The 445176-nt window shown below is 68.5% G+C and carries 459 protein-coding genes, 6 tRNA genes and 5 pseudogenes (2 of these 470 only partly in view); 222 read left to right on the forward strand and 248 right to left on the reverse strand.

What is annotated here, in order from left to right:
- The 6 genes from HUG12_RS15715 to HUG12_RS15740 all read right to left on the reverse strand — a co-directional run.
- On the reverse strand, window positions 1–1812 hold the 5' portion of the coding sequence (locus HUG12_RS15715) for a hypothetical protein (protein WP_179269684.1). It extends 1068 nt beyond the left edge of the window; 1812 of the gene's 2880 nt are visible here — the first part of the coding sequence; its start codon is at window positions 1810–1812; the stop codon falls past the left edge of the window.
- Window positions 1809–2222 carry a hypothetical protein gene (locus HUG12_RS15720; RefSeq protein WP_179269685.1) on the reverse strand — a complete coding sequence of 138 codons (414 nt, stop codon included), beginning with the start codon at window positions 2220–2222 and terminating at the stop codon, window positions 1809–1811. Before HUG12_RS15720 ends, HUG12_RS15715 begins: the two co-directional genes overlap by 4 nt.
- A 202-nt stretch (window positions 2223–2424) precedes the next feature.
- Window positions 2425–2499, reverse strand: a tRNA-Val gene (locus tag HUG12_RS15725).
- Window positions 2500–2584: 85 nt separating this feature from the next.
- The gene (locus tag HUG12_RS15730; RefSeq protein WP_179269686.1) at window positions 2585–2857 is read right to left on the reverse strand and encodes a ubiquitin-like small modifier protein 1; all 273 of its coding nucleotides are present in this window, start codon (window positions 2855–2857) and stop codon (window positions 2585–2587) included.
- Between the two features lie 23 nt (window positions 2858–2880).
- On the reverse strand, window positions 2881–4068 hold the full coding sequence (locus HUG12_RS15735; protein WP_179269687.1) for a TrkA C-terminal domain-containing protein: 1188 nt from the start codon (window positions 4066–4068) through the stop codon (window positions 2881–2883).
- Window positions 4065–5333 (reverse strand): potassium channel family protein, encoded by a 1269-nt coding sequence (locus tag HUG12_RS15740; RefSeq protein ID WP_179269688.1) that lies wholly within the window; start codon window positions 5331–5333, stop codon window positions 4065–4067. Before HUG12_RS15740 ends, HUG12_RS15735 begins: the two co-directional genes overlap by 4 nt.
- 134 nt (window positions 5334–5467) lie before the next feature.
- On the opposite strand from HUG12_RS15740, the gene HUG12_RS15745 reads away from it, so the two are divergent.
- Window positions 5468–6679 (forward strand): NAD-binding protein, encoded by a 1212-nt coding sequence (locus HUG12_RS15745; RefSeq protein ID WP_179269689.1) that lies wholly within the window; start codon window positions 5468–5470, stop codon window positions 6677–6679.
- Between the two features lie 6 nt (window positions 6680–6685).
- On the opposite strand, the gene HUG12_RS15750 is transcribed toward HUG12_RS15745, so the two are convergent.
- The 3 genes from HUG12_RS15750 to HUG12_RS15760 all read right to left on the reverse strand — a co-directional run bounded on the left by HUG12_RS15750 (window position 6686) and on the right by HUG12_RS15760 (window position 10138).
- On the reverse strand, window positions 6686–8122 hold the full coding sequence (locus HUG12_RS15750) for an HPP family protein (protein ID WP_246308064.1): 1437 nt from the start codon (window positions 8120–8122) through the stop codon (window positions 6686–6688).
- Between the two features lie 14 nt (window positions 8123–8136).
- Window positions 8137–8862, reverse strand: a complete 726-nt coding sequence (locus tag HUG12_RS15755; protein ID WP_179269691.1) for a nucleoside phosphorylase — start codon at window positions 8860–8862, stop codon at window positions 8137–8139.
- Between the two features lie 70 nt (window positions 8863–8932).
- The gene (locus tag HUG12_RS15760; protein WP_179269692.1) at window positions 8933–10138 is read right to left on the reverse strand and encodes a DUF7344 domain-containing protein; all 1206 of its coding nucleotides are present in this window, start codon (window positions 10136–10138) and stop codon (window positions 8933–8935) included.
- 242 nt (window positions 10139–10380) lie between these two features.
- Between HUG12_RS15760 and map the strand changes: the two genes are divergently transcribed.
- From map to HUG12_RS15775, 3 genes are all read left to right on the forward strand, one after another.
- A complete protein-coding gene (gene map / locus HUG12_RS15765) occupies window positions 10381–11274 on the forward strand; it encodes a type II methionyl aminopeptidase (RefSeq protein ID WP_179269693.1) in 894 nt (297 codons plus the stop codon).
- 102 nt (window positions 11275–11376) lie between these two features.
- A complete protein-coding gene (locus HUG12_RS15770) occupies window positions 11377–11925 on the forward strand; it encodes an HIT family protein (protein ID WP_179269694.1) in 549 nt (182 codons plus the stop codon).
- Between the two features lie 79 nt (window positions 11926–12004).
- Complete coding sequence (locus HUG12_RS15775) at window positions 12005–12919, forward strand: winged helix-turn-helix domain-containing protein (protein WP_179269695.1); 915 nt, start codon at window positions 12005–12007, stop codon at window positions 12917–12919.
- A 29-nt stretch (window positions 12920–12948) separates the two neighbouring features.
- Here the strand turns inward: HUG12_RS15775 and HUG12_RS15780 are convergent, their stop codons facing one another.
- Window positions 12949–14511: an amidohydrolase gene (locus HUG12_RS15780; protein ID WP_179269696.1), complete on the reverse strand. Its 1563-nt coding sequence runs from the start codon at window positions 14509–14511 to the stop codon at window positions 12949–12951.
- A 140-nt stretch (window positions 14512–14651) separates the two neighbouring features.
- Here HUG12_RS15780 and HUG12_RS15785 point away from each other — a divergent pair, with 140 nt between their 5' ends.
- Both HUG12_RS15785 and hmgA read left to right on the forward strand, forming a co-directional pair.
- The gene (locus tag HUG12_RS15785; protein WP_179269697.1) at window positions 14652–15971 is read left to right on the forward strand and encodes an outer membrane protein assembly factor BamB family protein; all 1320 of its coding nucleotides are present in this window, start codon (window positions 14652–14654) and stop codon (window positions 15969–15971) included.
- A gap of 213 nt (window positions 15972–16184) precedes the next feature.
- Window positions 16185–17402, forward strand: a complete 1218-nt coding sequence (hmgA, locus tag HUG12_RS15790; RefSeq protein ID WP_179269698.1) for a hydroxymethylglutaryl-CoA reductase (NADPH) — start codon at window positions 16185–16187, stop codon at window positions 17400–17402.
- A 57-nt stretch (window positions 17403–17459) separates the two neighbouring features.
- Here hmgA and HUG12_RS15795 read toward each other — a convergent pair whose 3' ends face one another.
- Complete coding sequence (locus HUG12_RS15795) at window positions 17460–17825, reverse strand: hypothetical protein (protein WP_179269699.1); 366 nt, start codon at window positions 17823–17825, stop codon at window positions 17460–17462.
- A 107-nt stretch (window positions 17826–17932) separates the two neighbouring features.
- Window positions 17933–18457, reverse strand: coding sequence for a DUF5817 domain-containing protein (locus HUG12_RS15800; RefSeq protein ID WP_179269700.1), 525 nt, complete (start codon window positions 18455–18457; stop codon window positions 17933–17935).
- Window positions 18458–18598: 141 nt separating this feature from the next.
- Between HUG12_RS15800 and HUG12_RS15805 the strand changes: the two genes are divergently transcribed.
- Complete coding sequence (locus HUG12_RS15805) at window positions 18599–18943, forward strand: cupin domain-containing protein (RefSeq protein ID WP_179269701.1); 345 nt, start codon at window positions 18599–18601, stop codon at window positions 18941–18943.
- A 105-nt stretch (window positions 18944–19048) separates the two neighbouring features.
- On the opposite strand, the gene HUG12_RS15810 is transcribed toward HUG12_RS15805, so the two are convergent.
- The 3 genes from HUG12_RS15810 to icd form a co-directional block, all read right to left on the reverse strand.
- Window positions 19049–19585 (reverse strand): hypothetical protein, encoded by a 537-nt coding sequence (locus tag HUG12_RS15810; RefSeq protein WP_179269702.1) that lies wholly within the window; start codon window positions 19583–19585, stop codon window positions 19049–19051.
- Between the two features lie 66 nt (window positions 19586–19651).
- The gene (gene yciH, locus HUG12_RS15815) at window positions 19652–19945 is read right to left on the reverse strand and encodes a stress response translation initiation inhibitor YciH (protein WP_179269703.1); all 294 of its coding nucleotides are present in this window, start codon (window positions 19943–19945) and stop codon (window positions 19652–19654) included.
- Between the two features lie 127 nt (window positions 19946–20072).
- Window positions 20073–21335 carry an isocitrate dehydrogenase (NADP(+)) gene (gene icd / locus HUG12_RS15820; RefSeq protein WP_179269704.1) on the reverse strand — a complete coding sequence of 421 codons (1263 nt, stop codon included), beginning with the start codon at window positions 21333–21335 and terminating at the stop codon, window positions 20073–20075.
- Between the two features lie 235 nt (window positions 21336–21570).
- Here icd and HUG12_RS15825 point away from each other — a divergent pair, with 235 nt between their 5' ends.
- Window positions 21571–22473 (forward strand): isoaspartyl peptidase/L-asparaginase, encoded by a 903-nt coding sequence (locus tag HUG12_RS15825; RefSeq protein WP_179269705.1) that lies wholly within the window; start codon window positions 21571–21573, stop codon window positions 22471–22473.
- A 67-nt stretch (window positions 22474–22540) separates the two neighbouring features.
- Here the strand turns inward: HUG12_RS15825 and HUG12_RS15830 are convergent, their stop codons facing one another.
- Window positions 22541–23023, reverse strand: a complete 483-nt coding sequence (locus HUG12_RS15830) for a hypothetical protein (RefSeq protein ID WP_179269706.1) — start codon at window positions 23021–23023, stop codon at window positions 22541–22543.
- 78 nt (window positions 23024–23101) lie between these two features.
- Window positions 23102–23938, reverse strand: coding sequence for a DUF63 family protein (locus HUG12_RS15835; protein ID WP_179269707.1), 837 nt, complete (start codon window positions 23936–23938; stop codon window positions 23102–23104).
- A gap of 196 nt (window positions 23939–24134) precedes the next feature.
- Here HUG12_RS15835 and deoC point away from each other — a divergent pair, with 196 nt between their 5' ends.
- The gene (deoC, locus tag HUG12_RS15840; protein ID WP_179269708.1) at window positions 24135–24770 is read left to right on the forward strand and encodes a deoxyribose-phosphate aldolase; all 636 of its coding nucleotides are present in this window, start codon (window positions 24135–24137) and stop codon (window positions 24768–24770) included.
- Between the two features lie 40 nt (window positions 24771–24810).
- Here the strand turns inward: deoC and HUG12_RS15845 are convergent, their stop codons facing one another.
- Window positions 24811–25968: an outer membrane protein assembly factor BamB family protein gene (locus tag HUG12_RS15845; RefSeq protein WP_179269709.1), complete on the reverse strand. Its 1158-nt coding sequence runs from the start codon at window positions 25966–25968 to the stop codon at window positions 24811–24813.
- Window positions 25969–26128: 160 nt separating this feature from the next.
- On the opposite strand from HUG12_RS15845, the gene HUG12_RS15850 reads away from it, so the two are divergent.
- Both HUG12_RS15850 and HUG12_RS15855 read left to right on the forward strand, forming a co-directional pair.
- On the forward strand, window positions 26129–27379 hold the full coding sequence (locus HUG12_RS15850) for a tRNA (N(6)-L-threonylcarbamoyladenosine(37)-C(2))-methylthiotransferase (protein WP_179269710.1): 1251 nt from the start codon (window positions 26129–26131) through the stop codon (window positions 27377–27379).
- 135 nt (window positions 27380–27514) lie between these two features.
- On the forward strand, window positions 27515–27910 hold the full coding sequence (locus tag HUG12_RS15855; protein WP_179269711.1) for a hypothetical protein: 396 nt from the start codon (window positions 27515–27517) through the stop codon (window positions 27908–27910).
- Window positions 27911–27951: 41 nt separating this feature from the next.
- Here HUG12_RS15855 and HUG12_RS15860 read toward each other — a convergent pair whose 3' ends face one another.
- The 8 genes from HUG12_RS15860 to HUG12_RS15895 form a co-directional block, all read right to left on the reverse strand.
- A complete protein-coding gene (locus tag HUG12_RS15860; protein WP_179269712.1) occupies window positions 27952–28878 on the reverse strand; it encodes a cation diffusion facilitator family transporter in 927 nt (308 codons plus the stop codon).
- 45 nt (window positions 28879–28923) lie between these two features.
- The gene (locus HUG12_RS15865) at window positions 28924–29196 is read right to left on the reverse strand and encodes a DUF7314 family protein (RefSeq protein ID WP_179269713.1); all 273 of its coding nucleotides are present in this window, start codon (window positions 29194–29196) and stop codon (window positions 28924–28926) included.
- 4 nt (window positions 29197–29200) lie between these two features.
- Complete coding sequence (locus tag HUG12_RS15870; RefSeq protein ID WP_246308065.1) at window positions 29201–29620, reverse strand: DUF7315 family membrane protein; 420 nt, start codon at window positions 29618–29620, stop codon at window positions 29201–29203.
- Between the two features lie 281 nt (window positions 29621–29901).
- The gene (locus HUG12_RS15875) at window positions 29902–30660 is read right to left on the reverse strand and encodes a cytochrome bc complex cytochrome b subunit (protein WP_179269714.1); all 759 of its coding nucleotides are present in this window, start codon (window positions 30658–30660) and stop codon (window positions 29902–29904) included.
- Between the two features lie 4 nt (window positions 30661–30664).
- On the reverse strand, window positions 30665–31471 hold the full coding sequence (locus HUG12_RS15880; protein ID WP_179269715.1) for a cytochrome b: 807 nt from the start codon (window positions 31469–31471) through the stop codon (window positions 30665–30667).
- Window position 31472: 1 nt separating this feature from the next.
- Entirely contained in the window at window positions 31473–31859 is a 387-nt protein-coding gene (locus HUG12_RS15885; RefSeq protein ID WP_179269716.1) for a DUF7318 family protein, read from the reverse strand.
- 3 nt (window positions 31860–31862) lie between these two features.
- Entirely contained in the window at window positions 31863–32495 is a 633-nt protein-coding gene (locus HUG12_RS15890) for a plastocyanin/azurin family copper-binding protein (RefSeq protein WP_179269717.1), read from the reverse strand.
- Window positions 32496–32573: 78 nt separating this feature from the next.
- Window positions 32574–33470, reverse strand: a complete 897-nt coding sequence (locus HUG12_RS15895; RefSeq protein WP_179269718.1) for a DUF7319 domain-containing protein — start codon at window positions 33468–33470, stop codon at window positions 32574–32576.
- A gap of 85 nt (window positions 33471–33555) precedes the next feature.
- Here HUG12_RS15895 and HUG12_RS15900 point away from each other — a divergent pair, with 85 nt between their 5' ends.
- Window positions 33556–34041, forward strand: a complete 486-nt coding sequence (locus HUG12_RS15900) for a DUF7321 family protein (RefSeq protein ID WP_179269719.1) — start codon at window positions 33556–33558, stop codon at window positions 34039–34041.
- Between the two features lie 51 nt (window positions 34042–34092).
- Here the strand turns inward: HUG12_RS15900 and HUG12_RS15905 are convergent, their stop codons facing one another.
- The 3 genes from HUG12_RS15905 to pan1 form a co-directional block, all read right to left on the reverse strand.
- Window positions 34093–34308, reverse strand: a complete 216-nt coding sequence (locus tag HUG12_RS15905) for a hypothetical protein (protein WP_179269720.1) — start codon at window positions 34306–34308, stop codon at window positions 34093–34095.
- A 163-nt stretch (window positions 34309–34471) separates the two neighbouring features.
- Window positions 34472–35155 carry an endonuclease III gene (nth, locus tag HUG12_RS15910; RefSeq protein ID WP_179269721.1) on the reverse strand — a complete coding sequence of 228 codons (684 nt, stop codon included), beginning with the start codon at window positions 35153–35155 and terminating at the stop codon, window positions 34472–34474.
- Window positions 35156–35428: 273 nt separating this feature from the next.
- Entirely contained in the window at window positions 35429–36646 is a 1218-nt protein-coding gene (pan1, locus tag HUG12_RS15915; protein ID WP_179269722.1) for a proteasome-activating nucleotidase Pan1, read from the reverse strand.
- A 122-nt stretch (window positions 36647–36768) separates the two neighbouring features.
- Here pan1 and HUG12_RS15920 point away from each other — a divergent pair, with 122 nt between their 5' ends.
- The 4 genes from HUG12_RS15920 (at window position 36769) to rad50 (ending at window position 41689) form a co-directional block, all read left to right on the forward strand.
- Window positions 36769–37038 (forward strand): MarR family transcriptional regulator, encoded by a 270-nt coding sequence (locus HUG12_RS15920; RefSeq protein ID WP_179269723.1) that lies wholly within the window; start codon window positions 36769–36771, stop codon window positions 37036–37038.
- Between the two features lie 184 nt (window positions 37039–37222).
- Window positions 37223–37564 carry a hypothetical protein gene (locus tag HUG12_RS15925; RefSeq protein WP_179269724.1) on the forward strand — a complete coding sequence of 114 codons (342 nt, stop codon included), beginning with the start codon at window positions 37223–37225 and terminating at the stop codon, window positions 37562–37564.
- Window positions 37561–38985, forward strand: a complete 1425-nt coding sequence (mre11, locus tag HUG12_RS15930) for a DNA double-strand break repair protein Mre11 (RefSeq protein ID WP_179269725.1) — start codon at window positions 37561–37563, stop codon at window positions 38983–38985. The genes HUG12_RS15925 and mre11 overlap by 4 nt, the downstream gene beginning before the upstream one ends.
- Window positions 38986–38998: 13 nt before the next feature.
- Complete coding sequence (gene rad50, locus HUG12_RS15935) at window positions 38999–41689, forward strand: DNA double-strand break repair ATPase Rad50 (RefSeq protein ID WP_179269726.1); 2691 nt, start codon at window positions 38999–39001, stop codon at window positions 41687–41689.
- Between the two features lie 31 nt (window positions 41690–41720).
- Here the strand turns inward: rad50 and HUG12_RS15940 are convergent, their stop codons facing one another.
- The 3 genes from HUG12_RS15940 to HUG12_RS15950 are packed head-to-tail and all read right to left on the reverse strand — an operon-like array spanning window position 41721 to window position 42803.
- Entirely contained in the window at window positions 41721–42140 is a 420-nt protein-coding gene (locus HUG12_RS15940; protein WP_179269727.1) for a DUF7346 family protein, read from the reverse strand.
- 45 nt (window positions 42141–42185) lie between these two features.
- On the reverse strand, window positions 42186–42584 hold the full coding sequence (locus HUG12_RS15945) for a DUF7322 domain-containing protein (protein WP_179269728.1): 399 nt from the start codon (window positions 42582–42584) through the stop codon (window positions 42186–42188).
- A 42-nt stretch (window positions 42585–42626) separates the two neighbouring features.
- Complete coding sequence (locus HUG12_RS15950) at window positions 42627–42803, reverse strand: DUF7331 family protein (protein ID WP_179269729.1); 177 nt, start codon at window positions 42801–42803, stop codon at window positions 42627–42629.
- Between the two features lie 220 nt (window positions 42804–43023).
- On the opposite strand from HUG12_RS15950, the gene HUG12_RS15955 reads away from it, so the two are divergent.
- The 4 genes from HUG12_RS15955 to sufD all read left to right on the forward strand — a co-directional run bounded on the left by HUG12_RS15955 (window position 43024) and on the right by sufD (window position 49516).
- Window positions 43024–45762: a DNA-directed DNA polymerase gene (locus tag HUG12_RS15955; protein WP_179269730.1), complete on the forward strand. Its 2739-nt coding sequence runs from the start codon at window positions 43024–43026 to the stop codon at window positions 45760–45762.
- A gap of 137 nt (window positions 45763–45899) precedes the next feature.
- Window positions 45900–46817: an ABC transporter ATP-binding protein gene (locus HUG12_RS15960; protein ID WP_179269731.1), complete on the forward strand. Its 918-nt coding sequence runs from the start codon at window positions 45900–45902 to the stop codon at window positions 46815–46817.
- A 57-nt stretch (window positions 46818–46874) separates the two neighbouring features.
- Window positions 46875–48305, forward strand: coding sequence for a Fe-S cluster assembly protein SufB (sufB, locus tag HUG12_RS15965; protein ID WP_179269732.1), 1431 nt, complete (start codon window positions 46875–46877; stop codon window positions 48303–48305).
- Window positions 48302–49516 (forward strand): Fe-S cluster assembly protein SufD, encoded by a 1215-nt coding sequence (sufD, locus tag HUG12_RS15970; RefSeq protein ID WP_179269733.1) that lies wholly within the window; start codon window positions 48302–48304, stop codon window positions 49514–49516. Before sufB ends, sufD begins: the two co-directional genes overlap by 4 nt.
- 490 nt (window positions 49517–50006) lie before the next feature.
- On the opposite strand, the gene HUG12_RS15975 is transcribed toward sufD, so the two are convergent.
- Entirely contained in the window at window positions 50007–51221 is a 1215-nt protein-coding gene (locus HUG12_RS15975; protein WP_179269734.1) for an MFS transporter, read from the reverse strand.
- Window positions 51222–51368: 147 nt separating this feature from the next.
- Here HUG12_RS15975 and HUG12_RS15980 point away from each other — a divergent pair, with 147 nt between their 5' ends.
- The 3 genes from HUG12_RS15980 (at window position 51369) to HUG12_RS15990 (ending at window position 52647) form a co-directional block, all read left to right on the forward strand.
- Window positions 51369–51857 (forward strand): ferritin family protein, encoded by a 489-nt coding sequence (locus HUG12_RS15980; RefSeq protein WP_179269735.1) that lies wholly within the window; start codon window positions 51369–51371, stop codon window positions 51855–51857.
- Window positions 51854–52288 (forward strand): metal-dependent transcriptional regulator, encoded by a 435-nt coding sequence (locus HUG12_RS15985; protein WP_179269736.1) that lies wholly within the window; start codon window positions 51854–51856, stop codon window positions 52286–52288. Before HUG12_RS15980 ends, HUG12_RS15985 begins: the two co-directional genes overlap by 4 nt.
- A gap of 286 nt (window positions 52289–52574) precedes the next feature.
- A tRNA-Gln gene (locus tag HUG12_RS15990) sits at window positions 52575–52647 on the forward strand.
- 785 nt (window positions 52648–53432) lie between these two features.
- On the opposite strand, the gene HUG12_RS15995 is transcribed toward HUG12_RS15990, so the two are convergent.
- Window positions 53433–53831, reverse strand: coding sequence for a DUF5518 domain-containing protein (locus HUG12_RS15995; protein WP_179269737.1), 399 nt, complete (start codon window positions 53829–53831; stop codon window positions 53433–53435).
- Between the two features lie 166 nt (window positions 53832–53997).
- Between HUG12_RS15995 and HUG12_RS16000 the strand changes: the two genes are divergently transcribed.
- From HUG12_RS16000 to HUG12_RS16010, 3 genes are all read left to right on the forward strand, one after another.
- Window positions 53998–54453 carry a DUF2240 family protein gene (locus HUG12_RS16000; protein ID WP_179269738.1) on the forward strand — a complete coding sequence of 152 codons (456 nt, stop codon included), beginning with the start codon at window positions 53998–54000 and terminating at the stop codon, window positions 54451–54453.
- A gap of 56 nt (window positions 54454–54509) precedes the next feature.
- On the forward strand, window positions 54510–54890 hold the full coding sequence (locus tag HUG12_RS16005; protein WP_179269739.1) for a hypothetical protein: 381 nt from the start codon (window positions 54510–54512) through the stop codon (window positions 54888–54890).
- A 91-nt stretch (window positions 54891–54981) separates the two neighbouring features.
- Window positions 54982–56220 carry a DNA double-strand break repair nuclease NurA gene (locus tag HUG12_RS16010; RefSeq protein WP_179269740.1) on the forward strand — a complete coding sequence of 413 codons (1239 nt, stop codon included), beginning with the start codon at window positions 54982–54984 and terminating at the stop codon, window positions 56218–56220.
- A 79-nt stretch (window positions 56221–56299) separates the two neighbouring features.
- Here HUG12_RS16010 and HUG12_RS16015 read toward each other — a convergent pair whose 3' ends face one another.
- Window positions 56300–56635 (reverse strand): DUF7113 family protein, encoded by a 336-nt coding sequence (locus HUG12_RS16015; protein WP_179269741.1) that lies wholly within the window; start codon window positions 56633–56635, stop codon window positions 56300–56302.
- A 155-nt stretch (window positions 56636–56790) separates the two neighbouring features.
- On the opposite strand from HUG12_RS16015, the gene HUG12_RS16020 reads away from it, so the two are divergent.
- The 4 genes from HUG12_RS16020 (at window position 56791) to HUG12_RS16035 (ending at window position 60724) form a co-directional block, all read left to right on the forward strand.
- Window positions 56791–58728 carry an ATP-binding protein gene (locus tag HUG12_RS16020; RefSeq protein WP_179269742.1) on the forward strand — a complete coding sequence of 646 codons (1938 nt, stop codon included), beginning with the start codon at window positions 56791–56793 and terminating at the stop codon, window positions 58726–58728.
- Between the two features lie 111 nt (window positions 58729–58839).
- Window positions 58840–59259 carry a universal stress protein gene (locus HUG12_RS16025; RefSeq protein ID WP_179269743.1) on the forward strand — a complete coding sequence of 140 codons (420 nt, stop codon included), beginning with the start codon at window positions 58840–58842 and terminating at the stop codon, window positions 59257–59259.
- A 161-nt stretch (window positions 59260–59420) separates the two neighbouring features.
- Complete coding sequence (locus HUG12_RS16030; RefSeq protein WP_179269744.1) at window positions 59421–60122, forward strand: nitroreductase family protein; 702 nt, start codon at window positions 59421–59423, stop codon at window positions 60120–60122.
- A gap of 68 nt (window positions 60123–60190) precedes the next feature.
- Window positions 60191–60724 carry a CARDB domain-containing protein gene (locus HUG12_RS16035; protein WP_179269745.1) on the forward strand — a complete coding sequence of 178 codons (534 nt, stop codon included), beginning with the start codon at window positions 60191–60193 and terminating at the stop codon, window positions 60722–60724.
- 217 nt (window positions 60725–60941) lie between these two features.
- On the opposite strand, the gene HUG12_RS16040 is transcribed toward HUG12_RS16035, so the two are convergent.
- The gene (locus HUG12_RS16040) at window positions 60942–62132 is read right to left on the reverse strand and encodes a KaiC domain-containing protein (RefSeq protein WP_179269746.1); all 1191 of its coding nucleotides are present in this window, start codon (window positions 62130–62132) and stop codon (window positions 60942–60944) included.
- 160 nt (window positions 62133–62292) lie between these two features.
- On the opposite strand from HUG12_RS16040, the gene HUG12_RS16045 reads away from it, so the two are divergent.
- On the forward strand, window positions 62293–63114 hold the full coding sequence (locus tag HUG12_RS16045) for an NAD(+)/NADH kinase (RefSeq protein WP_179269747.1): 822 nt from the start codon (window positions 62293–62295) through the stop codon (window positions 63112–63114).
- 12 nt (window positions 63115–63126) lie between these two features.
- Here HUG12_RS16045 and HUG12_RS16050 read toward each other — a convergent pair whose 3' ends face one another.
- From HUG12_RS16050 to carB, 4 genes are all read right to left on the reverse strand, one after another.
- Complete coding sequence (locus tag HUG12_RS16050) at window positions 63127–63465, reverse strand: DUF7344 domain-containing protein (RefSeq protein WP_179269748.1); 339 nt, start codon at window positions 63463–63465, stop codon at window positions 63127–63129.
- A gap of 91 nt (window positions 63466–63556) precedes the next feature.
- Complete coding sequence (locus HUG12_RS16055; RefSeq protein ID WP_179269749.1) at window positions 63557–64219, reverse strand: helix-turn-helix domain-containing protein; 663 nt, start codon at window positions 64217–64219, stop codon at window positions 63557–63559.
- A 76-nt stretch (window positions 64220–64295) separates the two neighbouring features.
- Window positions 64296–64865, reverse strand: coding sequence for an HD domain-containing protein (locus tag HUG12_RS16060; RefSeq protein ID WP_179269750.1), 570 nt, complete (start codon window positions 64863–64865; stop codon window positions 64296–64298).
- Window positions 64866–64925: 60 nt separating this feature from the next.
- The gene (carB, locus tag HUG12_RS16065; protein WP_179269751.1) at window positions 64926–68267 is read right to left on the reverse strand and encodes a carbamoyl-phosphate synthase large subunit; all 3342 of its coding nucleotides are present in this window, start codon (window positions 68265–68267) and stop codon (window positions 64926–64928) included.
- On the opposite strand from carB, the gene HUG12_RS16070 reads away from it, so the two are divergent.
- From HUG12_RS16070 to HUG12_RS16110, 9 genes are all read left to right on the forward strand, one after another.
- Complete coding sequence (locus HUG12_RS16070; RefSeq protein ID WP_246308066.1) at window positions 68245–69204, forward strand: LD-carboxypeptidase; 960 nt, start codon at window positions 68245–68247, stop codon at window positions 69202–69204. The two genes, carB and HUG12_RS16070, sit on opposite strands and share 23 nt — an antisense overlap.
- Before the next feature lie 468 nt (window positions 69205–69672).
- Window positions 69673–69993, forward strand: coding sequence for a hypothetical protein (locus HUG12_RS16075; protein WP_218836335.1), 321 nt, complete (start codon window positions 69673–69675; stop codon window positions 69991–69993).
- 84 nt (window positions 69994–70077) lie between these two features.
- The gene (locus HUG12_RS16080; RefSeq protein ID WP_179269752.1) at window positions 70078–70611 is read left to right on the forward strand and encodes a DUF5815 family protein; all 534 of its coding nucleotides are present in this window, start codon (window positions 70078–70080) and stop codon (window positions 70609–70611) included.
- Window positions 70612–71048: 437 nt separating this feature from the next.
- Entirely contained in the window at window positions 71049–72461 is a 1413-nt protein-coding gene (locus HUG12_RS16085; protein WP_179269753.1) for an NAD(P)/FAD-dependent oxidoreductase, read from the forward strand.
- 186 nt (window positions 72462–72647) lie between these two features.
- Window positions 72648–73319, forward strand: coding sequence for a P-loop NTPase family protein (locus HUG12_RS16090; protein ID WP_179269754.1), 672 nt, complete (start codon window positions 72648–72650; stop codon window positions 73317–73319).
- A 97-nt stretch (window positions 73320–73416) separates the two neighbouring features.
- Complete coding sequence (locus tag HUG12_RS16095) at window positions 73417–73740, forward strand: hypothetical protein (protein WP_246308067.1); 324 nt, start codon at window positions 73417–73419, stop codon at window positions 73738–73740.
- A complete protein-coding gene (locus HUG12_RS16100; protein WP_179269755.1) occupies window positions 73737–75899 on the forward strand; it encodes a type B DNA-directed DNA polymerase in 2163 nt (720 codons plus the stop codon). Before HUG12_RS16095 ends, HUG12_RS16100 begins: the two co-directional genes overlap by 4 nt.
- Before the next feature lie 268 nt (window positions 75900–76167).
- Window positions 76168–76572 carry a carboxymuconolactone decarboxylase family protein gene (locus tag HUG12_RS16105; protein ID WP_179269756.1) on the forward strand — a complete coding sequence of 135 codons (405 nt, stop codon included), beginning with the start codon at window positions 76168–76170 and terminating at the stop codon, window positions 76570–76572.
- A gap of 124 nt (window positions 76573–76696) precedes the next feature.
- Window positions 76697–77161 (forward strand): hypothetical protein, encoded by a 465-nt coding sequence (locus HUG12_RS16110; RefSeq protein WP_179269757.1) that lies wholly within the window; start codon window positions 76697–76699, stop codon window positions 77159–77161.
- A gap of 67 nt (window positions 77162–77228) precedes the next feature.
- On the opposite strand, the gene HUG12_RS16115 is transcribed toward HUG12_RS16110, so the two are convergent.
- Both HUG12_RS16115 and HUG12_RS16120 read right to left on the reverse strand, forming a co-directional pair.
- Window positions 77229–77624: a hypothetical protein gene (locus HUG12_RS16115; protein WP_179269758.1), complete on the reverse strand. Its 396-nt coding sequence runs from the start codon at window positions 77622–77624 to the stop codon at window positions 77229–77231.
- Window positions 77625–77962: 338 nt separating this feature from the next.
- A complete protein-coding gene (locus HUG12_RS16120; protein ID WP_179269759.1) occupies window positions 77963–78559 on the reverse strand; it encodes a DUF6149 family protein in 597 nt (198 codons plus the stop codon).
- A 182-nt stretch (window positions 78560–78741) separates the two neighbouring features.
- Here HUG12_RS16120 and HUG12_RS16125 point away from each other — a divergent pair, with 182 nt between their 5' ends.
- From HUG12_RS16125 to mptA, 3 genes are all read left to right on the forward strand, one after another.
- Window positions 78742–79986 (forward strand): NAD(P)/FAD-dependent oxidoreductase, encoded by a 1245-nt coding sequence (locus HUG12_RS16125; RefSeq protein ID WP_179269760.1) that lies wholly within the window; start codon window positions 78742–78744, stop codon window positions 79984–79986.
- A 159-nt stretch (window positions 79987–80145) separates the two neighbouring features.
- Window positions 80146–80562 (forward strand): DUF7124 domain-containing protein, encoded by a 417-nt coding sequence (locus HUG12_RS16130; protein WP_179269761.1) that lies wholly within the window; start codon window positions 80146–80148, stop codon window positions 80560–80562.
- 158 nt (window positions 80563–80720) lie between these two features.
- A complete protein-coding gene (mptA, locus tag HUG12_RS16135) occupies window positions 80721–81644 on the forward strand; it encodes a GTP cyclohydrolase MptA (protein WP_179269762.1) in 924 nt (307 codons plus the stop codon).
- 57 nt (window positions 81645–81701) lie between these two features.
- Here the strand turns inward: mptA and HUG12_RS16140 are convergent, their stop codons facing one another.
- Together HUG12_RS16140 and HUG12_RS16145 are read right to left on the reverse strand one after the other, a co-directional pair.
- A complete protein-coding gene (locus HUG12_RS16140; RefSeq protein WP_179269763.1) occupies window positions 81702–82532 on the reverse strand; it encodes a TrmB family transcriptional regulator in 831 nt (276 codons plus the stop codon).
- Between the two features lie 42 nt (window positions 82533–82574).
- On the reverse strand, window positions 82575–84149 hold the full coding sequence (locus HUG12_RS16145) for a DUF255 domain-containing protein (protein ID WP_179269764.1): 1575 nt from the start codon (window positions 84147–84149) through the stop codon (window positions 82575–82577).
- A 285-nt stretch (window positions 84150–84434) separates the two neighbouring features.
- Between HUG12_RS16145 and HUG12_RS16150 the strand changes: the two genes are divergently transcribed.
- From HUG12_RS16150 to HUG12_RS16185, 8 genes are all read left to right on the forward strand, one after another.
- Window positions 84435–85004: an FxsA family protein gene (locus HUG12_RS16150; protein ID WP_218836487.1), complete on the forward strand. Its 570-nt coding sequence runs from the start codon at window positions 84435–84437 to the stop codon at window positions 85002–85004.
- A gap of 76 nt (window positions 85005–85080) precedes the next feature.
- Window positions 85081–85154, forward strand: a tRNA-Ile gene (locus tag HUG12_RS16155).
- Window positions 85155–85365: 211 nt separating this feature from the next.
- Window positions 85366–85890 (forward strand): hypothetical protein, encoded by a 525-nt coding sequence (locus HUG12_RS16160; protein ID WP_179269766.1) that lies wholly within the window; start codon window positions 85366–85368, stop codon window positions 85888–85890.
- The gene (locus HUG12_RS16165; RefSeq protein WP_179269767.1) at window positions 85887–86348 is read left to right on the forward strand and encodes a hypothetical protein; all 462 of its coding nucleotides are present in this window, start codon (window positions 85887–85889) and stop codon (window positions 86346–86348) included. Before HUG12_RS16160 ends, HUG12_RS16165 begins: the two co-directional genes overlap by 4 nt.
- On the forward strand, window positions 86345–87940 hold the full coding sequence (locus tag HUG12_RS16170; protein ID WP_179269768.1) for a hypothetical protein: 1596 nt from the start codon (window positions 86345–86347) through the stop codon (window positions 87938–87940). The genes HUG12_RS16165 and HUG12_RS16170 overlap by 4 nt, the downstream gene beginning before the upstream one ends.
- A gap of 524 nt (window positions 87941–88464) precedes the next feature.
- On the forward strand, window positions 88465–88965 hold the full coding sequence (locus HUG12_RS16175) for a hypothetical protein (protein ID WP_179269769.1): 501 nt from the start codon (window positions 88465–88467) through the stop codon (window positions 88963–88965).
- A 141-nt stretch (window positions 88966–89106) separates the two neighbouring features.
- Window positions 89107–89364: a hypothetical protein gene (locus tag HUG12_RS16180; protein WP_218836336.1), complete on the forward strand. Its 258-nt coding sequence runs from the start codon at window positions 89107–89109 to the stop codon at window positions 89362–89364.
- A gap of 338 nt (window positions 89365–89702) precedes the next feature.
- Window positions 89703–90119 carry a universal stress protein gene (locus tag HUG12_RS16185; protein ID WP_179269771.1) on the forward strand — a complete coding sequence of 139 codons (417 nt, stop codon included), beginning with the start codon at window positions 89703–89705 and terminating at the stop codon, window positions 90117–90119.
- 94 nt (window positions 90120–90213) lie between these two features.
- Here HUG12_RS16185 and HUG12_RS16190 read toward each other — a convergent pair whose 3' ends face one another.
- Together HUG12_RS16190 and HUG12_RS16195 are read right to left on the reverse strand one after the other, a co-directional pair.
- On the reverse strand, window positions 90214–91242 hold the full coding sequence (locus HUG12_RS16190) for a formate/nitrite transporter family protein (RefSeq protein WP_179269772.1): 1029 nt from the start codon (window positions 91240–91242) through the stop codon (window positions 90214–90216).
- A 385-nt stretch (window positions 91243–91627) separates the two neighbouring features.
- Window positions 91628–92386, reverse strand: coding sequence for a creatininase family protein (locus tag HUG12_RS16195; protein WP_179269773.1), 759 nt, complete (start codon window positions 92384–92386; stop codon window positions 91628–91630).
- A gap of 207 nt (window positions 92387–92593) precedes the next feature.
- Here HUG12_RS16195 and HUG12_RS16200 point away from each other — a divergent pair, with 207 nt between their 5' ends.
- From HUG12_RS16200 to HUG12_RS16225, 6 genes are all read left to right on the forward strand, one after another.
- Window positions 92594–93085, forward strand: coding sequence for a hypothetical protein (locus tag HUG12_RS16200; protein ID WP_179269774.1), 492 nt, complete (start codon window positions 92594–92596; stop codon window positions 93083–93085).
- Between the two features lie 555 nt (window positions 93086–93640).
- A complete protein-coding gene (locus HUG12_RS16205; protein ID WP_179269775.1) occupies window positions 93641–93961 on the forward strand; it encodes a hypothetical protein in 321 nt (106 codons plus the stop codon).
- Between the two features lie 360 nt (window positions 93962–94321).
- Window positions 94322–94945: a site-specific integrase gene (locus HUG12_RS16210; RefSeq protein WP_179269776.1), complete on the forward strand. Its 624-nt coding sequence runs from the start codon at window positions 94322–94324 to the stop codon at window positions 94943–94945.
- A 316-nt stretch (window positions 94946–95261) separates the two neighbouring features.
- Window positions 95262–96065 carry an alpha/beta fold hydrolase gene (locus HUG12_RS16215; RefSeq protein ID WP_179269777.1) on the forward strand — a complete coding sequence of 268 codons (804 nt, stop codon included), beginning with the start codon at window positions 95262–95264 and terminating at the stop codon, window positions 96063–96065.
- Between the two features lie 399 nt (window positions 96066–96464).
- Complete coding sequence (locus tag HUG12_RS16220) at window positions 96465–97472, forward strand: alpha/beta hydrolase (RefSeq protein WP_246308068.1); 1008 nt, start codon at window positions 96465–96467, stop codon at window positions 97470–97472.
- A gap of 515 nt (window positions 97473–97987) precedes the next feature.
- Window positions 97988–98191: a hypothetical protein gene (locus HUG12_RS16225; RefSeq protein ID WP_179269779.1), complete on the forward strand. Its 204-nt coding sequence runs from the start codon at window positions 97988–97990 to the stop codon at window positions 98189–98191.
- A 187-nt stretch (window positions 98192–98378) separates the two neighbouring features.
- Here HUG12_RS16225 and HUG12_RS16230 read toward each other — a convergent pair whose 3' ends face one another.
- Window positions 98379–99344 carry a magnesium transporter gene (locus HUG12_RS16230; RefSeq protein WP_179269780.1) on the reverse strand — a complete coding sequence of 322 codons (966 nt, stop codon included), beginning with the start codon at window positions 99342–99344 and terminating at the stop codon, window positions 98379–98381.
- A gap of 260 nt (window positions 99345–99604) precedes the next feature.
- A complete protein-coding gene (locus HUG12_RS16235) occupies window positions 99605–100000 on the reverse strand; it encodes a hypothetical protein (RefSeq protein ID WP_179269781.1) in 396 nt (131 codons plus the stop codon).
- A gap of 149 nt (window positions 100001–100149) precedes the next feature.
- On the opposite strand from HUG12_RS16235, the gene HUG12_RS16240 reads away from it, so the two are divergent.
- Window positions 100150–100386 carry a hypothetical protein gene (locus HUG12_RS16240; protein WP_179269782.1) on the forward strand — a complete coding sequence of 79 codons (237 nt, stop codon included), beginning with the start codon at window positions 100150–100152 and terminating at the stop codon, window positions 100384–100386.
- A 62-nt stretch (window positions 100387–100448) separates the two neighbouring features.
- On the opposite strand, the gene HUG12_RS16245 is transcribed toward HUG12_RS16240, so the two are convergent.
- Window positions 100449–100679: a hypothetical protein gene (locus tag HUG12_RS16245; protein ID WP_179269783.1), complete on the reverse strand. Its 231-nt coding sequence runs from the start codon at window positions 100677–100679 to the stop codon at window positions 100449–100451.
- A 48-nt stretch (window positions 100680–100727) separates the two neighbouring features.
- Complete coding sequence (locus HUG12_RS16250; RefSeq protein WP_179269784.1) at window positions 100728–100955, reverse strand: hypothetical protein; 228 nt, start codon at window positions 100953–100955, stop codon at window positions 100728–100730.
- 567 nt (window positions 100956–101522) lie between these two features.
- Between HUG12_RS16250 and HUG12_RS21760 the strand changes: the two are divergent.
- Together HUG12_RS21760 and HUG12_RS16260 are read left to right on the forward strand one after the other, a co-directional pair.
- Window positions 101523–101804: pseudogene (locus tag HUG12_RS21760) on the forward strand (PadR family transcriptional regulator); the annotation flags it as partial.
- A gap of 191 nt (window positions 101805–101995) precedes the next feature.
- On the forward strand, window positions 101996–102223 hold the full coding sequence (locus tag HUG12_RS16260) for a hypothetical protein (RefSeq protein WP_179269786.1): 228 nt from the start codon (window positions 101996–101998) through the stop codon (window positions 102221–102223).
- Window positions 102224–102449: 226 nt separating this feature from the next.
- Here the strand turns inward: HUG12_RS16260 and HUG12_RS16265 are convergent, their stop codons facing one another.
- Entirely contained in the window at window positions 102450–102677 is a 228-nt protein-coding gene (locus HUG12_RS16265; RefSeq protein ID WP_179269787.1) for a YgaP family membrane protein, read from the reverse strand.
- A gap of 51 nt (window positions 102678–102728) precedes the next feature.
- Between HUG12_RS16265 and HUG12_RS16270 the strand changes: the two genes are divergently transcribed.
- The 10 genes from HUG12_RS16270 to HUG12_RS16310 all read left to right on the forward strand — a co-directional run bounded on the left by HUG12_RS16270 (window position 102729) and on the right by HUG12_RS16310 (window position 107472).
- Window positions 102729–103184: a hypothetical protein gene (locus tag HUG12_RS16270; protein ID WP_179269788.1), complete on the forward strand. Its 456-nt coding sequence runs from the start codon at window positions 102729–102731 to the stop codon at window positions 103182–103184.
- Window positions 103185–103371: 187 nt separating this feature from the next.
- On the forward strand, window positions 103372–103638 hold the full coding sequence (locus HUG12_RS16275) for a hypothetical protein (protein WP_179269789.1): 267 nt from the start codon (window positions 103372–103374) through the stop codon (window positions 103636–103638).
- A complete protein-coding gene (locus HUG12_RS16280) occupies window positions 103635–104237 on the forward strand; it encodes a DnaJ domain-containing protein (protein WP_179269790.1) in 603 nt (200 codons plus the stop codon). The genes HUG12_RS16275 and HUG12_RS16280 overlap by 4 nt, the downstream gene beginning before the upstream one ends.
- The gene (locus HUG12_RS16285; protein ID WP_179269791.1) at window positions 104230–104541 is read left to right on the forward strand and encodes an SWIM zinc finger family protein; all 312 of its coding nucleotides are present in this window, start codon (window positions 104230–104232) and stop codon (window positions 104539–104541) included. The genes HUG12_RS16280 and HUG12_RS16285 overlap by 8 nt, the downstream gene beginning before the upstream one ends.
- Window positions 104541–104678, forward strand: coding sequence for a hypothetical protein (locus HUG12_RS16290; RefSeq protein ID WP_179269792.1), 138 nt, complete (start codon window positions 104541–104543; stop codon window positions 104676–104678). The genes HUG12_RS16285 and HUG12_RS16290 overlap by 1 nt, the downstream gene beginning before the upstream one ends.
- A 102-nt stretch (window positions 104679–104780) precedes the next feature.
- Window positions 104781–104951, forward strand: coding sequence for a hypothetical protein (locus HUG12_RS16295; protein WP_179269793.1), 171 nt, complete (start codon window positions 104781–104783; stop codon window positions 104949–104951).
- A gap of 64 nt (window positions 104952–105015) precedes the next feature.
- Window positions 105016–106002, forward strand: a complete 987-nt coding sequence (locus HUG12_RS16300; protein WP_246308069.1) for a tyrosine-type recombinase/integrase — start codon at window positions 105016–105018, stop codon at window positions 106000–106002.
- A 162-nt stretch (window positions 106003–106164) separates the two neighbouring features.
- Entirely contained in the window at window positions 106165–106455 is a 291-nt protein-coding gene (locus tag HUG12_RS22210) for a DUF7563 family protein (protein WP_449405258.1), read from the forward strand.
- Window positions 106456–106563: 108 nt separating this feature from the next.
- Window positions 106564–106842, forward strand: a complete 279-nt coding sequence (locus tag HUG12_RS16305) for a hypothetical protein (RefSeq protein ID WP_179269794.1) — start codon at window positions 106564–106566, stop codon at window positions 106840–106842.
- Between the two features lie 48 nt (window positions 106843–106890).
- Entirely contained in the window at window positions 106891–107472 is a 582-nt protein-coding gene (locus HUG12_RS16310; RefSeq protein WP_179269795.1) for a rhomboid family intramembrane serine protease, read from the forward strand.
- A gap of 116 nt (window positions 107473–107588) precedes the next feature.
- On the opposite strand, the gene HUG12_RS16315 is transcribed toward HUG12_RS16310, so the two are convergent.
- The 4 genes from HUG12_RS16315 to HUG12_RS16330 all read right to left on the reverse strand — a co-directional run bounded on the left by HUG12_RS16315 (window position 107589) and on the right by HUG12_RS16330 (window position 110764).
- The gene (locus HUG12_RS16315) at window positions 107589–108692 is read right to left on the reverse strand and encodes a DUF5305 family protein (protein ID WP_179269796.1); all 1104 of its coding nucleotides are present in this window, start codon (window positions 108690–108692) and stop codon (window positions 107589–107591) included.
- The gene (locus HUG12_RS16320; RefSeq protein WP_179269797.1) at window positions 108689–109114 is read right to left on the reverse strand and encodes a hypothetical protein; all 426 of its coding nucleotides are present in this window, start codon (window positions 109112–109114) and stop codon (window positions 108689–108691) included. The genes HUG12_RS16315 and HUG12_RS16320 overlap by 4 nt, the downstream gene beginning before the upstream one ends.
- Before the next feature lie 77 nt (window positions 109115–109191).
- Complete coding sequence (locus HUG12_RS16325; protein WP_179269798.1) at window positions 109192–110193, reverse strand: signal peptidase I; 1002 nt, start codon at window positions 110191–110193, stop codon at window positions 109192–109194.
- 16 nt (window positions 110194–110209) lie between these two features.
- Window positions 110210–110764 (reverse strand): hypothetical protein, encoded by a 555-nt coding sequence (locus HUG12_RS16330; RefSeq protein WP_179269799.1) that lies wholly within the window; start codon window positions 110762–110764, stop codon window positions 110210–110212.
- A 441-nt stretch (window positions 110765–111205) separates the two neighbouring features.
- Between HUG12_RS16330 and HUG12_RS16335 the strand changes: the two genes are divergently transcribed.
- From HUG12_RS16335 to HUG12_RS16350, 4 genes and pseudogenes are all read left to right on the forward strand, one after another.
- Entirely contained in the window at window positions 111206–111934 is a 729-nt protein-coding gene (locus HUG12_RS16335) for a response regulator (protein ID WP_179269800.1), read from the forward strand.
- Window positions 111935–111949: 15 nt separating this feature from the next.
- Window positions 111950–112738 carry a hypothetical protein gene (locus HUG12_RS16340; protein ID WP_179269801.1) on the forward strand — a complete coding sequence of 263 codons (789 nt, stop codon included), beginning with the start codon at window positions 111950–111952 and terminating at the stop codon, window positions 112736–112738.
- Between the two features lie 542 nt (window positions 112739–113280).
- Window positions 113281–113760, forward strand: a complete 480-nt coding sequence (locus HUG12_RS16345) for a histidine kinase (protein ID WP_179269802.1) — start codon at window positions 113281–113283, stop codon at window positions 113758–113760.
- Between the two features lie 2 nt (window positions 113761–113762).
- Window positions 113763–114370, forward strand: a pseudogene (locus tag HUG12_RS16350) (thioredoxin family protein).
- A gap of 409 nt (window positions 114371–114779) precedes the next feature.
- Here HUG12_RS16350 and HUG12_RS16355 read toward each other — a convergent pair.
- Window positions 114780–117221, reverse strand: coding sequence for a PAS domain-containing sensor histidine kinase (locus HUG12_RS16355; protein ID WP_179269803.1), 2442 nt, complete (start codon window positions 117219–117221; stop codon window positions 114780–114782).
- Window positions 117222–117808: 587 nt separating this feature from the next.
- A complete protein-coding gene (locus HUG12_RS16360) occupies window positions 117809–118240 on the reverse strand; it encodes a type IV pilin (RefSeq protein ID WP_179269804.1) in 432 nt (143 codons plus the stop codon).
- Window positions 118241–118414: 174 nt separating this feature from the next.
- Here HUG12_RS16360 and HUG12_RS16365 point away from each other — a divergent pair, with 174 nt between their 5' ends.
- A complete protein-coding gene (locus HUG12_RS16365; protein WP_179269805.1) occupies window positions 118415–119236 on the forward strand; it encodes a hypothetical protein in 822 nt (273 codons plus the stop codon).
- A 23-nt stretch (window positions 119237–119259) separates the two neighbouring features.
- Here HUG12_RS16365 and HUG12_RS16370 read toward each other — a convergent pair whose 3' ends face one another.
- Window positions 119260–120489: a GNAT family N-acetyltransferase gene (locus tag HUG12_RS16370; protein ID WP_179269806.1), complete on the reverse strand. Its 1230-nt coding sequence runs from the start codon at window positions 120487–120489 to the stop codon at window positions 119260–119262.
- 108 nt (window positions 120490–120597) lie between these two features.
- Between HUG12_RS16370 and HUG12_RS16375 the strand changes: the two genes are divergently transcribed.
- The 3 genes from HUG12_RS16375 to HUG12_RS16385 all read left to right on the forward strand — a co-directional run bounded on the left by HUG12_RS16375 (window position 120598) and on the right by HUG12_RS16385 (window position 122127).
- On the forward strand, window positions 120598–120852 hold the full coding sequence (locus tag HUG12_RS16375) for a hypothetical protein (protein WP_179269807.1): 255 nt from the start codon (window positions 120598–120600) through the stop codon (window positions 120850–120852).
- A 94-nt stretch (window positions 120853–120946) separates the two neighbouring features.
- Window positions 120947–121195 carry a hypothetical protein gene (locus HUG12_RS16380; RefSeq protein WP_179269808.1) on the forward strand — a complete coding sequence of 83 codons (249 nt, stop codon included), beginning with the start codon at window positions 120947–120949 and terminating at the stop codon, window positions 121193–121195.
- 56 nt (window positions 121196–121251) lie between these two features.
- A complete protein-coding gene (locus tag HUG12_RS16385) occupies window positions 121252–122127 on the forward strand; it encodes a homoserine kinase (RefSeq protein WP_179269809.1) in 876 nt (291 codons plus the stop codon).
- Here the strand turns inward: HUG12_RS16385 and HUG12_RS16390 are convergent, their stop codons facing one another.
- The 3 genes from HUG12_RS16390 to HUG12_RS16400 form a co-directional block, all read right to left on the reverse strand.
- Window positions 122128–122643 (reverse strand): thiol-disulfide oxidoreductase DCC family protein, encoded by a 516-nt coding sequence (locus HUG12_RS16390; protein ID WP_179269810.1) that lies wholly within the window; start codon window positions 122641–122643, stop codon window positions 122128–122130.
- A gap of 182 nt (window positions 122644–122825) precedes the next feature.
- On the reverse strand, window positions 122826–123731 hold the full coding sequence (pdxS, locus tag HUG12_RS16395) for a pyridoxal 5'-phosphate synthase lyase subunit PdxS (protein ID WP_179269811.1): 906 nt from the start codon (window positions 123729–123731) through the stop codon (window positions 122826–122828).
- Window positions 123732–123841: 110 nt separating this feature from the next.
- The gene (locus HUG12_RS16400; protein ID WP_246308071.1) at window positions 123842–126250 is read right to left on the reverse strand and encodes a hypothetical protein; all 2409 of its coding nucleotides are present in this window, start codon (window positions 126248–126250) and stop codon (window positions 123842–123844) included.
- Window positions 126251–126275: 25 nt separating this feature from the next.
- On the opposite strand from HUG12_RS16400, the gene gpmI reads away from it, so the two are divergent.
- A complete protein-coding gene (gene gpmI, locus HUG12_RS16405) occupies window positions 126276–127802 on the forward strand; it encodes a 2,3-bisphosphoglycerate-independent phosphoglycerate mutase (protein WP_179269812.1) in 1527 nt (508 codons plus the stop codon).
- A 36-nt stretch (window positions 127803–127838) separates the two neighbouring features.
- Here the strand turns inward: gpmI and dnaG are convergent, their stop codons facing one another.
- Complete coding sequence (dnaG, locus tag HUG12_RS16410) at window positions 127839–129326, reverse strand: DNA primase DnaG (RefSeq protein ID WP_179269813.1); 1488 nt, start codon at window positions 129324–129326, stop codon at window positions 127839–127841.
- A gap of 300 nt (window positions 129327–129626) precedes the next feature.
- Between dnaG and HUG12_RS16415 the strand changes: the two genes are divergently transcribed.
- Together HUG12_RS16415 and HUG12_RS16420 are read left to right on the forward strand one after the other, a co-directional pair.
- Window positions 129627–130439 (forward strand): YqcI/YcgG family protein, encoded by an 813-nt coding sequence (locus HUG12_RS16415; RefSeq protein WP_179269814.1) that lies wholly within the window; start codon window positions 129627–129629, stop codon window positions 130437–130439.
- The gene (locus HUG12_RS16420; RefSeq protein ID WP_179269815.1) at window positions 130436–131041 is read left to right on the forward strand and encodes a cysteine hydrolase family protein; all 606 of its coding nucleotides are present in this window, start codon (window positions 130436–130438) and stop codon (window positions 131039–131041) included. The genes HUG12_RS16415 and HUG12_RS16420 overlap by 4 nt, the downstream gene beginning before the upstream one ends.
- A gap of 233 nt (window positions 131042–131274) precedes the next feature.
- Here HUG12_RS16420 and HUG12_RS16425 read toward each other — a convergent pair whose 3' ends face one another.
- The gene (locus tag HUG12_RS16425) at window positions 131275–131646 is read right to left on the reverse strand and encodes a hypothetical protein (protein ID WP_179269816.1); all 372 of its coding nucleotides are present in this window, start codon (window positions 131644–131646) and stop codon (window positions 131275–131277) included.
- Between the two features lie 203 nt (window positions 131647–131849).
- Between HUG12_RS16425 and pyk the strand changes: the two genes are divergently transcribed.
- The 5 genes from pyk (at window position 131850) to HUG12_RS16450 (ending at window position 136433) form a co-directional block, all read left to right on the forward strand.
- Entirely contained in the window at window positions 131850–133610 is a 1761-nt protein-coding gene (gene pyk / locus HUG12_RS16430; protein ID WP_179270671.1) for a pyruvate kinase, read from the forward strand.
- A 52-nt stretch (window positions 133611–133662) separates the two neighbouring features.
- Entirely contained in the window at window positions 133663–133839 is a 177-nt protein-coding gene (locus tag HUG12_RS16435) for a DUF7312 domain-containing protein (protein ID WP_179269817.1), read from the forward strand.
- A 23-nt stretch (window positions 133840–133862) separates the two neighbouring features.
- On the forward strand, window positions 133863–134477 hold the full coding sequence (locus HUG12_RS16440; protein ID WP_179269818.1) for an NfeD family protein: 615 nt from the start codon (window positions 133863–133865) through the stop codon (window positions 134475–134477).
- A gap of 122 nt (window positions 134478–134599) precedes the next feature.
- Window positions 134600–135736 carry an SPFH domain-containing protein gene (locus HUG12_RS16445; RefSeq protein WP_179269819.1) on the forward strand — a complete coding sequence of 379 codons (1137 nt, stop codon included), beginning with the start codon at window positions 134600–134602 and terminating at the stop codon, window positions 135734–135736.
- An 88-nt stretch (window positions 135737–135824) separates the two neighbouring features.
- A complete protein-coding gene (locus tag HUG12_RS16450; RefSeq protein WP_179269820.1) occupies window positions 135825–136433 on the forward strand; it encodes a winged helix-turn-helix transcriptional regulator in 609 nt (202 codons plus the stop codon).
- Between the two features lie 104 nt (window positions 136434–136537).
- Here HUG12_RS16450 and HUG12_RS16455 read toward each other — a convergent pair whose 3' ends face one another.
- Window positions 136538–136798 carry a DUF7123 family protein gene (locus HUG12_RS16455; protein WP_179269821.1) on the reverse strand — a complete coding sequence of 87 codons (261 nt, stop codon included), beginning with the start codon at window positions 136796–136798 and terminating at the stop codon, window positions 136538–136540.
- A gap of 224 nt (window positions 136799–137022) precedes the next feature.
- On the opposite strand from HUG12_RS16455, the gene HUG12_RS16460 reads away from it, so the two are divergent.
- Window positions 137023–138930: a flippase-like domain-containing protein gene (locus HUG12_RS16460; RefSeq protein ID WP_179269822.1), complete on the forward strand. Its 1908-nt coding sequence runs from the start codon at window positions 137023–137025 to the stop codon at window positions 138928–138930.
- A 63-nt stretch (window positions 138931–138993) separates the two neighbouring features.
- On the opposite strand, the gene HUG12_RS16465 is transcribed toward HUG12_RS16460, so the two are convergent.
- The 3 genes from HUG12_RS16465 to HUG12_RS16475 all read right to left on the reverse strand — a co-directional run bounded on the left by HUG12_RS16465 (window position 138994) and on the right by HUG12_RS16475 (window position 140885).
- A complete protein-coding gene (locus HUG12_RS16465; RefSeq protein ID WP_246308072.1) occupies window positions 138994–139413 on the reverse strand; it encodes a hypothetical protein in 420 nt (139 codons plus the stop codon).
- Window positions 139414–139493: 80 nt separating this feature from the next.
- Entirely contained in the window at window positions 139494–140018 is a 525-nt protein-coding gene (gene yjjX / locus HUG12_RS16470) for an inosine/xanthosine triphosphatase (RefSeq protein ID WP_179269823.1), read from the reverse strand.
- 120 nt (window positions 140019–140138) lie between these two features.
- Window positions 140139–140885 carry a cobalamin-binding protein gene (locus HUG12_RS16475; RefSeq protein WP_179269824.1) on the reverse strand — a complete coding sequence of 249 codons (747 nt, stop codon included), beginning with the start codon at window positions 140883–140885 and terminating at the stop codon, window positions 140139–140141.
- Between the two features lie 177 nt (window positions 140886–141062).
- Here HUG12_RS16475 and HUG12_RS16480 point away from each other — a divergent pair, with 177 nt between their 5' ends.
- Window positions 141063–142031: a transcription initiation factor IIB gene (locus tag HUG12_RS16480; RefSeq protein ID WP_179269825.1), complete on the forward strand. Its 969-nt coding sequence runs from the start codon at window positions 141063–141065 to the stop codon at window positions 142029–142031.
- 90 nt (window positions 142032–142121) lie between these two features.
- Complete coding sequence (locus tag HUG12_RS16485; RefSeq protein WP_179269826.1) at window positions 142122–142811, forward strand: type I 3-dehydroquinate dehydratase; 690 nt, start codon at window positions 142122–142124, stop codon at window positions 142809–142811.
- Window positions 142812–142889: 78 nt separating this feature from the next.
- On the opposite strand, the gene HUG12_RS16490 is transcribed toward HUG12_RS16485, so the two are convergent.
- Entirely contained in the window at window positions 142890–144077 is a 1188-nt protein-coding gene (locus HUG12_RS16490; RefSeq protein WP_179269827.1) for a 3-dehydroquinate synthase II, read from the reverse strand.
- Between the two features lie 968 nt (window positions 144078–145045).
- On the opposite strand from HUG12_RS16490, the gene HUG12_RS16495 reads away from it, so the two are divergent.
- A complete protein-coding gene (locus tag HUG12_RS16495; protein ID WP_179269828.1) occupies window positions 145046–145705 on the forward strand; it encodes an HAD family hydrolase in 660 nt (219 codons plus the stop codon).
- Window positions 145706–145781: 76 nt separating this feature from the next.
- Here the strand turns inward: HUG12_RS16495 and HUG12_RS16500 are convergent, their stop codons facing one another.
- From HUG12_RS16500 to trpC, 4 genes are read right to left on the reverse strand one after another with little or no spacing between them, the layout of a single operon-like run.
- A complete protein-coding gene (locus HUG12_RS16500; protein WP_179269829.1) occupies window positions 145782–146567 on the reverse strand; it encodes a 2-amino-3,7-dideoxy-D-threo-hept-6-ulosonate synthase in 786 nt (261 codons plus the stop codon).
- A gap of 49 nt (window positions 146568–146616) precedes the next feature.
- Entirely contained in the window at window positions 146617–147459 is an 843-nt protein-coding gene (gene trpA / locus HUG12_RS16505) for a tryptophan synthase subunit alpha (RefSeq protein WP_179269830.1), read from the reverse strand.
- Window positions 147456–148736, reverse strand: a complete 1281-nt coding sequence (trpB, locus tag HUG12_RS16510; protein ID WP_179269831.1) for a tryptophan synthase subunit beta — start codon at window positions 148734–148736, stop codon at window positions 147456–147458. The genes trpA and trpB overlap by 4 nt, the downstream gene beginning before the upstream one ends.
- A complete protein-coding gene (gene trpC, locus HUG12_RS16515; RefSeq protein WP_179269832.1) occupies window positions 148733–149527 on the reverse strand; it encodes an indole-3-glycerol phosphate synthase in 795 nt (264 codons plus the stop codon). The genes trpB and trpC overlap by 4 nt, the downstream gene beginning before the upstream one ends.
- Before the next feature lie 134 nt (window positions 149528–149661).
- Here trpC and HUG12_RS16520 point away from each other — a divergent pair, with 134 nt between their 5' ends.
- A complete protein-coding gene (locus HUG12_RS16520; protein ID WP_179269833.1) occupies window positions 149662–150144 on the forward strand; it encodes an MGMT family protein in 483 nt (160 codons plus the stop codon).
- A gap of 48 nt (window positions 150145–150192) precedes the next feature.
- Here the strand turns inward: HUG12_RS16520 and HUG12_RS16525 are convergent, their stop codons facing one another.
- The 3 genes from HUG12_RS16525 to lonB form a co-directional block, all read right to left on the reverse strand.
- On the reverse strand, window positions 150193–150606 hold the full coding sequence (locus tag HUG12_RS16525) for a rhodanese-like domain-containing protein (protein WP_179269834.1): 414 nt from the start codon (window positions 150604–150606) through the stop codon (window positions 150193–150195).
- Window positions 150607–150803: 197 nt separating this feature from the next.
- On the reverse strand, window positions 150804–151724 hold the full coding sequence (locus HUG12_RS16530; RefSeq protein ID WP_179269835.1) for a CPBP family intramembrane glutamic endopeptidase: 921 nt from the start codon (window positions 151722–151724) through the stop codon (window positions 150804–150806).
- Window positions 151725–151733: 9 nt separating this feature from the next.
- The gene (gene lonB, locus HUG12_RS16535; protein WP_179269836.1) at window positions 151734–153827 is read right to left on the reverse strand and encodes an ATP-dependent protease LonB; all 2094 of its coding nucleotides are present in this window, start codon (window positions 153825–153827) and stop codon (window positions 151734–151736) included.
- Window positions 153828–153994: 167 nt separating this feature from the next.
- On the opposite strand from lonB, the gene HUG12_RS16540 reads away from it, so the two are divergent.
- Together HUG12_RS16540 and HUG12_RS16545 are read left to right on the forward strand one after the other, a co-directional pair.
- Window positions 153995–154528 carry a nicotinamide-nucleotide adenylyltransferase gene (locus HUG12_RS16540; protein WP_179269837.1) on the forward strand — a complete coding sequence of 178 codons (534 nt, stop codon included), beginning with the start codon at window positions 153995–153997 and terminating at the stop codon, window positions 154526–154528.
- 7 nt (window positions 154529–154535) lie between these two features.
- Window positions 154536–155324, forward strand: coding sequence for an SAM hydrolase/SAM-dependent halogenase family protein (locus HUG12_RS16545; RefSeq protein ID WP_179269838.1), 789 nt, complete (start codon window positions 154536–154538; stop codon window positions 155322–155324).
- 73 nt (window positions 155325–155397) lie between these two features.
- On the opposite strand, the gene HUG12_RS16550 is transcribed toward HUG12_RS16545, so the two are convergent.
- Complete coding sequence (locus HUG12_RS16550; RefSeq protein WP_179269839.1) at window positions 155398–156750, reverse strand: APC family permease; 1353 nt, start codon at window positions 156748–156750, stop codon at window positions 155398–155400.
- A 67-nt stretch (window positions 156751–156817) separates the two neighbouring features.
- Window positions 156818–158374, reverse strand: a complete 1557-nt coding sequence (gene thsA / locus HUG12_RS16555; RefSeq protein ID WP_179270673.1) for a thermosome subunit alpha — start codon at window positions 158372–158374, stop codon at window positions 156818–156820.
- 173 nt (window positions 158375–158547) lie between these two features.
- Between thsA and HUG12_RS16560 the strand changes: the two genes are divergently transcribed.
- Complete coding sequence (locus HUG12_RS16560; RefSeq protein ID WP_179269840.1) at window positions 158548–159378, forward strand: amidohydrolase family protein; 831 nt, start codon at window positions 158548–158550, stop codon at window positions 159376–159378.
- A gap of 43 nt (window positions 159379–159421) precedes the next feature.
- Here HUG12_RS16560 and HUG12_RS16565 read toward each other — a convergent pair whose 3' ends face one another.
- Together HUG12_RS16565 and HUG12_RS16570 are read right to left on the reverse strand one after the other, a co-directional pair.
- Window positions 159422–160339, reverse strand: coding sequence for a glycosyltransferase family 2 protein (locus HUG12_RS16565; RefSeq protein WP_179269841.1), 918 nt, complete (start codon window positions 160337–160339; stop codon window positions 159422–159424).
- Between the two features lie 108 nt (window positions 160340–160447).
- Window positions 160448–160720: a MarR family transcriptional regulator gene (locus HUG12_RS16570; protein ID WP_179269842.1), complete on the reverse strand. Its 273-nt coding sequence runs from the start codon at window positions 160718–160720 to the stop codon at window positions 160448–160450.
- Window positions 160721–160846: 126 nt separating this feature from the next.
- Between HUG12_RS16570 and HUG12_RS16575 the strand changes: the two genes are divergently transcribed.
- Together HUG12_RS16575 and HUG12_RS16580 are read left to right on the forward strand one after the other, a co-directional pair.
- Complete coding sequence (locus HUG12_RS16575) at window positions 160847–161239, forward strand: PPOX class F420-dependent oxidoreductase (RefSeq protein WP_179269843.1); 393 nt, start codon at window positions 160847–160849, stop codon at window positions 161237–161239.
- Between the two features lie 137 nt (window positions 161240–161376).
- Window positions 161377–162099 carry a class I SAM-dependent methyltransferase gene (locus HUG12_RS16580; RefSeq protein WP_179269844.1) on the forward strand — a complete coding sequence of 241 codons (723 nt, stop codon included), beginning with the start codon at window positions 161377–161379 and terminating at the stop codon, window positions 162097–162099.
- A gap of 49 nt (window positions 162100–162148) precedes the next feature.
- On the opposite strand, the gene HUG12_RS16585 is transcribed toward HUG12_RS16580, so the two are convergent.
- Window positions 162149–162559, reverse strand: coding sequence for a TRAM domain-containing protein (locus HUG12_RS16585; protein WP_179269845.1), 411 nt, complete (start codon window positions 162557–162559; stop codon window positions 162149–162151).
- Window positions 162560–162602: 43 nt separating this feature from the next.
- On the reverse strand, window positions 162603–163463 hold the full coding sequence (locus HUG12_RS16590; RefSeq protein WP_179269846.1) for a YkgJ family cysteine cluster protein: 861 nt from the start codon (window positions 163461–163463) through the stop codon (window positions 162603–162605).
- A 118-nt stretch (window positions 163464–163581) separates the two neighbouring features.
- Between HUG12_RS16590 and HUG12_RS16595 the strand changes: the two genes are divergently transcribed.
- The gene (locus tag HUG12_RS16595) at window positions 163582–163785 is read left to right on the forward strand and encodes a DUF7511 domain-containing protein (protein WP_179266821.1); all 204 of its coding nucleotides are present in this window, start codon (window positions 163582–163584) and stop codon (window positions 163783–163785) included.
- 20 nt (window positions 163786–163805) lie between these two features.
- Here the strand turns inward: HUG12_RS16595 and HUG12_RS16600 are convergent, their stop codons facing one another.
- Window positions 163806–164597, reverse strand: a complete 792-nt coding sequence (locus HUG12_RS16600; protein WP_179269847.1) for an MBL fold metallo-hydrolase — start codon at window positions 164595–164597, stop codon at window positions 163806–163808.
- 3 nt (window positions 164598–164600) lie between these two features.
- The gene (locus HUG12_RS16605) at window positions 164601–166304 is read right to left on the reverse strand and encodes a radical SAM protein (protein WP_179269848.1); all 1704 of its coding nucleotides are present in this window, start codon (window positions 166302–166304) and stop codon (window positions 164601–164603) included.
- Between the two features lie 412 nt (window positions 166305–166716).
- On the opposite strand from HUG12_RS16605, the gene HUG12_RS16610 reads away from it, so the two are divergent.
- Together HUG12_RS16610 and HUG12_RS16615 are read left to right on the forward strand one after the other, a co-directional pair.
- Window positions 166717–166875, forward strand: a complete 159-nt coding sequence (locus HUG12_RS16610; RefSeq protein ID WP_179269849.1) for a DUF7559 family protein — start codon at window positions 166717–166719, stop codon at window positions 166873–166875.
- Window positions 166872–167540, forward strand: a complete 669-nt coding sequence (locus HUG12_RS16615; protein ID WP_179269850.1) for an Hsp20/alpha crystallin family protein — start codon at window positions 166872–166874, stop codon at window positions 167538–167540. Before HUG12_RS16610 ends, HUG12_RS16615 begins: the two co-directional genes overlap by 4 nt.
- On the opposite strand, the gene HUG12_RS16620 is transcribed toward HUG12_RS16615, so the two are convergent.
- The 3 genes from HUG12_RS16620 to HUG12_RS16630 form a co-directional block, all read right to left on the reverse strand.
- Window positions 167541–168725 (reverse strand): NAD(P)/FAD-dependent oxidoreductase, encoded by a 1185-nt coding sequence (locus HUG12_RS16620; RefSeq protein ID WP_246308073.1) that lies wholly within the window; start codon window positions 168723–168725, stop codon window positions 167541–167543.
- Window positions 168726–168762: 37 nt separating this feature from the next.
- Entirely contained in the window at window positions 168763–169530 is a 768-nt protein-coding gene (locus HUG12_RS16625) for a creatininase family protein (protein ID WP_179269851.1), read from the reverse strand.
- Between the two features lie 83 nt (window positions 169531–169613).
- Window positions 169614–170405 carry a DUF7388 family protein gene (locus HUG12_RS16630; RefSeq protein ID WP_179269852.1) on the reverse strand — a complete coding sequence of 264 codons (792 nt, stop codon included), beginning with the start codon at window positions 170403–170405 and terminating at the stop codon, window positions 169614–169616.
- Between the two features lie 370 nt (window positions 170406–170775).
- Between HUG12_RS16630 and HUG12_RS16635 the strand changes: the two genes are divergently transcribed.
- The 5 genes from HUG12_RS16635 to HUG12_RS16655 all read left to right on the forward strand — a co-directional run bounded on the left by HUG12_RS16635 (window position 170776) and on the right by HUG12_RS16655 (window position 174266).
- Entirely contained in the window at window positions 170776–171870 is a 1095-nt protein-coding gene (locus HUG12_RS16635) for a PhnD/SsuA/transferrin family substrate-binding protein (protein ID WP_179269853.1), read from the forward strand.
- A gap of 29 nt (window positions 171871–171899) precedes the next feature.
- Window positions 171900–172673, forward strand: coding sequence for a phosphonate ABC transporter ATP-binding protein (phnC, locus tag HUG12_RS16640; protein WP_179269854.1), 774 nt, complete (start codon window positions 171900–171902; stop codon window positions 172671–172673).
- Window positions 172670–173797, forward strand: a complete 1128-nt coding sequence (gene phnE, locus HUG12_RS16645) for a phosphonate ABC transporter, permease protein PhnE (RefSeq protein ID WP_179269855.1) — start codon at window positions 172670–172672, stop codon at window positions 173795–173797. The genes phnC and phnE overlap by 4 nt, the downstream gene beginning before the upstream one ends.
- 90 nt (window positions 173798–173887) lie before the next feature.
- On the forward strand, window positions 173888–174040 hold the full coding sequence (locus HUG12_RS16650) for a hypothetical protein (protein WP_179269856.1): 153 nt from the start codon (window positions 173888–173890) through the stop codon (window positions 174038–174040).
- A gap of 73 nt (window positions 174041–174113) precedes the next feature.
- Window positions 174114–174266, forward strand: a complete 153-nt coding sequence (locus tag HUG12_RS16655; RefSeq protein ID WP_179269857.1) for a hypothetical protein — start codon at window positions 174114–174116, stop codon at window positions 174264–174266.
- Between the two features lie 38 nt (window positions 174267–174304).
- On the opposite strand, the gene HUG12_RS16660 is transcribed toward HUG12_RS16655, so the two are convergent.
- Both HUG12_RS16660 and HUG12_RS16665 read right to left on the reverse strand, forming a co-directional pair.
- Window positions 174305–174904: an NUDIX hydrolase gene (locus HUG12_RS16660; protein WP_179269858.1), complete on the reverse strand. Its 600-nt coding sequence runs from the start codon at window positions 174902–174904 to the stop codon at window positions 174305–174307.
- Window positions 174905–175035: 131 nt separating this feature from the next.
- Entirely contained in the window at window positions 175036–176175 is a 1140-nt protein-coding gene (locus HUG12_RS16665; RefSeq protein WP_179269859.1) for a glycosyltransferase family protein, read from the reverse strand.
- A 172-nt stretch (window positions 176176–176347) separates the two neighbouring features.
- Between HUG12_RS16665 and HUG12_RS16670 the strand changes: the two genes are divergently transcribed.
- Both HUG12_RS16670 and HUG12_RS16675 read left to right on the forward strand, forming a co-directional pair.
- Window positions 176348–176572 (forward strand): DUF3311 domain-containing protein, encoded by a 225-nt coding sequence (locus HUG12_RS16670; protein ID WP_179269860.1) that lies wholly within the window; start codon window positions 176348–176350, stop codon window positions 176570–176572.
- Window positions 176565–178043, forward strand: coding sequence for a sodium:solute symporter family protein (locus HUG12_RS16675; protein ID WP_179269861.1), 1479 nt, complete (start codon window positions 176565–176567; stop codon window positions 178041–178043). The genes HUG12_RS16670 and HUG12_RS16675 overlap by 8 nt, the downstream gene beginning before the upstream one ends.
- Here HUG12_RS16675 and HUG12_RS16680 read toward each other — a convergent pair.
- Window positions 178040–179026, reverse strand: a complete 987-nt coding sequence (locus HUG12_RS16680) for a cupredoxin domain-containing protein (RefSeq protein ID WP_179269862.1) — start codon at window positions 179024–179026, stop codon at window positions 178040–178042. The genes HUG12_RS16675 and HUG12_RS16680 overlap by 4 nt on opposite strands.
- A 320-nt stretch (window positions 179027–179346) precedes the next feature.
- On the opposite strand from HUG12_RS16680, the gene HUG12_RS16685 reads away from it, so the two are divergent.
- Window positions 179347–180264, forward strand: coding sequence for an HFX_2341 family transcriptional regulator (locus HUG12_RS16685; RefSeq protein WP_179269863.1), 918 nt, complete (start codon window positions 179347–179349; stop codon window positions 180262–180264).
- A gap of 45 nt (window positions 180265–180309) precedes the next feature.
- Here HUG12_RS16685 and HUG12_RS16690 read toward each other — a convergent pair whose 3' ends face one another.
- The 4 genes from HUG12_RS16690 to HUG12_RS16705 form a co-directional block, all read right to left on the reverse strand.
- A complete protein-coding gene (locus HUG12_RS16690) occupies window positions 180310–182355 on the reverse strand; it encodes a S9 family peptidase (RefSeq protein WP_179269864.1) in 2046 nt (681 codons plus the stop codon).
- Between the two features lie 62 nt (window positions 182356–182417).
- Window positions 182418–183512 (reverse strand): enolase-like domain-containing protein, encoded by a 1095-nt coding sequence (locus HUG12_RS16695; RefSeq protein ID WP_179269865.1) that lies wholly within the window; start codon window positions 183510–183512, stop codon window positions 182418–182420.
- A gap of 68 nt (window positions 183513–183580) precedes the next feature.
- The gene (locus tag HUG12_RS16700; RefSeq protein WP_179269866.1) at window positions 183581–184348 is read right to left on the reverse strand and encodes a DUF1405 domain-containing protein; all 768 of its coding nucleotides are present in this window, start codon (window positions 184346–184348) and stop codon (window positions 183581–183583) included.
- A gap of 300 nt (window positions 184349–184648) precedes the next feature.
- Window positions 184649–185167, reverse strand: coding sequence for a hypothetical protein (locus HUG12_RS16705; RefSeq protein ID WP_179269867.1), 519 nt, complete (start codon window positions 185165–185167; stop codon window positions 184649–184651).
- Window positions 185168–185423: 256 nt separating this feature from the next.
- Here HUG12_RS16705 and HUG12_RS16710 point away from each other — a divergent pair, with 256 nt between their 5' ends.
- On the forward strand, window positions 185424–186134 hold the full coding sequence (locus HUG12_RS16710) for a DUF1405 domain-containing protein (RefSeq protein WP_246308074.1): 711 nt from the start codon (window positions 185424–185426) through the stop codon (window positions 186132–186134).
- Between the two features lie 94 nt (window positions 186135–186228).
- A complete protein-coding gene (locus HUG12_RS16715) occupies window positions 186229–186897 on the forward strand; it encodes an ArsR/SmtB family transcription factor (protein WP_179269869.1) in 669 nt (222 codons plus the stop codon).
- A gap of 27 nt (window positions 186898–186924) precedes the next feature.
- Here the strand turns inward: HUG12_RS16715 and HUG12_RS16720 are convergent, their stop codons facing one another.
- Window positions 186925–187434: a hypothetical protein gene (locus HUG12_RS16720; RefSeq protein WP_179269870.1), complete on the reverse strand. Its 510-nt coding sequence runs from the start codon at window positions 187432–187434 to the stop codon at window positions 186925–186927.
- 115 nt (window positions 187435–187549) lie between these two features.
- Here HUG12_RS16720 and gatD point away from each other — a divergent pair, with 115 nt between their 5' ends.
- The 4 genes from gatD to HUG12_RS16740 all read left to right on the forward strand — a co-directional run bounded on the left by gatD (window position 187550) and on the right by HUG12_RS16740 (window position 190328).
- A complete protein-coding gene (gene gatD, locus HUG12_RS16725) occupies window positions 187550–188806 on the forward strand; it encodes a Glu-tRNA(Gln) amidotransferase subunit GatD (RefSeq protein ID WP_179269871.1) in 1257 nt (418 codons plus the stop codon).
- Window positions 188797–189741, forward strand: a complete 945-nt coding sequence (locus HUG12_RS16730) for a GNAT family N-acetyltransferase (protein ID WP_218836339.1) — start codon at window positions 188797–188799, stop codon at window positions 189739–189741. The genes gatD and HUG12_RS16730 overlap by 10 nt, the downstream gene beginning before the upstream one ends.
- A 75-nt stretch (window positions 189742–189816) precedes the next feature.
- Window positions 189817–190041: a hypothetical protein gene (locus tag HUG12_RS16735; protein WP_179269872.1), complete on the forward strand. Its 225-nt coding sequence runs from the start codon at window positions 189817–189819 to the stop codon at window positions 190039–190041.
- Between the two features lie 44 nt (window positions 190042–190085).
- Window positions 190086–190328: a hypothetical protein gene (locus HUG12_RS16740; RefSeq protein ID WP_179269873.1), complete on the forward strand. Its 243-nt coding sequence runs from the start codon at window positions 190086–190088 to the stop codon at window positions 190326–190328.
- A gap of 49 nt (window positions 190329–190377) precedes the next feature.
- On the opposite strand, the gene HUG12_RS16745 is transcribed toward HUG12_RS16740, so the two are convergent.
- Entirely contained in the window at window positions 190378–190830 is a 453-nt protein-coding gene (locus tag HUG12_RS16745) for a hypothetical protein (RefSeq protein ID WP_179269874.1), read from the reverse strand.
- Between the two features lie 139 nt (window positions 190831–190969).
- On the opposite strand from HUG12_RS16745, the gene HUG12_RS16750 reads away from it, so the two are divergent.
- From HUG12_RS16750 to HUG12_RS16765, 4 genes are all read left to right on the forward strand, one after another.
- A complete protein-coding gene (locus HUG12_RS16750; protein ID WP_179269875.1) occupies window positions 190970–191596 on the forward strand; it encodes an adenylate kinase in 627 nt (208 codons plus the stop codon).
- A gap of 88 nt (window positions 191597–191684) precedes the next feature.
- On the forward strand, window positions 191685–192575 hold the full coding sequence (locus tag HUG12_RS16755) for a DUF106 domain-containing protein (RefSeq protein ID WP_179269876.1): 891 nt from the start codon (window positions 191685–191687) through the stop codon (window positions 192573–192575).
- A 569-nt stretch (window positions 192576–193144) separates the two neighbouring features.
- Window positions 193145–193597, forward strand: a complete 453-nt coding sequence (locus HUG12_RS16760; protein WP_179269877.1) for a helix-turn-helix transcriptional regulator — start codon at window positions 193145–193147, stop codon at window positions 193595–193597.
- Between the two features lie 21 nt (window positions 193598–193618).
- The gene (locus HUG12_RS16765) at window positions 193619–193963 is read left to right on the forward strand and encodes a HalOD1 output domain-containing protein (RefSeq protein ID WP_179269878.1); all 345 of its coding nucleotides are present in this window, start codon (window positions 193619–193621) and stop codon (window positions 193961–193963) included.
- Window positions 193964–194065: 102 nt separating this feature from the next.
- On the opposite strand, the gene HUG12_RS16770 is transcribed toward HUG12_RS16765, so the two are convergent.
- From HUG12_RS16770 to HUG12_RS16780, 3 genes are all read right to left on the reverse strand, one after another.
- A complete protein-coding gene (locus HUG12_RS16770) occupies window positions 194066–194407 on the reverse strand; it encodes a HalOD1 output domain-containing protein (RefSeq protein WP_179269879.1) in 342 nt (113 codons plus the stop codon).
- A 920-nt stretch (window positions 194408–195327) separates the two neighbouring features.
- Window positions 195328–196173: a formyltransferase family protein gene (locus HUG12_RS16775; protein WP_179269880.1), complete on the reverse strand. Its 846-nt coding sequence runs from the start codon at window positions 196171–196173 to the stop codon at window positions 195328–195330.
- 545 nt (window positions 196174–196718) lie between these two features.
- Window positions 196719–197093, reverse strand: a complete 375-nt coding sequence (locus HUG12_RS16780; RefSeq protein WP_218836340.1) for a CBS domain-containing protein — start codon at window positions 197091–197093, stop codon at window positions 196719–196721.
- Window positions 197094–197319: 226 nt separating this feature from the next.
- Between HUG12_RS16780 and HUG12_RS16785 the strand changes: the two genes are divergently transcribed.
- The 3 genes from HUG12_RS16785 to cruF all read left to right on the forward strand — a co-directional run bounded on the left by HUG12_RS16785 (window position 197320) and on the right by cruF (window position 200632).
- Entirely contained in the window at window positions 197320–198816 is a 1497-nt protein-coding gene (locus HUG12_RS16785) for a phytoene desaturase family protein (protein WP_179269881.1), read from the forward strand.
- A 3-nt stretch (window positions 198817–198819) separates the two neighbouring features.
- Window positions 198820–199710 (forward strand): prenyltransferase, encoded by an 891-nt coding sequence (locus tag HUG12_RS16790; RefSeq protein ID WP_179269882.1) that lies wholly within the window; start codon window positions 198820–198822, stop codon window positions 199708–199710.
- A gap of 61 nt (window positions 199711–199771) precedes the next feature.
- Window positions 199772–200632: a bisanhydrobacterioruberin hydratase gene (gene cruF, locus HUG12_RS16795; protein WP_179269883.1), complete on the forward strand. Its 861-nt coding sequence runs from the start codon at window positions 199772–199774 to the stop codon at window positions 200630–200632.
- A 45-nt stretch (window positions 200633–200677) separates the two neighbouring features.
- Here the strand turns inward: cruF and HUG12_RS16800 are convergent, their stop codons facing one another.
- On the reverse strand, window positions 200678–201631 hold the full coding sequence (locus HUG12_RS16800; protein WP_179269884.1) for a phytoene/squalene synthase family protein: 954 nt from the start codon (window positions 201629–201631) through the stop codon (window positions 200678–200680).
- A gap of 133 nt (window positions 201632–201764) precedes the next feature.
- Complete coding sequence (locus tag HUG12_RS16805; RefSeq protein WP_179269885.1) at window positions 201765–201905, reverse strand: HVO_2523 family zinc finger protein; 141 nt, start codon at window positions 201903–201905, stop codon at window positions 201765–201767.
- An 87-nt stretch (window positions 201906–201992) separates the two neighbouring features.
- On the opposite strand from HUG12_RS16805, the gene HUG12_RS16810 reads away from it, so the two are divergent.
- Together HUG12_RS16810 and HUG12_RS16815 are read left to right on the forward strand one after the other, a co-directional pair.
- Window positions 201993–203516: a molybdopterin-dependent oxidoreductase gene (locus HUG12_RS16810; protein WP_179269886.1), complete on the forward strand. Its 1524-nt coding sequence runs from the start codon at window positions 201993–201995 to the stop codon at window positions 203514–203516.
- A gap of 39 nt (window positions 203517–203555) precedes the next feature.
- Window positions 203556–204416: a ZIP family metal transporter gene (locus tag HUG12_RS16815; RefSeq protein WP_246308075.1), complete on the forward strand. Its 861-nt coding sequence runs from the start codon at window positions 203556–203558 to the stop codon at window positions 204414–204416.
- 44 nt (window positions 204417–204460) lie between these two features.
- Here HUG12_RS16815 and HUG12_RS16820 read toward each other — a convergent pair whose 3' ends face one another.
- A complete protein-coding gene (locus HUG12_RS16820; protein WP_179269887.1) occupies window positions 204461–204883 on the reverse strand; it encodes a universal stress protein in 423 nt (140 codons plus the stop codon).
- Window positions 204884–205169: 286 nt separating this feature from the next.
- Here HUG12_RS16820 and HUG12_RS16825 point away from each other — a divergent pair, with 286 nt between their 5' ends.
- Window positions 205170–206009, forward strand: a complete 840-nt coding sequence (locus HUG12_RS16825; protein ID WP_179269888.1) for a VOC family protein — start codon at window positions 205170–205172, stop codon at window positions 206007–206009.
- A gap of 42 nt (window positions 206010–206051) precedes the next feature.
- Here the strand turns inward: HUG12_RS16825 and HUG12_RS16830 are convergent, their stop codons facing one another.
- Together HUG12_RS16830 and HUG12_RS16835 are read right to left on the reverse strand one after the other, a co-directional pair.
- Window positions 206052–206366: a hypothetical protein gene (locus tag HUG12_RS16830; protein WP_179269889.1), complete on the reverse strand. Its 315-nt coding sequence runs from the start codon at window positions 206364–206366 to the stop codon at window positions 206052–206054.
- Window positions 206363–207370, reverse strand: coding sequence for a DUF7490 domain-containing protein (locus HUG12_RS16835; RefSeq protein ID WP_179269890.1), 1008 nt, complete (start codon window positions 207368–207370; stop codon window positions 206363–206365). The genes HUG12_RS16830 and HUG12_RS16835 overlap by 4 nt, the downstream gene beginning before the upstream one ends.
- A gap of 129 nt (window positions 207371–207499) precedes the next feature.
- Here HUG12_RS16835 and HUG12_RS16840 point away from each other — a divergent pair, with 129 nt between their 5' ends.
- From HUG12_RS16840 to HUG12_RS16860, 5 genes are all read left to right on the forward strand, one after another.
- Window positions 207500–207898, forward strand: coding sequence for a universal stress protein (locus HUG12_RS16840; protein ID WP_179269891.1), 399 nt, complete (start codon window positions 207500–207502; stop codon window positions 207896–207898).
- Window positions 207899–208113: 215 nt separating this feature from the next.
- Window positions 208114–208593 (forward strand): Lrp/AsnC family transcriptional regulator, encoded by a 480-nt coding sequence (locus tag HUG12_RS16845; protein ID WP_179269892.1) that lies wholly within the window; start codon window positions 208114–208116, stop codon window positions 208591–208593.
- Between the two features lie 126 nt (window positions 208594–208719).
- Window positions 208720–208983, forward strand: a complete 264-nt coding sequence (locus tag HUG12_RS16850) for a HalOD1 output domain-containing protein (RefSeq protein ID WP_218836341.1) — start codon at window positions 208720–208722, stop codon at window positions 208981–208983.
- 1 nt (window position 208984) lies between these two features.
- Window positions 208985–209185: a hypothetical protein gene (locus HUG12_RS16855; RefSeq protein WP_179269894.1), complete on the forward strand. Its 201-nt coding sequence runs from the start codon at window positions 208985–208987 to the stop codon at window positions 209183–209185.
- A gap of 1340 nt (window positions 209186–210525) precedes the next feature.
- Window positions 210526–211974 carry a hypothetical protein gene (locus tag HUG12_RS16860; RefSeq protein ID WP_179269895.1) on the forward strand — a complete coding sequence of 483 codons (1449 nt, stop codon included), beginning with the start codon at window positions 210526–210528 and terminating at the stop codon, window positions 211972–211974.
- 414 nt (window positions 211975–212388) lie between these two features.
- On the opposite strand, the gene HUG12_RS16865 is transcribed toward HUG12_RS16860, so the two are convergent.
- The 7 genes from HUG12_RS16865 to HUG12_RS16895 form a co-directional block, all read right to left on the reverse strand.
- Window positions 212389–212616: a HalOD1 output domain-containing protein gene (locus HUG12_RS16865; protein WP_179269896.1), complete on the reverse strand. Its 228-nt coding sequence runs from the start codon at window positions 212614–212616 to the stop codon at window positions 212389–212391.
- A gap of 360 nt (window positions 212617–212976) precedes the next feature.
- Window positions 212977–214206 (reverse strand): ornithine cyclodeaminase, encoded by a 1230-nt coding sequence (locus HUG12_RS16870; protein WP_179269897.1) that lies wholly within the window; start codon window positions 214204–214206, stop codon window positions 212977–212979.
- A gap of 145 nt (window positions 214207–214351) precedes the next feature.
- Window positions 214352–215317, reverse strand: coding sequence for an alpha/beta hydrolase (locus tag HUG12_RS16875; RefSeq protein WP_179269898.1), 966 nt, complete (start codon window positions 215315–215317; stop codon window positions 214352–214354).
- Window positions 215314–215655 (reverse strand): hypothetical protein, encoded by a 342-nt coding sequence (locus HUG12_RS16880; protein ID WP_179269899.1) that lies wholly within the window; start codon window positions 215653–215655, stop codon window positions 215314–215316. The genes HUG12_RS16875 and HUG12_RS16880 overlap by 4 nt, the downstream gene beginning before the upstream one ends.
- A gap of 219 nt (window positions 215656–215874) precedes the next feature.
- A complete protein-coding gene (locus HUG12_RS16885; RefSeq protein ID WP_179269900.1) occupies window positions 215875–218118 on the reverse strand; it encodes an amino acid permease in 2244 nt (747 codons plus the stop codon).
- Window positions 218119–218170: 52 nt separating this feature from the next.
- Entirely contained in the window at window positions 218171–218608 is a 438-nt protein-coding gene (locus HUG12_RS16890) for a universal stress protein (protein WP_179269901.1), read from the reverse strand.
- Between the two features lie 134 nt (window positions 218609–218742).
- Window positions 218743–218937 carry a hypothetical protein gene (locus tag HUG12_RS16895; protein ID WP_179266822.1) on the reverse strand — a complete coding sequence of 65 codons (195 nt, stop codon included), beginning with the start codon at window positions 218935–218937 and terminating at the stop codon, window positions 218743–218745.
- Between the two features lie 151 nt (window positions 218938–219088).
- Between HUG12_RS16895 and HUG12_RS16900 the strand changes: the two genes are divergently transcribed.
- On the forward strand, window positions 219089–219226 hold the full coding sequence (locus HUG12_RS16900; RefSeq protein WP_179269902.1) for a hypothetical protein: 138 nt from the start codon (window positions 219089–219091) through the stop codon (window positions 219224–219226).
- Between the two features lie 302 nt (window positions 219227–219528).
- Here the strand turns inward: HUG12_RS16900 and HUG12_RS16905 are convergent, their stop codons facing one another.
- On the reverse strand, window positions 219529–221223 hold the full coding sequence (locus tag HUG12_RS16905; protein ID WP_179269903.1) for a hypothetical protein: 1695 nt from the start codon (window positions 221221–221223) through the stop codon (window positions 219529–219531).
- Window positions 221224–221933: 710 nt separating this feature from the next.
- On the opposite strand from HUG12_RS16905, the gene HUG12_RS16910 reads away from it, so the two are divergent.
- Window positions 221934–222125 carry a hypothetical protein gene (locus HUG12_RS16910; RefSeq protein WP_179269904.1) on the forward strand — a complete coding sequence of 64 codons (192 nt, stop codon included), beginning with the start codon at window positions 221934–221936 and terminating at the stop codon, window positions 222123–222125.
- Between the two features lie 253 nt (window positions 222126–222378).
- Here the strand turns inward: HUG12_RS16910 and HUG12_RS16915 are convergent, their stop codons facing one another.
- The 3 genes from HUG12_RS16915 to HUG12_RS16925 form a co-directional block, all read right to left on the reverse strand.
- The gene (locus tag HUG12_RS16915) at window positions 222379–222942 is read right to left on the reverse strand and encodes a hypothetical protein (protein ID WP_179269905.1); all 564 of its coding nucleotides are present in this window, start codon (window positions 222940–222942) and stop codon (window positions 222379–222381) included.
- A 450-nt stretch (window positions 222943–223392) separates the two neighbouring features.
- Window positions 223393–225447 (reverse strand): ATP-binding protein, encoded by a 2055-nt coding sequence (locus HUG12_RS16920; RefSeq protein WP_179269906.1) that lies wholly within the window; start codon window positions 225445–225447, stop codon window positions 223393–223395.
- Between the two features lie 879 nt (window positions 225448–226326).
- A complete protein-coding gene (locus HUG12_RS16925; protein WP_179269907.1) occupies window positions 226327–226527 on the reverse strand; it encodes a hypothetical protein in 201 nt (66 codons plus the stop codon).
- A 197-nt stretch (window positions 226528–226724) separates the two neighbouring features.
- On the opposite strand from HUG12_RS16925, the gene HUG12_RS16930 reads away from it, so the two are divergent.
- Together HUG12_RS16930 and HUG12_RS16935 are read left to right on the forward strand one after the other, a co-directional pair.
- Window positions 226725–226952: a hypothetical protein gene (locus HUG12_RS16930; protein WP_179269908.1), complete on the forward strand. Its 228-nt coding sequence runs from the start codon at window positions 226725–226727 to the stop codon at window positions 226950–226952.
- Between the two features lie 26 nt (window positions 226953–226978).
- Window positions 226979–227683: a hypothetical protein gene (locus tag HUG12_RS16935; RefSeq protein WP_179269909.1), complete on the forward strand. Its 705-nt coding sequence runs from the start codon at window positions 226979–226981 to the stop codon at window positions 227681–227683.
- Between the two features lie 218 nt (window positions 227684–227901).
- Here HUG12_RS16935 and HUG12_RS16940 read toward each other — a convergent pair whose 3' ends face one another.
- Window positions 227902–228198, reverse strand: coding sequence for a hypothetical protein (locus HUG12_RS16940; RefSeq protein ID WP_179269910.1), 297 nt, complete (start codon window positions 228196–228198; stop codon window positions 227902–227904).
- A gap of 53 nt (window positions 228199–228251) precedes the next feature.
- Window positions 228252–228584, reverse strand: a complete 333-nt coding sequence (locus tag HUG12_RS16945) for a hypothetical protein (protein WP_179269911.1) — start codon at window positions 228582–228584, stop codon at window positions 228252–228254.
- A 60-nt stretch (window positions 228585–228644) separates the two neighbouring features.
- On the opposite strand from HUG12_RS16945, the gene HUG12_RS16950 reads away from it, so the two are divergent.
- Together HUG12_RS16950 and HUG12_RS16955 are read left to right on the forward strand one after the other, a co-directional pair.
- Window positions 228645–229106: a hypothetical protein gene (locus HUG12_RS16950; RefSeq protein WP_179269912.1), complete on the forward strand. Its 462-nt coding sequence runs from the start codon at window positions 228645–228647 to the stop codon at window positions 229104–229106.
- 49 nt (window positions 229107–229155) lie between these two features.
- On the forward strand, window positions 229156–229668 hold the full coding sequence (locus HUG12_RS16955; RefSeq protein WP_179269913.1) for a hypothetical protein: 513 nt from the start codon (window positions 229156–229158) through the stop codon (window positions 229666–229668).
- 43 nt (window positions 229669–229711) lie between these two features.
- Here the strand turns inward: HUG12_RS16955 and HUG12_RS16960 are convergent, their stop codons facing one another.
- Together HUG12_RS16960 and HUG12_RS16965 are read right to left on the reverse strand one after the other, a co-directional pair.
- Entirely contained in the window at window positions 229712–230008 is a 297-nt protein-coding gene (locus HUG12_RS16960; protein ID WP_218836342.1) for a hypothetical protein, read from the reverse strand.
- Between the two features lie 85 nt (window positions 230009–230093).
- On the reverse strand, window positions 230094–230336 hold the full coding sequence (locus tag HUG12_RS16965) for a hypothetical protein (RefSeq protein ID WP_179269915.1): 243 nt from the start codon (window positions 230334–230336) through the stop codon (window positions 230094–230096).
- Between the two features lie 249 nt (window positions 230337–230585).
- On the opposite strand from HUG12_RS16965, the gene HUG12_RS16970 reads away from it, so the two are divergent.
- The gene (locus HUG12_RS16970) at window positions 230586–230816 is read left to right on the forward strand and encodes a hypothetical protein (protein WP_179269916.1); all 231 of its coding nucleotides are present in this window, start codon (window positions 230586–230588) and stop codon (window positions 230814–230816) included.
- Window positions 230817–230858: 42 nt separating this feature from the next.
- Window positions 230859–232532 (forward strand): HsdM family class I SAM-dependent methyltransferase, encoded by a 1674-nt coding sequence (locus HUG12_RS16975; protein WP_179269917.1) that lies wholly within the window; start codon window positions 230859–230861, stop codon window positions 232530–232532.
- Here the strand turns inward: HUG12_RS16975 and HUG12_RS16980 are convergent.
- The 28 genes from HUG12_RS16980 to HUG12_RS17115 all read right to left on the reverse strand — a co-directional run bounded on the left by HUG12_RS16980 (window position 232529) and on the right by HUG12_RS17115 (window position 250013).
- On the reverse strand, window positions 232529–233521 hold the full coding sequence (locus tag HUG12_RS16980; RefSeq protein ID WP_179269918.1) for a BsuBI/PstI family type II restriction endonuclease: 993 nt from the start codon (window positions 233519–233521) through the stop codon (window positions 232529–232531). The two genes, HUG12_RS16975 and HUG12_RS16980, sit on opposite strands and share 4 nt — an antisense overlap.
- Window positions 233522–233600: 79 nt before the next feature.
- Window positions 233601–234710: a tyrosine-type recombinase/integrase gene (locus HUG12_RS16985; protein ID WP_218836343.1), complete on the reverse strand. Its 1110-nt coding sequence runs from the start codon at window positions 234708–234710 to the stop codon at window positions 233601–233603.
- Window positions 234710–235330: a hypothetical protein gene (locus HUG12_RS16990; protein ID WP_179269920.1), complete on the reverse strand. Its 621-nt coding sequence runs from the start codon at window positions 235328–235330 to the stop codon at window positions 234710–234712. The genes HUG12_RS16985 and HUG12_RS16990 overlap by 1 nt, the downstream gene beginning before the upstream one ends.
- A 133-nt stretch (window positions 235331–235463) precedes the next feature.
- Window positions 235464–236927, reverse strand: coding sequence for a preprotein translocase subunit SecY (secY, locus tag HUG12_RS16995; protein ID WP_179269921.1), 1464 nt, complete (start codon window positions 236925–236927; stop codon window positions 235464–235466).
- A 3-nt stretch (window positions 236928–236930) separates the two neighbouring features.
- Entirely contained in the window at window positions 236931–237425 is a 495-nt protein-coding gene (locus HUG12_RS17000; RefSeq protein ID WP_179269922.1) for an uL15m family ribosomal protein, read from the reverse strand.
- Window positions 237425–237883: a 50S ribosomal protein L30 gene (rpmD, locus tag HUG12_RS17005; RefSeq protein ID WP_179269923.1), complete on the reverse strand. Its 459-nt coding sequence runs from the start codon at window positions 237881–237883 to the stop codon at window positions 237425–237427. The genes HUG12_RS17000 and rpmD overlap by 1 nt, the downstream gene beginning before the upstream one ends.
- Window positions 237883–238539, reverse strand: coding sequence for a 30S ribosomal protein S5 (locus tag HUG12_RS17010; RefSeq protein ID WP_179269924.1), 657 nt, complete (start codon window positions 238537–238539; stop codon window positions 237883–237885). Before HUG12_RS17010 ends, rpmD begins: the two co-directional genes overlap by 1 nt.
- Complete coding sequence (locus HUG12_RS17015; protein ID WP_179269925.1) at window positions 238540–239097, reverse strand: 50S ribosomal protein L18; 558 nt, start codon at window positions 239095–239097, stop codon at window positions 238540–238542.
- Window positions 239097–239558: a 50S ribosomal protein L19e gene (locus HUG12_RS17020; protein WP_179269926.1), complete on the reverse strand. Its 462-nt coding sequence runs from the start codon at window positions 239556–239558 to the stop codon at window positions 239097–239099. The genes HUG12_RS17015 and HUG12_RS17020 overlap by 1 nt, the downstream gene beginning before the upstream one ends.
- Entirely contained in the window at window positions 239551–240282 is a 732-nt protein-coding gene (locus HUG12_RS17025; protein ID WP_179269927.1) for a 50S ribosomal protein L32e, read from the reverse strand. Before HUG12_RS17025 ends, HUG12_RS17020 begins: the two co-directional genes overlap by 8 nt.
- 3 nt (window positions 240283–240285) lie before the next feature.
- Entirely contained in the window at window positions 240286–240858 is a 573-nt protein-coding gene (locus tag HUG12_RS17030; protein ID WP_179269928.1) for a 50S ribosomal protein L6, read from the reverse strand.
- Window positions 240859–240860: 2 nt separating this feature from the next.
- Entirely contained in the window at window positions 240861–241253 is a 393-nt protein-coding gene (locus HUG12_RS17035) for a 30S ribosomal protein S8 (protein ID WP_179269929.1), read from the reverse strand.
- Between the two features lie 2 nt (window positions 241254–241255).
- Window positions 241256–241447 carry a 30S ribosomal protein S14 gene (locus tag HUG12_RS17040; protein ID WP_179269930.1) on the reverse strand — a complete coding sequence of 64 codons (192 nt, stop codon included), beginning with the start codon at window positions 241445–241447 and terminating at the stop codon, window positions 241256–241258.
- A complete protein-coding gene (locus HUG12_RS17045) occupies window positions 241444–241974 on the reverse strand; it encodes a 50S ribosomal protein L5 (protein ID WP_179269931.1) in 531 nt (176 codons plus the stop codon). The genes HUG12_RS17040 and HUG12_RS17045 overlap by 4 nt, the downstream gene beginning before the upstream one ends.
- Entirely contained in the window at window positions 241974–242678 is a 705-nt protein-coding gene (locus HUG12_RS17050) for a 30S ribosomal protein S4e (protein ID WP_179269932.1), read from the reverse strand. The genes HUG12_RS17045 and HUG12_RS17050 overlap by 1 nt, the downstream gene beginning before the upstream one ends.
- Window positions 242678–243040: a 50S ribosomal protein L24 gene (rplX, locus tag HUG12_RS17055; RefSeq protein ID WP_179269933.1), complete on the reverse strand. Its 363-nt coding sequence runs from the start codon at window positions 243038–243040 to the stop codon at window positions 242678–242680. Before rplX ends, HUG12_RS17050 begins: the two co-directional genes overlap by 1 nt.
- Window positions 243037–243435: a 50S ribosomal protein L14 gene (locus tag HUG12_RS17060; RefSeq protein ID WP_179167710.1), complete on the reverse strand. Its 399-nt coding sequence runs from the start codon at window positions 243433–243435 to the stop codon at window positions 243037–243039. Before HUG12_RS17060 ends, rplX begins: the two co-directional genes overlap by 4 nt.
- The gene (locus HUG12_RS17065) at window positions 243435–243761 is read right to left on the reverse strand and encodes a 30S ribosomal protein S17 (RefSeq protein ID WP_179269934.1); all 327 of its coding nucleotides are present in this window, start codon (window positions 243759–243761) and stop codon (window positions 243435–243437) included. Before HUG12_RS17065 ends, HUG12_RS17060 begins: the two co-directional genes overlap by 1 nt.
- The gene (locus HUG12_RS17070; protein WP_179269935.1) at window positions 243752–244270 is read right to left on the reverse strand and encodes a ribonuclease P protein component 1; all 519 of its coding nucleotides are present in this window, start codon (window positions 244268–244270) and stop codon (window positions 243752–243754) included. Before HUG12_RS17070 ends, HUG12_RS17065 begins: the two co-directional genes overlap by 10 nt.
- A 1-nt stretch (window position 244271) precedes the next feature.
- Window positions 244272–244490, reverse strand: coding sequence for a 50S ribosomal protein L29 (gene rpmC / locus HUG12_RS17075; RefSeq protein WP_179269936.1), 219 nt, complete (start codon window positions 244488–244490; stop codon window positions 244272–244274).
- A gap of 3 nt (window positions 244491–244493) precedes the next feature.
- A complete protein-coding gene (locus tag HUG12_RS17080) occupies window positions 244494–245513 on the reverse strand; it encodes a 30S ribosomal protein S3 (protein ID WP_179269937.1) in 1020 nt (339 codons plus the stop codon).
- A complete protein-coding gene (locus HUG12_RS17085; RefSeq protein ID WP_179269938.1) occupies window positions 245513–245998 on the reverse strand; it encodes a 50S ribosomal protein L22 in 486 nt (161 codons plus the stop codon). Before HUG12_RS17085 ends, HUG12_RS17080 begins: the two co-directional genes overlap by 1 nt.
- A gap of 2 nt (window positions 245999–246000) precedes the next feature.
- Window positions 246001–246423 (reverse strand): 30S ribosomal protein S19, encoded by a 423-nt coding sequence (locus HUG12_RS17090; protein ID WP_179269939.1) that lies wholly within the window; start codon window positions 246421–246423, stop codon window positions 246001–246003.
- Window positions 246424–246427: 4 nt separating this feature from the next.
- Window positions 246428–247153 carry a 50S ribosomal protein L2 gene (locus tag HUG12_RS17095; RefSeq protein WP_179269940.1) on the reverse strand — a complete coding sequence of 242 codons (726 nt, stop codon included), beginning with the start codon at window positions 247151–247153 and terminating at the stop codon, window positions 246428–246430.
- A 2-nt stretch (window positions 247154–247155) separates the two neighbouring features.
- Window positions 247156–247407: a 50S ribosomal protein L23 gene (locus HUG12_RS17100; protein WP_179269941.1), complete on the reverse strand. Its 252-nt coding sequence runs from the start codon at window positions 247405–247407 to the stop codon at window positions 247156–247158.
- On the reverse strand, window positions 247404–248150 hold the full coding sequence (gene rpl4p / locus HUG12_RS17105; protein ID WP_179269942.1) for a 50S ribosomal protein L4: 747 nt from the start codon (window positions 248148–248150) through the stop codon (window positions 247404–247406). The genes HUG12_RS17100 and rpl4p overlap by 4 nt, the downstream gene beginning before the upstream one ends.
- 3 nt (window positions 248151–248153) lie before the next feature.
- The gene (locus HUG12_RS17110; protein ID WP_179269943.1) at window positions 248154–249170 is read right to left on the reverse strand and encodes a 50S ribosomal protein L3; all 1017 of its coding nucleotides are present in this window, start codon (window positions 249168–249170) and stop codon (window positions 248154–248156) included.
- A 9-nt stretch (window positions 249171–249179) separates the two neighbouring features.
- A complete protein-coding gene (locus HUG12_RS17115) occupies window positions 249180–250013 on the reverse strand; it encodes a putative RNA uridine N3 methyltransferase (RefSeq protein ID WP_179269944.1) in 834 nt (277 codons plus the stop codon).
- Between the two features lie 251 nt (window positions 250014–250264).
- On the opposite strand from HUG12_RS17115, the gene HUG12_RS17120 reads away from it, so the two are divergent.
- Window positions 250265–250335: transfer RNA gene (locus HUG12_RS17120), tRNA-Gly, on the forward strand.
- 92 nt (window positions 250336–250427) lie between these two features.
- Here HUG12_RS17120 and HUG12_RS17125 read toward each other — a convergent pair.
- From HUG12_RS17125 to HUG12_RS17135, 3 genes are all read right to left on the reverse strand, one after another.
- Complete coding sequence (locus tag HUG12_RS17125) at window positions 250428–251420, reverse strand: SMP-30/gluconolactonase/LRE family protein (RefSeq protein WP_179269945.1); 993 nt, start codon at window positions 251418–251420, stop codon at window positions 250428–250430.
- Between the two features lie 210 nt (window positions 251421–251630).
- Window positions 251631–251912 carry a hypothetical protein gene (locus HUG12_RS17130; RefSeq protein ID WP_179269946.1) on the reverse strand — a complete coding sequence of 94 codons (282 nt, stop codon included), beginning with the start codon at window positions 251910–251912 and terminating at the stop codon, window positions 251631–251633.
- Window positions 251913–252014: 102 nt separating this feature from the next.
- Window positions 252015–252716 carry a DUF4013 domain-containing protein gene (locus HUG12_RS17135; protein WP_179269947.1) on the reverse strand — a complete coding sequence of 234 codons (702 nt, stop codon included), beginning with the start codon at window positions 252714–252716 and terminating at the stop codon, window positions 252015–252017.
- Window positions 252717–252935: 219 nt separating this feature from the next.
- On the opposite strand from HUG12_RS17135, the gene HUG12_RS17140 reads away from it, so the two are divergent.
- Genes HUG12_RS17140 through HUG12_RS17155 form a run of 4 tightly spaced genes read left to right on the forward strand, consistent with a single transcriptional unit; the run spans window position 252936 to window position 255449 of the window.
- A complete protein-coding gene (locus tag HUG12_RS17140) occupies window positions 252936–253271 on the forward strand; it encodes a thiamine-binding protein (RefSeq protein WP_179269948.1) in 336 nt (111 codons plus the stop codon).
- A gap of 54 nt (window positions 253272–253325) precedes the next feature.
- On the forward strand, window positions 253326–254261 hold the full coding sequence (gene mch, locus HUG12_RS17145; RefSeq protein ID WP_179269949.1) for a methenyltetrahydromethanopterin cyclohydrolase: 936 nt from the start codon (window positions 253326–253328) through the stop codon (window positions 254259–254261).
- A gap of 4 nt (window positions 254262–254265) precedes the next feature.
- Complete coding sequence (locus HUG12_RS17150; RefSeq protein ID WP_179269950.1) at window positions 254266–254781, forward strand: hypothetical protein; 516 nt, start codon at window positions 254266–254268, stop codon at window positions 254779–254781.
- On the forward strand, window positions 254778–255449 hold the full coding sequence (locus HUG12_RS17155) for an HAD family hydrolase (RefSeq protein WP_179269951.1): 672 nt from the start codon (window positions 254778–254780) through the stop codon (window positions 255447–255449). The genes HUG12_RS17150 and HUG12_RS17155 overlap by 4 nt, the downstream gene beginning before the upstream one ends.
- 21 nt (window positions 255450–255470) lie before the next feature.
- Here HUG12_RS17155 and HUG12_RS17160 read toward each other — a convergent pair whose 3' ends face one another.
- The 3 genes from HUG12_RS17160 to HUG12_RS17170 form a co-directional block, all read right to left on the reverse strand.
- On the reverse strand, window positions 255471–257096 hold the full coding sequence (locus HUG12_RS17160; protein WP_179269952.1) for a GTPBP1 family GTP-binding protein: 1626 nt from the start codon (window positions 257094–257096) through the stop codon (window positions 255471–255473).
- 781 nt (window positions 257097–257877) lie between these two features.
- Window positions 257878–261222: a choice-of-anchor D domain-containing protein gene (locus HUG12_RS17165; protein ID WP_179269953.1), complete on the reverse strand. Its 3345-nt coding sequence runs from the start codon at window positions 261220–261222 to the stop codon at window positions 257878–257880.
- 419 nt (window positions 261223–261641) lie between these two features.
- Window positions 261642–262184 (reverse strand): J domain-containing protein, encoded by a 543-nt coding sequence (locus HUG12_RS17170; protein WP_179269954.1) that lies wholly within the window; start codon window positions 262182–262184, stop codon window positions 261642–261644.
- A gap of 112 nt (window positions 262185–262296) precedes the next feature.
- Here HUG12_RS17170 and HUG12_RS17175 point away from each other — a divergent pair, with 112 nt between their 5' ends.
- A complete protein-coding gene (locus HUG12_RS17175; protein WP_179269955.1) occupies window positions 262297–262464 on the forward strand; it encodes a hypothetical protein in 168 nt (55 codons plus the stop codon).
- A 59-nt stretch (window positions 262465–262523) separates the two neighbouring features.
- Here the strand turns inward: HUG12_RS17175 and pyrF are convergent, their stop codons facing one another.
- A complete protein-coding gene (gene pyrF, locus HUG12_RS17180) occupies window positions 262524–263333 on the reverse strand; it encodes an orotidine-5'-phosphate decarboxylase (protein WP_179269956.1) in 810 nt (269 codons plus the stop codon).
- A gap of 143 nt (window positions 263334–263476) precedes the next feature.
- Here pyrF and HUG12_RS17185 point away from each other — a divergent pair, with 143 nt between their 5' ends.
- From HUG12_RS17185 to HUG12_RS17200, 4 genes are all read left to right on the forward strand, one after another.
- Entirely contained in the window at window positions 263477–264658 is a 1182-nt protein-coding gene (locus HUG12_RS17185; protein WP_218836345.1) for an MFS transporter, read from the forward strand.
- 132 nt (window positions 264659–264790) lie between these two features.
- Window positions 264791–265165: a DUF7344 domain-containing protein gene (locus HUG12_RS17190; RefSeq protein ID WP_179269958.1), complete on the forward strand. Its 375-nt coding sequence runs from the start codon at window positions 264791–264793 to the stop codon at window positions 265163–265165.
- Between the two features lie 46 nt (window positions 265166–265211).
- Window positions 265212–266000 carry a TrmB family transcriptional regulator gene (locus HUG12_RS17195; protein ID WP_179269959.1) on the forward strand — a complete coding sequence of 263 codons (789 nt, stop codon included), beginning with the start codon at window positions 265212–265214 and terminating at the stop codon, window positions 265998–266000.
- Window positions 266001–266074: 74 nt separating this feature from the next.
- Entirely contained in the window at window positions 266075–266419 is a 345-nt protein-coding gene (locus HUG12_RS17200; RefSeq protein WP_179269960.1) for a HalOD1 output domain-containing protein, read from the forward strand.
- 173 nt (window positions 266420–266592) lie between these two features.
- Here HUG12_RS17200 and gltB read toward each other — a convergent pair whose 3' ends face one another.
- The 4 genes from gltB to HUG12_RS17220 all read right to left on the reverse strand — a co-directional run bounded on the left by gltB (window position 266593) and on the right by HUG12_RS17220 (window position 274542).
- Window positions 266593–271125 (reverse strand): glutamate synthase large subunit, encoded by a 4533-nt coding sequence (gene gltB / locus HUG12_RS17205; protein ID WP_179269961.1) that lies wholly within the window; start codon window positions 271123–271125, stop codon window positions 266593–266595.
- 236 nt (window positions 271126–271361) lie between these two features.
- Complete coding sequence (gene proS, locus HUG12_RS17210; RefSeq protein WP_179269962.1) at window positions 271362–272846, reverse strand: proline--tRNA ligase; 1485 nt, start codon at window positions 272844–272846, stop codon at window positions 271362–271364.
- A gap of 259 nt (window positions 272847–273105) precedes the next feature.
- Complete coding sequence (locus HUG12_RS17215; protein ID WP_179269963.1) at window positions 273106–273561, reverse strand: 8-oxo-dGTP diphosphatase; 456 nt, start codon at window positions 273559–273561, stop codon at window positions 273106–273108.
- Window positions 273562–274047: 486 nt separating this feature from the next.
- Window positions 274048–274542 (reverse strand): hypothetical protein, encoded by a 495-nt coding sequence (locus HUG12_RS17220; RefSeq protein WP_179269964.1) that lies wholly within the window; start codon window positions 274540–274542, stop codon window positions 274048–274050.
- A 208-nt stretch (window positions 274543–274750) separates the two neighbouring features.
- Between HUG12_RS17220 and HUG12_RS17225 the strand changes: the two genes are divergently transcribed.
- Window positions 274751–276676 (forward strand): beta-CASP ribonuclease aCPSF1, encoded by a 1926-nt coding sequence (locus tag HUG12_RS17225; protein ID WP_179269965.1) that lies wholly within the window; start codon window positions 274751–274753, stop codon window positions 276674–276676.
- Window positions 276677–276751: 75 nt separating this feature from the next.
- Here HUG12_RS17225 and HUG12_RS17230 read toward each other — a convergent pair whose 3' ends face one another.
- The 5 genes from HUG12_RS17230 to HUG12_RS17250 all read right to left on the reverse strand — a co-directional run bounded on the left by HUG12_RS17230 (window position 276752) and on the right by HUG12_RS17250 (window position 282338).
- Window positions 276752–277579, reverse strand: a complete 828-nt coding sequence (locus HUG12_RS17230; RefSeq protein WP_246308076.1) for an ABC transporter permease — start codon at window positions 277577–277579, stop codon at window positions 276752–276754.
- Window positions 277580–277581: 2 nt separating this feature from the next.
- Window positions 277582–278529 (reverse strand): ABC transporter permease, encoded by a 948-nt coding sequence (locus tag HUG12_RS17235; RefSeq protein ID WP_179269966.1) that lies wholly within the window; start codon window positions 278527–278529, stop codon window positions 277582–277584.
- Window positions 278529–279635, reverse strand: coding sequence for an ABC transporter ATP-binding protein (locus HUG12_RS17240; protein WP_179269967.1), 1107 nt, complete (start codon window positions 279633–279635; stop codon window positions 278529–278531). Before HUG12_RS17240 ends, HUG12_RS17235 begins: the two co-directional genes overlap by 1 nt.
- 1 nt (window position 279636) lies before the next feature.
- The gene (locus HUG12_RS17245) at window positions 279637–280758 is read right to left on the reverse strand and encodes an ABC transporter substrate-binding protein (RefSeq protein WP_179269968.1); all 1122 of its coding nucleotides are present in this window, start codon (window positions 280756–280758) and stop codon (window positions 279637–279639) included.
- A gap of 308 nt (window positions 280759–281066) precedes the next feature.
- Entirely contained in the window at window positions 281067–282338 is a 1272-nt protein-coding gene (locus HUG12_RS17250) for a M20/M25/M40 family metallo-hydrolase (RefSeq protein ID WP_179269969.1), read from the reverse strand.
- Between the two features lie 103 nt (window positions 282339–282441).
- On the opposite strand from HUG12_RS17250, the gene HUG12_RS17255 reads away from it, so the two are divergent.
- Entirely contained in the window at window positions 282442–282885 is a 444-nt protein-coding gene (locus tag HUG12_RS17255) for a DUF7332 family protein (RefSeq protein ID WP_179269970.1), read from the forward strand.
- Here HUG12_RS17255 and HUG12_RS17260 read toward each other — a convergent pair.
- On the reverse strand, window positions 282825–283262 hold the full coding sequence (locus HUG12_RS17260; RefSeq protein WP_179269971.1) for a DUF7344 domain-containing protein: 438 nt from the start codon (window positions 283260–283262) through the stop codon (window positions 282825–282827). The two genes, HUG12_RS17255 and HUG12_RS17260, sit on opposite strands and share 61 nt — an antisense overlap.
- A 55-nt stretch (window positions 283263–283317) precedes the next feature.
- The gene (locus HUG12_RS17265) at window positions 283318–284043 is read right to left on the reverse strand and encodes a helix-turn-helix domain-containing protein (protein ID WP_179269972.1); all 726 of its coding nucleotides are present in this window, start codon (window positions 284041–284043) and stop codon (window positions 283318–283320) included.
- Between the two features lie 224 nt (window positions 284044–284267).
- Between HUG12_RS17265 and HUG12_RS17270 the strand changes: the two genes are divergently transcribed.
- Together HUG12_RS17270 and HUG12_RS17275 are read left to right on the forward strand one after the other, a co-directional pair.
- Window positions 284268–284654 (forward strand): DUF7344 domain-containing protein, encoded by a 387-nt coding sequence (locus tag HUG12_RS17270; RefSeq protein ID WP_179269973.1) that lies wholly within the window; start codon window positions 284268–284270, stop codon window positions 284652–284654.
- A gap of 166 nt (window positions 284655–284820) precedes the next feature.
- Window positions 284821–285525, forward strand: a complete 705-nt coding sequence (locus tag HUG12_RS17275; RefSeq protein WP_179269974.1) for a DICT sensory domain-containing protein — start codon at window positions 284821–284823, stop codon at window positions 285523–285525.
- Window positions 285526–285627: 102 nt separating this feature from the next.
- Here the strand turns inward: HUG12_RS17275 and HUG12_RS17280 are convergent, their stop codons facing one another.
- From HUG12_RS17280 to HUG12_RS17300, 5 genes and pseudogenes are all read right to left on the reverse strand, one after another.
- A complete protein-coding gene (locus HUG12_RS17280; RefSeq protein ID WP_179269975.1) occupies window positions 285628–286461 on the reverse strand; it encodes an endonuclease III domain-containing protein in 834 nt (277 codons plus the stop codon).
- A 170-nt stretch (window positions 286462–286631) separates the two neighbouring features.
- Window positions 286632–287963 (reverse strand): MFS transporter, encoded by a 1332-nt coding sequence (locus HUG12_RS17285; protein ID WP_179269976.1) that lies wholly within the window; start codon window positions 287961–287963, stop codon window positions 286632–286634.
- A gap of 92 nt (window positions 287964–288055) precedes the next feature.
- Window positions 288056–288481 (reverse strand): DUF371 domain-containing protein, encoded by a 426-nt coding sequence (locus tag HUG12_RS17290; RefSeq protein ID WP_179269977.1) that lies wholly within the window; start codon window positions 288479–288481, stop codon window positions 288056–288058.
- A 79-nt stretch (window positions 288482–288560) separates the two neighbouring features.
- Window positions 288561–288815, reverse strand: a complete 255-nt coding sequence (locus HUG12_RS17295) for a hypothetical protein (RefSeq protein WP_179270679.1) — start codon at window positions 288813–288815, stop codon at window positions 288561–288563.
- Window positions 288775–288879: pseudogene (locus HUG12_RS17300) on the reverse strand (IS5/IS1182 family transposase); the annotation flags it as partial. The pseudogene HUG12_RS17300 and the gene HUG12_RS17295, both read right to left, overlap by 41 nt.
- A gap of 251 nt (window positions 288880–289130) precedes the next feature.
- Here HUG12_RS17300 and HUG12_RS21770 point away from each other — a divergent pair.
- A pseudogene (locus HUG12_RS21770) lies at window positions 289131–289382 on the forward strand (MarR family transcriptional regulator); the annotation flags it as partial.
- A 2-nt stretch (window positions 289383–289384) separates the two neighbouring features.
- Window positions 289385–289750, forward strand: a pseudogene (locus HUG12_RS17310) (methyltransferase domain-containing protein); the annotation flags it as partial.
- 533 nt (window positions 289751–290283) lie between these two features.
- Here HUG12_RS17310 and HUG12_RS17315 read toward each other — a convergent pair.
- Window positions 290284–291180 carry a DUF368 domain-containing protein gene (locus HUG12_RS17315; protein WP_179270681.1) on the reverse strand — a complete coding sequence of 299 codons (897 nt, stop codon included), beginning with the start codon at window positions 291178–291180 and terminating at the stop codon, window positions 290284–290286.
- Between the two features lie 177 nt (window positions 291181–291357).
- Window positions 291358–294735: an oligosaccharyl transferase, archaeosortase A system-associated gene (locus HUG12_RS17320; protein ID WP_179269978.1), complete on the reverse strand. Its 3378-nt coding sequence runs from the start codon at window positions 294733–294735 to the stop codon at window positions 291358–291360.
- Window positions 294736–294833: 98 nt separating this feature from the next.
- Between HUG12_RS17320 and aglG the strand changes: the two genes are divergently transcribed.
- A complete protein-coding gene (gene aglG, locus HUG12_RS17325) occupies window positions 294834–295772 on the forward strand; it encodes a glucosyl-dolichyl phosphate glucuronosyltransferase (protein ID WP_179269979.1) in 939 nt (312 codons plus the stop codon).
- Window positions 295773–295808: 36 nt separating this feature from the next.
- Here aglG and HUG12_RS17330 read toward each other — a convergent pair whose 3' ends face one another.
- Together HUG12_RS17330 and HUG12_RS17335 are read right to left on the reverse strand one after the other, a co-directional pair.
- A complete protein-coding gene (locus HUG12_RS17330) occupies window positions 295809–296789 on the reverse strand; it encodes a sulfatase-like hydrolase/transferase (protein ID WP_179269980.1) in 981 nt (326 codons plus the stop codon).
- Between the two features lie 60 nt (window positions 296790–296849).
- Window positions 296850–298229, reverse strand: a complete 1380-nt coding sequence (locus tag HUG12_RS17335; RefSeq protein WP_179269981.1) for a sulfatase-like hydrolase/transferase — start codon at window positions 298227–298229, stop codon at window positions 296850–296852.
- Window positions 298230–298372: 143 nt separating this feature from the next.
- Between HUG12_RS17335 and HUG12_RS17340 the strand changes: the two genes are divergently transcribed.
- Entirely contained in the window at window positions 298373–299578 is a 1206-nt protein-coding gene (locus HUG12_RS17340) for a glycosyltransferase (RefSeq protein WP_179269982.1), read from the forward strand.
- A 36-nt stretch (window positions 299579–299614) separates the two neighbouring features.
- Here HUG12_RS17340 and HUG12_RS17345 read toward each other — a convergent pair whose 3' ends face one another.
- The 5 genes from HUG12_RS17345 to HUG12_RS17365 form a co-directional block, all read right to left on the reverse strand.
- Window positions 299615–300559 carry a glycosyltransferase family 2 protein gene (locus tag HUG12_RS17345; protein ID WP_179269983.1) on the reverse strand — a complete coding sequence of 315 codons (945 nt, stop codon included), beginning with the start codon at window positions 300557–300559 and terminating at the stop codon, window positions 299615–299617.
- An 89-nt stretch (window positions 300560–300648) separates the two neighbouring features.
- Entirely contained in the window at window positions 300649–301902 is a 1254-nt protein-coding gene (locus HUG12_RS17350; RefSeq protein WP_179269984.1) for a sulfatase-like hydrolase/transferase, read from the reverse strand.
- A 238-nt stretch (window positions 301903–302140) separates the two neighbouring features.
- The gene (locus tag HUG12_RS17355; RefSeq protein ID WP_179269985.1) at window positions 302141–303331 is read right to left on the reverse strand and encodes a glycosyltransferase; all 1191 of its coding nucleotides are present in this window, start codon (window positions 303329–303331) and stop codon (window positions 302141–302143) included.
- A 98-nt stretch (window positions 303332–303429) separates the two neighbouring features.
- Window positions 303430–304725: a polysaccharide pyruvyl transferase family protein gene (locus HUG12_RS17360; RefSeq protein WP_179269986.1), complete on the reverse strand. Its 1296-nt coding sequence runs from the start codon at window positions 304723–304725 to the stop codon at window positions 303430–303432.
- A gap of 121 nt (window positions 304726–304846) precedes the next feature.
- Complete coding sequence (locus HUG12_RS17365) at window positions 304847–306253, reverse strand: oligosaccharide flippase family protein (RefSeq protein WP_179269987.1); 1407 nt, start codon at window positions 306251–306253, stop codon at window positions 304847–304849.
- Window positions 306254–306396: 143 nt separating this feature from the next.
- Here HUG12_RS17365 and aglF point away from each other — a divergent pair, with 143 nt between their 5' ends.
- On the forward strand, window positions 306397–307134 hold the full coding sequence (gene aglF, locus HUG12_RS17370; RefSeq protein WP_179269988.1) for a UTP--glucose-1-phosphate uridylyltransferase AglF: 738 nt from the start codon (window positions 306397–306399) through the stop codon (window positions 307132–307134).
- A gap of 754 nt (window positions 307135–307888) precedes the next feature.
- Here the strand turns inward: aglF and HUG12_RS17375 are convergent.
- Window positions 307889–308617 carry a helix-turn-helix domain-containing protein gene (locus tag HUG12_RS17375; protein ID WP_179269989.1) on the reverse strand — a complete coding sequence of 243 codons (729 nt, stop codon included), beginning with the start codon at window positions 308615–308617 and terminating at the stop codon, window positions 307889–307891.
- A 484-nt stretch (window positions 308618–309101) separates the two neighbouring features.
- On the opposite strand from HUG12_RS17375, the gene HUG12_RS17380 reads away from it, so the two are divergent.
- Together HUG12_RS17380 and HUG12_RS17385 are read left to right on the forward strand one after the other, a co-directional pair.
- Window positions 309102–309620 (forward strand): winged helix-turn-helix domain-containing protein, encoded by a 519-nt coding sequence (locus tag HUG12_RS17380; RefSeq protein ID WP_179269990.1) that lies wholly within the window; start codon window positions 309102–309104, stop codon window positions 309618–309620.
- Entirely contained in the window at window positions 309617–310066 is a 450-nt protein-coding gene (locus HUG12_RS17385) for a hypothetical protein (RefSeq protein WP_179269991.1), read from the forward strand. Before HUG12_RS17380 ends, HUG12_RS17385 begins: the two co-directional genes overlap by 4 nt.
- A 55-nt stretch (window positions 310067–310121) precedes the next feature.
- On the opposite strand, the gene HUG12_RS17390 is transcribed toward HUG12_RS17385, so the two are convergent.
- Window positions 310122–311339 carry a YkvI family membrane protein gene (locus HUG12_RS17390; RefSeq protein ID WP_179269992.1) on the reverse strand — a complete coding sequence of 406 codons (1218 nt, stop codon included), beginning with the start codon at window positions 311337–311339 and terminating at the stop codon, window positions 310122–310124.
- Between the two features lie 89 nt (window positions 311340–311428).
- Here HUG12_RS17390 and HUG12_RS17395 point away from each other — a divergent pair, with 89 nt between their 5' ends.
- Window positions 311429–312472, forward strand: coding sequence for a DUF1611 domain-containing protein (locus tag HUG12_RS17395; protein WP_179269993.1), 1044 nt, complete (start codon window positions 311429–311431; stop codon window positions 312470–312472).
- 113 nt (window positions 312473–312585) lie between these two features.
- On the forward strand, window positions 312586–313596 hold the full coding sequence (locus HUG12_RS17400; protein ID WP_179270682.1) for a dipeptide epimerase: 1011 nt from the start codon (window positions 312586–312588) through the stop codon (window positions 313594–313596).
- Between the two features lie 27 nt (window positions 313597–313623).
- Here HUG12_RS17400 and HUG12_RS17405 read toward each other — a convergent pair whose 3' ends face one another.
- From HUG12_RS17405 to HUG12_RS17415, 3 genes are all read right to left on the reverse strand, one after another.
- Entirely contained in the window at window positions 313624–314997 is a 1374-nt protein-coding gene (locus HUG12_RS17405) for an aspartate aminotransferase family protein (RefSeq protein ID WP_179269994.1), read from the reverse strand.
- Window positions 314998–315349: 352 nt separating this feature from the next.
- Window positions 315350–315850, reverse strand: a complete 501-nt coding sequence (locus tag HUG12_RS17410) for an Lrp/AsnC family transcriptional regulator (RefSeq protein WP_179269995.1) — start codon at window positions 315848–315850, stop codon at window positions 315350–315352.
- Window positions 315847–317097 (reverse strand): Zn-dependent hydrolase, encoded by a 1251-nt coding sequence (locus HUG12_RS17415; protein WP_179269996.1) that lies wholly within the window; start codon window positions 317095–317097, stop codon window positions 315847–315849. Before HUG12_RS17415 ends, HUG12_RS17410 begins: the two co-directional genes overlap by 4 nt.
- Window positions 317098–317239: 142 nt before the next feature.
- On the opposite strand from HUG12_RS17415, the gene HUG12_RS17420 reads away from it, so the two are divergent.
- The 10 genes from HUG12_RS17420 to aglJ all read left to right on the forward strand — a co-directional run bounded on the left by HUG12_RS17420 (window position 317240) and on the right by aglJ (window position 327741).
- Entirely contained in the window at window positions 317240–318598 is a 1359-nt protein-coding gene (locus HUG12_RS17420; protein WP_179269997.1) for an ABC transporter substrate-binding protein, read from the forward strand.
- A gap of 87 nt (window positions 318599–318685) precedes the next feature.
- Complete coding sequence (locus HUG12_RS17425) at window positions 318686–319108, forward strand: GNAT family N-acetyltransferase (protein ID WP_179269998.1); 423 nt, start codon at window positions 318686–318688, stop codon at window positions 319106–319108.
- A gap of 117 nt (window positions 319109–319225) precedes the next feature.
- Window positions 319226–320689, forward strand: coding sequence for an amidase (locus tag HUG12_RS17430; protein ID WP_179269999.1), 1464 nt, complete (start codon window positions 319226–319228; stop codon window positions 320687–320689).
- The gene (locus HUG12_RS17435; RefSeq protein ID WP_179270000.1) at window positions 320686–321417 is read left to right on the forward strand and encodes an ABC transporter ATP-binding protein; all 732 of its coding nucleotides are present in this window, start codon (window positions 320686–320688) and stop codon (window positions 321415–321417) included. The genes HUG12_RS17430 and HUG12_RS17435 overlap by 4 nt, the downstream gene beginning before the upstream one ends.
- Window position 321418: 1 nt before the next feature.
- Window positions 321419–322138: an ABC transporter ATP-binding protein gene (locus HUG12_RS17440; protein ID WP_179270001.1), complete on the forward strand. Its 720-nt coding sequence runs from the start codon at window positions 321419–321421 to the stop codon at window positions 322136–322138.
- A 99-nt stretch (window positions 322139–322237) separates the two neighbouring features.
- A complete protein-coding gene (locus HUG12_RS17445) occupies window positions 322238–323113 on the forward strand; it encodes a branched-chain amino acid ABC transporter permease (RefSeq protein WP_179270002.1) in 876 nt (291 codons plus the stop codon).
- Window positions 323110–324135: a branched-chain amino acid ABC transporter permease gene (locus tag HUG12_RS17450; protein ID WP_179270003.1), complete on the forward strand. Its 1026-nt coding sequence runs from the start codon at window positions 323110–323112 to the stop codon at window positions 324133–324135. The genes HUG12_RS17445 and HUG12_RS17450 overlap by 4 nt, the downstream gene beginning before the upstream one ends.
- Window positions 324136–324219: 84 nt before the next feature.
- Window positions 324220–325509, forward strand: a complete 1290-nt coding sequence (locus tag HUG12_RS17455; RefSeq protein ID WP_179270004.1) for an ArgE/DapE family deacylase — start codon at window positions 324220–324222, stop codon at window positions 325507–325509.
- Between the two features lie 102 nt (window positions 325510–325611).
- Complete coding sequence (locus HUG12_RS17460; RefSeq protein WP_179270005.1) at window positions 325612–326742, forward strand: arginase family protein; 1131 nt, start codon at window positions 325612–325614, stop codon at window positions 326740–326742.
- Between the two features lie 87 nt (window positions 326743–326829).
- The gene (gene aglJ, locus HUG12_RS17465) at window positions 326830–327741 is read left to right on the forward strand and encodes an S-layer glycoprotein N-glycosyltransferase AglJ (RefSeq protein WP_179270006.1); all 912 of its coding nucleotides are present in this window, start codon (window positions 326830–326832) and stop codon (window positions 327739–327741) included.
- Here aglJ and HUG12_RS17470 read toward each other — a convergent pair.
- Window positions 327738–328064, reverse strand: a complete 327-nt coding sequence (locus tag HUG12_RS17470) for a hypothetical protein (RefSeq protein ID WP_179270007.1) — start codon at window positions 328062–328064, stop codon at window positions 327738–327740. The two genes, aglJ and HUG12_RS17470, sit on opposite strands and share 4 nt — an antisense overlap.
- A gap of 198 nt (window positions 328065–328262) precedes the next feature.
- Between HUG12_RS17470 and HUG12_RS17475 the strand changes: the two genes are divergently transcribed.
- A complete protein-coding gene (locus HUG12_RS17475; RefSeq protein WP_179270008.1) occupies window positions 328263–328472 on the forward strand; it encodes a ribbon-helix-helix domain-containing protein in 210 nt (69 codons plus the stop codon).
- A 10-nt stretch (window positions 328473–328482) separates the two neighbouring features.
- Here HUG12_RS17475 and HUG12_RS17480 read toward each other — a convergent pair whose 3' ends face one another.
- Both HUG12_RS17480 and HUG12_RS17485 read right to left on the reverse strand, forming a co-directional pair.
- A complete protein-coding gene (locus HUG12_RS17480; protein WP_179270009.1) occupies window positions 328483–328899 on the reverse strand; it encodes an MPN domain-containing protein in 417 nt (138 codons plus the stop codon).
- Between the two features lie 103 nt (window positions 328900–329002).
- The gene (locus tag HUG12_RS17485) at window positions 329003–329683 is read right to left on the reverse strand and encodes a hypothetical protein (RefSeq protein ID WP_394354286.1); all 681 of its coding nucleotides are present in this window, start codon (window positions 329681–329683) and stop codon (window positions 329003–329005) included.
- A gap of 54 nt (window positions 329684–329737) precedes the next feature.
- Between HUG12_RS17485 and HUG12_RS17490 the strand changes: the two genes are divergently transcribed.
- Window positions 329738–330478 (forward strand): VOC family protein, encoded by a 741-nt coding sequence (locus tag HUG12_RS17490; protein ID WP_179270010.1) that lies wholly within the window; start codon window positions 329738–329740, stop codon window positions 330476–330478.
- A 644-nt stretch (window positions 330479–331122) separates the two neighbouring features.
- Here HUG12_RS17490 and HUG12_RS17495 read toward each other — a convergent pair.
- Window positions 331123–331557, reverse strand: a complete 435-nt coding sequence (locus tag HUG12_RS17495) for an ester cyclase (RefSeq protein ID WP_179270011.1) — start codon at window positions 331555–331557, stop codon at window positions 331123–331125.
- Between the two features lie 220 nt (window positions 331558–331777).
- Between HUG12_RS17495 and aglM the strand changes: the two genes are divergently transcribed.
- Window positions 331778–333076: a UDP-glucose 6-dehydrogenase AglM gene (gene aglM / locus HUG12_RS17500; protein WP_179270012.1), complete on the forward strand. Its 1299-nt coding sequence runs from the start codon at window positions 331778–331780 to the stop codon at window positions 333074–333076.
- A gap of 60 nt (window positions 333077–333136) precedes the next feature.
- On the opposite strand, the gene HUG12_RS17505 is transcribed toward aglM, so the two are convergent.
- A complete protein-coding gene (locus tag HUG12_RS17505; protein WP_179270013.1) occupies window positions 333137–333427 on the reverse strand; it encodes a DUF5779 family protein in 291 nt (96 codons plus the stop codon).
- A 158-nt stretch (window positions 333428–333585) separates the two neighbouring features.
- Here HUG12_RS17505 and HUG12_RS17510 point away from each other — a divergent pair, with 158 nt between their 5' ends.
- The 5 genes from HUG12_RS17510 to mutL all read left to right on the forward strand — a co-directional run bounded on the left by HUG12_RS17510 (window position 333586) and on the right by mutL (window position 342437).
- On the forward strand, window positions 333586–334287 hold the full coding sequence (locus HUG12_RS17510; RefSeq protein ID WP_246308081.1) for a hypothetical protein: 702 nt from the start codon (window positions 333586–333588) through the stop codon (window positions 334285–334287).
- Window positions 334288–334361: 74 nt separating this feature from the next.
- Window positions 334362–335735, forward strand: coding sequence for a PQQ-dependent sugar dehydrogenase (locus HUG12_RS17515; protein ID WP_179270014.1), 1374 nt, complete (start codon window positions 334362–334364; stop codon window positions 335733–335735).
- 121 nt (window positions 335736–335856) lie between these two features.
- Window positions 335857–338556 (forward strand): DNA mismatch repair protein MutS, encoded by a 2700-nt coding sequence (mutS, locus tag HUG12_RS17520; protein ID WP_179270015.1) that lies wholly within the window; start codon window positions 335857–335859, stop codon window positions 338554–338556.
- Window positions 338557–338724: 168 nt separating this feature from the next.
- Complete coding sequence (locus HUG12_RS17525; RefSeq protein ID WP_179270016.1) at window positions 338725–339864, forward strand: Fic family protein; 1140 nt, start codon at window positions 338725–338727, stop codon at window positions 339862–339864.
- 380 nt (window positions 339865–340244) lie between these two features.
- Window positions 340245–342437 (forward strand): DNA mismatch repair endonuclease MutL, encoded by a 2193-nt coding sequence (gene mutL, locus HUG12_RS17530; protein WP_179270017.1) that lies wholly within the window; start codon window positions 340245–340247, stop codon window positions 342435–342437.
- Between the two features lie 53 nt (window positions 342438–342490).
- On the opposite strand, the gene HUG12_RS17535 is transcribed toward mutL, so the two are convergent.
- Genes HUG12_RS17535 through HUG12_RS17550 form a run of 4 tightly spaced genes read right to left on the reverse strand, consistent with a single transcriptional unit; the run spans window position 342491 to window position 346945 of the window.
- Window positions 342491–343036, reverse strand: coding sequence for an adenylyltransferase/cytidyltransferase family protein (locus tag HUG12_RS17535; RefSeq protein WP_179270018.1), 546 nt, complete (start codon window positions 343034–343036; stop codon window positions 342491–342493).
- Window positions 343033–344352, reverse strand: a complete 1320-nt coding sequence (locus HUG12_RS17540; RefSeq protein WP_179270019.1) for a hypothetical protein — start codon at window positions 344350–344352, stop codon at window positions 343033–343035. Before HUG12_RS17540 ends, HUG12_RS17535 begins: the two co-directional genes overlap by 4 nt.
- Window positions 344337–345635 carry an alkaline phosphatase family protein gene (locus HUG12_RS17545; RefSeq protein WP_179270020.1) on the reverse strand — a complete coding sequence of 433 codons (1299 nt, stop codon included), beginning with the start codon at window positions 345633–345635 and terminating at the stop codon, window positions 344337–344339. The genes HUG12_RS17540 and HUG12_RS17545 overlap by 16 nt, the downstream gene beginning before the upstream one ends.
- A 47-nt stretch (window positions 345636–345682) precedes the next feature.
- Window positions 345683–346945: an acyl-CoA dehydrogenase family protein gene (locus tag HUG12_RS17550; RefSeq protein ID WP_179270021.1), complete on the reverse strand. Its 1263-nt coding sequence runs from the start codon at window positions 346943–346945 to the stop codon at window positions 345683–345685.
- Window positions 346946–347082: 137 nt separating this feature from the next.
- Between HUG12_RS17550 and kdgK1 the strand changes: the two genes are divergently transcribed.
- Entirely contained in the window at window positions 347083–348042 is a 960-nt protein-coding gene (kdgK1, locus tag HUG12_RS17555; RefSeq protein ID WP_179270022.1) for a bifunctional 2-dehydro-3-deoxygluconokinase/2-dehydro-3-deoxygalactonokinase, read from the forward strand.
- A gap of 16 nt (window positions 348043–348058) precedes the next feature.
- Here the strand turns inward: kdgK1 and HUG12_RS17560 are convergent, their stop codons facing one another.
- Both HUG12_RS17560 and HUG12_RS17565 read right to left on the reverse strand, forming a co-directional pair.
- Entirely contained in the window at window positions 348059–348667 is a 609-nt protein-coding gene (locus HUG12_RS17560; protein ID WP_246308082.1) for a J domain-containing protein, read from the reverse strand.
- A 228-nt stretch (window positions 348668–348895) separates the two neighbouring features.
- Window positions 348896–349156 (reverse strand): MTH865 family protein, encoded by a 261-nt coding sequence (locus tag HUG12_RS17565; RefSeq protein WP_179270024.1) that lies wholly within the window; start codon window positions 349154–349156, stop codon window positions 348896–348898.
- Window positions 349157–349363: 207 nt separating this feature from the next.
- Here HUG12_RS17565 and HUG12_RS17570 point away from each other — a divergent pair, with 207 nt between their 5' ends.
- Both HUG12_RS17570 and HUG12_RS17575 read left to right on the forward strand, forming a co-directional pair.
- On the forward strand, window positions 349364–350422 hold the full coding sequence (locus HUG12_RS17570; RefSeq protein WP_179270025.1) for a M42 family metallopeptidase: 1059 nt from the start codon (window positions 349364–349366) through the stop codon (window positions 350420–350422).
- Between the two features lie 282 nt (window positions 350423–350704).
- Entirely contained in the window at window positions 350705–351385 is a 681-nt protein-coding gene (locus HUG12_RS17575; protein WP_246308083.1) for a plastocyanin/azurin family copper-binding protein, read from the forward strand.
- A gap of 147 nt (window positions 351386–351532) precedes the next feature.
- Here the strand turns inward: HUG12_RS17575 and HUG12_RS17580 are convergent, their stop codons facing one another.
- Window positions 351533–352402 (reverse strand): alkaline phosphatase family protein, encoded by an 870-nt coding sequence (locus HUG12_RS17580; RefSeq protein ID WP_179270686.1) that lies wholly within the window; start codon window positions 352400–352402, stop codon window positions 351533–351535.
- A gap of 108 nt (window positions 352403–352510) precedes the next feature.
- Entirely contained in the window at window positions 352511–353572 is a 1062-nt protein-coding gene (locus tag HUG12_RS17585; protein WP_179270026.1) for a glycosyltransferase family 4 protein, read from the reverse strand.
- Window positions 353573–353905: 333 nt separating this feature from the next.
- Here HUG12_RS17585 and HUG12_RS17590 point away from each other — a divergent pair, with 333 nt between their 5' ends.
- On the forward strand, window positions 353906–355792 hold the full coding sequence (locus tag HUG12_RS17590; protein ID WP_179270027.1) for a S9 family peptidase: 1887 nt from the start codon (window positions 353906–353908) through the stop codon (window positions 355790–355792).
- An 81-nt stretch (window positions 355793–355873) separates the two neighbouring features.
- A complete protein-coding gene (locus HUG12_RS17595; protein ID WP_179270028.1) occupies window positions 355874–357055 on the forward strand; it encodes a GAF domain-containing protein in 1182 nt (393 codons plus the stop codon).
- An 81-nt stretch (window positions 357056–357136) separates the two neighbouring features.
- Here HUG12_RS17595 and HUG12_RS17600 read toward each other — a convergent pair whose 3' ends face one another.
- Complete coding sequence (locus HUG12_RS17600; protein WP_179270029.1) at window positions 357137–357301, reverse strand: RDD family protein; 165 nt, start codon at window positions 357299–357301, stop codon at window positions 357137–357139.
- A complete protein-coding gene (locus HUG12_RS17605) occupies window positions 357301–357540 on the reverse strand; it encodes an RDD family protein (protein WP_179270030.1) in 240 nt (79 codons plus the stop codon). The genes HUG12_RS17600 and HUG12_RS17605 overlap by 1 nt, the downstream gene beginning before the upstream one ends.
- A 144-nt stretch (window positions 357541–357684) precedes the next feature.
- On the opposite strand from HUG12_RS17605, the gene HUG12_RS17610 reads away from it, so the two are divergent.
- The 3 genes from HUG12_RS17610 (at window position 357685) to HUG12_RS17620 (ending at window position 360765) form a co-directional block, all read left to right on the forward strand.
- On the forward strand, window positions 357685–358107 hold the full coding sequence (locus HUG12_RS17610) for a cobalamin B12-binding domain-containing protein (RefSeq protein ID WP_179270031.1): 423 nt from the start codon (window positions 357685–357687) through the stop codon (window positions 358105–358107).
- Entirely contained in the window at window positions 358104–359192 is a 1089-nt protein-coding gene (meaB, locus tag HUG12_RS17615; RefSeq protein ID WP_179270032.1) for a methylmalonyl Co-A mutase-associated GTPase MeaB, read from the forward strand. The genes HUG12_RS17610 and meaB overlap by 4 nt, the downstream gene beginning before the upstream one ends.
- 607 nt (window positions 359193–359799) lie before the next feature.
- Window positions 359800–360765, forward strand: coding sequence for an alpha/beta fold hydrolase (locus HUG12_RS17620; RefSeq protein WP_179270033.1), 966 nt, complete (start codon window positions 359800–359802; stop codon window positions 360763–360765).
- An 81-nt stretch (window positions 360766–360846) separates the two neighbouring features.
- On the opposite strand, the gene HUG12_RS17625 is transcribed toward HUG12_RS17620, so the two are convergent.
- Both HUG12_RS17625 and HUG12_RS17630 read right to left on the reverse strand, forming a co-directional pair.
- Window positions 360847–361245 (reverse strand): Zn-ribbon domain-containing OB-fold protein, encoded by a 399-nt coding sequence (locus HUG12_RS17625; protein ID WP_179270034.1) that lies wholly within the window; start codon window positions 361243–361245, stop codon window positions 360847–360849.
- Window positions 361242–362408 (reverse strand): thiolase domain-containing protein, encoded by a 1167-nt coding sequence (locus tag HUG12_RS17630; RefSeq protein ID WP_179270035.1) that lies wholly within the window; start codon window positions 362406–362408, stop codon window positions 361242–361244. The genes HUG12_RS17625 and HUG12_RS17630 overlap by 4 nt, the downstream gene beginning before the upstream one ends.
- Window positions 362409–362673: 265 nt before the next feature.
- On the opposite strand from HUG12_RS17630, the gene HUG12_RS17635 reads away from it, so the two are divergent.
- Complete coding sequence (locus tag HUG12_RS17635; RefSeq protein ID WP_179270036.1) at window positions 362674–363027, forward strand: hypothetical protein; 354 nt, start codon at window positions 362674–362676, stop codon at window positions 363025–363027.
- 28 nt (window positions 363028–363055) lie between these two features.
- Here HUG12_RS17635 and HUG12_RS17640 read toward each other — a convergent pair whose 3' ends face one another.
- From HUG12_RS17640 to HUG12_RS17660, 5 genes are all read right to left on the reverse strand, one after another.
- On the reverse strand, window positions 363056–363586 hold the full coding sequence (locus HUG12_RS17640; protein ID WP_179270037.1) for a 50S ribosomal protein L16: 531 nt from the start codon (window positions 363584–363586) through the stop codon (window positions 363056–363058).
- 92 nt (window positions 363587–363678) lie between these two features.
- Window positions 363679–364503 (reverse strand): endonuclease NucS, encoded by an 825-nt coding sequence (nucS, locus tag HUG12_RS17645; protein WP_179270038.1) that lies wholly within the window; start codon window positions 364501–364503, stop codon window positions 363679–363681.
- A gap of 306 nt (window positions 364504–364809) precedes the next feature.
- Entirely contained in the window at window positions 364810–365004 is a 195-nt protein-coding gene (locus tag HUG12_RS17650; RefSeq protein ID WP_179270039.1) for a cold-shock protein, read from the reverse strand.
- Between the two features lie 116 nt (window positions 365005–365120).
- The gene (locus HUG12_RS17655) at window positions 365121–365315 is read right to left on the reverse strand and encodes a cold-shock protein (protein ID WP_179270040.1); all 195 of its coding nucleotides are present in this window, start codon (window positions 365313–365315) and stop codon (window positions 365121–365123) included.
- Between the two features lie 538 nt (window positions 365316–365853).
- A complete protein-coding gene (locus HUG12_RS17660) occupies window positions 365854–366102 on the reverse strand; it encodes a hypothetical protein (protein ID WP_179270041.1) in 249 nt (82 codons plus the stop codon).
- 421 nt (window positions 366103–366523) lie between these two features.
- Between HUG12_RS17660 and HUG12_RS17665 the strand changes: the two genes are divergently transcribed.
- Complete coding sequence (locus tag HUG12_RS17665) at window positions 366524–367690, forward strand: DUF4397 domain-containing protein (RefSeq protein WP_179270042.1); 1167 nt, start codon at window positions 366524–366526, stop codon at window positions 367688–367690.
- A 329-nt stretch (window positions 367691–368019) separates the two neighbouring features.
- Here HUG12_RS17665 and HUG12_RS17670 read toward each other — a convergent pair whose 3' ends face one another.
- The 4 genes from HUG12_RS17670 to HUG12_RS17685 all read right to left on the reverse strand — a co-directional run bounded on the left by HUG12_RS17670 (window position 368020) and on the right by HUG12_RS17685 (window position 371188).
- Window positions 368020–369147, reverse strand: coding sequence for a cation:proton antiporter domain-containing protein (locus HUG12_RS17670; protein WP_218836347.1), 1128 nt, complete (start codon window positions 369145–369147; stop codon window positions 368020–368022).
- A gap of 128 nt (window positions 369148–369275) precedes the next feature.
- The gene (locus HUG12_RS17675) at window positions 369276–370418 is read right to left on the reverse strand and encodes a mandelate racemase/muconate lactonizing enzyme family protein (protein ID WP_179270043.1); all 1143 of its coding nucleotides are present in this window, start codon (window positions 370416–370418) and stop codon (window positions 369276–369278) included.
- Window positions 370419–370507: 89 nt separating this feature from the next.
- Window positions 370508–370581 (reverse strand) — tRNA-Phe (locus HUG12_RS17680).
- Window positions 370582–370633: 52 nt separating this feature from the next.
- Complete coding sequence (locus tag HUG12_RS17685; protein ID WP_246308085.1) at window positions 370634–371188, reverse strand: hypothetical protein; 555 nt, start codon at window positions 371186–371188, stop codon at window positions 370634–370636.
- 64 nt (window positions 371189–371252) lie between these two features.
- Between HUG12_RS17685 and HUG12_RS21915 the strand changes: the two genes are divergently transcribed.
- The 3 genes from HUG12_RS21915 (at window position 371253) to HUG12_RS17695 (ending at window position 373233) form a co-directional block, all read left to right on the forward strand.
- On the forward strand, window positions 371253–371387 hold the full coding sequence (locus HUG12_RS21915) for a hypothetical protein (RefSeq protein ID WP_281362310.1): 135 nt from the start codon (window positions 371253–371255) through the stop codon (window positions 371385–371387).
- A 41-nt stretch (window positions 371388–371428) separates the two neighbouring features.
- Window positions 371429–372601, forward strand: a complete 1173-nt coding sequence (locus HUG12_RS17690) for an MFS transporter (RefSeq protein ID WP_179270044.1) — start codon at window positions 371429–371431, stop codon at window positions 372599–372601.
- 104 nt (window positions 372602–372705) lie between these two features.
- Complete coding sequence (locus HUG12_RS17695) at window positions 372706–373233, forward strand: phosphopantetheine adenylyltransferase (protein ID WP_179270045.1); 528 nt, start codon at window positions 372706–372708, stop codon at window positions 373231–373233.
- A 212-nt stretch (window positions 373234–373445) separates the two neighbouring features.
- Here HUG12_RS17695 and HUG12_RS17700 read toward each other — a convergent pair.
- Window positions 373446–373518 (reverse strand) — tRNA-Val (locus HUG12_RS17700).
- Between the two features lie 90 nt (window positions 373519–373608).
- On the opposite strand from HUG12_RS17700, the gene HUG12_RS17705 reads away from it, so the two are divergent.
- The 4 genes from HUG12_RS17705 (at window position 373609) to HUG12_RS17720 (ending at window position 378134) form a co-directional block, all read left to right on the forward strand.
- Window positions 373609–374106 carry a DUF192 domain-containing protein gene (locus HUG12_RS17705; protein ID WP_246308086.1) on the forward strand — a complete coding sequence of 166 codons (498 nt, stop codon included), beginning with the start codon at window positions 373609–373611 and terminating at the stop codon, window positions 374104–374106.
- Between the two features lie 62 nt (window positions 374107–374168).
- Window positions 374169–376130 carry an ABC transporter ATP-binding protein gene (locus HUG12_RS17710; protein WP_179270046.1) on the forward strand — a complete coding sequence of 654 codons (1962 nt, stop codon included), beginning with the start codon at window positions 374169–374171 and terminating at the stop codon, window positions 376128–376130.
- A gap of 237 nt (window positions 376131–376367) precedes the next feature.
- Window positions 376368–377597 (forward strand): phosphoglycerate kinase, encoded by a 1230-nt coding sequence (locus tag HUG12_RS17715; RefSeq protein ID WP_179270047.1) that lies wholly within the window; start codon window positions 376368–376370, stop codon window positions 377595–377597.
- Window positions 377598–377645: 48 nt separating this feature from the next.
- Window positions 377646–378134 carry a metallophosphoesterase gene (locus HUG12_RS17720; protein ID WP_179270048.1) on the forward strand — a complete coding sequence of 163 codons (489 nt, stop codon included), beginning with the start codon at window positions 377646–377648 and terminating at the stop codon, window positions 378132–378134.
- Window positions 378135–378167: 33 nt separating this feature from the next.
- Here HUG12_RS17720 and HUG12_RS17725 read toward each other — a convergent pair whose 3' ends face one another.
- Window positions 378168–379241 carry a type II glyceraldehyde-3-phosphate dehydrogenase gene (locus tag HUG12_RS17725; protein ID WP_179270049.1) on the reverse strand — a complete coding sequence of 358 codons (1074 nt, stop codon included), beginning with the start codon at window positions 379239–379241 and terminating at the stop codon, window positions 378168–378170.
- Between the two features lie 182 nt (window positions 379242–379423).
- Here HUG12_RS17725 and HUG12_RS17730 point away from each other — a divergent pair, with 182 nt between their 5' ends.
- Window positions 379424–380374 (forward strand): aminopeptidase, encoded by a 951-nt coding sequence (locus tag HUG12_RS17730; RefSeq protein WP_179270050.1) that lies wholly within the window; start codon window positions 379424–379426, stop codon window positions 380372–380374.
- Between the two features lie 2 nt (window positions 380375–380376).
- On the opposite strand, the gene HUG12_RS17735 is transcribed toward HUG12_RS17730, so the two are convergent.
- Complete coding sequence (locus HUG12_RS17735) at window positions 380377–380844, reverse strand: DUF6653 family protein (protein ID WP_179270051.1); 468 nt, start codon at window positions 380842–380844, stop codon at window positions 380377–380379.
- 123 nt (window positions 380845–380967) lie between these two features.
- On the opposite strand from HUG12_RS17735, the gene HUG12_RS17740 reads away from it, so the two are divergent.
- From HUG12_RS17740 to HUG12_RS17755, 4 genes are all read left to right on the forward strand, one after another.
- Entirely contained in the window at window positions 380968–381759 is a 792-nt protein-coding gene (locus HUG12_RS17740; protein ID WP_179270052.1) for a sugar phosphate isomerase/epimerase family protein, read from the forward strand.
- A gap of 354 nt (window positions 381760–382113) precedes the next feature.
- A complete protein-coding gene (locus HUG12_RS17745) occupies window positions 382114–382875 on the forward strand; it encodes a proteasome assembly chaperone family protein (RefSeq protein WP_179270053.1) in 762 nt (253 codons plus the stop codon).
- 188 nt (window positions 382876–383063) lie between these two features.
- Window positions 383064–383855 carry an aldo/keto reductase gene (locus tag HUG12_RS17750; protein WP_179270689.1) on the forward strand — a complete coding sequence of 264 codons (792 nt, stop codon included), beginning with the start codon at window positions 383064–383066 and terminating at the stop codon, window positions 383853–383855.
- Window positions 383856–383931: 76 nt separating this feature from the next.
- Window positions 383932–384672: a hypothetical protein gene (locus HUG12_RS17755; protein WP_179270054.1), complete on the forward strand. Its 741-nt coding sequence runs from the start codon at window positions 383932–383934 to the stop codon at window positions 384670–384672.
- Between the two features lie 29 nt (window positions 384673–384701).
- Here the strand turns inward: HUG12_RS17755 and HUG12_RS17760 are convergent, their stop codons facing one another.
- Window positions 384702–385829: a DUF373 family protein gene (locus HUG12_RS17760; RefSeq protein WP_179270055.1), complete on the reverse strand. Its 1128-nt coding sequence runs from the start codon at window positions 385827–385829 to the stop codon at window positions 384702–384704.
- An 84-nt stretch (window positions 385830–385913) separates the two neighbouring features.
- Between HUG12_RS17760 and HUG12_RS17765 the strand changes: the two genes are divergently transcribed.
- Window positions 385914–386303 (forward strand): RidA family protein, encoded by a 390-nt coding sequence (locus HUG12_RS17765; protein ID WP_179270056.1) that lies wholly within the window; start codon window positions 385914–385916, stop codon window positions 386301–386303.
- A gap of 51 nt (window positions 386304–386354) precedes the next feature.
- Here HUG12_RS17765 and HUG12_RS17770 read toward each other — a convergent pair whose 3' ends face one another.
- From HUG12_RS17770 to HUG12_RS17805, 8 genes are all read right to left on the reverse strand, one after another.
- A complete protein-coding gene (locus tag HUG12_RS17770; protein ID WP_179270057.1) occupies window positions 386355–387350 on the reverse strand; it encodes a S49 family peptidase in 996 nt (331 codons plus the stop codon).
- A 686-nt stretch (window positions 387351–388036) separates the two neighbouring features.
- A complete protein-coding gene (locus tag HUG12_RS17775) occupies window positions 388037–388960 on the reverse strand; it encodes a coiled-coil protein (protein ID WP_179270058.1) in 924 nt (307 codons plus the stop codon).
- Window positions 388961–389208: 248 nt separating this feature from the next.
- Entirely contained in the window at window positions 389209–390030 is an 822-nt protein-coding gene (locus tag HUG12_RS17780; protein WP_179270059.1) for a metallophosphoesterase, read from the reverse strand.
- Entirely contained in the window at window positions 390031–391725 is a 1695-nt protein-coding gene (locus HUG12_RS17785) for a hypothetical protein (RefSeq protein ID WP_179270060.1), read from the reverse strand.
- Complete coding sequence (locus HUG12_RS17790; protein WP_179270061.1) at window positions 391722–392987, reverse strand: Single-stranded DNA binding protein; 1266 nt, start codon at window positions 392985–392987, stop codon at window positions 391722–391724. The genes HUG12_RS17785 and HUG12_RS17790 overlap by 4 nt, the downstream gene beginning before the upstream one ends.
- 223 nt (window positions 392988–393210) lie before the next feature.
- On the reverse strand, window positions 393211–393396 hold the full coding sequence (locus HUG12_RS17795; RefSeq protein ID WP_179270062.1) for an RNA-protein complex protein Nop10: 186 nt from the start codon (window positions 393394–393396) through the stop codon (window positions 393211–393213).
- 31 nt (window positions 393397–393427) lie between these two features.
- Window positions 393428–394228 (reverse strand): translation initiation factor IF-2 subunit alpha, encoded by an 801-nt coding sequence (locus HUG12_RS17800; protein ID WP_179270063.1) that lies wholly within the window; start codon window positions 394226–394228, stop codon window positions 393428–393430.
- A gap of 116 nt (window positions 394229–394344) precedes the next feature.
- Window positions 394345–394617 (reverse strand): hypothetical protein, encoded by a 273-nt coding sequence (locus tag HUG12_RS17805; RefSeq protein WP_179270064.1) that lies wholly within the window; start codon window positions 394615–394617, stop codon window positions 394345–394347.
- 93 nt (window positions 394618–394710) lie between these two features.
- Here HUG12_RS17805 and HUG12_RS21920 point away from each other — a divergent pair, with 93 nt between their 5' ends.
- The 4 genes from HUG12_RS21920 (at window position 394711) to HUG12_RS17820 (ending at window position 400240) form a co-directional block, all read left to right on the forward strand.
- Window positions 394711–394845, forward strand: coding sequence for a hypothetical protein (locus HUG12_RS21920; protein WP_281362311.1), 135 nt, complete (start codon window positions 394711–394713; stop codon window positions 394843–394845).
- Between the two features lie 61 nt (window positions 394846–394906).
- Window positions 394907–395107 (forward strand): hypothetical protein, encoded by a 201-nt coding sequence (locus HUG12_RS17810; protein ID WP_179270065.1) that lies wholly within the window; start codon window positions 394907–394909, stop codon window positions 395105–395107.
- 73 nt (window positions 395108–395180) lie between these two features.
- A complete protein-coding gene (locus tag HUG12_RS17815) occupies window positions 395181–396818 on the forward strand; it encodes an NADH-ubiquinone oxidoreductase-F iron-sulfur binding region domain-containing protein (protein ID WP_246308087.1) in 1638 nt (545 codons plus the stop codon).
- A complete protein-coding gene (locus HUG12_RS17820) occupies window positions 396815–400240 on the forward strand; it encodes a molybdopterin-dependent oxidoreductase (RefSeq protein ID WP_179270066.1) in 3426 nt (1141 codons plus the stop codon). Before HUG12_RS17815 ends, HUG12_RS17820 begins: the two co-directional genes overlap by 4 nt.
- Window positions 400241–400338: 98 nt before the next feature.
- Here HUG12_RS17820 and HUG12_RS17825 read toward each other — a convergent pair whose 3' ends face one another.
- From HUG12_RS17825 to HUG12_RS17845, 5 genes are all read right to left on the reverse strand, one after another.
- Window positions 400339–400515 carry a 30S ribosomal protein S27e gene (locus HUG12_RS17825; protein WP_179270067.1) on the reverse strand — a complete coding sequence of 59 codons (177 nt, stop codon included), beginning with the start codon at window positions 400513–400515 and terminating at the stop codon, window positions 400339–400341.
- 2 nt (window positions 400516–400517) lie between these two features.
- Entirely contained in the window at window positions 400518–400799 is a 282-nt protein-coding gene (locus tag HUG12_RS17830) for a 50S ribosomal protein L44e (RefSeq protein WP_179270068.1), read from the reverse strand.
- Between the two features lie 117 nt (window positions 400800–400916).
- A complete protein-coding gene (locus HUG12_RS17835) occupies window positions 400917–401750 on the reverse strand; it encodes a hypothetical protein (protein ID WP_179270069.1) in 834 nt (277 codons plus the stop codon).
- A gap of 101 nt (window positions 401751–401851) precedes the next feature.
- Entirely contained in the window at window positions 401852–402670 is an 819-nt protein-coding gene (locus HUG12_RS17840; RefSeq protein ID WP_179270070.1) for a YihY/virulence factor BrkB family protein, read from the reverse strand.
- Window positions 402671–402783: 113 nt separating this feature from the next.
- Window positions 402784–403779, reverse strand: coding sequence for a radical SAM protein (locus HUG12_RS17845; RefSeq protein ID WP_179270071.1), 996 nt, complete (start codon window positions 403777–403779; stop codon window positions 402784–402786).
- Window positions 403780–403966: 187 nt separating this feature from the next.
- Here HUG12_RS17845 and HUG12_RS17850 point away from each other — a divergent pair, with 187 nt between their 5' ends.
- From HUG12_RS17850 to HUG12_RS17860, 3 genes are all read left to right on the forward strand, one after another.
- Complete coding sequence (locus tag HUG12_RS17850) at window positions 403967–404626, forward strand: DUF6517 family protein (RefSeq protein WP_179270072.1); 660 nt, start codon at window positions 403967–403969, stop codon at window positions 404624–404626.
- Between the two features lie 200 nt (window positions 404627–404826).
- On the forward strand, window positions 404827–405951 hold the full coding sequence (locus tag HUG12_RS17855; protein WP_179270073.1) for a DUF373 family protein: 1125 nt from the start codon (window positions 404827–404829) through the stop codon (window positions 405949–405951).
- A 130-nt stretch (window positions 405952–406081) separates the two neighbouring features.
- Window positions 406082–407458, forward strand: a complete 1377-nt coding sequence (locus HUG12_RS17860) for a geranylgeranyl reductase family protein (RefSeq protein WP_179270074.1) — start codon at window positions 406082–406084, stop codon at window positions 407456–407458.
- Between the two features lie 291 nt (window positions 407459–407749).
- On the opposite strand, the gene HUG12_RS17865 is transcribed toward HUG12_RS17860, so the two are convergent.
- Window positions 407750–408214, reverse strand: a complete 465-nt coding sequence (locus HUG12_RS17865; RefSeq protein WP_179270075.1) for an NYN domain-containing protein — start codon at window positions 408212–408214, stop codon at window positions 407750–407752.
- 235 nt (window positions 408215–408449) lie between these two features.
- Here HUG12_RS17865 and HUG12_RS17870 point away from each other — a divergent pair, with 235 nt between their 5' ends.
- The 3 genes from HUG12_RS17870 (at window position 408450) to HUG12_RS17880 (ending at window position 412375) form a co-directional block, all read left to right on the forward strand.
- Window positions 408450–410027 carry a S8 family serine peptidase gene (locus tag HUG12_RS17870; protein WP_179270076.1) on the forward strand — a complete coding sequence of 526 codons (1578 nt, stop codon included), beginning with the start codon at window positions 408450–408452 and terminating at the stop codon, window positions 410025–410027.
- 77 nt (window positions 410028–410104) lie between these two features.
- The gene (locus tag HUG12_RS17875) at window positions 410105–411895 is read left to right on the forward strand and encodes a Na+/H+ antiporter (RefSeq protein ID WP_179270077.1); all 1791 of its coding nucleotides are present in this window, start codon (window positions 410105–410107) and stop codon (window positions 411893–411895) included.
- A gap of 45 nt (window positions 411896–411940) precedes the next feature.
- Window positions 411941–412375, forward strand: a complete 435-nt coding sequence (locus HUG12_RS17880; RefSeq protein ID WP_179270078.1) for a DUF5799 family protein — start codon at window positions 411941–411943, stop codon at window positions 412373–412375.
- 61 nt (window positions 412376–412436) lie between these two features.
- Here the strand turns inward: HUG12_RS17880 and HUG12_RS17885 are convergent, their stop codons facing one another.
- The 9 genes from HUG12_RS17885 to HUG12_RS17925 form a co-directional block, all read right to left on the reverse strand.
- The gene (locus HUG12_RS17885; RefSeq protein ID WP_179270079.1) at window positions 412437–412586 is read right to left on the reverse strand and encodes a DUF7557 family protein; all 150 of its coding nucleotides are present in this window, start codon (window positions 412584–412586) and stop codon (window positions 412437–412439) included.
- A gap of 136 nt (window positions 412587–412722) precedes the next feature.
- A complete protein-coding gene (gene leuB, locus HUG12_RS17890) occupies window positions 412723–413703 on the reverse strand; it encodes a 3-isopropylmalate dehydrogenase (protein WP_179270080.1) in 981 nt (326 codons plus the stop codon).
- A 1-nt stretch (window position 413704) separates the two neighbouring features.
- A complete protein-coding gene (gene leuD, locus HUG12_RS17895; RefSeq protein WP_179270081.1) occupies window positions 413705–414364 on the reverse strand; it encodes a 3-isopropylmalate dehydratase small subunit in 660 nt (219 codons plus the stop codon).
- Window positions 414361–415788, reverse strand: a complete 1428-nt coding sequence (gene leuC / locus HUG12_RS17900) for a 3-isopropylmalate dehydratase large subunit (protein ID WP_179270082.1) — start codon at window positions 415786–415788, stop codon at window positions 414361–414363. The genes leuD and leuC overlap by 4 nt, the downstream gene beginning before the upstream one ends.
- A complete protein-coding gene (locus HUG12_RS17905; RefSeq protein WP_179270083.1) occupies window positions 415785–416150 on the reverse strand; it encodes a hypothetical protein in 366 nt (121 codons plus the stop codon). The genes leuC and HUG12_RS17905 overlap by 4 nt, the downstream gene beginning before the upstream one ends.
- The gene (gene ilvC, locus HUG12_RS17910; protein WP_179270084.1) at window positions 416147–417211 is read right to left on the reverse strand and encodes a ketol-acid reductoisomerase; all 1065 of its coding nucleotides are present in this window, start codon (window positions 417209–417211) and stop codon (window positions 416147–416149) included. The genes HUG12_RS17905 and ilvC overlap by 4 nt, the downstream gene beginning before the upstream one ends.
- The gene (gene ilvN, locus HUG12_RS17915) at window positions 417204–417887 is read right to left on the reverse strand and encodes an acetolactate synthase small subunit (protein WP_179270691.1); all 684 of its coding nucleotides are present in this window, start codon (window positions 417885–417887) and stop codon (window positions 417204–417206) included. Before ilvN ends, ilvC begins: the two co-directional genes overlap by 8 nt.
- 143 nt (window positions 417888–418030) lie before the next feature.
- The gene (gene ilvB, locus HUG12_RS17920) at window positions 418031–419848 is read right to left on the reverse strand and encodes a biosynthetic-type acetolactate synthase large subunit (protein WP_179270085.1); all 1818 of its coding nucleotides are present in this window, start codon (window positions 419846–419848) and stop codon (window positions 418031–418033) included.
- Between the two features lie 373 nt (window positions 419849–420221).
- Window positions 420222–421520 carry a LeuA family protein gene (locus tag HUG12_RS17925; protein ID WP_179270086.1) on the reverse strand — a complete coding sequence of 433 codons (1299 nt, stop codon included), beginning with the start codon at window positions 421518–421520 and terminating at the stop codon, window positions 420222–420224.
- 461 nt (window positions 421521–421981) lie between these two features.
- Here HUG12_RS17925 and HUG12_RS17930 point away from each other — a divergent pair, with 461 nt between their 5' ends.
- Window positions 421982–422473: a DUF6789 family protein gene (locus HUG12_RS17930; protein ID WP_218836348.1), complete on the forward strand. Its 492-nt coding sequence runs from the start codon at window positions 421982–421984 to the stop codon at window positions 422471–422473.
- An 85-nt stretch (window positions 422474–422558) separates the two neighbouring features.
- Window positions 422559–424382 (forward strand): cbb3-type cytochrome c oxidase subunit I, encoded by a 1824-nt coding sequence (locus tag HUG12_RS17935; protein WP_179270087.1) that lies wholly within the window; start codon window positions 422559–422561, stop codon window positions 424380–424382.
- Window positions 424383–424401: 19 nt separating this feature from the next.
- Here the strand turns inward: HUG12_RS17935 and HUG12_RS17940 are convergent, their stop codons facing one another.
- Both HUG12_RS17940 and HUG12_RS17945 read right to left on the reverse strand, forming a co-directional pair.
- Window positions 424402–425064: a TetR/AcrR family transcriptional regulator gene (locus HUG12_RS17940; RefSeq protein ID WP_179270088.1), complete on the reverse strand. Its 663-nt coding sequence runs from the start codon at window positions 425062–425064 to the stop codon at window positions 424402–424404.
- Window positions 425061–425519 carry a DUF7575 domain-containing protein gene (locus HUG12_RS17945; RefSeq protein WP_179270089.1) on the reverse strand — a complete coding sequence of 153 codons (459 nt, stop codon included), beginning with the start codon at window positions 425517–425519 and terminating at the stop codon, window positions 425061–425063. The genes HUG12_RS17940 and HUG12_RS17945 overlap by 4 nt, the downstream gene beginning before the upstream one ends.
- Window positions 425520–425671: 152 nt before the next feature.
- On the opposite strand from HUG12_RS17945, the gene HUG12_RS17950 reads away from it, so the two are divergent.
- Window positions 425672–427063: a GntP family permease gene (locus HUG12_RS17950; protein WP_179270090.1), complete on the forward strand. Its 1392-nt coding sequence runs from the start codon at window positions 425672–425674 to the stop codon at window positions 427061–427063.
- A gap of 58 nt (window positions 427064–427121) precedes the next feature.
- Here HUG12_RS17950 and HUG12_RS17955 read toward each other — a convergent pair whose 3' ends face one another.
- Together HUG12_RS17955 and HUG12_RS17960 are read right to left on the reverse strand one after the other, a co-directional pair.
- Entirely contained in the window at window positions 427122–427757 is a 636-nt protein-coding gene (locus tag HUG12_RS17955; protein WP_179270091.1) for a DsbA family oxidoreductase, read from the reverse strand.
- Between the two features lie 136 nt (window positions 427758–427893).
- On the reverse strand, window positions 427894–428397 hold the full coding sequence (locus HUG12_RS17960) for a hypothetical protein (RefSeq protein WP_179270092.1): 504 nt from the start codon (window positions 428395–428397) through the stop codon (window positions 427894–427896).
- 217 nt (window positions 428398–428614) lie between these two features.
- On the opposite strand from HUG12_RS17960, the gene HUG12_RS17965 reads away from it, so the two are divergent.
- Window positions 428615–430180 carry an ATP-binding protein gene (locus HUG12_RS17965; protein WP_179270093.1) on the forward strand — a complete coding sequence of 522 codons (1566 nt, stop codon included), beginning with the start codon at window positions 428615–428617 and terminating at the stop codon, window positions 430178–430180.
- A gap of 265 nt (window positions 430181–430445) precedes the next feature.
- Here HUG12_RS17965 and HUG12_RS17970 read toward each other — a convergent pair whose 3' ends face one another.
- A complete protein-coding gene (locus tag HUG12_RS17970) occupies window positions 430446–431288 on the reverse strand; it encodes an alpha/beta fold hydrolase (RefSeq protein ID WP_179270094.1) in 843 nt (280 codons plus the stop codon).
- Window positions 431289–431362: 74 nt separating this feature from the next.
- Window positions 431363–432583: an acyl-CoA dehydrogenase family protein gene (locus tag HUG12_RS17975; RefSeq protein ID WP_179270095.1), complete on the reverse strand. Its 1221-nt coding sequence runs from the start codon at window positions 432581–432583 to the stop codon at window positions 431363–431365.
- 105 nt (window positions 432584–432688) lie between these two features.
- Between HUG12_RS17975 and HUG12_RS17980 the strand changes: the two genes are divergently transcribed.
- The 3 genes from HUG12_RS17980 to HUG12_RS17990 all read left to right on the forward strand — a co-directional run bounded on the left by HUG12_RS17980 (window position 432689) and on the right by HUG12_RS17990 (window position 434841).
- Window positions 432689–433849 (forward strand): phosphotransferase family protein, encoded by a 1161-nt coding sequence (locus tag HUG12_RS17980; RefSeq protein ID WP_179270096.1) that lies wholly within the window; start codon window positions 432689–432691, stop codon window positions 433847–433849.
- 258 nt (window positions 433850–434107) lie between these two features.
- A complete protein-coding gene (locus tag HUG12_RS22130) occupies window positions 434108–434257 on the forward strand; it encodes a cupin domain-containing protein (RefSeq protein WP_179270097.1) in 150 nt (49 codons plus the stop codon).
- Window positions 434258–434391: 134 nt separating this feature from the next.
- Window positions 434392–434841 (forward strand): nucleotidyltransferase family protein, encoded by a 450-nt coding sequence (locus HUG12_RS17990; protein ID WP_179270098.1) that lies wholly within the window; start codon window positions 434392–434394, stop codon window positions 434839–434841.
- Window positions 434842–435410: 569 nt separating this feature from the next.
- Here HUG12_RS17990 and HUG12_RS17995 read toward each other — a convergent pair.
- From HUG12_RS17995 to HUG12_RS18005, 3 genes are all read right to left on the reverse strand, one after another.
- Complete coding sequence (locus HUG12_RS17995) at window positions 435411–436346, reverse strand: branched-chain amino acid transaminase (RefSeq protein WP_179270099.1); 936 nt, start codon at window positions 436344–436346, stop codon at window positions 435411–435413.
- A gap of 92 nt (window positions 436347–436438) precedes the next feature.
- Window positions 436439–437116, reverse strand: coding sequence for a 3,4-dihydroxy-2-butanone-4-phosphate synthase (ribB, locus tag HUG12_RS18000; protein ID WP_179270100.1), 678 nt, complete (start codon window positions 437114–437116; stop codon window positions 436439–436441).
- Window positions 437113–437841, reverse strand: coding sequence for a DUF120 domain-containing protein (locus HUG12_RS18005; RefSeq protein WP_179270101.1), 729 nt, complete (start codon window positions 437839–437841; stop codon window positions 437113–437115). Before HUG12_RS18005 ends, ribB begins: the two co-directional genes overlap by 4 nt.
- Before the next feature lie 361 nt (window positions 437842–438202).
- On the opposite strand from HUG12_RS18005, the gene HUG12_RS21520 reads away from it, so the two are divergent.
- The 3 genes from HUG12_RS21520 (at window position 438203) to argS (ending at window position 440897) form a co-directional block, all read left to right on the forward strand.
- The gene (locus HUG12_RS21520) at window positions 438203–438736 is read left to right on the forward strand and encodes a ZIP family metal transporter (RefSeq protein WP_218836350.1); all 534 of its coding nucleotides are present in this window, start codon (window positions 438203–438205) and stop codon (window positions 438734–438736) included.
- Complete coding sequence (locus HUG12_RS21525; RefSeq protein WP_218836351.1) at window positions 438733–438999, forward strand: hypothetical protein; 267 nt, start codon at window positions 438733–438735, stop codon at window positions 438997–438999. The genes HUG12_RS21520 and HUG12_RS21525 overlap by 4 nt, the downstream gene beginning before the upstream one ends.
- Window positions 439000–439133: 134 nt before the next feature.
- Complete coding sequence (gene argS, locus HUG12_RS18015; protein WP_179270102.1) at window positions 439134–440897, forward strand: arginine--tRNA ligase; 1764 nt, start codon at window positions 439134–439136, stop codon at window positions 440895–440897.
- A 91-nt stretch (window positions 440898–440988) separates the two neighbouring features.
- Here argS and HUG12_RS18020 read toward each other — a convergent pair whose 3' ends face one another.
- Together HUG12_RS18020 and HUG12_RS18025 are read right to left on the reverse strand one after the other, a co-directional pair.
- Window positions 440989–441126 (reverse strand): hypothetical protein, encoded by a 138-nt coding sequence (locus HUG12_RS18020; protein ID WP_179270103.1) that lies wholly within the window; start codon window positions 441124–441126, stop codon window positions 440989–440991.
- A 96-nt stretch (window positions 441127–441222) separates the two neighbouring features.
- Window positions 441223–442737, reverse strand: a complete 1515-nt coding sequence (locus tag HUG12_RS18025) for a MinD/ParA family ATP-binding protein (protein ID WP_179270104.1) — start codon at window positions 442735–442737, stop codon at window positions 441223–441225.
- A 140-nt stretch (window positions 442738–442877) separates the two neighbouring features.
- Between HUG12_RS18025 and prf1 the strand changes: the two genes are divergently transcribed.
- Both prf1 and HUG12_RS18035 read left to right on the forward strand, forming a co-directional pair.
- A complete protein-coding gene (gene prf1 / locus HUG12_RS18030) occupies window positions 442878–444137 on the forward strand; it encodes a peptide chain release factor aRF-1 (RefSeq protein ID WP_179270105.1) in 1260 nt (419 codons plus the stop codon).
- A 71-nt stretch (window positions 444138–444208) separates the two neighbouring features.
- Window positions 444209–444895: a hypothetical protein gene (locus HUG12_RS18035; protein ID WP_179270106.1), complete on the forward strand. Its 687-nt coding sequence runs from the start codon at window positions 444209–444211 to the stop codon at window positions 444893–444895.
- 86 nt (window positions 444896–444981) lie between these two features.
- Here the strand turns inward: HUG12_RS18035 and HUG12_RS18040 are convergent, their stop codons facing one another.
- Window positions 444982–445176: the end of a DMT family transporter gene (locus HUG12_RS18040; RefSeq protein WP_179270107.1), read on the reverse strand. It continues 702 nt past the right edge of the window; the window shows 195 of its 897 coding nt (coding positions 703–897); its start codon lies beyond the right edge, outside the window; it ends in the stop codon at window positions 444982–444984.

The raw sequence follows: 445176 nt of genomic DNA on the forward strand, positions 1-445176 counted from the left end.
GGGCCGGGCCGGGTGGGCGTCGAGGCCGACGACGCTGCGGGCGAGGCCGAAGTCAGGGGCGTTCCGCACCGTGTGAACCTCGTTGTCCTCGTCGAGGACGACCGTCACCCAGCTCTTGTTCCAGCCCTCCTCGTCGACGGCGCCGGCGTCGAGGCGTGGCGGTTCGTAACGCGTCTTCCCGACGCGCCGGCCGTTTGCTCGCTCCTCGGCGTGGAAGATCGCCCGGGCGAGCGCCGGGGCGAGGGTGTGGGCCCGTTCGTCGTCGAAGTACCACTCGGGGTCGGGATCCTCGTTGATGGCGTCCTGGAGCGCGTCGCGCTCGGCGGCCGCGTCGTCGCCCCAACCGTCGTGGCCGGCGAGTCCGATAAACGCCTCCCAGCTGGAGACGGGCGCGTCAATCGCCTGGAGATAGGCAGTGATCGACCGACGGACGCGGTCGGTTGTCAGGTCCTGTGCGAAGTCAGGCTCCTCGTCAAGGACGATGTTCGTGTGCATCCGGAGGCTGGGGACATGCGCGAAGTTGTGCGTCGCGAAGACGAGGTCAAGCTCGCCGCGCTCCTTCTTCGAGCGTAGGATCTCCCACTGGCTTATCGCCGGGCACTCCGAGGGCGTGTCGTCGAAGTCGCCCTCCTCCTTGTCGTAGGACGTCTCGCCCGAGCAGCACGGGAGGTCGACGCCCTGGTCGTTGTGCTGGTCGAGATGAAGGTGGACGTAGGAGAACGGGAGCCCCCGCCCTTCGCACATGGACGAGATCCACTCCGAGGCGGCCTCGCCCCCCAGGGTGATCGGCTGGTAGTCGATCTCTTCGCCTTCGTCGACGTCGTCAGCTGCCGGCGGGTCGTAGTCGCCGGCGGCGACCGGGCACGCCTCGTGGCGAGCCTGGAGGACGAAGTGATCGACGTCGGCCTCGTGGGCCGCCTCGATCGCCTCGTCGCGAGCGTCCCGGGTGGCCTGGAGGTGGACGACAGGCTTCCCGCCGGTCGCGTCCCGAAGCTGGTCCTCGGAGCCCCAGCTGGTCGTCGCGACGGTGTGGGACTTCCCGAGCGCTGTCGGCGCGTCGACGACGGCGGTGTCCTGGTTCCGCATCACCTCGGTGATCGTCGCAAACAGCCGGTCGCGAGCGTCACGCGTCGTCGGCCACTCGAGGCCACGCTTCTTCGCTGCGCGCCGGCGCTCGTGGTGATCGAGTGCGTCCAGCTGCCCGAGCGGAAGCGCGGACTGCGGGCCACCGACGCTCGCCGGTGTGGTCCCGGACGCCATGCTGCTCGGCGAGCGATCGTCCTCGACGTCCTTCGTCCCGACCGCGTCGGTCGCGTCGGGGTCGCCCATCGCCGCCATGAGCAGCGTGTCCGCGTCGACGGTCTCGTCCTGGCCGTCGTCGCGATGGTCGTTCGGGCCGCCGACCACGACCGCGGCGCCGTTCTCGACGAGCGGCTGGGCGTTCATCACCGGCAGGTCGACGACGTCGTCCTCGGCGAGCGCGTAGTCGTCGCCGTCGACGCCCATGATCGTCCCGAGGCCCTGGAGGATTCGGACCTCCCGCGTCTGGTCGGGGTCGCGGAAGAGCTGCGGGCCCATCCGTGTCCCAGACCGCGACGTCGACGTCGTCGAGGCCGTCGTCGCGACCGACGTAGACGGTTCCCCCGATGTGGTATTTGAGTCTTCCTCCGAATCAGAGGAGCCTTCGGTAACGTAGTCGCGGACTGCCTGGGGATCCGCGTCGATGGCGCCGGCGATCGCCGGGACGCTCGCGTCGGGGTGCCGCTCGAGGAAGCGGTCGACCCGCTCCTCGAGGGGGAGCTCCCCTGTCACGCGTCCTCCCCCTCCTTGAGCCGGAGGTGGTAGTAGCCGTCCCGATGTTTGAAGACGTCAACGACCTCGCTGGCGAACTCGACGTCTTCGAGCGCGTCGGTGATGGCGCTCGCAACCGTCGTCTTACAGTGGCCGCAGAGCCCACCGATGAGAGCGACGTTCTCGCGCTCGCAGGCGGGGCACGTCACGCCTCTCCACCCCCCCCAGTCGGAGATCGTGGTTTGCCCGGCCCGATCGGACGCGGGGCCATCAGGCTCAGGCTCAGGCATAGGGACGTTCTCGGTCCGCTCCTGGCCTTCCGGCTCGGGTATGGCGTAGACGGTCTCTCCGTCGCGACCAACGGCGGCGGGGCGCTCGGAGATGTGCTGGTAGGTGGCGTCGAGCGCGGGCCCCGAGTAGGACCGCTTCACGCCGCTGCACCCCCGTTTGTCACGGGTGGCACCTCCCTTCAGCCCGAGCGGGACAGGCCTGGTCCCGGTCGCGGATGAAGCCGCCGCAGTAGTCGCAGATGGGCGGGTTGAGCCTGACCGCTCGGCTCACCGTGACCACCTCGAAAAGACTCCGAGAGAAGTACCAGACTGCCGACTGTTCGGCGAATCTGAGTTAAGTGAATGGGTTGGGGCAGATTTGAACTGCCGGCCTCCTCCATGTCAAGGAGGTGTCATAACCAGACTAGACCACCAACCCGCCTGGCTTTCCTCCGCATCCATCGGTATCGCCGGTACGTAATTGAAGGTTTCGACTCGGCTGCGGACCGCCACGCCGTCCCACGCTATCCGCCGCTGACCGGCGGGAACAGCGCCAGTTCGTCGTCCGGTTCGATCGGCGTGTCGAGCCCCTCGGCGCCGACGTTCTTCCCGTTCCGCAGGAGGTTGACGTGGTCGCGGAGGCGACCCTGGCCGTCGAGCACGCGTTCGGCGAGCGCGGGGTGGGCGTCCAGAAGCGCGTCGAGGGCCTCCCCGGCCGTGTCGGCGTCGCCGACCGCGACGTCCGGTTCGCGGGTGCCCGCCGCTTCGGCCAGGTCTGCGAACAGCTTCCATCCCATACTCGACTCTCCCGACCCGGCGGTCAAGAGCGTTGCGCCCCGGGTCGTTCGACCGGGGAGGCCGCCGCGACGGCCCGGGCCTCCAGGTCGCGGAGCGCCTCCGGGCGGGCGACGACGTAGAGCGTCTCGCCCGCCCGTAGTTCGCGTGCGTGACTCGGGACCGGCTCGATCGACCCTCCCGCCTCCCGGACCGCGACGACGGTCCCCGACGCCTCGCCGACGGTCGTCCCCTCGAGGGAACTCCCCTCGCCCACGGAGACGACGCCCATCGTCTCGTCGGCCGCACGCAGTAGCGACGCGAACTCCCTGTCCGCCCGCGGGTCCGCCGGAAGCGTGAGGAGCCGGTACGGCCCGTCGGCGTTCAGCGCCTGCGCGTCCGACTCGTCGACCGCGAGCGTCACGACGTCGCCGGCGGTCGCCCTGACCTCGGCGGCCGCGGCGCGCTCCGGGTTCGGAGCGTCCGTCCAGACCTGCACCGTATCGCCGGGGCTCGCACCGTTCGGGGGGTCCGCCCGGACGGCGACGGCGCAGGTTCCCGGGCCGAGCGTCGGTCCGAGCCCGGCGACGCGGCGACCCACGGCCAGCCCGGTGATCTCCTCGCCGTCCAGTTCCACGTCCACGTGGGAGACGCCGTACTCCCCCTTCAGTCGGCCGACGAGCAGGTCCCGGAGCGATCCGTCCGTCCGACGGGGGAACAGGAGGGTCGTCCCGGCGATGCGCTCCTTCGTCGCCGTCGGGACCGGGTCGTACCCGTCGATGTCGTCGACCTCCGCGGGGAGTTCGACCGCGCGGACCCGCCCCAGCGTCCGTACGAGTCGGCTCACGTCCCCCTCCACGCGCTCTGCCCCCAGCACGGCCACCGCGTCGGAGACGGCCCGATCGCCGAGTCGACGACCGATCGGCGCGGCGAGGATCGCCGCGACGAGGCTCACGACGTTGACCAGCACCGTCCGCGTCGCGAACGGATCCGTCGGACTGGTCCCGCCGACGACCTCCCCGAACAGACCGAGCGTGTTCAGGTAGAACGCCACGGCGGCAACCCCGACCAGCGTCGCCAACCCCCGCGGTATCGACTCGCGGACGTACCACCGATACGCGAGCGAGGCGACGGCGGCGAGGAGGAACGAGAGGGCCGCGAAACCCGCCACGCGGGCGAGTTCGAACGCCGTCGGGAGCGGGACCGCCCCTCCCGCCTGGAGGGGTGGATTCACGCGCCCACCTCCTCGAGGAACCGCTCCAGGTCCGAGCGCGTTCCCACGGCGATGAGGTCGTCGCCGCCGACGGGCCGAACCCCGTCGTCCGGCGCGACCTCCCAGCCGCCGTCGGTCCGGACCGCCAGCACCGCGACGCCGTACTCGTCACGGACGGCGACTTCCCCCAGCGAGCGGCCGTCGAGGACGCTCCCGTGACGGACGCTCACGCGGCCGAACCGCCGCCCCGCCCGGCGGAGCAACGACACGAGTTCGAACTCCCGACGGGTCCCCCGCGAACGGACCTCCAGCCGGCGGAGTTCCGCGCCGAGAGCCTCCGTCGCCGCCGACCACTCGAGCGCGACCGTCACGCGGCCGACGCCCCCGGTCGTCGTCGGCGACGCCGGCGCCGGGATCGGTTCCTCGGTCCCGCCGTCGGTGGCCGTGCCCGGGTCAGATCCCGATCCCGGCGCCGGACGTGGGTCCGGGCCGTCACCCCGGCCGCCGTCGTCCACGATCGACCGCGCGGCGACGACGGTCCCCTCGAACTCGCCGCCGTCGGTGACGACCCGCACCTCGTCGCCGCGGGCCAGTCCGGTCGGGACGAGCCCCGCGAACGACACGGCGCGTTTGCCCGCCGGAACCCGCCTCGAGACGTTCCCGACCGGCGGCGCGGCGGCGACGGTCGCGCGACCGCGCTCGTCCAGACGGACGCTCGCGTCCGCGAGGTCGAACTTCGTCCGGAGTCGGGCGGTGACCATCGACTCCAGTTCCGCGAGCGGCAGCTCCGCGGGGAAGGCGTCGGAGAACCCGCCGAGCGACTCCCGGAGGTCCGCCGGGAGCGCCGGGTATCCCTCGAGGTCCGCGACGTCGCCCGTGACGGTCACCCGTACCTGGCCGCGACCGCCCACGAGTTCCACCACGTCCGTCGAGATCGTCCGCTCGGTGAGCGTTCGGAACGAGAGCCGCTTGGGCATCGAGGCGCCCATCGCGTCGCCCTTGGCGTGGGCGTACATGGACAGCATCAGGATGACGACGATGCCGACCAGCAGCGCGGTTCCGTTGGCCGATCCCGCGATCGTCGGGTCGGTCAGCGCGAGCAGCCCCCCGTTCACCCCCGCGATGGCGAGCGAGAGGACGACCACGCCGAACCCGGGGATGGTGACCCCCGTGAAGTACTTGAAGAGGAACCCCAGCCCCCACGCGACGAGCGCCGGAATGATGCCCGTGAGCAGACCCAGATACATCCCGAGAAGGACCTGTACCGGGAACGAGGACGCCGGCATACACCCCCCGTGTTCCCGGGCCACTAAATCGGTACCGACGTGAGTTCCACGGAACGGCCCACGGGGTTCCGTGCCGGATTCCGACGCCCGCCGGGACGACTGGCTTTAAGCGGGCGGCGCGGATGGGGCCACGTATGGCGACCTGGCGGGAGCGACTCGGCGGCCGGATCGCGGTGCTTCTCACCGGGGTGGCCGCGCTCCTGTCGGTCGGCGTCGGCATCCTGAACATCACGAGGACCCCGCAGGGCCCGCTCGTGGACGTGCTCCCGCCGGGCGTCGTCCAGACGGCCGGGTTCACGGGGGCGCTCACGGGCTTTCTCCTGCTGGGGTCGGCGTACGGGCTTCGGAGGGGGTACCGGGGCGCGTGGTACTCCACGATGCTCCTCCTGCCGCTCTCGGCGGCCCAGGGGCTGTTGCAGGCGAGCGAGTACTCCTACCCGCTCGTCGGCCTCTCGCTTCTCGCGCTTCCGGTCGTCGGCCTGAACCGTCGCCGGTTCGACCGCCGGGTGGAGTTCAGCCTGACGCAGTGGGCCGCGGCCGCTGCGCTGGTCGGCGCGGTCGGGTACGGGACCGCCGGCTCGTACGCGCTCCGCGACGAGTTCCGGAACGGCTCCGTCGAGACCATCCTCGACGCGCTGTACTTCACCATCGTGACCGCCTCGACGGTCGGCTACGGGGACGTGACGCCGGAGACACAGCTGGCGAAGTGGTTCGTCATCTCCTCGCTCGTACTCAACGTGGCCGCCTTCGCCGTCGCGCTCGGGGCGCTGTTCACGCCGGCCATCGAAGCGCGACTCAAGACCGCACTCGGACGCATGACAGACACCGACATCGAACTCCTCGAACGGCACGTCCTCGTGCTCGGGCACGGGGAGCTGACGGAACCGATCATCGAAGAGCTGACCGACGCCGACGTCGACTTCCTCCTCGTCACGCCCGACGAGTCGGTGACGCGGTCGCTCCGCGAACGCGGGGTGAACGTCCTCACGGCCGAGCCGACCGACGAGGACGCGCTCGAACGGGCGAGGCTCGCGGACGCGCGGGCGGTCGTCGCCGCGACGAACAGCGACGCGGAGGACGCGCTGGCGATCATCACCGCATGGCAGCTCGATCCGGACGTGCCGATCGTCGCCGCCGCGACCGAGCGCGAGAACGTGGTCAAACTGAAGCGTGCGGGCGCGGACTCGGTCATCTCCCCGGCGACCATCGGGGGCCACCTCCTCGTCGAGTCGGCCCTCGAAACCGGGGACTCCGAGGCGGTCGCCCGCGAGTTGCTCGACGAGGACCCCCGGAGCGAGGCCGCGGGACGCGACGCGACGGGCGGGCGGGCGGACGACGGGGCCTGATCGGCTTCACCGCGGCCGGCCGCGGTCGACGACGGCGACGTCACAGTTCAGTTCGCGGAGTTTCCGGAACGTCGGCGGCGAGACGGCCCGCGAGGCCGCCGAGCGGTCGCCCGAGGAGCCGAGCATGACGAGGTCGTAGGCGTCCTCGTTCGCCTCGACGAACTCGAGGACGTCCGCGCGGGCGACGCGGGTCTCGATGGGGCCATCGACCGCGTCGACGACGTTCGCCAGGGTGTTCTCCGCGGGACGGCGCTCCACCTCTCGGTCGATGCAGGTGCACACCGAGACGCTCCCGTCCTCCCCCGCCAGCCGACAGGCGAAGTCGACCATCGCGTGCGCGGAGTCGCCCGGCCGCGAGACGGGGACGAGCACGCGGGGCCACCGGTCGCGCCCGTCGCTCGTCCGGAACGCGATGGCGTCGACCGCCCCGCCGAACACGCCGCGGACGAACGCCGAGAGCAGTCCGTCCTCCTCCTCGTACGGGGTGACCACGAGGTCGCAGTTCGCCGCCCGGACGGCCTCTCGCGTCGCGTCGAGGGGGTCGCCGCTGGCGACGACCACCTCGCAGGTGACGTCCGCCAGCCGTCGGATCTCGTCGGCGTGCGACTCGAGACGTCGGGCGGCCGTCGCCGCGGCCTCGCGGGTCTCCGGGTCCGTGACCTCGCTCACGTCGTCGGGCACCGCCTCGACGTCGCCGTTCAGCGACCGGCGGACTGCGGCGATCCGGTCCTCGGCGACGACGTCCAGCAACACCACTTTCCCGGCCTCGTGTGCGGCCGCCAGCCGCGCGGCGAACACGGCGGCGCCGCGGCCCCGCTCGCCGCGCATCGGCACGAGCACGTGATCGTCCGCCCGCATCGTCCCGTAGAGGAAGCTCGCCCGCCGCTCGTAGAACCGTCGGCGCCACACCGTGAACGCGCCGGCGACGACGACGCTGCCGAGGAAGATGAACGCCACGTAGAGCCAGGGCGCCGCGCGGTCGGCCGCGAGCACGAGCAGGGCCGAGGAGAACGCCGAGGGCTCCTCCACGTCGAGGATCCAGGTTGCCGCCCCCGTGAGGAGGATGGAGAGGGCGGCGACCCCGGGCGTGATGGTCGTCCCCGCCCCGGCGGCCGAGGCCGTCCCGACGAGCCGGAGCGCGACGAGCCCGGCGAGCGCCCCGACGGTCAGTCCGACGACGAACCGGAGCGGGTCGGCGTAGCGCCCCTCGGGGTCGGCAAAGAGTGTGTAGGTCCCGGACGCGAGCGGCGGGAACAGCAGGAAGGAGAGTTCGCCGACGGCGTTCGACGCCCCGGTGACGAGGGCGACGACGGCCGGAACGAACAGCAGCGCCGAGAGCCTGACCAGGTTGTCGGTCCGTTCGAGCCACCGGCGGACCGCCACGACCTCGCGGTGCTCCAGCCGGCGGAGCCGACGGACGAGCGACGCGAACCGCGCGGCCACCCGCTCGAACACGGTTACAGGCGGATGACTGCCTCGAGCGTGATCGCGATGGCGCGACCGACGTTGTTCCTCGCCTTCTCGGGCAGTTCGTCATCCGAGTCGGCGCCCTTCTGGGTGCCGGCGACGAGGTTTCCGTCCACGGTGCAGATGGCGCCCGCGTTCATCCCCCGGCGGCGCGCGAGCGAGAAGACGGCCGCCGCCTCCATCTCGATGGCGAGCAGGCCCGCGTCCTCCCAGTCCTCGACGTACTCGTCGGACTCGTTGTAGAAGGCGTCGTCCGAGACGATGGGGCCGACGTGGACCTCCTCGTCTCGGGCCTCGGCGGCGTCGACGAGCGCCGTCAGCGTCCCGAAGTCGGGAACCGCCGGGTACGTTTCCGACTCGTAGCGCTTGCTCGTCCCCTCCTCCTTCGCGGCGCCGGTGGCGACGATCATGTCGCCGATCTCGACGTCGGTCTGGAGGCCGCCGCAGGTCCCGACGCGGACGACCGTCTCGACGCCGACGTTACGGAGCTCCTCGAGCGCGATGGCGGCCGAGGGGCAGCCGATGCCGGTCGAGCAGATGGTGAGCTCACGGCCCTCGTACTCGGCGTTGACGATTCGGTACTCGCGGTTCTCGGAGACGAGCTCGGCGTCGTCGCAGTGGTCGGCGATGCGGTCGACGCGGTCGGGGTTCCCCGGGATGAGCGCGACGTCGTGGACGTCGCCCTCCTCGACGAGGAGGTGCGGCTGTTTCGCCATACCGGGTGCTGCGCCGGTCGGGGCAAAAAGACCGCGGAAGCGGGGTCGACCGCGGCGGCGACGGGAGCGGTTAGAGCCGAAGCTTCCCCTCGACGTCCTCGAACCTCTCGAACCGGGAGTGGAGCATCTGACCGAGCAGGACGACGAGCGTGTTGTCGGCTCCCTCGCCGAGGACCGCCCGTTCCTCGCGGACGCCGTCGTCGGACTCCCCCCCGAGCGTCCCGACCATGACGGCCTCGCGGTCCGCGAACACGAGGCGGCCGACGTTCTCCCCCTCGACCGGGAGGTCGAGCCAGTTCATCCGCGGTTCCCAGAGGGATATCTCGGGCGCGTGTTCCGCGACGAACTCCCGGACGGTCGGGTCTGCGGTCCCGAGGTAGACGTCCACCCCCCGGTCAACGGCCTGCCGGATGCGGGAGAAACACCCCGCCTCGAGCAGCCCCGTGGTCGTGAACATCAGGAACAGTTCCTCGTCCGCCTCCTCGCAGAGCGACTGCCCGCACGAGACGACCCGTTCCCGCCCCTCGAGGTTCCACACGTCCGCGTCCGCTGGGGTGTCCGTCAGCCCCGCCCGGAAGTCGGTGCCGAGCGCCGAGTGCATCCACGGGACGCGGAGGGCGGGGTGTCCCTCGTAGGAGACCGTCCCCTCGTCGGCGTCGTACTCGACCATCCCCGCGTCCCGGAGGTGGGGCAGGTGGACGTGGCGGAGCGACCGGAGGACCCCCTCGAGGTCCGCCGTCGAGACCTCCCGGGCGGCCGAACCCGCCTCCCTCGACGCGACGTCCCGCGCCAGGGTCTCCGTCCGGATCGGCTGGTACTGGTGGCTGAGCGCGTCGAGGACGGTCCGACGACGGCCGTCGGCGATCGCTCGAAAGAGCGCGTCGAGGGACTCCCCGTCCGCGGCCGCGTCCCCGTCGACGGCGTCGAGGACGGACTCGTCCTCGAACGCCGGGTGGTCGGCGAGGGCGACGGCGTCGCCGTCGGCGTTCCGGGTTATCAGCCCAGCGTCCTCCAGTTTCGGCAGGTGTTGGTGGTGGAGGGTGGCCAGGGCCCGCCGACGTTCCCCGTCGGTCACGTCGCCGGAAGCGTCGGTCACGTCGCCGGCCGCCGGCGTGGTAGCGAGTTCCTTCCGCGGGAGCGCTGCGGGCGCGCTCTCGCGGAGTCGAGCCAGGAGATCGCGTCGATCGGCGCTCGCGAGGCAGTCGAACACGTCGTCGACGGATGCGTCGTCGAGACCGTCGTCCGTTTCGCCGTTCCCTTCGAGGTGCTGTGCCATCGTCAGTCGGAAGTCGACTCGCGGGGATAAGGAGAACGCCAAACCAGTTAGGTGGCGATTCAGTAGCCGTAACGACATGATTTCGCGACCGTGCGACGGAGAAGGGTGTGGGCTAGAGGACCGGTTCGGTCGGACGCCCAGTACGTCGGTACCGTGACTGCTTCCGGGCCGACCCCGCTCGCACCGGCAGGCAGGGCGGACGGAGCGCAACCCCTTTGCCGAGGTCGGCCGAAGCCGCCGACATGAGCGCGCTGGACGCCGACGTGCTGGAGAAGTACCGGGAGGCGGGCGAGATACTGACGACGGTGATGGCCGAGACCCGCGAACTGGTCGAACCCGGCGCGACCCACCTCGAGGTCGCCGAGTACGCCGAGGAGCGCATCCGCGAGGAGGGCGCCGGCATCGCCTTCCCCGTCAACGTCTCGGTCGACGAGGAGGCGAGCCACGCGACGCCGGGCCGCGAGGACGCGACCGAGTTCGGCGAGGACGTGGTCTGTCTCGACGTCGGCGTCCACGTCGACGGCTACATCGCCGACGCCGCGACGACCGTCGACCTGGCCGGCGAGGCCGAGCTGGTCGAGGCCGCCGAGGAGGCGCTCGCGGCCGCCGTCGACGCCGCGGGACCGGGCGTCCCGGTCGGCGAGATCGGCGCCGAGGTCGAGGAGGTAATCGACGCCTACGGCTACACGCCGGTGTACAACCTCTCGGGCCACGGCGTCGATCGCTTCGACGCCCACACCGGGCCGAACGTCCCCAACCGCGGGGTCGACCGATCGGTCGAACTCGAACCGGGGCAGGTGGTCGCCATCGAGCCGTTCGCGACCGACGGTCGCGGGAAGGTCGGCGAGGGCAACGAGGAGGAGATCTTCGAACTGACGAACGACCGCTCCGTGCGCAACCGCGCCGCGAGGAGGACGCTGGAGGAGATCCGCGAGTTCCACGGCCTGCCGTTCGCCGCCCGCTGGCTCGAGTCGTCCCGCTCGGAGATGGCGCTCCGGCGGCTGAAGGCCAACGGCGTCGTGAAGGGCTACCCCGTGCTGAAGGAGGAGGACGGGCGGCTCGTGAGCCAGGCCGAACACACCCTCGTCGTCACGGAGGACGGCGTCGAGGTCACGACCGAAGGGCTGTTCGCGTAGTTCGGTTCCAACGACCGGGCGACGACCGAACCCGACCTGCGGCGGGAACCTGGGGCGGCCGGAGCGCGGGGGTTCAAGACCCGCGGCCCCCTCGCCCGTCGTATGGAACAGGTCTTCGCCCCCTGGCGCATCGAGTGGGTCGAGCGCGAGGACCGTGACGGCGGGATCGACGGCTGCCCGTTCTGCGTCCTGCCCGGGCGCGACGCCGACCGCGAGTCGCGCATCGTCGCCCGATCGCCGGAGTCGTTCGTCGTCCTGAACAACTACCCGTACAACCCCGGCCACGCGATGGTCATCCCGCGCGAGCACGAGGGCGACTACGCCGCGCTCGGGGAGGCGCAGCTGCTCGACCACGCCCGCCTGAAACAGCGTACCTTCGAGGCGCTCCGGGGTGCGCTCGGTCCCGACGGCTTCAACGCCGGCATGAACCACGGCGGCGCGGCGGCGGGCGGCTCCATCGACGATCACGTCCACACGCACGTCGTGCCGCGGTGGGGCGGCGACACGAACTTCATGCCGGTCGTCTCGGACACGAAGGTCATCGTCGAGGCGCTGGACGACACCTGGGAGCGTGTGCGCGACGCCTTCGCGGAGCTTCAGGGCGCGACCGTCGACGGAGACGACGACGCCGCGCGGTTCGACGGCGTCTGAGCCGTTTCGCCGTCCGCTCGTCCGCTGGACCGGCGATCGAGCCCAACGATTTTACCCTCCCCCGAGAAACCCCACCTCCATGAGCACCCCCGCGGAAGACGCGCCCGAGGCCGTCGAGGAGGCCGGCCTCACGCCGGCCGAGGCGTTCGCCCTGCTCGGCAACGAGACGCGCATCGACATCCTCCGCGCGCTCCACGAGACCACCGTCGAGCGCGGCCACGAGGCGGTCCCGTTCTCGGAGCTGTACGACCGCATCGACCTCGAGGACAGCGCGCACTTCAACTACCACCTGAAGCAACTGCTCGACCACTTCGTCCGCAAGACCGACGACGGCTACGCGTTCCGGACGGCCGGCTGGAAGGTCGTCCGGTCCGTGTTCGCCGGCACGTTCACCGGGCGCGCGGAGGTCGGCCCGTTCGACGCCCCCGGCGACTGCTACGCGTGCGGGGGCGGCCTCTCGGCGCGCTACCGGAACGAGCGGCTCACCATCGCCTGCGACGACTGCGGGCGGACTGCCGTCGACTACACGTTCCCGCCCGGCGGCCTCGACGACCGCACGCCCGCCGAGTTCCTCGACGCCTTCCACCACCACGTCCGCCACCACTACTGCCTGGCCGCCGACGGCGTCTGCCCGGAGTGCATGGGCCGGATGGAGACGACGCTCGACGAGGAGACGAACGTCCCCGGTCGGGACCTCGAGGTCCGCCACGTCTGCGAGCGGTGTGACAACAGGCTGAACTCCGCGGTCGGGCTGAACCTGCTCGACACCGCGCCGGTGCTGAACTTCTTCTCCGAGCGCGGCCACGACCTGACGACCGAACCGTTCTGGACGTTCGACTGGTGCGTCAGCGACGAGCGGACGACCGTACTCGCCGAGGACCCGCTCCGGATCGGACTCGACCTGCCCGCCGGCGACGACACGCTGTCGGTGACGCTCGACGGGACGCTCACCGTGCTCGACGTGTGCGAGGCGGAAGCCGACGCCGAGGCGTAGCAGGGTTCGCCCCCGCGGTCCGGCCGGTTCTATCGGGCGTCGTACACCAGTTCCCCGCCGACCGCCGTGAACGCCACCTCGACGTCCTCGATCCGCCCCTCGTCCTCCCACGGCGACGGGTCCAGCGCGACGAAGTCCGCCCGCTTTCCGGGTTCGAGCGTCCCCAGCCTGTCCTCGTCGAAGCCCGCGTAGGCCGCTCCGCTCGTGTAGGCCCGGAGCGCGTCGGTCACGTCGATCGACTGTCCCTCGGTGGGGGCGTTGACGGCGTGGTGGACCCCGAGCAGGGGGTCGAGCGGCATGCAGTCGGAGCCGAACGCCAGCGGCGCGCCCGCGTCGAGGTAGGCCGGCAGGCGGTTCGCCCCGGTCCGCCGGTCCCCCAGGCGGTCCTCGTACAGGCCGCCCTCGAACCCCCACTTGTGGAAGTTCGGCTGGACGGAGGCGACGACGCCGAGGTCGGCGAAGCGCTCGATCGCCTCGTCGCTCGCGAGTTCGCAGTGCTCGACGCGGTGACGCATCGCTCCCGGGTCCGACGTGTCGGCGTAGGCGTCGAGCGCCAGGTCGATCGCCTCGTCGCCGATCGCGTGGAGCGTCGTCTGGAAGCCGGCGGCGTCCGCACGCGAGACGACCTCGCGGATCTCCTCGGGCGGGACGACCCACTGGCCCGTCTCCCCGGGTGCGTCGGCGTACGGTTCGGAGAGCTTCGCCGTTCGTCCGCCGAGGCTCCCGTCGGTGTACGACTTGATCGCCCCCACCTGCACCATGTCGCTGCCGTGGTTCGTCCGGAGGCCGGCGTCGACGAGCGAGTCGAGGTGGTCGGCCCAGTAGTTCAGGCGGATCCGGAGCGTGAGTTCGTCCGCGAGGTCCATCCCGCGGTACACCTCGGGCGCCTTCGACTTCCGGACCATGTCGTGGACCGCCGTCACCCCGCGCGAGTTCGCGTGCCGCTGGGCGGCCTCGGCGAGTTCCCGCGCCTCGCCGGCGTCGGGTTCGACGGCGTCGTACACGGGGTCGACGGCCCCCTCGACGACGACGCCGGTCGGTTCGCCGCCGTCGGTCGCGTCGCCCCGGTCGGTCAGGACGTCGCCGTCGGGCATCGCGTCCCGGTACCGGTCGAGCACGACCCGGTTGACCGAGGCGACGTGCATGTCCTCGCGGAAGGCGACGACGGGCGCCGTCTCGGAGACCCGCGCGAGGTCCTCGGCGGCGAGGTAGCGCAAGTCGTCCCAGGTGGACTCGTCGTAGCCGAAGCCCAGAACCCACTCGTCGCCGTTCCCGTCCCCGATTTCGGCCGCGCGCTCCCGCAGCAACTCGACCGCCTCGTCGGGACCCTCGGCCGCCGAGAGGTCGGCGTGGACGAGGTAGCGGCCGGCGGTGAGCAGGTGCGTGTGGGCGTCGACGAACCCGGGCAGGACGACCCGCCCGCCGGCGTCGACGACCTCGGTGTCGACGCCGACGAGGAACTCCAGGTCGTACGAGGGGCCAAGTCGGACGACGTCGCCGTCCCGGACCGCGATCGCCTCGGACGTCTCGTCGGGGTCGCCGAGCGTGTGGACCTCGGCGTTCGTCACGACGAGGTCGGCGGCTTCCGTCATGCGTTCGTGCGGGCGGGCGAGGGGGAAAACGGTTCGGGAACGCGAACGGATCGACCTCCCGGGAGAGGCGACTGCCGATCGGTGAAATCCGCGTCGTCGTCACGAAAAGGTACTTCCCGTCCCCACCGGAACGGCGGCGTATGGTCCCCGATCCCACGACGCGGCGAGCCGCGCTCGCGCTCGCCGGCAGCGCGTTCACGACCGGCTGTCTCGGCCAGTTCTCCTCCGGCGGCGACCCGGGCAGCGTCGACCCGCCGGACGGCCCCGACGCGGGCGGGGGCGACTGGCCGATGCTCGGCGGCGACCCGGGCCACGCCGGGTCGACGACCGCCGTCTCCGGGGCCGAACCGACGGAACGGTGGCACGTCACCGTCGACGGGCCGCTGACGACGCCGACGGTCGCCGACGGGACGGCGTACGTGGCCCGCGGAGCCCCGGGGGACGGGGGGCCGCGGGCGACCCTGGAGGCGTACGCGCTCGACTCCGGGGACCGACTGTGGTCGCTCCCGCTGTCCGGACCCGAAGGTCCCGCCGGGTTCGCGTTCTCCGCGCCGAACTCGAACCGCCGGCCCGTGTACCATCGCGGGCGACTGTACGTGAGCGTCGGACGGTCCATCGCCGCGGTCGACCCCGGAGGGCCGGAGCAACTGTGGACGAGCGACCCGCTCGAGAACGTCCACTTCAACGAACCGCCGACCGTCACGGGGAGCGGGGTCTACGCCGGCGGCCCGTTCGGGCTGGCGGCGTTCGACCACGACGCGAGCCGTCGCTGGGTGTTCCCGGAGACGGCGACCGACGACGGCCGCCGGAACGACCTCCACGGAAGCCCCAGGATCGCCGCGGTGACCGGGGACGCAGTGTACGTCCCGATGGGGAGTAGCCTGCTCGCGCTGGACCCGGACGACGCGACCGAGCGGTGGCGACACGACCCGGAGGGGCCGCGAGCCTCGACCGTCGTGCTGGCCGAGGACGGCCTGGTTCGCGTCGGGATGAACGGCGTCGAGGCGGTCGGGACCGACGGCTCCCGTCGCTGGCTGGCCGAGTGGCCCGGTAACGCGGTCGTCCGCCCGGCGGTCGCCGACGGCGTCGTCTTCGTCGCGGGCCTCACCGGTCACGTCGCCGCCTACGACCTCGGGAACGGCGGCGAACGACTGTGGCACACGCGCCTCGACCCGGAGCGGTTCGCCCAGGGCACGGTCGCGACGGTGAGCGACGGCGCGGTCCACGTCCTCCGCGTCGACGGCGAGGAACGAGAGGTTCGTGCCGTCGCGCTCGATCGCGAGGACGGGTCGACGGCGTGGGAGGTTCGGAAGACCGGGACACGCGCACGCGGCGTCGTCCCCGCGGACGGCACCTCCCTGTTCACGTCCGAGTCGACCACCGAGGAGGAGCGCCAGCGGTCCACGCTGGGCGCGGGACAGGACACGTCCGCGACGCTGTGGGCGTACGAACCCCAGTAGGGGCGTCCGAATCGGCGTGTGCCGGGGTCGACGCCGCGTCGCGTCCTCCGCCGTCCGACACGCGTCCTCCACCGTTCGACACGCGTCCGGCGCGGTCGACTCGCCGCGACGGTCCTCGCGATCGAGCGACTCCATCTTCCGACGCACGGAACCCAGGAGCGTCACGTCGGCCGAACCGATACGCCTTAGCGGCCGCCGCCACCACCCGAACGCATGACCGACACGGACGCCGGGGCGCTCGCCGACCGGGTGCGCGAGGGCGACCTCCGGCTGTACGAACTCGAGGAGCACGCGGACGCCGACGTCGCCGCCGCGGCGCGGCGCCTGCTCGTCGAGGAGCAGTCCGGCGCGGACCTCGGGACGACCGGCGAGTACGCCTTCCCGGCGGCCGACGCCGAACCGAACGTCGAGAACATGACGGGCGCGGTTCAGATCCCGGTCGGCGTGGTCGGCCCCGTCGAGATCGACGGCGGCGCGATCTCGGGCGAGCGCTACCTCCCCATGGCGACGACCGAAGGGGCGCTGCTCGCCTCCGTGAACCGGGGCTGTGCGGCCCTGAACGACGCTGGCGGGGCCGGTGCGCGCGTGCTGAAGAACCGGATGACCCGCGCGCCCGCCTTCCGCGTCGCCGACGTGGCCGAGGCCGAGGCGCTCGCCTCGTGGGCCCGGGACAACGTCGACGCGCTGCGGGAGGCCGCCGAGTCGACGACGGGCCACGGCGAACTCCGCGAGGTGACGCCGTACGTCGTCGGTAACAACGTCTACCTCCGGTTCGCCTACGACACCAAGGACGCGATGGGGATGAACATGGCCACCATCGCGACCGAGGCTGCCTGCGCGGTCGTCGAGGAGGAGACCCCCGCCCACCTCGTCGCGCTGTCGGGGAACCTCTGCTCGGACAAGAAGCCCGCCGCGGTCAACGCCGTCGAGGGGCGCGGGCGCACCGTCGCCGCCGACGTGACCGTTCCGCGGGACGTGGTGGAGCGCACGCTGAAGACGACCCCCGAGGCCGTCGCGGAGGTGAACACGCGGAAGAACCTCGTCGGCAGCGCGAAGGCCGGCGCGCTCGGGTTCAACGCCCACGTCGCGAACTCGGTCGCGGCGATGTTCCTCGCGACCGGCCAGGACGCCGCGCAGGTCGTGGAGGGCGCCAACGCGATCACCACGGCGGAACGACGGGAGGGGGACCTCTACGTCTCGGTCACGCTGGCGTCGCTCGAGGTCGGCACGGTCGGCGGCGGGACGAGGCTCCCCACCCAGGCCGAGGCGCTCGACGTGCTCGGCGTCCGGGGCGGCGGCGACCCGCCCGGGAGCAACGGCGACGCGCTCGCCGAGGCCGTCGCGGTCGCGGCGCTGGCCGGCGAACTGTCGCTCCTCTCGGCGCTCGCCTCCCGGAATCTCTCCTCGGCCCACGCCGACCTCGGCAGGTAGGGGCGGACGGGCCGCGCCCGAATCGGCCGCCCGCGTCGGTCCGCGACCGGCGTCGCCTCAGCGGGCCCGCTCGGCCAGATGGTGCGCGAGTCCGCGCGTCCGGGGCCACAGCCCCAGCGGGTCGCCCCAGAGGTGCGCGGCCAGCGGGAACTGGAACGCGACCGCGACGAAGAAGAACGCCCCGAGCACCGGTTCGACGTAGAGCCACGTCAGCACGCCCGCACCGCCCTCCCACAGCAGGAGCGCGTACGCCGCCGCGCCGTGGTTGGCGAGGACGAACCCGCCCAGCGCGAGGAACGTCGCCACGAACAGCAGTCCCCGGTAGTCGCCCGCCGTGGGTTCGATGACCAGCGGGAGCACGGCTGCGGGTTCGGCGACCGCCGCCGGTCCGGGGATCGGCGGGAGCGCGATCACTGGCGTCACGCCCGGACCTGTCACGCGAAATCGAATAAACCCATCGGGCCAGGGGGGCGAGCGAGTACCCGTCCGGACGCGTCAGGGGAGTCAGGCGAGACGGGGCGTCGGGGAAGTCAGAGGAGTCGGTACTCGCCGCGCGACTCGCTCACCTCGCCGCGCCGGCGGAGTCGGTCGAGCAGGTCGCGTGCGGCCTCGGCCGGGACGCCGTACTGCGTCGCGTACTCGACGACCGCGTCCTCGGTCGAGTTGCCCTCGCGGAGCGCGTCGCGGACCACCTCGTCCCGGGAGCGCGACCCACCCCCGGAGACGTCGCCCGCGGCCTCGACCTCCTCCGCGTCCAGCCCGGAGCCCTCCAGGTACTCGCGGTCGCCCACCATCCGGCCGGCCTCCTCCACCGCGCGCTCGTGGTCCGCCGCGGTGCCCGCCGCCTCGAACGCGTCGCCGTCGCCACGCTTCTCGGCGAGCAACTTCGCGCGGGCCTGGACGGCCGCCGCCCTGTCCTCGGACTCGTAGAACCGCCGGAGCTTCCGGGTCCCGTGGGACGTCCCGCAGCGCTGGCACGTCGCGGAGTCCTGCCCGTCCGGATCCGAGAGCAGCCAGTAGGCCCCACAGTCGGAGCAGCCGACGATCGCGTACATGGGCGCGCTTCCGCGCTGTCGGCCTTGAACCTGTCCCTCCGTGCGTAACCGCCCCCTCGCTCGTCGCCCGCGTCCGCCGTCCGCGCCGGCCGTCGTGGCCGCCGCCCGTAGAGGTAAGTACCAGGCAGTCCCCTTCCCGACATGGACCGAGTCCCGCACGAGTCGGACGACGACGTCGAGGCGCTCCCCGGCGTCCACCTCGCGCAGCTGGCGGCCGGCGAGGAGATGAGCGTCCAGCACTTCACCATCGAACCGGGCGCGGAGGTGCCGATCCACAGCCACCCGCACGAACAGTCGGGCTACATCGCCGAGGGGACGCTCACGTTCCTGCTCGAGGACGGGGAGGAACTCGCCTGCGAGGCCGGCGACTCCTACGACCTCGCCGGCGGGGAGACGCACGGCGCGGTCAACCGCGGCGACGAGACCGTCAGGGGGGTCGACGTGTTCTCGCCGCCGCGACGGAACCCGGACTGGGCGCGGGACTGATCGAACGGGGGTCGTTCGGATGCTGGAGCGGTCGAACGCGGGTGCGTTCGGCGGGCGGCCGAGTGACGGAGCGAGCGGCCGGGAAACCCGCCGGTCGGCGGCCGATCACCCGAGCACCGCCGGAATCGCGATGCCGGGCGATCCGGGGAGGAGCGCCGACGCGACGGCGTAGTAGAGCAACGAGGCGTACAGCGCGTCGGCCCTGACGAGCACGAGCGCGTCGGAGACCCGGAACGCCGACGCGAGCACGGCGCCGAGTCGACCCGCCGCTCCCTCGACGTCCCCGGACGCGCGCCCGAGCGCGAGAGCGGCGTCCGAGTCGGGGAGGGCGTGGACGGCCACCGCGAGGCCGAACCAGGAGCACATCCACCAGCCGAGCGTCCAGAAGGGAACGGCGACGACTGCGACCGCGAGGAGCGTCGCCGCGAACGCCGAACAGGCGACGAACGGGAGCACGGTCACGGCGAGCGCCGAGCGGAGGGAGTCCACGCCACCGTACTCCGTCCGATAGGACCCGGACGAACCCGAAATCGTCCGGGGGACGCCGACCCGCTGGACGAGCGTGTCCTCGATCGTCGCGGCGGCGACCAGCCCCGGGAACGTCGCGAACGTGAACGCCGCGTTGGCATACCGGAAGAACATACCACCAGTATCCGGCAGCGGCTATTGAAACCTCGGCCGCGATTCTCACGGACGAAACCGACGGGCTCAGGCGTCCCCGACGGAGAACCCCCGGTCGCGGAGCAGGTCCCGGACGCGGTCGCTGTGGTCGCCCTGGAGTTCGATGGCGCCGTCGTCGACCGTGCCGCCGGTCCCGAGCGATCGCTTCAGTTCGGACGCGAGCCCCTTCAGGTCCGTCGAGTCGTCGTCGAACCCCTCCACGATGGTCACGGGCTTGTTGTACGTCCGACGCTCGATCCGGACCGTGAGCCGCTGCTCCGCGCGGGCGAGGTCCTCGGTGAGGTCGTCGGGCAGGTCCGCGAACGGGTCGTCGTCGCTCACGGTCGCCGTACGCGCCGCACGTCCAAAAAGGGGGGAGGCGAAACCGGACCGCCGACCGGTCGTGCCCGCGGCGGAACCGAGGCCGCCGGACGGCGCCCGGCGTGTCGGGAATCCGTCGGTGGTCCGCCTACGCGAGGTCGTGGATGCGCTCGACGACCTCCTCCGCGAACTCGGAGGTGGCGAGCTTCTCCCCGCCCTCGATCTGCCGTTCGAGGTCGTAGGTGACCCGCCCGGAGGAGATCTGGGCCTCGACCGCGTCGCGAACGAGGTCCGCCGCGTCGCTCCAGCCGAGGTAGTCGAGCATCTCGCGGCCCGAGAGGATCATCGCCGTGGGGTTCACCTTGTCCTGGCCGGCGTACTTCGGGGCCGAGCCGTGGACCGGTTCGGCGAGCGCCTTGCCGTGGCCGAAGTTGACGCCCGGCGCGATGCCGAGCCCCCCGATCTGGGCGCCGGCGGCGTCGGACATGTAGTCGCCGTTGAGGTTCATCGTCGCGATGACCGAGTAGTCGCTCGTCCGCGTGAGCAACTGCTGGAGCATGTTGTCGGCGATTCGGTCCTTCACGACGACCGTGCCGTCGGGCTGCTCGCCGTCGTACTCCTCCCACAGTTCGTCCTCGGTGACGACGTCGTCGCCGTACTCCTCCTCGGCGACCTCGTAGCCCCAGTCGCGGAACTGACCCTCGGTGAACTTCATGATGTTCCCCTTGTGGACGAGCGTCACCGAGTCGCGGCCGTTCGCGACCGCGTAGTCGATCGCCTCGCGGATGAGCCGCTTCGAGCCGAACTCCGTGATGGGCTTGATGCCGATGCCGACCGGGCCGTCGTGGATGACGCCGTCGGCGCCCATCTCGTCCTCGACGAACTCGCGGACCTTCTCCACCTCGTCGGTGCCGGCCTCCCACTCGATGCCGGCGTACACGTCCTCGGTGTTCTCGCGGAACGTGATCATGTCCATCTCCTCCGGGTTCTTCACCGGGGAGGGGACGCCGTCGAGGTGGTAGGTCGGCCGGACGTTCGCGTACAGGTCGAGCACCTTCCGGAGCGCGACGTTCAGCGAGCGGAAGCCGGAACCGACCGGCGTCGTGAGCGGCCCCTTGATGGCGACGCGGTGCTCGCGGATGGCCCGCACCGTCTCCTCGGGCATGTTCTCGTCGTACTTCTCGCGGGCCGACTCGCCCGCGTAGACGCGCATCCACGCGATGGACCGACCGGTCGCCTCCGCGGCCGCGTCGAGCACCTGCTGGGCGGCGGGGCCGACGTCGGTCCCGATCCCGTCCCCGTGGATGATGGGGATGATGGGATTGGCCGGTACGTCGAGTTCGCCGGTGTCCTCGTCGGCGACGGTGATCGGCTCCCCGTCCTCGGGGAGCTCCGCGATGTCGTAGCTCATAGACGTACGTGCGGGTTCCGACGGCGCGCTAAAATGCCTGCCGTTTCGGGCGAGTGAACGGAATCGCCCCAGACGACCGGAATCGGGTTCTTTCACGCGTTCGACCGGGAACGTGACCCGTCCCGCCCGGTTCGACGCGACGGTCCGGTGGGTCGGCAACGCCGAGGTGGCAGTCGCCACCGGAACCCCGGGCCGATTTCCGGACGCTTTTCCCCCCGCCCGCGGACCGGCGACCATGCACCTCATCTGTCACGGCGGCGCCGGCGGCGTACCCGACGAACCCGAACCCAGGCAGGCGGTCCTCGACGAGGCCGCCGCGGCGGGTGCCGACGAGGTCGACGTGGTCGACGCGGTCGTCTCGGCGGTCGAGGTCCTGGAGGAGTCCCCCCGGTTCAACGCGGGCGTCGGCGGCGCGGTCCAGTCGGACGGCGTCGTCCGCACGGACGCGGGGATCATGACCGACGACCGCGAGGCCGGCGCGGTCGCCTCGATGGAGGGCGTCGCCAGCGCCGCCGCCGCCGCGCGGGTCGTCATGGAGGCGACCCCGCACGTGTTCGTGACCGGCGAGCACGCGGTCGACCTCGCCGCGGACTTCGGCGTCGGGACGGGCCGCGAGCTCCTCACCGCCGACAACCGCGAACGGTTCATGGACGAGTCACCCCCGGACGGCACCCCCCGCGAGCACCTCGACTGGCTGGAGGAGCGCTTCGGGGGGAGCGCGGCGCGGAGCGCCGCGGGCGAGTCGAGCGGGCGTGACCCGCGAGACCACGACACCGTCGGCGCGGTCGCGGGCGACGGCGAGCGCTTCGCGACCTGCACCTCGACGGGCGGCCGGTTCTTCGCGCTGGCGGGTCGGGTCGGCGACGTCCCGCAGATCGGCTCCGGGTTCTTCGCGTCCCCGGCGGGGGCCGCCTCGGCGACCGGCGCGGGCGAGGACATCGCGAAGGCAACTCTCACCCGACGCGCGGTCCGACACCTGGAGGCGGGCGAGGGGGCCCAGGCCGCCGCCGACCGCGCCATCGCGGAGTTCGGCGAGCTGACCGGTTCGTCCGCGGGGATCATCGTGCTCGGCGGGGACGGCCCCGGGTCGGCGTTCAACTCGGAGGGGATGCAGACGAGCGTCGCGACGTCGGAGTAGTCGGCCGGTCGGGTCCCGCGTGGGCCGTCAGGGGCCCCACCGTACCGTCCTCCCCCGTCGACTCGGGTCACACGGCCGCGAACAGCAACGGCGCGACGACGAGCACCACCCCGCCGAACACGAGCGACGAGCGGAGCCACTGGCCGCGCACGGCGGTGGCGCGCTCCTCGTGGACGGGGCCGCCCGCGCGGGGAAACACCAGCCGCGAGAAGCCGAGAAAGCTGACGCCGACGACCACGACGACGGCGAGCAGGTGCGCCGGGAGGTCGACCCCGCCGACGGGCACGATCGTCGGAAGTATCCCCTCGAACCCAGTGAGCACGATCGCGTACAGCACACCCGAGAGCGTGCCCACGAGATGGTGGGTGATGCTCGCGTCCCGATACACGACGGCGTCCGGCGAACTCCGCCGGATGATCGCCGCGACGACGAACGCCGGCGTGAACCCCTCGGGCTGCCGGCTCATCGGCCAGTCCATCGCGACCGCGGCCGCCAGCCCGACCACGCCGCCGACCGCCAGGCGCGCGGCGAGGTCCGCGAGCGGAAGCATACCGCCCGGACCGCCGGCTAACCCTTAAAACGCCCGCCGTGGCGGACGACGGATCCGGGGCCTCCGAACGGGGTCCCGTCAGGGGGCGACGGCGAACAGCAGCGCGTTGTGGACCCCGGGACCGAGCCCCACCGCGGCGACGACCGCCAGCAGCGCGTTCCCCTCCGCGGGCTCCTCGCGGATGGTCGGCGCGACCGCGGCGACGACGAGCGCGCCGACCGCGAGCTTCACGAGCACGAACAGCCAGCCCCCGCCGAGCGCCTCCGCGGTCGGGAGCCCCGCCGCGAACTCGATGATGAGCCGCGAGAGCGGCGTCCGCTCGCCGAAGCCGAGCAGGTCCACGCCGACGGCCGTGGTCACGCCGTCGATCCCGTGGGCGGCGACCGCGACCAACCCCGCCGACCCGGCGACGGTCGCCGTCGGGTACAGCCGGTAGACGAGAAGCCCGACGACGACGCCGAGAACCGCGCCGCCGACGAGCCCCACGGCGGGGAGCCACGGGTTCAGCGTCCCGTTCGTGACGCCGTAGGCGAGCGTTCGGCCCGCCGCGACGAGCAGCGCGACCGACCCCGCCGCGGCGAGCACGGCCGCGTCGTCGGCGCCGTCCCCGTCGCCGCCGTCGGCCGGCCGCCGGGCCAGCGCGGCGAGCCAGACCGCCCCGGCGAACGCGGCGGTCGTCAGATACGCCGCCGGCGTGCCGAACAGCGGGTCGATCGCGTCCGGCAGCGCGTCGAGGACGTGGAGGACGTGTCCAGCGGCGCCCGTACACATCCACGGGAGGAGCGCGAGCACGTGGCGACCCCGGAACGCCGGCGCCCGTCGGGAGAGGCCGTACGCCACGCCGCCGAGCGCGATCGCCAGCGGGAGGAGGTACGCGAGGGGCGGGAGGGCGAACCCCTCGGGCAGGAGTGTCATGTCCGGCACTCCGTCGTCCGGGCCAAAGTTGTACCGATAGCGGCCGGGGCGGGCCTCCGGCGTCGATCGAACGGGGCGGGACGGGGCCCACCGACGGTCGATCCTGTCGGGGCCGACCGGCCGACGGTCGAACCGACCGGGGCAGACCGGCCGACGGTCGAAAGGGTGTTGTCGGTGGGGGACGCCACGGACCCGTATGGATCGCGCCGACCTCGCCGCACGGATCGACCACACCGTCCTCGGGCCGGAGACGACGCTCGCCGACGTCGAGCGCGTCCTCGACGAGGCGGCCGAGTACGGGATGAACGCCTGCATCCCCCCCTGTTACGTCGCCGAGGCGGCCGAGTACGCACCCGACGTCACGCTCGCGACGGTGATCGGCTTCCCGCACGGCCAGCACGCGACCGGCGCCAAGCGGGACGAGGCCGAGCGCGCGTGGGACGAGGGGGCCGACGAACTGGACATGGTCGTCAACGTCGGTCGACTGAAGTCCGGCGACGACGAGGCCGTCGGCCGGGACGTCACGGAGGTCGTCGCGGCCGTCCCCGTCCCCGTGAAGGTCATCATCGAGACGGCGCTGCTTACGGATGAGGAGAAACGCCGCGCCTGCGAGGCCGCGCGGGACGCCGACGCCGCGATGGTGAAGACCTCGACCGGGTTCGCGGACGGCGGCGCGACGGTTCCGGACGTGGAACTCATGTCGGAGTATCTCCCCGTGAAGGCGAGCGGCGGGGTCGGCAGCTACGAGGAGGCGCTGGCGATGTTCGAGGCCGGCGCCGAGCGCATCGGCGCCTCCTCGGGCGTGGCCATCGTCGAGGGCGCACCCGAGTAGTCCGGAGCCGATCCCCGGCGGCGGTCGTCGGGGTCCCGGCTCACTCCAGCGCCACGACCGCGGGTTCGCCGTCGAGGTCGTCGCAGGCCGCGAGGACCGCGCCGTCCGCGACGGCGACGGCGGCGACGGTCGCCTCGAACCGCCACCGCTCGCCGTCGAGCCTGAACCCCTCCACGCCCGCTCCCCCGCCGAGCGCGAGCGCCCGGAGCGCGCCGCCGACGCCGACGAACAACGTGTCCCCCGCCGCCGCGGGCGCCGACGTGGCACCCGACCGCTCGAACGCGCGCGTCCACCGCTCGTCCCCGGTCCCGCTCGCGAGCGCGACGGCCCGGTCGGCATCGACCGCGAGCACCGATCGGTCGGCGGCGACGAGCGATCCGGTCGTCGTCGCGGCGTCGGCCGCGTGCCAGCGCGTCCGGCCGGCCGCGTGGTCGGTCTCCAGCCGGAACAGGCCGCCGCCCGCGGTCGACGCGTACACCGTCCGGTCGTCGGCCGACAGCGACCGAACGGTCCCCGGGAGCTTCCGGCGCCAGACGGGGGACACCCCGGAGCGCGGCGCGTGAAGCTGGTACGTCTCGCCGCCGGTGGTGCCGACGAAGAGGGCGTCGCGGCGGGCGGCCAGCGAGTAGACGCCGGTGAACGCGTCGAAGGTCCACAGCGCCGCGCCGTCTCGCGGGTCGTACGCCCGGACCGCCCCCGCCGTGTCGCCGGCGTACACTCGGTCGCCGCCGGGTGCCACGAGCGGGGCGGCGCCGAAGGACGCCTCGCCCGGCACGTGCCACTCCTCCTCGCCGGCGTCGAGCGTGAGCGCGACCACCGCCGGCTCCCCCCTGAGCGTCGCGTACGCCGAACCGTCGTGGGCGCAGACGCCGTAGGCGCGGCCGGACCTGTGCCACAGCTCCTCGCCGGTTCCGAGGTCGACGCCGGTGACGCCGCGCTCGGACGGGACGACCACCACGCCGTCTGCGACGACCGGGCGGCCGGTCGGCGTCCCCACCGACGCGCGCCACCGTTCCGAGGGCGGCGTTCGGGGGGCCGAGGCGTCCGCGACGTAGCTCGTCGCCGCGGCGTCGGCGCCGGGCGCGGGCCACTCGGTGTCGGCGTCGCTCCCCGGGGAGAAGCCGCCCCCGGTGCACCCGGCGAGCGCGAGGCTCCCGGCGGTCGCGAGTCCGGAGAGCACGCCGCGTCGGGAGCGCATCGCCGGAGGGTGTCCTCGGTCCCGTTTATCGGTTTCCCTCCGATTCTCGGCGAGCGAGACTGGGGTCGAACGGACGGACGGCCGACCCGCCACTCCCGGTCGCCACCGGCCCGGGACCGTACCCCTTAACCGCTCACGCACGAACCCACGGAACGGGCGAATGGCGACGTACCACATCGAGACCTACGGCTGCACGTCGAACCGGGGTGAGAGCCGCGAGATCGAGCGACGCCTGCGCGACGGCGGCCACCGCCCCGCCGACGGGCCGGCCGAGGCGGACGTGGCCATCCTCAACACCTGCACGGTCGTCGAGAAGACCGAGCGGAACATGCTCCGGCGCGCCGAGGAACTGCAGGACGAGACGGCCGACCTCATCGTCACGGGCTGCATGGCGCTCGCCCAGGGCGAGCAGTTTCGGGAGGCCGGCCTCGACGCGCAGGTGCTCCACTGGGAGGACGTGCCGACCGCGGTGCTGAACGGCGAGTGTCCGACCCCGACCGCCGACGTCGAACCGGTGCTCGACGGGGAGGTCGGCATCCTCCCCATCGCGCGCGGCTGCATGAGCAACTGCTCGTACTGCATCACGAAGTTCGCGACGGGCCGAATCGACTCCCCCTCCGTGGAGGAGAACGTCGAGAAGGCCCGCGCCCTCGTCCACGCCGGCGCGAGCGAGATCCGCGTCACCGGACAGGACACCGGCGTCTACGGCTGGGACGCCGGCGACCGGAAGCTCCCCGAACTGCTCGAGCGCATCTGCGGCATCGACGGGGAGTTCCGCGTCCGCGTCGGCATGGCGAACCCCGGCGGCGTCCACGGCATCCGCGAGGAACTGGCGGAAGTGTTCGCGGACAACGGGAAGCTGTACAACTTCATCCACCTCCCCGTCCAGTCCGGCAGCGACGACGTGCTGGCGGACATGCGGCGCCAGCACCGCGTCGGGGAGTTCCTCGAGATCGTCGGGACGTTCGACGAGCGACTGGACCACTGGACGCTCTCGACCGACTTCATCGTGGGGTTCCCGACCGAGACGGACCACGACCACGCCCAGTCGATGGCGCTGCTGCGTGAGGTCCGCCCGGAGAAGGTGAACGTCACGCGCTTCTCCAAGCGGCCGGGCACCGACGCCGCCGAGATGAAGGGGCTCGGCGGGACGCTGAAGAAGGAGCGCTCGAAGGAGATGAGCGGGGCGAAGCGCGAGATCGTCGGCGCGGCCTACGAGTCGATGGTCGGGGAGACCTACGAGGTGCTCGCGGTCGAGCGGGGGACCGGCGACTCCGTGAAGTGCCGCGACGAGGCCTACCGACAGATAATCGTGCGGAACGCGGTCGAGCGCGGCGTCGAACCGGGCGACTTCCTGGAGGTCGAGGTCACCGGGCAGAACACGATGTACGCGTTCGGCGAGCCGATCTGAGGGGTCGAACCGGACCTCGTCCGACCGATCCCTCGTACCACGTCCGACCGATTCCTTCGTTATGGGACATCTAACGGCTAGAAGCGGCCGAAACGGTCGCGACGATTGATGTCGCCGCCGCGTGAAGGGTGGCCGATGGAGAGGCACCGCCGCGACCGGCCCGTCGACCTGGAGGGGACCGCGACGTGCGTCACGCTGCGGGACCGGCTCCGCGAACTACCGGTCGAGGCCATCGTCCCGGACGGCTGGCGCGTCGGGACCGAGGTGGTCTCGTTCCCCGACGAACCGCCGGCGGACGGCGCGACCCTCTCGCACCCCGCGTACCCGCGCGAACTGCTCGTGACACCCGCCGGGGCGAGCGAAGCCGTCGCCGTCTACGAACGCGACCGAACGTGCGGCCGGCGTCGACGGGTGGCCTCCGTGCCGGGCCGGGACGACGACCGGGAGGCGGTCCGTGCCGCGTTGGAGGCGGCCGGTCGTCACGCTGCGCGGATCGAATCGACGGGGGAGGCGGGTGCGGAACGGCGGTGACCGGTCGGGGCCGATCGACGGGGTGCTCTCCGGGGTACGGCTCACTCCGGCGAGTCGGGCGGGTCGGTGACGCGCTCCTCGTCCGGCTTCCACTCGCCCAGTTCCTTCGGGTCGACGTGGACGAACACGTCGTCGATGGCGGGGAGCCCGCGGATGGACTCGACGACCTCCGTCTCGATGTCGTGGGCCCGGTTCAGCGACATCTCCCCCTCCACCTCGATGTGGATGCTCACGTCGACCTCGGGCCCGACGTAGTGGGCGACGACGTCGTGGGCGGCCTTGACGTCGGGGTGCTCCAGCGCGCGGCGGAGGATCTCGGCGCGCAGGTCCTCGGGCGGGGCCGCGCCGACGAGGTAGCCGACGTTGTCGCGGACGATCTCGACGCCCGTGTAGAGGATGCCGACCGAGACGACCGCCGCCGCGAGCGGGTCGAGCACGGGGAACCCGGCCATCGCACCGAGCACCCCGACGAGCGCCGCGCCCGCGGTGAGCACGTCGTTCCGGTTGTCGAGCGCCGTCGCGACCAGCGCGGGCGAGTCGCGCCGGCGGCCGGCGCGGAGACAGTACCGGTAGAGCAGGAACTTCACGGCCGCCGCGACCGCGAGGACGCCGACCGCGAGGACGCCACCCTCCGTCGTTCTGGGCGGGCCGGGCGCCAGCACCGCCGTCGCCGCGCTGTACAGGACCGCGCCGCCCGCGAAGAAGACGCCGGCCGCGACGAACAGCGACACGAACGGCTCGATGCGCTCGTGGCCGTGGGGGTGTTCGAAGTCCGGGGGCTGGGTCGTGAGATACAGCCCCGCGAGCACGACCGTGGAGTACACCGTGTCCGCGAGCGAGTTCACCGCCTCGGAGCCGACCGCCAGGCTGCCGGTCGCCCACCACACCGCCGCCTTGCCGAGCACGAGGACGAGGTTGACGACGAGCAGCAGCGCGCCGACGCGGCGCACGGCGGTCCGGCGGCTCATGGCGGTCCTGCGGCGAGCGGGGGGAAAGGGGTATCGGCTTCCCGTTCAGGAACTGCGCCGTTCGTCGTAGGCCGCGCCGAGTTCCTTGACGGCCGGAACGAGCACCCAGAAGGTGAGCGCGCCGAGGACGGCCGTCCAGAGGAACACGTCGTTCAGGAAGATTCCGATCGCGTCGAAGACGTTCGCCGGCTCCGGCGGCGCGGCGATGAGCTGGTGGGTGCTCTCGAACGACTCCGTGCGGTACCAGCTCGCAAGCACCATCCACGCGAGCCCCCCGCCGGTGAGGAGCCCGAGACCCTTGATGAACTCGTCGGCCATTGGTTCACTCTTCGCCGTCGTCGTCTTGAGCGTTTCCCATTCCCTCGGCCCTGAACCGGGTCCCGAGCACGTACACCGCCGCCCCGAACGCGATGGTCGCGAGCCCCAGCACGGCGAGGACGGCGCCGAGCGCTCCCCCGGCGGGTTCGACGCCGAACAGCCCGAGCACGTCGACGAGGAGTTCGCGGACGAGCGACACCTGCAGCGTCGCCGCGTCCAGCAGCGCGAACCCGACCACGACGCACACGACCGCGACGAGCGTCGAGAAGACCGTCACCGTCTTGTACAGCCGCATCGGCACGACGACGTCCCGCCCGCCGCGCTCGTCGACGCGGACCCGGACCCCGGTCTCGCCGCCGTCCTCCCCGCGTCCGGCATCGGGTGGGTCGGTCCGTCCTTCGTCGTCCCCGGCGTCCTCGGTCATCGTTTCGTCCTCGGGACGCCCCTACAACTGTCCTGCGGACCTCGTCCGCGAACCGGGGCCCCGAAGGCGCTCGGCCGACGGGGGAGACGGACGACGTGACCGGCGTGTCGCGGCTAGTAACGGTCACGGGTACTACCGATCACGGCTACTGCCGGTCACGACTGGGACGAACGCGCCCGGGGGCGGACCGTGGGAGGAGTTCGGGGGCTGGGTCTGAAACCACGGGAGACAACTGCGAGTCGGAATGCCGAGACGGAGAACCGGGAGTCGGAACCGGACGGCTACTTCGGCGGGCGGAGCCGGTAGTACCGGCGGTTGAGGTCGTACATGTACCCCTCGCGCATCGTCTTCAGGACGGCGTAGGCGATACAGCCGGTGACGAACGGCGCGAGGAACGTCAGGTCCTGGAGCACGCGGAGGTCCATCGGGACGAGGTTCTGGACCGACAGCACCGAGATGGTGAGCGCGAACGTGACGCCGGCGATGCCGACGGCGCCCCAGAACGGCTGCTCGACGGGCCGCCGGGCGCTCCCCTTGTTGACGAACGGGACGATGGCGATGAAGCCGACCACGACCACGTTCGCGAGCACGCCGTAGGTCCGGTCGGCCATCAGCTTCTGTCCCCCGAGGATCGACAGTTCGGGGTTGAGATAGCCCAGCTTCAGCAGGCCGAACGACCAGTAGAGGTACCAGTCGGGCAGGATGATCGACGGCGTGACGTTCGGGTTCGCCGGGTCGCCGATGTGGGGCGGCAGCGTCGCCGAGAGGAACAGGATCATCCCGACGAAGAACGAGCTGATCGCGAGGTTGCGCACGATCTCGTGGGGCCACGTCGGGAACGCGAGCACGTCGCGTTCGACGTAGTCCGACTCGCGCCGGAGGTCCTCGTCCTCCCGCCTGGCGCGCTCGAAGTACTCGTAGGTGAGCCGGGAGAGCCCCGTCGTGCGCTCCTTGCGCTCGCGCCACGTCGGGGTCTCGTCGTCCGGCGCGACGATTCCGGTGCCGCCTCCGTCGGTCTGTGGGGTGTCGTCGTCGGTCATTGTCTTAGTGGGGTTCCGCGATGCCCTGCACCCAGACGATGCCGATGTGGAGCGCGATGAGCGCCGTCACGACGAACGGGAGCAGGAACACGTGCAGGATGTACATCCGCTGTAGCGTGGCCTGGCTCAGCGAGAAGCCGCCGAAGATGAGCTGGGCGACCCACTCGCCGACGAGCGGGATCGACAGCGCCATCTCGACGCCGATCTGTCCCGCCCAGAAGGCGAGCTGGTCCCACGGGAGCAGGTAGCCCGTGTACCCGAACACCATCGTCAGCGAGATGAGCACGATGCCGAGCAGCCAGTTCAGCTCGCGCGGCTCCTTGTAGCCGCCCGTGAAGTAGACGCGGAGCATGTGCAGGAACACCGCCGCGGTCATCACCTGCGCGGACCAGCGGTGGATCGAGCGCAGCATGAAGCCGAACTGGAGGTCCTGCATGATGTACGCGATCTGGTCGTACGCGACCGACGCCTCGCCGGCGGCCGCGCCCGCCGAGGCGGGGCTGTAGTAGAAGCCCAGGAGTGCCCCGGAGACGGCCGCGACGATGTACGCGAGCGTACTGAAGAACCCCAGCGTGTACAGCGGGTACCAGTACCAGAACTTGTTGTCCAGGTTGTACTGCTCGGTGTGGGACTTAGGCATCTGGAGGTTGACCCGGTAGTAGAGGGTCTCGAGCAGCTCCATGTAGTCGACGATGCGGAACCGCCTGTCGAGCCAGACGAGCGAGAAGAGGAACCCCTTCTCGACGGGGCTCAGGTCCTTGCTCTCGAGCCAGGCGGAGTGGTCGTGGTCGTCCTTCTTTTGCAGACTCATGCTATCGCTTGTAGTAGGGGTAGACGGCGCGTTTCACCTGGTCCCACGGGTCGGCGCCCGCCTCGACGCCGTCGACGTCCTCCTCGCGGACGTACAGGTCCTCCCACTTGCGCCGCCGCTTCTTCACGATCACGACGTCGGGGAGGAACTCCTTGCGGTACAGGACGAGGATGAAGGCCAGGTCGATGAACACCACCGCGAGGACGCCGCCGAGGTACATGTTCCCGATGTCCGTGAGCCCCCAGCCGTTGACGAGGCCGTAGGTGAACAGGAAGACGAACAGCACCTCGATGACGGTGAGGAGCACGATGGCCAGCGTCGCCGCGGTGCTCTCGCGGGCGGGTTCGTACCGGTGGATGTCGCCGTACGTGGAGCCGGAACTCGCCATGGGTTATCGCCTCCCCGTGCCGGTGTTGGCCGATTCGCCGTACTTCAGCACGTAGAAGGTGAAGATGATGCTGACGATGATGGCGAGGACCGTCGCCGACCCGACCCAGTGGGCCTGGATCGGCGCGCCGAGCTCGTGGAGCTCCTTCGGCTCGTTCGAGGTGTCCACCGTCGGCACGTCCTCGCCCACGGCGATGGCCCCGAGCATCCCTTGCTGTTGGTGCGGCTCGCAGTAGTACTTGTAGATGCCGCCGGCGTCGAAGGTGATCTGGAAGGAGAACCCCTCGCCCTCGATCGCCTCGTGGCCGCTCACGCTCGCCTCGGAGGGGGTCTCCTCGAACAGGACGTTGTGTCCGCCCGAAGACCACTCGAACGTCACCGTCGTCCCGGCGTCGATCCACATGCCCGTCGGGAGGAACGCGAGACCGCTCCCGCCGCCCCCGACGTCGACGGTCACCTCGGACTCCCCACGGAGGTCCTGGTAGTCCCCTCCCTGGGCGCCGTCGATGTACCCGCCGAAGTCGGGCTGGACGCCGCCACCCTCCTGGGCGGCGGCTGTGCCGGCGGTCGCCGAGGCGCCGGCCCCGAGGGCGGCGGTCGCTCCGCCGGCGTTCCTGATAAAGTCCCGCCTCTTCATCTGTGTTCGCCTCTCGGGTTTGGCTGCGCTTAAACCCACCGACCTTTCCCGCCCGGTTCGACCGTCTCGAACCGGGCGCTATCCGTCGGTTTCGGTCGTCTCCCTCGGGGCGGAACCGTCGTCGACCCCGGCCGGGACGCCCCGTTCCGTCCCGCGTTCGCGGGCCTCCGCGAGCGCCTCGTCCACGACCTCCTCGAAGGGGGCGAACGTCCGGCGGCCGTCGTCGCCGATGCCGGCCGCGCGGAGGCGGTCGCGGTACTCCTCGGCCCTGAAGCGGTCCGAGAGCCGGGCGTTCGCGACGATCGCGAACAGGCAGAGGCCGACGAAGACGAAGAACGCCGCCATCACCGGGGCGACGACGGTCGTGACGGAGCCGAGCATCCATACGACCCCGAGCCCGATCCCGCAGAGGAGTTGGCCGGCGGCGACGGCCTGTAGCATCCGGTTTCCGAACTCCCCGGTCCCGGACTCGACGTCCTCCGGCGACGGGAGTTCGTACTCGGTCGGGGGCTCCCGCACCTCGTAGGAGTCCATCGAACAGAGCGCGACGCTCGGTTTGACGTCCCGGAGGACCGTTCCCTCCCCCTCGATGCTCCCGTCCGGGTAGACGACGGCGAACCCCTCGTCGGAGTAGGCGACCACCGACTCGGGGTCCCGTCGTCGATCCAGCACGGCGAACACCTCCCGCGTCGCGATGCGGTTCCGGAGGTCCTTCTCGACCCGGTCGAGCAGGTCGCGGCCGGTGATCCACGAGTCCGGGTCGAACGCCGCTTCCCACTCCTCGCCGGTCATCTCGGCCATGTCGCCCGGCCCGAAGTCGTCGAAGTCATACTTCTCCTCGACGGCCGCCCGCAACTCGTCCAGGTCCGGATCCCCGACCCCCTCCCCCGCCGCGTCCGGTTCGGGGGAGTCCCCGCTCGCGGGGGCCTCCCGCTCCGGACGGTCATCGACGGACGAGTCGGCGGGATCGCTCATCGTTCGCCGATTGCCCTCCCGACGGGATATGCGTTCCGACCGCCGGACCGTGGGGCTTTACCCGTGACCCTCCCAACCGTCGCCGATGGTCTCAGACGGGGTCGTCGCCGCGGTCGCGCTGGTGCTGGTGACGGCGAGTCTCCCCTTCTACCTCTACGGGGCCTGGCTGATCCTCGACCGCGAGGACGAGAACGTCTCGTGGGACCTGCTCGTCCGACACCTCTCCGTCATCCTGCCGGGGCTGGTGCTGACGACCGGCCCCGTCGTCCTCTGGATGGCGCCGCGCCTGCTCGACCAGCTAACGGGCCTGTCCGCGGTCCACGCGTTCCTCGGCCTGCAGGCGTACGCGCTGCTCCTGTTCGGGCTGACCGGCATCGTCCGCATCTTCCAGGTGAAGCGGGCGGCGGACATGTACCGCGACCCGGAGGAGCACGTCGACCTGAACGACCTCCACGAGCACATGGGCGCCTGGCGGGGTCGGCTCCGCATCGGCGTGTTCGGCTACGTCGTCTTCTGGCTGCTCGCCTATCTCGTGGGCGTCTACCGGTTCTACCTTCGGTACGTCGCCTGATCGGGCCGACCCCGCCCGAGCGAACGGGGACGCCCCGAACGGGGAGAGCGGCTACGACTGGAACGGCTCCTCGTCCCTGTGGGCGTCCGGGTTCTCCTGCTCGGCGGCGTCGTTCTCGCGCACCTCGTCGTCGGCGTCCTCCCGGCCGACCTCCTTCTCGGGGGTCGGGTCGTCCTCCTCCGGTTCGGGCCCGTCGTCGTCCTGCGTCTCCAGGTCGGTGTCCTCGTCGATGTCGATGCCGTGTTCGTCGTCGTCATCCCGTGCCATACCGAACGGTTGGTCCGCCAGCCGAGTAAGTCCGGTGGCCAGCTATCGGTCGGTTAACGGGTCGAAGCGTCCGCGCTCCCACGGGGGACGAGGACGATGCAATCACGTGTGAGCGAGGGCGGGCCGACCGGCCCGTCCTCCCACGGCCGTCGACCAACCCGTCCTACCACGGCTCGCCGCTGTCGAGGTCGATCTCCGAGTCTCCCTTCTCCGAGGGGCAGACGTCCGCGAGCACGCAGTCCGCACAGTCCGGGTTGCGCGCCGTACACGTCGCTCGGCCGTGGCTGATGAGCAGGTGGGTGAACATCCGCCAGTCCTCCTCCGGGACGATCCCCATCAGGTCCGTCTCGATCGCCTCCGGCCGCTCCTCCTCGGTGAGTCCGAGTCGCCGGGAGAGCCGCCGGACGTGCGTGTCGACGACGATGCCCTCGACGACGTCGTGAGCGTGCTGGAGGACGACGTTCGCCGTCTTGCGGCCGACGCCGGGGAGGTCGGTGAGCGCGGACATGGTGTCGGGGACCTCGCCGTCGTGTTCCGCGACCAGGATCTCGCCGATCCCCTTCAGGTAGCCCGCCTTGCTGTTGTGGAAGGTGATCCCGTAGATGTCCTCGGCCAGTTCCTCCTCGCTCGCGTCCGCGTACTCCTCCGCGGACCGGTACTTCTCGAACAGGTCCTCCGTGACGTCGTTCACGCGCTCGTCGGTACACTGGGCCGAGAGGACGACCGCGACGAGCAGTTCCAGCCGGGTGGAGAAGTCGAGCGAGATGTCCGTGTCGGGGTACTCCTCGTAGAGGCGGTCGAGCACCTCGACGACCTGCTCCTCGCGCGAGTCGAGCGGGGTTCCCATGCCGGAGGCGTGGGCCGACCGGGCTTTGAGTGGTCCGGTTCCGAACGGAGGGGAACGGTTTTGTGCGGCCGGTCGAACCGGGAGGTATGGACCACGGTCACGAGTCGTTCCGGGCCGCGCTGGGCACGGCGGCCGCGTACGGACTCATCCTCGCGGTCATGACGCTGCTGCTGTTCGGCGTGCCGTACCTCCTCTTCTGATCACGCCGTAACTCCGTCGTGCGGGGGACGGAACGGGCGTCGAAAAGCGAGCGTCGAAAGTTCAACCGGTCGATTACGCGAACGCCAGCGAGTCGCCCGCGGAGGTCCCCTCGTCGCGCGAGATCTTCTCCCACGCCTCCCGGAAGTCGGCCATCCGGACCTCGGTCCGGTCCTCGCGGATGGCGAACATCCCCGCCTCGGTGCAGACGGCCTTCACGTCGGCGCCGGACGCCTCCGACGCCAGGTCGGCCAGCGCCCCGAAGTCGACGTCGTCGGCGACGTTCATCCCGCGGGTGTGGATGCGGAAGATGATCTCCCGACCCTCCGCCTCGGGCTTTGGCACCTCGATGAGCCGGTCGAACCGGCCCGGCCGGAGGATGGCGGAGTCGAGCATGTCGAAGCGGTTCGTGGCGGCGATGATGCGTACCTCGCCGCGCTCGTCGAAGCCGTCCATCTCCGAGAGCAACTGCATCATCGTCCGCTGGACCTCGGCGTCCCCGGACGTCTTCGAGTCCGTCCGCTTCGAGGCGATCGCGTCTATCTCGTCGATGAACAGCACCGCCGGCTCGTTGTCGCGGGCGACCTCGAACAGGTCCCGGACCAGCTTCGCCCCCTCGCCGATGAACTTGTGGACGAGTTCGGAGCCGGCCATCTTGATGAACGTGGCGTCCGTCTCGTTGGCGACCGCCTTCGCAAGCATCGTCTTCCCCGTGCCGGGCGGGCCGTGCAGCAGCACCCCGCTCGGCGGCTGGATGCCCACGTCGGTGAACATCTCCGGGTTCTCCAGGGGCATCTCGACGGTCTCGCGGACCTCGTTCATCTGCTCCTCGAGACCGCCGATGTCCTCGTAGGTCACGTCCGGCGAGTGTTCGACTTCCATCGCACGCGCGCGAACGTCCGTCTCCTTCTCTAGCTTCTTCACGACCGAGAGGGAGTTGTTGACCGCGACGCGGTCGTCCGGGTCCAGGTCCTCGCGCATCTCGTTGGTGACCTCGGTGAGCGCCTCCTGGTTGTTGCCGTGCTGTTTGATGACGACGCCGTCGTCGTTCAGTTCCTGCACCGTCGCGACGAACAGCGGCGACTGCTTGAGCTTCTTGTTCTCGTGGGTCAGTCGCTCCAGCTTCTGCTGGTACTTGTTGTTCTCCGCGTTCGCGTCCAGAAGCTTGTCACGCATCTCCTCGTTCTGGTTCTCGAGCACCTCGAGCTGTTCCTCGAGCGCCTCGATCCGCTCCTGACGCGACGTCGACTCCTCGTCGTACGGCAGGTCGACGTCGTCAACCGTATCGGTCATCGGAGGGATTAGGGCAGACGCCGATAAGAGGCTTCGGGTGACGGCGGTCGAACGTCGGATTCGCAGTAGTAATTATACTATATGGAAAGTATTATCTTACAGCATTCCATTGTCGACGTACGATGGGAGTTTCCGACACGGAGGCGGTGACTGCGGGCGAGGAGGGTGCGAACGGGTGGGACGCGGTCGAGGACCTCCCGCCGAGCGCGAAGCTCGTCGCGAAAGTGCTCGACTACGAGGACACGCTCACGCAGAGCGAACTCGCCGAGGAGACGCTGTTGCCGCCCCGGACGGTCCGGTACGCGCTCTCCCGGCTCGAGGACGCGGGCGCCGTGGAGTCGCGGTTCTCGTTCTCGGACGCGCGCAAGCGCCTCTACACGCTGACGCTCTGAGGCGACGCCACGCAGCGACACCGTGGCAACGCTACACAGCAGCTTCGAGGCAACGCCACGCGGCGAACGTGACCACGTGGAGTGACCGGCTCCGGCGGGATTCTCGACGGACGACGTCGGACGTGCCGACGGCGTCGGCCACCGGCGGCGAACTTCTTTACGGGAGGACGGAACCACACCCCGCATGAGCGACCCAGACCCCGAGGCCGTCAAGGCGGCCCTCCGACGCCTCGTGTCCGGCGAACGGCGGAATCGCGACGTCCCGCCGGAGTCGACCGTCGCCGGGGCGGACTCCTCGCTGACGAACGTGCGGGCGGCAGCCGACGTCGCGGACCGGGGTGGCTTCGCGGCGGTCGAAGCCGCCGTGACGGCCGCCGAGCGTCGCGGCGACGGGGCGACGGCCCGTCGCGGCCGGGCGGTCCTCCGGACGGTCTCGGCGTATCGCGCGGCCGCGGCTGACCACTTTCACGCCGGTCACGTGGGGCTTATGGGGGGTGAGCAAGTACCCTCCGACGAGACTTCATGACGCGGGTCATTCACACCGGCGACACCCACATCGGGTACCGGCAGTACCACTCGCCGGAGCGTCGCCGGGACTTCCTCGCGGCGTTCGAGCGGGTCGTCGAGGACGCCGTCGCAGACGACGTCGACGCGGTGGTCCACGCCGGGGACCTCTTCCACGACCGGCGACCGGAGCTCCTGGACCTGCTCGGCACGCTCTCGGCCCTCCGTGACCTCGACGAGGCCGGAATCCCGTTCCTCGCGGTCGTCGGGAACCACGAGTCCACGCGCGGCGGCCAGTGGCTCGACCTGTACGAGTCGCTCGGGCTCGCGACGCGGCTCGGATCGGAGCCGGTGACCGTCGGCGATACGGCGTTCTACGGGCTCGACCACGTTCCCGAGTCCCGGCGGGACGCGCTCGAGTACGAGTTCGATCCACACGACGAACCCCACGCGGCGCTCGTCGGCCACGGCCTGTTCGAGCCGTTCGCGCACGGGAACTGGGACACCGAGACGGTGCTCTCGGAGGCGACCGTGGCGTTCGACGCGATGCTGCTCGGCGACAACCACACGCCGGACACGGCCGAGGTACTCGACACGTGGGTCACCTACTGCGGGTCGACCGAGCGCGCCAGCACCACCGAGCGCGACGGACGCGGGTACAACCTCGTCGAGTTCCGCGACGGCGACGTGGACGTCCGCCGCCGCGCGCTCGAGACCCGGCCGTTCGTCTTCGTGGAGGTCGAACTCGGCCCGTCGGAGGGCGTCGGCCGAGTTCGTGACCGCGTCCGCGAGCACGACGTGACCGACGCGGTGGTCATCGTCGACGTCACGGGCGAGGGCGAGCCGGTGGCGCCGGCGGCGATCGAGGAGTTCGCCGCCGAGCGGGGGGCGCTCGTCGCCCGCGTGACCGACCGCCGGGAGGTCGACACCGAGGTCGAGGTGTCGGTGACGTTCGCGGACCCGGACGCCGCGGTCCGCGAGCGGGTCGCGGAGCTCGGGCTCTCGTCGGTCGCCCGCGACGTCGACGACGTGGTTCGCGGGGAGGCAGCGGACTCGAACGTCCGCGAGCGCGTGAAGCGCCGCGTCGAGGAGCGCTTCGAGGGGGCGGAGTTCGCCGCCGACGCGGAGCCGGCGGCGAGGGACGACCGTACGGGAACCGCGGAAGGGGACGAACGACCGGAACCGGACGAGGACGACGAGTCGAACCGGAACCCCGCGTCCGGGTCGGAGGAACTGGCGGAATCGGTGGAATCGGCGGGCCCGAAGGAACGGGACGACGCGACCGCGTCGACGGCGGACCCGCCGGTCGAGGCGACCGGATCCGACGACGGGGACCGGTCCGACGACCCCGACCGATCCGACGGAGGGAACGAGGCCAGCGACCGGGACGAAGCCCGTGACCGGCCGGCCGGCGGACAGGTGACGATGGAGGACTACCGATGACGGGGGTGGGCCGGTGAGGTTCGACAGCGTGCGCCTGCGGAACTTCAAGCCGTACGCCGACACCGACCTCCGGCTGAACGAGGGCGTCACGGTCATCCACGGCCTGAACGGGAGCGGGAAGTCCTCGCTGCTTGAGGCGTGCTTCTTCGCGCTCTACGGCTCGAAGGGGCTCGACGGCACGCTGGAGGACGTGATGACGAACGGGGCCGAGGAGACCGAAGTGGAACTCGGGTTCGCCCACGAGGGCGAGTCGTACCGCATCCGCCGCGAACTGAAGCGGTACGGCGACCAGATACAGACGACGACGTGCACGCTCGAGTCGGCGGACGGCGAGCTGACCCGGGACGGCGCGACGGAGGTCCGTGCGTTCGTCGCCGACCTCCTCAGGATGGACGCGGAGGCGTTCGTCAACTGCGCGTACGTGAGACAGGGGGAGGTGAACAAGCTCATCAACGCGACCCCGGGCGGCCGGCAGGACATGATCGACGACCTCCTCCAGCTCGGGAAACTGGAGGAGTACCGCGAGCGTGCCGCGGACGCGCGCTTGGGCGTCGAGGACGTGCTCTCCGAGAAGCGGGGCGCGCTCTCGACGGTCGCGGAACAGCTCGAGGAGAAGGAAGGGAAGGACCTCCACGACCGCCTGAACGGGCTCCGGTCGGACCTAAAGGAGCTGGACGCGAACGTCGAGCACTACGAGGAACAGCGCGAGCAGGCCGAGACGACCCGGGAGGACGCGCGCGACGTGCTCGACCGGTACGAGGAGCGGCGGTCGGAGCTGGAGGAGCTCGAGGACCGCATCGACGAGCTCGAGTCCGCCATCAGGGAGGGCGAATCGGAGCGGGAGGAGCTCGCCGGTTCGATCGCCGAGACCCGCGACCGGCTCTCGGAGCTCAGGACGGAACTGGACGAACGGCTCGCCGACACGGAGCTCGACGGACCGAGCGGCGAGGCGGTCGAGGCCCGCCGGGCGGAGCTCGACGACCGGGAAGCGGAACTGCGCGAGGACCGCGACGAGGCCCGGAACGAGGCCACCGCGTTCGAGAACCAGTCCGAGAACCTCGCCTCGAGCGCCGAGGAGTGCGCCGAGCGCGCCGACGAGAGCCGGGAGCGTGCCGCGGAACTCGATGACGACGTGGAGGCGGCGCGCGAGACGCTCGCCGACCGCGAGGGGTCGCTCGCGGACCTCGACGACGAGCGCGGGGAACTGGAGGCGACGTTCGTGGAGGCCCCCGTCGACGTCGGGGAGGCCGACTCCCATCGGGACGAGCTCCGCGGCGACCTCGAGACGCTCCAGGAGGAGATCACCGGGACGACGGCGGCGCTCTCGACGGCGCGGGCGAGCGTCGAGGAGGCGGAATCCCTCCTCGAGGAGGGGAAGTGTCCCGAGTGCGGCCAGCCCGTCGACGGGTCGCCGCACGTCGACACGCTGGAGGAAGACCGGGAGCGAGTGGCCGACCTCGAATCCGAACTGGCGGACCTCCGGGAGCGCGAGGACGAACTCGAGGACGGGCTCGCGCGTGCCGAGGAACTCGTCGACGCGGAGAGCCGGCTCGGCGAACTGGAGAGCACCCGACGCCTCCTGGACGACGGCATCGAGGAGAAGCGGGCCGAGATCGAGGAGAAGCGCGAGCGCGTCGAGTCGCTCCGCGAGGAGGCCGCCGAACTCGAGGCGGAGGCCGCCGACGAGCGCGACGTCGCCGAACGGAAGGCCAAGGAGGCCCGGGCGGCCCGGGAACGGGCCGCGGAGATCGACGCGGACCTCGCGGACGTCGACGAGGCCCGCGATCGGCTCGACGCGGTCGAATCGACCCGCGGGGCGATCGCCGACGCCGAGGACGGGATCGAACGGCTGGAGGAGAAGCGCGCGGACCTCGCCGACCGCAACGACGAGCGACGGGAGTTCCTCTCGGAGAAGCGCGAGCGGCGGGACGAACTTCGCGACGCGTTCGACGACGAACGGGTCGAGAACGCACGCCAGCGGGTCGAGAACGCCGAGGAGTACATCGAGCAGGTGTCGGAGACCCTCGCGAAGCTCGCCGACCGGCGCGACGAACTCGTCGGCGCCATCGACAGCACGAACACGGAGCTCGAACAGCTCGAGGAACTCCGCGACCGGCACGACGAACTCGCCGACCGCGTCGATTCCCTGGAGTCGGTCCACGAGGAGTCCGAGGAGCTCGAGGCGATGTACGGCGACCTCCGGGCCGAACTCCGCCGCCGCAACGTCGAGAGCCTGGAGCGGATGCTCAACGAGACGTTCGACCTGGTGTACGCCAACGACGCGTACTCCCACATCGAACTCGACGGCGAGTACGCACTCACCGTGTTCCAGAAGGACGGGGAGCCGCTCGATCCCGAACAGCTCTCGGGCGGCGAACGGGCGCTGTTCAACCTCTCGCTCCGGTGTGCCATCTACCGCCTGCTCGCGGAGGGGATCGAGGGCGCGGCGCCGACCCCGCCGCTCATCCTGGACGAGCCCACGGTGTTTCTCGACTCCGGACACGTCTCCCGGCTGGTCGACCTCGTCGACGAGATGCGCGGCTTCGGCGTCCGACAGATCCTCATCGTGAGCCACGACGACGAACTCGTCGGCGCCGCCGACGACCTCGTGCGCGTGGAGAAGAACCCGACGACGAACCGCTCGACGGTCGAGCGGACGAACGCGGCCACGCTCGCGGACGTCGACGCCACCGCCGACGACTGAGTCGGCGCCGGGGGCGTTCAGTCGGGACGGGTCAGTCGCGGAGGCGGCCGACGGCCTCGCGGGCGTCCGCCGTCGGCTCGTACCCCCGCTCGCCGGCGACCGTCGTCTCGACGATCAGGCCGGCCGCGCGGAACTCCGCCAGCAGGCCGTGGAGGTCCGACTCGCAGAGGTCGTACGCGTCCAGGAGGGTCCTGACCGACGTCGGTCCACGGTCCACCAGTTCCACGAGCAGGCCGAGCGCGCGGTCGTCCGGGCAGGCGAGCACGGCGCGGCGGACGGCCGCCGGGAGTCCGCCCGCGACGACCGCGAGCGGCGACGCCTCGTCGGGGGTCAGTTCGTCGTTCGGGAGGTAGCGCTCCTCGCCGGTCCCCGGATCGCGCACGCGGCTGGACTCCGCGGACCGCTTGAGCAGGACGTACCGGTTCCCGTCCCCGTCGCGGACTGACTGCACGGGTGCGACCAGGGGGGCGGGACCGAAATCGGTGTCGGTCGGGGGTCAGGGTCGGTCGTCGGGGTCGACCCCGGACGGCTCCCCCGGGTCCTCCCCCCGGTCGCGGTTCTTGAACGCCCGGTACGTCTGGTACGTCCGGAACGCGGCGAGGACGCCGACGAGGACGGCCGCGCCGCCCCACTGCCACTGTCCGCGGAAGCCGACGAGCATGAGGCCGAGCGACACGCCGAAAAGGGCGACGTTGGCGTACACCACCGCGCCCCAGAACGCAGACTGGATCTCGGAGTCGACCTCCGTCGCGTCCGGGAGGTCGTCCGCGGGGTTCCTGACCGTCGGCGGTTCGACCTCGGGGACGTCGACGAGGTCCTCCTCGGGGTTCCCCCAGCGCTCCTCCGGGTCCACCTCGCCGAACGGGAGGTCGCCCTCGTCATCCTCGTCGAGCACGGCCCCCACTTCGGCGATGGCGGTGAAAAGGGTTCGTTCCGGTCAGGCGAGTTCCTTCAGCGACACGGCGAGGCTCGCCTCGACCCAGGCGAGCGGGTTCGCGGCGTCGTACAGCACCACCTGTCCGTCGTCCTCGTACGCCTCGACCGTGTCGACGGCCTCGTCCGGGCGGTCGTCCCCGCCCGTGCTGTCCCACGAAGAGTCGGCTTGGTGGCTCATGGGCTACTCCGTGGTATAGCGTGACACGGTAAATGCCTTTCCGTCGCGGCCGGTGCTGCAGTCGGGGATAGAGCCGCCGCAGTCCGGCGATCAGTCGGTCCGGCGCGGTCGGACACACTCCCCGCGGAGCGCCGGCCCGGGAGGTCGCGTGGTCCGTCCGCCGTCGCCGCGCCGAACCGCGAAGGGCGGGCTTTTTACCCGGGACGCCGAAGCCGCTGGCATGACCAACGCGAGCCTCACGGACTTCGGTCCGGCCGACGCCGACGAGGGGGACGGCGGGCGACCGGACGAGGAGGCGGCCTTCGTGGCGGGCGACGGCGCGGGCCACGTCAGCGACGTCGTCGACGCGCAGGACGTCCGGGTGCCGGACGCCGACGGGACGCTCGAGCTGATGGTGACGGCGGTCGACTACACGGTCGAGGGGAGCGGCGCGACGGAGTACCCCGTCGTGCACGTGTTCGGGCGGACGAGCGACAACGAGGTCGAGCACGTGCGGGTGCTCGGCACCGAGCCGTACTTCTACGTCCCGACGGCGGACCTGGAGGGCCGGGACCTCCTCGAGGAGTACGACGTCGTCGTCAACACCAGGGAGCGCCCGCGGGGCGAGGAGGACGCGGAACCGTTCGAGAGCATCCGGGGCGAGGCGGTGACGAAGGTCGTCGCCCGGACCCCGCGGGACGTCGGACAGATCCGGGACGACTTCGCCCGGACGTACGAGGCGGACATCCTGTTCCCGAACCGCTTCCTCATCGACAACGGCGTCAGCTCCGGCATCCGGGTCGAGGAGCGGCGCCTCCCGGACGGACGCCTACAGGTGTTCCCCGGCCACCTCGAACCCGCGGAGGTCGACGCGGACCTCCGGGTGAACTACTTCGACATCGAGGTCGACGACCGCCGGGGGTTCCCCGAGGACGGCGAGGAACCGATCGTCTGTCTCACCAGCCACGACTCCTACCGCGACGAGTACGTCGCCTGGCTGTACGACGCCCCGGACGGCGACGCGGTTCCCCCGACCGCGCTCCCGACCTACGAGCCGTACCGGGAGGGACAGGAGATCGAGGTCCGGAGCTTCGAGGACGAGGACGCGATGCTCGACGCGTTCCTGACGTACGTCGCCGATACCGACCCGGACGTGCTCACGGGGTGGAACTTCGAGGACTTCGACGCGCCGTACTTCCTCGACCGGTGTGAGGTGCTGGACGGTGCGAGCGAGTTCGACCTCTCGCCCGACCGCCTCTCGCGCGTGGACGAGACGTGGCGCTCCGGCTGGGGGGGCCCGGACGTGAAGGGCCGGATCGTCTTCGACCTGCTGTACGGCTACCAGCGGACGCAGTTCTCCGAACTCGACTCCTACCGGCTGGACGCGGTCGGGGAACTCGAACTCGACGTGGGGAAGGAGCGGTACACCGGCGACATCGGAACCCTCTGGGAGGAGGACCCCGAGCGGCTGCTGGAGTACAACGTCCGCGACGTGGAACTGTGCGTCGAGATCGACCGCAAGCAGGACGTCGTCACCTTCTGGGACGAGTCCCGGAAGATCGTCGGCTGCCAGCTCGAGGACGCGCCGACCCCCGGCGACGCGGTCGACATGTACGTCCTCCACGAGGCGTTCGGCGAGTTCGTCCTGCCGACGAAGGGCCAGCAGGAGGGCGAGGAGTTCGAGGGCGGCGCCGTCTTCGAACCCATCACGGGCGTCCGCGAGAACGTCACCGTGCTCGACCTGAAGTCGCTGTACCCGATGTGTATGGTGACCATCAACGCCTCGCCGGAGACGATCGTCGAGGATCCCGAGGCGTACGACGGAGAGACGTACCGGGCGCCCAACGGCACCCGGTTCCGGAAGGAGCCCGACGGGATGATGCGCGAGATGGTCGACGAGTTGCTCGCCGAGCGCGACCGGAAGAAGGCCGCCCGGGACGAGCACGAACCCGGTTCGGCGACCTACCAGCAGTACGACCGCCAGCAGGCGGCCGTGAAGGTGATCATGAACTCGCTGTACGGCGTCTCCGGCTGGGAGCGCTTCCGCCTGTACGACAAGGAGAACGCCGCGGCGATCACCGCGATGGGCCGGCGCGTCATCGAGTTCACCGAAGAGGCCGCGAACGAGATCGGCCACGAGGTCGCGTACGGGGACACCGACTCCGTCATGCTCGAACTGGGCCCCGACGTCACCACCGGGGAGGCCATCGAGCAGTCGTTCGACATCGAGGACCACATCAACGGCCGCTACGACGACTTCGCGCTGGAGGAGCTCGACGCGGAGGAGCACCGCTTCCAGATCGAGTTCGAGAAGCTCTACCGCCGGTTCTTCCAGGCGGGCAAGAAGAAGCGGTACGCGGGCCACATCGTCTGGAAGGAGGGCAAGGACGTCGACGACGTCGACATCACCGGCTTCGAGTACAAGCGCTCGGACATCGCGCCGATCACCAAGCGGGTCCAGAAGGACGTCATCGAGATGATCGTCTACGGCGAGGACCTGGCCGACGTGAAGGAGTACCTCCACGACGAGATCTCCCGCTTCCAGTCGGGGGACGTGGACCTGGAGGAGGTGGGCATCCCCGGCGGCATCGGCAAGCGGCTGGAGGGCTACGACACCGACACCGCGCAGGTCCGGGGAGCGAAGTACGCGAACATGCTGCTCGGGACCAACTTCCAGCGCGGGTCGAAGCCGAAGCGGCTCTACCTGGAGAAGGTTCACCCCGACTTCTTCCGTCGGATGGAGGAGGAGGGGGGGTTCGACGCGGCGACGGACGACCTCTACCGCGAGTTCAAGCGGAACCCCGACGTCATCTGCTTCGAGTACGCCGACGAGGTCCCCGAGGAGTTCGAGGTGGACTGGGACAAGATGCTGGAGAAGACACTGAAGGGACCCATCGCCCGCGTCATCGAGGCGCTGGACATGTCGTGGGACGAGGTCAAGACCGGACAGGAGCAGACGGGACTCGGCTCCTTCGTGTAGTTCGCCCCTCCGGTTCGTCCGCCGACCGCTCTTTCCGATTCGGAAAGGAATGTTCGCGTGATACGAGCTCACACGCACGGATGCGAAACCATTAACCCCCGAAGACCCCGATACCCGTGCACGAGGAGATACACCACATGGCAACACTCGAACTGCGGAATCTTCAGGCGGAGGTCGCCGAGACCGGCGAGGAGATCCTTCGGGGCGTCGACCTCGAGGTGAAAAGCGGCGAGATCCACGCGCTGATGGGGCCGAACGGGTCGGGCAAATCCACGACCGCGAAGGTCATCGCGGGTCACCCGGCCTACGAGGTCACGGACGGCGACGTGCTGCTCCACCTCGAGGAGTCGGACGTCGCCGACGTCGACGAGGAGCTCGACGAGGACGACTACACCTGGGACCTGCTCGAACTGGAGCCGAACGAACGCGCCGCGCTCGGCATCTTCCTCGGCTTCCAGTACCCCGCCGAGATCGAGGGCGTCACGATGACGAACTTCCTCCGGCAGGCGCTCAACGCCAAGCTCGAGGAGCGCGAGGAGCTCTTCGAGGACGAGGAGGCCGAGGCCGAGGCCGACGACGAGGAGGAAGCGGGCTACGACACCTCCCCGATGGAGGGGGACGTCGACGAGGGCGAGATCGGCGTCGCCGAGTTCCAACAGCTCCTGAAGGGGAAGATGGAGCTGCTCGACATGGACGAGACGTTCGCCTCCCGCTACCTCAACGCCGGCTTCTCCGGCGGAGAGAAGAAGCAGAACGAGGTGCTCCAGGCAGCCATCCTCGAGCCGTCGATCGCCGTGCTCGACGAGATCGACTCCGGGCTCGACATCGACCGCCTGCAGGACGTCTCGGAGGGCATCAACGCCCTCCGCGACGAGCAGGACACCGGCATCCTCCAGATCACCCACTACCAGCGCATCCTCGAGTACGTCGAGCCCGACCACGTCCACATCATGCTCGACGGGAGGGTCGTCAAGAGCGGCGACGCGTCCCTGGCCGAGAAGCTCGAGGACAAGGGGTACGACTGGGTCCGCGAGGAAGCCTACGAAGCCGCGTAACCGGATTCGGCTACTAAACAGGCTAATAACCGTTCGACCGTAAACCACAACCAAGACATGAGTTCGGATCAAGACCATCTGAAGCAGACGGACACGGAGGACCGCTTCGACTTCAAGAAGGAGGAGAAGTCGGCCTTCCGGAGCGAGAAGGGACTGAACGAGGAGACGATCAGGGCCATCTCCGAGGACAAGGACGAGCCGGAGTGGATGCTGGAGCGGCGCCTCCGCGCGCTGAAACAGTACCACGCGATGCCGATGCCGACCGACTGGCCGGGCCAGCCCGACCTGAGCGAGGTCGACGTCGACGAGATCGTCCCGTACATCCGACCCGACGTCGACACCCGCGGCGGCGTCGACGACTGGACGGAGCTCCCGGACGAGATCAAGGACACGTTCGACAAGCTGGGCATCCCGGAGGCCGAGAAGAACGCGCTCTCGGGCGTCGGCGCCCAGTACGAGTCCGAGGTCGTCTACCAGAACATGCAGGAGCGCTGGGAGGAGAAGGGCGTCGTCTTCTGCAACATGGACGAGGCGGTCCAGGAGCACGAGGAGCTCGTCCGCGAGCACTTCATGACGACGTGCGTGCCGCCGAGCGACAACAAGTTCGCCGCGCTCCACGGCGCCGTCTGGTCCGGCGGATCGTTCGTCTACGTCCCGGAGGACACGACCGTCGACATGCCGGTGCAGGCGTACTTCCGCATGAACTCCGAGGGGATGGGCCAGTTCGAGCACACGCTCATCATCGCCGAGGCCGGCTCGGAGGTCCACTACATCGAGGGCTGCTCGGCGCCGAAGTACTCGGCGTTCAACCTCCACTCGGGCGGCGTCGAGGTGTTCGTGAACGACGACGCGCACGTCCAGTACTCGACCGTCCAGAACTGGTCGAAGAACACGTACAACCTCAACACCAAGCGCGCCATCGTGGAGAAGGGCGGCCGCATGGAGTGGATTTCGGGCTCGATGGGCTCGAAGGCGACGATGCTGTACCCCTCCTCGATCCTGAAGGGCCGCGGCGCGAGCGACAACCACATCACCATCGCGTTCGCCGGCGAGGGCCAGAACATCGACACCGGCGCGAAGGTGTACCACAACGCGCCGAACACGAAGTCGACCATCGAGTCGAAGTCCATCTCGAAGGACGGCGGCCGCACGAACTACCGCGGCCTCGTCCACATCGCCGACGGCGCGGAGAACTCCTCGACCGCGGTCGAGTGTGACGCGCTGATGTTCGACAACGAGTCGACCTCCGACACGATGCCGTACATGGAGATCAACGAGTCGAAGGTCGACGTCGCCCACGAGGCGACCGTCGGAAAGATCGGCGACGAGGACGTGTTCTACCTCCAGTCGCGCGGCCTCGACGACGACGACGCCAAGCAGATGATCGTCTCGGGCTTCATCGAGCCGATCACGGAGGAGCTACCCATCGAGTACGCGGTCGAACTCAACCGCCTCGTCGAACTCGAGATGGAGGGGTCGCTCGGATGAGCACGCAGGTGCCACAGGGACTCTCCGAGGAGGCGATCCACACCGTCTCGGAGGAGCGCGACGAGCCGGAGTGGCTGCTCGAACGCCGCCTCGCGGCGTTCCGCGCGCTCGACGGACTCGACCTGCCGGACGTCATTCAGACGCCCGGCCGCAGGTGGACGAACCTGCGGAACCTCGGGTTCGAGGACCTCGTCGACCCGCTGAACCAGCGCGACGAGACCGAGCGCGTCAGCGCCGAGGGCGCGACGGTGCTCTCGTTCGCCGACGCGCTCGACGAGCACGAGGAGCTCGTCCGCGAGCACTTCGGGTCGGTCGTCGACCCCGAGACGAACTACCTGACCGCGCTCTCCGCGGCGCTTTTCACCACCGGAACGGTCGTCCACGTCCCGAAGGGCGTCGACGCCGAGGACGTGAAGATCCGCGCCGAGATGAACAGCCGGTCGCTGTTCAGCCACACGCTCGTCGTCGCCGAGGGGAACGCCTCCGCGACGATCCTCGAGCGGGTCAGCAACGGCGCCGACGCCGACGGGGAGGGCGACCGCTACTTCAGCAACGTCGTCGAGGTCGCGACCGACGAGAACGCGTACGTCCAGTACGGCTCGCTCCAGAACCTCGACGAGGACGTGTACACGTACTCGCTGAAGCGCGGCGACGCCGCCCGCTACGCGACCGTGAGCTGGATCGAGGGGAACCTCGGCTCCCGGCTCACCCGCTCTGACATCGAGACCGAGCTGAACGGCGACTCCTCGGAGACGAAGATCGTCGGCGCGTTCTTCGGCCACGGCGACCAGCACTTCGACGTGAACGCCCGCGTCTGGCACGACGCCGAGCACACGACCGCGGACCTCGTCACGCGCGGCGTGCTCGACGACGAGGCCCGCTCGGTGTACGAGGGCGTCCAGGACGTCGGCCGCGACGCCTGGGACACCTCCAGCTACCAGCGCGAGAACACGCTGATGCTCTCGGACGAGTCCGAGGCCGACGCCTCCCCGAAGCTCATCATCCACAACCACGACACCGAGGCGTCCCACTCGGCGACGGTCGGGCAGGTCGACCGCGAGGACCTGTTCTACATGACCTCGCGCTCGATCCCGCCTCGGACGGCGCGGAACATGCTCGTGGAGGGGTTCTTCGTGCCGGTCCTCGAGGAGGTCGAGGTCGACGAACTCCGCGAGGACATCGAGGCGCTCGTCCGGCAGCGGCTGGACTGAGTAGAGTCACGCAGCTTTTCGTTTTCCGGTGTCTCCTCGGCCGACAGTGGCCACTCCGAACGCTCCTCCCGGCAATGGGTGGCAATGGACAGCCTCGAAAGCCCCCGCGGCTGTCGGCTCGGTGCGGCCGCTGTCGTTCAAGAGAGCTTCGCTCTCTCGTGGTGCTGTCAGGTTCCACGGGAACCTGACCGCAAGCGGGAAATCCTTGATTTCCCGCACTGACGAGACGCCGAAGGCGTCTCGAACCACGCTCCTCGTCGCTCGCGTCGCTCGCTCCTGTGATGCTCGCCGGTCCGCGCCATCGCCGATAGCCGCGGCCCCTTTCAGCCCCACCCACCGCAACCGCACCGCACGGCAACCACACATCTCCCCAGCCGATTGCGCCCCTCACGCTCACTGCGTTCGCGTTGCGGTGCTCATCCCTCGCGCGATTCGGCCGCCCACGAGGGGGCGGCCGCCGCGCGCCACTGAGGCGTGGTTGAGCCGGTCGTCAGTCGCCGGATCCGAACACCGCCGTGCGTCCGGTCCGCCGGCCCAACCTGAGCAGCGCCGGCAGCGTCGCCAGCGCGACGAGCACCTCCAGCCCGCCCGCGACGACGAACGCCGGGAGGTAGCCGTACGCGGAGGCGACGCCGCCGCCGACGAGCGAACCGGCGAGGAAGCCGACGCTCCCCGCGGCGTTGAAGCCCGCGACGGCGACCCCGCGCTGGTCCTCCCCCGCCAGGTCGACCACGAGCGCGAGCGTCGCGGGCGCCATCAGCGCGCCGAGCACGCCGACCACGACCATCGCCACGGCGGCCAGGTCGGGCGAGGGTGCGAACCCGACCGCCATGACGGCGAGGCCGAACGTCGCGGAGCCGAGCGCCACCGGGACGACGCGGCCGACCCGGTCCGAGAGCACGCCGAACGGGTACTGGAGCAGGGCGAACGGCGCGAAGAAGGCCGCGAGCATGAGGCCGGTCGCGCCCGGCCCGAGCCCGAACGCCTCCCGGAAGTACAGCGTCCCGACGAGCGCGAAGAAGCCGGCCGTCAGCCGGTCGACGAACGCGAACGCGTACGGGACCGCCAGGTCCTCGCGCTCGCGGAGCCCCCGGACGAGCGCGGCGAGCCCCCGGTCGCTCCCGCCCTCCGGGGCGCGGTCGGGGACGACGAGCGCGAGCAGTCCCGCGACGGCGAGCAGCCCGGCGGCGGCGTACAGCGGACCGAACACGTCCAGTTCGTAGAGCTGTCCGCCGAGCGGCGCGCCGACGGCGGTTCCGAGCCCGATGGCGATGCCCGCGGCGCCCATGTTCCGCCCGTTGCCGCCGCCCAGATCCGCGAGCGCGCTCATCGCGAGTGAGAAGGCGCCGACCGTGAGCGCCCCCTGAAGCCCGCGGAGCGCGAGCGCGCCGACGAACGGGAGCCCCAGCGTCGGCGGCAGCAGCGCGAGCGCGAGGTAGCCCAGCGAACCGCCGAGCGCCGCGGCGACGACGAGCGGACGCCGCCGACCCGCGGCGTCGCTCAGCGCGCCCCAGCCGCCGACGAAGAGGACGAACGCGGCGAACTCGACCGAGAGGAACAGCGTGGGCGCCGCGACGCCCGTCCCCCCGAGCTCCGCGGCCAGGAGGTCGACGCCCGGGTAGACGAGCGTCTGGGCCAGCATGACCGCGAACACGACCGTCGCGAGCGCGACCCGGTCCCGGCGTCCCTCCCGTCGCTCCGTCATCGGCCGCCGATTGGTGGGGCGGGGGCTTGAGGGTTCGCGATTCGGTCCCGGACGCCGGCCCGCGAGGGAACCGCTTAAGTCTCCCGTGACCCGAGGACTGCCAATGAGTACCGTATCGATGGCCGGTCGTCGGGAGGGGCGGGGCCGATGAGCGTCGGCCAGCAGGTCGCCTCCGACCACCAGCTCGCGCGACTGCTCCAGATCGGCGTCGTGCTGGAGGAGGTCGTCGAGGCGCGCTCCACGCACCACTACCGGGAACTGGACGCCGACTTCGACCCCGAGGTCGAGTCGCTGCTCGAACACGCGGCCGAGGAGTCGGCCGAACACCGCGAGCGCCTGGAGGACCTCATCGCCGAACTCGACGCCGAGTCGGTGTCCTACGAGGAGATCGAGGCGCTCGTCGAGGCCCAGTACGGGAAGACGAAGCCGGAGGACTTCGACGGCGTCCTCTACGACCAGCTCTGCAACGAGGAGACGGCGTACAAGTTCTACGACGACCTCGTCGGCGCCATCCGCGGCAGCGACGCCGAGTTCTCGGTGGACCGGGAACGCCTGCTCGCCACCCTCCGCGGGATCCGCGAGGAGGAGGCCGAGGGCGTCGAGGAAGTGACCGCGGTCATGGAGGGACGCGAATGAACACCGCAGACCAGTACCTGAAGGCGATCTACCTCGTACAGGAGATGGAGGACGGCCCTGCCTCGACCGGCGCCGTCGCGGACGCGCTGGACGTCAGCCCCGCGAGCGCCAACGAGATGATCGGGAAGCTCGAGGACCGAGAGCTCGCCGAACACGAGAAGTACAAGGGAGTCATCCTGACGGAGGCCGGCATCGTCCGGGCCCGCGACGCCATTCAGAACTACTGCATCATCGAACGCTTCCTCGCGAACGTCCTCGAGGTGGAGGAGTTCCGCGCGGAGGCCCGCTCGCTGGAGGCCGTCATCGACGACACGGTGGCGGAGCGACTCGACACCATCATCGACCGCTCCTCCGAGTGTCCCGACTGCTTCGACGCGAAGGCGGACGCGTGCCGGTACCTCGAGGTCGAGCAGGAGAAACCCGCCGACTGAACGGGGACGATTCCACGATCGGGCGCCGTACCGACCCAGTGGAGTTAAGGGATGGGGGTGATTGGGGCTATCCAGTTCCATGGGTGGGAGCATATCGAATCGACTTCGGCAGTTCGTCGGCCTGGGTGGACGACGGTCGGCCGCGTTCGAGTGCCGAGGGTGTGGTGCGGGGTTCGAGAAGGACAGACAGCAGTGTCCCGACTGCGGCGGGTTCGACATCCGGCGGACGTGAGGCCGTTCCGGAACCGCTTAGTTTCGCCCGTCGGTAGTGGTGGGTGACGGTGGAAGTCCCGTGGTGTAGCGGCCAATCATAATGGCCTTTGGAGCCATTGACGGCGGTTCGAATCCGCCCGGGACTATGTTCCTGCGGTATCGAATCCGCTGTTTAGGATCCCATAGCTGACGGCACTAGTCGACGGAAGTTCGAGCGGTCGTCGTGCCGTGTGCGGTAACCAGAGATTCGACACGCAAGCAACCAAATGGTATCGCTTGACCACGCATCGGTTCTGCCCGCCCTTGCTCCCGTTACGCAAACACAGTATGCAGTCTTGGATGGACAGCGACCTCCGGTCAGCACAGAAGACTTATCGCGCCAAAGTTATTCTGGACGTTCGGAGATGGAAAGAAAGTGCTTCCCGAAATCAATCACGGGCGTTGGAGTGGTTGCAACGTCTGGTTGCCTTTCCCAGCGTTCTGGTTTCACGGTTAGTAACCCTCCAGGCAGTCTGGTCCTTTCAAATCAAACAGAATCGAAGCACGGGATCTCCGTACACTCCTCACGCGATGATGGTTGGACCGACTCCTACGGATTTTCACTCGGACCATCCGAAACGAAAGGTCGGGAGGAACTGCTTACTGACCCGGGAACGTATGAAGTTGAGGCTACCCCCGATAGTAAGGAAATTGATACTCCTGGTCGTGAGTTGGGACCAGGGCCCGACGCGGTGACTGGGGAGTATATCAGAGTATCCGTATCCGACGGGAACTTTTCTACAACCTCTGTTATAGAGGACTAAGCTGATTCATATAGAGATACGGCCCCTCGTCGGGGCCCGTAATCGCCTTCGGGACTCTCCCTGCGAACTACCCTCCGTACGGCAATCAGCCGTAGCTACCCGACCGCATCTTCGTCCCAAAATGGAGTTCAGCGGCCCGCTGGCCGCCGGGCCTCCGTCTCGTCGGCCCCGCCGCTCGTCCGGTTCAGCATCACCCCGACGGCGCCGCCGAGAGCGCCCGCGACCGCATAGAGCCCGACGAGCAGGAGCGGAACGAGGGGTACCCCCTCGAGGACCGTTCCGGCGCCGTCGAGCACGACGAGCACCGCGAGGGCGCCGAGCGCCGCGGCAACGACGCCGTGGGTCGCGCCCCCGTTAACTCCGCGGCCGACGACGTATCCGGCCGCTCCCCCGCCGATGATTCCCGTGATCGCCCAGCCCACGCCCGAGAGCGTGACGTCCGCGATCGGGATCGAGAACCCGACCACGAGGCCGACGACCAGCGTTACGACGAAACCGATTCCTACCGCACGCCAGTTGATGCTCATGGTTGCGGGTGAGAGTACGCCTCGCGAGGTAGTAAGCGCGCATTGGAGAATGAGAGCCCGATAGTTGCCGCGGGGGCACGGGTGTCGATGTCGGGCTGGAGCCACAGCCCCCGCGACGACGGTCCGGATAGTCGCGTTTTTGGTGCCGGCCGCGGACGACCGGAACATGACACTCGAGGCGGCCGTCGCCGTCCCCTTCCGCGGGGCGGGCGCCGACCGGATGGGCGAGGGCGAGTTCGTCGTGGCCCTCTCGCTGGACCGCGACTGGTTCTCGCCCGACCAGGCGAAGCGACTCGTCGACGTCGCGACGGGCCGGGGGCTCGTCGCCGAGGAGGACGGCGACCTCGTCGCACAGTTCGACCCCGCCGAGGTCGCCGTCCCGTCCGACTTCGTCCCCGACGAGTCGGTGCTCCGCGAGCAGTCCACCTTCGAACGGGTCGTCGACGCATTCGTCGCCGCCGGCGTCGAGAAGCGGGAGGCGGTCGCCGCCTCGAACGAGCGCCAGCGCGAACTCGGCGTCACGCTCGAGGCGGCGTCCGTCCTCGTCGCGCGCGAGCGCGGGGTCGACGTCGGCGAGGCGGCGGCGGCGGCCCGGGCCGACCTGGTTCCGGGGGAGGACTGATGGGGGATGCACGCGAGTGACGGACCGAGGGGGACCCGCCCCCGGGTGAGGAACTGATGTCCGCGGATCGAACGACCGACGGCGTCCGCATCGCGCAACTGCTCGCGTCCGAACTGACGGGGAACCGACGTCGACTCGCCGACGTCGCGGTCACCGACCCCGACCCCGACGTTGCGCCGACGACCGACGGCGAACTCGCCTACCGGGTCGCGGACGGGGAGGACACGGTCGCCGAGGTGTACGTCCACCCCGACCGCGTGCGCGTCGAGTTCGTCGCCGCCCCCGACGCGGCGGCCGACGCGGGGACGGCGGCGGAGCTCCGGGTTCGCCCGAAGGCCGTCAGCCCCCCGCGAACCGTCGTGTTCGTCGAGGACGGCGCGCAGGTGAAACGCGCCCTCGGGGCCTTCGAGGCCGTCCTCTCCCGGGACCGACCGTAGCCGTCCGTCGGGTCGAACGCGACCGTCCGTCCCGATCGGGGCGCCGCGCCGGACCGCACCGTTTTTGCTCCGCCCGGGTAGTGACCAGGTAGTGACGCTCGACCCGATCCACGTGGACACCATCGCCCACCTCGCGTCCGCCATCGCCGACGGGGTCGACGACGGCGACCACGACGACCTCGCGGCCACCGTCTGGGCCGAGTGGCTCGACCCGCTTCGCGACGGGGGTCGGCCGGTGGTCGAACCGGTCGACGGACACGAACTCCGGCGGGTGTCCGTCGAGGACGCCGCGCTCGCCGACCGGCCGTTCGAGACGAGCAACGGGGTCGACGCGGGGACGCTGAACCCCACGGCGTTCAAGAACGGGCTCGTCCTCGACGTCGCGCACGCCGCGATGGGGACGGAGCCGACCGACCTCGACGTCCACGGTGCCCGGTCCATCGTCGTCACCGTCCACGCGAACGACGCGACGGTCCACCTGCCGGACGGCTGGAGCCGGTACGACGGCGGAAACAGCGAACGCCGGATCCTGACGGTCCCGCGGACGCGGCGGTTCGCCGACGAGACGGTCCACGAACTCGCGCTCTCGCTCGCGGAGTCACACCACGCGCTCGGCCACTCCAACGTGGTCTCGGACCTGCTGGTGCTCGACGGGCCGCTGTACCCCAAGCGCCTGCTGAACTGGGCGACGCGGGACAGCGAACTCCGGGAACTCGCCTACGGCGACGCGGTCACCGAGGCGGTCGAGAACTACGTGCGGCTCGTCGAGCGACACGTCGAGCGGGACGTCCCCCTCGTCGGCTTCGTGAAGAACCCGACGTCTGGCTACCTCACCCGGACGCTCGGTTCGAAGGGCGTCGAGGCTCCGTGGCCCGACGACGCCGCGATGTTCACGCGGCTGCTGGAACGCCGGGTCGACGACGAGCGCCGGACCGACGAGGTGACGTTCACGACGTGGCTCCACTCTCGGGGCGGATCCGACGAGCCGCTCTCGGCGACCGGCGACGCCCTCGGCGTGGACCGGAACCTCGACCCCGAACTGTACGAGGTGACGTTCATGTTCGTGTACGACCCCCGTGGGGACCTCCTGTTCAAGGTCGAGGCGCCGGCGGCGTTCACGACGGACGAGAGGGTCCGCTCGGCCCTGACGAGCCAGGTCGTCTCGGAGGTCGCCGCCGAGGGCGGGCCGCCCAGGGCCGTCGAGAAGGCCGACGAACTCGCACGCATCGGCGTCGGCGAGAAGGAGTCGCTCCGCCGGAAGTTCGAGGAACGGTTCGACACGGAGTTCCTGCACACGTACGACGACCACCGGTGGGACCGGGAGGGGTGAGCCGCCGGTACCGAGACCGGAAAGGGTGAACTCGCCGGTACCGAGGCGGTACCGGACGCTCGACTGCGACGCGGGCGGCTCAGTTCGGCTGCGTCTTCTCGACCTCGACCTCCACCGTCTCCTCGGGAACGCCGAGGCGGGCGAACTGCGTCCGCACGTGCTCCTTCGCCGCCGCGAGCGCCTGCTCGCGCGTCTCGAAGCCGCGGGGCATCGGCGACTCGAAGGCGACGCGGACGGTCCGGCCGTCGAGTTCGAGCGCGGAACCCCCGCTCTCCACCTCGTAGAACTCGTCGCACACCCAGACGTACGGCGCGTGCTCGTCGGGGGCGCCCCTGAACGTGGGGGACTCCTCCCCCCGCTCGTGGATCGACCCCGTGAGCTCGGTCCCCCCGGCCCGACCGTGGACGAGCAGCATACTCTAACTGGGGGTCGAAGCCGGAAAAGTCGCCCCCTCCCGTCCGACCGGACGTCGAATCATTCCCCAGCGGACATCGGATCGCTCCCCGTTCGTCCGCACGACTCGCGTCCGGGTGAACGGGCTTTTTAGGGGATGGCGCCGTGGCCCGCGACATGGCTGACCCCGGCGACTCCGAACTGGGCGACTTCGAGGACGTGACCCCGGCCGCCGACAACGGGTCCGGGTCCGATTCGGCGGCGCCGTCCGGGACGGACGACGCGACGGTCGAGGGCGGGACGGAGCGGGGGACCGGACCCGACGACGCGGCCGCTGCCGACGACACATCCGCTGCCGGCGACCCGTCGGGCGGCGGGAACGCGCCCGCGGGGAGCGACGACGGCTTCGAGCAGTACGCGATGGACGCCGCGGGCGGTCCGGCGGCCGCCGGCATCGGCACGCTCTCGGTCGCACAGGGCCTGCGCGTCGCCGAGGACGGCGACGACACCACGCTCAAGGCGTTCGTGACCGCGAACAACCGGGCGGACGTCCGACTCGGGACGTACCTGCTCGTCCCGTACCCCGACGACGAACTGCTGTTCTCGCGCATCACGGCCCTGGAGTACGCCCAGGAGTTCCACACGGACGACGCGACCGAACTCACCGCGCGCCGGCGGTTGCGGAACGGCGGGAGCGAGTTCACGGAGGCCGACTACAAGTTCGTCGCCGACCTCGACCCGACGGCGGTCCTGTTCGAGGACGGGGACGAACTCGGGCGTCGGATGGCCGACAGGGTGCCGAAACCCGGCGCGCCCGTCCGGCAGGCGACCGACCCCGAGCAGATCAAGACAGGACTCGCCATCCCGGAGGAGGGCGTCTTCCTCGGTCACCTCTCGGTCGGCGGCGAGAAGGTCCACACCGCGGCCGAGCCGCCGACGGTGGACTACCGGCTGAAGGACGACTACGCCGACGGCGACCCCCTCGTCTTCCGCCACACGCTCGTCGCCGGCGGCACCGGTTCGGGCAAGACCCACGCCGCGAAGAACGTCCTCAGACAGTACCTAGGGCGGCGCTACGAGATGGACGACGGCCGCGACGCGAGCGCCGCCGTGGTCATGTTCGACCCGCAGGACGAGTACGCCCAGATGCACGACGACAACCCCGCGCTCGACGGCGACTGGACGCGCCGGCTCGACCGCGAGGGGATCGAGCACGGCGGCCACGACGACACCGTCGCGCTCGTCCCGAAGGAGGCCGGCGCGAGCTACCCCGGCGAGGGCCACAGGGCCGAACAGGTGGAGTTCACCGTGCCGTTCAGCATCGTGGACGAGTACGACATGCCGTGGCTCGTCGCGGGCGCGGCGCTGAACGACAACCAGTATCCCGCGCTTCTGAGGCTTCTGAACCGGTTCTTCCGCAACTACGACGACGGCACCTACGAGCAGTTCCTCTCGTTCCTCGACGACCCGGCGCTGAAGGAGGAGCTCCACGAGTCGGGTCGCGTCCACGAGGCGACCTACGACGCGGTGAAACGGCGGGTCCGGGGCATTCCCTCGGGCGTCTTCGACCAGGACGCGCGGCCGATCACCGAACTGGACACGACGCTCGTCCGCTCGGGCGGCCTGACGGTCATCCCGACGTACCACCTCTCGTCGGCCAGGGCCAAGGAGACGTTCGTGCTCGCGGTGTCGGCGCTGCTCGTCGACGACAAGCTCTCGAACGACCCGAACAGCGGGCGGATCGACGAGACGCCGCTCGTGCTCGGGATGGACGAGGCGCACAACTTCCTGGCGGACGCGGACAACGTCCAGGCGCGGAAGGTGATCCAGAAGTTCACCGAGGCGGCAAAGCAGGGGCGAAAGGAGCGGCTCGGCCTGTTCCTCGTCACCCAGGACCCACAGGACGTCGCCGAGCCGGTGTTCAAGCAGGTGAACACCCGACTCGTGCTCAACCTCGGCGACGAGGACGCCATCCGCAGCGTGAACATCCCGCCGTCGCTCGCCGGCAAGGTCCCCTACATGGAGAAGGGGCAGATGGTGGTGTACTCGCCCGATAACTCCGAGCCCGTCGAGGTGACCGGCCTGTCGGAGTGCGTGACTCGCCACGGCGAGTGAACGCCGGGGGGTGAGCGACCAGCCACGGCCGCTGACGCCGTGGCGGTGGTGACCGAACCCGGCCGCCGAACGGCGTCAACATTTTGTCCCCTCGATATGCTATCATTACCCATGGGGAAGCGCATCCTCGTCGCGTTCGACGGGACCGACCAGTCCGTCGACGCCCTGGAGTACGCCGCCGCCGAGTGGCCGGACGCCGAACTCACGCTGCTCTACGTCATCGATCCGGCCGAGGCGGGCCTCAGCGCGGGCCGCGGCGTGCCGAGCGGCGCCGAGGAGTGGTACGAGCGCACGAAAGCGAGCGCGGAGGCCACCCTCGCCGACGGGGCGGCACTCGTCGACCGCGAGGTCGGGACCGCGACCGAGGTCGGGAAGCCCTCGGAGGCGATCGTCGAGTACGCTGGCGGGGGCGACGTGGACCTCGTCGTGATCGGGAGCCACGGCCGCAGGGGGATCTCGCGGATGGTGCTCGGCAGCGTGGCGGAGGAGGTCGTCCGCGCTTCGCCCGTCCCGGTCACGGTCGTTCGATAGTGCGATCGTTCCCCGATGGGCATCCGAGTCACCGGGTAACGACGGCGTCACCTCCCGGAAGGGTGAAACGGCCGGCGTCGTGGGAGGGATAAGCCGCGCGGTAGGCGAACCCGCCGCCGGGTTCCGTCGCCTCATACGGCCCGACGCCGTACGGACCGACGATGGACTTCGAGGAAGTCGTCACGAGCCGTCGTTCGGTTCACGAGTACAGCGATCGCGAGCTGGACGACGAGACGCTCGCGGAGATCTTCGAGCGGGCCCGGTTCGCGCCGTCGAGCTTCAACCTCCAGCCGTGGGAGTTCCTCGTCGTGCGCCGGGAGGGAACCAAGCGACGCCTCGCCGAGGCCGCCAACGGGCAGGAGCACGTCGCCGACGCGGCGGCATCGGTCGTCGTCCTCGGAAACCTCGACCCCTCCGCCCACGCCGAACCGACGTTCGAGGATCAGCTCCGGAAGGGCTACATCCCGGACGAGGAGACGAAGGGGTACCTCCTCGACACCGTCGAGGGGATGGCCGGGCAGTCCGAGGAGGAGCGACGACTCTGGACGGTCCGCTCCTCCGCGCTGGCGGCGATGGCCGTGATGAACGCCGCGTGGAACCGCGGCGTCGCCTCCTGTCCCGTCGGCGGCTTCGACCCCGACGCGGTCGCGGAGGCGTTCGACGTCGGCGACGGCTACGAGCCGGTCCTCGTCGTCACCTTGGGATACCCCGCCGAGGAAGCCGCGGACGTAGAGAACGAGCGAAAGTACCGCCGGTCCGTCGACGAGATCGTCCACCACGAGTCGTTCGATCCCGTCGAGGAAGCCGCCCTGCCACGGGCGGACGTGGGCGCATCGGCGGGGGCGACCGCGACGGACGACTAGCCGGCGCCGTTTTCAGCCGCGATAGCCGGGGGCGAGCATTTAGGGGCGCCCCCGACCCCGCGGGGAGTATGGGAGCACGGAGCGGAACGCTGGCGGCGCTACTCGTCCTGTTCGCGGCTACACTCGCGGCGGGATCGGTCGCGGGGACCGGGACCACGTGTGCGGCCGACGGCGACCGGAAGCTCTGTCTCGCCGACGTGCACCTCTCGACCGACCGAATCGCGGCCGGCGACTCGGCGACCCTCGAGATCACCGTCGGGAACGAGGGGGACGCCGCGGCGAACGCCTCGGTCGTGATGAACACCGTCGACCCGGAGAACGTCACCGAGTCGTACACGCTCCGTGAGGAGCGGCTCGAACCGGGGGAGGAGCTGACCGTCTCCCAGCGGCTCGACGCGAGCACCGTCGGGACCCACGGCCTGCAGGTGCTCGTGTTCGACGGCGCCATCGACCACCGGTACGACGCCTCCGAAGTGCGGATCCTCGAGGTCGAGCCGAGATCCGACGGCCTCGGCGGCTCGGTCGACAGGGCGGAGTACGCGCTCGTCGCGCTGCTCGGGTCGCTCGGCGTGGCCGGTGTGATCGTGTACCGGTACGACTGACCGGCCGTTCCCCGTGGAGCGACCGCAGAGCAACCGGCTGTACCGACTGCCGACCTTCTGCGGGACACCAGCGACCGGACCGCGAGGGAGGGAGACGGGGCGAAGCCCCGCCGACCGAGCGAGCGGCGTTTTGGCATGAACGGGTTTTGCCGGGGGTCGACGAAGCTCGCGCGCCGGAGGCGCGCGAGAGAGGACGCCCCCGGCAAAAGAGGTTCGTTCAGAAGATGTTCGCCTGCCGGTACACGGAGATGCCCTCGTTCGTTATCTCGTAGGGCTTCGTCTCCCGGGAGTGGTTCGCGTCGCGGATCTTCTGGATCTCGACGGCGAGTCGCGTCTCCCGGAAGTTCGACGGGCGGACGTACTGGAGGACGAAGACGGCGTCCGTGAGGTACTCGACGATGCCGTGGCGGGAGGCGTACGGGTTGTCCTCGCTCGCCTCCGAGGTGAGCATCGTCGTGACGCCCGCCTCCTTCAGCGACCGCGTGAAGTCGAACACCTCGGATCGCCGCTTCGAGGGGTGGTCGTACATCATCTCCAGCAGCGACACCGAGTCGAGCACCAGCCGGTCGGCGCCGAACTCGTCGACCAGCCGGGAGATGTCGTCCCGGATGGAGTCCAGCGAGTTGGCCATCTCGATCGGGTCCATCGAGACGACCGCGAGCTCGTCGTCAGCCTCGTACTCGCGGTACGGCCATCCCTTCTCCTCGGCCGTCGCGAGGATCGCCTCCCGCGACTCCTCGAGGGTGATGTAGACGGCGCTCCCGTCGTTCGCGAGCGTCTCGTTGAGGAACTGGAGCCCGAACGTCGTCTTGCCGGTGCCGGCGCTCCCGATGACGGTCATGAGCGAGCGGCGGGGCACGCCGCCGAGGATCATCTCGTCGAGGCCCTCGATGCCGACGTCGATCCGCTCGATGTCCGAGTCGAACTCCGCCTCGTCGAAGCCGGTCGAACCACCGAAGTCGTCGAAGCCGGCGAACTCGTCCCCCTCGCCCGTTCCGAAGCCCTCGCCGAACGCGTCCCCCTGCTCGCCGGCGGGCGACGGAGCCCCCTGCATCGCGTCGGCGAAGCTACTGTCGAACGGGTCTCCGCCGCCGAACGCGTTCCCGCCCGCGTCGGCCGATCCGAAGTCGACGGCGTCGTCGCCGTCGCTGGGGGCGTCGCCGAACCCGTCCCCCCCGTTCGATCCGAACCCCGTCCGTCCGTCACGATCGGTATCCGCGTCGGCGTCCGCTCCAGTGGCGGTCGACTCCGTCCCCGAGTCCTCCGCCGTGCCGGGGCCCCCCTCGGACGTCGCATCTTCGTCGGGCTCCGCGTCCGCTCCCCCGTCCTCGCCGTTCGATTTGGACTCCCCCTCCTCCCGGAGGGCCTTCTCGAACCAGTCCTCGTCCTCGTCACTCACGCGAGCCACCTCCGGCGGCGGAAACCGGCGGAGAGCGACGTCGGGGGAACGGTTCGATCGACCGGCCGGACGCGTTCATCGCCGGTGACAACTGGCCGGGAGGGTATGAACCTTCCCCAGCGTGCCGGGGTCGGCGGGGTTTTTGGTCGGGGCGGGAAAAGGCGACGGCATGGACGTCGGCATCGTCGCCCAGCGGGGGAACAACCGGGCCGCCTACCTCGCGGGGGACCTGCGCGAGCGCCTGCGGGAGGTGGACGTCCGCGTCCGCCTCGACGAGGCGACCGCCGCGGAGCTGGACGCCGAGGGCGTCCCGGTCGACCGGATGGACGCCCCCGACCTCGTGGTCTCGATCGGCGGCGACGGCACGTTCCTGTTCGCCGCCCGCGGCGCGGGTGGAACGCCGGTTCTCGGGGTGAACCTCGGCGAGGTCGGCTTCCTCAACGCCGTCCCCCCGGACGAGGCGGTCGAGGCGGTGCTCGCGGAGGTGGAGGCGTTCCGCGAGGGGGAGATGCGCGTCCGGGAGGCCCCCCGTCTCGCCGCCACGTGCGAGGGCTGGGAGAGCCCCCACGCCGTGAACGAGATCGTCGTACAGGGGGAGCGTCGCGGACACGGCGGCGGCGCCGGCGTCGAGGTTCGCGTGGACGGGTCGCTCTACTCGGGCGGGCACGCGGACGGCGTGCTCGTCGCAACGCCGACCGGGTCGACCGCGTACAACCTCTCCGAGCGGGGCCCGCTCGTCCACCCGGGCGTCGACGGCCTCGTAGTGAACGAGATGTGCGCGACCGGCGGGATGCCGCCGCTGTTCGTCGCCCCGGACGTGACCGTCGGCGTGACGCTGACCGACGCCGCGGAGGCGGTGATCATCAGCGACGGCCGACGGCCACACACGGTCGAGGTTCCGACCGAGGTGGTCGTAGAGCGAACCGGGCCGCCCGTGCGGGTCGCGGGGCCCTCGTCCGACTTCTTCGAGGCGCTGAAGAAACTGGAGTGAGGTCGCGGTACGTTACGGGACCAGAGGCCGGTCGTAGTACCGGTCGAGGTCCTCGGCGCTGTCGACCAGCGAAACGAGATCGCGCTCCTGGTCGTACGTGACGAGTTCCGCGTCCGCCAGCTTCGGAACGTGGGAGTGATAGAGCGAGAGGTAGACGCGTTTCACGTCCTCGGGCGGGATTTCCGCGATGGAGGTGTCGTTCTCCAGCACCGAAACCTCGTCGGCTAGATCGGCCAACGTTATCGGGTTCTCGTACTCACGAAGACAGTGGATCGCGTAGCGACGACGATGATGTGCCAGCACTTCGAACATCGTACTGTCCGTTTCGTGGAACATCTGGTAGGCCTCCATTACGTCCCTCCGTAGTCGCTCTTCGACAGTGAGGGCCGGGGTTGTAACGACAACCGATTGATGGCGCGCGGGTCGCCGTTCCGAGGACGCGTCACCGGTCGTCCGGATGGTCGATCGTCAGCGTGCTCCTGATGAGGTTCTCGTGGGCCGCGTGAAATCGCTTCGAGAGCGCCTGCTGGGAGATGCCAATCCCGTCGGCGAGTTCGCTCATCGTCACCTCCTGTGGCGTCGCGTAGTAGCCCGCTTCGAGCGCGGAGACCAGCGTCTCGCGCTGTTTCGGGGTCAGATCGTACTGGGCGCTCGCCATCGGCTGTTCCTGGTCCTTCAGCCGGTTGAGTTCGAACGGGATGTCGTTCCGGTCGCAGTACGCCTGAAACCCCGACACCTTTTCCTCGTCGTCGAACCGCATCCGGAGCTCCCAGCTCTCGTCCCGCCCCGTCGCCCTGAGGATCGTCGCGCCGATCTCGACGTACGCGTAGACGATGGTCTGGACGTTCTCGGTCCACTCGGCCCGGTAGAGCTTGGCGTCGTCGACCTCGTCGATCGCGACGACGTTCGTCACCGAGTCGTCGTCGTGAAACGCCGCCTCGAACTCGTCGTGATCCCCGCCAGTGACCCAGAAGTAGGGCATCACGCGGGCCTCCATGGTCGCGACGACTCGCTCGATCTCGACCACCATGTGCGGGGCCGCCGTCAACGCGTGGGACAGCGCGAAATCCGAGGACTCGACGGTGAACTCCGCGACGACGCTCATATCGACGATTCGAGTTCGAACCGATTAAGCACGCCGACGATCCGAACGGTCCCCCTCGCCGCCCGTCGGCGGCCGGTCAGGCGTCCCGGAGGTCGTCGAGCGCGCGCGACCGGATGGCGGCCGCGGCGACCGCGTCCGCGCGGGCGACGAGGACCGCCTCCATCGTCGCCGGTTCGACGGCCGTTCGGCGGGAGTGCGAGAGGACGACGTGGGAGAGTTCGACCGGCAACCCGGCCGACTCGCAGACGTGGACGCCGGCGTAGGGGTGGCCGAGCAGATCGTAGTACGCGGTTCCCCCCGGGGAGTCCGGAGCGAACTCGAGGAGTTTGCTCACGTCGTGGATCAGCGCGCCCGCTAGCACGAGGTCGGTCGAGACGACGTCCCCCCGGCGACCCCCGAGCACCTCGGCCATCGACCGCGAGAGTTCGACCACGTCGTTCACGTGCTCGACGAGCGTCTCGTCCGGGAGACCGAGCCGTTCCTGCTCGTCGGGGAGCCACGGAACCGACGCGAGGTCGTCCCATCCGGACTCGGCGAGCGCGATCGCCCACGCGTCTCGGACGCCGGCCCGGAGCGTCGGGTCCTCGACGTCGTCGAGCGAGGGGAAGGCGTCCGCGGGGTCGTCGCCGGCGGCGGTGTCGGTCATCGACCGCGGGGACGGGCGGCGGGGTGAAAAGCGTTCAGCGAAGGGGGCCGCCGGGCCGGTTCAGCGGCCCCACTCGGCCGCCCTGCGCGGGCGATCCGAGACGGCCATCACGTCGGAGTCGTCGTTCCGACTCGCCAGCGCCTCCAGCGACGCGCGGGCGGCCGCCTCGGTCGAGACGTACGCCACGTCCTCGTCGACCGCGGTGCGGAGCGCGTCGCGGTCGTCGGTGACCAGCAGGTCGACCGCCCCTTCGCGGAGCGCGGTCGCGAGGTCCGCGAACGTCCCGTGGTCGTAGTAGTCGGCGAAGCCGTCCTCGAGTTCCGCCGCCTCGTCGGTCCCCGCGGCCGGCAGCGCGTCGCCGACGAGTTCGAAGGCGACGGTCCCGGACTCGGGGAGCCCCTGGCCGGCGGCGTCGAGCGCCTTCCCGTACGCCTTCCCGAAGCTGCTGGCGGTGCCCATCACCTCGCCGGTGGACTTCATCTCCGGGCCGAGCCGCGGGTCCGAGTCCGGCAGGCGGTCGAACGGGAGCACGACCTCCTTCACGCTGTAGTGGTCCGGGACGGCCTCCGACGCCTCGAGGTCCGCGAGCGAACGGCCGGTCATCACCTGGGCCGCGAGCTTCGCGATGGGGACGCCCGTCGCCTTCGAGACGAACGGGACCGTGCGCGAGGAGCGCGGGTTCGCCTCCAGCACGTACACGTCCGGCTCGGCGCCCTCCCCCTCGCGGACCGCGAGCTGGACGTTCAGGAGCCCGACCGTGTCGAGCGCGCGGGCGATGTTCTCGGTGACCTCGCGCACGCGAGCCAGCGTCTCCTCGCTCAGCGAGCGCGGCGGGATGACGCATGCGGAGTCGCCCGAGTGCACCCCGGCGCTCTCGACGTGTTCCATCACGCCGCCGATCAGCACGTCCTCGCCGTCCGAGACGGCGTCGACGTCGAGTTCGACGGCGCCCTCGAGGAACTCGTCGACGAGGATGGGCTTGTCCGGCGAGACGCGGACCGCCTCGGCGATGTACTCCTTCAGCTCCTCGTCGTCGTGTACCACCCGCATGGCGCGTCCCCCGAGCACGTAGCTCGGACGGACCAGCACCGGGTAGCCGATCTCCCCCGCGAGTTCGAGCGCCTCGGCCTCGCTGGTCGCGGAGCCGCCCTCCGGCTGGGCGACGCCGACGTCGTCCATCAGGCCGTTGAACCGGTCGCGATCCTCCGCGAGGTCCATCGCCTCGACGGTCGTGCCCATGATCTCGCAGTCGAGCCCCCGGCGGTCGAACTCCGCGGCCAGCGGCTCGCCGATGTCGACCGAGGTCTGGCCGCCGAACTGGATCATCACGCCGTCGGCGTCGCTCGCCTCGACGACGTCGGCGACCTCCTCGGCGGTGATGGGTTCGAAGAACAGCCCGTCGGAGGTGTCGTAGTCGGTCGACACCGTCTCGGGGTTGTTGTTGACGACGTGCGCCTCGATCCCCTGCTCGCGGAGCGCGCGGACCGCGTGGACCGAGCAGTAGTCGAACTCGACGCCCTGGCCGATGCGGATGGGGCCGCCGCCGACCACGACGACCGACTCGACGTCGCGGTCGACCTGCAGTTCGCCCGCCGCCGCGTCGCCCTCGTAGGGTCCGGAGAACCACTCCGGCTGGCGCGAGGAGTAGTAGTACGGCGTCGAGGCGGCGAACTCGCCGGCGCAGGTGTCCACCTGCTTGTACGTCCGGCCGGGCACCGACGCCTCGACCTCGCCGACGCCGGCGCGGGCGGCGGAGACGGGGATGGCGCCGTCCTCGCCCTCCGCGGCGCCCGCGGCGGCCGCCTCCGTCGCCTCGGCGGTCCGCCACGCCCCTCGCGTCTCCGGGAGCCACGTGAGGCTGCTGTCCTCGAAGACGTTGCCCGCGAGCGCCGAGATCTCGGCGTTCGTGAAGCCGGCGGAGGCGGCGGCGGTGAACTCCCCGTCGACGACCTCCTTGCTCGCCTCCACGATGCGCGAGAAGCGCTCGACGTACCACTCGTAGATGCCCGTGGCCTCGACGACCTCCTCGACGGAGAAGCCGCGCTCGAACGCCTCGAACATCGCGTACGGGCGGTCGGGGCTCGGGCGCTCGAGGTACTCCGCCGTGAGTTCGTCGTCCTCGAGGTCCCCGAAGTCCTCGGCCGGGTCGTACTCCGAGGAGCGCAGCGCCTTCAGGAGGCTCTCCTCGAACGTGCGCCCGATGGCCATCGCCTCGCCGGTCGACTTCATCGCCGTGCCGAGCGTGAAGTCCGTGTCCTCGAACTTGTCCTTGGGCCAGCGCGGCACCTTCGTCACGACGTAGTCGATCGCCGGTTCGAACGCCGCGGTCGTCTCGCCGGTGATCTCGTTGTCGATCTCGTGGAGGCGCTTGCCGAGCGCGACCTTCGCGGTCACGCGGGCGATGGGGTAGCCGGTCGCCTTCGAGGCGAGCGCGGAGGAGCGGGAGACGCGCGGGTTCACCTCGACGACGCGGTACTCGCCGCCGGGCGTGCCGTCGTCGCGCCAGGCGAACTGGATGTTACAGCCGCCCTGGATGCCGAGTTCGCGGATGACCCCCAGCGCCGCGTCGCGCATCTCCTGGTGGCCGTCGTCGGGGATGACCTGGCTGGGCGTCACGACCATCGACTCGCCGGTGTGGATGCCCATCGGGTCGAGGTTCTCCATGTTGCAGATGATGATACAGGAGTCGTCGGCGTCCCGCATCACCTCGTACTCCAGTTCGACCCAGCCCGAGATGGACTCGGTGACGAGCACCTCGTTGTTGCGCGAGAGGCGCAGGCCGGTCCGGACGCGCTCGATCAGTTCGTCCATCTCGCCGACGACGCCGGATCCGGAGCCGCCGAGGGTGTACGTCGTGCGGGCGATGACCGGCAGGCCGCCGACCTCGTCGGCCGCCGCCTCCACGCGCTCGCGGAGCGATTCCCCGTCCAGTTCGGTGACCGACTCTCCCTCGTCGAGCGAGATGGTCGTCGAGCGCGGAACCGGCTGGCCGATGTCCTCCATCCGCTGGCGGAACAGGTCGCGGTCCTCCGTCGCGTAGATGGTGTCGAGCGGCGTGCCCATGATCTCCACGTCGTGCTCGTCGAGCACGCCCTCCTCGGCGAGTTCGGCCGTGACGTTCAGCCCGGTCTGTCCGCCCAGTCCGGCGATGACGCCGTCGGGCTGCTCCTTCCTGATGATCTCCGCGATGGCCTCGGTCGTGATCGGCTCGATGTACACCCGGTCGGCCATCTCGGGGTCGGTCATGATCGTCGCGGGGTTCGAGTTCACGAGCACGACTCGGGCCCCCTCCTCGCGGAGCGCGCGGCAGGCCTGCGCCCCGGAGTAGTCGAACTCCGCGGCCTGCCCGATCTGAATCGGTCCGCTGCCGACGAGGAGGATGGTGCGACCGTCTCCACTCATTGTCGGGTTGAGTTCGCGTATCGTAATAAGCCCGGCGAACCGTCGCGATATTCGTAGCGACTTTGCGAATTTCGCAAGTCAACCGTTGTCACACCCGCGGAGGAACATATGCCCCGACGCTGACGTCGGCTCCCATGGACGCCACACCCCCGCCAGCCCTCTCGCCGGGCGACACGGTGGCCCTGCTCGCCCCCTCCAGCCCGGTCGCGGACGATCGACTCGCCGTCGCGGAACGGCGGCTCGAGGGGGGTTCGACCTCGAAGTCGTCCGCTTTCCGACCGCCGACCGCGAGCCGGAGGACGGTCCCGCCCCGCCCGAAGAGCGCGCGCGGGAGCTGACGGACGCCTTCGAGGACCCGACCGTGCGCGGCGTCGTCGCGGCCACCGGCGGCGACGACCAGCTGCGCGTCCTCCGACACCTCGACCCCGAGCGTCTCCGCGCGAACCCCACGCGCTTTCTCGGCTACTCGGACAACGACGACCTCCGGCTGTTCCTCCTCCGACTCGGACAGGTTTCCTGGGGCGTGCAGGCCCACCCCGACGTCACCGTCGACCCGGAGTTGCACCCCTACAGGGAGCAGTACCTCGCACGTGCGCTGTTCGACGACGCGCTCGGCGAGGTGAAACCGGCCGGGGCGTGGACCGACGAGTGGTACCGGGGACGGTGTGGGGAGGCTGCCTCACCGTCGTCGCGTGGCACCTCCGGAGCGAGCGGTTCCTCCCCGAACCGGAGGCCCTCGACGACGCCGTGCTCGCGCGAGTTCGACGAGCACCGCGAGACCATCCGCGCCGAAGTGAACCGCGAACTAGACCGATACGCCGATGACGCGACCGCCGCGTTCGGCGTGGACTTCGGGCACACCTCGCCGACGTTTCCGCTCCCCCTCGGCGCGACGGCGACGCTGGACCCGTCGGAGGGGACGATTCGGTTCGATTGACCGTCGATGGCATCGACCGATTCCCGTCGCGACGTGTCAGGAACCGTGGCTCCGACGTTGGGGACCCAACCGGCCGGCGCGCGGCGGCCGCCCCTCGTGGGCGGCCGAACCGCGCGAGGGATGAGCACCGCAACGCGAACGCAGTGAGCGTGAGGGGCGCAATCGGCTGGGGAGGTCGTGGCTGCGGTCGGGCGGGACTGAAAGGGGCCGCGGCTCTCGGCGATGGCGGACCCGACAAGCACCGCAGGCGAACGCAGTGAGCCGAGGGTCACGCGAGCGGAGCGAGGGTGACTTCCGAGGAGCGTGCTCCGAGGTAAAGCGCAGGCGTGGTCCTCCGAGTCGAGAGCCGCGGGGGCTTTCGAGACCTACCCCCGCCGAAAGGACCGACCTCGGAATGTGAGCCATTTCGCGTGCAATTCCGACTGATCGGCGACAATGCTGAAACGTGCCGAACCCGTAACCGCACGCATGCCAGAGGAAGCCACGGAGGACGACGTCCGCGTCGACGTGGAGGTCGAGGTCGAGGTGGACCGCGACGAACTGGAGATCGAGGTCGGCGACGTGATGGAGGCCGAGGCGGAACTGGAGCGGGACGGCCTCGAGATCGAGGTCGAGGTCGAGATCGAACGCGAGGGCGAGTCGGACTCGGAGGGAGAGACCGAGGACGAGTGGGAGGAGGCGGACGAGGACGACGAGGACACCGGAACCGACGACGACCTCGACCAGCCGGTCGGCGAGACGGACGCCGTGCCCGAGGGCGAGGAGCCCCCGTACGAGGATCTGGAGTAGCCACCGGCCGGACCGCCCGCGACCCCGTCACCGCAGTCGCCGCGGAACGCGCTTTTTAACCGATCCGGCCCGTTACGGTCGGGTATGACACAGCCGCGCGTCCCCGGCGGCGGGGGCGAGGAGTTCGAACTCCCCTGCGGGGAGACCGCCCGCGTCCACGAGTTCGACATGGGGATGCGGGAGTTCGAGTGCGACTGCGGGGCGACCCACGCGGTCGTCACCGACGTGAACCCGCCGGACCGCTTCCTCCCCGAGTTCCTCGTCTCGCTGCTGCGGGACGCGATCGAGACGACGAGCGACGAGATGCCCGAGTTCGGCACCCCGCACCTGATGGGCATCGTGCTGGAGGAGTTCCCCGAGTCGGTCGCCACACGGGACGTGAGCGAGGACCAAGACGTCGGGTACACGATGCTGTGGGTGACGGAGTTCGACTCGCGGCGCCTCCACGAGATCATCGTCGAACTCGTCGTGGAGCTGATGGAGCACGCCGTCTCGCACAGCGACGACAACTCGGCGATGACCGAGTTCGAGGAGCAGATGCTGGAGTTCGACGTCGGCGAGTTCGTCGACGAGTACCGGGCCCAGCGCGACCTCGACGCCGACGACGTGTACGTCTGATTCCGTTTCTGGTTCGGACTTCCTGGCGACGTGGCTCGCGCTAGTTCGATGGGTTTGGTGGCCGATTCGCGATACGGTACGTTGGTGACGACCGCGAAAGCCCCCGCCGTTCTCGGGTCGCGCGGCCGGCAGCGCTCCTCGCGCTCACGTCGTTCGCGCTCCGGTGCTTGACCGCCCGTGCTTCCCCGAGAACGGCGGCCCCTTTCAGTCCCGCCCGACCGCAGCCACGACCTCCCCAGCCGATTCGCTCGGTCGGCTCCCTCCGGTCGCCCCCCTCACTCATCCCTCGCGCGGTTCGGCCGCCCACGAGGGGCGGCCGCCGCGCGCCGGCCGGCTGATTCGTAGAGCGTCGCGACGAGGAGAACTCCGATGGCCGTAGCGGAACGTCGGGACTCGCATCCACAAGCGACTTAGCCCGTGCGCGCCGATTCGTGGGTATGATCGCCATCGTCGGCGGGGGCATCGCCGGACTGGCCGCGGCCTACCGACTCCGGGAACGCGGCCACGACGTCCGCGTGTTCGAGGCCGGCGGACCGGAGGCGCTCGGGGGGCTGGCGCGCACCTACCCGACCGCCGGCGACGACCTCGAGCAGTTCTACCACCACCTCTCGAAGTCCGAGGAGACCATCGTCGAACTCGCCGAGGACCTGGGCGTCGGCGACGACCTGGACTGGCTCGTCGGGAAGAACGCCTACTACGTCGACGGCGTCGTCCACCCGATGGACGCGCCCTGGGAGATCCTCGCGTTCCCCCACTGGAGCCTCTACGACAAGTTCAGGCTGGGGATGCTCACCCTCGACGTCGACGTGCGCGGCGGCGTCCCCTCGTTCGACACCTACGAGAACCTGGAGGACTTCGAGCGCCAGTCCGCCGTCGAGTTCGCGAGGGAACACACGACCGAGAACGTGTACGAGACGTTCTTCGATCCGCTGCTGGAGGCGAAGTTCGGCTCCCGGAAGGGGGATGTGAGCGCCGCGTGGCTGCTCGGGCGCATCAAGTTCCGCGGCGAGCGCGACCTCCTGCGCGGGGAAATCCTGGGCTACTTCGACGGCGGGTTCCGGACCCTGCTCGACGCGCTCGTCGACGCCGTCGGCAGGGAGAACATCGAGACGAACGCCCGCGTGGCCGAACTCGCCACGGAGGACGGCGAGGTCTCGGAGATCATGGTCGTGTCGGAACCCGGCGCGAGCGACGATGGCACGGAGGTCGAGGCGGGCGACGGGAGCGCCGTGGCCGAGGCGAACGGCGGGACGAGCGCCGACGGCGGAGGCGGGGAACGGGTCGAGGAGGTCGACGACGTCGTCGTCGCGGCGATGCCGAACGTGCTGGAGGACCTGAGCGGCTACCCCTGCGAGATCGACTTCCAGGGCGCCGTCTGCGCGGTCGTGACGATGGAGGAGTCGCTAACCGACACCTACTGGCTCAACGTCGCCGACGAGGCCCCGTTCGGCGCGCTCATCGAGCACACGAACTTCGTCCCGCCCGAGCGCTACGGCGGCGACCACCTCCTGTACGTCGCCAGTTACGTCCAGTCGCCCGACGAGTGGCTCTGGGACGCGACCGACGCGGAGATCGAGGAACGGTGGCTCGACGGCGTCGCCGACCTGTTCCCGGCGTTCGACCGCGGTTCGGTGACCGACTTCCGCCTCGCCCGCGCTCCCCGCGCGGCGCCCATCTACGAGCAGGGCTACCTCGACCTGGTCGTCCCGTACGACCTCGACGACGAGGTGGCCGAGGGACTGTACTACGCCGGGATGGCCTCCCGCGCACAGTACCCCGAGCGGAGCCTCAACGGCGGCGTCGTCGCCGGGTTCGAGGTCGCCGACCGCATCGACGGGAAGCGACCCTGACCGGCCGGGCCGGGTAGCCGTCGACGGGTAGCGACCGGTTGCAGCCGTTTAGTTACGCCGCCGTCGGCCGCCGGTCGACGGGTCAAAACCGCGGGACTCGACGGGGTCGAACCGGTCCGGAGGCGTTTCACTTCCGTCCCGGTGGTCCGGGTCGGGGTTTTGACGGAAGCCGTCGAACGCGGTGACATGTTCGATCGCACACCGGATCGGCCCGAGCCGACGACCGACCTGCCGACCCTCGAGCCGGGGGTGACGGTCCTGCGCCCGCCCGACCCGCGTTCGACCGCGCTCCACCGGCTCGTCGCGGAGACGCTGGCGGGCGGGGGCGGTCCGGCCTACTGGGTGGACGCGCGCAACGCGGCGAACACCCACGCGCTGTACGACGTCGCGCCGTCGCGTCGGACGCTGTCCGGACTCGTGGTGGCCCGGGCGTTCACCGCCTACCAGCACGCCGGGTTGATCCACGAACTCCCGCGGCGCGTCCGCCCGGGGACGCGGCTCGTCGTCGCGCCGAACGTCGCCGCGCTCTACCGCGACGGCGACGTGGCCGACGCGGCGGCCACACGACTGCTCGAGGCGAGCCTCGGCTACCTGGCCGAACTGGCGGACGCGCTCGACTGCCCGGTCCTGACCTCCGCGACCGGCGAGGACGAACTCGCCGCGCGGGCCGTCGACGTCGCCGACGCCGTGGTCGACTGCGAGCGCACCCGGCTCGGGCTGACCTACGACGCGCCCGGCTTCACGCCGTCGGGCTACCACCGCGGCGGCTACTGGCAGACCACGATTCCGTACTGGGTGGACCTGTTCGGCCGGGTCACGCCGCACGAACCGCCGGTCACGCCGGAGGTGTTCGCGTGACTCGGAACCGGGACGCGCGTCGCTCGCGCCGGGGGCCACGCGGCAGGGGCAAGGGGATGCAGGTCCAGACGGTGCAGCGTCGGGAGGTGTCCGGCTGATGGGCAGGACCAACCCCACCTACCGGAACTTCCTCGAGTCGTACGAGTCCGAGTGGGCGCCGTTCCGACGCGCGCTCCGGCGGCAGTACCGGAGCGACTTCGACCGGTTGTTCGAGCGCGCCGCCGAACACGCCGGGGCCGCCGGGATGCAGAACCCCCCGGACCCGACGGAGGCGCTCCTGCTCTCGCTCTCGGTCGCCCACGAGGCCGAACTCCGCCGGCTCCGCGATCGGGTGGAGGCGCTGGAGGCGGAGGGAACCCCGGAGGACGGAGGGACGTCCGAGGGCGCGGGGCCGTCGGAGCGCGGGGAGGACGGGCCGTGACCGTCACGGTCGACTTCCGCGACGGCGACGCGGTCGTCTGGACGCGGACCGCCGACGGCGTCGAGCGCGAGCGGGTGGCCGGCTACGAGCCGTCGCTGCTCGTCGCCGGCCCGACCGACGCCCGGGAGCACCTCGCGGCCTGGCTCGGCGACGACGACCGGGTGGCGGGAACGGGGACGGTGGAGCGCTACCGGTCGCTGGCAGCGCGCGAGCCATCCTCCATGCTCCGTGTCGACCTGACCCGGCCGGACGCGGCCGGCCCGGTCGCCCGTCGGGTGGAACTCGAGTTCGAGCCGGCCCACTGCACCCCGTGGGACCTGCGGCTCTACGACGTGGACCTCTCGCCGGGGTTCCGCTTCCACCTCGACACCGGACGGAACCCCGCACTCGAGGAGGACCCGGTGACGCTCCGGATCGACCTCCCCGAACCCGCGCTTTCGGCGAGGGACGCCGGCGGCCTGCGTGTCGAGGGTAACCCCCTCGCGGACGACGAGCGGGACGCCGTCGAGGAGCTGTTCGACCGGCTCCGGGCGACCGACCCGGACGTGCTCGTGGCGTCGAGCGCGGACCTCGTGCCCGTGGTGTCCCGGCGGGCCGAGGCGCTCGACGTCCCGTTCGCGTGGGGCCGTGACTCGAACGGGACGAACGCTGCCGGGGACGCGAGCCCTTCCGTGGACGAGTCGGACCCGAACGAGCGCGGCTGGCGACGGCTCGCGGGTGAGAACACCTACGAGGGCTACGGGCGGGTCGGCCACTCGCCGGCGCGGTACTCGATTCCCGGCCGAGCCATCGTCGACCGGTGGAACAGCTTCATGTGGGGGAAGGCCGGACTCGACGGCCTGCTGTACCTCGTCGAGCGGTCGTGGCGGCCCATCCAGGAGGCGGGGTGGGCGAGCATCGGGAGCGTCCTCACGTCGATGCAGATCAGGCACGCCAGGGCCCGGTACGTCCCGGCGCCGTGGCGGCCGTGGGAACACGAGCGGTTCAAGCCGGTCCGGACGCTCCACGAGGCCGACCGCGGCGGGGTGACGCTCGGCTCGGCGGTCGGCTACCACGAGGACGTCGTCGAACTCGACTTCGCGTCGCTGTACCCGACGATCATCCGCGAGCACAACGTCAGCGCGGAGACGGTGCGGTGTGACTGTTGTAGCCGGCGGGACGTCCCCGAACTCGGCTACGGCATCTGCGACCGGGAGGGGTTCCTCCCGAACGTGCTCGCCCGGCTCATCGACGACCGCGCGGGGTTCAAGGGGGCCGCCGTCGAGGGCGAGGAGGCGGCCGGGGCCAAGGCGGACGCCATCAAGTGGGTGCTCGTCTCCTGTTTCGGCTACCAGGGCTACCGCAACGCGAAGTTCGGCCGCATCGAGTGTCACGAGGCGATCAACGCCATCGCCCGGGACACCCTGCTCGACGCCAAGGGCGCGCTGGAGGCGGGCGGCTGGGAGGTGCTCCACGCCATCGTGGACAGCGTCTGGATCCGGGAGGACGAACCGGGCGCGACCCCGCCCGAGGAACTGGCGGGAGCGGTGAGCGCGGCCGCGAACGTCCCGCTCGAACTGGAGTCGACCTACGACTGGGTGTGTTTCGTCCCCAAACACGACTCGAACGCGGGCGCGCTGACGAAGTACTTCGGCCGGAAACGGGACGGGTCGTACAGGGTCCGCGGCATCGAGTGCCGCCAGCGGAGCACGCCCGCGTTCGTCGCGGACGCCCAGCGGGACCTGATCCGGGCGGTCGACGCCGAGCGGTCGCCCCGGGCCGTCCGGGACCGCCTCGCCCGCCACCTCCGTCGGCTCGACGGCGGCGACGTGGACCCGGCGGACCTCGTCGTCACGACGCGCGCCACGAGGGGACCCGGGGAGTACGAGGCCGACACGCTCACCGCGGCGGCGCTCGACCGCCACTCGCACCTCGGCGTCGGGCGTTCTGCCGGCCAGTCGGTCCGGTACGTCGTGGTCGACGACGGGGCCCGCGAGCGCGGCCGGGTTCGGCTCCCGTTCGAGGAGCCCGGCGGCTACGACGAGGGGTTCTATCGAGAGCTGCTGGTTCGAGCGGCCGCGAGCGTGGTGTCGCCGTTCGGCTGGGATCGCGACCGGCTCGACCGGGAACTCTCCTCCGAGCGCGACGCGAGGCTCGGCTCCTTCGGCGTTCGCGGGTAGGAACGGGACCCGTCGGTAGGGGAGGGAGCCGGTCGGCGTCCGGGCCGCCGTTCGCGACCAGGGCGGCGGTCGGGAGGGAACTGGTCCGGGACCGCGAACAGTGAGTATCCGTCGGAATGTCCCGGTGCGCGGCCACCGTCCTCCCAGTATGCGGCACGGGAGTGATACAAATCTCTATCCTGCGCCCCGGCGTTTAGCTGCACGGGTTTTTGGGCTCGCAGCGCCGCGAACCGGAGCGTCGCCGAGCCAGGGAAGCCCGGAGAACATCATGGTATCAGACCGAACGAGAGGGGAGATAGAGGAGTACCTCGGCCAGGTTCCGAGCTGGCTCGAGTCGCTCTCGGACCCGGCCGCCGACCACAGCTGGGGCGTCGTGCGCGACCTCGAACTGGGGGAGACGGCCCTGCCGAACCGGGAGAAGTCGCTCGTCGCGCTCGGCGCCGCGGCCGCGATGAACTGTCCGTACTGCATCCGCTTCCACACGGAGGAGGCGAAGCTACACGACGTCTCCGACGAGGGGCTCGCCGAGGCCGTGAACGTCGCCGCCAACGTGAAGTACTTCTCGACGATCCTGCACGGCGCGGAGGTCGACATGGACGCGTTCGCGACCGAGACGGACGAGATAGCCGAACACATCAGGGAGCAGGAGGCGGCCGCCGCAGGCGCCGACTGACGGGGCGCCCGCGACCGGCCATTTTTCCGCGGCCGATTCACCGCTCCACGCGGTACCGACGAGGAGGCGCTGTCCCCCTCAGGGCAGGGAAAGCATTTACCAAAGGGGAATTTCTCTGCAGTCGATGTATCGACGACAGGTTCCGTCCCTCCTGGTGCTTCTCGCTCTCGGTGCAGGCTGTACCACGCCCGGCGATCGAGACGCACCGAAGGGCGGGTCGCCCACTCCCGTGGTCGGTGCTCCCACCGAGACGACCACGAGTACAGCGGGAACGGGATCGCCGATGCCATCCTCCGAACTGTCGAACGAGGAAGCGAAAGCACGGGCACTTCGTGCCGAAGAAGCGTACATCACTCGACGGTTCGAAAACTCGTCCTGTCTCGACGGCTGGGGGTTAACCGGATACACCGGAATCGAGAAAGAAGCGATAGTGACCGATCGCACTGCCGACGGCGTCCACGTAGAGGTCACGCAGCCGTACTGGTACTCGACGGACCGAGACGAAGCGGACGGCGGTTCGAACGCGCGCTACCGCGTCACACCTGCTGTGATTCGGCGAACCAGCGGCGACGACGTGTCTCCGTGTTGAGTTTGCAACCAGACTCAGCGTCGGGGACGGTTCGACGACCGACGCCGAGAACGGACTACGCCTAGAGTCATTCCTCCATCATCATCTCAGTACCGTCATCGTGGATTTCCACGATGAGACCGGAGCCGTGTTGGAGGTCGTATTCGTCGATCTTGAATGGGTGAGAGGACTGAAGTTCGCCGTCTCCCTCGATACGGAGCTCGTGTCGGCCCGTGGCGTCGATCCTCGTTGCAACGGACTCGTATCCCCCCTGAGGCACCTGCACCTCGCCCTCGGAAACCACTGAACCCCCCGCCGTAATGGAAAACTGAACGGCTACGTCCGTAGAGGATTCGTTGCTGAACGCGAGCGTGATCTCCTCCGTTGACGGCAGGTCCAGCTGAGTAATACATCCGCCTCCGATCGCAAGGGCGACTACGGGAACTCCTCCGAGGAGGGCTTGACGGCGTGAGAGCGGGGCCATCGACCGACACCGGGAGTAGTACTGATAAGTGTCTTGTGTCGATAGAACACGCAGACCAGTTTAGCGGCTGTCGCATGCCGAACCGTGTCTCGAACTCGAATTCCGACGGGGCCGGTAGAGCAGGTCCGCGGCGGAACGAAGCGGCGTCTTCGCGGACGGGGACGGTTCGAAACCCCCGCGTTCCCCGTGAACCCCGGATCGCACCGTGCTCCTCGCTCCCTTCGGTCGCGCTGTCGTTCGGAGGGCGCTTCGCACCTTCTCCGGGACTCGCGGGCTTTCGAGGTCGTCAGGTCCCGTGACGCGCCGGGACCTACCGGCAGCAACCCGAGAGAATCCACCTAGTCGGCGTTCACGCCGTCGTCGTCGACGCCCGGCACGTCCGAGAGGCTCACGTCCTCGGGCTCGTCCCCGCCGCCGGCCGACACCTCGCCGGAGTCGTCCTCGACGTACACGTCGTCCGCGAAGCCGGCGACCGCGTTGGCGTACTTGCCCTCCTCCAGTTTCTCCGGGGTGGCCGGCGCCTCGGCGACGCCGTCGGCGGGGCGGAACTCCCCGAGCGGGTCGTCGATGGTGATTCCGTGGGCCGAGAAGAACGACTCGTACCGGCGGTAGTGGGGCTCGAGTTCGTCGGCCGGGATCTCCATCATCTCGGTCCAGCCGTGCTCGAAGAAGTCGAAGTTCCCCTGGAGGTGGGTGATCTCGCGCGCCTCGGCCTCGGAGTAGCCCTCCTCCAGCGCGGCGACGTAGGCGTCCATCGTCGCCGCGAAGAAGTCGTCGAGGTGGTCGCGCCGCTCCTCCCGACGGGACTCGTCCGCCTTCCCGAGGAAGATGCGGGTGTGGAGCTTCACGAGCCCGTAGGTGGCGACGTTCCTGACCCCGGGCGTGGTGAGCGCCTTCCTGGCGGCCCAGTGTCGCGGGTTCTGGCGGAGCTTCATCGGCGTCGCGTTGGGGGGCGATCGACATAAACGGTGGGCCGTTCGGACGGCGCGGCGGACGGACGGCGCGGCGACGGGGCGCGGGGAACCCCGAGGAGAACGCCGGAGCTGCCGCGCTCGCGCGAATCAGCGAGAATGCACGGATAGCAACCCACATTAACCCCGAAGCCGAACCGCGGTGTATGACCGAGTCGTTCGTCATCATCGGCGACGGAGTCGCGGGGTCGTCCGCCGCCGAGACCCTCCGGGAGGAGGAACCCGACGCCGACATCACCGTGCTCACGGACGAGGGCGAGGCCCTCTACAATCGAATCCTCATCAAGGAGTTCGCGAAGGGGAAGCTCCCCGAGGCGCCCATCTCCATCCACGACGAGGGGTGGTACGAGGAGCGCGACATCGACCTGCGGCTCGACACGCTCGTCGTCGACCTCCGCACCGACGCCCACGAGGTCGAGACCCACGAGGGCGAGGTGTTCGAGTACGACAAGCTTCTCCTCGCCATCGGCGGCACCCCCCAACAGCTCCCGGTCGGCAACTCGGACGCCGACGGCGTCCACCACTTCTGGACGTTCCAGGACGCCAGGGGCATCAAGGAGGCCGTCGAGGGGGCCGAGAACGGCGTCATCGTCGGCGCCGGCCTCCTCGGCATCGACTTCGCCGCCATCTGTGGCGCCCAGGGGGTCGAGGCGAACTACCTCATGCGCGGCGAGTGCTGGTGGCGCTACGCGCTCTCGAAGGACGGCGCCGAGATCATGCACGAGGCGATGCGCGAGCGCGGCGTCGAACCCGTCTTCGACTCCGGGGTCGACCGGTTCGAGACGGACGACGACGGCCACATCGAGGCCGCCGTCGACCCGAACGGCGAGCGCTACCCCGCGGACTTCGCGGGCGTCGCCATCGGGCTGAACTTCAACACGGAGCTCGTCGAGGACACGCCCATCGAGATCGACGACGGCATCGTCGTCGACGAGTACATGCGGACGAACCTCGAGGACGTGTACGCGGCGGGCGACATCACCCAGTTCCACGACGTCATCCTGGGCGAGCGCGCCCAGAACGGCGCGTGGGGCTCCGCGAAGGAGCAGGGCACCGTCGCCGCGAGGAACATGCTCGAGTACGGTTCGGAGGGGTTCAGGTGGGTCTCCTCGTACTCGATCACCCACTTCGACTTCCCGTTCCTCTCCTTCGGCCACCCGACGCTCGGCGACGACGAGATCGAGCGCAAGTTCGGCGAGGACGAGTGGCGCCGCCTCGCGCTGAAGGACGGCAAGATCGTCGGCGGCGTCCTCATCGGCAACCTCGCGCCGCAGTCGGCGTACAAACAGCTCATGCGCGAGCAGGTCGACGTGGGGGCACAGAAGGAGACGCTGATGAAGGAGGGGTTCTCGGTCGAGGACCTCGAACAGGAGGCGGCCGCGGGCGAGTAGGCGGATCGTCGCGCGCGACGAACCGGAACCGAACCGACGCGCCGCAGTTCTCGCGAACGCGAACGACGACCAGCGGCGGCGACGGTCGGGAGCACGGCGAGACGCCGCCGGGAGCCGCCGACCGACACCGTTTTCGGCGGCTCGCCCCCATCGGAGCGTATGGACGGCGGCGGCTCAAGCGACATGACGCTCGCGTTCGAACTGGCGGCGCTCAAGCGCCTCGCCGACCCGAACGGCGTGTTCAACGACGCCCGTGGGTGGACCGAGTACGTCGGCGTGGTCTCGGAGAAGCCGACGTACGTGGTGACGAACTTCACGCGCAAGCACCGCGTCCGGCAGGACTTCTTCTCGGGCCCGCGCGGCGTACGGGAGTCGCTGGAGAACGTGAAAGCGCAGTTCGACACGGACCGGCACGTGTTCGTCGGGACGACCGAGGAGGACGAGGCGACGGCCGGGGCCGCGGGGTGGGAGTTCCTCCCGCTCGAGTCGGCGGCCGACGCCGCCGGCTGGGAGCTGACCGACGGCGAGGAACCGGAGGACCCGTTCGGCGACGAGGGACGGGACGACTGGCCGTAGGCGACGGACGACGACCCCCACCGGGAACTCCGAGCGACGGCCCGGACTTTTTCACACGCGAACCGTAGCCGCCGATCCGAGCAGTAATTGCACGGAATCCCGAACTCGAGCTACCCCTTTCGAAAGCCATAATCGCCGTCCGCCCCTGCACCCGACCGATGAGCCACAACTTGCCCGACGTGCAGGCGAGCCGACCGGACGTGACGGTCGGGCTCAGCCAGGTCGGGGTGACGGGGGTCGAGAAGCTGGTGAAGATCAGCCGGAACGGCGACCGGCCGTGGGTGCTGATGGCCGACTTCTCCGTCTTCGTGGACCTGCCCGGCGAGCGGAAGGGCATCGACATGAGCCGGAACATGGAGGTCATCGACGAGGTGCTGGAGGCCGCGACCCGCGAGGAGGCCTACCGCGTCGAGGACGTCTGCGGCGACGCGGCGGACCGACTCCTCGCGAAACACGAGTACACCTCGACGGCCGTGGTCGAGATGACCGCGGAACTGGTCCAGCGGGAGGAGACGCCCGCCAGCGAGCACGAGACCCAGAGCACCGTCGACGTCATCGCCTCCGCGACCGCGACCGAGGAGGGCACGCGCGAGGAAATCGGCGCCCGCGTCACCGGAATGACCGTCTGCCCCTGCTCGCAGGGGATGTCGGAATCGCGCGCCCGCGACAAGCTAGCGGATCTCGGGGTCGACGACGACACGGTCGAGGAGTTCCTCGACGCGGTCCCCCAGCCGGGACACTCCCAGCGCGGCCACGCCACGCTCACGTTCACCGCCGAGGGCGCCCCGGAGGTGGACCTGCTCGACGTCATCGACACCGCGCGGGACTCGATGAGCGCGCGCATCTACAACTACGCGAAGCGGCCCGACGAGGACCACATGACCTACCACGCCCACGTGAACGCGAAGTTCGTGGAGGACTGCGTGCGGACGATGGCCGAGGACGTGGTCGAGGAGTTCTCCCACCTGGAGGACGACGTGACCGTCCACATGAAGCAGTCGAACGACGAGTCGATCCACCAGCACAACGCACACGCCGAACGGGAGGTTCCGATGGGGCTGCTTCGCGAGGAACTGTCCTGAGCCCACCGGTCGACCACGCTTCCTCCCGGTGCTCGACCCCGTCCACAGTGCCCGACGTCACCCCCGCGACCCGTCCCCGTTCGCCCGAAACCGTAGCGGCTCCGCTTGCTCCCACCGACGCCGGAACCGCTCGCGCGCGTCGCCCGCGAACTCGGGATCCTTCAGGTCGATCATGGCGAACGAACGCTCCGGGTCGACCGGGCTCGGGACCTCCAGACACACCTCCGCGTCGTCGACGAGCGTGAACGTCCCCCGGACGCCCGCGGCGGTCCGAACCTCGAAGTTGGGGTGGGCCATCACGCGGTCGGCGTACTGGCGCCCGACGCTCTCCGGGAGTCGCGCCGGCAACCCCTCCTCGAGGAGGACCGAGACGTCGACCCCGCGTTCGAGCGCCCCCTCCAGTTCGTCCATCACCGCCTCCCCCACGTCGCCCAGGTCGAGCCCCGAGGCGGGCGCGGAGGCGATCATGGCGACCCGGTCGGCGGCCGCGGCGAGCCGTTCGAGCAGGAGGTCCGCCGTCTCGGCGGATCCGACCGCGGCGGTCCAGAACTGCTCGTCGGGCGGTTCGCCGGCCTCCAGTTCCGTCGAGAGGGTCTCGACGACGCGCTCGTACTGTTGGGCCGTCTCCTCGAGCTCCCGCTTCTTCTCCTCCAGCAGGCGGTCGAGCGCGGCGTCCGGCTCGACGGCGACGTACTTCTTGGGGCGACTCGCCGCCTGACTGCGGGCGAGTCGGTGGCGCTCGAGGCTGTTGAGCACGTCGTACACCCGGCCCATCGGGACCTCGCTGGCGTCCGACAACTCCTTGGCGGTTGCCGGGGCGGCGTCGAGCAGTGCGCGGTACGCGCGTGCCTCGTACTCCGAGAGGCCGAGGTCGCGAAGCGTGGCCATGCCCCCGAGGTCGGACTCGACCGTCAAAAACGCACCGGGAGTTTATTCCTCGACCGTGGCCGCGACGCGGTCCATCAGTTCCCTCGGGGTCTCCACCGGTTCGTGGTCCCGACCGCGGAGGACGGCGGCGCCGTCGGGCGCGTCCGTCGCGTCCGGGACGACGACCTTCTCGTGGTCGGCGATCCGAAGCGCGGCCCGGTGGAGATCCGACCCGGCGGGGGTTCCCACCGCCACGACGAGCGGTTCCCCCACGAGTCGGGCGGCGACGCCGCCGTAGCCGGCCACTTGGGCGCCCATGCGGTCGGCCGCGCCCGCGAAGGCGCCGACCGCCTCGCGGGCCCGCTCGCGGTAGGCGTCCTCGCCCGTGAGCGCCGCCAGGTCACACAGCGCGTCCGCGAACTCGACGGCACCGTCGATGGGCCGGAGGGGGCGGTCGAGCAGCCCAGGCCCGGTCGCGGGTCCGTCGCGGAGGGCGGGTCCGTCGCCCAGGACCTCGAGCGTGCGGTCCGCGACCGCGCCGGCGAGGTCGGCCCCCTCGCCGGTCGTCTGGGCGGCGGTCGCGAACGCGCCGGCGACGCGGGCGGCGCCGGACAGCAGGTCGGCCTCGCCCGCCTCGTCGCGGTCCCGGAAGTGGACGACGCGGCCGTCCTCGTCCACGAGTTCCGAGCGGAGGTACGCGAGCGTCCCCTGGGCCGTCTCGCGCGCGTCCGCGTCGTCGGTGTAGGCGTACAGGGTGAGCAGGGCGTCCGCCGCGAGGGCGTTGCCGCCGGCGTACGCGGTCAGGTCCCGGCGGTCGCCGTCCGGGCCGACGCTGCCGCCGAAGGCGAACCCGGACCACAGCTCCTCCCCGAGGAACCCGGCCGCGTCCCGTGCCACCTCGCGGTAGGACTCCTCTCCCGTGTGGAGGTAGGCGTTCGCGTACGTCCGGAGGAGCGCGGCGTTGGGGACGAGCAGTTTCTCCCGGTGGGGGTCGCTCCAGTCGCGGGCGCCGGCGTAGCGGAAGAAGCCGCCGTCCCCGTCCCGCAGGTTCCGGTCGATGGCGTCGAGCGTCTGTGTGGCCTTGTACCGGTCGCGCTTGAGGGCGAACTCGATCGTCCGCGGGAGGGGGAACTTCGCGTCGGTCCCCCAGCCGGCGAACTCGGGGTCCCACTGGCTCTCGAGTTGCCCGGCGATGTGCTCCTCGATGCGCTCGTCCACCGGGCCTGCCGGCGTCGGGTCGTCGGCGAGCGCACGGGGGACCCGTCCCGCGTCCTCGCCCTTCTCGTCCCACGTCTCGCGGACGCGCTCGAGGACCTGTCGCATGCCGGTCGGCCCGAGGTACGTCGCACCGGTGAGCAGTTCGCCCGCCGGCGTGGTGAAGACGACGGAGGGGAACCCGCCCATGTTGTACCGCTCGCGGACGCGAGGATGGCGATCGACGTCGACGCGAACGGGGACGAACGCGTCCCCGACGTTCGCCGCGATTCGGGGCTCCCCGAACGTCTCGGCCGCCATCTCGTGACAGTCGTCACACCACGTCGCGGTGAGCCAGAGCAACACCGGCTTGCGGTCCCGTCCGGCCGCGTCGAAGGCGTCCGTGCCCCACTCGCGCCACTCGACGCGCGTCTCGTCGGTCATACTCCCGACTCGGCGACGGGCGAGGGTAAAGTCGGCGTTCCGGGCAGGACGTTCAGACGACCCTCAGCGTTTCGGAGCCGCGGCGGGGACGGATCAGCGGGTCAAGATTCGTCCTCGGCCCGGCCGTACAGGTCCCGGAACCGGGCGAACGGCGCGCCCCGGTACCGTGCGCGGCGATCACCGCCGGCGGTCGGCATGTCCCCCGCTCTACACCGTGGGGTTCGACGTTTCGGTTTCCCTACCCGCAAGGGATATAGGGGACCCTCGGGAACCCCCGGTATGCGCATCCGCGCTCGCTACGTCCTGGCACTCCTGTTGCTGATCCCGCTGGCGGACGCCGCGTTCCTGGTCGTCGTCGCCCGCGAGATCGGGGCGGTCACGACGGTGGCGCTCGTCGTCCTGACGGGGCTACTCGGCATGCTGCTCGTGCGCGCCGAGGGGCGCCACACGCTCCGGCGCCTGGAGCGGAAGCTCGCGGGCGGAAAGCTCCCGACGGACGAACTGCTCGACGGTGGCCTGCTCATCGCCGCGGGCGCATTCCTCCTCACCCCGGGGCTGGTGACCGACGCCATCGGCTTCCTGCTCGCCGTGCCGCCGACCCGGTATCCGGTCCGGAGGATGCTCGACCGTTACGTGCTGACGCCGTACGTCGACCGGAAGACGGACGGGTTCGCCACCGGCGCGGTGTGGACCGGCGGCTTCCCCGGCGGGGACGGCGACTTCGACGGCGGTCCCCCGGGCGGCGCAGGTGGTCCGGACGACGGCGGTCCGAACGGACCCGGCGGCTCGTCGGGTAACTCGGGCGAGGACGTGGTCGACGTGGACCCGGACGACTACTCCGTCCAGGACGGATGAGAACGCACGACGTGGCGGCGTTGCCGAACGGAAACGCTTAAACGACTACCACCGCAACTCCTGAATGCGCTCACCTGGGCCAATAGCTCAGTCAGGTTGAGCGCTCGGCTGATAACCGGGAGGTCCGCGGTTCAAATCCGCGTTGGCCCATCACATGCCTGACCTGTTCTCGGGTCGGGCAAAATTGGGGCCGTTGGCTCCCCAGCCACCCAATTTCCGCGTTTACTACCCTACTTAGGGTATTTAATGGGTCTCTGTGGAAGCATGGTTCTCGGCGGCCCTCCGAGCTTGCTGGCACTCTAAATAGCCATGCGGCTCGGTGTCTTCGGCCTGTTCTTGCCGCTATCGGGGGTGAACTGCGGTGAGCTCCCCATCTTCTGGGGGCGCCCTCGCGCACGCGAAGGCGATCGGTCACGACGTCGAGGAACTCGTCGTCGACGCGATCGACGCGTTCGAACTCGCGTACGAAACCGACGCGCACCACGACGCCATCGTAACCGAACCCGTCAGCTGTGACCTCGAGGCCTCCGGTGGCGTCCCGGTCGTCTTCGTCGGCCTGGTCGCGCTCGACGTCGACCAGCTCGTCGAGGTCAAAGCGTGCGTCCGGAGTGCGTCGAACGGCGATGCGACCACGCCCGGCCGGTGGTTGTTCAAAGGCCCCGACGACGGGCAGCACGGCGCGCTCGTCGATGAGGACGCCGTCTACGCGCTCGCAGTCTACCGTGAGGACGGTGCGTCGCGGGAGCTCCTCGCGATCGCGATCATTCCCGCCGACGTCGTCGACGAGCTCGTCGCCGACTCCTGGTACGGCGTCGACCGCCGGGAGAACTGGGTCGCGAAACTCGGTTGGACGCACGTCCTCGACGAGGAGGTGGTCCGGGCGTGACGTCCGACCGCTTCACCGAGTCGTTCCCCGGCCTTCGCGAAGAGATTGGCGAGGACCCGGCGCGGTTCCTGGACGTCCCGCTGCTCGGATTCAGGAACGCGTCGACGCCGTTCGGCCTCGCTCGAGCTCGGATCCGCGGCATCGACGAGATCGCCACGGCGAACGCGTGGCTCGCGGTCGAGCGCGCGCTCGGTCGTGGTGACGATGACGGTCCGCGTGAGCAGGTGGTCGACCTCCTCGAGGCGCGGATCGATGACCTCGAGGGAGAGGGCGAGCGCCCGAGCGATGAGGAACTCCGGGCGATCGCCGAGGCCGTCCGCGCCGATCACTCCGAATGGGACGAGCGCGAGCCCGTCGACCTCGCACCCTGGGCCGAGCGCGTGGGGATCCCGACGTGGGACCGCGCCGATCCCGAGCCGGATGACGAGCCGGCCACCGAGGAGGTGGTCGAGGCGTGAGCGACGCCGGCGACGTCCCGAGTTCGGGACCGAACAGCTCGCCGAGCTCCGGCGGAGGTGGAAGCCATCCGGGCACCCCTCGCGGGACACCCGTCTACTCGGTCGACGCCCAGGACATCATCGCCGCGATCGAGCGCCCGAACATGATGCCCGACGACGTTCCCTTTCACCGCGGGCTGCTCCCGCTGCTCGACCTCCCCTCGTTCGGCGAGCCCGACGATGACTGCGGTGATCCGTGCCCTGGGTCGATGTACTTCTGCCCGTCGTGCTGTACAGTCCACCAGAAACCCCACGTCTGCTATCGGTACGACTGTCCCCTCCACTGGGCCCACGCCGTCCGACGTCGAGCGGCTGGGTCGAAAGACGCTGCTGGCGTCTGCCCACAGCTCGACGCGCTCCGGCGCTACCTCAACGCCTACCGCGACGACAACCAGTACTTCCACCATCTCGTCATCTCGCTCGGGAAGGAGTGCCGCCTCGCAGCGAACGAGCCCCTCGAGCGCGAACTTGAGACCGTCCGCGAGATCATGGACGAGATCGGCATCCAGGGGCTCGTTGGGTACCACCCGCGTGCCGGCGATAACGAGGACCACGAGGGCGACGACCGCGGTGACTGGAAGAACCGTATCGGGAAGGATACTGACTGGGAGGACGTTCGCGAAGAGCTCGAGTTCCGCCCGCACTTCCACATCGTCGGCGTCGCTCCGTTCATCGACTTCTCCGAGACGCCGGAGATCCAGTCCGAGACCGGCGCCGTCCTCCACCGGATCACCCAGGAGGATTCGAACATCTCGATCGAGGACACCGAGGCCATGTGCAGTGCCGTCACCTACGTCCTCTCCCACTGCGGGATCTACGATACCGACGGCGACCAGCGCCGCCTCGCTGCCTGGATGAAGGGCCCCGACATCGGCCGGATCACGCCGCTCGAGCGGAACAAAGCGAAGATCCAGGCCACCGTCTACGACGTCGCGAGAGACACCCTCGGGGTCGAGCCACCCAACCTCGAGTGCGATTCCGAGCTCGACCAGGACGAGGAGCGCCAGGGCAATGTCGACGAAGGCCCCGCGATCGATCGCGAGCAGCGCAACCCCATGCTCGACGCCTGGGACACCGGTGACGACGTCGAGCGTGTTGGCGCCACCTCGACCGGGAACGGCGTCACGATCGACGGGCCGCCCGGCCCGGATGGGCCCGCGGGCCCGATCGCCTCCGCCGGCTCCGGTGCGACACCGAGCCGATCGACCGACCTCCCCGGTCGTCGAGATCCCTTCGACACGCCAGCGGGGAACCCGACGTTCACGTCGTCGACGTCGTCGACGAGCTCGCCGACGCGCTCCAGGTCGACCTCGAGCAGCGACGACCAGGACGACGAGTCCGAGACCTGCGGAACTCGCCTGCGGCACATCTCCCAGGCGAACGAATACCTCCTCGATCGCGAGTGGAACGAGAGCCACGACGACGGCGTCCTCGACGTCGAGACCGCCTACCGGTCGTACGTCACCTGGATGGAGGCGAAGGATCTCGAGGCGACGGACGATCCGACACCGCTCCCCGAAGAACGTGTGACCGACTACCCGCCAGACGACTGACGCGGGATTCACCCCGGTGTTTGCCCCGCGGATAGCTGTGCGTCCGACCCGCTTCTTTTGTTCCACGCGTATCGTTTCAGGCCACTAACGCGACGTCGCGAGCGGCGCCGCGATCGCCGTCGACGGGGCGGCTGAGCGGCCGCAACCCCCCACCCCCCGCCGCGCTCAGGCAGGATAAGAATGAAAACCGCGACCGCCCCGCAGTGCCGAAGCGCGAAAATTTTGAGGTAGGGGGCCTCTCCCCGCAGTCGCCTTACGGATAACGCCGTATGCGAAGAAAGGGGGAACGAACTGGTCACGACCGGGACGTCATCTTGGATTTGAGCGATTCAGCGGCTCTCGGGCGACCGGGTGCCTCCAGGAGGCTCCCACACCGTCGCAGGCTCCAGGTGATGCGTGAGAAATGCCCCCCTTCTATCATTGGAGCGCCCTTCGTTTCGGGTCGAATGTTGGAGCGGCCCGGAAGTGGTCGAGCAGTCTTCCACCCCTGGAAATTATCCGGTTGGCCATAGTGGTCAGGTCTGATGTCAGTTGAGGTTGCCTTCGATCACCTGGACTCGAGCAACGATTTAGAACAGGAAGCCGAGGAACACCGGGAGCGAGCAGCTGAGAAGCTTCGCGAACTGGTGGAGGATGGAATTGACTTCGACGCTGAGGTCACGATCGAACACGGAGAGACCGATTCGTTTTCGGTGACAGTGGTCCCCGACGCTCTGAAGGATTTCACAGATTCGATCCTTGAGGAGGGCGAGTACGGAGCGTCAGTTTCTGGCGCCCGCTTACTCGTATCCCGAGGTGAGTCTGATCTGCTCCTCAGCCAACGTGATCGAATCAAGGGATTGAAGGACATTATCGCTGCCCTCTCAGACCATTATTCCAATGAGCCGGGCGCCCCGATCGACGTCATTATCCAACAGTCCAGCCGCGTGGGAATGGACCCTGATAAGGCCGAGCAAGAAATTGAGTCTCTCCGACGGAAAGGCGAGGTATACGAGCCGCAGAACGGGTACCTTCGGACAACGTAGTACTTCAGTACAGCCGACGCGGTTTCTGTCCGTGGAATCATCATTGGAGCGCTTCCGAGAATTGACGTTGAGACGGAAGAATCGAATTCACCACCATCCAATATACTGACACCAAAATCTTACATATATAGTCGCCAATTGATGGCCGTCATGAATTACGAAATTCCCGAACAGAACCCTGAAATGCCTACTGTCGCCGCTCTCAAATGGGCGAACGACGCGTACCTCGAGGACCGGATTATTGTTGCTGACTTCATTCCCGGCGGAGACGTGTGGCATATTCCCCAGACGGAGGGGTCAAAGACCGCGAATTGCGGTTTCGAGGGAGAAACTTCCCCCGCCGAGTTCAGGCTACACGACATGCAGGTGTGCGGGAATTGTATCGCGTGGCAGGACTGAGATTTCCTATTGAGTTCAATAACAAATCCGGCGCTTCCGAGAATGGGCCAGTCGCGGTAGCGGTCCGTCTGAATGGCCTATTCACAGCCAATCACGATACTACTGTCCGGTTATCTTCATCTATGAGCGACTGAATCTGCCGCTAAGTAGGTCTGCGTATCGACCATTCGGAGTCTCCGATAGTCGTCCACACTCGCTACGAGACACCGGTTAAATTTGAGTAACGTCAACTAGTTGGTTGGTACTCTCTCTGCATCTGTCTCGGTGCTTCCCAAAAGGCTTCTCAATGAGCCTACCGGGGGATGGAGGTTTATACTCGTCGGGTGCCGAATGGCGATATGGCAATTCTCGTGCCCTACGATGGGTCACACCCAGCGCAGAACGCGGTAGAGCATGCGGTCAAAACAACGGGCGACGAGGAGATTATTCTGTTACGTGTCATCGAAGTGGCCAGCGGGTCGATCGAAGCAGGGATCAACCTTGTGCAGGAGAAGCTCAAAGAGAAGCAGGAAGAGGAAGCAGATGAGTTGTCTGAAGAGATTGAAACGATTTTGGACACAGACCGCGTCGAATTTCGAGTGGAAACTGCCGTTGGCAAGCCCTCCAGAGAGATCGTCTCCTTCGCGGAGGAACACGATATCACTCAAATCATCATCGGCAGCCACGGTCGAGAAGGCGTCTCTCGCGTGTTACTGGGGAATGTCGCCGAGAACGTTGTCCGACGTGCCCCAACCACAGTTACCGTTGTTCGCTGACTCAGACCCGGTTTGCGGAATCCATAGTTACGTGTCGTGATAGATAGCTCGTCTGCACTTAAATCTACGTCTCAGAGACTAATCTATCCATCCATCAACGTTCCTCCTCAAACACCGCAGAGGAGCGCCCAATTGGCCCACCGATAAACAGTTCTCGAATGGAGAGTTTATCCCTCTCTCCCGTTTCTTCCGGAATTACATGTTCTTCAGTAAGGCCGTAATTGAGAATCGCCACCAGAACGACCCCGCCCAATGTGTTTCCCAACAATACTGGAAGCAGGAGGTTCCACGCGAGCGGCCACAGCGCAGCCTCACCTTGAAAGAAGAGATACAGCGCGTCGCACATTGAGGTGATAATGTGGAACAGACCCATGGCTGGAACTAGATACATGATGAAGAACACGATGATGATTCGCGCAGTCACGGATCGAGCGGCATGGTCTAACCAGACGAGTCCCGCGACAAGCCACCCTGCGAAAACCCCCTTGAAAAAGAGATCCCACCACGGCAAATGAAGGGCTTCGGCCCCGAACTCCTCAGCCACGGCTGCGGCCTCCGGTGACAGGATGCTCGTGTTCGCCAGCACGTACGCCCCGATACTTACGCCGACGAGATTGCCGAACAGGACGAGGCCCCAGATACGCAGGAGGCCGGGAATGCTGATAAGACGGAGGAGGACAAGCGCCACCGGTGGCAGCGTGTTTTCGGTATACAGCTGGTAGTGGCCGATGATAATGAAGATAAATCCCACTGGATAAAACAGTGGACCAATGAGGCCCGACGGGTCATCCACGGCAGCAGTCCCGACAGCGTATGCCAGCACAGTCACTGTGATTGCGAACCCTGCGGCGACACCGCTGAAGAACAACTCACGTTTCCGAGTGTCATATTCGTCTTCGGCGCTCGCGATGATGCGCTGGAAGATCTCCTCCGCTGTGAAGTGGCTCGGGACTGCTTCACCGCTTGCGGGCGCACCACTTTGGGTAGTGTTTCTTTTACTGCTCCCACGAACAGTATCTTGACTGCAAGCGCCCTCGTTCTCATCGCCACCGGGCACATCTAATCCACTCGTTTTCTCCCTAAGTATCTGTGGTCTGGTGGAGACTTCCCATTCCGAGAACACTAGGCAGTTTGGGCCAGTCATGGGGATAGTGCTGATTTGTCACCCCCACATAGCGGGCGTATGACGGCCGTATTAAAGGGACAGACAGTATCCGCTACCTAAGTCAGATTTCATCGAACCACCTCTGAGAATACGGGAGAACCTTACTCATAGAGATAGAATACGTATATACGCAGAAAATGAGCGTGTTCAATGTACGCTCTGTATATAGCGTTCCATCGGTCAGCCACCGGGGTCACTTCCGAGAATACCCCAGTCCCGGCAACGAGCCATGGGGTATTGGACGATTCATTCGGTGAGAGTAACTTCCAGCCCGTTTTTATTCAGATGTGTATAGATGAATTAGTCGCTAAGAAGAACCTGCGTATCTATTGAGCACTTTCGTTTAGACTGCACTGCGCTCGGACTTGATGTGCTCGACGTAGGCCTCTACGACTCTTTGGATAATCATTTCCCCGGCCTCAGCAGTCGCCTCATTCGGATCGCCGAGGACACCGTTTTTCGTGATCGATTTGAACCCCTCGCTGAGCAAGCGGGCAGGCGAAATCTTGCCCTCGGGTCCAGGTTCGATTTTCTCTGTCCTAACGAGAGTCTCGTCGATTGCTAACACCATCGCCGTCTCAGCGGCTCCGGCGTGAATCACGTCTTGGTCGTACTCAATCCCGGCCTCACTGAGACCATCGTTCAGCAACTGCATGTGTTCGTCGAGATCGGCAAGCGAAATCACCGCAGCCTCAAGCTCACGGGCGATCTCAGGGGCTATGGTCTTGACCGGGCCAAAGTTCCCGCCGTGGGTAGGGACGAGGGCGATGTATTCGAAGCCATGGTCATCGAGAGACTGGCAGTACGAACGGATCACATCCATCAACGTTTCGGCTGGAACCGTGATCGTGCCCGGGAACTCCATGTGATGGCCTGAACACCCAGGGCGAATCGTAGGTGCGGCGAGGGCATCCCCTAACTCTGCCGCGATTCGGCGAGAGAGTTCGTCGCCGTCCAATGTATCCATATTCAACGGCAGGTGTGGACCGTGCTGTTCAATCGATCCGACGGCTACGATCGCCGTCCGCGTTCCGTTTTCCAAGGCTGATTCGACCTCTGGCCATGCCATCTCCTCAAGGCTTACTGACCTGCGAGAATACATGCGATTACAGTTGTCATGTCCAAAGTGAAAATCTTGTGATGATGGCGTATCGATCCGCGCAGATCTGCTGTTGACTACAGCCGCTGTAGTTATCACCGACCAGCCCACCTCTCGATTTCCCTAGGAGACGTTATCCTACTGCGATTTTATCAAACGGCTGGTTGTCCTTACAGAAAGGACTTACAGCCGCTCCTATATCGTTGGGACATGAAACGACGGTCGATCATCAGCACAATGGGCGCCGGTCTCGTCTCGTTCGCTGGCTGCATAGCCGGCGGGGGGCAGTCCGACACAGACCCTCCAAAGCGGACCGACACGGAATCGCCGGAGAGTACCGACGGACCGGCCGACAATACGACCTCGCTTACGGACTGGGAGCGTTCGACCGACTGCGAAGGCGAGTACGATGGCATGTACGACAGCGTCATCCGAGTCGAACGAGTCACGACCAGCCTTGGGGACGAGTACACACCGATTCACTTCACGAACCTCACGTCCGAAGAGCAGACTATCCTCCGCCCTGTCACCGAGAAAGGCGGGTTCGGCACATGTGACGCCTCCGATGCGTTTCATCGATTCGTCGACCGTATCAGTGACACCTCCGAGCGCCAAGATGGAGACATGCATGTATACCTGGACCGGGAGGGGACATACTATGGACTGTACGTCGAGGTACAGGACCAGGTCTACGCCTACTGACAGGCGGTCCAAATCCACGTCAGCGGGTGTCCACCGGGAGAATTGAAACTGGGCGCGGGTCCGTAGTTGTTCCGTATATCCCCTGTACATAGCAAATGACTGATCAGGTGAATTAGAGAGACTTCCGAGAATAGCCAAGTCTCGGAAGCTCTTCCTCAAGGATCCAAATAGTCATCGACAACGGTCACACTCAATATCGGAACTGTTCAATCGGCTGAGTCTGAATCAACTGCTACGTAGAACTGCGAACTGATCGGTGGATTTTCTGTCAGGTATCGATGATGTTCGTCGAACCATGCTGAATACAATGCGCGTAGGCAGTAGCGAAGCCGACTGAGACCTATTCGAGTCCGGTTATAGGTAAGTGAACATGGGTCTACCCAGCAAAACCGCCGACCACGACGCTATTGAGGTCTACGAGTGGGCGGTCCGAGATAACTCTGAAGAAAAGAACGGATATGAGCTAGTGGAAATCCCGGCTACAGGTCGGGGCCATCCGAAGATAATGTTCAGGTGGTCGGAACATTGAAGGTAAATTAACTGTGAGTTCCAGCAATGGATAATGAGGAATACGCCGTAATCGAGGATATGATTTCGAAATACGAAATCAACCTCGCAAATGAGTTGGACTTCGAAGAACAGATGCAGGACGCAGACAAGTTCTGGAGGCAGATCAGGATGCACCTACATGGGCTTGGCCTTGGGTATCTCTGGATGCTCCGTAAGTTCAACAACCTGTCTGAAATGATCGGGGAACCGAATTTTTCGGCCAAGAAAATTCGAGAAGGCGCTGCCCCTACTAAAGAGGACCACATCGAGATGATGGAGATAGTGGATAAACAGGAAGAACGAGTAAGGCGAGAATGGTTCAGATAACGAGGAAATGGATTGAAATGGAAGTTCACTACTTCAGTTGTTTGAATAGAGGGTGATTTGCCAATCCGATAGACCGATTGTAGAGAAGGCCCCGTTTGCTGAACAGCATCTCTCTATTCAGCAGGCGACGTTTGGCAGATCCCGGAGGGATCGGTAGTCGCTTCGGTAACTGCTTCACCTGTACTTTGCGTTACATCAGTCAGCCACACAGGGGTCACTTCCGAGAATCGGTTAGTCTCGGCACCGCCGACGTCGGAGACCGTCCTCGAGGACGCAAATTACCGCTACGACCGGGCCAATCGTCCCGGTTCCCAAACCTCACCTTCCGGGATGTAGCATCATCGAGCAATTCCCGGAACCATGCAAACCCGACCCTATCCCGAGAAGGACGGCCTCCGGATCTGGTTATCGCGCACCGAATGGACGGCGCTCCTGGAGGCAGTCGACGACGAGCCCCGCCGACGGATCGCGCTTCAGCTGGGCCTCCACGGTCTCCGCACACACGAACTTCTCCAGGTCGAGCCTCGTCACGTCCGCGCGCTCGCGAACGGCGCCGATGGTCACGTCCTCACGGTCGAGGACGGGAAGACTGGGAAGCGAGAGCTCCCCGTCTCCGCCGACCTCGTCGAGCGGATCCGCTACCTCAAGAGCGCTGCGCGGATGCGCCAGGACGAGCCGATCGTCGATGTCTCGAAACGGACGGTTCGCAACTGGATCGCGAGCGCCCGCGACGTCCTGGTCGATCCCAACCTCGAGGAGAATCCGGCGGGCGCGCTCGGAATGCACGACCTCCGGCGGACCTGGGCGACGGACAGTTACTATAGTCTCGCGTTCGCCGGCGTCCCGATCGCCGAGCAGTTGGTGATGAGCTGGGGCGGCTGGGCCCAGACGTCGACGGGGCGCGAGACGTTCCGGCAGAACTACCTCGGGCCAGTGCCCGATCACGTTACGGCGCAGACGTTCGACGAACTTCCGCTGGCGTAACTCCCTCCAGTTTTCCTGAGTTATGGCTCTGTTGAAAACCTCAAAGAGCGCCTTATTGAAATCCTCTATCGGTGAAAGGTCACCAGAATCCTGCTGAATAGATAGCGCATATTGGCCATCCGCGTTCTGCGGAGCAGTGAGACGGTGAATCGCTCAATAAAGTTGTTCTAACGATCGGTACGTGACGTCGGCTGATAACACGGAAAAATAGACAGTGAGAAAAAGAATGGAAACATTGTGTGGTGATAATCAATCGACCAGTCAAAACACGGTGGGAATAACTAATCACTCAGAGGTTATCCTTGACATTGGTATCATGGCTCGAATAGAAGTTGAAGACGGAGTAGAACTGTTCGTTCAGGACTGGGGATCGGGGACTCCGCTCGTGTTCGTTCACGGGTGGCCACTGAGCCATAGGATGTTCGAATACCAATACATCCGACTCCCGAGGAACGATGTCCGGTGTATCGGTATCGATCTCCGTGGCTACGGGCAGTCGAGTAAACCGTGGAGTGAATACGACTTCGACACGTTTGCTGATGATCTCAGGACGGTTCTCGACGAACTCGATGTCGAGGGTGTCACGCTCGCGGGCTTTTCGATGGGTGGGGGAGTCGTCACCAGGTATATGAGCCGCCATGACGAAGAACACGTGGAAAAACTGGCGCTTCTCGGTGCTGCGAGCCCCGTTTTGGCCAAGAAACCCGACTTTCCGGAGGGTGTCGAAAAAGCGGGGTTCATGGACCTTGCCGAGGGGTGCTATGAGGACAGGGCGAAGGTAAGCAGTGACTTCGCCGATTCGATGTTTCACTCCGCACCGAGTCCCGAGCTGAAAGATTGGCTCCAGAACATGAGCATGGAATCGTCGCCGCAGGCCATGGCCGATTCGATCGAAGCGGTCGGCGAGATGGATCTTCGTTCCGACCTCGCGGACATCTCCGTTCCGACCCTCATCTGTCACGGTGTCCACGATCAGGCCTGTCCGTTCGAGCTTACGGCGGAGAAACTCCACGACGGAATTGAAAACACGGAGCTCGTTCGTTTCGAGGAGAGTAGTCATGCACTCTTCTACGAGGAGAAAGAGAAACTCAACCAGGAGTTGATCGAATTCAGTACGTAACGCCAAATGGAGGGCGATCTCGTTGGAATCAGCATCGTCGGATATGAATACCGACGGAACTTCACCATTCTACCGGTAATGAGGGGTGAGAAACACGTCCTCTGTATTCACCACACAATTTGTATCAGTTTCTGAGGGTCTCAACAGGGCCCGATAGAGTGAACCGCTCATCTGTGGTTGGGAGAGTCATCAAAACTTCCAACAATAATTGACAATTGTCTACAGATTCTAGAATTAGTATGGCGTTATGAGGGTATTCAGGAGAATTACCGTACACAAGCCGGTTCTAACTAAGCACATTGGGGCTGAAGGCTGCTGTGGCCAATTCGACCACAGTAATCCTGCTACAGGGGGTCCGGTCCCCCCGCGAATTGGAGGACGCTACGCTAAGAAACCATGATGGAGATTGACCACACTCAATCAGAGACCGACCCCAGTGAGCGCCGAGCAGAGACCCTTGATGCAGATGCCCAAGCACTGTTAGACGCATTGGAGGAGGCAGGTGCACCTGACCTCACACACCTCTCGCCCGAACAAGCCCGGACCCTGCTCGGCGACCTATTCACGCCGGATGTCGATTCTGAACCGATCGCTCAGGTGGACGAGCGCAAGATTCGTGCGTACGCCCGCGACATTCGGGTGCGGATCTACGACCCCGATCCGGACCAGGCACTCCCGGCTGTCGTCTACTTCCATGGCGGGGGCTGGGTCGTTGGCGGCCTCGACTCGCATGACAAGGTCGCTCGTGCGCTCGCAACCGAGGGTGGCTGCGTCGTCGTCTCTGTCGACTACCGAAAGGCGCCGGAACACGAGTTCCCCGCGGCCGTCGAGGACGCCTATCTCGCGACGAAGTGGACCGCCGACAACGCTGAGGAGATTGGCGCTGGCAGGGGACTCGCCGTTGCGGGCGAAAGCGCAGGCGGGACCCTCGCGACCGTCGTCGCGCAGATGGCTGTCGAGAAGGACGTCGGCGCGCCGGGGATCGACCACCAGCTGCTGTTTTACCCGGTGACCAACCACTCGTACGACACCCACTCGTACGAGGAGAACGCCGACGGGTACTTCCTGACTGGGCGAGGGATGGTGTGGTTTTGGAACCACTACCTCCGTGACGACATCGACGGGGCGAACCTCCGGGTGTCGCCGCTTCGCGCCCGCGAGAAAATCCTGGCAGAACTCCCGCCGGTGACCCTGTTCAGTTGCGGCTACGACCCGCTTCGGGACGAACAGTTCGCGTACGCCGATGCGCTGGCGGACGCTGGGGTCCCCGTCGAGCACACCAACTACGACGATATGATCCACGACTTCGCCAACATGAGTCAACTTTCGGACCCGTTCCCGGGAATCGACGCCGCGAACGACGTGCAGGAGCGGGCTGGCGAAGCGCTCCGAGAGACATTCGAATGACGGCCTCCGTGGCTCGAGGTAAACCGGCTCCTCCGGAGGCTGGGGCAGTCCAAAGAGTAGAATCGCTTTCAGCACTCGAAAGTTACAGAGTCAGGTCGCAGGAAGATGCAAACTGGATTGCCCCTTCCGAACGGGGACGATGCAGCGTAACACAGGCGAACTTGACGGCGACACTGACGCGGCTAACTCGATTACGCTCACCGAACAACAGCCGACCATGGAAACGGAGGAAAAATGACCTCATCATCACGAGCCACCGGATTGCGGACACGACTCGATAACGGCGACGTCGTCGACGAGGTCCAAGTTCATGTCCAGTGGATCCCCCAGCTCGAAAGATCCGGTTCGACGAGCTCTATTTCGTCTTCGCCGGTCCGAACGTACCAGTCAGGTTCGGATTCCCAGACGCCGAGGACCTTTTCAGACCATACCCAGCGGTTTCGGATCCCGCTGACGGGACCGTTCGCAAACGGGTGGACGTGATAGCCCGACCGCTTGAGCGCGCGCTTCAAGTCGTGAATATCGTCCGGGTCGTGCTCGTGCTCCTCACCGCGTACAACCTTCTGCTGAACCCGACCGTCGGCATCGAGCTCTGGTTCGGCTACCGCGAGATCTTCGTCCAGACGCTTGCGTCCCAGGGCGGCAACGAGATCGGCCTCTACATGATCTCCGACGTCGTCGTGATGGTCATCGGGATGATCGCCGCCTGGTTCGCGTAGGCCATCACGACGAAGTAGTTTTAGCGACGATATCGAGCGGGTCGCGAGCGCTGATACCCACTCGCGGCCTGATTTCGAAGCGACATCGAAGTCCGCGTCGGAAGTGATCTACTTCCACTCGGCCTTGTTGAAACCCTCACTCAGAGATAGTTCTCAGAGGCCGTGCTGAATACAGGGCGCGAATAGATCAGAGCAGAGCAATGGCGAACAGGAAATATATGACGATACTGATGATGTCCTGAAGTGCGGTGGCCAGCGGCCCGCTCCCGAGTGCCGGATCGACGTCTAACAGTATGAATCCTATTGGGATGGCCGAGGCGAGGACTGTTGCAACAATACTGGAAATGAGCAATGAGAGGCCCACCACGACGCCGATTTGCGTCGAACCAACGATGACCGCGGCCCCCAATCCGCCGAGGACGCCCAACATGATTCCGATAAGTATCCCGGCAAGGAGCTCTCGTAGCAGGTAGCGTCCATAATCGACGTCCGAGATGGCGAACGCCCTGATGGCGATGGCTTCCGACTGTGTCCCCACGGAATCAGCGATGTAAGCAACCACCGGAGCGAAAAAGGCGAGCGCGATGGTCTGCTCCAAGGTTGCCTCGAATTGACTCGTGACAACGCTGAGAATTAGTCCGGCAACCAACCCGAACAAGAGCCACGGGGCCCGTGTTAGGAACGCGACGCGAACTCGAGTAGAAGCGAGGTCTCTAATCCTGAGCCTGGCTTGCTGAATCCCAGCACTGAGAAGTATATCTTCGAGATGTTCCTCATGCATGGAGTCGATGATGGCCTTCGAGGTCACAGCCCCGATGAGCTGACCATCGGCATCAACCACAGGTATCTCGGTGCGATCGCTTTTGATGGCGAGAAATACGGCGCGCTCTCGGTCAGCGTTTGGAAGCAACCGGGCTGTCACTGGCTCCATTAGACGCGAGGCAGGAATGTGGTCCGCCGACCCGAAGAGGGCGGCGATATCGATTCGACCGACGAGTTGTCCACCCTCGGTGACGTAGATAGTGTCAGCACTCTCCCACATCTCGCCGTCGAGTTGGTCCAGTATGTCACCTTTAGTGTCCTCTGGGTGGCAAGTGGGGATATCCTTTGATAGGATGTCTCGGATAGTCTCGTCCCCTACGCTTGACCCCATGTTAGAACATGTACCGAACCTACCCAGATAACATCAAGGGAGCGCTGAATACAGCCTCTGACTCGGTCACCACGATCCTGACGGAAGTCGAGCAGTTCGAGCCACGCGTGCTGAATACAGGGCGCGTATCTTGCACACTGCCTTTGCGAAAAACGGCGTCACCTACAGTCGGCTTCGTGTTCGACATCGAGAACGACGTCGAGCGTTCCTGGTTATTATCGGAGCGCGTTCGGAATCGTGAATTCCTGGTTGCAGGCCGTTCACGGATTTGTCGTCGTGTGCGTACCGCGGATGAACTGTATCACAGCAGCGAGGAGGACGAGACAGATGACGATCATCGTACCCTGTGAGACGGCCGCGATGGTCGATTCGACTGCGTCACCAGTTAGCAACGCGAGTATGTCTGGAATTCCACGCGTCGATCCCAGCACTCCGAGTACCGCCAGCAGACCGATTCCGTAGGCAGCCAGTCGTTGCCGATCCGTCTGTTGGTTTCCCACCATGCCCAGGATAGCGATGAGAAGGCCGAAGAAGGCTGGAATGAGCGCCGTGATACTCGCAAAGTCGGAGAGAACGTAGGCAGCGACGCCCAAGACGACGAGTGCGATTCCGAGTACGATGCCCAGCAGAAATACGGACATCCTGGAGCTCGCCATGTACTGGACCTTGTACGGGGAAGGCGTATAGGTTTACCCTCTGTATTCAGCAGGCCTTTTTGTCAGGTGATAAGGGTTTCAACAGAGCCTTCCACTTCCACTGTCCGTGTGGCTCGGCTTGATACAAGTTTGCTGTCGAAGTAGTTTCAATGTCGACATCCGGAATCACACGCGTCGACCTGGACGAGCCGACAGACGTCTGGCGCTTCGAGTGCCTTGAGGGCCACAGTAGCTGGCGACTCGCGGGCGACGTCATCTACTGTCGTACCTGTCGCGAGCAGCGGCTCGGCGCCGGCCACACCTATCTCTGGGACAAGCGAGAGGAGCAAGATATCGCCGTCGACGAGATCGAGTTCGTCGCCGATCGGTCGGAGTGGCGCCGATGAAGAGTCGTCCGCTCTCAGCGATGCTTGTCGATCTAGCTACGGAGGCAGCCAAACGCCTTCGGTTAGTTCTCCTCTCGCTTAGGAACCCACTCGCCATTTCGTTCGAGTCTCGCCTTTTCGACGGCGACCAGTTCGCGCAGCGCCGACTCGATGTAGAGGACTCTCATCAACAGGAGGATTATCGCTGCTGCTGCGACACCCATCACGATGTTCCCGATGGCGAGCAGCGAGTAGAGAAAGCAGAACGCGGCGGCCAAGATCGATGCGAGCTCAAGATTCCTGTATTGTTCCATGGGCCCGCGTTGAAAGGAAACTTCTTCAGTGTTTTGTCATGATCCACGTTACTCAAGTTCGGAGGCGTCGAGTTCTCCGCGGAGGTACTCCTCCCCCTGGTCGTTGATCCGGTAGTAACCTCTGGAGGGTTTGTCGAGCAAACCGAGGTCGACGAGCTTCCGAAGGTGGTCCCCAACGTAGTCGGGGTGTTTGTCTATTCCATCTGCGACAGCGCTCGGCGTCCCAGCAACGTTCTCTTCCAACCATTCCAGTATCTCATCGTCGACTCGAGTCATCCAATCAGCCCGCCGTCTCCGCATTGGGTCAACTATGCGAAGCATAGATGTTTCAATGCGAGTCTTTGGAGAGATTGGATATGGTTATGGGGTTCCTATACCAGTGAACAACTCTATCTATACCTTCAAAGCATAGATTTATGTCGGGAGGGAGTAACAGCGTTTCCTAACGGAAGCACTTCGCGGACTCGTCACTCGGTGATGGGTCCCACCAAAAGCGGACCCGACGCTGGGACGTCGGCCCGCGCGGGCTTCCGTGATGTAGGCACGAAAGCCATGTACGACGACACCACGCGGGGGCTTGAACCCCTCGCAACGACGGAGGGATCGGACACTAAGTGCCCCCACTGCAGCGAGCGCGCGCTCGGCATCGCGACGTCGGGCCCCGGCGAGCACAAAGTCGACCCATGCGGATGTGCAGTCGGAACCCACTCGGTTGCGGAACTCGCGCACCTCAGCGGTCGCGAGAAACAGGCGCGCCCGATCGTCACCGACGGCGGAGAGGTCGTCGCGGACCCGCCCGACCAGGACGTTGGGACCGACGACGTCGATGTCCACCCGACGGAACTGCACGCATTCCAGCGGCACATCCTCGCCGTCCTGGCCGAAGAATCCCGATACGGGCTCGCCATCAAGGAGGAACTCCAGTCGTACTACGAGCCCGAGATCAGTAACGCGCGACTCTACTCGAACCTGCCCGATCTCGCCGGGCAGGGCCTCATCGAGGTCAGCGCACTCGACAAGCGCACGAACCAGTACGAACTCACCGAGGCCGGACGCGACGCGATCGAGACGCACGCGCACTGGTACCGGGATCTGCTCGGCCTGCTCGATTCGGAAGCCGACGAGGAGGCGGTGTACGTCTACCGATGTACCAGCAGAAATGCGCAGCCGAAGCTCCACTTCGATCCGGAGTGCTCCAAGCTCGGAACGTCCGAGACGATCTCCCGGAAGCTGCTCTCGGTCTTCCCCGAGTCCCACCAGGACTGGTGTACGCAGTGTGCCCCACAGCGGGCGGACGACCAGGGAGGTGACGCCTGATGTCGTGGACCATTTCGAACCGGCTCCAGTACGGCGCCGTCGTCGCGGCACTCGCCGTCCTCGGGACGAGCCTCGCCTACTCCCAGCTCGTCGCGACCGGGAACGCGACCGAGGCGGCGATGCTCACCGCCTACTGGGTGGTGGCGTTCACGATCGTCTCCTGGCTGGCCGTCCGGAACCTCGGTGTCGACGAGCCGGTCACGGCCGAGGGAGGTGACGAGGCGTGACCGGGATCGTCGAGGTCCACGGTCACCGCCTCCAGCACTTCCGGCACGGGAGTGACGAGCAACGCTGCATCAGCTGTCCGCTCGTCGTCGATGAGTCGGAGGAGGCGGCGAGCGCCGACTGCGAACCCCGGCTCGTGACCGACGGTGGTCAGACTGCGAACGGCACTGATCGCTGCGGTACCTCGATGGAGAGGATAGAACCAGTGTCAGAGACGGCGAGAGAGCCTCAGCGATTTTGGCAGGTGTTGATCCCAAGAAGAGCGTTTGCTGGACACCACTGTGCGAACACGTTGACCGAGAGTTCGGCGATTGCGTACACAGTCAGGAGTTCCGAAAGGGTGATGGATCGATCGTCGATCTCCTGCTGTCTGGAGGAGCGAAACAAGTTCCACAACAGAAGCACGCCCAGGACGGCACGGACGAGACGATCGGCGCCGCATACGTTCTTCTCCATACAGTCGATACGCTCTGATCGACAAAAATTCCTTCCAGGGGGTGTGGAGGCGTGAGGTACCTCTGTCACTACCCGGCGGAGAGCCCGAAGGGGATCTGTTTCGACTGGCAGATATTCGAGGTGCTCTGGCGACTCTACGAGAACGAGGAGGAGCGCGGCCCGCTCGAGGGCGGCGTTCTCCCCGAGCGACTCGCCGAGGAGTTCGGCGCCTCGCCCGACACGATGGCCCACCGCCTCCGCGGGATGCAGCGCGAGGGCGCCGTCACCCAACTGGAGACGTGGAACTTCGACTCGGGCCTGACGAAGAAATCCTGGGCGCCGGTCGCGCTGATCGACGACGTCGTCTGCCCGACCTGTGGGAAGATCGCGAAGGACGTCCAGCGCTCCGGGCCCGGCGACGTCCGCGCCTCCCCGTGTGGCTGTCCCGTCACCCCCGAGGAAGCGCTCGCGATCTCCGGAACGCGGCCCATCGTTTCCGACGGGGGCGTTCCCGGAGGTGACGACTGATGGCGTGCAGTCGCTGCGGGCGGCAGTGTGCTGGCCGGCGCTGCGCGCACTGTCTCCGCGAGAAGAACCAGGAGGAGACCCGACAGTCGGGCGCGTTCGATATGGAGTCGTTCGAGTGTCCCAAGTGTGGAGGCGAAACGAGCGGTCGGAACGTCGTCTGTGCCAGCTGTCGCGGGGGTGCTGCCTGATGGCGCTGTTCGACCTCAACGACGACAAGGAAGACCAAGAGGCATCGAAACTCGCCATCGAACTCAACTCGGTCGATGCCGTCCTCGGGGCGGGGCTCCAGCAAGACGAGGCGGGAACGTACGTCGAGGCCGTTCTCGACGAGGACCGCGATCGCGTGCCGGCCTCTATCGTCTGGCCGACCTACAGCGCCGAGTTCGGGATCGCCAACGTCTCCCCGCAGGGGACCGGCGACGATCGCCATCTCGTCGTGGAGGTTCGACCTTGACCGCTCTCGACTGGCCGGACGGCTTCCCGCGGACTCCGGCTGGAGAGCGGACCTCGTACCCGGGCGGCTTCGAGGTGAGCCGGGCGACGGCGTTCGACAGCATCCTCGAGGAGCTGGAGAAGCTCGAGGCCGCGAACCCTCGCATCGAGACGGCCGCGCCGCACACGGCGAAGCACCCGCACCGTCCCTACGCGGACCGCGACCCGGAGGACCCGGGCGTGGTCGCCTACTACGACAAGGACGGCCAAGGATTCGCCGTCGCGTGCGACCGCTGGGACAACCTCCGGGATAACGCTCGCGCGGTGGCGCTGTACATCGACGCGAAGCGCGCGATCGATCGATACGGCGTCTCGACGGTCGGCAGCGAGTTCCAGACCCAGGCGCTCCCCTCGGGTGACGAGGACGATGTCGTGGTCGCGGGGAGCGGCGAGGTCGCGGCGCCGCACGAGGTGCTGGGAGTGTCTCCCGATGCGCCCGACAACGTCGTGAAGGCGGTCGCGCGCCGTCTGAGCGCGGATGTCCATCCGGACTCGGACTCCCCGGACGTGGAGAAGTACAAGCAGGTCCAGCGGGCCAAGGAGGTGATGCTCGATGCCTGAAGAGCGCGACGTTCGGGCGGCAACCGAGCGCCTCTTCGTCCACGACGTCAAGGAACCCGGCTCCTATCACGTCTACTCGGGGAGCTACCCGTTCATCGTCGACGTCGTCTCGGGCCGGTGTACCTGCCCGGACGCCCGCTTCCGGCGGGCGACGTGCAAGCACATCCGGCGCGTCGAGATGCTCATCGGCGAGCGCGACCTCCCGGAGCTCCCGCGGCGCCGGCTCGACCCGCTGCTGCTCGAGCGCTGCGGCGCCGGTCGGGCGCCGTCGGAGGCGACTGTCGCGACCGGAGGTGAGGCGTGATGTTCCATGTGTGCTGTCGCGACTGTCCCTTCGAGGGGCTCGCGAGTTCGTTCGAGCAGGCAGAGCGCGCCGTCGACGCTCACGGCGTCCTCGAGGAGGATCACCGTGCCGTCTTTGGTGAGGTGGACGATGTCTGAACCCAGCTACAAGGGGACGATGGACGTCGTCTGTGGGAGTTGTCGGCAGCGGTACCCGGCGGTCCGTCATCGGTGCCCGAACTGCGGACGCGGGAGGTTGCGATGACCGAATCACTCTCCTGCGGTGTCTGTGGTAGGTCGGTCCCGCTCGACGAGGACCACGTCACAGTGAGCGTCGAGGCGATTCGTATTCGTGACCGGGACAATCGCGACGAGTACGTCCTTCACTGGCGGTGTGCCGAGTCCGCCTTCGGGGGGTGGCTGAAACCGTGAGCGACCAACTCGAATCTGGAGTCGGGCAGTGACCGATCTTACGCCGATGACGCCGGGCGCCGCGATGGATCTCTACCTCGAGCACCGTCGCGACGAGGTCGTTGCCGAGACCCTCCGGTCACACGAGGCGCGGATCTCGAAGTTCGTCGAGTGGTGCGACGCAGAAGGAATCACCAATATAAACGACCTTGACGGGCGGACGCTCCACGCGTTCCGAGTCCACCGTCGTGAGGAGGCTGGCCTGAAGCCCGTGACCCTCCAGGGGCAACTCTCGACGTTGCGCCAGTTCCTCCGCGTGTGCGCGGCGATGGACGCCGTCCCGGAGAACCTTCACGAGAAGATCCTCCTTCCGACCGTTGGGAAGGGCCAAGGGACGGACGACACGCAGCTCCCCGCTGGGCGCGCAAAGGCAATTCTCGAATACCTCGGTACGTATGAATACGCCAGCGTTCAGCACGTCACACTGCTGCTCGCCTGGCGGACGTCCGCCCGACGAGGTGGCCTCCGCGCGCTCGACCTTGGAGACTTCGACCAGGAGGACGATGCGCTCGAATTCCGGCACCGGCCCGCGACCGACACGCCGCTGAAAAACGGCGAGTGGGGCGAGCGGGATGTTGCTCTCCTGAAGGGCGTAGCTGACGTCCTTCGGGACTACATCAACGGGCCTCGCCACACCGTCCAGGACGAGCACGGACGCGCCCCCCTAATCACTACCCAGCGTGGGCGGCCGTCCGTATCGACGATCCAGTCCTGGGTTTACCGCGTAACCCGACCCTGCGTGATCGGCGAGCCCTGCCCCCACGATCGCGACCCTGACACGTGCGAGGCAATGCGGTCCGACCTCGCGAGCAAGTGCCCGTCGTCGCGGAGTCCGCACCAGGTCCGGACGGGTTCGGTAACGACGTTTCTCGACGAGGGGACGCCGAAGGCGATTCTCAGTGACCGAGTAGACATGACGGAGGACGTAATGGACGAACACTACGACCAGGGGACGAAGCGCGAGAAGATGCACCGCCGGCAGGAGTACCTCCGCGGGGGAGACGGCTCATGATGCATACCCAGGGTCGGCGGCAAGCCCGATGGGTGCATCCGCGTTGGCCCATATCCGTCCCGACCGTTCTTCGGTCGGGAGGAATTGGGGCCGTCGGCTCCCCAGCCACCCAATTTCCGCGTTCTAACGGATCTGAGACGGCGAGCCTGCGGTTAGTTCGGGATGCATCGTTCATACCCCCAGCGCCATCCATCGGTTTTCGTTAGCCGAACGGAGGTGTTCGGCGTGAGCCACGTCTGGCCCGGTGCAGCCCGGCCCGCGGCCGAGTGCCGACACTGTGGCGAGCACGTCCCCGAGGGCTTCCGCCGCGTCTTCGGAGACGAGCAGGGCCGCGCGCATCGCTGTCCCAACTGCGACAGCAACCGTCTCCACCGCGGAAGCGCGGCCGGCCGTGAGGTAGACGTTCCCGACCCGGAGACAAGTCCGGGGCGGAACGGAGGTGAACCCGCGTGATGTTCGTCCGGACCACCGGACAGTACGACCTCGGGAGCGCCTCGCGGGGATCCTGTCCACTCGGTCGACTCCGAGGACATCATCGCCGCGATCGAGCGCCCGAACATGATGCCCGACGACGCCGCCTATCACCGCGGGATTCTCCCGCTGCTCGATCTCCCCTCGTTCGGCGAACCCGATGAGGATCCACCCCAGGAGGCCGCCGCGGGACGGCCCCGGTCGGAAGGTTCCTCACCGGACTTCGACCTCGCGCGATTCGATCGAGTACTCCCGATGCAACGGTCGGCGGGCGTCCCGGTCGAGCGCCGCGAGCGCAGTCCTACGAACAGAAAACGTAGTATTTCCGGTATATGCGTCCTCGAGATTGGTGTTCAGACGATAGAATGAATGCTGATTCCACGATGTATTTGTCAAGAACGGTCAAGGTAGGATTCAGTGAGCATCGATAACTTTCCCCGGACGCTGGTCACCTTCACCCTAGCGGGCATTATGCTGTTAGTTTACGTCGTTAATCCGGCAATCGCGGAATTGTCCTACATCTTCCTTGCACCGTGGATGCACTCGGGATGGCCGCACTTTTGGAATAATCTGTTCATCTTTGTCCCGTTAGGAGCGTGGGTTGAGAACAGAGTTGGATGGTTGACCTTCCTCACGTTCGCCATTATGATTCCCTACCTCGCACTCTCTGCACCCGTCGCTTTCGGATACGGTGAGTTATCGAGAGGAGCGAGTGGATTGACGATGGCAGTATCGGGGTACATTGTTCCTGTCTCGTTAACGAACCTCTCCGAGCGCTTAGACTCGATCAGTCTTGAGAGACGGGAGCTTTTCGTCTGGGGGTTGAAACTCCTAATTGTACTGTACCTGGCTGCAGATGCGTATATGACTGTGAAGCGGTTTTTCGGATTCGAACCACGTCCAGATGGCGTGGCAGTGTCGGCTCACTTCACAGGCTTGGTCACTGGTTTACTTTGGTTTGCGTGGAGGGGAGGGAGGCACGGGATTTTCGACGCATAGTAATGGAACAGATTTGGTTCACGAGGGAAGAGAGTTCACAAACGAAATCGGTGAAACGATCGCTTCCGCGAATGGGCCGTTCATGGAACTCCCCGTAGCATACCGTGCAAGAGGGATCACGGTGGATTTCCGTCCGACGAACCATTCTGATCGCGCTCATCACCCTTCGCGGATTCATCCGTTGTCATAGGCTCCGACGTCCGTTCCGGCCACGGAGTTCCCTCACCGTAGTAATAGACGATCTCTCCGTCGATCACCGCATACGCGTCCTTACCGAAGTCCTGGATCACACGCTTTCCCATATCGATTCCGATATCGACGAGATCCTCGAGGGAGTCAACTTGCACGTACTGACTACCGATCCCTGGTGATAACGTCCCTTCAGAGATCCATTCGGCGTACCGGTTCTGGTGGATTTGGTCTTCGACTGCTCCCCACTGTTCCCGTCGACTGTACAGGCCCCCGACGACTCCAGCGATAAGAAGCGCAGTTACGCCTATTCCAGCGGGAATCGCGTACGCGGACGTGTCTCGTGTGGGAACCACGACTTCCCGCGTTTCCGGTGTACTTTCCGTTCGTTCGAGAGTGAGCGGGTCGATCTCGTACGAACGCTCGGAGAGTTGGAGTGGAGTCGTCCGGTTGAGGGTCCCTGAATACTGACTCGTTTCGTACGATGTCCTCACGCGGACGAACACGCGGAGTGAGCCATCTCTCCCGAGTTCGTTTTCGATGGGTCTTACCTGCTCCTTGAGCTGAGGGACGTTGATCTTCGTCGACGTCGTCACTGACCCATTTGATGTCGACTTCCGACTCCGCTCGAGGTCGCGAGTTTCCTGCCAGAACGCATCCTCATTGTGCGCAGCCTGCATCACGAGTTCGACGTGCTGATCCACTTGGACCGGCTGATCGGCAGGTACAGTCGTCTCTAAAGTGAGCGTGAGGTTCGGAGTAGCGGCTATGAGATAGATCGGCTGGTTCTCCACACGTTCGCCGGAACGATACAGCGCACTATCCCCAGTGACGACAGCACTCGGGTGGAGCGTCGACCGAATCGTTTGCTCGTTCGTCTGATCCGTGACGGTGGTCGTCGGCGGATGTGCGTATATCCAACCTGCCCCTCCGATGAACAGGACTCCGATCACGGCGAGAACGGCTGCCAACTCTCGGCCGTAGTCGGAAATGAATAGTTTCGTTCGCGCGAGTCCGGGGTATCGGATCATTCGTTCACCGGGGCACTCCTGTCTGGTGCCGTCACTTCAAGTCCCGGCGCGGACGCATCGACATAAAAATACACGGTTTCATCCGTGAGAGAAGCGTCGTCCGGAATCTCGATTTGCACCGTCCGTTCTGTCCCCTGCGTGAGCGTGAACGAGGTGGCGTTACCGACCACCGTTCCATCGACGACGAGGTCGCCGATGTGTTCGGAGTCATCGCGAAGGCCCACGGTGATCGTAACGTCTCGCCCCAGCCGATTGGTCACGGTCACGAGGGAGCTAGTCGAGTTGATGAAGACTGATTGAGCAACATCGAGGGAGTGAGCACCGAGCTCGTCCGAAGTCACGTCTACGGCCGAATTTCGCGGTGCGTCTACGGTCGTAAAGGACGCCGTCGCCATCCCCCCGCTTCCCATCACGACGGACATCACGAGGACGCCACTCGCCAGCATGATCAACGCCGGGAACGTCGCGTTCGATCCGCGGCGACGGGAACGACGTTTCCTCATCGATCCCTCCCCCCGAGATGGGATCGCCGTCGAGACCGCGATGACCGAAGCGGTTGCTGGCCGTCGAGAAAGAGCGCATACAGGATGAAGAACGGCATGAACAACACCCCGACCGTCGTAAACGACGCAACTACGGGGTGAACGGAATGCAGCGTCTGGATCGTGCGTTCGGGAAGAACCGCCGGATATCGATAGACGGTGATGCTCGTCGTGTGTGCCCCACGTTCTGTCGGACCAGGAATGAACACCTCCGCAGAGATAGACGACGCGTTGGCGGTCTGATTCTGGATCGTCATTCCATCAGTGCTCACCATTCGGTGGGTGAACGGAGTGGATGGAACGGCGATCAACACGCTCTCCGTCGTGTTCTCCCCAATCGAGAGGGTATTTTGACCACCAACTGTGCCATCAACGGCCACGTACGTCAGGTCGTGACTGATCGCGCCGACCAGCAGAACCACTATCCCTCCAAAGATGGCCATGGCAAACAACGGGAGAAGTACGTCGTTCACTCGTACGAAGGATCGGTCGGGGCGAGCGCTTGAGCCGAATAGCAGGCCCCCTGCTATTAGGAGGCCAGCGACACCCAGAACGGTGAGACGGTGCGTGGTCACCAGTGAGATGAGTGTTCCGAGTGCCGGAATGGTAACCGGATCACCGTTTACGGTGAGAACCGCACCCACAACGTCCTCGCGTTGCACGTGCTGATACCCGGCGGCCTGATCCGTGACGTCGTTGTTGTCGCCCTGTGTGAGCAATCCGGCGTCAGAGCGTCCAACGACACGGTGTGTGACGTGCTCTTCCCGCTCGGAAGACCAGAACACGACGATATCTCGCTGCTCGATGGTCCCCTCCGGAACGACGATGTACCCGTCGTTCTGCCCGATCGTGGGTTCCATACTATCAGAATATACGTACGACACTTGGACCGGGGACGCCGGCGTCGTGACTAAGATAGCTACAAAAACGGCGATTATGATGACGATACGTCTAAGCACGAATCCTGGATTCCGCTTAGGCCGAGATCGTCAGCGTCCCGGAGAGATCGGAATTGCTGGTGAGCCCGTGGGTGTCCACGACGATGACGACGTAGTACGTATCACCAGAGGCGACACCATTCAGGTTGACCGCACCACTCTCCTCGCTCACGGTAGTCTGGAGCACGCCTGTGTCATCGTACACCTGGAACTGGAGGTTCTCGTCGTCGTCCTCGCTGTCGGTACCACTGTATTCGAAGGTGAAGTCGTGGCCTTCGGCGTCGAGGTTGGTGAGGTTGAACGCGTACGATTCGTTCGCGTTGGCCTGGTCACCGAGCTCGAAGTGAGCCGCTGTGTTGACACCGCTTGCGCTTCCGTTCGTGAAGTCGATCTCGAGGGCACCGGATGAATTCTGGTAGACGAGGTCACCAGAGTTCCCGTCCTGAAGTGCGATGAGACCCGTATCGTCGTTCACGACGTTGACGTTCGCAGCACGATCGACACTCCCGCTCGTATACGCACTCGCCGCGAACGCGCCGGATGTGACGACAAGCATGACAGCAATCAAACCAATCTTGATTTTGGTTGACATTGCGTTCTGCAGAAGTGTCTTGTAATATAAATACCCACTCACCAAATTATCAAAACAGAGTTCCTTACGTCTTGATTACTGATTCTTAATCGTCCTAGATTAGGGCATCTAGGGAACTTTAATGAACGTATTGGGGTTCCACACTACGGTCCTCCCATGGGAAATATTGTTATTGATATTTGACGCGGGCCCAAAAGAGGGAGGGATGATTATCGCCCTCCGAAATGTGACATCGTGTTTTCAGCTGTGCTTTTAGGATCAGTGTTACGGGTCTCAAACTGTCAGAAACCAATGACTGGCTTCGGGAGCACTCTGTTATGGATGGATCTCTAGTAGCTTTCTGATTAAACAACCCGCTCATATACTCTAGTTATAATTCGTTGAAAAACAACCGATTATCGTAAATACTGTTGTCGGTTTCCGGTTGGTACAAGAATCCAGATGACTAGATCCCCGCAACTCGCCGTGCTCGCGGTCGATGACGACCCCGATTTTGGGGAGTTAACCGCGTTGTCACTCGCGCAGGAGGATTCTCGTTTCCAGGTTCAAACGACGACGAACGCGATCGATGCGCTCGAACTGTTCGCAGAATACGATGTCGACTGCATCGTCTGCGACCGCGAGATGCCGGAGATGTCGGGACTCGACCTCCTCCGGGACGTCCGCACACTGGACGAACACATTCCGTTCATCCTCTTCGCCGGCCGCGGAAGGGAGGAGATCGCCAGTGAAGCGATCTCGGCAGGGGTAACGGACCATCCCCAGAAAGGGAATGGCTCTGACCAGTACACGCCTCTGGCGGATCGTATTCGCGATGGCGCTGGTTCGTTTCGGGTCGAACTCGAGCGCCAACTCACCATTGACTGGGTGACGGACGCGCTCATCGAGGTGGACCCGGGCTGGGAGATCACAGCCGTCGACAGTAAAGCTGAAGCGATCTTCGAGATGGACGCAGACGAGATGCTCGGCCGTAACCTCTGGGACGTGTTCCCGAAGGCGGTCGAGACGGATCGGTACGATGCGTATCGCGAAGTGGGGAAGACCAACGAACCGACGACGGTCGAGGGTTACGACGAGGAGACTCGTCTTTGGTCAGAGAATCACGTGTATCCTGAATCCAGTGGTGGGCTCTCCTTCTCCATCCGGGATGCGATCACACTGACGGAGTAGACGGCTCCTGGTGCAATGACTGTCACAGAACTCACGGACGAATTCAGCGTACTTCTCTTGGAAGAGAGTTCGACACACGCGGATCTCTTCGAGATGTGGCTTGAAGGCGTACAGACGAAGCGAGCAGCGAGACCACGGGATATATTTCGAGTGTTCGATTCGACCGTCGCCGTCGCCTGTCTCTCTCAGTCGGTCCTCGGGGAGGACGAACCGGACATCCGCCGGTTCATCTTGAACCGCAATCCGTACTGTCAGCTCATCCTGATCGCGTCGTGCTCCTCGCCCGACATCCTGTATGAGCAGCACTACGACGCGACGATCGTGCGCCCTACGTCCAGAGAGGAGTTCCAGACGGCCGTCGAGAAGCGGCTCACGTATGGGATGTACAGCGCGCTCCTCGACGAGTTCTATTCGTTGAACGCCGAACTCGTGTCGCTCGAGCGAGCTGGGGACTCCGAGGTCGACCTCGACCCGGATGCACTGCAGAAACGGCTTCAGAGGGTGCGAAAACCGCTGAACCAGCTCACTGCTGCGATTGACCACGCCGATACGAAGGCGTTACTTCAGAGTCTCAACCTCCACCGGAAGTACCTGACTGAACCAGCCCAGGCCATTGATTCCGAGCCGGCGTCCAAGTATCATCCGAAGGCGTGTCCGAACTGTAAGTTACCCTGGGGGGTCGACCACAGAAACGACCTGGGGAAGGGGTTCACGTCGATTGGCGCGTACGTCTGGCGGTGTAGCCGCTGCCACGACATCACTCATGGGTCGAGTCCCAGCGACCGACGTGTCGCTCGCCGGTAACAGGCCGGGAAGGTAGATCAGCAAGGAATCCAAACGAGCCCCGGAATCCCTCACATTGAGTTACTGAGGGACTTCCGGGACTATGCGAGATCCGGCAGATTCCGTACGCGGGGAACGTTCACGTTCCCACATACGGACGCTTTCACCGCACCCGTCCTGCTCACCTCTTCGTCGGTACATGGTAGTTCTCCGTCCACGGGCATGACCAACTCCACACGGAGTCGCCCTGACCGCCGCTCCTCCCGGGCGGTCAGGGCGACGCTCGCTCCGACGGCTACGGCGCGAGTTCTATAACGAAATTTGCGCGATGGCCCACATGTTGGCTCGGCCCCTCTCGTTTTCTCTCGCCGAGGCGGATCGGTTGGCGGAGACCGTTCGCGGATGGTTGAGCGATCTGCACCTCACTGCTGTCGGTCGATCGTGGCGCCTGAAGGCTCCGGGGCTAGGAGTTCTCCCCGGAGACGCCTATAGCTATTCCTGTCGTGTGATCTCGACGCCCGAGTGGCAAACCTGCTTGCTCGTGCCACGTCAACACGCACCATATGGCTTCGGAGACCGTCACCGACGTCGAGCGAAGGGGTATCACCGGACACGGATGGGTCAGTGCGGCGCTCGCGGGCATCGTGGGTGGGATCGCCTTCGGGGCGATGATGCAGCTGATGATGCCGGACGTCCTCGAGATGGCCATTCCGAGCCTGTACGGGCTCGGGCCGGGGCTCGCGGTCGGCTGGCTCGTCCACCTGTTCCACAGCGCCGCGTTCGGGCTGGTCTATGCGGCGATCGTCCGGCTGGATGCGCTCGCCGCGTACGCCAATCGGGTCACCACGGGGGCCGGTCTCGGAGTCGCCTACGGCGTGCTCGTCTGGCTGTTCGCCGCGTCGGTCGTCATGCCGCTGTGGGTCGGCGCCGTCCTACCGATGAACCCGCCCGTGCCCGACTTCAACCCCGCGAGCCTCGTGGGCCATGCCGTCTTCGGCGTGCTCCTCGGCGCGCTCTACCCCCTCCTCGCGGCACGCGTGTGACTCTGGTCGAACTCGAATCGCGGGACGTACTCGACGGGGGTGAGGAAGCACCGGATTTCGAACTCCGCTGAACCGACGGCGAACGGTACGTCCTCGCGGATTTCGAGGAGTACGAAGCCGTGCTCCTCGTGTTCGTCCGTAACCACTGCCCCACGTCGCAGTCGAAGTTCGCGGAACTGAACCGACTCACGGAGGGGTACGACGAGGTAGCCGTCGTCGGTATCGATCCCGACGACCCGTCGGAGTATCCCGACGACGACGTCGAAGCGATGGTCGAGAACGTCGAAGCGGGGCGCGTTCGCTGGGACGCGTACCTTCGTGACGACGCGCAGTCCGTCGCCGCCGCATGCGGCGCGACGTGCACGCCCGATCCGTTCCTCCTGAAGAACGCCGACGGCACGTTTCGGCCGGCGTACCACGGTCGCCTCGACGACGCGCTCGTTCCGGACGAGGCGCCGACGGTGCGCGAGATGAAGGGGATCATCGATACGCTGAGGGGATCATCGATGCGCTGCTGGCGACCGGGGAGGTCGACGCGGAGTTCCGACCGTCCCGCGGCAGCTCCATCAAGTGGCGCGGCGGGAACGAACCGGAGTACCGGAACCGGTAGACCCGTCCGAGATCGGTTTCATTCGTCACAATCATCGATCCGGGCGGTTCGCGGACAACGTGTTAGGATCGTCGACTGAATCCTCCATCCCCGGTACGCCGTTCGTGACGGATGGCGGGTGAACAGGTGATCGGCATCCCACGTCGTTCGACCGTACGTGGCGACTCGTGGGGCCAACCGATCTATAGCGATTCCCTCGAACACCCAGGTCTCGGCATCCATTCACGGGGAGATCGCCAGGTCGCTCGGCGAGTGTGACGCTCTACCTGCTTTAATCCGATCGACGATGGCTGCATCAGTTGCCGAGCGCATCCGCGAAGTCACCATCGGAGAGGATTCGTTACCGATCTGCGTGATGAGATACTCGCCGTCAGCGATTCAACACGATGTGCAGTCGATCAGCGACGAACTAATCGGACGTCGTCCGTGCGGGTAGCGAGAACGAGAACGTCGTCCCGTCACCCGGCTTCGAGTCGACCCAAATCTCGCCTCCATGGCGCTCGACGATTCGCTTGCACATCGCGAGCCCGATCCCCGTTCCGGCGTGCTCGTCGCGACTGTGAAGGCGTTGGAAGATCTCGAAGATGCGATCCCGGTGATCGAGGTCGATGCCGATCCCCTCGTCGTTAACCGATAGGATCCACTCGCCGCCGACTCGTTCGGTCGACACATGGACTCGGGGTGGAGCATCGCCGCTGTATTCGATGGCGTTCTCCAGGATGTTCTGGAACACTTGGTGGAGTTGGATGGCGTCGCCCTCGACCGTAGGCAACTCTTCGCTCGTGATTCGGGCGTCCTGTTCCTCGATCCGTATCTGAAGATCGGCTAGGACGTCCTCGAGGACGGCATCCAGGTCGACCGGTTCGAACGGGTCCCCCTCCGTTTCAACCCGGGAGTATTCGAGCAGAGCGTCGATCATCTCGCTCATCCTGTCGGCACCATCCACGGCGAACTCGATGAACTCCCTCCCGTCCTCGTCGAGTGCGTCGGCGTAGCGACGCTCGATCAACTGGAGGTAGCTCGACACCATCCGGAGTGGCTCCTGGAGGTCGTGGGAGGCGGCGTACGCGAACTGTTCGAGGCGCTCGTTCGAGTCCTGCAACTTACGCTGGAAGGTCTTCCGTTCGGTGACGTCCCGCGCCACGCCTACCATCCGCGTCGAGCCGTCCTCGTCCCGGATGGGCCGACCCGGAACTTCGATCCACCGCTCTTCCCCGTCCCGATCGATACGGATCTCGTCGGACTTCGGCTCGCCGGTTTCGAGTGATTCCCTGATCCCCTCTTCGACCTGCTTTCGGTCGTCCGGATGGACGATCTCGATGAAGTCATCCCAGTTCTCGACGGAGGTCCCGTACAACGACTCCGCCGAGGGATGGAACGACGTCCGATTTCGGTCGACGTTCCAGTCCCAGACGATCGCATCCGTGGCGTCGAGGGCAAACTCCATCCGATCCCGGACACGCTGGAGTTCCCGTTCGCGTTCTTTTCGCTCGGTGACGTCCTGGACGGCCCCGCGGAGCGAAACGACCTCCCCGTCCTCGACGTCCGGCTCACCGATGATTCGGAGCCAGCGCACGTCGCGGCTGGGCGTTCGGAACCGACTTTCTACATCGAAGGGTTCGCCGGATCGAAGCGCCTCTTCGACGGAACGTTCGACGATCGGTCGGTCCTCATCGTGGTAGACGTCGAGAGCTTCGTGCAGTGGCGGCTCTTCGTCGGAGGAGACCTCCAGAATATCGAAGAGGTGGTCGGTCCAGAACACGCCACGCGTGTCCGGGTCGATCTCCCAACCGCCGATGTCCGCGATGCGTTCCGCCCGCTCCAGGAGATCGTACACCCGTTCGAGCTCCCTTTCGCGCACTTTGCGTCGGGTAACGTCCTCGAAATACACGGAGAGGCCGGACTGGGAGGGGTACACCCGGACCATCGTCCAGACGTCGAGCGGCTCCGAGTAGCGCTCGAATCTCATCGGTTCCTGCGTCGTGAACGCCTCTTCAAACCGCTCGAAGAGCGGGTCCGATTCGTCGACGTCAAACACGTCCCACGGTCTCCGACCGATGAGGTTCCTTGCCGGCTCGCCAAGGTACGCTACGGCGTGATCGTTCACGTATTCGTACCTGAACTCGTCGTCAAGCGCGTAGAAGGCGTCGCCGATTCGCTCGAACACGTCGTCGAGTTCCCGTTCAAGTTCGTCCCGCTGGCGTTGGAGCCGCTCGGCCTGTTTTTCGAGTTGCTGCTCGTACTCACGCCGATCAGTCATGTCCCGCGTGACCTTGGTGAATCCCCGGAGCGTGCCGTCGTCTCGGATGGCAGTGATCGTGACGTTCGCCCAGAAGCGCGAGCCGTCTTCCCTGACCCGCCATCCTTCGTCCTCGACGCGGCCCTCGGTCACGGCGGTTTCGAGATTTCGAGCGGGAACGCCATCATCGACGTCGTCGTCGGTGTAGAACGTCGAGACGTGTTTGCCAACGATCCCCGCTTCGGCATAACCCTTGATCCGCTCGGCGCCGTCGTTCCAGCTGATGATTCGGCCCTCGGGATCGAGCATGAAGATGGCGTAGTCCTTGACCGCTCTCACGAAGGCCCCGAGCTGCTTGCTGGCTGCATCTTGACGACCTCTACCACCTCCCTCGGTGGTCCACCAAACTCGGATCGAACCATCGATCCGTTTGCTTTGTAATTCACCCCGTTCGGCGAGTTCCTCGAGATGACGGTGCGCTGTCTCCGGCGTACAGCTGAGGAACTCGGTGACTTCCGTGATCGACACCGGATTCGTCGGCGGCTCTAATTGGCTGAAGAATCCACGGAGATCATCGATAGACGTCCCTGGAGGTGGGTCCGAGGTTCCCATCGTCCCTGCTTAAAGCGTGAGGGAATAAGCTCTTGGTGGAACCGATGTCGTTCCGTTCAGGCCTGAGAATCCCAACGAGATGCACGCGATGGATCCCCCTCGGACTTTCCACCGGAATTTGATAACGAGGGGCGTTAGCGACTCTACCCGTACGTGGCGACTCGTGGAGTCGCCTGAACTGGAGTGATTTCCGAGGCTCGATTACTCTCAGGAACCCGAAGTCGCGTGGCCCCTTCGCCGATGGGTCAACACCCGCTTCGAGCGCCACCTTCGCAGCCTCGGCAGAACTCCCCTTCCGGGACTGGCTCGAGATCGCCGGATGTCGGAACCAGCGACACTCGAGGCCCCACGGAAATCGTCACGAACGTGACCGTCCAACGAACGTCCGCGTCGTCGACGACGTCGATCGAAACCCACCGAAGGGACTCGCGACCGCGCACCGTGTCGCCGCGCCGCTCGTCGACGGGGAGGGGACCGATCGCGAAGGGGAGTTCGACGACCTCGACGACGGGGACGCCGCTTTCGTCGAACCGACGAGCCTTCGGCCCGGAACGAGAAGACGAAAACCGTCCTCCGGGACGGGGAGGTCAGTTCGGCGTGCTACCTTCCGCGAGCGCCTGGGAGTTGCTCCCATCGGGTGAGGTCCAGATCACGCTCACGTCCGTCCCGTTATCGACGGGATCGAGCGTGGCGGAGCTCCCGGTGCTGATGCCCGCGTCCTCGAAGTCCTCGAATCCCGATTCGTTCGTCCCGTCGCTCAGCGTGACGTTGTTCGCGTTATCCTGGCTAATGGTGGCACCGCCCCTGTGAGTCGCCGTCACGTTGTACGAGTTCCCGCCCGTTTCGTCGTAATCGAAGTCGAAGTTCGCGTTCGGCGCGGTGTCGCCTAAACTGTTCCCGAGTCCGAGGACGAACGTCCCGATAACTGCCGCGAGAATGACCGTGATCGCGACCATGAGAATGACACCGATGACGGGTGAGACGGCGCGACCGTCCGTGAAGACCTCCGTGAGCTTCATTTCCTACCTGTATTGAAATGTAGCTAATATAAATGTATTCGTCGGAACGTTTGTGGCGTCGGACCGCCGTGAGCCCGTGAAACCGCCCTCCGACGCGCCCTGGAATCCGGAGGCAGAACGTCCCGATCGATGCCGAGACACTTACGGCCCCCTCCTGCGACGGCCCTGACACGAATGGCGACGCCCTCCACCCCCGCGGACCCCGTAGACGGCGCCGACCGGCCCGACGGCTACCTCGATCACCTCTCGCGCGGCGCCGACGCCGTCGGCGAGGCGCCGTACCTGATCCTGGTCACCCTCTGCAGCGCGCTGCTCGGGTTCGGCAGGGCCGACGCGGTGGTCGAGAGCGACCAGTTCGTCTCGCTCACCCTCGGGCTCCCCTCCCCCACTCCCGACGTCTGGGCGTTCCTGAACGCCGCACCGCCGGTCGGCGTGACCGAGGGCGTCGTTCGGACCGTGGGCGCCGGCGAGGCGGGGGCGTTCCTCCTCGGGGCCGTCGTGCGCGCCGCGCTCGGCGCCGGCCTGCTCGGCGTCCTCGCCGGCGTCATCGGCGAGCGCGAGCGCCCCCCGTTCCCGGCGGCCGTCCGCCGACACTTCCTCCCGGTCCTCGTCTACGAAGTCGTCGTCCTGTTGGGGGTTCTGCTGCTCGCGCTCCTCGCGGTCGCAAGCGGCGGGAACGCGGCCGTCGTGTTCGTCGGCATCCTGCTCGGACTCGCCGTCCTGTACGCCATCTACGGGGTCCCCTTCGTCGCCGTCGTCCGGAACTGCGGCTTCGGCACGGCGCTGGACCGCACCGTCTCGCTCGCCGGCACGGCCCCGTACGCGCTGTTCACCGTCGGATACGCGCTGACCGTGCTCGCGTTCTCGCCCGTCGTGAGCGTGCTGGCGTACGGTGGCGGACTGCCGGGACTCCTCCTCGCCGCCGTCGTCGCCGCCCCCGTCGGAGCCGTCCTCGCCGGCGCCGTCACGTCGTTCTTCCTGTCCGTCGCCGAGTGAGTCGACCGACGCGATCGACCGACTCAGAACCCCTCGCGGAGGAACGGCTCGGTCCTCGGGAACGCTGCTTCGAGCGTCCCTTTCGCATCCACGCTCCCGGACGCGACCGTCACGTGGCCGAGTTCGACCAGCCGCTCGACCGGGTGTGAGCCGACGGCGAGACGCGAGAGCGCGCCGATCCCGATCGACACGTCCGGCTCCGCCTCGGCTGGCTCGCACGCGGCCGTCCCGCCGTCCACGGACAGCCGAAACGTCCGGTCGTTCCACTCGCAGTGATCGTCGGCCACTGCGAGGACCACCTCCCCGTCGACCCCCGTCGGGTACTCGAGCGCCTCCAGTCCGGCACGGACGTCCACGAGCCTGAACATCGGCCCCGGCCGTACCGTCGTCTCGACGGCCCTCGGATCGCCGAGCCGATCGAAGAGTCGAACGTCCGCCCGATCGACGATCCGAACGCGCTCGACCTGCGAGTCGTGGTTCCGGCAGAACCGCAGGAGGTGTCCGCGCGCGTCGTCGTCGACGCCGACGAACTCCCGGACCTCGAGGGTCTTCCCGTCCTCCTCGCCCTCGTCGGCGGCGACGGAGTAGACCAGATACCCCCGGAGCCGTCCGTCACGTTCCCAGCCGTACACGAACGGGTCGACCTCCCACGACTGGAACACCCTGGTTCGCCACCAATCCTCGGTCCGATCGAGCGCGAGCGGCTCCGTCGCCGCGGCGCCGTGAACGGCGTCGAGCCGTTCCCAGTCGTCCGGGCGGAGACGAACGAACTCGCCGGCCGGCTCGGGCACCGCCCCGTCCAGATCCCCCGGCGGGACCGTCAGGCGCGAGTAGTCGTTCACCCGCGCGTAGCCGAGCCGCCGGTAGAACGGGTACTCGAACGGCCACAGCGCCGCGAACGCGACGCCCTCCGACCGGTACTCCGCGTGGAGCGCCGCGAGCATGGTACGCACGACGCCCCGCCGCCGGTGTTCGGGCGGCGAGGCGACCGCCGACACGCCGCCGAGCGGACGAAACTCCCCGCGGATCCGGGCACGGAAGTCGTACGAACCACAGACGGCGAGCAGGTCCTCGGCCTTCCGTTCCTCGACCGGCGTTCCCGGTGCGGCGTCGTACATCCCGCGCCGCCGGAACGACGCCGGACGGTCCGGCCCCTCGCGGTCGGGATCCGGCCCTCGTTCGGGCGCGAACGCGTACGAGAGCGTTCGTCCGTACGCCTCCTCGTGTTCGGCGGGGACCTCGGCGTACTCCATGGAACGCGTCGAGACGCCCAGCTCATAGCCCTTTCGCGGGGTAGCGACATGAGGACACTCGGCACGCCGAACCGAGGGGTTCACCTGTCGGGCACCCCGACGTGGGGTATGAGCGACTCCGACGACGGGTGGCGTGCGCGGGTCACGCGAGACCGCCTCCTCCTCGCGACCGTCCTGCTGGTCGGCATCGCCGGAACCGGGATCGTCAGACGGCTGCTTGGCCTGATCGGCTACAACGAGCTCGGTCGGATCGTGTTCATCCTGGGCTACGGCGGCACCGTGTTCGTCGTCTGGTACGGGTGGATCCGGCCGCTCGACATCACCGGGCCGAGCGGCCGCTCCGACCGCGACCGGGAGGAGTGAGCCGTCCCGCGGCCGTCTCCGCCCGCGATACGGCCGGAACGGTGCCGAAAGAACGGAACGTTAATGCGGGCCCCGAAGCCACGTCGTGGTAAGAATGCTGCCGCTACAGGTCATCGACAGTTTTCTGCTCGATTACAACGTTGGGCAGGCGCTCCTGCTCGGGTTCGTTCTCACGACGGTGGCGACGCTGCCGCTCTCGCGGAAGGTGCTCGCGCTCAACACGATCCTGTTCGGCGTCGTGTTCATGCTGACGCCGCAGTCGCTCGTCCCCGTCCACTACCTGTTCCTCGGGATCGTGCTCGTCGTCGTCGGCCCGCTCCTGTACGTCACGGCCCGCGACTAGCGGTACCGTTCGGTCGAACGCGAACCCTTTTCCCCGCGCTCTCACATCGCTTCGCCATGGTCACCGCCCGCGCACCGGCAACCAGCGCGAACCTGGGGAGCGGGTTCGACACGTTCGGCGTCGCGCTCGAACGTCCCGCCGACGTCGTCACCGTCGAGCGCGCGGACGAGACGTCGATCGACGTCACGGGCGCGGGCGCTCAGTACATCCCGGAGGACCCGGAGGGGAACACGGTCGGTGCGGTCGCGGAGGCGCTCGACGCCCCGGCCCACATCAGCATCGACAAGGGCGTTCGCCCCGCGTCGGGGCTGGGTTCGTCCGCGTCGTCCGCCGCCGCGGCCGCCGTCGCGCTGAACGAACTGTACGAACGCGGATACTCACGCGAGGGGCTGGTCCCCGTCGCCGCGAAGGGGGAGGCCGTCGTCTCCGGGGACGCCCACGCCGACAACGTGGCACCGTCGCTGCTCGGAGGCTTCACCGTCGTCCGCGGCGACGAGGTGACCCGTATCGACGCGGACGTCCCGCTCGTGGCGTGTCTCCCGGAGGTAGCAGTCTCGACGCGAGACGCTCGCAGGGTGGTGCCCGACTCGATCTCGATGGACGACCACGTCGAGACGGTCGGGAACGCCGCGGCGCTCACGGCCGGGATGTGCCGGTCGGACCCGACGCTCGTCGGCGCCGGGATGGACGACCCGGTCGTGACGCCGGCGCGCGCCGACCTGATCACCGGCTACGAGTCGGTTCGCGAGATCGCGTTCGAGGCGGGCGCCACCGGCGTCACCGTGAGCGGCGCGGGGCCGTCGCTGCTCGCGGTCTGTCACCCGGAGAAGTGCCGGGCGGTCGCCGGCGCGATGGTCGAAGCGTTCGCCGACGCCGGCGTCGGCGCGCGCGCCTACCAGACGCGCGTCGGCCGCGGGGCGACGCTCCTGTAGCTACCCGGACCCGTCGAGCCCCTCGAGCGCCCGTTCCGCGAAGCGTTCGCGGAGTTCAGGCGGCGGAAGCTGGCACTCGTCGGTCCGGCCGAACACCCGATAGCGATTGGCCGCGACGAGGTCGTAGGTGGCGTCGCGCAGTCGCTCGGGGAGGAACAGGAGCGGCCGGAACAGCGGCCACGGCCCGTCGAGCCCCCGGGCGACGCGGAGTGCCGCCGTCGACTTCTCGTACGCCTCGTCCCCCTCCACGAGCACGAAGGAGTCGAACTCCCCGGCGTCGATGCCGTGTCGCTCCAGCAACGCCCGACCCACCGCGGACTGGAGCGGCGCGAACCGGAACGTTCCGGCGTCGTCGAACCGCACGACGAACCGCACGATCCCGTTACAGAGGTTGCACACCCCGTCGAACAGGAGGACGGGGTGCTCGGACGCGTCCAGGTCCGCGAGCGGGTCCTCGACGGCGTCGTCCGCGGACCCGCCCGTGGAGCCGTCAGCTTCGTCGTCCACGTCGCTCATCGTCTGGGGTAGGCCGTGCTGACGGATGAATCTGGCTGGCAGGCGGCGTCGACCTCCGCCGGGCGGCGTGCCGCGCGACCGCGGACCGCCCGGCGGCGACTCGTCAGGTCACGGGGGAGATGGCCCCGTCATCGGTCAAAAGGGTTCGGCAGCGGTCGGGAGGTGGTTCGCGATCGCGCGCCCTAGACGCCGCGGCCCTGGAGCTTCTCCTCCTCGGGCATCGTCTCGTTCGCCTGGCCCTTCATGCCCCGTCCGATCCCCTTCGCGATCTCCTTCAGCGTCTCGGGGTCGTCGTAGTTGTTGACCGCGCGAACGACCGCCGAGCCCATCTTCTCGGGGTCCTCGGCGCCGAAGATGCCAGACCCGACGAAGATGCCGTCACAGCCGAGCTGCATCATCAGCGCGGCGTCCGCGGGCGTCGCGATGCCGCCCGCCGCGAAGTTGACGACCGGCAGTCTGCCCATCTCGGCGGTCTCGTGGACCAGCTCGCGGGGCGCCTCGTTCTTCCGGGCCCACTCGTCGCGTTCCTCGAACGCCATCCCGGAGAGCTGTCGGATGGATCGCTGGATCGACCGCTGGTGGGTCACGGCCTGGTTCACGTCGCCGGTGCCGGCCTCGCCCTTGGTGCGGATCATCGCGGCGCCCTCGTCGATGCGCCGGAGCGCCTCGCCGAGGTTCCGGGCGCCGCAGACGAACGGCGCGGTGAACTCGCGCTTGTCGATGTGGTAGCGCTCGTCGGCCGTGGTGAGCACCTCGGACTCGTCGAGCATGTCGGCGCCGGTCGCCTCGAGGATCTGCGCCTCGGCGGTGTGGCCGATGCGACACTTGCCCATCACCGGAATGGACACCTCGTCGATGATCTCCTCGAGGAGGCCGGGGTCGGCCATCCTCGCGACGCCGCCCCGCTTGCGGATGTCCGCCGGAACCGCCTCCAGCGACATGACCGCGACCGCGCCCGCGTCCTCCGCGATGCGCGCCTGTTCCGGCTCCACCACGTCCATGATGACGCCGCCCTTCTGCATCCGCGCGAACCCCCGCTTCACGAGGTCGGTCCCGCGCTTGAGGTCTTCCAGATCCGTCTCGGTCATACCTGATGGTACGAGGGCGCACACTTAACGAGTGCCCTTCGACCGGGGCGTCGTTTCGATGTGACAGTCGACCTCCCAGTCGACTCCGAGCGTCCGTATCCGGACGGGCGCTACGACGAGGCGTCGAGCGCCTGTTCGACGCGGCGTTCCGCCTGCGCCACCCGTCGTTCCACGAGCGACGCGAGCTCGTCGGGGACGTCGTCAGTCCGTTTCTCGATCGCATCCGTGATGGCGTCGAGCCGCCGTCGGAGCCCGCGAAGCCGGCGGTCGGCGGACTCGTCGTTGCCGTTCTCCGCCGCCGACGCCGCCCGGTTCGCCTGTTTCGTCGCCGCGTCGAGCGCCCGAAGGAGACCGTTCAGCCCGGCACCGCCCCCGCCGCCGGTTCCGGCTCCGTCGTCCGGCGTCTCGGTCGGGGTGCGTGCCGGCGGTTCCGTCGTCACGGCGTCCGGGTCGTCGTCCTCGCCCTCCTCGGTCCCGCCGTCCAGGTCGGTCCCTCCATCTCCCTCGGTCCCGTCGAGCACCGAACCCGCGGCGTCTGCCGCCGCATCGGCTCCCCGCTCGACGGTATCGTCCGCGGGCGACGCCTCGTCGATGGCGCCGATGCCGCCTCGCGCGACGGCGTCCGTCTGTGCGAACGTCTCCGAGAGTAGCGAGTCGAGAAAGCTCGACAGCGACGCCTTCCCCGTGCGGAGTTCGGGGACGGTCGCGGTGGTCTGCTCCGGGTCGGGGTTGACGCGGAACGCGCCGACCTCCCCCGCCTCGTCGGTGACTTCGGCGGTGTACGCGCCGGCGCGGTGGACGTACACGCCGAACGAGCCGTCCCCGTCCCGCGGCGGTCGGCCGGCGAACACGGGACCCGCGAAGTCGTCCTCGACGGCGACCGAATCGGCCGTCGGCCCGTCCGCGCTCGCCGCCACGCGCAGTTTCACGGCGTTCCGGTTCGCCGGCAGGACGACCTCGCCCTCCTCGCCGGCCGCGGTCGGCGTCCCGTCGTCCCGGTGGTCGATCTCCTCCGCGTACGGCGCGCTCCCGGGAGCGTTCACCGTCAGGCGGTGGTCCCCCTCCGGGACGTCGCGGAACGCGGCGACGCCGTTCCAGGTCGGCACCGCCGTCGGCTCGGACTGAAGCAGCGCCACCCCCTCGACGCGCGCCTCCTCGGTCTCGACGCCGTTGTCGCCCGGCGCGTCGTCGGACTCGGTCGCCTCCCTGAGCACGGCGACGACGCCGCCGAGGGGGCCGGTGACGTCCAGGTCGTAGCGGTCGGAGAGCTCCGCCCGGTGGAGCGGGTCGGTCACGTCCGCGATGGGGTTCGAGAAGCGCTCCTGCTCCCACGGGAGTTCGACGGTCGTGAGGTGAGCCGCGAGCGCGTCCTCGGCGAAGCCGGGGACGGCGAACTCGAAGCTCAACTGCGGCCCGGCGAACGCCGCGAGGTGGGTCACCTCCTCCATGCGCTCCAGCGCGTACGCGTGGTCGGCCTCGTCCGCGTCCGGGTCGCCCTCGAAGCGGAACTCGAGGCCGGTCTCGCGGCCCGGGAGGCCGTCGGGCGGGCTCTCGTACTCGTCGAACCCGCGCACCGTCAGCTCCGACGGGACGAGGTGCTCGCGGGTGACGTTCGGGAGCTCCGGGAGGTCGTAGACGGGGGTGCCGTCGAGTTCGGGCACGACGTACGGCAGCCTGAGGCCCTCGTCGCGCGGCAGACCGTAGGCGGCCGGGACGTCCACGAGGTCGAGGACGCTGTTGGTGATGTCGGCGATGCCGCCGTCCAGCGGGAACCGCTGGAAGGAGTCGCGTCGCTCGTTCACCCCGAGCGCGCTTGAGTGGCTCCCGACCTCCGAGATGACCGCCGGCCGCTCCGTCTCGGGGTCGAGGAACTCGTTGTTGGGGACCGAGCGCGAGTGGGAACTGGCGACGAACAGCGACGGCGACCCCGTCTCCAGGTCGACGAACACCTGCAACAGCTCCCAGTCGTGCCAGTGGAAGTTGACCGAGAACTGGTCGAACGCGGAGTACATCCAGAACTGGACGACCCCGAGGTCGGTCCCCTCGTAGGCGAGCCCCCGGTAGAACACGGTCGGCGCGGGCGGCGCGCCGGTTTCGGTCAGGTCGCGCGAGTAGCCGTCGAACGCGTCGAACCCGTCGACGACGGGGGCGCCGTCGCTCGTCGACTCGTACTCCCGTGGGTCGGTCGGGAACCACGCCTCGCCGGCCCCGAAGTGGAGCGCGGGCGCGAACCGCTCGGCGTAGCGCCGTTGCGTCTCCTCGTCCATCCGGTCGGCCGGCGGTGCCGACCCGGAACCGGTACCCGTGCTCGTCGCCCGCGCTCCCGCCCCGATCGCCGCGGCGCCGACCGCACCGCCGGCCAGCAGCCGTCGGCGTGTGAGTTCCACGCTCGTCTCCCCCTCTCTGTCGAGCGTCTCGACCCCCCGACCCATAGGTCCGTCGAACCGGCGGGCCGACGGGGTGGCGTCGCTCGTTCGAGCCGACGGGACGGCGTCGACCGTCCGAACCGACGAAGTCATACGGCGCCGAGCGGACGAATACGGTATGAGAGCCGCGCTCGTCGTTCTCGACGGGTGGGGGCTCGGCGACCACGACCGGCTCGACGCCGTCAGGACCGCCGACACCCCCACGTTCGACCGGCTACGCGAGACGGGGGCGTTCGGGACGCTGACCGCCTACGGGCGGTCGGTCGGCCTGCCGAACGACCAGATGGGAAACAGCGAGGTCGGCCACGTCGCCATCGGCGCCGGGCGAACGGTCCACCAGGAGTACACCCGCATCAACGACGCCATCGCGGCCGGCGAACTGGCGACGAACGACGCGATCTCCGGCGCGTTCGACTACGCCGGGGAGCACGGCGGTCGCGTCCACCTCGCGGGGCTCGTCAGCGACGGGGGCGTCCACTCGGACCAGGAGCACCTCCACGCGCTGATCGCGGCGGCCGCGGACCGCGGACTCGACGCGGTGACCCACGCCTTCACCGACGGTCGCGACACGGCGCCGAAGTCCGGCGCCGGCTTCCTCGCGGACCTGGAGCGGGTCGTCGCCGAACGCGGGACCGGCGACGTCGCGACGGTGACGGGCCGCTACTACGCGATGGACCGTGACCGGAACTGGGAGCGGACGGCCCGCGCCTACGACGCCATCGTGAACCGCGAGGCCGACCACGAGGCCGACTCGGCGGTCGAGGCGGCCGAGGCGAGCTACGAGCGGGGCGACACCGACGAGTTCGTCGAGCCGACGCTGGTGAGCGGGGGCCCAGCGCTCGCCGACGGCGACGCCGTCGTGTTCTTCAACTTCCGCGCGGACCGCGCGCGCCAGCTCGTCCGGATGCTCGCGGACGTCGGCCCGCCCGAGTGGGAGGCGGCGGGCATTCGGACGGACCCGCCGGACGTGCGGGTCGCAACCATGACCGAGTACGACGCGACGTTCGGACTCCCGGTCGCGTTCGAACCGGAACAGCCGGAGGACACGCTCGGGGAGGTGCTCTCGGAGGCGGGGCTCACGCAGTTCCGCGTCGCCGAGTCGGAGAAGTACCCCCACGTCACCTACTTCCTCAACGGCGGCCGCGAGGTGGAGTTCCCGGGCGAGCGCCGGGAGATCGTCGAGTCGCCGGACGTGCCGACCTACGACCTGCGACCGGAGATGAGCGCCGTCGAGGTGACCGACACGGCCGTCGACGTGATCGGGAGCGACGACCCGGACGTGCTCGTGCTCAACTACGCGAACCCGGACATGGTCGGCCACACGGGCGACTTCGAGGCCGCGGTCGAGGCCGTCGAAACGGTCGACCGCGAACTCGGGAGGCTGGCGGCGGCGGTCCGGGGGGCGGGCGGCGCCCTGCTCGTCACGGCCGACCACGGCAACGCCGACGACATGGGGACGCCCGAGGAGCCCCACACGGCCCACACGTTCGCGCCGGTTCCGTTCGTCTTCGTCGACCCCGACGGCACCGACGGCGGCCGCCGGGTCCGCACCGGAGGGTCGCTCCCCGACATCGCGCCGACGCTGCTGGAACTCGTCGGCGTGCGGAAGCCGGCGGCGATGACGGGCGAGTCGCTCCTGGAGTAGCACGGACGGCAGAACGGGGCGGCGAACCTCGCCGAACTACACGCCGAGCGCGTCGGCGGTGAGCACCCGCACGGCGGTCGGACGCTTCACGAACTCGCCCTCGGTCTCCGCGACGACGTGCTGGACGCCGCGCTGGGCGGCGACGTCGAGCACCCGCTGGGAGAGTTCGCCGTCGACGACGAGCGCGAACGGCCGTTCCTCGGCGCTCGAGACGGCGTCGAAGGCGTCGGCCGCGGGGACCTCGGCGAGGACGGCGAGGTCCCCGTCGAGCAGGCGCGCGTGGTTCGTGCCGGCCGCGATGAGTTCGGCCGCGTGATCGCGGAGCGTCGCCGGGGCCGCGTCCGTCCGGTCGCCCCCCTCTCCCGTGTCGTCGGACGCCTCCGGATCCGATCGCGCCGCCCCGATCCGTGCGCCGTCGAACTCGGTCTCGTCGGCGGATTCGTCGTCTAACCCGGCTTCGTCTACGGTCTCGTCGGCGGATTCGTCATCTAACCCGGCTTCGTCTACGGCCTCGTCGTCGGGTTCCGCGTCGTCGGCCGGCTGAGGGGGGGCCTCGGGCGTTTCGGGGGTCCCCGGGCCCGACGGCTCGCCGTCCGTCTCCGGCGCCGGGCGGGCGCTCCCGTCGGTCGCGGCGACAGACCCGGCGTCGGCGTCCGGCCCGGTCGTCGCCCCGGGGTCGGGCGACGCGCGGGACCCCGATCGTCCCTCTACGGGGTCGTCCAGTTCGATCGAGTCGAACGGCACCTTCTCGCGGAGCGCCGCCATCACCTCGTGGCGAGCGAGGTCCTCGACGGACCGGCCCTCGGGGGCGAACGCGACGTGGTCCACGTTCCCGACCTGCGCCAGTTCGCGGAGGATGAGTTCGCCGCCACGGTCGCCGTCGAGGAACGTCGTGACCGTGCGCTCGGCCGAGAGGTTCGCCACCGCGTCGGGGACGTTCGTCCCCTCGACGGCGACGGCGTTCTTCACGCCGTACTTCAGGAGCGTGAGCACGTCGGCGCGCCCCTCGACGACGACGACCGCGTCCGAGGAGCCGACCCGCGGGCCGGCCGGCAGCCCCTCGAACTCGTCGATGCGCTCGACGCGCTGGGCCTCCCGGACCTCCTCTAAGATCTCCGTCGAGTCCATGACGGAGTCGTCGAACGAGTCCGCGAGCAGTTCCTTCGCCCGCTCGACGACCTCGCGGCGCTTGGCGGCGCGCATGTCCTCGATGTCGGTGACCTCGACGCGGGCCTCGCAGGGGCCGACGCGGGTGATCGACTCGAGGCTCGCCGCGAGGATGGAGGTCTCGACCTTGTCGAGGCTCGACGAGATGGTTATCTGACCGAAGCTCTGCCCGTTCTCCGAGCCGACGTGGACGTCGATGCGGCCGACCTTCGAGGACTGCTGGAGGTCCCGGAGGTCCAGCTCGTCGCCGAGCAGGCCCTCTGTCTGGCCGAAGACCGCGCCCACGACGTCGCTGCGTTCGACGACGCCGTCGGCCGTGATCCGCGCGTGGATGAGGTATTTCGATGGGTCGTTCATGTGAGTGCCCTCCTCGGGCGGTGATGGTGATGTGACGGCGGCGCAGCCGACCGTCTCATATATATAAGTTTCCACCGTGCAAATACCTGTCGTACCGCCGCTCCGGCCGTCCCGTGCGTCGTCCGCCGACGGCCCGCCGAGGCGTCTACTCGGAGGTTTTTCCGTTGATCGAAGGGTGATCAACTCCCCACGTGCGGTAGTGTTACCCGATCCCCCTGGGAAGTCGCGAGTTGATCGTACGTACGGTCAGTTATATTGCCGGGACGAAAGACACAACGTGGCCCGGCCGGACCGGGGCGTATGAACGAACCGGGGTTCGGGTCGCTGCTGGACCACGAGACGATGACCGAGCGCGTCGCCGCCGGTGAGGGACCCGGGTGGGTTCGTCGCCACTTCGAGAGCTTCACCGACGGGCTGACGGGCGAGCGAAACGGGTCGCCGTTCCCCTGTCACTTCGGGACGAACGCCGCCCGGCGCGGCGACCTGCTGTTCTCCGCCGTCCCGTCGCTGACCGACCCGGCGGCGCTGTTCGACCTCCGGGACGCCCTCCTCGAGTACCTCGACGTCTACGGGGACCACGCCGACCTCGCGCCGCTGGTCGCCTTCTTCGCGCCGCCCGCGGGGTCGTTCACGGAGGCCGACTGGCACGAGGCGCTCTGGCACGTCCTCCAGTTTCTCCACGTCAACGATCCGGAGCCGTGGCCCGGGGACGTTCCGACGACCCCGGACGACGAGCGCTGGGAGTTCTGCTTCGGCGGCGAGCCGATGTTCCCCACCTCCCGCGCGCCGTTCTACGAGGACCGTGCGAGTCGCTACTCCCCCGTGGGCCTGGAGATAACGTTCCAGCCGCGCTCGCTGTTCGACGGGCTGACCCACGACACCGAGGCGGGCCGTCGCGCCCGCGAGGTCATCCAGGGCCGTCTCGCCGAGTACGACGGCGTCTGCCCCCACGCGGACCTCGGCGACTGGGGCGTCGAGGGCGACCGCGAGTGGCGCCAGTACCTCTTCTCGGCCGACGAGGCGCAGTTCCCCGACGAGTGCCCGCTGACGGTGACGCCCGAGGTGACCGCGATGGACGACCCGCGGGCGGCGACGGACGGAGGTCGGCCGTGACCGCCCCCGCGGACGCCGGCGACGACGACGGGGACCTCGACGACGCCCGACTTCCGGCGCTCCTGCTCGTCGACTTCCAGGCAGGCTTCGACGACCCGGGATGGGGCGAGCGCAACAACCCCGGCGCCGAGGCGAACGCCCGGCGACTGCTCGACGCGTGGCGCGGGCGAGGCGGCCCCGTCTTCCACGTCCGGCACGACTCGACGGAGCCGGACTCGCCGCTCCGCCGCGACCGCGAGGGGTTCGCGTTCGACCCCGACCTCGCGCCCGCTGCCGACGAACCGACGTTCGTCAAACGGGTCAACTCGGCGTTCGTCGGGACTGATCTGGAAGCGCAGCTCCGCGCGGGGGACCACGGGGAACTCGTCGTCGTCGGCCTCACGACCGACCACTGCGTGTCGACGACGACCCGGATGGCGGAGAACCTCGGCTTCGAGCCGACGGTCGTCTCCGACGCCACCGCCACGCACGAACGTGGACTCGACGGGGAGACGTTCGACGCCGACACGGTCCACCGGACCGCGCTCGCCCACCTCGCCGGGGAGTTCGCCGAGGTCGCCACGGCCGACGAGGTGCTCGCCCGCCTTCCCGGGGGGACGTAGTCCGGTCTCCGGCGACGACGGGCGGCCTGCTTACCCGCGGCGAACGACCGGGCGACACCCGGGTTCGGGACCAGCGTGTCCGACTGCGACGCCTGGCCGGCCATCCGGAGGGCAGGACTTTCACGGGCGGAACGTCACCGGTGGTAGCCCGTACGTGTGGGTGGGATGAACAGGTCTCACGGCTGAGTGTTCCGTCGGGTTCGGTCGGGTTCGGGATGAGCGGTGTGGATCGACTATCCCGAGTCGCGTACACTGTAGAGTATCCCCCCTGCGAGCGACGCGGCGATGAAACAGCCGATGCCGTAGACGATCGCGACTGCGAAGAACGGTCCGAGGCCCTGCACCAACGGTTCCGGATTTCCGGAGGCGAGCGCGGGACGTACCCCTTCGCCGAGGCCGAAGACGACGGCGAACACGAGCGCGGCGACGACACCCGCCTCCGCGCCGTGCAGTATCGCCCCCGCGAGATCGGAACTCGTGGCTCCAACGACCGCACCCGCCACTCCCCCGCCGAGTGCCCACCCGGACGGGCCGATCCACGGTTCCGCCACGATACCGACCGCCGATCCGACGATCGCACCCGTGAGGACGTCCCTCCGAAACATATCAACGGTTAGATTTGAAACTTCGCTCACTAAAAAATCACCGCCCGACGAGGAACCCGTACCTGCCGGTTCGCACGTCCACCCGTGAACCGTTCCGCTTTCGGGGGTAGCCGGGGACTCCCGGTCGTTCGGAATTTCACTCGATCCCGACTCCCATCGTCGCACCTTTATCAATCGTCCGGCAATACAGTCGGAACATGAGCATGCGCCGCGCCAAGATCGTCTGCACCCTCGGGCCGGCCTCCGACGATCCGGAGACGGTCCGGGCGCTCTCGGACGCCGGGATGTCCGTCGCGCGCCTGAACGCCAGCCACGGCACCACCGAGGACCGGGGCGAACTCATCGACACCGTGCGTGCGGTCGACGACGCCACCGCCGACCCGCTCGCCGCGATGCTCGACCTCCAGGGGCCCGAGGTCCGCACCGCCGAACTCGACGAGCCGATCCGCCTCGAGACCGGCGCCGAGGTCCGGTTCGTCGAGGGCGACGACGCGACGCCCGAGGAGGTCGGCATCAGCTACTCCATCGCCGCGGTCGAGGCCGGCGACACCGTGCTCCTCGACGACGGACGCATCGAGACGACCGTCGAGCGCGTGACCGACGACGGCGCCGTCCTCGCGCGGGTCGACTCCGGCGGGCGACTCGGCTCCCGGAAGGGCGTGAACGTGCCGGGCGTGGAACTCGGACTGGACACCATCACGGCGGGGGACGAGGCGGAGCTCGACCTCGCCGCGGAGGCGGAGGTGGACTTCGTCGCCGCCTCGTTCGTCCGCGACGCCGAGGACGTGTACGCCGTCCGCGACGCGCTGGACGAGCGGGGCGGAAACGACGTCCCCATCGTCTCCAAGATCGAGCGGGCCGGGGCGGTCGAGAACCTCGAGGGCATCATCGAGGCGTCCTACGGCGTGATGGTCGCGCGCGGCGACCTCGGCGTCGAGTGCCCGCTCGAGGAGGTCCCGATGATCCAAAAGCGCATCATCCGCCGGTGCGTGAACACCGGCACGCCCGTCATCACCGCCACGGAGATGCTCGACTCGATGGTCCGCTCCCGCCGGCCCACCCGTGCGGAGGCCTCCGACGTGGCGAACGCCGTGCTCGACGGCACCGACGCGGTGATGCTCTCGGGGGAGACCGCGATCGGCGACCACCCCGTTCGGGTCGTCGAGACGATGGACCGCATCGTCCGGCAGGTCGAGACGAGCGGCGAGTACGACGAGACGGTCGAGGAGCGCGTCCCCGTGGCGGACGAGGACTCCCGGACCGAGGCGCTCGCGCGGTCGGCCCGCTATCTCGCCCGCGACACCGACGCCGCGAGCGTCGTGGCCGCCTCGGAGTCGGGCTACACCGCCCGGAAGGCCGCGAAGTTCCGGCCCGGCGTCCCCGTCGTCGCGGCGACCCCCAGCGACCGGGTCCGCCGTCAGCTTGCGCTCTCGTGGGGCGTCCAGCCGATGTACGCCGACTACTCTCCTGGGATGGACTCGGTCATGGACTCGGCGGTGTCGGCGGCCCTGGAGGCGGACGTCGCGGAGTCGGGCGACACGCTCGTCGTGCTCTCGGGGATGATGACCGAGATGGAGGGGACGGACACGACGAACACGCTGAAGCTCCACGTCGCCGCCGAGACGGTCGCGGCGGGCCGAACCGTCGTGAGCGGGCTGGTCGCCGGCCCCGTCCACCGGGTCCGCGACGGCGACCTCTCGGAGGTGCCGGAGGGGGCGCTCGCGCACCTCCCGGCGGACTTCGGCGACGAGTTCACCGGCGACACGGGGAAGCTCGCCGGCATCGTCGACGCCCGGCCGGGGATGACCGGTTACCCGGCCCTCGTGGCCCGCGAGCACGGGATCCCGATGGTGTCGGGTGCGCCCCTCCCGCCGGAGGTGACCGACGGCACGACGGTGACGCTCGACGCCGAGCGCGGCGTCGTCTACGAGGGCGACATCATCTCGCCCGCCAGGAGGCGGTAGGCTCCCCGCCGACCCCGCCATCCCTTTATCGTTCCGTCACGAACCGGTGATCATGGAAGACGACCCCGACGGCGAGTGGCGCTTCGAACTCGACGAAGTCGACGAGAACGGCATCGTCCAGCCGGAGGCGGAACCCGTCGAACCCGAGTCGGTCGAACTGGAGAACGCACTGTTCGTCGCCGTCGGCGCCTTCGGGACGCTGCTCGTCGTCCTCTCGGCCACGCTTTAGTTCCCCCCGCCCAACACCCGGTTATGCCACTGCAGACGGACCTGCTCGGCCCGGAGACGCTTCCGCTGCTGCTGGTCGCATCCGGGCTGATCATCTCCATCATGGAGGCGCTCGCGCCCGGCGCGCACCTCATCGTCGTCGGGATCGCCCTGCTGGCCGCGGGGCTGGTCGGCCTCCTCCTCGGTCCGCTCGCGGCGCCGCTCGCGAGTCCGTTCGTGCTCGGCCTGCTCGTCATGCTGTTCGGCGCCGTCGCCTTCTACGGCTACCGCGAACTCGACGTCTACGGCGGCAAGGGCCAGCAACAGACGTCCGATTCGGCGTCGTTACGCGGGTCGACTGGCCGCGTGACCGAACGGGTGTCGCCGACCGCCGGGGAGATCAAACTCGACGGCGGCGGCTTCAACCCCTACTACTCGGCGCGCTCGGTGAGCGGCGAGATCGACGAGGGGACCGAGGTGATGGTCGTCGACCCCGGCGGCGGCAACGTGGTCACCGTCGAGTCGCTCGAGGCCGGTCCCGACGACATCGACCGCGAACTGGCGCGGGCCCGCGAGCGGAACGGCGCCGAGGTCGAGGAGGACGACCGGTCGCCGGCCGACGCGGGCGCCGACCGGGAACGCGAGACCGAGCGGGAGTGACGCGAACCGACGGGGGAGTAACCCGAGCCGAACGAGAGTAACCCGAACCCAACGGCCGAACGCGTGACCGAGCGGGGATGGCCGGGCCGAACGTTTAAGCCCCGTGCGAAGAAGGCCCCCACATGGCCCCGCTCCCACTACAGTTCGCCGGGCTGACCGTCACGGTCGTCGGGCTGTTGTTCCTGCTCGTCGTCGTCGCGGCGGTGTACTCGGCCATCGTCATCGTCGACGCGTACGAGAAACAGGCCCTCACCGTGTTCGGCGAGTACCGAAAGCTGCTCGAACCGGGCATCAACGTCGTCCCGCCGTTCGTCTCGCGGACGTACACCTTCGACATGCGGACCCAGACGCTGGACGTCCCCCGTCAGGAGGCGATCACCCGGGACAACTCGCCGGTGACCGCGGACGCGGTCGTCTACATCAAGGTGATGGACGCCAAGAAGGCGTTCCTCGAGGTCGAGGACTACAAGACCGCCGTCTCCAACCTCGCCCAGACGACCCTCCGCGCGGTGCTCGGCGACATGGAACTGGACGACACGCTGAACAAGCGCCAGGAGATCAACGCGCGCATCCGGAAGGAGCTCGACGAGCCCACCGACGAGTGGGGGATCCGCGTCGAGAGCGTGGAGGTCCGCGAGGTCAACCCCTCGAAGGACGTCCAGCAGGCGATGGAGCAGCAGACCTCCGCCGAGCGCCGCCGCCGCGCCATGATCCTGGAGGCGCAGGGGGAGCGGCGCTCCGCCGTCGAGTCAGCCGAGGGTGAAAAGCAGTCGAACATCATCCGCGCGCAGGGCGAAAAGCAGAGCCAGATCCTCGAGGCGCAGGGCGACGCCATCTCGACCGTGCTGCGGGCCAAATCGGCCGAGTCGATGGGCGAGCGCGCCATCATCGACAAGGGGATGGAGGCGCTCGTCGACATCGGCCAGGGCGAGTCCACGACGTTCGTGCTCCCGCAGGAGCTCACCTCGCTCGTCGGCCGCTACGGCAAACAGCTGACCGGCTCGGACATACAGGAGAACGAGGGGCTCGACTCGATGGAGTTCGACGAGGAGACCCGCGAGATGCTGGGGCTCGACGACATCGAGGAGATCCTCGGACAGATCGACGAGGCCGCCGAGATGGACACCGAGGCGCTCGAACAGGAGGCCGAGGCCGTGAAGTCCGGCGACATCTCCGGGGACATCAAGTCCGCCGACGAGATCATCTCGGGCGCCGACGGCGAGGACGTGGAGACGGACGCGGAGGCGGAGACCGAGTAGCGACCCGTTTGGACCGGTCGCGACCGGCTACTGACCACGCCGCCGCGGCGACGACACGCTTTTGCGGTCACCGTCACTACGTAGTTCCGTGACACGCGAGGTCGACCCGGACAAGCGGGCCACGCTCCGCCGCTTCGCCGCCCTCGGGGCGGCGACCCCGCTGGTGGCGAGCGCGCCGACCGCCGCCGAGGAGGACACCTCGGCGGTCCGGGACGCCATCCGCGGCTACCTCGCGACGACGCCCGGCGCGCACTTCTCGAAGCTCCGCGACGACCTCCAGCTCGGCACCGGCGAGACCCAGCACCACCTCCGCAGGCTCGAGTCCGAGGGGGAGGTGACCTCCATCAAGGACGGCGACTACCGTCGCTACTTCCCCGCGGAGCGCTTCTCGACGTTCGAGATGGTCGCGCTCGGCTACCTCCGGCGGACCACGCCGCGGGGGATGCTCGTCGAACTCCTCCGCGACCCGTCGACCACCGGCGCCGACGTGGCCCGGACGCTCGACGTCTCCCGGGCGACGGTGTCGAACTACGCCGGCGAACTGGAGGCGGCCGGCCTGCTCGACCGCTCGGACGGCTACGCGGTCGCTGACCCGGAGACGGTCATCGCGCTGCTGGTGCGGTACGCGGACTCCTTCGGTCCCGACGCGGCCGCCTTCGCCGACGATGCGGCCCGGTACATCAGCTACGACGGCTGAACCGGACGGAGAAACCGGACGCGGAGGAACAGTCGGACGAGCGGGGCGGCCGGTAGGGGGGGATCGACGTGCCGGTCCCGTTCCGGGGACGCCGACCGCCCGATTTACGCCGTGACCATCCACGTCGTCCCGGAGCTGTACCCCCACTTCTCCACGTCGAGGTCGAACCCGCCCTCGCAGATCGCGGGCATGTTCGCCCCGACCTCCTTCGCGCTCATCCCGAGGTCCTCGGCGATGAGCCGCGACTTGAAGTACGTCTGCGTGGACGCGTGTTCGCGGAGGTAGCCGAGGATCCGGAGCTGCTTTTCGGTCAGGTCGGTCGCCGCCGGGGACGCCGTCGCGCCGTTCGTACCGGTCGCGCTCATACCACTACCGTGGTCGCGGACGGCTATAGTGGATTTGGTACGTCGGCTTAACACGGCGCCCTCTCGTGGTTTCGTCCCCTGTCGACCCCGAGGCGAGACCCGCGAGCGGCGACCCCGGTACGGTCGTCAAACGTCACCTTACCCGCTCGGGCGCCTCGGATGGCGTCGCCTTACTCCGATCCCCCGTCAGAAGGTTCTTAGCCGGTCGAAGGGTAATCCCTGTAATGAGCCGCTCCGGCGGTGACCATGCAGGTACGGGCGATTCGTCCCCTCCGGTCGACTCGAGCTCCGTCGAGGTGAGCGTCGTCCTCCCCGCCTACAACGAGGAGGGGACCATCGAGGAGACCGTCCACACGACCGTCCGGACGCTCGAGGCGTTCCTCCCGTCTAACGCCTTCGAGGTGATCGTCGCCGAGGACGGCTGTTCGGATCGGACCCCGGAGATCGCCGATCGGCTGGCCGCCGAGGACGGCCGCGTCCGCCACATCCACAGCGACCGGCGGCTGGGGCGGGGGGGTGCACTCGAGTTCGCCTTCGAGCGGGCGGCGGGCGACGCGCTCGTCTACTTCGACACCGACCTCGCCACGGACATGCGCCACCTCGAGGAGCTCGTCGAGACGGTTCGCTCCGGCGAGGCCGACGTCGCGACCGGCTCGCGGTGGATGCCCGGTCGGACGGCGGACCGACCGCCCGAGCGCGGCATCCCCTCGCGGGGGTTCAACCTGCTCGTGCGGACGGTGCTCCGGTCGGACCTGCGCGACCACCAGTGCGGGTTCAAGGCGCTCTCGCGGGGGGCGTTCGACCGCCTGAAGGACGACGTCGAGGACGAACACTGGTTCTGGGACACGGAACTGCTCGTGCGGGCCCAGCGGGAAGGGCTCCGGGTCGCGGAGTTCCCCGTCGACTGGGAGCCGAAGGGCGACTCGAAGGTCGACCTCGTGCGTGACGTGTTCGGCATGGGGAGCCAGATCCTCCGGCTCTGGTGGCAGCTCTCGGTGACCCCGCGGATCACCCGCCGCCGGACGGTCGGTGCGGGCGCCCTGCTCACGGTCGTCGCGCTCGCGCTGATGACGCTGTATCTCGACCCCCGGCAGGTGTTCGACGCGTTCCGGGGGGCGGACGCCGGACTCGTCGCCGCCGCGGCGGTCGTGTACGCGCTCTCGTGGCCGCTCCGCGGGCTCAGGTACCGGGACATCCTCTCGGAGCTGGGCTACCGCGAGAAGCTCGGGTTCCTGACCGGCGCGGTGTTCATCAGCCAGACGGGGAACCTCGTGTTCCCGGCGCGGGCGGGCGACGCCGTCCGGGCGTACGTCGTGAAGGCCCGGCGGGGGATCCCGTACCCGACGGGGTTCGCCTCGCTGGCCGCCGAGCGCGTGTTCGACCTGCTCACCATCACGGTGATGGCCGGCGCGGTGCTCGCGGGCCTGCTCGCCACGGGGAGCACTGGCGACCTCGCTGCCGCGGTCTCGGGGAACGTCTCGGGTGACGTGGTGACCGCCGGCGCGATCCAGACGGCCGTCCGCGTCGCCGCGGGCGTCGGCCTGGCCGCCGCGGCGGGGCTGCTCGTCATCGTCGCGTCCGCCAGGACCGAGCGGAACCACGTCCGGGCGGTCGTCGGGCGGTTCTCCTCGGACTCGTACGTCGACTACGTGGCCGGCGTCGTCGAGGAGTTCGTCGCAGGCGTCCAGACGGTCGCGGGCCGGCGGGGGTCGTTCCTGCGGGTCGGCTCGGAGTCGGTGATCATCTGGACGCTGGACGTCGTCACCGCGCTGCTCGTGCTCGCGGCGTTCCCCGAGGCCGTCGGGTCGATGAGCACGGTTCAGCTGGTCGCGGTGGGCTTTTTCGCCGTCTCGGTCGGGAACCTCGCGAAGGTACTCCCGCTCTCGCCCGGCGGCATCGGGCTGTACGAGGCGGCGTTCACGGCGTTCGTGGTCGCGCTCGGCGGCGTGGCCGCGCCGGTCGCCTTCGCGGCGAGCGTGCTCGACCACGCGGTCAAGAACGCGGTCACGATCGTTGGCGGCGTCGGCTCGATGCTGGGGCTGAACGTCTCGCTCACGGCCGCTGTCGACGAGACCGAGGACGTGGACCCCGACCCGGACTCGGACGTCGACGTCGAGCCGACCGACGACTGACCGGCGTCCGCCCCGACCTGCCGGAGCGGTCCGATGCCGCTCGGTCGTCAGCGCCGATGCCGCTCAGTCGTCCGCGAGCGGCATGGCGCCGGCGGCGTGTCCGCTCCCGTCCGCCCCGCCGACGGCGGAGACGTACGCCATCAGCAGCATGCTGACGACGAGACACAGCCCCCAGAGGAACGCCGTCGGCATGAGGGCGGTCACGCCGGCGCCCTCGCCGATCCAGATGGTCAGCGGCAGGAACCACTGCCCGACGACGAACAGCCCGGAGACGGCCGCCCGCAACCGCCCGACGACGCCGAGCGCCGGAACGGCGAACCCGAGCACGACGGCGAGGATGGAGAGCACGCCCAGGTGGGCGTGTCCGCCGACCATCCACGGCGGGGCAGCCTGCCCGGAGGCAAGCAGGAAGTTCTGATACAGTCCGACGGTCATCATCGTCGCCAGTCCGAGGAACCCGGACGTCTTGAGAACACGCGTCATCGTCGGTCGCATCGTGATAGCGGGAAACAATAACTGTTCGTTAATTTATTCACGGGCGACAAGTGTGAAACCGGTCGGGGTCAGTAGAGCGGGCTGACGAACGGCCCGAGCGCGCCGGCGACGGCGGTGCGCAGGGCGTCGGTCCGGTCGACCCGCCCGCCCGTGAGCGCCCCCGCGGCGCCCCGTCGTTCGGCGACGTTCTCCTCGCCGAGCACGTCGTCCATCACCGGGCCGAGCTCCTCGCCGTCCCGGACGCGGGCGGCGACGTCTGCGGGGAGCGCGAGGCTCGGCCCGGCGCCGTGGCCGCGACGGTCCCCGTCGGTCACGACCGCCCACATGACGAGCGCGAGGCCGCCGTCCGCTCCGCCGGCGACGCCGCCCTCGATGCCGACGCCGAGGTCGTACCCCTCGGCGAGGGTCGCCTCCGCGCGGTTCTCGGCCCCCCGTCGCGTCTCCCCGTGCCCCGAGGGCTGTTCGGGGACGCCCGACGGGACCGGACACGGCTCGACGGCCGCGTCCGCCCCGAACTCGTCGGTTCCGCCCGACAGCGCGCGCCTCGTCGCCTCCACCTTGACGGGGTTCCCCGACCCGACGCCGACTCTCATCGGGTTCGTGGTTCGGGTCGGGGTACGTCGATGTTGCGATTCCGGGCGGGTTCCGGAGCGGCGGGGCTCGCGGTAGCCACGACCGTTCCGCCCCGGCGGCGTCGGGTCCAGTAGCCGTCGTCAGCCCGGATCGACGCCGTGCAGCCGCCGGGCCAGCGCCTCGACGCCGTCCACGAGGCGGGGACTCGGCTGGTTGAGGAGGGAGTCGTCGAGGACGTGGACCGCGGCGTCGAGGTTCCACCCTCGCTCGTCGAGAACCCCGGGGTCCGACCGTTCGCCGTGCCCGCAGACGTGGAGGACGGCGTGGTCCGGGTCGGCGGCCGGCACCTCGCCGGGGTCGACCTCCCGCGATCTGTCCCCGGGGTCGACGAACGGGTAGCGGCCGCCGGCGGCCCGGACCGCGTCGGGCACCCAGTTGCCCGCGGCCATCGGCGGGTCGGACCACTCCTCGCAGTAGACGACCGGCCGGTCGCGGCCGGCCACCGCCTCGCGAACGCGCTCGACGCGTGCCCGACACCGCTCCGCGAGTCGCGCCCCCTCGTCCGGCCTGCCGACCGCCTCGCCGACGGCCGCGATCGAGTCGAACACGTCCGGGAGCGTCGCCGGTTCGCGGTGGTGGACGTCGAGTCCGCGGTCCCGCAGGTCGTCGCGGAGCTCCCGCTGGAGGGCGTCGCTCGTCAGGACGACGTCCGGATCCCGCTCGACGAGCGCGTCCGTATCGACGTTCAGCCAGCCGCCCACCACCGGGGCGTCATCGTACTCGCAGTGGGCCGTCACGCCGACGAGCGTCCCCGCGGCGTCCATCGCCCGCAACGCGGCGGTCGCGCTCGGGGCGAGCGAAACGACGCGGGTCCGCCGCGCGCACATACCTGAGGGTAACGTTACCGGTTCAAAAACCTCACGTTCGTTGATACCAAACACGGAGACGGCGCGGTCGAGCGTCCGGCCGATACCGTTTGATTTAAAAGTCCTTCGCCCGTCTATTGTATACAGAATTAGCCCGGGGCATTTTTCAGAGGCCATCCGGGGAGCATTCGCTAACGAATGAGTGAGAAAGCACACGCCCGACGACAGCCAACCGAACAGGAGACCGCCGAACGGGAGACGACCGACGAGACGCTATCGTGCCCCGAGTGCGACGGCAACGTCATCCAGGACGAGGAGCACGGCGAGACGGTCTGCGAGGAGTGCGGTCTCGTCATCGAGGAGGACTCCGTCGACCGCGGGCCCGAGTGGCGCGCGTTCGACGCCGCCGAGAAGGACAAGAAGAGCCGCGTCGGCGCCCCGACGACGAACACGATGCACGACAAGGGGCTCTCGACGAACATCGACTGGCGCGACCAGGACGCGTACGGCCGGTCGCTCGGTTCCCGCCAGCGCCAGAAGATGCGACGGCTCCGGAAGTGGAACGAGCGGTTCCGGACGCGGGACTCGAAGGAGCGGAACCTGAAGCAGGCGCTCGGCGAGATCGACCGCATGGCCAGCGCGCTCGGCCTCCCGAAGAGCGTCCGCGAGACCGCCTCAGTCATCTACCGCCGCGCGCTCGAGGAGGACCTGCTGCCCGGTCGCTCCATCGAGGGCGTCGCCACCTCCTGCACGTACGCGGCCGCCCGGATGGCCGGCGTTCCGCGCTCGCTCGACGAGATCTCGGAGGTCTCCCGCGTCGAGAAGGACGAGGTCGCCCGGACGTACCGCTACGTCGTCCGCGAACTGAAGCTCGAGGTGAAACCCGCCGACCCGGAGCAGTACGTCCCCCGGTTCGCCTCCGCGCTGGAGCTCTCGGACGAGTCCGAGCGACGCGCGAAACAGCTGCTGAAGAACGCCAAGGAGAAGGGCGTCCACTCGGGCAAGTCGCCCGTGGGGCTCGCGGCGGCCGCCGTCTACGCCGCGGCGCTTCTCACCAACGAGAAGACGACCCAGGCGGCCGTCTCCGAGGTCGCGGACATCTCCGAGGTCACCATCCGCAACCGGTACCACGAACTGCTCGAGGCCGAGGAAGGCCTCGTCGCCTGAACCGGAGCGGCATCAGGGCGATCGAACCGCGGAACCGGTTCGACACGGGGCCCGGGAAACCGTTTTGCGTCGTGGGGGTGTGACCCCGGTATGAACTTCGACTCCTTCCGGCTCGCGGCCGCCACCGCCGACCTCTCCGAGGAGCCGACGGCACGCGAGCACGCCGACCTCGTGGAGTTTCGGATGGACCTGGCCGACGAGCCGCTGGACGCGCTCGCGGGCTACGACGGCGACCTCCCGCTGCTCGTCACGAATCGGACGACGTGGGAGGGCGGCGAGGCGCCGCCGTACGGGCGGCTCGACGCGCTCGCGGGGGCGATCGAACACGACGCGGTCGCGGCCGTCGACGTGGAACTGGCGACGCTCCGGGGCCGCCCGACGGGGACGAACGACGCGACGGTCGCGGACCTGGTGGAGGCCGCGCGCGAGCGCGACGTGACCGTGGTCGCGTCCGTCCACGACTTCGACGGGACGCCCGACCCGCGGACGCTCGACGCGCTCCTCTCGGCCGCGGCCGCCGCCGGCGACGTGGGAAAGCTCGCGACGACGGCCGGGGGGCGGGGTGACGCGCTCGCGCTCCTCGCCGCCACCCATCGGGCCGCGGAACGCGGGGCGCCCGTGGCGACGATGGCGATGGGCGAGGCGGGCCGCCACACGCGCGCCGTGGCGCCGGTGTACGGCTCACGGATCGGGTACGCGCCGGTCCGACCCGAGGCCGCGACGGCGCCGGGACAGTTCGACCTCGCGACGTTACGGGAACTGGTCGATCGGCTCCGCTGAGGTGGACGCTACGGACGGAGCGTACGGAAAAGCACCGTCGGCGGGACCGGCCGACCATCCACCGCCTACTACCCGTCGTCACTGCTCGATGATGCTCTCCTCGACCTCCTCGCCGAAGTGGCGCGCGACGTCCTCGTAGTAGACGAGCACCTCGTCGCCCTCGGCGAGGTCGGTGACCGCCGTCCGGCCGTCCGCGGTCGCGACCTTCACGGTCTCCGCGTTCTGGATGAGCGTCTCGATCACGTCGACCCCGTCGTCGGTCTCGACCTCCGCCTGCACGCGGAACATCGGGCGCTTCTCGATCTTCACGCGGCCGACGATGGCGTCCCGCGTCCGGCCGTTCGTGTTCACGACCTGCACCTCGTCGCCGCTGCGCAGTTCCGAGAGGTACTTCGTGCCCCCGTCGGGGGTCCGGGCGTAGGCGTGGACCGCGCCGGCGTTGACCCTGAACGGGCGGGAGGCGACGTACGGCGAGTCGGCCGTCTCGGCGTGGACGAAGAACAGCCCCCGGGACATCGAGCCGACGAGCATCCCCTCGTCGTCGCCCATGATGCTCCCGGTGTCGACGCAGACGCGGTCGGCGGAGCCGGTCTGTTCGACGGCGGTGACGGTCGCGTGCCGGAGCTCCAGCGACTCCCGTTCGGCCTCGTCGCGCACCTCGACGGTCCGGCGGATCTCGTCGGGGTCCTCGGTGTCGAGCAGCACCCCCTCGGCGCCGATCTCGAGCGTCTCGAAGGCCGTCCGAGCCTCCTCGGCGGAGGTGACGCCCGCGATGAGGTTCGTCTCCTCGCCGATGCGGGCGATGAGGTTCTCCAGCGGGATGATCTTCCAGTTCTCGCCGACGACGACGACGAACTCGGCGTCGCGGGCGGCCTCCTCGGCGAACGCCTCGTACTCCTCGTCGAAGATGCGGACGTAGGCGCCCTGCGCGCGGTTGTCCGACCGGCGGAGCGTCGTCAGGTCCGCCGACCCGGAGAAGTCGCCCGGGAGGTCGACCGTGCCGTCGCCCTCGCCGTCCTTGCCGACGAGGTAGGCGTCCGCGGTCGCGTCCTCGCCCTCGGCGTCGTCGACGAGGTCGACGTCCGCGTCCGAGCGGAACGCGGCGACGTTCACGGCGCCGAGTTCGCGCACCTTCGAGACGTCGCGCTCGTCGACGAGCACCCAGTCCACCCCGGCCTCGAGCCCCGCGGTGATGCGGTGCTTCCGTCGCTCCCAGTCGCCCACGCCGTCGTCGGCGCGAAGCCAGACGCTCCGCTTTCGTGTCATTGGAGCGTTCCTCTCGGCGGGGGCGCTTCAAGTTGGCGAATGCGCGGTCGACGAGCCGGACGGGAGAATCCCGGCTTCCACGAGGTGGACGATTTCCGCACGGCGACGACCTCGAACGCCCTCGCGCTCTCGAGTCGGGTATCAGGTCGTGCGTCGTGGCGAAGTTCCCGAAAATCCCGCGGCGTTCGACTTCGGTGTCGACCCATATACTGCCGAGCAGTCCCCGAAAGCCCCCGTGGCTCTCGACTCGGTGCGACCGCTGTGCTCCTCGTCGCTCGGCTTCGCCTCGCTCCCGCGGTGCTCGACGGTCCGCGCCTGCGCCGACCGCCGCGGCCCCTTTCGGTCCCACCCGTCACCACCTCACCCTCCCTTACCTCGGAGCGAGCCCCTCGGAAGTCACCCTCGCTCGCGTGACCAACCTCCTGTGCTCCTCGGCCTTCGGCCTGCGGTGCTCGTCCCTCGCACGATCGGCCGCGCTCCGCGCGGCCGCCGCGCGCCACGTGGTTGGCCCGGGACGTACGGTCGACGCGTGCCGGCGGGCAGGGAGGCCCGCCGGATGCGCGCGAGGGATGAGCGAGCCGGAGGCGAGCGAATCGGCCGGGGAGGGCGTGGCTGCGGTGCGGTCGGGCGGGACTGAAAGGGGCCGCGACGTTCACGGGCGCACGCGCCCGTGAATTCGGGAGAGCGTGCTCTCCCGTAACTCGGCGAACCCCGACCCCTCAAGCACCGGAAGGGGCGAACGAGGTGAGCGACTGAGGAGCGCAGAGAGGGTCGCGGGAGCCGAGAGTCGCGGGGGCTTTCGCGACCTGCACCACGACGATCCGACCGGCACACCAACCGGGAGCCACGTCGGCTTTCGACGTCGTCGCCGGTCGAGCGGTCGGAGTCCGACGGTCGTTCGCGCTCGAAGGACGGGACACGTCCCAACCGTAGGCTTAAATTCGACCGCCACCTCCAACAAAACAGACGTGACGGTCCTCTTCGACCTGGACGGGACGCTCTGCGTCCGCGACCAGTCGTTCGACGCCCTCCTGGACGAGGCCTTCGGGTCGGCCGGGGTCGCCCGCTACTGCGACCCGGCCGACCTGGCGAGCGCCGCGGAAGTCATCGACCCCGCCGAGTCCGACGTGGACTTCCACCGGCGCTGCCTCCGCGTCGCCGCCGAGCGCGCCGGCGTGGAGGCACACGCCGACTCGATCGCCCGGGCCTACGACGCCGCGCTCGACCACACCGCGGTCTCGTTCCGCGACGGCGCTGCGGACGCGCTTCGGGCGGCCATCGACTCCGAGCGGCGGGTCGGCCTGGTGACCAACGGCGCCCGCGGGACCCAGCGGACGAAACTCGATGCGCTCGGCATCGCCGACCGCTTCGAGACGCACGTGTACGCCGACCCCGAGATGGGCGTCAAGCCCGACCCGTACCCGTTCGAGCGGGCGCTCGACGGGCTCGAGGCCGACCCCGCGGCGACGACGTACGTCGGCGACTCGCTCCGCGCGGACGTCGCCGGCGCGAACGCCCTCGGAATGGAGACGGTGTGGACGCCCGTCGGCGACTCGACGCGCGACCCCGACGACCCCGAACCCGACCACACGCTCGCGTCGCTCTCGGAACTACCGGGGCTGTTGTAACGGCCGAGCGGTCCCCCGGTCCGAACGGGCTGCGAGAAACGGCCCTCGAACGGCGTGGGTTCGACGCGGACGCCGCCTACAGCCCCGCCGCGCGGAGCGCGCCGTCCACGTCGGCGTCCTCGTGGACGATCGCCGAGACGGCCGCCGCGATGGCCTCGGGGTCCTCGTGCTGGAAGACGGAACGACCCATCGAGACGCCGGCGGCGCCGCCGTCCATCGCGCCGCGGACCATCTCGAGCGTCTGGCGATCCGTCCCCCGGCTCCCGCCGGCGATGACCACGGGCAGGCGCGTCGACTCGACGACGTGCCGGAAGCTGTCGCCGTCGCCCGAGTAGCCCGTCTTCACCACGTCGGCGCCCAGTTCCTCGGCGAGCCTGACCGCGTGACCGAGCGACTCGGGGTCGGCGCCGTCGACGCCGGGCCCGCGGGCGTACGCCATCGCCAGCGTCGGGAGGCCGTAGTCGTCTGCCGTCTCGGACAGCTCCGCGAGGAACTCGATCTGGTCGGGCTCGTGCGTGGAGCCGACGTTGATGTGCATCGAGACGGCGTCTGCGCCCGCGCGGACGGCGCCCTTCACGCTCCCCGTCGGGCGCTTGTCGTTCTCGTCGGGCCCGATGGTGGTCGAGCCGTTCAGGTGGGCGATGAAGCCCGCGCCGTTCGTGTTGTCGTGGACGCGCGGCGCGATGCCGGTCTGCGTGAGGACCGCGTCGGCGCCGCCGCGCGTCACGCCGTCGATGGTCGCCTCGATGTCCTTCAGCCCCGTCACGGCGCCCATCGTGAGCCCGTGGTCCATCGGGACGACGAGGAAGCGGCCCCCCGTCGAGATGCGGTCGAGTCGTGCGTCGAACCCTGCGAACGTCATTTGAGTGTGGTAGTGTCTTCCAAGGGTGCGTAAATGGCTTGCGAACGGCTCATTCGGATGTACGTTCCGGTCGCGGCGCACGTTGCGAGTACCCTCGCTCGGCGCCCGCGTTCAGTTCCCGGGCGAGCGACTCCAGCCTGTCGGCCACGTCCGCGACGGGGTCGTCGTTCCGGTACCCCTCCCCGACGACGTCGACGAGCGCCGAGCCCACGATGACGCCGTCGGCGCCGGCCTCGACCACCGTCGCGGCCTGCTCGCCCGAGGAGATGCCGAACCCGACCGCCTTGGGGAGGTCGACGTCCGACAGTCGGTCGAGCGACGCCGCAGTCCGGTCGGAGACGGACGACTGTGCGCCCGTCACCCCGAGCCGCGCCTGCACGTAGAGGTAGCCCGAGGAGACCGAGACGAGTTTCCCGAGGCGCTCCTCGTCGGTCGTCGGCGCGACGATGGAGACGAGATCGAGCCCGAACTCGTCGCAGGCCGCCCGGAGCGGCCCGGCCTCCTCGGCCGGCAGGTCGGGCACGACGAACCCGGAGAGGCCGACCTCGGCCGCCTTCTCGACGAACGGCCGCGGACCCCGCTCCTCGCCGTACTGGTAGACGAGGTTGTAGTAGGTCATGCAGACGAGCGGCACGTCCACCTCGAGGTCCCCGACGAACTCGAAGAACAGGTCGGGCGTCGTGCCCGCCTCCAGCGAGCGCACGACCGCCTCCTGGATGGTCGGCCCCTCCGCGATGGGCTCCGAGAAGGGGAGCCCGAGTTCGACGACGTCGGCCCCGCCGCGTTCGAGCGCCTCCACGTACGCGAGCGACGACTCGTAGTCCGGATCGCCGACCGCGAGGTAGGGGACGAACGCCGGGCCGTCCGCGAACGCGGTCGAGAGGTCGCTCACAGGCCACCCCCGAACGCGCTCATGTCCGGCGCGTTCGGCGTCCCGCGGGCGTCGGTCTCCTCGACGACCGATTCGAGGTCCTTGTCGCCGCGTCCGGAGACGTTCACGACGACGACCCCGCCGAGGCCCGCGTGGTGCTCGTGGAGGTAGCCGAAGGCGTGGGCCGTCTCCAGCGCGGGGATGATGCCCTCCTCCTGGGAGAGCCGGTGGAACGCCGCGAGCGCCGCGTCGTCGTCGACGGCGACCGGCGTCACCCGGCCCTCGTCGACCAGGTGTGCGAGTTCCGGGCCGACCCCGGCGTAGTCGAGCCCCGAGGAGATCGAGTGCGACTCGACGATCTGGCCGTGGCCGTCCTGCAGGAGTTTGGTCCGCGAGCCGTGGAGGACGCCCTCCGACCCGGTCGTGAGCGACGCCGAGTTCGGCGCGACGCCCGTCCTCTCGTCCACCTCGAGCGAGGAGCCGCCGGCCTCGACGGCGTACAGGTCCACGTCCTCGTCGGGCACGAAGCGGTGGAACGCCCCCATCGTGTTCGAGCCGCCGCCCGCGCAGGCGAGGACGGCGTCCGGGAGCCTCCCGGCCCCCTCCCGGATCTGCTCGCGCGCCTCCTCGGAGATGACCGCCTGGAAGTCGCGCACCATCCGCGGGAACGGGTGGGGACCGACGACGGAGCCGATGACGTAGTGGGTGTCCTCGACGTTGCTCGCCCAGTCGCGCATCGTCTCCGAGATGGCCTCCTTCAGCGTCCCGCGGCCCGTCGTGACCGGAGTCACCGCGGCGCCGTTTATCCTCATCCGGAAGACGTTCGGACGCTGGCGGTTGATGTCGCGCTCGCCCATGTACACCTCGCAGGGCATCCCGAGGTGTGCCGCGGCCATCGCGGTCGCGGTGCCGTGCTGGCCCGCGCCGGTCTCCGCGACGATCCGCTCCTTGCCCATGTACTTCGCGAGGAGCACCTGGCCGAGCGCGTTGTTCAGCTTGTGGGCACCGCCGTGGACGAGGTCCTCGCGCTTGAGGTACACCTCGGTGCCGTAGCGCTCCGAGAGCCGGTCCGCGCGCTGGAGCGGGGTCGGCCGGCCGCCGAACTCCGCGAGGCGCCGCCGGAACTCGTCGACGAACCCGTCCTCGTTGCCGAGGACGTACCGCTCGTAGGCGTCCGTCAGCTCCTCGATCGCCGGCATCAGCGCCTCCGGGACGTACCGGCCGCCGTACTCGCCGAACTTCCCGTCGCCGGCGTCGGTTCGGTCCTCCACTCCCTTCGCCGCGTCGCCCTCGCTCATGGCTCCACCTCCGTCTCCGCGCGGGTAAAGCGTCGCGTGTTGGCCCGAACGTCGCCGTCGCTCGCGCCCTCGGCGTCCATGATCGCGGAGCCGACGAGCAGGCCGTCCGCGCCGGCCTCGCGCATCCGCCGTGCGTCCGCCGCGGTCGTGATGCCCGACTCCGCGACGAGGGTCACGTCCCCGGGGATCGCCGGCGCCACCCGCTCGAACGTCGAGAGGTCGACCTCCAGTTTCGCCAGGTCGCGGTTGTTCACGCCGACGATCCGGGCGCCCGCGTCGATCGCCGCCTCCAGTTCGTCGGCGTCGTGTACCTCCACGAGCGGCTGGAAGCCGCGTTCGCGCGCGGCCTCGACGAGGTCCGGGAGGTCCTCGCCCAGGAACCGCGCGATGAGGAGGACCAGGTCCGCCTCGACCGCGTCGAGGTGTCCCTCGGAGAGCAGGAAGTCCTTGCGCAGGACCGGGACGTCCACCGCGTCCCGGACCCGTTCGAGCGTCCCGACGCTCCCGCCGAAGTGTTCGGGTTCGGTCAGCACCGACAGCGCGGCCGCCCCGCCCTCGACCATCCGCCCGGCGAGTTCGACCGGGTCGTCGAGCCGCTCGCCGTCGGTCGTCGGGCTCGTCGGCTTCACCTCGGCGATCACCGGCACCCGGCCGTCGGCCTCGGCGGCGGCGAACGCGTCGGGCAGCGACCGCGCGTCGACGTCCGCCCGCCCGGTTCCCCCCGGGCGCTCGGCGGCGGCCGCGAGGATGGAGCGGACGGCGGGCGCCAGTTCCCCCGTTTCGGTGTTCATCTATGTACAGCGATGTCCTCTTTCGTACATAAGAGTTGCGTCGGCACGGCTGTCTCCCCTCCCGCGCGGTTCGGAATCGACGACGGTGCCGTCCCCTCCCGAGGTTTGAAGCCGACGCCGGGCGACCCCTCCGTATGAACGACGCGGGCGGCGCGGGCGGCGCGGGGGAAACGGGCGTGTACGCGCGCGTTTCGGACCGCCTCGGCCGAGCGGTCGAACTGGGCGTTGCGGCGGGCCGGGTGCTCTCGCTGTCGTTCCCCGAGGAGCTCCCCGACGACGCGGAACCGGACCACCCGCTCCTCGACCGGCTGTTCGCCTACCTCGACGGCGAGGAGGACGACTTCTCGGACGTGACCCTCGCCATCACCGTCCCGACCGAGCAGCGGAACGTGCTCGACGCGCTCCGGAACGTGCCCTACGGCGACGCGGTGACGCTCGACCTCGTCGTCCGGATGACCTCCGGGCTGGACCACGAGGACGAGGACGACGTCGCGACCGCGCGCGAGGCGCTCCGGGCGAACCCGGTCCCGGTGTTCGTCCCGGACCACCGCGTGACCGACGCCGAGGGCGCGACGCCGCCGGACGTGGCCGAGGCGTTGCGGCGAATCGAGTCCTGACCGGCCGACGGGCCGGCCGTCACGACGGAGTCACCGGCCCCGAGCGACCTACGAGTAGTCCTTCTGTTCGACGTCGGCCGTCTCGTAGCCGGCCTCCTTCCACGCGGTGAGCCCGCCCTGGACGTGGGCGACGTCTTCGAACCCCATCTCGGTGAGCACCTTCGCGGCGAGCGCCGACCGGCCGCTCTCGTTGCAGTAGCAGACGAACCGCCGGTCCGTCTCGAAGTAGTCGCGGTGGTACTCCGTCTCCGGATCGGCCCAGAACTCCAGCATTCCGCGCGGCGCGTGGGTGTCGTCGGGAACGGCGCCCTCGAGCCAGCGCTCCCGGACGTCGCGCACGTCGAGGAAGACCGTCGACCCGTCCGCGGCCCACTCGTCGTGCGCCTCCTCGACGGGGAGCGCCTCGATCTCCTCCTCGGCCTCGGCCGCCATGTCCCACGCGCGTTTGCGAACGCCTGTCATGGAGGAACGAGGGGAAGCGCCGGCCAAATAGCTACCGCCCGGCGGGAACCGTGGGCCGCCGGCTCGCTGCGCTCCTCACTCCGGTCGCCCGCTTCGTTCGCTCCCTCGGCTGCGGTGCTCGCATCGCCGGGCGTTCCCGATAGCCGCCGCGCGACCCGACAGCCGTGGGGGTTCCGTGGTGCTGCCGGTCGCGGAGACTACCGGACTCGCGACGGCGACGGTCGACGTTCCCGCCCGTCGCCGAACCCCTCGTGGACCACGAACTCCAGCGCGTTCACGAGGTAGTGGGCGACCGCGACGACGAGGAAGCTCCCGGTGACGACGAACGCGGCGCCGAGCAACAGCCCCAGCGCGCCCGTCACGAGCATCCCCGCCCGGCCCTGCGCGCCGTGGCCGAGCGCGAACGCGACCGACGAGCCGACGACGAGGGGCCACGGGGGGAGGGCGAACCCCGCCGCGAACGCGCCGACCAGGACCGAACGGAAGAGGAACTCCTCGAACAGCGCGACGAGCGGGAGCACGGCGCCGAGCAACAGCGCCCACCCGGCGGGCGAGTCGGGCGCGAGCAGCGCCCTGAGTTCCTCCCCGCCGTCGACGCCGAACCGGGCGCCCGCCCGTCCCGCGAGTTCGTTGGCGACCCAGAGCGTCAGTCCCAGCGCGACGCCGAGGCCGAGCAGTTCGGGCGTGAACGCCGGGGCGAGCCCCAGCGGTGCGAGGGGAATCTCGGCCCACCACGTCGCGAGCGCGAGCAGCGTGCCGAACAGGCCCTGCGAGAGCGCGACGTTCCCCAGGAGCGCCGACGTCGGGAGGTCCGAGACGTCGGCCCGGGGAGGGACGGCGTCCGCGAGGTCCCGTCCGTCGGCCGCGTCGTCGACGCTCCCGGCGCCGTCGACGCCCCAGTTCCACTCGTCCGGGGAGAGGTCCGCGTCGAGGGGAGTCGCCCCCGCGGTCGCCTCCGGACCCGCGTCGGCTCCGGGGGCGTCCTCGTCCGCGACCCGGCCGGTTGCGTCGCCGGAGGCGGCGCTCCCGGTCACGTGTGCGGTCGACAGTCGCGCGAGAACGAGCAGCAGCGTCAGGACGACGCCCACGACCCCCGCGAACGCCGTCCAGTCGGGCACCGGTTCGCCCTACTGCGGGCTGGGACTGGAGGGGCCGCGGGTGCCCTGCCCCTCGCCGGCCTTCTCCAGTGCGGAGCCGGTGATGTTCTTCAGCCGGTCGACCAGCGAGTCCTTCTCGGCCTCGCCCTCGAGCGCGTAGTCGAGCACCTCGGAGATGTGCGAGACCGGGATGATCTCGATCATCTCCTCGTACTCGTCCTCGATCATCACGTCCTGCTCGTTGGCCTTCGGGATGATGACGCGGTCACAGCCGGACTTGGCGGCGGCCTCGATCTTGTGGGTGACGCCGCCGACCGGGAGCACGTCGCCCCTGACCGACAGCGAGCCGGTCATGGCGAGGCTCTGGTCGACGCCGACGTTCTCCAGCGCGGAGATGACCGCGGTGGCGACCGTGATCGACGCCGAGTCGCCGTCGACGCCCTGCTGGCCGGTCTGGACGAACTGGATGTGGATGTCCTGCTCGGTGATGTCCTCGTCGGAGAACTTCTTGATGATCGCCGAGACGTTCTGGACCGCCTCCTCGGCCATCTCCTGTAGCTGCCCGGTGGCGATGACCTGTCCGGGACCCTGCGAGGGCGTCACCTCGGCCATGACGGGGAGCATGATGCCCGAGTCCTCGCCCATGACGGCGAGCCCGTTGACGCGGCCGACCTGGAAGCCCTCCGCGACCTGCAGTTCGTAGTCCTTCCGACGCTCGATGTAGTCGTCCGCGAGCTGCTGTTCGATGGAGCGGCTGCGCCCCTTCGCCTGCAGCACGTGGTCGCGGGTGACCCGGTCGGCGCCCTCGCCGCGGGCGATGTCGCCCGAGACGCGGACCAGCCCGCCGAGGTTGCGCAGCTTCAGCGTGAGGTGGTCCTTCCGGCCGGCGCGGCGGCGCGCCTCCAGGATGACCTCCTCGATCGCCTCGGCCTCGAACTCCGGCAGGCGGCCGTCCTTGGCGACCTCCTGGGCCACGAAGCGGGCGTACTTCCGGCGCATCTCCGGGGTGTCCTCGATGGTGTCGTCCATGTACACCTCGTAGCCGTACCCCTTGATGCGCGAGCGGAGCGCGGGGTGCATGTTCTCCATCGCGTCGAGGTTGCCCGCCGCGACCATGACGAAGTCCGTGGGGACGGGTTCGGTCTGGACCATCGCACCCGAGGAGCGCTCGGACTGGCCCGTGATGGAGAACGCGCCCTCCTGGATCGCGGTCATCAGCTTCTGCTGGGACCGGATGTCGAGCGTGTTGATCTCGTCGACGAACAGCACGCCCTTGTTCGCCTTGTGGATGCCGCCGGCCTCGACGCGGTCGTGGCTCGGCGTCTCCATCCCGCCCGACTGGAACGGGTCGTGGCGCACGTCGCCCAGCAGCGCGCCCGCGTGGGCGCCGGTCGCGTCCTCGAACGGCGCGGTCTTCGTGTCGGCGTTGTTGACCAGCAGGTTCGGGATCATCGCGTCCGAGCCCCGCGAACTGTAGCGGAACGCGAGGTAGATGATACCCGCGGCGATGATGCCGATGAGGATGTTCCCGATCGCCAGCAGCGCGTAGCCGAGCACCACCGCGATGATGATCCACATCAGGAACGTCCGCATCTGGTTGCGCTTGCGGGCCTCCTCCTTGTGGGCCTCGACGATCTGTTCGCCCTTGCCCGCCGGCACCGTACGGACCTTGGGGTTGTTCCCGTCGTCGGGGTTGTGGTACACCAGGACGTCCTGGAGCTCCTCGGGCGGGAGGAGTTCGGACATCGCCTTCGCCAGCATCGACTTGCCCGTCCCGGGCGAGCCGATCATCATCACGTGGCGGCGCTGCTTGGCCGCCTTCATCACCACGTCGCGGGCGTGCTCCTGCCCGATCACCTGGTCGACGAGCCTGTCGGGGACCTCGATCTCGCCGGTGGAGTCGATGAGGAGCCCACCGAGCAGGTCGTCCTCGGCCTCCTCGTCGATCTCGGCCTCGATCTCGACGTCACTTCCGAGGTCGTCGATGGCGGCGTCCTGATCGGACGGGTCGTTGGACGTTCCGACCGTCCCGTCTTCCGCCGCACCGTTCGACCCCGGGTCGTCGACGGCGGGGAACTCCTCGGCTGCCCCCTCGCCGCGACTCTCGTTCGAATCGTTGCTCATAGAATCGTTACTACCGAAATCGAGGGCCCGTGAACTGATATACTTTCTCCCCTCGCGGCCTCCCCGACCCCGATCGGAAACCGCTCGTAAACCCGCGATAGGCCGGGATTACGCGGTCGCGCCCGTCCCGTCGGGCTTATAAACTCCGCGCGAGATACACGGCGTGTATGCGGGGGTTCTACATCGGGCGGTTCCAGCCGTACCACAACGGCCACCACCACATGGTCGAGGAGATCGCCGGCGAGGTCGACGAACTGGTGCTCGGCATCGGCTCGGCCGGCGACTCCCACACCATGCGCAACCCGTTCACGGCCGGCGAGCGCATCATGATGGTGAGCAAGTCGGTCGACGAGTTCGACCTGCGGACCTACCCGGTCCCCATCGAGGACCTCGAACGCAACTCGGTCTGGGTGAGCCACGTCCAGTCGATGTCCCCCAAGTTCGACGTCGCCTACTCGAACAACCCCCTCGTCGTCCAGCTGTTCCGGGAGGCCGACGTGGAGGTGCGCTCCTCGCCCATGTTCCGGCGGGAGGTGCTCGAGGGGACCGAACTCCGCGACCGGATGGTCCAGGGCGACGACTGGGAGAACCTCGTCCCGGACGCCGTCGTGGAGGTCATCGACGAGGTGGACGGCATCGAGCGCATCCGCCGCGTCGCCGACACGGACGCCAACGGCGACGACAGCGCCGACCCGGAGTAGGACGGGGATGTTCACGCTCGCCTCGGACTTCGGCTCCCCCTACCCGGCGGCGATGAAGGGCGTACTGCTCACGGAGGCCGACGGGGACCCCCGACTCGTCGACGTCGCCCACGACCTCCCCAGACAGGACCCCCGCGCGGCCGCCTTCTGGCTCCGGTTCGTCCTCCCCGAGTTCCCGCCCGCCGTCCACCTCGCGGTCGTCGACCCCGGCGTCGGCACCGACCGGGCCGCCGTGGTGGTCGGGGCCGGCGAACACGCGCTCGTGGGACCGGACAACGGGTCGCTCCTCCCGCCGGCCCGCGCGCTCGCGGGGATCGCCGGAACGGAACCGGACGTGTTCGCCGTCGACGTCGACGACCCCCGGAGCAGCACCTTCCACGGCCGGGACGTGTTCGCCCCCGCGGCCGCCGCGGTCCACGACGCGGGCGCGGAGAACCTCGCCGACCTCGACCGCCTCGAACCGACCGACGACTACGTCGACCTCCGCCTCCCGGAGGCCGAGGTCGAGGACGACCGCGCGGCCGGCGAGGTGCTCGTCGTCGACGGCTTCGGCAACGCCGTGACGAACGTGCCGGGCGCGTTCCTCGACGGCCGCGTCGGGGAGGAACTGCGGGTCGAGACCCCGGAAGGGGCCGTGACCGCGCCCGTCGTGGAGACGTTCGCCGCCGTCGACCCCGGCGACCCCCTGGTGACCGTCGGGAGCCACGGCTACGTGGAGTGCGACGTCAACCGCGGGCGCGGCGAAGCCGCGTTCGGGGTCGGTCCCGGGGACGAACTCGTGCTATCGTTCGGATGAACCGGCCGGCCCGTCGACTCGGGGGCCGGCCTGACTCCCCGACGACCTGTATCCACGACGGCGCTCCGCCGGTTCACAACGCGTCGGAGAGGTCCTCCTCCACCGTCTCGATCTCACGCTCGAGCACGTCGCGCTCGAAGTAGAGCAGTTCGACGGCGACGACGGCGACGGTCAGCGCGAGCACCATGTAGAACGTGTGCCGGTTCGCGGTGTACAGGTGATACAGCATCACCGGGAGAAAGCCGGCCGCCCCGACCGTCCCGACTGCCGTCGGGGCGGTCCGAACCTCCGACCGGTCGCGGTTCCGGAACGCGAGGTAGCTCATCCCGCCGAACACCACGATGAACGCGACGGACGCGAAGTTCGTGATGGCCTCGAGGCTGCCGTAGGCGGTGAACGCCGCCGTGACGGCGCCGAGGAGGAGCAGCGTCCGGTGGGGGACCCCGCTCTCGCTCGAGTCGCCGACCCGGTCCGGGAGGAGGTCACTCGAGAGCATCCCCTTCGCGAAGTAGCCCGCCGAGAACAGCGTCGCGTTGATGGCGCTCCCCGTCGAGAACAGCGCGGACAGCGAGATGACGAGCGCGCCGGCGCCGGCCATCCCGACCACGCCCGCCATCCGACTCGCCGCGTCCTTCAGCGCCGTGTGCGGGTTCGCCTGAAGCGCGCCCGGCGCGAGGTGGTACGTCGCGATGCCGACGAGCAGGTAGACGAGGACGGCGACGGGGATGGAGACGTACACCGCCTTCCGGATCGTCGCCGAGGCGCCCTCGATCCCCTCCTGGTCGTAGAACAGGAGCTGCCACCCCTGGAACGCGACGAACGAGACGCCCGCGGCCATGATCGGCCCGACCGAGGCGAACTGCGAGACGCCGTACTTCACCGGTTCGGTCGAGACGAGATAGCCGTAGGCCAGCCCGCCGACGCCGAAGAGCAGGAGGATGGCGACCTTGAGCCCGACGAGGACGTTCTCGGCAGACCCGGTCGCCCGCGCGCCGAGGAGGTTCAGTCCGACGAACCCCGCGACGGCGAGCACGGAGACGACCGGCCGCAACGGGACGCTCCCCACGGAATCCGGGACACCCGGGAGGGTGAGCCCGAACTCCGCGAACGCGAACGCGTACATCGCCATCGAGCCGACGTAGCCGAACAGGAGCGTCCAGCCGACCATGCCAGCGAGCGTGGCGTTGCCGGTGAAGTACTGGACGAACGTCACCGACCCGCCGTTCCCGTCGACGATCTCGTTGAGCGCGACGTACGAGTGGGCCGCACACAGCGCGACGACGCCGGCGAGCAGGAACGCGAACCACGTCGCCGCCCCGGTTATCCCGGCGACGACGCCGAGCACGGCGTAGATGCCGCCGCCGATCATCCCGCCCAGCGCGATCGAGACCGCCTCGGTCAGTCCGAGGCCCGGACCGTCGGGCATGTGCTCAGGTACGGCGCGGGAACTGAAAGGGGGAGCGGCCGACCCGGAAAAACGACCCCGGCGGGGCTCAGTTCGCCGCGATGACGTCGTCGATGCGGAGGATCATCGTCGCCGCCTCGGTCGCCGACTCCAGCGCCTCGCGCTTCACGGCGGCCGGGTCGTACACGCCGACCTCGGCGGGATCGCCGATCCGGCCCGACTGACCCTCGGCGACGACGCCCGCGACGCCGTCGCGGTCGAACGTCGCCCGGAGTTCGACGAGCGCGTCGATGGGGTCCATCCCGACGTTCTCGGCGAGCGTCCGCGGGATCGCCTCGACGGCGTCCGCGAACGCCTCGACCGCGAGCTGCTTGCGGCCGGTGACGGCGTTCGCGCCCGCGCGGACGTGGTCGACGACGGCGACCTCGGCCGCGCCGGCGCCGGGGACGACCGCGCCGTCCTCGACCGCCGCGGTGACGACGCCGACGGCGTCCTCGAGGGCGCGCTCCAGTTCGTCGACGACGTGTTCGGTGCCGCCGCGGACGAACAGCGTCACCGTCCGGGAGTCGTCGGTCCCCTCGACGACGGCGAACTCGTCGTCGCCGAACTTCTCGACGCGGACCTCGCGGGCCGTCCCGAGGTCGGCGGGCTCGACGTCGGAGACCGTTCCGAGCCGGGAGGCGCCGGTCGCCCGGGCGAACGACCCCGCATCGGACTTCTTCACGTTCGAGAACGCGAGGATGCCGGCGTCGGCCAGGTGGGCGGCGACGCGGTCGGAGATCTTCTTCGAGCAGACGATCACGTCGACGCCCGCGTCAGAGAGCGCGGACGCGATGGCCCGCCGTTCCTCGTCCTCCGCAGTCAGGGCCGCGTCCAGTTGGTCGACGGAGGTGATCGTGTACTCGGAGTCGACCTCCCCGCTCCGCACGTCGAGCTTCGCGTCGACCACCGCGACCGACGCGTCCTCGACGCGCCGGGGCATGTTGTCGTTGGCCGGCTCCTCCTCGAGGACGACCCCCTGGACGAGTTCCGTCGCGGCCGCCGAGCCGCCCGTCCACGTGAACGTCCGGATGTCGTCGCGGTCGACCCGGCCGTCCTCGGTCACCTGCGTCACGGCGTCGACGACGAGTTCGGCGAGGCGGTCCGCGGTCACGTCGCCGGTCCCCTTTCCGGTCATCGCGGACTCGGCGACCGCCCGGAGGAGGTCCCCGTCGACCTCGTCCCCGATCACCATGCCGTCGACGGCGTCGAGCGCCAGCCGGAGCGCCTCATGGTAGCCCTCGACGATCGCCGTCGGGTGGACCCCGTCCTCGAGGAGGTCCTCGGCGCGGCCGAGCAGTTCGCCGGAGAGGACGGCCGCCGTCGTCGTCCCGTCTCCGAGCTCCTCCTCCTGGGTCTCGGCGACCTCGACGAGCATCTGGGCGGCCGGGTGCTCGATGTCCATCTCCGTGAGGATGGTCGCGCCGTCGTTCGTGACGACGACGTCGCCGGAGGTGTCGACGAGCATCTTGTCCATCCCGCGCGGCCCGAGCGTCGTCCGTACCGCGCCGGCGACCGCCCGACCGGCCGCGATGTTCGAAGACTGGGCGTCGCTCCCGCGGGTGCGCTCGCTGCCCTCCGCGAGAACGTACAGGGGTTGCTGCATGTTCGACATGATACTCACCGGAGGAGATGGTTGCGGTTCTATATGAAGTTTTCGAGCACTGTCGGTCGGAATATGGAACTTTCGGCCGTGTCAGACCTCGGCACGGCGGGTGTCTACGGCGGCGTCAGCCCTTTCTACAACAACTAAGAGGGGCCCTCACGTTGCCCCACCGGATGCTGGAACTGGAACACGGGTTCCGGGTGGTCGACGTGCACGCGCAACTCGATCCCGACGAGCAGGCGGTCGCCACCCACGGCCGGGACATCTCCCCGGAGCGCCTCCAGCGCGAGATGCACCAGGCGGGCGTGGTGCGCGCGGCCGTCTCCCCCGGCCCCCGCCCGCGAGGTGAGGGCTACCTCCGTGCGAACAACGCGGTCGCTCGGCTCTCCGTCGAGCGCCCGTTCGTCGCGATGGCCCGGCTGAACGGGCCCCGGAGGGTCGGTGCGAGCGCGGGCTCGCGGCTCCGGAACCTGGCCGCGGTCCCCGGTGACCACCACGCCGAACCCGGGGACGTGGAGCAGTACGCCTACGACCACCGCTTCCACGGGTTCGTCGTCGACCCGACCCACGACGGCCTGCCGACCGAGGCCGTCCTCGAACAGATCGGGGCGACCGACTCGCCGGTCCTGCTCCACAGTTCCGAACGGGTCCCCCCCGCCGCCGTCGCCGAGTCGGTGCTCGAGTACGACTTCCCGGTCGTGCTCACCAGCTTCGGCGGGTTCCCGCTCGACAGGGCGCGCATGGACGAGGCGCTGGCGCTGCTCGACAGCTACGACGACCTCCACCTCGACACGAGTTTCGTCCGGTACCGGGAGGTGCTCGAACGGGGGCTGCTAGAGCATCCGGACAGGGTGCTTTTCGGTTCGGGCGCGCCGGACACCCACCCGGACGTCGGCGTGATGGAGGTGCTCACGCTCGACGTGCCGGAGGACCTGATGACGCGCGCGTTCACGAAGAACCCCGTCAGGCTGTTCCCCGGACTGGCGACCGGCGCCGAGGACTGACGGGCGAGCGGGCCGGCGACCGGCGGGGACCGAGGGTTCCGGGTTACGGCTCCCGCCAGTCGTACTTCGCGACGGCGCGGTCGGCACGGACGCTGAGCCCGTGGGGGTTCCGCGTCGAGGACCGATCACTCGCCCGCGCGACCAGACCGTCGGAGGCTCCCGTCGCGATCCCCGTCAGCACGTCGCGGCCGTTCCCGATCCAGGAGGTGGGGGTCGCCTCGCCGCGGGTGACCTCGCGGAGCGCCCCCCGACCGTCCGAGACGGCGTGCGCGAGGGTGCGACGGGCGACCGTCGGCCGGACGCCGTAGTTCTTCACGAGTCGGTACGCGAGCGCGCGGTACTTCCACCCCCAGTCGTGCTCGGTCCTCCCCCCGTCGGCCGCCGTCGGCGCCTCCCGGCGGACGGCCATCCCGGGGCGCCAGGCCACCTCGACGTCCATCCCGGCGAGGCGGTGTGAGACGTCCCGGGAGCCCCCCGTCTCCAGGTACTCGTCGAACCCGTCGAGTTTGGAGAGCAGGTCCGCGCGGAACGCGGCGTTGCGGCCGTTGACGTACGTCACCTCGCGGCCGACGATCCGCCGGCGTTCGACCGCCTCGCTCGTCGCTCCCCCTTTCACCGTCCGTCTGAGGGGTCCGGTCACCGCGTCGGCGCCGTCGACGAGCGCGTCCGCCACCGTGTCGAGCCAGTCCGCCTCGACCCGGTGGTCGTAGCCGAGGAGCGCCACGGCGTCGCCGTCTGCGATCTCGATGCCCGCGTTGCGCGCGACGTTGACGTTGCGGGCGGAGATCTCCACGAGCACGTCCACGTCCTCGCGGTCGCGTACCATCCCGGTCGTGCCGTCGGCCGAGGGGCCGTTGACGACGATCACCTCCGCGTCCGGGGCGTGCTCGGCGAGCGAGTCGAGGCTCGCCGCGAGCAGGTCCCGGCCGTTGAGCGTCGGGACGACGACCGAGATGTCCATGCGGGGATGTTTCCGCTCAGCCACTTAAAAGAGGGGTTTCGGGGTGACGGGCGTCCGACGGTCGCACGGGCCGTCTCGGACGTGATCTCCGTTTTCGTGTGAATTCCCCTACGTGTTGAGGAAGTACACCTGCTTGCGCGCGTCCTTGAAGGAGTAGCGCGACCCAACCAGCTCGCACTCCTCGAGGCGGTTCAGCGCATAGCGAACCGTCCGGTCGGGGAGCAGCGACTCGTCCGCGAGCTGCCCCTGCGAGAGCGGTGCCTCGCCCTCGAGCACCTTCGCCACCAGTTTGGCGCTCGGGGGGAGTTCACGGAGCCTGTCGCGGTACTCCGTCTTCGATAGGGGGTCGTTACCATCCACGTCCGCGGTACTGGTGCTCATACCACCAGCGAACGGGTGGTCATTGGTAAAGGTTACCTCAATATGACTGCAAAGGGTCCGTATTCCTTATATCCCTTATATCGATCGCCGGGAACGGTGAAGTGGCGGGCGGGGGAACTGGCGTGCGTGATCCCCGAGAGCCACCGGGACGTCCTGGAGAAGGAGTCGTTCGGCCACGTCGCCACCCTGCTGCCCGACGGGTCGCCGCACAACACGCCGGTGTGGGTCGACCACGACGAGGGGGAGGCGGTCCTGTTCAACACCGCCCGGGGCAGGCGCAAGGAGCGGAACATGCGCCGGAACCCGATCGTGTGCGTCTCCGTGACCGACCCGGACGACCCGTACCGGTACGTCTCCGTCCGCGGCGAGGCAGAACTGACCGAGGAGGGCGCCGTCGAGCACATCAACGAGCTGGCGCGCAAGTACATGGACGTCGACGAGTACCCCTACCTCGACGAGGAGGGCGGAGCGCGCGTCCTCGTCAGGATCCCCGCCGAACACGTCGTCACGAGCGGCTGACAGGGTGGAACGGTGCTCGTGTGACACGGGCCTGATCCCGGTCGACGGATCCGCGACGCACGCGTGAGGTGTGAGAACCCGCACGCGACGGTTCAATCAGTACGGTTTTACCACTCCGGCGAGCACCCGGTGATAGCGTGAAGGGGCAGGAGTGGTACCAGGCGGACTCGGTCGCCGAGGAGTACGACGCCAAGCGGTTCTCGCGGGGCGGCAGGCTCATCGACCGCCGGGAGAAGGAGGCGGTGCTGGAGGCCGTCGCGCCCGTCGAGGACGAGCGGGTGCTCGAGATCGCCTGCGGGACCGGCAGGTTCACCGCGATGCTCGCCGAGCGGGGCGCCGACATCGTGGGGCTCGACATCTCCGACGCGATGCTCTCGCAGGGCCGGGAGAAGGCCCGGCGCGCCGGCGTGAGCGACCACATCGAGTTCATGCGCGGCGACGCCGCCCGCCTCCCGTTCCCGGACGACCACTTCGACACCGTGTTCGCGATGCGCTTTTTCCACCTCGCGGACACGCCCGCGAAGTTCCTCGCGGAGATGGCCCGCGTCTCGAAACGGCGGGTGTTCTTCGACACCTTCAACGGGACGTCGCTGCGCGTGCTGTACAACTGGGCGCTCCCGATGGGGTCGCGGCTCTACGGCCACGACGAGGTCGAGCGGCTCCTCGCGGACGCGGGGCTCGGACTCACGAACGACGCCCACGACTTCCTGCTCCCGTACGGCTTCTACCGGAAGGTTCCCAACTCGATCGCGGACCCGTGCCGGAGCACTGACACGAAACTCGGCGCGACCCGGCTGGGTCGGACGCTCGCGTCCGTCTCCTACTGGACGGCCGAGGTCCGTGGCGACTCCTCGACCTGAGCAGGGCGACCGTTCGGCCCGGATCGGGCGACAGTTCGGCCCGAAGCGGCTACCCCTCGATGACCTCGCCGACCGCGAAGTTCGACTTCACCTCGGTCACCTCGATCTTCACCCGCTCGCCGACCTCGGCGCCGGGGACGATGATGACGTAGCCGCGCTCGACGCGCGCGATGCCGTCGCCCTGCTTTCCCAGGTCCTCGATCTCGACGTACCGGATCTCGCCCGGTTCGACCGGCGGCTGCGGTCCGTCGCCGGAGCCGGTCGCCTTCGCGCCGCCGGAACTCCCGGCGTCGCCGGCGTCGGCGTCGGCCCGTTGCGAGATGAGCGCGACCCGGTACACGTCGCCCGCGGCGACGCTCCCGGTCTCGATCTCGCGGCGCGGCACTTCGATCACGTAACGGTCGTCGTTCTCGCGGACTTCGGCGCTGAACAGACAGAGGAGTTCGTCGGAGATGTTCACGATATATACCTCTGCTAGGACCTACGAGCGAGGTGACAAATACCTACCGCCGGTCGGATCCGTCCCCGCCCGGGTCCGCGTCGGCTCCACCGCCGCCGCTCGCTGCGCCGCCACGGTCGTCCGTCGTCCCCGGCGCGTCCGACCGGTCCCCCTCCGCCGGAACGTCGGCCGGTGCTCCGCCCGCCGGCGCGTCGAGCGGCCTGCCGTCCGGCCGCTTCGCGCCCTCCGAATCGTGGACGACGACCTCGCCGGGGTCCGGAGTCGCGGGTTCGTAGCCGTCCCGGACCGCGATCGCCTCCTCCAGTTCGCGGACCGACCGCTCCTTCAGCGCGGCCGCGAGCTCCTCGGCGTCGGCGCGAGTGATGTCGCGGCCGAGCCCCTCGCACTCGTGTGCCCGGACCATACCGGCCTCGTCCACCGCATCGCCCATCGGCCGTGCGGTGCCGCCGAGCGCGACGCTGAACGGGTACGTCCGGCAGACGAGCGGCCGGTCCTCGTGGACCGTGCAGGCGCCCATCCCGTCGTCGCCCTCCTCGTAGAACGTACAGTCGCCGCAGGCGTCGGTCTGGAGCGCCCACTCGAACGTCTCGCCCTCGGGCCCGTCCGGGCCGTCCGTCAGCCCGTACGGCATCGGGCGGGCGACGTCGCGCCAGTCGTAGTCGGCCTCGCTGCTCCGTTCGACCCCGCCGTCCCCCGGAACGTCACCGCTTTCCCGCGTATCGCCGCCCCCCTGCAGTTCCCGAACCTCGTCGGGGAACACCGTCGCGGTGTGGGGGTCGTCCGCCTCCGCCTTACAGCACGCGCCGCACCTGGTACACTCGAACCCGATGGTCTCGACGGCGTCGGCCAGTTCGGCCTCGTCGAGTTCCCGCGCGCGGGCGAGTTCGGTTTCGAGCGAGTGCACGCCGCGGGGTCGGGGTGCCGCGGGGAAAACCCCGTCGGCTCCGGGCCTCGGGACCACTCAATAGGGGAACGGACGGCTCTTAGCAGGCGTTAGGTGGGAAGCAGTCCAGCGACCGTTGATGGCTGGCACGCCAGAGGCCCGCAACCGCGGCATCGACGTCGAACCCGACGTCCCGACCGACCTCCGGGCCGTCGTCGTCCGGTACGACGGGGGTCCGGACCGGTGTACGGTGAGCCCGCGCGACGTCGACGAGGCGCACCGCCTCACCCGCTGGCTCTCCGTCGACGCGGACGTGCTCGTCCCCCTCGAGGCCATGTGCTGACCCGCCGGTGCCGCCGACGGTTACGCCGGCGCAACTCGTCCGGTCCCGCGGTCGTACCGGACGCGCCCGGCCCGTGACAGTTTCTCGAGGTGCGCGACGACGGTCGCCCTGGCGAGGTCCCGGACGCCCGAGAGGTCCTTGTCGTAGGCGGCGTCCAGCACGGCGTCCACGTCGGCCGCGCCCGACCGCACCGCGGCGAGCACCTTCGCCTCGCGGTCGAGGCGGTGGGCGACGAGTCGCTCGCAGGTCGCCCGCGGGTCGTCGACGACCGGGCCGTGGCCGGGGAACAGCGCGGTCGGGTCGCGCGCGTGCAACCGGCGGAGCGAGGTGAGGTACGCCCGGACGTCGCCCTCCGGCGCCCCGACGACGACACTCCCCTCCGCGACGGCGACGTCGCCGGAGAGGGTTCCGAGCGGCGTCTCGAAGGCGACGTGGTCGGTCGCGTGACCCGGCGTGGCGAGGACGACCGCCGGGCCGACGCGGTCGCCCTCGCGGAAGGTGCGGTCCGGTTCGACGCCGGTCGCCTCGGCGAACCGACCTTCCCGACACCGGCGGGCCCAGACGGTGGCGCCCGTTTCGGCGGCGTAGTCGGCGACGGCGCCGACGTGGTCGGGGTGTGTGTGCGTGACGGCGACGTGGGCCACGGGCTTTTCCCGGACCGCCGCGTCCAGCGAGTCGGTCCGTCCCGCCGGGTCCACCAGCAGGCTCTCCGGACCGGCGTCCTCCGAGCCGGCGCCGGTCACGAGGTACGCGTTCGTCTGCCCCGTCGGCGCGCGGGTGGCGACGGGGACGGAGAACCGGTCGACGTACATCGGTCAGTCCGCCCGCCCGGGCGTCCGGGCGGTCACGTACCCCGGAACCTCCACGCCCGCGGCCTCGGCGACCTCCTCGGTCGAGTCGTACGGCCGGTTCACGAGGATGTCCCCCGCGGTCCCCTTGCCCACCCCCGGGATGGCGGTGAGTTCGTCCATCGGGGCGGCGTTGGCGTCGAGCGGGTACGGTACCCCCGTCACCGAACGGTAGCCCCAGTCGACGACCGCCACGTCGACGGTCCGGCCGAGCTCCCGCTCGCCGGGGATGCCGACGAGGATGGGGTAGGTGCCGAGCTGTCTGCCGAAGGTCGTGCCGTCCTCGTGGTACTCGAGGTGGACGTCCGGCAGCACGGTTCCGGACGGCATGACGCGCTCGAGCATCGGCCGATCGACGGTCTCCCGGACCTCCCGCTTGTACCGCTGGAACTCCTTCTTGTGTTCCCGCGCGAGGTCGGCGCCGGTCTCCGCCATCTCGGTCCCCTCGAACGCCATCACCTGCCGGATGTTCACCCGGCGGAGCATCAGCCCCTCCTCCATCACGCTGTCCAGGAACTCCCTGTTGTGCGCGAAGGTGTCCTCCGTCTCGCCCTCGAGGCCGTGGACCAGGTTGATTCCCGGGAGGAGCTTCGGCAGTCGCGTCCCGCGGTCGTCGTCGGGTCGCCACCCGGCCTCCTCGTTGACCACGCGGACGGCCTCGAGACACTCCTCGGCCGAGACGAGGAGGTTGTTCCGCTCGCGCACCTCCGGGTCGGCCGATTCGAGGCCGAAGGCGGCCGTGTCGCCGGCCGTGTCGTGCTCGGCGATGATCCGGATCGCCTCGCGGGACGCGTCGGGATGGTCCGTGATGGTGACGGGGTTCATGTTGTCGAGGTGGAGCGTCTCCAGGCCGGGCGCCACCTCGCGGATGCCGGCGTAGAGCTGTCGGAGCGCGTCCGGGTTCGGCGCCTCGCCGTCGCCGCCGAACGCGAGGATGTCCGCCTGCCGGCCGAGTCGGAAGTGGGCGACGCCGTGGTCCGAGAGCGCGTCGACCTCCGAGACGACGTCGGGGGCCGTCCGGAAGTCGGGGTCGCCGTACAGCGGTTCCGTGCAGAACGAGCAGCGGTACGCGCAGCCGCGGGACGTCTCCAGTTCCGCGATGAGGTAGTCCGGGTGGTTCGGGTGCTGCTCGACGACGAACGCCCCGAGGCTCGACCAGCGGGACACCTCGTCGTACTCGCGAATCCGGTTGCCGAACCCCTCCAGTCCGTTCCCGACGAGGTCGTAGGCCGCGGCCTCCACGTCGCCCATCGCGACGAAGTCGTAGTCGAGGTCGTCCCGCTCCATCTCCTGTGCGCCGGCGTTCTCCTCGCCGACGCCGAAGCGGACCGGGCCGCCCAGCAGGGTGACGCCGTCCGCGGTCCAGGCGAGCTCCCGTACCTCGTCGGGTTCGGCGGGGGTGCCGCCGACGTACTTCCCGGGGACGGTCATCCCCCCGACGTAGACCAGCAGGTCCGCGTCGGCGACGTCCGCCCACTTCCGGCGGTCGTCCCGGAGTTCGTCGACGGTGTGGTAGGTGACGTTCGACTCGGGGACGCCCGCGTCGACGAGCGCCCCGGCGGTGAACCGGGGGTACGTCGAGACGTACGGCGGGACGCCGAAGTGCGCCGGCTCGTCCACGTAGCCGTCGACGATGGTGACCGAGAGGTCCGTGGGAGCGGGCGCGGTCATGTGAGGGCGTGGGCGCGCGAGGGGCTAAAGACGTGCGGTCTCCGCGACCGGCGCGCGACGCGAGCCCCCTCGTGGGGCTCTCGTGAGCGAAGCGAACGAGAGCACGCGGGTCGAGCGCAGCGAGTCCCGCGAAGCGAGCACGACGCGCGCGAGGGACGAGCACCGGAGCGCGACCGTAGGGAGCGCGAGGAGCGCAGGCGCGGTCCCCCGGGTCGACGGCCGCGGGGGCTTTCGAGGAACGCCCCGCGACTGGCCCGACCTCGGAACCGACAGCCACGGGGACTTTCGAGCACTGCGCCGCGACGACCGAACCGACTCGGGAGCCGAGCGCCGGAGGGCCTTCCGGGGACCGAACGCCGCGTCACCCTCCACCCCCACGTCGTTTATGCCCTGCCCGCCCCTATCGCCGTCCATGCCAGCCACGAAGGAGGTCAAGTGCACGAGTTCGGACTGCGAACTGGACATGTTCGAGAACCACTACACCTACGACGTCGCCGAGGACCACACGGTCGCGGACCTCTCGTGTCCGATGTGTGGCGGCACGGACTGTCTCGAGGTCATCGAGCTATGACCGGCCGTGGGGACCGTGCGAGCGGCCTGAAGTCGGTCGGCAGGTCGGCCGTCTCGACGGTCGTCGACCGGATCGGCCGCGGGATGGGGAAGGTCCAGGAGCGCACCCCGCTCCCGTACGACCTCCTCGAGAGCGCCGACGCCTACCTCGTCGTGTTCGACGCGCCCGGCGCGACCCGGAGCGACGTGCAGGTCCGGTTCCACGAGGGCGCCGTCGAGGTGCGCGTCGACCGCTTCCGGGACTTCCGCGAGGGGTTCGAGATGCGGTTCCCCGGCCGGGGGCTGGCGCTCGACGGCCGGGCGGAACTACCCCCTCACGCCTCCGTCGACGCCTCCGCCGCGTCGGCGACGCTGACCGACCACGGGACGCTCCGCGTGCGCGTTCCGAAGCGGGAGGCTGAGGGCGGAACTACGGTCGCCATCGACGCCGAGGAGGAAGCCGGGCCCCGGGAGGACGAACGGGTCGACTCGGCGGGCGAGGAGGCGAGCGAGACGGACGAGGAGTGGGAGAAACCGGTCGGCGAGGCGGTCGGGATGGGCGAACCCGAGGACGAGTCCGAAACCCTCGAGGAGTCCGGCGGGTCCGACGGGGACGAGGGCCCCGAGGAGTTCGAAGGTCCCGACGAGTACGAGGAGTCGGCCGACGGCGAGTCCGACGAGGAGTAGCTACGGACGGTCGCCCCCCGTCTCGACGGCCATCCCCTCGCGGATCTCGAACTCCTCCTCGCCCGTGAACCGCGCCGGGTCGAACGGGTCGATCCCCGCCGACTCCCCGAGGATCCAGTCGGCGATCGCCTCGCCGGTCGCCGGCGCGCGCATGAACCCGTGGCCCTGCCACCCCGCGGCGACGTAGACGCCCTCGCGTATCTCGCCCAGCAGCGGGTCGCCGTCCGGCGTCGCCGTACAGAGCCCGGCCCAGGCCCGCTCGACGACCGGTTCGTGGGACGCACGGCGACCCAGCGCGTCGCCGAGGTCCGCCCGGAACCAGTCGTCGGCCCCCCGGTCCCAGTCGTCCGGGTCCGCCTCCTCGGGGACGGTGCCGTCGCCGCCCAGCAACCCGGTCGGGTGCGGCCGGAAGTAGACGCCCGCGGAGGCGTCGTAGCACATCGGGCCGTCGTAGGCGGCGCGGGAGGTGAGCGCCTGCACGCGGTACGACTTCAACGGGACCGGGATGCCGGCGTCGGCGAGCACCTCCTTCGTGTGTGCGCCCGCGGCCACGAGGACGGCGTCGTACTCGTCCGTCGGGGACGCCGACGGGGTGCACGCGACGACTCCCGGCCCGCCGGGGTCGACGGCGACGGGTTCGTTCGCCCGGATCTCGGCCCCGGCTTCCCGTGCTAGCCCGAGCATCGCCTCCACGTACGAACCGGGATCCGTCCAGCCGGCGTTGGTCGCGACGGCCGCGGCGGCGACGTCGTCGCTTCGGAGCGCGGGGAAGCGGTCCCCGAGGTCCGCGGGAGCGACCGTCTCGACTGGTCGGCCGTGCGACCGCATCCGCTCGGCGCTGGCACCGATGGCCTCCGCGAGCTCGGCGTCCCCCGCGCGAGCGAGCATCACGTACGGGCACTCGTTGAACTCGAACCCTCGGGTCCCGGAGAGCGCGCGGAAGCGCTCCATCGCCCTCGCGCCGAGCCGTGCGTCCACGTCCTCTGCGTAGGCGTCGTAGAGCACGCCGGCCGCGCGACCCGAGGCGCCGGAGCCCGGCTCCCCCCGGTCGTGGACCGTCACCGCCGCCCCGCTCGCCGCGAGGTCGCGGGCGGCGGTGAGCCCCACCGCGCCCGCGCCGACGACCGCGACCCTCATCGTCGCACCGTCGTCCATCGCGCCATCGTCGGGCGCCTTCCCGTCCATCGAACCATCACCGACCGCCTTCCCGTCCGTCGTTCCCTCATCGATGAGGTTCTGGCAGGAGCGCGTCGAACGGCTGCTCCGTGAGCCAGCCGACGAGCGCGTCGAGTTCGCTCACCGCCTGCTCGTACAGCTTCCGTCCCTTCTCGGCGCTCCCGTCGGTCGGCCGGCCGGCCACGCCGGACTCGGAGAAGTCGGTTACGTCGAAGCCGACCTCGGCGCCGTGGACCGACCGCCCCCACGAGTCGGCCGCCCCGGCCTCCGCCTCCTCGAGCGCCGCCTCGCGGACGAGGTCCCCGGCGAGGTGGGCGACCATCGACGTCTCCATCCCGTCGGCGTGGCCGATGTCGGACTGACCGAACAGTTCCTCGTCGAGGCCGTCGAGGCTCGACCACCAGTTCCAGGGCGCGGCGAACGCGAGCCGATCGGTCCGGAGCCGTCGGGCGCACCGCGAGAGCGCGTCGACGTTGCCGCCGTGGCCGTTGACGACGACCGCCTTCCGGACGCCGTGGCTCGCCATCGACGCGAGTATCTCGCCGACGTAGTCCTCGAACGTCTCCGGGTCGGCCCAGAGCGTCCCGTCGAACTGGCGGTGGTGCGTGGACACCCCGACCGGGACGGTCGGGAGGACGGCCACGTCCTCGCGGTCGATCCCCCGGGCGACGGCCTCGGCCGCGAGGAAGTCGGTGCCGAGCGGGAGCGCCGGACCGTGCTGTTCGACCGAACCGGTCGGGAGCACCGCGACCTCGACCTCGCCGTCGAACAGGTCGCCCGCGCCGGTCGTCGTCTGCTCGTGCAGGAGTCGCATACCCCCGGGTCCGCGGGAAGCCACTTAGCCGGTCGGGTAGCGATCCGTGGACCGGGACGGAGCGACCGCGGGAACCGGACGCCCTACCGAAGCGTCTCGACGCCCGCGGCCGGATAGCCGACGACGTGGTCGGCGCCGGCGTCCTTCAGCGCCCCCACGCGCTCGCCGATCGCGTCGGCGTCGCCGACCAGCGCGAAGTCCCGAACCGCCTTCGAGAGCACCTCGCGGGCCCGCCCCCGTGCGGTCGAGTCGGTCGCCGCGTCCTCCGGGAGCGCCCGGCGGACCGGGTTCCGGCGGGCGGCGTAGGCCCCCACGGCGTCGAGCACGGCGTCCTCGTCGTCGGAGGGGACCGTCGGGGCGTACACCGCCAGGTCGCCGTCGAAGCCGGCGGCCCGCAGCGCGCGGAGGTCACGCTCGGTCGAGCGCGAGAGGAGTTCGTACTGGGTGCCGCCGGCCGCGAGCGCGACTCGCTCGACGCCCTCGGTGCCGACCCAGGGGTCGGCGGCGGCCTCCACCGCGTCGCCGAGTCGCGGGGCGACCGCCCGCGCCGCCTCGCGGTCGGTGAGGTAGGCGGCGTGGCCGGCGACGAGCACCCGCCGGACGCCCGCGGGGAGCCTCCGGGCGAGCGAGTCGTCGCCGTGTGGGTCGAAGCCGTCCGCCCGAACCGGCGTGGTGAGTCGGACCTCCCGCTCGCCGATCAGGTCCGCGAGGCGGTCGAACGCCGGGAGGGCGTCCCGGCCCTCGTAGTCGACGCAGACGAGGTCGTACGGGAGGTCCGCCGCGACCCCGACGTCGCACTCGGTCGGCTTGAGCGCCACCCCGTCGAGTCCCGTCCGCGCGGCGACGCTCCCGTCGCTCCCCGTGACGGTTCTCATCGGTCGCTCCCCCCCTGGGCGTCGCTGTCGGTCGTGAGTTCCCGGTTCATCCGGCAGGAACGGTCAGAACGGTCGCGGAACGCGATCCATCGCCTGTGCGGCCATGGTGCAACCGAATCGGGTCTCCCGTATAAGCGTGGCGTCCGCGACAGAATCGACGGCCGGCGGGCGGACCGGAGGCGCCGTTCGACTCGGCACTCATGATCCCGAAACACCCCGTTCCGGCGGACTCGCCGCGTCTGACGGCGGTTCGCCGGCGACGCGACGCGGGGGGGAGTCGGGCACTCGTCTCCGTAGTTCCGCGGAATCTATGTAGCCAGAACGACCACACATATCAAGATATAAAACCGATGAAGGGTTTGCTCCGTCCATGCCCCACAACCGGTGGTCGGCTAATCGGCGCACCTTCCTCAAAACGACTGGAGCGGCCGGAATCGCGGGCCTCGCTGGCTGTACCGGTGGCGAGGACGGCGGGAACGGCGGCGACTCCGGCAACGGCGACGACTCCGGCAACGGCGACGACTCCGGAAACGGCGACGACTCCGGAAACGGCGAGACGACCAGCCAGGTCGAGAGCACCGCCGAGGCGCAGTTCATCCTGAACCCCGCCGAGGCCGACGTCGAGATCGAACAGCAGTACCAGCCGATGTTCGAGTACCTCGAGTCCGAGGTCGACGTCGAGATCGAGAGCGACCGCGCGGAGAGCTACACCGCGACCCTGCAGTCGATGCGCAACGACCAGGGCGAGATCGCGGACATCTCCCCCTCGGCGGTCATCGCGGGCGAGGGCGTCGTCGACGTCGTCGGCATCCGCGTCGCCTACGGCGCGGCCCAGTACTTCTCGACGATCACGACGATGGCCGACAGCGAGTACGAGTCGCTGAGCGACCTCGAGGGCGAGCAGGTCAACCTCGGCGACATCCTCTCCGTGTCCGGCACCCTCGTGCCGCTCGTGATGCTGAAGCAGGCCGGGCTCGACGTCGGCAACGCGCCCGACGGCGACGCCGTGGACTTCGAGGCCGCCTACTCCGACCACACGACCGCGCGCGAGCAGATGGTGAACCGCGGGGACGTCGCGGCCGCCGGCACGGGCGCCTTCTCCTCGGCGCCGTACGTCCCGCAGTCCGACTTCGAGGCCGAGTCCGAGACGTTCGTGGAGATCTCCGCCGAGTACGAGAACGCCGGCAGCGCCATCGAGGAGGAGGGCGTCGAGCTCGACCTGCTCGCCGTCTCCGACCCGATCCCGCGCGCTCCCCTCGTGACCCGGAGCAACTGGGACAGCCCCGTCAAGGCCGAGATCGAGGAGGCCATCCTGAACGTCACCGAGGAGGACCTCTCGCACGGCGACGACTACGACGGCGAGCCGCTCTGGTTCACCGGCGTCAACGAGGGTAGCTTCGACGACTACCAGCCGATCGCCGACGTGATGGACGAGCTCGGGCTCGAGTTCGAAGACCTTTCCTGACGGTCCATCATACCCATTTTCGAGGCTAAATGAGCCGCATTACTGTCGACGGGGTGACGAAGACGTTCGGCGAGACCGTCGCGCTCGACGACGTCTCGTTCGAGATACCGGACGGCGAGTTCGTCATCGTGCTCGGCGTCTCCGGGTCCGGGAAGTCCACGCTTCTCCGGTGTATGAACGGGCTGGCGGCGCCGACCGAGGGAACGGTCACGGTGGACGGCGAGGAGGTGACCGGGCCGCGCGCCGACGTGGCGATGATCTTCCAGCAGCACAACATCATCGGCCAGATGACCGCCTTCTCCAACGCGCTCACCGGGTCGCTGAACCGGACCGGGTTCTTCGAGAGCCTCCTCCAGTTCCAGGATCGCGAGGACAAGTACCAGGCGCTGGAGGCGCTCGACACGGTCGGGCTGCTGGACGAGGCCCAGCAGACCGCCCGACGCATGTCCGGCGGCCAGCAGCAGCGCGTCGGCATCGCGCGGGCGCTGGTCCAGAACCCGAACATCATGCTCGCCGACGAACCGGTCGCGAGCCTCGACCCGGGGAGCTCCCAGCAGGTGATGGGGTACCTGCGGACGGCCGCCGAGGAGCGCGGCCTCACCGCGCTCATCAGCCTCCACCAGGTGAACCTCGCCAGGAAGTTCGGCCAGCGGTTCATCGGCCTCCGGGACGGCGAGAAGGTGTTCGACGGCTACCGGGACGAGTTCTCCATGGACGTCATCGACCGCATCTACGGCGACATCGACACGGAGGGCATGTTCGAGGCCGAGGACGCGACGGACGACGAGGAGGCCGTCGCATGAACGGCGACGGCCCGACCCCCGAGGACGGGGCCGACGCCCCGGAGTCGGACGGGTCCCCGGACGCGAGAACCGACGGCGGCGCGACCGACGGCGTGGACCCGCGCGTCCGCGAGCGGTTCGAGGACATCGTCTTCGCGCGGCGGGTCCGCGCCGCGGGCTACGCGATGCTGTTCGTCGTCGTCGGCTACCTGTTCTACAAGGCCCTGCAGGCCGTCGAGTGGTTCGAGGCGGAGATGTCCCAGTACGTGGGGACCTTCGTCGAGGCGCTCGGCGACTTCTTCCCGTTCATCGTCTCCGTCGACGGCTTCCCGTTCGTCTGGTTCGACCCGAGGGGCTTTCTCGAGTACTGGGCGTTCATGCAGGAGCGGAACCTCATCTACGACTCCGAGTTCTTCGCGGAGGCGGGGGGCTTCCTGGAGTACCCGATCGTCCTCCTGACCGGCCCCGGGGGGCCGCTCGGCATCCTTGGCGAGGCCGGCGTCACCCTCTCGATGGCCATCGCCGGCACCGTCATGGGCTTCCCGCTCGCGCTCGCGTTCGGCATCCTCGGCTCCGAACGGGTGCTCCCGTTCCCGTTCAACTTCCTCTTCCGCGGCGTGATGTCCTCCATCCGTGCCATCCCGGCGCTCGTGTGGGCGCTCATCTACGTCCCCCTCGGCGGCATCGGGCCGACGACTGCGACGCTCGCGATCGCGACCGACACCATCGGAAACCTCGGCCGGCTGTACACCGACGAACTGGAGGAGATCGAGGACGGCCCCATCGAGGCGATGGAGACGACGGGCGCCGACAAGCCCCAGACCATCGTCTTCGGGATGCTCTCGCAGGTGACGACGCCGTTCATCGCGTGGACGCTGTACATCTTCGAGATCAACGTCCGCATCGCGGTCACGCTCGGCATCATCGGCGGCGGGGGGCTCGGACAGATCCTCTCGGTCCAGCAGGGGCTGTTCGCGTTCACGAACATGATGGCGACCATCCTCGTCATCATGATCCTCATCATCTCCGTCGAGATGTTCTCCCAGCGGCTCCGGTCGTACCTCCGCGGCGACGACGAGGCGCAGGGGCTGATCCAGCTCGTCGTCGGCTTCCCCCAGCGGATGGCCGAAGCCGTGCTGAAGTAGTCGACCGCGGCCGCCCGGGCGGTTTTTTCGGTTCCGCGGGTCACGCTCGACCGACGACGGCTATTTGGCGGCGCGGGACGACCGGCCGACATGGACATCAGCAACGTCCTCGGCGAGCGACTCACCGCCGAGGAGGACGGCGGCCGCGACGTCGTCCAGTCGAGCCGGCTCGCCTCCATCCTCGTCCTCCTCGCCATGCTCGGCTCCTTCTTCCTCGTGCTGGTCGTCCTGAGTTACGTGTAGGACGGGATCGGCGTGTCGAACGGAACCCACGTTCACCCAACAGGTATGTATCGGGGGCTCGTTCGAACGGGACATGGACATCGGTCCGATCATCGGCGGTGACGGGAGGGGCGCCGGCAGACCCGGCGACGGGTTCGTGGAGTCCGACCGCCTCCGGACGGTGCTCGTGCTCGTCGGGTTTCTCGCCCTCTTCTTCGGCGCGCTGGTGGTCGTCAGCTACCTGTAGCGCGCTGTCGGCGTCCCCGGAGCGGACGATCGGCGTCCCTATAGCGGGTAGTCGGCGTCGGGGTCGACGACGCGGTCGACCTCCTCGGGCATCCGCCAGTCGGTCGTCAGTTCGAGCAACTGGACGAGCATGCGGCCGGTCGCGCCCCAGACGGTGTAGCCGTCGACGTGGAAGAAGTGGAGTCGCACCTCGCCGTAGTGGCTGTGGTCCCGGCGCTCCGACTCGTAGTTCGAGAGGTCCGTGAGGTCCGAGACCGCGAGCACCGCGATCTCGGCGACCTCGCCGTCGTTCGGCAGGTAGGTCCGGTCCGGCACCGTGCCGACGAACGGCGTCACCGCGAACTCGGAGGTCGTCGGCACGTCGTCGAGGCGGCCGACCACGTCGACCTCCGTCGGCCGGAGTCCGATCTCCTCCTCGGCCTCGCGCAGCGCCGTCGCACGGAGGTCCTCGTCCGCCGACTCGACGCCGCCGCCGGGAAAGCTCATCTGGCCCGGGTGGCTGCTGAGGTGTTCGGCCCGCTTCGTGAACAGGACATGGTCCTCGCCGTCGCGGTCGACGACGGGGGCGAGCACCGCCGCTCGTCGCTCCGCGTCCGAGACCGTCACCGGCGCGTGCCTGCGAACCCCGTCGAGGTCCATGGGGCCACTGCGCGGGCGTCGCCCTTGAACGTTGTAGTCGACTCCGCCCCGTGCGTCGACCGGACCGCCGGTCGGCCCCCTCCGTCGGTCGTCGACCGGGTGGTCGACGCCGCTCGGACGCGAGACTCGCCTCAGGCGTCGGAGTCGGTCGAAACGCCCCCCTCCGCCGCCGCGGTGAGGTCCTCCGCCGCCGCGTCGAACGCCTCGTCCCGGTCCACCGGCGCGTCCCGCCACGGGGGGAGCCGGGTGTCCTCGCCGGGCGGACCGACGGCGTCGGCGTAGGTGTGCACCTGCGCGCGCTCGTCCTCGAGGTCGTACTCGAAGCCGTTGAACGCCGCGTCCGCCGCGTACGCCCGGAGGAACGACCCGGCCGCCTCGCGGTAGCGGTCCGGGAGCGTCGCGTAGTCGGGTTCCACCCCGCGCTCCTCGACCGCCCGGAGCAGCGCGGCGCCCACCGACCGGCTCATGTCCGAGAGCCCCGTCGGTCCGGAGACCGCCCGGTGGTCGTGGGCGTAGCTCCCGAGGTCCACCTGCGCGGATCCCTCGAAGCCGACCGCCCGGAACGCGTCTGCGAGGGTGCCGACCTCCAGCCCCCACCCCCGCTGGACGCGGAGGGAGGCGGCCACCTCGCTCGTCGTCGCGAACTCGCCGGCGAGCGCGTAACGGAACGAGTCGAGGTACGCGAGCAGCGGATCCGCGTGGGCGTCCCGGAGCGCCCGTACGAGCGGCGCGTAGAACAGTCGAAACAGCCGGCCGTACAGCTTCCCGTCCTCGACCCGGGCGTAGTAGCCCTTCGAGAAGTCGAAGCCGTGCGCGAGCGGGAACAGCAGGCGGCGGACGTACGCCCGCGAGTAGGAGGTGGTGTCAGCGTCGTGGAGGACGACGTACTCCTCCTCCAGCGCCCGGCCGAGCGCGAGCCAGACGTCCCGTCCCTTCCCCCGCTCCCCGTTCACGCCCTCGTCCGCGAGAAGCTCCCCGAGCCGGGGGCCGTCACACCAGACGACCTCCAGCGGGAGGTCGAAGCCCTCGAGCCACGCCCGCACGTCACCGACCCGCTCCGGCGAGGCCCGGAGCGGGACGACGACCCGGGCGGGCGCGAGCGCCTCCAGTTCCGCGAGGACGCGTTCGGCGGCGAGCCCCTCGTACTCCCGCTCGGTCATCGGCACGACGACCGCGGCCCGGTCCACGGGCGCCGGCGGGGCGGCGGCCGCGTCCCGCGCGTCCTCCCGGAAGTCGTGGAGGGTCGCGACCCGCTCCTGTACGTACTCCATCGCCCCACCGTCCGGCCGTGCGGCGCATAAAGCCGGTGTTACGCGGGCCGGGAGACGATCCGGTCCGTTTCCGGCGGCAGGTCGAGCCGCGTCGAAGAAAATAATTCTTCAATGCCCCCCTTTGCTGGCTGCAATAGTAAGGTTTAGGACACGCGGCTACGATCGGCCTTCGATGACGCGAACGTGGACGGATTACCTCTGGGGGCTCGCCCTCGCGACGCTCGTCGCGCTGGCGGTGCCCTGGTTCCTGTGGCGTGACGCGACGACGGTCGCGGGGCTCCCGGTGTGGCTCTGGTGGCACGTCGGCTGGATGGCACTGGCGTCGGCGACGTTCTACGGGTTCACGCGCGGGGCGTGGGACCGCTGGATCGACGCGGAGGCGATCCGGCATGGCTGAACTCGCCGTCCCGCTCGGGGTGGTCGTCGGCTACCTGGGCGTCGCGCTCGCGGTGGGATTGCTGGCCTATCGGCTCACGGACCGGACCGCCGAGGACTACTACCTCGCGAGCAGGTCGATGGGGACGGTCGTGCTGCTGTTCACGACGTTCGCGACGCTGCTGTCGGCGTTCACCTTCTTCGGCGGCCCCAACGTCGCCTATTCGGCCGGCCCCGAGTGGATCCTCGTGATGGGGCTGATGGACGGCGTGCTGTTCGCGGTCCTGTGGTACGTCGTCGGCTACAAGCAGTGGCTCGTCGGGAAGGAACACGGCTACGTGACGCTCGGGGAGATGCTCGGGGACCGGTTCGGCTCCCGGCTCCTCCGCGGGCTCGTGGCCGGCATCGGGCTCGCGTGGCTGTTCCCGTACGTGATGCTCCAGCAGGTCGGCGCCGGCCAGGCGGTCGTCGGCCTCACCGACGGCGCGGTCCCCTACTGGGCCGGCGCGGCGCTCATCACGGCCTTCATGGTGCTGTACGTCGGGCTCGCGGGGATGCGCGGGGTCGCCTGGACCGACACCGTCCAGGGGCTGTTCATGCTCGGGGTCGTCTGGCTCGCCGTCGCCTGGGTTCTCTCGGCGGCGGGCGGGTTCGGCTCGGTCTCCACGGCGCTGGCGACGAACGAACCCGAGTTCCTCGCGCTCGGCGGCGGCCTGTACACCCCCCAGTACGTGCTCTCGACGGCGGTGGTCATCGCCTTCGGCGTGACGATGTTCCCGCAGGTGAACCAGCGCTTCTTCGTCGCGAAGGACGCCGCCACGCTGAAGCGCTCGTTCGCGCTCTGGCCCGTGCTCGTCCTGCTGCTTTTCGTCCCGACGTTCCTCCTCGGCACGTGGGCGGCGGGGCTCGGCGTCGCGGTGCCGGACGGGAGCAACGTCGTCCCCGTGCTGCTGCGAGAGTACACCCCCGTCTGGTTCGCGGCGCTGGTCGTCGCGGGCGCGATGGCGGCGATGATGTCCTCCTCGGACTCGATGCTGCTCTCGGGCGCGTCCTACTTCACCCGCGACGTCTACCGCCCGTTCGTCGCCCCCGACGCCTCGGCGGCCCGGGAGGGGTGGGTCGGGCGCGTGGGCGTCGCGGCCTTCGCGGGGCTCACGTTCCTCGCGTCGCTCGTCTCGGGCGCCGGCACGGGGCTCGACTTCCTCGTCACGCTCGGGGACACCGCCTTCGGCGGGTACGCCCAGTTGACGATTCCGGTCGTGCTCGCGCTCTACTGGCCCGGGGTGACGCGCACGGGACTGACCGCCGGCGTGGTCGTCGGACAGGTCGTCTACCTCGCGCACGTGTTCCTCCCGCTCCCCCCGACCTACCTCACGTGGGACTTCGCGCTCTGGTGCATGCTTCTCGGGTTCGTCGTGACGGTCGGCGCGTCGGTCGCGACGTCGCCGGCGCCCGGGGAGGACGCCGCGAAGTTCGGCGTCTCCGCGGATTAGGTCCCCCTTCCCCGCCGTCGCTCGGTGGCCGCCCGGCGGCCCGACGCCACGTCCGTCAGGTCGGTCCACGCGACGGTCCCCGCCGCGAGGACGTTCCCGGGGTCGAGTTCCGGCGCGTTCAGCACCCGCTGATTGATGGGGGAGACGCCGGACTCCTCCGGAGGACGTTCCGGATACGCCTCCGGCGGGTCCTCCGACCCCTCGCCGGCGACGACCGCCCGTACCACCATCCCGAGTCCGTCGTGTGGGAGACACAGCATGTCGTACACGCCGGGTTCCTCGAACCGGTAGTACCAGGAGTCGCCCTCCAGAACCGGCGGCGAGGAGAACCCGGGGACGCCCTCCGGGACCCGCCGTTGGAAACCGAAGAAGCGCGGGTGGTACGCGGTGACCGTGTGGATGTCCTCGACCGTCACGAACTCGACCGTGTCGCCGGGCTGGAGGCTGATGCCGACCGGGTCGAAGTAGAAGTCCGGGACCCCCTCGTCGCCCTCCATCGACGGGGTCACGGTGGCCGTCCCGTCCGACGGCGTCCCGACGTCCGCCTCCCCGGTCGGCGGGGGCGAGCCCGTTTCGGTCGTCACCTCGGTTCCTGACGGCGTCCCGGCCGTCGGGGCTTCGGTGCCGGCGTCCGGTTCGGGTCGGCCCCGAAAGACGACGTCGGCGTCGTCCACGCGCATCTCCACCGTCACGACGGGGGCGACGTCCTCCGGTTCGCCCCCGTCACCCTCCGACTCGGCGACCCGCAGGTAGCCGGAGTATCGATCGAGGCAGGGAGCACATCGCTCCCCGGTCGTCGCCCCGTCGCCATCGGTCCCGCCCCCATCGCCCTCGCCGTCCTCCTGGACGTTCGCCCGCCCGTACTGGCTCGCCAGCCCGATCGACGATCCCGCCCCGAGCGCCAGCAGCACCGGTCTGCGGCGGAACGCGCCGAAGCCGCCGCCGCTGGACGTGACGTCGTCGTCGGTTTGCTTTCGTGTCATCGCGTCCGTCCCCTTGTTCGGCGACGGGCATTGTGATGTGGTAACTATTGACACGACGGGGCAGCTTACCGCGACGGTCGGGAACCGGAGTCCGGCGGTCGGTAAGACGAGTAATCCAAGGCAGTCCTCGGTCGCGCCGGAGGCCACGGGGCCCGACCGAACGGGAGACGGGGCGCGACCGACGAGGGGAGACACCGAGCGCGGAGCACCGGCCGGTACGGACCGCCTACGACGCTTCGTTCGGTCGGCGTCGCGAGCCGACCAGCGTCCGGCGGGCGACTCTGTTGGCATTTATACCGACGGGACCCCCGTTACCACGTATGCAGACGCACGTCGTCCCGGTCGGCTTCGACTACGACCGGCTCATCGCGCCGCTGGTCCGCGACCAGCTCGACGTGGACCGGGTCGTCCTCCTCGAGGGCGCGGTGGGGAGCGAGGCCAACGTCGAGTACTCCCGGACCCTCGCCAGGAAGCTCGAGGCCGACTTCGGCAACCTGCTCGGCGCCGAGACCGAGCGCGTCGCCGTGGCCGACGTGTACGACTACGACGCCGCCTTCGAACAGGCGTACGACCTCATCAACTCCGAACTCGACGCCGGCGCGGAGGTGTGGGTGAACGTCTCCGCGATGCCCCGGCCCGTCTCGTTCGCGTTCGCCACCGCGGCCCACTCGATCACGCTGGAGCGGCAGGCGGACCGCGACCGCATTCACACCTACTACACCGCCCCCGAGAAGTACCTCGAGACCGAACTCGCCGAGGAACTCCGTGCCGGGCGGGACCTCCTCGCGGACCTCCGGTCGGGCGAGGACGTGGACGAGGAGCGCGTCGTCGAACGCCTTCGCGCGGCCGGCGACCTCCTGGAGGAGTTCGACGAGCGCGGCGTGACCATCGGCGCCAAGGAGATCGACGGGAGCCACGTCGTCGAACTCCCGGTCGCCTCCTTCTCGAACGTGAAGCCGTTCGAGGAGGTGATCCTCTTCGAACTCGGCGAACACGGCGAGTTCGAGTCGGTGAGCGACCTCGCCAAGGCGCTCGCCGAGGAGTTGAACGAGGAGTACACCGACGCGTTCCGCTCGAAGGTCATCTACAACGTCGACCGGCTCGGCCCCGGCGGGAAGGGGTACGTCGAACAGGAGTCCGCCGGCAAGTCCTACCGGACCCAGCTCTCGCGCATCGGGGAGCTGTGGGTCAGGGCGCACCACCAGGACGAGGAGGGCGAGCTGGGCGAAGCCGAGTGACCGCCCGGGAACGGTGACGAACCCGGAGCGAGGCGGTCGAACCGACTACTCCCGCAGGTGGCCGTCGAGGAACGGCAGCACTCGACCCATCGCGTCCCGCCACGTCGCGGGCTCCCGGAACATGTGGTCCTCCCCCGGGTAGTATGCCGTCTCGAACTCCGCGCCGCGGTCCACCAGCTCGTCCACGAGCAGGTCCATCTGCTCGAAGTGGACGTTCGGGTCGTCGGTGCCGTGGAGCGCGAACAGCGGCGCGTCGAGGTCGCCGGCGAACTCGCACGGGGAAGCGACCTCGTAGGCCTCCGCCGTCCCGGGGTCGTCGGGGCCGCCGCCGAACTGGGCCCGGAACCGCCGGGCCGCGCCCCAGCCGAACGACTCCGCGTAGCGGACCCACTCGCGCCAGTCCCAGATGCCGGCGAAGTTGACGGCGGCGTCGTAGGCGTCCGTCTTCGTCGCGACCGCGTTCGCCAGGAAGCCGCCGTAGCTCAGCCCCCACAGCCCCACACGGTCGCCCACCTCGGGACGCCCGCGGAGGAACTCGGCCGCGCGGACGCAGTCGTCCACGTCGTCGACGCCGATGGCGCCGGCGACGCCCTGCTCGAACTCGTGCCCGTAGCCGATGCCGCCGCGGTAGTTCAGTTCGAGGACGGCGTAGCCGCGCGAGACGAGGACGTGGTTGAACAGGTGGAAGAACGCGTACGACCGCATGTGGTGGAACCCCCGGCGCATCTGGCGGACCGGGCCGCCGTGGCACCACACCACCGCGGGACGGTCGTCGCCGGCCCACGCCCCGTCCTCCCCGTCGGGGAGGTAGAGGTACCCCCGAACCGTCTCCCCGCCCGTCCCGTCGAACGACACCGGTTCGGGCTCCGGGAACGCCGAGAGGCGCTCGCGGTCGGGGTACGCGTCGGAGACGCGGACGTAGGGGTCGTCCGCGTCGGACCGCCCCTCGGCGCCCGACTCCAGCGCGCACACGTCGGCCGGTTCGGTCCGTCCCGCACGGACGCACAGCAGTCGGTCGTTCGCCCCCCAGTCCACCGAGTGGACGTTCGCCGACTCGTCCACGACGCGTTCGACGGTCCCCTCCCGGTCGGCCACGTGGAGCCTGCGCTCCCCGGCGTCCGCCTCGTTCGTCACGAAGGCGACGCGCTCGCCGTCGGGCGACCACGCCGGCAGGTCCGTCGCGTCCCCGCGTGCCTCGAACGCGCCCTCGGTGACGCGGACGACGCCCTCCCCGTCGAACCCCGGGGCGGCCTCGCCGTCCGCATCGCTCGCGACCGCTGCCCGACGCGCGCCGGCGTCGACGAGGTAGAGGTGGGCGTGGCCGTCGCGGTCCGAGAGGCAGGCGAACCAGCCGTCGTCGGCCCCGACGGGGGTCGGCTCGACACAGACCACGTCCGACGTCTCCGAGAGCAGCGTGACGCCCGGCCCGTCGTCGACGCCGACGCGGACCGACCGGAACCGGCGGGCAGACGCGTCCGTGTCGTCCAGCGCGTAGACGAGGTGGTCCGGGCCGACCCAGTCGTAGCCGGCGACGACGCGGTCGTTCGGCGGCCGCCAGCCGCGGACGTGCTCCCCCAGGTCCACGTCGTACACGACGAGTTCGCCGGGACCGTCGTCCGCGTCGCGGACCGTCGCGACCAGTTCGTCGTCCGGTGAGACGGCCAGCGGCGCGACGCCGAACGGCGTGCTCCGGACGTCGGTCAGCAGTTCGGCCACGCCGCCGTCAGCGAGGTCGTGGCCCCAGACCGAGCAGTCACGGACGTACAGCAACCGGTCGGGGCCGGCCCACGTCACGCCGGCGTGGTCGGCGTCCGCCGACGCGAGCGTGCGCGACTCGCCCGTCGAGACGTCGCGGAGGGTCACGTCGCCGTCGGCCGCCAGCGCGACCCCGTCGGGGTGGCCGGGGCGCCAGTCGAACCCGCCGACCGGGCCGGGGACGGCGGTCGGGTCGCCGCCGGGGGCGCCGTGCGCGAACGTCGTCTCCCCGTCCCCGAACCGGAGGTAGCCCGCGCGCGAGGCGTCGTCGTTCCACGCCGGCGCGGAGACGGTCCGGAGCGAGAGCGCGTCCTCGACGGAGAAGTCGGCGTCCATACCCGCCGGTCGCGGACGTCCGGCTTAAACGTCGGCCCCGGGGCGGAACGGGCCGGTTCCGCTCAGAAGTCCAGCCCGCGGGGGGCGGCCGAGGGCGCGAGCGGACTCGCGGGGAGTCGGTCCGGGATGACCGCCGCGTTGAACGCCGAGGGCGCCACGTCGTTGGGGCCCGCCGGGTAGAACAGCGACGCGAGCGTCTGGAGCTGTGACCGACCGACGCCCAGTTCGAACTGCCCGCCGCCGTACAGCGAGACGTCGCGCGCCTCGGCCCACTCGATCGTCTCGGACAGCGACCGGACCGAGCCGAACCGGGAGGGCTTCACGTTCAGCCACCGCGGCTCGAACGGCAGCGCCTCGACGCTCTCGACGCCGGTGATCGGGTAGTCCCACGAGACGCGTCCCTCCTGGCCCTCGAGGACGGGGCGGGTCTCCGCGGTGAGCCGTGGGTCCTCGACGACCGCCCCGGGGAACGCGGCCAGCACGCGCTCGTAGAACTCCGGGTCGGGCGCCTGGTCCACGTCGGTCCCCTCGTAGAGCCCCTTCAGGTCGAGGATGCGAACCCGATCCGCGGGCAGGCCGTCGAACACCGCGTCGGGCCAGTCGCTCGTTGGGTCCAGTTTGAACTCGATCCCGGGGACGCGCTCGACCAGGGCGTCGACGCGGTCGGTCGTCGGCGGGTCGCCCAGCCGCGTCGAGGCGACGAACCGGACGGGCTCGCGGTCCCGTCCCACGGAGTCGCCGAGGTGGGTGTCGACCTGGCGGAGCGCCAGGTCGAGCGCCGCGCTCTCCACGGCCCAGCGGCGGTACGGCCGGCCGGTCTCCCGTTCGGGCTCGCCCCGCGGGAACAGGTCGGCGTCCGCCAGGAACCCGGAGAACTCCGCGAACGTCCAGTCGCCGACCAGGGCCGAGAAGTCAGCCGCGGCGTCGCCGTCGGCGGGGACGGCCGCGGCGGTGGCGCCGGTCGGGTCCGCGAACAGCGCGTCGTGGTCCGGCGCGTCGTAGGTGACGTCCTCGCCCCGCCCCAGTTCGCCGCCCCCGCGGAGCCTGAACGTGGTCGTCACGCGTTCGAAGCCGGAGGAGGTGTCGCTCGCGCGCCGCCGCAGGCCGACCGACTCGATCGAGAGCGGGAGGTCGGCGACCGCGTCGAAGAGTGCCATACCGACCCCTCGACCGCCGGGACCTTAATCGGTCGTCCCCGCGGTCCCGGTCGGTCGCCCGCCGGACCTCAGTCGGTCGCCCCCGCGGCGGCCGCCTTCGCGCGGTTCGTCGCGACCGCGAGCAGCGTCGCGGTCACGGTGAGCGTCACCGCGCCCGCGGCCGCGAGCGCGTGGATCTCGGGCGGGTGCGTGAAGCCGCCGGCCGCGGCGTCGTACGCCTGTCCGGGGACGAGCGTGTGGTGGGGCGTTCCGACCACCGGGACGACGTAGTCGACGAGGTCGTTCAGGCCGTACCACGCGGCCGCGACCGCGACGGCGCGGAGCGGGAACGCCGAGAAGCGGTGGATCAGGAACGCCTCCAGCACCATCGCGAGATGCGAGAAGAACAGGAACAGGTACATCGGAACCGCCGTGCTCGCGAGGAAGCCGTCCGCGAACGCCAGCAGGACGAACGGCGTCCAGAGCCCGAGCTTCCAGCAGCCGAAGAACGCGAGCGCGTTCCAGTACTCGCTCGGCCTGCCGAGCCACCACAGCCCCAGCGCGACCGCGATGAACAGCGTCGCCACGGGGCTGTCCGGGACGAACGCCCACATGACGGCCGGCTCCCCCGAGAACTGGCCGGCGATCAGCGGCTCGGAGGCCGGAACCGGGCGGAGGCCGTAGTACCAGAAGCCGAACGCGGTCCCGACGAGGTTGATCAGCGCGATGACGCCCGCGAACCGGAGGCCGAAGTTCTCCAGCCAGCGGGGGAGGGGCGCGACGTACCGCGGGAGGTCGTCCGGTTCGGGGAGTCCGTCGGCGGCGAACAGCGCCCGAACGTCGGCGGCGGAGTCCATGCGGAGTCTGGCGAAGCGACGGACCGGCCCGACATAGCGGTGGCGGTCCCGTTCCGCCGAGGCACTCGTCCCGTTCCGCCGAGGTCCTCGTCCCGTTCCGCCGGACTCGTCGCGCTTCGCCCCGGTCGCTCGTGCGGGCCCGGTCGCTCGCGCGGGAACCGTCCGGTCCCGGCCGATCAGTATCGGTCGTCGAGTTCCAATCGGTCCGTCGCGGCCGCGAGGCCGACCCAGTGCACGCCCAAATGAACCGTCAGCGTCGAAAACCGAACCGTTAGCGCCGAAAAACGTCGTTCGATACGGTCACTCCCGGCGGACCGTGGACCCCAGCCCCTTGAACGCCAGCGCGGCCCCGACGACGAACACGATGGTCGCGAGGTAGATGGGGCCGAGGTGGGTCACCCAGTCGTGGGCGAACGCGTCCGCGGTGTAGTGCATCGGGAGCGCGAGCGCCAGACCCACGACCGCGGCCGCGACGGCGGTCGCCCACGCCCAGCGCAGGCCGCGACGAACGCCGTACCAGGCCAACGCCGTGACGGCGATCCCCGTGGAGATGATGAACGCCGCGGTCGCCACGTGGAGGTGGGTGATGTAGTACATGATGGCCGGGTCGATCGCGTTCAGCTCCGCGCTCGTGATTCCGTTCAGCGTCGCGACCCCAAGTTCGAAGCCGGAGCCGACGAACGCGAGCGCGAGGAATGCCGCCCCGTAACCGACGAACGCGATGCCCGCAAGCGCCATCAGCAGCGAGCCGAACCGAAGGCTGCGATCCACTTCTAGCGCCGTTTCGTGCCTGTCAACGGTTGTTCGTTCCATGCTCATGGTAATCGTCCAGATGGAAGCGTCACGAGGGGATAAAGAGCGCTTGACGGATGAGGGCGGAATGAGCCACGATCGTGGCCGCTTCGGGATCGATACGCGCTCGGGGGCCGGTTACGCGTGGGAGGCCGGGCGTCCGGTTCTCCCCCGAGACGCCTCCTCGGCGAGGGACGCGAACCCGTCGAAGCGGTACGGGGTCGGCGAGCTCGAGCGGTCGGGGACCGGGAGGGCTATCCCACCCCCGTCCGAACCGGCGGGCGTGCCACCGGACGAGTTCGTCCCGCGCGACCTGGCGGCGTTCTACCTCACGACACCGTGGACGGTCGCGCTGTTGCTCCTCGCGAACGGGCTGGCGTTCCTCGTCGGCGTAAGGTACTACGTCGAGACGCTCCCCGCGGTGCCGACGTACGCGTGGCCGCTGTACGGCGACTCGCCCACCGCCGTCGCGCTCGGGACGCTGGTGCTGGCGGCGGTGATTCCCTTCGCGGGCCGACGGCTGGCGGACGTGCCGCGGAACCGCCTGCTCGACGCGCTGGTGACGCTCGCGGTCGTCTGGCTCCTGAAGACGGGGGCGTGGACGTTCCTCGCGCTCAACGTCCCGCTGGTCAGGCCCGACCTCCCGGCCGACCTGTACGTCGGCTTCGGCCCGGACTCGCTGTGGGCCTACTGGGGCATCCTCCTCACCCACCTCGCGTTCCTCCTGTGGGCGGGCGTGCTCGCACACGTCGGCCGGACGAGCCGTCGGCTGCTCGCGGGGGCGCTCGTCCTCGCGCTCGCGAACGACCTCTTCGACTACGGCTTCCTTCTCGGCCTCCCGCTGGCGAACTACCCGCCGGTCCGGTACGAACCCGGGTGGCTGCTCGCGGCCGGGAGCGTGGCCGCCTCGCTCGCGGCCGTCGCCGTCGCGGCACGACTGCTCCCGCGACGGGACGCGGCGGGGCCGGGACGGGTCGAGTCCCGGACGCCGTGATTCCGGAACCCGGACGACACGACCGGTGGAGGTCCACGCCTTCACGGGATCGCGACGAACGGCTTATATGTCGCGGGTCGCTTACCTCACGTGTATGGACTCGGCGGTACTGCTGGATCTCCTGGGCAACGAGAACCGCCGACGCATCCTCCGGCTGCTCTCGCACAAGTCCTGTTACGTGACCGAAATCTCCGAGTACCTCGGGGTGTCGCCGAAGGCGGTCATCGACCACCTCTCGCGGCTGGAGGAGGCGGGGCTCGTCGAGAGCCACACCGACTCCAGGCGGCGCAAGTACTTCCACATCTCCCGGGACGTCCGGCTGGAGGTGAACGTCTCCCGGCACGGGTTCGGCGTCAAGAGCGCCTACCCCGCGAACCCGGGGCTCGACATCGACGGCCGCTGCCCGCACATGAGGCTCGACGACCACGTTCCGGACGGGACGCCCGCGGATCGGGACGACCTGGCGGAGCTGGCGACCGAGTTCGACCGCCTGCAGGAACTGGAGAACGAACTGTCGCTCGCCCAGCGGTGGATCCACGGCCGCATGACCGAGACGCTCGACCGGCTGAACGAACGACTCGGCGTGGACGCGGACTCGCGGTTCTTCGCGGAACTGCTCGCGGCGGTGGTCGCCACCGACGGCTCGACGTCGGCGGTGGCCGAGACGGTCGGCGCCGACCGGCCGACCGTCGAGGAGGGGCTCCGTCGGCTCGAGAGCGGGGGTCTGCTCCGGAAGGGCGGCGACTCCTGGGCGCTCGCGTAGGTCGTCCGCCGCGCCGGGTTCCCCGTTCTAGACGTCCCTCGTCAGCCCGTCACGCAGGTCGCGCCCGAAGTAGTAGCCGGTGAGCGACAGCAGGAAGCCGACGGTCGTCCCGACGCCGACGAGCGGGACGCCGTACTCGGAGACGAGCGAGGACCCGACGACGAACCCGCCGGTCGTGAGCGTGCTCAGGATGAACACCCCGGCGGCCGTGAGCGCCCCCGCGGCGCCGACCTCGAGGTACGAGCGGCGCGAGCGGAGCAGCCCCAGGAGGAACGCCCCGACCGCCAGACCGAGATAGCGGGTGAACCCGCCGACCAGCGGGACCGCGCTGCCGGCGACGAGGCCGGCGACGCACGCGAGGAGCGCGAACAGGAACCCGCGGAGGGTGACCGGCGACCGGCCGAGCAGGCGGCCTCGGGTCCGCGAGGAACCCGAGTCCCCCGAGGGGGCGGTCTCCTCACGCTCGCCGTCCCCCGACCCGGCGTCGCCCACGTCGCGCTCGGCGAGTTCCTTGAGCTCCTCGACGCTGTTTCCCATGCCCGACCCTGGTGCGCCGGTCGCCATGATTCTTGTGTCCTCCTCCGCGGCCGAACCCGTCCGGGGCGAACCCCACAAGGGCAGTTTGAAGTCCGACGGCGCACCACTCCCGGGTATGACACCGAGCCCGGGAGACCGCGTCCGCGTCACCCACGCGGACGTGACCGACGAGGGCGTGCTCATGCCCTCCTCGGACGCGGACCACCTGGTCGTGAAGCTCGAGGGGGGCTACAACGTCGGCATCGCCCGCGCGGACGCCGACGTCGACGTCCTCGAACGTGACGCCCACGAGGTCGGCGGGGACGGGGACGACGGGGCCGCCTCCGAGGTCGAGTTCGACGACGACCTGCCGACCGTCTCGCTCATCTCCACCGGCGGCACCATCGCCTCGACGGTCGACTACCGCACCGGCGCCGTGACGGCGCAGTTCGACGCCGAGGACGTGCTCAGAGCGGTCCCGGACCTCGCGGGGCGGGCGAACTACCGCGGACGCGTCGTCGCGAACATCCTCTCGGAGAACATGGACCCGGAGGTGTGGCAGGAGCTCGCACGCGCGGTCCACGAGGAGATCGAGGCCGGCGCGGACGGCGTCGTCGTGATGCACGGCACCGACACGATGCAGTACTCGGCATCGGCGCTGTCGTTCATGCTCGACACCCCGGTCCCGGTCGTGTTCACGGGGAGCCAGCGGTCGGCGGACCGGCCCTCCTCGGACAACGTGATGAACGCGGTCTGTGCGGTCGAGGCGGCGAAGTCCGACTGCGCGGAGGTGCTGGTCTGCATGCACGGGACGCCCTCGGACGACTACTGCGCGCTCCACCGCGGCACGCGCGTCCGGAAGAACCACACCTCACGGCGCGACGCGTTCGAGACGGTCGGGGGCGACCCCATCGGCAGGGTCGACTACGAGTCGGAGGCGGTCTCCTTCGACGGGCGGAAGGGGTTCCGCGAGCGCGGCGCCGTCGACCTCGACGTCGCGCCCGACCTCGAATCGGAGGTGGAACTCGTGAAGTTCACGCCCGGCATGGACCCGGCGGCGTTCGACTACCTCGACGGGAAGGCCGGCGTCGTCGTCGAGGGGACGGGGCTCGGTCACGTCCACACGGACCTCGTTCCCCGGATCCGGGAGCTCGTCGACGGGGGCGCGACCGTCGCCATGACGAGCCAGTGTCTCGAGGGCCGCGTGTGCGACCGCGTGTACGACACCGGCCGCGACCTGCTCGACGCGGGCGTCGTCGAGGCCGGCGACACCCTCCCCGGGACGGCGAAGGTGAAGCTGATGTGGGCGCTCGCGAACGTCGGGAACCCGGCGGAGGCGATGGGGCGCGGCCTCGCGGGCGAACTCACCGAGGAGTCGAAGCCGTGGGTCTGAGCGGGTCGACGTCGGACCCGGCGTTCACGGTCAGGCAGGCCCGCGCCGCCGACGAGGACGCGGTCGTCGCGTTCACCGGCGACACGTGGGGCGACCGGCACGGCGATTACATCCCGGACGTGTTCGCCCGCTGGGTCGAGACCGACGGGCCCGACCAGCGGACCTTCGTCGTCGACGTGGACGACGGCGCGGACGTGGCCGGGGTCATCCAGGGCGTCATGCTCACCGACACGGAGGCGTGGGCCCAGGGGATGCGCGTGAACCCGGCGTACCGCGGCAGGGGGCTCTCGCCGGGGCTCTCGTACGCCCTGATGGACTGGGCTCGGGGGAGGGGCGCCGCAGTCTGCCGGAACATGGTGTTCTCCTGGAACGTCGCCGGCCTCGGCCAGTCGCGGGCGGTCGGCTTCGAACCGGCCACGGAGTTCCGCTGGGCGCGGCCCGACCCCGACGCGGACGCGGCGCCCGACCTCGACGTGTCGGCCGACCCGGCCGCCGCGTGGGCGTGGTGGACCGCGAGCGACGCCCGGTCCCACCTCCGCGGGTTGGCGATGGACGCCGAGGAGTCGTGGGCCTGCTCCGAACTCCGCCGCGAGCAACTCCGCGAGGCCGCCGACGACGACCGCCTGTTCGTCGTGAACGACGGCGGGACGCGGGGGTTCAGCTACCGCGCGTACGACGACGAGCGCGAGGCGGACGACGGCGGCACCCGGACCTGGGGGGTATACGGCGTCGGCGCCTGGGAGACCTCCGAGGCGGCGCGGGCGGTCCTCCGCGCGGTCGCGCGGGACGCCGGCCGGCAGGGGTACGACGACGTCCGCGTCCTGATCCCCGAGGGCGTCCGCCCGGTGAGCGACGTGGCCGCGGCGAGGGAGGGCGTCTCCGAGGAACCGGACTTCGTGATGAGCGCCGACCTGACCGACCCCGACGTCGCCTGAAGCCGGGGAGCCGCGGTCGTGGACGACCGGTAGGCGGCCACTGCCTATTTGTCCTCGCGTCCTCTCCATCCCTCCATGCTCGCGAGCGTCCCGCTACAGATGCCCGGCGGCGTCGAACTGCTGGCGTTCAACCTCGTCGTCGCGCTGCTCGTGGGATACTTCATCTACCGGGACGCGCAGGGACGGACCGACAGCCCCGAACTCTGGGCAGTCGGGCTCGCCGCCGCCTCCCTGTTCCTCTCGCTCGTCGGCTTCGTCCTCGCGTACGTCGTCTACTACCTCGTCGTCGTGCGCGACTGAGCGGAGTCGGCGGATTGATGTGGCGGGGCGGGGATCGTTCGGCCATGGTCCCCCTCTTCGGTGCGATCCCCGGCGGCGCGGAACTGCTGATCGTCTTCCTCCTGTTCGGCGTCCTCGGGCTGCTCGTCCCGGTCGGACTCGCCTACTGGGTGTACCAGGACGCCACCGCGCGCGGGAACGACGACGCGACGCTCTGGGCGCTCGGGACGGTGCTCGCCGGGCTGTTCGTGTTCGTCGTCGGCGCGCTGGCGGTCGCCGGGCTCTACGTGCTCGTCGGCCGGGAGTGATCGGTCCCGTCACGACCCGGTCGCGGCCGAATCGGGACCGGGAGACGGGTTAGACCCGCACGACCCACGCCCGGTACCCCTCCGGCCGCCCGTACACATCGCGGAAGGCCCGCTCCAGGAAGTCCGCGAGCCGGTTCGCGTCCGAGCGCGCCGAGATCCGGACGTTCGTCCCCTCCGCATCCTCGGGCGACTCCATCCCGTCGATGCGGAACTCGGGGTACTCCTCCAGCAGTTCGTTCAGCCGGTCGAGCTCCCCGTCAGTGCAGTCGAGGTTGAACGTCTTCTCCGCGAACTGGATCCACGGCGGCGCCCGCGGTTCGTCGGGGGCGGGTTCCCCCTCGCCGCCGTCGGCTCCGCCGGCGTCCTCCCCGAACTCCACCGCCTGCGCGGGTTCCCGCGCCTCGACCGTGAGGAAGGCGCTCCCGCGGGTCCGATGGGCGGTCACGGCGTCCGCGAACAGCTTCCGGCGCTCGGTCGGTTCGTCGGCGTCGAAACGGGTCATGCGTCGTGGTACGGCCGAACGCGATAAAAACCGGGCGCTCCGGTCAGGGAGGTCGGGGGTCGGACGTGACGGCCGGGCGTCCAGGGCAAGCCGGGCGCCTTTCAGCACTCCTTTTACCGTGGCGGCGGACGGTTCCGATATGGGCGACCACCGAATCCTGCTGCTCGGTCCGCCGGGCGCCGGCAAGGGGACACAGAGCAAGAACCTCGCCGAGGCGTACGGCCTCGACCACATCACGACCGGCGACGCGCTCCGGGCGAACAAGGAGATGGAGACGGAGTACGGGACCCCCGGCGAGTACATGGACGCCGGCGAACTCGTCCCGGACCCGGTGGTCAACGAGATCGTCGTCACGGCCCTCGAGGACGCCGACGGCTTCGTGCTCGACGGCTACCCCCGGAACGTCGAACAGGCGGAGTACCTCTCCGAACAGACCGCCCTCGACACCGTCGTCTTCCTCGACGTGCCCGAGGAGGAACTGGTCGAGCGGCTCACCGGCCGCCGGGTGTGTTCCGAGTGCGGCGCGACCTACCACGTCAAGTTCGACCCGCCCGAGGAGGAGGGAGCCTGTGACGAGTGCGGCGGCGAACTCGTCCAGCGCGAGGACGACACCGAGGAGACCGTCCGCGAACGGCTGCGCGTCTACCGGGAGAACACCGAACCCGTCGTCGAGCACTACCGCGAGGAGGGCACGCTCGTCGAGGTGGACGGCGAGGGAACTCCGGACGAGGTGTTCGAACGGCTGCGCGACGTCGTCGAAGGGTGAAGCGAGGGGTCGAGGGCGGCCGGTATCGGCCGCACGCGTCGAGTCGATAGTACAACCTTCATAGGGGCCGACCGCTTACGCCGTTTCAATGGCACGTATCGAAGCGCGCGTCCGGGAGCTCACGAAGGATCCCGAGATGCGCGAGGCCATCGAACTCGTCCTCGAGCGCGCGGAGGGCGGCGAGATCCAGTGGGTCGACGTGCGCGAGGAGCTCTCGAGCGGCCAGTGGGGCCGGCTCATCGAGCGGGGGATCCTCGAGGACGGGGAGGCCGGGTTCGCCCTGGCCGACCGCGACGCCATCGAGGACGGGCTCGAGACGGGCGAGGACGAACTCCCGGACGCGCCCGACGCCGAGGGAGCCTCGTGGAGCAAGTGGGACAAGGGGGCGGGCGCGGTCACCGTGCTGTTCTTCGTCGGCTACTCGTACGGTCCGGTCCGCGACGTCATCGGCGGCGGGATGGACGTCCTGCTCGGCCCGCTCCAGGAGGCGCTCCCGCTGTACGCCGTCATCATGGTCATCGCGACGCTGACCGGGCTCTACTCGACGCTCCTGCGTGCGAACCTCATGGACATGGAGCGGATGTCCGCCTACCAGGACCGGATGAAGGACATCCAGAGCCGCATGAAGGAGGCCCGCGAGCGCGGCGACGACGACGCGATGGACCGCATCCAGGACGAACAGATGGACGCGATGGGCGACCAGCTCGGCATGTTCAAAGAGCAGTTCCGCCCGATGGTGTGGATCATGGTGTTCACCATCCCCTTCTTCCTCTGGCTCTACTGGAAGATCGGCTTCCGCGGCGCCAGCGGCGACCCGAACGCGGAGTTCGCGGACGTGGTGCTCCCGATCGCGGGACAGGTCGCCTGGACGGACGGCATCTTCATCATGCCGACGTGGATCATCTGGTACTTCCTCTGCTCGATGGCGTTCACCCAGATCATCCAGAAGGGGCTCAACATCCAGATGAGTCCCACCTGAGACGACGTAGATCAAGCGATCGATCCTCTTTCACGCCCCCGCCCGCCTCGGGATCCGCTTCCGGCTCGATCACGGGCCGGCCGTCCGCCGACCCCTCCGGCAGCGGCTCGTCGAGCAGCCGGCCGAGCGCCGCTCGCCCCGACGCGCGTAGTCGCTTCGATCCCGTAGCGGAACGGGACGCACGGTCCCGCCGTGAGCACCAGCACGACCAGCGCGACGTCGCCCGACGTCACCGCCGACCGGCGCGTCCGTGTCCTCCCCGTCGCCTGGGACGTCGACCCCCGTCGAGTCGTCGGGGAAGGCCACGGCGCCGTCCTCGTCCGTTTCGTCCGCGGGTCGTGCCCTCCGGCAAGGAGGTACGTAGTGGCTGGTTCCTCGGCACTGCCTGAAACGAGCATCGACTCTCACGATCGTTCAGGGTCCGAAGCGCGTGTCTCACTGGGTCATTCACTCGTCGTGACCACCCCGTGTCAACGCCCAGCGATTTCCGCTTCTCATTAATTGAACGTCATGTAGCCTAAAAAATTAGGGGTCAACTTCAACGGAGATTCATAACTATGGGATGGTAAATGGAACTCAGCCTCGAACGAATTCGTCGGAAGGTGTCCGAGACCCCATTGGGAGCATTCGTGTCAGTCGAGCGCTCTGCGGAGTCATGGAACGGCTCCGAAACTCCGACCGAGCAGCACGATCCCGAGCTGGAGGGTGTTCTCGGCGACTACGACCCGAGTAACCTGTGTAGCCAGAGGGGTTTTCTCTTCGAACTCGGGGTAACTCCCGACGTCTTCTTCCGTAATCTGATCGAGTACAACGGCGGCTCGCTTCCACAGAAGGAGTTCGGTACGTACACGAACTTGTCGAGTTCGACGATCAGCCGTCTCCTCGGGGAGATGGAGGACGATGGACAGATCGTCCGGGTGAAGGTCGGGCGGGAGAAACTGGTCTTCATCCCGGAACACGCCCCGTCGGACGGGTTCCCTTCCGACGACGCCGACGGTCCCCCGCTCGAGAGGGTTGATTGAGACGGCTCACGTAACAGTTCCATGCCCAACGATACCGAGGGCTTCGTGGACACGTACGCCCCAGAGCAAGAGCGGACGCTCCCCGAAGCCGTCACCGAGGCCGTAGCGCAGCACGGAGACGCGGACCCCGCTACGACCGACTTCGTGCTCTACGAGTACGTCGACCACGATGCACTTTGCCGACTCTTCCGAGACGACGGCAGCCAGCACCTCCTCGTCCAGTTCGTCGCCGACGACGTGCAGGTCACCCTCCGGGGCGGCACGGAGGTCGACGTTCACGTCGAGAGCCCACCACCGGATCGCTCTCGCGGATGTACCCGGACGGCCACAAGCAACGGGCCGTTCCACGACCCACACGGTTCGTGATGGCAGGAAGTCCGCCGTACACTATTCGACACCCACTGACGGGAACTCGTTCGTCCAGTGCAGCGAAGTGTAGATCGGAGGAGGGAACCGAACGGCGTCGTCTTATGCCGTCACGGTGTCGAAGACGGGTTCCGGGTCCGTGGGCTCGGTCGCATCACAGACGCGGATCCGGCCGTCGGCGCGGACGAACACGTTCCACGTGTCGAATTGGAAACTGAGGACCGTGTCCGCGTTCCCAGGCCCATCGCGGCGGGAGAACAGCTGGTTGAGCGCGTCGGTGTCCACGACGTCGTACAGGGAGGGAAGGTCGGTCGCATCGACGCCTTCCGCCTCCGCGAGAGCGCCGATGAGCGCCTCGACGGGCGATCGGTCGCTCTCGACGTGATAGCGCGCGTCAACGACCGGCGTACAGCCTCGATACAGCGTCAGTGGCCCGGATGTCATCGACGTCACTTGCAGGTACACCGACGTAAATCCTTTCCACAATGAACGTTCATCAAGTCCGGAAATCGGCCGGTAGACCGCGTCAATGCCACCCACGAGGGAACTGGGAAGGCCTACTTCGTGAGAAGTTCCCGGCGGAGGAATCACTAGGATGGTGAACGAGGAGACGGATGAAGCACACCGACCGCGTGGCCGACGTTGCTCGGTCGACGGGAACGGCGTGAATGGAACTCGAGGAGAAGAGCGTCCAAGGCGACCGATGGACGAAGCGGCCGTACGAACGGAGCGAACGGTGACCGAGCGTCTGCGGAGGGGCGAGGAGCGATCGGTTCGATTCGACCTGGGCGTTCCCGCAGGCACTCGCTACTTCGACGTCCAGGTGTTCCCCCTGAAGCCGGTTCGGGACCAACGCGCAGTCTGGCAGCAGTCGCCGATATCACCGATGAACGGCGGCCACGGGATCCGCAAAAGGAACCGGTTCACAGGTGAAAAGGGGCTGTTCGGACGCTCCGGTCGTTCGAGAGGGGTGAAGCCCCGACGAAAGGTACACCGACGAAGGAGATCGTCGATATCGTCCGACGCGTCGTTCTCGTCGAGAAAGTACAAATAGCTGCTACGAAGGCCACGCGAACCAATCAGGCGGCCACGCTCCGAGGTCGTGGTGGTCGCTTCCGTTCGAGCGCCGCTTCAGTTACCCGGCGAGTTTAAAAACCTCGTAGCGAACGATTCCGGAGAATGCCGACGCCGGCCGACGTCATCAGCGTGCTGATGGTGCTCGAGTTCGTGGTGATGTCCTCGGTAGTGCTTCTCCTGGTTCCCCTCGACGTTGCAGCCCCCTCATCCCGCTGCTCCTGGTCCTCCTGATCGTTCTGAGGTCGTATCGGTCGTGGTCCGTCCCTCCCTCCCGCACCTGCCGTGGCTCAATGGTACCTCGAAAGGCGGGCGCTCCACGGAGTCCCGTTTTGACGTATCTTCCCCGTGGCCGTCTTTCGCAGGTACGTCAGGACTGGCCGCCCCCGGGGGTGCGTGTAGAGGTCGCCGAGTTCGCTCTCGGAGAGCCGTACCGGTTCGTCATCCGCGTTCCGGAGCGTTCGGATTCCCTCGGCGAGCATGCCTTCGGAGGCCGCGTACAGTCGGGACTTGACGGCGCCCCACGTCGGAGCGTTGGCGATGTCAACGCGGCGCTCGGCGAGGATCTCGCCGCCGTCGAGCGTCTCGGTGATGCGCTGGAGGGTGACCCCCGCCGTCTCCCGGCCGTGGACGTACTCCCAGAACCCCATCGGTTGGCCGCGGTACTCGCGGAAATCCCCGTGGTGGAAGCTCAACACCCCCATCGTGGGCGCAGAGAGCGCCTCGCCGACGAGGAATCCGAAACCGAATCGGAGTGCTACGTCCGTCCCGGCCAGTCGGTCGACGGCCCGTCCGGGGAGCTGATTCTTCCAGCCGTCCGCGGTAACTGGATCACAGGTCAGCCACTCCGGGTCCTCCAGGCCCTCAAGGTCGCGGACCGGGACCTGCTCGACCGCATCGGGTTCGTCCGCGAGGAGTTCGATGCCGGCCGCGACCGGCCCCCACTCCCGCAGTTCGACGAGGCGCCGGACGGCGTCGACGGGTGATCGCTCCCCCGTGGACGCCTCCTCGATCACGAGGACGACCTCCGCGGACGTCTCGTCGAGCATTCGTTCGGTCGCCGTAGCGGCCCACTTCGCGAGCGTCGGTCCGCTCGTAAGCAGCGCGATTCGGATCCGGCGTGGTGTTTCTGACATGAATGGTTCCCCGTCTTCGACCCGCGTCGGCGTGTGAGGTGATGCACGTGGCGTCGATAATCGGGGAGGTTGCAGAGGAAGGAGTGACTTGAGGTTTGGCCGGCTTTTCAGCCGCTGAAAGCGCCGATTTCGACGCCGCAAGTCATCGGATCGGCCCGTTCACCGAACGTACGGGCGACCTCGAATTCGAACTCATCGTCGTCAGTGTGGTCCCCGTACTTCGCGGCGCGTCTCGTCCGACCGTGGACCGTCGGACGTCCGAGGCTCTCGGTCTGAAAGCAGGATTTCCGGACGCGACGAACCTCCGGGACCGCGACGACGATGCGGCTCGCAGGAAGGTGTGGCCCAGCCAGGACGACGTGATGTGGCTCTTGCGTGCGGCCTCGACGAAGGAGCAGCGCATCGAGTTCGCGCTCGGCGTGCGACGTGGGTTTCGTTCGAAGGAAGCCCTGGACGCCGCTGCTTTCGTCCCCCGTCGCGGCGCCGCCGTCGGCGCGAACGCCCCGTCGAACCCGTCGTTCGTGCCGGTGCGCCGTCGACCGCGGCTACGAGAGGTGCGCGGTGACGTCGGTCGAGGAGACCATCCCGACGTAGTCGTCGTCGACGACCGGGAGGTGCTTGATGCCGTAGGTGATCATCATCGCCGCGGCCTCCTCCAGGTAGAGCTCCGGCGCGGCGGTCTCCACGTCGGTCGTCATCACGTCGGAGACCCGCAGTTCCGAGGTGTCCCGGCCGTCGGCGACGGCGTCGAGCACGTCCGTACTGCTGATGATGGACCGCGGCGTGGTGAGAACGACCAGCGCGCTGATCTCCTCGTCCCGCATCCGCCGCGCGGCTTCCCGCACCGAGGCGTCCTTCGGGATCGTCTCCAGGGGCGTGGACATCACGTCCTCGACCGTCGTCCTCCGTTCTTGGCTCATGTCGGAGGAAACGGTGGCGAAGGGTAAGGTGTTTCCCCTCCTTCAGGTGGGCAACTCCGGACCGCCGGCCCTGCGTGGAGAGGTCACGGTCGCGCTCGCTCGTCGGCATTCGGAACGACGGGGAGGCCCCGACGTCCGCCGGCCGATACACGACGAGCAAAACGGACCGGGAGCGACGTCCGGGGGCCGCCCACCTTTATGCGCCCCGCATCCGTAACACGGTTCCATGCGCGAGCCCCGGGACCTGTCGGCGCTCGCCGGCGACGAGGTGGTCGTCGTCGGTGGCGGCTTCGGCGGGCTCTCGACGGCCTGTTACCTCGCGGACGCGGACGCCGACGTCACCCTGCTGGAGAAGAACGGCGGCCTCGGCGGACGAGCCTCCACGCTGGAGGCCGACGGGTTCCGGTTCGACATGGGGCCGTCGTGGTACCTCATGCCCGACGTGTTCGAGACGTTCTTCGGCCACTTCGACCGGGAGCCCGCGGACTACTACACCCTCTCACGGCTCGACCCCCACTACCGCGTCTTCTTCAAGGACGGCGACGAGGTCGACGTGGTGCCCGACCGGGCGTCGAACCGGGAGACGTTCGAGTCGTACGAGGCGGGCGCGGGCGAGGCGTTCGAGGAGTACCTCGCGAAGGCCAGGGAGAACTACGAGGTCGGGATGGAACACTTCGTCTACGAACACCGCGAGCGCCTCCGGGACTTCCTCGACCTCGACGTGCTCCGCCACGCCCGGGGGCTCTCGCTGCTCGGGACGATGCAGGGTCACGTGGAGGGCTACTTCGATAATCCGAAGCTCCAGCAACTGATGCAGTACTCGCTGGTGTTCCTCGGCGGGTCGCCCCACAACACGCCGGCGCTGTACAACCTGATGAGCCACGTCGACTTCGAACTCGGCGTCCACTACCCCGACGGCGGCATCGGGGCCGTCGTCGACGGCATCGCGGCGCTCGGCACGGAACTCGGGGTCGAGTACGTCACCGACGCCCCGGTCGCGGCCATCCACGGCGCCTGGGGCGGGTTCGCCGTCGAGACCGAGTCGGGCGACCGCCACCTCGCGGACCGGGTCGTCTCCGACGCCGACTACGCCCACACCGAGCAGGAGCTGTTGCCGCCCGGGAAACGCCAGTACGACGCCGACTACTGGGACTCCCGGACGTACGCCCCCTCCGCGTTCCTCTGCTACTGGGGCGTCGAGGGCGACGTCGACCCCCTCGCCCACCACTCGCTCGTGCTCCCGACCGACTGGGACGGCCACTTCGCGGACGTCTTCGACGACCCGACCTGGCCGGACGACCCGGCCTACTACCTCTGTGCTCCCTCCCGGACGGACGATTCGGTCGCCCCGGAGGGCCACAGCGCGCTCTTCGCGCTCGTGCCCGTCGCGCCCGGACTCGACGACGCTCCGGAGCGGCGGGAGCGCTACCGGGAGTTCATCCTCGACGACGTCGCCCGACACGCGGGCGTCGACCTCCGGGGCCGCATCGTCCTCGAGGAGACGTTCAGCGTCTCCGAGTTCGCGGACCGGTACAACGCGCGGAACGGCACGGCGCTCGGGCTGGCACACACCCTCCGGCAGACGGCGCCGTTCCGCCCCGGACACCGTTCCTCGGCGGTCGACGGGCTCTACTTCACCGGCTCGTACACCACCCCCGGCATCGGCGTCCCGATGTGTCTGATCAGCGGGTTGCTCACCGCGGAGGTCATGGCGCGTGAGTGAGCCGTGACCTCGAACCCGTCCACGCCGGGAGCGCCCGCCTCCCGGGTCGGCGCGCTCGTCGCCGCCTCCCGGCCGCGGTTCTGGCTCTACCTCGCCGGGCCGGTGCTCGTCGGCCTCGCCTTCGGCGCCCCGTCGGTCCCGGCGCTGTTCGACCCCCGGAACTGGCTCCTGTTCGGCTACTTCCTCGTCCCGGCGAACGTCCTGCTGTACGGCGTCAACGACGTGTTCGACCGCGAAGTGGACGCGGGGAACCCGAAGAAGGACCCGGCGGAGGGGCGGGAGGTCCGCTACCGTGGCGGCCCGTCGATCCCGCTCGCCGTCGTCGCCTCGGCGCTGCTCGGACTCGGGCTGTTCCCGCTCGCGCCGGCGGCCGCGTGGCCGTACCTGGCGGGGTTTCTCCTCCTCGGCGTCGGCTACAGCGCGCCCCCGGCGCGGTTCAAGTCCCGACCGCCGCTCGACTCGCTCTCGAACGGCCTCTACGTCCTCCCCGGCGCGGCTGCCTACGCGACGGTCGCGGGCGCACACCCCCCCGCGGCGGCGCTCGTCGGCGCCTGGCTCTGGGCGATGGCGATGCACACGTTCTCCGCCGTTCCCGACGTCGGCCCGGACCGGGATGCCGGAATCGAAACGACCGCGACGGTCCTCGGGGAGCGGCACGCCCTCGCCTACTGCACCGCGTGCTGGCTGCTCGCGGCGGTCGCGTTCGGCGCCGTCGACCCGCGCCTCGGCGTCCCGCTTCTGATCTACCCGGCGCTCGCGGTCGGCGTCGCGTGGACCGACGTCGACGTGGCCCGGGCGTACTGGTGGTACCCCGCGATCAACGCGACCGTCGGGGCCGTGCTAACGATCGGCGGGCTCTCGCGTCTCGTCCCGCCGGGGGCGGCGCTGCCGTGAGCCGTCGCCGTCGGACGCCCGGGGCCGCAGGCCGACCCGTCGGACGGGCCGGAGGCTCCCGATGAGCGCCGTCACCGCGTCGCTCCGCGAGCGGTTGCCCGACGGCCGACGGGAGGCCGAGGCGCGCCTCGACGCGCTCGTCCGCGGGAACCGGTTCACCATCTCGGTGTTCTTCCCGCTGAACGGCGCCGTCCTGCTGCTCGCGAGCGCGGAGGGGCTGCTCCCCCCGCCGCTGGCGTTCAACGGGGCGCTCATCCTGCTGGGGACGCTCGTGATGCGCTCGCCGCTCCTCGTCGGAATCGCGCCAGTGACGGGTCGACGGGTGCTGGCCGGGTCCGGCCTGCTGTCGCTGTACGCGTACGCCGTCGAGTACGTCGGCGTCCGGACCGGGTGGCCGTACGGGCCGTTCCACTACGGCGTCGACCTCGGCCCGACCCTCGCGGGCGTCCCGGTCGGGCTCCCGGTGTTCTTCCTGCCACTCGTCGCGAACGCGTACCTGCTGTGCCTGCTGCTGCTCGGCCGCCTCGCCGAACGGCCGGCGGTCCGACTCGGCGCCGTCGTCGCGCTCGTGCTGGCGATGGACGTGGTGCTCGATCCCGGCGCCGTCGGACTGGGGTTCTGGGTGTACGAGGCCGTCCCTCCCGGGGGCGGCTTCTACGGCGTCCCGGCCTCCAACTTCGCGGGCTGGGTGCTCTCCACGAGCGTCGCGACCGCGACGCTCGACCGGATCCTCGACCGGGCGGCCCTGCGCGAGCGGCTGGCCGACTGCGAGTTCGCGCTCGACGACGTGGTGAGCTTCGTCCTGCTCTGGGGAGCCGTGAACGCCTGGTTCGGCAACCTGGCTCCCGTCCTCGTCGCGACCGCCATCGGTGCCGGCCTCGCGTGGTCGGGTCGGTTCGACGCGTCGCTGCTGTGGCCGTGACGGTGGACGCCCCGGAGGCCGACCGCGCGGGGACGCGGTCGGCGCTCAGGGGACCGACAGCCGCTCGCGCGACCCGCCGTGGACGTCGGCCGTCCCGTCGTACTGCACCGCGCTCGCCCGTCGGAAGGCGGCCTCCGGGTCCCGCGTCCGCACCCACGCGAGGGACGTCCTCGCGAGCAGGAACGCCTTCCGGGCGGTCCCCAGCGAGGGCGTCCTCGTCAGCGTGTCGTACCCCAGCGAGCGGACGAGTCGGTGGTGGTCGGCGTACAGCACCGCCGCGAACAGGACGGCGAACCGGCAGTCGGACGGCAGGAGTTCGATCCCGGCGACGCCGTCCCTGTACAGCGATTCCGCCCGCAGGAGCTCGTGTCTGATCGCCGCGGCGACGGAGCCGTCGAACTCGAGCCGACGGACCTGTGCGACGGTGGCGCCGTGCTCGGCGAGCGTCTCCGCCGGGAGGTACACCCTGTCGCGTTCGACGACGTCCTCGCCCACGTCGCGGACGAAGTTCGTGAGCTGGAACGCCTCCCCCAGCGCGGTGGCGTGAGGTATCGCGGCGTCCGGGTCCTCCGGCTCCATGACCGCGGTCATCATCCGACCGACCGCGCCGGCGGAGCCGTCCATGTACGCGCTCAGGTCGCCGTACGTCTCGTACCGGCGGGTCTCGACGTCCGAGGCCATCGCATCGAGGAACGCCCTCACGTCCCCGTCGGCGATGCCGAACTCATCGCGGACGTCCGCGAACGCCGAGAGCACCGGGTCGGCGGTCTCGACGTGACCGAGCGCCGCGGCGCGGAGTCGGCTCAGTTCGGCCCGCTGTTCGGCCGGCGGTCCGGGGTCGGGGTCGTCGACCACCTCGTCCGCGAGCCGGAAGAAGGCGTACATCACGTACGTCGGGTGGCGGACCCGCTCGGGGAGCACCCGCGTGGCGAAGTGGAACGTCCTGCCGGTCCGCCGCTGGATCCGTTTGCTCCGCGCGATCGGATCCGCGTCGTTCATGGCCCGACCCGGCGACGCCTCGCCCGGTCGCGGCGGTGCCCTCCGCGCATCGAGTGGCTAGATACGTCGGCGGCACCGACCATAACAGTTGGTGGCGGCCGGAACGCGTCGATCCGGCGCCGGCGGCGTCCGATCAGTGGAAGAACGTGTCCGAACAGTCCATCACGACCCCGTGCCGTGGACAGACGTACTTGCAGTGGCGGTGCTCCATCGAGACGCCACACAGCGGGCAGGGGCGCGTTCGTACCGATCCGTCCTCGCCCGCGTCATCCATCACCCCCGCTTCGTCCCGTCCGGACATGAGTGTTCGGCCTGCCGCGTCCGCGCCACTGCTTTACCGACCGGGCACCTACACGGACCGATGCGCAAGCCGACGGTGTCGCTGACGCTCGTCGCGCTCGCCTCCGGGACGGGCGTCCTCGCCGGGTCGTTCCTCGCCGCGGGGTTCACGGACCGGTGGGTGGTCCTCGCGCTCGCCCGGACGGCCTTCTTCCTCGCGCCGGACGCGCTGGTCGCGTTCGGCATCCAGCGGCTCGGAGACGCCGCACAGCCGCTGCTCGTCGCGGGTGCCGCGCTGGCCGGGGTCCTCCTGTTCGGCGCGCTCGCGCTGGGGACGCTGTCGGGCGGACGGGCGCTCGACCGCGAACCGGCGGAGACCGCGTTCGCGGTGGGGGCCGTGCAGGCGGTCGCCGCGTTCGCGCTCGCCGTCGCGCCCGTCCCAGCGCTGGCGGGAGGCGCGGTGGGCGCCGCCGTGGCCGGGCTCGGCGGCCCGGGGACGACCGAGGGCGTCGACGTCGCCCGCCGCGACCTCCTTCGGTCGGCCGGCGGGGCCGCAATCGCGGTCGGGGTGGCGGCAGCCCTCGGTGTCGGACGGGCCGGTGGGCCGGGTGGCGGCGACGACGTCCCCGACGGTCCGGTCGAGGACCCGCTCGTCCGGCGACTCCTCGGGACCGCGGCGGAGCGTTCGCTCGCCGTCGCCGACGTCGAACCGCTCGTCTCGGAGGAGTTCTACCGGGTGGACATCAACCCGTCCGACCCGGAGGTCGACGCGGACTCGTGGGGGCTCCGCGTCGGCGGGGCAGTGGAGACGGAGCGCCGGTACGACCTCGCCGACCTCGCCGGGCGCCCCGCCGAGCACCGGTTCGTCACGCTCCGATGCGTGGGCGAGCGGCTGAACGGCACCAAGATGGACACGGCGCTGTGGACCGGCGTCCCGATGGCGAACGTCCTGGCGGAGGTCGGCGTCCCCGAGGACGAACCGTGCTGCGTGTTCCTCCGGGCGGCCGACGGCTACTACCAGGAGTTCCCGCTCGAGGCGCTCGAGTCGGCGTTGCTCGCCTACCGGATGAACGGCCGGCCGCTCCCCACGGCCCACGGCCACCCGGTGAGGGTGCTCGTCCCGGGCCACTGGGGCGAGATCAACGTCAAGTGGCTCACCGAGATAGAGGTGATCCGCGAGGAGCGCCGGGGCTACTGGGAGGAGCGCGGTTGGAACGGGACCGGGCCGGTCAACACGGTCGCGAAACTGCACGGCGTCGAGACGGCGGACGGACGCGTGACCGTCGGCGGCCACGCCTACGCGGGCACCCGCGGGGTCGCCGCCGTGGAGGTGTCCACCGACGGCGGGGACGCGTGGACGGAGGCGGAGTTGTCCGAGCCGCTTCCGGGTTCGACTTCGGCCGACGCCGACCCCGAGGGGGAGGACCCGGAAGCGGGCGAGGCGGCGGACGCCTGGCGGATGTGGCGCCACGAGTACCGGGCCGACGACCCCCACGAGGTCGTCGTCCGGGCCGTCGAGGCGGACGGGACCGTCCAGCCCGCCGAGGAGGCGGACGCCTTCCCGAACGGCGCGAGCGGCTGGGTCTCCAGGGACGTCTCCCCCTGAACCGGAGGCATTATTAACGGTCGAAATAGATTTAGTAATATGTCGGACGGGACCGTCGGGTGGTCGGTGGGCGAGGGACGGGGAGGGGCGACGCTCCTGGGCGGGGCGAGCACCGCCCTGCTCGTCGTCGCCTCCGGGCTCGCGTGGGGAGCCGGACGCGAGAAGCTGTTCGGGATCGCCTGGGTGGCGTTCCTGGGGATGGCGCTCGCCGGCTGGCTCGGCGCCCGTGCGCCCCGCGAGAACGCGGGCGCGCTCGTGTGGGGCTACGGACTCGCCAGCGGCGCGATGGTGACGAGCGCCGCCGTCTTCCTGCTCCCGCAGGCGATCGGCCAGCATGCGACCTACGGGGGATTCGGCGTCGCGCTCGGCCTGCTCTCCGGCTTCGGCGCCCACACGCTCGGCCACCGCCTCGCGCACCTGAACCTGCCGCTCGACCGGACGCTCGCGGCACTGACCGCCCACGCCGTCGCGGCGGGGGCGATAATCGGCATCATCTACGGCAACATGCCCGACCTGGGGCCGTTGCTGGGGCTCGCCATCGTCTCCCACAAGGGACCCGCCGGCTACGCGGCGGTGAGCCGCTACGCCCGCCGGGGCGGGAACTGGCGCGCCATCCTCCTCCCGGCGGCCGGCGTCGGAGTCGCGGCGGCGGCCTCCTCCTTCCTCGCGCTCCCGGCCTCAGCACCGGTCCGGGGCGTCGTCTTCGGCTTCGCGACCGGCGTGTTCCTCCACGTGGCGATGGACTTCCTCCCTGAGTGCGAACTCGGGAGCGAGGTCCACGAGTCGCTCGCCCACGAGGGCGACGCCCACGCGGTGCTCGATCGACTGCGCGTCCACGCCGTCGCCAGCACCGCGGTCGGCGGGCTCGCGGTGTTTCTCGCCTGGTTCGTCGTCGCCTGAGCCGGGTCGGGGCCGGCGAACGGCAGCGACCGTTCCGACCGATCTCACCGGACGACCGTGACCGTGCCGGGTGCGCGGCGGACCACCTGCTCGGCGACGCTCCCGAGCAGCACGCGCGACACGCCGGTCCGCCCGTGGCTTCCGAGTACGACGTGGTCGAACCCGTGCTCCTCCGCGTAGTCGACGATGCCCCGGGCCGGGTGGCCGACGATCGTGTCCGTCGTGACGTCGATGCCCTCGGCGTCGGGGTGCTCCAGCAGTTCCTCGAACAGTTCCTCGGCCCGTCGCTCACCCCTCGCGATGACCTCGTCCCAGTCGACGAGGGGACCGGTCTCGAAGGCACCGGTGTACCGCTCCGGGTTGACGACGTGCAGGAGCGTGATCGGCTCGTCGGCGTGCCCGTGGAACGCGTACTCCGCCGCCCTCCGACCGGGGTCGGAGTCGTCGCACGCGACCAGCACTGCCATGCCCGTAGTTCGCGCCGCCCCGAGATAAAGCCGGGAGGTGCCCCCGGGGGGCGAGGCGGGACGGGGAGCGGACGAACGTCTCGGCGGGGGCCGTGCGGATCATCGACCGTCCCGCCACGTCCCGGTGACGTCGGCGCCACCCGGTGAACCCCACGTCCGCGAAGCTATATCAGGGTCACCCGCCAACGTCCGATACTGACTCGTCAATGAGCGACGCCCACCACGACCGCCGGACGGCCCCGACCCCACGGGACCTCGCCCGACGTGGACGGCCGGCGGGGTTCCGATGACGCGGACGGCCGCCGTCCCGGACGCCGCACGCATCGGCCGCACGGCGCTCCGCGTCGCCGACCTCGGGGCGACGACCGCCTTCTACCGAGACGTCGTCGGCCTGACGGTCCAGTCGAAGGGCGAGGCGACGGCGACGCTCGGCGCCGGCGGGACGCCGCTGCTGGTGCTCGAGGGGGACGAGGAAGCGCCCCTCCGTTCCCGCGACGGGACGGGACTGTTCCACAACGCGTTCAGGCTCCCCTCGAGGGGTGCGCTGGGCGGGGCGCTCGACCGGATCCGGGACCGGTGGACCCTCGACGGCGCCTCCGACCACCTCGTGAGCGAGGCCCTCTACCTCGCCGACCCCGAGGGGAACGGCGTGGAGGTGTACTGGGACAAACCTCGGGAGGAGTGGCCGCGTGCGGACGACGGGACGGTGCGGATGGACACGCTGCCGCTCGATCCGGAGGCCGTCGCCGCGGGATCGGACGGGGCCCCGGAGGCGCCCCCCGGAACGACGGTCGGACACGTCCACCTGGAGGTGTCCTCGATCGACGCGACGCGGGCGTTCTACGTCGACACGCTGGGGTTCGACGTCCAGTTCGAGTCGGGGAGCGTGCTGTTTCTCGCGGCGGGGGACTACCACCACCACATCGGCGCGAACACGTGGAACGGCCGGTCGCAACCTGCCGACGGCCGCGGACTGGCGTGGTTCGAGATCGTTCTGCCGGACGAGGCGGCGCTCTCGTCGCTCCGCCGCGGGCTGGCGGACGCCGACGTGGCGGTCACGGAACTCGACGACGGCGTCGAGGTAGCCGACCCGGACGGGATCCGCGTCCGACTCCGGGCCGAGTAGTCCGGCCCGTCGCCGGAGCCGTTCCCGAACGGAAACCCGGCCTCACCTGATCCGGCGCACCTGCACGGCGATGCCGTAGCCCGAGAGCAGCAGCAGGACGAGGTTGAACGCCGCGTGGAACAGCGAGCGGTACTCGTGGACGATCCACTGGTCGATGGTCGAGGAGGCCGCGAGGTAGAATCGCAGGCCGGCGACCACCGCGAGCAGCACCAGCGCGACGAGCGCGGCGCGGTTCAACAGCCCCGTCAGGTCGCGACCGGCGCTCTCGCCCGGGGCGTCGTGCCCGGCGGTCGCGCCGCCGGTCGCGGTCCGTTCCTCGTGCTGGTCCGTCGAATCGTGAGTTGGCGTGTCAGTCATTCGGATCTCCTCCGTGTGAGCAGCGCGCTCGCGAGCAGCGCGACGACCGCCAGCGCGGCCGTGAACCCGGGCGTGTCGACGTCCGTCTCCCGTCTCGCCCCGTCCTCGCTCCCGCCTCGTTCGGCCCCGTCGTCCGTGAAGTCGCCGACCTCGAACTCCACCTCGCGCTCGGTCTCGTTCGCGGAGATGGTCTCCCGGGGGTCGAGGTTGGCCACCGAGCGGGCCGAGTCGACGAGCACGCCGTCCCTGTACAGCGCGGCGTCGACGTAGTAGTTGTACTCCGAGGGGACGGTGAGCGTCGTCTCGGCGTTCGCGGTCCGACCGGGCCTGATGGCGCCGGCGTCGACGCTCGCCCGGTCGGCGACGAGGTTCGAGTCGGCCTGCCGGAGGACGAGCTCGACCCGGAGGTCGCCGCTCTCCCCGTCGCCGCCGTTCGTGAGCGAGGCCGCCACGCGCAGGGTCGTCCGGTCGTCCTCGACGGAGTCGACCGACACGGCCAGCGGGGGAACCACGTCGCTCACCGTGAAGCGGACGTCCGTCTCGGCGTACGCCGGCGCGAGCGCGTTCACCCCCCGCACCTCCGTCGAGCTGCGGTCGACGCGCTCGCCGTCGCGGAAGACGACCGTCTCCAGTTCGTAGCCGCCCTCGCGGTCGACCCGGAGGGTGGCGTTCACCGGCACCGACCCGTCGCCCTCCATCGTCCCCACGTCGACGGTCCGCTCGTCGGTCAACAGCCCGGACTCGGCGTCGTAGGCTCGGTAGCGGACCGTGACGTTCTCGGTCGGGTTACCCCCGTGGTCGACGCGGCCGTGCAGTCGGAGTTCGGCGGTAGCGCCGGAGATCTCGCCGGGCGCGACCGCGACCTCCTCCACGCTCACGCGGCCGGGCCGGACCGGGTCGTCCTCGGCGGGGGACGCGAGGACGCCGGGCCCGACGAGGGCGGCGAGGAGGGCGATCGCGAGCACGCCGGCGGCGCCGGCCGCCAGCAGTCTCTCGCGTGACATGCTCGCGGCTTCTCGAACCCGCGGTAAATGCTTTGTGCGATGACACGGCGCGACGGAGTCCGGTGGTAGCGTCGTCGGCCGGGCGGAGTCGGCGGTATCGTTATCGGCCGGGCGGACCCACTTCGTGGCATGCTGTTCGTACTCGCGACCGACTCGGTCCACACGAGCGAGCTCCTCTGTGGCTACCTGCGCGTCCGCCTGCAGGAGGGCGACGAGGTCCACGCGGTGAACTCGAAGCGGGGCGGCGACAGGACGGACGCCGACGAGATGCGCGAGGGCGAGGACGCCCTGGAGGCGGTCGAGCAGCGTCTGGCGGACGTGGTCCCCGTCGAGGTCCACCAGTACGTGCGGGGGAACGACCCCGCCGAGGACGTGCTCGCGCACGCCGGGAAGGTGGACGCCGACGAACTCGTCGTCGGCATCCGGAAGCGGAACCCGACCGCGAAGGTGGTGTTCGGCAGCGTCGCCCAGGACGTGCTGTTGCGCTCGAACCTGCCGATGCGCGTCGTTCCGCGGGAGTCGGCGTGAGTTCGTGACGGGAAGTGGCGGTCGGTCGCGGTCGTGCTCGGCGGATTCCTTCCCTCACGTCGGGATGGGTTCTACCGCCACGGCATCCTCGAAATCCCCTCCAGCGCCAACCCGAGATCACCGAGCGAGCTACCGTTCGATTCCACTGCCCGAATCGGCACGCCCGCTCGCGTCTTGTCGAAACTCCCTTGGACACGGGTGACGGTACTCGACCCATGTCCACGGACGCCCTCGACGAACTCGATTTCGGCATCCTCCATCTGCTCCAGGAGGATGCCCGCAACACGTCGCCGGTCGACATGGAGGAGCTCCTGCCCGTCTCCGATACGACCATCCGGAATCGGATCGAGAAGCTGGAGGAGCGGGGCGTCATCAAGGGATACGTCCCGTTGATCGACTACGAAGCGGCCGGCTTTCCACTGCGCGTCAAACTCGTCTGCACCGCTCCCGTCCGGGAGCGGTCAGCGCTTGCCGGGGAGGTGCTACAACTGTCCCACGTCGTCGACGTCGAGGAGATGTTGAGTGCCCGCGAGAACATCCGCGTCCAGGTCGTGACGAACAAGTCGGAGGAACTCAACGAAGTAACGTCCCAGTTGGACGCGCTGGGCCTCACGATCGAGCGGGAGAGCATCCTGCGGGAAACTCACTCGCGCCCCTTCAACCATTTCGGCGAGAACATGGTCTCGAACGAATAGCGAGTCCCCTCCGAGGTTACGTTATACCGGGTAAGCTTCGAATATTCAACCCCTTATATATTGTAAAGGTCGTCGAGCCAGATAATTGGACAATTCTTTTACCGTCTGCAAACTTGCGGGCGGTCGATGGAGCCACCGAGAGAAACGCAACCTGTCGCTCGGGAGGATGTTATCATACATCGAATCGTGTCCGCGATCTCGGAGGCTGCCAACGTCGCCACCACCGAACTGTCGACGCCACTCGACGAGGTCGTGGATGCTGACGGGCTCGTCCAGTTACTTTCCAACGGCGACGAGACGATTCGTGTCACGTTCCAGTACCAGCAGTACGTAGTCGAGGCACACGGTGACGGCGTCGTCGAGGTCACCGATTCCGGGGGTGGGGACTGAGATGTACTACTGTGTCTGTCAGACCTGCAGGGAGGACGACCTCGTCGAGGAGTTCGAGCGGGCACAGGAGTACTTCAACGAGCATGCGGAACGGCGGTGTGAGGTCGAGATCGTCAACGTCGAATTCGCCGACGAGCAGCGGAGGCCCGACCCACCGAGATCCACCCCCTCGCCGGAGAGCGCGCCACCCGCGGACGAATAGAAGACCGTCGGGCGTCGTCACCCGAGAGTTCCTTTCCGACCTTCCGTTCGCGTGACGGACACTGAGAAGAATCTGCGAAGTCACTGACGTTGAGCACCAATTAGTCGTAGTGGTGTGGCAGGACTTGTATCTCGCCCTGCTCGATGAGGACCCTGACGGCGTACCCTCGACAACACGTCTCAAATGGCCGGGTGACCGAATCCTGGTTGGTATCCACGTAGAGACGATATCTCGTATCGTTCGCTAACAAACCTTCTCGTCGTAACTCCTCTCCGGACGCGAGCGTAGCTGAGTGATTAAGGACGGTTGTACTCTTGCCGAGATCCGAGAGGGAAAGGTCAATCTGCACCGACTGCGACTGCAAATTCGCCACCTGCAGATTACTCCGATACAACAGATTGCTACTGAAGAGACCAATGGTACCGATTCCAGCCGCTCCAGTTACCCCACCAGCCAGAAGTTTCCGCCTGCTCACAGTCATTTTCTCAACCATCTCTGCAACTCAATAAATGTCTTCTGCGCCAAATCACCTACAACTACACAAGAGATACCTCTATTACCTGTACTGAGCGTTCGAACGATGTTGGCACGGGGAGTGGATTCCAGACAGCGGTGCACGAACCAGCCGCCAAGCAGGTCTGCTTACCTAGCGGTGATGGCTGCAAAGTAAGCCTGTTCCGTCAGTTCGTGAAGAGGGTTCGAGTTCTCAGGACCGACAGTCGGGACCCGCGTCGAAGTCACCACCGGAACGACTCTCGGAGACGGACGGCCAACCCCTCTTCGACGGCATGTCGGGGCGTGCATCTTTCTACTTCCCAACTCTGGAGTTCGTTCAATAATTCCCGAAGTAAGGGAGTTCAGGCGAAATGGTTGTTTGAAACTCATTTATGGATGTGATAATAAAAAGCAATGGGAGTTTTAGAGAAGACGGCTCGTAAATCTCCGGCTTCAGCCGACTCGTTCACATCGTGTTGTGGTCGGTGCGGCCCGCACGGCGGTCACGAGTTCACCCTATCAACACCGACAACATGAACCAGAATAACTCGGAGCCCGACTCCACCACAGAGCTGGGGCAAGACGATGACGCATCGACCGAGAACCACACGGATGCTACCGAACCAATGGATTCGAACGAGAAGGTCTCGTTATCAAGGCGGGATACGTTGGCGTCGACCGCGGGATTCGGAGGGCTCGGGTTACACTCGCTTGTCGGAGGCGGTGGATCTCGTGCACTACGGAGTGAGTCCCCTCTACAGCTTACAAACCCTGGTTCCTATCCATGGCGGCAAGTTGCAACCCTGCTTCCGGATTTCACTCGCCATGACGTCGAATCGGTTGCAGTGAGTGGTGACAACGCTGTTCTCGCTGGGTCCGAAGGAATCTTCTTCGATCGACGGGATGGCGAATGGAATCGAGACACGAACGTTCGCCCGGATATCGTCACACGGGACGTCGCTTTCGGTGTGGCTGCTTCGCTGAGTGGGGACACGGCGGTTATCGGAGCTCCGTACGATACTCCTACGTTTTCGGGGAGCGTGTACGTATACCGTCGACGGAATGGCGAGTGGACCCGGGAGACAAAGCTCGTTCCCGATGATGTCCGGGCAGGCGGCCGATTCGGACAATCCGTTGCGGTCAGTGGGAACACTGCTGTTATCGAAGCAAGAGGCTATGCAGGAGAGCTGGGAGCAGTATATGTGTTCAGTCGTCAAGGAGGTCAGTGGAGTCGAGAGGCGAAACTGGGTCCCAACGACGTGGAAGAGGAGCACGTGATGGGACGGTCGGTTGCAATCAGCGAGAATACGATTGTCATCGGAGTGTATGATAACGTATCGGGTGATGCGTATGTCTTCAGTCGCCAGAATGGACAATGGGAGCGTACAACGACACTGCATCCCGATGGAAAATCCTCCTACAAGTTCGGGAACGCCGTGGCGGTGAACGAGGACACCGCCCTAATTGGGGCGATCGAGGACAATGGGTTTCGGGGGGCAGTGTACGTCTTCAACCGCTCCGGCGGCAGTTGGGATTCGGAAACGAAACTACGGCCGAACGATCCTCACCCAAGTAGCTGGTTTGGGCAGGCAGTTTCCATAGATGGAAACAGCGCCCTCGTCGGGGCACCTGGAGACCTATTCACCGTCGAGAATGGGGGCACCGCCGGACCTAAAAGTCTTCCTGGGTCAGCGTACGTGTTCGCTCGTGAAGATGGAGACTGGACTCAATCCGGGAAACTGACTCCAATGTCCGAACAGTACGAGCGATTTGAGGAATTCGGCGCAACGGTTGCACTCAGCGAGGCCACGGCTCTCATCGGTGCGTCACAAGACAAAGATCAAGAATTCGACCAAGCCTTGATGTTCAACTACGGAGGATATCAGGGTGAGACGTCCGAGCTCGTACCTGAATCGAGCATCGAGTGTGGAGGGATGATCGAGTGCCACCTCGGGGACGATAGCGGCAGTGGACAGGACTCAACCGGATTCCCGTACGCTGATCATTTCTACGACGTTTATTCGTTTTCGGGGAAACAACACGACATCGTGACGATCTCGATGGATATTGACTATTCAGGAGGCCGTACGGGCGAATCCCGCAATCCATACCTGATTTTACTTGATCCGAGCCAAGGTGTCGTTGCTGCAGATGATGATAGCGGCCTGAGAAAGAACGCGCTCATCGCGACAGAACTCCCTGAAGATGGCGAGTACACGATCGTTGCAACAAGTACTGAACCCGGACAAAAATTCGAATATTCGATCAGGCTCGGATGTGAGAACCCTGAATAGAAACTCAAGCGAGTCTTCGGTCCCCGGCGTGACGCCAAGTGGCAGCGGAGCGTTGGATGTCAGTGCTACAGTGAGAACGTCGGTCGCTGTCGGGGTTCCTCGCATTCCGGACGCGACGGTCGATTCCACGTCTCGTGTTTCGCCCAAGCCATTACAGCCGGCGGTAACAATGAGCAGAAATAAGAGCGCCGGGAGATCGTGACGCTTGGATAATAGGTTCGCATTGGAGTGCGCCGATGAGTGCTTTCCCTGTACATAGCCTTCCATCAGTCAGCCGCACGGGGCCACTTCCGAGAATCACCTAGTCGCGGTAACCGTCCGTCTGAATTGGCCTATCCACAGCCAATCCTGCTACTAGACATCTTCAACGACGAGTGATTGAATCCACCGCTAAACAGGCCTGCGAACTGGTTTTCAAGTTGCGTGGGAGGCGGACTCGGCAGGTTCGATACCGACTGTGTTCTCGCTGATCAGGACATGGTAGTCAGAGATCGTGAGCGAGATGGCGGTGAGGGCGTCGTTCCCGACGAGAGCGTCAAGCGCGTCAGTACCGACGTGCTCGCTAAGGGGAGTCTCGAGTACGTCTGCTGCCTTCCTCGGTTCGCCGTTTTCGAAGACGGCCATGGTTTCGATGATGGCCACACTCGGTGAGACAGTCGACCAATCATATTGGCGTTGCACTCCCTCAAATTGCGCGAAGTTGGGGGTCATACGGCTGAGTCAATGCCGAAGACGGATGGGAGTATCGTTATTATGTGTACAGTAAGAATTCCCAATCAATCCCAACCCAACCAATCGATTCGGGCTTCACCTGTACGTAGCGACGATCGGTGTCGAACCCGTCGTCGGTCGAGGGTTCGACGGAGCCTCACCGTTGCGAGCGTCAGCGTGGCCGATGGGATCCCTTCCGATCGAAAACTGCCGTCCGCTCGCCTCCCTAGCCGACTCGCTCGCGTCGCGCGCGCCGCCACATCGGTGATCGAGCCGAGCGGCGAGACGTCGCTACTCCAGCAGTTCGGCCGCGAGCGCGGGCACGAACATCCCCACGTCGGTGACCATCCCGACCGCCTGCGCGGAGCCCCGGTCGAGGAGCTGGGTCACCGTCGCGGGGTTGATGTCCACGCAGACGACCTTCGTCGTCGAGGGGAGGCAGTTCCCCACCGCGACCGAGTGGAGCAGCGAGGAGAGCATCAGCACCAGGTCGGCCTCGTGGGCCTGCTTCCGGATGGCGTCCTGGGCCTCCACCGCGTCCGTGATGGTGTCGGGCAGGGGGCCGTCGTCGCGGATCGACCCCGCGAGCACGAACTCCCGGTCGTTGGTCACGCACTCGTACATCACGCCCTCCCCGACGAGCCCCTCCTCGACCGCCGCCTCGATGCCGCCCGCGCGGGCCACCTGGCTGATGGTGTAGATGTGGTGCTTGTGGCCCTTCCGCGGGTGCTCCATCGTCTCCACGTCCATCCCCAGCGACGTGCCGTACATCGACCGCTCCATGTCGTGGACCGCGAAGCCGTTGCCGGCGGAGACGGCGTCGACGTACCCCTCGCGGACCAGGTGCGCCAGCGCCGGCCCCGCGCCGGAGTGGATGACCGCCGGGCCGGCGACGACGAGCACGTCCCCGCCCTCGGCCTTCGTCTCGGCGACCGACTCCGCGATCCGGCGGATGAGCGACTCGGACGGCCGCTCGGCCGACACGCCCCCGCGCATGAACCCGAACGGTCCCGACGAGCCACGCGGACGCTCGGGGGGCTTGACCCGGATTCCGGCGTCGCCCGTCACGACCCGGTCGCCCGCCTCGATGGCGTTCAACACCTTCGTCCGCGCCCGCACCGACCCGTCCTCCGCCTCGGAGACCACGATGGCACAGTCCATCTCGATCCCCCCGACGGGCACCCACTCGCCGTCGACGCGGACGTCCGTCGGGTGGTTCGTCGTCGAGTAGAAGCCGTCCGGGACGACCCGGTCGCCCGGTGCGGGTTCGAGCGTCGCGTCGGTCGCCGCCGCCAGCGTCGCGCCGGACTGGTGGAGTTCGTGGAGGATGGGGTGGAGCGTCGCCTCGTCGGGGGCGAACACCCGGAGCCTGCAGTAGGACGCCTCGTCGCTGTGCTTTCCGACGTCGAACTCCTCGACCTCGAACTCCCCGCCCATGTCCATCACGACGGTGAATGCCCGTTCCATCAGCCCGGAGTCGATGATGTGGCCCTCGAGTTCGACCACCTCGCTCGTGCTCATACCTCCCCGTCAGGCCGCGAGGTTGAAAAGGTAGCTCCGGCGGCGAGTTCGGCGGGTCGGGGGCGCGTGGTGGAACGACGGGGCTGACGCGTGGTCGGGCGACGGCGACCGGCGGGTCCACGAGAGCGGTGGGACGACGACGCCGTCACAGCGTCGCGCGCAGGAACGCGAGCTGGTGGTCGACGAGTTCCGGGAACGCGTCCCCGTGGACGTCGAAGTGACCCATCCGCTTCGCGACGAGCGTCGGGTCCGGGAGCGCCTCGACCAGGCCCGCGACGGCGGAGAACGGGACGACCGCGTCCGCGGTGCCGGCGACGACGAGCGTGGGCGCGCGCACGTCCTCGGCCGACTCGACGGGGCGGTACCGCGGGAGCGCGAGGAGGGTCCGCGCGGGCGTCCGGTTCCGCCAGCGCGACTCGCGCGGGACGAGCCGGAGGTACCCCTCCTTCGCGCCGGGTTCGTTCAGCGCGGCGAACTCGTCCGGCGCGCCGAACACCTTCACGTGGTGGGGCCGGCCGACGAGCGAGCCGACCCGGTCGCGGAGCCCCGCGCCGGCCGCGCGCAGGAGGTACCGCTTCGACTTCGTCCGCAGGAGCGTCCGGCCGTCGACGAACGGCGCCTGCGCGAGCACGGCGTCCACGTCGCGTCGCTCGGCGGCCACCCGGATGACGTGACCGCCCGAGAGCGACGTCCCCCACAGGGCCCGGCTCCCGCCCACCTCGTCCAGGTCGTCGACCCGGTCGAGGGCGGCGTGCCAGTCGTCGAGCTGTCGGCCGGGCAGGACGACGGCCTCGCCCTCCGAGCCGTCGAAGCCGCGGTAGTCGAAGGTGAGGGCGGCGTAGCCCGCCTCCGCGAACCGTTCGGCGTAGCGTTCGAGCCCGAAGCTCGCCTCGGCGGCGAAGCCGTGCGCCATGACGACGACCGGCGCGTCGTCGGCACTGGCCGGCAGGTAGAGGGTACCGGCGCAGGCGTCGCCGTCGGATCGGAAGGTGACCCGGCGGGTCGCGTACGCCTCCCGCGAGGGGGACCCCCCGCGTCCGGCGCCTCGTCGGGTTCCGGCGCCCCCGGCGCGGCGTCCGGAGCCGCCCCCTCCGGCGTGGTCGCGGGTCATGGCTCCTCCAGCGTGTCGAGCACGCGCGCGGAGAACTCCTCCTCCGAGATGCGGTACGCCGAGAGCGCCTCGATCCACTCGGGGTCGAGCCGCCAGTACCCCTGCACGTCCCCGGGCGCCCTGATCACGGTCGCCTCCACGGGGACGGGGTCCCAGGCGCCGTCGTCCGCCAGGTCGATGAGGGTGTTGCAGACGCGACCCATCTCGCCGTGGTTCACCGACGCGCCGGGGAAGGCGGTCAGGTACGTCACGTCGAGGACGTCGCCGCGGGAGACGGACTCGACGCTTATCGCGTTGCTCCGCAGCGCCGCCTCCACACCCGTCAGGTCGCCGGGCATGCTCGACAGTTCCGCGGCGCGTGACTTACCGGTTCCGGGGACAAAACGGACGGCGAGGCCCGGGGGCTGGGGGGATGACATGTCAGAGGCACACGTGCCCGCCGGACCTGTCGCCACCCGAACGAGTGGATTCCCGGGACTTAATCCCTCGGTGAAGCGGAGTTCACCACACGTTATGATTCTTATGTGTCGTGGCCGAGCGAAGCGACTCGTGGCCCGTCACCGACCGAGGAGCCGTTCCCGGAGCGAGCCGTGGCGGGGACGCTCGGCGAGCAGGACCGAGCAGTCGACGTCGTCGACGACCGTCATCGGGATGGCGCCGCCGACGAGGCGTCGGATGAGCCCCTCCCTGGTCGCGCCGATGACCATGAGCGAGCAGTCGGCCGCCGTGCGCCGGATCGCCTCCTCGACGTCCCCCGTCTCGACGACGCGGTCCGCGTCCTCGAGCCCCCGTTCGGCCGCCCAGGTCTCGAGGAACGACTCGCCCTCGGCCCGGTCGTCCGCGACGTGGAGCAGGGTCACCTCCGAACCGAACGCGTCGCGAAGGTGTCGTGCCGTCTCGGCGGCGAGGTCCGAGTCGGGGCCGCCCGCGGTCGGGACGAGCACGCGCGAGGGGTCGAACCCGCGGTCGCGCAACACGAGGAAGTCGCACGGGAGCCGCTCGGTCAGGTCGTCGAGCGCCCCCTCGACGCGTCCCGGCGAGCCGTGGCTGTCCGGCCCCCACCCCATCACCACGAGGTCGGCGTCCTTCGTCCGGGCGGCGTCGAACACCTCCTCGAACGCCCGGTGGGAGATGACGGTGCTCGTCTCGACCTGCACGCCCATCCCCTCGGCGTCGATGCGGGCCCGTTCGAGCAGTTCGCCGGCGTAGTCGTCGAAGGAGTCGACGTGGTCGGCCGCGTACGACAGCGACGTCTGGTCGGGCACCGAGACGATGTGGACCGCCTCGAGGACGCCGCCCCGGCGGCTCGCGACCGCCGCCCCGAGCCTGACGAGGTCCCGCTCGGTCTCGGGGTTCGCGAGCGGGACCATCACCCGGAACTCCCCGCCGTCCGGCTGGGCGGCGGTCACGGCCGACACCGCCGGCTCCGGCATCTCGTCGGCTCGCGAGAGCACGTACTCCGTCAGTTCGCCCCGCGCAGTCGTCCGGGACCGGGCGTACGCGAGATACCAGAGCACGGCGAACGCGACGAACCCGGCGCCGACGAGGATCACCGTCGGCTCGATGAAGGCGATGAGCCCGAACGAGAGGACGGCGCCGAGGATCGGCGTGGCCGGGTAGAGCGGGACGCGGTAGGAGGGGTCGTAGTCGGCCACGTCGGCCTCCCGCATCACCAGGAGCGCCAGGTTGAGCAGCCCGTAGATGATCAGGTGGAGGATGCTCCCCAGCGTGGAGAGGGTGTTCACGTCCGCGACGGCGATGAAGAGGAGGATGAACCCGCCCGTGACGGCGATGGCCCGGTACGGCGTGCCGAACCGCGGGTGGACCTCGTTCAGTTCGGGGGTGACGATGCGGTCGCGACCCATCGCGAAGTTGATGCGCGAGGAGGCAAGGATGGAGGCGTTCGCCGAGGACGCGGTCGCGAGCAGCCCCCCGACCAGCATCGCCACGGCGCCGAGGGGGCCGAGGACGAGCCGTGCGACCTCCACGACGGCGATGTCGCCGCCGCCGAGCCCAGCGATGTACCCCTGTTCGACGGCCGCACTCATCACGAACAGCACGAGCGCGTAGATGAGCGTCACGATGAGGACGCTCCCGATGACCGCCCGGGGGAGGTTCCTGTCCGGGTCCTTGATCTCCTCGGCGACGCTCGTGATCTGGACGAAGCCGAGGTACGAGACGAAGATCAGCCCGGTCGTCGTCAGCATCGGCGACACGCCGGTTCCGGCCGGGACGTTCGAGAGGTCGGCCCGGAGCGACCCGGCGACCGTGAACGCCGCGAGGATGAGCACGAGCACGCCGACGATGACGTTCTGGAGCCGTCCGGTCTCCTTGGCGCCGACGTAGTTGACGAGCACGAACAGCGTGGCGGCGGCCAGCGCGACGCCCGTCGTCCCGACGGGGACGCCCACGGTCAGGCCGGCCACCGGGCCGAGGGTGAGTTCGCCGCCGGTGATGGCGACGACGTACTGGCCGAAGCCGACCATGTAGAACGCGCTGGCGAACGCGAGCCCCATCCAGTTGGCCCACCCGGCGATCGAGCCGAAAAGCGGCCCCAGCGCGCGGTTGACGTAGAAGTACGCCCCGCCGGAGCGCGGCATCGCGGTCCCGAGTTCCGACGCCGAGAAGGCGGTGAGCAGCGCGATGACGCCCCCGAGCACGAACGAGCCGATGGCGAACGAGCCCGCCCGGGTGATCGCCTCCCCCGGGAGCACGAAGATGCCGGCGCCGATCATCGTCCCGACGCCGATGGTGAGCGCGGCGAACGGGCCGAGGTCCTTCGCCAGTTCCTGATCGCTCACGGGGGGCCACCTCCGGCCTCACGGTCGGAGCACTCCGCGCGCGCGAGGGACGTCACGCGTCGACGTCCCCCCGTGGCAGGCTGACCACCGGAACCTCCGACTCGGTGACGAGGCGGAGCGAGACGTCCCCCGAGAGGTAGCGGACGAGTCGGCCGCCCTCGCGCGGCGAGAAGGCGATGGCCGTGGCGTCAGCGTCCGCTGCCGCGCCGAGGATCCCGTCGACGACGTCCGTGTCGAACGCCAGTCGGCCCTCGACCGCCGGCCCGCCCGCGCCGACCGCGTCCTCGAAGGCCGCGATCGACTCGTCGCCGACCTCCTCCCGCTGTTCGACGCCCGCCTTGTCGGGGGCGCCGCCGGCCTTCTCGATCACGTGTACGACGACGACCGTCCCGACGTCCGGCAGGTACGGCCCGAGCGCGCGGGCGGTCGTCCGGGCGTCCTCCGGCGTCGCGACGGGGACGACGACCGCCTCGAGCAGCGGTCGCGTCACCTCGAACCACAGCGAGGGAGACGGCCCTCGCTGAACGGGGTCGATCGTGGATACATGGTCGGCGACACGACGGCGGGCCGTTTAAACTGTCGGTACTTCGTCCCGTGGGCGCGGCGAGCGGGAACCGGACGACGCTATCGGACGTCGTCGAGACTGATCGCCGTCCCGGCGTCGGCGGTCATCCAGGTGGTCTCGAGCGACTCCGGCGAGTAGATGGTCACCGAGGTCGGACTGTCCCCGTCGTCGAGGAGGTATCGGAGTCGAAACTCGGGCAGTTCCGCGAGCGTGGGGTCCCGTTCGGCCAACGCGGGCCCGTCGGTCGTGTTCATCGACGGAAACGGAACCGTCGCCGTACTTAACCCCTCGGCGCCGCCTCTCACGTCTGAGACTCGGAGCGGGCCGGCGACCCGTCGCCGTCGCGTCCGACGCCGCGGACCGCGTGGAAAACGTGAAGTACCGTCGACACGAGACGGAACCAGGATGGGAGAGACGGCGTTCGCGACGCACTGTCCGCTCTGCGGGACCGAACTGACGGTGGCCGCAGAGGCCTACAGGACGCGGGTCAGGTGCCCCGAACACGGGCGAATCCAGGTCGACGTGTATCGGTTCGGGACGTAGACCGCTCGGTCGGGAGACTGCGAGTTCCGGGAGCGGACGGGGAGCGGAAGAGCGTGGGGACGGTTCGTCCGGTCAGTCCGAGCCGAACATCTGGCGCATCAAGCAAAAAGTAGCAACAATTTACTAACAAATAGGATAAAATATCCACTACTGGGTCGTTCCTCCAGTATAAGTTAGACCGACAACGACTCGACGGCCATCCCTGCGTCTTCCGCCCGAGACCAGCATTCGACTAAGTGAACGGAAAGTTGCGACCGTACATATACCGTGAAATCGGATTTTCGGGGTCAGGCGGAGACTGACTACTGCTTTTTACCCCTGACAGTTTCCTCGGGCATGTGTCTCGCCTTCACCTTCCGCCATCGCCACTGAACAACTAGGAGAATTCCAAGAAGGAGGCTACTTGTGAAGAGTCCGATTAAGAAAACTTGGCCTGCGGACTCCCACCAAGCGAGTGTGAGTGCGCCTAAATTCACAAGCAGTGTGGATGCCAACACGAATTCCGGTTCATAATCGAACTGTCGTCGTATCCACATACTTGCATCCTCAAAGTAGAGTAAGATAGCACAACACAATGGCAAAATAAAGATGACTCCGCCAATATGCAGTGCAAGGGTTAGCCCGTCCACCTGCCAAGTTACTGCGGTGAAAAACACCGCAACACCAGCACTTTGAATGATACAATTCACCATGATTGTCCTCGATTCCGAGTAGGGGGATTGAGGGGGGTGGGTCTGAGTCCAGCGCAGTGACCAGAACAAGAAAAGCCCCCCACCTACCCAGAAAATCGCGTACACGAGGAGAACCGCGTAGGACTCAGCGCTGGTAGAGGCGAGTTGACTTAGCCACGCAATGAACGGGAAGATTAAGAGATACACCGACGCTGGCAGCATCCCCCACCGAGGTCGAGTCTTGAGGTGCCTGGCGGCGTTAGCATCGAACCCCTCTTCGCTGAGGCCATGTGTCTGCTCCCATGCTGTGACGAACGCGGGAAGTCGGCACAGTTCAATCCGCCAGAACCATGCCCCGTAGATTCCGAAGACTACGAGGACTCCGGCGACTGAGAGTGTGAGAAGTTGAAGCACACTCGTTCCCCCGATTAGGCTGAAAGTCCCAATCAGCACACTGGTTGCTGCCAGCACCATGAGTGCCGGATATATGAAATTGGCGAGTACGGCAGCCAATGCGAAGTATCCTTTAAAATTGTGAATCCGTGGACTCGATACAATCTCCACAATCACCGATTCCGAATCAATGGCGGCGATGATGCCGTCCGAACTATCTACTGCTCTGAATCGCGACGCGATATACGGGCCGACCAGCACACCACCGAGCAACGCCAATTCAGGTAACGGATAGTAAAAACCGATGACCGGGAGGAACACCCCGACAATGAGGAAGGGGGTGATTATCGTCAGGGGGACTACTCCCCGAAATAGGAGAGTCTCTATTACCTCCCACCACCATGAAACAGTGCCCCGCAGAGCGTGTTCTGCCACTGCGTACTCGTGTTTTACATCAGCTATGGGTCTCCGCTTTAGCATCGCCACTAGATGAAGCCCATATTGGTGTGGATATGCGTCGTCCTGTCGAAAATGAACGAAGTACGTATCGATAACCACTATCGAAACCATGATTGTAGGAAAGAGAACCTCCAATTGGCTGAGATTCTCAATATGAGGCGCAGACGGGTGAATTCCACCAAACAATGCTGAAAACGCTAGCGACGTGCCGGCGAGGATGGCCTGTAAACTGGAGGTTGGTATTACGGCTGGAAGGATGTGCAGTACCTTGCCAGCGAAGAGGTAGATTGTGTAAAAGAACAGTAAATTTGAGGAGAGGAGACCGAACACCGCAAACATCTCAAATTCATGGGTTAATAAGGAAATCAGCGCAAGGAGACCGACTTTGTGCCGCTCTGTGACTTGGAAAGGAAGTCGTCTCCTGATGAGATTGCGAAATCTACGGTGAAGGGCGTTGATGAAGTCGCGTTGCACCGTTACTCTCCCTATGCTATTTCTTATCACGGTTCCCCCATTAATGTAGTTGTGCGTTAGATAATGTGGATTTGATATGTGCGCTTATCAATCTATGTCGTAATCAATTGGTCAATTCCCTATGACGGGGCCCTCTCGGCCACCTCAAATCATGAGAGCAGGAAATTACCGGCAGTGGCTCGCCCCGTTCAGCGAAGCCGTGGAGTGTCCTCACCCATTCCGTGAGTCGAGGGTGTCCAATTCGAAGTCCGTCCACAATTCATCCGGAAGTAGATGGTCCACCTGACGCCTGCGGAGGTAGACCGGCAGTTCGGGGTTGATGGTTTAGATGGCCTGTCCTTCGAGTTCAGTGAGGGGCCCAGGTGTCCCCTCGATACCAAGATACCTATAATTTGTAGACCCCGTTGCTCCGTTTCAATTTAGATGTGACTCTGAGGGGTAGAACCGCCTCGATTACACACCTCGTACCGAGTGAAGATTCACGGGTTAGGCTCATAGAGAGGGGTCGTGAGGCGGGGGTAGATGGGTGAAAATGGGTGAATGGATGGGTAGCCAATAACGGGTTTCTAACCCACCTAGTCCCATCGAAAACAATAAGTATACATATTGGCTTCAGGTTTCTCAGATGGTTACAAAACGGGTGATTCCAAGGGGGATAGAATCACCCATCTAGGAGCATACCTATAGGGTACTTCAACGTTTCTACATGTATGTTCAACGAAGAGAAGTGGGAACTGGCTGCATGGCTCTTGAATGCTCGCGGGTATCTGAAGAAGGGGGACATCCCCAATGAGTACACGGCGGAGGAACTCGTAGAGATGGGCTTGCTTCGACAGGAGGGAGACCGATACGTCCCCGGAGAACGCGCTGAGCTTCACATGGAAGCTGCTAGGGAAGAGTAACCGTTTAGTGAAGTACTTTCGCTGCTCTGTTGAAACCCTGTTTTCAGACACAACTCAGTGAAAGACAACCACAAGTTTGTCTGCAAACCGAGTACTAGAACGGTTGTTAGATGAACTTACGTCAATTGGTGTGTCTTGAATATAAGACACCCACCAGGTAGCGATTAGAGGATTATATTCAGGATGAATAAACGTTTTATAGCTCAACCAAGTCGAGAATTATTCATAATAACCATATCTATCGCTGAGATGACTATTCAGGGATATGTATGGCGATAAATTGCATAATGAATCCAAGTGAGAGGAGTACGAACCCAAACCACTTGATGACTGCAGGCCGTTGTATTTCCCGGAATTGGTCATATTCCGACTGTACTCCGGGTGGTTCACCAATAGCCCGCTTACTGAGGTCCGCATTTTTCACATCCTTTCCCCGTTTAATGGCATTCAGATGAGCATTGATACCATCTTTTTCTCTCTTCAATGGTGGGTTGAGTAGATAGAAGAGCATCAGTAAACGCTTAGATAGTGAGATTCTCTTGCGCTTAAGATACCATAACAACTGAGCAAGGACACCTGTGCCCGCTACCGCGTCGTACGAAATCAACATTGCACCGATTATGTCGTAAGCCAGTCCGATAGAAGTAATGGCATCTGAGTTTAGCAGAATCGGTTGAATAGCTGGAAACACTTTGAATAAGACGGCTAAGCCAACTAAAAATATACTTAATCCCCCACCGAGGGCTAATATTACCCCGGTGAACGAAAGAAATGCCGGTAGAGAGTTATATCCATTTGAGGTCATCAACATCGCCATCTTACTCACCCCAATTGTAATTAACTAATAGGTTTGCAGGGAATTCAGAATGCGAAATTTCGATTCTCTCAACATCTCCGAAGTTGAGCTGACCGTTAATCGGTTAAGATGACTACTAGCTGCTTCCCTCTTTCTCGTGATTCCAAAACTCCCAAGCGACAACTACCTCCACGTTGCACTTGACGCAGTATCCTACGAGGTTTCGTACGTTTTCAACATGGATTAGAGCCACGATAGACGAGTCAGGTGGGAGGACGAACTCATTAAACTGAGTCCGCATCCACCTCGCCCTGGGGCCCAACTGCACGACTCCAACACGCGCACCGTCCACCTCCACGTGCTTGTCGAGACGGACGACTACACTCTGACCCGTCGCCCGGACTCGACCGCGCAGTCGAGGGTTGGTCGCTGTCCCGACAAACTCAACGAACGGGGACTCCGACGAGGTGCTCATTCGAAATCACCAGTGTACAGCTTTCCGTCGTCCTGCTTCACCCCTGACTTCGAGGGGTCTCCAATTTTGCCGTTTACGAACTGCTGGAGGTTGGCTCTTTTCTCATTTGTCTCCTCGGTGAGAGCATCCATTACTTCACTACGGTCTACACCTCCATCTTCATCAGCAAGATTGCGGATGGTTTCGCGGAGAATCTGAATCTTCTCTCTGACTGGAGCCGACTCGCCGGAGAGAACGTCCATATCCAACTGGCCCTTCTCATTGGTCATCATCAGTGTCATCCACGTGTCCATCATGTGGATTGCTCGCTCCGCATCCTCTAGGTCTACTGTATAAGATAGGCGGATTCGAGCAGACGCTTCGGCGAGTCGGATAGCCGAGTAGAACTGGCGGACGCCGACAGCAGTCCGGATACCGTCCGAACTATTGCGGAGAGAGACCCACCACTCGTGAATCTCGTCGCCCGCCTCGTCCGTCATCTCGGGGTCGATGGTGCGTGCGTGAGCTACGTACTTCGTCATCCGCTCTGGGGAGATGTACTCGTGAGCCTCGCCTTTCACACGGTTCAGAATCGAGTCTGCGATGGCGTTGTCCCGCTCCTCATCGGGTTTGTTCACGAACGGGACAATGACATCCATCCGGTCCCAGACGACATCGTTGATGTTTATCTGGTTCTTCAGCGGTGTCGAAAGGTCGAACCGGGAGTGGTCGGGGTTGGCGACGAGAAGCGCGCCGCACCGAGTCGGGAGCGTCGCGCGGATGTCGTGCTTCGCGACGGAGACCTCCTGCTCTTCGAGCGGCTCTTGGAGGCAGTTCCGAACTGACTCCCTACCCTTGTCCAGTTCGTCGAGGACGATGAGGCCGCCGTCCGCCTTCACGAACGCACCGCCCGTCAGGGTCGCCTTCGTGGTATCGAAGTCATCTTCGTAGCTGATAGAGGCGGTGAGGCCAGCTTGTGTGGCGTTGTCTGCGCTCTGGTAGACAGACTTCGGGGCGATTTTGGCGATGTACTTGGCGAGGTCGGACTTCCCGGTACCTGGGTCACCGACGTACGCCACGTGGATGTTCACCCGTTCCTTCTGGTCGTCCGTATCACGACGAACACCGCCGACGAGCTGGTAGAGGCCAGCCATCCGCGCAAGCTGGTAGTCGCCCTTGATGGACGGAGCGATGGACTCAGAGAGCGTCTCGAACACGTCCCCCGAGGAAGCAATCTCCTCGTGCTTGGCGCGGTCCTCATCCGTGAGTTCGACGCCGTTGTACCCTCGGTCGTGGTGTTTGATGCCGACCACTTGCAGGAAGTGCTTCGAGTTCTTGTCGTCGTCCTCCGTCGCCCGGAGGATAGCCGTCACCGTGACGGTCTCTCCGGACTCAACCTCGTTCACGAGTCGGCAATTCAGGTCTGCTCGCAGTTCCGCCGGATTCGGCGTGGACGCGAGCGTGTGGAGGTCTTGAAGGATGACCTGCTGACGGTCAACGATGTCGCCCTGCTGAGCGAGGTGGTCGAACCACTTGCGCGCCTTATTGTTGCAGTCCTTGGAGGTGCACTCCCGTGGGTAGTCCAGTTCCCCTGCCGCGCGGGACTGCCGACGGGTCATCTTGTGGCCGCAGTCAGCGCACTGGAAGACTGCGTAGATGTGTCGGTCGTACACATCCGTCCGCTTCATCACTCGCGCCTCAACCGATACGAGTGTCCCTACCGACGATGCGCGTAGGTCTTCGAGTCGCTGGTGAGATGGGAACTCCCCGACGAGGTGGACATCCGTGTCGTTCTCGTAGCAATCCCGAGCAGCCAGCGTGAGGTGGAAGAGGAGGGTGTCCGGGTGGGAGACGAAATCATCGAGAACCTCATCTCCAACGGGCTTTGAGATATCATCCGCCGTCCCCATGATGACGCCATCGACTGGCTCTAGGCCACTGACAACTTGCTTGAGGGTAGACTCAGCCTTGGGGTCCGGTCCGTGAGCGCCGAACAGGAGCGGGCTGGTTACCTCCTCGTCGCTCGGGGAGGGCGATACGTCCGTCTGGGCGTCATCTTGCTGGGATGACATACTATCAGTTGTGCGGGGGGAGAGTAAAGGTATATCGGCATTCTGATATGAAGTGTATTAAAACCATTCGAAATCGGGGGGTCGGGGGGGTTACCCCCCATTTGACCCCCATTAGATGGACGATAGAGAATTTGTACCTTCAACCATACATAAACCGATTGGTGGAAATCCAGAGGGAGGGTTCAGGACGAGTCTCTTAGAGATTCGATGTTCAAGACACCAAACTTTTACGTTGCTTGTTAACAAGTAACAAAGTAAAAACTTCCTCTAGATACCCCTAATCCCCCCCTCCCCCCACCTTGGAAGCAGATTTGGTAGGGAGAAATCCCTATCCCTATGAATTCGGCAGAATAAGGGGGGTCTGTAAGGGGTCTGTTCGGCACCCCCCCTTACCCCGGCATAGAAGGACTTAAGCAGTCGGAAGTCTTACATATATTCGTTCAGAAACCGCCATCCTTCGTCGGGGTCGGCCATCTCTGGACGAGTCAATCTTGCTGGGAACCGGCGGGCGGGGAATCCCCGCTCGCTGCTCTCGTTCACTTGCCTGAGCTGTGGCTGCAGTAGTACATCTGTGCGTCAGTACGCCAGTACATCTGTGTGGTAATGCAGTTTACTGTCGAGGTGTCTATCCGGTAATCTTCCCAGCAATCCAGTCAGACATACATCCAGATGTGCAGAAACAGAACCAGACAGAAGCAACGACGACAACCCGCGTGCAAGGATATCAGCAACGCACGCGGGCCAACAAGAATCCCAACCGAACGTGATGCAGTATCGACCAGGGCGGTCAATCGAGTGTGTTAGCTATCCTGTGTGCGACTCCCGGTGATGGGTCATCGCACGAGTATACCAACGCGGACTATCAGCATAAGCGGGGTCTCAACTCCCATCCTCATGCGGGATGACTAGGGCGTCTGTAGCCTCGTTCGTCGGTGTCCTCTGTAGCGAATCCTTGAACTCTCGCCGCCGGAGGAACTCGTCAAAATCCTCTCCGAACACTTCCTCCACGTCCTCTTCGGTCGCTTCGCCTAGGCAGTACTGGCGGTACACCCGTTCTTTCGCTTCCTCGTTGCCGGTCATGGCCAAGTCACTTGTTGGTAAAAGTGTTGACTCGTTCAAAGGCGTTTTGTCGGCTGTGAATAGAGGTATTCGAGTTCGAAACCAGTAGAGAATAGGCTTACAGCGGAAATGTACGCTTGAACCGGTTCTGAGACCAGTATCTAACGAACACATGGTAAATCTGAAATATAACAAGGACCGGTGAGTGGGTCGTCCTGATGGAGCTTGATATCACCGGCGAGGGTGGATACTCCGACCTGACGATGGGACTCGATGCGACTACGACGCTGGCCATCATCCCTACTGAGACGCAGGTCCGGGTGAGCCTCACATCACGTGCCGGTCACGGAGAGATGGGTCTTGGCGTCGGTCTCACTGCAGAGGAGGCGCGGGACGTGGGCGAGCAACTCCTCGCTCACGCGACCCTTCTGAACGAGAACGATTAAATAAATGACAACGCACTGGGCAGACAATGAAAATGAAACTCAGCTTCTCACCTGTTCATCTTCACGCCGCGAAAGCTCTCTCTTTGGAGGTGGAGGAGATTGAAGCAGCGTTAGCCCAGGGGGAGGAAGATGAGTTCGCAAAAGGAGAGATACCCGTACGGATGATTCATGATGGCTATGCAGCTAATGCCATCATCAGTTCGACCGCGTTCTTGGAAGCCTCTGTCAACGAGGTCTTCGATTTAATGATGACCGCAGCCGAAGGGTGGGAAAGAGCTGGAAAAGATTGGACCGGCACCATGGACGGGGAAGTAATCCTCTACCGTGTGTTACTCGGACTTCGTGATGTTGACAAGTATTGGTTCAAGAACAAGAACTCGTTGAAGAAGTATCAACTCCTACTTGTTCACACCGGACGTGAACCCTTTGACACAGGGGAAGGGCTCTACCAGCGCGTCAATACGGTCCGTAGATTGCGAAACGACCTCATTCACTTTGAGCCAGATTGGTATGACAGTAAGGAGGAAATCAGTCCACCTGGAAGCATCCCGAATGGCTTGGATTTCAATCCATTCTATGAGACAACCCGTGACCCGAAATCCTTCCTTTCTCACGAGATTGTGGATTGGGCCATCGAATCCTGCGCACTATTCGCTCTTGAGTTCCGCCGTCGATTGGACATTGAACATTCTGGCATGGAGGACTCGATAGAACAGCTACTGGCGGAGTAACTCAGTCGTTACGGAGGTCACAGCCGCTGGAAGTGTGTGCATGGAGGTACTCTATCACGGTATCCACGGCGGAGTCCGGGGTGACAGTGATGTTCTCAGGCATGGACTGATGTCACTCGGTGTTGATATGTGTTTTGTGGTCATTTGAACGAACGAAATGAATGCTATACAGCGGAAATGTACACTCGTTACAGCAGAAACGTACTCTTCGATTACTGCTATGGGCGTAGACTCAGGTACGCCTCTTCGAGTTCGTCAATGATGTCGCCCATTGAGTAGTTCGTGTGATGGGCGACTTGAGCTATCCACATTACCGAAACGACGTACCAGACCCATAGTGGTAGCGATAGTGCAGGAGTGTGTGAGAGTGGGAGCGCGAAGATATTGAGTTTGATTGCAAGTACGATTTTAGCCAATGTGAACATGTCCCCTCCAGCCGATATCATAGCGAGCAACCACGCGACCACGATGTTAGTTCCGGCGGGCGGCCCCGACCGCGCGTCTGACGTGCCCATCAACTACGCTCGTCGGTTCCTGGGCGACACGGATTCGGTTATAATCGGACAGACTACTCCTCTTCTGACTCAGCCTCGGCTTCATTACTATACTCCACCGATGCCTTTGCTACAGTCGGAGTAGCGGTCACATGTACTGTCTCGGCACTCACAGTAATACGTCTCCCAATTTCGACGAGAAGTAGGACGGTGATTGAAAACCCGATGATGGGCAGACCGAACGGAATCCCAAGTGCGAATGCAATCACTCCGGCAAGCCCCAGCAGTAGGTCTGCGGCCACCAGCGCCTGTTTCGACCTCTTGAGCCGGCCATACCAAGGGTCGGGAACGACTACTATCGGTCTATACCCGTTGCGTTTGAATCCTACGCCGCCAATTCGGACCATTCTATTAGCACATACTGGATGGTCCGAATTCTTATTAAATTCGAATAGGATGTTCCCACTATGATACCGAATCCCGTTCAAGCGATTGCGGACTTTATCAACTCGGCCCTTGCTCCGATACCGGGCTTCGCCCGGGGGTATGTCGTTATCCTCGGGTTGGGGGCGGTTTTCTGGGCTCTCGGCGCGTTCACAGAGGAGTCCTCGGATGATGCAATCGGCCAAATCAGACAGGGCATCAGTGTGTCAAGTTCCGGCCTGAATCGGTTTGCTGAAGTCTCTGCTCCGTTGGTTTCATCCGGGACGATGGTCGGCGGGAAGACGCTCGCCAGCGTGACTGGTTCCGTAGGGCGCGAGATGTGGAGACGGGGGAGTACCCTCGTTGAGGTAGAAGAGGCTCCCATCAAAGTTGGTCCCCTCGTGGAAATTTACGGAGTCAGAATCGGCCTGATTGGACTCTTGGTTGGTCTTCTCGGCTTCGGTGGTTTGGCGGCGTTAGCTGGTGGGATTCCGCTTGTACCATAGTGACGTACATCGGCATGAGAACTATATGTTGACTACATAGTGGGTTGATATGCTCACAGAATTCCTCGGCCAGCACGCCGGATACGTACTTCCGCAGCTCGCCCTCCTCCTCATCGGGTTCTTCGTCGAGAAGTATTACGTGAGCCGAGTGACGGTCTTGACCAACTCGACGGCGGTAGTTGTTCACGTCATATCTCAACCGAACGCCGGTCCCATCTTGGGATTGTATGCGGACTTTGGGCTCGCTCTCGGCGTGTGGGGATTCGCTCATTACGTCCTCGAAGAGAGAAATGGGGACATCTTTCGGACACTCTCGTTCTTCCTCTACAGTTCTACCAACGTGGCCATCCTCATTCTGACCAGCTCGTTACTCTATGCGGTCGTTGGCGGTGCACTCGTACAACTGGGGATGGTCCTTCTGGTCGGGGGCGGTACGCTCTCCTACTTCGGCCCGTACTCGTTTGATGTCCAGTACTTCATCAAGAACGAGTCAATACCGTTGTACGACCCCACCAGCCAGCGAAACATCCGCGTCGGGTTGACCGATTACTTCGACACGTAGGGCGGACCCAGATGGCCGATATGTGGAACTAATTCGACCCGCGTCAGAGGTCGTCGGCGTCCTGATTCTCGTCGAGATACTCTTCCATCGGCGGTGTCTCAAATTCGTCGCCCTCGTCTCGCTCGGGAAGTTGCTCGCGTCCGAGGTCGTCCATATCTCCAAACAGCGCCTCGCCCGCGTCGAGATTCAGTGTCCCCTCCCAGTCGTCCCGACCTGTCGTAGAAGTGAGACCGTCGTGGAACCGCCCCCACGCGCGCCGGAGTTCTCGACTATCTAACTCTGCGCCGACCTCGCACGTCTCCAGTGGCCCATTGGGGTCGGCATCGTCCATATCGAACACGTGAAGGCGAACTGTACGATACGTCAAGTTTGTAGTCGGTCATAATCGCTTCAACGAGGAGCAAAGGCAAAAGAGCGCCGCGCGGTCAGAAGCCGTCTTGGAGACATGCGATGACAACGATTGCGGCCCCGAGAGCGCCGGGTACGAGCCACGGGAGGGTAGTCACCACCGTCTCAATGAGTTTCCCCTGGAGGGGATAGAACGGGTCGCCCGGTTGGAGGGCGGCGGACGAGGCGAGGAGCGTATCGAAGAAGGCGATAACGACCAACGCCATGATGGTAGTCCCAACCGCGCCGACGACGAACTGGATGATTCGGTCCCCGCTCATACGCGGACCGAGTATGTTAGCTACTAAAACAGTACTGCGTGACGGTGTATCATCGGGATGCCCGCTAGAGTCAAAATGCCACGATGAGCGCGGCGGTCGAGATGACTGTGCCGAGTACAAGGTGGCCGACAGTCATCATTCAATCCCCTGAACCATCCGCAGGTGCCATTCGAAAACGGTCATGTCGACCCGTTCAAGGACGGAGGTCTGCACCGTGGGGATTTAGCCCAGGGATTCTGAAACCACAGTATGCACCGCTTCGACAAGGGCGACCGCGTCAGCATCGATATCCCTGATAAAACTGACCCTGATTTCGACCAGTGGCATGGGGAGACCGGTGAGGTCGTGGAGGTCATCGAAGATGATGCGGGCGATTCCACGGGCGATGAACGGGACTCGGTGATACTCCGCGTTGAGCTTGATTCGGGCGAGAATGTGGACTTTCGATGGCGAGACCTTCGTCCTGCGGGGAGCGCCTGATACACCGGGTATTTGTAGGACCAGATTCTCGGTATGAGTAACGTGGCTTCGGAACGGAAACAACACGGACAGACCTACACTCCAGAACCCGTTTCGTCTTTCCTCGTAGAGTGGGCTGTCCGTGATTCGGGTGATACGGTACTGGAGCCCTCGGTCGGAGAGGGTCGGTTTGTATTCGATGCGTATGACCGCTTGCGAGACCTCGGGGCATCACAGGACGCCGCCCGGGAGCAAATCTATGGTACGGACATTGACGACGAGGCCGTAGAAATCCTACAGTCCTCGGCGCGTGAGAGTACCGGCGCAGAGTTCTCAAACGTCGGCGTCCAGAATATCTTTGAGACGGACTTCCCGGAGGCGACCGCCCTCGTCGGGAATCCACCGTATGTCATCCGACATCGATTCGAAAACGCGGAGGACACCATCGAACAGTTCGCTGACCGGTACGATTTTTCCGACCAGAGCGACCTCTACGTATACTTCTTGCTTCGAGCGGCGGAGTTCCTCGCCCCCGGTGGGAAGATGGCGATGATTGTGTCGAATTCGTGGATGAAGCGGAAGTACGGCGAGGAATTCAAGCGATTCCTTCTCAACGAGTTCTACGTCCACGGACTCCTCGGATTCCGTGAGCGCGTTTTCGGAGACCTCGTGAATAGTGTCTGTATCCTTGCAGAGAGGAGAGAGAACACCATTCGGATGCCCGCCACGAACGACGTGCGGTTCGTGCAGGCTGACAGTACGGATATCTTCAACGGGGACGACGAGAAGACTCTTGATGACCTGACCGATGCGGCTGTGCAGGCCGCCCAGGTTCCCCAGCGCGCGCTCGAACCGGAGGACTACTGGGACATCTGGCTCCGCGCCCCGGATGTGTTTGAGGCTATCAAGGGGAGCGACGATTTCGTCCCGCTGGCGGAGTTCGCAACCCCGATGATTGGCGTCCAGACGCTTGCCAAGGATTTCTACATCATCGAAGAGGGTGACCCCGCGCGGGACGACATCGAAGACGAATACCTCCGCCCGATTGCCTATTCGTCCCGTGACCACCAGACGCCTGTCGTACGGGCGGAGGACTGCCCTTACCGCGTCTTCTGGTGCCCGAAGGCGAAGGAGGAACTGGAAGACACTGCCGCACTGGAGTACATTGAAGCGGCGGAGAATCGGACGGTGGAGAAGCGATACAGCGACGAGACGTACGATGGTCTCCACAACAAGACACGTATCCGCAGCGCCAGTCGTGACCCGTGGTACGATATGACCAGTGAGGCCGAGAGTCGTCTTCCTTCCGAGATTCTACTCCCTCGGCGTGTGTACGAGAATTACACCGCCGTCTGGAACGCAGATGCCGTGGTGCCGAACGAGAATTTCCTCGCCACGACCGTCAAAGACCTGCGTCACCTCAAGCCGCTTCTCGCCTACTTGAATTCCCATCTCGGGGAATTGAACCTCCGCCTCGCCGGGCAGGTCTACGGCGGCGGCGTGTGCGACTTGAACGTCTCCTCCTCGAAGACCATCCAGACGATTGACCTCGAAGCGCATTCCGATGCTGAGCTAGAGACGCTGGCCGAAGCGTTTGACGAGTTCATGGCGTCGGAGGACAGGGATGTCCTCGACGAAGCCGTATATACTGTTCTCGGCTTCAGCAACGTGGAGCGAAAAGAGATTCAGGAGGCGCTCGACCTTGCCATCGAAGATTCGCTCAGCAAAGGCAACTAGAGTTCGGCCTCGTGCTGGTACACAAAGTTTTCTCCGGCTGTCGCACCGAAATCCGTATCAATTATCCCGATAGCGCGTAGGTCGCCCGGGTGGTCGGACAACCAGACATACGAACCGCCACCAATTTTCATCAAATGCGTTCGGAAGCGACCCACGTCGGGGAACATCGTAATGAAGACCACTCGGGGGCTGTCGGGGCCAGCCGAACTGGCGCTCCAGCCGTCGATTCCTCGACGTGGTTCGCTCAGGTCAGCGAGGAGTGTCTCGATGCGCTGGTCGGTGAACGGCCCACGGCTCGTCACGGATTCTAGCAGGTAGAGGACGCCGTTTGCCTCATCGTAGGCGATGGCGTCCGGGTACACCGAGAGCCGGAATGAGAGGCCGTCGAACTCGATAGGGAGGAGCTTCTCAGTGATGTCCTCTCGCTCGGACTTATCCAACCCCTCGTGAACGAGAACGGGCGATTCCGCCAGTCGGGGTACGAGGTCTCGTAGCCCGTCGGCAATTAGTTCCGCATGTTCCCCTGCCGCACGGTGGAGCTCCTCGTCGTGGTACGGAAGCGAGACGGTTCGGCTACCGTCTTCCACGGGGTCGGGCTGACTGATGGCCTCTTCCAATTCCGCGTTGTCGAGGTATTCACGAACTTCTTGTGCAAGGAAGTAGTGCGTCTTCGGACTGTTCGGCACCGGCTCGTCGTATCCGAGGATTCCCTTGTCCCGGAGTGGTTTCAGCGCGTCTTTGCGTACGCTCTCCCGCGTGTTCTCTCGGTATCCGCCAGCTTCAATGATGGTTGTCGGCTGAAAAGCGTAATCGGGGAGGTTATATCGAGTATCGTACTCTTCGTAGAACTTTCGGGACGTGATGAGGCGCATCACTTCGAGCATCATCCCGTTCATCTCGCTCTTCTGAACGCCAAACTCTCGTAGAACCTGTCGAATCTGAGCCTCAGATAAGTCGTAATCAATGTCGTCCGCAGACTCGCCTGACATATGAGCACCACATCAGTGGCAGTGCATGAACTTACCGGACTATTCAAATTCGATATGACCAGATAGAGGATGGGCCGAATCAGAACGTCTGTTCTTCTTCTGGTGTCGCTGTTCGGAATCGTTGCCTAGCAGTTTCCCAATCCCCCTTTACGTAATCGAGAGTCGTATCGAATTTGGCATGTCCAGCCATCATGCGTAGCGAGTTCAAATCCATACCTTCGTCGTCGTTCGCGTCATTAGCAAGAAATGTGATTCGTGAGTGGCGGAGTCTGTGAGCGGTGTACAACCACTGTTTCACGTCATCCCCACTACCAACGAGGGGTTCTTGGACGCCTGCATTGTGAGCGGCTCGCTTGACGATGCGCGACATCTCACTGGGAGACATCCGGTACAAGTCCTTTTCCGACCCGTTCTGTGATGTGACGAATAGGTACGGGCTGTCTCCAGCATTTGGATTCATCTGCTCTCGATGTGATTCCTTCCATCGGTACATCAGGTAGTCCAAGTTCGGCTCCCACCAGACGTGCCTGTAGTAGAGGTCGGGGTGGTCTTCAGGGTTTAACTTGGCCGAGCGGAATTCGATATCTCGTTTGTCCCAATCGATGTTGCCGTAACGGAATCGACTCAATTCGTCGCCTCTAACCGCCGTCTGCCAGAAGAGGCGGATGATGAGTTCGTTCCGCGTTCGGGTCGCCGGATTCGACCCCGGGATATTCTCGGGTTCAACGAGGGGCTTGATTTTGTCGGGGCCGAGGGCGATGATGTCCTTCCGACCTTCCCGATACAGAACGGTCACGTAGTCGGACGTATTCTTAATGTCGTAGTCCTTCCGCAGGTTGATGTCCGTCGTCGGATTCCGTTCCAGTTTCCACTCAGCCTCCGCGTTGTGTTTGAGACCGTGGTAGTACTTTGAGACCGAGGCGACGCGACGGGTTATCGTGGGGTTGGCGTAGTTGTCCCGCTGGAGGTGCTGGATGTACAGACGCACGTCGTCCTCCTCCACCGTCAACGGGTCAACGTCTTGTTGTTCACACCAGTAGAGCCACGCGCGGACTCCCGCCTTCAGGCGGTCCTGAGTCGTTTCTTTATCCACATTGAGCAGCACCCACTCAGCGTACTGTTCGTAGTGGTCGGTATTCTCCTCCAGTCTGTATTTCGCCTCAAACTGCCCCTTGTCGTTCCGTTCCATCATCTATTCGCCTCCGGCTTCAACTCGTACCAGCGGCGCTCACCCTCGTCGATGACGCTGTAGATGTTGAGGTCTTCCTTATGTTCGAGAAACAAGCATGCCTGCCAGACGCGTATTGGGTCTTCTTCGAGGTGTGCAGTGATGTCATCTACCGTGCCAGAGAGCTTCGCTCGCTCATTCTCGGGGAGTGTCACACCCGAGTTTTTCAGGTCTACCAGTTCATCCGTTCCGCTGACCAACGGAAGTGTGTCGTGGACCCTGGTGGCGAATTTCTGTAACTCGTTACCCCTCAGTCGTTCGGCGGATACGCCGCCACCGGAGAGGGTGTCCAACTGCTCTTGAATCGCCGCCAGTTGGTCGGTGATGCCGTCGATGTCCTCGTCTAGGCCCGAGAGGTTGACCTCCACCCCGTCGGTCTCCTCTTCTTCATCTTCTTTGAGAATCCACACCCCGCTGAGGGCCTTATCCACGGTTTCTTCTATGAACGCTGATAGGTTCCCCCGGTGGTGTTCCTCCGCTTGTTCGAGCCACACCTTCTTTTTTCGCTTACTGATAGTGAGATGGACGTGCCGAGATACCTCTTCTAAGTCGTCGTCCACCTCGTCTTTTCTCTTCGCCATAGGACGCGTAGTCTATCTCCGGTAATGAGTGTTATCATCTTGTTGACAGAATCTACCCACATTTGGTGAGATGGATTAATCTACACGGATTGAGGCGAAGAAAAGACCGTGTTACAGGATGTTGGTCAGATGTTCAATCTGAACCGAACATCTGGCGCATCATGGGGTGCATCTCCATGAGTTGCTCCTCGGCGATCTCCTCGTACAGCTTGTACGTGATGGAGACCGTGAGCAGCAGCCCCGTCCCGGAGACGCCCCCGAGCGTGCCGAGCATGTTCGCCAGCACGGCGAGCAGGCCGACGAGCGCGCCGCCGATGACGGTCACCTGCGGGATGTACCGCTCCATGACCTTCTCGATCACCTGCGGGTTGCGCCGGAACCCGGGGATCTGCATCCCGGAGTTCTGGATCTGCTGGGCGGTCGACTCGGGCCCCATGCCCGTGGTCTCGACCCAGAAGATCGCGAAGACGGCCGACCCGACGATCGTCACGAACAGGTCGACGGCGACGCGCAGGGCGATCTCGGCCGGTTCGGCCGCCGGCGCGTAGATGAACCACATCCAGTCCTGGCGCGACTGGATCGGCGCCAGGTAGTAGAACACGCCGCCGGTCACCTGGCCGTCCGCGTACTGGCCGAGCCACGCCGGCATCGAGGCCAGCTGTGAGTGCAGGATCTGGCCCAGGAACTGGACGTTCGCCTGCAGCGCGCGGATGAGGATCATCGGCAGGACGCTGGCGTAGATGAGCTTCACGGGGAAGCGGCCGCGGGCGCCCTTCACGCGGGCGTGGCTAAGCGGGATCTCGACGCGCACGCTCTCGGCGTACACGACGATGGCGAAGATGAGCACCGTCGTGAACAGCGCGAGCAGGTTGCCCGGCTCGAACAGCAGCGCCTGGACGAGCGAGCCCTCCAGCTGGATGCTCCCGGTGACGATGCCGAACCACGCCGGGAAGAAGCCGGTGACGTTGCCGAGCGCCTCGGTGGCGAACAGCCCGGCGACGAGCTGCTGGCTCACGCTGGCGATGATGAACAGGCCGATCCCGGAGCCGACGCCCCACTTGGAGATGACCTCGTCCATGAACAGGATGAGCACGCCGCCGACGAAGATCTGCGCGAAGATGAGGCTCTTCACGCCGAACGTCGCCGTCTGCGAGCCGAACAGTAGCTGGGCGACCGCGGGGTCCGCGGGCAGGAAGTCGCCCGCGAACACCATCGGAAGCCCCGTCAGGCAGATCATCACGACGACGAGCAGCTTCTGGAGGCCCTGGTACAGCACCTGATCGCGCGGATCGTCGGTGTCCAGTCCCAGCAGGTTCGCCCCGCCGAGCAACTGTAGCACGATCGACGCCGTGACGATGGGACCGATGCCGAGTTGCATGATCGACCCCTGCTGTCCCGCGAGGATCGACCGGAACTGGCCGTAGAAGTCCCCGCTCGCGGTTCCCATCCCGAAGATCGTCACGTTCGTCAGGAAGAAGTACATCACCAGGATGCCGCCGGTCCACGCCAGCTTCCGCTTGAAGGGGACGTGCCCCTCCGGTCGCGTGACCGTGGGCATCCGTGTGAGCACCGGTTCCGCGGCCTCCTTCCAACTCATGGCTTACGCCTCTTCCTCGTCGGATTGAGTATCTTCCGCTTCCGCCTCGGCCTCCTCGGCGCGGTCGGTGAGGCCCGCGGAGCCGCCCGCCTCCTCGATGAGCGTCCGGGCCTCGGCGGTGAACGCGTCGGCCGTGACGTGGAGCTCGCCGCGCACGGTGCCGTTGCCGAGCACCTTCACGACGTCGACGTCGTGGCCGTCCTCGGCCACGTCGCGCGCGTCGATGGCGTAGCCGTCGCCCTCCTCCTCGGCGAGGCCCTCCGCGGCCAGCAGCGCCGCGTCCTCGTCGAGCTTCTGGACGGTGACCTCGACGACCTCGTCCTGGGTCGTCGGCGGGCGCGTGAAGCCGTGCTTGCCGAGCGGTCCGTAGAGGTTCCGCTCGTGCTTCTTCCGGCCGGCCGCGCCGCGGCCGCCACGGTGGCCGGCGCCGCGCCGGTTCTTGTGGGAGCCGCCGCCGTGGGTCCGCGAGCCGCGCTGGCGTCGCTTCTTGTCCGTCATTATCGCATCGCCTCCAGGAGCGCGTCGATGTCCTCGTGGCGACCGAGTTCGCCGCCGTTCTTCTCCGCGTGCTTGATGCCGCGGTGTCCCTTGCGCGGGGGGTGCAGGCGGACGGCCGGGGAGAGCCCCTGCTCGCGCAGGGTCGTCTCCTCGGCGACGAGCCCCTCGGCGAGCGCGCCGAGGTCGTCGTAGTCGGTGTGCTCGCCGACCCACTCGTCGTCGACGTCGGCGTCGCCCTCGAGCGGCTCGCCGCGACGCTCGAGGAGCGCCGCGACGACCTCCGCCGACGGCTCGCCGAACGCCACGTAGTCGTTCACCTTCGCGATCATCCCGCGGTAGGTGTCCTCCTCGGGGACGAACGTCGCGTGGTTCACGGCGTGGAGGTTCAGCATCTTCAGGGTGTCGCGCTGTGCGGCCGAGGTGTCGACCTCGCCGCGCAGCTGGACGACCGCCTGCATCACCGGGCCTCCTCGCCGCTCGCCTCGCGCTGGACGCGTCGCGCCCGGTCGGGCGTGCGCGCCTGCGAGGCGTTGCGCAGCGCGTTGTACGTCGCCTTCGCGAGGTTCACTGTCGTGCGGGTGTTGCCGTCGGAACTGGTCCAGGCGTCCTGCACGCCGGCCAGTTCGAGGATGTTGCGCACCGTCTCCGCGGCCGCGAGCCCGAGCCCCTGCGGGGCCGGGCGGATCTCGACCGTGACGGAGCCGGCCTTGCCCGTCGCGGTCCGGGTGAGCGAGTTGACCCCGCCGGCGGAGTCCTCCCAGCTTCCCGAGCCGCGGTCGACCCTGATGATGTTCAGCTTCGCGACCTCGATCGCCTTCTGGATGGCGCCGCCGACCTGGTCGTCACGGGCCTCGGCGTAGCCCAGGTAGCCGTCGCGGTTCCCGATCGCACAGACGCAGCGGAACTTCACCCGACGTCCGGAGTCGGTCATCCGCTGGACCATGTTGATGTCGAGGACCTCGTCGTCCATGCTCCCGAGGAGCTGGTCGACGATCTCGGGCTCCTTCAGCGGGAGCCCCGAGGCGAGCGCCTGGTCCATCGAGGAGACCTCGCCGTCCTGTACCTTGCGGCCGAGGCGCGTTCGCGGCTCCCAGCCGTCGTTGTTTCTGCTCATTTACTCGAATTCCTCCGTAAGCGTCTCCCGGACCTCGTCGAAGTGGTCCGGGAGTTCGGTGGCGTCGAACTCCCCCGAGTAGAGCGGCTCGTCGAGCGACTCCGCGTACTCGGCGATGTGCTCGCCGCGGTTGCGCGGCCACTCGGCCAGCACGTCCTCGTTGTGGGGGATCTCGAGCCCCGCGTCGATCGCACCTTCCTGTACAGCGAACGTCTTGTTGCCGGGGGTCGCCGTGTTGAGCCCGATGTCGAGCACGGCCTCGTCGAGGCCGGCGTCGACCGCGCGCAGGCCGGCGAGATAGCCCGTCAGGTACGCGCTGGGGAGATTGCCCGTGGGGGCCTCCCAGCCGTACTCCGACAGGTCCTCGCTGGACGCTGCGGCTCGGGTCTCGTCGCCGTTCGGACCGGGGGTAACCAGCTGCGCCCTGACGTGTCGGTTCGACAGGCGCGCGACGAGTCGCGGCTTGCCGGATTTCAGCAGGCGCAACCTCTGGTGGTAGTCGGTCCGAACCTCGCGGCGGCGCCGCATCGGCACCTTGTATCGTGGTCCGGTTGCCATTAGTCGTCCTCCAGTGTCACGTCGTAGTTGGTCACGACGTACGATTCGAGCCGGCGCACGTCCTCGAACTCCCCGCCCGAGGCCTTGTCGTACAGCTCGCGGTACTGCGAGCGGTCGAGCGGGCCGTCGTCGCGGAGCTCCTTCAGGCGTGCACGCTGTGCGCGGATCCGGGAGATCCAGTCGGACTTCGCGTTCTGCCGACCGCCGGCCTTCCCCTTCCGGGAGCCGGCGCCGGTGCGGTGCCCGTACGCGCGCTTCTCGTCGCGCTCGCGGGCGCGGCCGCGGGAGTTCGACTTCGCGTCCTCCGCGCGGACGTTGCCCTGCTGGATCTGCTCGCGGATGTCCTCGCGGGTGATCGCGTCCGCCAGCTCGGACTGTGCTTCCGGGTTGAACCAGACGCGGCTCTCGCCGACGTCGAGGACGTCGGCGGCGAGCCGTCGCTGTGCGCTCAGATCACTCATCGTCGACCTCCACTTCCACGTACGTCGGGTTGAGGACGCGGATCTCGCGGTCCTCGCAGACGTCCTCGATGCGTTCGCGCTTGCGAGCGCCGACGCCCGAGGCGATGCGCACCGCCTCGGCGTCCGCGTCGACGCCCTCGAGGTCGTCGGTGTTGTGGACGCGGACCTCGCTGAAGCCGCTCGGGTGCAGGCCGCGGGCCCCCTTCGGGGAGCCGTAGCCCGCGGCGACCTTCGGGCCCTTGCCCTTGATGCCGCGGCGCTGCTTCGAGAGCCCGCCGCGTGGGCGACGCCACGAGGTCGGCGTCCGCTTCTTCTTGTGGTAGTCCTGCCGGTTGAACTGGGGCATGCCCTCGCGGTGCTTCTGGGCGAGCGCACGCGCCGTCTCGTCGTCGAGGTCGGGCGTCTTGTCGGCGTGGCCGCGCGGGCGCAGCTCCGTCTCGACGTCCTCCTCTTCGACCTCCTCCTCCGCGGCCTCGGATTCCTCCTCCTCGATCTCGGCCTCCGCGTCGGCCTCGACCTCGAGGCCGCCGACGTCTGCCTTGATGCGGGCCGCGAGGGCGTTACCGACGCCCTCGACGTCAGCCAGTTCCGACTGGGACGCCGCCTTCACGTCCTCGACGGTCTCGTAGCCGGCCTCGCGGAGCGCGTCCGCCTTCGAGGGGCCGACCCCCGAGATGTCCTCGAGGGACTCGACCGCCTCGGCCGACTCGTCGTCGTCGGCCATCGATCAGGCACCCCCCGTCGGTTTCTGGGTGATGTACACGCCGTCCTGGAAGACGCGCGTGTCCTTGTCGGTCACGCGGGTGAGCTGCTCGATGTTGGCCGCCGTCTGCCCGACGTCCTCCTTCGAGGGACCCGTGAGGGTCAGCTCTTCCCCGTCGATCTGTACCTCTGTGTCGCCGCGGATCGCCGCACGGCGGGGAGCCTTCTCCCCGAGGAAGTTCGTGATGACGACGTCGTCACCCTCGACGGAGACGTCCATCGGGAAGTGGGCGTACAGGACTTCCATCCGGTACTCCCACCCGTCGGTGACGCCCTGAACCATGTTCGACACGTGGCTCCGGAACGTCCCCACGGTGGCCGTGGTCTTGCGGTCGGCCTCGTCGTCGTACTCGATGGCGACCGCTTCGACGGTTTCACCGTCTCCGTCCGTCGAAGACGGAATATCCTCGACGGAGACGCTCACGTTCGGGTACCACAGGCGACGGGTCGTCGAGCCGTTCGGCCCCTCGATCGTGAGATCGAGGTGGTCGAGTTCGGCCGACACGTCCTCGGGTAGTTCGATTTCTGTTCGTGCCATTGTTAGTAGACGTAGGCGATTACCTGGCCACCGATGCCCTTCTCGCGGGCCTCGTAGTGGCTCATGACGCCGTGACTGGTGGTCACGATGAGCGCGCCGTAGTCGCGGGCGGGGAGGTACCGCTTCTCCCATCGTTCGTAGCCGTCCGCGCCCACGGAGTACCGCGGCTTCACCGCGCCACACTCGTTGATGGCGCCCTTCAGTTCGACCTCGAACCGGCCGGCCTTCCCGTCCTCGACGAACTCGAAGCCGTCGACGTAGCCGCGGTCGTACAGCACTTCGAGGATGGAACCGACGATGTTCGAGGCGGGCTGGACCGTGTAATCCAAGTGGCCGACGCTCTCGGCGTTGTCGAGACCGCCGAGCGCGTCGGAGAGTGGGTCGTTACCTGCCATTGTTATCTGTACTTGCGGAAGCCCATGTCGCGGGCGACCTCGCGGAAGCACTGCCGGCAGAGGTTGATGTCGTACTTGCCGACGAGCCCCTGCTTGCGCTCACACCGGCGGCACTCGTGCCGCTGGCCCGTGCGCTTTTCCGCGTGTTCGCCCGTCTCCTCGGGCCCTTTCTCCTCGATGTCTGCCTCGCTCATGCGTTCACCTCCACCTCGAACTCGCGTTCGAGGAACGTCACCGCGTCCTCGACGGACATGCGGTGCTTGCTGGGGAGCGACCTGGTGACCTTGTCCCGCTTGGAGACGCGGTAGCCCGGGCGCGTCAGCGCGACCGTCACGTCGAGCCCGTAGATGCCGACGTTCGGGTCGTACTCCTGACTCGGGAACTCGGTGTGTTCCGCGACGCCGAAGCTCACGTTGCCGTTGTCGTCGAACTGGTCGGCCGAGAGGTCGACCAGTTCGAGCGCCGTCTCGAGGAACTCGCGGGCGTCCTCGCCGCGAAGGGTGACCTTCGCGCCGATGGGGTCGCCGGGGCGGATGTCGAACTCGGCGATGGCCCGCTCGGCCGTCGTGCGAACCGACTTGCCGCCGGTGATCGCCTCGAGGATGTCCTCGCCGTCCGCGAGCTCGCGGCCGCCGCGGCCGACGCCCATGTGGACGACGACCTTCTCGATGCGCGGTTCGCGCATCTCGTGGAACTCCTCGCTGGCCTCGCTTTCCGCCATCAGTCCTCACCTCCGTCCGTGAAGTTCTCGTCGATGACGACGACGTACTCCTCGACGGTCTCGAACTCCTCGTCGTCCTCCCGGCTCACGGTGACGCCGTTGGCGCCCGAGCCGGGGGTGACGCTGATCTCCTCGAGGGTGCCGATCTCGCCGGAGTGTGCCCCGTCGACCGCGGTGACGAGCGCACCCTCCTCGTACGGGAAGTGCGCGACGACCTCCTTCGTCTCGTTGTCGACGACGAGCGAGTCCTTGCCCGCGTACTCGCCCTCGTCGGTCTGCAGGGTCGTCCCGTCGTGCAGCGTGTACTGGAAGCTGCCGCCGGAGACCTGCGTCTTGCCGGCGACCTTCCCGAGCCGCGAGGAGGCGGACTCCTCGTCGATGGCGGTCAGCGCCAGCCGGCCGCCCTCGCCCGGGAACACGCGGAAGAACTCCTCGCGCTCGCGGAACGCCAGGATGTCGAACATCCCGACGGGACGGGCCTCGTCGGACTCGGCCACGCCGTTGACGAGCACGGAGTCGTTGTCGAGCGCGTAGCGCGCCTCCTTCTTCGAGTCGACGTACCCCAGCACGTCCCGGAGGACGATGAGCAGGGGGACGCCGGCCTCGCCGTGCGGGCCCGCGCCCGCCTTCACGGTGAACGTCGATTCCTTCCGTTCGATCGGCCACTCGTTCGGGGCCGACAGTCGTTTCTGGTGGTTACTCATTATGCAGCCTCCTCCCCGGACTCGAGACGCGCCTCGCGGCGCTCGTCCTCGAGGTCGAGTCCGACGACGCGCACGTTCGAGGGCTCGAGGCGTCGGGGGACCTCCTCCCCGTCGGCGGACTCGAGCGTGACATCCTCGACCGTGATCGTCGCGTCGCGGAGGTCGACCTCCAGGACCTCGCCCTCCTCGCCGGCGAAGTCGCCGCGCATGACCTCGACGGTGTCGCCCGCGTTGACGCGGACGTTCCGCTGGCCGTACTCCTCGCGGAGGTCGGCCGAGAGGGTGGCGCGAACCTGCTTGTGTCGCTCGTGGAGTGGCGCGTCCCGCTGCCGGGTGCGCTGTTTGTGCGGTTGCTCGCTCATACGATCTGTGTCGCCGTCGATGCGATGCTCCCGAAGCGTTCGGCGACCTCGCGCGCGATGGGACCCTTGATCTCGGTCCCGCGCGGCTCGCTCATGTCGTCGATGACGACCGCGGCGTTGTCCGCGAACTTCACGCGCGTGCCGTCGGGGCGACGGATGGGCTTGCGCTGGCGCACGATGACGGCCTCGAGGACCTGTCGTCGCATTTCAGGCGTGCCCTTGGTGACCGAGACGGTCACCTTGTCGCCCACTCCCGCTTTGGGGTGTCTGTTCTTGGTCCCGGTGTAGCCGGAGACGCTGATGACCTTCAGCTCTCGCGCGCCGGTGTTGTCCGCACACGCGATGAGCGACCCCTTCTCGAGGCCCTGCGTGACGTCGGCCTTGAGGGCTTCCATCAGGAATCGCCCTCCCGGATCTCGACGACCACGTGGGATTTCGTCTTCGAGAGCGGTCGCGTCTCGGCGATGCGCACCTCGTCGCCCTCCTCGACGTCGAGGCAGGGCGAGCAGTGCGCGGGGACGCGGCTCCGTCGTTTCATGTAGCGGTCGTACTTCGGTACGAAGACGTCGTACTCCCGCTCCACGACGACGGTCTTGTCCATCGCTGTGGAGGCGACCGTCCCCTCGAGCGTCCCCCCGCGCACGGACAGCGTCCCGTGGTACGGACAGTTCTCGTCGGAGCAGGCCTCCTCCGGTTCGTCTGTGTTCAGTCCTATTGCCATGTCGAATCACCCGCACGTTCCGTGCGGAAGGCGGGTCGTGAGAGCAGTCTGGCCCCATCCACCGTAACGTAGACCGCGTCCTCGCAACCGCCCGACTGACCGGCTGTGACCCCGGCAGTATCGTACTGCTCGTCGCCGACGGCCAGGGTGTCGACGTTGAGCGACGGAAGTTCGCACGCGGACCCCGGGGGCTTGCGCGCCCCGGCGGCTTCATCTGTGGGCTCGGAGGTCCCGGCCTCGCGGGCCTCCGGTCGGACGGAATCGCGAGCCGAGGGGAGCGCGAACTCGAACGTCGCGCCCCGCTTGGGTACCACCTTGTCCCCCGAGGCTCCGGCGGCGTCGCCGCCTCGCCGAGACGCCTGCGGCGTCTCGCGGATAGATAGGGTCCGCTGGCTCTCCGACACGACGTGCCCGGCGATGCCCACGTGGGCGTCGCTGGCGGCGGCGGCCACCCGGACGGGCAGCCCGATGAGTTCGTGTCGCGTGAGCGTTTCGGGGGTCAGTGGCATCCTACTCCTCGGTCTCGTCGATGTCGCCTTCCTCGCGCCGGATCGTCTTGATCCGCGCGATGGTCTTTCGCAGTTCGCCGACGCGGCCGGGGTTGTCCGGCGCGCCGCCCGCGGCCTGCACGGCCTTGGCGTTGAGCAGTTCCGTCTCGAGTTCCTCGAGTTCCGCCTCCCGCTCGGCGGGCGTCATGTCGCGGATCTCCGCGACGTGGAGGATCGCCATCGGCTACTCCTCCTCCTCGTCGGCCCCGTCCGCCTCGTCGGCGTCCGCGGCCTCGGTCTCGTCCGGTTCGTCGCCCTCCTCGGCAGCCGCCTCGTCGGCGTCGGCCTCGGCTTCGGCGTCCTCCCCGGACTCCATCTCGGCGACGAGCTCCTCGGCCTCGGCCTCGACGTCCTCGTCGAGCGCCTCGAGCTCCTCGGTCGGCTCCTCGTCGGGCTCGCCGGACTCGGCGGCGCCCTCGCCGTCCTCGGTCTCGTCGGACTCGATGACCTCCTCGACGATCTCCTCGTCGATGACGTCCTCGGGCTCGTCGGTCGGCACGTCGACGTCCTCCTCCTCGTCGGACACGTCGGGGACCTCCTCGGGCTCCTCCTCGAGCAGGGCCTCGACGCCCTCCTCCTCGGCGGTCTGTTCGACCTCGGGCGCCTCGGCGTCGGCGTCGACCTCGAAGTCGTCGGGCAGCTCCGCGCCCGGCGGGATGATCTTCACCGTGACGCCGATGGTGCCGAGCTTCATGACGGCGACGCCCTGGCCCTCGTCGACGACGTCCTCCGCGGGCTCGCCGTTGTGCTTGACGTAGCCGCGGTTGAACTTCTCGACGCGCGAGCGGGCGCCGGTGACCTTCCCGCTCAGGACGATCTCGGCGCCCAGCGCGCCGGCGTCCATGATGCGGTCGATCGTCGTGTGGCCGGCCTTCCGGAAGTACCAGCCGCGCTCGAGCGCGTTGGCGAGCCGGTCCGCGACGATCTTCGCGTTGAGGTCGGGTTCCTCGACCTCCTGGACGTCGATCTGCGGGTCGTCCATGTCGAACCGCTCCTCGAGCTCGGTGGTCACCTTGCGGATGTTCTTCCCGCCCTTGCCGATGACCATGCCGGGCTTCTCGGCCTTGAGGACGATCTGGGTCCCCATCGGGGTCTTGGCGACGTCCATGCCGCCGTAGCCGGCGCGGCCGAGCTCCTCCTCGAAGAACTCGTTGATCCGACTCCGCTGGAGGCCATCCTCGATGAACTGGTGTTCGTCCGCCATTACTCGGCCCCCTCCGAGGCGTCGAGCGCCTCGCTCTCCGTCACGATCATCTCGATGTCCACCTGCGTGGAGTTCCAGGGCGACGCGCGACCCATCGCGCGGGGCTTGCGACCCTGCTGCTCGCCGACCTTGTGAGCCGCGACGTGGTCGATGACCATCTCCTCGGGCTCGAAGCCGGCGCGGTCGGCGTTGTTCCTGACGTTCTCGAGGAGCTTCTGGAAGTCCTTGCTGGCCTTCTCCGGGTAGCGACCCGCGTCCCACCCGTCGATGTCCGAGCGGTGGCCGACGCCGGCGTTGTGCTGCTTGAACGGGACGGACCGCTCGCCGGCGATCACCGCGTCGAGGTGCTCCTCGGCGTCGGCGACCGTCTCGCCCTTGATGGCGCGGGCGACGGCCTTGCTGTGCTTCAGGCTGAGGTGCCGTTCCCGGAGCATCCCCTTCGCGGAGGCGTCCGGGTCGGATTCGACGCTGTAGTTGATTCCCATGGTTACTTGAGGGGCACGAACTTCGAGGACCGGGTCGCGCCGAGACCGGCCTGACCGTGTTCGACGGAGTTCCGGGTGAGGTGGAACTCGCCCAGGTAGTGCCCGATCATCTCGGGCTCCACGCGGACGCGTTCGAACTCGTGTCCGTCGTAGACGGCGAACGTCAGCCCCACGAACTCCGGCAGCACGGGCATGTCGCGCACGTGCGTGCGGAGCGGGTCGTTGGCCGTCTCCTCCTCGGTCGATTCTCGGGCGTCCTCGAGCAGCTTCAGCTGCTGGACGCCGAGTCCTCGGGTGATGGTTCGCCGCTGGCGAGCGGGCAGCAGTTCCGCGACGTCCTCCAGCTCCATCTCCTGCAGTTCGTCGAGCGTGTGGCCGCGGTAGGTGAACTCACCCTCGCGGCCGGTTCTGTACTCGGAGCTCATTGGTCTAGTTGTCCCCCCCGCGACCGGTTCGCTTGGAGGCGATGTCGCCCACCTTCCGTCCCGGCGGCGCGTTCCGCGAGACGGACTTGGGCTGGCCGGGGTGCTGTCGGCCGCCGCCACCGAACGGGTGGTCGACGGCGTTCATGGCGACCCCTCGGACGCGCGGGTACTTCGTCCCGCGCGCTCTCATCTTGTGGTACTTGTTGCCGGCCTTCACGAACGGCTTCTCGGTGCGGCCGCCGCCGGCGACCACGCCGATGGTGGCGCGGGCGTCCGGGTTGAGCCGCTTGACCTCGCCGCTCGGCAGCTGCACGACCGCGACGTCGCGGTCGTGGGTGAGAAGCGTCGCGTTCACGCCCGAGGCGCGGGCGAACTTGCCCCCGTCGCCGGGCTTGGACTCGACGTTGCACACCGGAACCCCCTCGGGGATCTCCGCGAGCGGGAGCGTGTTGCCGGGCTTGATCTCGGCCGAGACGCCCACCTGGAGCGTCTCGCCGACCGCGACGCCCTCCGGGGCGAGCACGAGTCGGCGGTCGCCGTCCTCGAACTCCACGTCCGCGAGCGGCGCGGAGCGTGCCGGGTCGTGCTCGATGCCGACCACGGTGCCGGAGATCGTGGCGTCGTCGGCCTCGACCTTCTTGTGGTTCTTCTCGGACTTGTAGCGGTGCGAGGGCGCACGGAACGTGGACCCGCCGCGACCGCGTCGTTGACCCTGAATCCTGCGTCCCATGATCAGAACACCCCGATCCGCGAGGCCACTTCCTGGGCGTCGTCGTCCTCGGAGAGGGCGACTGTGGCCTTCTTCTGCCCCTTCGGCGTGACCTGCGTGTTCACGTCCACGACGGTCACGTCGAACTGCGATTCGACCGCCTCGACCACGTCGGGCTTGGCGGCGTCGACGTTCACGATGAACTGGAGCTTGTTGCTGAAGTCCATCTCGTCCATCGCCTTCTCCGTCACGAGCGGGTGCTGGATGACCTTCATCGGTCGGCCACCTCCTCCAGCGCGCTCTCGGTGAACAGCGTGAGTCGGCCGGCGTGGGTGCCGGGCGCGAGGTCCTCCGCGTTCACTTCCTCGGCGGTCGTCACGTCGACGCCCGCGAGGTTTCGGGCGGCCTTCGACGGCTCGCCGGCGGTCACGAAGAGGATCGACTTGGGCTGCTGGTACTTGCGCCCGCGGGTCTTGCCGCGGCCCGCGCGCACCGAGCGACCCTCGTCCGCGCGAACGACGTCGTCGTGGACGCCGAGCGCCTCGAGCAGTTCGACGACCTCCTTCGTCTTCACGAGGTCCTCGAAGTCGTCCGAGACGACGAGCGGGAGCTCGACGTCGTCGTCGAACGCGTGACCGCGCTCGGCGACGACCTCCGGGTCCGTGGCGGCCGCGAGCGCCGAGCGGACGGCGAGCTTTCGCTCCTTGTCGTTCACCTTCTTCGACTGGTCCTTCTCGGCCTTCGGCGGGTGCGCCTTTCGCCCCTTCACCGTCTGGGGCACGCGCCGGCCCTGCCCGTTCTGTCGGGGCACGTGGGCCATCCCGCGGCCGGAGCCGAACGACTCGGCGGGCGTGCGGAGCCCGGCGTACTCGTCGGCGCCGTAGGCCTGCTTCCGGTTTGCCTGCGCGGCGACCACGGCCCGCCGGATCAGGTCCGGTCGGTACTGGGTGTCGAAGACCTCCGGGAGGTCCACCTCACCCGCCTCGTCGCCGTTCAGGTCGTGTACTGTTGCCTTCATGGGTTAGCCCTGGTTCGATGCGGTGGAGACGTAGCGCACCTCGGGATCGAGGCGCGGCTGGTCGTTCGGCCGGATGGCCGGGCGGAACCGCAGGAGCCGCTTGTCGGGACCCGGCAGGGAGCCCTTCACGAGCGCGTAGTGGCCGTCCACCTCGCCGTAGCCCGGGAAGCCGCCCTCGACGGAGGCGTCGTCGCCCTCGCCGAAGTCGATGAGCCGCTTGTTGAGCTCGGTCCGCTGGTGGTAGCCGGTCTGACCCTGCTGGGGAACGGTCGAACGCACGCGCGAGGGGTTCCACGGGCCGAGGTTACCGATCCGGCGCCGCCAGCCCTGGCGTGCGTGCTTGCCCTTCCGCTTCTGGACGCCCCAGCGCTTGACGGGGCCCTGGGTGCCCTTGCCCTTCGTGACGCCGGAGACGTCCATGTACTCGCCGGCGCGGAACACGTCGCCGAACTCGTGCTCGCCGCCCGTCTCGACGAGGTCGAGCGCGTAGTCGAGCCGGTCCGACAGCGAGTCCCCGCCCACGCGGGTCTCCATCACGTCGGGCTTCTTCTTCGGGACGTTCGCCATCGCCGCGGGCTCCGTGTGGGTGATGAGGCGCAGGTCGTCGACCGCGCCGTCGTCCACGAGTTCGCGGAGTTCGTCGGCGTCGTCCTCGAAGGTGTTCTCCGCCGGCAGGTCGAGCGCCCGGTCGAGTTCCTCGTGGAACTCGGACGACCAGGCCTCGGTGACCGGCTTCTGTCCGTACGGCGTGTCCTCGTACGCTCGAAGGGCGACCGCCCGCATCGGGGGCACCTCCACGACCGTCACGGGAACTGACTCCTCCATCCCCTCGCGCGGGGAGTCGGCTTCGTCGTTCACCATGACGACGTGGGTCATGCCCGCCTTGTAGCCCGCGAAGCCCTGAACGCCGGCCGCGCCGTCGTCCTCGGGCCACGAGCGAATGCGGGGGACTTCGCTGCTCGCGCGCGTGCGCGGGCCGAAGCCCAACGAGCCCTTGCGTGGTCTGCTTGGTTGTGGCATGGTTGTGGCTTACTCCGTGAGCGTGAGGGGCGAGAGCGTGGCGAACACCGCTTCCTCCGTCCGCACGACCTCGCTCCCCTGTCGCGGAATCGTATTCAGCCAGAGGTCGAACCCCGAGTCGTCGATTGCCCCGGGTTCGACCGGCACCTCCTCGGGGTCCACCCCGAGGATGGCCGGAAGCCCTCTGCCGGGCGCGCCGAACGCGACCGCGACGTGTTCGTCGCGCAGTCGCGCGTGGAGGTCGCCCAGCCCGGACACGGACAGCGGCCGTCCGTGCCGCGAGGTGGCGACCGCCACGTCGGCGGCGGCGAGGGCGTCCGAGATGTCCTCGCCCGCGACGCGGAACCCCGGTGCGGGGTCGTCCACGACGCGGGCGCGGACGGGTTCTCGCGAAGAGACCCTGACGGTGACGCGCTCCCCCTCCGTCGCCTCCCGTCCGGGGGGCAGGCGAAGGGAGATCGGGTGTTGCAGTCCGCAATTGACCCGAACGCGGCCTTCAGGTCCGACCTCGGTCACGATTCCGTCTCGCAACTCCGACCCGTCGGGGCCGGAGGTGTCGGGCCGCATGGGTGGGAGCACGCCGACGTCCCGGAGTTCCTCGCGCATCCCCCACACCTCCTTCCGGAGGTAGGAGGGGGTCGCGCAGTACTCCAGCACGGTGCGGACGTACTCGCCGCCCCAGCGGCGTTCGCCTTCCCCGTCGGGGAAGACTACCAACCGGTCCGCCCGGAAGACCGTCGCCGCGCGGGCGACGTAGCCGAGTTTCCGCGTGGCCTCGCGGCCGTCCTCGGCCTCCCGGACGAGCGACGACGGCACGAGTACGTCGAGTCTCGTGCCATCCATGTCGCTTCACCGGACTGTATTGCGTGTATCATCATCCGTCCCGTAAAAGAACATCGGAACGTCCTCGGGGGAGTGACGGCCTCACACACTCGTTTACGGGGGATTTGTATGTCACGTGGTGTCGTGGGCCGTCGCGACGCGAGCGGCCGTCGGCGGCGAGTGTGTGATACGTCCCCACGCCCGCGTGCGGTTTCCCGGCTATCATCCGACAGCGTTAAGTCGGTCCCTCGGGAATCAGTGGTTGCAACAGGGCGCTGGTAGTGTAGTGGTATCACGTGACCTTGCCATGGTCACAACCTGGGTTCAAATCCCAGCCAGCGCATTTTTGCCGACACGGTCGCTCTCGGAGCCACGGACTTTCACGCTCGGAATCGGCTCAGTGCACGAAACGCGGGCGGAGAAGACGACGTCGATTTAGGTCGGCGGGTTCGACCGCTTCGGAACGCGAACGACGGTATACTCCGCGTTCTCCGGGTCCTCGACCCCGAACCGGGCGTTCACCGCGTAGAGGGCGCTCCCGAACTCCGCGATCGTGGTCGGCACGTCGAACCGCGGATCGGTGATTTCCCGCACCACTTCGCCCTCGGATGCGCCCGGTTCCAGTTCCACCACTGCGATGGCGTTGTTTCGGTTTCGGACGACGTACAGCGTGTTCCCGTCCAGTAGAATCCCGTCGCCCGCCGTCAGCGTCTCTCCGCCGAGGTCGATCTCGCTCGCGTCGCCCGAGTCCGGATCGACCCTGTAGAGCATACCAGTGGTCGAGTTCACGACGATCAGGTGGTTTCCGTCGGGTGGGGCGTCGATCCCGTTCGTATTGAACTCGTTCCGAACCGCCTCGAAATCACCGCCGAGAGAGAGTTCGTCGACCGCGCCTTGCTCGGGCAACCGTCCGGAGGCACCCAGCGGCACCCGGTAGAGGACGGACCGGAACGAGTCAGTGAAAAACGCCGCCTCTGCGGTCACGACGACGTCGTTCACGAAGCTTCCGGGATCAGTGAGGGTGTAGTCGGCAGCCGTCTCGCCGGTCTCGGCATCGTACACGAACGCCCGTCCCGTCGGACCCCCGGCCACGAAGAGGTTGGTACCACGGGGATCGTACGAAAGGCCGACCGCGACCCGGTCCTCGGCGGATCGTACGAGGACCTCCCCTTCTCCGGTACGTAGGTCTCCCCGGTAGATGGCTCCCCCTGCCAGCGAGCCCACGAAAAACGCCGATCCTCGTCCGGTGACGATTCCTTCCGGCTGAAATCCGGTGGGAAGTGGTAGCGTTTCCGGGGGCGTCGTACCGGCCGAAGCCGTCCGACTACCGACCGCTGCTGCTCCAGTTAGCGGGATCGCTTTCAGGATCGTCCGCCGTGCGTACTTGGCGCGTTTGTGTCCGAGAGTCGGCTTGGTAATCAATGACATGATACGCACAGGAACTAGCGTCGTATCGTCTTATAACCGGTGTCTGCTGCGAAGGACCACGTCCGGGAGTCGGCTCCCCGACTCGTCGCGCTCGCGGCGCGTGGTCACGGTGGGCGGTCGGTGACGAAACGTCGTCATCGATTCGTCGCTCGTCGTAGCCGGCGGCGACCCCGGCGTCCGCGGGGGCCCGTCCGGGAACCCGTTTCGACGTCACGATTCCACGTCCTCGCCCGCGTCCCCGCCGTACCCCACCGCGTTCGCGGTCTCGACTGCCGCCAGCCCGTCCAGTTCGCAGAACTCGTCGACGGCCTCCTGCGGCAATCGGGCCCGATACGAATCGAACGGCAGTTCGGCCTCCACCTCGCCGCCGAGCGACTCGACGGTCGCGGTCAGTTCCTCGGCCGAACGGTCGCCGAGCTCGACGACGAGCGTCACGTCCTCGCCGGCCATCGGGTCCTCGCGCATCCGGCGGACGGGGTGGGAGAGGTACACGCTAAGGGATGCGGGCGGGCGGTGAAATCGGTTGCGTCCGGCCGCGGACGGGGCCGGTCGGGAACGGGGCGATCGCGGACGGCCGGTCGACCCCGCCCGGGGTCAGATGGCCGCCTTCTCGTCGGCGCTCTCGTCGTCGACCACCCGGACCCTGTCCATCCCGGCGTACGTCGTGCCGAAGATGTAGGCCGCCATGACCGAGGCGTAGAAGCCGATGAACGCGCCGGCGACGGTTCCCAGGAGCGGGACCGCGTTCAGGAGCCCGGAGAGGACGCCCGCCCCGAGCAGCACCACGAACGCGTAACCGAACGCCGTGGCGTACGCGCGGTCGGCCAGCGTGGCGTAGATCTCCCCGAACGCGAACCCGGCCCCGAGACGGTCCTCCTCGACGTAGTTCAGGAGCGCGGCCGGGACGACGTACGCGGCCGCGAGGCCGAGGAGGGCGGCGACGAGGCCGCCGACGAGGAGGACGAGTCCGCCGGTGAGCGCGCCCGCGTCGCTGCCCGAGGCGAACCCCGCGAACCCGAAGGCGAACGCGGCCGCCATGACGACCCCGGGGACGAAACCGTACGCCAGGGTGACGACGAACGCCTTCAGACCGTCGACGGCCAGGTCGCCCCAGTCGTCGAAGACCGGCGGGTCCTCGTCCCCGCGCATCGTCGCGCGCAGGACGCGCATCAGGTAGCCCAGCACGAGGAACGCCGGGACGAGCAGTAAGCCGAACAGGCCGAGCACACCGCCGATGACGACGGTACGGATCCAGTCCTCCGTGTCGCGGAGGTAATCGAACGCGTTTGTGAGCATGGTAGTGGAGACGGGGCCGGTCGACCCCGAGTTTCAGTTTCATGATACGAACGAACGGGGGATAAGCGTTTCTGCGGTATCAGGCCCTCTAGCCCGAAATATCCCGCCTCACGTCCGTCCGAGCCGCGTCCGGGTCGCAACCGGTTCCGGGTTCGGGTGACCGGCATGGGCGGTCATACGAACCCGACAGTTACGTGCTCCCGGACCGTACGATGGGGCATGACAGTCGTCGCGCTCTTGAGCGTCGCACCGGTCGTCGAGGGAAGCATGGCCGGCGAGGTGGCGAAGGCCGTCGCCGCGCTGGACGACTTCGACGTGGAGTACGAGACGAACCCGATGGGGACCGTGATCGAGGCCGACTCCGTCGAGGAACTGATGGCCGCGGCCACCGCCGCACACGAGGCGGTCGACGGCGACCGCGTCAGCACGGTCCTGAAGATCGACGACAAGCGGACGAGCGACTCGCCCGCGAGCGAGAAGGTAGAGGCCGTCGAGCGCGAACTCGGCCGACCGGCGCGAAGCGGCGGCGGGGACGGGGGAACCGACGGCGGCTGACCTCGAACCCGCGAACTGGCAAACTCTTTCCGTCGAACCGCACAACCCACCCGCATGGACAGCCTCAATCGCATGGCGGTCGAGCTCGTCGACGAGGCGCTGGACTTCGCCGACGAACTGAACCTCGCCGGCTACGAACTCGACTCCGGCGCGACGGTCGTCGACTTCGGCGTCCAGGCCGACGGCGGGCTGGAGGCGGGCATGCTGCTCGCCGAGATCCAGACGGCCGGCCTCGCGACGGTCCAGTCGCGGATGGGGCGCGTGGCGGGCGCACCCGTCCCACACGTCGAACTGACGACCGACCACCCCGGCGTCGCCCTGCTCTGCTCGCAGAAGGCGGGCTGGGAGCTCGACATGGAGGGGTTCGACGGCCTCGGCTCGGGGCCGGCCCGCGCGCTCGTCGGCGAGGAGCGGGAGTTCGAGGCGGTCGGCTACTACGACGAGTTCGACCTCACCGTGCTCTGCGTCGAGAGCACGACCCTGCCCGACGAGGCGGTCGCCGCCCACGTCGCCGAACGGGCCGACGTGAACGAATCCGCGGTGTTCCTCCCGACGTGCGCGATCGGCTCCACGGCGGGGAGCGTGACGACCGCCGCGCGCGCCGCGGAACTCGCCGTCTTCCGCCTGTTCGAGCTGGGATACGACCCGCGAGACGTGCTCTCGGTCGCCGGCTCCGCGCCGGTCGCGCCCGTGAGCTACGACGAGACGGAGGCGATGGGCCGGACGAACGACGCGCTGGCGTACGGGGGAGAGGTCCACCTCACCGTCGCGGAGGAGTTCGACCGGTTCGACGAACTCCCCTCCAGCGCCGCCGACGAGCACGGCACCCCGTTCGCCGACATCTTCGCGGACGCCGACTACGACTTCTACGAGGTCGACGAGTCGGTGTTCGCGCCCGCCAGCGTCACCGTCGACGTCGCGGACGGGCCGACGTACGCGTTCGGCGAGACGCGCGAGGACCTGCTCGCCGAGTCGTTCGGCCTCGCGTAGACCGGTGAAGTTCAAGCTGGTCCCGGAGCCGCCGGCCGACCGGGCGGTCGTGGCCGACCTGCAGGCCGCGGTCCCGCTCGTCCCCGGGAGCGAGGACGACTGCTGTGCACGGCTGATGGACCGCCGCGGCCTCCGCTCGCGGGACGTCGCCCGGACGTGGCTCACCTTCCTCCGGGCGCTGGGGCTCACAGAGGAGACCCCCTCCGGGTTCAAACGCGTCCGGACGTCGCCCACGCTCGACGGCCTTCGCCGGGGGTTCCTCGACGGCGTCTACGGCGCCGCCGAGGTCGCCGCGGCCCTCCGCGACGCCGGCGAAGGGGACCCTCTCTCCGTTCGGGAGGCGTTCGACGCGCTCCGGGACGACGTGCCGAACTGGGAGCGGAACCGGACCGACGACTGGGAGGACGTCTGGACCGAGCGGGCGGCGAGGACGCTCGACTGGTTCGTCCTCCTCGACCTGGCGGAGCGGCGCGGCGACGGCTACGTCGCGACCGACGCGCTGGAGGCCCATCCGGAATGAACCCGAGCGCGGTCACCTTCGACCTCGACGACACGCTCGTCGACTACCGGCGGTCGCCCGGCGAGGTGCTCGCCGTCGCGTTCGAGGCGGCCGGCGTCGACCCGCTGTTCCCGGTCGGGGCGTACTACGACCGCTTCGACGAGTTCAACGAGCGGACCGACTCGATGGCCGAACTCCGGGCGTCCTGTTTCGCCGCGCTGTCGGAGGAGCGCGGCCACGATCCGGCGCTCGGGAGGCGGGTCGCCGACGCCTTCGCGGCGTCGCGCGACCACCGGAACGTCGCGTGGCGCCCGGGTGCCGAGTCGCTGCTGGACGCGCTGGAGGCCGCGGGGGTTCCGACCGGCGTCGTCACGAACGGGCCGCGGGACGCCCAGTCGGCGAAGGTGGAGGCGGTCGGGCTGGACGGGCGGGTCGACCCGATCGTCTTCGCCGGCCACGACACGGCCCCGAAGCCGGACCCCGAACCGTTCGAGCGGGCGCTCGAACGACTCGGCGTCGACCCGGAGCGAGCGGTCCACGTCGGCGACTCCCGCCGGACCGACGTGGCCGGCGCATGCGCCGCCGGGATGGGAACCGTCTGGGTCGGCGAGGGGGACGACCACGACGCCGACCGGGGAGTCCGGTCGTTGGCCGAGCTGCGGCGAACGGGATGGCTCCCGGGAACCTGAAGGGGGGCCAGTAAGGCGATCCTACTCGTCGGCGAAGTTCACGTCGGTGACGGTTCCGACTCCCTTGCTCCGCCCCTCGCGGAAGACGAACCGCTGGCCCTCCTCGACCAGATACGGCCGGAACTTGAACTCGACGGCCGTCTCGCCGGTGTCGCCCGGGAGGAGCCTCCCCCCCTCGGGCCGGAACTCCGCCGCCTCGCTGACGGTCTCGAGGTGGATGACCGGTTCGTACCCCTCCTGGATGCGGGTCGGGTGGTTGAGCACCATCACCTCGGCCTCGAACGAGCGGACCGGACGGGCGTCCGCGGAGCGCGGGACGAGCGCCATCCCGCGCTGGAGTTCCTCCTCGCGGACGCCCTTCAGCGCGATGCCGACGATGCGGCCCGCCTTGGCCCTGTCGACGCGGTGGTAGTGCATTTCGATGGATCGGACCTCCACCTCGCGGAAGGAGCCGTCCGCCATCGGACCGAGCAGGAGTTCGTCGCCCGCCTCCACCGTCCCGGCCTGGACGGTGCCCGAGGCGACGGCGCCGACGCCCTTCACGTCGTAGCTCCGGTCGACGTACATCCGGAACGCCGCGTCGGCGTCGCTCGTCCGCTTCGGGAGCGCCTCCAGCAGTTCGTCGAGTTCGTCGAGCCCCTCGCGGGTCACCGCCGAGGTGCCGAACACGGGGACGACGCCGTCGCCGACCTCCTCGACGGCCGTCCGGACGCCGTGGCGCTCGGCCCGGAGCGGCGTCTGGCCGACGTCCCGCAGCATCGACTCCACCTCGCGTTCGACCTCGGCGGCGCGCTCGTCGGACACCGCGTCGACCTTCGTCACCGCGACGAGCGTGGGGAGGTCCATCGCGAGCAGGATGCCGAGGTGCTCGCGGGTGGTCTTCGTCGGCCCGTCGTCCGCGGCGACGACGAGCAGGCCGTAGTCGAGCTTCTGGCCCACCAGCCCCCGGATGGTCGTCCGGAGCCAGGGCTCGTGGCCGACGGTGTCGACGAACGAGACGAGCCTGTCGGCCTCCTGGACGACGCGTGCCCGGTCGGACTTCCGGTGGGGGTTGTCCATCCGCACCTGTCCGTCGTCGTCGAAGCCGTAGACCGCGTACGAGAGGTCCGCGGACAGGCCGCGCTCGACCTCGTGGGGCTGGACGTCGAGGAACGAGCGGGTGCCGCCCTCGCCGTCGTCGGCCTCGCCCGTCACGAGCGAGCCGACGAGCGTCGACTTGCCGTGGTCGACGTGGCCCGCCGTGCCGACGACGATGTGCTCGTCGTCGGTCTCCAGCATCGCGCCCTGGCGGATCGTCGCCAGCCCGACCAGCCCCTCCTCGTCGGCCGGCCCCCGGCCCGCGCTCCACGTCTCGACCTCGTGGATGTGTGCCTCCGCCTCCTCGGCGAGCAGCGAGAGCACGTCCATGCTCTCGGAGAACTCCTCGGGCGAGATGCCCGCGATGCCGCCGTCGTCGGTGACGCCGACGACGTACAGCGCCTCGCCGTCGCCCGAGAGGACGCGGTGGCGCAGTTGCGCGGCGAGACTCTCGAGGCGGCCGTCCGCGAGGTGGACCGCCCGCGTGAGGCGGGTCTTGAACTCGATGTACCCGCCCTCCTCCTCGCCACGCTCGATGGCCCGCTCGAGCGCGGCGCGGTCAGCGCTCATGCCCCCGGGTCGGCGTTCGGCATGTATAACGTTTTTCACGGATCGAACTCCTCGGCGGCCAACTTGGCCACGTCCCGGGAGCACCGGCGGTTCCTGAGGTGAGCCGACCGGGACGCGTCGACGGACGGTCGCGTGGACCGGCGGGCGTGTCGGTCGACGTCCCCGGCGTCGGAGCGTTCGACGCCGAGGCGATCCCGATGGACGTGGACCGTTATCGGTCGGCGTTCCGGGACGACTGACAACGAACGACGGCGGCCTCGACCGCGTTCCTTCGACCGTGACGTCGTCAGGAGTCCTCGGCCCTGAGGCCGCAGTTCTCCTGGTCACCGCGGTCGTCACAGCCGTCGCGGTGGCTGGACCGCCTACCGGGGCCGCGCGGGCCGGGGGCGACGTGGAGGCAGCGACGATCGACTCGCTGCCGTCCCGGACGACCGTCGGCGTCTCCGTGAACGCGTCGGCCCCGCTCTCGAACGTCACGGTTCGGAAGGTGACCGTCCCGGGATGGTTCTCCGGGACCGTCTACGAGGACGTCTCCCACGTCGTCGTCCGGGACGGCCTCGCGACCGGGAACGGCGGAGGTGACTACGTCCTCGGCTCGCGCGACGTCCGCCTGGAGAACGTCACGTCCACCGACAACGCGGTGGCCGGCGTCCGCGTCGAGTACTCCGGCGGGACCGCGACGAACGCCTCGACGTTCGGATGGCCGATCGACGCGACCCGTAGTCGGTCGGCGGGCGCCGTGTGGGCGAACCCGACGCGCCGGTCGACGTGGACGCGCCGATCAGCGCCGGTCCCGGCGCTTCGACGCGACGAGGGCCGCGATCCCGACGAGTCCGAACGGGAACGACGGCGACCACGCGACCGATCCGAGCGCCGAGGCCAGCGCGAACATTTCGTCCGGTTCCTCCGTCTCGGTCGGCGTCTCGGTCGGCGTGTCAGTCGGCGTCTCGGTCGGCGTGTCAGTCGGCGTCTCGGTCGGCGTGTCAGTCGGGGTTTCAGTCTCCGTCGGCGTCGGGGACTCGGTCTCCGTCGGCGTCGGCGTGTCAGTCGGCGTCTCCGTCTCGGTCGGCGTCGGCGTCTCCTCGACGCCAGTACCCTCGAGCGTCACCTCGACGACCTCGTCGTCCGGGTCGTTCGTTTCGATCCCGAGCGTCGCCGCATGGTCGCCCGCTTCGGTCGGGGCGAACTCGACCTCGACGGTCGCCTCCTCGTCGGCCGGGACGTCCGACGGGACGTCGCTCACGACCGAGAACGCGTCCGAGTCGTCCACGGCCGCCGACGTGACCGAGAGCGGCGAGGTGCCGTCGTTGGCGATCTCCACCGTCAGCGTCTCGTCCGACCCGACGTCGACCTCGTCGTACTCGAGGTCGGTCGGGTCGACCGCCACCTCGGGTTCGCCGGCCGGGGTGGGCGAGGCGGTTTCAGCGGGCGTCGAGGGGGACGTCGTCGTCGCGTTCGGCGTTCCGGTCACGTCGGGCGTCCCTGTCGAGTCTGGCGTTCCGATGACGTCGGGCGTCCCCGTGACGCCTGGCGTCCCGATCACGTCGGGCGTTCCGGTCACGTTCGGCGTTCCGATCCCGCCCGGCGTCCCGATCACGTCCGCCTCGGGCGAGAGCGTCCGGTTCGTCGACTCGTTCCGGGCCCGTCGCTCGATCTCCTCCGCGGACGCGCCGGCGTCCGCCGCCTGCACCCCCTGCTGGGAGCCCGAGAACGCGGCGGCCTGCAGGTCCGTCGCGTTCGACCCGTTCGAGACGGACGCGTTCGCGGCGCCGCGCGAGGAGCCGGCGGCCGCCGACTCGACGGACGCGGCGTCGATGCCGGGCGTCGCGGCCGAGGCGTTGATCGCCCCCTCGGAGGCGCCCGAGGCCGCCACCTCGATCAACGCCACGTCGTCCACGTCCGGGTCGACGGCGGCGACGCCGACCGTGCCGTTGGCCGACCCGCTCGCGGCCGCCCGAACGATCTCGGGGGTCAGGTTCCGGACGTCAACGCCCTCGACGCTGTTGGCCCCCTGTGCCGCCCCCGAGGCCGCGGCCTCGATCACGGCCGGGCTGACCTCCGTGACGACGTCCTGGACGAGCGGGTCGCGGACGAGGGACCCGGAGATGGCCCCTACAGAGGCGCCGGACGACGCCGCCTCGACGAACACCACGCGGCTCGGGAACTCCCGTGAGGGCGCGGTGCCCACCGAGCCCCTGGCCGACCCTCTCGCAGCCGACTGGACGATCTCGGGGCTCACGTCGACGGTGACGTCGCCCAGTTCGACGACGCCGTTCGCCGATCCCCTCGCGGCCGCCTGGACGATCTCCGGGGTGACGTCGACGGTGACGTCGCCGACGTCGATCGCGCCGTTGGCGGCGCCCTCCGCGGCGTTCTGGATCACCTCCGGGCTGATGTTGACCTCGATGTCGCCGATCTCGATCGCCCCGTCCGACGCGCCGTAGGCCGCCGACTGGACGATCTCGGGGCTGATGTTGACGTCGATGTCCCCGATGTCGAGCGAGCCCGTGACCGCGCCCTCCGCGGCGTTCTGGACGAGCGTCGGGTCGATGTCGACGTCGATGTCGCCGATCTCGACGTCCGCCCTGTCGGTCGCCCCGTTCGACGCGCCGTAGGCCGCCGACTGGACGATCCTCGGGCTGACGTCGACGTTCACGTCCCCGACGTTGATCGCGCCGCGCGCGGACCCCTCGGCGGCGTTCTGGACGATCTCGGGGTTCACCTCCACGTTCACGTCCCCGACGCTGACGGAACCGCGCGCGGCGCCCAGGGCGGCGTTCTGGACGACCTCCGGACTGACGTCGACGGTGACGTCCCCGACGCTGATCGACCCCTTCGCCGCGCCGCGGGCGGCCCGCTGGGTGAGCTCGGGGTTCACCTCCACGTTCACGTCACCGACGCTGATCGACCCCTTCGCCGCACCGTGGGCCGCGTTCTGCACGAGTTCCGGACTCACGTCCACCTCCACGTCCCCCACGTCGATCGCGCCCTCGGCCGCGCCCCGCGCGGCGTCCTGGACGATCCGGGGGTTCACCTCGACCTCGACGTCGTCGATCTCGAGCGACCCTTTCGCCGCGCCGCGGGCCGCGTTCTGGACGAGCTCCGGGCTCACCTCGACCTCGACGTCGTCGATCCCGATCGCGCCGCGCGCGGACCCCCACGCGGCACGCTGGACGAGGGTGGGGGTCACGTCGACCGCCACGTCGTCGACGCTGATCGCGCCGCGCGCGGAGCCCTCGGCGGCGTTCTGGACGAGCTCCGGGCTCACGTCGACCGCCACCTCGTCTATCTCGACCGCCCCGTAGGCGGCACCGAACGCCGAGTTCTGGACGATCTCCGGGCTCACCTCCACCGCCACGTCGTCGACCTCGATCGATCCCTTCGCGGCGCCCTCGGCGGCGTTCTGCACGATCTCCGGGCTCACCTCCACCGCCACGTCGTCGACGCTGATCGCGCCGACGACGGCGCCGCTACACGCGGCACGGAGCCGGTCGTGGGACGCCCCGAGCGTGACCGCCCCGGGGACCCTCGCGCGGGTCATACTCTCCTCCCAGGAGCCGACGAGCGACCCGTAGGCCGCGCCCTCGCCGGCCGCCTCGATCTGCTCCACGGTCGCGTTCTCGTTCCCGTACAGCGGGTGCGTGATGTTCAGCCCCTCGAGGACGCCCCCGATCACCGCCCGACGCTGCGCCGGCGTCACGTCCACGCCCGCGGCCGCCGCCCGTTCGATGCCGCGCCGGGCCCCTCGCCTCGCCGCCTCGGCTTCCTCCGGAGCCGGCTGCTCCCGGGTGACCGCGTTCGCGTTCAGCGGCGGCGGCGCCCCGGTCCGCGATTCGAACGCCGCGTCGACCGGGTCGAGGCCGCCGGCGACAGCGTCGAGGTCGGCGCTGGGGAGGGGAACGACCGGGTCGAACTGCCGGACGTCGGCCGTAGTCGATCCGGCCACGGGATGTCGGTCGTCGACGGGATCCTCCCCCGGGGTCGCGGCCGGCGCCACGACGCCGGCGAGCGTGCTCGTCGCGACCAGCAGCACGACGCCGACGACCGTCAGCGACCCGGCGTCGACGGACGGTCCGCGCCGCGGGGTCGTCCCGTCGTCGTTCGGCGGTGATCGGTCGGGAATCATACGTCCCGAACGCCCGATTCGCGTTTCAACCCGCGACACCGTTTCGGACGGGTAAGCGAGGTCCAAACGTCCCGTCGAAACGTAGTCCAGCGATACGGCGTGTAGCCGGGAACGAGGGGGAACGGGGAGTCCGTCAACGGACCGTATTCCGGCCGTACGTGGTCGACACGTGCGGGTACGGGCCGGTGTTCGGCTACCGTCCCCGGGCATCCGTACGTATCGTCGACTGATCCGGTCGACACGCCGTCGATATCGGACCCCGTTCGTCGGCTCACGCCGGATTACCGTCGTCAGTGACGGCGGCCGTGGCGCGTCCCCGATGCCGGGGGTGAGGCGTCCGGCGGTAATCGGAAGTGAATCGCGGGAGGGCGGGCGTAGGGGTAGTTTATACACGCGCCGCCGAGCGCCCGTCCCCCGAATCAGTCGTCCCGGAGGGCGTCGTATGCCCGGTTCACCCGTTTGAACGCCTCCTCGTCGCCGCCCGAGTCCGGGTGGGTCTCCTTCACGCGCTCGCGGTAGGCCCGCTTCACGTCCCCCCGGGAGGCCCCCGGGGAGAGGCCCAGTTCCCGGTATGCCTCCCGCACCGGCATCCCGGTCCCCGCCGCCGGCGATCCTCTCGTGTCGCCGGGACCGGCCCGGGCGTTCGCCGTCCCGCCCGCACGCCGACCCCCACGTGCTCGCCGGCCCGCCTCCGCGCGTCGCCGCGCCTCGCGCCCGAGTCGCGACCGGGAGGCGCCGGGGCCCGCCTCCGCGTCCGCGGTCGTCCGCCGGCCCGCCTCGCGCTCGCGAAGCCGGCGTGCGAGCCGACCGGTCGCGTGTTCCCACATGAGATACGCCGTGACGCCGAACGGGAGCGAGACGAGAAGCAGGAAGAGCGAGTCGGTGAACGCCAGCACGCCCATGAGCGCGGCGATGCCGGCGAAGACGGCGGCGAGCCCCAGCAGCAGCGTGTCGCGGTCCACGTCCGGACTCGGGCCGCAGCCACCGTAAACCCCTCGTCGCTCGTCACGGGGGCGCGCCTGCCGGCCGAGCCCTGAAGGTCCCGCGCGTGCAACGCCCACCCGGTATCCACCAATGAGCGTCGGCGGACTCTGCCAGATCTGTGAGGCGAAGGAGGGCCGGTTCACGTGTGACAACTGCGGCGCGCTGGTCTGTGCGGACCACTACGACGAGTCGGAGGGGTTCTGCGCCCGGTGTGCGGGCACGATCGAGGAGGGCGGCCCCGGTCGGACCCTCGAGTAACGCGACCCCGGTCGCGGCTCCGAGCGGCGGGACCCGGACGCCGACCGCCCGTTCGACCCCTACCGGTGGCGGTTCAGCCGGTCGCGGAGCCGCTTTGCCGCCCGTCCCGCGGCGGTCGCGAACCCGTCGCTCCCCTCGACGTCCGCGAAGATGATGCCCCGCGAGGAGTTGACGAGGCCGACCCCGTGGGCCAGGCCGAACTCGACGGCCGCCTCGGCGTCCCCGCCCTGCGCGCCGACGCCGGGGACGAGGAACGGGAGGTCGGGGACCTCGCCGCGGAGCTCCTCCAGTTCGTCGGGCGTCGTCGCGCCGACGACGAGGCCGACGTTGCCCGCGTCGTTCCACAGGTCCGCGAGCGCCGCCACGCGGCGGTACAGCGGCTCCCCCGACTCGAGTTCGAGGTCCTGCAGGTCCGCGCCGCCGGGGTTGGAGGTGCGACAGAGCACGAACACGCCCTTCTCGCGCCGCGAGAGGAACGGCGAGAGCGAGTCGCGGCCCATGTACGGGTTCACCGTGATGGCGTCGGCGTACTCCAGGAGCTCGGCGTACTTGCGCGCGGTGTTGCCGATGTCCGCGCGCTTGGCGTCGAGCAGGATCGGCACGTCCTTCCCGTGGGCGTACGCGACCGTCTCTCGGAGCGAGCGCCAGCCGTCGGCGTCCTCGTAGAAGGCGACGTTCGGCTTGTAGCAGGCGGCGTACTCGTGGGTCGCGTCGATGATGCGGCGGTTGAACGCCCAGCGCGGGAGGTCCCTCTCGAGCAGGTGCTCGGGGATGCGGTCGAGGTCGGCGTCGAGGCCGACCGAGACGACGGTGTCTCTCGCCTCGATCCGGTCGCGGAGGTCCGAGAAGAAGGGGTTGAACTCGGGCATCGTGGTCGTTGAATTCGGTTCCGCGCGGCGAGGCTAAGTGTTCCTGTTTTCCCCGGCTGAACGCCGGGTCGCCCACGGGGGATCCGTCCCGGAACGGCGTGCCCGCGATGCCGATGGGTTCATTGTCGAGTCCCCCGATCACGATGGAGATGCGGGAGCGCCGTCTGGTCCTCGTCGTGACGTCGGTCGCGCTGTTCCTCTCGGTGCTGGTGTGGTTCAACTACTCCGCGGTGCTCCCCCTCGTCGTCGCCGAGTGGGGGCTCTCCGGGACCGAGGCCGGGATCGTCTTCGGCGCGTTCCAGGCGGGCTACCTCCTCGCCATCCTCCCCGCGGGCTGGCTGGCGGACCGCTACTCGCCGCGGTGGGTGATCGCCGTCGGCGCGACCGGCACCGCGGTGCCGAGCCTCGCGTTCGCGGGCGTCGCCGACGGCTTCCTCCTCGGGACGCTGCTGCGCTTCCTCTCGGGGCTGTTCGTCGCCGGCGTCTACGTCCCGGGGATGCGCTTCGTCAGCGACTGGTTCCCGGGGCCCGTCCGCGGGAAGGCGCTCGGGCTCTACATCGGCACGTTCTCGCTGGGCGCGGGCCTCTCGTTCGTGTTCTCGACGATGGCCGCGGAGGCGGTCGACTGGCGGCTGGCGATCGCGGTCACGAGCGTCGGCGCGCTGTTCGTCGCGCCGCCGATGCTGTTGCTGACCCGCGACAACCCGGAACGGACCCGGTCGACGGGCGGCGGCCTCGACTACTCGATCCTCCGGAATCGGGAGTACCTCTCGGCGGTGTGCGTCTACTCCTTCCACAACTGGGAGCTGTTCGGCGTCCGCAACTGGCTGCTCGCGTTCCTCGTCGCGGCGCCGGCGTTCGCGTCAGTCGAGTCGGCGGTGCTGCCCGGCCTCGTCGTGGGCGGGATGATCGTCGCGAGCGGGTTCGGCAACGTCGCCGGGGGGTGGCTGAGCGACCGGGTCGGCCGCCCCCGGACCATCGCCGCGGCGCTCGGCGCCAGCACCCTCGTCAGCGCGGTTTTCGGGCTGCTCGGTCGACTCCCGCTGGCGGCGCTGGTCGCGATCACCGTCGGGTACGGCTTCGTCCTCGCGATGGACAGCGCGCCGACCTCGACGCTGGTGACGGAGGTGGTCGCCGACGAACACGTCGGCACCGCGCTTTCGGTCCAGTCGCTCGCCGGCTTCTCGACGACGGTGGTCTCGCCGGTCGTGTTCGGCCTCGCGCTCGACCGGGCCGGCTACGCGGCCGCGTTCCCGACGCTCGCGGCCGGCGGGTTCGTCGGGTTGCTCTCGGTCGGCGTGCTCGTCAGGGCTCGCGGGGAGTGAGGGAAGTGAGGGGTGTGGACCCGCTCGACCGTTCGGGCCGCTGCCCTCCGTTGTTACGACGGTAGTGAACGCCGTCGTGTTCCGATCGTACTCTCAATCTCCTTATACGTTCGGCGCTCCTGGGTTCGGACGATGGCGGACTCCAAATCCAACGAGAGTAGCACTCCGGTTCGACGCTCGCGGACGACCCCCGAAGCGGTTTCGCCCGGCGAAGCGTTCGACCTCCTCGCGAGCCAGCGGCGTCGGTACGTCCTCGACTGCCTCCGCGAGCGGGGGGCGCCGATGACGCTCGCCGGGTTGGCGGACGAAGTCGCGGCGCGCGAGCGGGACGTTTCGGTCCCCGACGTTCCGGCCGAGGAGGGAGAGCGGGTCCACGTCTCGCTGTACCACTCGCACGTCCCGAAACTGGCGAACGCGGGCGTCGTCGAGTACGACCGGGAGCGGGACACGGTGACGCTTTCGGCGGCCCGCGAGCACGTCGAACCGTACCTGGAACTCGTGGCGTAGGAATCGCCTCCGACGGGTTAAGTGCCCGTGTGGCGTTTGCTCCCCCATGCCCGACGAACGGTCTGCCGTCGAAGCGCTGGGCCAGCTCGGATTGACCGAGTACGAGGCGAAGTGCTTCGTCGCGCTCACCCGAATTGCCCGGGGGACCGCCAAGGAGATCAGTCAACTGTCCGGCGTCCCCCGGTCGCGGGTCTACGACACCGTCGACGGTCTCAACGAACGCGGACTGGTGGACGTCCAGGAGTCCGACCCGCGGGAGTATCGGGCCGTCTCGAAGGACGAAGCGTTCGACGTCCTGCGTCGGGACTTCGACTCCAGCATCGAGGCGGCGGACGCCGCGTTGGAGGACCTCGAGTCGGCAAAGACCGAGGAGGAGAAGGGCGTGTGGGCGATCGCGAACGCCGACCACGTGAGCGGCCGGATGAAGACGCTCCTCGACGACGCGAACGAGCACGTCCACTTCGTCGTCGCCGACGAGACGGTGGTGAAATCGGAGGTCCTCGACCGTCTCGCGGCGGCGACCGACCGCGGCGTCACGGTCGTCGTGGAGGTGCCCTCGGAGCCGGTGCGGGACCGCATCGAGGAGGCCGTTCCCGACGCCCGTATCGTGGTGTCGGCCGACCTCGGCGAGACGAGCCGAGTGGCGAAGAAGTGGCCGGGGCAGTTGATACTGGTCGACCATCACCACGTCCTGGCCAGCGGCGTCGAGGAGGGCGACCTCCCGGACCTCCCGAAGGAGACGGCGGTGTGGACGCACGGCCACGACCACGGGTTCGCGGCGTGGATGCGGGAACTCGTCGACGACCGGACGCGGGACGTCGAATCCGCGGGCTGAGAGCCGAGGGACGGTACGGGTATCGGGAACGAACCGAACGACGAATCGAACGTCCAACCGGGAGAGAACGACGGATGGAGCGACGAACCGACGACGGCAACCGAGAGCACGAGATGCGAAACGACGACACGCGAAACGACGAGAAGCGGGACGACGTGGTCCGGGACGCGTACACGACCGACCAGGACCGGTCGCTGACCGACGCGATGCTCGGCGCCATCGAGCGGTGCAAGGGTGACGACCTCACCCGCGACGACTTCGTCCTCTACGAGGACGTGAACCCGGACGCCCTCGACTCGCTCTTCCGCCACGACGCGGAACCGAGGACGGAGGTGACGTTCGCGACCGACGGCGTGGAAGTCGAACTGTGGGGCGACGGCGGGGTCGAGATCCGAGTCGGGGACGCGACGGCCGAGTAGGTGGTCGTGGCCGGTCCGGAGGGCGGCGGGGCGGACGGCTGATGCGGCCGACGTTTCCGGCACACCGCGTAGCTCTCTCCTCCAGACCGACGAGTGGGCCCGCGCTCCGGAGGGGTTCGCGAACCGCGGCCACGTCGACCTCGACTACGCGTACAGCCGGGGAGCCGGGCGCCTCAGTCGTCGCCGCTCACCGCGCCGCGCTCGAAGCCGGAGACCGTCCCCTCGCCGCCGGCCGCCTCGGGGAGGTCCTCGCGGACGTCCTCGCCGCGACCCTCCGCGATGACCTCGGCGTAGGCGTCGGGCAGCACGCGGACGAACTCGCTCACGGCCTCCGACCAGTTCTCCAGCAGTTCGGCCGCCCGGTCGCTCCCGGTGCGGGCGAGGTGGTTCTCGACCAGCCGGCGGAGCATCGCCCCGTCCGCGTCGGTCAGCTCCCGGGAGAGCGACACCATCCCGCGGTTCACCTTCGCCCCGAACTCGTCGTCCGGGTCGTACACGTACGCGACGCCGCCGGACATGCCGGCGCCGAAGTTCCGGCCCGTGTCGCCGAGCACGGCGACGACGCCGCCGGTCATGTACTCGCAGCCGTGGTCGCCGACGCCCTCGACGACCGCCTTCGCTCCCGAGTTGCGGACCGCGAAGCGCTCGCCCGCGACGCCGTTGACGTACGCCTCGCCGCTCGTCGCGCCGTAGAGCGCGACGTTGCCGACGACGACGTTCCCGGTCGGGTCGAACGCGGCGTCGGCGGGCGTCTCGACGGCGACCGTCCCGCCCGAGAGCCCCTTGCCGACGTAGTCGTTCGCGGCGCCCGTGAGGCGGGCGCTGACCCCGGGCGCGAGGAACGCGCCGAACGACTGGCCCGCCGTCCCGTCGAAGTCCAGCCTGACGGTGTCGCGCGGGAGCCCGTCGCCGCCGTGCTCGTTCGCGATGCGGTTCGACAGCGTCGCGCCGACCGCGCGGTCCGTGTTGGCGAGGGTGTGCGAGAGCGAGACCGGTTCGCCGGTCGCGAGGGCGTCGGCCGCCTCCTCGAGGAGGTCCCAGTCGACGCCCTCGGCGACGTCGCGGTGATCCTGCTCGCGCACCTTCGTCCGGTCGCCCGGCGCGGGCTCGGCGAGCACGGTCGAGAGGTCGAGTCGGGCCGGCTTCCCCTCGAGGTCGTCGCGCTGGGCCAGGAACTCGGGGCGGCCGACCATCTCCTCGACGGTGCGGAAGCCGAGTTCCGCCATGAGTTCGCGCAGCTCCTGCGCGATGAACGTCATGTAGTTCACGACGTGCTCGGGTTCGCCGGGGAAGCGCTCGCGGAGGTCCTCACGCTGGGTCGCGACGCCGACCGGGCAGGTGTTCTGGTGGCACTGTCGGGCCATCACACAGCCCGACGAGACCAGCGACGCGGTGCCGAAGGAGAACTCCTCGGCGCCCAGCAGCGCGGCGACCGCGACGTCGCGGCCGGTCTTCATCCCGCCGTCCGCACAGACGCGAACCCGGTCGCGCAGCCCCGTCGCGCGGAGCATCTGGTTCGTCTCCGCGAGGCCGAGTTCCCACGGGAGGCCCGCGTTCTTGATGCTCGTCTTCGGCGACGCGCCCGTGCCGCCGGAGTGACCGGACACGTGTACTACGTCGGCCTCGGCCTTCGCGACGCCCGCCGCGATGGTGCCGATGCCCGCCTCCGAGACGAGCTTCACGTTGATGTCGGCCTCCGGGTTCGCGGACTTCAGGTCGTGGATGAGCTGCTTCAGGTCCTCGATGGAGTAGATGTCGTGCTGGGGCGGCGGCGAGATGAGCCCGACGCCCGGGGTCGAACAGCGCACGTGGGCGATGTACTCGTTCACCTTCGCGCCGGGGAGGTGCCCGCCCTCGCCGGGCTTGGAGCCCTGCGCCATCTTGATCTGGAGCTCGTCGGCGCTCGCGAGGTACTCCGCGGTGACGCCGAACCGGCCGGAGGCGACCTGCTTCACGTCGCACTCCCGCTCGGTGCCGAAGCGCTCGGGCGGCTCCCCGCCCTCGCCGGTGTTCGACTTGCCGCCGAGCCGCCGCATGGCGATCGAGTTGTTCTCGTGGGCCTCCGGCGAGAGGCTCCCGAGGCTCATCGCGGCCGTCGAGAAGCGCGTCGCGATCTCGCCCACGGGTTCGACCTCCTCCAGCGGGACCGGGTCCCGGTCCGAGTCGAACGCGAGGAGGTTCCGGAGTTCGGCGGGTTCCTCGGCGTCGTTCACCTGCTCGGCGAACGAGTCCCAGGACTCGCGGTCGTTCCCGCGGACCGCGGCGTGGAGGTCCCGCACCGAGTGGGGGTTCCAGCCGTGGTGGAGCCCCGACGAGCGGTTCTCGTACTCGCCGTGGGTCTCCAGTTCGGGGTCCGCGCCGAAGCCGACGGCGTGGCGCTCGCGGACGTCGGCCGCGAGTTCCTCGATGCCGATCCCCTCCGTCCGGATCTCCGTCCCCTCGAAGTACTCGCGGACGAACCCGGAGTCGAGCCCGACGGCCTCGAAGATCTGGGCGCCGCGGTACGACTCCACCGTCGAGATTCCCATCTTCGCCATCGTCTTGAGCAGCCCCTGTTCGAGCGCGGCGCGGAACGTCGCGAGCGCCTCCGCCTCGTCGGCGCCGTCGGGGCCCGCGACGAGATCGCGCACCGTCTCGTAGGCGAGGTACGGGCACACCGCGCCGGCGCCGTAGCCGACGAGGGTCGCGACGTGGTGGACCTCGCGCGGGTCGCCGGACTCGACGACCAGTCCGCACCGTGCGCGCAGGCCCTCACGGACGAGCGCGTGGTGGACCGCCGCCGTCGCGAGCAGGCTGGGGATCGGTGCGGCGTCCGGGCCGACCGACCGGTCCGAGAGCACGAGCACGTCGACGTCGTCGCGGACGGCCGCGACCGCCTCCTCGCGGAGCGTCCCGACCGCGCGTTCCAGGTCGCCGTCGGGGTCCCACGTCGTCGCCAGCGTCCTCGCGGCGAGGTCGCCGTCGGTCCGGGCGTCGAGGTCGCGGATCCCCGCCGCCTCAGCCTCGGAGAGGATCGGCGAGTCACAGATCACCTGCCGCGCGTGCTCGGGCGACTCGCCCAGCAGGTTCCGCTGGGGGCCGAGCCGGGCCTCCAGCGAGGTGACGAGCTCCTCCCGGATGTAGTCGATGGGCGGGTTCGACACCTGCGCGAACAGCTGTTTGAAGTAGGTGAACAGCGGCCGGTTGTGCTCGGAGAGCACCGACAGCGGCGTGTCGTCGCCCATCGAGCCGACCGGGTCCTTCCCCTCCTTGGCCATCGGCTCGATGAGGTGGTTCAGCTGGTCGGTCGTGTAGCCGAAGGCGGCCTGCAGCCCGCGCAGGTCGCCGGTCACCTCCGGGTCGGTCGCGGCCGCGACGTCCGGGAGGCCGCGCGCCTCGGCGTCGACCCACTCGCCGTACTTCCCGTCGGTCAGGTCCTCGAACACCGCCTCGTCCGGGACGACCTCGCCCCGCTCGCGGTCCGCGACGAACACCTCGCCGGGCCGGAGGCGTCCGCGCTCCTTCACCTCGCTCGGGTCGTGTTCGAGCGCGCCGACCTCGCTGGCCATCACCAGCCGGTCGTCGGCCGTCACGTCGTACCTGCAGGGGCGCAGGCCGTTGCGGTCGAGCACGCCCGCGACGCGGTCGCCGTCGAAGCCGATGACCAAGGCCGGCCCGTCCCACGGTTCGACGAGCGAGGTGTGGAAGTCGTAGAACTCGCGGCGCCGCTCGCCCATCGCGTCGTCCCCGCGGTACGCCTCCGGGATGAGCATCCGGAGCGCGTGCGGCAACTCGCGCCCGCCATGGAGCAGCAGGTCGAGCGTCTCGTCGAGCGAGGCCGTGTCGGACTGGTCGGGGTCGGAGACCACCGGGGTCACCGTCTCCAGTTCCTCGTCGGTGAACCCGCCGCCGGCGAGGTCGGCCTCGCGGGCGCGCATCCAGTTCACGTTGCCCCGGATGGTGTTGAACTCGCCGTTGTGGACGACGTTCCGGTACGGGTGCGCGAGGTGCCAGGCGCCGAGCGTGTTCGTCGAGAACCGGGCGTGGACGATGGCGACGCCGGATTCGAGCCGCTCGTCGCGGAGGTCCGGGTAGTACGCCGGCAGCTGGCTCGCCTTCAGCAGCCCCTTGTAGACGAGCCGCTCGCGGTCTAGCGAGCAGACGTAGAAGCGCCCGGCGCCGTCGACGTCGGCGGCCGCCTTCTCCACGGCACGCCGCGCGACGTAGAGCCGGCGGTCGAACTCCTCGTTCGAGATCCCGTCCGCCGGCGCGACGAACGCCTGCCACACCGACGGCTCCGAGTCCAGCGCCGTCTCGCCGAGGTCCGCCCCCTCGGCGTCCGTGGGGACCTCGCGCCAGGCGACCGTCTCGACGTCGTGCTCCTCGAGGATCGACTCGAAGCGGTCCTTCAGGTCCGCTCGAACGTCCCCGTCCGTGGGCATGAACAGCGACCCGACGGCGTAGGTGTCGGGCAGGTCGCCGACGACGGCCTCGAAGAAGCCGTCCGGCCGCTGGAGCATGACCCCCGCCCCGTCGCCCGTGTTCGGTTCCGCCCCGGTCGCCCCCCGATGTTCGAGGTTCTCGAGCAGTTCGATGCCATCCCGTACTACCGCGTGTGAACGCCCGCCGTCGAGGTCGACGACGGCGCCCACGCCACAGTTCGAGCGCTCGTCCGCGGGATCCGCCAGGCCCGCGGCCGACCGCTCCGACGCGTCCGGCTCGGTCATGCGTACCGGTCCGAGCGACCCGCATAAAGCCGTGACCCTGAAGGACTAAGGGCGTACCAATACCATACAAGGGAATATTAGGTCAATGGTATCCGGAACCGAGTACCCGATCCACCCTCGACGAGGCGAAGCGGAAGAAACGGCCCGATCAGCAACGGATTTCTTTTCGTCCGTCCATCCGTTTTCGAATCAGAATCGTCGTTTCCCGTTCGTCCACTTATTACGGGAATTTGTGATCAGTACGACTTGGCGAAGTACGCCGTCCGTTCGGCGGCCTCGCCGCAGATCGCGCAGGTCTCGTCGTGGTCGGCGTCGACGAGGTCGTCCTCGTCCTCGAACGGGACCATGACGATCTCTGCGGCGATCTGCTCCTTGATCTCGCCCTCGCAGGCCTCCTCGCCGCACCAGGGCGCCCGGACGTAGCCGCCGTGCTGGCCGATGGTGCCGAGGATGCCCGCGCGGTCGTCGGCGTCCCGAACCCCGCCCTCGAGGTTCTCCTCCGCGGCGGCGTACAGCTTGGCGAACACCTCGTCGAGGTGGACCTGTGCGGCGTCGGCGATCCCCTCGCGGGCGACCGTCGACTGCTCGCCGTCGGGGCGGTGGACGACGGTCACCTCGCGGTCCTCGACCTCGTGGGGGCCGATCTCGAACCTGACGGGGACGCCGTGGAGCTCGTGTTCGTTGAACTTGAAGCCGGGGTTGCGCGTGTCGCGGTCGTCCAGTTCCACGCGGACGCCCGCCTCCCGGAGCTCCTCCGCGACGCCCTCGGCGTACTCCAGGACCTCGTCCCTGGTGTCCTCCTGCCAGATGGGGACCACGACGACCTGCTCGGGCGCGACCGTGGGCGGGAGGACGAGCCCCTGGTCGTCCGAGTGGGTCATGATGAGCGCCCCGAGCGCGCGCCAGGAGAGCCCCCAGGAGGTCGTGTGCGCGAGGGTCTCCTCCTCGGCCTCGTCGCTGTAGGTGATGCCGAACGCCTCCGCGAAGCTCGTGCCGAGGTGGTGGGAGGTCCCCCCCTGCACGGACTTCCCGTCGGGCATCAGCGCCTCCACGGTGGTGGTCGTGTCCGCGCCAGGGAACTTGTCGTGGTCGGGCTTTCGCCCGCGCAGGACCGGCACCGCGAGGAAGTCCTCGTAGGTCGACTCGTACTGGTCGAGCCTGAGCATCGTCTCCTCCCACGCGTCCTCGTGGGTGGCGTGGGCGGTGTGGCCCTCCTGCCAGAGGAACTCCTTCGTGCGGAAGAACGGCTTCGTCTCGGTCGCCTCCCAGCGGACGACCGAACACCACTGGTTCACCCGCAGGGGGAGGTCGCGGTGGCTCCGGACCCACCGGGCGATGTAGGGCGTGATGATGGACTCGGAGGTGGGTCGCACCGCGAGCCGTTCCTCGAGTTCGTCGTGGCCGGCGTGGGTCACCCACGCCACCTCGGGGTCGAACCCCTCGACGATGTCCTTCTCGCGCTCGAGGTACGACTCAGGGATGAACATGGGGAAGTAGGCGTTCCGCACGCCCGTCTCCTTGAACTTCGCGTCGAGGAACCCCTGCATGCGCTCCCACAGTTCGTAGGCGCGCGGTCGGGTGACGATGAACCCCGACATCCCCTCGGGCGCGTAGTTCGCCAGGCCGGCCTTCCGGACGACCTCGGCGTACCACTCGCCGGTCTCGTACTCCTTCGATTTCGTGACGCCGAGTTCCTGCTCGGCGTCGTCGGTGTCGCTCATACTCGTTGGTTTCGGACTGCGCTCTTAAACTCGGTGCGTTTCGGTCGCCGGGGAGAAGTGGGGGCGGTGGGTGGGCTAGGCGCCACCCGGCGGGCGCGGGATGGGGCCGACGCGTCGGACGGCGTCACGTGACTGTCCCGGGCGTCGCGTCATACCGCCCAGTCGGGGGGCGTCCGCCAAGAACGTACCGGAGGAGCGTGACGCGGTGACACAGATGGCGGACGTCGCGGCGGAAACGGGACCGAGGCGGGAACGGGGGCTAGTCGACCCGCACGCCCGTCTCGAGCTCCACCACCCGCGGGTCCCCCTCGTGGTAGACGAACCGGCCGCGGAACGTCCCCCCGTCCAGAACCGTCGGCAGCCAGTCGCGATCAGTCGCCCACATCTCCCCGAACGGGAGGTCCCCGACCGGGAACCACTCGGGGATCGCCTCGTCGCTCTCGCTCGGCGTTCCCTCGTACTCGGTCGCGCGGTACACGTGGACGAGCGCGTCCCAGTCCTCGGAGTAGTACTCGAACTCGCCGACCTTCTCGGGGTCGTGGACGCGGACGCCGACCTCCTCTTCCACCTCGCGGACGACGCACTCGCTTGGCGTCTCGCCCGGTTCGACCTTCCCGCCCGGACCGACGTACCGGTCGCTGCCGACGCCCCGCTTCTTGTGTATCAGGAGGGTTTCGTCGTCGGTGACCAGGTGACACAGCGTCGCGTCGCGCATTCGCCTAGATCCGGTGTCGGAGGGGTGTGGGTAAACGATGTCGCTCTTTCGTGGCAGAGGGACCGGATCCATTCACCTGTTCGGGACGCCTCCCTCGAAAGCCCCCGCGGCGCTCGGCCCGGTGGGGCCGCTGTCGTTCGATAATCGAAGATTTTCGTGATGACGAGACGTCGAAGGCGTCTCGAACCACGCTCCTCGTCACTCGGCCTTCGGCCTCGTTCCTGCGGTGCTTGACGGTCCGCGCCTGCGCCGACCGCCGCGGCCCCTTTCAGTCCCACCCACCGCACCGCAGCCTCGCCCTCCCCAGCCTCCTGCGCTCCTCGGCCTTCGCGAGACTCACTTCGTTCGACTCGCGTGCTCTCGTTCGCTTCGCTCACGAGAACTCCGGCCTGCGGTGCTCGTCCCTCGCGCGCGTCCGCTCGCCCCTCCGGGGCTCGCCGTCACGTGCCACCGCCACCGGCTCCGTTTCACCGCGCAGTCCCCGACTCACTCCCGCGTCGGTTCCACCGCGAACGGACTCTCCCCCTCCCGCCACTCCCAGCCCGGTAGCCTGGTCTGGAACCCCGCGGCGAGCGCCGCGTCGAGGTCGTCCGCGCCCGCCGTCTCGCCGTCCTCCCCGTGCGTGTGGACGTCCGCGAAGTGGAACGTCGCCTCCGCGAGCAGCGCGAGGGGCTGTTCGCCCGCGATCGTCGCCGCGAGCTGGCGGCCGAGCAGTTCGTCGACGACGAACCCCGGGTAGTCGCCCTCCACGTCGAGTTCGCGGAGGAGGCCGCAGAGGGCGGCGACGTTCACCGCGCGGTCACCGTCCGCGAACACGGCGTCCACCTCCGCGCGGTACCGCTCGACCGAGACGGTTCCGACGTCGGTTCCGAACAGGTCGCCGAGCGCGTCGCGCGTGTCGTCGATGAGGGGGACGATCCCGTCGGCCCCGTCGCGCAGGCGGTCGCGCTCCGCGCGGACGCGGGCGGGCGTGAGTCGCATGACGTGTGGGTGGGTCGCCCCCGCCTTGCGCTTTGCGAAGGCTTTTATAACCCGGACCGGATACGTCGTAGTAAGCGGGTTTTCGCCACCCCACCGTGGGGCCGAACCTCGACAGAGAGTCCCGTATCATGCGATCTTTCACGTCCAGTCAGACTGGCGGCACCGCCCCGGTTCGGAGCGGCGCCCCGCGTTCGACGTCCCTGCAGTCATGAGTCAAGTCGACACCCAACTCGAAGAGACGAAAGCACAGATCGAAGCCGAAATCCCCGACGACATCTCCGTCACCGACGTCAAGTACGAGGGGCCGGAACTCGTCATCTACACGCGCCACCCGAAGGCGTTCGCGGGCGACGGCGACCTCGTCCGCAGGCTGGCCTCGAAGCTCCGCAAGCGCATCACCATCCGCCCGCACCCGGACGTGCTCTCGGACCCGCGGGAGGCGGAGGACCGCGTGCTCGCGGTCATCCCCGAGGATGCGGGCGTCACCGACCTGGACTTCCACCAGGACACCGGCGAGGTCGTCATCGAGGCCGAGAAGCCCGGCCTCGTCATCGGCCGCCACGGCTCGACGCTCCGGGAGATCACCCAGGAGGTCGGCTGGACCCCCGAGGTCGTCCGCACGCCGCCGATCGAGTCATCGACGGTCTCGAACGTCCGCAACTTCCTGAAACAGGAGCGCGACGAGCGCCGCGACGTCCTCGAACGCGTCGGCCGGCAGATCCACCGCGAGGAGATGGCCGACGAGCAGTGGGTCCGCATCACGACGCTCGGCTGCTGTCGCGAGGTCGGGCGCGCGTCGTTCATCCTCAACACCGCCGAGACGCGCATCCTCGTCGACTGCGGCGACAAGCCGGGCGCGGAGGGCGAGGTCCCGTACCTCCAGGTGCCGGAGGCGCTCGGCGCGGGCGCACAGAACCTCGACGCGGTCGTGCTCACCCACGCCCACCTCGACCACTCGGCGCTGCTCCCGCTGCTCTTCAAGTACGGCTACGACGGCCCCATCTACACGACCGAGCCGACCCGCGACCTGATGGGTCTGCTCACGCTCGACTACCTCGACGTCGCGAACAAGGAGGGACGCACCCCGCCGTACGAGTCCGAGCAGGTGCGCGAGGCCATCAAGCATACCATCCCGCTCGAGTACGGCGACGTCACCGACATCGCCCCGGACGTGAAGCTCACGTTCCACAACGCGGGCCACATCCTGGGCTCGGCGGTGTCGCACTTCCACATCGGGGACGGCCTCTACAACGTCTGCTTCTCGGGCGACATCCACTACGAGGACACGCGGCTGTTCAACGGCGCCGTCAACGACTTCCCGCGCGTCGAGACGCTCGTGCTCGAGTCGACCTACGGCGGGCGTAACGACTACCAGACCGACCAGGAGGACTCCGAGGAGCGGCTCATCGAGGTCATCAACGAGACGTACGAGCGGGACGGGAAGGTGCTCATCCCGGCGTTCGCCGTCGGGCGGTCACAGGAGATGATGCTCGTCATCGAGGAGGCGATGCGCTCGGGGAAGATTCCCGAGATGCCGGTCCACCTTGACGGGATGATCTGGGAGGCGACCGCCATCCACACGACCTACCCCGAGTACATGCGCGACGAACTGCGCGACCGCATCTTCCACGAGGACGAGAACCCGTTCCTCGCGGACCAGTTCAACCACATCGACGGCGGCGAGGAGGAGCGCCAGGAGGTCGCCGACGGCGGCCCCTGCATCGTCCTCACGACCTCCGGGATGGTCACTGGCGGGCCCATCATGTCCTGGCTGCGCCACCTCGGGAGCGAGGAGGAGTCCACGCTCACGTTCGTCGGCTACCAGGCCCAGGGGACGCTCGGACGCCGCATCCAGAACGGCTGGGAGGAGATCCCCATCCGGGAGCGCGGCGGGTCGGGCAGGACGAGCACGCTCACCCTGAAGATGGACGTCGAGACCGTCGACGGCTTCTCCGGGCACGCCGACCGGCAGGGGCTCGAGAACTTCGTGAAGACGATGAACCCCCGCCCGGAGAAGGTGCTGTGCGTCCACGGCGACGAGCGCTCGGTGCAGGACCTCTCCTCGTCGCTGTATCACGACTACAACATGCGGACGTTCGCGCCGAAGAACCTGGAGACGTTCCGATTTAAATAGGACCAACGCGGTTCGGGTTCCCACCCGACGTGACGGTTTTTGAGAGGGGATTCGAGGAATCGTGAGCGGCCCGCGTCAGCGCTTGGCGAGCAGGTCGACCCTCGTGAGCCAGACGGCGACGAGCACCATCGACACCGCCACGAGCAGGAAGACGACGCTGATGACGTTCACCTCCGGCGTGACGTCGTACCGGATCTGGTTCCAGATGTACACCGGCAGCGTCGGGTCGCCCGACCCCTTCACGAAGTAGGTGTAGACGAACTCGTTGAACGACAGGGTAAAGGCGAGCAGGCCGCCGGCGACGACGCCCGGGAAGACGTTCGGCAGGGTGACCTGCCGGAACGTCCGGAGTTCGTCCGCGCCCAGGTCCTTCGAGGCCTCCTCGAGCCCCCGGTCGAACGTGAGGAACGTCGGGAGGATCACCAGCGTCGCGAACGGGATGGTGCGGATCACGTGCGCGATCACCACCGACACGTAGTCGGGCAGACCGAGGGTGCCGTTGAAGAACAGCACCATCGCGACCCCCGTCACCACGAGCGGGACGATGATCGGCAGGGTCGCGAGCAGTTGCAGCCAGTCGCGCCCCCGGAAGACGTACCGGTCGACCGCGTAGGCGATCATCGTCGAGAGGACGACGCTGATCGCCGTCGCGGGGATCGAGATGGTGAGCGTCGTCACGATGGCGTCGATGGCGGCGTCGTTCGAGAGGAACACGCGGTACCACCGCAGGGTGAGTTCGTCCGGCGGGAACGACAGCACGCCGCCCGCGGCGAACGACATGAAGACGAGCACGGCGATCGGCACCCAGAGGAACGCCATCACCAGGACGACGACGGCCGCGGCCATGCGGGCGGCGTGGGTCTGGACGGCCCGCTCGACGGCGCCCCCGAGCCGACCGGTCACGCTCACGCCTCCCCACCCCCGGTGTCGAAGAGTCCGCCCCCGAGCCGCGTGCCGAGGACGAGCAGCGCCACGACGACGACCGAGATGACCATCCCGATGGCGGCGCCGAACGGCCAGTTGAACGCGCTCTTGAACTGGTTCTCGATTACCATGCCGATCATGATGTTGTTCGTCCCGCCGAGCAGCCGCGGCGTGATGAACGAGCCGAACGTCGGGATGAACACGAGCACGACTCCGGTGACGACGCCGTTGATCGTCGTCGGCAGGGTCACGGACGCGAACGTCCGCACCGGCCCCGCGCCGAGGTCCTTCGAGGCCTCGATGAGGTCCGGGTCCATGTTGGTCAGCGACGCGTAGAACGGCAGCACGGCGAGCGGCAACCAGACGTAGGTGAAGCCGATCAGCACGGCCGGTCCGCTGTACAGGAGGCCCAGCGCGGGGAGTCCGACCGCGTTCAGCGTCGAGTCGAGCACCCCGTCGCTCTGGAGGATGTTGATCCAGGCATACATCCGGATGATGTAACTGGTCCAGAACGGCAGGATGACGAGCAGGAGCAGGAGCGTCGTCCGCCGGGAGAAGCGGACGATGCTGTACGCCAGCGCGTAGCCGACGATCGACACGATGGCGGTCACCTGTAGGCTGACGAGCAGCGTCCGCCACACCACCGTGAGGTAGATCTCCGACCCGAGGAACTCCGCGTAGTTCGACAGCGTCCACGGGCCGCCGATCGAACCCGTCTGGAACGAGACGACGAGCATCGCCAGCAGCGGGACGGCGAAGAACAGCACGAGCGTCGCGTACGGCGGGCCGGCGACCGCGAGCGTCCGCAGCCGCGGGCGCTCCCGGAAGTACGCCGCGAGGTCGTCGAGGCGGCCGCCGGCGGACTCGACTAGCGCGTCGACCCGGCCCGTCGCCGCCGACTCGCCCGTGGCGTCCGAGCGCCCCGCCATCAGGCCCCCTCCGCCCCCTCGTCCGTGGTCGGCTCGCGCCGGTAGAGGTGGACGTCGGCGGCGTCCCACGCGACGGCGACCGAGTCGCCGACATCGAACGAGGTCCCCCGGACCTCGGCGGACAGGCGACCCCACGCGTCCGTCTCGACCTCGTACAGCGAGTCGCTCCCCTGATAGCTCCGGCTCCGCACCACGCCGGCGGTCGAGAAGCTCCCGTCGCCGGCCGCCGCCGCGTCGTCCGCGAGGCGGACCTGGTACGGGCGCACGCAGACGTCGACCGCGTCGCCCGCGTCGACGCCGTCGGCGGCCTCGCGCGGAATCGCGACCGACCCGTCGCCGGCGTCGACGACCGCGCGGTCGCGCTCGACCGCGGTGACGCGCCCCTCGACGGCGTTGACGTCGCCGATGAAGTCCGCGACGAACTTGCTCTCCGGGGCCTCGTACAGCTCCTCGACCGTTCCGACCTGCTGGATCTCGCCGTCGTCGAGCACGACGAGGCGGTCCGAGACGGCGAGCGCGACCTCCTGGTCGTGCGTGACGTAGAGGAACGTCGTGTCCGTCTCCGCCTGGATCCGCTGGAGTTCCGCCTGCATGTGCTGGCGGAGCTTGCGGTCGAGCGAGGAGAGCGGCTCGTCGAACAGCACGAGCGCCGGCTCGTTCACCAGCGCCCGCGCGAGCGCGACGCGCTGCTGCTCGCCGCCCGAGAGCTCCGCGGGAGTGCGGTCGCCGTACCCCCCGAGCCGGACCATCCCCAGCATGCGCTCGGTCCGCTCGCGGCGCTCGGCGGCCGGGACGCCCTTCTGTTTGAGCCCGTAGCCGATGTTCTCGGCGACGGTGAGGTGCGGGAACAGCGCGAGGTCCTGGAACACCATGTTCACGTCCCGCTCGAACGGGGGCGACCCGACCACGCTCTCGCCGTCGAGGGTGATCTCCCCCGCAGTCGGCTCCTCGAACCCGGCGACCATCCGGAGGACCGTCGACTTCCCCGAGCCGCTCGGGCCGAGGATGGAGACGAACTCCCCGTCCTCGACGTCGAAGTCCACGTCGTCGACGGCCGTGAGGTCGCCGAACTCCTTGGTGAGCCCGCGGACGCTCAGCAGGGACATCCTAGGCGGCCTTCACTGCCGTCCAGATCTCGTCGTACCGGGACCGGACCTCGTCCGAGAGCGTCTCGGAGAAGACCAGGTTCCAGTCGTCCGGCCAGTTCGTGAACTCGGCGTCCTCCTCGGAGAGCTCGTCGCTGATGTCGACGGCGGGCTGATAGCCCATCGTCTCGAACAGCTTCGCCGCGTTCTCCGTCTCGCTGGCCCAGTTGGTGAACTGGAGGCTCGCCATGGGGTTCGGCGACCCCTTCGGGATGACGAAGAGGTCGCTCGTGTACATCGCGCCCTCGTCCGGCGCCGTGTAGTGGACGGGCGCGCCCTCCTGGAACCGTGCCGAGTAGGTGCGGCCCATCGTGAGCGGCCCCGCCACGACGTCCTCGTTGACGAAGAGGCTCATTCCCTGCTGGTAGTCGCCCCAGTACGTCTGGAGGAGCGGTTTCTGCTGGACGAGCACCTCCTGGATCTCGTCGAAGTCGTCGGGCTGGATCGGGTCCTGTCCCGTGTACATCGCGGCGATCTGGCAGGAGACGGTCGCGTTGTCCCACATGCAGAGGTCGCCCTCGTGTTCGTCGTCCCAGAGGACGCCCCACGAACCGGGCGCCTCGTCGAAGTACTCGTCGTTGTAGGTGAGCGGGTACAGCACGAGCGCCTCAGGGACGGCGTAGACGCTGCCGTCCTGCTGGAAGGAGCTTGCCTCCTTGATGCGGTCGCTGATGTTCTCCCAGTTGGGCATGACGTCGACCGGAAGCTCGTGCAGGTAGTCGTTCTCGATGGAGCGCTCGACCCAGTTCGTGGTGGCGGCGACGTTGTCGATCTCGCTGTTGTCCGCCTCGAGCTGGGAGTACCACTGGTCCGGCGACGAGAACCCGGTGTTGCTCACCTGCACGTCGAACTCGTCCCCGAAGGCGTCGATCGCCCAGTCGGCCCAGCTGTCGTACCAGTTCCACATGTTCAGGTTCGACTCGAGATCCTCGGGCGGCCACTCCTCGACGTCCATGGGAGCCCGATCGCTGCCGCTGCCGCCGCCGCCGAGACAGCCGGCCGCGGCGGTGATTCCGGCCGCGGTCGCTCCCTGCACGAACCGCCGACGGTTCACCGTCGGCCGTCCGTCGTCGAACTCACGCATCGAACCCCTCGCCGGGGCTACCCGTCCCGCAGTCTCGTCCGTCAGCGTATACCATGGGATACCAACTCGAGCTTTCGTAAATAAGAGTGTCGGATGTTTCTAGCTGACAGTACGTCGGTTACCGGAATTCGACCCGGTCACGTCAATCGGTTCCTCGATCAGGTGTCGGTAAAAATGAATGTTCTGCGATGTTTTAGTCGCTCCGACTCGCCGGCGCCGGATTTCGCCTCCTGAACGCCGGACGAAAGCGGACGCGACGGCCGGGGGCGGAGGTGACCGTCACCTGGAGGGGCGAGCGCGAGGGGTGGTCAAGAGAGGAGTCGACGCGCGGCGTCGGTGATGATCTCGCCCGCGGCGAGGACGTCGTCCCAGCGGATCGACTCGTTCGGGAAGTGCGCCTCGTCGACGTTCCCGGGGCCGAAGACGACGGCGGGGATCCCCGCGCGGACGAAGTGGCGCGAGTCGGCGCCGTACGTCTCCCCGACCGGCGCCGTCTCCGCGAGTCCGGCGGCCGTCATCGCGTCCCGGAGCGCCGTCACGACCGCCGCGTCGGGGTCCGTCTCCGCCGCCGAGAACTGGACGGAGAACCGCTCGAACGTCGGCGGGTGCGCCGAGAGCCACTCGCTGTCCTCGACCACCTCGCGGAGCCGGGCGGCGAACTCCGCCTCCGCCTCCTCGATCGTCTCCCCCGGCGCGACGCCGATGCGGACCTCGGCGTCGAGCGACGCCGGCACCGACGACGCCCACGAGCCCGCGCGGACGGTGCCGACGTTGACCGGCCACGGGTTCGCGAACCGCTCGTACAGCGGGTGCGCGACCCGCTCGGCCCGCTCGGCCTCCAGGTCCTCGAACGCCCGGCGGATCCGCTCGAAGTGGGGTAGCACCGACTCGCCGTTCCAGCGCCGCGCGGCGTGGGCCGACCGGCCGTCGACGTGGAGCCGCTTCATGACGCTCCCCTCCGTCGCGGTGACGGGGACGAGGTCGGTCGGTTCGGCGACGATCGCCGCGTCGCGTTCGAAGGGGTACGGCGAGTCGAGCGCGGCCGCGGCGGCGCCGATGCCGCCCTCCTCCTCGCCGGCGACGCTCTCGACGACGACCCGGCCGTTCAGGTCGCGGTCGTCGGCCGCGTCGGCGAGCGCCCGCCCGGCGAAGACGCACGTCGCGGTCCCGACCTTCATGTCGGCGGCGCCGCGCGCGGTGAGCGTCTCGGCCCCGTCGTCGGCTTCGCCCCAGACCGGCTCGAACGGGTCGGTCTCCCACAGCGTCCCGTCGGCGGGGACCACGTCCACGTGGCCGTTCAGGACGACCGTCGGGCCGGCCTCGGGGTCACCGAACTCGGCCACGCCGGCGACGCTCGGTCGGTCCGCAGCCGGAATCTCCCCCGGGTCGTCCGGGAACTCCGGGTGGGTCGCGAGCCGCTCGGCGTCGGCCGTCCACTCGTAGGTCTCGAACCCGTACGAGTCGAGGCGGTCGAGCACCCACTCCTGGGCGTCCCGCTCCCCGCCCTCCGTCGTGTCGTATCGGAGGAGCGACTCCACGAATCCCCGCAGTTCCCCGTTGTAGGCCGTGAATCGGTTCATTCGGACGGTTCAACGACGGCGAACCGCCCCGAAAGCGTTGTCGGGTTCCGCTGCGCGGACGCCATCCGAGGAGTTATGTCCGTTTCAGCCGCCTCGAGAAACGATGCGGTGCAACGCACGCGCGCTCGCCCTCGCCGCCCTCCTGCTCGTCGCGGCCATCGCGGTCCCGGTCGCGCCGGCCGCCGCCGACCCCGCCGACTGCTTCGGCTCGGGCGAGGACCTCCGGATCGGGAGCGAGGGACCGGCGATCGACGCCTCGCTGTACGCCTCGCTGTTCACGAACCTGCCGGGCGAGGGGGCGTTCGGCGTCTCGCTCGTGGGAACGACCGGCGACCATCGGATCGTCACGCTCCGGACGGGCGTCGTCTTCGCGGGCGTCGGCGACGCGGGCGAGTTCCTCTCGGACCCGTTCTCGCGCTTCGGGCTGGCGTTCGACTACCGGTTCGAGCTCCCGTTGCTGAGCGCCGCGACGGACGGGGGCTTCGCCTACGAGTCGTCCGACCCGCCCGTCGACGGCGTGTCCGAGGCCGAGTGCTCCGTCGCGTAGGTCGACCGTCCGTCCGTCGGCTCGTCGAACTCGAGCAGCCGCGCGACGAGCCGTTCGGCCTCGCTCACGAGCGCGACGACGTCCCGCTCCTGGCTGTACGCGACGAGGCCGGCGTCCGCCATCCGGGGGACGTGGTCGTGGTACAGCGAGACGTAGATGCGTTTCACCGCCGCCGGCGGGATCTCCGGGAGGCGAGCGTCGAACTCCGCGACCGCGAGTTCGTCCGCGAGGTCCGCGAGCGCGATCGAGTCGTGCTCGACGAGCAACGAGAGCGCCTCGCGTCGACGCCGGTCGCGGAGAACCGCGAACAGCGCGTCGACCGTGATCGAGTCGGTCGGGTCGGTGCGGGAGACGACGTGGTCCGGATTGCTACTCACACGTTCCCGTATCGGCGGAAGGGGGAACAGCGAAGTGGCTCACCAGTAATGGTCTTTAAACGGGGGGCTCTGTCGACCCGGCGTCGGTCCCAGGGACGGCGTCGCCCTCGTCGCCGGCGTCGCGCCCGCGGTCGGCCCCTTCGATGGTGACCGTGTTCTCGAGGAGCGACTGGCAGCCGCGGCGAAGCCGCTGGGAGGCGGCGTTCGCGGAGACGCCGAGCCGGTCGCCGAGTTCCTCGACGCTCGTCCCGCGCGGCACCTCGAAGTAGCCATCCTCGAGCGCGGCCAGGAGCGTCTCGTACTGTTCGGCCGTGAGGTCGAACTCGCGCTGGCGCGCCTCAGTCGGGTGGTAGATGCGGAGTACCTCGAACGAGTGGCCCGTCTCCGCGAAGTGCGTCCGGAACGTCGACACCTGGTGGTCCTCGACGAACCTGAGTTTGAGCCGCCACCGGCCGTCGCGTCCCCTGGCGTCGACGACCGCCGCGTGGTGGTTGGCGACGTCGTCGATCAGTTCGGTGAACGACTCGCTCCACCCGAACTTGTAGAGAACCGCGTCGCCGGTCTCCTCGACGACGGTCACGTCCTCGACGGTCGGGTCGGCCCGTAGCGCCCGACCGAACGCCTCGAAGTCGCCGCCCGACGCCCACAGGAACGGGAACACCCCCATCGTGCTGTGGGTCGCCATCTGGTCGCCCCTGACCGTCATCTCCGGCACTGACGCCAGCGCGTCGGCGAGCACGAACTCGGACGCTGGCACCGTGAAATCCCCGATTACGCTCACGACGTCGGTTCGTGGCCGGCGGGGAAAAGGGACTCGTCCCGGCACGCCGTCGGGCCGGTCGGCCGGCCCCGACGGGCCGGACGCCGTCGACGACCGCCTCCCGGATCCCGTCCGGACGGAACCCCTACCGGGCGGTTCGTTCGACCTTTCGAACTCCACCCCCGAGTACCGTCCCGCTACTAACGTCGCCGTGGCTCGTATCGCCGATCAGCGAGGACGCCTCGATGGGACGAGACGAGGACTGCCGAACCGGACCGGGCGAGGACGACCCCGCCGACAGCGACGGTGCGAGCGCCGCCCCCTCACGGGATGACCTGTTCAGGGCGCTCGCCAGTTCGCCGAGGCGACGGGTCCTCTTCGTACTCCTCGAGTGGCGGGAGTCGTCGGTCGAGGAGCTCTCCGACGCCCTCGCCGGCTGGCGGGCGGCGACGCGGGACGAGCCGGTCGGCCTGGACGAACGCGACCGGATCCGGACGCGACTCGTCCACGTCGAACTCCCGACGCTGGAGGAGTGCGGGCTCGTCACCGTCGGCGACGACGGCGACGTGACGCTCGTCGACGCGGGGGCGTCGGCGCGCAGGATGATCAGGCTCGGGGTCGAACTGGAATGACCGGGCGCTCGCCCCGACCCGGAGCGTCCGCCCGTTCGGCTCGTACGGGACCGACGCCGCGTCCGCCCCGACCCGGACCGACCGAGGGGAGCCGATCCGGCTGGACCGCCCTGTCCGACCCGCGGACCGGAGTTCGGCCGCGCCCGGTCGCCGTGGAGGTGGGACCGTGACGCTCGGGTCGCTGCTCGAGGACGCCGAACGGAGGCGGCTATCGGTGATCGCGTACGGCGCCAGCGCCGCGGCGGTCGCCGACCGGTTCGAGACGCGCAACGCGACCGTCGAGCGCCGTCCGCTCCCGGCGGACGCGCCCGCGGAGTTCGTCGTCGTCCGCGACGCCGGGTTCCGCGGCGCGATCGGAAGCGAGACCCTCGAGACGTTCCTCTCGCCGCCGATCCGCCGCCCCTGGGACCTCGATTCGCTGTCACCCGCCTACCGGGCGCTGTTCGACCTCCTCGACGACGCCGTGTTCGCGTCGCTGAACCGGCGCCAGTTGCTCGCGACCGCCCGGGAGTTCGAGGACCGGGCCTACCGGGTCGGCCACGGGACGCTCCGCGTGGGGTTCCAGTCCGCGTCAGCGTTCCGCGCACAGGAGGAGGTGTACCGGTGGCTCGTCGCGGAGACCGACCTCGACGTCCACGTCTACGTCGCGCCCGAGGACGCGAGAGGCGTCGACCGCGACCGATGGCCCGTGACGTTCCACACGGAACCGGCCGAGGAGATCGGGCGGTACTGGTTCCTCGTGTTCGACGGCGCCGGCGACGACGAGCGGACGTTCTCCCTGGTCGCCGAGGAGCACGAGGACGGGAAGTACTACGGGTTCTGGACGTACGACCCCGCCACGGTGGAGCGTGCCATCGAGGCGCTGATCTGAGGCGGCGCGCTCGCCGTCCCCGAACGGCGTCGTCTCCCAACGCCGACGCCACCTCCGCCGGGCGCGTCTCGCGAACGGCCTCGCTCCGTTCGCTCCGCCCGCTCAGGACCCCGACGCGGCCTCGGCGGGGTCCACCGTCTCGCCGGCGAGTTCGTCGACGCCGACGCGGTCACACAGGTCGTACAGCGGGCACGCCTCCGGTCCGTCCAGGCAGGCCGGCTTCCGTGCCGTGCAGTACTCGCGCCCGAACTGGATCATCGCCGTGTGCCCGAAGCCGCACTTCTCCGGGGGCACGGCCGCTTCGATCCGTTCCCGTACGGTCTCGTGGTCCGCGTCCGGGGGTGCGAGGCCCATCCTGCGAGCGATGCGGTGGACGTGCGTGTCGACCGGGAACACCCCGCCGCGACCCCCCGCGAACAGGAGGACGCAGTCGGCAGTCTTCGGGCCGACGCCCGTCATGTCGAGCAGTTCCGCCCGCACCTCGGCGGGGTCGCTCCCGGTCACGAACTCGTCGAACCCCGTTGCGCCGCCATACTCCTCGACGACCCGCCCGGCGAGACGGATCATCGTCTCGGACTTCTGGTTGTAGAGGCCGGCAGAGGCGATGGTCTCGGCGAGGTCGTCCTGCGGGGCCTTCGCGAGCGTCCTCGCGAGGTCCGGGCCGGCGTTCGGGGCGGTCCCGCCGGGCCCGTAGCGGGCCATCAGGTCGTCGTGGGCCGGCTGGCTCGCCACGTCGCTCGTGTTCTGTGAGAGGATCGTCCGGACGAGACACTCGAAGGCGTCCTGGCCGCCGTACGCCTTCCGCCAGTACAGGTCGCCCAGTTCGTCGACGACGGCCTCGGCGCGCGTTTCGGCCTCGCCCGCGTCGAACGCCGCGAACGCGCCCCCGCCGTCGGCGCCCCCGCTGATGTTCACGTCGGGTTCGTCCTCGCTCATCGTCGTGACGTGGGTCGTCTTGCTACAAGAACCGTTGGGACAGTCGGCGAACGGGGTCGTCCCCGGTGCTGTGCCGACTGGACGCAGACGGCAATCGGAGGCCTCACCGGGTCGTCGTCGAAGTGGGGACGACAGGCGACAGGTCAGGTCGTAATCGACCTGTGTCGGACTCACACGTCGGGCTCGACCGTCGACGGGGCTCGATAGACGCGCGAGCTGTAGAGGATTCCGATCGCCGCCATCGCGCCGAACGTGCCGAGCGCGAGGTACGCGAAACTGGACTGGATGCCGATGGTGTCCCCGAGATAGCCGATGAGGACCGGATACCCGGAACTCCCGACGAGTGCGATCGTCCAGACGTAGCCGAACGTCCGCCCCTCGTACTCGGGGGGCGTGATGTCGGTGATGAGCGTGTCCCGAACCGGGTTCACGCCGAACAGACAACTCCCGAGGAGCGCGAACGTGACCAGCAGGGTGACCGGGGTCAGCCTGACCAGCGAGAGGACGAGGAGGCCGAGCGTCGAAGCGGCGAGCAGGCCGAGAAGTACCGACCGGGGGTCGTACAGGTCCGAGAGCGTGCCCGTGAGGATCTGTGAGACTGCACCGCTCACCAGCAACACGGCGAAGTAGAAGTTCGCGACCGACTCCGGCCGGAGCGTCACGCCGGCGAGCGAGAACGAGTAGCCGTACACGTCGGCGACGAACACCGGCGTGAACGTCTGGATGCCGTTGCCGGTGAAGAGGATGAAGAAGAAGAACACCACGACGACGGCGATGGGGAACAGGAACTCCCGGGGGTTGCGTCGCCACTCCGCGACCGCGTCCGAGGGGGCTTCCTCGTCCGGGCCGGTGTCGGCGGGTTCCGTCTCGTAGCCCCCGTACCGAAAGAGGGCGAACAGTCCGGCGGCGTAGACGAGTCCGAGCAGGCTGATGCCCAGCAGGATCCCCTCCCACGGGAGAACCAGGATGAACACGCCGACGAGCAGTGGCGCCGACGCGTCGCCGAGTTTCGACGCACTTCCCCACATGCCGAGCACCTTCCCCCTGTTGTCGGCCGTCACGTTCCGCGTGATGAGCGGGTAGCCGACGGGGTGGACCGCGCTGTAGCCGATCCCGGCCACGAACATGCCGAGCGCCATCACCTGGAACTCCCCCGTGAACGCCTCACCGCGGAGGGTGAACGCGGGCAGTGCCGCCCCCGCGGTCGGGGCCGCGAGCAGGATCAGGTAGCCGACCGACATCGCGACGAACGCCGGCACCAGCAGGTGGAGACGATCGGTCCGATCAGAGAGGATACCGAGTGGCGCCTGGAACAACCCGCCGGCGAAGAGGTAGACGCTCACGAGCAGGCCGAGTTGCCAGAGCGTCGCGTTCAGGTCGACGACGAGAATGGGGATGAGCGGCGGGAGCAACCTGAGGAACACGTGCTGGCCGCCGTGTACCGAGGAGATGAGCAGGCCGAAGAGCCACTCGCGTCTCCCCATCCCGAACGAGTATCCCATTGTGGGTCCGCTTCAACGGGACAATATTTAACGTACGTATTGGAACAATGGAAACCGGGAGTTGGGAATTCGGCCGGAGATGGGGTTCGGCCCTAGTCGACGCGGAACGTCACGGTCAGCGGTGCGCCGCGCGCGAGCGCCGTCACGAGTTTCCGATCGAGGTCCGCGGCCGCCTTGTTCGCGTTGATCAGTACGGTCCGCTCGTCCACGTAGTCGCTCGTCCGCCCGACGAGACTCCGGTCGTCGGCGAACGTGAGGTCCGGGTGGCCTCGCCCCTCCACCACATCCTCGACGCCTGCCGCCTCGAACGTGACTGTGATGTGCGCGTCGGCGTCCTGGCAGGCCGTAACGAATGCCTCGTCGAAGTCTGCGGGGGTCCGGTCGGCCTCCACCGCGAGGATACAGTCGCCCGCGGGGGTGAGCCAGTCGTCGCTCGTGAGTTCGAACGTGCTCGCGTGCTCGGCACTGACGTGTTCGTGTCCCCGAGCCTGGACGACCTGCTCGCACTCGTGCGTCACGGCCGGGGGAACGTCACCCCCCGGGAAAGCCCCGACGATTCGGGATTTGGGTTGCGTCGCACGGAAGCGACGCCTACCTCTAACGCTCTTCCGAGCCGTTTTTGTCCTCGAGAACGTGCTTCGCGACGTCCGTCACGTGTTGCCGGTGAGACGCTGACGTCTGCACGCTTTGGGCGGCTTCGAGTTGGTCGTTGACGACAGCGTTCTGTTGTGGCCCCCAGGTCTCGGGTAGTTTCGACTTGATATAGTCGATCCACCGCTTGATCGCCTCGATGCGTTGCTCTCGGTCGCGTTCGTGCCCGCGAATATCGCGTTGAGAACCGCGCAACAGCACGGCGAGCCAATACAACAGCACGTTCGACGAATCGGAGGAGTCGTGACTTCGGGAGGGCATCCATCGTGGCCGAAGCTATTCTGTAGTCTTGTTAGTCAGAAAGGGTTTCAACAGGGCCATCTTTTCCTGTGAGGTGAAACGGATATTGCTGCGATAGAGGTACACTGACAAGCGAGTAGTGTCGTGTTTCCTTGACTGCACCTCGCATACTTGGATTCGACAGGTGGCTCGGCGACTCTACGATCGAGCGCCGCGTGAGCGGACATAATCGTTTTCTCGTTCCGTAGCATACCTCGATTATTGGGTCTTGTTACCATGAACCACCGTAATGGGAGCTCGGCGATCGTCGACATAGCGTATCTCACGCGGTCCGAACATCGCGTCCCGACGCTCGTCGCACTGACGGAGCGTCCCCGTAGCCGCGCCGAACTCTGCGAGTTGACCGGGGTTTCGTCTTCCACGATGCGCCGAACGTTGGACGAATTCGGCGACCGACGCTGGATCCGCAAAGAGGAATACCAGTACGTGGCGACACGACTTGGCGAGGCGATCGCCTCCGGGATGGAGGTCTACCGTTCGATGATGGCTCGTTCGACGCGGTGATCTCGAACGGCGTGATCAACCTCTCGGCGGAGAAGGATCGTGTCTTCGAAGAGGCGAGCCGCGTGCTCAAGCCCGATGGTCGGTTAGCACTCTCGGATATCATCAGCGAGCGACGACTATCAGAGAGCATCAAAACCAACGCAGATCTCTGGGCGGCCTGTATCGGTGGCGCCGAACAGGTCGACGACTACACGGCGAAAATTGAAACACCTGGCTTTGAGCTCATCGACGTTCGTGACAACTTGGCGTACGAGTTCACCTCAGACCAAGCGCAGGGCGCGTGCCAGACGTACGGCGTGAAAAGCATCTCACTGGTCGCTCGAAAGCGCTAACCCCCGCCCCCATTTTACTTGGCCAATTTGAAGCGTATGAAAGGCTTCACCGTGCTGCATCGATGCTTCGGAACTCACGCGGTGTTTGTATCTGCCGTTGCGGGGTTCAACAGGGCCAGATATCTGCGAACACGTGCCCGTGGTCTTCGTGGTGATGGTCACACACCGGTGGGAACTTCTCTAGTTCTCCGGAGTCACCGTATCCATGCGGGACGAGTCGGACACCGAGGCAGTATCCGGAACAGCACAGCTGATTTGGTCGCTCGTCTCGAGACTGGAACCCTCATCAAGTCGTCCCCACGCTTTCGAATCGGCATTGGCGCGGTCACCCGTAGCCTGACACCGACGATGACGATACTGAGTGACGCCAAGGCTGATGGCCGTTGGTAAACGCTACGAATCGAGACAGGACAACTCGTCGGTCAGTTCATCACCACTGTCGTCAACCCGCGAGAGGCAGTGACGTCCTGGTGCACTGTGAGTGCACGAGGAAGGCGAACTGCGTCGAACACTCGCGTCCGCGGTGGTTCCACCTAGAGTTCGATCCCGCCCGCGGCGCGATCGATCGCAAAGATGGCCAGCGCGCCGACGAGGCCGGCCACGACGAACAGCCCGACCGTCTCGGGCGTCCACCCGCGACCCAGTTCCGCGAGGTTCTCGCCGGCGCTCGACACTGGCGCGCGGAGCGCCCCGACGATGAGGCCGACGAGGAACGCCATCGTCGTCTCGCGGTCGCGTTCGAGCGCCCGCCGGATCAGGTGCGCGATCGAGAGCAGGCCGACGACGCCGCCGGCGATGAACGAGACGACCGTCGTCCCCGGCGCGACGAGCGTCGACGGGTCCGCACCCCCGGCGACCCCGATCACGGCGTCCTGGAACGCCGAGAGCGCGCCCGACATCCGCTCGTACTGCCCGAGGATGACGAGCACGAGCGACCCGGAGATGCCGGGCAGGATCATGGCGCTGACGGCGAATGCGCCCGCGAACGCGGTCGTCGCAGGCGAGTTTGGCAGGACCGCCGAGGCCTGCCCGGAGACGAGGAACGCAAGGGCGGCCCCGGTGACCGCCGCGGTGATTCGGCGCCGGGAGTCGAGGTGGAGTTCGTCCCGGAGCACGATCGCCGAGGCGGCGATGAGCCCGAAGAAGAAGCCGAACGTCGGCGCTGGCCGGGTCTCGATCGCGACGTGGAGCACGCGCGTGATGGTGAGCACTGCGGCGAGGATGCCGACTCCGAGGACGAGCAGGAACGTCGCGTCGGCCTCCCGCCACGCCTCGCGGAGGCTGTTCCGGTCGCCGGTCAACCCAGTGAGTGCGCGCCCGAGCAGGTCCGCGTCGAAGGCGGTCACGGCCGCGATGAGGCGGTCGTAGATGCCTGTGATGAGCGCGATGGTGCCACCCGAGACCCCGGGAACAGCGTCCGCGGTGCCCATACAGAGCCCGCGGAGGAAGACGCCGGGCGTCGAGACGTCGTGACCGTCGACGACGTCGGTCTCGGCGGGGTTCGCTGACCCGTCGGCGGTCGCCGGCTCGCCGGCGTCCACGGGGCCCTCGCCGTCGGCGGCGCCGGTTCCTGCGGCCGTTCCGGAGTCGCCCGAGTCGCCCACCATCTACGGCCGCGCGAGGTGGCCCTCGGCCGCCCGGAGCGCGGGCGCGGTGGCGCCGTCGCCGGCGAGCGAGGCCGACTCGTTGCTGTCCGTCCCGTCGCCGGACGTTTCGTTGCCGGAGGTCCCGTTGCCGCCGGTCTCGTTCCCGATGGTTTCGTTGCCGCCCGCGCCGTCGCCGGTCGTCTCGTTCCCGGTGGTCTCGTTCCCGTCGGTGCCGTTCGCTCCCTCGGGTTCCTGGAGTACCGTCTCCTCCAGGGTGACCGAGACCGTGCCGTCGCCGTCGCCGTTCACGTCGCCCTCGGAGACGTCGAGCGACGCCTCGTTCCGGACGAGATGGGCGCTCTCGTTCGACTCCACCTCGCCGGCGATCGTGTACGCGCCGTCCGCGCGCACGCTGACGTTCGTGTGGCCGTTCTCGGGGCCGTACTCGTCGTACCCTTCGGTTGAGTACGGGAGGACGAACTCGAAGTTTCCGTCCTCGTCGGCGGTCGCCTGCTGCTCGTAGGTGAACGTCGAGGCGTTCTCGCCGGGCTCCATCTTCATCTCGACGCTCGCGGTGACCGTTTCGCCGGGCTCGGCGCCCGAGCCCTCGACGGTCGCGCCGGGGACGCGCTCGAACGTCTTCACCCAGTTGGGCGAGGTCTTCTGGAGCACTCCGGGCTGGATGCCCAGCGACTGTGACTCCTGGAGCACCGAGCGCTGGTACTGCTGTGAGGCGTACGCGGAGGTGTCGCTCGCGTCGACGAGTCGGTAGTGCTGGAGCGCGGGCACCGGCTCGCGCGGGAGGTCGCCCACGCCGCCGATCTGTGCCGTGCCGTCCTCCTCGACGAACTCCTCGGCGGCGGTCATGTTGGGGAACGTCCGGATGGCCGTCTCGTTCTCGCCGCTCGGCACCGCCTTGTAGTCGGGCGCCTGCTGTACCGGGTCGTAGTCGAAGACGATCACCGCCTCGCCGAAGCCGGTGTTCACCGTCGGCTCGGCCCGGCTCCCGTGGTACTTGTACAGCCGGACCATCTGGCTGTCGTAGTAGCGCTGCGGGTGGTCGTAGAACGCGACCGCGTAGGGTTGCTGGCTCTGTCCGGTCTCGCGGAGGATGGGCGTCTGCCGGGAGTAGAGGTCGTTCGCCGAGAGGTTCCCCTCGTCGTAGAACACCGAGGGGGCGCTGAGCTTCGCGCCCTCGGTCACCATCTCCCAGTCGACCATCACGTACCGGGTCTCGGCGTCGTCCTCGCTGTTGCGCTCGAGAACCGACTCGGCCTGCGACTCGTTCGGCGCGAGGAGGTAGTTGGCCGCCTCGGACGCGCCCTGCTGGAACGGGTTCGCGTTCGGAATCCGTTCGCCGCGGACGGTGATGTAGTGGCCGTAGTCCCACCAGGACTGGACGCCGTAGGCGCCCTCCGGGTAGTCGTAGTCGCCCTCGGGCGGTTGCTCGTAGTTGCCGTAGTACTCCAGCTGGTCGGCGTTGTCCGCGCCGCCGTAGTCCCCCTGTGCGGGCGTGTTGTCGTTCATCCACTGGAGGCTCTCGTCCCAGTAGACGACCGAGCCCGGTCCGGTGCTGTTCCCGGTCTGCCAGGCCGTGTTCGTGCGGTCGATGCCCGGGCTGCCGGTATTGCCGAGCGAGAGCGGGACCATCAGGACCGGCGTGAGCACGAGAAGCACGACCATCGCGACCGTGATGGCCTGGTAGGTCTCGATCTCGGGGAGCGACTCCCGCGAGAGGTCGACGTCGATCGCCGCGAGGATCTCGCGGATGAAGTAGGCGTTGAACGCCGCGACCCCGAGCGCGAGGTAGTAGTTGAATCTCACCTGCGTGAACGCCGCTGCCGTGATGAAGACGACCCAGACGAACGCGAACAGGTGCTCGGCGTCGTAGCGGACGCGGACGGTGGCGGCGAAGACGAGCGCCGCGACGATGGCCAATCCGAGGAGTTGCGGGTTGACGCCGAGGATACCCGCGAAGTCGTTGTACAGCGAGCGGCCGACGAACATGAACAGGACCAGCGCCGTCGCGACGCCGAGCAGGAGGTAGTCGTCCTCCTCGCCGCGCTTCCAGAGCGGCTTGACGAGCATCCAGATAGCGGCGACGAGCGCGGTGACGAACGCGAAGCCGTACTCGGCCATGACAACGCCCGTGCTGGAGTAGTATTGGGCGAGACCGGACTGGAGGAAGGGTTGGGCCTCGCCGATGGTTCGTGTTGCAGCGCCGGCGCTGAAGCCGACGAAGCGGAGGAGGTTCCGTTCGATTCCACCGAGGAACGAGATCGGCGCCGTGACGAGGACGACGACGCCGACGAGTCCGAGTAGTGCAACCGTTCCCGGGAAGGCGTACCGTTCGGCCCGCGGGTCCTCGAAGGAACGGGCGTCGAACTGACGGGCCAGCCAGGCGAGCGTGACCGCCGCGACGGCGACCGAGAGCGCGACGAACGGCTGGAGGAATCCGAACGAACTGGCGCCGAATGTCGTCTCGTGGAACCTCAGCATCGCCATCGCAGCGGTGACTGTCATCGAGATGGCCGCGACGAATGCGACGTGATCTGGCGACCGCCCACCCGTGTAGTCGCTGACGACCTGATAGACGACGTAGGCACCAAAGATGCCGACGAGGAGGACGCCGGGGGGCCATACCCAGATGTACAGCCCCGTTGCGACCCCGGCCAGTACGCTCCAGATTACCGGCCGTCGGAGGGCGTCCCACTCACGCGACTCGACGAGTTCCCAGATGGGTCGGTCCTCCTGGGCGACCGCCAGCGCGACCATGAGGGCGACGACCGCCATTCCCATGAAGAACGGCTCCGCGCCGTTGTGGTCCGCGAAGCCGACGAGGGTCCGCCGGAGGAAGGTTCCCGGCAGCAGCATGAGGATGACCGTCGCGAAGATGCCGCCGAGGCGGCCGCCGAGACGCTTGCCGAGGAGGTACGTCGGGATGACCGTCAGGGCACCGAAGACGGCGGGCGCGACGAGGAGGGTTCGGGCGATCAGTTCCTGGGAAGGCGATCCGAGACCGACGACCAGTGCCGCAGTGGCGACGAGTTGGTCGTACAACGTCCCGAACTGGCCGGCGCTCGTCCCGTACGGGAAGTACGTCCACGGGTCGTACGGCATCGTGAACGGCCAGTTTTGGACGGCGTAGGTCGTCTCTCGAAGGTGGTACCAGGCGTCGTTGCCGTTGAAGTAGACCTCGCCGCCGCGTGTGAAGTTCGAGTACGACTGGAGGCGGATCCACAGCATGACGACTCCGACTACGAGGAGTGCGGGGACGTGGTAGAAGTCCTTGAGAATGTCGAGGACCGACTTCCCCTCGAAGTCGTAGTCGAGGCCCGGGACGGACGTGGAGGGTTCGCCGCCGTCGGGGGTCGCGTCACTATCGCTGCCGTTGCTCATTACGGGGAACGATTCGGAACGCGTGAATAAGCCTTCTGAAGTCTGTCGCGCGCCCGGAAGCGGAAACGATTAACGCCGCCGGTCGGAAGCCGGTTCCGATGAAGGTCTCCGTCGTCGTCTGCACGTACGCGATGGACCGCTACGAGCCGTTCAGCGAGGCGGTCGAGAGCATCCTGGAGCAGACCTACGACCCCCTGGAGGTCGTGCTGGTAGTCGACGGGAACGGAGACGTGTACGAACGCGTGCGCGAGGACTTCGGGGACAAAGAGGACGTCGTACTCCACTGCAACGACGAGAATCGGGGCATCTCGTTCAGCCGGACGAAGGGGGCCGAACTGGCGTCGGGCGAGATCGTCGCGTTCATCGACGACGACGCGACCGCGGAGTCAGATTGGGTCGAACAGCTGGTGTCGGTGTACGAGTCGACGGATGCGATCGCCGTCGGTGGGGACGTCCGTCCCGACTGGCAGGTCGATCGGCCGGGCTTCTTCCCGGAGGAGTTCTACTGGCTCGTCGGCTGTGTGGAACCAGGCTTCGCCGAGGACGGCGAGGAGGTGCGGAACACGTACGGGTCGAACATCTCGTATCGCCGCGAGGAGTTCCTGCGTGTGGGTGGGTACGACCCGAACACGGGTCGCAAGGGCGACAAGCACCTCCAGGCCCACGAGGCTCCGGTGGGGATTCGGCTACTGAAGGAGTACGGTCGGGGAATGGTGTTCACCGAGGACGCCGTGGTGCATCACAAACTGTTCGGCTATCGCGGGGAGTTCGGATGGCTGGTGTCGCGCTCGTTCTGGCAGGGCTACTCGAAGCGCGTGATGGATCTGCTGTATCCGGACGCGCCCGATAGCAAGAATGCCTACCTGAAGCAGTTGCTGACGTACTTCGTTCCGGCCCGTGTGAAGCAGCTCGTTCGGTCACCATCTGTCGCCGCTCTGTTGCAGTTGGTGTCAATCTTCGTGTTTACGGGGGCGGTTGGACTGGGGTACTTGTACGCGATGGCGACACCGAACGTAGTTGCGAAGGCGAACACGTGAGTTTATTTTTACTAGCTAGAAAACCAATCTCTGGTGTCAGCGATATCCGAGATCGCGAAGGTGTTCTTCGACCTCAATCGTTGTTTGCTCCTCAAAATCAATGTCAGGCTCCCGCGTATGCTCGTCCGTTGCAGTCGTCTCAACCCATGGCACTCTCCGGACGACTGGATGTGGGAATCCCTCCGGATGCCCATATGCGTGCCACTCACCAAACGCTTCACCGTGGTCCGACGTGATGACGACCTTCCCTGCGTCGATGTTCTCCAAGAGTTCTTCCACGTCATCGAGCACCCATCTAAGCGTCTCCAGATAGTCATTGTATACGTCTTCACAGGACGCCCTTCCTTCCTGAAGTAGTTCGTATCCTCGCTCCTCGCGTTCGGTCGCTTTCCGCCCCTCTCTAAACGCTGTGCCGACGTACGGCAGGTGCGGCTGAGTATAGTGCGTTATGATCCGCTCAGAATTGCCGCGCCGTCCTACTTCAATTGTGTAATCGGTCATCGGTTCTGGTAGGACTGACCCGTACGTCTCGTCGTGGTATGTCTCCCAGACAGCGATATGAGACTGGAACTCGTATTCGTAGACGACCGACCACGACGCGAGGTCGAGTGGTGTAGTGTTGTTCGCGGGTGGGAAGTGACGGCCGGCAAGGACGGCGTCACTATACCCGTTTCCGGAGATGTACGTCGTGCCTTTGATTTCCTCCTTCCAGGACTCAGTGAACGTGTTCGCTATCCATTCCGCTGATTGGCTTCCGACAGACCACTTGCTCTCTACCTCCTCGATGAAATCGTACTCGTCAGCCACCTCCCTAAGCGCATCGACGCGACAGGCGTCTAGCACGAGAAGCACGTCCCAATCGAACTCGTAGATGCCTTCTCCGACCGGCCAACGAGACGTAATCGCGTACCAAACAGTGAGATAGACCGTGAATACAAGATATAGTGGAGCCTTGCTCGGTTGTTCCCGAAGGTGCTCCACCATCTCCGAGAACCAATCACCGAAAGTGACGCTCATCACATGTGCGTAACCAGTATCGTATTAAGAATTCTGTGATGTAGACACCACTTCCCGAGGTTAGAGATACCCAAGTTCCTCGAGTTGGGATTCGACATCATCTGTGAGTTCTTGCGTCCGTCTGTTTTCCTTCAGGTCCGCTATATCGACTGAGAAAACGTCGGTCGCTTCTGCCGGAATATCACCGACATTGATCTCGGCTTTCGAACCGTACCCACCGTCCCGACGTTCGAAGCGGTAGGCAGCACCGAGTGAGTCCCAGACATATTTCACTTCGTCGAGATATATGCATCTCGAAGACCGGTTCCAGTACTCTAATTGCTCGTGGTCAGTCGGTGGGTGTGCAACTCCAAGGCCTGCGACTTCCGCGGCCAGCGGTCGTTTTCTTTCGAAAGATTTCTCAGTCGCAATTGCCGTTATGAGCTGTCCAAGATCAAGATGCGAGATATACTCAGACTCATTGATATCCAGCGTCGCGTTGACCACTTCGAGAGGGACATGTAGGAGTGGTTCGGTCATATCAGGCGTCACGTGACCGAAATACTGGTCCTGTTCGTCATCGCCGAGCTGTTCACCGTGGTCTGCGGTGACCACAACGGCCGTATCCTTGTCTACCGACTCGCAAAACTCAGCCACTCGACGCGATATATACTCCACTGCTGCCGAATATAGCTCACGATAAGCCTCTATTTCCCGGGTATGTTCGTCAATAGTTCCATCCATGTTCATCCGAAGTGCGTTCAGGTTTGGCGTTATTCTTCGGCTCCGATCAGAAAGCAGCGATTGGTCGTACCCGTGGACATTCGTCAACGGTCCATGAGCGTCCATGACGTTAACAAAGAGAAACGTAGAGTCATCAGACCGATTCAGTTCGCGCTTTGCGCGCTTCAGAATTCTGCTGCAACCGTCGTCAAACGGCTTCGCCACAGGGAGTTTCCGGAATAGATTCTCAGATTGGGAGCGAACACCATTGGCGATGCTCTTTGCGGGATGGTCGTGAACGAGACATGAACGAAGGAACTCGAAATACCGTTTGAACCCATTCATATCTGATTCATGCCAGAACTTCGAGGGAGACAACCCATCGGGGTGCGGCATTGAGGACGTAATATGGAAGAAGTCGTCGAACAACTCATCGAATCCGAAGATGGGGCTGGCGTACGGGTTTGCACTGATCCCTACGGTTCGATAGTCGCCCAGTTCCTGCAGAAACGTCTCCTCCGGATCTAGTGTGTCTAACTCCGGGGTTGCGGTGAGAAACCCGTGTCGGTGCGGGAGTGATCCGGTAAACATGCTCGCGTGGCTCGAAACGCTCCACGTGCTTGCAGTCCGACACTCGTCGAACGAGTGGTCAGATCGGGCTTTGAGCCGAGTTCCGTACTGTTCGAAGTAGTCGTGTCGTACTGTATCGAGACAGATTAGCACGACATTCCGAGTCATTGATTAGAAGTTTCGGGAGGACGTTAAGTAGGTAGCGGTGGAAAGCGACCCAATTAGTTCGAAGCTTTCTTTCTCGACTACATACTAATCATTCTCGTGGGCTTCCGTGATACCTTTGGCAACGTGTGCAACATGAGTAGACAATGAGTTGTGGTGACGATCTGTTCGAGAATCTGGCTATCGCGCACTGGGGTGAACACGTCAATGGTGGTGGGGATAGAGTTGCATGGGAACTGGCCCGTGTGTTCGAAAATGCACCGTTGTACGTCGGCTGGCAAGACGAGAGCATCGAACCGAACGACATCGAAACTGAACAGGTAATCAGCAGTCGACTACTTGAGTGGGCACTCCGAAGAGGTGGCGCTCTCCGCATGTTCGCACACCTCCTCGGTTGGCAAAAGGCCGAACCGCTTCGTGACTACGACGTTCTCGTCACGAGTGGCAACGAACCACTGTTCTATGTGCCGCCGACTGAGCAAGTGTGGGTTTCCTACGTCCACCATACGAACCGCCGGCAGTCCGACCAGATCGACGAAGTGGAAGACGGACTCTTGGGTTCGCTCAAACTCCTGTTCTACTATCTCGTTCGCGTTGCATTCGACCACAACACGCACAAGCCGGACCTGTTCCTGGCGAACTCGGAGCAAGTCAAACGCCGGATGATCCGATACTGGGGCGTCCCAGAAGAGAAAATCGACGTCGTCTATCCACCTGTCGACACGGACGCCTACTCGCCCGATGACGCCGAGACCGGCGACTACTACCTCACGCTCTCACGACTGGACTGGCACAAGAACGTTGGCGAAATTGTCAAGGGGTTCAACGAACTTTCAGACGCAACGCTCGTCGTTGCCGGTGACGGCCCGGACCGGGCCAAACTTGAGGCGATGGCCGGCACCAACATTGAATTCCGTGGCTACGTCAGCGAAGAGGAGAAGAAGGAGTTGCTCGCTGGTGCGAAAGCTTTCATCTTTAACGGTAGAGACGAGGACTTCGGGATATCGCCCGTCGAAGCGCTCGCTGCTGGTACTCCACTGCTCGGCGTTAGGGAGGGGATGACCCAGTATCAGGTGATCGACGGGAAAAATGGGTACGCGCACGTTCGTGATGGTGAAACTGGTCGATCCATCTCCGAGGCAGTTCACGAGCTCGAAGCGGAGGGTGTCCAGTGGAACGATGATGAGATCGCAACGTTCGCTGATCGATTCTCCGTCAAGTTGTTCCACGTCCGGATCAATGAAGCTGTCAGGAAGGCAATCGATTCTGCAGACACCACGCCAGAGTGGTATAACGATCTCCTACACGAGTTATCGACTCAGCCCGTGGAACGGGGATATACCGACGAATGAGTTCATGGAATCGTGGCCCCACCGGACAAAGTTCCTCTACCGGATGTAGTTTTTAGCCAACGTCAAAAGTTGTCCGTTCCTGTCAATACCCAATAGTGCAATCACGAACATCGCCCACGAAATCGGTCTCACTGGGTATCGGAGAATTGCGAGGGCCAGGTGTTGTAGAGCTTTCCAGCGATTTCCGTTTGATTCGTAGTCACGACCGATGACGTGGTGGTGGTAGGACAAGACTCGAGTCCTTGTGAGGAAGTCTTGATTGGCTACACGCTCCCGAACCTTCTCAAATACGGTCAAATCTCCCTGGATTCGACTGTCAAAGTTCTTTGAAATGCTGTCTGACTGCTCGCGTTTCTCAACAAGTAGGTCATCTACGTATCCAACGTCATAGTGCTCCGTGATTCGAATCCACAGGTCGTAGTCTTGTCTGCTTGAAAGCGAAGAATCGAATACCCCAACGCTGTCTAAACACTCTCGCCGAATCATCACCGTTGACGTCGGGTGGATACGGTCTCGCTCCAACTCCTTCAGGTATATGTCCCCCGCTTCTTCTGGATGTCGCACCCACTCGGTTCCGTCAATCTCTTTTTGTACGAAGCCCGTATAGACCAATCCGAGTTCCTCGTTGCTCTCCTCAAACACGGCATACTGTTTTTCCAGCTTCGTCGGATGCCACACGTCATCTGCGTCCAGAAAAGCGATGTAAGTGCCGTGAGAAGCCTCAATACCCGTGTTTCGAGCTTCCGCTGCACCTTCGTTCACGTCGTGGACAATCAATCGTGCCCAGTCCCCGTACCGGTCAACGATTGGTTGGATATTTGTATCAGAGTTGTCGTCTACAACGATAGCTTCGAAATTGTTGAATGTCTGGGCGCGGACGCTGTCGAGTGCTTCGGTGAGGAGATCCGGTTGTTCGTAAACTGGAATGACGATGCTTACTCCGAGGAAATTCAACGAACCGCTACCTAACTCTGTATTCATTTAAAGCTCCAACTGATCAGATGGGTCTTCTCCACATAATCAAGCGGCAGTACATTAGTTGAATACATTCCGGACATATTGACTACTATCTATCTATATCCAAGATTCTCTAGGCGGCGTCGACGCTCAGCTTCTTCGATACCGATTGCATCACCTTTTGAATTCCGACACTCTGGTGAATTGAGTTTTTTGGCAAAATCCTTCCCATCTTCTGAAACCTCGCCATATTCGTCCTCGCTACCGTCTCGTCGTATGAGGTATACACCGTCATTCTCTTTCAGGCGTTTGACCGTGTTCGAAACACTCACGACGTGCCGACCTGACTCCTCGCTGAGTGGGGTCGTGTGTTCTGGCGGATCAAGCGAGTGAGTTTCGAGCACGTCGGCGACGGTAGCTATTATGTCGCCATGGCCGACTACGTGGTTGAATACGTCGCCAGCGTCCTCTTGACCCGGATACTTCACCCAGAGAGGAGTGTGAACAGCCTCGTCATAGGGGTCGATATCCCAGGTATGGAACAGTTGGCCGTGTTCGCCGAAATACTCGCCGTGATCAGAGACGACTACAATTAGCGCGTCATCATACCAATGCTGTTTTTTCATCCAGCTGAGTAAGTTCGAGAAGTATCTGTCGTAGTAGCGTACATTGGCGTCATAGAGCTCACGAGAAAGTCTGAGTTCACTCTCAGTGAGCGCACTGGCATCAGCGGCAGAAATTCGGTCTCTGATGTCTTCTAGCTCCTCAAGACTGGGTACGTCCTCCGGTGGGTCGATAGCCGTTTCAGGATGGTACGGTAAGTGGGGATCCATCCAATGACCCCAGATGAACTCGTTAGACTCGCCCTCAAGGGCGTTCTTAACCAATTTTGTCATCCCGTCAGCGGGCACGGAGGATAACGGGAGGGGGTCACGAAGATAGCGATTGTAGACGGTTTTCGCTATCATCGACTCACGAACCACGGTGATTTTTTGTAATCGTCTCGCGACGCGGTCAACGAAGGAGATACCGCCTTTTCCGTCTATAGAGGGATTCTCATCGAAATATGTAAATCCCTGGGCATAACCTCGGTCTTCGCGTAGGTATCCATTGTTCCCGTAGCCAGTTGACTCTCCGGGGATACCCTCAGCTAACGTGGTAGCGTCAGTTGGAATTTTTCCGTTGCCCTCAGGGTGAGTGCCGGCGATGATTCCCGGAAATGCAAACGGAGTCGCGACACCGTATGAATAGGCATTTTCGAATTTTGTATAATCTTTCTCAAGAATATTGAGTGACTCGCTTAGGCAATCAGGGGTTGCTCTATCTGCCCGGAGTGAGTCAACCGTGAGAAGAATCACGGAGTTCATTGATACGGGTAAAGTTTGGCCCGGTCTAACAATTTTCGGTTCGCATCCGAGATGATTAGAAGAAGCTGTATGGTGTAAAGGTTCCAGAATTGTGTGCGTCCATGAGAATTGCATTGTGTCGGATTGAAGTGTTACAGAGATTTTTACTGCCAGATATAGTTTGTAGACATAGAACCAAGGTCAATTAGCGCCAACAGGCTATATACTCGGTGCAGAGCAACATAACTACCTGATCGCCTTACTTCAAAGTCTGGGTCGCCTGGAAAGTGTTTTCTAGTTTGCACACCTCTTTTTTGATATTGAACTCTCTCGTAATTTTTCTAGATGCTGACTCCGCGTATGCATTCCATTTAAATTCGTCTTGTAGCAACTTAAGTAGAGCATCGGCTAATGCTTCCGCATTCTCTGGTTCAGTCAGAAGACCGTTTTGGCCGTGGTCAACCAATTCAGGAATTCCTGAAATAGATGTTGACACTGGTGGTGTCTTCATCGCCATTGCCTCCATGAGAGAAACAGGTATTCCATCTCTATCTCCTGAATTTGGAATTATACACGGTAATAAGTAACATCGGGCTTCGTCTAGCTCTATAATCAACCTTTGATCAGTAACCTTGTTTAGAAAGTCTACATTTTCCCCGATCCCGAGCTGTTCTACCTTTCGAATGAGTTCATCCTCCATTTCACCCGATCCAATGATATGGTATTCTAGTTCCGGTATCTCATCCGAAACCATTTCAACTGCCTCGAGCGCATATGGCAATCCTTTCTTCTCAACAAAGCGTGAGATTGTCAGAACCCTGTTTTGCTGTGAAGATTGTGTTGAGGCGAATTTCTCCGGTCGAATTCCAGCATGTATGACGTCTATCGGAGTATTCGATGTAAACCGATCTTGAATATAACGTTTATTGTATTCTGAAATCGTCACAATTCTATCGGACTGTTGTAGTAATTGTTTGGTATATGTGCCAATCGGTTCCTTATAGAGATCGTATGCGTGGGTTGTTATCGTAAATGGCTCATTATAGTAATTTGACGCATATAATGCTCCGAATTTTGAAATAGTCGCGAAATGTGAATGGAAGTGTTCAGGATCCCACTTAAGTGAATCCACGAATTCAATGCATTGCTTTGCTCGAAAGAAGTTTGCGGCATGGTCCAGTGGGGAGGCATAATAGAAGGAATCTTTGAACATTTGAAGATTCCACACTTTTTTGGAAAGAAGCTGTGTGATATCTTTATATGTTGGAGTCTTTACGTATGATATTGGAACGTTTAATTCGTCAAATTCATTGTGTTCAATTTTGCATTCTGGCTTCTGCAGAGCACATACCGCAACGTTATGGCCAAGTTGACTCAGTTCATAAATTTCGTTGAGGATAAAGCTCTCAGAGAGTTTCGGAAAATCATCAACATAATATACGATGTTCATCTTGGGTATCTATTTATGGTGAGTTCATATATAAGGGACGGAATTATCTCAGTCATCACGAAGCCCATAGGTTGATTTAGGATTAGATTCGCGAATTGCTAATTCAGATTCAAGTAGTCATGGATAACCTTTGCACTCTTTTTCGATTTGTCTCGAATATTAGGCAGATTTGCTTCAATACTATCAGATATTACCCCACGGTTGCTGAGGGCATGCTCAACGGTCTTATATAACTCGTCTGGGGCAAGTCCATCAATATCGAGATAGTACTCACTCATCTCAAATTGCGACATTAGCTCCTCAGTTTTAAACTGGTAGCCGATCGCGACAAATGGAGTGCCAGCCAGTATTGAGAGAATATTTGAGTGCATTCGAGTACCAATGTGGCAGTCAACAGTCTCATAGACTCCTACAAGTTGCTGAGGCGTATATTCCCCGGATAAGATATGCGTTTGTTCAATATTCGTATCGTTCATCCGGTTTATTACTTGCTGTGCCGCAACACGGTCATCAGTATGGTAGCCAGCAAACCCTGTACAGGTAGACGCAAAGAGAATATCTGCGGAACGATCCTCAATGAGCCTGTCCGCAACGTCAGCCACGGCCTGCATGTACTGGTTTTCCCCTCCTTCAGACTCAAAATGAGACCAGTTTCGGACTGATATGCTTACAACTGGCCCTGAGTCCGAATAAACCGGTTGATATTCTTCTCCAATTTTCTGTTCAATCGGCTTGTCCCCTTGGTTTAATGGCATCGAGAATGCTGCATCAGTGAGTGCGTGAATAGGCGTCTCATTGACACCTAAAGCCTCCAGATTCCTTTTCGATTTCTCGTCTCTTGTTGTGATTAAATCAACGCTATTTAGCACGCGTCGTGCGAGTCTATTATACGGTTTTCGGTCAAAAGGACCGAGGCTCTGAGCATAGAGAACAACTGGTTTCTCAAGAAGTTTCCCGAGCCAAAGTTCGGCAAGAACTCCTATTTTTGTCGGGAAGTAAATGTCCGTAATATATTGTCCACCGGTTGAGATGATGAGGTCCGCGTCATAGTATGGCTGTAGATCAAGTCTATCAATCATAATCGAGATAAATGGAAGTTTGTGGCCATGACGTTGAAGGGCTGCATCAAGTAGAATTGACGCGATCACGCCATTCTTTGGTAAATTGAAAACTTCAAATGGGACAAGACGCTGTGGAACAGCGTCTACGCCATGGATAAGATTGGCTGCATCCGGATACTCCGTCATAACGGTAATTGATGCATCCGGAAATTGCTCTTTGAGCGTTGCCAGTTCCCCTTCCAAAATAGCGGCATCTCCACGGTTTGATGCGCAATGATAGTCTGTTATGAGGATATCCATTTCAGGGTACTGTGATCGTTTTTCAAGACTCACTAATAAGATTGTCTTCTACTCAGAATCATCTTCCAAACGGACCCCATGAGCTAATATTTATGAGCGATGTTTAAGTATCCCATACAAATATTTAGGTTAATTGCTAACTAAGTATGTAGATCTACTTGAAGCCAGGAACTGATACTACTCCAGGAAGGTTGTCCTCAACTGTCGTCCGGAACTCTTGGGAAAGTGCGAGTAGCGCCGCGAGGTATACGACTGCGCCAACACCGATGAGAACTAGGACGATGGGGAGGGAGTCTTCTATGGCAACTCGCCCTACGAAAACCACCGCGGCCATGATCCCAGCGGCAAGCCATTGTTTGGTTATTTCCCCCACTGGAACAATCACGTCCATAATGTTTGTCGCGTAGTAGTATCCCAGCCCGAGACCCACCGCAGCTGAAGCAGTTGTCGCGGTCGCAGCACCGTACCAGCCGAATTGCGCGGTGAGGAGAATATTCAGAGTGAGGTTTATCGCCACGAACACAGCGTTGATGCGAAAGGTGAGATCGGGACGGTCGACCGCGTCAATCGTATTCATGAACTGGCTCTGATAGCCGTACAGGAGGCGGGCAAACGTGAGGACAAGCAAAATGTAGTACCCAGTCTCGAATCCAGATCCATAGACTGTCAATACGACGTCACCAACGAGAATAGCCCCGGCGAAACCAGGGATGATGATCAATCCTGTGTACGCCAGACTCACCCGCAACAGCCCTGAGACGTGTCCGTCGACGCCCCTTTCTGATGAAATCTTGCTCATCTCGGGAAAGAGTGTACGCGTGATAGACGATCCGAAGATGGCGAATAAAGAAGCAAGATTCCATGCTACTTCGTAGACACCAATTAGGCTGTTGGTGACAAAGAATGCCAAAATTATCGTATCCATCGAGAGAAACGTACGTCCTTTGACTGACGCGAGCCAAGAGAACTGCGCGTACGACCGAAGTTGTCGAAAGTCCTCACGAGTCGGAGTAGCATAGTCGACTGAAACTAAGCATGAGCCAATTACTATTGCGACAATCGCACCGACGACATAACCGGCGAACGCTCCAGCAATGCCGAAACCAGCCAACACTAACGTGACCTGAACGATACTTCGGATTGTCCATTCAACAGGTGAGAGAATACTTGAAACGTGTACGAGGTGTTGTCCTTGGAGAACGGCGCGTACCAGATTAACACCGAGGCTCACACCCAACATTACAATAAGTATTGAGGTCGCTTCAATCTCCATATACGAATTCAGGTATGGACGAGCGAACCAGAGACAGATGGCTACAATGGCATAAAGCGCGATTTGAGCGAGAATCCCCGAGACGACAAAATTTCCCTCAGTGGCCTCACTTACTCGCTTTCTCACCGCCGCAGTGAGTCCTAAGTTTCCTGCAATAGCGGCCCACGCAAGCACAGACAGAACGACAACGTACGCCCCGTACTGCTCCTGCCCGAGGGTTCGCGTAAGAACGATAGTTGCGAGGAACCCCGAGATCGACATTGCAAACTGCGAGAGAAAGCTTACCATCGAAGTTCGTCCGTATCTCATCTGAAAGTCACCAAAGGTCGTGGCTATGATTCGGTTTCCATTCCCACCGTATCAATACGACGCTTCGCCGCGAGATTACTCACTCTCAAAGTATTTACCTCCCCAGTCAAGTCTCACGAACCATGCAAGCTGTTGTCCTCGCCGCGGGGAAGGGCACGCGACTCCGCCCCCTAACAGACGACAAACCGAAGGGGATGGTCGAAGTCGCCGGCCAACCCATCCTCACCCACTGCTTCGACGAACTCGTCGACCTCGGGGCCACCGAACTCATCGTCGTCGTCGGCTACAAGAAGCAGAACATCATCGAACACTACGGCGACGAGTACGAGGGCGTCCCAATCACGTACGCCCACCAGCGCGAGCAGAAGGGCCTCGCCCACGCCCTCCTCACCGTCGAGGAGCACATCGACGACGACTTCATGCTCATCCTCGGCGACAACGTCTTCCAGGCGAACCTCGCCGACGTCGTCCAGCGCCAGCAGGAGGACCGCGCGGACGCGGCGTTCCTCGTCGAGGAGGTCCCGTGGGACGAGGCCTCACGATACGGCGTCTGTGACACCAACAAGTACGGCGAGATCGTCGACGTCGTCGAGAAGCCCGAGGACCCGCCCTCCAACCTCGTCATGACCGGCTTCTACACGTTCACGCCCGCCATCTTCCACGCCTGCCACCTCGTCCAGCCCTCCAACCGGAACGAGTACGAGATCTCGGACGCGGTCGGCCTGCTCATCGAGAGCGGGCGCACCATCGACGCCATCCCACTCGACGGTTGGCGCATGGACATCGGCTACCCCGAGGATAGGGACGAGGCCGAGCGGCGCCTCTCAGGGAAGGTCGAGGATGTTGAAGCGGACGCATAGGTCGAGGACGGTGGACTCTCGACGCTCGATAACAGACCAGACCTACTTTGTCACTGAGAATGAGTCCTCGTAAGCCACGGCTCGACCGACACCCAGCCTCGATCCTTCCAAACACGGTTTGACTCGCTCCGTATACACGAGATTCGCTCTTGGGGTGTGAGAACGCTCGGAGGGTCGTCCAGAGTCGGGCCAACTCCCGCAAGGAACACAGCCTCAACTGTGATGAGTCAGGTAGGAAGATTCAGTCGACGCGCGTGGAGTCACGCTCAACCGGTTCGTCGGCCCTCAGGGGGGACATGCGGGACAGTTATCGTTCTGGTCACTGAACGCGCCCGGAGAAAACGGATATCTTAGTTTCAAAACCACCAGCAAGCGACCGTGTTTGGAAATCCGGCTGTGAGTCGCTTCGAATGGAAACGGGTTCGAGAGAATTGGCGTATCGTCTGAGAGAGCGCCCCCCGACGATTCCGACCAATTCGTCAGCTCGACCTGAACCGTGTACCCCCAACTGCAATTCCTAACTCCCCCACGAACGACGACCCCAAGGTACCTTGCAGACCGAGATGGTCGCCATGGACGATGACCGAGACTCACTAACGACACGAGATAGCGTCTGCCCGACTCTCACACCACCGAACCGACTTTGGAACCAAGAGACCTACCAGAATCCGTGGTGAGAGAGACTTCCAAGTACCGATCACTGCCCGACAGCGTGGAGATGGAGGCCCCTACGAGACGAGCCCGCCCTGAACCCTCACCCCGAATCCAGCAACTTCGCCTCCGCCTTCCGCAAATGCTCCAGCACAGTCGCCTTCGAGACGTCCAGTTCACACGCCAACTCGGCCGCGGAAACCCCGCGCGGCCACCCGTAGTACCCCCGACCCCGAGCTAACTCGAACACTTCCCGCTGGCGGTCCGACAGGGGGTCCTCCGGGAACAGGGGCGTCGGCCCCGCGTCGGGCGCGGTGATCCGCACCACCTCCACCGCAGCATCGGCCTCCTCGCGAACCTCCTCGAGTCGGTTGAAGACGGTCTCGCGCAGCTCGTCGGACAGCACCGCCCACCGCTCCCGGCCGTCGCGAATGCGCACCGGTGCGTCCGGAATCAGCCCCCGCGAGACCAGCGGGGACGCGATGCTCCGCGTCGGTTCGTACGTCACCAGCAGCCCGCAACTGGCGTTGCCCGGCGCGAGGTTACCCTGCTCCCAGACCGGCGAGGGCCGTCGGTCCGGAACCACCCGCACGGACGACGTCAGCGGCGAGGCTTCGATCCCGTCGACCAGTTCGGACACCGCTGCGGTCGTGTCGCCGAACGCCGTAAACCGGCCGATGGCGAGCCTGTCCACATCGTACACGCCGTGGCCGAGCAGGCTCCCCTCGGTCCGCTCGGTGACCTCGAGCGTCCAGCAGTCGGGGTGCCAGATGTCGAGGACGAGGCGGAGACACGTCTCCTCGCCCGCCCGATCCAGCGACGATTCGGCCATGTATGTCAGTTAGTAACACACTGATAAAACGTTTTGCCGATCCTGCCCCGGTCGACATGGGTGTGTAGCGGTGTTGGTCGCATGGGTGCGAAAATCGTGGCGCGCGCCTCGCCTCTCAGTCGCCCCGAATGCCGAAATCCGTGCAGTTGGACGATGTCACTTTGAAGGAGAGAATAGAAACTCGAGTGCATGCGTTGGCTGCGGACGTATCTGTGGCTCCGGAGGTATCTGTCAGCAAATACCACTGGTAGGGTGCTGAGCTATAGAATCGTGCGTGTATCGTGAGCGAGCACAATGAGTGGCCGCTGAGGGTGGACGCCTGTTGGATCTCGTGCCCGGCAAACGGTTCCTGCTGACTGTGTACTCGTTCATCCGCCACAATCGTCTTCCAGTTCTGCGAACTCGCAGATTCGGGGATGGCACCGAGGAAGCACGGATAGTTTTTTCAGGAAATTATTTGTTTCTCGGCGGCGTACTGACGCTGATGACCGACGACACCAACTGGACAGACATCAACGAACGCGTAACCGAGGAGTGGAAGGCCGAGACGACGCCATTCGAGCGCATCTACGAGGTCCTCGAACAGACTCATACCGGACAGTCTGCCGCCGAGATCGCCGAGCGCGCGCTCATGAGCGAACCAACCGCTCGCCGCCATCTGGACGCCCTCGTCTCGACCGGGTTCGCGGCCACCGAACAGGACGGCCGCACTACACTCTACCGGCGTGACGACGATCGCGTGCTGATGACACGAATCCGTGAGCTCCGAAACGAGGCCACCCGAGACGAGATTCTCGACGGCATCAGACGAATGAAAGCAGGGATTCGGGAATACGAAGCAGAGTACGATGCACTCTCGCCCGAAGAGCTGGCACGGCAATTACCTACCGAAGCGACTGAGGAGTGGGAAGACGTCACAGCGTGGAAGACGACACGGCAGAACCTCGCAGTCGCGCAGGCGGCCCTCGCCTACGACGAGGCTAGCGAGCAGCTCACAGCGTGAGCACCGACCGCTCCGGCGAGTTCGGAACAATCTACCTTCCCGCACTTCAACGCGTTCGGACGCTCTGGCTGGATCTCGAACCAGAGGTCGCGGAAACGGGCTACGACGATCCTGTTCACCCCACGGAACTCCGAATCGAACTGACTGACGGACTCGGCGATGCCGACTCGGCGCGGTTCGACATCCAGTGGAGTACACTGGATAACTACTCCTTCCACTACGTCGACAGCACGGACGTCAACTGGCGATTCGATCGACATCCCAACACCCATTCTCCCGACCGGCACTTCCATCCACCACCGGACGCTCGAACTGTCGACGCCGAACCGTCCAGTATCCACGTTCGAGAAGTCTCACTCGTCACGCGTGCAGTTCACAAAATGTGGCGTGTTGCCTACGAGAACGAGGATCGAAATCGACTCAACAGTGCTTCGAATCCTCCCTGAACCGGGGGAGCGTGAAACGACTGAACACGAAAGCGGTGTAACGGAGCCCTTCGACCTACGCTCGACTCCAGAACTCCCGCTTCCACTCGGGGTCGACCAGCCGAATGAGCCCGACGGTCAGGGTGGGGATCGCGAACAGCGCGATGAAGAAGTACGCCATGATGGTGTATCCCTGCGCGACGAGCGCGATGATGCCGAACTGCGAGAGCAGCGTCGCGACGACCAGGATGCCCACGCCGATGGCGCCGCTCTGGAGCGGCGTGAGCCCGTCGACTTTCTCGAAGCGTCCGGCGTCGATCTCCTCCAGGTCGGCGTCGACGCGGTGGATGATGGCGTGGATCGCCCCGACCGCCGTCTCGACGAGCGTCCACCCGATGACGACGCCGTAGAAGCCGATCAGCAGCGGGCCGCCGACCGAACTCAGCATGGGCAGCCACGGCACCTCCGCGCCCATCACCGACTCGTTCGGATAAAAGCCCATCAGACAGAGGTAGGTGAGCAGGAACGGGAGCGTCATCATGAGGCCGGCGAGCACGCCCGAGACGACCGTCTCCTTGCGGGTCTCCTGCCTATGGAGCGCGAAGAACACCGCCGGGAAGATCGCCAGGTTGTAGCCGACGTAGAGGACGCCCGACTCGAGCACCGCGCCCGTGCTCGCGTCGTCGACGTAGGCGGTGTTTCCGTTCGCCATGACGGTCGTCACGTCGCCCCAGACGGCCGAGAGGACGAGAACGCCGAAGACGACGTACGCGAGGTAGAGAAAGCCCGTCCCGGCGGTCTTGAACCGCTCGATGAGGCTCGCCCCGAAGTAGGTGAGCACGCCGACGACGGCGATGATCGCGACGATGCCCGCCAGGTAGGGGACGCCGAGCGTCTGTTGCATGATCTCCCCCGCGGCCGAGGCCATCACCGCGATGACGACGGTCGCCATCACCACGAACAGGAGGTCGAACAGCGGCCACCCCTTCCAGATGATCTCGCGCATGTAGCTCTTGTAGTCGTACGTCCCGAACGTCCGGGAGAGGTCGAACACGAGGATGGACATCACGGTGAACCCGAGGAAGATCGCCGCGACCGCGAGCAGTCCGGCCGAACCGAACTTCGCGCCGTAGGTGACGACCTCGCGGCCGCTCGCGTAGCCGCCGCCGATCAGCAGCGACTGCAGAATGATCGCCGGGAGGACGATCGACCCGAACCGCCCCTGCAACAGGCGGGCGAAGATGCTGATTGTGCGCTGGTCGCGTACCCCGTCCCCTCCTTCGTTTCGTGACATGTGTTATCGTCTCCCGATGAAGGCGGTAATAACCACCCCCTCTCATGAGAGGGGGTGGGACTTTGGCCGGCACGCGACCAACACCCCTCATGGACCTACGGGGCGCGTTCGACCCGCCGACGCCGGCCGTCGTCCTCGCGGAGGGCGCGTTCGGCGAGACGGCGGGCAAGACGGCCAACGGCGTCGTGATGCACAGCGAACTGTTCGACGTGGGGGCCGTCGTCGACTCCGAGCAAGCCGGTCGATCGGCCGCGGACGTGCTCGGCCGGGCCGACGTGGCCGACGTGCCGGTCGTCGATTCGATGGCGGACGCCCTCGAGCGGGCCCCCGAGGCGGAGGCGCTCGTGATCGGCGTCGCGCCCGCCGGCGGCGCGCTCCCCGAGGAGTGGGTCGACGACATCCGGGAGGCGATGCGCGCGGGCTGTGACGTCGTCTCCGGGCTCCACGTCTTCCTGAGCGAGCGCGAGGACTGGGTCGAACTGGCCGAAGAGTGCGGAGTCCGGCTGTTCGACGTGCGCAAACCCCCGGCCGAGGACGACCTCAGGGTCGCGGACGGTCGGGTCGACGAGGTCAACGCCGACGTGGTGCTCACGGTCGGTACCGACTGCGCGGTCGGCAAGCGCACGACGACGTTCGAACTGTACCGGGCCGCCAAGCGAGAGGGGTTCGACGCGGGGTGGGTCGCGACCGGCCAGACCGGCATCATGGTCGGCGCCCACCGGGGGACCGTCGTCGACCGCGTCCCCGCCGACTTCGCGGCCGGCGTCGTCGAGGACGACGTCGCCGCGGTCGGTGCCGACCACGACCTCGTCTTCGTCGAGGGGCAGGGGGCGCTCACCCACCGGGCCTACTCGAGCGTAACACTCGCGCTGCTGCACGGCGCCTGGCCGGACGCAGTGGTTCTCGTCGACGACCCCGACCGGGACAGTCGTACCCACTTCGAACAGTTCCCCATCCGGGGCGTCGGGACGGAGCGCGACCTCGTCGAGCGACTCTCCGAGGCCCGCGTCGCCGCGCTCTCGACCTGGGGCGACCCGGCGACGGAGAGCGACCGACACGACCTCCCGACGGCGAACGTCTACTACGAGGACGGGCCGGCCGAGTTGCTGGCGGCGGTCAGGGAGGCGCTGTGACCGGGGACGACGCCGTCGAGGATGAAGCCGCTGCGGACGAATCCACGGGGAAGGACGCGACGGCAGCGGGGGACCGCATCGTCACCGTCGACGTGGAACCGCTCGACCTCCGGATGGACGAGCCGTTCGAGATCGCGCTCGGCACCCAGCACCGCGCGCGAAACGTCATCGTTCGCGTGGAGACCGAAGCGGGAACGGTCGGCTGGGGCGAGGGATCGCCCATCCCACCCGTGACGGGTGAGACGCAGGAGGCGGCGCTGGCGTCGGCCCGTGCGGCCGCGGAACTTCTCGAAGGGGAATCGGTGGCCGAGTACCACCGACTCGTGGACGCGGTGCGCTCGACTGTCCCGGGGATGGTCTCGGCCTCGTTCGCCGTTGAGACCGCGCTGCTCGACGCCTACTGCCGGGCGAGGGACGTCCCGATGTCGGAACTGTTCGGCGGGCCCCCTGAGCCGGTCGAAACCGACCTCACTATCCCTATCGTCCCCCCGGAGGCAGCAGGTGAAGCGGCCGCCGAAGCCACAGAGGCCGGGTTCACCCACCTGAAGGTGAAGACGGGCGGGGCGGTGGACGCCGACGTGGAGCGGGTCGCCGCCGTGGCCGAGGCGGCGCCGGAGGCCGAACTGAAGGTGGACGCCAACCAGGGGTGGACGGTCGCTGAATCGGTCCGGTTCGCCCGCGCGGTCCGCGATCGGGACGTCGACCTCGCGCTCCTCGAACAGCCGGTGCGGGCTGACGACGTAGCCGGACTCGCGCGGGTCCGCGACGCTGTCGCCGTCCCGGTCGCGGCCGACGAGGCGGTATTCACCCCGGGGGACGCGCTGTCGGTCGTGCATGCGGACGCCGCGGACGTGATCAACGTCAAACTCGGCAAGTCCGGCCCCCTCGCTGCCGCCGAGATCGTCGCCATCGCGGAGGCCGCCAACCTGGAGCTAATGGTCGGCTGCATGCTCGAGTCGGCCGTGGGTATTCACGCGAGCGCACACCTCGTCGCCGGGTCGGGCGCGTTCTCGTACGTCGACCTCGACGGGAACTTGCTGCTCGCCGAGGACGTCGTCGACGTGGAATACGGGCCAATCGTGGAGATCGACGGGCCCGGTCATGGCGTCGTTCCGAGAACGTAGTCGTGCCGTGACCGCCGAGGAACTGGCCTACTGGGAAGCCTCGGCCGCGTGCTGGCTGATGCCGTCGGTGATGACGTCGAGCCCGTTGTCGGCCTGCTCCTCGGTCATCACGAGCGGCGGCAGCAGCCTGAGCACGTTCTTCTCCCGGCCGGCGTTCCAGACGAGCACGCCCCGGTCGTAACAGTACTGCTGGATCCACTCGACTGCATCTGAGTCCAGCGCACCGTTCCCGTCGACGAACTCGACGCCGATGAACAGCCCCCGTCCGCGCACCTCGGCCACGAACGGGGAATCTTCGGCGGCCTCACGAAGCCGCCCGCGGATGTGTTCGCCAAGGTCGGTCGCGTGCGAGAGCAGGTCGTGCGACTGGATGTACTCGATGGCCCGGATGCCGCCGCGCATGGCCGGGACGTTCCCGCGGAACGTCCCGATGTGACCGCCCGGCCCCCAGGTGTCGAGGTCCTCGTCGTACATGAGCGCCCCGAGCGGCAACCCGGCACCGCCCAGCCCCTTCGCCATCGGCATGGCGTCGGGGGTCACGTCGGACCACTCGGAGGCGAACCACTTCCCGGTCCGCCCGAACCCCGACTGGATCTCGTCGACGACGAGCGGGACGTCGTTCGCCTCGGCGAGCTCCTTCAGTCCGGGGAGGAACCCCTCCGGGGGGACGACGACCCCGCCCTCCCCCTGGATCGGCTCGACCCAGATCCCAGCCGGGTTGGTCATCCCACCGTACGGGTCCTCGAGTGTCTTTCGAACCTCCTCGAGTACGCGCCGGGACGTCGCCTCGGAGTCCTCGCTCCGGAGCGGATACGGGTAGGGAACGTGGACGACGTCCGCGAGCAGCGGGGTGTAGTCCTTCTTGTACTTGCGGCCGCTCGTCAGCGAAAGCGCGCCCGACGTCGACCCGTGGTAGGCACCTTTGAACGAGATGAGGCCGTGGCCGCCGGTGTTGTACTTCGCGAGCTTGATCGAGCCTTCGATGGCGTCGCTCCCGCACGGCCCGCCGAAGATGACCCGGTTGTTGTCCGTCAGGTCGCCCGGCGCGATCTCGTTCAGCTTCTCGATGAGTTCGAGGCGTGTCTCGGTCGGGAAGTCGATCGTGTGGACCAGCCGCTCGGTCTGTTCGTTGACCCCCTCGACGACGTACGGGTTCGAGTGGCCGACGTTGAGCACGCCGATGCCCGCGAAGAAGTCGAGGTAGACGTTCCCGTCGATGTCCTTCACCGTCGCGCCCCTCGCCTCGTCGAGCGCGATGGGGACAGACCGGGGGTACGCGACCGCGCTGCTGTCGATCTCCCGCTGCCGCTCGAGGAGTTTCCGGGACTCCGGACCGGGGACGTCGGTCGTCATCCGTGGTTCCTGGGCGAAGTGAACGTCGTGGATCGGTGGGCCCGTCATTGGTTCCCGCATGGACCTCGGGACCAAATATCTTGCCCCGAGTCCTAGCTTGGCTTCAGAAGTCGAACAGGGTTCGAATATTTCTCTTCGAAGTAGACGTCGTACGGTCCGGTCGCCGACGGCCCCGCGGCGACGGCCGGCGAGCGCCCGGCGAGAGCCCCGCGGGTAGCTCGGCGGTCCCTCCTCGAGCGTGCCGTACCCGGGAACGCGGCGTGGATCACCATCGGTGGCGTCGGCGAACGCGGCACTTCGAGAAAGAGGGGGTGAGGGCGATCGAAGTCGAGCACCGCAGGCGGGTCCGCGTCCGCTGGCGGGAGCCGCGTGATCGGGATCCGGGACCGCGTCCCCGAGGTCAGGGGTCCGGCGAGAGGTCGAGCTGCTTCAGGGTCTCGATGTCGTAGTTCCGGAGCGGGTTCGGCTCCTCCTTGATCGTCGAGATGACGAATTTCGAGCTGGTCCGTTCGACGCCGTCGACGGCCTCGTACGACTCGACGAGGTCCTGGACGAACGAGCTGTTGGGGAGGTGGGCGGTGACGATGAAGTCCGTATCGCCCATCGTGAAGTAGACGCCCGAGACGCCGTCGATCGCGGCCAGCTGCGAGCCGACGGTCTCGTGGTACCCCTCCTCGTACTCGGCCATCACCTCCGAGATGACAGTGACCGAGAGGCCGAGGGACTTCGGATCGACCTCGAACAGGTCGTTCTCGATGACGCCGTCCTCCCGGAGGTTCTGCAGCCGGTAGTGGACGGTGGACTTCGGCGTGTCCGTCTCGTCGGCGAGGCGTTTGGGGCTGGCCTCCCCGATGTCGGCGATGGTCTTCAGTATCTCGAGGTCCCGGTCGTCGAGGCTCACCGTCGACCCCCCTCGCCGTCGCCTGTTCCCGCGAGCCGGCGCGTCGTCCGGGCGAACACCTCGGCGCCCGCGACCGCGTCCTCCCACTCGGTGAACTCCCGCTCGTTGTGCGTCCGCCCGTCGACGCTCGGGACGAAGATCATCCCCGCGTCGGTCAGCTCCGCGAGATAGGACGCGTCGTGGCCGGCGCCGCTCGTCATCCGCATCGCGGGGCTGTCGCTCCCGGCCGCGGCGGCCTCGACGGCGTCGGCGACCCGCGGGGCGAACTCCGTGCGGGGGATGCGCCACAGCTCCGACAGCTCGAACTCGGTCCCCTCGCGCCCGCAGGCCGCCCGGAGTTCCTCCTCGACCCGGTCGACGGCGCCCGCCACCACCTCGTCGTCGTACGACCGGACGTCCACGGTGAACGTCGCCTCCGCGGGGATCACATTCACCGAGTTCGGCTCGACCGTCAGCTCCCCGACGGTCGTGACGACGTCGTCGTCCAGCCGTCCGGCCATGCGCCGGACCGCGGTCACGACGTCCGCGGCGGCCACCAGCGCGTCCGAGCGCGTGTGCATCGGCGAGGGCCCCGCGTGGTCGGCGTCCCCGCGGACCGTCGCCTCGAGCCAGACCATCCCGAGCACCCCCTCGACGACGCCGATCCGCCGGTCCGCCTCCTCGAGCGCGGGACCCTGTTCGACGTGCAGTTCGAGCGCGGAGTCGGGGACCTCGTCCGGGCCCACGGGTTCGGTCCCGCGATAGCCGATCTCCTCCAGCGCCTCCTCGACGGTGGTCCCGTTCTCGTCGGTCTCCGCGAGGACGGTCTCGACGTCGTGGGCGCCCACGTACGCGCCGCTCCCCGTCAGAGCCGGTTTGAACCGGGACCCCTCCTCGTTCGTCCAGTTGACGATCTCGATCGGCCGCTCCGTCTCGACGCCCTCGTCCTCGAACGTCCGGAGCGTCTCGAGCGCCGAGAGCACGCCGAGTTGGCCGTCGTAGCGGCCGCCCTTCGGCTGGGAGTCGAGGTGCGAGCCGATCAGCACCGGCGCGAGGTCCTCCGTTCCCGGTCGCCGCCCGAAGACGTTGCCGAGTTCGTCGACGCGCACGGAGAGCCCAAGCTCCTCCAGGTCGGCGACGAACTCGTCGCGGACGCGGCCGTCCGCCTCCGAGAGCGCCAGCCGGTGGAGCCCCTCGCGGTCGGTCGCGCCGATCGAGGAGTAGCGCTCGAACGACTCGCGGAACCTGTCGGGGTCGATGAGTCCCATGTGACCCCATGTGAACCGCCGCACATATACCTTGTTCAATATTCTTCAGGAAAGTCAGACTCCGTTCCTAACTTTATTTTCAAATCGGACAGCAGCCAGCTTTCCCGTTAACTATATCCGTGCGCTATCAATTGGCCTTCCCATGGTAGAGGAAACCATTCACCACGCATCACCCCCGGGGAGCGACGAGGCGTCGCCGGGACACGACGGGGCCCCCACCGGGAGCGGGGCAGCGGCCACGAGCCGTCGGCGGTTCGTGCGGGCGGCCGGCGCGAGCGTCTCGCTGGGGGCGCTCGCCGGCTGTATCGACCTCGGCGGGGGAGGAGGAGGGAACGGCGGCCTCTCCATCGGGATCGTCCAGCCCCTGTCCGGGCCGGCGTCGAACATCGGCGAGCAGAAGCGGATGGCCGCCGAGCTCTCCCGCGACCTGATCAACGACGGCGGCGGGGTCCACGGCGAGGACGTCGAACTCGTCTTCGGGGACTCCGAGTCGGAGCCGTCGGCGGGCCGGAACGAGGTGAACCGGCTCATCTCACAGGAGAACGTCGACGCGGTCGGCGGCGGGTTCCACAGCGACGTCGCGCTGGCGACCGTCGAGGTGACCTCGCAGAACGAGACGCCCCACGTCCTCGACGAACCGGTCTCGAGCGACATCGTCGACAAGATAAACGAGCAGGAGCTGTGGAACGTCTTCAAGACGACGCCCCCCTCCCAGGCGTACGCGGTCGGCTGGCGCCAGCTGATCTCCCGGTTCCAGGAGGACGAGGTCGGCTACTTCCCCTACGAGGATCAGACCATCGCGCTGATCGGCGAGGACACCTCCTACGGGCTCTCGATCATGGACCTCATGCAGGAGGAGATGGCCGAGATCGGCTGGGAGGTCGTCTCGCAGGACGAGGTGGGCCTCGACGAGACCGACTTCACCTCGCTTCTGGCCCGGATCGAGGAGAACGACCCCGACGTCGTCTGGGCGGTCCAGACCTCCTCCTCGGGCGCCGGCAACCTGGCGAGGCAGTTCGCGGAGACGGGGTTCCAGGGGACGCACTTCTTCCACAACTACGGGCTCACCATCGCCGACGCGCGCGAAACCGCGGGGGACGCGGCCGACGGGGCGATGACGCTGCTCAACGCCGGCCGTGTCGACCCGTTGCTCGAGGAGCAGGGCGTGCTCTCGGCGTGGGACGACGAGTACGACGCCGACATGACCGGGAGCGCCGCGCTCTCCTACCAGAACGTCAAGATCATCGCCGAGTACGTCCGGTCGTTCGACGGCCTGGACGCCTTCCGGTCCGCGAGCGTGAGCGACTGGGAGGAGACCGTCATCTCCCACGACCCGATCCCCGGCGGCACCGGCCACATCGACTTCCAGGAAAACCACGCCGCGGCCTGGGGAAGCACCGATACCCAGCCCGCGCTCGGCTACCAGGTGCTGAGCGGCGAACTCAACCTCGTCTGGCCGGGGGAGGTCGCGACGACCGAGATCGACGGGAGCGTGTACTGACGTGGCCGGCAGCGTTCACCCGCACCCGGTCGCGACCCGGGGGGACCCGTCCGGATCCCGATCGAACGCGGCCATCGCGGCGGACCCATGACCGTCCGGGAAGTCGAGACGGCCGCCGAGCGCGCGGCCGCGTTCCCCGTGCTCGCCGAGCTCCGCTCGCACCTCGACGAGGAGCAGTTCGAACGCCTGTACGCGGAGATGGCCGATGAGGGGTACCGGCTCTTCGCCGCCTACGACGACGGCGAACCGATCGCGGTCGCCGGCGTCACGCTCTCGACGAACTTCTACCTCGGCGGGCACGCCTACGTGTACGACCTCGTCACGACGGCCGACCGGCGGTCGGAGGGACACGGGAAACGGCTGCTGGAGCACGTTCACGAGTGGGCCAGGGACCGGGGCTGTGAGGCCGTCGAACTCGAGTCGGGGCTGTGGCGCGAGGACGCCCACCGATTCTACGAGGAGATGGGATACGAGAAGTACTGCTACTCGTTCAAGCATGACCTCCAGTGAGACCAGCGAACGACTGAGTACAGCGCGCTCGGGACGGTCGGTCGGTCGCCGCGAATCGGCCCCACGCCACCGTCCCACGAGTCGAGACGGCGGGGAACGCCGACGTGGAGGGGGACGGTGACCGGCGGCGTTCCATACGCGTCGGCGCGCTCGATCGCCGACGGGGTTCGGACCGGGGAGCTCTCGCCCGTCGACGTGGTGGAGACGTACCTCGACCGCATCGAGCGGTTCAACCCCGACCTCAACGCGCTCGTCACCGTCTCGGCGGAGTCGGCCCGCGAGGCCGCGGCGGAGGCCGAGCGGGCGGTCGAACGCGGCGACGACCTCGGCCCGCTCCACGGCGTGCCGGTCGCCATCAAGGACCTCAACCGCACCCGCGGGGTCCGGACGACGTTCGGCTCGACCGCGTTCGCCGATAACGTCCCCGAGGAGGACGACACGGTCGTCGCCCGACTCCGCGAGGCGGGCGCCGTCGTCGTCGGGAAGACGAACACGCCGGAGTTCGGCCGCAAGACCGTCACGGACAACCCCCTGTTCGGCGCGTCGGCCAACCCGTGGGACCTCGACCGGACGACCGGCGGCTCCTCGGGCGGCAGCGCCGCGGCGGTCGCGGCGGGGCTCGTCCCGCTCGCGCTCGGCTCGGACGCCGCCGGCTCGATCCGGATCCCGTCGAGCGCCTGCGGCGTCTTCGGACTCCTCCCCGACTTCGGTCGCGTCCCCGACGGCCCCGACCGGCCGGACGCCTTCGAGAACGTCCTGCCGTACACGTTCCTGGGACCCATCGCGCGGACGGTCGGCGACGCCGCGCTCATGCTCGACGTGATGGCCGGCCCCGACGTCGGTGAACCGTACGGCCTCCCCGCGCCGGAGGGGTCGTACCTCGACGCGCTGGACGCGCCGGTCTCGGACCTGACGATCGGCTACTCGCCGACGTTCGGCGGGTTCCAGGTCGACCCCGCGGTCCGCGACGCGGTCGAGGACGCGCTCGACGCGCTCTCGGCCGCGGGCGCGACCGTGACCGAACTCGACCTCTCCTTCGCGGACTCGTGGGACGATCGCCACGATGCGCTGGAGTGGATCCTCCAGCAGCGGTACGTGGGGCTGTACGAGAACCTCAAACGGACGGCGAGCGTGGACCTGCTCGACGCGGACCGGGAGATCACGCCGGAGGTCGTCTCGCGCATCGAAGCGGGCCTCGACCTCGACGCGGGGACGATGGCGGCGGCGAGGCGACGCCGGACCGCGGTGTACGAGACGGTCCAGCGCGGGCTGGAGGGGGTCGACGTGCTCGCGACGCCGACGCTCTCCCGGACCGCCCCCGAACTGGGGACGACCGACCCGACCGTAGACGGGGAGCCGGTCCACCCGATGCACGGCTGGACGCTCACCTGGCCGCTCAACCTCAGCGGCAACCCCGCGGGATCGATCCCCGTGGGCTTCGACGACGGGCTGCCCGTCGGGATGCAACTCGTCGGCGACCGGCTCGACGACCGGACGGTCGTCGCCGCCTGTGCCGCCGTCGAGCGCGAGCTCCCGTGGATCGGGTCGTACCCGCCCGCGGGGCTGGAGGGGGGAGCATGACCGACGAGGGGGCCACGACCGGGGACGTGCTCGTCACGGACGGGCTCACGAAGTCCTTCGGCGGCATCACGGCGGTCGACGGTCTCGACCTGTCGATCGGGTCGGGCGAGCTCGTCGGGCTGATCGGCCCGAACGGCGCCGGGAAGACGACGACGCTCAACCTCGTCACGGGGTTCCTCCTGCCGTCCGGGGGGATGATTCGGTTCAACGGCGAGGACGTGACGGGCGAGCGGCCGAACGAGCTCTCGCGGCGGGGGGTCGGCCGCACCTTCCAGATCTCGAAGCCGTTCGGCCGGCTGAGCGTGTACGAGAACATGCTCGTCCCGAACGTCCCCTACGGCCCGGCCGAGCGGGAGGAGCGCATCCGCACGCTGCTCGCGGAGCTGAGCCTGGATCACGTGGCCGAGAACCGCGCGGACGAGATCAGCGGCGGTCAGAAGAAGCTGCTGGAACTCGCGCGCGTGCTCATGCTCGATCCGGACCTGGTGCTCCTGGACGAACCCGCCGCGGGGGTGAACCCCGCGCTCATGGACGAGATCATGGAGGACATCAAACGCATCAACGCCGGGGGGACCGCCATCCTCGTCATCGAGCACGACATGTCCGTCATCGAGGAACTGTGCGAACGGGTCGTCGTGATGAACGCCGGTCGGAACATCATGACGGGCACGTTCGAGGAAGTTCGCGCCGACGAGCGCGTCCGGGACGCGTACCTGGGGGGAACCTGAGATGAGCCTGATCGAACTGACCGACGTGGACACCGGATACGACGAGAACCAGGTCCTGTACGACCTGTCGATGCGCATCGAACCCGACCGCGTGAACTGCATCATCGGTCCGAACGGCTCCGGGAAGTCTACCACGCTCAAGGCGATCTACGGGCTGGTCGACGTGTGGGACGGGTCCGTCACCGTCCGCGACGAGGAGGTGACGAACAGCCACCCGCGCGAGGTGCTAGAGCGGGGGGTCGTGATGTTGCCCCAGGACGGCAACGTGTTCCCGGAGATGACCGTGAAGGAGAACCTCCGGATCGGGGGGTACCTCATCGACGACCAGGAGGTGCTCGAGCGGCGATACGAGCAGGTGTACGAGATGTTCCCCGTGCTGGAGGAGCGACGCGACCAGCGTGCTGGCCAGTTGAGCGGCGGCCAGCAGATGATGGTCGCGTTCGGGCGGGCGCTCGTGCCCGACCCGGACATCCTGCTGCTCGACGAACCGAGCGCCGGCCTCGCGCCCGACCTGGTCGCCGACGTGTTCGAACAGGTGGAGATGCTGAAGGAACGGGGGGAGGACATGGTCATCGTCGAACAGAACGTCAGGGCCGTGCTCGAGATCGCGGACCACGTGTACGTCCTGGATCAGGGGCGTCTCGAGTACGAGGGCGATACCGAACAGCTCCGGGACGAGAGCGACATCATGGAGATGTACATCGGGGAGCGCCACCGATGACCCGGGACGAGAGCGACCGGGCCCGGCGACCCCTTCGACCGGCGAACCGCCAGCGGACCGTGACGTCACGCCCGGTCGCCTGCCGGGTGGAGGGCCGCCATGGTTAGCCTCGAACTGCTCGCCCAGCAGTTCGTCAACGGGCTGTTCTTCGGCGGGCAACTCGCGCTCATCGCCATCGGGCTCACGCTCATCTGGGGGGTCGCCCGGGTGCTCAACTTCTCCCACGGCGCGATGTTCATGGTCGGCGGGTTCGTCGGCTACTACACGCTGGGGGCGACGGGAAGCGTCCTCCTCGCGTCGGTGCTGGCCGTCGTCGTCGTGTTCGCGCTCGGGTACGTCATCGAGCACTCGTTGCTGGAGCCGATGCGCGATCGCGAGGAGTTCGACATCGCGTCGATGGTCGTGACGCTCGGGCTCGCCATCTTCCTCGAGAACGCCATCCTCGTGGGGGTCGGCTCCCAGCGGAAGTCGTTCCCGCTTCTCACCGACGTCGTCTGGAACGTCGCGGGCCTGACGATCAGCGCCCAGCGGCTCGTCATCTTCGTCATCTCCCTGGTCGCGCTCGGGCTGTTGTTCCTGGTCATCACCGGGACGAAGCTCGGGCTCGCGATCAGGGCGGTGTCGCAGGACAGCGACACGGCGCTTCTCATGGGCGTGCGACCGAAGCGCGTCTACTCGATCACGTTCGGAGCCAGCGCGGCGCTCGCGGGGCTCGCGGGCGTGCTGTTGGCACCGATGTTCTCGGTCTACCCCTCCGTGGGGTGGTACCCGTTCCTGCTCGCGTTCATCGTGGTGATGGTCGGCGGGCTCGGGAGCGTCCGCGGGACGCTCGTCGCCGCGCTGGGACTGGCAGTCGTCAGGAGTATCAGCATGATCTGGATCGCAAGCGAGACGGCGATGATGGTACTGTTCGCGATCATGGTGGGGGTCCTGGTCGTCAACCCCGACGGCATCGGGGGGTGGCTCGACGGATGACCGGCTCGACGCTCGGCCGGTCGCTCGGGCGTGCCCGCAAACGGCTCCTCGAGGACGCGCGGGGCAGGAACGGGCGCCTGCTCGCGGTCGGCACCGCGCTCGCGCTTCTCGCCCCGCTCGCGCTGACGGCGTACGCCCTGGACATCGTCATGCAGCTGTTCGTCGCGATACTCGTCGTCGGCAGCTGGATCTTCGTCGCGGGCTACTTCGGCATGTTCACCTTCGCGCACGCCGCGCTGTACGGCGTCGGCGCCTACGCCGCGGTGCTGCTCGTGGCGGAGGCGGGCGTGAACCCGATCGCCTCCATCCTGCTGGGCGGCGTCGTCGCGGGGCTGTTCAGCCTCCCCATCGCCTACCCGGTGTTGCGGCTCTCGGGGGCGTACGTCGGCATGGTCACGCTCGCGTACGCGGAGATCATCTACCGCGCGACCATCCTCCTGCGCGAGATCACCGGCGGACCGACCGGCTACACCGGGTTCCCGCATCTGTTCGACGGCGACAGCGTCGCGATGTACTACTTCGTCCTGTTCGTCGTCGCGGCGCTCATGCTCGTGATGTACGTGCTCCTCGTGAACCGATTCGGGCTCGTCGCCCGGGCCATCCGCGAGTCGCCCGACGCCGCGCGGATGCTCGGGAACGACGTCTCCCGGCACAAGCTGATCGGCTTCGTCGTCGGCTCGTCGATCGCCGGCGTCGCCGGGGCGCTGCAGGCGTACAGCATCCTCATCATCTCGCCGCCGATGCTCGAGATCGAGCGGATGATCGAGTTCATGGCGATGGGCATCATCGGCGGCCTCCGGACCCTCAGCGGCGGGGTGTTCGGCGTCGTCGTCGTCTTCGGCCTCAACGAACTCCTGCGCGACTACGGCGAGATGCGGCTCGTCGTCTGGGGGGCGATGCTCGTCGTCGTCACCCTCTACTTCCCGGACGGGATCGCCGACAGCGACTTCGACGTCCGGGAGCGCCTCGCCGGCGGCGACGTCCCCGTCCGCGAGCGGATCAGGGAGGCGATCGGTCGATGACGGTCGCCGGCGGACCGAGGGCGGGCGGACCCTCGCGGGGCATCGACGGACGAACGACGACGCGCGGACGCACCACCGAAACCAATGGACGCAACTGAGACCGTCGGGAACGCGATCGAATCGAAGCGGGACGACCTCGTCGACCTCGTCACCGACCTCGTCGAGGCGAAGACGGTGACCGGGACCGAGGAGCCGGGACAGGCCGTCGTGGTCGACAAGCTCGAATCGCTCGGGCTCGAACCCGACGTCTGGGAGCCCTCGGCCGAGTCGCTGGCCGGCCACGAGGGGCACTTCGAGACGTCGTCGTACGCGGAGTACGGCTACGATGACCGGCCGAACGTCGTCGCGCGCCGCGAGGGCGGCGACGGGCCGACGCTCACCGTCGGCGGCCACGTCGACGTGGTCGACGTCACCGAAGCCGAGTGGGAGCGGGAGCCGTGGACGGTGACCCGCGAGGGCGACACCCTGTACGGGCGCGGCGTCGCCGACATGAAGGGCGGCCTCGCCGCGGTCCTGATCGCCGTGGAGGCGCTGGACGAGGCGGGGATCGACCTCGGGGGCGATCTCCTCTTCCAGAGCACGATCGAGGAGGAGGACGGCGGCGTCGGCGGGGCACTGTCCGTCCTCGAGCGCGGCTACGTCCCCGACGCGGCGGTCATCGCGGAGCCGTTCGCGCTCCCGAACGTCGGCGTCGCCAGCGCCGGCGTGATGTACTTCCGGGTCCGCGTTCCCGGGAAGAGCGTCCACGCGGCGTGGGGCCACCAGGGCGTCAACGCCATCGGCAACGCGGCCACCGTGTACCGGGCGCTCGAACGGCTCGACGACGAGCGGAAGGCCAGCATCGACTACCCGCCCGCCTATCGGGGGGAACCCGACCTCGAGGGGAACGTGACGAACCTCAACGTCGGCACGATCGAGGCGGGCGACTGGCCCTCGACGCTGCCGAGCGAGACGTTCATGGAGGGCCGCATCGGCTGGCCGCCCGGCGAGAGCCGCGCGGAGGTGCGGGCGCAGATCGAGGACGCCGTGGCCGACGCTGCGGCCGAGGACGAGTGGCTGGCCGACCACCCGCCCGAGGTGGAGTGGTTCGGCTGGCAGGCCGAACCCCACGAGGTCGACCCCGACTGCGAGATCGCGACGGTCGCGTCGCGCGTCTCCGAGGAGGTAGCCGGGCGGACCGGCTCGTTCGTCGGCGGGAACGCGGGGCTCGACGAGCGGTTCTTCGAACTCTACTACGACGTCGACGCCGTGTCGGTCGGCCCGACCGGGTCGGGCCTGCACGGCGCCGACGAGCACACCACGCTCACGTCGCTGCTGGAGACGTCGAAGGCCATCGCGGGGATCGCCATCGAGTACTGCGGGATCGACGACTGAACCGGCTCCCGGTTCGGGCCCGGCCGAACCGCCGGGCCGCGGGGACCGCCGACCCGACCGCCCACCGAAACGACTGAGACCACGCCGCCGACAGACACGACCATGACCGACGACGAGATCACCGTCTTCTGGCACGACCGCATGCTCGACCACGAACCGCCCGCGGGGACGTACAAGTACCCCGCCTCGCCCATCGTCGCGGGCGAGGAGCGCCACCCGGACCGCCGGGAGCGCGTGGAGAACATCAAAGCGATGCTCGATCACGCGTTTACCGAGGCCACGGGGTACGAGTCGCCGGAACGCGCCACGCGCGAGGAACTCGAACGGGTCCACGACCCGGAGTACCTCGACTGGCTCGAGGCGTTCTGCGCGGACGGCGGCGGACGCATCGAGGACACGACGACGGGGGCGAACGAGGCCACGTTCGACGCCGCCCGGGTGGCCGCGGGTGCGGCGATGGCCGCCGCGCGGGCGGCGCTCGACGACGGGGATTCGGTCCCGTACGCGCTGTGTCGCCCCAGCGGCCACCACGCCCAGCCGGACCGCGCCGACGGGTTCTGCTTCCTCAACAACGTCGCCATCGCCGCCGAGGAGGCGCTCTCCCGGGGAGCCGACAGCGTCGCCATCGTCGACTGGGACGTCCACCACGGCAACGGCACGCAGGAGGCGTTCTACGGCCGCGAGGACGTGCTCTTCGTGAGCGCCCACGCGGACCACGGCTCCTGGCACCCCGAGTACCACCCGCAGGAGGGCTCGCTCGGGGAGGTCGGCAACGGCGCCGGCGAGGGCTACACCGTGAACGTCCCGCTCCCGCCGGGGACGGGCGACCGGGGCTACGACGCCCTCTTCGAGCGCGTCGTGAACCCCGTCGTCCGGGAGTACGACCCCGACCTCGTCCTCGTGAGCGCCGGCCAGGACGCCGGCGCCGCGGACCCGAATGCGCGAAACCTCGCCACCCGCGACGGCTTCCTGCGGCTCGGCGAGCACGTGCGCCGCCTCGCCGACGGGACCGCGGACGGCCGCCTCGCGCTCGTCCAGGAGGGCGGCTACCAGCAGTCGCACCTGTCGTTCGCGACGCTCGGCGTGTTCGAGGGGCTCCTCGACCGCCGGGTCGAACTGGAGCAGTTCGGTACCGACGACCCGTTCGCCTGGCTCGACGAGCCGACCGAACTCGTCGACGCCTGGCTGGACGAGGCAGTCGACCACCATCGGACGTACTGGAACCTCGAGTGACGACCCGGTAACCGGGGCGGGGACGGACACGTCCGCCTCGGAGTCGTCCCGAAGGTGTTAACCCCCATCCATCTCACCGAACGGGTGATGAACAGGGACGCCGTCACCGTCCTCCTCCCGGCCTACGACGAGGCCGAGACCGTCGGCGACGTCGTGGCCGACTTCCGGGAACACGGCTTCGAGCGGGTCCTCGTCGTGGACGGCGAGTCGACCGACGGGACGAGGGCCCGCGCCGAGGCGGCCGGCGCGCGCGTGATGATCCAGTCGGGCAGGGGGAAGGGCCAGGCGATCCGCGAGGCGGTCCGCGAGCGCGTCGACACCGAGTTCGTCCTCATGGCCGACGCCGACGGCACGTACCGCCCGGAGGACGCCGACGCGATGCTCGAACCCCTCTTCGAGGGGCGGGCCGAACACGTCGTCGGCGACCGCTTCGCGAACATGCACGAGGACGCGATGACGGCGTTTAACCGGGTCGGCAACCGGGCGTTCAACTGGCTCTTCGGCCTGATCCACCGCGAGGACTTCGGCGACATCCTCTCGGGCTACCGCGCGTTCACCCGCGACTCCTTCCGGCGGCTGGCGCTCTCGGCGGACGGGTTTGGCATCGAGACGGAGCTGTCGGTCGAGTGTGCGCGCCACGGCGTCCCGACGGCGGTCGTCCCCGTCACGTACCTCCCGCGGCCGAACGGGTCGAACACGAACCTCCACCCCGTGAAGGACGGCGGCATCATCCTCATGGCCATCTACCGGCAGGCGAAGACCTCCAACCCGCTGTTCTACTTCGGCAGCGCGGGGATGCTCACCGGCCTGTTCGGCGTGGCCGTCGCGGCCTTCGTCGCCTACGACTGGTTCGTGAACGGCGTTCCCCACGAGGTGCTCGCGGTGGTCTCGGGCGTCTCGCTCATCTTCGGCGTCCAGTTGCTCATCTTCGGCGTGCTCTCGGACCTGATCGTGACGCTCCACCGGGAGACGCTCGACCGCATCGAGAACGACGATTAGAACGGCAACAGCGCCCGGATCCGACCGATCACGGAGTTCGCGGCCCGCTCGCGCCGCGCCTCGAACACCGGGTGCAACTGGTCGAGCAGTTCCGACTCGCTCCCGAACCGGTCCTGCGGGAGGTTCGCGATCGCCTCCTCCAGTTCGAGCGTGTTGCCCGACGCGTCGTACGGGACCGCCGTCTCGTCCACCGCGGCGAGCACCTCCTCGGTCGTCGCCGGGAACGTCACGCCTGCCTCGTCGAGTCGGGCGTTCAGCGCCGCGATGCCGAACTCGACGGCGTCCGGACTCCCGGAGTTCCCCTGCGGCGGTCTGATGGCCATCACCGACGGCTTTGCCCCCCGGGAACTAAAACGCCGGGGCGACGCGACGCGGGGAGCGGGATCGGGGCGATCGATCCGACCGACGGGGAACCGGACCGGAGTGGCAGCCACGCCGGACCGACGAGGCGACCGCGCCGAACCGCCGAGACGGTCACGTCGGGCGCCGCGCTTATGCCGGCGTCGCCCCCACCGGACGGTATGACCGAGTACACCACCGTCTCCATCCCGAAGGACCTCGCCGAGCGGGTCGAACAGACCATCGAGGGGACCAGCTTCTCCTCGACGAGCGACCTGGTCCGGTTCCTGCTGCGCAGCATCGTCATCCAGCACCAGAAGCAGGGGACGCTGACGGAGGCCGAGTTCGACGAGATCACCGACCAGCTTCGGGATCTGGGCTACCTGGAGTAGCTCGGCCGGGTCAAGGCTCCCCGAGGCGTTCCTCGGGCGGTTCGGCGTCGACGATCGCGAGGTCGACGCCCCGCCCGCGCCGGTCGTAGGCGTACACGTCCCCCTCCTCGTAGGGGGGCACGGCGACGAGCACCGCGCCGGCGAGGTCGTCCGCCTCGGTGAGCGCCGGATCGCCGTCGGTGTGGGAGACGAACCGTGCGCGCCCCGTGGGCGTCCCGAGATCCATCCCGAAGACGGCGCGGACCGACCCGCCGGCCTCCGGGAGGTAAAAGTGCGTGAGCACGGGCGTCTCCGGGTCGGCGCCGCCCGTGTCCCCGCCCAGTTCGCCGGCGGGCGTCGTATCGAGCAGCACGTTCACCGGTTCGGGGTCCTCCGCGGACGCCCGCTCCAGCAACACCGTCAGCAACCCGCGCGTGAGGAGTACCACGGACCACCTGTGGACGGGCTGACCAATGAATCCGCCGGCCGTCGGCCGACGTAGGTTCCTCCCCGTGGCGGAACGGACGGACCGCGGGGTCCCCGAACCCGGATCAGCCGAGCAGCGACCGGAGGGTCCGCAGGTACAGCCCCGGCGCGTTCGTCCGCGCCCCGCGGAGCGCCGTCTCCAGGGCCCCGGTCGCACCCTCGTGGACGCCGACGCCGTGGCCCACGAGCACCCGGTCGGGGGATCGACCGCCCAGCGTGGCGCGCGGGGGCGTCAATCGGAGCATCGGGTGGACGCCGAGCCGTTCCCCCCGCGCGAGGAAGTACGGCGAGGTGCCGACGGCCTCGGGCACGTACAGCGTCCCCGACCGCTCGTCGACGAGCCCCACCTCCTGCCACGGCGGGAACGACGCGTCACGGACCCGGAACGCCTCCAGCCCGCCGAGTTCCCGCCCGAAGCGCCGGACGGGCGCGTCGAGGTCCGCGGCGACGCCCGTCATCCAGTCCGGGACGTACACGGGGACGTCGTGGCGGGTCGCCACCGCGACGGCGTCGCGCCGGTGGCGGTCCAGACAGACGACCGTCCCCGCGACCTCCCCGTCCAGGTCCGCGAGCAGATCGTCGACGCCGGGCGCGTCGACCGGGTCCAGGACCCACACGTCGCCCTCGACCGAGAGCGCGTGGCTCGCCCGTCGCATCGACTCCTCGGGGTGGGCGAGCCAGCCGACGCCGCCGTCGAACCGGTCCACCGCGGTCAGGTCGGGCTCGTCGGACGCTTTCATCGGCATGGGCGCGCAGTCGGTCGCCGCGGGCTTAAGTGCCATCGCCGCGGACCTCCACGGGTGAACCGGACCCCCGCGCTCGCACACCTGGCGCTGGAGGTGTGTGATCTCGACCGGGCCGCCCGCTTCTACGCGGATCGGCTCGGGCTGACGCCCGGACGTCGAAACGGGACGGAACTGGCGTTCGACGTCGGCGGGACGGACCTCGTCTGCCGGCGGCCGGACTCGGTTCCCCGCGGCGGCCTCCACGTCCACTTCGCCTTCGAGACGCCGGGATCGGAGTACGACGCCTGGCGGGCGCGCTTTCCAGACGCCGAGGAGGTCGAGTTCGGCTCGTTCCGGTCGGTGTACCCCTTCGACGAGGACGGCCACTGCGCCGAGATCGGCGGACTGGCGGACGGGGGCGAGGGGATCGTCGGCGTGTTCGAGGTGGTCCTCGAGGTCGCGAACGTCGACGCGGCCGAACGGTCCTACCGCGCGCTGGGATTCGAACCGGTCGACCGCGGCGTCGAGCGGCGACGCGTGCGGCTCCGCGGGCCGGCGGCGCCGGACGTGGAGGGGGACGACGCCACGGGCGACGGCCCCCGGCCGTTCGACCTGGAACTCTGGGAGCCGCAACTCGGCCTCGCGGGCGCCCGCGGGGGCGTGCACGTCGACCTGGGTATCCGGGTGGCCGACCCGGCCGCCGCCGCAGAGCGGGCGTTCGGCGACCTACCGTCGGTCCGGACGCTGGAGCGCGAGGACGGCAGGGTCGAACTGTACGACCCCGACGGCCACCACCTCGTGCTGATTCCGGCCTGAGTGAGGTCGCGTTCGAACCGGCGGTCCGTCGGCTCGCGGAGCTCCGGTCCCGATCGGGTCGGTTCGTTCGAATCGACCGTTCCGTAGGTCCCGAATCGACCATCGCGTATTACGTCGAGGGAAACATGTTCTCGGACCCGTGCTGAATGCGTACCGAGCATCCCGCGGAGGATCGCTCCCGGGAAGAGCCACACCGATCCCGCGTATCCATCAGTGCCGAGCGGCTAAATCACGAACTCGACCCAGTCAGCGGTGACGAACTTGTAGCGACATCCCTCGCAGAGATCCATCTCGAGGGCCTGGCCCGTGGAAAGGTGAACGTGATACTGTTCGACCGGGTACTCCTCCTCCCCGCAGTTACTGCATGTCACAGGTGGATCGCTCCGTTGGGTGCGAGAGCTACGACTACCACCGACATAACTATCACGCGCATCGTTCACGGGGCACGTCCGGTCGGTACGGTCCGTTACCTCCTTGCTCTGATCACCCCGAACCCCCGAATTCAGCCTCTGTGTCCAGCAACCGGTTCCTAGTACTTCCGTAGTAGAACGTTCTGACGCTTCCTCAGAGAAGGTACGTACTCACCGGATCGGTGCAACCGGCAGGGCGTTCTCCCGTTCACACCGAAAGAACGGTGGGTCGGATCACGTTCCGGGTCGGTCGACGGCCCCGAGTTGCTGCAGCAACCCGAGCGTATCTGGCTGGACCCACCGTTCGACGATCTTCCCGCCGTCGATGCGGGTGAAGACCATGTTTCCGACCTCGAACTCCCGGCCGGTCGGCTCGACGCCCATGAATTCGCCCTCGTGGATCCCCCGCAGGGTCACCCGCATCGCGACGGTGTCCCCCTCGGAGACGACGTCCTCGACGGTCGCCGAGAACCCCCCGAATGCAGTGCGAAGGGATTCGATCCGTTCCGTGAGGGCTTCGCGGCCCCGCGCCTCCCCGAACGGGCTGTGGTCGACGACGTCCTCGGCGCAGATCTCGTCGATGACGTCGATCCGCCCCTCCGTCGCTACGTCTTCCGGAAAGCGGCGGGCGAGTCGCGCGTTCTCCTCTCTCGTGGTCGTGACTACCATATCTGTCACCAACCATCAGTAGGTTCCGCGAGGACATAAGATAGTGAGCGACGTGTTCGCGGGGAGACGGGTTCGGAAACGACGAATCACCGTGTCGGCGGCCGGCCGTGGGTTGGCCGAATCTCATCCCACGGAGATTCACGTGCAGTCCGAGTCGATCCGACGATCGATCCGACCGATGGCGGAAGACCGATTACCCACCGGGCGATAGCCACCCCCAATGGACGTCAGCGTCATCGGCTGCGGCTACGTCGGGGCGAGCGTCGCGGCCTGCTTCGCGGATCTGGGCCACGACGTCGTCGCCGTCGACGTCGACGAGGAGCGCGTCGAAGCCATCGAGGACGGGCGGCCGCCGCTCCACGAACCGGGGCTCGACGAACTCGTCGCTGCGAACGCCGGCGAGCGCCTCCGGGCGACGACCGACTACGACGCCGTCCCGGACACCGACCTGACGTTCCTCGCCGTCCAGACGCCCTCCAACGACGACGGGAGCATCGACACCTCCGTCGTGGAAGCGGCGGCGGGGATGCTCGGCGAGGCGCTCGCCGGGACCGACGAGCACGCGGTGGTCGTGAAGAGCACGGTGATCCCGGGGACGACGGCCGATCTCGTGGCGCCCGCGGTCGCGGACGCGGCCGGGATGACCGTCGGCGAGGACCTCCACGTCGGGATGAACCCCGAGTTCCAGCGCGAGGGCTCCGCCGTGGGGGACTTCCTCGACCCCGACAAGATCGTCCTCGGCGCGGACGGGGACGTCGAGGCCTACGCCGCGCTCCACGAGGCGTACGACCCCCTCCGCGAGGCTCTCGACCACGAGGTGCCGGTCGTGGAGACCGGGACGCGCGAGGCGGAGATGATCAAGTACGCCAACAACGCGTTCCTCGCGGCGAAGGTGTCGCTGGCGAACGACCTGGGGAACGTCTGCAAGGAGTACGGCGTCGACGCCTACGAGGTGACCGACGCCATCGGGCTCGACCACCGCATCGGCGCCCCGTTCCTCCGCAGCGGCGTCGGCTGGGGCGGCTCCTGCTTCCCGAAGGACGTCGCCGCCATCATCGCCGCCGCGCGGGCGAAGGGGTACGAGCCGGAGCTCCTCGCGGCCGCGGTGTCGATCAACGACCGCCAGCCCGAACGGTTGCTCTCGCTGCTCGACCGCCACGTCGACGTGGCCGGCGAGCGCGTCGCAGTGCTCGGCCTCGCGTTCAAGCCCGGCACCGACGACGTCCGCAACTCCCGCGCCGTCCCGACCGTCGAGGGACTCCGGGAGCGGGGGGCGGAGGTCGTCGCGTACGACCCCGTCGCGGCCGGGAACATGCGCGAGCGCTTCCCCGGGATCGAGTACGCCGAGTCGGCGGCGGCGGCGCTCGAGGGGGCGAGCGGCGCCGTCGTCGTCACGGACTGGCCGGAGTTCGCGGACCTCGACGGGGAGTTCGACGCGATGGCCGACCCGATCGTCGTCGACGGCCGGCGGGTCGTCGAGCGCCGGGAGGGGATCACCTACGAGGGCCTGACCTGGTGAACGCCGAAATCGACGGGTGAGCGGGGGACAGGTCGGGTTCCAGCGGGCGTCGGGGGGAGATCAGCTTCCGAGCCGATCGGTGTTGATCGGGACGTTCGGCGGGGTGACGACGAGGAAGCCCCGGAAGTGCGAGAGCTCCCCGCCCATGTCGTTCACCTCGCGGGCGAACCCGGCGGCGAGTTCGTTCAGGTCGCCCGTCACCGCCAGCACGAGCACGTTGCCGTACTCGACGTTCCTGATCCAGACGGTCGGGTCGGTGGTGCCGTCGAGCACCCCGAGGACGACCTCGCCCGCGACCTCCTCGTCGAGCAGTTCCTCCGCACCCTGGAGGTCGAGGCCGAACTCGCTCATACCCGCCCCTCGGAGTGACCGGCCAAAAGCGTTCGGTCGTCGCGGGACGGCGTCGGGAGGTCCGGCGGGGACCGGTCGCCAGGTCGTCCACGTCGGGCCTGACCGTTCTCGGCCCCACCGTGGAAAGGTACTTGCCGGGTGACCGTGAGCCCACACGCGTGCCACCCTCCACCGAAGTACCCCGCGTCGCCATCGCCCTCCTCTTCGTCGTCGGCGCCCTCCTCGTCGGCGTCCTCGCGGTCCCGGCCGCAGTCGACGCCCGCGCTCCGCCCCAGGCCGCCTGCGGAGTGTGTACGGACGCGCTCGACGACGCTGCCGGCGACCGCGGCGTCGCGCTCGAGCGCGCCTCCTCGGAGATGACGATCCGGGTCGACGGGAACGGCTCCGCGGCCTGGACGGCCCGCGTCGCGCTCGCCGAGGGAGCGGACGCCCTCCGAGACAATTCGGTCCGCGAGGCCGTCGTCGCGGACGCCCGACACGGGACCCTCGCGGACCCGGACGCCGTGAGGAGTCGGATGGAGGGCGACACGCTCGTCGTCTCCTACCGGACGGACGACGACGCCGAGCGCGAGGCCGGCGTCCTCCTGTTCACCGGGTTCCACGCGACCGGCCCCACGATGCCGTTCGCCATGGGCGGCCCGGGGCCGGCGTATCCGGGCGCCGACGAACTCACGCTCCGGGGCCCCCCGAACACCGCCGTCGAGGGCGAGTACGACGGGGCGGCGAACGGCGGGGCCGAGGTCCGCTGGACCGATGCCGACGCGGACGTCGACCGGTCGACGGTCGTCGCGTTCGCGCCCGAGGAGGCCCGGTTCGCCGGCGTCCGAACGCGGCTCGCGCGCCTCCTGTTCCGGCTCTGAGGGCGGCGCCGACCCGTTCCACGGCCGACGGGTCGACGTCCACGTATTTCCGTCCGGCGTGCGTACTGTCGTCGATGTCCCCCACCACCCGCAGACGGCTGCTCGAATCGGCGCTCGCCGGCGGACTGGTCGGTCTGACGGGCTGCAGCGGCGTTTCGAATCCGGCGTCGGGGACGACCGGGGCCCCCTCGACCGGGTCGACGCCGACGACCGCGACGGACGAGGACGAGGAGAGCGGGGCCGGCCGGCCCGCGCCGCTCCCGGAGTCGGTCGCGCTCGAACGGCTGGCCACCGGCCTGGAGGCACCGGTGGACGTGGCGTTCGCGCCCGATGCGGACCGTCGATACGTCGTGGACCAGCCCGGCCGGATCCTCGTCCACGAGTCGGGGACGCTCCGCGACGAGCCGTTCCTCGACCTCGGCGACGCGGTCGAGGCGGGCGGCGAGAAGGGGTTGCTCGGGCTCGCACTCCACCCGGGGTTTGCGGGGAACCGGCGGCTGTTCGTCCGGTACAGCGCCCCGGTGCGCGAGGGGACGCCGTCCTCGTACAGCCACACGTTCGTGCTCGCGGAGTTCACCGCGACCGAGGACGGCACGCGGGCCCCGCTCGAGGGCGAGCGGACGGTCCTCGAGATCCCCCAGCCCCAGCCGAACCACAACGCCGGCTCCGTCGCGTTCGGGCCGGACGGCTACCTCTACGTCGGGGTCGGCGACGGCGGCGGGAGCGACGACCAGGGAGAGGGACACGTCGAGGACTGGTACGACCCCGTCGAGGGCGGGAACGGCCAGGACGTGACCGGGAACCTGCTGGGGGGCGTCCTCCGCATCGACGTCGACGGTCGCGCGGACGGGAAGGGGTACGCCGTCCCCGACGACAACCCGCTCGTGGGCCGGGAAGGGTTCGACGAGCAGTACGCCTGGGGGCTCAGGAACCCGTGGCGGCTCTCGTTCGACGACGGGGACTGCTTCGTCGCCGACGTGGGCCAGGACGAGTACGAGGAGGTGAACCTGCTCGAACGCGGCGGCAACTACGGGTGGAACGTGAAGGAGGGGACCCACTGTTTCGAGGCCGACGACTGCCCGGACGAGACGCCGTCCGACGTCAGGGGCGGCGAGTCGCTCATCGACCCCATCGTCGAGTACCCCCACTCGGGGGATGACGTCAGCGGCGTCTCGGTCATCGGCGGCCACGTCTACCGCGGCGCGGCGATTCCGGGGCTCCGGGGGCGATACGTCTTCGGCGACCTCGAGGCGGATGGCCGGCTGTTCGTCTCGACCCGAGCCGAGGGCGACGGCTCCTGGTCGACGGACGTCGTCCCGCTCGGCGGGGACGGCGACGACGCCCTCGAACGCCTCCTGTCGTTCGGCCGCGACGGCGAAGGCGAGGTGTACGCGCTCGGGAGGGGCGAGGACGGCGGCGGCGTGTATCGGCTGACCCCCGACGGATAGCCAGACGCCCCCGACGCGTAGCCGGGAGGTCGACCCGGCGGGTCGGGTCCGGCGGCGGGGTCGGTCCGGTTCGGCCGCCCAACCCGTAGCGTTTTACGGACCCCCGGCCCCACTCACAACCATGTCGAACGAGCCCGGCGGGATCGTCGGCGAGTTCCTCTCGCTGAAGGCGGACACCGACGCCGACGTGCTCGCGATGCAGTGTGGCGACTTCTACGAGTTCTTCGCCGAGGACGCGGAACTGGTCGCCGAGGAACTCGACCTCAAGGTCTCCCAGAAGTCCTCCCACGGCTCCTCGTACCCGATGGCGGGCGTCCCCCTCTCGGAGCTCACCCCGTACCTGAAGGCGCTCGTCGAGCGCGGCTACCGCGTCGCCGTCGCCGAACAGTACGAAACCGACGGCGGCCACGCCCGCGAGATCGAGCGCGTCGTCTCGCCGGGCACGGTCGTCGACCCGGACGGCTCGGCCGCCCGCTACCTCGCGGGCGTCGAGGAAGCCGACGGCGGGTACGGCGTCGCCTTCGCCGAGGTGACGACCGGCCGCTTCCGCGCCGCGGCGGTCGAGTCGGCCGACGACGTCCGCGCGGAACTCCACCGGTTCGCGCCCGTCGAGGTCCTCCCCGGTCCCGGCGTCCGCGGGGACGACGACCTGCTCGCCGCGTTCCGGGAGGACGCCGACGCGACCCTGACGCTCCACGAAGCGGAGGCGTTCGCGCCCGGCCGGGCGCGCCACCGCCTGCGCGAGCAGTTCGGCCGGGAGACGCTCGAGACGGTCGGCCTCGACGCGGACGCGGCCGTCGCCGCCGCCGGCGCGGTGCTCCACTACGTGGACGAGACCGGGGCCGGCGTGCTCGCGTCGATGACGCGCCTCGGCACCCTCGACCCCGGCGGCCGCGTCGCGCTCGACGCGACGACCCAGCGCAACCTCGAACTGGTCGAGACGATGAAGGGCGAGCGCGAGGGCACCCTGCTCGAGACGCTCGACCACACCGAGACCGCGGCGGGGTCTCGCCTGCTCCGCGAGTGGGTCACCCGGCCCCGCCGCGACCGCGCCGAACTCGAACGCCGTCACGACGCGGTCGCGGCGTTCGCCTCCGCGGCGCTCGCCCGGGATCGCCTCCTCGACGTGCTCGACGGGACGGCGGACCTCGAACGACTCGCCGCGCGCGCGACGAGCGGGAGCGCCGATCCGCGCGACCTCGCGGCCGTCCGGGACGCGCTCGCTCGCCTCCCCCGGCTGGCGTCCGCCATCGAGGGGACGGAACTCGCGGACTCGCCGGTCGCCGACGCCCTCGCTCGGCCGGACCAGTCGGCCGCGCGCGGCCTCCACGACGACCTCGACGACGCGCTCGCGACCGACCCGCCGGGGACCGTCACCGAGGGAGGGATCATCGCGCGGGGCCACGACGAGGAGCTGGACGAACTCGTCGGGGAGTACGAGGAGGCCGAGCGCTGGCTCGACACGCTCGCCGAGCGGGAGAAGCGCCAGCACGGCCTCTCGCACGTCACGGTCGACCGGAACGCCACCGACGGCTACTACGTCCAGGTCGGCCGGTCGGTCGCCGACGAGGTGCCCGACCACTACCGGGAGATCAAGACGCTGAAGAACTCGAAGCGGTTCGTCACCGACGAACTGGAGGACCGGGAGCGGACGGTCCTGCGGCTGGAGGAGGCCCGCGGGGAACTGGAGTACGACCTGTTCCAGGGGCTTCGCGACCGCGTCGCCGAGCGGGCCGAACTCCTCCAGGACGTGGGCCGGGCACTCGCGGAACTCGACGTGCTGGCCTCGCTGGCCGAGCACGCGGCGGCGAACGACTGGGTGCGGCCCGACCTCTCGAACGGCGGCGAACTCGCCATCGAGGCGGGCCGGCACCCGGTGGTCGAACGGACCACCGACTTCGTCCCGAACGACCTCCGGATGGACGGGGCGGCTTCAGCTGCCAGTCCGGAACGTGCCAGCGGGCACGCGGACCGCGAACGGGGCTTCCTCATCGTCACCGGGCCGAACATGAGCGGGAAGTCGACGTACATGCGCCAGTGCGCGCTCGTCGTGCTGCTCGCGCAGATGGGGAGCTTCGTGCCCGCGGACGCCGCGCGCGTCCCGCTCGTGGACGGCGTGTTCACCAGGGTCGGCGCGCTGGACGAGCTCGCGGGGGGCCGCTCCACGTTCATGGTCGAGATGCAGGAGCTCTCGAACATCCTCCACTCCGCCACCGAGGACTCGCTGGTCATCCTCGACGAGGTGGGGCGCGGCACGGCGACCTACGACGGCATCTCCATCGCCTGGGCCGCCACCGAGTACCTCCACAACGAGGTCCGCGCGAAGACGCTGTTCGCGACCCACTACCACGAACTCACCGCGCTCGCGGAGCACCTCCCGCGCGTCGGGAACGTCCACGTCGCCGCCGAGGAGCGGGACGGCGACGTGACGTTCCTCCGGCGGGTCCGCGAGGGCCCGACCGACCGCTCCTACGGGGTCCACGTCGCGGACCTCGCCGGCGTCCCCGACCCGGTCGTCGACCGCTCGGCCGAGGTGCTGGACCGCCTCCGCGAGGAGAAGGCCATCGAGGCGCGCGGCTCGGAGTCCGGCTCGACGGGCGGCGAGGACGGTCGCGACGGGACGAGACAGACCGTCTTCGACCTCGGGAGCGGTCAGTTCCGGGGGTCCGCGAGCGCCGACGGCGGCGACTCCGAACCGCTCGACCCCTCCACGAAGTCGGTGCTGGAGGAACTGCGGGGGACGGACGTGAACGAGGTGCCCCCGGTCGAACTGATGGCGAAGGTCCAGGAGTGGCGCGAGCGCCTCGACGGGGCGGGATGAACGGCGGCCGGGACGAGGTGGGAGCCTGGCCTAACTACAGGCCGGCAACCACGGCACATAGTTAACTTTTCCCGGATGCTCCGACCTGACGCGTCTATTCCATACCAGTAGTTAGGGAAAGAATCGTTAGGTTAACTTGCGTGGCGTTCGACCCGGTCCACGTTAGCCATGGATCCAGCGGACTTCGCGGACGGCCCGGGCAGCGTCGACGACCACGACGGGCTGCCGTGCTACCGGCCGCCGAGCCTGCCGCCGGACCTGGAGCACGGCGACGACCTGCTCCGGGTGTACGGCGACGCCCAGTACGCGCTTGGCAGACTGGCGACGCTCCATCGCGACCTGGACAACCCAAACCTCCTCATCGCGCCGTTCGTCCACCGCGAGGCCGCGATGAGCTCGCAGGTCGAGGGGACGAACGTCACCATCTCGGACATCTACCAGCACGAGGTCGGCGCGACGCCGGCGCGCTCGGCCGCGGAGGGGACCGACGTGCGCGAGGCGTACAACTACGTCGACGCCGTGAAGCAGGGGTTCGCCCGACTCGACGCCGGCGAGTCCATCGACGTCGACCTCGTCCGCGACCTGCACGAGGTCCTGCTGGGCGGCGTCCGGGGCGAGGAGGACCGGCCGGGCGAACTCCGCGACGTGCCCGTCTACATCGGGGCGCGCGGGAGCGACCCGGAGTCGGCGACGTTCATCCCCGCGAAACCGGACCTGGTGGAACTGCTGCTCGAACAGCTGTTCTCGTACGCGCGCCGGGGGGAGTACCCGGCCCTCGTCGACGCCGCGCTGTGTCACTACCAGTTCGAGGCGATCCACCCGTTCCGGGACGGCAACGGCCGGCTCGGCCGGCTGCTCATCATGCTCCAGCTGTACGACGCGGGGCTGCTCCCGGGGCCGTACCTCTATCTCAGCGCGTACTTCAGGCAGTTCGGGCAGGGGTACCGCGAGCGGCTCCTCGCGGTGAGCACGGAGGGCGCGTGGGACGACTGGATCACGTTCGTGCTGAACGCGGTCGCCGAGCAGGCGATCGACGCCCACGACTGCGGCGTCCGGCTGAAGGAACTGCGGGCGGAGTACCGGGCGCAGTTCCCCGGGTCGGCGACGACCCGGGAGCTGGTGGACTACCTGTTCGAACAGCCGTACCTGACGGGACCGCGGGCCGTCGAGGCGACCGGCCGGTCGAAGCCGTCGGTCTACGACGCGATCGACTCGCTGGAGTCCGCGGGGATCGTCGCGGAGACGACCGGCAAACAGCGGAACAGGGTGTACGAGGCGCCCGAGATCCTGTCGGTACTGAGTTCGTGAGGGTTCTGTTGGTGCATCGATCGTAGGTTCGCTGTCAGTCTGAACATAGAGACGTGGATTCGGAACAGCTCGAAAGCCCCGTGGCGCTGGACGACGGCGCGGACCGACAAGCACCACAGCGCGACCGAAGTGAGCGCGAGGAGCACGGCGGCCGCACCGACCCGAGCCCCGTGGGGGCTTTCGGGGCCTACTCCACGGCTCACGCACCGAACACCGCATGAGCGATTTCGAGCCGTTCTCGGCCGACGCCACGCCGTTCGAATCCGAGCCGACCGATCGTTCCCCGAACCTGCAACACTGGATTCATAGGGACCACCCGCCACGGTACTGACAATGAGCAGTCGCGGTCGGAGCCACACCCCCGACGCAGGAGGCGACCGATGAGCGACCGCACGAACCGGACCGCGGACGAGATCCGATCGCTCGACGACCAGACCGTCCGCGAAATAGCCGCCGGCGAGGTGGTCGAGCGCCCGGCCTCGGTCGTGAAGGAACTCGTCGAGAACGCGCTCGACGCCGGCGCCGACAGGGTCGCCGTCGCCGTGGAGAACGGCGGCATCGACGGCGTCCGCGTGAGGGACGACGGGGCGGGGATGCCCCCCGAGCAGCTCCCGAAGGCAGTCGCGAAGCACGCGACGAGCAAACTCGGCGGCGTCGACGACCTCGACTCGGGCGTCGCCACCCTCGGCTTCCGCGGCGAGGCGCTCCACACCGTCGGCGCCGTGGCGGAGTTGACCGTTCGCTCGCGCCCGCCAGCGGCCGACGCGGGCGCGGAGTTGACCGTGAACCACGGCGACGAGGGGACGGTCGAACCGGCCGGCTGCCCCGTCGGGACGACCGTCGAGGTCCGGGACCTGTTCGGCGAGACCCCGGCACGCCGGAAGTTCCTCGGGACGCCCGCGACGGAGTTCGACCGGATCAACGCGGTCGTCTCGGCGTACGCGCTCGCCAACCCCGACGTGGCCGTCTCGCTGGAGCACGGCGGCCGCGAGGTGTTCGCCTCGAACGGCGACGGGCACCTGCGCTCGGCCGTGCTCGCGGTGTACGGCCGCGAGGTCGCGGAGTCGATGGTGGACGTGGACCGTGGCGCGGAAGCAAGCGGTGATTCGAACGAGGGCGGCGAGGGAACCGTCTCCGTCTCGGGGCTCGTCTCGCACCCCGAGACGACCCGCGCGGGCCGGGAGTACCTCACGACGTTCGTGAACGGCCGGTGGGTGCGCGAGAGCGACCTCCGCGGCGCGGTCGTCGACGCCTACGGCGGCCAGCTGGCACCCGACCGCTACCCGTTCGCCGCCCTCTTCGTCGACGTCCCCGCCGACGCCGTCGACGTGAACGTCCACCCGCGCAAGACGGAGGTCCGGTTCGACGACGACGCCGGCGTGGTGGGGTCGGTCCACGAGGCCGTTCGGGAGGCCCTGCTGGATCACGGGCTGCTCCGAAGCTCCGCCCCCCGGGGGCGCTCGGCGCCCGACGAGGCCACGGTCGACCCGGAGGTCGTCGGCGGCGCGGGAACCGAGCACGAACGGGCGGCCGCGGACGCGCGGGCCGACGAGGGGGTCGACGCGGACGACGCGGGCGACGGCGAGGAACCGGACACGACGGCGTCGGTGCTCGACGCGTGGGGAGGGTCCTCCGCTTCAGAACCCGAGGCCGACGCCGAAGCGGACCGGACGGCCGACGAGGGGGGCACCTCCGGGGCGACCGGGCCGGCGGGCGAATCGGCGGCGGATTCGCCCGCCGACTCGCCGGAGGACCCGACCGAACCCGAGGCGACCGACCGACCCACGGACCACCCGGTCCGTCGGCCGACCCACGACGCGCCGTGGAGCGGACGCCCCTCGCCGCGCGGGTGGCAGGAGGGGGCCGACGAGGGCGCCCGGGACGACGGCCCGCCCCGGTCTACTCCCCGGCAGTCGACGCTCGCCGGCGGTACCACGGACGAGCGGACCGAACACGACTCCCTGCCGTCGATGCGGGTGCTGGGACAGTACGGGGGGACCTACGTCGTCTGCGAGACCGACGAGGGGCTGGTGCTCGTCGACCAGCACGCCGCCGACGAGCGGGTGAACTACGAGCGCCTCCGGGCGGCCGCGCGGCGCGACGCGCCCGCACAGACGCTCGCGCGCCAGGTCGAACTCGAACTGACCGCGCGGGAGGCGGAGCTGTTCGGGACCTTCAGGGACGCGTTACTGGAGGTCGGGTTCGCGGCCGAGCGCGCCGGCGATCGGACCGTCGCCGTCACCGCCGTCCCGGCCGTCTTCGACGCGACGCTCGATCCGGACCTCCTGCGGGACGTGCTCGCGGCCTTCGCCGACGAGGTCGCCGCGGACGACCGGCCAGTCGCGGAGGTGGCCGACGCCCTGCTCGCGGACCTGGCGTGCTACCCCTCGGTCACCGGAAACACCTCGCTCACCGAGGGCTCGGTGGCGGACCTGCTCTCGGCGCTCGACGGCTGCGAGAACCCCTACGCCTGCCCCCACGGGCGGCCGGTGCTCGTGGAGTTCGGACGCGGCGAGATCGAGGACCGCTTCGAGCGGGACTACCCCGGGCACGCCGGTCGACGCGAGGAGTAGCCGACCGCCGAAGGGGAGTCGTTCCCCTCACGACTCCCCTCACGCCGTTCGCCTCACCACAGTTCCCGCACGCGAGCGGGCCCTCCGACGTCGTCGAGCACGGCGACGACCGCGTCCGGCACGTCCTCCCGCCAGGAGTCGTCGCCCGCGGCCATCCGCCGGCGGATCGCGGTCCCGCTCACGGTTCGCTCGGCGCGGACCGTCCGCACCTCCCGTCCGTGCTCGCGCAGGCGGTCTGCCTTCACCTCGTGCCAGTCCTCCAGCACCCTGAGGAAGTGGACCGCGTCGGCGGGCGCGTAGTGCTCCCAGAGTTCGGGCCGGTTCACCGGGAACGGGAGCACGCGAACTGGAACGCCGAGGTCGGCGTCGGCGACGGCCGCCCGGACCGTCCGGTCGCGCTCGTGGTACCGGAAGGGGTTGTTCCGGGGCTCGCTGCGCTCCGGGTCGGCCGACTCGTCGCGGACGTGCGAGGGATCGGCGTTCGTCACCCCGACGAGCAGTTCGTCGCACTCGCCGGCCGCCCACCGGAGGTACGCGAGGTGGCCCCCGTGGAACGGCTGGAAGCGCCCGTGGACGTGTCCGACGGTCCTCCGAGTCACGCGGAATCACGCTCCCCGGGCTCCCCGTCCCACCGCGCCGCGCGCTCGACGTACCGGGCGGCCTCGCACCCCGGTGCGGCGGACAGCCGCGGGCCGTCCCTGGCGATCGTCCCGAGTCGCCTCGGTCGGGAACCCGGTATCTCGCCCAGTCGGTCGGCCACCCGATCGAGGACGCCGGGCCTCGCGACGACCGCCAGCGGGCCGTTCGTCTCGACGGTGACGTCCGGCACGGTCCACGCGTCCGCGATCTCGTCGACGCCGGGGAGCGGCGGAAGCGCCTCGACCCGCAGGGACCGCCCGGCGTCGGCGACGACCCGCCCGATGCCCGCGACCCCCTCGCCGGACACGTCCGTGACGCGGGCGACGTGGCGGTCGGGGTCGAACGGCTCGCCGGGATCGGGTCGGAACGGTGCCAGCGCCTCCGCGATCGGTCGCGTGTCGGTCCGAAGCCGTTCGAGTCCGCGCTCGCGAAACTCCCCGTCGTCGGATGCCACGCCGTGGGCGTAGAGCGCCAGCCCGCCGAGCGGGCGCGTGAGCAGGACCCCGAACCCGGGTTCGAGCGAGGGGGTAGCCGGCGCACGCAGCGCGACCGCGCGGACGCTCGCGCCGAACAGCCACCCCTCGCCGTCGTGTTCGACGGTCGCCGGCGGAAGCGCCGTCGCGTCCACCGGAACCGAGTCCGCCGCCCACGTCGCCACGGAGGCGTCCGCGGGTAGTTCACGGCGCGGTGCGGCGACGAGCGGTCGGACCTCGCGGTCGGCGACGGCGCCGACGGCGTGGAGGTCGTTGCAGGCGTTCAGGATCGCGATCCGAAGCGACTCGGCGGGCGACAGCCCGGGGAAACCGTGGATCGCGTCGACGTTCGCCGCCAGCACGCCGTCGCGTCGCGGCCCCCGCGGGCGGAGGTGTTCGAGCCAGAGCGCACCGTCGTCGGCACCCGGAACCTGCACTGCGTGCCCCTTACCGACCGTGACCGGCCGGCCGTCGAGGGCGGCGTACGCCTCGCCCACCGCCTCGGAGAACCGCTCGGGGTCCGCGAGTCGGTCGCCGGCGAACGCGGCGGCGAGGCTCCACGTCTCCCCGCCGTCCGTCGGCCCGGTCGGCGCTCGACCGTTCAGGGCCACCGCCTCGGCGTCCGACTCGATGCGGTCGTGTCGCGGGAGCAGGGCGGCGTCCCGGTCGGGGCCGAGCGACACCGACGTGTCCGAGAGTCGGGAGCGGATGCGCTCGCGGGCGGGGAGCACGACCCGGTCGAGCGGCGTCTTGCCCGCACAGCCGCACCGCACGGCGGCCTCGCGGTTCACTCCTCGGGCCATAGCGGTCGAACCTCCCGCGTCGGGTGGTCGGGAACTCGCGGCGACCGCCGGAGGCCGTCGAGCAGCACCCGGTCGGCCGCCGACCGTGCGATCCGGAGGAAGTCGCGTCCCCGAATGCGGCCCAGTCCGCCCCTCGCGGCGGGGCGCTCGCCCGTCGCGGTCACGTCGTCGGTCCGGACCGACTCGGCCGCCACCGTCAGCGGCACGGGCTCGCCCGAGTGGACCACGTCCTCGGTGCTCGGGGTCGTGTGGTCGGCCGTGACGACCGTGACGAGCCCCGGGTCGGAGAGGGCGCGCTCGACGACCGGGTCCAGCGACGCGTCGATGGCCTCGAGTTCGTCGCGCTTGGCCGCCGGGCCGGCCGAGTGGGATGTCTCGTCCGGCTCGGGGTAGTGGACGTGGACGAACTCGTGCGCCCCGACGGCCGCGAGCGCGGCGTCCGCCCGGGCGTCGTATCCCTCGGGCGGGTCCTCGTGGACGATGCCGAGAGTCCGCGCGAGTCCGGTCAGCACCGGCTTCGGCGTGAGACTCGCCGCGTCGAGGCCGTGTCGCTCGTGGAAGGGCTCGGGTTCGGTCGGAGCGCCCGCCCACTTGGAGAGTACCACGTCCGCGGGTGACCTCCCGGTTCGGTCGCGGGGTTCGCCGGCGTCGGCGAGCGCCTCGCGCGTTCGACGGGTGTACGTCCGGAGCGCAGACGCGGTTCGCTCGGCGGCGTCGGGGTCGGCGGCGTCCGCGAGCGGTTCGGCCGCGAGGACGGGCAAGCCCGTGGCGAACGGGTCCACGTCGGTCACGTCGGACGAGAGCGAGTTCGTCGATTCGACGGTCACCAGTCCGCGGTTCTTCCAGGTGTACTCGAACGAGACGGTCGCCTCCGCCGTCTCGACGCGCGCGACGTCCTCGCGCTCGGCCAGCGCCGGGAAGTCGGCGGCGTCGTCCGGGAGGTGACGGTCGACGACGCGGCCGCCGTCGAGTTCCGCGAAGGAGGCCGAGCAGACGACTCTCCCCGGGGTCGGGTCGCGGCCGAATCCTCTCGCCTCCAGCACGCCGCGACCCGGCACCTCCGCGAGGTCGTAGCCGAACAGGATCGAGTGGGCACGGTCGCTCGACAGGGGCGTCCCCGGCGTCGAGACGTCCATCCGGCCGTTGATGCCCGCGGCCGCCAGGCGGTCGAGGTTCGGCGTGTCGGCCGCCTCCAGGGGCGTCTGCCCGTCCAGGGCCGGTGCCGGGCGGTCGGCCGCGCCGTCGAGCAGCAGCAGGAGGATCCGTCGGTCCTTCCCGCGCATCTCAGTTCTCCCCCCGGCGGGTCCCGCGTAGCGTCACGCTCCGCATCTCACTCCAGCCCGAGGGTGCGCGCGATGGTTCGCTTCTGCACCTCGGTCGTGCCGGCCGGGATGCGCAGGTTCCGCGCGACCCGGAACACGCGCTCGACGCCGCCGGCGCGCATCAGGCCGTAGCCGCCGAGCACCTGAATCGCCCGGTCGGACCAGTCGAACAGGCGGTCCTCGGGGTAGTACTTCAGCATCGAGAGCCGGCGCCTGGCCGCCTCGGGCTGGCGGAGGTCCGCGAGGTCGGCCATCCCCTCGTACTCCGCGAGCATCGTCGTCGCCATGTTGCGGACCGCGTGGATCTCGGTGGCCGTGTCGGCGATGGGCCACTGGATCGCCTGGTTGCTCCCGATGGGCTCGCCGAACGTCTCGCGCTCCTTCGCGTACGAGAGCATCCTGTCGAGGAGGTACCGACCCATCCCGACGCACATGCCGGGGCGGCACGCCCGCCGCCAGTTCACCCAGGAGAGCGCCAGCGGGAGGCCGTCGCCGATCCCACCGACCATCTGGTCGTCGCCCACCCGGCAGTCCTCGAGGTGGACGTCGGCGGTGATGCCGTCCATCATGATGTTCTCGTTCATCCGTCCGACCTCGTAGCCGGGGTTCTCCGTGTCGACGAGGAACATCGCCATCCCCTCGGTCCCGTCGGCCCGATCGGTTCTCGCGAGCACCTGTGCGGTGTCGGCGTACACCGCGTTCGTGATGTAGCGCTTGTGCCCGTCGATGACCCACTCGTCGCCGTCCTTCTTCGCCTCCGTCTCGATGGCCGTCACGTCGGAGCCTGCGTTCGGCTCCGTGATGCAGATGCACGCGGACTCCGTCCCGTCGATGAGTGGATCGAGCCACTCCCCCCGCTGGCCCTCGTCGAGGTGGAGCAACGCGGGCGAGGGGCCCTCGGTCCAGGCCATGACCGCCCGCGCGAGGCTCGACCCGAAGCCGGTGCCGTGGCGGAACACGGCCTCCTGAACGTAGAAGTGCTCCAGCGGGGAGAGCCCGCCGCCGCCCACCTCCTCGGGCATGTGGAGCGCGTAGATGCCGGCCTCGCCGGCCCGCTCCTGGATCTCGTCGCGCAGCGCCCGGGCCTCGGGGGTCATCCGGCCGTCCTCGTCGAGGTACTCGAGCGGGCCGCCGACGTGTTCGGCGTGCTCCTCCTCGTACGGGAGCACCTCCCCCTCGATGAACGTCAGCACGCGGTCGACGACCGGTCGAACGCCCTCCGGCACCGCGAACTCGTCGGCGAGTACGTCGTCCTCAGGGATGCCCGTCATTGTCTACCGTGGCCCGTCGTCCGGCATAAGCCCACCGTCGCCCCTCGTCGGTCGCCGGAACCGTCAGCCCGTGCTCGGGGTCGCCCGTGTCGCCGGAGTCCACCGGGTTCATGTACGCCGGCGGCGACCCACCCGACATGACCGACCTCGTCACGTTCGGGGAGACGATGCTCCGGCTCTCGCCGCCGGAAGGCGTCCGCCTGGAGACCGCCCAGCGGTTCGACGTCCGCGTCGGCGGCGCCGAGAGCAACGTCGCCGTCGCGGCCGCCGCGCTGGGGCTGGACGCCGCGTGGCTCTCGAAGCTCCCGCGCTCCCCGCTCGGCCGCCGGGTGGTTCACGAACTCCGGGGGTACGGCGTCGACGCCGGGATCGCGTGGGACGACGGGGAGGGCTCCCGGCTCGGAACGTACTACCTCGAACCCGGCGGCGAACCGCGCGGGACGGACGTCGTCTACGACCGCGCGGGCGCGGCCATCACGACCGTCTCGTTCGACGAACTGCCGGCCGACGCGCTCGAGGGGGCCGACTACGCCTACACGAGCGGCATCACGCCGGCGCTCTCGGACGCGGCGGCGGGCGCGGCCCGCGACCTGCTGTGCGAGGCCCGGTCGACGGGGACGACGACCGCGTTCGACCTGAACTACCGGAGCAAGCTCTGGGACCCCCGGGAGGCCCGCGAGGGGTACGAGGCCCTGTTCCCCCACGTCGACGTGCTCGTCGCGGCGCGGCGCGACGCGGAGGCGGTGCTCGGCCGGGACGGGGACGCCGCCGAGATGGCTCGCGGGCTGGCCGGCGACCACGGCTTCGAGACGGTCGTCGTCACTCGGGGCGAGCGCGGCGCGCTCGCGGTCCACGACGGCGAGGTCCACGAGCGGGCCGCCTACGGGGCGGAGACGCTCGACCCCATCGGCACCGGCGACGCGTTCGTCGGCGGGTTCCTGGCCAAGCGGATGCGGGGCGGCGACGTCCCCGCGGCCCTGGAGTGGGGGGCAGCGACGGCCGCGCTCAAGCGGACGGTCGCGGGCGACCTCGCGGTCGTGACGCCCGAGGAGGTCGAGCGCGTCGTCTCGGAGGAGGACGCGGACATCTCGCGGTAGCGAGGGGGACGCCCCGTCAGTCCCCATCGACGTGGTTCAGCGCGGTCGCGTACGCCTCCCGGACGCGCGAGAACTCCTCGCGGTTGCCGCCACGGTCCGGGTGGGCGTCCTTCACCCGATCGCGGTAGGCCGACTCGACGGCCTCCTCGTCGGCGCCGGCCGGCAGTCCCAGCGTCTCGAACGCCGCCCGGATCGGGTCGGGGCCGCCCGCGGGGCCGAGGTCCACGTCGGGCACGTCGAACGGGAGGCGGCGGCCGAGCTGGGTGCCCGGCATCTCGTGCTCGCAGAGCACGACGTGGAGGTCGCCCTCGGCGGCGCGGAGCCGGAAGTACGCCCGCGCGTCGAAGGTGATGGCGACCCGCCGTTCGGGGAGGTAGAAGGCGACCTCGTGTCCGTCGACGTCGTACCGCTCGAGGAACGGCTCGCCGACGTCCCTGAGGAACCCCCGGATCTCGGTGCGGCGGCGGAGCGGGCCGACGGACTCCGCGGCCGTGTCGGCGGGCGGGTCCGGGAACCACCGGTTCGCCGCGAGGAAGACGGCCGCGACCGCGACGGAGGCGGACGCCCCGAGCCCAAGCCCCAGGACCAGCCAGGCTGGCAGGCCGGCGAGCGACTGGTCGAACACACCCCCCGTTCGACGCCGGCGGATTTGAACCCCTCGGCGGACCGGGGTTCCCGACGGGCGGGCACCGTTTCGAGTGGGAGGTGCTCGTCGACGGGCTACGTCCGTCGCACTCGATGGAAGAGCCACGTTCGTCGCACTCGGCCGAAGGCCCCTTCTCCTGGTGGACATAAAAAGGGTGACGAGCGTGCCGGCGGCGCTCCAGCGCCGCCGGCACGCAAGGAGGGCTTTTTAGACTAGACCCTCGGCCTTCAGCCCCTCCATCACGTCGTCGACGAGCGTCTCGACGTCGTCGTAGGGGAACTCCTGGTGGGAGCCGAGCTTCGCGGCCATCTCCATCGCCGTGAAGGAGGCGTCGCCCGCCTCGAAGCGCGTCCCGGGCCCGTTCGGGAGCGCCGGGACGAGGTCCATCTGGTTCGAGACCGGGTAGTCGGCGCCCTCGAACGCCTCGGTCAGCTGCGAGCGGAGTTCGGCTTCCACGTCGTCGCTCATGGCTGTCACCCCGGCCGACGGCTGGAAAAGCGTTCCGGAACAACGAACAACCCCGGGAAGGTTTCGCCCGGCCGCCGGTCCGACCGCAGTCGTCACGCCCCCGGCCGCGTCGGCGGCTCGTCGCGGCGGACCCTCCTCCGGCGTCGACACGCGACCGGCCCGGCCGGAACTCGTGGGTTTAACCGGAGCGACCCGGGAGAGGCGGGCATGGGATTCGACTTCGAGTTCGACCTGCTACGCGAACTGACGGAGACGAGCGGCGTTCCCGGCTACGAGGACCGCGTCCGCGACGTGGTGAAACGCGAACTCGCCGAACGGACCGACGAGGTGCGGACCGACGCGATGGGCAACGTGGTCGGCACCGTCCACGGGGCCGCCGACCCGGACTACGAGGTCGCCGTCGCGGCCCACATGGACGAGATCGGCTTCATGGTGAAACACGTCACCGACGGGGGGTTCCTGAAACTCGACGCGCTCGGCGGCTGGGACGCCCGGGTGCTGCGCGCCCAGCGGGTCCGCGTCCACGCCGAGGACGGCGACCTCGCAGGCGTCATCGGCTCGGTCCCGCCCCACACGCTCACCGAGGAGGAGCGGGAGAGGGACGACTCGGTCGATGGAGTCGTCGTCGACCTCGGCATGGGAAGCGAGGACGTCGAGGCGGCCGTCTCCGTCGGCGACCTCGTGACGATGGAACAGTCGACCGTCGAACTCGGCGACTGCGTGACGGGGAAGGCGCTCGACGACCGCGTCTGTCTGTTCGCGATGCTCGAGGCGGCCGCCCGGGTCGAGGAGCCGGACGTGACGGTCCGCTTCTGTGCCACCGTCCAGGAGGAGGTCGGCCTCCGCGGCGCGACCGCGCTCGGCGTCGACGTCGACCCGGACCTCGCGGTGGCGCTCGACGTGACCGTCGCGAGCGACGTCCCCGGCGTCGACGAGGACAAGCAGGTCACCGAACTCGGCGAGGGCGCCGCCATCAAGCTGAAGGACTCCTCGGTCATCACGACGCCGAAGGTCCACCGGCGCCTCCGCGCGGTCGCGGAGGAGGAGGGGATCGACCACCAGCTCGAGGTGCTCCCGTCGGGCGGCACCGACACGGCGGGGTTCCAGAACACGAACGGCGCAAAGCCCGTCGGGGCCATCTCCGTCCCGACGCGGTACCTCCACACCGTGACGGAGACGGCCAACGGCGACGACATCGCGGCGACGGTCGACCTCCTGACCGCGTTCCTCGGCAGCGAGACGGGCGAGCACGACTACTCGCTGTAAACCGATCCGCCGCCACACGGCGTTCACGGTCGAACCGCGCACCGGGGGCCCACGATTTCGGCCGCCAGGCCCCCTTGCGGGAGGCACCAGCACGCTCACCGCGAGGGAGGGAGGCGGGGCGAAGCCCCGCCGACCGAGCGAGCGGCCGTTTTGGCATGAACGGGTTGTGCGGGGGGTTCGACGAGCGAGCGCGCCTCCGGCGCGCGAGCGAGGAGCGACCCCCCGCAAAAGAGGTTCGTCGTAATCGACGGATTCACCTTGGGGAGGCGCCAACCCGCGTGCATGAGCGATCAGATGGACCGCCGGAGTTTCATCCGCGCCGCCGCGGGCGCGGCGGCGCTCTCGGCCGGCGCCGGGGCCGCGTCCGCGCAGGAGGACGGCACCGGAACGCCGTCCGGGACCGGGACCCCGAGCGGAACCGGAACGGGAACGTCGGGCGGGGACGGGACGGGTACCGCGGGCGGGAACGAGACTGGAACCGGCGGCGGTGATGGCGGCGGTGGCGGCGGTGGCGGCGGCAGCGAGACGGTCGCCGTCGGTCCGAACGGCGACTTCGTGTTCGCGCCCGGCACCGACGAGCCGCTCAACGTCCTCCCGGGCACGACGGTGACGTTCGTCTGGGAGTCCGACAACCACAACGTCGTCGTCGACAGCCAGCCGGACGAGGCGAACTGGGAGGGCCACGAGCCCCTCGAGAACTCCGGGTTCGAGTACGAGCACACGTTCGAGACGCTCGGCACCTACGACTACTACTGTGACCCCCACCAGCAGCAGGGGATGGTCGGCACCATCGAGGTGATGGAGGAGCTCCCCACGGAGACGGAGGCAGCCAGCGGCCCGCCGCAGCTCCCCGACTCCGCCAAGAGCCTCGGGGTCGCCGCCTTCACGGCGATGTGCGCGACGCTCGGGTTGACGTACTTCTTCACCAAGTACGGCGGGGACTACAACGTCCCCGAGGAGTAGCGGACCGGCCACTCGTTCTTCGGCGCCCGCCGGGTCCAACGGCCGGGCCACCCGGCTGATCGTCGACCGCCCTCCGGGAGCCGAGCGACGGTTCCGCGACCGTCGCCGCACGGGTCGGCGTGCGGACCGCCGCGTCGTCCCGCGGGGTCAGTCGAGCACCAGCCAGGGGACGTCCACGAGCGCCGGGATGTGGGTCTCGACGTGGTGTTCCCACACGTCGTGTTCCCCGAACGCCTCGCCGTGGTCCGAGGTGACGACGACCCTGCCGTCGAGGTCGGTCGCGAGGTCGGCCGCCGCCTCCATCGCGAGCCGGAGGTTCTCCTCGTAGTACTGCTCTATCGTCTCCCTGAGCCCGCGGTTCCCGACGTCCAGTACGCTCCCGAGGTTCAACTCGACGAGCATGCCGAGCGCCATCGCCATCTGGCTCTCCCCCAATCGTCGCTCGACCCGCCGACGGAGCGAGTCCACGACCGGCCAGTCGCGGCCGGCGTCCGCGGGTTCCTCGTCCGGTTCGAGGACGCCCCCGCGGATGCGTTCGAGCTTCCGCCCGCGCCCGCGGCGGAGGTACGGCGCGTGCGGCTGGAGGTAGTGGACGACCATGCCGTCGTCGTCCCGGTCCTCGTCGAGCCGTTCGCGAGCGGCCGCGGTGACAGCCTCGGGGACGACCGCGCCGAGGTCGTCGTCCCAGTCGTCCTGCCAGAGGTCGACGACCTCCCCGATGTGGTCGGCGGCGGCCCACTCGTACTCGCACGACGCCCCCCACTTCAGTTCGCTCAGCGGGATGCCGAGGCTGTTGATGAACGGGTTCGCCGACAGATACGTCACGTCCGCGTGGTCGGTGAACGTCTTCGCGGCCCATTCGGGCGTCGCCGACCCGGGGCTCCGCCGCTTCTCCAGACTGCCGTCGAAGTACTCGTCGTACAGCTCCGCGAAGAAGTCGTACCGGCACGCGTCGAGCACGATGAGGTAGTCCCACTCCTCCTCGACGACGTTCTGGTCGGGAGCCTGCGCGGTCATCGGGTCCGTGTTCACACAGTCGGTATGTTATTGCTGTGGTTTCAGTGCACCTCGTTGATAGTTACGGCGCACCGGCCGTGAACGCGACGTTCGCAGGCGCCGACAGGCTCAGAACAGCCCGTAGCCGTCCACGACCTCCCGGTAGAGGTCGACGTACTCGCCGAGGACCGCGTCGTGGTCGTACGCGGCGAACCCCTCGTCGACGGCCTTCGACTCCAGGCCGCCGCAGGCGACGATCTCGTCCGCCAGTTCCCCGGGGCTCGTGACGAGTCGCCCCCGGTCGAGCCCCTCCACGAGTTCGTGGGCGCTCGATCCGGCCTGGTACTCCACGATGCCGATACAGCCGCACGCGAGCCCCCAGAGCAGTCCGGTCGCGAACGGCTCGTAGGTGGCCGTCTGGGCGAAGACGTGCGTGCCCTTGAGGATCGGCACGAACTCAGCGGGCGGCAGGTCACCGAGGAACGCCACCCGGTCGTCGATGCGGAGGTCGCGCGCGGTGCGCTCGGCGTCCCCGCGGGCGGGCCCGTCGCCGACGATCGCCGCGGTCCAGTCGCGGTCCCGCAGTTCCGCCAGCCCGAGCAGCAGCGTCCCGACGTTCGCGTCCCCGTCGAGCCTGCGGCGGTAGACGACGTCGAACTCGTCGCTGACCGGCGCGTCCCGCACGAGGTCGAAGTCGATGCTCTCGGGGACGACCCGGACGTCCTCGGCGGCCGCGCCGTACTCGCGGACCGCAGTGCGGACCGTCTCCGAGGGCGTGAACACGACGTCGGGCTTTCTCGCCGCCTTGCGGTACTGGCCCGACGAGCCGATCTCGGGGTCCCGTTCCCACCAGTCGACGACGACGGGGGTCCGGAGGAGGCGACCGGCGGTCCTGGCGGTCGCCGCGTGGGCCGGCGGCACGTTCACCGCGTGGATCACGTCGGGGTCGACCCGCCGGAGCGCGAACGGGAGCTTCGAGCGGAACGACCCGGACGAGGGGGTCTCGGTGACCGCACGGTACTCGACGCCCTCGCGCTCGAAGCGGTCGACGGCTCCCTCCCACCACTTGGCGCCGAGCCACACCGCGTCGTGGTCCCGCGCCGCGAGCCCCTCCGCGACGCGACGCGTCCGCCCGAGCGCCGGGCCCGTCCGGTGGTCCGGCGTGTACATCGAGACGAACGCGACTCGCATCCTATCCCGTCGCTCTCCACGGCGCGATAAAAATCCGTGTGGTCCGATTCTGGCGGTCGAAGGCTTGCGGAGGCGGGTACGATTCGGAGGTGACGACCGCGGAAGCCCCCGCGGCTCTCGGCTCGGGAGTCGAACGGTTCGCCGCCGAGTAGTCCCCGAACGTCCCGCCCAGTGGGCTGATCGGCCGTGCGAAGCGGCCTAACTACCGCTGTCGTCCGCGGCCGGTAGTCGGGGCCGCCGCCCCGGTGGACGGTCCGGATACATCGCCGTATGGGACGTGCCCCCGCTTGGCCACCCGAACGCTTTCCGTCCGTCCCGCGGTAGCAACCCACGATGAGCGACACCTCCGCCCCCGAGGAGGGGTACGACATCGAGCGGTACCTCAACGTCAGGAGCGCCCACTCGGCTGACTTCGCGCCCGACGGCGCCCTCGCGTTCCTGATGGACACGACCGGGACGCCGCAAGTGTGGACCGTCGAGGAGCCGGGCGCCTGGCCCGTCCAGCGGACGTTCTACGACGAGCGCGTCACGTTCGTCGACTGGTCGCCCGAGCGCCGGGAACTCGTGTTCGGCATGGACCAGGGCGGCAACGAGCGCGTCCAGCTCTACCGTCTGGTCCCGGACACGGGCCGGATCAGGAACCTGACCCAGCGGCCCGCGGCGAAGCACCGCTGGGGCGGCTGGCGGTCGGACGGCGACCGGTTCGCGTTCGCCTCGAACCGGCGAGACGAGGCCGCCTTCGACGTGTACGTCCAGGACCGGGACGCGGTGGGAAGCGACGCGGAGCGCGTGTACGAGGGCGACGGCTGGCTCTCGGTCGCCGGCTGGTCCCCCGACGACGGCCGGCTGCTCGTCCACGAGGCCCACTCCAGCTTCGACCACGACCTCCACGCGCTGGAGCTCTCCTCGAAGGAGTTCGTCCACCTCACGCCCCACGACGGGAACGCCCGCTTTCTCAGCCCCGAGTGGGGACCCGACGGCGACGCGGTGTACCTCTGTACCGACCGGGACGGCGACACCCTCCGGCTCGAACGGCTCTCGGTCGACACGGGGGAGCTGACGCCGCTCGTCGACGGCGACGGCTGGAACGTCGACGGCGTCGCCCTCGACGAGGACACGCGGCGACTCGTCTACTCCCGGAACGTGGACGGCTACACCGAACTGACGGTCGCGGACCTCGTGGCGACCGACGACGTCGAACCCCTCTCGGAACCCGACCTGCCGCGGGGGGTCGCCGGCGGCGTCTCCTTCGCCGACGACGGCGACCGGTACGCGCTCACGGTCACCGGGAGCACCGTCAACGCGAACGTCTACGTCGCCGGCACGGCGAGCGGGGCGACCGAACGATGGACGTACGCCGCCACCGCGGGCATCCCCGAGGACACGTTCGTCGAGCCGGAACTCGTCCACTACCCGACGTTCGACGACCGCGACGTCCCGGCGTTCTTCTCGCTCCCCGACTCGCCGCACGGGGACGGCGAAGGGGCTCCGGGCGGACGGGCGGCGGCCGAGGCGGCTCCGGGCGAGCAGCCGGCGGGCGACACCCCCGTGGTGGTGGACGTCCACGGGGGGCCCGAGAGCCAGCGGCGGCCGTCGTTCAACGGCGTGAAACAGTACCTCCTCTCGCAGGGGTACGCCGTCTTCGAGCCGAACGTTCGCGGGTCGTCGGGCTACGGGAAGGCGTACACCCACCTCGACGACGTGGAGAGGCGGATGGACTCGGTCGCCGACCTGCGGGCCGGCGTCGAGTGGCTCCACGACCACCCCGAGGTCGACCCCGACCGGATCGCGGTCATGGGGGGTTCCTACGGCGGCTTCATGGTCCTCGCGGCGATGACGGAGTACCCCGACCTGTGGGCGGCGGGCGTGGACGTCGTCGGCATCGCGAACTTCGTCACCTTCCTCGAGAACACGGGCGACTGGCGTCGGGAGCTACGGGAGGCCGAGTACGGCAGCCTCGAGGAGGACCGCGAGTTCCTCGAGTCCATCTCGCCGACCAACAACGTCGACGCCATCGCCGCCCCCCTGTTCGTCCTCCACGGGGAGAACGATCCGCGCGTGCCCGTCGGCGAGGCGGAGCGGATCGTCACGGGCGCCCGCGACCAGGGCGTCCCGGTGCGGAAGCTGATCTTCGAGGACGAGGGCCACGGCTTCTCCAAGCTGGAGAACCGCATCGAGGCGTACCGAGCGGTCGCGGAGTTCCTGGACGAACACATCTGAGCGCGAGCGGAGTTTCCCGACGAGGGGGGCTGGCGCGCGGACGAATGAGTTATACTTACCGAGCTATACCACCTGATTATCATGCCGGACACCCTGACCGACGCGCGCGTCCTCGTCGCGGTTCCCGACGGCGCCGAGGGGGCGCGGGCGGTGTCGGAACTCGGCGAGGAACTGGGGGTGGAACCCGTCCCGAAGCGAGGGGCCATGGCGACCGAGTACCTACGGGACCTCGCGCCGACCGTCGACTGTATCGTCTGTCTCTCGGACCGTGCCGAGTGGGTGAAGGACCTCTCCGAGGCGGCCCCGAGCGTTCCGCTCATCGTCTACGGGGACCACACGCCGCCGGCCCCCGTGGACGGGATCGTCGCCAGCGACGGGGGCATGGGAACGCTCTCGAAGCGGGTGGCCGACCAGATCCGGCGGAGCCGCGAGCGCGACCGGCTCGCGGAGGCGAACGCGAAGCTGACCGCGCTGGGCGCGTACTCCAGAGAGATCACGGCCTGCGAGTCGGTCGAGGAGGTCGTCGACAACGTCGTCGACGCGGTGACCGAGGCGCTCGCGTACGGCGAGTGCGTGCTCGCGCTCGCCGAGGGCGGCATGTTCGTGCCGTACGGCGACACCCTCCCGTACGAGCCGGAGATCACGCTGACGGTCGCGGAGGGCGTCGCCGGTCGGACCTACCAGACGCAGGAGTCCCAGCTCGTCGACAAGTACCGGACCGACCCGGACAGGAACCGGCGGGTCCCGAACGTCGGGTCGGTGGCGAGCATCCCCATCGGTGACCACGGGGTCCTGCAGGTCACCACCGAACGGACGGACGCGTTCGACGAGCGCGACCTGGAGTTCCTCGAGATCGTCGGGTCGCACGCGCGGGAGGCGCTCTCCCGGCTCCGCCGGGAATCGGTGCTCCGCGTCGAGCGCGACCGGCTCCACGCCTTCTTCGAGGGGCTCCCCGCCCCGACGGTGTACGTCGAGGCGGAGGCCGGGGACCCCCCGGTACTCGCGGACGCCAACGCCGCCTACGACGCGGCGTTCCCGGACGCCCCCGTCGGCGAACCGGTCGAGACTGCGTTCCCGACCGAGTGCGAGCGCCGGCTGTACTGCGAGTCGATCCGGTCGGAGGGTTGTCGGAGCGTGACCGTCCGCCGGGAGACGGCGGCCGGCGGGACCGAATCGATGACGCTCGCGTTCTTCCCGGTCCAAACGCCCGGGATCGAGGCCGCCGGCTTCGGCGTGTACGTCTCGGACGTGAGCCTCCCGTAGCCCGGTTCCCCGTCGCGGGACGTCCAGAACCCGTCGCTCTCCGCCGTTTTTCGAGGGGTTTCGGAGGCCGGGGGTCGGCCGCTACCGGGTCCGAACGACGACGGTGTCGGCGACGAACGTCACGATCAGGCCGACGAGGTACGGGATGCCGATGCCCAGTTGGTCCACGACGCGGAGCACGTTCCGGATCGCGGACGCGCCGTACTCACAGTCGGTCCCGTCGTCCCCGACCACGACGACGTCCATCATGCCCTCCCGGGCGTCTGGCCTGACTCGCCCTCGAAGTAGATGAAGTAGCCGAACTGGAGGAGGAGGAACGCCGGCGTGAGCAGGAGGACGGCGCCCGCGGCCCCGCCGTCGCCCGCGAGGCCGACTCCGATCCCGACGACGACGATGCCGAGCACCGCCGCGACGACGCCGATGAGTATCGAGCCGATGACGAACGCGACGATCCGCGCGCCGAACACCTCGCCGTGGGCGTCCATCCGCGGTTGGGACGGCTCATGGCGGGCCGGTACCCGTCGGGAAACGAAGTCGTTACGGAGACGTAACCAGTCGGCGTGCTCCGGGCCAGGTGGACGACACGAAAGTCCGTTAGAGTCAAACGGTCCGCCTCCGATGTTTTCGGCATGAGCACCCAGGAACGGGAGGAGCGGACGATCCGCTGTCTCATCGCCAAGGTCGGCCTCGACGGGCACGACCGGGGCGCCCACGTCATCTCGCGGGCGTTCCGCGACGCCGGCTTCGAGGTCATCTACTCCGGGCTCCACCGGGCGCCCGACGAGATCGTCCAGGCGGCCGTCCAGGAGGACGTCGACGTGCTCGGCATCTCCATCCTGTCGGGCGCTCACAACACGCTGGTGCCGAAGATCGTCGCCGGCCTGGAGGAGTACGACGCGTTCGAGGACACCCTCGTGCTCGTCGGCGGCATCGTTCCCGACGACGACCGGGAGGAGCTGCTGGAGATGGGCGTCTCGGCCGTGTTCGGCCCCGGCACCCCGATGGAGGAGACCATCGAGTTCGTCCGCGAGAACGTCCACGAGCGGAAATGAGCCCCGCGAGTTCCGGCGGCGAGCCGGGGGGAGCGACCGCCGAGTCCGAACTCGTCGGGGAGCTCCTGGCGGGGAAACACCGCGCGCTCGCCCGCGTCATCTCGAAGATCGAGGACCGCGCTCCGGGCTACCGCGACATCGTCTCGGAGCTTCACCGGCACACGGGCCACGCCGAGGTCATCGGCGTCACCGGCTCCCCGGGCGCCGGCAAGTCCACGCTGGTCGACAAACTGGCGAAGGCGTACCGCGACCGGGGCGAGACCGTCGGCATCATCGCCGTGGATCCGTCCTCCCCGTTCACTGGCGGCGCGGTGCTGGGCGACCGCATCCGGATGGGCTCGAACGTCGGCGACATGGACGTGTTCGTCCGGTCGATGTCGGCCCGCGGCACGCTCGGTGGGCTCTCGACGGCCACCGCGGACGCGGTGAAGGCGCTCGACGCGTTCGGCAAGGACAAGGTCATCATCGAGACGGTCGGCGCCGGCCAGAACGAGGTGGACGTCGTCCGCACCGCGGACACGGTCTGCGTGCTCGTCCAGCCGGGTTCGGGCGACGACGTGCAGATGCTGAAGGCGGGCATCCTCGAGATCGGCGACGTGTTCGTGCTCAACAAGGCCGACATGGACGGCGCCGAGCGCACCGTCGCCGAACTGGAGGAGATGATCCACATGCGCGAGAACCCGGCTGCGAACCTCGCCACGGGCCACCACGGGCCGGTCGACGAGGACGAGATGGCCGAGGTCGCCATCGACGACGCGGACGGGGAGGCGTGGGACCCCGAGGTGGTGGAGACCGTCGCGACCGCCGGCGAGGGGATCGACGACCTGCTGGAGGCGCTCGCGGCCCACCGGACCTGGCTCGAGGAGAGCGGCGCGCTCTCGACGAAGGCCCGCGACCGCTACGCCGAGGAGATCCGACAGCTCCTCCGGTCGGACGCCGCCTCGCTGCTGGAGGAGGAACTGGACGAACGTGGCGGCGTGGACGCGCTCGCCGAGCGGGTGGTCGACAGGGAGACGGACCCGTACAGCGTCGCCGCCGAGGTGATCGGGCCCGTCGCGGACTGCGTGCGCGACGAGCGGGAGTAGTCGGCGAGGTTCGTCGTCGTGTTTTCGCAGTCGCCCTGATTGGCACCCCTGAACGCTCTTGCAGCCCCCGCCTTCAAAAGCGGCTCGTTTCCGTAGAGCAGTTCTCGAAAGCCCCCGCGGCGCTCGGCTCGGGGGACCACGCCTGCGCTCCTCGTTCCGTTCGCTCCGCTCACTCCACTGCGGTGCTCGTCCCTCGCACGAGCGGCCGCGCGGAGCGTGGCCGCCGCGCGCCACGTGGTTCAGTGCGGTGGCGCGTGCCGGCGGGCACGGAGGCCCGCCGGACGCGCGCGGGGGACGAGCGGGCGAAGCGAGCGAGTCGGCTGGGGAGGATGTGGTGCGGTGGGCGGGACTGAAAGGGGCCGCGGCGCTCGGCGCTGGCGGACCCGTCAAGCACCGCAGGGAGGCGAGCGAAGTGAGCCGACCGAGGAGCGCAACGATGCCCCGGAGTCGAAACCCGCGGGGGCTTTCGGGAACAGTGCTGCGACGACTGAACCAGTCCACGTGCCGAGCGCCGCGGAGGCTATCGGAGCGTACTTTGCGACGACCGAACCAACTCACTGACCGACCCGCCGGCCGAACTAAGTCTCTCGCGGCCGAACACGGGGACATGAGCCTCCGCTCGAAGCTATCGACCGCCGCGAAGGCCACCCTCGTCGGCGCGGGCGTCGCCGTCGCAGCCACCCGGACGCTCCGCGAGAGGGCGGGCGAACTGGAACCGGCCCTCGACGGCCGGCAGGGGACGTTCCGCTGGCGCGGGATGGACGTCGCGTACACGGAGGCCGGCGACCCCGACGCCGAGACGATCGTGCTGCTCCACGGGATGAACGCCGCCGCCAGTTCGGGGGAGTGGCGCGAGACGTTCCCGCTGCTGGCCGAGGAGTACCACGTCGTGGCGCCGGACTTCCCCGGGTTCGGGCGCTCCGACCGGCCGCCGCTCCGCTACTCGGCGGCGCTGTACGAGGACTTCGTCCGGGACTTCCTGAAGGAGTTCGAGGAGCCCCGCGTCGTCGCCTCCTCGCTGTCGAGCGCGTACGTCGCGGCCGTCGCCGACCGGGCGGACGTGGCCGACCTCACGCTCGTCTGCCCGACGGCCGTCGGCGGCCCGGAGCCGTCGAACGGCTGGATCCGCGGCGTCGTCCGGGCGCCGATCGTCGGCGACGCCGTCTTCGCTCTGCTCACCACGCGGGCCGCCATCCGCTACTTCAACGCCGACCACGGCTACTGGGACCCCGCGAAGGCCGGCGAGGACTGGCCCGACTACGAGTGGCGGACGGCCCACCAGGCGAACGCCCGGTTCGCGCCCGCCGCGTTCCTCTCGGGCGACCTCAACAGCGACCTGGATCTGGGGTCCACGCTCGCCGACCTCGACGCGCCGGTGACCGTCGTCTGGGGACGGGAGGCCGACCTCCCGCCGCTCTCGGAGGGACGCGACCTCGCCGAGCGCGCCGACGCCGAACTCGTCGTCTTCGACGACACGATGCTGCTTCCCCACGTCGAGTTCCCCGTCCAGTTCGCGGACACCGTGCGGGGGATCAGACCGGACGAGTCGGTGCGGGCGGAGGCGGACGAGTAGCCTCCCCCGCGGTGGACGGAGCAGTCACCGCCGCGGTGGAACGGCGGGAGAAACGGATCCGGTCGAACGTGCGACGTCGACTCAGGCGGGACGGAAGACGACGAGCGGGCGGTCGCCGGGGCCGTCCGGTTCCACGTCCGCGCGCACCTCGTCCCCGACGGCGACCTCGTCGGCCGCGACCTCGCGGAGGACGCCAGTGAGACGGACCGGCCCGAAGTCGACGACCGCGGTCACGTAGGGCGTCTCCCCGGCGAACGCCGGACCGGCGACGTGGACCTCCGAGAACGTGGCGACGGTGCCCGTCCCCGGGAGGCTCCGCTGGGTCAGGTCCGTGTCCCCGCACTCGGGGCACACCCGGCGCGGGGGGAGCGACCCGTGGCCGTTCGCACACTCCAGGTAGAACCCGTTCCGATCGAGCGCGGCGACCCACTCCTCGTAGGTCGGTCCGTCGGGCCGGTCGACCCCTTCGGTTCCGCTCATTCTGCCACCTCCAGCACGTGGACGACGGCGCTCGCGACCGTCCCGCCTGCGTTGTGGGTGAGCCCGACGGTCGCGTCGGGCACCGCGTCGCTGTTCGGGTGGTCCCCGCGGAGCAGCCGGGTCATCTCCGCTAGCTGGGAGCCGCCCGTGGCGCCGACCGGGTGCCCCTTCGCCTTCAGGCCGCCCGAGAGGTTCACCGGGAGGCGGCCGTCGCGGGTGGTCTCCCCGCGCCGCGCCGCGCCGATCCCCTCCCCCGGTTCGTAGAACCCGAGCGCCTCGATGGCCAGCACCTCCGCGATGGTGAAGCAGTCGTGCACCTCGGCGACGTCCACGTCGCGGGCGGTGATCCCGGCGTCGTCGTACGCCTCGTCGGCGGCGTCGGCCGCGGCGGGGGTCCGGGCCATGTCGGCGCGGTCCTGGAGCGCCGCGCGGTCGCCGCCCTGGCCGGTCCCGGTGACCGCGACCGGGGCGTCGAGGTCGTGCTCTGCGGCGTAGGACTCCGAGACGAGGACCACGGACGAGGCGCCGTCGGTGATGGGGCAGGCGTCGAACAGGCCGAGGGGGGACGCGACGACGGGCGCGTCGAGCACCTCCTCGACCGAGACCGCGCGCTGGTACTGTGCGTACTCGTTGACCAGCGCGTTCGCGTGGTTCTTCGAGGCGACGTGGGCGAGGTCCTCGCGGTCGCCGCCGTAGCGGTCGAAGTACGCGCGGGCCATCAGCGCGTAGGCGCCGGGGAAGGTGACGCCCGCGCGGACCTCGAACAGTTCGTCGGCGGCGACGGCCAGCGACTCGGTGACTTCCGCGGTCGAGAGGTTCGTCATCCGCTCCATCCCGCCGGCGAGCACCACGTCCGCCTCGCCCGACCGGACTGCACGGACGGCCTCGCGGATGGCGACGCCGGCGGACGCGCAGGCCTCCTCGTACCGGGTCCCGGCACACCGGAGGCCGGCGGCCTCGACCATCAGCGGCGCCTGGTGGCCCTGCCGCTCCGCGAGCGCCCCCATGAAGTTCCCGTAGTTGAGGTGTTCGACGTCCTCGCTCGCCACCCCCGCGTCCGCGAGCGCGGCGAGGGCGGCCTCCGCGAACATGTCCCGGCCCGCCCGTCCCTCGTGCGTGCCGAACGGCGTGAGGCCGACGCCCGCAACTCGGACTCCTGTCATGGGGGTTAGTTGGGCCCGGAGCGGCTAAAGGCCTGCCGGAGTCACGGCCTCTCGACGGGGTTCGCCGGAATCAGTACTCGGATCGAGGTAGTCGTTCGGCCCCTCGGGCGGGCGCGTTCCGGGGGATCCGCGTCGGACTCGATCCACGTCGGACCGGACCCGCCTCGGACCCGATTCGCGTCGAACAGCCCCCGCGTCGGCCCGGGCCACGCCCGCGTCCCCGTCGGCAGCTATATCGTCCGTGCGTCCGAACCCGGCGGAAACCGTGCACAGGAGGGAACTCGAAGTTCGGGGGGCTTCCGTCGGCGAACTGCCGGGGATGCTCCACGAGGAGTTACGAGCGGAGCGGAAGGGGAGCGTCGACCGGTACGACGGCGACGGGTTCGACCTGATCGTGGTCGAACGGTACTACCTGCGGAACAACTCGGACCAGCAGGCGACGATACTCCTCGACCGAACGGCCGAGGAAACGTCCCGGGTCGCGATCTTCTCGGGGGGCGGCGGGACCGGACTCCTCCAGATCAGCCTGGGCTCCCACTCGTCACAGACGGAGCGGCTCGCGGACCGGATCGTCTCGATCTGCGGGTCGGAGGAGTTCGACCTGGAAGTAGTGGAGTAGTTCCGGCGGGAAAACGAGATAACGCGCCCTACCGGACGAGCAGATCCTCGCCGCGCTCGACGGTGATGCTGCACGGCGGGGACATCTTGTTGTACGCGCGGCGGAACGCCTCCTTCACCGCGTCGGCGTCCTCCACCCGGACGTAGGCGGTGAAGACGACCTCGTTCGCGTGGATTCGCGCGGCGGTGCCGACGGGCTTGCCGAACGCCTGGCGCATCCCGTCGGAGACGCGGTCCGCGCCCGCGCCGGTCGCCTGCTTGTTCTCCCGGATGACCTGGTGGGGGAACTTGCGGAGGACCATCTTGTACCCCTCCTCGCCGATCTCGGTGAGGAGGTGGCGGTTGGCCGACAGGCGCGCGGACTCCAGCGAGCCGTGGCGGATCTGGACGTCCTCGTCGACGCGGAGCGAGATCTCGACCGGGTAGTCCTCGGGGCCCGTCTGCAGGTTACCCATGTTGTGCTGGGCGATCTTCGAGCCGGGGATCCCGGTGATGTACTCCCGCCGCGTGTACGACGGCTTGTCGATCTTCCGGTACATGGAGGCCGGTTTGTCTGACATGGTTACTTGGGCGGAACGAGGGCGGTGGCGCGAATAAAGCCTTCGAAGCCCGCTCCCCGTCGTGAACGCCGGAGGCCCCACCGTTCGCCGTCTCATCCCCGCCCGCTCTCGTCGCGGTCCACGCCGTCCGCTCCACCCGCTCCGTTCGCGTCCCGCTCTGCGCCCTCGTCGTCTCCCTCGGTCGGGCGGGAGCCGTCCGCGACGAGGCGGTCGACGGCGACGAGTTCGAGCCCCTCCTCCGCCAGGAGTTCCTTCGCGCGCGCCGTGACGGATGGGGCGACGAGCACGCCGGCGACCGGGGTGCCGTCGGGCTCCTCGCGTTCGACGGCGCTCACGTACCGCCCCAACTGGCCGACCGCGTCGGGTCCGACCCGCCGTCGTTTGAGCTCCACGACGACGGGGTTCCCGTCGGCGTCGACGCCGAACACGTCGACCGGACCGGCGTCGGTCTCGCGCTCGGTCTCCAGCGGCTCGAACCCGTCGGCCACGAGCGACGGCACCTCCAGCACGCGGGCCTTCAGGTCGGCCTCGCTCCCGACGACCTCGACACTCCGGCCGCCGGTGACCGCGTACGCCGCCAGGTGCTCGACGGTCGAGAAGCGGACTTCGAGCGTCTCGGCGGGGTTCGTCCGGACGCTGCGGACGCGGAGGCGGCCGTCGCGCACCGCCGCGTGGTGCTCGCAGCCCGGCGGCTGCCAGTTCACCGGCGTCCGTCCCTCGTCGGTGTGGACGAGCGCGGTCCCGTCGGGTTTCAACACCAGCAGGCGCGCGCCGGGACCGAGCGAGGACGCCGCCCGCCCGTCGTACTCCACCGTACACTCGCCGAACACGGAGACCGTGTCCCCGCGGGCGAAGGCCGCCTCGAGTTCCCACAGCGTCTCTCTGTGGCTCGGTTCGTGGAGGCTGACGACCGTCATGGGTTCGCGCCCCCCGAACCGGGTCGACGCGGACGGATCCGACGGGCGTACCGACCGACCGGATTCACGGCGTGACGGTTCGCGCCGCGGGGCGAAAAACGGAGCGTTCGCTGTTCCGACCGCTGCGCGGGTCGCGTCGGCCCGGTCGCGGTAGCGCGTCGGTCAGCCCACGGAAGCGGCCGACTCCGAGCTGGGTCAGTTCCCGTTGCACCGCACATCGAGGTGATCGACGGAGCCGGGGCTCGAAGGCGTGGCGTCGAAAGAAACCGGTTCGGTCGGTGCCCGTGGCCGGGCGTCGATGCCGGGTTACAGGCGCTCGAGGTTCGTCGCGCGCGGGCCCTTCGGAGCCTGTTCGATGTCGAACTCGACCTCCTGTCCCTCTTCGAGGTCCGGACCGCCGATGTCCTCCATGTGGAAGAACACGTCGTCGTCCGCGTCGTCGGTGCTGATGAAACCGTAGCCGCCGGTGTCGTTGAAGAAGTCGACCTTCCCTTTCGCCATACCGGGTAGTGTGGCCGGTTATGTATAACCTTTCCGAGACGCCGTTCCGGCCGCTCGTCGGTCGGATTCGATAAAACTGATGCCGTTCCCGTCGCGAGGCGACGGGGTCGCCCCGATTACAGGCGCTCGAGGTTCGTCGCGCGGGGGCCCTTCGGGGCCTGTTCGATGTCGAACTCCACTTCCTGGTCCTCTTCGAGGTCCGGACCGCCGATATCCTCCATGTGGAAGAACACGTCGTCGTCCGCGTCGTCGCTCGAAATGAAACCGTAGCCGCCAGTGTCGTTGAAGAAATCAACGTTTCCTTTCGCCATTGCAATCTAACGAAGTCCGCCCGAAGGGATAAGACTTCGTTATTCCGTTCACCCTACGGCCGATATCCAGCACGAATATCCATATCCCCTCGGATCAAGTGTTCGAACGTGCGTATCCGATTCGATACGCCAGGTTTCCGACCGGCCCCAGGGTCCGAACCCGGGAAACCGTCGGATCGGAGATTCCGGAGGCTGACGGCGCGGACGGGCGTCCCGCCCGGTGTCGACGACCGTCGTCGATATCGGAACGGACGCTCGACGTACGGAGGCCGCCAGGGTAACGGAGGCCGGACCGCACGGTTACGGAGACTGGAGCACACGGTAACAGAAGCAGGGGCGTCGACCCGTTCCTCGAGGGGTGCGATCCGGAGTTCCCGGCGTTCCTCACCCGGTCGTCCGGGAGGTCGTCGCCTTCGATCGCCCCGCGACGGGCGGCGACGTGAACCCCGCCGGGATCGGTTTCGTCGACGCCACCCGGAGAGGACCCGTCGCGCGGTCGCGCGCACCGGTACGGCAACGTGCGCCCGGAACCGCGACGCTAGCGGTCGGCCCCCTCGTCCGTCTCCGACTCGTCGTCGGCCGACCCCTCCCCGGGGGTCTCCTCGCCGTCCCCCTCCTCTTCCGCCTCGTCCCTGGGGGTGCCGCTGTCGGCGCTCTGAGTCCCCAGGTTCTCGCTCCCCTCCTCGACCTGGTCGGGGTCCTGGTCGACCCGCTCCATCTCGGACTCGATCTCGGCCTCGCGCTCCGCTTCCCGCTCGCGCGCTCGGTCCTGGTCGTCCTCAGCCATGGTGTCTCACCGTCCCCAGTTCGACTTCCATCCACTTCAACGGCCGGGCGAACCGGCCGCCGGTCGAGGATCGAGCGCCCGCCGAGCCGGATGGGCGGACGCGCCGCCGCCGTCGGAGACGCGGATTTCCGTGGACCACGGCGTCGTCCCGTCGCCGGCATAAATGGACGATCGTCGAGCGATGAACGGAACGTTGTTCGTTCGGTCACGACGTAACCGTTCAGACATCCTTACCAGCACGTAACTAACCGTTACGTCGACCCGATAGGGACGCGTTAATATCATTTCTTACCTGTCATGAGTGGCGATCCGGCGCGGGAAATCGCGGTCGTCGTCGGAGGAGGGGAACGAGGAGTACGTTCGGGTTTCGTTCCGGAAGGTACCAATAACGAAACCGACCGGAGGCCATGTACGGGACGCGATGCGAAAACACACCACCACGCGGCGGCGAGTCGTAAGAGGAGTCGGAGCCATCGGCGTCGCTAGCTTCGTCGGCGGCGTCGCCGTCACCGCACAGGAGGACGGAGGCGATCAGGGTTCCGCGGTCCGCGTCGTACACGCGTCGCCGGACGCGCCGAACGTCGACATCCGTCTCAGCGCGGCCGACGACGGCGCCGCCGGTGACGGAACCGAAACCCCCGGCGATGGCGGGAACGGCGAGGCCACCGCCGAAATCGAAGGGCTCGGGTTCCGGGACGTGAGCGGCTATACGGAGCTCGACCCGGGGACCTACCGTGTGCAGGTCGTGGCCGCGGGCGACGAAGGGGTGTTGGAAGGCATCCTGGACGACTTCCTCGACGGCGACGGAGGGGGAGGCGGGGAGGACGGCGAGACGGTCGTCTTCGACGAGGAGGTCGACGTTGAGGAGGGCACGACCTACACCGCGGTCGCCTTCGGCGAGGTCTCACGGGGACCGGCGTCCGGAGGCGACGGCGGGGGCGACGACGGCGGTACGGCCACCGAGACGGACGAGGACTCGGGGGAGGACGGCACCGGCGAACAGGGGACCTCCGGCCAGGGGTTCCAGGTCGAGGTGCTCGAGGACGACATCAGCGACCCCGGCGAGGACAACTCCCGGGTGCGGATCTTCCACGCGGTCCCGGACGTCGAGGCCGTGACCATCGCGACGGCCGGCGGCGGGGACGGCGGGGGCGGCGAGGGCACCGGAACGCCCGAGGACGACGGAGCGCTCGGTGACGGCACCGGGACGTCCGGCGCCGACGGCGCGGGCGGCGAGACGCTCGTCGACGAGCTAGCGTACGGCGAGTCCGAGACCGTCGAGGTCCCGCCCGGCGACTACACGGTCCGGATCAGCGAGGCGGGTGACGACGCCGGCGCCGACATGGGGGAGGGCGGCAACGTCCAGGAGGCGGAGCTCTCCACCGAGGGGAGCACCGCGTACAGCGCGTTCGCGCTCGGCTACTTCGACCCCGAGTCCGCGGGCGGCGAGGACGGAGGCGACGGAACCGAGACGCCCGACGGCGGCGACGGTGGCGGGGACGGCTCCGGGGAGGAGTTCGAACTCGTCGTCGTCGAAGACTCGCAGGGCGGCGAGCGGTCCGACGGGGGGACCGACGGCCTGCTGTAGGTGAAGGCGCCGTCCCCACGTAGTCGGTCGACGTGGCCGGGCCACGGACTCCGACCGACCGCGGAACGCGCGATGCGGCGTCCGGCGTGCGTCCATGGACCACGGACCCGTGGCCGCGCCGGTTCGCGCTCCGCGGCGTACATCCCCCACCGCGTACTCCCTCCACTTTCCCCTCTCCACTTCCCCCTCTTCGCGTCCTCCCCCCTACTGCTATTCTCCGCCGGTCGAGTTCGGATCGGTCGATCGGCCGTACAGTTTGGTGAGTGGCGTGGCCGTGACGCCGTGGACCAGGACCGAACTCGCGACGACGAGGCTGGCCGCCGGCCAGATCACCTCGTGGCCGACGACCGGTGTCCGACCGTCGCGTAGAAGACGGCCGCGACGCCGATCGGACCGAACCACGCCGCGAAGCCGGCGTCCCGCGTTCGCCCGACCGGGCCGCCGACGTGCCGGAACACGATCATCATCGGCGCGCGCCGCAGGAGCAGCACGCCCGCGGCGAGGGCGATCCCGGCCCACCCCAGCGCCCGCCACTGCCCCCACGGCAGCGTCACGCCGAAGAGGACGAAGATCGGGAAGGTGAACAGTCGGAGCACCGTCTCCTGTACCTTCTGCTCGTCAGTCTCGTCGCCAGGGTTCGCGAACCGGTTGAACGCCATCCCGGCGACGAACGCCGCGAGGATGCCGTCGCTCCCCAGCAGTTTGACGCCGCCGAGGACGGCGAACGTGAACGCGACGGTCACGCTGAGCAGCGACGTCTCCTCCAGGAACTCGTGTTCGCGGGACTTCGCCTCCACCGCGCCCGCCGCCGCACCGACCGCCGCGCCCGCCACCAGGGCGAATCCGACCTCCCACAACAGCGTCCCGAGCACCCAGTCGACGACCGCTCGCCGGGGAGAGTGCTCGAGCAGCAGGATCGGAAGGAAGACGAGCGGGTACGCGAGCCCGTCGTTGGCGCCCGATTCGGCGCTGAGGAGGTTCCGGACCGGCGCCGGGATGTTCTCCTCGGCGACGTTCCCCGTCACGATCGTCCCGGCGAGCACCGGATCCGTGGGCGTGACGATCGCGCCGACGAGGAGCGCGATCCGGACGGGGACGTCCAGCAGCACGTACACGAGCAGTCCGCCGACGAGCCACGTGGCGACCATCCCCGGGACGAGGACGGCCCCCATCGACCGGAGGTGGTCCCGGAAGTACCGCCGGGGCAGTCGGAGCGCGGCCGCCATGACCGCGAGCCCCACCGTCAGTCGCGCGAACTGCTCGACGAGGACGAACGGCTCGTTCGGGCCCGAGAGGCCGAGCACGCCGAGTCCGACGGGGCCGACGACGACGCCGAGGAGCACCGCCGTCATCGGCTCCGAGAGGACGTACACCCTGTTCCGCATGTACCCGGCGACGAGGCTCAACACGAGCGTGAGATCGCCGATCGTGACGAGCGCGACGTTCAGCTCCTGCATGGGTATCGGCGGGGCGTTCCCGGCGCGACCGGTCGACGTTCGTGGATCCGTCCCGGACCACGGAAAAGGGAGGGGCTGCGATGTCCGGCCGGGGTCCCCGACGCCGTCTCCGGCCCCCGCGCTGCCGGCTAGTCGGCTCTGAACTCGGCCAGCACGTCGGGGTCGATCTCCACGCCGATCCCCGGACGGTCGGGGATCGGAACGGACGTCCCGTCGAGTTCGACCGGGTCGACCGCGAGTTCGTCGCGGATCGGGTTGGGCGTCCGGTCGAACTCCAGCATCGGGTCGCCGGGGATCGCCGCGAGGGCCTGCAGGCTGGCCGCGAGCGCGACCGCGCTCCCGAAGACGTGGGGCAGACACTGGACGTTGTGAGCGGCCGCCAGCGCGGCGATGCGTCGGGTGGCGGTGAGCCCCCCGGCGCTGGTCACGTCGGGCTGTGCGTACGCGACGCCGCCGCGGCGAACCACCTCCTCGAACCCGCCCTCGAACGCCCAGCACTCGCCGCCGGCGACCGGCACCTCGATCGCCGCGTTCAGGTCCACGTAGCCGTCGAGGCGTCGCGGCTCGATCGGCTCCTCGAAGAAGTGGACGTCGAAATCGGCGAGCGCGTGGCCGACCCGTTCGGCGGTCGCCCGGTCGTAGGCGTGGTTCGCGTCGGTCGCCAGCAGCACGTCGTCGCCGACGGCCTCGCGGATGGCCCGCACGAGTTCGACGTCCTCCTCCCAGCCGTACGGGAACTCCGGGTGGCGGGTCATCCCGATCTTGTTCTTGAGCGCCCCGAACCCCGCCTCGACGTGTCCGACCGCCTCCTCGACGACGGACTCGCGCACCGCCTCGAAGGAGTCCACGTCCGGCCAGAAGTGTCCGGTCGCGTACGCGGGCACCGCCTCCCGGCGACGGCCCCCGAGCAACTCGGCGGCGGGGACCCCGAGTCGCTTCCCGTACAGGTCCCAGAGCGCGATGTCCACGCCGCTCAGCGCGCTCACCGGCAGATACGAGTGGTAGGAGGAGCGGAGCGCGAACCGCAGATCGTCGTGGACCTGTTCGACCCCCTCGACCTCCCGGCCGCGCAGCCACGGGGCGACGTACTCCTCGATCACCTCGCGGTTGCCCGCGACCGGCCCCCAGCACTCGCCCCAGCCGACCGTCCCGTCTGCGGCCGTCACCCGGACGAGACAGTACTCGCGGCTCCCGATCCACTTCTGGGCGTTGGCGAACCGGCCGTCCAGCTCCCGCCGGATCGGCACCGCCTCGACGTCCTCGATCTCCATGTGTCGGCGTCACACGGATCCGTACTGAAGGTTTTGTTCGGTGAGGCGGTCCCGCTCCGCTCGCTCGTAGTGTCGTCGCCAAAAGCGAATGCCGCCTCCCCGATTTGAACGGGGGACAGCTCGATCTTCAGTCGAGTGCTCTCCCAGTCTGAGCTAAGGCGGCCCGTTCGATTCGACTCCGGCGACCGGAAAAAGGGTTTCGAAACGCCCCGCCGTCAGGCGACCTGCCGCCGTTCCGTGAAGGTGAGCGTCACGTCCTCGGACCGCACCGTCGTCCGGATGGTCACCCAGCCGCCGTTCTGCCGGGTCCGGTACCCGTCGCTGTAGGAGAGCTCCACACGCTTGGTGGCGCTCACGGCGTCCGTCGCCTCCATGGTCCCGATGTCCTCCTTGCCCTGCCAGACGCGGTCGTCGGAGTCGGTCGAGTTGCCGGCGAACATCTTGACGTACACCACCACGTCGTTCGCCCGCTCGTCGCGGTTGTTCGTCAGTTCCACCGTGACGTCCCGGCACGTCCGCCCGCACTCCGCGATCTCGGTCACCTCGAAGTAGTACGCCGGGAGGTCGTCGCCGTCGGAGGCGGTGCCGCTCCCCCCGTCGTCGCTCCCGGACCCGCCTCCGTCGACGGGCGTGCCGGTCGGATAGTCGCCGAGTTCCTCCTCGTCGCCGCCCGAGTCGAACGGCCCGACGCCGGCGATGAACGCCCCCGCGACGCCGGCCCCGACCATCAGGACCACCGCGACGCCGACGAGAACGAGTCGCATACTCATCAGTCCCGTCCCCCCGTCTTACGTCCCATCGACGCGGCGTTTATTCCGCGGGGTGAAAGGTCTGATGAGTGATTCGCTGACTCGTTCGACCGCTTCCCCGTCGGGGGACGCGGCCGGCGTCCGGCCGCGGGGCACCGCCCCGAACCTCGTCCCGGCCGTCCGGGCCGAACCGCCACTCGACATCGAACCGGTCACCTAACGCATCGAAACGGTCTTCTCGCCCGTCTCCGAACTTTCGCCGTGAACTGGCCGTACCGGTACACGGCACTCTCGCTCTGTACGCTCGCCTTCTTCGGCACGATGGTCGCGCGGCTGGTCATCAGCCCGATCGTCCCGGACCTCACCGCCGAGTTCGAGGTCTCCAACGGGACGGTCGGCCTGGCGCTCTCGGGGATGTGGGTTGCGTACGCGTTCTCGCAGTTCCCCAGCGGCGTCCTGGGGGACCGTCTGGGCGAGCGCACGGTCATCCTCGTGGCGGTCGGCGGGACCGCGGCGACGAGCGCCGGCCTCGCGGTCGCTCCGTCGTTCCCGCTCTTCCTCCTCTCGACGGTGTCGCTCGGCGCGGCCGCCGGTCTCCACTACAGCGTCGCGACGACGTTCCTCACCCGCCAGTTCGACGACATCGGTCGCGCCATCGGCGTCCACGTCGCGGGCGGGCCGCTCGCCGGCCTGCTCGCGCCCCCCGCTGCCGCCGTCGTCGGCGCGCGCTACGGCTGGCGGGCGGCCATCGCCCTCGGCGCGGTCGTGGCGGTCCCCGTGTTCGTCGCGTTCGCGCTCTCGATCCGGCCGACCGACCCCCGGCGCCCCGACCAGCCCGTCCGGGAGCGGTTCGAACTCGCCCCGCTCGCCGAACTCCTCTCGCGGCCCGAGATCCGGTACACGACCGCGCTGGCGATCGTGGGCGCGTTCACCTGGCAGGCGACGGCCTCGTTCCTCCCGACCTTCCTCGCCGCGCACCACGGCCTGTCGACGACGGCCGCGGGCGTCCTCTTCTCGGTCTACTTCGTCGTCCACGGCGCCTCCCAGCCGGTGCTGGGGAGCCTCTCGGACCGCCTCTCGCGCGAGTCGGTCGTCCTCGGAACGATGCTGCTGGGGATCGTCGGCTACGGCGTGCTGGTCGTCGGCGACCGGCCGGGCGTCGTCCTGGCGGGAGTGCTCTGTGTCGGCGTGGCGATGAGCTGGGGCGCGCCCCTCCAGTCCCGGTTCATGGACGTGCTCTCGGAGGCCGAGCGGGGGGCCGGGTTCGGGCTGGTCCGGACCGCCTACATGACGCTCGGCGCGACGGGAAGCGTCGTCGTCGGCACGGTCGCGGACCTGGTCGGCTGGTCCGCGTCCTTCGGCCTGCTCTCGGCCGTCATGGCGCTGGGGGCCGCAGCCGTCGCCGGAAACCGGGCGCTCGGGCTGGGCTACTGACGGGTGACGCCCCGGCCGCGCTGCCCGGCGGACCGATTCGGGTCGGATCGGCGCTCGCGACTCCGTCTCCACGTTATACGGGCCTGGGGCCCCAATCCGCGGGCGTGACCAACACCGACCGCGTCGCGATCCTCGGCGGGACGTTCACGCCGATCCACCACGGCCACCGTGCCCTCCTGCACGGGGCGTTCCAGACCGCCAGCCACGACGGCGACGGGGACGGGCACGTCGTCGTCGCGCTCACGTCGACCGACCTCGCCGAGCGGACGCGAAGCGACCCGTCCCACGCCGAACTGCTCGGCCCGTTCCGGGAACGGCGCGAGAGCCTCGACGCGGAACTCGACCGCCTGGGCGACGCCTACTCGGCGTCGTACGAGATCACCGAGCTGGAGGACGCGTACGGCCCCGCCGCCACCCGGGAGGACGTCGACGCGCTCGTCGTCTCCCCCGAGGCGGAAGCCCAGCGCCGCGCCCACGAACTCAACGATCGGCGGGCGGAGGACGGCCTCCGGCCGCTCGAGATCCACGTCTCCCCGTTCGTCATCGCCGAGGACGGGGCGAGGATCAGCAGCACCCGCATCCGGAACGGCGAGATCGACGCTCACGGGCGGGTTCTGGACGGCTCCGGGTGAGTTCCCGTCGTCGCTAGGGTGCCGGATCCGAGACCGTCGAACCGCTGCCGTGAGCGACCGTCCCGGGCGAGGCCGAAGCGGGCTCGGGCGGAGTCGAACCACGCCGGGACGTGCTCGATTCGCTGCGCGCGCCTCGTCTCCTTCGACTCCTCGTCCGCCACACGGCCGCCGCCGCTTCCTCGCTTCGCTCGTCGCGGTGGCGGCGGTAGAAGTGGGCTCGGGCGGAGTCGAACCACCGATCTCTTCCTTGTAAGGGAAGCGTCATAACCGCTAGACCACGAGCCCGTACCCGAACGAACCGGACCGGGTCGAATAACGCTTGTCCTTTCCGGCCCGCGGCGATACGCTTTCCACGGCCGAGCGCGAAACCCGACCGTGGATCGCCGTCGCCCCGTCGCCGTCGTGCTCGTCGCGCTCGCGGTCAGCCTCGCGGGCGTGCTCGCGTTCGCGCCCGGTCTCCTGATGCAGACGGGCGAGTACGAACGCACCACCGTCACCGCCGTGGACGCGAACGGCACCGAACTCGCGACCGTCGACATGCGCGTGGCCGACACGTACTCGAAGCGCTACACCGGCCTCAGCGACACCGAATCGCTCCCCGAGGGCGAGGGGATGCTGTTCGTCCACGACGGCGAGGGCCAGCACGACTACGTGATGCGCGACATGGACTTCCCCATCGACATCGTGTTCGTCGCGGAGAACGGGACGGTCACGCGGATTCACAACGCGGAACTCCCGCCGGAGGGGACGAGCGGCGGCGACCTCACCCGGTACTCCGGGACTGGGAAGTACGTCCTCGAGGTGCCGTACTGCTACACGAACCGGACCGGGATCGACGAGGGCGACCGCATCGTGGTCGAGGGCGACTACTAGGAGCCGGACCATTTCGATTCGAAGCGAACCCTTTAGGGTGGCGGATTCGTCCAGTCCGAGCGATGAGTCACCCCGCCGACGAGGACGATCCCTTCGAAGACGTCCGCGAGCGGACGGACAACGCCATGCGACGGCTGTTCGCCGAGTACGGACGCGACAACTGGTACCAGTTCACCGTCGGACTGGTCGCCAGCGTGTTCGCGCGCGTGCTCGATCTGTTCCCCCCGCTCGTGCTCGGCGTCGCCATCGACGCGCTGTTCAACCCCGACGCGGAGATCACGTACGCCGAGGCGGCGGCCGACCTGCTCCCGGGAATCGGCCCCGCGACGATAGCGAGCGTCCTCCCCGCGGGGAGGCAGGCGCAGTTCGAGTTCTCCATCGCGCTCATCGCGCTGGGCTTCTTCGGCGGCGCCGCCTTCCACTGGTCGCGCAACTGGGGCTGGAACTCCTTCGCCCAGAACATCCAGCACGACATCCGCGTGGACACCTACAACAAGATGCAGCGGCTGAACATGGACTTCTTCGCCGACAAGCAGACCGGCGAGATGATGTCCATCCTCTCGAACGACGTGAACCGGCTGGAGCGGTTCCTCAACGACGGGATGAACTCCTTCTTCCGGCTGTCGGTGATGGTCGTCGCCATCGCGACGATCCTCTTCACGATGAACTGGCAGCTCGCGCTGGTCGCGCTCGTCCCCGTCCCGCTCATCGCCTTCTTCACCTGGAAGTTCATCGAGACCATCCAGCCGAAGTACGCCGACGTGCGCTCGTCGGTCGGCGCGCTGAACTCGCGGCTGGAGAACAACCTCGGCGGCATCCAGGTGATCAAGACGTTCAACACGGAGGACTTCGAGTCCGACCGCGTCGACGACGTGTCGATGGACTACTTCGACGCGAACTGGGACGCCATCGGGACGCGCATCAAGTTCTTCCCCGGCCTGCGGGTCATCGCTGGCGTCGGCTTCGTCCTCACGTTCCTCGTGGGCGGCCTCTGGGTGTTCTCGGGGGCGCCGTGGTTCTTCACGGGCGAACTCGCGCTCGGCCAGTTCGTCATCTTCATCACGCTCACCCAGCGGTTCATCTGGCCGATGGCCCAGTTCGGACAGATCATCAACATGTACCAGCGGGCGCGCGCCTCCTCCGCGCGCATCTTCGGGCTCATGGACGAGCCCTCCCGGATCGCCGAGGACCCCGACGCCGACGAACTCGTCGTCGGGGACGGCGACGTCGCCTACGACGACGTCACGTTCGGCTACGACGAGTCCGAGACCATCGTCAAGGACGTGAGCTTCGAGGTCGAGGGCGGTGAGACGCTCGCGCTCGTCGGCCCGACCGGCGCCGGGAAGTCGACCGTCCTGAAGCTCCTCCTCCGCATGTACGACGTCGACGAGGGGGCGATCACCATCGACGGGCAGGACCTCCGGGACGTCACCATCCCGAGCCTCCGCCGGCAGGTCGGCTACGTCAGCCAGGAGACGTTCATGTTCTATGGCACGGTCCGGGACAACATCGCCTACGGCACGTTCGGGGCCGACGACGAGACGGTCGTCGAGGCCGCCAAGGCGGCCGAGGCCCACGAGTTCATCTCCAACCTTCCGGAGGGGTACGACACCGAGATCGGCGAGCGCGGCGTGAAGCTCTCCGGCGGCCAGCGCCAGCGGCTCTCGATCGCCCGCGCGGTGCTGAAGGACCCCGAGATCCTCGTGCTCGACGAGGCGACCTCCGACGTGGACACCGAGACGGAGATGCTCATCCAGCGCTCGCTCGACCAGCTGACGGAGGACCGGACGACGTTCGCCATCGCACACCGGCTCTCGACCATCCGCGACGCGGACCAGATCCTCGTGCTGGAGGACGGCCGAGTCGCGGAGCGCGGGGAACACGAGGAGCTCCTCGAACGCGACGGCCTCTATGCGCACCTGTGGGGCGTGCAGGCGGGCGAGATCGACGAACTCCCCCAGGAGTTCATCGACCGCGCAGCCCGCCGCGCCTCCCGGACCGAGGCCGAGACGGACGACGACTGATCCGGTCGGGCGGGACGGGCCGCACGAACCGTTTTATCCGAAACCGGGGCCAGACACCCCGATGGCATAGCCATCACGGCGCGTCGGGAAGCGGTCGTGCGGCCCGACGGCGCGCCCGCCACGCCCCGAGCACGGCCGCCTGTCAGCCCAGTGAGCGGCGTTCCCGCGGGCCGCAAGCCCCGAGCGACTGCTCCGTTTCCCCATCATCTAAGTCTCGTACCGACGTCTCTCCACCCGATGAGTCGCTTCCGCACGCTCGACGATCTCTCCCCCGAGCAGCGCGTCGTCGCCCGCCTCGACCTCAACTCCCCCGTCGAGGACGGACGAGTGCAGGACAACCGCCGGTTCGACCGGCACGCGACGACCGTCGCCGAACTCGCCGACGCGGGTCACCGCGTCGCACTTCTCGCCCATCAGGGACGTCCGGGCAGGGACACCTTCGTCTCGCTCGAGCAACACGCGGACGTCCTCGCCGACCACGCGGGCGTCGACGTGGACTTCGTCCCCGACACGTTCGGCGAGCGGGCGCTCTCGGCCGTGCGCGATCTCGACGGCGGCGACGTTCTCCTGCTCGAGAACACCCGGATGACCGACGACGAGCTCCCCGAGAAGGAGCCCGAGGAACACGCGAACAGCGCGTTCGTGAAAACGCTCGCGCCCGAGTTCGACGCCTACGTCAACGACGCCTACTCGGCGGCCCACCGCAAGCACGCCTCGCTGGTCGGCTTCCCGCTCCGCCTGCCGAGCTACGCCGGGCGCGTGATGGAGACCGAGTACGAGGCGAACACCGCCATCGCCTCGCGGGAGTTCGACGGCGACGTGACCATGGTGGTCGGCGGGACGAAGGCGACCGACGTGATCGACGTGATGGAGGCGCTCGACGGGAAGGTCGACGCGTTCTGTCTCGGCGGCGTCGCCGGCGAACTGTTCCTCCGGGCCGCCGGCTACCCGGTCGGTCGCGACGTGGGGACGGACCTGTTCGACGAGCAGTGGGCGGAGAACGAGGACACCATCCGCGACGTGCTCGACGAGCACGGCGACCGGCTCCGGCTCGCCTCCGACCTCGCGTACGAGGGGCCCGACGGCGGGCGCGCGGAGGTCGACGTCGACGCCGTCGAGGACAAGGAGCACTCCTTCCTCGACGTCGGCGCCGGGACGGTCGAGGAGTACGAGGCCGTCGTCCGCGACTCGGCCGCCGTCTTCGTGAAGGGCGCGCTCGGCGTCTTCGAGGACGAGCGGTTCAAGGACGGGACCGTGGGCGTTCTCCGCGCCATCGCCGAGACCGACTGCTTCTCGGTGGTCGGCGGCGGCGACACCTCCCGGGCGATCGAGATGTACGGCCTCGACGAGGCGGAGTTCTCGCACGTCTCCATCGCGGGCGGCGCGTACATCCGCGCGCTGACGGGCGAGCCCCTGCCGGCCGTGGAGCTACTGGAACGGAACGCGGCCGGCGAGTTCGACGGCTGAGCCGCGACGACACCCGGCTTCTTGTGTCTCGCGGACGAAACACGGGACATGAAGATCGGCGTCGTCTCCGACACCCACGACAACGCGCGCTACGTCGACGCTGCGGTGGAACTGTTCGAAGGAACCGCCGAGGCGGTGATCCACTGCGGCGACGTCGTCGCGCCGTTCTCGGCGGTCCCCTTCGACGCGGACTTCGAGTTCTACGCCGTCCACGGCAACAACGACGGCGAGTGGGCGCTCGCGGACGCCGTACGGTCCTTCGGCGCCTACCTCGGGGAGATGGGCGAGTTGAGCTTCGGCGGACTGGATTTCGCCGTCTACCACGGGACGAGCGAGCCCATCGTCGACGCCCTGCTCGAGTCGGGGAACTACGACTACGTCCTGCGCGGGCACACCCACGAGCGCGTCCACGAGGAGCGGGGCGGAACCGTCCACGTCAACCCCGGCGGCGTGCCGATCCCCGGGAACGAGGAGGGGCCGGCCGGGGTCCTGCTCGACGCCGATACCGGGGACGTGTCGTTCGAGGAACTGGAGTAGCGACGGAAGGAGTTCCGTGCAGGGAGCGCCTGCTCAGTCGTCAGCCTCCCGCGGCACGACCCGCCGGCGCGCGCCGCGGAACAGCGACTCCAGGCCGACGCCGAGCGTCTCGTCGGTCGTCGCCATGCTCGTCTGCTTGTCCTCGCGGTCGAGCAGCGCGCGGATCGCGTCGATGTTCTCCGGAATGACGTCGGACTCCTGGTGGATCGACTGGAACAGGTAGAGGTCGCTGCCCTCCGTCGAGACGGACTCCTCCCAGACGCAGTTCTCCCAGAGGTCTCCGCGCGGGCGGCCGGTGTCCTGTGCGAACTCCTTGAGCTTCCCGGTGCCGTCGATGCCGGCCTCCTCGGGCACGAGGAAGAGGCGCGACTCGTCCGAGAGCAGGTCGCGCACGTCGGCCGCCGACGGCTCGGCCTCGAGGGTCACGTTCACGGAGTGGAGGTGCATCAGGGTCGCGGGGACCTTCACGCCCAGCGTGTCGATGTCCACGTCGGGGAAGATCGTGTTCACGTCCGGACCGTGGTGGGAGGGCACCGAGACGGGGTCCGGGAGGATGTCGTTGATCGGCCCGCGGGAGGTCTGTCCGGGGTCGCCGCCCCGCCGGACGAGCGTGACGCGCGCCTTCTCGACGCCGTACGCCTCCCGGAGCGGGGCGAGCAGCCGAGAGAGGCCGGTCGTGTTACAGGAGACGACGCGGACGTAGTCGACGTCCTCGGCTGCCGCGGCGTCGTAGTTCGCGCGCGCGACGAAGCTCGTGTCGCCGACGTCCGCGTCCTCGCCGCCCTGGAACGTCGCGGGGGTGTCGTACCGCTCGTACAGCTCCCGGTTCTGCTCCCCGATCCCGGAGGGCGTGGTGTCGACGACGACGTCGGACTTCATCACCATGTCCTCCGCCTCGCCGGCGAGGTCGATGCCGGCCTCGTGGAAGCGATCCGCGCGGTCCGGGACCGCCGCGTAGAGGGGGTACCCCTTCCGGACGGCGGTCTCTGCCTCGTAGTTCGGACGGGTCTTGGCCACTCCCGCGAGCTCCATGTCCGGTTGGGCGGCTACCGCGTCGGCGACGCGCTTACCGATGGTGCCGTAGCCGTTGACGCCCACCTCGATCATCATCGAAACGTCGCCCGCCGGCGGGGTTAATCGTTACGGACGAAATGCCGAGAAAACAACTACAGAGCGAGTAATACGGTGGATTACGGGTTCGCTTCCACGCCCGACCGGTCGAGCCGCAGGTCCGGCCGAGGGCGGGCCCTTTGACAAGACCTAACGCCCGCCCGTCCGACGGGTCGACCATGGACGAACGACTCCGGGACGCGGCGTCGACCGCGATCCACCAGTGTATGGCCCTCGGGGAGGACGAGTCCCTCCTCATCGTCACGGACGACGCGCGCGAGGAGATCGGCGAGGCGCTCTACGAGGTCGGCAGCGGGGTCACCGACGACTCAGTGATCGCGCGCTACCCGCCGAGCGACCAGCACGGTGCCGAACCCCCGGCCACCGTCGCGGCCGCCATGCGCGAGGCGGACGTGGTCGTCGCGCCGACGACCAAGAGCCTGAGCCACACCCGCGCCCGCGGCGAGGCGAACGACCACGGCGCGCGCGTCGCGACCATGCCCGGCATCACCCGCGAGGTGATGCTCGCCGGACTGGACGCCGACTACGCCGCCATCGAGCGGCACTGTCACGACGTGCTCGAGCAGGTTGCGACCGCCGAGGAGGTTCAGGTGACGACAGAGAAGGGGACGGACATCACCTTCGCCCGCGGGGGGCGCGAGTGGCTCTCGGACACCGGGATGGTCCACGACCCCGGGCGGATGTCGAACCTCCCGGCCGGCGAGGTGTTCCTCTCGCCGGAGACCGCGGACGGCACCTACGTCGTCGACGGCACGATGATGCCCCACGGGCTGCTGGAGGAGGGCCAGGAGCTCACCTTCGAAGTCGCGGACGGCTACGTGACCGACGTCTCGGACGACGAGATCCGGGGCCAGATCGAGGCCGCCGCCGAGGAGGTCGGCGACGCCGCGTACAACCTCGCGGAACTCGGAATCGGGACGAACGTCGGCGTGACCGAACTCGTCGGCTCCGTCCTGCTGGACGAGAAGGCCGCCGGGACGGTCCACGTCGCGATCGGCGACGACGCCGGCATCGGCGGGGACGTCGAGGCGCCCCTCCACCTCGACGGCATACTCCGGGACCCGACGGTCACCGCGGACGGCGAGCCCGTGGAGCTCCCGCGTCCCTGACCTCAGCCGGGTAGTTCTCGTCCGCCGTCCGCAGTGCGTGAGAGGGCAGTGGCGCGCTTCCGCACGAGGACGCCGACGAACAGGAGCTTCAGCGCGGTCGAGACGGCGGCCGCGAGCGTCGCCCTCGTCGGCCGGCGCCGGTAGGCCGACAGGAGCGCGTAGCCGAAGAGCAGGGAGTTCACCGCATTGAGTCGGGTCCACGCGCCCGGTTCGATCTCACCGCGGATCCACGCCCGCTCGGCGTCCACGACGCGGGTCATCCACGCGGGGTCGCCCCCGCGGTCGACCGGGGGGAACGCGACCGGGTTGACGACGGTGAACCCGAGCGCCAGCGCGAGGACCCGCCGGTCGCGCGCGTAGGCGGCGTACAGGAGCATGGGGGTCGCGAGGAACCGCGACCACCCGCTCCACGGGTTCGCGTGGCGCTCCCAGAACGAGTCACGGTCCGCGAGACGGGCGGCGAGCCGCATGGCTTCGCTTCGCACCCGAACGACTAATCCGTTCGCCGCACTCGCCGGAGGGACGGCGGCGCTCGCCGGCGCACGTCCGGCCCGCACCCGAAGCACCATTGGCCGTCCCGTCGACGGTGAGGTATGACCGACGGAATCCGACAGGGGTTCATGGTCGACAACGGCGCCGACCCGGAGCGGTGCTTTCGCCTGGCCGCGGAGCACGGCTTCGACTTCCTCGAACTGAACGCGGACCACCAGTTCGACCGGTCGCGGGTCGACGCCGACGGCGTTCGGACGCTCGCGGACGAGCACGGCCTCGACCTGGTGTGTCACCTCCCGTACCGGCTGGACGCCTGCTCGCCACGCGATCACGTCCGCGAGGGCGGCGTCCGGGAGCTGGAGGCTGCGATCGATCACGCGGCGGCGATGGGCGCCGGGAAGGGCGTGTTCCACCTCCAGACGCTGGCGAACGGGGACAAGTGGACGACCGCCGAGGTGCGCCCGGGGATGTACGAGACGGCCCGGCGCCTGACCGGCTACGCCGCCGAGCGGGGGGTGGAGGCGGTCGCGGAGAACCTCAAGTCGCCGTTCTTCGACGCGGGCGACCTCCCGGACCTGTTCGCCGAGACCGACGCGTCGGCGTGTCTGGACACCGGACACGCGTTCGTGACGGGCCAGGACGGCGCGGCACAGGCCGACCTGATCCGCGAGCACGGCGACCGAATCGGCCACCTGCACCTCAACGACACCCGCATCGACGGGGACGACGAGCACCTCCCGGTCGGGATGGGGAAGGTGGCGTTCGACGAGATCGCCGACGCGATGCGCGAGACTGGTTGGGAGGGGACGTGTACGCACGAACTGTTCGCGTTCGACCGGTCGTACGCCGCCGCGGGGAAGGAGCGGTTCGATTCGTTGCTAGCCGGCGTCTGATCGGCCGGCATCCGATCGGCCACGCGAGGTGGGTTGCCTCCGAAGCCCCGCGGCGTTCGGCTCCGATGTCCGTTTAGTCGTCGTGGCGAACGGTCCGGTCGTGGCGAACGATCCGGTCGTCGTGCCGTAGTTCCCGGGAACCCGCGGGTTTGCACGAAGTCCGGTAAAGCAAGTGCCGCAGGCCGAAGGCCGAGTGACGAGGATCACGGTCGGCGCTCGTGGCCGACCGCCGCGGGGACGTTCGAGCCGTTCCGTTCCGACGGCCGGGTCACGTCGGTTCGTCCGGCGAGATCGCCGAGCGGCCACGTCCCCGAGCCGACGACCCTTTATGAAGCGGACCCGCCTTTCACGGACATGGACCAGATCGACATCGAGGTCGTGGCGGACCCCGAACTCGACGAGCCGGCCCTCGTCGAGGGGCTCCCGGGCGTCGGCCACGTCGGTAAACTCGTCGCCGAACACCTCGTCGAGGAGTTCGACGGCACGCTCGTCCGGCGTGCCTACACCACCGAGTTCCCCCCGCAGGTGACCGTCGACGACGAGGGCGTCACCGAACTCACCCACGCGGAGTTCCACCACGTCGACGCGGACGGCGTCGACCTGCTCGTGCTCACCGGCGACCACCAGGCCGCCAGCAACGAGGGCCACTACACGCTCACGGACGCCTTCCTCGACGTGGCCGACGACTTCGGCTGCGAGCGCGCGTTCGCGCTCGGGGGCGTCCCCACGGGCGAACTCATCGACGACGACGAGTACGGCGTGCTCGGCGCGGTGAACGACGCCGACGCGAAGCCCGAACTCGAGGACGCCGACGTGGAGTTTCGCGCGGACGAACCCGCCGGCGGCATCGTCGGCGTCTCCGGGCTCGTGCTCGGACTCGGCGGCCGACGCGGCCTCGAGGCCGCCTGCCTGATGGGCGAGACGTCGGGCTACCTCGTCGACCCGAAGAGCGCGCAGGCGGTCCTGGAGGTGCTCCAGACCGTCCTCGGGTTCGAGGTCGACTTCGCCGACCTCGAGGAGCGCGCCGAGGAGATGGAGGAGGTCGTCGGCAAGATCCAGGAGATGCAGGGCGGCGGCGGGATGCCGAGCGAGGACGAACTCCGGTACATCGGTTGAGACCGCGAGCGGCATCTCGACGCCGCGAGGACGTGAGACCGCGAACGACAGCGCGACCCGCGTTATCGAACCACGAACCGGCCGTTCGACCCCCTGCCGCAACCCATTTCCCCGTCAGAGGCGTCGTTCCGACGATGGTGAACCAGCAGCAGCAGCACGACCCGGCGGACGCGCCGTACGCGAACGGGATGCCGATGCTCGGGCTCGGAACCTGGCAGAACGACGAGCCCGAGGAGTGCCGGACGACCGTGGAGACGGCCCTGAACGTCGGATATCGACACGTCGACACCGCCCAGGCGTACGGGAACGAGGAGGCGGTCGGCGAGGGCATCGCCCGCGCGGACGTCGACCGCGAGGACGTGTTCCTCGCGACCAAGGTCTGGATCGACGACCTCGCGCCCGAGGACGTCCGCGAGACGGCCCGCGCGAGCCTCGACCGCCTGGGCGTCGACTTGCTCGACCTGCTGTACGTCCACTGGCCCGTGCGCGAGTACGAGGCCGAAGAGACGCTTGGGGCGTTCGACGATCTGTACGACGAGGGGCTGATCGACCGCGTCGGCGTCTCCAACTTCCTCCCCGAGCAGGTGGCCGAGGCCGCCGAGATCGCCGACGCGCCGATCTTCGCCAACCAGGTCGAGTGCCACCCGCTGCTCCGGCAGGAGGAGCTCCGCGAGACGTGCGCCGAGCACGACGTGGAGGTCGTCGCCTACTCGCCGCTCGCGCGCGGCGAGGTGTTCGAGGTCGACGTGCTGACCGACGTCGCCGAGAAGCACGACGCCAGCGCCGCGCAGGTGAGCCTCGCGTGGCTGCGCGAGAAGGGCGTCACCGCGATCCCGAAGGCGACTTCGGAGGAGCACATCCGGGACAACTGGGGATCGCTCGGGCTCGACCTGGACGGGGAGGACGTCGCGGCCATCGACGACATCGACCGGACGGACCGGCGCGTCGACCCCGACTTCGGCCCCTGGAACCGGGACTGAGTCGCGACCGACGGCCGCGGGATCCCGCTCCGGAGAGTCGTAACCTTCAATCGGGACCCCTCACTCTACCCCGCCGATGGAACGACGCGCCTCGCCGGGGCTCCTCGACGCCCTGCGCATCGACCTCGAGCGGCTGCACGCGACGTGGATGGAGCTCCTGTTTCCCCGCCAGCTCGACCCCGGGCGCGTCGTCGGGAAGTGGTCCCCGGAGACGGACGTGCAGAAGGTCGCCTACTACCTCTGGGGGACGCTGGGTCTCCCGCTCGTCGCGGTCACGTACCCGCTCCTGCTGTTCGGGTTCGCCGCCCGGTTCTACGCGAGCCGGGTGAACACCGCCGCGACCCGAATCGGCATCCTCGGCGTCGTCCTCGTCTCCGTCGTCGCGTGGGGGCTGTTGACGGTCGCGGCGTGGGCGAGCCAGTTCTCGCTCAGGGGGCTCGTCGCGGTCGCGGTCGCCGGCGGAGTGGCCACCGTCGCCGCGGCGCTCGCGGTCGTGTTCTCCCGCGTCGGCGGGCGGGTCACGAGCGTCGTGTTCGCGTACCCGGCCGGGATGACGGCCTTCTTCCTCCCGCCGGTCGTCGCGGCGCTCTACTCGCCGGCGCTCGCCGACGTGGTGTTCGTGAACAGCTACACGCTCGCGGTGTGGCTGCTGGACAACGTCCTCTCGGTCGGCGGCATCGACCAGGCGCTCCGCTCGCGGTTCGAGCTACGGGGGGTCGCCTACGTCCTCATGTGGTTCGGCATCGCCGTCCCGCTCGGCTGGCTCGTCGGGCTCCTCGTCACGCTGGCGGACGTCATCCGGCCGACGTCGTCCTGAGCGCCGGACGTCCGTCCGACCGCCGCCCGCTACCCCCTGTCGCTCCCGCCGACGCCGTCCTCGATGACGTCGTCGAGCCGCTCGTCCGAGACCGTGGCGGCCACGCGCACGCCGACGAGCGCGAGGACGATGCCGCCGACGATGAACACGGCGAGTCGTTCGGTGGGAGCGAGTGCGACGCCCAGCAGTTCCATCGGGGCGCGGTCGGCCTCCCGCTCGAGGAACCAGCCGGCGAACCCCCGGACCACGAGCCCGAGCGCGACGACGCCGAACGGGAGGTTCAGGTACGGCGTCCGGACGCCCTCGTCGCGGATGAGCTCGTCGAGCAGCCTGCCGAACGACGCGGTCAGCGCCGCGAGCGCGAGCCAGGGGACGGCGCTGTAGGCGAACTCCATGACTGCGACGAACGTCACGCCGTTCGTCGGGGAGGCCTCGAGCAGGCCGAGGAAGGCGCCGACGAGCGTCAGCCCGAGGCCGACGACGTAGGTGACGACCGACACCTGTCCGGAGTAGAGCGCCTCCCGTGCCCGTTCCGGGCTCCGTTCGACGACCTCGTCCACGCCGAGCCCGTAGTAGAGCAGCGTGGCGCCGAGCAGCGAGGCGAGCCCCGCGACGGCGACCGCGGTCGAGAACTGCACCAGCAGCACCGGGAGGATGAGCAGGCCGACCCCGACCGGGACGAGCACCGTCTCCCGGAGCTCCTCGTCGGCCATGAACTGCTTGAGGAGGTAGTAGGTGGACTCCAGGTCCCGCGCCTGCCGGACGACGACGCGGTCGACCGAGTCGACGGTGAGCCGCGACTCGACGATCGGGACCGCGCGCTCGTCGGTGGCGCTGTCGATGACCACGATGGCCGAGTCGACGTCGTTGCCCGCGAGCAGATCGTCTAGCTGGGCGGCGAGCGCCCTGTCGGCACGGACCGCGGAGTCGCCGGCCCCGGAGACGACCGCGACGACCGCCTCCTCGCCGCCGTCCTGCAGGTCGCGGGCGACGCGGAGCGACTCGAGGAGCGAGTTGACGCCGGCGTCCTCCGGGTCCGACAGCCCGAGGTCGGTCACGAGCGAGCGGACCGCCTCCCAGCCGACGACCGGAGGGGCGACGCCCGCCTTCCGGCCGACGTCGTTCGAGCGGTCCACACAGAGGACCAGCGTCGTCACGGCGGGGAGATGGGACCCTGGAGTGAAAAACCCCTCACATGAGCACGACGGTGCGTTTTCCCGTCGTGGCGTCGACCCGGCCGTATGGCACGGAAACGCGTCGCCAGCGGCACGGAGTGGGAGTCGAAAGTCGGCTACTCGCGGGCGGTTCGCGTGGGCGACCGGATCGAGGTCTCGGGCACCACGGCGACGGACGAGTCGGGCGAGGTCGTCGGTCACGGCGACCCGGGGGAGCAAGCGCGCGTCGCCATCGGGAACGTCGAATCGGCGCTGCTCGAGGCGGGGAGCGGGCTGGGGGACGTCGTCAGGACGCGGCTGTACGTCACCGACGTCGACGACTGGGAGGCGATCGGGCGCGCCCACGGGGAGGCGTTCGAGGACGTGGGGCCCGCGACGACGATGGTGGAGGTGTCGGGGCTCGTCGACCCGGCGATGCTCGTGGAGATCGAAGCGATCGCCGTCGTCGAGGAGTGAGAACGGGGACGACGGAAGGGGGAGCCCGTCGCGGGACGGGGTCGACCCGGATCAGAACTCCAGCCCGTCCTCGCCGGCGACGACCGAGGCCGCGCCCGCGCCGACCGCGAACGCGACCGACGCCGCGCCGGACCGCAGGCGCTCGGCCAGCCCCCGTTCGGGTTCGAACTCCCGCCTGACGACCTCCTCGCCGAGCAGTTCCTCGACCCGGTCCTCGACGTCCTCGTCGGTGCCGAGCGCGGTCACGAGCCCCATCTCCACCGCGTCCTCGCCGAGGAACACCCGGGCCTCGGTGTCGCGGACCGCGGTCTCGGTCATGTCGAACGACTCGGCCACGCGCTCGACGAACGTGTCGTACCACGCGTCCGAGAGGCCCTGGAGGTAGGTGCGCTCGCGGGGTTCCAGTTCCTTGAACGGCGCGCCCAGCGAGTCCTTGTAGTCGCCCGAGACGATGCGCTCGTAGCTCACCCCGTAGCGGTCGGCGAACTCGTCGAAGCGGGTCTGGGAGAAGCGGACGCCGATGCTGCCCACGAGCGAGGCGTCCCGCGCCCACAGTTCGTCACAGCCCGCGGCGATCCACATCCCGCCGGACGCACAGAGGTCGGTCGCGTAGCCGAGGGTCGGCCCGTCGAACTCGGCGGCCGCGAGTCGGATGTCGTCGCTCGGCACGACCTCGCCGCCGGGCGTGTTGAGCTTCACCATCAGCGCGTCGACGTTCGGGTCCTCGTCGGCGCGCTCGATCCCCTCGACGATCTCGTCGGCGTCGGGCGTCGACGGCGAGCGCGGCAGGCGTCCGCCGCCGCCGTCGCGGGTGATCGGCCCCGAGACCTCGACCTCGGCGACGTTGTAGTCGGCGAACCTGGACTCGAGCGCCCGGGCGGCGAGCCTGACCGCCGCCAGAACGAGCGCGACCGTGAGCAGGATGCCGAGCAGGTCGGTGAGGTCCGCGGGGACGCGGTACAGGAGGACGTAACCGAGCAGCGCGGCGAGCAGCGCCGCGGCGAGGACGCCGAGCGCGCGGAGCGCGGTCTGGATGGAATCAGCCATACCCCCAGCAGGGAGGCGTGGGACGTAAATACCGGGTGCCGCCGCCCCGACGAGTGGCCGACCCCTCGACCGCCCGGCGCGCGCGACTCGAGCCCCCTCGTGGGGGTCTCGTGAGCGAAGCGAACGAGAGCACGCGGGTCGAGCGCAGTCGTTCGAAAATCGAAGATTTTCGTGATGACGAGAGACGCCTGTGGCGTCTCTCGAACCATGAGTCCCGCGAACGAGCACACGCGCGCGAGGGACGAGCACCGCAGCGTGAGCGACCGCAGGGAGCGAAGCGAGGAGCGCAGGAGGCTGGTCACGCGAGCGAGCTTGCGAGCGAGGGTGACTTCCGAGGAGCTCGCTCCGAGGTAAGGGAGGGTGGGGTGCGGTCGGGCGGGACTGAAAGGGGCCGGGGCTTTCACGGGCGCACGCGCCCGTGAACTCGGGAGAGCGTGCTCTTCAGTAGGTCGGCGAACCCCGACGAAGCAAGCACCACAAGGAAGGAGCGCAGCGAGGCGCGGAAGCCGACAGCCGCGGGGGCTTTCACAGGACAGTGCCGCGACGGTGACCTCACGGGTTCCGGAACGGCTAGATACAGGGGACGTCCACGGGCATCGTAACGGCTAATCACCGACGCCGTCCGACCGACGGGGCCGCCGCTACCCGAACCATCGAAACCGCAGAACGCGAAATCGAACGCCGGCTTAGAGAAGCCCCGTCTTCTGGAGCTTCATCAGGTCCTCGGTGTCGAGGGTCTCGCCGTCCTTGAACTTCTGGTAGATCTCCTCGGCCTCCTCGCGTTCCTCCTCCATCTTCTCCTCGCGCTCGGCCTTGCGCTCCTGCTCCTCCTCCTTGTCCAGTTCGCGCAGGCGCTTCTGGACGCTGACGAAGTCCTCGTGGTGGCGGTCGGCCGCCTCCTGGGCCTCGACGAAGAGCTCGTGCATCTCGTCGGCCTCGTCGCGGATGTCGTCCGCCTCGCGGTAGGACTCGATCATCCGGTTGTGGTGTTCCTGGGCCTCGTCGGCGAGCTCGGTCACCTTCTGGTGGTGGGTCGACGCCTCGCTACGGACCTCCTCGGCCTCCTCGATGAGCTCCTCGAGGTCGCCGCTCTGCTCGACCTTGCCTTTCTTCTCGGAGAGCTGTTCGCGCTTGTCCTCGATCTTCTCGATGAGTTCGCGCTCGTCCTCCGTGGAGAGCACCTCGGTCTGCTGTTTGAACTCGAGGTCCTCGATCTCCTCCTTCAGCTCCTCGATGGACTTGCCCGAGTTGAGCTCGAGCTCCTGCTTGCGGGATTCGACCTCGTCGAACAGCTCGTTCGCCTCGGCGTTGAGCTCGTTTCGCGACTCCTTGTGCTCTTGCACCTGCTCGTTGAGCTCGTCCCGCTTCTCGCGGTGTTCCTGGGCCTCGTCGACCTTCTCGCGGGTCTTCGCGTTCAGGTCGTCGCGCTTTGACGCGCGCTCGGAGGCCATCTGGTTGAGCTCGTTGCGGCGGTCGCGAAGCTGACCTGCGAGTTTGATCAGTTCGCCCTTGGAGCCGCTCTCGAGCTTTTCGTCGTCGAGTTCGACGTTTCGCGATTCGTCAAGCTGGTCAAGTCCGTACTCTTCGAGAACTTCCTCTTTCGTTACCATGATTCGTTACCTCGACACCATACTGCTCCGGTCGTGGCGGACGCTACGGAAAAGCTGCGTGTGATCGGATGTGTGTGAGAACCCCGTATCATTCAGCGTGCGATGCCACCACGCCCCGGAGGCGTTCTGGTAGTCGTTTCTACACGGCTGCAACATATAAACCCACCGGTGGACCAGCCGGATGAAAACTGGTAGCACACGCCGCACAACCCCCGGAAACGTGTGATAACGGTTGACGCAATCGGGCGTTAAACGGACCGGTAGTCGCCGAGCCGCGTCCCGTCGAGGAGATACGCCTCGCCGCGCTCGAGCCCGTCCGGCAGGAACGGCGAGAGGAACGACTGTCCGTCGACGTTCACCCACGTCCCCCCGGAGCGCTCGTTGAACGCGGGGAAGACGACGAGTTCGGGACTCCTCCAGCCGGAACCGTCCTCGCTCCCGGCTCCCGCCACGCCGTCGGCCACGTCGCGGGGACCGCCTCGCTCGTCGAGGCCCGCCACCTCGCCGACGAACGCCTCGCGCGCGAGCGGGCCGCGCAGCCACGCGCGTTCCACCCGCGTCCCCCCGACGTCGTCGGCGAGCCTGACCGCGGGGTGTTCGTGACCCATGCAGACCACGTCGGCCGTGAGCACCTCCGGTGCGGGCCACGTGTGCCCGTGGAGGACGCCGACGTCGCCGATGCGGGCCCCGTCGGCGGGCGTCACGTCGAGCCGGTCGCCGAACGCCTCGACGACCCCGGGGTCGTGGTTGCCGAGCGCGAGCGTCACCGGCACCGCGAGCGAGTCCAGGAGCGCACCGATCTCGTCCCGCTCGGCCCCGCTCGTCTCCCCGATCCTGTGCCCGAAGTCGCCGAGCACGACCAGCCGATCCGCGCCGGTCCGGGCGAGCAGGTCGAGGACCCGCTCGCGTCGCTCGTCGGCCGCGCTCGCCAGTTCGACGCCGCGCTCGTAGCGCAGGCCGACCTCGATCCCGGCGTGGTAGTCGGCGATCACCAGCGCGGTCTCGCCGCCGAGGGCGGCGGTCGCCGCGGGCGCGCCCGGCACCGGTTCGACGAGCGCGTCCGCCGCCATTCAGATGGACTTCAGCGTTCCCTCGCTCGGCTCGTAGCACTTCCCGCTCATCAGCGCGTCCTGGACGGCCGCGTCGGCCGCCGACTCGTCCGCGCCGAAGCGTTCGACGGCCGCGGAGACGACCGCGCCGCGGTCGGCGCCGTCGCCGTCGTCGAGCTCGTCCATCAGGTCGACGACCGCGTCCTCGAGGTCCACGTCCTCGGCCGAGCCCTCGTCGGCCGGTTCGGCGGCCGGCGCGGTCCCGTCGGCTTCGGCGTCCGCTCCCGGTTCGGCGTCCGTGCCGGGTTCCGCGTCTCCGTCGGGTCCGTCGTCGGGTTCGGGTTCGACCTCTGCGTCTCCCTCGGGCTCCGCGTCGGACTCGGGCGTCTCGATCCCGGCCTCCCCGGGTTCGCCGACCTCGCTGCCGGTGGAGAACCCGACGTCGTGTTCCGCCTCGACCTCGCGTCGCTCCTCCTCCGTGAGGGCGTCCTCGAAGTCACCCGGTTCGGCGTCCTCCAGGTCGGCCGGTTCGGCGTCCTCGAAGTCGCCGAGGTCGTCGGCCGTGTCCCGGAAGTCGCCCGGGCCGTCCTCCCCGTCCGGATCCGTCGAGGGGGCGGCAGCTGCCCGCTCGGACTCCGCCGACTCGGAGTCGTCCGCCGCGTCCATCGGCTCCTCCTCTGCCGATTCGGAGTCGACCGAGGCGGACCCGGTCGATTCGGTTCCGGTCGGCGTCGGCTCCGTCGACCCGGAATCGCCGCCCTCGGAGCGGAGTTCCTCCGCGGTCTCGCCGGAGGCCGTGCCGCCGGTCGACGCCGTCGCGCTCGCCGGTTCGGGTTCCTCGTCGGCCGGCTCCGCGGCGTCCGCGGGTTCGGCGGCCGACTCGGTCCCGTCGTCCGTCGCCGTCTCCGCCGTCGTCGTCGAGGGGACGGCCGAACCCCCCTCGACGTCCGCGGCGGTAGCCGCGTCGAGGTCGAGACCGTGCTCGGGCAGGGGTCCGACCTCGGTCGGGCCGGCCGCGTCGGGGTCGGCCGTCAGGGGCCGCACCTCCTCGCGCTCGTCGGCGACGACCTCGAGCGCGTCGACCGCGAGTCGGCGAACCGCTTCGACGTAGGCGGGCGTCGTCCCGTAGTGGTCCAGCGCGCGCGGGATGCCCGCGGCGAGCGCCTCCGGCGCCTCCGCGGCCTCGAGGCGGGCGCGGAGGGCGTCGCCGCGCTCGTCCAGTTCCAGGGCCGCCGCGAGCACCGCGAGGCGGTCGAGCGTCGCCTCCGCGGCCGAGACCGTCCAGCGGTCCCGCGTCTCCGCGTCGACCTCGCTGAGGCTCTCCGGGCGGACCGAGGTGTAGACGACGTCCGAGTCGTCCGGCTGGAAGGTGCGTGCCTTCCCGGTGAGCGCGACGAACGCCGGCGGCGTGGTGCGGTCGAGGAACGCCAGTTCGTCGGGCTGGTACTGCCCGGCGTAGGTGACGAACGCGCCCGTGGGGTCGACGACGCGACCGCGGACGGTGTCCTCGTTCACCGACTCGACCTCCGTGAGCACGCCCACCGCGAACAGGCGGTTCACGCGCAGGCCGGTCGGCGTCACGACGTAGTTCGGAGCGCGCTCCTCGTCGCTCTCGGAGTACTCCATGGAGGCGTCGTCGAACTCGGCGGCGAACAGCCTGTGGGCGACCTCGCGGGTGCCGGGCCCGGAGTCGTCGCCGTCGCCGTTCGAACTCACGCTCTCACCTCCTCGAGCGCGGCCGTCGCACGCTCGATCGGGTCGTCCTCGCTCGGTTCGAACTCGCTCGCGTCGAGGTTCGCGCCGTACTCGTCCACCGAGAGGTGGCCGCGGACGCGGTACTCCCGCCCGACCAGCTTCTCGCGCACGTCCTCGGCGACGACCTCGCGGCTCATCGCGTCACGCGCGGCCTCGAGGGCGTCCTCCAGCGTCCCGCCGTACACCGTTTCGGTGATCTCGCGGTCGAGGATGGCGGTGACCGTGGCGGTGCCGTCGTCGAGGATCGCCTTCACCCGAAGGTCGTCCTCGGGGTCGACCTGCCCGTGGCTGCGGCACTGGCCGTTCTGGACCAGCCGGCCGCAGTCGGGACAGCGCTCGATGAGCCCGGAGCCGTCGCGCACTTCGAGCACGTTGCCGGTCACCTCCACGTCGTACATCCCGCCCGAGGAGACTGCCTCGCCGATGGCGACGCGTGGCGCCTCGTCGGTTACCTCGACGGTCGCCCCGGAGACGGTCGTGAACTCGGTGAGGTTGATCGAGGGGACGCCGCGGAACTCCCGGACGTACACGTCCTCGACGCGGAGTTCGGCGCCCTCCTCGACCTCGGGCGTCGGGTCCCAGTCGGTGAACGGGAGCCGGGCGGTCTCGTCGCCCAGCACGCCCGAGAGGATGGTGGTCTCGCCGTCCCGGCCGTCGATGACTCGCTCTTCGACCTCCGTCACGCGCGCCTCGACGGTCAGCCCGCGGTCGCCCGCCTCGACGTCGATGAGGTCGCGCTCGCCGCCGACGTCGTACGGGACCGCCAGGGTCTCCGATTCGAGCGCCACCGAGGAGGACTGGCCCATGTTGAGTTCGGGTTCGCCGTCCCACTCGCGCACGCCGGCGTTGCCGACCGTGACGGTGTCCCCGGGCTCGAAGCCGAAGTCCTGCCACGCGGTGTAGCTGATCGTCCCGGTTTCGTCCGCGAGTTCCCCCTCGCGGATGGTCGTGTCCTCGCCCTGGTAGCGGATGCTACGCGTCCCGACCGTCAGCACGCGCGCGGTGACGCTGACGTTGCCGGAGTCGGTGGTGACGTCCGCGACGTCGACCGACGTGGGCGTGGCGTCGCCGCCACCGCCGCCGCCGTACTTCCGGCGGACCGACTGCTTGGCCTCGTCGATGGGGACGCTGTACTCCAGTAGGTTCTGCAGGTCCTGCTTGACCTCCTCTTTGTCTTCGCCGAGAGCGGAGGCGAGCTCCTCGGCGTGGTTGTCGACGTCCATCGCTCCCGTCTAGTTCGGGACGGCTGTTAAACTCTCCGTGCCGGTTCGTCGGCGTTCGGTGGCGGGACCGGACGGTTTCCGGAACCGGCGCCCGCCGACGAACGGTGCGGACGACCGCGAAACCCCCGGGACGCTCCGCTCGGTCCGACCCGCCGTGACTCGCCCGAGCGTCGCTGGCCTAACCATCGAACGTGCACGCCCGTGGTTCCGCCCGACGAACCGCCTACTCCGAGGACGAGCGCTCGCGGGCACGCCGCCGATACTCGCCGTACGGATCCTCGGGGCTGAACGGCGCCGGCGCGGAGTTGACCGCGTCGGCGCCACACTCCGGACAGGCGTCGTGGAGCGTGTACACCGGCCGCTCGTGACGCCCCTTCCACGCCGAACAGACCCTGATGTCCGATTTCACGAGTTCCTCCCGTCCCGGCCCCCGAACGACCCTACTCGTCCTCGGTCTCGCGCTCGCGGTGGAACGAACCCGTCCCGCCGACGGCCGTGATGGACCGGCGCGCGCGGTCGGCCGACTCCTCCAGTTCGTCCTCGGCGGTCTTGTAGTCGGGGGCGCGGACGCGGATGCGGTACTCGGGGGCGCCGACGTAGGTCACCTCGAGTTCCACCTCGTCCGGCACCTCGCCGTTCCCCTCGGCGGCCTCGAGCGCGGCCTTCACGTCGTCGACGCCGTCGGCCTCGGGCGATTCGAGGTCGACGTAACCCGTGACCGTCACGTACGGGACCGAGACGTTCTCCCGGGCCGTCTCGACGATGGCCTCGATCTCCCCCTCGTCGAGGTCGGTGTCCTCGAGCGCCTCCTCGCCGTGGATGGCCGCCTGCTCGAAGCCGTCGTACATCGATCCGAACGCCGAGTAGAGCGCCTCCGCGACGCGGGTGTACTGCTCGTCGCTCACGTCCTCGCCGAACGAGATGGTCATCCAGTTGTCCGCCTTGCGCTCGTTCTTCCACTCCTGTATCTTGTCCGAGCGCTGGTGGTCGTTGACGTCCTTGATCGAGAGGTCGATCTGCTGGGACGACTCGTCGACGTCGAGCACCTTCGCCACGACGCGCTCGCCGACGCTCACGTGGTCGCGGATGTTCTTGATCCACCCGCTCGCGACCTCGCTCACGTGGACGAGTCCGCGCTTGTCCTCGTACTCGTCCAGATCCACGAACACGCCGAAGTCGGCGATCTCGTCGATCTCGCCGACGACGAGTTCACCCTTCTCGGGCCAGCCGCTGAATTTCATGCATGAGCGTTGACGCCGCCCCCTCTCAACAGTTTCGACTCGTGCGACTCGCCCCCGGAGGTGCTGATCGTCGCGGGACTCGCTCGGGCGGACTCGCCCGCCGAGCCGGCGGGCGTTCACTCCAGCCGCAGTTCCCCCGCGCGCTCGACCGCGAGGTCGGCGACCTCGTCGACGCTGTCGTCCGACCGATCCGCGAGCACCCGGAGCAGCATCCCGAGCTGGGTCGCCGCCGCCTCCCGCAGCTCCCCGACGTCCTCGGTGTCGTTGCCGAAGTAGTACTCCCGCTCGCCGTCCTCGCGGACGATGCCGACGTACACGGACTCGAGCCCGTCCCCCGAGACCGCCTCGGCCGCCCGCGCCTGGAACGTCTCGAACTCTCGTTCTGCCATCGTCCGAGCGAACGGGCCGGCGCCCGGTCAATCCTCGGGTACCCGCGCCCGTGCGCCCCGAACCCCTATGGAGTGGGACGCGGTAGGCGATCCATGGACTCCGACAGCCGGCGGACCGAAGCGGGACGGGCGGTGGGCTTCGCACTCCTCGCCCTCGCGGCGGTCGTCGCGGCGGTCGTGGTAGTCGGGCTCGGCCGGGACGAGCCGACGGTCTCGCCGCCGTTCTGATCGTTCGGGGGCGCCGGTATCCGCCGAAAGCGATACGCCCCGCCGCGCCGTACGTGGCGACATGACCGACCGGAACACGCCGTCGAACCGACTCCGGCTCCTCGGCGCGACCGTCCTCGTCGCGGCCGTGGGCGGGGCCACGTTCCTGGCGTGGCGTCGGGCCGCACCCCTCTCGCGGCTGTTCGTTCCTGACCGACGGGACGGACCGCGCGGTCGGACCGAGCCGAACCCGCGACGGAACCCCGGCACGGATCCGGCCTGAACGGACACCACGACCGTCAGGACGCCGTCACGGCGGCCCAACGTTTTCGTACGTTCTCGCCGAACTACGGAAAGTGAGCTACGTTAACGACACTCACGTCGACGGGCCGGTCGTCCGCGTCACTGTCGGGCGAGGCGACCCCCCGAGCGTCGCCCGGGAACCGGGGGAGGCCGACGCAAGCGGCGAAGCGCGTCCGCTGGAACGGGGACGGAGGGTCCTCCAGACGGCCCGTACCGCGGCCGAAACGGCGGACGTCCGCGAGGTGGGTTCGACTGGCGTCCGCGCGCTCGAACCGCTCGCGCTCGTCACGATCGGCGGGCGGACGGCGTACTACCCGCGCCCCTCCGCCGAGCAGACGCGGGCGTTCGTCGAGCGGGCCGAGTCGGGGGACGTCGGGGAGGACGTCGGCACGTGGGTCGTCGAGCACGACCCCGACGTCGGGACGCTGCCCACGCCGGCGGAGGGGCCGCTCGGGGTCGGGTCGCGGCGCGTGCTCGGCGGGTGTGGCTGGACCGATTTAGGTGACGGCGCCCACGCGACGACGGAGGCCGCGACGCTCGCCCGCGAAGACCCGGATGCGGCGCTCGAACGGCTCTCGGAGGCCGGCCTGCTCGGGCGGGGTCGCGGCGACGCGAGCCGGGACGCCCCCCTCGTCGAGGACCTGCGTACCGTCCGCGAGACGTCGGGCGACCCGGTCGTGGTGGTGAACGCCAACGAGAGCGACCGCCGCAACGGGACCGACCGGACGCTGCTCGGCGGGTCGCCGGCGACGGTGCTCGACGGGACGCTCGCGGTCGCCGCGATCGTCGGCGCGGACCCGGGCGACGTCGTCGTGTACACGAACGAGGACGACGACCTCGTCCGCTCCAGGAGCCGCCGCGCGGCCGTCGCCGCCGTCGACGCGCTCGGCGGAACGACGGGTGCCGGCGACCCCGACGCCCCGCAGGTCGTCGCCGGCCCCGACGAGTACATCGCCGGGGAGTTCACCATGGCGCTCGAGGCGCTGGAGGGGAACGACCGGCTGGAGGCGCGCCTGCGCCCGCCCGGCCCCGCCCGACACGGCCTGTACGGGCGCCCGACCGCCGTGCACACGCCCCGGACGCTCGCGCAGGTTCGCGAGGCGCTGCTCGACCCCGACGCCTTCGACGCCGACGACGCCGACCCCGGGACCAGACTCGTCACCGTGACCGGCGACGTGGAGACGCCGGCGACCGTCGAGTTGCCGACCGGAAGTTCGCTGGCGGCCGCCCGCGACGCCGTCGACTCGACGGGACGGTTCAAGATGGCCTGCGTCGGCGGCCTGTTCGGCGGCTTCACCCGGACGCTCGACCACCCGGCGAACGCGCTGGCGCTGGAGAACGCCGGCCTCGGCACCGGCGGCGTCGTCGAACTGTTCGACCGTGACCGCTGCGTCGTCGCGACGGCCGGCGAGCGCGTCCGGTTCGCGAGCGAGGAGAACTGCGGCCGGTGTTTCCCCGGCCGCGAGGGGTCGAAACAGCTCCTCGGCCTCCTCCGGGAGGTGTACGACGGGGAGTACCGGGACGACATGATCCGGGAGCTCACGCGCGTGATGGACGGCTCCAGCCTCTGTGACGTCGGCCGGTCGGTCGGCCGGTGCGTCGGGACGGCGCTCGACGGGTTCGAGACGGAGTTCGAGGCCCACGCGGCCGGTCGCTGCCCGAGCGGCGCTTGCGAGGTGGTGCAGTCGTGAGCAGCCAGGACCCCGGACCGACCGAGCACAGCCCCACCGAGCAGCTCCCCGGCGTCCCCGAGATCGACGACCCGCGGCCGACGACGCCGCTGGCCGAGGACTTCCGCACGGGAACGGCGAACGACCCCGACGTCGGCGTCGAGGGCGACGGGATGAGCACGGTGACCGTCGACGGGGCCCCCGTCGCCGTCCCCCCGGGAGCGACGCTCCTCGACGCCGTCGAGGCGGTCGAGGCCGACGCCGACGTGCCGGCGCTGTGCTACTACGGCCGCGACACCGAGCAGTCCGACGACATCGGGCCGCGGGGCGCCTGCCGCACGTGCATGGTCGAGACCGACGAGCACGGCCTCGTTCCGGCGTGTAGCTTCCCGGCCGAGGACGGCCTCGACGTCTCGACGGGCGCGACCGACGCGGCGGAGGCCCGCGACGTCAACCTCGACCTCGTGCTCGGAAACCACAACCTGCGGTGCACGACGTGCGGACAGAACGGCCGCTGTGAGCTCCAGGACGTCTCCATCGAGCACGGCGTGAACCAGCCACGGTACGGCGTGTTCGACGAGCGCGACGAGTACGCGCCGATCGACGCCACGTCGGTCATCCAGATCGACCGCAACAAGTGCATCCTCTGTAACCGCTGCGTCGAGGCCTGCAACGACGTCCAGGTCGCGGGCGTCCTCCGGATGTCCGGCAAGGGCGACGACCTCCACGTCGACTTCCAGAAGCCCGAAGCGGACACGATGGAGGACTCGACGTGCATCTCCTGCGGGCACTGCGTCACCGTCTGCCCGACGGGGTCGCTCGTCGAGGACGGCCTCGTGGACGCGACGACCATCCCCCTCCCCGGGTTCACCCAGAAGGTCTCCATCGGGACGGTCCGGGAGGGGAGACCCGTCGAGACGGCCGACACCGCCGAGGCGCCGAACCGCGAGGTCGCCGACGTCGGGGGCGGCCGACCCGACCCCGGCGCGCGGACCGACGGCGACCTCTCGGGCGTCGCGCAGTTCATGGCGAAGGCCAGGCGGAACGCGTCGGGGCTGGCCGGCCGGGCGACCGACGACGCGCTCGCCACGGTCGAGCACGCGGCCGAACGGGTCGCCGAGGAGTCGTTGACGATCGGTCAGCTCTTCGACGCCGCGCGCGTCGTCAGCACCGCCCGGAAGCGCGAGCTCACCGTGGCCGACACGACCTGCACTTACTGCGGCGTCGGCTGCCGGTTCGAACTGTACGGCAGGGGCGAGGAGATCCTGGGCGTCCGCCCGGCCGACCCCGATCGGACGCCGGCCAACGACTTCTCGACCTGCGTGAAGGGGAAGTTCGGCTACGACTACGTCGGCTCCGACGAGCGGCTAACGACGCCGCTCGTCAGGGAGGACGGGGAGTTCCGCGAGGCGTCGTGGGACGAGGCGCTGGACCTCGTCGCCGAGCGCCTGACCGAGGTCCGCGAGGAGCACGGCGCGGACTCGCTGGCGGTGACCTCCTCCTCGAAGAGCACGAACGAGGCGAACTTCCTCGCCCAGAAGTTCGCCCGGCAGGTGCTGGGGACGCCACACGTCGACAACTGCACGCGCCTCTGTCACTCGTCGACGGTCGCCGCGCTCAAGCAGACGGTCGGCTACGGCGCGATGACCAACCGCATCAACGAGGACGTCGGCGAGACGGATTGCTATCTCATCACGGGGTCGAACACGACAGAGAGCCACCCGGTGCTGGCGACGCGCATCGTCCAGAACGTCCGCGACGGCGCGGACCTGTTCGTGTTCGACCCGCGGAAGATGACCGTCGCGGACCACGCCGACCAGTACACCCGGACCAGGCCCGGCACGGACATCGCCTGGCTCAACGGGATGATGCGCCACATCGTCGAGGAGGACCTGTACGACGAGGCGTTCGTCGAGGAGCGGACCAGGCAGTTCGACGACCTCGTCGAGACGGTCGAGCCGTACACGCCCGACCTGGTCGAGGAGGTGTCGGGCGTCCCGCCGGCGGACCTCGAGCGCGCGGCCGAGACGATCGCCCGGTCGGAGACCTGCGTCTACGGCTGGGCGATGGGGCTCACCCAGCACTCCCACGGGACGCGCAACGCGCTCGCGATCGCGAACCTGGCGCTGCTGTGCGGACACGTCGGCAAGCCCCGCTCCGGGCTGTCCCCGTTCCGGGGGCAGAACAACGTCCAGGGCGGCGGCGGCGACATGGGACCGATCCCCAACAACCTCCCCGGCTACCAGCCCGTCGACGACGAGGACGTACTGGACAGGTTCGAGGCGTCGTGGGGCGTCAGGCCGCCGGACCGGGTGGGGCTGCGGATCACCGACATGTTCAGCGCCGTTCCGGGCGTCGAGGAGACCGTCTCCGGCAGGTCGGAGGCCGACGCGTACGGCGGCGACGAGCCCGGGACCGACGAGGAGGACCGGGGGACCGAGGACCCGGGCGCCGACGAGGGGTACACCCCCGAGAACACCGACGTTCGGGGGATGTACATCGTCGGCGAGAACCCCGCGCTCTCGGAACCGGACGTCCAGCACGCCGAGGAGGCGCTGGAGGCGCTCGACCTCCTCGTCGTCCAGGAGCTGTTCATGACCGAGACGGCCGAGCACGCCGACGTGGTGCTGCCGGCGGCGTCGATGGCGGAGAAGTACGGCACCGTCACGAACACCGAACGGCGGATCCAGCTCGTCCGGCCGGCGGCGGAGTCGCCCGGCGAGGCCCGCACGGACGTCGCCATCCTGCAGGACCTCGCCGGACGGCTGGGGTTCGACTGGGGGTACGGGAGCCCCGACGACGTGATGGACGAGATCAACGAGCTCACCCCCATCTACGGCGGCGTCACCCACGAACGGCTCGAGGAGAGGGGCGAGGGGCTCCAGTGGCCGTGCTGGGACGAGGACCACCCCGGGACGCCGTACCTCTACGAGGACGAGTTCAACTTCGACGACGGGCTGGCGCGGTTCGTCCCCTCGGAGCTACCCGACGAACTGTACCCGCTCGCGACCGAGGAGTACCCGTTCACGCTCACCACCGGGCGGGTGCTCTACCACTGGCACACCGGGTCGATGACGCGCCGCGGCACGGCGTCGATGAAGCAGGTCCCCGAGAGCTTCGTCACGATCCACCCGGAGGCGGCAGAGCGGCTCGGGGTCGTCGACGACGAGTACGTCAGCGTCGAGTCGCGGCAGGGCGAGGTCGTCGTGCGGGCGAACGTCGAGGAGACGTCGGGGCCGGACGTGCTGTTCATCCCGATGCACTTCGTCCACGGCGCCGTCAACAGGCTGACCAAGGAGGAGCTCGACCCGCTGAGCAAGATCCCGGAGTACAAGGTGACGAACGTCCGCGTCAGGCCGCTCGGGAGGGAGCCGGAAGCGGAGCCGTCGGGGCCCGAGGACCTGGCCGACGACGACTCCGAGGCGCTGGCGGGGGAGGACTGACCCCCACGTCCGAACGACGGCGCCCGCATGGCCGACGCTCCACGTTCGACGGACGTCGTCGGGTCGACGGAACGCGATCCGACGGAAAAACGGCCGGCTCAGGCCCGCTGCTCGACCGTCTCGAGGACCTCGCCCGAGAACGTGGCGTCGCCGCCGGTCGGCGTGGCGAGCGTCGTCCCGCAGACGGCGCAGTTCACGGTCGTCGACGCCTTGCCGAAGACGACCTGTTCGTTGTCACAGTCCGGGCACCGGACGCGGAAGAAGTTCCCTGCCATGCTCACTCCTGGAAGGTGAGGCGGCCGGCGCGCCAGCCCTCGCGCATGTGGGCCTTGCCGCAGTTCCCGCAGCGGTACTTGAGGTGGGTCTTCTTGGTCGGCTTGTCGCCACCCGGCACCTTCGAGAACTTGCCGGCGTTCCCGATGACCGCGGTGCCGCGTGCCTGCTGGCGGTCGGTCCACTTCATGCCGGTCTCGCGACCCTTCCGGACCTTCTCTACTTCGACCTCGTGGTGGCCGTTACAGTGCGGACAGTACGTGTTCATCCGTCGTGGCATCTCCATGGCGAACTCTCCTCTTGTGGGTCCGTACTGGGTGGGTCCTTAAAACGCATTTGGTCCGCGGACGCGACGGGGGCCGTCGCTTCCCCCGGAAACCGGGTCGCCGATCCGGAGACCGGGTCACCGCTCCCGGGTCGCCGGGTCGTCCGCTGCGCCGCCTCCCCCGAACCGTCCCCGCAGGGCCCCCTCGAGCAGCCCGACGAGTACGAGGCCGACCGCGAAGGCCCCGAGCAGCAGGAGGTGAACCGGACTGTCCGGGTCCCCGAAGACGGAGACGTGGACGGTCGATCCCAGGAGCCAGCAGCCCAGGAGAGCCGGGCTCACCAGCCCCCGGGTCAGCGCGAACAGGAGCGGGACGGCGGCGGCCGCGGTCCCCCCGAGGACGACCGTCGCGACGACCAGTAGCGCGGCCGGCGCCGGCGAAACGCCCTGGGCGAGGGTGTGAGCGCCGAGCGCGACGCCGAACGGACCCGCCACGGCGACCGTCACGCCCAGCGCTTGCCGGCGGGCCGGGACGCGGGCGGCGACCCCTCTGAGCCGCCCGTCGCCGACGCCGTAGTACCGTCGAAACGCGAACTCCACGGCGCCGATCCACGCCAGCGCCGACAGCCAGACGGGCCACGCCGTCGCGTAGTCCAGCACGAAGAGGTCGCCGCTGACGACCACGTATCCGCCCAGTTCGCCCCACTCCGGGGCGGGCGTCGTGGTCTCCCGCATCGCTGTCCAGCCGAGCAGCGCCAGCCACCCGACCGCCGGGGACGCGAGCCCGGTGTGAGCCGAGGCGAGCGCGGGGAGTCCCCCAGCCGCCAGCAACGTCAGCGCGAAGGCGATTCCGCCGAGGTCGAGGCCGGGCATCGGATAGCCGTACTCGGCGTACAGCGAGAGGACGACGCCGAGGTTGAGGAGGCCGCCCGAAGCGCACGCTGTGGCCGACCGGATGGAGGGCAGTCGCATCGACGGACCTCGGCCGGCCGACGCGATAGTTCTTGTGGAGCCTGTGTCACTTCGGAGGCGGTCGACCGACCGGAACGGCGCCACGCCTCGGCGGTCGCCGGTCACTCCGCGTCCGAGTACGGGAGCCAGTCGCGGTCCGGGTCGACGCGTCCCGCGAGCAGCGCGTTGAGGACGACGCCGAGGAGCAGCGCGAGCGCGGCGACGTACAGCCACGTGAGCACGAGCAGGACGGCGCCGGCGAGCCCGTACAGTTCGACGCTCTCGGAGGCGGCGAAGTAGAGCCGGAACCCGAGCATCGAGACCGTCCACAGCCCCGCCGCGAACGCCGCCCCCGGGAGCACCTGCCGGACCGTCGTGTCGACGGCGAGGAGGTAGTACATCGGGACGAACAGGCAGACGAGCCCCGCGAAGAGGAGCGCCGGCCCGAGCAGCACCCAGATGACGCCGGAGACGACGACTGCGAGCGCGGCCCCGCCGAGAGCCAGGCCGGCGAGTCCGACCGAGACGGTCGCCAGCACGAGGGCGCTGTCAAGGAGGCGGTTCGCGGCCGACCGGCCCTTCCGCTCGCCGTACAGCGCGGCGAAGTGACCGTCGAGCGCGCGGAACATCCGCAGGCCGCTCCAGCCGGTGATGAGAAGCGCCAGCGCCACCGCACGGGCGCGACCCGGCGCGTCTCCGCCGAGTCGCTCGAGGAGCGACCGGAGGCGCTCGGGGCTCACTCCGGCGACCTGCTCGAGGAACGCCGGGAGCCCCTCCGGCGCCCCCACAGCCGAGAACGTCGCGACCACCAGCAAGAGCAGGGGGAGCAGCGCGTTGAACGCGTAGTAGCCGAGGCTCGCGGCGCTCGCGCCGACGTGCTCCTCCCTTCCGACGGCCACCATCGCCCGGAGCGTCTCCGCGGGTCCGCGTGGCCGGTCCATACCGGGCGGACGGGGGACGCCCCCAAAGCTATCGTGTTGTTAACCGTGGTAGGGCGGCGACGATCGCCGCGTACGTGCGGGTCGCCCGTCCCCGTAACGGGGTTGAACGTGCCTCACGCCAGCGGCGTCCGCTCCACGACCGTCCCGTCGTAGGTCGGGTACTGCTCGACGAGTTCCCCCTCCTCGAGGTCGCCCTCCTCGACCATCTCCTCCAGCAGCCACCACGCGACCTCGACGTGGTCCGTCTTCACCGCGTAGAACTCCTCGGGGACGCCGAGCGCCTCGAGTGCCGACGGGTCGTCGTACGTCTTCCCGTACACCAGCGTGCCGTCGTCGGTCACGTCGTCGAAGGGCCGGCGGACGTTCTCGGCCATCCGCTTCAGGCGGTTCCGGTGCTGGGCGGCGTCCTTGAACACGCTCGTACAGAAGTAGACGCGCTCGTGGTCGCCCATCGCCTCGAGGATCTCGGCCTTGGAGCCCTCGACCGCCGACATGTGGCCCTCCTGGAGTTCGAACCCCTCTTCCTGCATCCGGCGGTAGTTCCCCTGGCTCATCTCGAACTCGTTGACGTTGCAGAACTCGGCGGCGCCCTCGTCGAGGAACTCGAGGAACTCCTCCTCCGCGCGGATGCCGGGGATCTCGAACGCCGGCGTCAGTCCCTCCTCGCGCGCGACGTACAGTATATCCTCCCACTCGGTGCCGTGCATCTCGCCCCAGAGCTCGTACGGCGGGTGGAAACGAATCTCGTCGAGACCCGCCTCGGAGAGCCGCCGCATGTTCTCGCGGCCGCCCGTGATGCCGGTGTAGAGGTGCGTGTGGTGGTCCTCGCCGAACTCCTCCTTCAGGAGCGAGAGGTAGCGGCACGTCCGGTCGAGCGCCTCCTGGGGCTCGCCGCCGGTGATGGAGGTGCCCAGCGCGTCCATCCGGCGTGCCTCCTCGAGCACGTCCTCGTCGCGGGTGACCTCGCGCTCGTTGGCGTACACCGTGTTCACGTTCTTCCTGTTCTCGCCGAGCGGGCAGTAGAAGCAGTCGCGCTGGTCACAGTAGCCGTAGACGAAGAGGACCAGCTTCCCCCCCATCGCGCACTGTTCACAGCCCTTCGAGATCATTCGATACCGGCGATTCGGCGTCGACCGGCAAAAGGGCCCCGACTCGGATCGCCCCCGGACGACACGCTACGCGACCACGGCCGACACGAGGTACCCCGTCGCGGCCACCGCGATCGATTCGACGGACATCAAATCGAAGTGACACGCACCACGAAGCTCATACGTCTCGACCGCATCCGGTTCCCACATGGACAGCAGACGAACGTTCCTACGGGCGGTCGGCGCGATCGGCCTCGCGGGCGCGAGCGCTGGCTGTATCGGAGTCATCACGGGGGAGGAGCCGGCGGGGTTCTCCGCCGGAGTCGCGACGGTCCCCTCGGCGACGCTCGAGGAGACCGGGTACGAACCGGTCGGGGTAGAGGACGTCGAGGTCGAACGGACGTTCTCGGTCGCCGGCCAGGAGCGGCGGGTCGTGGTCACCAACCGACTGGCACAGTACGACAAGGCGGTCGAACTCCCGACGGGCGACAGCTACCAGGGGGCGCTGTTCGCCGCCCTGACGACGCCGGCCGTCGAGGTGTTCGGTCGGACGATGAACCCGGTCGCCGAACTCGGGTCCGGCGAACTCGCCCGCCGCGCGCTCGGGGAGTTCGAGGGGTTCGGCGACCTCCGGGAGGACGGGACCGAGACGGCGACGGTGCTCGGCAGCGAGACGGAGGTCGGCCTCTTCCTCACGGACGCCGAGATCGCCGCGGGCGTGACGGCGGAGGTCCGCATCCACGTCGCGGAGGCGGTCCGCGCTGGCGAGGACTTCGTCGTCGCGATCGGCGCGTACCCGACGTTGCTGTCCGGGGAGGACGACCACGTCCGGACGATGATGGGCGACGTCGAGCACGCCGACGACTGACCGGCGAGCGCGACGCGCGAGGTTCCCCCGACACCGCCCCGCAGTCGCGGGGCGGAGGCGGGGTTCGGGCCGGCACTCGGGTCGGAACCGCGATCGGATCGAGCCGCCGATCGGGTCGGGGTCGTGACCGGATCGGGGACCGTCGGCGAGCCGTCGCTCCCCCGAAAACAGATATACCCTGACCGTCATACCGCACAACGATGCTGTTGGTCCTCCCCGTCGACCTCGACGACGACCTCGGTCGCAAGACCGGGCGCTCTACCCCCGTCATCGGACGGGACGACGTCGAGGCGGCCGCCGTCGCGCTGGCGACGGCGGATCCGGAGGACTCGGACGTGAACGTGCTCTTCCAGGCGGTCCACACCTACGACGAGCTCGTCGCCGACGAGACCATCGAGGAGGAGGTCGCCGTCGCGGCCGTCACGGGCGTCGAGGGGAGCGACGTGCAGGCGAACCGGGCGGTGGGGGAGGAGGTGGACACCGTCCTCGCGGCGCTCTCGACCGGCGAGGACGTCCGCGCGATCGTCATCACCGACGGCGCCCAGGACGAGTCGGTGCTGCCGGTCATCCGCTCGCGGGTCCCGCTCGACGGCGTCCGCAGGGTCGTCGTCCGGCAGGCCCAGGACCTCGAGTCGATGTACTACACGATGAAGCAGGTGCTCTCGGACCCGGAGACCCGCGGGACGGTGCTCGTCCCGCTCGGGGTGCTGCTGCTCGTCTACCCGTTCTCGGTCGTCGCGGGCATGCTCGACATCCCCGGCGCGATGGTGCTGGGGCTCGTCTCGGCCATGCTCGGCCTCTACACCCTGTTCCGGGGGCTGGGACTGGAGCGGGCCGTCGACTCGGCGGCCGAACGGACCCGAAACGTCCTGTACGCGGGCCGGGTGACCATCATCACCTACGTCGTCGCGCTGGCGCTGCTCGTCGTCGGGGGCGTGCAGGGCGTCGACACGCTCGGGGCGGTCGAGGACGCGACCGGGCCGCTCCCCGTCGAGGCCCAGCTGGCGGTGTTCGTCCACGCAGCCGTCCAGTGGGCCGCCGCGGCCGGAGTCACCTCCTCGATGGGCCAGGTGACCGACGAGTACCTGAGCGACCGCTTCCGGTGGCGCTACCTGAACGCGCCGTTCTACGTCGTCTCCATCGCCATCGTGCTGTACGGGCTCTCGGGCTACTTCGTCCCCCTCGACGCCGGCGACGTCCTGACGCGGCTCACGCTCGGCGAACTCGCGCTCGCGCTGACGATCGGCACCCTGCTCGGCGTCCTCTCCACGCTCACGTTCGCGGTCGCGGAGTCGTACACCGAACGGAACCCCCGGCCGGCATAGGGGCGAGCTCCCGGACCGGCGGGAAAGAGGACCCCGGGGGAACGGGGGCGACTCCCCGACCGGCGGGCCGTGACCGCCCGCCGGGGGCGGATACGCGCATTTTTTACGAGGGGCATTACAATTCGGTGGTATGTCTGCGGCATCGCACTCGTATGATATCGTCGTCGTCGGCGGCGGCACGGCGGGGGCTTTCGCCGCGGCGACGGCCGCCGACGAGGGCCTCGACGCGGTCATCGTCGAACGGAAGTCGGAGGCGGAGGCGGGCAACATCGCCTGCGGGGACGCCATCAAGGGGAAGTCGACGTTCCCGGACGTCGTCGACCTCGAGTACCTCAAGGACGAGTCGTTCACCAACCGGAGCATCCGGCGGGCGATCTTCGAGAACCCCCTCACCGGCGAGACCCTCGACGTGCCGTTCGGCGAGTCCGGCGCCGTGATCGACCGGAAGCGGTACGGCGAGATCATCCTCGAGGAGGCCGAACGCATCGGCGCCGACATCCACTACGACACGGTGGTCCAGGACGTGACCCAGGACGACGACGGCACCGTCACCGGCGTCCGCGCCAAGCGGAAGGGCGACGTCGTCCAGTACGACGCCGACCTCACCGTCGACGCCGCCGGCGCGCTCTCGATCCTCCAGGACAAGGGCGACTTCGGCGACGCCACCTTCGACACGAACGTCTCCTACTCGCAGTTCTGCTCCGCCTACCGCGAGGTCGTCGAGGTTCCCGAACCCGTCGACTACGACGACGCCATCGTGTTCAAGCCGACCGAGGAGCTTGGCTATCTCTGGTACTTCCCGCGCACGAGCACCGAGATCAACGCCGGCCTCGGCTTCCAGATGACCGAGCCCCCGATGAAGCTCGTCGAGGTCCTCAAGGAGGACCTCCGAAGTCGCGCGGAGTTCGCCGGCGCGACGGTGAAGAACAAGCTCGGCGCCGCGCTCCCCACCCGCCGCCCGTACGACTCCGCGGTCGCGAACGGCTTCCTCGCGGTCGGCGACTCCGCGGGCCACGTCAACCCCACCACCGGCGGCGGCATCCCCGGCGCCGCGAAGTCCGCCCACTGGGCGGTGAAGCGCGCCGCGGAGGCCATCTCGGAGGGCGACACCTCCGAGGAGGCGCTGTGGGGGTACAACCGCGACGTGCTCACCGACTTCGGGAAGCGCTTCGCCGCGGTGGACCTGTACAACGTGTGGGGCACCGCCCACGACGTGGAGGAGCTGACGGGCATCGTGAGCTCCATCCCGGGCCAGCAGCTCGTCGACGCGATGAGCAAGGGCGAGGCCTCGATGGGGCTCGGCCTGAAGCTGAAGACCGCGTACAGGACGTTCGGCCACTGGGACGCGCTGTACGAACTGTGGCAGGTCCGCAGCAAGGCGGGCGAACTGAAGGACCACTACGACGAGTACCCCGAACACCCGGACGGCTTCGAGGCGTGGCGCGAGGCGCGCGACGCCATCATGGACGAGGTGTACGAGATCTCGGGCGCCGAGCCCAAGTACTGACGAACCTCCTTTGGCGGGGGCCTCCTCGCTCGGTCGCTTCGCTCCCTCGCTCGTCGACCCCCGCGAAGACCCGTTCATGCTGTGGGATTCCGGAGAAATCCCACTGCTGACGGGAGATCGAAGATTTCCCGTAATGCTGCCAGAACCCGTCGGTTTCTGGCCGCAAGACGAGCTTTGCTCGTCAGTGCCAAAACGCCGCTCGCTCGGTCGGCGGGGCTTCGCCCCGCCTCCCTCCCTCGCGGTGAGCCTGCTGGTGCCACCGCACCGCGACCGCCGGTACCGCAGCCGCCGTTACTCCCCCAGCGTCACGCTCTCGTCGGCTGCATTCCGGAGCGCGTCCGACCGCCCGTAGCTACCCGGAGCGATGGCGAGCGTCCGCAGACCGCGCTCGTTGGCGGCCTCCAGCGCCGGCTTGAAGTCCGTGTCGCGGGAGGCGATGGCGATGGTCCCGGCGCGCCCCTCCGCGGCGAACGTCGCCACGTCGACCGCGAGTTTCACGTCCACGTCGCCGCTCGTCACGACGACCTGGAAGCCGCGCGCCTCGGCGGCCTGGATCAGCCCCGGCGTGGCGTGCTCGTTCAGGTAGAGCCGCGCGGTGACGAGGTTCCCCATCGCGGCCGCCGCCGTCCGGAGGTCGTCGAGGTCCACGTCGAACTCCTCGCGGAGCACGTTCGGGCCGTCGACGAACAGCGCGACGTCCCCGCGGGAGGACCCGCCGCCCTCGCGTACGCGGCGGAGACGCCCCAGTAGCCCCATTGGTCGTGACTCCGGTCGCTGCCCGATACGCCTTCCGGTTCGGGACCGGTTCGACCCGTTCGCCGTCCGGACGCCACGCTCACTGACGCCGTCCGACCACCCGACGACGGCCGTCGTCGACGGCCGCCGGGGCGCAGCCCGGTTCGTTTCGAGTATATATCCACCACCTTTTCCGTTAAATTCTCTATTTATTCCAAAGAATTAATACAGCACGGATCGCTCGTCGGTCCGCAGCATGACAGACCGTGACGCAGCCCCAGACCTGTATCGACGCGGACTCCTGAAGGCGGCCGGCCTCGCGGCCGGCGGCGCGGCGCTCCCGGGCGTGACGAGCGCGACGCCCGGTCGCGAACCCGGCGCCAAGGAGGACGAGGTGCTCGTGGGCGTGTCGGCGACGGCCGACGACGTGGAGGGCGCGGTCGCCCGGCACGTCCCCGGCGACGCGGAGGTCGTCCACTCGAACGAGACGCTCCGCTACGTGGCGGTGAAGTTCCCGAGCGGGGCTGCCGACGTCGCCCGCGAGAACTTCGTCGACGCGATCACGAAAAAAGAGCACGTCAAGTACGCCGAGCCGAACGCCACCCACCGGGCGTTCGCGACGCCGAACGACCCGCAGTTCGGCGACCAGTACGCGCCCCAGCAGGTGGACGCCCCCGACGCGTGGGACGTCACCTACGGCTCCTCGTCGGTCACCGTCGCGGTGGTCGACACCGGCGCGCAGTACGACCACCCGGACCTCGCGGACAACTTCGCGGACGACCCGGGGTACGACTTCGCGGACGACGACTCGGACCCGTATCCGGACGCCCCGAGCGACGAGTACCACGGCACCCACGTCGCCGGCATCGCCGGCGCAGTCACGGACAACGGCACCGGGGTCGCCGGCGTGAGCGACTCGGAACTCATCAACGGCCGCGCGCTCGACGAGAGCGGCAGCGGGTCGACCGCGGACATCGCCGACGCCATCGAGTGGGCCGCCGACCGGGACGCGGACGTGCTGAACCTCTCGCTCGGGGGCGGCGGCTACACGAGCACGATGAAGAACGCCGTCTCCTACGCGTACGACAACGGCGTCTTCATCGCCGCCGCGGCGGGCAACGACGGGACCAACTCCGTCTCGTACCCGGCGGCCTACAGCGAGTGTCTGGCCGTCTCGGCCGTGGACTCGAACGGCGACCTCGCGTACTTCTCGACGACGGGCGAGAAGGTCGAACTCGCCGCGCCGGGGGTGGACGTGCTCTCGACGACGACGGAGGCGCGCGGGAGCTACGAGACGCTCTCGGGCACCTCGATGGCGACGCCGGTCGTCGCGGGTTCTGCGGGCCTGGCGCTCGCGCAGTGGGACGTCGACAACGCCACGCTCCGCTCGCACCTCAAGGACACGGCGACCGACCTCGGACTCTCCAGCGACGAGCAGGGGAGCGGGCAGGTCGACGCCGGCGCAGCGGTCGCGACCGAACCCGGCGACGGCGGGGGTGGCGGCGGCGGCGGGGACACCACAACCGGGTCGGTCACCGACTCGCTGTCGGGCTACTGGGACAGCGACTGCTGGTCGTGGGCGTGGGAGTACGGTTCCCCCTCGAAGGTCGTGATCGAACTCGACGGCCCGTCGGACGCCGACTTCGACCTCTACGCGAACGAGGGCGACGGCACCTGTCCGACGACTTCCTCGTACGACTACCGCTCGTGGAGCACCGACAGCCAGGAGACGATCACCGTCGACGACCCTGACACGTCGACGGACCTCCACGTCCTCGTCGACTCCTACTCCGGCTCCGGCGAGTACACGCTCACCATCACCGAGCACGAGTAACGACGGCGACCGGGCGGCGGACGGACGATGACCGCGGACGGCCGTCTCCTTTTTGCCGTCCCCGGGCGCAATGGAGGATGGACTCGAATGTCACGGACACCGACGGGGACGGAGGAGGGGTGACGCTTCTCCAGGCGGGCGCCGGCATCGCCGCCGAACTCGTCACGCTACTGACGGTGTTCCTCATCGCGGCGGGGGTCGGCACGCTCGTCGCCAAGGTCGGTCGGTTCCCGTACACCATCGCGTTGCTGCTCGCGGGGCTCGTCGTCTCCATCGCGGGCGTGGAGATCGGCGCCGCGCAGGACCTCTCGCACGACCTCATCCTGCTCGTCGTCCTCCCGGCGCTGCTGTTCGAGGGCGCCGCGACGACGGACCTTGAGCAATTCCGCCGGAACGTCGTCCCCGTCCTCACGCTCGCGGTTCCTGGACTCATCGTCTCCGTGCTCCTCCTCGGGTATCTGGGGTCGCGCGTGCTGGGGTTCTCGCTCGTCGTGTCGCTGCTGTTCGCCGCGATGATCCTCCCCACCGACCCGGTCTCCGTGCTCGCGCTGTTCAAGGAACTGGGCGTGCCCGACCGGCTCGCGGTGCTCGTGGAGGGCGAGTCGCTCATCAACGACGGGGTCGGCGTCGTCATCTTCTCCACGCTGCTCGCGCTGATCCAGGAGGGCGTGTCGCCGGAGACGCTACTCACCGTCCCCGGCGCGCTCGAGGTGCTCCGCGAGTTCCTCGTCGTGTCGCTGGGGGGACTACTGGTCGGGCTGGCGACCGGGTACGCCGTCTACCGGGTGATGCGGAACCTCGACGAGCACATGACCGAGATCGTCCTGACGCTCGTGCTCGCCTACGGGAGCTTCCTCCTCGCCGAGCACTACCTCCACGTGAGCGGCGTCATCGCCACGGTCGTCGCGGGACTGTTCATCGGTAACCGCGGCGCCGAGTACGCCATGGGCCCGCGGACGAAGGTGTCGGTGTTCAACACCTGGGAGACGGCGGCGTTCGTCGTCAACACGTTCGTCTTCGTCGCCATCGGCGTCCGGACGCCGATCGGCGACCTCCTCCGCTTCGCCGACCTCATCGTCGTCGGCATCGCCCTCACGCTGTTGGCGCGCGCGGTCGTCGTGTACGCCGCGACGGCGCTGGTGAACCGCCTGCAGGGGAACCGCGTGCCCCGGTCGTACCAGCACGTCATGGTCTGGGGCGGGCTCCACGGCTCCATCCCCATCGCGCTCGTGCTGGGGCTCCCCAGGCCGGGGACGACCGTGCCGGCGTCGTTCCCGCGCGCCGAGCTGACGGCGCTCGTCTTCGGCATCGCCGCGTTCTCGCTCGTCGTCCAGGGGCTCACGATGGGGCGACTGCTCGATCGGTTGGGTATACTCACCCGCTCGGACGCGGAGCGGTTGTACCAGCTCCTCGTCGGTCGCTCCCGGGCAGTGTCGGGGGCGCTCGACGCGGTCGAGCGTCTTCGCCGACAGGGCGACGTTCCCGGCGACGTGTACGAGGACTTCCGCGCCGAGTACGGCCGCGAGCGGGACGCGCTGAACGAGGCCATCGCCGAGCTGTTCGCGGCGAACCCCGAACTGCGGCGCGAGCGCGTGCTCGTCGGCGAGCGGCAGGTGCTCAGGCGGGAGAAGAGCGCGCTCCTGGACGCGGTCCGTTCGGGGGTCGTCGCCGACGACGTGGGCGAGCGGCTGATGGAGGAGGTGGACCTGAAGCTCGACCTGGTCGACGACGGCCGGTCGACCGTCCGCGAGGACGCCGAGGGGTACACGGAGTTCTGGCGGGAGCGCGCGGAGTCGTTCGGCCTCGACGTTCCCGGCGGCGGGGACGACGGGGGCGTCGACGACGCCGACGACGTGCCGGACGGGTAGCGGCGGAGGGAAACCCACATACGTTCGTCCCACGATGGCGGACGTATGAGCAACTGGACGGACGCCATCGTCGGCGACCGGATGGCGGTGGATCGCGAGTTCTCCGAGCGCGTCCGGGGGTCGCGCTTCTCGAACCAGGAGTGGGGGCTCATCATGACCGCAGTCGAGTTCGAGATCGAACACGCCGACGACCCCGAGCGCGCCAGCATCGTCGCGGACACGAGCAAACTGTCGAGCATCGTCCCCGAACTCGAGAAGGTCTCGAACCAGATGCAGGGGATGGGCGGCGCCGGCGGCGACTCGGGCGGATCCGTCCTCGACGGCATCAGGGGGGCGCTGTTCGGCGACGGGTCGAGCGGCGACGATCGGGAGAAGCAGGAGGCGGCCGAGCGACTCTCCCAGGAGTACGCCGACGCGCTCCAGGCCCACCTCGAGTCGAAGGGGACCTGGGAGCAGGTGCGGATCGCCTACCAGGAGTAGCGACTCGACCGACGGCCGACCGTGTCGGCCGTCACGAAACCGTTCGCACGCGGAGCCCGACTCAGTACTCGTCGCCCGAGTGGAACATCGTCCGCTCCTCGGCCTCAAGGATGTTGATGAGCTCGTCGATCAACTCGTCGTAGCTCTCGCCGTTCTCGCGGAGCCCGTCGAGCCGCTCGATCGTCTCGTCGCTGACCTCGATCTGGGGCATGGACGTCCGTTCGTCGCCGCGGGACAAAAGGGTACAGGCGAACCGCGGCCGCGTCGGAGCGGAATGGTCGTGTCCGAGTCAGCGTGGGCGCGTCGATGTCGCCGTGAGTCGGCGTGGTACGTCCCGCCCGCGCGGGTTACAGGCGGGAACGCACCGCTTCGGCCACTTCGTCGGTGCCGGCGTCGCCGCCGAGGTCGGGCGTCCGCGGGCCGTCCGAGAGGACGGCCTCGACGGCCGCACGCACGTCCGCGCCCTCCCCGTCGTACCCGAGGTGCTCCAGCAGCATCGCGGCCGAGAGGATGGCCGCCGCGGGGTTGGCGACGCCCTCGCCCGCGATGTCCGGGGCGGTCCCGTGGACCGGCTCGAACAGGCCGCGCTCGGGGCCGACGTTCGCCGACGGGAGCAGGCCGAGCCCGCCGACCAGCCCCGCCGCGAGGTCCGAGAGCACGTCGCCCGCGAGGTTCGGGCAGACGACGACGTCGAACGCGGCCGGGTCGAGACAGACGCGCGTCGCGAACGCGTCCATCAGCACCTCCTCCGTCTCGACGCCGCGCTCGTCCGCGACGCCGACGACCGCGTCGCGGAACCGCCCGTCCGTCTCGCGCATCACGTTCGCCTTGTGGGCGAGGTGGAAGCCGTCCGCGCCGCGGTCGGCGACGAACTCGCAGGCGAACTCGGCGAGCCGTTCGGACGCCGAGGTGGTGACGACGCGGGTGAGCGTCGAGAGGTCCCCCGAGAGCCTGCTCTCGTGGCCCGCGTAGACGCCCTCGGTGTTCTCCCGCAGGAACACGACGTCCGTCTCGGGCCGGAGCGCGTCGACGCCGGGGTACGCGCGGGCGGGACGGACGTTCACGAACGAGTCCACCGCCTCCCGCAGCGGGAGAATGACGTCCGCCGCCGTCTCGCCGGCCGCGCCGAACAGCGTCGCGTCCGCGGCGGCGACCCGATCGTACGTCTCCGGGGGAAGCGCCTCCCCGGTTCGCTCCTTCACCGCGTCGCCCGCCTCGGCCTCGACGAACTCGAACTCGCCGACGGCCTCCAGCACGCTCCGGGCCGCCGGGACGACCTCGTTCCCGACGCCGTCGCCCGGGATGACGACGATCTCCTCGCCCGCCATCTCAGTCGCTCGCCCCCGGGAGGTGCTCGTCGGTCACGTAGGGGAGCGACTCGGCCGTCCCGCGGACGGCGCCCGCGTTCGAGTCCATCAGCGCGGTCGTGTCCCACTCGCCCTCGACGAGCGCCCGTCGCTGGGCCTCGTCCACGGACGCCTCGATCGTGGTGTCGCCGTAGGTCACCGTCTCGGCGGCCACGTCGACCTCGATCTCGCCGTCGGGGTGCTCGTCGATCCAGTCTTGCAGGGCGGTGATCTCTTCATGGCTCGCCGTCAGGGCCGGAATACCCAACGCGAGGCAGTTACCCTGGAAGATGCCCGCGAACGACTCGCCGACGATCGCGTCGATTCCCCAGCGCATCAGCGCCTGAGGGGCGTGCTCCCGGGAGGAGCCGCAGCCGAAATTTGCGTTCACCGCGAGCACGCTCGCCCCCCGGAAGCGGTCCTCGTTGAACGGATGCTCCTTCTCCTCGTCCTCCTCGGTGAACCGCTGGTCGAAGAACGCGAACTGCCCGAGGCCTTCGAAGGTGACGGCCTTGAGGAACCGGGCCGGGATGATCTGGTCGGTGTCGATGTCGTTGCCGCGGACGGGGATTCCCGTGCCGGAGACGAACTCGACTGTCTCAGCGGAACCTCGGTCCGAGTCTGCACTAGAATCGGAGGTCATGCTTCCACCACCTCGCGCGCCTCCAGGTCGCGCACGTCGGATACTTCGCCTTTGATTGCCGCGGCCGCGACCATCTGTGGGTTCATCAGGACGGTCCGTCCGTCCTTCGAGCCCTGCCGTCCCACGAAGTTGCGGTTCGAGGAGGAGGCGCATGCCTCGTCGCCCTCGAGCTGGTCCTCGTTCATGCCGAGACACATCGAACAGCCCGCGTTGCGCCACTCGAAGCCGGCCTCACGGAACGTGTCCGCGAGCCCTTCTTCCTCGGCGATCCGCTGGACGCGCTGGCTCCCCGGGACCACTAGCGCCCGGACGTCGTCGTGGACTTCGCGGCCTCGGACGATCTCCGCGGCCCGTCGGAGGTCTGGAAGGCGCGCGTTTGTACACGAGCCGAGGAAGGTGACGTCAATCTGGTACCCCTCCATCGTGTCGCCAGGCTCGACGCCCATGTGTGCCTGCGCCCGTCGAGCGATCTCTCGCTCGTCCTCGGGGAGATCCTCCGGGGCGGGAACCTCCTCGGAGATGTCGACGCCCTGGCCGGGCGTCGTCCCCCAGGTTACGACCGGTTCGAGCGCGTCGCCGTCAATGGTGACCACGTCGTCGTACGTGGCGTCGGGTTCCGAAGCAACCGACTCCCAGTACGGTTTCAGCTCCTCGAACGCCTCGGAGTCGTCGGCGAAGGCGTCGGTCCCACGCAGCCATTCGTAGGTTGTTTCATCCGGATTGACATAGCCCGCGTGAGCACCGCCCTCGATAGACATGTTGCAGATGGACATCCGTCCCTCCATGCCAAGTGCCTCGACGGCCTCGCCACCGTACTCGTATACGTAACCGACGCCGCCGTCGGTGCCGAGTTCGCGGATGATCCGGAGAATGACGTCCTTCGCCTCGACGCCCGCGCCAAGTTCTCCCGTCACCTCGATCCGCCGGACGTCCTTCTTCTCCCTGGCGAGACAGCCGGTCGCGAGCACGTCGCGGATCTGTGAGGTCCCGATGCCGATCGCCAGCGCTCCGAAGGCACCGTGCGTGGCTGTGTGGGAGTCGCCACAGACGATGGTCTTTCCGGGCTGGGTGAGCCCCTGCTCGGGGCCGACGACGTGGACGATGCCCTGATCGCCAGTCGAGGGGTCGGAGAAGTCGATGCCCGCCTCGCGGACGTTCCGCTCGAGTTCGCTCATCATCTGTTCGGCTTCGTCGTCGTTGTACGGGCGCGACTGGTCGGCGGTAGGAATGATGTGGTCCACGGTCGCGTGGGTGAGCGCCGGGTACGCCACCTCCACGTCGCGCTCGCGGAGCATTCCGAACGCCTGCGGGCTCGTCACCTCGTGGATGAGGTGGAGGCCGACGAACAGCTGGTCCTGGCCGGTCGGCAGCTCGGTCACCTTGTGTCGATCCCACACCTTGTCGTACAGCGTCCCCTCGCTCATACGTCGGGGTCCTCGTCTCCCGTCTCGGCGTCGCCCGCTCGTGCGGGGCCGCGCGTCCAGATGCCCTTCGGCTCGGGGTAGGGCGGCTCGTGGGCCACGTCGGCCAGCGTCGACCCGTCGTCGCCCGTCGTTCCGGCTGTACCCGCTCGGCCGTCGTCGTCCGGCGCGACCGGCCCGCTCGCGTTCCGCCGGGCCCGCCGGGCGCCGCCGTCTGCCACCGCGGGGCCGCGACGGTAGACGGCCCAGAACGTCTCGGCCGTGTCGGGGTGGACGTGGCTCACGTCGGCCAGCGTCTCGCCGGCCGCCGTCCGCTCTGCCGACCCGTCCGTGGACGCCGCGTCCCCCGCGCGTTCCTCGTTCATTCTCGCATCCCCACGCGGCTCGCCTCCTCGGCCTCCTGCTCCTCGCTCTCCGTCCCGTCGTCCCACGCGAAGAGGCCGCGGAGGTCCTCGCCGACCGCCTCGATGTCGTGGTTCTTCTCGGCGGTCCGGAGCTGGGTGTAGGAGGGTCGGCCGGCCTGGTTCTCGGCGATCCACTCGCGGGCGAACGTCCCGTCCTGGACGCCCTCGAGGATCTCGTCCATCCGCTCGCGGACCGCGTCGTCGACCACGTCGTCGCCGCGGGTGAGCCCGCCGTACTCGGCCGTGTCCGAGACCGAGTCCCACATGGCGCCGATGCCGCCCTCGTACATCAGGTCGACGATGAGCTTCATCTCGTTCAAGCACTCGAAGTACGCCATCTCGCGGGAGTAGCCGGCGTCGACGAGCGTCTCGTAGCCCGCCTTCACGAGCGCCGAGATGCCGCCGCACAGCACGGCCTGCTCGCCGAACAGGTCCGTCTCGGTCTCCTCGCGGAACGAGGTCTCGACGACGCCCGCGTCCGTGCAGCCGATGGCGTGTGCGTACGCCAGCGCCTCTGCCTTCGCGTCGCCGGTCGCGTCCTGGTACACGGCGAGCAGGCCGGGCGTCCCCTCGCCGTTCTCGTAGTTCCGGCGGACGAGGTGGCCCGGCGACTTGGGCGCGATCATCGTCACGTCGACGTCCTCGGGCGGCTGGATCTGGTTGTAGTGGATGTTGAACCCGTGGGCGAACTGGAGCGTGTCGCCCGCGTCCAGCTCCTCGCGGACGTCCTCGAACACGTCCGGCTGGACGGTGTCGGGGACGAGCATCGAGACGACGTCGGCCTCCGCGGCGGCCTCGACGGGCGTCGCCACCCGGAGGCCGTCGTCCTCGGCGGCCCCCCACGAGGAGGAGTCCTCGCGGAGGCCGACGATCACGTCCACTCCGCTGTCCGCGAGGTTCTGCGCGTGGGCGTGGCCCTGGCTGCCGTAGCCGAGCACGGCCACGGTCTTGTCGTCGATGTAGTCGCGGTTCGCGTCGTCGTCGTAGTATACGGGGCTCTCGAAGGTGTCGGTGTCAGTCATCGTAGTTGGGTGTGGTCTGGTCCGTCGCGTCGCCGTCGGCGCTCGTGCCGTCGGCCGCGGCGTCGTCCGTTGCCGCCGAGTGGCCCGGCTCCTCGCCGGGCGTCGTCGGGGAGTCGCCGCGTTCGAGCGCGGTCTGGCCGGTCCGGGCGATCTCGATGATGCCGAACTGCCGGAACGCGTCGACCGCGTCGTCGATCTTCCGCTCGTCGCCCGTGATCTGGACGGTGATGGTTCGCGGCCCGGCGTCGAGCGTCCGGCCCTCGTACATCTCGGTGATGGCGTGGACCTTGTCCGGCTCGGAGCCGCGGACCTTCAGCAGCACCAGCTCCGCGCGCACCGCGTCGGACCCGAGTTCGCCGACGGCGATGACGGGCGTGAGCTTCATGAGCTGCTTTTTCGCCTGGTCGATGCCGGGGTCCGTCTCCTCGACGACCAGCGTGATGCGGGCGTGGCCCTCGACGGTCGTCGGGCCGACCGTGAGGCTCTCGATGTTGAACTGGCGCCGGGAGAACAGCCCGGAGACGCGCGAGAGCACGCCCGGTTCGTGTTCGACCAGCGCCGAGATGACGGCGGTCCGTCGGGGCCGTGCCGCCTCGGCGTCCGGGTCGACTCGGATTCCCTCCGCGTTGCGCCGGGCGGTCGGCTGCGGTCGCTCGTCCGGGCGGGGGCCGGCCATGCCGCGCTCGGGCACCGCGGTGTCGGCGCCGGTCGGCGTGGCGTGTTCGGCCGCGGGCGCGTCCGCGGGGTGGGCGTCGAACTCGGCGGGCTCCGGGCCGGACTCGTCCGCGCTCCCGCCGGCGGTCCCGGGGTCGGCGTCGCTCATAGCTGGTCCCCCGTGAGCGCGAACTCGCCGTTCGCGCCGCCGCTGGCCACCATCGGGTAGACGTCCTCGCGCGGGTCGACGTGAACGTCGACGACCGAGGGGCCGTCGTAGGCGAGCGACTCGCGCACGACGCCGGCGACCTCGTCGTACTCGTCGACGCGGAAGCCGCGGGCGCCGAACGCCTCGGCAAGCTTGTCGAACTCCGGCATCCAGTCGTACTCGGAGGCCATGTGTCGCCCCTCGAAGAAGGCGTCCTGCCACTGGCGCACCATCCCGATGTACTCGTTGTTGAGCACGACCACCGTGATGTCGAGGTTCTCCCGGACCGCCACGGACAGCTCCTGGATCGTCATCAGGAACGAGCCGTCGCCGTCGAAGCAGATCACCTCGCGGTCGTCCTCGGCGGCCAGCCGCGCGCCGATGGCGCCCGGCAGGCCGTAGCCCATCGTCCCGAGGCCGTGCGAGGAGACGAACGTCCGCGGCTCGGTGTAGGTCCAGTACTGGGCGGCCCACATCTGGTGCTGGCCGACGCCGGTCGTCACGATGGCGTCGTCGCCGGTCGCGGCGTCGTACGCCTCGACGACGAACTGCGGCTTGACCGGCTCGTCCGGGTCGACCGCGTAGTCCATCGGGTACTCCTCGCGCCAGTCGGCGCACTGCTCGCACCACTCGCGGGCCGCCGGCGAGCGCTCCATCGCGGCGTCGATCTGGCCCAGGACCGTCCCGGCGTCGCCAACGACCGGGTAGTCGGCCTCGATGTTCTTGGAGATCTCCGCCGGGTCGATGTCGACGTGGACGACCTCGGCCCCCGGGGCGAACGTCTCGACGCCGCCGGTCAGCCGGTCGTCGAACCGCGTCCCGACCGCGATCAGGCAGTCGGTGTGGCTGATCGCCATGTTGGCGTAGCCGGTGCCGTGCATGCCCGCCCACGAGAGACACAGCTCGTCGTCCTCGGGGAACGAGCCGATGCCCGGCATCGTCGTCACGACCGGGACCTCGTGCTCGCGGGCGAACGCGCGCGCCTCGGCCGTCGCGTTCCCCTTGATGACGCCGCCGCCGAACAGGCAGAGCGGCTTCTCGGCGCGCTCGATGGCGCGGGCGGCCGCCTCCACCGACTCGGCGTCGGCCTCGGGGTCGGGGACCGACCGCTCGGGCGGCGTCGGCGCCGCCGGCGCCCGGTCGGTCTCGCCGAAGGAGACGTCCTTCGGCAGGTCGACGAGCGTCGGCCCGGGCCGGCCGGTCCCAGCGAGCGCGAACGCCTCGCCGACGACGTCGCCGACGGTCGTCGAGTCGCTCGCGAAGTAGTTGTGCTTCGTGATGGGCGCGGTGACGCCGGTGGTGTCGGTCTCCTGGAACGCGTCGGAGCCGACCATGTGGCTCGGCACCTGTCCGGTCAGCGCGAGCATCGCGTCCGAGTCCATCGAGGCGTCGGCGATGCCGGTGACGAGGTTCGTCGCGCCCGGGCCCGAGGTGGCGAGACAGACGCCGGGCGTGCCGGCGACGACGCCGTAGGCGTCGGCGGCGTGGGCCGCCCCCTGCTCGTGGGCCATGGTCACGTGGTCGATGCTCGAGCCGTACAGCGCGTCGTAGACGGGCATGATGGCGCCCCCCTGGACGCCGAAGGCCGTCTGGACGTCGGCCGATTCGAGGGCGGCGACGACGGCCGCGGCGCCGTTCTCCGGCGTCGCCGCGGCCGCGACCGCTCCGTCGGGCGTTCGGGCTCCGTCGGCCGGCTCCGCCCCGTCGGCGGCGTCCGCCTCGTCCGCCTCGTCCGGGTCGGCCGGGTCGGCCGTCGGGTTCGCTGATTCGCTCATGTGCTGTCTCCTGTCGGGTGTCGTGTCATCTGCTGGTCGGGTGTCGGATCGCGTCCCGCGTCGACGGACGGGTCGGCCGCCGTCGCGGCGTCCGTCGTCGCGTCGCCTGTCGGTCGGCGGTACGGTCGAACTGGGTCGTGAGAACGGTGAGTGATAGGGGTGGCTAGACCCCTACAATGATCGCGAGGGCGGCCGCTACGCCGGGAGCGCGGGCGTGAGCGACGGGCGCCGTCTTCATCTCGACCGTTCCTATCGCTCCGGGGGCTAAAACCTTGTCCCGTTCGGCAATCGTTGCCCGGGCGCTCCGGGCCCCGGCCCGCCGATCGGGGGTTCACCCGCGGCTGACCGCGGGGGTCCGACGCGGGCGGGGACATCAGACCGTCGCCCCCCGTTCCTCCTCGCGCTCGTCACCCTCGGACTCGCCGGCCTCGACGCCGACGTCGTGGGCGAACCGCCGCACGTCGTCCATCGTGACGCGCGCGTCCGCGCCGTGGTCCTTCACCCGCCGGGTGACCTCGCGGACCTGCGACTCGGTCGGGTCGAAGCCGTCCTCGCGCAGGCGCTGGCGGACCGAGTGGGTGCCCGTGTGCTTGCCCATCACGAACTCCCGTCGGGCGCCGACCATCTCGGGGGTCATCACGCCCGGTTCGAACGTGTCGCTGTTCTCGATGACGCCGGCGGCGTGGATGCCGCTCTCGTGTGAGAACGCGTTCCGCCCGACGACCGGCTTGTTCGCCGGCACCGGCATGTCGCTCGCGCCCTCGACGAGCCGCGACAGCTCGGTGATCCGCCCGGTGTCGATTCCGGTGTCGGCGCCGTACACCGACTCGGCGGCCATCACGACCTCCTCGAGGGCGGCGTTGCCGGCGCGCTCGCCGATGCCGTTCACCGACACCTGCGTCTGGGCCGCGCCCGCCTCGACGCCGGCCAGCGCGTTCGCGGCGGCCAGGCCGAAGTCGTCGTGGGTGTGGACGTCCACGCGCCCGTCCGTGTGCGCGCACACGACCTCGATGAGGTCGGCGAACCGGCGCGGGGTGGCGACCCCGCACGTGTCGGGGACGTTGATCCAGTCGACGCCGACCTCGTCGACGGCCTCGACGACCTCGACGAGGAACGGTTCGTCCGTCCGCGTGGCGTCCATCGGCGAGAACATCACCTCGACGCCCGCCTCGCGGACCCGCTCGACGGCGTCGACCGCGCGCTCCTTCACCTCCTCGCGCGTGGCGTGCATCGAGTCCTCGATCTGGACGTCGCTCGTGGAGACGAACGTGTGCACCATGTCGACGCCCGAGTCGAGCGCGGCCTCGATGTCGCCGTCGACGACGCGGGCCAGCCCGCAGGTGGTCGCGTCGGTCGCGTCGGCGATGTCCGAGACCGCCTCGAACTCCGCCTCGGAGTTCACCGGGAACCCCGCCTCGACGACGTGGACGCCCATCTCGGAGAGCGTCGTGGCTATCTCCCGCTTCTGTTCGTAGTCGAACGACGTGCGTGGCGACTGCTCGCCGTCGCGCAGCGTCGTGTCGAAAATTCGTACTGTCTCGAATTCGTCAGTGGCACTCAACGTGCCCTGGAAGAACTCGTTCCGCCGGACTGGATACCGACGAGTCCTGATTATGGGACATCGTCCGACCGTGGGGGAGAACTCCTTGTAAAGCGTTGTGGTCGGACACATCTCGCCCGACCGCCGTACCGATCGGATCCTCGACCCGATCCGGAAAACCGCCATCCGGCGTCGACTACAGTCGTGATCCCATACCTTATATTCGATAATATTCGAGCTGCACAGTCGCCGTCCGTCCAGCCGTCGGGCGGTCCACGGGTCGGGACTGGACGCGTGCCCACTTCTTGCGCGCCGATCACCCGTTCGGCGATTCCGTACCGCTCCGACGGTCCGGCAGAGTCCTACTTCGACGCCCCAACCGAGTCCCGTTCCCGGCACCCCCGTCGAATCCGACCGTCGGCTCAGTGCGGAGGTGGTCAGTACGCGCCGCGCCGCTCCACTGGTTACCTCGCGACCGGTCCTCGAGTCGACTGACGACGCCCGACCGCGCCGGACGGATCGGTTTTACGGCGCGTAGGCGGAACGGTTCGACGGCGCGTAGGTTTTTCCCGCAGAGCGCCCAACGTCGGCCCATGAACAAGCCGACGAGCGCGGTGCTGGGCGGGGCCGCCGGCGTGGCCGTCCTCTCGGTCGCCCTCCTGCTGATCGAGGTCGAGACGCGATCCCGGATCGGGCTGTTCGACGTCGTCGCCCGGTTCGTCGGCGTTCCCGGGAACCAGGCGCTCGGCTTCCTGCTGTTCGTCGCCGCGGGGACGTTCGCGTGGCCGCTGCTGTTCGTCGCGCTGGAGGCGTACCTCCCGCTCGGACCCGACCCGGCCATCCGCGGCGTCGGCTTCGCGATCCCGCTGTGGGTCGCGTTCGTCGTCCTCGGGAGGGGAGACCTTTCGGGGGCCATCCTCGTCGTGTACGGCGTCCTGACGCTGTTCGCCCACGTCGCCTACGGCTTCACCCTGGGGGCCGTCTACGGGCGGCTCTCGGGGGAGACGGACGCCCGACGGCCGATGCCGGCCTACCCCGAGGAGGACCGCGACGTCGAGACGGGCGCCGGATCCGAGGACAGGTGACCGTGGTCGCGCCGTCACGCCCGACCGCCGCGACGCCGGCGGACACACCCCCACGGATAAGTCACGAGGCGGCGAAGGGGCGGGCATGAGTTCGCCGCTTCCGGCGTCGGTCGGCGAGTCGCTCGCGGCCGCCGCCCTCGCCGGAACGCTCCTGCTCGGAGCAGGGTGGCTCTCGTATCGGATCCGTTCGAACGCGTCGCCGGGTTCCCGCGACCCGCCCGGAACGCGGGCCGACGGCGGGACGCGGACGTCCCGGGTCTCGCGCCTCCGGGCGGGCCTGCCGTACGACCCGGTGCGGTGGCTGACGACCGTGAACCACCGGGACATCGGCACGCTGTATCTCCTGTTCGCGGTGGTCGCGGCGCTGTGGGGCGGGACGGACGCGCTGATGATCCGGACCGAACTGCTCACGCCCGCCGCGGACGTCTGGGACGAGCGGACGTACAACGCGCTGTTCACCACCCACGGGCTGACGATGCTGTTCTTCTTCGTGACGCCGGCGTTCACCGGCGTGGCGAACTACTTCCTCCCGCTGTTCGTCGGCGCCGACGAGATGGCGTTCCCGCGGGTGAACGCGCTCGCCTTCTGGCTGCTGCCGCCGTCGCTGCTGCTCGTACGGGCCGGACTCGTGACGGAGGTGTTCGGGAAGGCGCTCGCGGCGGTCGGCCCGCGCGTGGACGTGCTGTATCTCCTCGAGCCGCCGACGACCGGGTGGACCCTCTACACGCCGCTGTCGGCCACCCTGGCGAACCCGCAGATCGACCTGCTGCTGCTGGGACTCCACCTCTCGGGCATCGCCACGGTGCTCGGCGCGGTGAACATCCTCGTCACGGTGCTCGTCGACCGGGCCCCCGACGTCACGTGGGCGAACCTCGACATCCTCACGTGGACGCTCCTCACCACGGCCGGCATCATCCTGTTCGCGTTCCCGCTGCTCGGGAGCGCCCTGGTCATGCTGCTGCTCGACCGGAACTTCGGCACGACGTTCTTCGCCGTCGAGGGCGGCGGACCCATCCTCTGGCAGCACCTGTTCTGGTTCTTCGGCCACCCCGAGGTGTACATCCTCGTGTTGCCGGCGTTCGGCCTGGTGAGCCTCATCCTCCCGAAGTTTGCCGGGCGGAAGCTGTTCGGGTTCAAGTTCGTCGTCTACTCGACGCTGGCGATCGGCGTGCTCTCGTTCGGCGTCTGGGCCCACCACATGTTCGCCACGGGCATCGACCCGCGCCTGCAGGCGTCGTTCATGGCCGTCTCGCTCGCCATCGCGGTCCCCTCCGCGGTGAAGACGTTCAACTGGATGACGACGCTGTGGCGCGGCCGGATCAGGCTGGCCGCGCCGATGATCCTCTCCATCGGCGGGGTGGGACTGTTCATCGTCGGGGGGGTGACGGGGATCTTCCTCGCGTCCATCCCGGTCGACCGCGTGCTCCACGACACCCACTACGTCGTCGGCCACTTCCACTTCATCGTCATGGGCGTCATCGCGATGATGGCGTTCGCGGCGTCGTACTACTGGTTCCCGCTCCTGACGCGCCGGATGTACGACCGGCGGATGGCGCGGGTGCAGGCGTACACGCTCATCGTCGGCGTGTTCGTGACGTTCTTCCCGTTGCTGTTGCTCGGCATGGACGGGCATCCCCGCCGGTGGGCCTCCTACACCCAGGGGATGGATACGAACCCGGGGTGGATGCTCCTCCACTGGATCGCGACCGGCGGGGCCGCCATCATCGGGGCGAGCGTGACGCTCTGGCTGTTCAACCTCGTGCAGTCGATGCGCGTCGGCGCGCCCGTGACGACGGGGGACCCCTGGAACCTGAAGGAGACCGGACAGTTCACCCGCGAGTGGGCGTGGTTCGAGGAGCGGCTGGAGGAACGACGGCGGCGGACGACCTCCGGCGTCGAGGACGACTAGCCCCCGCGGGCGGCCGTCCTCACAGCCCGTCGTCGACCCGGAGGTCCCCGAGGTACGCGTGCGGCGACTCCCGGACGTGCGCCGTCGACCCCGGCCGGTCGGTCGTCGTCCGCGAGAGCATCCCGCCGACGAGCGTCGCGCGGAGGAACTCGGCGGGCCGGTCGACGTCGACCTCGCTGACGACGCCCGACTCGACCGCCTCCTCGAGCAGGCCCCGGACGTGGAGGTACACGCGCTCCTCGCTCCGGCTCACCTCCTCGCGGAACGTCGCGTCGGTCGCGGCCCGCATCCGGGGCTCCGCGAGCGCGTGCTGGGCGTCCGCCCGCTCGTCGGGGAGGTCGGCCGGGAGGACGCCGTCGACCAGCGCGTGGAGGGTCGCGATCGGGTCCCCGCCGGACGCGGCCTCGACCTCCGCCAGGAAGTGGTCGAGCGCGACGTCGAGAAACGAGGTGCGGAGGTCGTCCTTCGAGTCGTAGTGGTAGTACAGCAGCGACTTGCTCTCGTCGAACTCGTCGGCGATGTCGGCGATGGGGAGGTCCGCGTAGCCGTGTTCCCACGGCGCCCGGAACGTCGCCTCCGTGATCTCGCGTTCCGTCTCGGTGGGACCCCCGTCGCCCGCCGGTTCGGCGGCGAACGCGGATCCGCTCTCCGACGGCGACCCCCCGTCGGACGCGCCCGTCACTCGACGCGACGAGGGCGCGTCGAGTCCTCCTCTTCGTCGGCCGGGTCGGCAAAGCGGGCCGTACACCAGTGGCAGAACTCGAGATCGCCCTCGACCTCTCGTCCGCAGTCGGGGCAGGTGACGACGCTCTCCGCCGCGCTGGCGGCGACCGCCGCGTCGCGCTCGGCGCGGGCGAGCACGTACGCGTCCGCGACGCTCCCGAGCGCGACGAGCAGCGGCGGGAGGAACACGAGCGGGTCGACCGACGACGGGAGCGACCCCGACGTGGCCGTGAACCCCTCGGCGGCCGCGTCGATCGCCTCAGCGGGGACGAACAGCGCCAGCGACGCGTACACCAGCGCGAGCCACCCGAACGCGCGGCCCCACCGGCGGAGGTAGGCGTGCCCCAGGCCGGTGATGGCGAGCGCGAGCAGGGCCGCCAGCCACGGCCGCTTGGGTGAACGGTTCTCGCCCATGCCACTGACTGGACGGTCAGGTATCAAAAGGCCGTCGGTCAGGCGGCACCGCGACCGTCCCTCGTCGGATCTCGTGGGGCGGTACGTCGCCGTACTTCGTTGCGTTTTTTTTTTGACCCCGTCTTTTTATTCCCCATCTCAGAGCTACTGTAATGATCATAGAGTTCGCACACAGTCCGTTGTTGACGTTCCTCGTCGGGCTCGCCGCGGTCGTGCTGTTACTGGTCGTGCTGGACCTGCCCGCGTTCGTCGGCCTCGTCATCTCGGCGTTCCTCGTGGGGATGATCAACGCGGCGTTCGTGCCGGAGTTCGGCCCGTCACGGGCGGCCGCGAACGTCGCCGAGGCGTTCGGGGACAACATGGCGGGCATCGGCATCCCCATCCTGATGGCGGCGATCATCGGAAAGTCGATGCTCGAGAGCGGCGCGGCACAGCGCATCGTCCGCTGGTTCCAGTCCGTCCTCGGACGGGGGAACTCGGACGTCGCGCTGTGGGGGAGCAGTTCCGTGCTGGCCATCCCCGTCTTCTTCGACAGCGTGTTCTACCTGATGGCGCCGCTGGCGCGGTCGATGCGGGCCCGCGTCGGCCGGGACTACACGCTCTTCATCGTCGTCGTCGGTGTCGGTGCCGCGACGACCCACGTGTTCGTGCCGCCGACGCCCGGCCCGCTCGCCGTCGCCGATCAGGTCGGCGCCGACCTCGGCGTGACCATCCTCGTCGGCCTCGTCACTGCGGTCCCGGCGCTGGTCGCGGGGCTGATGTACGGGCGGTGGCTCAACGGCCGACTCGACATCCCGCTCCGCGACGCCATGGCGACGTCCACGGAGGAGCTCGAGGAGCTCGCGGGCCGGTCGACGCGGGACCTCCCCGGCGTGCTCGAGGCGGCGGCGCCGGTCGTCCTTGCGGTGGTCCTCGTCGGGTCGTTCACCGTCGTGGACACGTTCCAGCAGGTCTACCCGGTCCTGAGCCGCGTCAGGCCGTTCGTCGCCTTCCTCGGCGACAAGAACGTCGCGCTGACCGTCGCCGCGCTGGCGGCCGCGTGGACGTACTACCGCCACGGCGACATGGGCCGGAACGAGTGGGCCGACGAACTGACGGAGGCGCTGAAGAGCGGCGGCAACATCGCCGCCATCACCGCCGCGGGCGGCGCGTTCGGCGCGCTGCTCGCGGCCTCGGGCATCGGCGACTACATCACGGGCGCGCTGAGCCAGGTCGGCATCCCGCTGCTGGTGAGCGCGTGGCTCATCGCGGCCATCGTCCGGATCGCACAGGGGTCGGCCACCGCCGCGATGCTCACCGCCGCGGGGATCATGGCCCCCCAGGTACCGGAACTCGCCGTCCACCCGGCGTTCCTCGTCATGGCGATCGGCGCCGGCGGGAACGTCTTCTCGTGGTACAACGACAGCGGCTTCTGGCTGGTCAAGGAGATCGGCGGCCTCACGCAGGCCGAGACGTTGAAGACGTGGACGGCGCTCACGACGATCATCTCCGTGACGGGCATCGTCACGACGCTGGTCGTCTCGACGGTCGTGCAGACGATCTGACCGGGAGACGAGCGGGACACCCCGGACCGAATCCGGGCCGTATTTCGGTGTTTCGGGGTTACGTTCCCTCGACGAGCCGTTCGAGGTGCTCCGGCGGCACCGCCCCGCGCGCGGCGTGGCCGCCGTAGGCGAACGTCGGCACGCCGGTGACGCCCCGCCGTCGTGCCGCCTCGAACCGGTCCCGGACGGCCCGCCGGCGGCCGTCGTCCCGGAGCGCCGACCGGACTTCCTCGCCGTCGATCCCCGACTCCTCGGCGAGTTCCACGATCAGATCCCGGTCGCCGATGTCCCGGCCGTCCGCCCAGAGCGCCTCGAGGACGGCCCGGTCGAACGCGAGCCACCGTTCGTACGGGAACTGCTCCTTCAGGTGGAAGGAGGCGACCTGGGCGTCGAGCGAGTCGACGTCCGTCGCGATCTCCTGGGCCAGTTCCACGTCGTACCGCTCCTGGAGGCGGCGGACGTTCTCCCGTGCCCGCTCGTAGTACTCCTCGTCCTTGCCGTCGTCGGCCGACGCGTCGATCTCCCCGTCCGGACCCCGCCTGCCCGCGCGCAGGTCGAACGGGTGCCAGTCGATCTCGAGTTCCTCCTCGCGCGTCCCCTGGTACCGCTCGAGCGACGCGCGTCCGAGGTAGCAGAACGGGCAGACGTAGTCCGAGAACACCGTGATCCGATCCTCCGGGTCCGGGTTGGTCACGGCCGCCGTTCGGGACGCCCGCCCAAAAAGCGGCCGCCCTCCGGCACGCGCCGCGCACGACCGGACCGACCGGCACCGCTCACCCCCGGCGACCCGCACTGACGCGTCGTCCGCGGGCGACGTCTCCCCGGGTCGCTCACGCTCGCGTCACGGACGTCTCCTCGGTGACGACCCCGAACGGCCCGTCGAGGTCGAGCCGCCTCGCCGCCCGGGCGACGTGACGGCCGACCGGGTCGCGTGCCGACCCTCCCTCGAACCCCTCGCCCTCGGAGGCGGAGTCGGTCGCCCCGACGGCGGACCCCCCGGGTCGACGGCCCACCATCCCGCGGACGTGGTACCACCGTCCCGTCCCGATGTCCACGAGCGGATCGGCGTCCGGGGCGACGAGGACGGGGAACCGATCGCCCTCGAGGTCCGCGACCCGGAGCCGGTGGACCCGCACCCCGTCGATCTCGAACGACAGCCGCGAGACGAGTTCGACCGAGACGTCGTGTGCCGCACCGTCGACGATGTCCGCGCGGGTCGTGGACGAGGCCTCCGTCCGATCGCCGTCCGGGCCGTCCCCGGGGGCGCGGATTCGACCGTCCTTTGCGCCGTCCTCGTGACCTAATCTACATCGTGGTGATCCTTTTCTACCCATCGTACCCGGTGTGATGACCCATATCGTGATAAACGCACCGATTAGATGCAATTCACTGGCGAACGTCCACGGATGGAGACGTCTTGACGTCGTTTACCCGATGAGGCGCCGTCGAGAACGCAACGCCGGAGCCGCGTGGCCGGAACACGCGTCGCCGTGTCCGGAATCCGTTCGAAACTATCATTGTGACGGGAGTCCAGGCCACGGACACGACACGATGGCAATCGACGCCGGCGACGCCCTGCTCCGGGCGCTCCACGATGTCAACCCCTGGTGGGAGCGGGGAGCGGAGGCGTTCTCGCTCCCGGCGCGGCACAAGAGCGACTTCTACCACCTGGCCCGACCGGACGGGCCCGGGAGCCAGTTCGCCGACCAGCCCGTTCTGGGGCTGGTCGGCCGGCGCGGCGCCGGGAAGACGACGCTGCTCCGCCAGTTCTTCCACCACCGCATCGAGCGTGGCGACCCGCCGGAGCTGTTCCTCCATCTCCCGTTCGACGCGGACCCCCTCTACCAGCTCCGTTCGGACGAGCAGCTTCGACGCGCCGTCCGGTACTACGAGAGCCGGATCCTCGGCCGCGTCGACGAGGACCGACCGCACTTCGTCGTCCTCGACGACGTCCACCGGATCGAACACCCGAACAAGCCGACGATCGACGGGTGGGGGACGCCCGTCTCGGAGCTCCTCGAGGGCCGCCCGGACCGGCGGGTCGTCGTCACCGCCAGCGCGGGGGTACAGGTCGAACGGGAACTCGACCGCGTCTCCGTCCCCGACGCGGCCTACGACGTCCAGCCGATCCTCCCCGAGAAGTTCCGCGACTACCTGTTCACCCTCTACCCCGACCTCGAAGAGGGGGACACGCGCGTGAGCCCCACCTCGATCCGGACCGGCGAGGCCGGCCTCCCCGCCGCGCTCGAGGGGGGCGACCCCGGGCCGCTCGTCGAGGAACTCCGGGGGAAGCACGACCAGGTCGCGGACGAGGCGAACAGGATCCGGTCGCGGGTGGTCGAGTACCTCGCCATGGGCGGCGTCGTCAGCTACGAGCACGAGGGGGCCGTCGAGTTGGCCGCGGACCTGACCGCCGAGGACTTCACCCGGCTGCGCGAGGAGGTGCGCGAGGCGCTCTACCAGGACGTTCCCGGCTTCGAGTCCATCAAGACCATCGCCGACCTGGAGCGGCTCTGTGCGCTCGCGGCCCGCAACCGGGGCGCCGAGCCGTTCCGCTACCAGGAACTCGTCGAACTGTTCGACGTCGACCGGCGAACGATCGCCGACAGCTACCTCCCTGCGCTCTCGGAACTGTACCTCCTGACCGGAATCACCGAGTACGACAACAGCCGCCCCCGGTCGGTCCGACTCTACCTCCGGGACACGGGGCTGGTCACCGCGCTCGCGGACGGCGACGCCGCGGCCGTCCGCAACGACTTCGACCGCGAGGCGGACCTCGCGCGGGTGGCCGCGTTCGACCACACGATGCGGTTCGCGTACGGCGTCAACGCCGCCCAGGGGGCGGATTCGGCGCCGTCGGTGTCGTTCTGGCGGGGGCGGGAGGGCGAGGTCGACTTCGTCTTCGAGGTCGCCGGGACGCCCGTCCCCGTCGGACTCGTCTACCGACCCCGCGACCGGGACGCCACGCTCGCGGCGGTTCGGGAGTTCCGAGGGACCTACGAGGCCCCGCTCGGACTCGTGCTCGCGGGGGACACGGTCCGAAGCGGGCGGCCGGTCGAGGAGGTCGCCGACGGCGTCGTCCAGCTTCCGTACTGGCTGTACATGCTCCTCTGTTAGCCGAGCGGGCTCGACGTGCCGCCGGTCGCGGCCGGGGAACGGAGCCGAGTATCACGTTCGAGAACCGAACGCGTAGTTTCTTGGCCGGTCGTCGAAACCGGGCGCGTATGAGCGTCGAGACGAACGATCGCCTGCGGCTCAGGCTCGCGACCGCCACCGTCATCGGCGTGACGGCGGCGGCCGCCCTGGCCCTGGCGAGCATCGCGGTGTAGGCGTCGGGACCGGGCGGGCGTTCCGACCGACCCCGTCGACCTCCCGGACCGGCTCAGCCGAGGAACTCGAGGAGGTGGTCGCGGTACGCCCCCGGCCGGTCGGCCGTCACCCAGTGGTAGGCCGAATCGAGCGCGACGACCTCGCCGTCGCCGGCGGTCGCCTCCACCAGCCGCTCGGCGTTGTCGACCGGCTGGAGCACGTCCTCGCCGCCCCAGAGACACAGCAGGTCCGCGGTGATCCGCCCGTACTCGATCTCGGTGGTGTGGACCGTGTTCGTCGAGACCGCGGCCCGCGCGAGCGCCGTCCGGCCGCCCTCCCGCTTCCAGGGTGCCTTCAGGCCGGCGAGCCACTCCGGGTCGGCCTCGTCGTAGGATCCCTCCGCGAACAGGAACTCCAGTTTCCCCTCCAGCTCCTCGTCGTCCCAGCCCTCGACCTCGCCGGGCACGCCGAGGGAGTTGACGAACTCGACCGGCCAGGAGTCGAAGCAGGCCGCGTTCGAGAGCACCATCCGGTCGACCGCGTCGGGTCGGGCCGCGGCGTAGCGGAGCGCCACCGCGCCGCCGATGTCGTGGGCGACGAAGTCGACGTCCCGCACGCCGCGCTCCGCGAGGAAGTCCGCGAGCGCGACCGTCTGTGCGCGCACCGAGCGGTCGAAGCCGTCCCGGTTCGCCGAGTTGCCGTAGCCGACGAGGTCGGGCGCGAGGACGTGCCGCGAGTCGGCGAGCGGCGGCGCCGCGTCCCGCCAGAGGAACGACCACGTCGGGATGCCGTGGAGGAAGACGACCGGGCGTCGGTCGTCGTCGGCCCCCGCCTCGTAGTACGCGAACGGGAGGTCGTGCCCGTCCACCGTCACCGTCGTCTCGCGCTGGGTCTCGGTCCAGTCGTGGTGGTCCATAACACACGTACGGAAGCGGAGGGCTTCAGCCCGGCGACGCCCGCAGGGTCACCGCGTGCCGGTCCCCGACGAACTCAGCCGTCGTAGCGGGTGACGTTCGCCAGTTCGTCGGGGTCGACGTCCGCGAACGCCTCGCGGGCGACGACCCGCTTGTGCACCTCGTCGGCGCCGTCGACCAGTCGGAACTGTCTGACGGCCTCGTAGAAGTCCGAGATTGGGAGGTCCTTCCCGATCCCGTTGGCGCCACAGGCCTGGAGACACGTGTCCACCACGTCCTGGACGACGTTGGCGGCGAACGTCTTGCTCATCGACACCTGAACGCGCGCCTCGTCGCCGCGGGCGATGCGGTCGGCCGCGTCGCGCACGGTCGTCCGGACGGCGTGGAGCCGCGTCTCCGCGTCGGCGACGTCGTACCTGAGAGACTGCTTCTCGGCCAGCGGGCCGCCGAACCCCTCCCGCTCGGTGGCGTACGCCTTCGCGACGTCCAGGGCGCGTTCCGCCATCCCGGAGTAGCGCATGCAGTGGGTGAGCCGCGCGGGACCGAGACGCTGCTGTGCGTGCTGGAACCCCTCGTTCCGTTCCCCCAGGAGGTTCCCCTCGGGCACGCGCACGCCCTCGAAGACGATCTCCGCGTGACCCGTCCCCGTGACGCCGCCGCCGAGGTGGGGGATGTCGCGCTCGACCGCGACCCCGTCCGCGTCGGCGTCGACGAGGAACAGCGAGCACCCCTCGTAGGGGTGGGCGTCGGGGTCGGTGCGGGCCATCACGATGAGGAAATCCGCCTCGGTCCCCCCGGTCGTCCACCACTTGTGGCCGTCGACGACCCACTCGTCGCCGTCCTTCCTGGCGGCCGTCTTCAGCATCTTCGGGTCCGAACCACCCCCCTGCATGGGCTCGGTCATCGAGAACCCGGAGGAGACCTCCCCGGCGACGAGCGGGCGGAGGTACTCCTCCCGCTGGTCGTCGGTCCCGAGCAGTTCCAGCGTGTGCATGTTCCCCTCGTCGGGCGCGTCGACCCGGCAGGCGAGGGGGCCGAGCAGCGAGCGCCCGGCGGCCTCGAACATCGGCAGCGCGTCGCGGAAGTCGACGCCCATGCCGCCGAACTCCTCGCCGATCTGCGGGCAGTACACGTCGTACTCGCGGGCCGCCGCGCGGAGGTCGGCCACCTGCTCGCCGGTCACCGGGTCGCCGCCGAGCACCTCGCGTTCGACGGGGATCACCTCCTCGTCCAGGAACTCGCGCGTTCGGGCGGCCAGTTCGCGTGCAGCCTCGCCGTCGTCGTAGCGGACGTCCATACGCCGGTCTCGGACGGGCCGGACAAAACGGTGCCCCCGCCGAAGGGGCGCGACCCGCGTCCGGGCACCCCCGCGTTTTTGCCCCCACCCGCGGAACGTCGACGCATGACCGACGACGCGCCCGGTTCGGACACGGCCGCCGACGGGGAGGGACGTGGCGACGACGTCCACGTCGCCGACGCCGGCCGCGAGGGGGAGGGGAGCCACGGGGACGACTACCTCGCCCGACTCGTCGACCCGGAGCGCCTCCGCGCCTTCCTCGACGCGGAACTCGGCCCGGCCGAGTCCTTCGCCCTGGAGCGCCACCCGGAGGGCCACTCGAACGAGACGCTGTTCGTGACCCACGGCGACCGTGACCTTGTGGTGCGCCGGCCGCCGCCGGGGGAGACGGCCGAGACGGCCCATGACGTGCTCCGCGAGTTCCGGGTCGTGGACGCGCTGGGGGACACGCCGGTTCCCGTCCCGGAGACGCTGTGTGCCTGCGAGGACGAGTCGGTGCTCGGCGCGGACTTCTTCGTGATGGCGCGGACGGCGGGCGACGTGTTACGCGGGGCGGAACCCGTGCGGTTCGCCGCACCCGATCGCCGTCGCCGGGTCGGCGAGGAACTGGTCGACACCCTCGCGTCGATCCACTCGGTCGATCCGGGGGCGGTCGGCCTGGACGACTTCGGCCGCCCGGCGGGGTTCACCGACCGGCAGGTCGACCGGTGGTCGAGGCAGTTCCGGTGGGCGTTCGAGGTGACCGCCGACGAGCGCGAGGTGCCGGCCATCCACGAGACGACGACGTGGCTGACCGAGCACGTCCCCGGCTCACGTCCCGAGACGCTGGTCCACGGCGACTACAAGCTCGACAACGTGATGTTCGGCCCGGGCACACCCCCCGAACTGGTGGCCGTGTTCGACTGGGAGCTGTCGACGCTGGGGGACCCTCGTACGGACCTCGGCTGGATGCTGTCGTTCTGGCACGACCCCGGCGACCCGGAACCGGCGATCCCCGAACTGCAGTCGACGTTCACGGCGCGCGAGGGGTACCCCCGCCGGCGCGACCTGGTGGACCGGTACGAGGCGGCGACGGGCATCGAGTACGAGCACGACCGCTTCTACCGCACCCTCGCGGTGTACAAACTCGCGGCGCTCGGCGAGATGTTCTTCCGGAGACACCTGGAGGGCAACAGCGACGATCCGCTGTACCCGAAGATGGAGGCGGGCGTTCCCGCGTTGGGGGAGCGGTGTCTGCGGATCATCGAGGGTGACGAGGGGTTGTAGGTCAGTCCCGCGGGTGCTCCGTGACGGCCCTTGCCGTCCGGTCGACGAACAACCGGGGGTAACGCTAGCTCCCCGTGGAATCAGCGTACGCGGATGGACGAGGTCACAGTCGTCTCGCTGGCCGACCTGCGGACACCGGAGGGGACCGACGGCGTGTTCCGCCGACGACGTTCGAGACCGAGGACGCCCCCGCGGTACGATCCGTGGTCGCCGGCGGGGTGACGACGGGCTGGCACCACAACGGTGACCGCCGCGTCCATGGGGTACGTCGTCCTCGGAGACGCGATTCTCGAACACGGACCGTGCGGGCGAGAGTCGGTCGCGCTTGGCGCGGGCGACTTCGTCCACGTGCCGCCCCGATCGGTCCATCGGGTGGTGAACTCCTCCCGGGGGGAGTGGGGGTCGTGATCAGCTTCGTCGGCTCCGGACCGCCCGCCGTTACCGTCGACGGGCCCGAACCGGACGCCGAGTGAGCAGCGTCCGAACGCGAGCGTTCCGACGCACCCGTGCGTTTTTCCTCCCGTGCGTACGGGTTCCGGTCAATGGGCCTCTCCGCCACCCAGGAGACCGTGCTGGACGAACTCGTGGGGCGAGTCCCGGACGGCGTCACGTGGTGCGTGTTCGGGAGCGCGGCCGCCGCCCTCCACGGACACGACGTCGAGCCGTCCGACATCGACGTGTTCACCACGGAGGCCGGGGCCGAGCGGATTCGGAGCGTCTTCCCCGATGCGTTCGTCGGAACGAAGGAACTCGGCGTCTCGCAGATCGACGAGTACCGAATGCGCGGCGAGGAGGTCGAAGTCGTGTACAGCGTCTCCGCGAAGGGCAATCAGGAGCCGCTGGTCGACCTCGCGGACTCCGAGATCGGCTCTTCCGACGGCCGAGGCGTTCCGGTGCTTCCGGTTCGCCCGCTCGTCGCCGCGTACCGGGCGATGGGCAAGCACGACACGGCGGCCGAACTGGCGGAGTGGTTCGGCATCGAGTCCGATTGACGGGCGAGGCTGTTGCGCTGGGTGCCGAGCACCAACTCGGTGGAGTGACCGGATTCTAAGTGAGCCTGCGAAGTCACCGAGTTACAGAACCAGTCCGACGAAGACGAGCATGCAGCCGGGTCCGAAGACGAGGAAGACGCCGGCGGCACGTGCACGGAGTTCCCGTTTTCGCTTGGCTCTCGGGGTCGTCTTGCCACTCACGGGCGCTCGCGTAGTTCCTCACACGGTGGGGGAAAGCGGATGGAGACCACCCCAACCATCACCAGGAGCGCGCCCAGGACGATGATGACCGGTCGCATCGTCCCGGGAAAGTTCACACGCGGCCATGATTCTACTCGCTCTCCAGCCGATGAGTTCCTCACCCGTACCGGACGAATCCTCCGGGGGAACTGCTGTGGTTAGTAGGTCTACGAACCGATCGTCCGCCCACGGGGGCATCCGCGAGCGAAGCGAGCGGTTCACCGCCGGAGCGGGGTGAAACCCCGCGACGGCGGCATCGACGGGTTTTCCGGGAGTTCGACGAGCGGGGTCGAAGGCCGAGCGAGGAGGACCCCCGGTGAAAGAGGTCGTTAGACGTACGTGAACCAGTCGTCGTGCTCGTCGGTCCGGCGCTCCACCAGGTCGAAGAACGCCCCCTGGAGCTCCTCGGTCACCGGGCCCCGCGACCCGTTCCCGATCGTGACGTTGTCGACCTGCCGGATCGGCGTCACCTCGGCGGCCGACCCGGAGAAGAACAGTTCGTCCGCGGTGTTCAGTTCCCCGCGCGAGATGCTCACGTCGTCGTGGACCTCGTAGCCGCGCTCCTCGGCGAGCGCGATGACGGTGTTGCGGGTGATGCCGTCGAGGATGGACTCGCTCAGCCCGGGCGTGAAGATCTCGCCGTCGCGGACGAGGAAGACGTTCTCCCCGGGACCCTCCGCGACGTTGCCCTCCTTGTTCAGGACGATCGCCTCCGCGAAGCCGTTGCGCCGGGCCTCCTCGCCCGCGAGCAGGGAGTTCACGTACAGCCCGGTGGTCTTCGCGTTCGTCGGGACCTGGCTGGAGGCGTGCTTGCGCCAGGAGGAGACCTTGACCTTTATCCCGTTCTCCAGGGCCTCCTCGCCGAGGTACGCGCCCCAGGGCCAGGCGGCGACGACGACGTCGGTCGGGCAGTCGCCCGGCGAGACGCCGAGGCTGTGGTAGCCGTAGTAGGCGATGGGCCGGATGTACGCCGACTCGAGGTCGTTCCGGCGGAGCGTCCCGAGGGTCGCCTCGGTCAGTTCCTCCCGCGAGTGGCCGATCTCCATGTCGTAGGGCTTGGCCGACTGGTAGAACCGGTCGAGGTGCTCCTCCCACCGGAAGATCGCGGTCCCCCGCTCGGTGTCGTACGCGCGGACACCCTCGAAGATGCCCGTGCCGTAGTGGAGGCCGTGGGTGAGCACGTGGGTCGTCGCGTCGGCCCAGTCGATGAACTCGCCGTTCTGCCAGATGACCCCGTTCTCGGCCATCTCCTCGAAGACGGTCATACCCGAGGGGATGCCCCGTCCGGACTTAAATCATGAGAAACGATGGCGTCCCGCGGAGCGGTCGGGCACGCCGACGGCGACGACCCGCCCCGCTACCGGAGCGCCTCGACCAGTTCCGACCCCTCGACGTAGGGGACGTCGTGGCGGCGGGCGTACTCGCGCGCCGCGTCGGGCGGGAGCGCCGCGCCGCTCCCGTCGTCGAGCATCTCGCACACCACGACCGCGGGCGGCCGGCCGGCCTCGGCAGCGAGCGCCAGCCCGAGTTCCGTGTGGCCGACCCGGTCCGCGATGCCGCCCGGCGCGCCCCGGAGGACGTGGACGTGTCCCGGCGAGCGGAACTCCGCGGCGAACTCGTCGGGGCCGTACTCGACGCCCGCCTCGACCGCGTCCGCCATCGAGGCGAGTTCGCCGATGGTGCGCGCGCGGTCCTCGTCGGTGATGCCGGTGAACGTGTCGCGGTGGTTCACCGGGAGCGAGAAGGAGGAGCGGTCGTCGTACGCGAGGTCGTGGTCGCCCGTCGCCGGGTGGGAGAGCGCGTCCTCGAGGAAGGGGAGTCCGACCGCCTCCGCGACCGCGTCCGAGAGCGCCAGACAGACGAGCCCCCCCGCGTCGTTGCGCATCCGCGCCACGTCAGCCGGCGCGACCGCGTCGGCGGGGTAGACGATGTCCGTCTCCCCCTCGCGGTCCGCGAAGTCGTGGATCAACACTGGCTCGCCCGCGCGGAACGCCGCCACCGCCCGGTCGAGCCTGCCGGCCTGCTTGCGGCTCATTCCTCCGCCCCCGGGGCGTCGGCCCGCACCGCGTCCTCGACGCTGACCGACAGCTCGTCGCCGTCCTCCAGCCCGAGCTCCTCGCGGAGCTTCACGGGCGCGATGACCTCGAGCTGGCTCTCGTCGTGGTGGGTCCGCTCCGGGACGATGACGTGGGCGGGCTCGAAGCTCCCGCCGGTGGCCTCGACCCGCGCGGCGTAACACGTCGCCGGCCCGAAGGTCCGCTCCTCGTCCTCCCAGCCGTCGATGTGGACGCCGTCCACGGACTCCATCCCGGCGCCGGCGCGGACGGACGCCTCGGTGAGTTCCACGTTCAGCGTCCCCGGGAACGGTTCGTAGCCGAGCCGTTCCCGGAACTGCTCCATGTACCCCGAAAGCGAGATGTAGTGGCGCCCCTCGCCCATCCCGCCGGTGACGCGTCCCGACAGGGTGAGCCCGGCGCCGTTCTCGAACACGCGGCGGTAGTCGGCGTACTCCGCCCGGAGGCGGCGCTCGCCGTCGTCGGTGACCGACACCCACTGGCCGTCGCTCACCACGTCGCGGTCGAGCAGTCCCGCCTCCTCCAGTCGCTGGAGGCGGCGGGACGCGGTCTGGCTCGACGCGCCGAGCCGTTCGCCGAGTGCGGAACAGGAGACCTTGACGGGCTCGCGGAGCCCGCCACGGAGGGCGACCGTCTTCAGCGCGGCCACCTCGTCGTGGCCGACGGTCCTCGCGCTTGTTGCCATCGGTTCGAGTATTCGCCGCGAGGCCCAAAAGCGTATCGAAGGTGGGGAGCGTCCCAGAATCGTTACGCCCCGCCCCGACTACGTGACGTCTACCGTTATCGAGGTGACGGTGCGTGAAAAGTTCGTGGGGTCGACCGCTGCGCTCCGATGCCGTCGGTGCCGCGTCCCGCGCGGCGGATTTCCGCGTCGCGGGGCGGCCGTCGCCCCGACCGCGACGAACGGCGGGGACCGGGCCGGCGGGTCGGTCGAGCGGCGGCCGGTGGCGGCCCGCCCCAAGACGAACGCGTCCCCCGAACGCCGGAGCGATCGGCCATAGCGTGAAGGGGAGCGCGGTCGAACGACGTGACGAGCGAACGGTGGAATGGATCCCCAACGCGTCCGGCCCGCGGAGACGGTGAGCGTCCTGCAACAGCAAGAGGCGGCGAGCGGCGATGCCGGCATCGCGCTCGTCCTCGGGTCCGCCGCCCTGCTCGCCGCGGTCCACCCGTTCGCCGGAAACCTCCGCGTTCTCGACCGCGTGCCGCGAAGCCGGTGGCTCTCGTTCGCGAGCGGCGTCTCCGTCGCGTACGCGTTCGTTCACCTCCTCCCCGAACTGGAGGAAGGGGTCGAGGCCGTCGAGGGGAGCGGCCTCTTCCCCGCCGCCCTCGCCGGGCGCCACGTCTACCTCGTCGCGCTCACGGGGTTCACGCTGTTTTACGGCCTCGAGCGGCTGGTGGCGCGCTCTCGGAGCGGGGCGGAACCGTTCGAGCGTCGCTGCCCGACGGCGGCGTCTTCTGGGTCCACGTGGGCTCGTTCGCCGCCTACAACGGGCTCGCCGGCTACCCGCTCCACGACCAGGGTTCCCCGGTGGGCCTCCTCTCGTTCACCGTCGCGATCGGGTTGCACTTCGTCGTGAACGACTACGGACTTCGGACGGCTCACGAACGCAGCTATCACGACACGGGGCGGTGGGTGATCTCGGGCGCCGTCGTGGTCGGCGCCCTGCCCGGGGGCGTCGTCGAGGTCGGGCGGGCGGCGCTCGCGATACCGATCGCCTTCCTCGCCGGCGGGGTCGTCCTCAACGTCATCAAGGAGGAGCACCCCGAGGAGCGCGAGAGCCGGTGGTGGGCGTTCGCCGTCGGCGTCGTCGGGTACAGCGCCGTGCTCCTCCTCGTCTGACTCCCGTCCGTGCCCCCTGCGACGCGACGGCGTCGCCCCGTCGGCCGCGTTCGACGCCGGCGGCGGGACGCTGCTGGGTCCGACGCGCGCGCCGTTCGGAAACCCCTTTATCGGCGGCGGCGGAACCCTCGCCCATGTTCAGGCAGTTCCGGTCGGCCGTCGAGGCGGCGCTGGCGGACGCGCTCGCCGACCTCGGCCACCCGACCGACGACCTCGGCATCGAGGAGCCGCCGGGCGACGTGGACGCGACGCTCGCCTCCTCGGTGGCGTTCCGGCTCGCCAGCGAGGCCGGCGCCCCGCCGCCGCAGGTGGCCGGCGAGGTGGCCGACGCGCTCGACGTCGCGGGGACCGAGTACCTCGCGCGCGTCGAGACCACCGGGCCGTACCTCAACTTCTTCACGGACGACGCGTACCTCGCGGACACCCTCGACGCCGCGCACGCGGACGACTACGGGAGCCTCCCCTCGCGCGAGGAGTCGGTCGTCGTGGAGCACACCTCGGCGAACCCGACAGGGCCGGTCCACGTCGGCCGCGCCCGCAACCCCATCGTCGGCGACGCCGTCGCGAACGCGCTCTCGTACGCCGGCTACGACGTGGAGCGTCACTACTACGTCAACGACGCCGGACGGCAGATGGCGGTGTTCACCTGGGCGTTCGAGACGTTCGACGAGTCCGACCTCCCCGAACCGGACCGCGACAAGCCGGATTACGACCTCGTCCGCTACTACCGGAAGGGGAACAGCTACCTGGAGGAGGCCGACCCCGAGGACGTCGAGGACGCCGAGACGGAGATCGAGTCGATCATCCGGGGACTCGAGTCCGGCGACGAGGCGACCTACGAGCGCGTGAGCGAGGTCGTCGACACGGTGCTCGCGGGGATGCAGCAGACGCTCGCCCGACTCCCGGCCGGGTTCGACGAGTTCGTCAAGGAGACGCGGTTCATCCGCGACGGCAGCGCGGCCGAGGCCGTCGAGCGGCTGAAGGACAGCGAGCACGCCGAGATCGACGACGGCGCGTGGGTGCTCGACCTGGAGGAGTGGGGCATCGACAAGGAGTTCGTCTTCCTGCGCTCGGACGGTACCTCGCTGTACACGACCCGCGACCTCGCCCACCACGAGTGGAAGTTCGAAAACTTCGACCGCGCGGTGACGGTGCTCGGCGAGGACCAGCGCCTGCACGCGAAACAGCTCGAGGCCGCCCTCGAGGTGCTCGGCAACGACACCGACCGGCTCACGTCGATGTTCTACTCGTGGGTGAACCTCCCCGGCGGCGAGGGGATGAGCACCCGCGAGGGGACGGGCGTCGACCTCGACGACCTGCTCGACGAGGCGATCGACCGCGCCCGCGCGGAGGTCGAGACCCGGATGGACGACCGCGTCCGCGACGACGACCTGACGGAGGCGGACGTCGAGCGCATCGCCGAGCAGGTCGGCGTCGGCGCGGTCCGCTACGACATCGTCTCCAAACAGCCGACCAAGACGATCACGTTCGAGTGGGACCACGCGCTCGACTTCGAGGCCCAGTCGGCCCCCTACGTCCAGTACGTCCACGCGCGCTGCTGTGGCATCGTCGACGAGGCGGCCGAGCGGGGGACCTCCCCCGCGGCCGACGTGGACGCCGCCGCGCTCTCGACGCCCGAGGAGCGGGCGTTGCTGGCGTCGATCGCGCGGCTCCCCGCGGTCGTCGAGGAGGCCGCCGAGGACCTCGAACCCCACCGCGTGGCGACGTACACCCGGGAGTTCGCTGAGACGTTCAACGCGTTCTACCGGGAGTGTCCCGTGCTCACCGCCGAGGAGGAGCGGACCCGCGAGGCGCGCCTCGCGCTCGTCGCCGCCTCGCGGACGACGATCGCGAACGCGCTCGACGTGCTCGGCGTCGCCGCTCCGGAGTCGATGTAGAAGGGCACGGCCGGGAAGCCGCGGTTCGCCGGCCGTCCGTCACCGTCGTCGGCCGCCGCGCCGTTCGCCGCTTACTGCCGTCGCCGCACGCTCAGGCGATGAGCGACCCGCCCGAGGAGGTGACCGCGTACGCGCCGAGACCCAGCGCGAGCAGGAGGAAGGTGAGGATCCACCACAGCGGGACGTCGCCGTTCTCCGCTCGGACGTCGCCGTTCTCAGCTTGGCTCATACGTCGGTATCGCCCTCGCTCGTAGAAGAGTCCAGCGGTTCGATTCCGGGACTGTCCGCCGGTTCGATCCGATCCGACGGTCGCCGCTCGTCCCGATCACCGGAACAGTCGGCTCAGGAAGCCGCCGTCCTTCCCGCCGTCGTCCTCCTCGGATCCCTCGTCGCTTCCGTCGCCCGACTCCGCTTTCCGTTCGGTCCCGTCCGCGAACGGGATGGCGTCGTCCTCGATCTCCCCGGGGTCGTCCGACCCGGCGGCGCCGTCGACCGCCTGACGCTCGTCCTCGTCGAGCACCGCCCGGCGGGCGTCCGCCGCGGCTCCGTCCTCCAGGTCGTCCCCCTCGTCCTCGATGATGACCGCGTCGTCCGCGTCGCCCGCATCCTTCGCGTCGTCCGCATCGTCCACGTCGTCCGCGTCGTTCGCACCGTCCGCATCCCGGGAGTCCGACGTGGAGTCGGCTTCGTCGACCTCGTCGGCGCCGTCCGCGTCGGTCACCGAGCTCTCCACGTCCGCCGGTTCGGCTTCCACGACCACGTCCTCGACGTCCCCCTCGTCGGCCTCGGGGACCTCGTCGCTCACGGAGGGGTCGTCGTCCTCGGCGACGTCGGCTTCCGCTTCGCCCTCAGTGACGTCGGCTTCCGCTTCGCCCTCGGCGACGTCGGCTTCCGCTTCGCCCTCGGCGACGTCGATTCCCGCCTCGTCGTCAGCCCCGGGTCGCTCCCCGTCCTCGACCGACTCCGCGCCGGAGGAGTCAGCGTCGTCGGCGTCCCCTGCGGTCGCCGGGTCCCCGCCCTCGGTCCCGTCGTCCTCGACGGCGCCGGCGCGTTCCCCGTCGGGCGTCGACGGCTCCCGTTCGCCCTCCTCGACCTCGTAGGAGAGGGGCGGGCGGATCGGCTCGCCGGTGAGCGAGGAGGCGAGCGAGCGGTACGCCGCGGCCGGATCGCTGCCCGGCGCGTACTCCGAGAGCGGTTCGCTCGCCGCGAGCGCCTCCGCGACGACCGGGTCCTCCGGAACCCGCGCGGTCACCGGCACGTCGAACGCCTCCGGGTCGACGTTCGCCGCCTCCAGCGCGGACTCGAGCGAATCGTCGGGACCGACGCGGGTGAGCGCGAGCCCCGCCACCGTGCCGCCCAGTCGTTCGGCCAGTTCGACGGTCTTGCCCGTGTCCGTCAGCGCGTCGCGGGTCGGCGTCGAGACGAGGAGCACGCCGTCGGCGAGCGAGAGTGGGAGCGCGCTCTCGTGGGTGAGGCCGGCGCCGGTGTCGACGACGACGTAGTCCGCGTTCGTGATGGAGCCGATCACCTCCCGGATCCGCGAGGGGTCGGCCGACCTGAACGCCGAGAGCGACTCGTCGCCGGGCACCACGGCGAGCCCGTGGGGCCCGCGGTACGTCGCGTCGACCGGTTCGGCCTCCCCCGCGAGCACGTCGTGGAGCGTGGCGCCGCCCTCGGGGACCTCGAACCCGAGGGCCGGAGCCAGGTTCGCCGTCCCGATGTCGCCGTCGACGGCGACCGTCTCGAAGCCCGCTGCCGCGAGCGTGGCCGCGAGGTTCGCGGCGGTGGTCGTCTTCCCGACCCCCCCTTTCGCGCTCGCGACGGCATAAGTCGTCGGCATTTGGATGGAATCCGGAGGGTGACGTTATAAATGTGGGTCCCATCACCGGTCGGCCGACGGCGCCCGCTCCAGGGGCGACGTGTGTGTGCTCACGACACCATTCAACAGTTACTTACACGCACGCCGGCGAATACGAGATAATGAGTAGCGACGCCGAGGACGGGAACGCGCCCTCCGAGGACCGCCGGAAGTACGAGTTCCGGAAGATCCTCGACCAGCTGGACGAGTACGAGGGCTCCGGGACCCAGCTCGTCACCATCTACATCCCCGAGGACAGGCAGATCTCCGACGTGGTCGCACACGTCACACAGGAGCACAGCGAGGCGTCCAACATCAAATCCAAGCAGACGCGGACGAACGTCCAGGACGCGCTCACCTCCATCAAGGACCGCCTCCGCTACTACGACACCTTCCCGCCGGAGAAGGGGATGGTCATCTTCTCGGGCGCGGTCGACTCCGGTGGCGGCCAGACCGAGATGGTGACCGAGGTGCTCGAGTCCCCGCCCGACCCCGTCGAGTCGTTCCGCTACCACTGCGACTCGAACTTCCTGACGGGGCCGCTGGAGGACATGATGGCCGACAAGGGGCTGTTCGGGCTCATCGTCCTCGACAGGCGCGAGGCGAACGTCGGCTGGCTGAAGGGCAAGCGCGTCGAGCCGGTGAAGTCGGCCTCCTCGCTCGTCCCCGGCAAGCAGCGGAAGGGCGGTCAGTCCGCCCAGCGGTTCGCCCGCCTGCGGCTGGAGGCCATCGACAACTTCTACCAGGAGGTCGCGGGGATGGCGAACGAACTGTTCGTCCCGAAGCGGCACGAACTCGACGGCATCCTGGTTGGCGGCCCGTCGCCGACGAAGGACGAGTTCCTCGACGGCGACTACCTCCACCACGAGATCCAGGACAACGTGCTCGGCAAGTTCGACGTGGCCTACACCGACGAGTCGGGCCTCTACGACGTCGTCGACGCCGCCCAGGAGGTGCTCGCCGACCAGGAGATCCTTCAGGACAAGCGGGAGATGGAGGAGTTCTTCGAGAAGCTCCACACCGGCGAGGAGGCCACCTACGGCTTCGACGAGACCCGGCGGAACCTCGTCATGGGCGCGGTCGACCGCCTGCTGGTCTCGGAGGACCTCCACCACGACGTCGTCCCGTTCGAGTGCCCCAACGGCCACGAGGAGTACGAGGTCGTCGAGCGGCGCCACTCGACGCCCGAGCACACCTGTTCCAGTTGCGGGGAGGAGGCCGAGCCCGGCGAGCGCGAGGACGTGGTCGAACACCTGATGAACATCGCCGACCAGCGCGGCACCGAGACGAAGTTCATCTCCACGGACTTCGAGAAGGGCGAACAGCTCATGGACGCGTTCGGCGGCGTCGCCGGCATCCTCCGGTACCGGACGGGCGTCTAAACCGGACGGACGCGGGAGCCGGTCGGGTCGCGGCGGCGTTTTTAACCATCGGCGGCGGGAACCGTGAACCCATGAGTGGACACGGCACCGCGACCGAACGCGGCTTCGTCCTGTCGGGACGGGAGTGGGCCGTCGTCGGGGGCGCGAGCGCGCTGATGGCGCTGAACGTGCTAGTGATGTACGCGTTCGTCGCGACGCCGCTCGCGCTCGTCAACGACTACCTGTTCGCGTACCCCATCGTCGGCGTCCTCGTCTACGGCGCGGCGATCGCGGGCGGGGAGCTCCTCGCGGAACGCGGGGTCGAGCGCGGCGGGACCGGACTGGCGCTCGCCGGCGTGGCGATCCTCCAGGTCGCGTTCGGCACCTTCGGCGCCGGCGTCCTCTCGTTCGTGCCGCGGGACGCCCGGCTGCCGATCCTCGCGATCACCGCCGTCGTCGTGACGGCGATGGTCGCGGCGATCGGGACGTACGTGTACGCCCGATCGAAGCAGTTCGACCACTACCGCTCCTGGGCGAACTACGCGTTCCTCGGGGGCGTCCTCGCCGTCCTCGTCGGGACGTTCCTCGCGCCGGTGCTCCTCCTCGGCTTCCTCCTCATCTTCCTCGGCTTCCTGTTCCGCCTTGGGTGGGAGATCTGGCGGATCCGGGACGGCCGGGTCGCGACGGCCGCGTTGCAGGCCATCGGCCTCTACGTCGCCGTGGCGGGCGTGTTCGTCCACGTGTTACAGATCGTGATCAGGACCGTCGCCCGTCGGTGACGGGACGGACCCCCTCGGGGGAGAAGCCCGCGTCGTCCACCCGACTCGGGACGACCGATCGGCGCCGGACCGACCCGGGCGGAACCTCACTCCCTCGCCGTCTGGACGAGCACCACGCCCGAGAGGATGAGCCCCGCGCCGGCGAGCATCGCGGGCGTGACCGTCTCCCCGAGGAACGCCGCGCCGAGCGCGAGGACGACGGCGGGTTCGACGGTGGAGACGACGCCCGCGCGGCTCGCGCCGACCCGCTTCAGCCCAGCGAAGAACGCGAAGATGGCGAG

It is taken from the genome of Halorarum salinum (assembly GCF_013402875.1).
Classification (GTDB): Archaea; Halobacteriota; Halobacteria; order Halobacteriales; family Haloferacaceae; genus Halorarum; species Halorarum salinum.

Bases quoted from the DNA above. Each gene is read 5' to 3' on its own strand.
- HUG12_RS15730 (WP_179269686.1), bottom strand. From the start codon at position 2,857: ATGGGATGGAAGCTGTTCGCAGACCTGGCCGAAGCGGCGGGCACCCGC.
- HUG12_RS15740 (WP_179269688.1), bottom strand. From the start codon at position 5,333: ATGCCGGCGTCCTCGTTCCCGGTACAGGTCCTTCTCGGGATGTATCTG.
- HUG12_RS15745 (WP_179269689.1), top strand. From the start codon at position 5,468: ATGGCGACCTGGCGGGAGCGACTCGGCGGCCGGATCGCGGTGCTTCTC.
- HUG12_RS15755 (WP_179269691.1), bottom strand. From the start codon at position 8,862: ATGGCGAAACAGCCGCACCTCCTCGTCGAGGAGGGCGACGTCCACGAC.
- HUG12_RS15760 (WP_179269692.1), bottom strand. From the start codon at position 10,138: ATGGCACAGCACCTCGAAGGGAACGGCGAAACGGACGACGGTCTCGAC.
- map (WP_179269693.1), top strand. From the start codon at position 10,381: ATGAGCGCGCTGGACGCCGACGTGCTGGAGAAGTACCGGGAGGCGGGC.
- HUG12_RS15770 (WP_179269694.1), top strand. From the start codon at position 11,377: ATGGAACAGGTCTTCGCCCCCTGGCGCATCGAGTGGGTCGAGCGCGAG.
- HUG12_RS15775 (WP_179269695.1), top strand. From the start codon at position 12,005: ATGAGCACCCCCGCGGAAGACGCGCCCGAGGCCGTCGAGGAGGCCGGC.
- HUG12_RS15780 (WP_179269696.1), bottom strand. From the start codon at position 14,511: ATGACGGAAGCCGCCGACCTCGTCGTGACGAACGCCGAGGTCCACACG.
- HUG12_RS15785 (WP_179269697.1), top strand. From the start codon at position 14,652: ATGGTCCCCGATCCCACGACGCGGCGAGCCGCGCTCGCGCTCGCCGGC.
- hmgA (WP_179269698.1), top strand. From the start codon at position 16,185: ATGACCGACACGGACGCCGGGGCGCTCGCCGACCGGGTGCGCGAGGGC.
- HUG12_RS15800 (WP_179269700.1), bottom strand. From the start codon at position 18,457: ATGTACGCGATCGTCGGCTGCTCCGACTGTGGGGCCTACTGGCTGCTC.
- HUG12_RS15805 (WP_179269701.1), top strand. From the start codon at position 18,599: ATGGACCGAGTCCCGCACGAGTCGGACGACGACGTCGAGGCGCTCCCC.
- HUG12_RS15810 (WP_179269702.1), bottom strand. From the start codon at position 19,585: ATGTTCTTCCGGTATGCCAACGCGGCGTTCACGTTCGCGACGTTCCCG.
- icd (WP_179269704.1), bottom strand. From the start codon at position 21,335: ATGAGCTACGACATCGCGGAGCTCCCCGAGGACGGGGAGCCGATCACC.
- HUG12_RS15825 (WP_179269705.1), top strand. From the start codon at position 21,571: ATGCACCTCATCTGTCACGGCGGCGCCGGCGGCGTACCCGACGAACCC.
- HUG12_RS15830 (WP_179269706.1), bottom strand. From the start codon at position 23,023: ATGCTTCCGCTCGCGGACCTCGCCGCGCGCCTGGCGGTCGGCGGCGTG.
- HUG12_RS15835 (WP_179269707.1), bottom strand. From the start codon at position 23,938: ATGACACTCCTGCCCGAGGGGTTCGCCCTCCCGCCCCTCGCGTACCTC.
- deoC (WP_179269708.1), top strand. From the start codon at position 24,135: ATGGATCGCGCCGACCTCGCCGCACGGATCGACCACACCGTCCTCGGG.
- HUG12_RS15845 (WP_179269709.1), bottom strand. From the start codon at position 25,968: ATGCGCTCCCGACGCGGCGTGCTCTCCGGACTCGCGACCGCCGGGAGC.
- HUG12_RS15850 (WP_179269710.1), top strand. From the start codon at position 26,129: ATGGCGACGTACCACATCGAGACCTACGGCTGCACGTCGAACCGGGGT.
- HUG12_RS15855 (WP_179269711.1), top strand. From the start codon at position 27,515: ATGGAGAGGCACCGCCGCGACCGGCCCGTCGACCTGGAGGGGACCGCG.
- HUG12_RS15860 (WP_179269712.1), bottom strand. From the start codon at position 28,878: ATGAGCCGCCGGACCGCCGTGCGCCGCGTCGGCGCGCTGCTGCTCGTC.
- HUG12_RS15865 (WP_179269713.1), bottom strand. From the start codon at position 29,196: ATGGCCGACGAGTTCATCAAGGGTCTCGGGCTCCTCACCGGCGGGGGG.
- HUG12_RS15870 (WP_246308065.1), bottom strand. From the start codon at position 29,620: ATGACCGAGGACGCCGGGGACGACGAAGGACGGACCGACCCACCCGAT.
- HUG12_RS15875 (WP_179269714.1), bottom strand. From the start codon at position 30,660: ATGACCGACGACGACACCCCACAGACCGACGGAGGCGGCACCGGAATC.
- HUG12_RS15880 (WP_179269715.1), bottom strand. From the start codon at position 31,471: ATGAGTCTGCAAAAGAAGGACGACCACGACCACTCCGCCTGGCTCGAG.
- HUG12_RS15885 (WP_179269716.1), bottom strand. From the start codon at position 31,859: ATGGCGAGTTCCGGCTCCACGTACGGCGACATCCACCGGTACGAACCC.
- HUG12_RS15890 (WP_179269717.1), bottom strand. From the start codon at position 32,495: ATGAAGAGGCGGGACTTTATCAGGAACGCCGGCGGAGCGACCGCCGCC.
- HUG12_RS15895 (WP_179269718.1), bottom strand. From the start codon at position 33,470: ATGAGCGATCCCGCCGACTCGTCCGTCGATGACCGTCCGGAGCGGGAG.
- HUG12_RS15900 (WP_179269719.1), top strand. From the start codon at position 33,556: ATGGTCTCAGACGGGGTCGTCGCCGCGGTCGCGCTGGTGCTGGTGACG.
- HUG12_RS15905 (WP_179269720.1), bottom strand. From the start codon at position 34,308: ATGGCACGGGATGACGACGACGAACACGGCATCGACATCGACGAGGAC.
- nth (WP_179269721.1), bottom strand. From the start codon at position 35,155: ATGGGAACCCCGCTCGACTCGCGCGAGGAGCAGGTCGTCGAGGTGCTC.
- pan1 (WP_179269722.1), bottom strand. From the start codon at position 36,646: ATGACCGATACGGTTGACGACGTCGACCTGCCGTACGACGAGGAGTCG.
- HUG12_RS15920 (WP_179269723.1), top strand. From the start codon at position 36,769: ATGGGAGTTTCCGACACGGAGGCGGTGACTGCGGGCGAGGAGGGTGCG.
- HUG12_RS15925 (WP_179269724.1), top strand. From the start codon at position 37,223: ATGAGCGACCCAGACCCCGAGGCCGTCAAGGCGGCCCTCCGACGCCTC.
- mre11 (WP_179269725.1), top strand. From the start codon at position 37,561: ATGACGCGGGTCATTCACACCGGCGACACCCACATCGGGTACCGGCAG.
- HUG12_RS15950 (WP_179269729.1), bottom strand. From the start codon at position 42,803: ATGAGCCACCAAGCCGACTCTTCGTGGGACAGCACGGGCGGGGACGAC.
- HUG12_RS15955 (WP_179269730.1), top strand. From the start codon at position 43,024: ATGACCAACGCGAGCCTCACGGACTTCGGTCCGGCCGACGCCGACGAG.
- HUG12_RS15960 (WP_179269731.1), top strand. From the start codon at position 45,900: ATGGCAACACTCGAACTGCGGAATCTTCAGGCGGAGGTCGCCGAGACC.
- sufB (WP_179269732.1), top strand. From the start codon at position 46,875: ATGAGTTCGGATCAAGACCATCTGAAGCAGACGGACACGGAGGACCGC.
- sufD (WP_179269733.1), top strand. From the start codon at position 48,302: ATGAGCACGCAGGTGCCACAGGGACTCTCCGAGGAGGCGATCCACACC.
- HUG12_RS15975 (WP_179269734.1), bottom strand. From the start codon at position 51,221: ATGACGGAGCGACGGGAGGGACGCCGGGACCGGGTCGCGCTCGCGACG.
- HUG12_RS15980 (WP_179269735.1), top strand. From the start codon at position 51,369: ATGAGCGTCGGCCAGCAGGTCGCCTCCGACCACCAGCTCGCGCGACTG.
- HUG12_RS15985 (WP_179269736.1), top strand. From the start codon at position 51,854: ATGAACACCGCAGACCAGTACCTGAAGGCGATCTACCTCGTACAGGAG.
- HUG12_RS15995 (WP_179269737.1), bottom strand. From the start codon at position 53,831: ATGAGCATCAACTGGCGTGCGGTAGGAATCGGTTTCGTCGTAACGCTG.
- HUG12_RS16000 (WP_179269738.1), top strand. From the start codon at position 53,998: ATGACACTCGAGGCGGCCGTCGCCGTCCCCTTCCGCGGGGCGGGCGCC.
- HUG12_RS16005 (WP_179269739.1), top strand. From the start codon at position 54,510: ATGTCCGCGGATCGAACGACCGACGGCGTCCGCATCGCGCAACTGCTC.
- HUG12_RS16015 (WP_179269741.1), bottom strand. From the start codon at position 56,635: ATGCTGCTCGTCCACGGTCGGGCCGGGGGGACCGAGCTCACGGGGTCG.
- HUG12_RS16020 (WP_179269742.1), top strand. From the start codon at position 56,791: ATGGCTGACCCCGGCGACTCCGAACTGGGCGACTTCGAGGACGTGACC.
- HUG12_RS16025 (WP_179269743.1), top strand. From the start codon at position 58,840: ATGGGGAAGCGCATCCTCGTCGCGTTCGACGGGACCGACCAGTCCGTC.
- HUG12_RS16030 (WP_179269744.1), top strand. From the start codon at position 59,421: ATGGACTTCGAGGAAGTCGTCACGAGCCGTCGTTCGGTTCACGAGTAC.
- HUG12_RS16035 (WP_179269745.1), top strand. From the start codon at position 60,191: ATGGGAGCACGGAGCGGAACGCTGGCGGCGCTACTCGTCCTGTTCGCG.
- HUG12_RS16045 (WP_179269747.1), top strand. From the start codon at position 62,293: ATGGACGTCGGCATCGTCGCCCAGCGGGGGAACAACCGGGCCGCCTAC.
- HUG12_RS16050 (WP_179269748.1), bottom strand. From the start codon at position 63,465: ATGGAGGCCTACCAGATGTTCCACGAAACGGACAGTACGATGTTCGAA.
- HUG12_RS16055 (WP_179269749.1), bottom strand. From the start codon at position 64,219: ATGAGCGTCGTCGCGGAGTTCACCGTCGAGTCCTCGGATTTCGCGCTG.
- HUG12_RS16060 (WP_179269750.1), bottom strand. From the start codon at position 64,865: ATGACCGACACCGCCGCCGGCGACGACCCCGCGGACGCCTTCCCCTCG.
- HUG12_RS16070 (WP_246308066.1), top strand. From the start codon at position 68,245: ATGGTGCGACCGTCTCCACTCATTGTCGGGTTGAGTTCGCGTATCGTA.
- carB (WP_179269751.1), bottom strand. From the start codon at position 68,267: ATGAGTGGAGACGGTCGCACCATCCTCCTCGTCGGCAGCGGACCGATT.
- HUG12_RS16075 (WP_218836335.1), top strand. From the start codon at position 69,673: ATGCCAGAGGAAGCCACGGAGGACGACGTCCGCGTCGACGTGGAGGTC.
- HUG12_RS16080 (WP_179269752.1), top strand. From the start codon at position 70,078: ATGACACAGCCGCGCGTCCCCGGCGGCGGGGGCGAGGAGTTCGAACTC.
- HUG12_RS16085 (WP_179269753.1), top strand. From the start codon at position 71,049: ATGATCGCCATCGTCGGCGGGGGCATCGCCGGACTGGCCGCGGCCTAC.
- HUG12_RS16090 (WP_179269754.1), top strand. From the start codon at position 72,648: ATGTTCGATCGCACACCGGATCGGCCCGAGCCGACGACCGACCTGCCG.
- HUG12_RS16095 (WP_246308067.1), top strand. From the start codon at position 73,417: ATGGGCAGGACCAACCCCACCTACCGGAACTTCCTCGAGTCGTACGAG.
- HUG12_RS16105 (WP_179269756.1), top strand. From the start codon at position 76,168: ATGGTATCAGACCGAACGAGAGGGGAGATAGAGGAGTACCTCGGCCAG.
- HUG12_RS16110 (WP_179269757.1), top strand. From the start codon at position 76,697: ATGTATCGACGACAGGTTCCGTCCCTCCTGGTGCTTCTCGCTCTCGGT.
- HUG12_RS16115 (WP_179269758.1), bottom strand. From the start codon at position 77,624: ATGGCCCCGCTCTCACGCCGTCAAGCCCTCCTCGGAGGAGTTCCCGTA.
- HUG12_RS16120 (WP_179269759.1), bottom strand. From the start codon at position 78,559: ATGAAGCTCCGCCAGAACCCGCGACACTGGGCCGCCAGGAAGGCGCTC.
- HUG12_RS16125 (WP_179269760.1), top strand. From the start codon at position 78,742: ATGACCGAGTCGTTCGTCATCATCGGCGACGGAGTCGCGGGGTCGTCC.
- HUG12_RS16130 (WP_179269761.1), top strand. From the start codon at position 80,146: ATGGACGGCGGCGGCTCAAGCGACATGACGCTCGCGTTCGAACTGGCG.
- mptA (WP_179269762.1), top strand. From the start codon at position 80,721: ATGAGCCACAACTTGCCCGACGTGCAGGCGAGCCGACCGGACGTGACG.
- HUG12_RS16140 (WP_179269763.1), bottom strand. From the start codon at position 82,532: ATGGCCACGCTTCGCGACCTCGGCCTCTCGGAGTACGAGGCACGCGCG.
- HUG12_RS16145 (WP_179269764.1), bottom strand. From the start codon at position 84,149: ATGACCGACGAGACGCGCGTCGAGTGGCGCGAGTGGGGCACGGACGCC.
- HUG12_RS16175 (WP_179269769.1), top strand. From the start codon at position 88,465: ATGTCAGTTGAGGTTGCCTTCGATCACCTGGACTCGAGCAACGATTTA.
- HUG12_RS16180 (WP_218836336.1), top strand. From the start codon at position 89,107: ATGGCCGTCATGAATTACGAAATTCCCGAACAGAACCCTGAAATGCCT.
- HUG12_RS16185 (WP_179269771.1), top strand. From the start codon at position 89,703: ATGGCAATTCTCGTGCCCTACGATGGGTCACACCCAGCGCAGAACGCG.
- HUG12_RS16195 (WP_179269773.1), bottom strand. From the start codon at position 92,386: ATGTATTCTCGCAGGTCAGTAAGCCTTGAGGAGATGGCATGGCCAGAG.
- HUG12_RS16200 (WP_179269774.1), top strand. From the start codon at position 92,594: ATGAAACGACGGTCGATCATCAGCACAATGGGCGCCGGTCTCGTCTCG.
- HUG12_RS16205 (WP_179269775.1), top strand. From the start codon at position 93,641: ATGGATAATGAGGAATACGCCGTAATCGAGGATATGATTTCGAAATAC.
- HUG12_RS16210 (WP_179269776.1), top strand. From the start codon at position 94,322: ATGCAAACCCGACCCTATCCCGAGAAGGACGGCCTCCGGATCTGGTTA.
- HUG12_RS16215 (WP_179269777.1), top strand. From the start codon at position 95,262: ATGGCTCGAATAGAAGTTGAAGACGGAGTAGAACTGTTCGTTCAGGAC.
- HUG12_RS16220 (WP_246308068.1), top strand. From the start codon at position 96,465: ATGGAGATTGACCACACTCAATCAGAGACCGACCCCAGTGAGCGCCGA.
- HUG12_RS16230 (WP_179269780.1), bottom strand. From the start codon at position 99,344: ATGGGGTCAAGCGTAGGGGACGAGACTATCCGAGACATCCTATCAAAG.
- HUG12_RS16235 (WP_179269781.1), bottom strand. From the start codon at position 100,000: ATGGCGAGCTCCAGGATGTCCGTATTTCTGCTGGGCATCGTACTCGGA.
- HUG12_RS16240 (WP_179269782.1), top strand. From the start codon at position 100,150: ATGTCGACATCCGGAATCACACGCGTCGACCTGGACGAGCCGACAGAC.
- HUG12_RS16245 (WP_179269783.1), bottom strand. From the start codon at position 100,679: ATGGAACAATACAGGAATCTTGAGCTCGCATCGATCTTGGCCGCCGCG.
- HUG12_RS16250 (WP_179269784.1), bottom strand. From the start codon at position 100,955: ATGACTCGAGTCGACGATGAGATACTGGAATGGTTGGAAGAGAACGTT.
- HUG12_RS16260 (WP_179269786.1), top strand. From the start codon at position 101,996: ATGTCGTGGACCATTTCGAACCGGCTCCAGTACGGCGCCGTCGTCGCG.
- HUG12_RS16265 (WP_179269787.1), bottom strand. From the start codon at position 102,677: ATGGAGAAGAACGTATGCGGCGCCGATCGTCTCGTCCGTGCCGTCCTG.
- HUG12_RS16275 (WP_179269789.1), top strand. From the start codon at position 103,372: ATGGCGCTGTTCGACCTCAACGACGACAAGGAAGACCAAGAGGCATCG.
- HUG12_RS16285 (WP_179269791.1), top strand. From the start codon at position 104,230: ATGCCTGAAGAGCGCGACGTTCGGGCGGCAACCGAGCGCCTCTTCGTC.
- HUG12_RS16290 (WP_179269792.1), top strand. From the start codon at position 104,541: ATGTTCCATGTGTGCTGTCGCGACTGTCCCTTCGAGGGGCTCGCGAGT.
- HUG12_RS16295 (WP_179269793.1), top strand. From the start codon at position 104,781: ATGACCGAATCACTCTCCTGCGGTGTCTGTGGTAGGTCGGTCCCGCTC.
- HUG12_RS16300 (WP_246308069.1), top strand. From the start codon at position 105,016: ATGGATCTCTACCTCGAGCACCGTCGCGACGAGGTCGTTGCCGAGACC.
- HUG12_RS22210 (WP_449405258.1), top strand. From the start codon at position 106,165: ATGCATCGTTCATACCCCCAGCGCCATCCATCGGTTTTCGTTAGCCGA.
- HUG12_RS16305 (WP_179269794.1), top strand. From the start codon at position 106,564: ATGCCCGACGACGCCGCCTATCACCGCGGGATTCTCCCGCTGCTCGAT.
- HUG12_RS16315 (WP_179269796.1), bottom strand. From the start codon at position 108,692: ATGATCCGATACCCCGGACTCGCGCGAACGAAACTATTCATTTCCGAC.
- HUG12_RS16320 (WP_179269797.1), bottom strand. From the start codon at position 109,114: ATGTCCGTCGTGATGGGAAGCGGGGGGATGGCGACGGCGTCCTTTACG.
- HUG12_RS16330 (WP_179269799.1), bottom strand. From the start codon at position 110,764: ATGTCAACCAAAATCAAGATTGGTTTGATTGCTGTCATGCTTGTCGTC.
- HUG12_RS16335 (WP_179269800.1), top strand. From the start codon at position 111,206: ATGACTAGATCCCCGCAACTCGCCGTGCTCGCGGTCGATGACGACCCC.
- HUG12_RS16340 (WP_179269801.1), top strand. From the start codon at position 111,950: ATGACTGTCACAGAACTCACGGACGAATTCAGCGTACTTCTCTTGGAA.
- HUG12_RS16345 (WP_179269802.1), top strand. From the start codon at position 113,281: ATGGCTTCGGAGACCGTCACCGACGTCGAGCGAAGGGGTATCACCGGA.
- HUG12_RS16355 (WP_179269803.1), bottom strand. From the start codon at position 117,221: ATGGGAACCTCGGACCCACCTCCAGGGACGTCTATCGATGATCTCCGT.
- HUG12_RS16360 (WP_179269804.1), bottom strand. From the start codon at position 118,240: ATGAAGCTCACGGAGGTCTTCACGGACGGTCGCGCCGTCTCACCCGTC.
- HUG12_RS16365 (WP_179269805.1), top strand. From the start codon at position 118,415: ATGGCGACGCCCTCCACCCCCGCGGACCCCGTAGACGGCGCCGACCGG.
- HUG12_RS16370 (WP_179269806.1), bottom strand. From the start codon at position 120,489: ATGGAGTACGCCGAGGTCCCCGCCGAACACGAGGAGGCGTACGGACGA.
- HUG12_RS16375 (WP_179269807.1), top strand. From the start codon at position 120,598: ATGAGCGACTCCGACGACGGGTGGCGTGCGCGGGTCACGCGAGACCGC.
- HUG12_RS16380 (WP_179269808.1), top strand. From the start codon at position 120,947: ATGCTGCCGCTACAGGTCATCGACAGTTTTCTGCTCGATTACAACGTT.
- HUG12_RS16385 (WP_179269809.1), top strand. From the start codon at position 121,252: ATGGTCACCGCCCGCGCACCGGCAACCAGCGCGAACCTGGGGAGCGGG.
- HUG12_RS16390 (WP_179269810.1), bottom strand. From the start codon at position 122,643: ATGAGCGACGTGGACGACGAAGCTGACGGCTCCACGGGCGGGTCCGCG.
- pdxS (WP_179269811.1), bottom strand. From the start codon at position 123,731: ATGACCGAGACGGATCTGGAAGACCTCAAGCGCGGGACCGACCTCGTG.
- HUG12_RS16400 (WP_246308071.1), bottom strand. From the start codon at position 126,250: ATGACTTCGTCGGTTCGGACGGTCGACGCCGTCCCGTCGGCTCGAACG.
- gpmI (WP_179269812.1), top strand. From the start codon at position 126,276: ATGAGAGCCGCGCTCGTCGTTCTCGACGGGTGGGGGCTCGGCGACCAC.
- dnaG (WP_179269813.1), bottom strand. From the start codon at position 129,326: ATGAACGACCCATCGAAATACCTCATCCACGCGCGGATCACGGCCGAC.
- HUG12_RS16415 (WP_179269814.1), top strand. From the start codon at position 129,627: ATGAACGAACCGGGGTTCGGGTCGCTGCTGGACCACGAGACGATGACC.
- HUG12_RS16425 (WP_179269816.1), bottom strand. From the start codon at position 131,646: ATGTTTCGGAGGGACGTCCTCACGGGTGCGATCGTCGGATCGGCGGTC.
- pyk (WP_179270671.1), top strand. From the start codon at position 131,850: ATGCGCCGCGCCAAGATCGTCTGCACCCTCGGGCCGGCCTCCGACGAT.
- HUG12_RS16435 (WP_179269817.1), top strand. From the start codon at position 133,663: ATGGAAGACGACCCCGACGGCGAGTGGCGCTTCGAACTCGACGAAGTC.
- HUG12_RS16440 (WP_179269818.1), top strand. From the start codon at position 133,863: ATGCCACTGCAGACGGACCTGCTCGGCCCGGAGACGCTTCCGCTGCTG.
- HUG12_RS16445 (WP_179269819.1), top strand. From the start codon at position 134,600: ATGGCCCCGCTCCCACTACAGTTCGCCGGGCTGACCGTCACGGTCGTC.
- HUG12_RS16455 (WP_179269821.1), bottom strand. From the start codon at position 136,798: ATGAGCGCGACCGGTACGAACGGCGCGACGGCGTCCCCGGCGGCGACC.
- HUG12_RS16460 (WP_179269822.1), top strand. From the start codon at position 137,023: ATGAGCCGCTCCGGCGGTGACCATGCAGGTACGGGCGATTCGTCCCCT.
- HUG12_RS16465 (WP_246308072.1), bottom strand. From the start codon at position 139,413: ATGACGCGTGTTCTCAAGACGTCCGGGTTCCTCGGACTGGCGACGATG.
- yjjX (WP_179269823.1), bottom strand. From the start codon at position 140,018: ATGAGAGTCGGCGTCGGGTCGGGGAACCCCGTCAAGGTGGAGGCGACG.
- HUG12_RS16475 (WP_179269824.1), bottom strand. From the start codon at position 140,885: ATGTGCGCGCGGCGGACCCGCGTCGTTTCGCTCGCCCCGAGCGCGACC.
- HUG12_RS16480 (WP_179269825.1), top strand. From the start codon at position 141,063: ATGAGTGAGAAAGCACACGCCCGACGACAGCCAACCGAACAGGAGACC.
- HUG12_RS16485 (WP_179269826.1), top strand. From the start codon at position 142,122: ATGAACTTCGACTCCTTCCGGCTCGCGGCCGCCACCGCCGACCTCTCC.
- HUG12_RS16490 (WP_179269827.1), bottom strand. From the start codon at position 144,077: ATGACACGAAAGCGGAGCGTCTGGCTTCGCGCCGACGACGGCGTGGGC.
- HUG12_RS16500 (WP_179269829.1), bottom strand. From the start codon at position 146,567: ATGACGTTCGCAGGGTTCGACGCACGACTCGACCGCATCTCGACGGGG.
- trpB (WP_179269831.1), bottom strand. From the start codon at position 148,736: ATGAGCGAGGGCGACGCGGCGAAGGGAGTGGAGGACCGAACCGACGCC.
- trpC (WP_179269832.1), bottom strand. From the start codon at position 149,527: ATGAACACCGAAACGGGGGAACTGGCGCCCGCCGTCCGCTCCATCCTC.
- HUG12_RS16520 (WP_179269833.1), top strand. From the start codon at position 149,662: ATGAACGACGCGGGCGGCGCGGGCGGCGCGGGGGAAACGGGCGTGTAC.
- HUG12_RS16525 (WP_179269834.1), bottom strand. From the start codon at position 150,606: ATGACAGGCGTTCGCAAACGCGCGTGGGACATGGCGGCCGAGGCCGAG.
- lonB (WP_179269836.1), bottom strand. From the start codon at position 153,827: ATGAGCAACGATTCGAACGAGAGTCGCGGCGAGGGGGCAGCCGAGGAG.
- HUG12_RS16540 (WP_179269837.1), top strand. From the start codon at position 153,995: ATGCGGGGGTTCTACATCGGGCGGTTCCAGCCGTACCACAACGGCCAC.
- HUG12_RS16545 (WP_179269838.1), top strand. From the start codon at position 154,536: ATGTTCACGCTCGCCTCGGACTTCGGCTCCCCCTACCCGGCGGCGATG.
- HUG12_RS16550 (WP_179269839.1), bottom strand. From the start codon at position 156,750: ATGCCCGACGGTCCGGGCCTCGGACTGACCGAGGCGGTCTCGATCGCG.
- thsA (WP_179270673.1), bottom strand. From the start codon at position 158,374: ATGCAGCAACCCCTGTACGTTCTCGCGGAGGGCAGCGAGCGCACCCGC.
- HUG12_RS16560 (WP_179269840.1), top strand. From the start codon at position 158,548: ATGCTGGAACTGGAACACGGGTTCCGGGTGGTCGACGTGCACGCGCAA.
- HUG12_RS16565 (WP_179269841.1), bottom strand. From the start codon at position 160,339: ATGGACATCTCGGTCGTCGTCCCGACGCTCAACGGCCGGGACCTGCTC.
- HUG12_RS16570 (WP_179269842.1), bottom strand. From the start codon at position 160,720: ATGAGCACCAGTACCGCGGACGTGGATGGTAACGACCCCCTATCGAAG.
- HUG12_RS16595 (WP_179266821.1), top strand. From the start codon at position 163,582: ATGGCTGGCACGCCAGAGGCCCGCAACCGCGGCATCGACGTCGAACCC.
- HUG12_RS16600 (WP_179269847.1), bottom strand. From the start codon at position 164,597: ATGTACGTCGACCGGTTCTCCGTCCCCGTCGCCACCCGCGCGCCGACG.
- HUG12_RS16605 (WP_179269848.1), bottom strand. From the start codon at position 166,304: ATGACCGCGCCCGCTCCCACGGACCTCTCGGTCACCATCGTCGACGGC.
- HUG12_RS16610 (WP_179269849.1), top strand. From the start codon at position 166,717: ATGCCAGCCACGAAGGAGGTCAAGTGCACGAGTTCGGACTGCGAACTG.
- HUG12_RS16615 (WP_179269850.1), top strand. From the start codon at position 166,872: ATGACCGGCCGTGGGGACCGTGCGAGCGGCCTGAAGTCGGTCGGCAGG.
- HUG12_RS16620 (WP_246308073.1), bottom strand. From the start codon at position 168,725: ATGGACGGGAAGGCGCCCGACGATGGCGCGATGGACGACGGTGCGACG.
- HUG12_RS16625 (WP_179269851.1), bottom strand. From the start codon at position 169,530: ATGCGACTCCTGCACGAGCAGACGACGACCGGCGCGGGCGACCTGTTC.
- HUG12_RS16630 (WP_179269852.1), bottom strand. From the start codon at position 170,405: ATGAGAACCGTCACGGGGAGCGACGGGAGCGTCGCCGCGCGGACGGGA.
- HUG12_RS16635 (WP_179269853.1), top strand. From the start codon at position 170,776: ATGCCCCACAACCGGTGGTCGGCTAATCGGCGCACCTTCCTCAAAACG.
- phnC (WP_179269854.1), top strand. From the start codon at position 171,900: ATGAGCCGCATTACTGTCGACGGGGTGACGAAGACGTTCGGCGAGACC.
- phnE (WP_179269855.1), top strand. From the start codon at position 172,670: ATGAACGGCGACGGCCCGACCCCCGAGGACGGGGCCGACGCCCCGGAG.
- HUG12_RS16650 (WP_179269856.1), top strand. From the start codon at position 173,888: ATGGACATCAGCAACGTCCTCGGCGAGCGACTCACCGCCGAGGAGGAC.
- HUG12_RS16655 (WP_179269857.1), top strand. From the start codon at position 174,114: ATGGACATCGGTCCGATCATCGGCGGTGACGGGAGGGGCGCCGGCAGA.
- HUG12_RS16660 (WP_179269858.1), bottom strand. From the start codon at position 174,904: ATGGACCTCGACGGGGTTCGCAGGCACGCGCCGGTGACGGTCTCGGAC.
- HUG12_RS16665 (WP_179269859.1), bottom strand. From the start codon at position 176,175: ATGGAGTACGTACAGGAGCGGGTCGCGACCCTCCACGACTTCCGGGAG.
- HUG12_RS16670 (WP_179269860.1), top strand. From the start codon at position 176,348: ATGACGCGAACGTGGACGGATTACCTCTGGGGGCTCGCCCTCGCGACG.
- HUG12_RS16675 (WP_179269861.1), top strand. From the start codon at position 176,565: ATGGCTGAACTCGCCGTCCCGCTCGGGGTGGTCGTCGGCTACCTGGGC.
- HUG12_RS16680 (WP_179269862.1), bottom strand. From the start codon at position 179,026: ATGACACGAAAGCAAACCGACGACGACGTCACGTCCAGCGGCGGCGGC.
- HUG12_RS16685 (WP_179269863.1), top strand. From the start codon at position 179,347: ATGCAGACGCACGTCGTCCCGGTCGGCTTCGACTACGACCGGCTCATC.
- HUG12_RS16690 (WP_179269864.1), bottom strand. From the start codon at position 182,355: ATGGACGCCGACTTCTCCGTCGAGGACGCGCTCTCGCTCCGGACCGTC.
- HUG12_RS16695 (WP_179269865.1), bottom strand. From the start codon at position 183,512: ATGGCACTCTTCGACGCGGTCGCCGACCTCCCGCTCTCGATCGAGTCG.
- HUG12_RS16700 (WP_179269866.1), bottom strand. From the start codon at position 184,348: ATGGACTCCGCCGCCGACGTTCGGGCGCTGTTCGCCGCCGACGGACTC.
- HUG12_RS16705 (WP_179269867.1), bottom strand. From the start codon at position 185,167: ATGAGCATGGAACGAACAACCGTTGACAGGCACGAAACGGCGCTAGAA.
- HUG12_RS16715 (WP_179269869.1), top strand. From the start codon at position 186,229: ATGGACTCGGCGGTACTGCTGGATCTCCTGGGCAACGAGAACCGCCGA.
- HUG12_RS16720 (WP_179269870.1), bottom strand. From the start codon at position 187,434: ATGGGAAACAGCGTCGAGGAGCTCAAGGAACTCGCCGAGCGCGACGTG.
- gatD (WP_179269871.1), top strand. From the start codon at position 187,550: ATGACACCGAGCCCGGGAGACCGCGTCCGCGTCACCCACGCGGACGTG.
- HUG12_RS16735 (WP_179269872.1), top strand. From the start codon at position 189,817: ATGCTCGCGAGCGTCCCGCTACAGATGCCCGGCGGCGTCGAACTGCTG.
- HUG12_RS16740 (WP_179269873.1), top strand. From the start codon at position 190,086: ATGGTCCCCCTCTTCGGTGCGATCCCCGGCGGCGCGGAACTGCTGATC.
- HUG12_RS16745 (WP_179269874.1), bottom strand. From the start codon at position 190,830: ATGACCCGTTTCGACGCCGACGAACCGACCGAGCGCCGGAAGCTGTTC.
- HUG12_RS16750 (WP_179269875.1), top strand. From the start codon at position 190,970: ATGGGCGACCACCGAATCCTGCTGCTCGGTCCGCCGGGCGCCGGCAAG.
- HUG12_RS16755 (WP_179269876.1), top strand. From the start codon at position 191,685: ATGGCACGTATCGAAGCGCGCGTCCGGGAGCTCACGAAGGATCCCGAG.
- HUG12_RS16760 (WP_179269877.1), top strand. From the start codon at position 193,145: ATGGAACTCAGCCTCGAACGAATTCGTCGGAAGGTGTCCGAGACCCCA.
- HUG12_RS16765 (WP_179269878.1), top strand. From the start codon at position 193,619: ATGCCCAACGATACCGAGGGCTTCGTGGACACGTACGCCCCAGAGCAA.
- HUG12_RS16770 (WP_179269879.1), bottom strand. From the start codon at position 194,407: ATGACATCCGGGCCACTGACGCTGTATCGAGGCTGTACGCCGGTCGTT.
- HUG12_RS16775 (WP_179269880.1), bottom strand. From the start codon at position 196,173: ATGTCAGAAACACCACGCCGGATCCGAATCGCGCTGCTTACGAGCGGA.
- HUG12_RS16780 (WP_218836340.1), bottom strand. From the start codon at position 197,093: ATGAGCCAAGAACGGAGGACGACGGTCGAGGACGTGATGTCCACGCCC.
- HUG12_RS16785 (WP_179269881.1), top strand. From the start codon at position 197,320: ATGCGCGAGCCCCGGGACCTGTCGGCGCTCGCCGGCGACGAGGTGGTC.
- cruF (WP_179269883.1), top strand. From the start codon at position 199,772: ATGAGCGCCGTCACCGCGTCGCTCCGCGAGCGGTTGCCCGACGGCCGA.
- HUG12_RS16800 (WP_179269884.1), bottom strand. From the start codon at position 201,631: ATGAACGACGCGGATCCGATCGCGCGGAGCAAACGGATCCAGCGGCGG.
- HUG12_RS16805 (WP_179269885.1), bottom strand. From the start codon at position 201,905: ATGGATGACGCGGGCGAGGACGGATCGGTACGAACGCGCCCCTGCCCG.
- HUG12_RS16810 (WP_179269886.1), top strand. From the start codon at position 201,993: ATGCGCAAGCCGACGGTGTCGCTGACGCTCGTCGCGCTCGCCTCCGGG.
- HUG12_RS16815 (WP_246308075.1), top strand. From the start codon at position 203,556: ATGTCGGACGGGACCGTCGGGTGGTCGGTGGGCGAGGGACGGGGAGGG.
- HUG12_RS16820 (WP_179269887.1), bottom strand. From the start codon at position 204,883: ATGGCAGTGCTGGTCGCGTGCGACGACTCCGACCCCGGTCGGAGGGCG.
- HUG12_RS16825 (WP_179269888.1), top strand. From the start codon at position 205,170: ATGACGCGGACGGCCGCCGTCCCGGACGCCGCACGCATCGGCCGCACG.
- HUG12_RS16830 (WP_179269889.1), bottom strand. From the start codon at position 206,366: ATGACTGACACGCCAACTCACGATTCGACGGACCAGCACGAGGAACGG.
- HUG12_RS16835 (WP_179269890.1), bottom strand. From the start codon at position 207,370: ATGTCACGCGAGAGACTGCTGGCGGCCGGCGCCGCCGGCGTGCTCGCG.
- HUG12_RS16840 (WP_179269891.1), top strand. From the start codon at position 207,500: ATGCTGTTCGTACTCGCGACCGACTCGGTCCACACGAGCGAGCTCCTC.
- HUG12_RS16845 (WP_179269892.1), top strand. From the start codon at position 208,114: ATGTCCACGGACGCCCTCGACGAACTCGATTTCGGCATCCTCCATCTG.
- HUG12_RS16850 (WP_218836341.1), top strand. From the start codon at position 208,720: ATGGAGCCACCGAGAGAAACGCAACCTGTCGCTCGGGAGGATGTTATC.
- HUG12_RS16855 (WP_179269894.1), top strand. From the start codon at position 208,985: ATGTACTACTGTGTCTGTCAGACCTGCAGGGAGGACGACCTCGTCGAG.
- HUG12_RS16870 (WP_179269897.1), bottom strand. From the start codon at position 214,206: ATGAGCACGAGCGAGGTGGTCGAACTCGAGGGCCACATCATCGACTCC.
- HUG12_RS16875 (WP_179269898.1), bottom strand. From the start codon at position 215,317: ATGACCCGCGACCACGCCGGAGGGGGCGGCTCCGGACGCCGCGCCGGG.
- HUG12_RS16880 (WP_179269899.1), bottom strand. From the start codon at position 215,655: ATGCCCGGCGACCTGACGGGTGTGGAGGCGGCGCTGCGGAGCAACGCG.
- HUG12_RS16895 (WP_179266822.1), bottom strand. From the start codon at position 218,937: ATGAACACGACCGACGGGCCCGCGTTGGCCGAACGGGACCCCACGCTC.
- HUG12_RS16900 (WP_179269902.1), top strand. From the start codon at position 219,089: ATGGGAGAGACGGCGTTCGCGACGCACTGTCCGCTCTGCGGGACCGAA.
- HUG12_RS16910 (WP_179269904.1), top strand. From the start codon at position 221,934: ATGTTCAACGAAGAGAAGTGGGAACTGGCTGCATGGCTCTTGAATGCT.
- HUG12_RS16915 (WP_179269905.1), bottom strand. From the start codon at position 222,942: ATGGCGATGTTGATGACCTCAAATGGATATAACTCTCTACCGGCATTT.
- HUG12_RS16920 (WP_179269906.1), bottom strand. From the start codon at position 225,447: ATGTCATCCCAGCAAGATGACGCCCAGACGGACGTATCGCCCTCCCCG.
- HUG12_RS16925 (WP_179269907.1), bottom strand. From the start codon at position 226,527: ATGACCGGCAACGAGGAAGCGAAAGAACGGGTGTACCGCCAGTACTGC.
- HUG12_RS16930 (WP_179269908.1), top strand. From the start codon at position 226,725: ATGGAGCTTGATATCACCGGCGAGGGTGGATACTCCGACCTGACGATG.
- HUG12_RS16935 (WP_179269909.1), top strand. From the start codon at position 226,979: ATGAAAATGAAACTCAGCTTCTCACCTGTTCATCTTCACGCCGCGAAA.
- HUG12_RS16940 (WP_179269910.1), bottom strand. From the start codon at position 228,198: ATGGGCACGTCAGACGCGCGGTCGGGGCCGCCCGCCGGAACTAACATC.
- HUG12_RS16945 (WP_179269911.1), bottom strand. From the start codon at position 228,584: ATGGTCCGAATTGGCGGCGTAGGATTCAAACGCAACGGGTATAGACCG.
- HUG12_RS16950 (WP_179269912.1), top strand. From the start codon at position 228,645: ATGATACCGAATCCCGTTCAAGCGATTGCGGACTTTATCAACTCGGCC.
- HUG12_RS16955 (WP_179269913.1), top strand. From the start codon at position 229,156: ATGCTCACAGAATTCCTCGGCCAGCACGCCGGATACGTACTTCCGCAG.
- HUG12_RS16965 (WP_179269915.1), bottom strand. From the start codon at position 230,336: ATGAGCGGGGACCGAATCATCCAGTTCGTCGTCGGCGCGGTTGGGACT.
- HUG12_RS16970 (WP_179269916.1), top strand. From the start codon at position 230,586: ATGCACCGCTTCGACAAGGGCGACCGCGTCAGCATCGATATCCCTGAT.
- HUG12_RS16980 (WP_179269918.1), bottom strand. From the start codon at position 233,521: ATGTCAGGCGAGTCTGCGGACGACATTGATTACGACTTATCTGAGGCT.
- HUG12_RS16985 (WP_218836343.1), bottom strand. From the start codon at position 234,710: ATGGAACGGAACGACAAGGGGCAGTTTGAGGCGAAATACAGACTGGAG.
- HUG12_RS16990 (WP_179269920.1), bottom strand. From the start codon at position 235,330: ATGGCGAAGAGAAAAGACGAGGTGGACGACGACTTAGAAGAGGTATCT.
- secY (WP_179269921.1), bottom strand. From the start codon at position 236,927: ATGAGTTGGAAGGAGGCCGCGGAACCGGTGCTCACACGGATGCCCACG.
- HUG12_RS17000 (WP_179269922.1), bottom strand. From the start codon at position 237,425: ATGACGGACAAGAAGCGACGCCAGCGCGGCTCGCGGACCCACGGCGGC.
- rpmD (WP_179269923.1), bottom strand. From the start codon at position 237,883: ATGCAGGCGGTCGTCCAGCTGCGCGGCGAGGTCGACACCTCGGCCGCA.
- HUG12_RS17010 (WP_179269924.1), bottom strand. From the start codon at position 238,539: ATGAGCAGAAACAACGACGGCTGGGAGCCGCGAACGCGCCTCGGCCGC.
- HUG12_RS17015 (WP_179269925.1), bottom strand. From the start codon at position 239,097: ATGGCAACCGGACCACGATACAAGGTGCCGATGCGGCGCCGCCGCGAG.
- HUG12_RS17020 (WP_179269926.1), bottom strand. From the start codon at position 239,558: ATGAGTGATCTGAGCGCACAGCGACGGCTCGCCGCCGACGTCCTCGAC.
- HUG12_RS17025 (WP_179269927.1), bottom strand. From the start codon at position 240,282: ATGGCCGACGACGACGAGTCGGCCGAGGCGGTCGAGTCCCTCGAGGAC.
- HUG12_RS17030 (WP_179269928.1), bottom strand. From the start codon at position 240,858: ATGGCACGAACAGAAATCGAACTACCCGAGGACGTGTCGGCCGAACTC.
- HUG12_RS17035 (WP_179269929.1), bottom strand. From the start codon at position 241,253: ATGGCAGGTAACGACCCACTCTCCGACGCGCTCGGCGGTCTCGACAAC.
- HUG12_RS17040 (WP_179269930.1), bottom strand. From the start codon at position 241,447: ATGAGCGAGGCAGACATCGAGGAGAAAGGGCCCGAGGAGACGGGCGAA.
- HUG12_RS17045 (WP_179269931.1), bottom strand. From the start codon at position 241,974: ATGGCGGAAAGCGAGGCCAGCGAGGAGTTCCACGAGATGCGCGAACCG.
- HUG12_RS17050 (WP_179269932.1), bottom strand. From the start codon at position 242,678: ATGAGTAACCACCAGAAACGACTGTCGGCCCCGAACGAGTGGCCGATC.
- rplX (WP_179269933.1), bottom strand. From the start codon at position 243,040: ATGAGCGAGCAACCGCACAAACAGCGCACCCGGCAGCGGGACGCGCCA.
- HUG12_RS17060 (WP_179167710.1), bottom strand. From the start codon at position 243,435: ATGGAAGCCCTCAAGGCCGACGTCACGCAGGGCCTCGAGAAGGGGTCG.
- HUG12_RS17065 (WP_179269934.1), bottom strand. From the start codon at position 243,761: ATGGCAATAGGACTGAACACAGACGAACCGGAGGAGGCCTGCTCCGAC.
- HUG12_RS17070 (WP_179269935.1), bottom strand. From the start codon at position 244,270: ATGCCACTGACCCCCGAAACGCTCACGCGACACGAACTCATCGGGCTG.
- rpmC (WP_179269936.1), bottom strand. From the start codon at position 244,490: ATGGCGATCCTCCACGTCGCGGAGATCCGCGACATGACGCCCGCCGAG.
- HUG12_RS17080 (WP_179269937.1), bottom strand. From the start codon at position 245,513: ATGGCGGACGAACACCAGTTCATCGAGGATGGCCTCCAGCGGAGTCGG.
- HUG12_RS17085 (WP_179269938.1), bottom strand. From the start codon at position 245,998: ATGGGAATCAACTACAGCGTCGAATCCGACCCGGACGCCTCCGCGAAG.
- HUG12_RS17090 (WP_179269939.1), bottom strand. From the start codon at position 246,423: ATGAGCTCCGAGTACAGAACCGGCCGCGAGGGTGAGTTCACCTACCGC.
- HUG12_RS17095 (WP_179269940.1), bottom strand. From the start codon at position 247,153: ATGGGACGCAGGATTCAGGGTCAACGACGCGGTCGCGGCGGGTCCACG.
- HUG12_RS17100 (WP_179269941.1), bottom strand. From the start codon at position 247,407: ATGAAGGTCATCCAGCACCCGCTCGTGACGGAGAAGGCGATGGACGAG.
- rpl4p (WP_179269942.1), bottom strand. From the start codon at position 248,150: ATGAAGGCAACAGTACACGACCTGAACGGCGACGAGGCGGGTGAGGTG.
- HUG12_RS17110 (WP_179269943.1), bottom strand. From the start codon at position 249,170: ATGCCACAACCAAGCAGACCACGCAAGGGCTCGTTGGGCTTCGGCCCG.
- HUG12_RS17115 (WP_179269944.1), bottom strand. From the start codon at position 250,013: ATGGATGGCACGAGACTCGACGTACTCGTGCCGTCGTCGCTCGTCCGG.
- HUG12_RS17125 (WP_179269945.1), bottom strand. From the start codon at position 251,420: ATGTCATTGATTACCAAGCCGACTCTCGGACACAAACGCGCCAAGTAC.
- HUG12_RS17135 (WP_179269947.1), bottom strand. From the start codon at position 252,716: ATGCTCACAAACGCGTTCGATTACCTCCGCGACACGGAGGACTGGATC.
- HUG12_RS17140 (WP_179269948.1), top strand. From the start codon at position 252,936: ATGACAGTCGTCGCGCTCTTGAGCGTCGCACCGGTCGTCGAGGGAAGC.
- mch (WP_179269949.1), top strand. From the start codon at position 253,326: ATGGACAGCCTCAATCGCATGGCGGTCGAGCTCGTCGACGAGGCGCTG.
- HUG12_RS17155 (WP_179269951.1), top strand. From the start codon at position 254,778: ATGAACCCGAGCGCGGTCACCTTCGACCTCGACGACACGCTCGTCGAC.
- HUG12_RS17160 (WP_179269952.1), bottom strand. From the start codon at position 257,096: ATGAGCGCTGACCGCGCCGCGCTCGAGCGGGCCATCGAGCGTGGCGAG.
- HUG12_RS17165 (WP_179269953.1), bottom strand. From the start codon at position 261,222: ATGATTCCCGACCGATCACCGCCGAACGACGACGGGACGACCCCGCGG.
- HUG12_RS17175 (WP_179269955.1), top strand. From the start codon at position 262,297: ATGAGCGTCGGCGGACTCTGCCAGATCTGTGAGGCGAAGGAGGGCCGG.
- pyrF (WP_179269956.1), bottom strand. From the start codon at position 263,333: ATGCCCGAGTTCAACCCCTTCTTCTCGGACCTCCGCGACCGGATCGAG.
- HUG12_RS17185 (WP_218836345.1), top strand. From the start codon at position 263,477: ATGGAGATGCGGGAGCGCCGTCTGGTCCTCGTCGTGACGTCGGTCGCG.
- HUG12_RS17190 (WP_179269958.1), top strand. From the start codon at position 264,791: ATGGCGGACTCCAAATCCAACGAGAGTAGCACTCCGGTTCGACGCTCG.
- HUG12_RS17195 (WP_179269959.1), top strand. From the start codon at position 265,212: ATGCCCGACGAACGGTCTGCCGTCGAAGCGCTGGGCCAGCTCGGATTG.
- HUG12_RS17200 (WP_179269960.1), top strand. From the start codon at position 266,075: ATGGAGCGACGAACCGACGACGGCAACCGAGAGCACGAGATGCGAAAC.
- gltB (WP_179269961.1), bottom strand. From the start codon at position 271,125: ATGACCGAGCCGGACGCGTCGGAGCGGTCGGCCGCGGGCCTGGCGGAT.
- proS (WP_179269962.1), bottom strand. From the start codon at position 272,846: ATGAGCGACACCGACGACGCCGAGCAGGAACTCGGCGTCACGAAATCG.
- HUG12_RS17215 (WP_179269963.1), bottom strand. From the start codon at position 273,561: ATGCGCGACGCGACGCTGTGTCACCTGGTCACCGACGACGAAACCCTC.
- HUG12_RS17220 (WP_179269964.1), bottom strand. From the start codon at position 274,542: ATGCGACTCACGCCCGCCCGCGTCCGCGCGGAGCGCGACCGCCTGCGC.
- HUG12_RS17225 (WP_179269965.1), top strand. From the start codon at position 274,751: ATGAGTCAAGTCGACACCCAACTCGAAGAGACGAAAGCACAGATCGAA.
- HUG12_RS17235 (WP_179269966.1), bottom strand. From the start codon at position 278,529: ATGGCGGGGCGCTCGGACGCCACGGGCGAGTCGGCGGCGACGGGCCGG.
- HUG12_RS17240 (WP_179269967.1), bottom strand. From the start codon at position 279,635: ATGTCCCTGCTGAGCGTCCGCGGGCTCACCAAGGAGTTCGGCGACCTC.
- HUG12_RS17245 (WP_179269968.1), bottom strand. From the start codon at position 280,758: ATGCGTGAGTTCGACGACGGACGGCCGACGGTGAACCGTCGGCGGTTC.
- HUG12_RS17250 (WP_179269969.1), bottom strand. From the start codon at position 282,338: ATGAACCGATTCACGGCCTACAACGGGGAACTGCGGGGATTCGTGGAG.
- HUG12_RS17255 (WP_179269970.1), top strand. From the start codon at position 282,442: ATGCGGTGCAACGCACGCGCGCTCGCCCTCGCCGCCCTCCTGCTCGTC.
- HUG12_RS17270 (WP_179269973.1), top strand. From the start codon at position 284,268: ATGGGACGAGACGAGGACTGCCGAACCGGACCGGGCGAGGACGACCCC.
- HUG12_RS17280 (WP_179269975.1), bottom strand. From the start codon at position 286,461: ATGAGCGAGGACGAACCCGACGTGAACATCAGCGGGGGCGCCGACGGC.
- HUG12_RS17285 (WP_179269976.1), bottom strand. From the start codon at position 287,963: ATGGGATACTCGTTCGGGATGGGGAGACGCGAGTGGCTCTTCGGCCTG.
- HUG12_RS17315 (WP_179270681.1), bottom strand. From the start codon at position 291,180: ATGGGCACCGCGGACGCTGTTCCCGGGGTCTCGGGTGGCACCATCGCG.
- HUG12_RS17320 (WP_179269978.1), bottom strand. From the start codon at position 294,735: ATGAGCAACGGCAGCGATAGTGACGCGACCCCCGACGGCGGCGAACCC.
- aglG (WP_179269979.1), top strand. From the start codon at position 294,834: ATGAAGGTCTCCGTCGTCGTCTGCACGTACGCGATGGACCGCTACGAG.
- HUG12_RS17330 (WP_179269980.1), bottom strand. From the start codon at position 296,789: ATGAGCGTCACTTTCGGTGATTGGTTCTCGGAGATGGTGGAGCACCTT.
- HUG12_RS17335 (WP_179269981.1), bottom strand. From the start codon at position 298,229: ATGACTCGGAATGTCGTGCTAATCTGTCTCGATACAGTACGACACGAC.
- HUG12_RS17340 (WP_179269982.1), top strand. From the start codon at position 298,373: ATGAGTTGTGGTGACGATCTGTTCGAGAATCTGGCTATCGCGCACTGG.
- HUG12_RS17345 (WP_179269983.1), bottom strand. From the start codon at position 300,559: ATGAATACAGAGTTAGGTAGCGGTTCGTTGAATTTCCTCGGAGTAAGC.
- HUG12_RS17350 (WP_179269984.1), bottom strand. From the start codon at position 301,902: ATGAACTCCGTGATTCTTCTCACGGTTGACTCACTCCGGGCAGATAGA.
- HUG12_RS17355 (WP_179269985.1), bottom strand. From the start codon at position 303,331: ATGAACATCGTATATTATGTTGATGATTTTCCGAAACTCTCTGAGAGC.
- HUG12_RS17365 (WP_179269987.1), bottom strand. From the start codon at position 306,253: ATGGTAAGCTTTCTCTCGCAGTTTGCAATGTCGATCTCGGGGTTCCTC.
- aglF (WP_179269988.1), top strand. From the start codon at position 306,397: ATGCAAGCTGTTGTCCTCGCCGCGGGGAAGGGCACGCGACTCCGCCCC.
- HUG12_RS17375 (WP_179269989.1), bottom strand. From the start codon at position 308,617: ATGGCCGAATCGTCGCTGGATCGGGCGGGCGAGGAGACGTGTCTCCGC.
- HUG12_RS17380 (WP_179269990.1), top strand. From the start codon at position 309,102: ATGACCGACGACACCAACTGGACAGACATCAACGAACGCGTAACCGAG.
- HUG12_RS17390 (WP_179269992.1), bottom strand. From the start codon at position 311,339: ATGTCACGAAACGAAGGAGGGGACGGGGTACGCGACCAGCGCACAATC.
- HUG12_RS17395 (WP_179269993.1), top strand. From the start codon at position 311,429: ATGGACCTACGGGGCGCGTTCGACCCGCCGACGCCGGCCGTCGTCCTC.
- HUG12_RS17400 (WP_179270682.1), top strand. From the start codon at position 312,586: ATGGACGAGCCGTTCGAGATCGCGCTCGGCACCCAGCACCGCGCGCGA.
- HUG12_RS17405 (WP_179269994.1), bottom strand. From the start codon at position 314,997: ATGACGGGCCCACCGATCCACGACGTTCACTTCGCCCAGGAACCACGG.
- HUG12_RS17415 (WP_179269996.1), bottom strand. From the start codon at position 317,097: ATGGGACTCATCGACCCCGACAGGTTCCGCGAGTCGTTCGAGCGCTAC.
- HUG12_RS17420 (WP_179269997.1), top strand. From the start codon at position 317,240: ATGGTAGAGGAAACCATTCACCACGCATCACCCCCGGGGAGCGACGAG.
- HUG12_RS17425 (WP_179269998.1), top strand. From the start codon at position 318,686: ATGACCGTCCGGGAAGTCGAGACGGCCGCCGAGCGCGCGGCCGCGTTC.
- HUG12_RS17435 (WP_179270000.1), top strand. From the start codon at position 320,686: ATGACCGACGAGGGGGCCACGACCGGGGACGTGCTCGTCACGGACGGG.
- HUG12_RS17440 (WP_179270001.1), top strand. From the start codon at position 321,419: ATGAGCCTGATCGAACTGACCGACGTGGACACCGGATACGACGAGAAC.
- HUG12_RS17445 (WP_179270002.1), top strand. From the start codon at position 322,238: ATGGTTAGCCTCGAACTGCTCGCCCAGCAGTTCGTCAACGGGCTGTTC.
- HUG12_RS17450 (WP_179270003.1), top strand. From the start codon at position 323,110: ATGACCGGCTCGACGCTCGGCCGGTCGCTCGGGCGTGCCCGCAAACGG.
- HUG12_RS17455 (WP_179270004.1), top strand. From the start codon at position 324,220: ATGGACGCAACTGAGACCGTCGGGAACGCGATCGAATCGAAGCGGGAC.
- HUG12_RS17460 (WP_179270005.1), top strand. From the start codon at position 325,612: ATGACCGACGACGAGATCACCGTCTTCTGGCACGACCGCATGCTCGAC.
- aglJ (WP_179270006.1), top strand. From the start codon at position 326,830: ATGAACAGGGACGCCGTCACCGTCCTCCTCCCGGCCTACGACGAGGCC.
- HUG12_RS17470 (WP_179270007.1), bottom strand. From the start codon at position 328,064: ATGGCCATCAGACCGCCGCAGGGGAACTCCGGGAGTCCGGACGCCGTC.
- HUG12_RS17475 (WP_179270008.1), top strand. From the start codon at position 328,263: ATGACCGAGTACACCACCGTCTCCATCCCGAAGGACCTCGCCGAGCGG.
- HUG12_RS17485 (WP_394354286.1), bottom strand. From the start codon at position 329,683: ATGCCGATGAAAGCGTCCGACGAGCCCGACCTGACCGCGGTGGACCGG.
- HUG12_RS17495 (WP_179270011.1), bottom strand. From the start codon at position 331,557: ATGGTAGTCACGACCACGAGAGAGGAGAACGCGCGACTCGCCCGCCGC.
- aglM (WP_179270012.1), top strand. From the start codon at position 331,778: ATGGACGTCAGCGTCATCGGCTGCGGCTACGTCGGGGCGAGCGTCGCG.
- HUG12_RS17505 (WP_179270013.1), bottom strand. From the start codon at position 333,427: ATGAGCGAGTTCGGCCTCGACCTCCAGGGTGCGGAGGAACTGCTCGAC.
- HUG12_RS17515 (WP_179270014.1), top strand. From the start codon at position 334,362: ATGTCCCCCACCACCCGCAGACGGCTGCTCGAATCGGCGCTCGCCGGC.
- mutS (WP_179270015.1), top strand. From the start codon at position 335,857: ATGTCGAACGAGCCCGGCGGGATCGTCGGCGAGTTCCTCTCGCTGAAG.
- HUG12_RS17525 (WP_179270016.1), top strand. From the start codon at position 338,725: ATGGATCCAGCGGACTTCGCGGACGGCCCGGGCAGCGTCGACGACCAC.
- mutL (WP_179270017.1), top strand. From the start codon at position 340,245: ATGAGCGACCGCACGAACCGGACCGCGGACGAGATCCGATCGCTCGAC.
- HUG12_RS17540 (WP_179270019.1), bottom strand. From the start codon at position 344,352: ATGGCCCGAGGAGTGAACCGCGAGGCCGCCGTGCGGTGCGGCTGTGCG.
- HUG12_RS17545 (WP_179270020.1), bottom strand. From the start codon at position 345,635: ATGCGCGGGAAGGACCGACGGATCCTCCTGCTGCTGCTCGACGGCGCG.
- HUG12_RS17550 (WP_179270021.1), bottom strand. From the start codon at position 346,945: ATGACGGGCATCCCTGAGGACGACGTACTCGCCGACGAGTTCGCGGTG.
- kdgK1 (WP_179270022.1), top strand. From the start codon at position 347,083: ATGACCGACCTCGTCACGTTCGGGGAGACGATGCTCCGGCTCTCGCCG.
- HUG12_RS17565 (WP_179270024.1), bottom strand. From the start codon at position 349,156: ATGAGCGACGACGTGGAAGCCGAACTCCGCTCGCAGCTGACCGAGGCG.
- HUG12_RS17570 (WP_179270025.1), top strand. From the start codon at position 349,364: ATGGGATTCGACTTCGAGTTCGACCTGCTACGCGAACTGACGGAGACG.
- HUG12_RS17575 (WP_246308083.1), top strand. From the start codon at position 350,705: ATGAGCGATCAGATGGACCGCCGGAGTTTCATCCGCGCCGCCGCGGGC.
- HUG12_RS17580 (WP_179270686.1), bottom strand. From the start codon at position 352,402: ATGACCGCGCAGGCTCCCGACCAGAACGTCGTCGAGGAGGAGTGGGAC.
- HUG12_RS17585 (WP_179270026.1), bottom strand. From the start codon at position 353,572: ATGCGAGTCGCGTTCGTCTCGATGTACACGCCGGACCACCGGACGGGC.
- HUG12_RS17590 (WP_179270027.1), top strand. From the start codon at position 353,906: ATGAGCGACACCTCCGCCCCCGAGGAGGGGTACGACATCGAGCGGTAC.
- HUG12_RS17595 (WP_179270028.1), top strand. From the start codon at position 355,874: ATGCCGGACACCCTGACCGACGCGCGCGTCCTCGTCGCGGTTCCCGAC.
- HUG12_RS17600 (WP_179270029.1), bottom strand. From the start codon at position 357,301: ATGGACGTCGTCGTGGTCGGGGACGACGGGACCGACTGTGAGTACGGC.
- HUG12_RS17605 (WP_179270030.1), bottom strand. From the start codon at position 357,540: ATGGACGCCCACGGCGAGGTGTTCGGCGCGCGGATCGTCGCGTTCGTC.
- HUG12_RS17610 (WP_179270031.1), top strand. From the start codon at position 357,685: ATGAGCACCCAGGAACGGGAGGAGCGGACGATCCGCTGTCTCATCGCC.
- meaB (WP_179270032.1), top strand. From the start codon at position 358,104: ATGAGCCCCGCGAGTTCCGGCGGCGAGCCGGGGGGAGCGACCGCCGAG.
- HUG12_RS17620 (WP_179270033.1), top strand. From the start codon at position 359,800: ATGAGCCTCCGCTCGAAGCTATCGACCGCCGCGAAGGCCACCCTCGTC.
- HUG12_RS17625 (WP_179270034.1), bottom strand. From the start codon at position 361,245: ATGAGCGGAACCGAAGGGGTCGACCGGCCCGACGGACCGACCTACGAG.
- HUG12_RS17630 (WP_179270035.1), bottom strand. From the start codon at position 362,408: ATGACAGGAGTCCGAGTTGCGGGCGTCGGCCTCACGCCGTTCGGCACG.
- HUG12_RS17640 (WP_179270037.1), bottom strand. From the start codon at position 363,586: ATGTCAGACAAACCGGCCTCCATGTACCGGAAGATCGACAAGCCGTCG.
- nucS (WP_179270038.1), bottom strand. From the start codon at position 364,503: ATGACGGTCGTCAGCCTCCACGAACCGAGCCACAGAGAGACGCTGTGG.
- HUG12_RS17650 (WP_179270039.1), bottom strand. From the start codon at position 365,004: ATGGCGAAAGGGAAGGTCGACTTCTTCAACGACACCGGCGGCTACGGT.
- HUG12_RS17655 (WP_179270040.1), bottom strand. From the start codon at position 365,315: ATGGCGAAAGGAAACGTTGATTTCTTCAACGACACTGGCGGCTACGGT.
- HUG12_RS17660 (WP_179270041.1), bottom strand. From the start codon at position 366,102: ATGGCTGAGGACGACCAGGACCGAGCGCGCGAGCGGGAAGCGGAGCGC.
- HUG12_RS17665 (WP_179270042.1), top strand. From the start codon at position 366,524: ATGCGAAAACACACCACCACGCGGCGGCGAGTCGTAAGAGGAGTCGGA.
- HUG12_RS17670 (WP_218836347.1), bottom strand. From the start codon at position 369,147: ATGCAGGAGCTGAACGTCGCGCTCGTCACGATCGGCGATCTCACGCTC.
- HUG12_RS17675 (WP_179270043.1), bottom strand. From the start codon at position 370,418: ATGGAGATCGAGGACGTCGAGGCGGTGCCGATCCGGCGGGAGCTGGAC.
- HUG12_RS17685 (WP_246308085.1), bottom strand. From the start codon at position 371,188: ATGAGTATGCGACTCGTTCTCGTCGGCGTCGCGGTGGTCCTGATGGTC.
- HUG12_RS21915 (WP_281362310.1), top strand. From the start codon at position 371,253: ATGAGTGATTCGCTGACTCGTTCGACCGCTTCCCCGTCGGGGGACGCG.
- HUG12_RS17710 (WP_179270046.1), top strand. From the start codon at position 374,169: ATGAGTCACCCCGCCGACGAGGACGATCCCTTCGAAGACGTCCGCGAG.
- HUG12_RS17715 (WP_179270047.1), top strand. From the start codon at position 376,368: ATGAGTCGCTTCCGCACGCTCGACGATCTCTCCCCCGAGCAGCGCGTC.
- HUG12_RS17720 (WP_179270048.1), top strand. From the start codon at position 377,646: ATGAAGATCGGCGTCGTCTCCGACACCCACGACAACGCGCGCTACGTC.
- HUG12_RS17725 (WP_179270049.1), bottom strand. From the start codon at position 379,241: ATGATCGAGGTGGGCGTCAACGGCTACGGCACCATCGGTAAGCGCGTC.
- HUG12_RS17730 (WP_179270050.1), top strand. From the start codon at position 379,424: ATGGACGAACGACTCCGGGACGCGGCGTCGACCGCGATCCACCAGTGT.
- HUG12_RS17735 (WP_179270051.1), bottom strand. From the start codon at position 380,844: ATGCGGCTCGCCGCCCGTCTCGCGGACCGTGACTCGTTCTGGGAGCGC.
- HUG12_RS17740 (WP_179270052.1), top strand. From the start codon at position 380,968: ATGACCGACGGAATCCGACAGGGGTTCATGGTCGACAACGGCGCCGAC.
- HUG12_RS17745 (WP_179270053.1), top strand. From the start codon at position 382,114: ATGGACCAGATCGACATCGAGGTCGTGGCGGACCCCGAACTCGACGAG.
- HUG12_RS17750 (WP_179270689.1), top strand. From the start codon at position 383,064: ATGCCGATGCTCGGGCTCGGAACCTGGCAGAACGACGAGCCCGAGGAG.
- HUG12_RS17755 (WP_179270054.1), top strand. From the start codon at position 383,932: ATGGAACGACGCGCCTCGCCGGGGCTCCTCGACGCCCTGCGCATCGAC.
- HUG12_RS17765 (WP_179270056.1), top strand. From the start codon at position 385,914: ATGGCACGGAAACGCGTCGCCAGCGGCACGGAGTGGGAGTCGAAAGTC.
- HUG12_RS17770 (WP_179270057.1), bottom strand. From the start codon at position 387,350: ATGGCTGATTCCATCCAGACCGCGCTCCGCGCGCTCGGCGTCCTCGCC.
- HUG12_RS17775 (WP_179270058.1), bottom strand. From the start codon at position 388,960: ATGGTAACGAAAGAGGAAGTTCTCGAAGAGTACGGACTTGACCAGCTT.
- HUG12_RS17780 (WP_179270059.1), bottom strand. From the start codon at position 390,030: ATGGCGGCGGACGCGCTCGTCGAACCGGTGCCGGGCGCGCCCGCGGCG.
- HUG12_RS17790 (WP_179270061.1), bottom strand. From the start codon at position 392,987: ATGGACGTCGACAACCACGCCGAGGAGCTCGCCTCCGCTCTCGGCGAA.
- HUG12_RS17800 (WP_179270063.1), bottom strand. From the start codon at position 394,228: ATGAAATTCAGCGGCTGGCCCGAGAAGGGTGAACTCGTCGTCGGCGAG.
- HUG12_RS17805 (WP_179270064.1), bottom strand. From the start codon at position 394,617: ATGGCAGAACGAGAGTTCGAGACGTTCCAGGCGCGGGCGGCCGAGGCG.
- HUG12_RS21920 (WP_281362311.1), top strand. From the start codon at position 394,711: ATGGACTCCGACAGCCGGCGGACCGAAGCGGGACGGGCGGTGGGCTTC.
- HUG12_RS17810 (WP_179270065.1), top strand. From the start codon at position 394,907: ATGACCGACCGGAACACGCCGTCGAACCGACTCCGGCTCCTCGGCGCG.
- HUG12_RS17825 (WP_179270067.1), bottom strand. From the start codon at position 400,515: ATGGCAGGGAACTTCTTCCGCGTCCGGTGCCCGGACTGTGACAACGAA.
- HUG12_RS17830 (WP_179270068.1), bottom strand. From the start codon at position 400,799: ATGGAGATGCCACGACGGATGAACACGTACTGTCCGCACTGTAACGGC.
- HUG12_RS17835 (WP_179270069.1), bottom strand. From the start codon at position 401,750: ATGCGACTGCCCTCCATCCGGTCGGCCACAGCGTGCGCTTCGGGCGGC.
- HUG12_RS17840 (WP_179270070.1), bottom strand. From the start codon at position 402,670: ATGGACCGGCCACGCGGACCCGCGGAGACGCTCCGGGCGATGGTGGCC.
- HUG12_RS17845 (WP_179270071.1), bottom strand. From the start codon at position 403,779: ATGATCTCGAAGGGCTGTGAACAGTGCGCGATGGGGGGGAAGCTGGTC.
- HUG12_RS17850 (WP_179270072.1), top strand. From the start codon at position 403,967: ATGGACAGCAGACGAACGTTCCTACGGGCGGTCGGCGCGATCGGCCTC.
- HUG12_RS17855 (WP_179270073.1), top strand. From the start codon at position 404,827: ATGCTGTTGGTCCTCCCCGTCGACCTCGACGACGACCTCGGTCGCAAG.
- HUG12_RS17860 (WP_179270074.1), top strand. From the start codon at position 406,082: ATGTCTGCGGCATCGCACTCGTATGATATCGTCGTCGTCGGCGGCGGC.
- HUG12_RS17865 (WP_179270075.1), bottom strand. From the start codon at position 408,214: ATGGGGCTACTGGGGCGTCTCCGCCGCGTACGCGAGGGCGGCGGGTCC.
- HUG12_RS17870 (WP_179270076.1), top strand. From the start codon at position 408,450: ATGACAGACCGTGACGCAGCCCCAGACCTGTATCGACGCGGACTCCTG.
- HUG12_RS17875 (WP_179270077.1), top strand. From the start codon at position 410,105: ATGGACTCGAATGTCACGGACACCGACGGGGACGGAGGAGGGGTGACG.
- HUG12_RS17880 (WP_179270078.1), top strand. From the start codon at position 411,941: ATGAGCAACTGGACGGACGCCATCGTCGGCGACCGGATGGCGGTGGAT.
- HUG12_RS17885 (WP_179270079.1), bottom strand. From the start codon at position 412,586: ATGCCCCAGATCGAGGTCAGCGACGAGACGATCGAGCGGCTCGACGGG.
- leuB (WP_179270080.1), bottom strand. From the start codon at position 413,703: ATGGCGGGCGAGGAGATCGTCGTCATCCCGGGCGACGGCGTCGGGAAC.
- leuD (WP_179270081.1), bottom strand. From the start codon at position 414,364: ATGACCTCCGATTCTAGTGCAGACTCGGACCGAGGTTCCGCTGAGACA.
- leuC (WP_179270082.1), bottom strand. From the start codon at position 415,788: ATGAGCGAGGGGACGCTGTACGACAAGGTGTGGGATCGACACAAGGTG.
- HUG12_RS17905 (WP_179270083.1), bottom strand. From the start codon at position 416,150: ATGAACGAGGAACGCGCGGGGGACGCGGCGTCCACGGACGGGTCGGCA.
- ilvC (WP_179270084.1), bottom strand. From the start codon at position 417,211: ATGACTGACACCGACACCTTCGAGAGCCCCGTATACTACGACGACGAC.
- ilvN (WP_179270691.1), bottom strand. From the start codon at position 417,887: ATGGCCGGCCCCCGCCCGGACGAGCGACCGCAGCCGACCGCCCGGCGC.
- ilvB (WP_179270085.1), bottom strand. From the start codon at position 419,848: ATGAGCGAATCAGCGAACCCGACGGCCGACCCGGCCGACCCGGACGAG.
- HUG12_RS17925 (WP_179270086.1), bottom strand. From the start codon at position 421,520: ATGTGTCCGACCACAACGCTTTACAAGGAGTTCTCCCCCACGGTCGGA.
- HUG12_RS17930 (WP_218836348.1), top strand. From the start codon at position 421,982: ATGAACAAGCCGACGAGCGCGGTGCTGGGCGGGGCCGCCGGCGTGGCC.
- HUG12_RS17935 (WP_179270087.1), top strand. From the start codon at position 422,559: ATGAGTTCGCCGCTTCCGGCGTCGGTCGGCGAGTCGCTCGCGGCCGCC.
- HUG12_RS17945 (WP_179270089.1), bottom strand. From the start codon at position 425,519: ATGGGCGAGAACCGTTCACCCAAGCGGCCGTGGCTGGCGGCCCTGCTC.
- HUG12_RS17950 (WP_179270090.1), top strand. From the start codon at position 425,672: ATGATCATAGAGTTCGCACACAGTCCGTTGTTGACGTTCCTCGTCGGG.
- HUG12_RS17960 (WP_179270092.1), bottom strand. From the start codon at position 428,397: ATGGGTAGAAAAGGATCACCACGATGTAGATTAGGTCACGAGGACGGC.
- HUG12_RS17965 (WP_179270093.1), top strand. From the start codon at position 428,615: ATGGCAATCGACGCCGGCGACGCCCTGCTCCGGGCGCTCCACGATGTC.
- HUG12_RS17970 (WP_179270094.1), bottom strand. From the start codon at position 431,288: ATGGACCACCACGACTGGACCGAGACCCAGCGCGAGACGACGGTGACG.
- HUG12_RS17975 (WP_179270095.1), bottom strand. From the start codon at position 432,583: ATGGACGTCCGCTACGACGACGGCGAGGCTGCACGCGAACTGGCCGCC.
- HUG12_RS17980 (WP_179270096.1), top strand. From the start codon at position 432,689: ATGACCGACGACGCGCCCGGTTCGGACACGGCCGCCGACGGGGAGGGA.
- HUG12_RS22130 (WP_179270097.1), top strand. From the start codon at position 434,108: ATGGGGTACGTCGTCCTCGGAGACGCGATTCTCGAACACGGACCGTGC.
- HUG12_RS17990 (WP_179270098.1), top strand. From the start codon at position 434,392: ATGGGCCTCTCCGCCACCCAGGAGACCGTGCTGGACGAACTCGTGGGG.
- HUG12_RS17995 (WP_179270099.1), bottom strand. From the start codon at position 436,346: ATGACCGTCTTCGAGGAGATGGCCGAGAACGGGGTCATCTGGCAGAAC.
- ribB (WP_179270100.1), bottom strand. From the start codon at position 437,116: ATGAGCCGCAAGCAGGCCGGCAGGCTCGACCGGGCGGTGGCGGCGTTC.
- HUG12_RS18005 (WP_179270101.1), bottom strand. From the start codon at position 437,841: ATGGCAACAAGCGCGAGGACCGTCGGCCACGACGAGGTGGCCGCGCTG.
- HUG12_RS21520 (WP_218836350.1), top strand. From the start codon at position 438,203: ATGGATCCCCAACGCGTCCGGCCCGCGGAGACGGTGAGCGTCCTGCAA.
- argS (WP_179270102.1), top strand. From the start codon at position 439,134: ATGTTCAGGCAGTTCCGGTCGGCCGTCGAGGCGGCGCTGGCGGACGCG.
- HUG12_RS18020 (WP_179270103.1), bottom strand. From the start codon at position 441,126: ATGAGCCAAGCTGAGAACGGCGACGTCCGAGCGGAGAACGGCGACGTC.
- HUG12_RS18025 (WP_179270104.1), bottom strand. From the start codon at position 442,737: ATGCCGACGACTTATGCCGTCGCGAGCGCGAAAGGGGGGGTCGGGAAG.
- prf1 (WP_179270105.1), top strand. From the start codon at position 442,878: ATGAGTAGCGACGCCGAGGACGGGAACGCGCCCTCCGAGGACCGCCGG.
- HUG12_RS18035 (WP_179270106.1), top strand. From the start codon at position 444,209: ATGAGTGGACACGGCACCGCGACCGAACGCGGCTTCGTCCTGTCGGGA.